This window comes from Bradyrhizobium sp. T-1, assembly GCF_053592855.1.
The window spans coordinates 1236083-1686231 of sequence record NZ_CM132115.1 but is presented as its reverse complement, the minus strand read 5'-3'; the positions used below and the strand labels follow the sequence as shown (position 1 = coordinate 1686231).

Below are 450149 nucleotides of genomic sequence, written 5' to 3'. Positions count from 1 at the left end.
CCTCGAGCACGGCACACATCAGCCGTACCGGATAGCTGTCGCGGTGGTCTTCGATGAAACGGAAGCTCATGTTCGGGTTCCGGCGAAGATCGCGATCGACTTTTTTAAAATGTCGCGCTCCATGCGCAGCCGTTCGTTCTCCTGGCGCAGACGGGCGATCTCCGAAGCCTGGTCCGCCGACATCGGCGTCGCCTGCGTGGTGGGGCGCCACGCCGCCGATGCCGGCTGCTGCCGGAACTGGTCGACCCAGCGCCGCAGCACCGAGTCGCGCAGACCGAGCTCCTTGGCCACCGACGTGACCGAGCGACCGCTCGAGATCACCAGCTCGACCGCCTGGCGCTTGTACTCCTCGGTAAACGACCGACGTTGACGTTCCATTCGACACCTCCGGGCTCAATGAGCCTACCACAGGTGTCCACTCATTCGGAGGAGGTTCACCTCGCCGGAGCGCAGCAGTTGGCCCTTACCTCTCTCTTCCTCAGCTGCTAACGAGCTTCGAATGCGGAAGTCGTCTTAAAGAAATGGCGCCGCAAATTCGAACCGCGAAGTCATTGGTCCTTGACGGCAAGCGATCTAGAGCAGCGTGGGCAATCTTCAAGAGCGGGTGCCCGAGCGAAGGCTCCAGAATATCTTCGATCGGCGTCATACAGCGGATCGACCGGCAAGCGTATGGAACTCGCCGAGCCTGAACTGTCGGCCAGGTTTGAAACCATTGCTTCGGGCGAGGTTCACAGAGTGTCACCCTGCATCAAAGGCCCGAGGGTGAACTCGGGACCCCTCAATACCAAAATTCGCCTACTCTTCAATGGTAACCTGCGACTCGGTTGCGAGACCAGCAAGAGATTCCGCAAGAGTGTGGCGCAGAGCTTCATCTGAAGCATCGGTCGCTTTCCAGATCGTGATGTGCGGCACCTCGCTACGACCACTCCAGACAAGACTGTACTTGCGGATTAGTCCGCTTGCCTTCACGCAATCAAGGGCCTCCGTCAACGCATCATGAACCTTCGTAGTCATCACAACCTCATCGTGAGATGAGACGATGTTGCTCCCCGTCATTCAAGTCCAGTCCGTACCATGGCTCGCGCCACCTCAAGCTCGCTAATCGCCTGGCGCAGCGCTGCTCGTGCCGCAGCCTTGTCGCCATTCGTGCAAGCTGCGCAGAGGTCTTCGAGATGGCGGGCCGCCGCCTTAGCGTGTGCGATAAGGCCTGCGGCACCCGCAAAGGCTGGGCGGCGCTTTTTGTCAATCATTAAACCTTCTCCCACCTTTCTCTCGAGCGCGTGTCTCCATGAGACGAGTGTGGCGACCGCAGAGGGCTATGCCGCGCGTTGTACCTGGGGCGATCGCCCTTCGAGAAACTTCCGCAAAGCTTCCTCTTCTTCCTCCATACGCCCCTGGAAACGTTCCCGCTCAGCGCGGGAAGGAGCGGAATCGCGCAGGCGCCGATAGTGATCGATGATTTTCTCGTGCCCGCGGATAATGAAAGCTTCGAGCCCAGACATGGCGCGCCTCTACGCTGCTGCGTCCGCCGATTGCCCAAGCGCCGGCAGACTGAAGGGAAATGTCGCTTTGACAAGAGCTTCGGCTTCGGCCTGTTCTTCCTCCAGCCGCTTTGCAATGAAGGCCCGCTCCAGGTCCGAGGCTTGCGTCGCGAGCAACCGCTGGTAGCGGCGAATGTTGTTGCGGTACGCCCGCAGGCGGGCAAGGTTCTCATCGATCATCGTCGTCTCCTGACGGTCGTCATGCTTTCCTTGTGCAAGAGGAAAAGCCCCCTGGCGCCGAAAATTTAGGCGTGGGCGGCCCACCGTCAAGACTCCGCGCGGCCACTCAACGGCCGGTTAGCCACGCCGTTGCGGCAAGCAAAAATTTTTCCCCGCCCTCTTGAACTTTTTCCAGGCTTGAGGATTCTTTTGGTCACGCAGAGATGCGTGCCGGGGCGCCAAATGGGCTCCGGACTGAAGGCGGGCACCGGCAGGTGTCCGGTGCCTGCTCGTACCCAACTTGCTCTCAGGAGGATTTGGCTATGAGGTATGATTGGACTCCCCTCTGGAGGTCGACCATCGGCTTCGACCGCCTTTTGGACGTTCTCGACGAGGTCCAGCGGACTGCCGACGAGAGCTATCCCCCCTACAACATCGAGCGTCTCGACGAGAACCGCTTCCGAATTTCGGTGGCTCTGGCCGGATTCACGCAGGACGAGATCGCGCTCACCGTCGAGCAAAATGTCCTGACGCTCGAAGGCCGCAAGGCTGAGAAAGAAGCGAAGAACTTCCTGCATCGCGGCATTTCGGCACGTTCCTTCCGGCGCCTATTCACGCTGGCCGACCATGTCGAGGTCGAGAGTGCTCGCTTCGAGCAAGGCCTCCTTATCATCGACCTTCTGCGCGAAATTCCGGAAGCGATGAAGCCGCGGCGCATCCCGATCGGCGAAGTCAACAAAGGCAATGTCAGGCGGATCGAGGCGAAGGCCGCCTGATCGATCTTTCACTCGGGCGCAGTCCACCCGTGCGGATCACCGCGCGGTTACTCGATCTCGTCCTTGGATTTCTCGCGAGCAAAGTGGCCGCCAAGACGGCGGCGACTTCCTCGCGATGACACGCATGCAGCCAGCAAGAAAGGAGCGAACATCATGGTGAGCACGGCAGCACTTCCCTCGGTCTCCTCGGATGGAGGGCTCTCCCGATACCTGACGGAGATTCGAAAATTTCCGTTCTTAGAAGCGTCCGAGGAGGCCAGCTACGCCAGGCGCTGGCGAGATCATGGCGATCGCGAGGCCGCTTATCACCTGGTGACGAGTCATCTCTGGCTGGCGGCAAAGATTGCGATGAAATATCGCCGCTACGGTCTGCCGATTGCTGATCTCGTTTCGGAAGCAAATCTCGGATTGATGCAGGCCGTTAAGCGCTTTGAACCTGAGAGGGGCTTTCGTCTGGCCACCTATGCGATGTGGTGGATCAGGGCATCTGTCCAGGAATACATTTTGAGGTCCTGGTCACTCGTCAAGTTGGGCACCACGGCTGCCCAAAAGAAACTGTTCTTCAATCTCAGAAAGCTCAAGAACAGGTTGTCCGCTTTTGAGGATGGCGATCTGCATCCGGACCAGGTGAGTTACATCTCGGAACACTTACAGGTAAGTCCGTCGGAGGTGATCGAGATGAATGGGCGACTGCGTGGTGACGCCTCCCTCAATATCTCGATATGCGACGATGATACTTCCCAGGAATGGCAGGATCGTTTGGCTGATCCTTCGCCCGATTCTGAAACCCTACTGGCGGACGCCGATGACTACGAACGACGGCGGGCTGCTCTGTCGGAGGCACTCAGGGTGCTGTCGGCGCGTGAACGCGCGATTTTGGAGGCGCGGATGCTAACCGACGAGCCAAAGACGCTGGATGACTTGGCGCGAGAGCACCGCGTTTCGCGCGAGCGAATTCGACAGATCGAGCAGCGCGCCTTCGAGCGCCTGAAGGTCGCAGTACATACCAAGGTCGGCAATTCCTTGCCGCCCCCCGCTCGGAAGCGGGACGAAAGGGATGCAAAGCCTAGCTCTGCTAGCCAAAGAGCTCTTGAAAATTCCTGCGGTTGACCTAGGTCGTCCAGCGGCTGGGCTCTCTGGCTATCACGGCAAGGAATTAACATCCTTCGGGAGAAACGATCATGAGCGCGAAGGAGGTTCTATTTTCAACGGGCGCACGGGAGAAGATGCTTCGGGGTGTCGACGTACTCGCCAATGCCGTCAAGGTGACGCTCGGGCCGAAGGGCCGTAACGTCGTGCTCGAAAAGAGCTTTGGCGCCCCGCGGATCACAAAGGACGGGGTGACCGTCGCCAAAGAGATCGAGCTTGAAGACAAGTTCGAGAACACGGGCGCACAGATGGTGCGGGAGGTTGCTTCGAAGACCTCCGACCAGGCAGGCGATGGGACCACGACTGCGACCGTGCTCGCGCACGCAATCGTGCGGGAAGGCACCAAGGCTGTTGCGGCCGGCATGAATCCTATGGATCTCAAGCGCGGTATTGATGTTGCTGTCGAAGCGGTCGTCAGCGAACTGAAGAAAAATTCGAGAAAGCTCGCTTCAAACGAAGAGATCGCGCAAATTGCTACTATTTCCGCCAATGGCGACACGGAGATTGGACGATTCTTGGCGGACGCAATGAAGAGGGTCGGCAACGAAGGCGTCATTACGGTCGAGGAAGCCAAATCGCTCGAGACTGAACTGGAGGTCGTCGAGGGCATGCAGTTCGACCGCGGCTACATCTCACCCTATTTCGTTACCAACACCGAGAAAATGCGGGTCGAGTTCGACGAACCCTACATCCTACTCCACGAAAAAAAGATCTCGAGCCTGCAGACTCTGCTTCCTTTGCTCGAAGCGGTGGCACAAAGTGGAAAGCCCCTGCTGATCATCGCGGAGGATGTGGAAGGCGAAGCTCTGGCGACACTCGTCGTGAACAGGCTGCGCGCCGGGCTGAAGGTCGCCGCCGTCAAGGCGCCGGGGTTTGGTGATCGTCGCAAAGCCATGTTGCAGGACATCGCTATCCTCAGCGGGGGGAACTTTATCAGCGAAGATCTTGGCACCAAACTCGAAAACGTCACGCTGAACATGCTTGGACGTGCCAAGAAGGTGATGATCGACAAGGATAACACGACGATCGTCAGCGGCACCGGCAAAAAGCCCGAAATCGAGGCGCGTGTCCGGCAGATCAAAACGGAGATCGAGGAAACCACCTCGGACTATGACCGCGAGAAATTGCAGGAGCGGCTTGCAAAGCTAGCGGGCGGAGTTGCCGTGATCCGAGTGGGCGGCTCGACCGAAATCGAAGTCAAGGAACGCAAGGATCGGGTCGACGATGCCATGCACGCGACGCGTGCCGCTGTCGAGGAAGGTATACTCCCGGGTGGTGGGGTGGCACTGCTGCGAGCTTCAGCCGTGCTGGCAAAACTCAAGCCGGCAAACGACGATCAGCGCCACGGGCTGGAGGCCGTCAAGCGGGCTCTTAGCTGGCCGGCACGGCAGATTGCAGAGAATGCCGGCGAAGATGGATCACTCATTGTTGGAAAGATACTTGAAAACAAGGAGTACGCCTGGGGCTTCGATGCCCAGACGGGAGAGTACGGCAATCTCTTCGCGAAAGGCATCATCGATCCGACCAAGGTCGTGAGGTCCGCGCTACAGGATGCAGCTTCGATCGCGGCGCTGTTGATCACAACAGAAGCGATGGTTGCTGAGGCGCCGAAAAAGAGGAACGGAACTGGCCAGGGCGTCCCTGCTGGTGCGGGCGAAATGGATCTTTGATTCTGACACAGGCCCATCCGCTAGCGAGGAATTTCGTCATCTGCCCGCGAGAGGTCCGCCGCCCCTTGCAGGGCACCCTGTGCTTTGCTCTTGGTCTCGATCACTCCTCGGCGAACGGTTGAGATGGATTACATGTTGGTCTTGACGCGAATTTCGTGATCGCACAAGCGCTCGATCTGCGCTCATGAACGAATCCAATATTGTCCTACTTATTGTGAAACGCCACATGGCGCTCGTGGCGCGGAGCCCTGCCGCTTTTCCCCAATATCTGCCTGACCTGCGATACCCCTTCTTCAATCCTGAGCTTTTTTACGCGTCGCTGAAGCTCAGCGACGCGCCTAAGCAGCCAACCTATGCTGCTCTTCGCCTTCCTCCGGCTCGCCGCTTGAAGCCTTCTTCAGGAAGCGGGCGAGAGCAGCCTTTCGCGAATCGCGATCCAGTGCATACGCGGTCTGCTTGAACTCAATGCCATCAAGGAGCCCTTGGATGTAGCCCGAGATTGTGTCTGCGGCCATGATGAGCGCGGTATCAAGCGTATGTATGTATTTGCTCGTCACCGAACCCTTGGCATGGCCGACCAAGGCCGCAATAGTTACCTCGGTAAAGCCAAGATCGTTGGCGATGCTCGCGAAGCTGTGGCGCAGGACATGCGGCGTAACATCGGATAGCGGTGAGTCCTCGAAGAGATGCTTCCAATGGTTCGGGAAACTGCCGAACACGTTATCCTCGCCCTGCCCCCGGAAAACGTGTGTACCGACACCGCCTGTGCGCCGCCGCTCGAGGTATTCGACGACGGGCAACCCAATGGGACGGATAGACTCACCCTCCTTGCTATCCTCTAATCGCAAGCAGCTCGCCGCGGTGTCGGCCTCCGCCCATTTCAAGCCGATCATCTCACTCCGGCGGCAGCCGGTCAGCGCAATCTGGCGAACAATGTCCACGATAGTCGTATATTTCTCCTGCTTGGCGGCGTCGCGGAGCATCCGACCCAGTATTCGATACTCCGCTTCCGAGAGCCGACGCTTTCGCACGTTGTCCTTTGGCTTGCGCAGACCATGGGCCGGGTTGCTCTCGATGATCCCTGCTTCGACGGCATAGGTAAGGATGCCGCCCAGAAGACCCACGGTACGTGTGGCCGTTCCGGCGCCGCCGCGGACGATGGCCTTTCCGCGCAGCTTCTTGGTCTTGACCGAAACACGCGTCTTTCCGGCCATGATGTCCTTGAGGACCTTGTTGATGTCGGCCTTGGTAAGATCCTTAACTCGCCGGGTCCCTACGAGCGGAATGATGTGCCGATCGATGCGGCCGGTGTCGGTGACGATCGTAGAGGCCTTCTTCGGTCGCCCACCTTTCCCGAGGATGAGGCCGGCCTGCAGATCGGCGAAATATCGGCCACACAGCTCCTTCACGGTGATCGCCTTGTGATCGAGCTGGCGATCTTCGACTGGATCATCACCCGCGGCGACCCGACCGAGTTGCACCTTCGCCTCTCGTCGTGCAGTCTCCGGCGCCCAGGCTCCATGAAGCCCGATTGTGTAGCGACGTGAGCGACCCCCTATTCGATACTGAATGACGTAGCTACGCTTGCCAGAGCTAAAGACTCGGAGCCCGAAGCCAGATAGCTCATCGTCCCAGACGACGTAGTCCTTCTCGCGGGCTTCCGCCGTCTCGACAATCTTCTTCGTGATCTTGACCATAACGTTCCTGCGTTCCGGGGCTCGATCTCTCTCGCGTAAGCAGGACGTAAGCAGGCGGGAGAAAATCGGTGCGGGTCTTCGGATAGGAACGTCGCTGTTGGGGTTGAGAATATCCAGTCGTTTCAGCTGGATAGCGTAGAATAGCGTGCCCTATCGCATTTTTCGGATGGGCACGTTATCTTGCTCCGAAGGCAAAGGTCACACGTTCGAATCGTGTCGGGTGCGCCATTTCGGAATACGCTGTCACCACCGAAGGCCGCTGTTTCCTCTACCCGACCCATTCGGTTTCGTTACAGGCCGCCATCGCGATTCCGAAGAAGTGCAATGGAATTGAGTGCACTGGACTGCACCCCTTCAGGGGTGCAGTCCAGCACTGAAGATCATCTAGCCGGCCTTCGCGAGTAAGAAGGCGGTGGAGCTAAAGTGAATTCGAACCGATCGAATCACTTTTGGCCACGAGGAGGCGAAGATGATGTACGGTGGAATTGACCTGCATTCCAACAACAGCGTTGTTGCTGTCATCGACGAGAGCGATCGGGTTGTGGCGCAGAAGCGCCTGCCCAACGAGATCGGGAAGATCACGGGCTTTCTGGCTCGGTGGCAAGACGAATTGGCCGGCGTGGTGGTCGAGTCGACCTATAACTGGTACTGGCTGGTTGACGGCTTGCAGGACGCCGGCTTCCGCATGCACCTCGCCAACACGGCGGCGATCAAGCAGTACGAGGGATTGAAGCACAGCGGCGACGAGACGGATGCGCGGCATCTTGCGCATCTGCTGCGACTGGGCATCCTGCCGACGGGCACGATCCTGCCGCGGGAGCACCGCGCCGTGCGCGATCTGGCACGCAAGCGCATCCAGCTGGTGCAGTCATGCACGACACATGTCCTGGCGATCGAGAACATCATGGCCAGGCAGCTGAGCGGGCGTATGACCAGCAATCAGATCAAGCGGCTGACCAACGACACAATCGACAGCCTGCCACTGGCAGCGGATGTAGGCTTGGCAATCAAGGCCAACGTTGCTGTCATCGCGACACTGCAGTCGCAGATCGAGGTTCTGGAGAAGCGCCTGCAAGAACGGGTCAAGCCCCAACCGCAATACGGACTGCTCACCAGCGTGCCGGGCATCGGCCAGACGCTGGCGACCGTCATTGTTCTGGAGACCGGCCCGATCGATCGGTTTGCCGACGTCGGCAACTTTGCGTCCTATGCGCGCTGCGTCGACAGCGTGCACATCAGCAATCGCAAGAAGAAAGGCGAAGGCAACGTCAAGAACGGCAACAAATATCTGGCCTGGGCGTTCGTCGAGGCGGCGAACTTCGCCAGGCGCTTTTGCCCGGAAGCCAAGCGTTTCTACGAGCGAAAGAAGGCCAAGACCAACAACATTGTTGCCACCAAGGCATTGGCACACAAGCTGGCGCGCGCCTGCTACCACATCCTGAAGGAGGGCAAGCCGTTCGACGTCACGCGCTGCTTTGCCTGAAAGGACGACGGCGATCCGGCGAGCCAGGTACGGTGACTGGGGTGCTTCAACCACCCGCACTGAATTGGACGCCGGATCGCCGTCACCAGTCGCGGTGACAGCGGATCGCCCGCACCGTAAGCCATCCGGAGATTGGCGCCGGCCCACCGGCAGCCACGGTTCTGTGAAACTCTCTTGGATACGGGACGGTACCAACGTTCTTCTGGGGCGGCCTTGCCGCCAGGGCAAAAGGTCTCGTTCAGACCGATGCTTGATCCTCATGGGTGTCTGGCGCGATCCGTCACGCGGATGCAGCCATCAACCGAAGAAACGGGCGCGGCCCGAGCACAGCGGCCCGGAAGCGAACCATGAGACACGCTGGCAGCTCGCGCTGCCAAAAAAAATCGCTCGGCATCTTGACGACCGGCCGGCTAATGGGTGTCACCGTAATTCGAGGCAGCTTACGACAAGGCTGATGGCGGGCCGGCCCTCCATACTTGACCGCGCGACGTTGTCCTAGCTGTACAGCAAACTGAAGATCATGGCTTGGAGGCGGGTGAAGCCGCTGCGATCTTGTCGAGGACGGCAAGCGCCGCTTCGAGCGTTCGGCGTTCCTCGACTGTCGCATGATCGCGTAAAGTTTGGGCGATCCATTCGGCGCGCGCTCGGCGGTCGGCCCGCAGCGTGGCGCGGCCTTGCGTGGTGAGCATTACGACTTGGGTGCGGCGGTCGCTGGCGTCCGCGGTCTTCTCGACCAACCCGTCCTCCTGGAGCTGGACGACGACCAGCCGCATGCTCTGATGCTTGACGTTGCGTCGTTCAGCGAGCGCCGCCGTGCTCATCGCTCCTTCTCGATCGAGAAGCCCCAGTGTCTCCGAGCGAGCGGTCCTTGGAGTTTCGGCCAGTGAGCGCGTGGCGCGGACGAAATCGCCGACGGACTGCCGCACGCGCTCCGCAAGGGTGAAAAGCGCCTCGTGATCGGATGGGGTCTCCGTCTGTCGACGCTTCACGTTCTCAGCCCCGCCAGAACGGCGGGCAGGCTGTTGATACCCCAATGCTCGACATAACGCTGGTCGCGGACACGCACGATGTCGATCACGTCGATCGAAACGACCCGGCCTGTCGGCGCGATGCCCATGAGTGGCCCGGTATGGACGCCACTGATCGTTTTGCGGGTCGTCACCTTGTCGCCTTCCGCGATCTGGTCGTGGATGGTCACGGCCAAGTCCGATAGTGCGGGGCGGAGCACAGACTGAAACGTAGCCCACATGCTTTCCGCATCATGAGGAGTGCCGGCGGGCGCAGTCCGGTTCACGAAATCGGGCGCCATCAGATCCTCGAACGCATCGCGTCTGCCGTTCTGGATGACCTCGATATTGAAGCGACGGACGACGTCCTGGTTCTCGGGCATGTTCCACCTGTAGGGGTTCATCGTGCGCTCGATACTATACAGTAAAACTGTATATATCAAGAGGTGGGCATGCTGAGGGCCGGGGCATCAAAGGGGAATGGCCGCCGACCCACGGGTGGCTGAACGCATCCACGGAATCGCCATTGACGGGTTGTCTAATCCTTAGAACACTTCCGCCATTGACTGGTTTCGCTTGAAGGCAACCGCCCTCTCCTGCACCAACCTTTCGACTTCATCGCGTACACTCACAATTCTTGTTACGCCTCCTACTCCATGGCCGGCGCTCCAAATATCGCGCCACATTTTCATGAGATCGGTATCGCGATTTACGCTGAAACCTTTGTGACTTCCGCCATCGATAAAGCCCGATCTTTCCAGACTGGCACGCAGGATGTTTGCCGGGATACCGGTCAGCTTGTCGGTCGTCACAACGTCGTCAGCGCCGCTTTCGATGAGCATTTCTCGATAGTTTTGATCCGCCTCGCTTTCATGCGTTGCGATGAAAGTAGTGCCCATGAGGACAAAATCCGCTCCCATCATTTCGGCAGCTGCGATCTGCTGTCCTGACGAAAGCCCTCCCGCAAGGGCGATCGGACCATCAAAAAATCTCCGAACTTCCGCCATGAACGAGAATGGATTTAGCCAGCCCGTATTGCCACCTGCGCCGGCGCTTAGCAGCACAAGTCCGTCAACCCCTGCTGACGCTGCGCGCTTTGCGTGGCGGACCGTCGCGGCGTCGGAGAAGACCAGACCGCCGTAACTATGGATACTATCTATCAGCCGATCCGGGCTGCCGACGCTGGATATGACGATCGGCACCTTGTGCTTGATCATCAAGTCGACGTCGGCATCGAGCCTCGTATTGCTGGCGTGGGCGATAAGGTTCACTGCGAATGGAGCTGTCGCTCCTGCAATGTCCAGCTTCGCGACAATATCGCTGATCCAAGAGTCCAGGATCTCAGTGGTTCTCGCGTTGAGAGCCGGAATGGACCCAAGAACGCCGTTTGACGAACACGCTACTACGAGGTTTCGGCCGGAAACGAGAAACATTGGCGCGACAAAGAGCGGCAACTTGAGCTTGGCCCGGAGCCGAGCGGTCACTTGTGGATCGCCATAATTTCCCATTTTGATTGCCTTTTACTGAGCCGATTCCATCGAAGGACGAGATTCAACGCGCAGACTTGATTGCGCTTCTTGCGCGCCAGACGTCGGAAAACAAGGCGCTCGAGCGTCATGGTCTGAGCCAATCAGCGCTCATAAAACCATTCGCATTTGGTCAGGTAAATTGCGAGAAGTCGGCGCTGCGCTTTTCTTTGAAAGCATTGACCGCTTCGATTGCTTCAGCTCCATGCTGGAGACGAATCAGATGCTCTATTTCGACCTTTATCGCCTCGCGAACGTCCTCCGCAGTTGACCTCTTCATTAACATTTTCGTCGTTCGGACCGATGTGGGTGGCTGACTCGCGATGAGCGCCGCCTTCGCTTTGACAACCTCTTCAACCTGATCATTCGAAAAGACGCCATTCACGATTCCAAGCTCAAGCGCCGTAGTCGCGTCGAACGCCTCTCCTGCGAGCAGGATTTCGCTTGCGCGATGATGCCCGACCAGTCGGGGCAGTAAGTAAGACGATGCACACTCCGGGCAAACGGCCAGCGGCACGAACGGAATTCTGAAGTTTGTATGTGACCCGCAGTAGACGAGATCGCAGTGCAGAAGCATCGTCACGCCGATACCAACGGCAATGCCGCATGGCGCGGCAATGATTGGCTTGCTGCATTCCGTCAAAGCAGTCATGAACCGACCATGTGGTCCGTCGAGCCCCTCGATAATGCCGTCGGACAAGTCGTTGCCGGCCGTAAAGCAATCAGCGTTCCCCGTCAGGACGACAACCCTGATGGAAGCGTCGGCCTCGGCCCGTTCAAGAGCCTCTGCGAGGCAGGAATACATCTTGCGAGTTAGCGCGTTTCGCTTTTCCGGGCGGTTTAAGCGGATAGTCAGAGTTCGATCACCAATTTCGGTTAGCACATTGTCCATCATGAGCGACCCTTCAAACACAGGGGATTCGGTGGTTCAGGCAACGCCGCGTTCGAGCACAGCAACGTGGGCAACGGCTTCCTCGAACGCCCAGAGTCCCCCGCCATTTTCCTGGACGGCGATCCGCGCATTGTCGACTTGTCGCGACCCTGCCTCTCCGCGCAACTGCGCAACAAGCTCGAAGATCTGTCCGATGCCGGTCGCCCCGATCGGATGGCCCTTGGATTCGAGCCCGCCCGACGGGTTGATGGGCACGCGGCCGCCCAGCGTCGTGGCTCCACTCTGTGCAAACCTGCCGGAGGCTCCGAGTTCGCACAGCCCGAGATTGGCGCTCTGGATGAGTTCACCGATTGCGGTGGCGTCATGGACCTCCACCACGTCGACGTCCTCAGGCACCACGCCCGCCTGTTCATAGGCAGCTCTTGCCGTGAGGCGGGTGATGTGGTTCTCGAGATCATCACCTCCGCGCGCCGTCGCGGAGCGGATCACGCTCGCCCGCACCTTCACAGCGCGAGACGCTTGAACGCCTAGGCGTTTGAGCGCGGCACCGGTGCAGATGATGGCAGCCGCAGCGCCATCGGATATCGGCGCACACATCGGCAGCGTCAGCGGGTAGCTAATGGCGCGCCCCGCCAAGACTTCATTGGCAGTCATGGATTTGCGATACTGCGCTCGTTCGTTATCGACCGCGTGGGTGTGGTTTTTGGCGGCGACGAAAGCCATCTGCTCCTGAGTGATGTTGTGCAAACGCATCAGCTGTCGACCGAGAGCGGCGTAGACATCCATGAAGACGCTGTAGGGCCGATCGGACATGCTCCCGGGAGGCGGATCGATACCCTGGCCGAGGGCGATCAACCGATCCGCATTTTCCTTCGGCGTATGGACATCCCAACCCGAATCGAAGATGGCGAACATCTTCGCCCTGTCCTCGTCGTACATTTTCTCGGCGCCTATTGCGAGGGCAACCTCACCGGCTCCGGCGCGCAGATGGTTCACCGCGAGATTGAACGCGGACGACGCCGTCGCACAGGCGTTTTCCACGTTGAAAACCGGGATTCCATGAAGGCCCTCGGGTAACAGCGCGACCTGCCCGCGGATGCAAGTCTGCCCCTCCATGAAACCTTGGACGGCGTTTCCAAAGAAAGCAGCTTGGATCTCGGATCTATCGATGGCCGCATCGCTCAACGCATCATTTAAAGCCCAGGCGACAAGCTTTTTCAGGCTCTTATCCAGATGCCGACCGAACGGCGTCATTCCAACACCGATGATATAGACGTCTTCCATGTGAATTCCTCCGAATTAGATTGAGCGCCAGTGGCCTTGCCAGAATTTTTCGCGCACTACGCGTCTCAATAGCTTGCCGACTGGGCTGCGTGGCAACTCGCTCCAGATCTCCACGCGCTTAGGAGTCTTCATGCCGCCGAGGCGTTCGCGACACAGCGCCAATACCTCGTCTTCGGTCAACGCATGGCCCGGCTTGAGTTGGATGACCGCAGTGACGGCCTCTCCCCACTTCTCGTGCGGTGCTCCGACAACGATACAGTCCAGGACAGCTGGGATCTCGTAGATGATCTTTTCGATTTCGGAGGGGAAGATATTGAACGCGCCGCTAACGATCATATCCTTCTTGCGATCCACGATCGTGACGAATCCCGCATCGTCCATGATCCCGATATCACCGGTGTGGTGGAAACCGAAGGCACTGACTTCACTCGTCGCATCGGGGTTCTTGTAGTAGCACTTCATCAGGGACGGTATCCTGACCACAATCTCTCCCCGTTGCCCACGCGGGAGGATATTGCCTTCGTCGTCCATGATTTCGATGCGGACGTACTCCGCCGCACGCCCTGCGGAGCGCAGAACCGACTCGTTGAATGAACCGTCGTTCAAGATGTAATCTTCGGGCGCTTTGACCGTCACCGGCATATGCGTTTCCGACTGCGCATAGGACTCCCATACAACGGGTCCCAGCAGGGCGACTATCTCCTTGAATTTTTCCGGCGCGATCGGGGCGGCCCCGGTCAGGCACATCTTCACGGATGAGAAGTCTGTGCTTTTGACCTTTGGATGCATCAGGAGCGCGCCGATCATTGTTGGCGGCATGAACAGGTGCGTGATCCTTTCCTGTTCGATCAGGTGAAGGACTTTTTCGGCGTCGAAGCCCGACATGATCACGTTGGTGCCCGCGGACGGATAGAACGCCATGGCAAACATTCCAGCGGCGTGCGACAGCGGCGCTGTGGTTAGGACGCGCGAGCGCGCTTGAATCCTGAAGCCCTTTTCCTGGGCGATCAGTCCTTGTTCGAGCGTATAATGAGTGTGCACGACGCCTTTCGACGGACCGGTCGTACCTCCCGTCGGCACAAGACACGCCCGCCGCATCATATCGGGCTTGCAGTACGGAAACTCTTTGAACTTTCCGTCCAGCCAGCTCGCCAAGCTTTCACCCTCGGGGGTGTCGGCATCAATGCAGATCCATCTGCGAACCCTGCTGTTGCCAGCCTTCAGTTGCCGCACCTCCTTCTCGTAACGGCTGTTGAAAAAGACCAGCTCGGCGTCCATGAAGTCGAGCACTTCCGCATTGGTTTCTACGGCGTTGCGATCGTGCACGCCAACCCAGGCGAAATCGGCCCGGTTGATCCCCATCTGCAGCATGGAAATACGGGGATCGTTCGCGCTGTAGATCCCGATCACCGCTCCCGCCGTCAATCCGGGCTCGCCGCTCAGAGCCGTCGCAATCGCATGCACCGTCTTGCGCGCTTCCGCGTAGGTCAGGCGCAGATCCCCGAAAACCGCAAACTCAACGTCGGGATTGGTAAGCGCCGCCTTTTCGAAATAGTCCGATACTCGCACTCTTCCCTCCCAGACGAGGCACGCTGATGTTGCCCGAGGCGCCCTTGATCGCGCGGGCCGCCGTCGCATGTATCGCCTGATGCACAGGCCCGTAGCGACGCGAGACCCGCACAAGCAAGCCCGAACGATATTTAGTACTTGATCGTCTCAATTTCTGACTTAAAAGTCAATCGCAATCGAACCCTTTTCATGAGCAGGAGAATAGCGTGGAGCGCCAGACACAGAAGGTGATTTGCGAGCGTCGTAGTCACATCCTCATCATAACTATCGACCGCCCTGAAGCCCGCAACGCCGTGGACTACGAGGCGTCGCTGCAGATGGAAGCCGCCCTGGACGCGCTCGATGCGGATCCCGAACTTCGCGTGGGCATCATCACGGGGTCGAACAAGATCTTCTCGGCAGGAGCGGACCTGAAAGCGGTCGCCAAAGGAGAGAGCTCGATCACCGAACGCCGCGGCGGCTTCGGTGCTTTTGCCCGCCCCTCGCTTAAGCCGACGATTGCAGCAGTCGAAGGTTTCGCAGTGGGAGGGGGGTTCGAGCTTTGCTTATCCTGCGATCTCGTCGTCGCGGCGCGAAGCGCAAAATTCGGGCTCCCGGAGGTACGCCACAACGTGGTGGCGGTCGGAGGTGCCTTGTTTCGGCTCCCCAAGCGGATTCCTTACAATGTTGCCATGGAGATGGCGATCACCGGGCTGTTTAGAACCGCCGAGGATCTTCACGCTCTCGGCTTCGTCAATCGGCTGACCGAGGAAGGTCAAGCCTTATCCGTCGCCCTTTCGTTTGCCGAAGAAGTTCTTGCCAACGGACCGACGGCCGTATGGGCAAGCCGCGAAATCATGTTCCAGTCTAACAACTGGACTGATGAAGCAGCCTGGAGCGAGCAGTGGAAGATTGCCAGGGTCGCGCTCCACAGCGAGGATGCAAAAGAAGGCCTGCGAGCCTTCGCGGAAAAGCGTAAACCCCAATGGAAGGGGCAGTAGATCACGTTTGATGCCAACGCTTCGGCGCGCCGCCTTTGATGCCGGTCTGTCGGTTGCGCCGAGACAGGACCGCGTCCAACCTCACTTACATGGCAAACGAGAAACCTCCGTTGACCGGATAGGTCTGTCCGGTCATCCAGGAGCCTGAGTCGCTGGCGAGCAGCGTCACCAGGCCTGAAATGTCTTCGGGGCGTCCAAAGCGGCGGATGACATAGCGTTCAAGCTGACGCTTCGTCTTCTCGGGAGGCTGCGCCTCAATTATCGGCGCTATGGTCGGGGTCAGCGTTGCGGCAATTGCGACGCAATTCGCGGTAATGTTGTAGCGACCCAAGGTGCGCGCCACCGCCCGCATGAAGCCGGCGGCACCGGCCTTGCCGCCTGAATAGACCTCGATCCCGGACTCCCCAACCCGTCCCGCGTCGGAGATGATCGTGATCAACCGGCCGCTCTGCTGCTGGACCATAAAGGGCGTTGCAGCGGTCACGCAGGCGATCACACCAAAGAGATTGACGCCAAGCCAGCGCTGCCAGTCTTCCGGGGACGTCTCCCAGAATGGCTTCGGCGCAGTGCTGGACGGGTTGGCCCCTTCGTTACCGGCGTTGTTCACCAGCACATCCAGCGTGCCGAACTCATCGACGGTGCGGCGCATCATGGCCCTGACCCCACTGAGGTCGGTCACATCCGCCTGGACAGCGATCGCTTGACCGCCGGCATCGACGATCTCCCGTGAGACCTGATTTGCGCGTTCCAGAAAATAATCGTTGACGACGACCTTTGCGCCGTGAGCCGCGAGCGTCAGCGCAAGTTGACGGCCAACTCCCTGCCCGGCACCGGTGACGACTGCCGCCTTGCCATTCAAATCAAGAATGCTCATCGATCCCTCCTTCCGGGAACTCCCAGCGCCAGCGTTGGCACACGTTCTCTCGATTTCTAATACCAGCGATAGATCAGAATTGACTATGAAGTCAATTTACTTCTCTTGTCATACAATTTGCGGAGATAGCGGGATTGCTAAAGCTGAGATGGCGCATGCCGGATTTAACACGCTCGGATATCCTTGGGCGGCAGACTATTCCCGCGCCTGAGCCAACGATGTGAGGGCTTCCCACGCGATCGGTAGCAAGCCGCCCGACGCAGTCGGTCGCAGCGAATTTGCCCGCCGACAATCGTCCACCCGCCGCCCATCACTCGACGCCCTTCCGAGCTGGGCGCTTACCGAGAAGCCAATTTGCTTTACTCAAGAATGTAAAGGGATTACTTCAAAGTCAGGAATTTGGGTCGATGATTGACGCGAGCACTTAGTTGTCGGACTGTCTTCCGATCAGATTTCTGAAGATTCGACACGATGCCGCACCGCCCATTATGAGGAGCTGAGAACGAAGTGCCCCGATGGAAGAATGTCCTTCAAACCAGTGATGAGGTTTATCGCGTCAAGCGGAACGCGGTGCTCCGCGAGGCGACGCGCATCATCGCGAGAAAAGGCTTTCACAACACGTCTCTCGACGACGTCGCCGAAGCCCTTCAGGTCTCGAAGGGCACGCTCTACAACTACGTAACGGACAAGCTCGAGATACTTTTCGAGTGCCATATGATGTCCCTCGACATGGGGTTGCAAGCCGCCGCCTTCGCGGAGAAGCATGGAACGACGGGTTATGCGAAGCTTCGGCTGAACTTGCGCACCTACATCCGCTGGCAGAACCAGGCCCTGGGCGCCGGTGGCGTGACGTCGGACGTGACCGCTCTGCGTCCGGCGGATCGACGCAAGGTAATTGCCAAGCGTGACGAAATCGAGGATCGCCTTGTCTCGTTTATCGAGGAAGGTATTAAAGACGGCACGATCCGGCAGGTCGATCCAAAACTTGCTGTCTTTACGTTCATGGGAGCGGTGACGAATGTTCAGAGCTGGTACTCACCAAAAGGCCGGCTCGGATTGGACAAGATCGCGGATGGAATGGTCGATCTGTTAATGCATGGCTTGGGGACGAGCGCAGATCCTGACGATTTCGACCTTATGGAAATCCCTGCTGAAATCCCTCTTGACGTGTTCGGCGCCGAAACCGCCAGACAGGCTGCAGACGCGTCGATCGCTCTGACAGCATCTAAAAGTGCTGATATGGGCTCGCCGGAAAAAGCGAGGCGTCGTCGCGTTCAGCAGACCGGAGGACCCCGGCCTGGAATCACAGCAAAGAAAATTCGGCCATGATTTGCGGTCGCGTGCCAACCCTCGCGCTCGAGCTTTGAGAGTCCGATCGCTTGGAGTCGAACTGCAGTCGGAGAGTGCATCCCCTGGCTTCGTTGAGAGCCGGTCAACTTTTGCGATAGGTTGATGATATGTCGATCCTGCAAGGTTTACGTGTCGTCGAAATAGCCGGCCTGGGCCCTGGTCCGTTCTGCGGCATGCTTCTTGCGGATTTGGGTGCGGATGTGATTGTCGTTGAGCGCAAGGATGCGACGACGCCATTGCCGCGCCCGGACTACATTGTGAACCGAGGGAAACGCTCGATCGCACTGGACTTGAAGCAACCGCAGGCCATCGAGGTGGTATTGCGGCTCGTCGAGCGGGCCGATGCGTTGATCGAAGGCATGCGCCCAGGCGTCATGGAGAGGTTGGGCCTTGCTCCCGAGGTCTGTCTGGAGCATCGCCCTTCGCTCATCTATGGCCGTATCACTGGGTGGGGACAATATGGTCCGCTCTCTCACGCGGCGGGGCACGACGGGAACTATGCTGCATTGTCGGGCGCTCTCTGGTACTCAAGTCCTCCGGGTATCGCGCCAGTAGCCCCGCCAACCTTGATCGGGGATGTTGGAGGCGGTGCACTCTACCTCGCGATCGGTTTGTTGGCCGGCGTTCTGAAGGCGAAGCAGAGCGGTTGTGGACAGGTCGTCGACGCTGCCATCGTGGACGGTTCTGCGCACATGCTGAACTTGCTACTCAGCGCGCTGGCCGCCAACGACGCGGGCTATCAACGAGGTGTCCATCATTTTGATTGCGGTCCCTCGGTCAATACCTACCGCTGCTCGGACGGTGGTTGGGTCGTCGTGTCGCCTCTCGAAACGAAATTCTACGAAGAACTGCTCAAACGCATCGGACTTGCCGGGAATCCCATATTCGAGAACCGGACCGACGCCGCGGATTGGCCGCTACAGCGGGCTGCATTGTCGGAGACTTTTGCCAAGCGGACGCAGGCCGACTGGCGCGCGATACTCGAAGGAACCGATGCTTGCTTCGCCCCTGTAAACGATCCCGCGGACGCGGCGCGCCACCCGCATATGGCAGCGCGACAGGTTTTTGCCGAAGTTGGCGGAGTATTACAGGCCGGTCCGGCCCCGCGCTTTTCTCGGAACGCTCCAACCGACTGGCGGCGAGGTGTGCCGCGTGTTGGCGAGGATACCGAAACGATCCTCCGCGAGACCGGCTATGATGAAGGCAGTATGAGCGAACTAAGCACGTCCGGAGCAATCTAGGTTTGTATCAATTCGCGCCGCCCTTGACCGGGTCGCTGGACACGCCCCCTGTTGGCCTGCCACGCCTCCAATTTCCCCCTCGCAAGACGACGCTCATCTCGCCGACATTTCATGACCGCCGGCCAGAGAACGCGCACGAATCACTGGCGCCCACCTAATTGTCCCCCTTGTGAGCCCTATTGCGGAACAATTTGGACGAGCCTTTTCCCGATGGCAGTCCCGCGCATCATGCTGATCAACGCTGAAGGCGCCTGCTCCAGCCCTTGAACGATGTCCTCATGGAAGTATATCTCACCAGCCTGCAGCCACGAGGCTACTCGAGTTTGATACGCAGCAAGCTTATGCACGTGGTCTGAAACCATGAATCCGGTCATTGCGATGCGCTTTGCGAACATCGCCTGCATTCCCTTGACACCGCTCTCGTTGACCGCGTTATACTCTGATATCATTCCGCATATCGGAAAGCGCGCCCCCACATTCGCATGCCGCAGTGCAGCCTCCAGCGTACTTCCGCCCACATTATCGAAGTAGACGTCAATCCCCTTTGCGCACAGTTCGTACAGCGCTTCATCCATTGCCCGCTTCCTGTAGTTGAACGCCGCGTCGAACCGGCATTTCGTCTGGACGAAGGACACCTTCTCGTCGCTGCCAGCCGAGCCGACCACGCGCGCGCCGGCGCGCTTGGCGAACTGCCCTGCCAACTGACCGACCGCGCCCGCGGCTGATGAAATGTACACTGTGTCGCCGGGTTGCGGTCGACCCAACTCTATCGCGCCCACCCAGGCGGTGAGGCCCGGCATGCCCAGAGCGGAAATTGCCAGGGTTGGACGGCCTAGTGCCGGGTCGATCAAGTGGAGGCCCTCCCCGCGCGGCAGCACGGAGCGTTCGGCCCAGTCCAGGAAGCCCCACACGTAATCTCCTTCGCTGAAGCGCGCGCTTCTCGACTGAAGAACGCGACCTACCACGCGCGAAGCTAAAGGCTTGCCGACTTCGAAACTGGGCGCATACGAGGCTTCTTCATTCATCCGGCCCCGCAAATAGGGGTCCAGCGACAACCAGACCGCCTGGACAAGCACGTCTTCGGCTCCACAGGACGGCTCCTCACGATCCTCGATCCTGAAGCAGGATTCGTCGACCCATCCTGTCGGACGCTTGGCAAGCAAAACGTGTGCGTTCGTACGACCTGGCTGCGGCATCTTTCGCTCCTCGTGCTGTCTGGGTCGACGATGGTCACGACCTGCGTCTGGTGTTCATTAGACGGTGGCGCATACATCAGCTTTCGGCGGTCGCATTCGATCTCAATCGGCAAGTACGTTTTTTAAGCGGTCGATCCTTCTGCCGATCCGCGCGTCAATCGAACAGCTGTTCCTATCGCTGCTTAAACTTTGAACTTCAGCGGATCACGTCCGTGCATGACCGTAAGTGTCTGCGCGGTGATGCCGGCGCTTTCATCGGAGAGAAAGAACAGCACCGCATTGGCGATGGCCGGCGCGGCTGATCGGCTGCCACGCGCTATGCGTTCATTGTCGAACAGCCCGCAAGCGTCGGGGCCAAAGCAGGGCGGCTCGCATTGAGGGCCACAATAGACGAGATTTGCTCGAATCGCGCGCGGTGCCACTTCGTCCGCGACGTTTCGCATGAGTCCCACGATGGCTGCTCCAGCCGAGTCGTACGCCATCCTTTTCCGGCCCGTCAGGCCATTCACCGAGGCAGTGAAGACGACCGAGCCACCCTCCCTGAAATTGGATAGCGCTTCGCGGCAACATAGCATCGGGCCACGTACATTCAGATCGAAGATCTGGGTCCATTCCTGCGCATCGAGTTGATGATGCTCAACGTTACCTCCACTGGCGGCATTCAATACCAGCCCGTCAAGGCCGCCTCCCAAGGCTTTGCACGCTTCGTGCATCATCCAACCCACGTCGGCTTCAAAGGCGAGATCGGCTCCTATGGCGTACGCGTTTCCTCCATCGCTCCGGATGCGGTCGACCGTCTCCATGGCAGTTCGCTCGTCGGCGTCGGCGATCGCGACCCGCGCACCTTCGCGGGCAAACAGAAGACCCATTGTCGCTTCTGTGGGAGCTCCGGTAAGTGCGGCATCGTGCCGCTCCGCTTTGACGACAAGCACGCGGCGCCCCTCCAGTCGTCCCGGCCTGGAAACAGCGACGTTCGATGGTAGCAAGTTCAACACGCTAGCCTCGCTGTCAGGAACGCCTATCATCAGGCGCAACTCTCTCCTGTGGAGGGCCTGCTCGACGATCGAGGAGCCCTCCGCAGCGGCTACGATATGATTGAATTGACGCCAAAGTCAATTTATTATATCTCGTCTATATTCGATGACCCCCACGAGCAGAGAAGGTTCTGGATGCTGCCCCCCGCCTTGAAGGGTCGTTTGCGACTCCCTGCCATAGCTTCGCCGATGTTCCTGGTCTCGGGCGTCGACCTCGTCGTCGCGACCAGCCGGGCCGGATTGGTAGGAAGCTTTCCAAGCCTCAATCAGCGCACTTCAGAGGGATGCGAGGCTTGGCTGAAAGATATCCGGTCCTGCCTTACGGACGCTGATGCGCCTTGGGCCATACAGTTCGCGGTTCACCACACGCATAAGCGCATGGAGGAAGACATCGCGCTGACCGTAAAATATCAGGTGCCCATTTTGATCAGCGCCATAGGAATAACGAGAGAGGCGACGGACGCCGTACACTCATATGGGGGTCTTGTCTTTCACGATGCAATAAATGTACGGCACGCAAAGAAGGCGCTCGACGCGAATGTGGATGGGATAATCGCCGTGTGCGCGGGCGCCGGCGGGCATTCGGGCACGTATAATCCATTTGCCTTCATCGGCGAATTGAAACCCCTCTTGGGCGATAAGGCGCTTATTCTGTCCGGTTGTATTGGTAACGGTCATTCCCTTGCGGGAGCAATAGCTGCTGGCGCGGACCTCGGATACCTCGGCACTCGCTTCGTAAACACCAAGGAGAGCATCGCATCCGAGCGTATGAAGCAGCTGGTGATCGAATCCGACATCCGGGACGTCGTATATTCCTCCGAAATCGATGGTCTCGGAGCCAACTGGCTGAGACAAACCCTTCCGGACAAGCCGGTCGGTAGTGACAAGCCGGGCGCTAGTCTTGCGGAGTTGCTATCTGACCACAAGCGCTGGCGCGATATTTTGAGCGCCGGTCAGGGCGTGGGCTCGATAAACGACATTCCAACAGTTGCAGAGTTGGTCGAGAGAACCGAGCAAGAGTACTTCTCCGCCGCGGAGCGACTGCAGGTGGACCGAGAACCCCATCAGTACAACGGGAACGTTCGGACGGCCGGATCAACTCTTTCCGATACTTCAGCCGTTGAGTTATCGCGGTAGTGCGCGTGCCGCACGATCGCACCAAGCGATAGTTGGAACAGAAAGAATCGAAAGGGAGAACGCCATGGATCGACGCACTCTACTCTCGCTTGCAGCGGCTACTGCTCTTGGAGCCACCAGACGTGCGTCGGCTTCAGAGACGCCCGGTGTGACTTCGACCGAAATCAAGATCGGCAACACGGCGCCCTACAGCGGGCCTGCATCGGCGTTCGGCGTCATCGGCCAGGCGCTGAGCGCTTACTTCAAGCAAGTGAACGACAACGGTGGCATCTCGGGGCGGAAGATAAACTTCATCTCGCTCGACGATGCCTACAGTCCGCCCAAGACGGTCGAGCAAACACGGCGCCTCGTCGAGAGCGATGAGGTAGCGTTCATATTAAACGGTATCGGCAGTGCTCCGCAGTTGGCTGTTCAGCGATACATGAACCAACGAAAAGTCCCGCAGTTGTTCGTCGGCGCCGGAGTGGACAGATGGAGCCAACCGGAAGCACTTCCGTGGTCAGTTGGGTGGCAGCCTACTTTCCGTACCGAGGCATCGATCTACGCGCGGTATATCGATGCTGAGAGGCCGAGCGGAAGGGTTGCTATGCTGTATTCCTCGGAAGATGCCGGCAAGGATTACGTTGCTGGATTGAGGTCTGTATGGGGGAGCAACTTCGATAAGAAGGTCGCCCGTATGGCGACGTACGAATCGAGCGACCCCACAGTCGAGAGTCAGCTCGTCTCATTGCACGCCTCCGGCGCTGATGTTCTAGTGATCACGGCAACGCCCAAATTCGTGGCTCAGGCGATCAAAAAAATCTACGAACTGAACTGGAAGCCGTTGACGTTGATCACCAACACAGGGATTTCTGTTGCGGCCGTAATCAATCCTGTAGGACCCGAGAAAGCAGTAGGCATCGTTTCTACCGGCTATCTGAAAGACAACGGCGATCCCGCGTGGAACGATGACCCCGGCATGAACGCATTTCGCAGGTTCATGAAGCAATATATGCCGAACGCGGATTTAGGCGATTCGAACTATGTTTTCGCCTACAGCGTCGCCGAGACCGCGCTCCATGTTCTCAAGCAGTGCGACGGGAATTTTTCGCGTGAGAACATCCTGAAGCAGGCAACGAACATTCGCAATTTGACGCTCTCGTGCTTGCTTCCCGGCATTATGGTCAACACCGACCCGAACAATTTTCGTCCGATACGACAAATGCAACTTCAAAGGTGGACCGGTACGCATTGGGAGCGCTTCGGCGATCTAATCGACGGGTCGGCCACGTGAACACAACCGCAATTTTGCAATTGCGAGGAGATTTGCCGGTACGTCCGCCAACTGTCGCTCCGCCTCGAAAATCCCGCCTTCCCTCCCTCTCGAGACGTTAGGGAGTTTCCAACTCTCGGGTGCTGCGCGCTCGCAGAATGCCCCTCATCCATCTCGGTTTCTGTACAAGCAGCTCCCGATCCGACCAAAAGAGGAACATCAGTTATGACTAATCACGAAGCTTGGAAGATATACGAGAAATATCTAAGCGCATGGAATACAGCTTCGATCGAGCAGCGGTTGGAAATCGCCAACGAAGTCTTGAGTGAGACCATAGAGTATCAGACCGCTAGACATGATTTGTGCATCGGTCGATCGCAAGTTATTGAAGATATGGCCACGTTTCACGAGAGGTTCCCGGGTGGCCATTTTGAAATAGGCGGAGTCTCTTCGCACCATAATGTGGCTTTATTAACTTGGGTCATCATTCAGGCCGATGGCAAGGAGTTTGCTCGCGGAGGTGACCAAATCACTGTCGATCACAACGGAAATATTTCTAAAATTACTACCTTTGCCCCATCTGTAAAAGATCCGAACTAAGCTCTGAGAAATTTGAATACGGAGCTCACTGATGCTTGAGATTGGAGTGGCAGCAATTGCTGATATCGTGCTGCAGCCTCTGAAGCGTATCGACGTAACGCGAGGTGTTTGATGACCGCGCTGATCGAAAATAGGCGGCAGCGCGGCACTTCGAACGTCGTGTTTGTAGAGAGCGTCCCGTCAGCTGGGCCTTTCAAAAAGGCAACTATGGGATGATCGCGTCCTACAATAGCTCAATCGGCACCGTCTTCGGAGCGCAAATTCTGAGCTAACAATGACGCGAGCGGGATCCGCGCCAGCCGCTAGTCGAAATCAGTTGATTGCCCGACAATTTCAGGGCGCATTTGGAAAAAAATGATCAAATTCGCTTCTTTTAAGGTCAATTGCTGAGTAGGCATTTCAAAACGGATGAGCCCCTCTCTCAACGAGATCGTTTATTGAGGCACCCGCGGTCGACACGAGTTGCGTAGACCTAACGAGGGGGAGATTCTCAACCATTTTGGCGGCTTGAGCTCGCAGGATACGACGTGAGGCGGAGCTCTGGTCCGGCGGAACCAAAGCTATGCCGCCTTGGCAAAGCCATAGAGCGTCTCGGGATTGTTGATCAAGATTTGCTTCCAGGCTTCTGATCCCGCCCACTCCGCGACGAGATCGAACAGGAGAGCGTCGTTCGGTGCGCCAAAATTGCCCTTTGCCGGATGGGGCCAATCTGATCCCCATACAACACGCTCGGGAGCACTCTGGATATAGGCTTTGGCGACTTCACCGACGTCGGCGTAGGACGGCGGGCCGAACTTCGTGTCCTGGTACATGCTCGAGATCTTGACCCAGGCCTTTCCGTCGCGGAGCATCCGCATGATCATGGCAAACGCCGGATGGGTCTTTCCCTGCGGCTGCGGAATGCGTCCCAAATGATCGAATACGACCGACACGGGCAGATGTTCGAAGACCGCCGCATTGGCGACGATCGCATCTGCCGGCATGTGAACCTGCACGTGCCAGCCGAACGCCGCGACTCGATGTGCAAGCGGCTCGATCATCTCGACTGTGGTGGCGCCCGCGCGCGCAATATTGAAGCGGATCCCACGGATGCCGTGCTCGTGAAGCCGCTTCAGCTCGTCGTCTTTGACGCCGGTATCGACGACAGCAACACCGCGCGCGCTGTTGCCCAATTCGGCCAATGCATCGAGGGTGCAACTGTTGTCGGTGCCGTAGGTCGACGGTGTCACGATGACGCCGCGCGAGAGACCAAGCCGTTTTCGTAACTGAAGGTAATCCGCAACACGTGCATCGGGAGGTTTGATCGTGGCGCTCGCAGCAACGGGAAAGTCGCTGTTGTAAATATGGAGATGGCAATCGCACGCGCCGGCGGGTGGCCTGAGGACCGGCGAGCTCCCCGCGGAATGATCGGCCTTCCCATCCGCAGCATGCGCAGATCCACCAAGGAACGCGGAAACGGTGGCCGCGGCGCCCCCGCCAAGGACGGAGCGGCGCGTGATTTCGACATGATCCTTCATGAGCGGTTCTCCGATTAAGGTCGTTTGCGATTGCGCGCCTCTTGCTCGGCGGCCTTCATATCGGCCCAGCTCGTTGGTTCCCAAACACGCGCTTGAGCTCATCGATCTGTGTGGCATCGAGCTGTCGAATGGGCGCGCCACGAAGCAGGATGACCAGCTTGGCTGTCTCCTCGAGCTCCTCGGCCGCGTAAACGGCCGATCTCAGATCCTTCCCCGCAACGACGGGACCGTGGTTCGCGAGGAGAACGGCCGCAGAGCGGCCCTCGAGCGCACGGATGAGATCGCCGGCCCTCGGGTCTCCCGGACGGACATAAGGGACCAATCGTACTTGCCCTACGCGCATGACGACATAGGGCGTGATCGGAGGAATGCAGTCGTTCGGATCGGTCCCGGCGAGGCAAGATAGGGCAGTCGCAAAGGTGGAGTGAAGGTGAACCACCGCACCGGTACCAGGACGCGTCTCGTAGAACGCGCGGTGCAGAAAAATCTCCTTCGAGGGCGGATCGCCGGATATGTGCCGCCCCTGACGGTTGATTTTGGAGATGCGGCCGGGATCGAGGAATCCGAGACAGGAATTTGTCGGCGTGATCAGGAGGCCATCCTCAACCGTGACGCTGATGTTTCCGGCTGATCCGACCGAAAATCCGCGCGCGAAGAGCGAGCGCGAGAGAAGTGCAATCTCGTCCCGGAGGTGGGCCTCGGTCATGCCGACCTCCCCAGCTTGAGCAAGGCCTTGGCGAAAAAGTCCGGTGCACCGAAATTTCCCGACTTCAGGGCCAACGCCAGGGAACGCGGCCCGCGGGTCAACAGGACAGGGACACCGGGATCGATCTCCGGCCCGATCGTCAGCGCATCGAGGTCGAGCGCCGATACGACAGCACCGGACGTTTCACCGCCGGCCACCACCAGGCGGCGGATGCCACCCTTCACCAATCGACATGCGCTCTCGGCGAACAACTGCTCCAGGGCTTGCGCAACGTGCCCCCGACCATGACGCTGCTGGGCCCCTGCAACATCCTCTGGTCGGCCTGAGGAATAGACCAGAGGCGCCCGACCTTGATGTGCACGGATGAAGTCAACCACTTGCTGGGGTCCGGTGCGGCCCGCCAGCACCTCATCGACGCCCAGGTTTAAGCAGGGATGAGAGGCCGCGTGGACCTCGATCTGTTGTCGCGTTGCGCCCGAGCAGCTCCCGGCAAGGATCGCCTCCGGCCCGTCGACCCCTGCGAAATCAGCAGCGCCGCCGGTCGCCAGACCGTCCCGAAGAAAATTGGCCGGCAGCCCCAGCGCAATGCCGGAGCCTCCCGTAAGCAGCGTCGCATCGCGACAGGCCCGACCGATCGTGATCAAATCTGCATCGCTCAGCGCATCGACGATCACCAGTGTCTGGCCGAGGTCGGCGGCTTGCATAAGCGCGGCACGCAAAGGATCGACGCCGGCCTGAACGGTTGGCCACGTCACGAGCCCGACAGGTGTCTTGGATTGACGCCCGAGCCAGCGGCGGATGTCCGGGTCGGTCATCGGATTGAGCGGATGGCTCTCAAGTCCGGATTCGCTCAAGAGCCGATCGTTGACGAACAGATGTCCGCGATAGACCGTGCGCCCGACCGTCGGGAACGCGGGACAAGCGATCACGCCCTTGACGCCGAGCGCTTCGGCCAGGGCCTCCCCGACAGGGCCGATATTTCCGTCCGGCGTCGAATCGAAGGTCGAGCAGTATTTGAAGACGAACTGCCGACACCCTTGAGCCCGCAGCCAGGACAAGGCCGCCAGCGACTGCGCCACCGCCTCGCCCGCCGGAGTCGACCTGCTTTTGAGCGAGATAACGCCAGCTTCGACATCGGACGAGGCCGGCCTGTTCGGCAGACCGAGGAACTGAGTGGTTCGAAGGCCTCCCTGACCCGGGATTCCCTTGGCCAGGGTATTGGCGATGTCGCTCGCCCCGGTGAAATCGTCAGCGATGACTCCAAGCAGCATCTTCGCACTACGCGCCGACGATCAGGCGTCGCATTTTCTGTACCGCGGCGTCTGGACTGGTGAAGACTGGCGTCGCAGTCACCGCGCGCACCGCTGCGGCCGCACGCGAGGTCGAAAAATGGGCGAGCACGATAGCGTCAAACCCTTTCAGGCCGGCTGCGCTCTCAGCAACAAGCCGATTGTGGGTCTCCGCATCGCCAGCGCGAAGAGCGGCTATGGCGCCGTCTGCGACGACGGTGGTCAGGCGCGCGTTCTTGCCGAGGCGCTTCGTTTCCTCGGCAAATTCGGCCTCCATACCGTGCACGGCCGGGGCAAACGTGGCGATCATCGCAATATTGCTCCCCTTGCAGATCGACGCTTCGAACATGGCCTCATTCGGCTTCAGCACGGGCACGTCGAGGACCTTCGCGGCGTCCTCGATAGCGGTGCCGAACGCCGAGCAAGTGAATAGAATGCCATCGGCGCGGGTTCTTCGAGCGTAGCGGGCAAGCTCGACGATGCGTTCGGCGAGATCCGCAGAAAGCTCGGGCTCACGCGCCCGGTCCGGCGAAAGACTGTCCTCCAGGATGTTGATCGCCTCGGCCGCGGGCCAGTGAGCGCCAAAGGCCTGATGGATCGGCTCCATGGCGATCGGTGTGGCATGGATAAGTGCGATACGCGGATTCGATGACACAACGGTCTCCATTCAACTTCGAGGCTCTCTGGATGGCTTGCGCCGATTGCTAGCGGCGATTGCGCTCGCCAATTCGTGCACAAATTGCCGCGCTGACCTGCCTGGTGGTCGCCGTTCCGCCGACATCGCGGCTTCTCGTCTCCGGCCTTTCAAGCGTCGCGTCGACAGCGGCATCGATCTCGTTGGCTGCCTGGCCGTACTTGGTTGATCCGTTCTTCTCACCGAACCAGCGCAGCAGCATGGCTGCGGACAGCACCAAACTGACCGGATTGGCAATTCCCTGGCCTGCGATATCGGGAGCGGACCCGTGTCCTGCATTGGCCGCCGCATGGGTTTCTCCGACATTGAGAGCCGAAGCCAGCCCCACGCTACCCGCCAACGCATTCGCCAGATTGGAAAGGATGTCTCCGTACATGTTGCTTGTCAGAATCACGTCGAAGCCCTCGGGACGCGAATAGAGCTCGGCTGCCATGGCGTCGACATCCACCTCGCGCAACGTGACCCCGGGATGCCGTGCCGCGACGGCCTCGGTTTCACGCCAAAAGAGCCCATCGGTCACCTGCAGCACGTGACGTTTGCCGACGAACGTGACGTGACGCCGACGCTTCTCGGCAATCTCGAAGGCTCGTTCGGCAATGCGGCGCGACGCACGGGCCGTGATTAACCGCAGCGACATGGCGACGTCAGGGGTCGGCATGAACTCCCCATAGCCCTGATGCAGATTGCGATCGGCGTAAAAGCCCTCCGTGTTCTCCCGCACGATCACGCAGTCCAGATTTGGCTGCGCTTTCAGGACGCCCGGACGCGAACGTGCTGGCCTGATGTTCGCAAACAAATCGAAGTTCTTTCGGACGGTCCCCGGGACGTTCAGTCCACCCTCGGCACGCGGTGGGTAGGCGGTGATGCCCGCCGGGCCAAGCAGGATGCCGTCGGCCTCCCGCGCTCGCTCCAGCACGGTATCCGGCAGAGTCGTGCGGTGCTTTCGGTAGGCCGCCATCCCGACCTCATTCATTTCGAACGTCAAGCCGAGGCCGTAAGCCGCATCGGCCGCCTTCAGCACTGTCAAGGTCGCTTCGGTGATTTCCGGGCCGATATCGTCGCCGGGTAGCACGGCAATTCTCATGATCGCATCCTCATTGAGCGCTTCTTGTTGCAAGTGTGTCGAAATCAGCGTTGCTCGGAGAAGACGACGCAGGTCGGACTTCCCGTTCTGACCAGCTGCCCCGTCGGCGTGAGCGTCCCGGCCGCTTCGTCGACCCGGAATGCGACCACGGTGTCAGTCAGTTCATTCGCCGCGTAGAGCAGCTTGCCTGCCGGATCGAGGGTGAAGAATCGGGGACCGCCGCCTTGCGTGGGCTGCCAGCCGATCGGGCTCAAAAGCCCGGTCTTTTCGTCGACAGCATAGATCGCGATACTGTCGTGGCCGCGATTGGACATGTAGACGAATCTGCCCGACGGAGCGATCGCGATGCCTGCAGCGGTATTGTCGCCCGCAAAGGAAGACGGCGTTGCCGGCAGGATCTGCAACGGTTTCAGGGCACCCTGCTCGGCGTCGTAGGCGTAAGCCTCGATGGAGCTGTCAAGCTCGTTGGAGAGGTAGGCAAACCCTCTTGTCGGATGGAAGACGATGTGACGCGGTCCCGCACCCTGACGCGACTTTACCGTCGCGGTGTCTTTCGGAACGAGCTTTCCGGCAATCGGATCGAAAGCAAAGACGCAAACCTGGTCCCCGCCCTTGTCGGGCACGACAATGAAGCGCTGCGCCCGGTCATAGGTGACCATATGGGGATGTAGCGCGGTCTGCTGTGTCTTATGGGGGCCTGGCTGCCCCCGCAGCTGAACAAGATCATGCAGGCTCCCGAGTGAGCCATCCTCGCTGATGGGCAGGACGCCGACCGAACCAGTCGCGTAGTTCGCGATCATCATGAATGTGTTGGCGACATCCGGCGTGAGATACACCGGGTTCTTTCCACCGCAGTCCTGCGTGTTGATCAGCGACAGTGTTCCATCGACCTCGTCGACCTTCAATGCGCTCACGAACTGCGTATCGCCGTGGACGGCATAAAGAAACCTGCGCGTCCGGTCGAAGGCGAGATAGGAAGGGTTCTCGTGCGGCGTGCGCAGCAGCTGAATGTGCTTCCATTCGGCGGTCGCAGGATCAATGGCGTAGACGTTGACGCCATCGCCACGCGCATTCCGTTCCCTGGTCGTACGACAACCGGTGTAGGCGTAAGTCAACTTTGGCATCACTAGTCCTGCTGCCGAGAGCTTCTTCGCCCCCAAGGATTGTCTGGTGGCCGCGAGGTGCGCGCCGGCGGCAATGGCGCCAGTGACGATCGTCCGGCGGCTGAAGCGATTGCTCGTCATGCCCGGATCGTTCCGTCTGCCTGCAAGCCGGCTCCTTCACGCCTGTCTTCGATTGTCATTGGGCGCCGGGTCATCGTCAGCGTCGCGGTCGCGCCGGCGAGCAACAGAATTCCGGCGATAACAAAGGCCCAGTCATAGCTGCCGGTCCAGGCAATGGCATAGCCCGTCACGATCGGCGCGCATAAGCCGAAACTATTGCCGCCGACGACGAGGAAGCCCATGGCCTTTCCGACATCGCGCGGATTCGGCAACAGGTCGTTGAGCAGCGCCCAGTTGAGCGATGTCGTCGAAGAAATGCCGGCCAGCGAGATCGTGATCAGCAGCAGAATGATCCAGAGGTTCTCGACCAGCGGCGCGGCCAGGATGACAGAGGCAATCACCATCGCCGCTGCAATCAGGTAGCGACGGCGGCCGGTCGCCGTCCCACTATTGCGCAGGAATCGATCGCTGAAGCGGCCCATGGCGATGCAAAGCACGACGGCGACCGCGTAGGGCACAGCCGTGTAAAAGCCCGTGCTGAGGATGGTGAGATGCTTGGTGGTCTGTAGGTAGCTCGGGAGCCATGTCAGGAAAAGGTACTGCGAATACACGTTGCATCCCTGCGTCAACGCGAGGCCCCACAAGGTCGGCGTTCGCAGCAGCCGCAACAGACCTAAAGGCTCGGCATTGCGGTCCAGATCCTGAATCTTTGCGCCGCGCTCGGCGAGGATCTTGTCGCGCTCGGCTGTGCTCAGCCAGTTGACCTTTTCGGGACGGTCGAAGACGAGGACCCAAGCGATCAGCCACACGATGCCGATCGCGCCGGCAACGACGAAGAGCGCGCGCCAGCCATGGGCCTCGATGATTGCTCCGGCGCCGAGCGCGCATATTGCCGGCCCGGCATAGGAGCCGCTGTTGAAGATCGCGCTCAGGACGCCGCGTTCGCCTGCAGGGACCCATTGACGCACGACGCGCGCCCCTGCCGGATTGGCGGTCGCCTCGCCGGCGCCCATGACGAGGCGGGTCAGAAGCAGCGATGGATAGCTGAAGGCAAAGCCGGTCAGCACCGTTGCAGCAGACCAGACCGCGATTCCCCAACCTGCGATCGCTTTGGCACCAAAGCGATCGACGAGCATTCCCATCGGGATCAGGCAGATGGTGTAGGTCCACAAAAATGAGGAGAACAGGTAGCCCTTGGTAACACTGTCCAGGCCAAATTCTTTGGCAATCGGCCCGATTGCGAACGAGAGGGTGATCCGGTCGATGTAGTTAATCATGGCCAGCGAAAAGAGAAACAGCGCGATCCACCCGCGACGATATTGCATGCTCGATTTCCCTCCCGTTGCGCGGTTCTCATGACCGCTGCAGGGGAAATCGATACAAAGCAGCGCGCAGCGAGGGAATGTGCGTTTATGTGCTTTCAAAAGTCAGGAATTCTGAATTTGCCGCAACTAGCTCCAACGCTTCGTTCTAGCCAATGAGAGCTAACGCCGGTTGCGGGGCACGACTTTCCGATCCGCGAGTGCAGCGGTAGCCTCATTCACGAAGGCGCGGATCAACCATTCTCGCGGCGAGCTGCGCTGGGACAACAAGCCGATCTCGCGGCGGGGCGCGTTCGGAATACGAATCTTCCTGATCTTCAAGCCCTCCGGCCAGGGCGGAGGCCAGTCCGGAAGAATGGACACGCCGAGGCCACGATCGACCATCACCGCGATCGCCTCGAGTGAATCGAGCTCGTACTGTTCGTTGGGCTGGATCTTCATCTTGCGCAGATAGCGATCAACGACGCGTCCGCCCCAATGATTGCGATCTTGCCGGATGAACGGTTGCTTGCTCAGGATAGCGCGCGAGTCCCTGGCATCCATGTGCTCGGGCACCAGCATCACCAGGGGTTCTTCGCGCAGCAGGCGCCAGTCCAGCGTCTTTGGCAGCTTGAAATGCGGCTTGACGGCAATGGCGAGATCGAGCTCGCCGAGAACCAATCTCCTATAGAGGTCTGCGGACTGGCCTCGAACGATGTACACATCGATCCCCGGCCGATTTCGCTTCAGCGCGGAGAGCACATCAGGCAAGATCCCGGTCATCGCGGTGTTGAAGACGCCTACGGTAAGTCCGCCGACCTCGAGATCTCCTACCGCGATCGCATTGAGGTCGCGCGCCGCCTTCACGATCCGCGTTGCTTCGGCGAAAATGGCTGCGCCGGCGGCTGTCGGACGCATGGAGTGGCCGGCGCGATGAATGAGCTTGCACCCGATCTCGCTTTCGAGAGCGCGAACTCGCTGCACGACTGCCGACGGCGTGATGTTGAGTTTTCGGGCGGCCTCGGCAAGCGAGGACGTTTCGACGACCACGACGAAGGTCTGTAGAAAACGCGTTTCCATCAGCGGCCTTCTTGGGTTTCAGAACGGCAAGTGCTCTTGCAGGCCATACTCCGCAGCGACCCTTTTCAGATCGGCAAGAGTGTCGTCTGGAAGGAGCAAGCCTTCCTCTCTGTTCCTGGCTTCGTTGCGCGCTTCGATCTCGCCGGGATAGAAGACCTCGGAAAAGCCTTGGGCGAGGGGTACGGACTTGATCTGCGAGATCAGCTCCTCCATCCGCGCGTTGAACTCCGTCGGCGGTTGCATGGCCTCGATATTCAGCGCAATCATCAACTGCCCGGCCCGGCTGCGCCGTTCAGCCTGATAAGGCCCGGCGATCTCTGGTCCGAAGCCGCTGCCCGTGAGCACGCCGGACAGCATGTCCATCATCAGCGCAATCGCGTATCCTTTATGCTGCGCCATCGGGAGGATGATCCCTTCGATGGCTTCAGCGGGATCAGTCGTCGGTACGCCGGCAGCGTTGATCGCCCAGCCTTCCGGTATCGACAGGCCCTTCTGCTTTGCCAGATAGATCTTTCCGCGCGCGACCCCGGTGTTGGCGATGTCCAGCACCATGGGCGGGTGCGATCCAGCCGGACACGCCCATGACCAGGGATTGGTCCCGACCGTCTTCTTCCGCCCACCCCACGGCGCCATCGCCGGGCTCGCGTTTGTCGACAGGAAGGCGACGCATCCTTCGCGCGCTGCCATCAGCGTGAAGTAGAGCGCCGTACCGAAATGATTGGAGTTGCGGATGCCGACCGCAGCGATGCCGTGAGCCTTGGCGCGCCGAACGGCTTCCCGGGCCGCGTGCGCAGTCAGAACCTGGCCCATGCCGTCATGGCCATCGATCAGCGCAAGACCGCCGGCATCGACGACCAGCTCGGGCTTGGCCTTGGGGTCGCAAACGCCGGCTTTCAAACGCGCCGCGTACCATGACAGCCGCATCACGCCGTGCGACTGGTGTCCCCACAGGTCCGCCTGCACCAGTGTGTCAGCGCATAGATGCGCGTCTTCCTGCGACATCGCTGCGGCGACGTAGACGGCTGTCGCGAAGTTCAGCAGTCGAGTCGGATCGATCCTGGTGGCCGTGGACATCGGACAATTCTCCGTGCTTAGGTCTTCGCCGGCATTTGGAACGAAAATCCGAGCTTCCTTCCGAGATACGAAGCGCTGACTTCGCCTTTCGGCGCCGATACGGCGAACGGTATCGAGGCCGAGCCCGTAGAAATGATGCTTCCCTTCGGCAGGATCGTGTTCCGCTCGCGGGCGATCGCAACAAGATCGGCGAAAGCGCCGTAAGGATCGGTTGCATCGTCGCCCGCCGCCGCACGGGCCATTTGCTGACCATCGACCGACACCACGAGCGAAGACATCAGCTCCGGGATCTGGCCTTCGTCGATGCGTTCACCCACGATCAGCGCCTCGAAGCCGGAATCGTCAGCCGCGAAACTCGGCCAACCGACCGAACGGCGATCGACAAAGCGCGCCATGACCAGCTCGAACGTGACGCGCGTTTCCGCGATCGCGCTTCTCGGATCTCCGGAGAAGCTGGGATCGAGGTCCGTCCCGAGAACGAACGCAATCTCGAACTCGATCGTCACTGGCGCAGCGAACGACAGTCGGACAGCCGCGCCCGGCTCGTGCCGGCGTGACTCGAGCACACGCCCAGCGATCGACCGCCCGACGCCGGATTGCTGCTTCAGCCTGGCGCTGCCGACGCCCAGCTTCCAGCCAACCATGGGCACACCGAGCAGATCGATCAGGCGGTCCTGGATGTCGTAGCCCTGATCGATGTTCGCCGGCCTGACGTCGGGCGGCAATTCCGAGATCTGCTGCGAGCCATGCCAGACCTCCGCGAGCAGGCGCGCTGCGGGATTGGGATCAAATGAGGTCGTCATGGCGCCTCTCCCTGCGTCAGGAAGTCGAAGTCGCACCCGTCGGGCGCCTGCAGCACCGTGCGTCGGTACAGCGATTTGTAGCCGCGCTTGGGCGCGGGTGGCGGGCGATGGTCCTCAAGGCGGCGTCTGATCTCGGCGTCCTCGACCAGAAGATCGATCCGCTTGTTGGCAATCGACAGCCGGATACGATCACCGTTGCGCACGGCGGCGAGCGGCCCTCCGACCGCAGCCTCCGGCGCGACGTGCAGAACGATCGATCCGAAAGCCGTTCCGGACATGCGTGCGTCCGAAATCCGGACCATGTCCTTGACGCCGGCCTGAGCCAGCTTCTTCGGAATCGGCAAGTATCCGGCCTCCGGCATGCCCGCTGCGTGCGGGCCCGCATTCTGCAGGACCAGGATGTCATCGGGACGCACGTCCAGATCTGGATCATCGATGCGCTTGCTGAGATCTTCGAGGCTGGAAAACACCACCGCACGTCCCTCCGACTCGAACAAACCCGGCGTGGCGGCGGCGCGCTTGAAGATCGCGCCATCGGGGGCAAGGTTGCCGGTCAGCGCGACAAGGCCACCATCCTTCGACACCGGGTCGTTGAACGGCCTGATGACCGCAGGATTGACCCAGTCGAGCGGCTCTTCAAGCCGTTCAGCCAGCGTCCGCCCCTCGACGTCGATGGTGTCCAGATGAAGCAGCGGCTTCAATTCGCGCAGCAGGGCGCCCATGCCGCCTGCGGCGTGGAAGTCTTCCATGTAGCCTTCGCCGACCGGCTTCAGGTCGACCAAAACGGGAGTCTCGTCGGAGAGCTCGTTGAACCGCGAGAACGGGATCTTGATGCCCAACCTCCCGGCGATCGCGGTGAGGTGCACGACCGCGTTGGTCGAGCCGCCGACGGCCTGCAGCACGCGGAAGGCGTTTTCGACCGACTTCCGGGTGATGACATCGCGCGGCAAAATCTTGGTGCCGATCAGACGCACGGCGGCCTTGCCGGTCTCTTCCGCCGCAACCAGGCGGTCGGCGTGCACGGCCGGGATCGCGGCAGTGCCCGGCAAAGACATCCCCAGCGTCTCGGCGATGCAGGCCATGGTAGACGCAGTACCCATGACGGCACAGGTGCCTGATGTCACCGAGAGGCGGCCTTCAACCGTATTGATCTCGTCCTTGTCGACGGTCCCCGCGCGGTACTTGGCCCAGAAGCCACGGCAGTCCGTGCAGGCTCCCAGCCTCTGTCCCTTGTGTCGCCCCGTCATCATCGGCCCCGTGACGAGCTGGATCGCCGGCAGATTGGCTGAAGCTGCGCCCATCAGTTGCGCCGGCACCGTCTTGTCGCAGCCGCCGATCAGAACGACCGCGTCCATGGGCTGGGCACCGATCATCTCCTCGGTGTCCATCGCCATGAGGTTGCGATACATCATGCTCGTGGGGTTGAGGAACACCTCTCCGAGCGAGACCGTGGGAAACGGCCGCGGCAGTGCGCCCGCAGCAAGCATGCCGCGCGAGACCGCCTCGACCAGCTCCGGCATGTACCGATGACAATTGTTGTAGCCCGACGGGGTCATCGCAATGCCGACAATCGGCTTGGCGAGCATCTCGCGGGATAGTCCCATCGACCGCGCAAAGGAACGGCGCAGAAACCTGGCAAAATCCTTGTCGCCGTAATTGGTGAGTCCGTTGTCAATGCCGTGATTCGTCATCACTTCGCTCCCGACTGTGCCGACGCGCCTTCTCGACTTCGGTAGCCGACGCCGAGCAGCTCTTCGAAGACCGTGACCATCCCTCCCTTGTCCTTGTCGCCGTGTCCCTTCAGCAGCGCCATCTGGTAGGTCGCGGTCGCCGCGGCCAGGACCGGCATCGGGATCGAGAGATTGGCTCCCAGTTCGGCGCCGCTGATCAGATCCTTGTAGGCGTACTTCATCGGGTAGCCGTCGCCGAAATGTCCTTTGAGGATCCGGGGAATGAAGAACTCCGAGGCGTAGCTCCGGCCCGTCCCGCTATTGACGACTTCGCCGACCAGATCGGCATCGAGTCCCATCTTCTTCGACATCGGCAGGATTTCCGCGAGAGCTGCGGCATTGATGTCGAACAGAAGCTGATTGATCAGCTTCGTGAGTTGTCCGCTGCCGGGGCCACCCATATAGAGAATCCTGCTGCCGATCAGGTCCAGGAGCGGCTTCACCCTGTCGAACGCCGCACGATCGCCGCCGCACATCACCGTCAGGGTTCCGTCGATCGCTCGCGCCTCCATGCCGGAGATCGGCGCATCCAGGAACTTGACGCCGCGCGCTGCCAGCTTCTCGGCGACCGAACCTGTCGTCTTGTAGGTGATCGTGCTGAGGTCGACTACGATCTGGCCGGCTCGGGCGTAGGTCAAGAAGCCGCCCTCACCTGCGACGACGTCCTCGACTACCTTGTCGTTGGGCAAACAAAGAAAGAGGATGTCGGCATCGAAGATCGTCGCCTGCTCGGTGGACGTTGCCGCACCCTTGCTCTCGAATTCGGCGAACGATTTCGACGAACGGTCCGTGACCGCCAATTTCGTACCTGACTTCAGCAAATTCAGCGCGATCGGGCGTCCCATCTGCCCGAGGCCTGCAAAGCCTATCTTCATCCGTGGCTCCTTGTTCAATTCGGTGAATTCACGCTGTGTTGTCGTGCGCGCGCGAACGCGATGCAGGTCGGACTGCCCGTCTCGATCACGCGGCCTGTCGGCGAGAGAGCGCCGGTTTCGGCGTCGATCTTGAAGGTCACGATCGTGTCGGTCAGTTCGTTGGCGACGTGGAGCAGACTTCCGCTCGGATCGATCGTCATGAAGCGCGGCCCACGGCCGCCGCTCGAGATCCACCCGACCGGGGTCACACGTCCCGACGCGGCGTCGATCGAGAAGGCCCCGATCAGATCGCTGCCGCGGTTCGACACGTAGACGAAGCGGCCCGTGGGATCGACCTCCACCTCGGCGGAGGTATTGGCGCCCACGAAGGAGTCCGGCGTCGACGGGACGATCTGGATCGGCGTGATCACGCCCGTCGCGCGGTCGAAGCTGTTAACGCTGAGCGAGGAATCCAGCTCGTAGTTCACATAGACGAACGGCAGATTTGGATGAAACGAGGCGTGCCTCGGGCCTGCGCCGGGCCGGGTCGCAGCAAAGCCAGGCTCCGTGAGCTTCAGATTCGGCTTTGCGGGATCGAATTCGAGTGTGAAAACCCGATCGCCGCCCTTGTCAGGCACGACGAGGAAGCGGCCCGACGGATCGTAAACGATGTGATGCGGATGCGGGCCTGTCTGCTCGACCTTGTGCGGCCCTCCATTGCCCGGCAATTGCAGCAATTGCACCAGGGGCTCGAGGCCCCCATCGTGACGTAGCGGAAGCACCGCAGGCGAGGCCGTCGCATAGTTCGCCACGATCATGAAGCGGTTGGTTTGATCGGCGACCAGATGGACTGGATTCTTCCCTCCGGTCGACTGCTGATTGATCAGGGCCAGGGTCCCGTTGTCGCGGTCGATCCGGAAGGACGAGATCTCGCTGAAGTCGCCGTGCACCGCGTAGAGAAAGCGCTGTTCCCGATCGAGGGCCAGGAACGACGGGTTCACCAGATTTCCGACGAGCTGTACGTGAGTCCACGCACCGGTCGCGGGATCGACGCGATAGACGTTGACGCCCTCGCCCCTTGCTCCGCGCTCCCTGGTCGTCCGGCAGCCCGTGTAGGCGAACCGGGCAAAACGAGATTGGTCCGCCGCGTGCGCGGCCGCACCAAGAGACGTCGCCGTACCAACTATCGTCATCAGCAATGCTCCCCGCAGGATGTTGCGGCGTTCGAAATCGACCCTGTCCATGAGAAAACTCTAGGCTTCCGTCGCCAGCTTCCGCGGAGTGACCGCGGGAACTTCGGCGTCGTCCCCCAATGGGCGTCGCGTGAGCGTCAGGATGGAAGTGGCGCCGACGACGAGCAGCGCGCCTGCGATGACGAAGGCCCGGTCGTAGTTGCCGGTGCTTTCGACGACGTAGCCCGTCACGATCGGCGCCAGCAGGCCGAACACGTTACCGCCCACGACGAGGAAGCCCATCGCGACGCCGACGTCGCGCGGCATCTTGAGCAGGTCGTTGAGTAGAGCGAAGTTCAAAGACGTCGTTGACGCTACGCCTGTGAGTGAGATGGCGATCAAGCCCAGGATGAGCCAGACGTCCTTGACAAACGGAGCGAACAGGATGACCGCGGCCAGCAGCATCGCAAACGCGATCATGTAGCGTCGCTTGCCGCCGCCCACGTCGCCCTTAAGCAACCGGTCGCTGATCCGCCCGACGAAGATGCAGAGCACCACAGCCACCGCGTAGGGAATAGCGGCGTACAAGCCGGTCTTCGCGATCGTGAGCCCCTTGGTCGCCTGCAGGTAGCTCGGCATCCAGGTCAGGAAGAGATACTGCGAATAGACGTTGCATCCTTGGGTGAGAGCCAGGCCCCACAGCGTCGGCCCCTTGCGCAGAAGGCCGATGAGACCGACCTTGGGCGCCGATGCATCGAGATCGACCTTCTTCGCACCGCGTTCGGTGAGGATCTTCTGCCGCTCCTCATCGCCAAGCCAGGAAGCGTCCTCCGGACGCGCGAACCAGGTCAGCCAGCACGCGAGCCAGATGAATCCGATGCCGCCGGCGACGAAGAACAGCGCCGGCCAACCGAAGCTCGCGATGATGGGACCAGCGACGACCGCACAGACGGCCGGTCCGGCGTACGATCCGCTGTTGAAGATTGCGTTGGTCATGCCCCGTTCGGATGCGGGGATCCATTCCCGGATCACGCGGGCGCCGGCGGGATTGCTGGTGGCTTCGCCCGCCCCCATCACCAGGCGCGTAGCGAGCAAGGAGGAGAAGCTTCCGGCGATGCCGGTTGCCGCGGTGGCCGCCGACCAAAGCCCCAGTCCGAAGCCGGCGACCTTCTTGGCCCCGAACCTGTCGACGAGCATGCCCATCGGGATCAGGAAGACAGTGTAGGTCCACAGGAAGGACGAGAACAGGTAGCCGAGGGCGACCGGCGAGAGGCCGAACTCCTTGGCGATCGGAGAAGCCGCGAACGACAGGGTGACCCGGTCGATATAGTTGAGCATCGCCAACGAGAAGAGCATCAGCGCAATCCAAAACCGCTTCTTCTGCATCACTTCCTCCTTGACAGAAACGCGACCGACTTCGCTTTCAGCTTCACGTTCTTCTCCCTGTTTTTCTTTCTTTGCGGCGGATCCCGAAGCCGTAGCGCCGGGCCCGCCGAGGGTGCCTCCGAGCCCGGAGGCGTCGATTGCTATATCTCGCTAGATATGACAATGTCATTTGTCAACAGAAATGACAATCCCAGGAGACGGCCGTCAGACCGCGGCCCGGCAGACAGCCGGGCGGATCTTTGTTAGAGGCAGAGCTCGTCGGAGGTCCGGCATCGGATCGGACCGCGCAGCTCGTATTCGCAATGAAACAGTCGACTGATTTTTCTGAGAGGGCGATCGGGTCGCCCAACGCGCTCCATCGGGAGATCGCGCAGCGTATCCTGACGCACATTCGAATGGAGCACCTTCCGATTGGCGCGCACTTGACCGAGACCTCGCTCGCCCAGGTGGTCGGAACATCCCGCGGCCCCATCAGGGGTGCCTTGGGCTATCTCGCCTCGGCCGGATATCTCGAACGTCGGCCTCATCAGGGGTTCTTTCTGACGAGGACTGAGCCTCGTACGGGGAAAGCTGCGGATGCCTTGGCTGCCGCCGATACCGAACAGCTTTACCTGAAGCTCGCGGAAGATCGCTTGCGAGGAAAGCTCGCGGACTCAGTAACGGAGGCAGACCTGATGCGCCGCTACGACGTTCCGCGGCACACCCTCCGACGCATCCTGTCACGGATCGTCAACGAGGGCTGGATGCAGCGGCGTACCGGACATGGGTGGGCGTTTTTGCCGATGATCGATTCCGTCGAGGCCTATCGCGAGAGCTACGAACTCCGGCGCCTTCTGGAGCCTCAGGGACTGCGATCCGCTACCTTCAGGCTCAATAGCGCCGTCCTGTCAGAGCAACGCAAGCGCCAGGAATTTCTTCATAGCGCAGGTTACAAGACGCTCGGCCAGGTCGAGCTGTTCAAATCGAACAGCGACTTCCACGAGGCACTTGCCCTGATGTCAGGCAACAGGTTCTTGGCCCAGACCATCGCGCGGCAGAACGAATTGCGGCGCCTGATCGAGTACCGTCAGACGCTCGACCGGGATCGCGTATGGCGGCAAACCGGGGAACACCTGGCTATCATCGAAATGTTGGAAAAGGGCTCGCTCGAGCGTGCCGCCAAGCTTCTCGACAAGCATATAGGCGGAGCCTTGAAGGAGAAGGCTCGGCCGGAGCTCTTTGGTCCCTAGTGCCTGGACAATCGGATACTGGGGAGAGCTGTGGCGTAGAAATGGCGGAGAGAGTATCAGTCAATCCCTGTTGAAAGATAAGGCATTTTTGACTTTTGCGGATCAATACCACCGTTCGAACTACGGCCGAAAATGGGTTTCCGCCCGACAAACCTACGCATGAGCCGGCGCCGATTCTCTTGCTTCGATCGCCTTCACCACCGCGGTGTGATCCTGACCGCGGCCGAGCGTCTCGGCGGCTTCGCTCCAGAGCTGAATACACCGATCGGACGGCGATGCAGAGCAATCGAGTTCGCTCGCTATGGACTTCGCGTTGTTGAGATCCTTGACCATGAGATCGAGACCAAACCCGGAATCGAACTTTCGAGACAGCACGAACTGATGCATCTTCTTGAGCGACGAATTGCTCATGCCGGTCGATACGTTGAGAATATCGACCATGCGGACGGGATCCAGACCGGCTCGCTCGCCAATCTTTACCGCTTCAATCGTTGCGAGCAGTGTGCAGGCGGACACAAGGTTGTTCAGCGCTTTCATCGCCTGACCGCTCCCCACTGGCCCTGTCTCCAGCACCGCCGATCCCATCAACTCCAGCACCGGACTGGCCCGCTGGATGTGCGCGACCTCGCGACGGAAAATGCGACAGACGCGCGTTTTGGGAGCCGCGGATTGAACAGCTCAACTTTACTATACTGTATCCACCATGATGCGGATCGCGAGGTTGCGCGCCACCGTACTTCCGCATCGCCTCGAGCCCCGATATCAGTGCATCAATCCAATCCCTATGCTCTCGGTAAGCTTCGGCACCCTCTCCAAGATGAGCGCTCGCAACACCTTCGGCTGCCTCACAGATTTCCCTGTGGGGCGCTCTTGATGGATGTATTGGGATAACGGCGCCTCAACCGGCCGACGACTGCCTGATAAAGCCCGTGCCACCCCTTCGGCATGACCAACATGAGCACGATCAACAGTAGTCCGTAGGTGCCTCCGGCCAGCGCAGGGGACAGTTTTTCGGCGAGATTCGGCACGAGCACCATGAACGCGCCGCCGACAAAGGCGCCGGGCAGCCAGCCGACGCCGCCCACCACCAACCCAACCACGAAATAGACCGAGAGAAAAAACGAGAAGCTGTCGGGTGCGATATACTGGACGACAATCGCACTCAGCGTACCGCCGATGCCCGCATAGAAGGCGCTGAGTCCGAAGGCGAGTGTCTTGTAGTGCGCCACATCGATGCCCATAGGGCGGGCAGCGGTGACGTTGTCCCGGATTGCCGCCATCGCGCGGCCGGATCGACTTGAGATAAGATTCGCGGCTCCCAGATACATCAGCACCGCGGTGAACAGGACGAAGAGGTAGAGCCACTGATCCCGGCCGATCGGTAGGCCGAATGGCACCTCTGGAGGGAACACCATCATGCCCTGCACGCCGCCCGTCCAATGCTCCAGGAAGGAGAGCTTGAGGATGGGCGGAACCGAGACAGACAGCGCGAAACTCGCCAGCGCAAGATATACGCCATCGAGTCTCAGAGCAGGCAGACCAAACAGATAGCCGAACACGAAGCAAATCAGACCGGCGACAGGGATTGCTAAAAAATACGGGAGACCAACGGACTGCGTCAGAACGTGGAACATATAGGTGCCTACCGCGAAGAAGGCGCCGTGGCCGAGCGAAATCTGCCCGTTGATTCCAGTCAGAATGCTCAGGCCCATGATCGCGATGGTGTAGATCACGATGATCGTGGCCTGGAAAACGATGAAGTCCGGCGCCGCGAAGGGAAAGACGATCGCCGCCGCCGCAATAGCTGGGACACCAAAGAGACCTTGTATCGACATGTCAGAAGTCCGTTCTGTAAGCGTCGGTTTTCAGACGAAAGACCGTCAGACGCGCTGTAGGATGCGCTTGCCGAACAGGCCGTTCGGCTTCACCACCAGCACGCAGATGATGATGACAAGAACTATCGGCAGCTTGAGTTCGATGCCGATTACGGGGATGTAGGCCCCCGCGAGACTCTCGATCACGCCGACGACGAATCCGCCCACTACCGCACCTACCGGCGACGTCAGGCCACCCATCACCGCTCCGGCGAAGGCCGGCACGACGATGCCAAGCATCATGTTGGGATCCAGAAACACCAGCGGAGCGATCAGCAATCCCGCGATGGCGCCGACCGCCGCTGACAAGCCCCACCCCACCGCTGTGACGTGAGCGACGTTGATACCCACGAGCCTAGACGATTGCGGGTTCGAGGCGATGGCTCGCATGGCGAGGCCGATACGCGTCTTCTGGAAGAAGATGCTGAGCAGCAGGAGTATGACCAAGGTGACGGCGAGCATTCCGATCTCATGCGTTCCGATAAGGCCGCCGCCAAACGCGCCTTTTTCGCCGAAAGGGCTAGGAAATGACTTAACCGTGAAAGTCCAGATGAAACCCGTGCCGCTGTTGATGAGCAGGAATAGCCCTATAAACATGACGATGTGGGTCAGCACGGGTGCGCCGGCGATGCGCCGGAAGAGGAAGCGCTCCAGTAGGTATCCTCCCATGAATGACAGGGCGACCGAGACGCCAAGCGCCGCCCAGATCGGCAGGCCCCACGCGAGCGTTTGCCAGGCCGCGTACGCGGATAGCGTCGCCATTTCGCCTTGGGCGAAGTTGATGTGTCCGATTGCCTTGTAGATCATGACAACCGAAAGCGCGATGCAAGCATAGATGCCGCCGCTGGCAAGTCCGCTTAGGATGTATTTGATCAGGGTTTCCATGTCTGATCCTAATTTCCCATATACGACGCTAGCACAGCTTCGTTGTTCATCATTTGCTGGGCTGTGCCGCTCAGCACAATCTTGCCTGCTTCCAACACGTAGGCCGCATCGGCGAAATCCATCACCAGCGCGGCGTTCTGTTCGACGATGAGCAGGCTGATACGCTCCGCCTCGCGGATGGATTTCAGGAGGGAGAAAAGCTGCTCGATGATCAGCGGCGCGAGGCCGAAGGAGGGTTCGTCGAGCAGGAGCAGACGCGGTCGGCTCATCAGCGCGCGCGCCACCGCAAGCATCTGCTGTTCGCCGCCGGACAGCATGCCCGCCTGCTGCGCCTTTCTTTCTTCGAGGACCGGAAAATAATCGTACATGCGGCGGATGTCAGCGCGGAAACTGTCGTTCACAGGCCGAGCAATGCCGCCCAGTTGCAGGTTTTCCTCGGTTGTCAGCGTTGAGAACGTGCCCCGTCCCTCGGGCACCAGGGCGATGCCGCGCCGCAAGATATTCTCGGTCGGCTGCTGGCGTATCGTTTCCCCGCAATATTCTATCTCGCCGGTTGCCGGCACAAGGCCGCAGAGGCCCTTCAGGGTCGTGGTCTTGCCGGCACCGTTCGCGCCCAACAGGACGATGGTCTGTCCTTCATGCACATCGAGATCGATTCCGTGCAGGACCTGGGCATCGCGGTACGAGACACGGAGATTTCGTACCTTCAGGTCAGCCCCCATGGGTGGCACCTCCGAGATAGGCTTCGATGACACTCTTGTTGCGCCGGATTTCCTCGGGGCTTCCTTCGGCCAGCTTCCGGCCGAAATTCAGCACGTTGATACGATCGGATATCGACATGACGAGGCTCATGTGATGCTCGACTAGCAAGATGGTGATGCCCCGTTCGTCACATATGCGCCGGATAAGGTTGCCCAGTGAGTCCACCTCGGAGTGGGTCAAGCCGCCTGCGGGTTCGTCGAGCAGAAGCAGGTCGGGCTTCGAGGCGAGAGCGCGGGCGATCTCCACTATCTTCCTCAACCCCAGAGGCAAGGCGGAGATTACGGTGTCCGCTAGGCGATCGAGGCCGAAATAGGAGATGATTCGGTTGATCTCCACGTCCGACTCCCTTTGGGCCCGGCGGACATTCGGCAAGCCCAGTATGTCGCCGATGAAATTGGTCGCAGTCCGACAATGCGCACCGACGCGTATATTGTCTCTCACCGAAAGCTCGTGGAACGACGCTACATTCTGGAAAGTCCGGCAGATGCCTTTCCGGGCGATCCGGTGCGGCGCCTCATTGATCAGGTTGTCGCCGCGGAAGTGGATCTCCCCGGCGCTCGGTTTGTAAAGACCAGTCAGGCAATTGAAGAGGGTGGTTTTGCCCGCGCCGTTGGGACCGATCAGCCCGACGACCTGGTGCGCGCCAATGTCCATGCTGACGTCGTTCAACGCCTGTACGCCACCAAATCTGATGCCAAGCTTGCGGATCGACAGAAGACTGTCCAATGATGGCGTGCTCGGCAATTCGGTCGCGACGACCGGTGTCGGCATGTTCAGAATCCTCCCACGCACGGTTCTTTTTGTCGCCAACCGCGGAAGCGGCTTCTAGCAATTCGGGCGTTCCGGAAATGGTGGAGCGCGCTTAGCCTCTGGATATCGGCAAACCGGCAGAGGTGGCAAGAAAACGCCATGAAGCGGCGGCGATGGCGCCATCGCTTGGGGCGATGGCGCAGAAATTGATTGCACATCCCCCTTGTGCGACGTGTGAGGCAAGCTCGCTACGGGCACGTTGGCCAGTCACGTGAGCCTCAGACCATGAGTTATCCAGTGCTCAGAAAAATCGCGCGAAGGGAGGAAGAAGGAAACATGCAACACGGCTTCTTCAAATTTGTTGCGATCGCCACGGCGATCAATGCGGTCGTGGCCGTACACACGGCGCAGGCCGAAGACGCGCCGCGAGTGATCAAGCTTGGGCAGACCATGCCCTACAGCGGTCCGGCGTCCACCTATGGCGCGGTCGGACGCGCCGAGGCCGCTTATTTCAAGATGATCAACGACAAGGGCGGCATAAACGGCCGCAAGGTCGAGTTTCTCACCGTCGATGACGCGCTGTCGCCTGCCAAGACCGTCGAGCAGACCCGCCGTTTGGTGGAAGGCGAGAAGGTCGTTGCCCTGTTCGGCAGCTTGGGCACGGCGACCAACATCGCCGTCTCACAGTACCTCAATCAGAGGCGCGTGCCGCAGCTCTTCGTGGCCAGCGGCGCGGCGCGGTGGAACGATCCCGCCAATTTCCCCTACACGGTCGGCTGGCAGCCCAGCTACGTCACCGAGGGCGCCATATTCGCCAAGTATGTTCTGGAGAACGTAAAGGAACCCAAGATCGCCGTGCTCTATCAGAACGACGATTCCGGCAAAGACTATATAAAGGGCTTCCGTCAATATCTGGGCGACAAGGCTGACACGCTGATCGTCTCCGAGAAGAGCTACAACCTCACCGACGTCAACCTGGATACCCAGATTCTGGCGGCGCAACAGGCAGGCGCCAACGTCCAATTCACGCACGCCAACCCCAAATTCGCGGCCCAGGCGATCCAGAAGATGGATGATATCAACTGGCACCCGCAACACCTCCTGGCCAGCGTCGCCAATACGATCAGCGGCACGCTGAAACCTGCTGGCCTGGAGAGGTCGCAGGGAATCATCTCGACATTTTTCACCATGGACCCGGATAACGCGGACACGAGGAAGACCGAGGACTACAAGGAATATACTGCTTTTCTCAAAGCGTATGCGCCCGATCTGGACCCCAATGAAGGTTGGGTGGTCTACGGCTATGTCGCGGCCCAGGCGATGAGAGAGATTCTCATCCAGGCCGGTGACGACCTGACCCGCGACAACATCATGAAGCAGGCGCGAAACTTCGTCATCTCGCCCAAGATGGTGCTGCCCGGGATTGACGTCTCCACATCTGAGGAGAAGAGGAAATATGCCCCGATCACCGGCATGAAGCTCGCTCGCTTCAAAGGCGAGAGCTGGGTTTTGTTCGGCGACGTGATCGATGTCAGCAAGTAAGCCAGCGCCCGCGCGCCGACGACAGCGCAGACAGCCGGGAGAGGCCCGGATCGTGTGTCCAGGCCCCTTCCGCGACAGACCCCTTCGACTCGTGAACAGACGACATCTCACAGGCGATCCGATCGCGCAGTTGATGGTGGGAATTATTGTGGAATCGCGGTCCCTTCCGCTCACCGGACACGCGTCGATGCGAAAGGCAGATAGAATGCAACGTCAGTCAAAAACCTGGCCGTCGCCCCGAGAACGAACGCTCGGACAAATCCTCAGGCGTAAGGCTGCAGACAATCCTGACAAGACCTTTGTCGTGTTCAAGGACAGCCGGTGGACGTACGCCGAATTCGACAGGTGGGTCGACCGGATTTCTCGCGGCCTGGTCAAGCTGGGCGCGACCAGGGGATCCAAGGTTGCCGTAATGCTGCCGAACTGCGCGGAGTTCGTCGGCGTATGGTTTGCCTGCGCCCGCATCGGCGCCATCGAGGTGCCGGTGAATACCAACCTGCGAGGCCCGCTACTCAAGCACGTTGTCGGGCATTCGGACTCCGAGATTCTCGTGGCCAGCGTGGAACATCTGGGCGAGATCGGCAAGGTTGTCGGTGACTTACCCGCGCTTGCCAGCATCGTGCTGTGTGGCGAGGAGAAAGTGAACCTGCCCGGCGCGCCCTCGTTGCGGCAGATGCTGTTTACGGAAATTGAAGACGAGGATTCTTCGCCGTTCCAGCACGATGTTGAACCTTGGGAGCCGCTGGCCATCGTCTTCACTTCGGGCACCACCGGGCCCTCGAAGGGCGCGGTCCTTTCGCACGAATATTTCTGGTGGTTCGGCGAGCGAAGCTGCGAACTTAGAAAGATGACGGACAGCGAAGTCCTCTACACTTGCTTGCCTCTGTTCCACGCCAATGCCCAGGTGCTGACGACGATGCCCGCGCTGCTGCGCGGCCAGACCGCAGTGCTGGACGCTCAGTTCACGGCATCCGGCTTCTGGGATCGTATCCGGTCATTCGGCGCGACGCAGTTCAACTACATTGGCGGCATGATCCCGATCCTCATGAAACAGCCCGAAAGACCAGAGGATGCCGAAAACCCGATCCGGATTGCCTTGGGCGCGGCCGCACCCGGCAACCAATGGGAAGCCTTCGAGACGCGGTTCGGCTTGCGGCTGGTCGAGTGCTACGGCCAGACCGAGAACTGCGTGGCGACCGTGAATCCGCTAGAGGTCACGCGTATCGGATCCATTGGCAAGGCCGAATGGGGCTACGAAATGCGCGTGATCGACGATCACGGGCATGAAGTGCCTGACGGGACGATCGGGGAGTTCGTGGTACGGCCGCAGTGGCCGGGCATCATGATGCTCGGCTACTACAAGATGCCCGAGGCGACGCTGGAGGCATTGCGCAACCTCTGGTTCCATACCGGCGATTACGGCTCGCGCGATAAGGACGGCTACTTCTACTTCATGGATCGCAAAAAGGACGCGATCCGGCGCCGGGGCGAGAACATCTCCGCCTACGAGGTCGAGGTGGTTGTCAATAGCCACGCGGCGGTCATCGAATCCGCCGTCTTTGCCGTCCCTTCCGACGTCGGCGAGGACGACGTGATGGTCACGGTCGTTCTCAAGGACGGAATGACGCCGACAGCCGCCGAGCTCCTGCAATATTGCGAAGAGAACCTCGCCTATTTCGCCTTGCCCCGCTACGTCGAGTTCGCCGAAGAACTTCCGAAAACCCCGACATATAAGGTCGAGAAGTACAAGCTCCGACAGAGGGGCGTTACTCCGGCCACGTGGGACCGTGAAAAGGCAGGGTACAAACTCAAGCGCTCTTAATCAGGAGATATGCTGATGACCTACAACTATTCCGATCCCCGTGAGTATCTGAAATACGCAGGTACCAGCAAAATGCCGCCGTTGATCGTCAGCGCTGCGATCACCGGCGGCATCCAGGGCAAGGAGGTTAACCCCAACCTTCCCGAGACGCCGGAAGAGCAGGCGCTGGAATGCATGCGCTGCTACAACGCCGGGGCGAGCGTGGTTCACATCCATGCACGGAATCCGGACACGGGCTATGTAGCGCCAGCCAACCGTGCCTGGGACTACCAACTCGTCAACCATCTCGTCCGGGAAAAGTGTCCCGACCTGATCATCGACAATACGTCCGGAGGCGGCCTTGGCCTGACATTGGAACAGCGCCTGTCATCCCTCGATGCGCGCCCGGAGCTTTCCGACATCGACATGGGACCGTTCGATATCGCACTGCCTTTGCGCCGTCGCGAGGCGCCACTCAGTGGCCGCGATGCGGACGAATTCGTCGATGACCTGCTGCCCGTCACAATCGGCGAAACAGAGTTGCGCGCGAGAAGGATGGCCGACCGCAAGGTCGGAATCACCATGGCGCTGTTCCACAACGGTCACTGGAGTTCCGTCGACAATTTGATCCGCAAGCGGTTGGTCACGCCGCCCTATCGCTTCCTGTTCTTCCTGGGCATGACGTCAGGCGCATTGCCGACGCCGCAGACGTTGCTGGATTTCGTGCGCGATGCGCCGCAGCCATCCCTTGCTTTCGTCATGGCCGTGGGCCGGCACGACCTTCCTCTCATCACCATGGCGACGATGATGGGCCTTCACGCGATGGTCGGACTGGAAACGAACCTTTATGTTCGTCCGGGCGTCCTGGCGACTTCAAGCGCCCAGCTTGTCGAGCGAACGGTGCAGATCGCGCGTTCGCTCGGGCGCGACATTGCGACGCCCGCGCAAGCGCGTGCCATGCTCGACCTGTCCGCAGAGCCGCGGCGATACGCGCCGCCGGAGGCACCATTTGCGCCTGCATGATCGCCTGGGCATCGTCCCCGCATCGCAAACGGGCCGTGACTGACGTTCCCCTTTGGGCCAGAGCGTTTCGACGATTGCAGATACCGATGAAAACAAGAATTACGAAGCTTTTGAACATCCAGCATCCCATCATGCAGGGTGGAATGCACTATGTCGGCCTTGCTCCGCTCGCCGGAGCGGTATCCGAAGCCGGCGGCCTCGGCGTCATTACGGCGCTTACCCAGCGTACGCCGGAGCTTCTCGCGCGCGAGATCGCGCGGACCAAGTCGATGACCGACAAGCCCTTCGGCGTCAATATCTCCTTCCTCCCCACATTTTCGAAGCCGCCCTATGACGAATACATAAGCGCTATCTTCGAAGGAGGCGTGCGCATCGTCGAGACGGCTGGCCGCAACCCGGAACAATACATGCCGGCGTTCAGGGAATGCGGGTTCACCGTCATCCACAAATGCACCTCCGTTAGGCACGCGCTGAAAGCCCAGGCGATCGGATGCGACGCCGTCAGCGTCGACGGCTTCGAATGCGCCGGGCATCCGGGCGAGGACGACATTCCGGGCCTTATCCTGCTCCCCCGTGCGGCAGACGAGCTGACGGTGCCTATCCTGGCGTCGGGTGGCATGGCGGACGGGCGCAGCCTCGTCGCGGCTCTGGCGCTGGGCGTCGACGGGATCAACATGGGCACGCGGTTCGTCGCGACGCAGGAGGCCCCCGTGCACGAAAGCGTCAAGCAGGCGATCATCAACGCCACCGAGCGAGATACTCGGCTTATCATGCGAAGCCTGCGCAATACGGAGCGCGTGCTCAACAATTCCGGCGTGCGACGCATCGCGGAGATGGAGGCCGAAAAAGGCGCTGCACTGCGCATCGACGATATTCACGACCTGGTCGCGGGTGTCTACCCGAAGGTCATGCAGCAAGGCGACCTGGAGGCGGGTGCATGGAGCTGCGGCATGGTGGCGGGTCTGATCGACGATATTCCGACCGTGGCAGACCTCATTCGGAACATCATGGAGCAAGCCTCCGGAATTATCCGGTCGCGGCTCCAGGATCTTCTCGACTGACGCCGGACGGGGCGACTCCGGTCGCGTCCAGCACCAATTTTCCGACCGACTGGACCAGCCGGCGCAGCCAGCGGTGGGCGGCGTTGGAGTCCATCCGCTCGTGCCAGATCGCACGCACCGGAAGCTGCTCGGATACGAAAGGAACTGGAAGCACCCGCAACTTGCCCGACCCGACAAAGCTCCGCGCAAATCCAGATGGGATCGTCGCAATCATGTCTGTCGCCTCCACGATGCCGGGCATCATCGACAGCGAAGGGACATGCGCGCGGATGCATCGTTCAACGCCAGCAGCCTGCGTGGCGCGGTTTAGCATGACCTCCAACGACGATATGAAGGTAGGGGGAGATGCATAGGCGAGGTGATCTTGGGCTGCGTACTCTTCAAGCGAAATACTTTCTCCGATTGACGGATGATCGGTCCGCACAAGGCAGATCAGCGTTTCTGTCGTAATGGTCATCTGCAGCAGACCGTCGGAGAGATCGTGGAAAAACCCCACGACGAGGTCGATCTCACTGTTGGTGAGCGCCTGCCGGATACGGTTCGGTTGGGGCGCCGCCACTGTCAGCGTGATGCCGGGCGCCTGATCGCGCAGGCGGGCTAGGATTTCCGGCAGAAACAAGCGGCCGACGTAATCGCTGGCCATGATCGTGAAGGCCATGTCGGCCGCACCGGGCTCGAAACGCGGGCCGCCGAGCAGCGCAAGGTCAATCTCGCGCAGGGCGCGCCGCACACAGCCAACGATTTCCGGCGCCCGGTCCGAAAGGGTCATCCCTTGAGATGTGCGAACCAGGATGGGATCGTCGAACACGGCGCGCAGTCGCGCAAGGGCCGTGCTCATCCCCGATTGGCTCATTTCCATCCTCTCTGCGGCCCGCGTCACGTGCCGCTCGTCCACCAGGGCTTCGAAGCAACGTAGCAACCGCAGGTCGATTTCGAGTTTCGTCACAGCTTGAGTCCCTCCCGCCCGTTTTGCCCCGCCGTCGCGCGCTTCGATGACGCCGAAGCGCACCGCATTTTTGCGGAGATTCTAGCTCGCAACCGACTTGGGCAGCAACCGGCTTCGCCTCCGGCGTTCCGGCTATCGATAGTGGCAACCGGCTTTGCCCGAGTTGTCTTCGTGTTGGGAGCGCTTGCCTTACACGCTTGGCAGCAAGGGCATTCCCTGGAAGCGGAGGCTGCATGTGGCCGTCAGCATCGCCCTTCTTCGGTGCTCCACTTGGGGACGACTCGACACCATCTTCATGCTTCCGCCCCACGGGGGTACGATATGACGGATGCGTCCGATCTTTCGTAGCCGCTCCTAGAGTGGGTCAGGCCTGATGGAAATCGTTCTGCCCAAACGCATCGAACAGATCCTTTTGGCTTCGGACTTGTCGTCCGATGCACCGCACCTTCCACCTAGCCCTAGCCCTAGCCGTACTAACGCATCAACCGCCAACCACCGTCAATCGTATATTCGCTTCCGGTAATGTAGCTTGCAGCGTCCGAAACGAGAAATGCGATCAGATTCGCCACGTCTTCGGGTCTGCCCGGGCCGCCCAACGGAATCCTGGCGGCGGAGCTATGGGCTCCCTGGCTCGCCTCCGCAGTCTGGCGCTGGTCCAGCCGGGCTAGGATGCTGTCCAGCATGCGCGTCCTGATCATACCCGGATGCACGGAATTGCATCTGATCTGGCCGCCATTCTGGGCACCTTCGAACGCCACCGATTTAGTGAACTGCATCACCGCACCCTTGCTGGCGCCGTAAGCGACACCCTGCGTCGTCGGGTAGTAGGCGCCAACAGACGAGACGTTGACGATCGCTCCGCGATCCCTGAGTCTCATGACAGGCATCACTTCGCGGCATCCAAGGAAAGTGCCGTCGAGATTGACGGAGAGCACCCTGCGCCAGTCCTCAAGCGTTGTGTCACCAATCGCCCCGGCCTTGACGTTCCCCTCGATGCCGGCGGCGTTAACCAGAATGTCAAGCCTGCCGTACCTTTCAAGGATCAACCGGACGCTGGAGCGCCATGCGCCCTCATTGGTGACGTCCAGCTCGTGGAATTCGCCGCCCAGTTCCTGTGCCAGCGCTAGCCCTCCAGTGCCGGGGAGGTCTCCGATGACGACGAGAATTCCATCGCTTGCAAGCTGACGCGCGGTCGCCGCGCCGAGCCCCTGCGCTCCGCCCGTGACGATTGCAACTCTTCTCTCTATATTGGTCATGTCTCGCTACCTTTTTTGCCGCGAAGGTGGATGACCCTCAGGGATCCGGAGAGCTACCGGGCCGGCAAAGCGCCGCCACTAGCCGATCTTTCGAATCGGCTCGGAGCCGTCCCAGTTCTTGGCGGCTTCCGCAATCTGATCGAACACCACCTTCTTCTTCGGGCTGAGACAGGATAGTTCGATGACGGTGCCCGGATGCGCCTCCTGCTCGAAATAGACGAGCTTGCCCGCCGGTTCGATGGTTGCGGCGGACATGCCAACGGTGAAGCCGGAGGCCAGCGCCTTAGCGAGAACCGCGTCGTAGCTTTCAGGCAAGTGCCAGAAGGCAACATGCTGCAGCCCCTCGCGACCCGCCTCCAGAAAATCGCGGTACATGGAAGGCGCATCGTTGCGTTGCTGGATGAGTTCGATCTGAAGATGGCCGCACTGGGCAAAGGCGGCGCTTACCCAGAGATCGGAAGGCTTGCCCTTGTGCCGGAAATCGATGAATTGGGGCCGCTCAATATGGAAGAACGGTCCGACTTGCATGATCTCGATCCAGTGGCGCATCGCGGCTTGCAGATCCTTGACGACATAGCCGAGCTGTCGAACGTTTCCGAAAAGTTTGCTCATTGCTTTCCTTTAATGTGAATGCCTGGAAGGCCGCTCGGCGCAGTTCTACGCGACTTCCAAAACGATCTTCCCAAAGTGCTTGCCGGATTTCATGTAGTCCTGGGCCGCCGCCGCCTCCTCCAACGGATACACGCGGCCGACCAGCGGCCGGAGTTCGCCGGTCTCGAAGGCGGGCAGAAGCGCTTGCGCGGCGCGACGGGCCACATCCGCATGCTCTTCGACCGATCGCGTGCGAAAGCTTACGCCAATCAGCTTGATACGCTTCTTGGAGTGTTCGTCCAGGTTGACTTCAGCCGTCCACTTGCCCAATCGACCGACATTCACGATCCGGCATTTCACCGCGGCGCACGCCACGTCCCCAGGCAGTGTCTCGCCACCGATGTTTTCCACGATGACGTCCGCACCATGCCCATCCGTCGCGTCGAGGACCGCCTTGACGAAGTCTCGCGACTTGCTATCGATGCCGACCTGCAACCCTATCTCGCGAAGGCGATCAAGCTTCGCGGGGGAGGTTGACGTGCCCATGACAAGACCTGCGCCGAGATAGCGCGCAATCTGGACCGCCGCAATTCCCACCCCCGAACTGGCTGCCTGTATCAGGATCTTTTCGCCCGGAGCCATTTCTCCATTCGTGATCAGCGCGTCGTGGGCGGTCATGAATGTCGCGGCGGTGGCGGCGGCGTCTCTCCAACTCATCTGCTTGGGCACCGGCATGACGAGCGAATGATGGATGAGACAATACTCGGCATAGGTGCCCGTTGTTAGGCCCATCACTCGGTCGGAGGGGGTAAAGCCCTTTACTTCGCTTCCCGTCGCCACGACCTCACCGGCCATTTCGAGTCCGGCAACGGCGTGTTCAGGGCCGGCAGAGGCACTGAAATGCTGTTTGGCCCGGTAAAGGTCAGCGAAATTGACGCCGGCGCAGCGCACGCGCACAAGCAGATCCTGGGGGCCAGGCTCCGGCCGTCCGATGTCACCCACGACCAGTTCCGACCGGCCGTTGTCCAGATGGTCGATCAGGACAGCTTTCATAAAAATCCTCCTCTGACGCCCTCCGAGGGCGACTTGTGGCTCGTGCTCCACGGTGCGATCGAACGCTACCGGATGATTAGACAAGCAGCCGGAAGGGCACCATGAAGCAGGGATGATAGCGCCATCGCCGCTCACGATGACTTTGCCTGCGCGGAAGGAGCGACGAACGCGACCACGCGTGGCAAACGTGCTTGCCGCTGAAAAACAACGGGGATGCATCATGCCGAGCTATGACGCGCCGGTTGCCGAACACGTCTTCGACTTCGACGACGCCATGGCGGAAATCGGCCGTGAAGGAGTCGACGCCCATCTGGCCGTCAACATTCTGGCGGGGCGGGAAAGCTGTGCACCCAGGTGCTCAATCCGCTGAACGGGTCCGGCGACCAGGAAGGCAGCCGGCTGGAAGGCGGCGCGGTGCGTACACCGAAAGGTTTCCCCGAAGCCTACAGGGCCTACGTGGAAGCCGGCTGGCCCAGCCTGTCGGGTGCGCCCGAGTTCGGTGGCCAAGGATTGCCCCGTGCAATCGAGGCGCTGCTAAACGAGATGGTGTCCGCCGCTCGGGCGGCAGTTGTCCCCCTGGTCCCGCGGCACGGCGAAGATCCAGTTGGGCGCGGATGATCAATGAGCCGCAATCTTCAACGGACGCTGCATCAGGCCTCGAGACTCGACTTCTCGTCCGGACTGAGACCGACAACCAAGGTAAGAGCCATTCACGATCGACACGATAGCCGTGCCATCATAAGCTTCCACACCTGCTCGCGTGACTCCTATTAGGAGCCGCAAACCTATTCAGGATCGGCTGGTATCACATTGACACCAACCAGGGCCAAAAGAGACTGCACAATGACTAGACGACGGCGACCGATGGTCGTCGTGGCAACTCGACCATCCCCGATTAGTTCATAAATCTTGGTCCGCCCGAGACCTGTCGCCTCACAGGCTTCCGCGACGGTACACGTCAACCGCTGCGCAAATGGGAGGCAACGCAGATCGCTGGGCATCGGCTCATCTGCGACCGCATTATGTTTAACTTGCCCACTGCTTTCGACGTCCCGGCCATGCCGAATCAAGATTCCGTCTCCTCCACAATCGAAGGAGCTACCGTGAGGCCCGCCGCATTCCACGTCAACGGAAGCAAAGGAGTAGAGAAGCGGGCAATAGCGAACGTCAGGAAGTGTCAGACTTGGCTACGAAAGACGGTGCAGAACTCTTCATAATTAATATTGCAGGAATGGTGGCTGCGGCGGCTCACAACTCCAACTCTTGCCAATGGTTGAGCGGACCATTTCCCGCCGAACGGCTTCTGTCCGAAACCGAGCTAAACGCCGTAGTCCGATAGAGTCGAGGGAATTCCTATTTGGTCCGGTTTCGTTACCGCTTCCCGCTGTCCGGCAATGAGTACACCGAGAAGAGCAATGATAGCGGCGCAGCTCATCCAAGCTCCCGGAACCGCTCCGTTGCCCGACAGATGAATAAGTCCGGTGCTGATGGCTGGCGTCATGCCTCCGAAGATCGTGGCGAGACTGTAGGACAGCGAGAACCCCGAAGTCCTGGCATCCTCGGGCATTACCTCCGTCAAATAGACGATCATCGCGCCATTATAGCAGCCGTAGATCAGGCTCAGCCACAGCTCCACCGCAAGCAAATTGCCAAAAGAGGGGTTCGCGACGAGCCAAGCCAGCATCGGATAAGCGCTGACGATCGCGAGAAGGCTGCAGCCAATCAGGATGGGACGCCGGCCAATTCGATCCGAGAGAGCGCCACTCACAGGAAGCCAGAACAGGTTCGAAGCCCCTACGCAGATAGTGACCACCATGGCCTCGAGATCGGTCAGCTGAAGAACCTTCCGACCGAAAGTGGGAGTGTAGACCGTGATGAGGTAAAATGAGACAGAGGTCATCAGAACCATCATCATGCCGAGGGCCACGATACGCCAGTTCTGCACCATGGACCTGAAGATATCGGCAGCGGAGACATGGCGTCGGCGCTGCAAGAAGACCTCGGTTTCCTCCAGTGAGCGGCGAAGGAAGTATACGAGCGGAATGATTGCGCAGCCGATCAGCAAAGGAATGCGCCAGCCCCAGGCCTGCATGCTTTCTGGAGACAGGACTGCCGTCAGGGTGGCACCAAGAACAGCGGCGAAGATGACTGCGACCTGCTGACTTCCGGACTGCCAGCTGACATAGAAGCCTTTGTTCCCGGGAGTTGCGATCTCCGAAAGATAAACAGACACGCCCCCGAGTTCGGCGCCTGCCGAGAAACCCTGAATGAGACGGCTGAGCAACACGAGAAGAGGTGCGGCAAGGCCAATCGAAGCGTAGCTCGGTATCACCGCGATTGCGAGCGTGCCGACGGACATGAGGGTGAGGGTCGCGATGAGGCCGGCGCGTCGACCGAAACGGTCCGTATAAGAGCCGAGCACGAGAGCGCCCACGGGTCGCATGAGAAAGCCGGCTCCAAACGTCATGAGCGCGAACATCAGAGAGATGAAATCGGCTGACGCTCCCGTTCCTTCTGGGAAAAAGGTTCGCCCGATCGCGGCAGCGTAATAGCCGAAAATCGTAAAGTCGTACATTTCCAGGAAATTGCCGCTGGCAACCCGCAGAACGGCCATTTGCTTTGCGCGACGCTGTTGCGCTTTCATGCTCCCCTCCCCCTTTTTCGCTTCGTTTGATTTTTTGGTTCTGAGATCAGGCGATACGAAGCAACGGTTTGCCTATCGTCGCCCGCTGCTCGAGCGCCTCGTGCGCGCGTTCAATCTCATCAAACGCGTAACGACCGGCCACCTCGATCTCGAGCGAGCCATCGGTGATCGCATCGAAGACATCGGCCGCGCGCTTGCGGATCGTTGTAGCGTCGTCGAGGTGATCGGCGAGGCGCGGTCTCGTCAGGAAAAGCGATCCGGCTTCGCCGAGTTCGATCGGATCGAGATCCCTTATGGGACCACCGACACTCCCGAAGCTGACGACGAGACCTTTTTTGCGCGTCGCTCGCAGGCTGTCGCGCAATGTTGGCCCACCGACTGCGTCGAACACGACGTCGACGCCTCGGCCGTCCGTCAGAGCCCGGATGCGATCAGCGAACCTGCCCCCGTCATAGAGGAAGGCATTGGCCGCCCCTCTGCGGCGGGCAACCTCCGCCTTCGCTTCAGTGCTTGTCGTCGCATAGACCGTCGCACCGAGCCGCCTGCCCATCTGCACCAATAGCTGGCCGATTCCTCCCGACGCGGAATGGACGAGAGCGGTGACACCCGGCCGGAATCCCCCGAGATCATGTGCGAGGTAGTGAGCGGTGAGTCCATGAAACATCGCCGAGGCCGCCGCCTCAAGTGACAACGCATCGGGCACGCGTACGAGACGCCAAGCTGGCACGACGGCAAAGTCGGCATAGCTTCCCCAGCACAGGCAATAGGCGACGCGATCACCTGTCTTCAAATCAGTAACACCCGCTCCGACACGTTCAATTGTTCCTGCACCCTCGATGCCCAAGGTTGTCGGGAGAACTTGCGGGTAGGTGTGAGATTGAGCGTATTTTCCTTGACGGGTGTGGACGTCCATAAAATTGATGCCAGACCAGGCGAGGCGTATCAGAACTTCGCCGGCCTGCGGCTGCGGCACCGGCACCTCGCGGTGCACCACCACTTCAGGGCCGCCATATCGGTCGATCTGAATGGCTCTCATTGCAGCGATTCCGTGGAATAGCGCATCTCCATGGCATCGAACGCTGGCTTGTCGACGAGGCGCTGACGCTCCTTGAAGCTTGCCAGCAGCCCGCCAGCTTCGTCGATGGCACCGTGTTCTTTCAGAGCGCCGAGTGCCACTTGCATACCCCGAATGGCTCCTTGCAGCGCCGCGTTGGCGTAGAGCAGCAAACCAAAGCCCAGCTCGGCCGCTTTGGCGTGGTCAACCGTAGGCGTGCGCCCACCTGCGACAATGTTGAGAATCTGAGGCACGGCGAGGCGGCGCGGAATCACATTCACTTCCTCGATGCACTCCGGCGCCTCCACGAAGGTGATATCTGCGCCCGCTTCGACGTACCGCGTGGCGCGCTCGATCGCCGCTTCAAAGCCGTCTACCGCCCGCGCGTCCGTCCGCGCGACAATCAGAGCGCCTTCCTGACGCGCGTCCACTGCGGCCTTGACCTTGCCGACCATCTCGGCGGCAGACACGAGCTCCTTGCCGGCGAAATGGCCGCAGCGCTTGGGGCTCCGCTGATCCTCGAGCTGAATCGCGCTGGCACCCGCGCGCTCGAGCATGCGGACCGTGTAGGCGACGTTGAGGGCGTTACCGAAGCCGGTGTCGGCGTCGACAATGAGAGGCAAGGCGGTCACGTTGCGGATTGCCATGGTGTGCGTCACCACCTGGCTCAGATCCATGAAGCCGAGGTCCGGCAAGCCGAGATGCAAGTTCGTGAGTCCGGCGCCGGTCAGATACATGGCCTCGAAGCCGACATCCGCGATGATGCGAGCGCTGAGAGCATTCGCAGCGCCTGGCAGAAGCACGCCCTTCTTTTGGCGGAGACAGCTCTGAAGTGCTCGAATGTCTGATCTCATCGTGAAAATTCTTCTTGGGCGCTGGTGGCTGCAGGCGGCTCGCGACGGAGACACGGTAAGCGGCCGGAAAGCGGAGGTCCAATATATTGACAGATGATAATTGATAAGTTTCATATATCGGAATGGAGCTGCGCCATCTCAGGTATTTTGTAGCCGTCGCAGACGAGGGGCACGTGCATCGTGCGGCCGCGCGGCTCGGCATTGCGCAGCCAGCATTGACGCAGCAAATCAAGGCGCTGGAGCGCGAGATGAGCGTGAGACTGGTCGTCCGTGAGGGACGCGGGATTGCGCTGACCGCAGTCGGGCGCGCTTTTCACCTCGAAGCGCGCAGCATCCTGTTGCAGGCTGAACGCGCTCTCGCCATGGCGAGGGACATGGAGGCGGGACGGGCCGGCATGATACGCGTGGGATTTACCGAGTCCGCATCGTTTCATCCCATCGTGACGCAGACCCTGAACCGCTTCCGCCTGGCATGGCCGAACGTGGAATGCCGCCTCGAGGAGAAGCACACCGAGGCTCTCGTCACATCCTTGGAAGACGAAACCTTGGACGCTGCCTTTGTTCGGCCACCCCTCCGGACCTCGAAGGCTGTTACATTCCGCAGACTGGCGAGTGAGTCCATGGTCGTCGCCTTACCGCGAGACCATCGTTTTGCTGTTCGCCGTCGTCTTTCTGTCGGGGAGTTGGCCGACGAAGCTTTTATCGTCTACCCACGGCGCGACGGAACCGGGCTCTCGGACGCCGTCGTCGCCGAATGCCGTCGAGCTGGGTTTATGCCAAGGATCTCACAGCGGACGCCGCAGCTCTCATCAACGGTGAACCTTGTGGCGGCGCACATGGGAATTGCCATTGTACCGCACTGCATGCATCTGCAGCGCGCGAAAGACGTTAATTTTGTTCCACTGGTGGGCAGCGAGTTGCGCGCCGAGCTCGGTCTCGCTTATCGGCGGGGAGTGACCTCTCGATTGCTTGCGAACTTTGTTGAAGCCGTGGATTCGCGTCAGCCGTGACTTCACCTAACTGCGACAGTCGCGCTATTTTCATGCTTTGCTGTCGCTTCGAACGGCTGGATACAGTGGAGAAGCGGTGCAGCGGAGAGAGTGGGAGTCAAACTCACGATTTCCGATCATTCCACGTCGAACAGCTGAGACTGCACGTCAGCACTCGCCCGCCTCCTGTCGGGCGCGCCAGTTTCTTGGCGGCGTCGCGAAGCATCCGACCCAATATTCGGTATCCGCCAGGCTAAACGTCAGCAGCATCGAAGACCCCAACCGTTCGGCTGATTTGTTTTGGCCGCCGTCGTTTATACGTCGACGCTTAATGTTCATCCGTTCGAATAGATGAAGCGAATTTCGTTCAGCGAGAGGCCGATATTCGACGACTCTTCCACAGTGGCTCTAGAGCGGTTCACGGATTTATTGAATCGGAAGGGATTCCGGATCTGGGGCGAATATGATTCAAGATGCTGGCTGGGCTGGAGGCCAGCATCTGATGGTCCGACCAATTTCCAACGATTTGCGTAAGCGCGCGGTATCCGCTGTTGCCAAAGGTGAGAGCTGCCGATCTGTGGCGGAACGGTTTGGTGTGTTGCGGTCTCGTCAGTTGTGAAGTGGTCACAACGCTATAGAACGACCGGCTCGGTAGCGCCTGGCAAGATGGGTGGTCACCGCAAGCCTGTGCTTGATCCGCACCGCGCCTTCATCGTCGAACGGATCACCGAGAGGCCGCACCTGACGCTGCATGGTCTGAAGGCGGAACTGGCAGCCCGCGGGGTCAAGGTCTCACACAATGCGGTCTGGCTATTCCTGCGCCGGGAAGGGCTGCGGTTCAAAAAAAACACTGTTCGCCCTCGAACAAGCTCGCGCCGACGTCTCCCGTAGGCGCTTGCGTTGGCGATCCTGGCAGGCCGGGCTCGATCCGAGCCGGCTCGTCTTCATCGATGAGACCTGGATCAAGACCAACATGACCCCTTTGCGGGGTTGGGCCCCCAAAGGCGCACGCCTGCGCGGCTTCGCCCCGCACGGCCACTGGCGTACCCTCACATTCCTCGGCGCACTCCGCCATGACCAACTCACGGCACCCTGCGTCTTCGACGGTCCGATCAACGGCGAATGCTTCCGCGCTTATGTGAAGCACCTTCTCCTGCCAACCCTGCGCGAAGGCGATATCGTCATTCTCGACAATCTCGGAAGCCACAAGTCGAAAGCCATCAGGCAGATGATCAAGGCTGCTGGCGCCAGACTCTGGTACCTGCCGCCATACTCACCCGACCTCAATCCGATCGAACAAGCCTTCTCCAAGATCAAACACTGGATGCGGCAAGCTCAGAAGCGCTCCATCGAGGACACTTGGCGACACATCGGCCACCTCGTCCAAGACATCCAACCTCGCGAATGCGCCAACTACTTCGCCAGCGCCGGCTATGGTTCAGTCAAAATGTGAAACGCTCTAAGTCGTTGAATTCTGGCGCGCCATTCAGAACAAAACTGCGAACTCATATATCATTGAAGTTATTATATAAAATGAACATGCCTGACAAGTGGTCGAGTTTAGGAAGCGAGTGCTTCCCGAACAAGTACCGGGGCTTGTGAGCGGGGCGGAGCCCAATTTGGGCAGCTGTTGAGTTGCACAATTGTCGGCCGAGGGACCGAAATGTGGACACGGACATTGTGTGGTGTCCAGGGCAGCTTTTCCGAATGCCGCGAGATTTCCAGATTGTGGCCCGCGGGGGAAGCCGGTCCATCCTAATTGCGGTCCCCGGCCAAGCCCACCTTAGCGCTACGCGCCTAGATATTTCCGAAATGGGGGAACGCCGGTCTGGGGGGACTATTGCCTCTGCGGCGGCGGAAATTTTGCGAGGAGCAGGACAGTCACCATCGCGGCCGGAGCGGCGTAATGCCCGCTTAGTCGCGATCAAGCCATCCCTCCAAGCAAGAGAAATATCATGAACAGGTCGAAGCCAACCCATTTCCGCAACTCGTTGAATTTGAGAGACAAGGTGCAGGTCAAGATCCTGCGCAAGCGGCTCAAGCTGACGGATGAGCAGTTTAGCAGCGTCCTTCGCAAATCGGGCATTTCAATCTCGGCTATCGCCAAGGAAGCCGCTACTTTGAAGTAACGAACAGCAGCGACGGGCATGAAGATAGTCTTGTCTCCATTGTCTTGCGACGCGATTGATTGTCTTTTCGATTGTCCCAGTAGCTCAATCGCGACAGATGCTTCCAGATTCGTCGGCGTATCGCCAACGATATAGCGCCCGGGCAACCGGATCACGCGGCGCGAACATGGCTGGGTTACTGACTGCCGGCCGGTCATCACTCATTGAACACCAGCCGTCCGCCTTAATGCAGATCTCGACTCGAGCGTCCCTTTGCGCTCGATACGGATTATTTGTCCCACCGTTGTGAGCTTCCGTCCATTTTGCCGCGTCGGAGGCCGTTAACTTGTCTGCATCATTCTCGCACTGCTTTGCGATCTGAATCAGACGGTCGCGGGGAAAAGCATAGTATCTCACGGCATGGGGAATCAGCGCGAGCGCAATGGCTGCTGCCAACGTGAGCTTGATCAATCTCAGCAAATGGCGCCCCAACCGACAAACAAAACAGTAGAAGAATGCTCGACAGGCTTCACCTCGGGGCCGCACGCTGCGCCAAGGTATTTCACCGCTTCACAGGCTCAGTCGGTTTCGCGGTATCCCATGGGCGTTTGCCGGACGCGTCACGATCCCATGGGCGCGCAACCGATGCTGATTTCTCTTCCAATACATCTTTAGCGCGTGCCGCCTTGATCTGGTCGCGAATTGACATTTCTGTTGCAGCAGGCGCTTGCTCGGCCGCTCGAACATTAGCACTGGATGACAAGAAGAGGATCGCGCCGACCACCAAGATCTTTTCCATCAATGCCGATAGCACGATCACCCGTTGTTGTCCGATCTATCTTCGACCCCAGCGCGGAGCTAACAACAACGATCGCCTTCCACGCAACGCAGTCGACGCAGTGATAGTCAGCCGAAGGCTGCCGTGCAGCTTACGCAGGTGTGCCAGGCTAGACAGCGGACTTTGAGATCCTCGTGCGGGCCGCCGGACCAGCAACCATTTTCTGCCACATCTCTTGTCCTCCATCACCGATCGAGGCTGCACAAGGGGCATCGGTCGCTGGCACATGGAACTCCCGTCTGTCTCCGGAGTGCGTCATGACCCGGTACTATTTCGATCTCGTCGACGATGACGGCCTGTTCCTTGACGAGGAAGGTCTGGAACTTGCTGACTTTCGGGCGGCGCAGGTTGAGGCGGCAAAGTCATTGGCCGACATGGCACGGGATGCGACGTATGAATCTGGCAGTTCTTCAAAGCGCCATATGGCAATTGCGGTACGGGACGACGCCGGTCCCGTGATGCATGTGGGGTTCGAATTTGGCGACGGAGGGCGGCAACAGTGACAGGGCCTATGGGTGCCGGCGTTGCTCCTCGATCCACCTTCGAGCATCCATGAGGTGGCCCCTCGTCGCGCCGCAATAGCGGTCAAGCGTCCGCCTCACGCTTGACTGCGCCGCCTACCTCTTTTTTGCCGACCCGAAATCCGGCTGCCAGGCGACCTCTTTCCGGCTGGGCTGTGCTGCGATCACCTTGGCTTTTTCCTTCTTCGGCTTCTTGGCTTCGCGATTGCCGCGTTGCTGTCCCTTGGCCATGACGTCCATCTCCTGTTGGGGTTCAAGTTCTTTCAGTTCGTCCGACTGCAGGATGCGCCCGCGAGGCGTGCAGACGCGGACATCCATGTAACCGTCGCGCAGCAGCTTTCGCGCGAGCCGCAGTGCAACGATCGCGCTGCCACGGCCGAGATTGGCGCTGCCATATTCGTTGGTCCCCATGACCAGGTAAGGCACGCGCGTTGCCTTAGCCATTGAGGATGGCCGCAGCACACACCAGAAGCAAAAGGAACAACGGAACGATCACCGGCGGGACCATCCATTCCGAGGCGCGAAAACGCGACATCGAGCGCTCCTGCAACTCTGTCGGCGGGAGCGCACGTGACCCTCAGTCACCGGTCGATGCCGTTGAGAAGTGCGGTGATGCGACAACCCTACGCCTGCGAGGCGCCAATAGCGAGTGCTAAAACGCAGTTCGGGCAAGGCTGCACTGCGACGTCAGCGCGCGGCAATGGCGAATGTGCTGGCTATTGCTCAATGACGGGCGCATGGTCGTCGCTGTCGGTCGGTTAGGGCCCCTCTTGCAAAAAGGCAGGCGTGCATGACCATCCGCTCACGGCGAGAGACCGTCACGTTCAGACATCCGTTCCGAATCCGCGGCATCGAGCGGCTGCTGCCCGCCGGCGCCTACGAGGTCATCACTGATGAAGAAACGATCGAGGGTCTCACCTTCTCGGCCTATCGCCGCATCGCCACGATGATTATGGTGCCGGCGGAAGGCGTTCGCGACTCAATGGAGATGCTCTCGATCGGCTCAGTCGATCTCGCCAATGCGCAGGCTGCGGATGCGAGCGCCGCATGACTGACCATCCCGTAGATCTCGACAAGCATCGCGGCATGGCTGCGCAGAAGGCTACCGATCTGCGCCGCGCGCTGGCAGACGTCGAGGCCCATGTCAGGGAATTGCGTGAGCGGGAGGCCGAACTTGAACACCGCATGATGACGGTGCCCGCCGCTTCCTGGCCGGAGGCTGCGGTCAAGGCGCGGCACCTGCTCAACCTCTATGCCGCGAGCCTGCCCGCCGAGGATACGAGGCACCGGGCGCTGGTCGCGTCGTTGCTCGACGACTTCGTCCGGCTCTCGGGCGAGGACTGACGGCAGAGCAACTCTCCGCACGCGCGATCGTGCCAGCAACGGTCACTTAAAGGAGGAAGCCATGACGCTCACGAGCGGTCGCTACATCGGCCACGAATATGACCGGATGATCGTGCTGTTCTCGATGCAGGACGGCGGTAAGGAAATTCCCTACGCGATCTCGACCACCGCGATGGACTATCTTGAGCGCGGCCCGCAGGTCCGCCCCGAGCAGCGCGAAGCCCAATTCGTCCGCCTACGCGACCGCATCGAGGCCCGCGCGGCCAGCAAGTATCGAGCGACGGAACTTGAAGGAGATCCTCGGGGTATCGTGCTGCGCGGCATCGATTTCAGAACCTAAACAACATGCCATGTCGTGATCTGGGAATCGCTTAGGCGAATTCTTCACAAGTTGGCCCCGGCGCCCGATAACTCGCCCAGCAGAGACGGACAGGCCGATGCTCAAGACAACGTCAATGCGTTCTGGACGTCGCAAGGAACCCGTAAGCGACTGAAGGCCAGTTAACGATCAATAGTTTTTCTTGAACGATCGACGCGGACGGCCCTGAACTCCGATGGTCCCTCGATCAAACGCTGCCTTCGCATCGCTTGATCATCGCCCTTCGCAGAATTGTCCGCCCTCTCGTCTATAACTTTGCCAGCCAGGTGAGCGGCACGCGCGCGTTGGGTCAGAATGCGATGATCACTCGTGCCCGTCTTCGTCATCTCGATCTCCTGGATTACAGACCGCGACTGAAATCTGGCAGCTACGCACCCCCGCTTTTGCTGCGTCGAACTCGGCGCAACCACCATGGCAATTAATCTATGGCAATAACGTTCCTCTACGCGCATTCCCGTTACGCGCGCTCCTTGCCGGCGATCTGCGGCAAGGGAGGCTTGCGCTCGGGAAGCTTCTTTTTCGGGGGCGCCGGCAGCAAACCTTCCCTGATGGCCTGCTTCCGAGCGAGCTTACGGGCCCGGCGAATAGCCTCGGATTTTTCGCGCGTCTTTCTTTCGGAAGGCTTTTCGTATGAGCGCCGCTGCTTCATTTCGCGAAAGACACCCTCGCGTTGCATCTTCTTCTTCAGAACACGAAGGGCCTGGTCGACATTGTTGTCGCGAACAAGTACCTGCAATTGACATTCCTCGCTGGGCTGCGAATGCGCAAGTCCTGCATGCAGCCAATTGCGCAGGAGTCTCGTGGCGATTGCGATGATGGGAGTGACGGCGTCTTCTTCCGCCGGCCTCGAACAAGCCGGTCTATGCGTCACGGCAATCAAGTTCGGTAGAGCAACGTGACCACTGTCAGCCGCGCTGTCAATGGATAGAGCCGTTCCCACACGTCGTTTGGAGCCCTCGATCGCAAAGGAACGTTCGCCCACACGCGCTCGTGTAGCAGCGCTCTCGGAAACAATTTTGAGTGTTGCCTTGCAAAAAGCCGAAAATGATATATATTAAAGAAATTCGATTAGCCGCTGTGCCTTGTTGAACGCGCCCGCGGGCTCCTTTTCCAAAGACATCGACGAAGTTGAAGTAATCGCGTGCTCGTCACGCGATACGCGCTCGCGCGCTTTGGAGAATGAAAATGACGACAGGTACTGTTAAGTGGTTCAACGGCCAAAAAGGCTTTGGATTTATCCAGCCGACCGACGGCAGCAATGATGTGTTCGTTCACATCAGCGCGGTCGAACGGGCTGGCCTTGCGGGTCTCGCCGAGGGCCAAAAGGTTAACTTTGAGGCCAAGACCGACAAGATGCGCGGCAAAGTGAGCGCCGAAAACCTCTCGCTGGCTTGATTTGTCGACGCCGCTTTCACGGATGTACTGAAACGGCAGGCTGCCCGCTCGATCTTCGGATGGAGCGGGTTTTGTTTTTCATAATGCGGGTTGAGGATGATCGCCAGGAAATCGGCAGAGCCGTCGCCCGAAGGTATCGCGCGCTCGAACCGCAAGCGATTGGCTGCTGAAGACGGCGCGCGGGCATTGGCTGACGCGGAACGGCAGGCCATCGAGGTGCGAAAGAACATGGCGCGCCTCCGCGAGCTGCGTGAGGCCAAGGAAGTTGCCGACATCGCGTTTCGGGCATCGCTGCCTGCGCCCGCACCGACGAAGCGCAAAAACAGGTCGGCGCGATAGTCGAACTCGCGATCGCACGGCATCATCGTGAAACCGAATTGCACGGGCTGGGTGGATGCCTAGAGTCAAAGCAGACGGCGGGGGAACGATCACTTTCATGCTTGCGCTTGGCGCAGCACGGCAGATGTGCAGGCTTACAACGACGTTTCAGACCGACAAGCAGGCCTTCAGTTATCTTCACAAATATCGAAAAGAATTCGAGCATATAGCCCGTGCGCGGCTCGCCTCCGGCGAGCTCGAAAACGGAATCGTCGTGCTCTCGATGCTCTAAATCGAGAGCGACGATTATGCCCGGGAGTCTTTCGGCTTGGCTTCACGCGCCAATCGGGCCGCCTTCAGACGCTCGTGATTATCGTGCAGGGATTGCTGATCTTTCGCGTAATCGGTCATTGGTTTTTCTGTTCGCACCAATTTGAACGCGTTGTTCGCCTCCCGCAGATGCCGGGCAGCCTTCGCTTCGTTTTTCATCATTTTGATCTCCAGGAATTGGATCAGCGCCGGTCTGGGGCTCGGATATTCGCCATGACAGCCCAAGCGATATTTGCCGGGAGCGGATCAGCGTGAACGCTCCGCTTTGCGCCAGATCTTTCGCGAGGTCTCAGCGCGTTGTCGAACAACGGCAAGCGGACGCTGCCTACAGTTATCAACGCTTTCGCGGAACGCATGTTCCCGAGGGGCGAGCCGAAGCCCACGCCGCCGCTCGTCTGCCAGACGTTCAGCTAAAATCGCAACCAGTGTGGCGCCGCTCACGAGCTAAGCGCTTCCACCAGAACTCAGGTTAGCACATCATCGGCGTTGTGTGCGCGTTTCCTTGCCGATTCCTGAAGGCGGTAATCGCCATATGCACCAAGTGCAGTTTGCCCTCGACTGCGGGTGAAATGTCGAACGGGTACGCGTCGGCAAGACCAAGTGAGCGGTTGAGGCGGTTGATCGTCAGAGCGAGCGGGGTCCACAACTCAAGGAGCGCACCGAAATCGCTTTCCAGATACGGGTCATTCAGCGTGTGCTTTCCGCGCGCGTCCAACGACAACGGAAGTCCTGCCAGGGAATCCAGGGTCGAGACGATGTGCAGGAAGTGAGCGAAAGTCTCTGCCCAATCCTCCCAGGGATGAGACGTCGCATACATGCTAATGTGACTCGCCGGATCGCAAGACCAATCCTGACGGGCATAATAATAGGCAAGCGCTGCCTGGTAGTTCTCTGTCTCGTCGCCAAACACCAGCCGAAACGGCGCTCGAAAACCCGCTTCGTGGATCAGGGCATTCCAGTAAAAGTGCCCTATCTCGTGTCGAAAGTGATCAAGCAGGGTGCGATAGGGTTCGCGAAAGGAAACACGCCTGATCTCGCGTTGTACGTCATCGGCCTCCGCAAGGTTGAGCGTTATCAGGCCGGATTCGTGACCGGTCAGGACCGGCCCATGCTCGTCCGAGAGAATCTCGAATGCCAGGCGAAATCCACCCGCGAACGCGATCGGCACGCGAAGCCGTCTCAGGTCGTAGATCAGCCTGCGCTTGGCTTCCTCCACGCGCTTCCAAAGGGCTACGTTACGGGGATTCTGTGTGGCGGGAATGACATGGGTCAGGGAGCAGGACATGCAGTAGGAAGTCGTGGAAACCGCGCACCAGTTGCAACCGATGATATTCCGATTGACGCATTCAAGGGCACTTTCCGCACCGATCATCGCCATATTCTCGGGATCGAAGATCAACGGCTGCATGCAGCCGTTGCATTTGGAGAGCTCGAAGGCCGATAGTTGCCCGCAATGAGGACATTTGAAATCTCTCATGATGGCGCACGACCATTGAGGGTGTCGATCAACGCACGTTGCTTCTTCAACGCGCGCTTCCTCAGAATATCAGCATCAACCTCGCTCACGGTTCGACGCGCGCCCTGGTAAGAGGCCTTCTCAGATACAGGCCGCGCCCCCCAGTCTTGCGTGGGTTGAATGGACATGGGCGTGACCCCGGATCGCATTTTCATCTTCAACAAAGCCTTCAGTTTGAAACGGGTTCCGGTCAGGCGCTGGGCGGATGTTCTCCACTCAATCGAGCATACGGCTGGCGGTCGGGACAGCGATGGCATACTGTTCACACCCGAGCGCTCGCAGCCTTCATCGGTGACGATGCCCAAATGGGGGTTCGTAACGGTCGCAATCATCTCTTTGGAGCTACTTCCATGAAGATCCGCGTCGGCTTCGAGATGATCTACGACTTTCCGCAACCGACCCCTCTTATCGCAGTTGTCGGCACTCACTTCACACGGGCATCCGACATTGTCCTGCCCGATCATCTTGTCAGCGAGCCGTCGGTGCCGATCACGCCCTACCGCGACGGTTTCGGGAATTGGTGCAGTCGTCTTGTCGCGCCAGCCGGCCGCATGCGCCTCTCAGCGGACGGCACAGTCCGAGACAGCGGTCTACCCGACGTGATCGTACCATCGGCCCAACAGCACGCAGTGGAAGATCTTCCGTCGGACACCATCGTATATTTGCTCGGCAGTCGGTATGTCGAGACTGACCGACTTACCGACGTGGCGTGGAAGTTGTTCGAGAAGACCGCGCCCGGTTGGGCACGGGTCAAGGCGATCTGCAACTTCGTGCATAACCACATTGCTTTCGGCTACGAGCACGCCCGCCCGACCAAGACCGCCTGGGAAGTGTTCAACGAAGGCAAAGGCGTTTGCCGGGACTATGCACATCTGGCTATAGCGTTCTGCCGCTGCATGAACATTCCTGCGCGCTACTGCACCGGCTATCTCGGTGACATCGGCATGGCGCCTCCATATGCCGCCGGCGATTTCGCGGGCTGGTGCGAAGCCTATATCGGTGGTCGCTGGTACACGTTCGATCCACGTAACAACATTCCGCGGATTGGTCGCGTCCTGATCGCGCAGGGCCGCGATGCCGCCGACGTTCCGATCACCCAGACATTCGGACCCAACACGTTGCTAAGTTTCAAGGTTTGGGCCGACGAACTCACCGGCTGATCGCAAAAGGGCTGCAATGCGACGGTCCACATCGAATCCCCGGAACCGCGAAAGACAGAACTATTGCCCGGCCTTATTCGCTTCGAAGGTCAACGCGGCTTGAAATACGTGCCCGGCTTCCGTTCGAACCTCGATAGCAACGTCCGGCCGGTTTTCCTCACCGGCCAAATCGCGGGCCAGTCCCGCCAATGTGTGAGCCGCCTCCATCTCAGCCTCACGTTGCGTTGAAAACTCTATTCCGTCTTCGTCCGGGTACAGTTCCCGATCGTCTCTGATATCGAAGAAATATCGGATCATCATGAGCGCCTGTTGGAAAGATGTCTGCGCCAGCGCGAGAGGTCCGCAAGCCGATCCAGGATTCGAATTACATTGGCGGCTGAAGTCCCGGAGAACTGAGCCACCTGTTCACCTCCAGGGCAACATCGATCTGCCGGGCCTTCTGAAGTAGTTCGGCGCGCCGGACGCAAACAGGCATCTCTTGAGCCTGCTGGCGCAAATTGATCGCCTCTTGAGTGAGACGGTATTCGAATGTCGAAGATTGAGACTCGCTACGAACCTGCACGGCTTTCTCCCTTGAATGGGCGGGAGCGCGACAGGCGTTCTCATCACCGATGGTTGCCTCGGGTGGGGCGGTGACGACCTTGATATATGTGCTCCAAGGCGCTCCGACCAGACATGATTGAAGAAATGTTTTTGGACAGCCTTACGGCTAGTCGAGTACTCCAACTGGAGCCGGAGACCCAGTCGAGATGGAGGCGTCTGTTCTCACAGGCAGCCTCAATGTTTCGTGCTCTCACTTCGATAGACGATCGATACGCAGAAAAGCCGTTCAGTCATCGAGCGCACTTCAACCGCCAAATCTGGACGACTGCCTTTGAACACGGACTCTCTGGCGATCCCCGTCAGCGTTTGCATCGCTTCAACTTCAGCAGCCTTCTGATTGGGCAGTCGTAGTCCTTCCTCGTCGGCGAAAAACTCGCGGCCACTCTGGATGTCAAAGAAATAGCGTTCCATAAGAGCACTCCACTTCCGTGCAGGCGGGAGCGCTCTCGGTCTCTCAGTCACCGACGCCTACGGGACAAGCCTCGGCCGGTGATCGGAAGACAATACGCCAGCTCTAACTTGGTTGCCAGAGATTCCGGGGCCAGCCGGGTCTAAGCAGCGGCAACTTGGACAGACTGCCTCCGTAAGCGCCTCAGAATCGAATTCGAGCCATCGGGCATCGACCACCATCACCTGACTTGGTCAACGGATTGTTCCGACGACAAGACTATCAGACCGGTAGCTGCAATTCCGGCGAATGCGCCCATTCATCCAGGTGGCAGGCGACATCGGCCTGACGGGCCTTCTTGATCAGCGCATCCCTTTCTGGTCCCGGCGGGAGCTTGGCGGCCTGGTCAAGAACTTCTTTGGACCACGCTGTTAGTCGCTCCTGCAACGTGAGTTGTTGTTTGAAACGACGTCGCTTCTGCATGGCGTTCATCTCCAAGTTGATGGCGACAACCGGCGATCTGCTCCGGGCAAAGCCGCGGGCTCACGGTGCACATAACGCTACAAAACAGACAGGTTCAAACCATAACAAAGATCAATGTGACCGAAAAAATCTGGCGCAGGCCGCACACAGCAGCTCTCCGTTCTAATGCATCCAGATTCGGCTGGCCGACAGGCCGATACAGAGAGCTTCTTGGTGTCTTGAGCTACTTACTCAATCTACTCTATCTACCCGCAGGAGCGACCTAGGCCGTGTACCCATAAACCCGGCGACGTGAGGTGACTAAGCAATGTCTGCTTTGCCCCTATAGCGACCGACTTCGGGCGGCAGCGCAATATGTCGCGATGGGCCAACTCCGGATCTACGTAACCGGCCCACAACTCCAGCGCACGTGCACACGAAGTCCGAGCAAGGGTCGGGTAGAGAGACCCCCGGCTCGGCGAACTGTGCGCCGCCGCTGGCTCTGGGCCGCAAGCTGGACGTATCTCCGCCAAGTGATTTCGGAACGAAGTGCCTCGGGGCGACTTGGCTCGGTGAAACCGTCGCTCGCCGCCAACCAAACGGCGCATGTCGCGGATAGCCAAAGGTCCACCACCGGACCTGCCGTTCTCCGAGCGCTCGCGCAGACAGCCAACAGTGGCTGTCTCCAGTTCCATAGATTGGGCAGCCGTGCCCGCACACGGAAAGCTGCGGAGGAGCAGGCGCTATTTCTGAATCTCGGCGCCGCATTGGCCGAAGGAGGCTTCGCTATGCCCCATCCCAAGGACATAGACCGCAGCCACAGTCGAGCAATTATGAAAGTGATTGGCCAGCAACTGCGTGCGTCGCTGAAGCTTGAGCCGGAACAACCGGAAAGCTTTAGAGGCCAAATCGAACGGCTGCGGGAATTGGAGGAGCGGTCACCAGCAATTGTTCCCGCTGACGAGGATGGGCAACAACGCGGCTGAGGTCGGCTCTGTTTGAGTTGCTGCCGGCGCGACGGACACCGAAATTACGTGTTTCATGAAGCCGGGGTAAGCTGGAAATTTACTTGCGTTAATGCAGACCAGCCAAAGCGGTGACAGGATGGCTGTGCTGATTTTGGAGGCCGATCCAATCTGCGACGGAGCCAGCATGCCGCGCTACTTCTTCCATATCTCTGATAGCTCTTCGCTGGATGATGCCGGCACTGAGCTCCCCGACATTGCAGCCGCACAAGCTGAAGCCGTGCAAATGAGTGGCCAAATCATCAAACAAGGCTCAATGGGAAATCTGTGGAAGGACATTCCGTGGGAGATGAAGGTAACCGACGGTCCATTACCACACGGCCGGACGCTCTTCGTTCTGCGGTTTGCCGCACTTCAATCTGAGCCTCCCTCCTAAGGGCGTGGTTTGCTGCCGAGAATGCTAACAGCTCCGAGGTCATGTTCCCCCCGGAGTTTTTGTGTTAGCGTATCAGCATTGCTGGCGTTAATGCAGGGTAGCTGGCAACTGAGAGTGTTGTGCTCCCGCCCCAGAACTCGGGTGCTGCAATGCCAAGCAAAATATTGATAAAACGGCTGCAAGCCGTTGTTGGACTCTCCGACGAGGACCGGACCAAGCTCGCGAACATGCCCCATACGGTGAAGGAATTCACTGACGGCGAGTACATCGTTCGTGAAGGAGACAGAGCGTCCCGGTGCGCCATCGTGATGAGCGGGTTTGTGTTTCGTCAGAAGGTCGTCGGCACCCGAGCCCAGATCCTGTCGATCGACCTGGCTGGCGATATGCCGGACCTGCACACTTTGCAGCTACCCGTCATGGACCACAATATTTGCAGTGCGGGTCCATCGACCGTTGGCTTTGTGCCGCACACCTATCTCAATGATATCCTGATTAGCTCTCCCGGACTGGTTCACGCGCTCTGGCGCGAGACCCTTGTCGATGCCGCGATTTACCGCGAATGGATTGCAGGCCTTGCCCGCGACGCGCGCTCACGAGTGGGGCACCTCATCTGCGAGCTTGCGGCGCGACTCGAAGTCGTCGGATTGCTGGAGAACGCCAGCTTTTATCTTCCATTCACCCAGCAGAACATCGCGGATGCCTGCGGTTTGTCCGTCGTGCACATCAATCGGACTATACAGGAGCTAAGACAACTCCGACTCATTGAGTGGGAGAGGCGCACGTTGACGCTGCTCCGACGGAAGGAGCTGGAGGAGCTGGCGGACTTCACGCCAGAGTATCTCCATCTCAGGGATGAAAAACTTTGACAGCCCAAACCTGCGCAATTAGGGGTATTGAACCTTGAACTGAAGCCCTTCCGAGCACATGCGTACTATGCGGCTCGACGCGAGACACGTCTGGACGACACGGCGTTCGGCCCCTACAGGCCCCCGAACGCTAACAGCATAACGAGTCAGCTCTGGGTCATTTTCGACGCATTTGGCAGGGATTGAGGACTGGTTGATGTCCGCTCCTGTCCGTAAGCGCCGTACCAAGAGCGGGCCAGGAGAGTTGCGTTTGGCCGGACTGCCGTGATTCAAGGTCCCGAACTGGGGACTCGAATCATGCGCTACGAACTCGCCGACCATGAATGGACCGCCATCAAGCCGATGCTGCCGAACAAGCCGCGTGGCGTTCCTCGGGTGAACGACAGTCGGGTCCTGAATGGCATTTTCTGGGTCCTCCGATCAGGAGCACCCTGGCGTGATCTGCCGACGGCGTTTGGCCCATACACCACTTGCTACAACCGTTTCGTTAGGTGGCGGCGGGCCAATGTTTGGGGCCGCATCATAGAAGCGCTTGCCACTGCCCATGATGCCGCTGTCCAAATGATCGACACCTCCATTGTCCGCGTGCATCAGCATGGAGCCTGCATCACAAGGAACCAGCGCCAATCGATGGGAAGGTCCCGCGGCGGCTTGACGAGCAAAATCCATGCGATGGTCGATGGCAATGGTCTGCCGGTACGGCTGGCGCTGAGCCCGGGTGAGGCCCATGACGTTCGACTCGCCGGAAAACTGCTGTCTCGTCTGAAATCCGGGTCGATGCTGCTTGCTGACCGTGGGTATGATGCGGACTGGGATCAGGGAGCTTGCCATGAAGAAGGGCGCGTGGGCCAACATCCCGCCGAAAAGCAATCGCAGCGATCCGATTTGCTTCAGCCCTTATCTCTATCGTGCTCGCAACCAGGTCGAGCGGTTCTTCAACAGGATCAAACAATGTCGTCGGGTGGCGACGCGCTACGATAGGCTCGCCGCCAACTACCTCGCATTCATTCAACTCGCGTCAATCCGGCTATGGCTGCGCCTTAATGAGTCCGCGTCCTAAGTCGTTGCAGGCATGCTGAACTCAAAAATTGTCTCTTTGCCGCTCGAGACGACCTTAAGCGTCCCGTCATGGGCTCGCGCAATCTCGGATGCGATGTAGAGGCCGAGACCTAAACCTTGCTGGCTGGGACGGTCGCCGCGGGTGTAAGGCAGAAACAGGCTTTGCATCGCCTTGTCCGAGATCGGCGTACCGTAATTTGTCACCCTGAGGGTAAATCTTCCATCGCTCGTCCTTGCCGAAACAATGATTGGCTTGTCGATGTCGCCATAGGTGACCGCATTCCCGAGTAAATTGGAGAACAATTGGCTGATCTTGATGCGATCGCATCGAACCGGCTCGTTTAGGGCAATATCGGTCTCGATGTTAAGGCTTGGCCACGCCAGACGCATTTCGTTGATGACGTGTTCGATCACGGGGGTCAGTGGCTCGTTTGCGTCGGGCCTGATCGTCAATCCGCCGCCGAGGCGGCCGCGGGCAAAATCCATGATGTTGTCCACCAGACCCGCCATTCGCATCACGGATTTCTGGATTGATGCGACGATGTCGGGCGCTCGCTCGCTATTCGCATTCTTGAGGAGAACACGCATGCCGCCGGCTATTGACGCCAGCGGATTGCGGAGGTCGTGTCCCAGCACGCCGATAAATTGCTCGCGCAGCTCCGACGTCTTCCGTTCGTCAAGAAGATCGGCTCGGGTGCTTTTCAGGTCCGCTTCGGCAGACTGCCGCCCCACCTCACTGGCCAGCAGGCTTTCTGACCTCTTGGCAAGGTCGGCCTGAGATTGCTCGAAGCGCTCGTTGAGATCCAAATGCGCAGCGATCAATTCCCCAAAAAGCCGCAAGCTTTCGACGATCTCAGGTCGATTTAACTCACGCGGTCGCGGATCGATCGCGCAGAGCGTGCCCCAGATGTCTCCGTTCGCACGCTTGATCGGAGCTGAGATGTAGCTCCTGAAGCCATACATGCGTGGCGTCGGGTGATTGCAAAATCTGGAATCCGTCTCGACGTCATCGATGACAACCAGTTCGCCGTGGCCGCGAATTTCATTGCAGATCGTCGTTTCGACGTGAAGCTCGCTCCCTTCCACGAGGCCGAAATCTATGCTGTCGCGAACAGCACAGCACAACCAGCGATCGCTGGTCACCCTGGCGACCGCTACGAAGCCCATGCCCGTTAAGCGGGTTACGGCATCCAAAATTTTCGGAACAGCATTGATTTGCTGAACGGCGGTGATTTCGCCGCTAAGTTCGGTTATCATTGAACTATACTCAGGGGAGCATCTGGGTTCCTGACCCAACTCTGGAAGAGATAGAATGTTCTCGGAACAACGCGAGGCGGGAGCCGTTGCGTGTTGACCTCTAGAGTAAAGTACCCCTATTCGGTGGCTCACAAATTTGTTGTTTTGATAGTCGAGGACGAGTTCCTCATTCGTCTGAACGCGGCTGAGATGGTACGCGAGCTGGGCTACGAGGTCGTAGAGGCCGCCGATGCGGATCACGCAATCGAGCTCCTGGAGAACACCGCCGATATAGCGATCGTATTTACCGATATCCAGATGCCCGGCTCGATGGATGGCCTGGGACTTCTAGCCACCGTTCGCGACCGTTGGCCTCCGATCGCACTGCTGGTCACTTCGGGCCAGGTAGAACCTGCCGTCAAGGATCTTCCCGCCGGAGCCCGCTTCCTGGCCAAGCCCTATGTGCAGAGGCAGCTCGGCCAGCATCTCCATGCTCTCACCGGATGATGGCCAGCCGCCCGTCCCCTGTGTTTTGATTTCGATGCGGGCCTGCGAAGGTTTGGAAAATGGTCAATCACGCAGCGTGCTTAAAGCGTCTATCTGGGTCAGAAGGACAGCTTACACTCTTGCCTTGGCGGGAGTTCCCAATGCCTGGCGAAATTGGCTTCCGCATAGGCGTGATCGTACTCGGGACTATCCCGGTCGTGTTGGTGATCGCCGCCGTTTTTGGAAGTGAACCGCCCGATCCGGAGACGCAATCGACTGCCAATCTACTTTCGGCAGCAATGGACCAAGATTGATCTGGCTCGGTGGTAAGAAGACTGCTATAGCATTGGTATCACCGCGCGCTTAGTGGCTGTTATCGGTGACTGAGAGCTTTGCGCTCCCGCCTCAACCCAGTGAAGGCGGTAAGATGTCAAAATCCGACAAATTCGAAATCCGTGAGTGGCTTGTGCCGCCGCTATTGGTGCCGGTCTTCCTCGCACCGCTGATCGCGGTTGTGGCTATTCTGTAGCTGCAAGCGGTTCAGCAACCATGCGTTCAAAATGCAAATCGAATGCCTGGAGCAAGTTTGGGCCAATGGGAGCCGATAATGGCAAACACCGCAATCATCAGGGATGCCTACGGCGTTCCGGCAATTTTCGTTGGCTCGAAAACAGGCCGGGACGATGCGCCTTTTGTTTTCGTGAGCGTCGGGGGTGAGGAGCGCCGGATGCGCTGCTCTGAGTGGGATGCTCTTCCAATCTGGACCGGCCAGCGTCCTTCTTGGGTCAACAAAGGTGGATCATGACGGGACCTTCGGTGTGAGCAGAACTCGATCCGGTATGCGGACGGCGGCGCTCCTGCTCGCGTCGGGATTAAGCACATCTGCGTTAGCCGCTTCCGTAGCGGAACCGAATTGCAGCGCGATCGAGAGCACCAGTGCCCGGCTCTCCTGTTACGATGCGGCGTTTCCGCCAAAGGCCAAGAAGCCCGCCGAAACCGATAGTGCCCCATCGTCAGGGTACAAGGACCCATTCGTTGCGGAAGAGGCTCGAACCGCCGCAAAGCTGAAGAACATTTGCCGCGGTTGCTGAGCTTCGCCGACCGAGCGGGCGTATCCGATCATGTACGCTCCTATTTGAGGGTTCAATTTGATGACTAACGAGGATGCAAGAGGTCGTCGGACGGGCCGCCAACGAAGGCGAGCCCTTCGTTTGGCGGGTGCGGTGTTGGATGACAGGGCCGACAGCTCCGCGAGCTCGCAGGAGCACCAGATGCGCAAGCAGCGTCTTCTCGACGGGCCCGCGGAGTTTCGGGAAGTTCGAGTCGATCGTTCAGAGAAGACTTCAAGCGACGCTGATTGATCAGCGTTTCTCGCTGCCTACGTGTTGTTTCGTCGCGGAGCGATGACGGTGCATGGAACATCAGGGTATTGAGTATACGGTGGTTCAAACGATCAATCCACCTGGCTGGAAATGGTCGTTTGAGCGAGCCGGTCGGTCATCGAAAACAGGCATCGGCTTCAATCGAGCAGAGGCTATCATCGCAGCTCAACGTGCCATCATCCAATGGCTCAGGGAAAAGCAGCTTCGATCAAATACGCTCGGTCTGCGACCTACCGATTCTTGAATTATCTTTGACCTCGGGCGTTGCCACTCGATGCCGATGAACCTTAGGGCGACACGTCGGGACTAACCTTTGTCGGGATTTTACCCTCACCCTCCCGGGGCTGGTGATCCGCCGCCTGCGCTTTATTTAAGCGGGCGGCGTTTTTTGTTCCCTTTGTCCCAAGCGATGACTCTCTGACAGATGTTTGGGTTTGCTATCGGCGCATCGCCATATATTGCGCTGCCGGCGCGCCTCCACCGGCACAAGGCTGACGTCGCTCGTATCATCGTCGTTCAAGGTCAGCGACCGATCCGTTTCAAGCCACGGGTAAAGCACCTCATGGTGCACAGGTGTGGTCTGGTCTCCGCAAACTTCTGCATTTTTCTGCTCGGCAGGCAACCGGCTTCAGGGCTTTGTAGAAGTGATGGGGGCCGAGAGGTCGAGCTGTCTTTCTATTCTAAATTCCGAGCCCGCGTTTTCGGCCAAATTGCCAGGAAATGTCATCGCCACGCATGATGCCGACGACCTCTCGGCCGATTTCCTTCTCAATAGCCGGGCGCCACGGTACGAGGCTGAAGCCGAGTCCGCCATCGATCATGGCGAAGCGGCCGCTGGCGAGTTGGGTGGATCCGATCAACTTGCCGCGAATGGTTTGACCATCTTCGATCGCTTGGAAAGCAAGGCCTCGTTCAGCGGCGAGCTTCCGTCCAACTCGCTCGACCTCTCGACGTTCGAGCGTGGGCAGAAGGTCGGCTCTCGCACGGACGCCACCATCGGGCATGCGCCGGGCGTGGCCCCGCCGGATCAATTCGTCCTTCCGCCGTTCCAAGGCGTCCCGCACCTCAGCGCCGAAGCCTCCCTCGGCCAGCATACCGCGGTTGGGATTGACTAATTGCCGGTCGAGCCAAGTAGCGCCGTCGCTGGTCACCTGGCGATCAAGATCGAAGGCCGAGTGGACCCGCAGACTCGTCCGCCGGCCAACGCCGGCCTCATAGGCCTGTGCGCGGGCTTCGAGATCGTCCGGTATAATCCAACGGTCGGGACCTGCCCGCTCGACGATGCCGGCCCGGCGCAACGCCTCCAGGCGGCGGATGTGGCTTTCGACATAGGCCTGATAGTCGCCGCCGGGAACACGCACGTGACCTGCCTCGGCAAGCGCCCGATGCTCGTTCGGGTGGTACTCGCCGGTGCCTCTCGCAAGCTCAGCGATATTGCGGTCGGCGGGACGTGGGCCGGCCGGCGCGCGCCCAATCTCGACGATCGCGCCGATCCTCGCCTCGTCGGCAATCGCAGCGTCCCTCAAGGCCACGTGGTGGACGCGTCCGTCGATGCCATCGACGATGATTCCGACCCTATCGGCGAGCTCATCAGCCAGCTCCTTGCCGATGACCCTGCCGATCACCGGGGCCGATGTCGTATCGCCGTGGAGGAGGATGTTCTCTGCGCCTCGTGCTTGCCCCCGCGCGGCGAGGGAACGGTTGATGGACTTGATGATATCGCCGCGTTCGCCAAGCTCTCTCAATGCCGGCTCGAGCCGATCGGACAGGTGCCAGACGCCGGGTTCAATCTCCCTTGCCAATCCGAAGCGCCCCAGCACCTGCAATCGTCCGATCCGGAGCGTCCGATCGAAGTCGGCGTGGCGCTGACCGGCGTCCGGCCGCAGGTCGAGGAAGCCATTATCGGCCGCCCCCACCATCGCGCGATCAATGCGGGTGAAGCGCTCGGCGGCGATCTCCGCCTGAAGCTTCGTCCGCACCTCAATATCCGTCTCAGGTCCTAGCTCTAGGGTCGCCCGGTCCTGGGCGCGGAGCCGCAACCCATCCGTGATGTAGTCCTGGGCGATAATGAGATCCTTACCGAGATCGTCCTTGCCCCGGATCACGATATGGCTGTGAGGATGGCCGGTGTTGAAGTGGTCGACCGCGACCCAATCGAGGCTCGTGCCGAGATCCTCTTCCATTTGCCGCATCACGTCCCTCGTGAAGCCATGGAGATCGGACAGACGATCGCCGTCCTCGGGAACCACGATGAAGCGGAATTGGTGGCGGTCCTCGCGCCCCTGCTCGACGAAGGCCCGGCCATCCACCCGCTCGTCATCCGGTCCATAGAGCTGACCTCGCCCGCCGTCGCGGGTCGTCCCATCGCGCTGGAGGTAGTTGAGATGCGCATGGGCAGCTCTGCTGCCGATCTTCAACCGGACGATCCGTGCCTTGACCACGACACGGCGCATACGCTGGCTCGCGTCCCGCTGCCCCGCCGCCAACTTCAATCGATCGGCCGCGGCTTGGCCCCGACCGATCCGCGAGCAACGACCTTTTTTGGGACGCGTCGACCGCGAAGGACCTCTGTTCTTGCCGCGCGACTGTCCCGGCGTCAGGGGGCCTCCATTGGCCTTCACGGCAGCCTTCATGACCTGCGCGAAGAACGACTTCGGCCGCCGCGCGCTGCCTCCTCTGTCACGGATGCGGCCGGGGCGGGGGCGGAAATCTGATTTGTCGTCGCGGCTCATGCAAGCGATGTCGCAGCCTGCGTCCTCGAACGCAATCATCGGCATGCCGCCATCGCATCAACGGCAGCAAAAACAAGGAATTGGCGGATTCAGCGCCCCCGCTCTGGCGACATCGGCTCTAAAACCAGTGTGCAGACAAGGGCTTCGAGCAAACGCTAGTTTGCTTTAATCTTGCCCTCCACCGTAGCTTCGCCGATCATGCGCCAATCCACGCTAGATCACGACTGCCATTCGAAAGAAAGTCTCAGCATCTGTGAGATTGATCGCGCAATGCCAAGCAATATCTCGACGTTGAGAGTACGTCTTCGCCAATACGAGTACATTCCTAGTGATCCGCAACGATCGAGTAATCAACGTAGGTCTCGCGATCTCCAACTGCACACATCCGGTTTTCCTTTCGCAAATTCGTAGCGCCAATCCGCGTCTCCGAGCTGCGAGGCAAATGCTCTAGCGGAAGCCAACGTCTGTCAACAAACAGTGTTGCGCCGGCAACATTCTGGCATCAACGACGCAGCGCAAAAGTCGGCGCGGAGCGTATACGGTTGTTGTCGGATGTCGTATAGCGATTGTTCGCACGGCCAAGACCCTGCCCAGGCCATGCCGCCGCCTCGGATGTTCACGAATGCTTCGATCGCCGGTAGGAGCACGCATGTGGTCATCGTGGTGGCGGCAAGATCTCCCCGTTGATCGCTTGGCCGCGCGATTTCCGGGCAGCGGGCGCGGTCAATGACGCGCTCACTTGGGAGCGCGCCGCGAAGCGGTCGAAGATCATTGACCGCGACCGTTGCCCGGAACACGATGGCTCGCTTGCGGTCAGCAAGTGGTGGTGAACCACTTGCAGCGCTGCGAGCCGGGCAGGCGAAAACCACCCGCTTCGCCGAGCGGACGCCCACCCAAAGTAGCTCAGTCCTACATGACAGACGCAAGTGAGACTGTATCCCAGGATCGTCCTGACGGTGGGACAAACGGAAGCCACTCCGCCGTTCGCTTGTCATCGTGCGCTATGCTGCGAAGGCCGCCACCATCGATTGCGCCGGCGCTCCCATTGCATTCCCTAGCGGGATGGCTCGCAACGATCCGCATCGAACCAAGCGCAAGCTGCCGACAACAGCGCAAGGCAGCGCGGCCGCCGGCCCCCTTCCGTCGACCTGCGATGGCGGTGATGACCCAGTCTGCGAAACCATCGCTGTCGTCGACGACTTACCGACAAAGATCGCCATATCTTCGCGCGAATTGGACGTCATTGACGCGTTCTTGGGACCGCTGCTCGATGACCTGCTCAAATGATTTCGACTCGCGAAGGAGCCGTTCGTGAATTTGCAAATGTCCATCCCCTCGCGTGCTGCACTCTACCTGCGAGTCTCGACCATGAGGCAGGCCGAAGTCGATCTCTCGATCCCTGACCAACGCTCGCAGACAGCCTCCTATTGTGAACGGCAAGGGTGGCAGGTCATCGCGGAGTATGTCGAGCCCGGCGCATCTGCGATGGACGACCAGCGCCCGGAATTCCAGCGCATGATTGAGCGCGCGTCCGACGACGATCGGCCCTTCGACGTTATCGTGGTGCACAGCTTCAGCCGTTTCTTCCGCGACGCGTTCGGGCTTGAGATGTACATCCGCCGGCTGGCCAAGTACGGGGTTCGGCTAGTGTCGATCACCCAGGAGTTGGGCGATGATCCCTCGCAAGTGATGATGCGGCAGGTGATCGCGCTGTTCGACGAATATCAGAGCCGCGAGAACGCCAAGCATGTGCTGCGAGCGATGAAGGAGAACGCTCGTCAGGGCTTTTACAACGGCTCTCGCGTGCCACTCGGCTACACCGTCGCGGACGTCGAGAAACGTGGACACCGGACAAAAAAGCGCCTCATCATCGACCCTGTCGAAGCAGAGACTGTGCGGTTGATCTTCAAGCTCTACCTCAACGGTGAAGCAACGAGTGGGCCTCTTGGCGTCAAGGAGATTGCCAAAACCTTGAACACACGCGGCATGCGAACGCGGCTCGGCGCGCGCTTTGGCGTGGGGCCGGTGCACAAGATCCTGACCAATCCAATCTATATCGGCGAGTGGCGCTTCAACCGGCGCCATGCAAAAACCGGACGCGAGAAACCGGTCACGGAAATCATCGCCGTGGAGGTGGCGTCCATCATCGAGCGCGCCGCCTTCGACGAAGTCCAGCGCACGCTCGTCGCGCGCAATCCACGAACGACGCCGCCAAGGGTGACCACGGGACCGATTCTACTGACGGGGCTCGCGCACTGCGCTAGTTGCGGCAGCGCCATGACGATGCGCAGCGGAACCTCCAAAACCGGGCGAGTTTATCGATACTACTCCTGCTCAGCTGCTGCACGTATGGGCAAGACCGCGTGTAAGGGGCGGTCGATCCCAATGGACAAGCTAGACCAGTTGGTGACCAGCCATATTGCCGATCGTCTGCTGGTTCCAGATCGTATCACCGCTCTCCTTGCGGAAATCGTTCAGAAGCGAGCGGTGGCCGGTGGCGAAGTCCAGGACCGCATCGACCAATTGTCACGGCAGGCAAGGGCCGCTGAGGAAAAGCTCCGGCGCCTCTATGCCCTGGTCGAAGATGGCATCACGGATCTGGACGAGGTCCTGAAAGCTCGTCTTGCCGATATCAAGGCAGATCGAGATCAGGCGCAAAGCGCGCTTGACCGGATCAAAAGCCGAGCGTCAACCGCGTGCATCGACCGGAGCAAAATCGAACGCTTCGGCTCCCTGATGCGCGAAAGCATAACCGCGGGCAGCGTTCCGTTCCGCAAATCCTATCTGCGCTCACTGATTGATGCGGTCGAGGTTGATGACCGCGTCATCCGTCAAAAACGACCCTCGAACAAGCCATTATGGCCAGCGATCAACCGGAAAGGAGGGTTCGCGGTTTTGTACGCAAATGGCGCTCCCTAGGGGAATCGAACCCCTGTTTCAGCCTTGAGAGGGCTGGACATACTTCCCGCCTTGGTTCGCAGTCGTTCGTCATAATATAGCCTTGTCAACAGCTTATATAGAAGTCATTCGTCGTCGATCGGCTTTGTACGCCGATGCTTATTCGACGGATATTCGACGACTCCGGGTTCGTACGCCATGACAAAGACGCTCGCTGAGGCCCAGATCACGACTGCCAAGGCGCGCTCGAAACTGGAGCTTGGCGTACATTGGCGCCGCCTCGACGCCGAAGCGCATCTTGGCTATCGCAAGGGCAAGCGGAGCGGCGTTTGGTTCGTGCGCTGGCGCAATCACCATGATGGAGCCAACTACAAGCAGGCGCCGGTCGGCATCGCCAACGACGTCAACGACAAACGTGCCGAAGGCACGCTGACTTTCGAGCAGGCGGTGACACGAGCGCGGGAACACATCACCCGGTCCAGAATAGAAGCGGCGGCCCAAGCCGCCGGACCGGCCCCCACCGTGCGGACTGCTGTGGAGACATATATCAGGGAACGTAATGCCCGTGATAGCCGAAGGGCCGGTCGCGAGGTTCGATCCGATGCTGGTCACCGCTTGCGGCGTTACGTTCTTGGTCAAGAGGAGCGCGGTAGCCAGGAAGCCATTGAGACCGCCTCGCTCGCCGCAGTGCACCTGCACGCGCTACGGGAAGATGATCTTTTGACGTGGCGCGAGGACCTTCCTGTAGAATTGAAGGCGACGACAAAACAGCGGCTCATAAATGACCTGAAGGCTGGGCTGAATGCAGCATGGCCCCGCCTGTCGGCGGAGCAAAAGAAGCTGAATCCAACCTTCCCATCAATTGTGAAAGACGGGTTTAAAGCTGAGCGCATCGATGATGATGATGAGACATCAGTCGCCCGAGACAACCAAGTCCTTACGGATGCGCAAATAGGCACCTTACTTCGAGCCGCGCGCGAGATCGACGAGGAGCAGGGATATGAAGGCGACCTACATCGCATTGTCGTGTGCCTTGCAGCCACGGGCGCGCGATTTGCTCAGGCAAGGCGGATGCGCGTAAGTGATGCACAACGGCAAGAGCAGCGCTTGATGATACCAGGTTCCTACAAGGGGCGTGGTGGCAACGGTGGCTCCGTTCCAGTTCCAGTGGGCGAAGATGTCATCGAAGTCCTCTTGCCAGCCATTTTAGATCGCTCAAAAGAGGCGCCATTGTTCGAGCGATGGAGCTACGTGCAGGAGGTCGGCAGCATCGTTTGGAGAAAGTCAGAACGCGGTCCTTGGAAGACGGCAGAACTTACTCGTCCGTGGCACGCCATCCGCGATCGCGCAGCACTACCAGAAGCCATTCCTTATGCGTTGCGACATTCCAGCATCGTTCGCGGCTTACGAAACCGACTCCCTATTCAACACGTTGCTAAGCTGCACAACACTTCCGTGGAAATGATCGAGCGGCACTACGCGAAATATATCTCAACGGCATTGGAAGATCTCGCGCGGGCGGCAGTTATCCCCCTGGTCCCGCGCCACGGCGAAAATTCGGTTGGGCTCGGATGATCAATAAGACGCGCTCGCCAGCGTTTGTTCGGCGTCCCAATCGACCTCGCTTCACTCCATTTGACTGACCATGCCGGGGCGGGGAGTAGTCAGAGTATCGAAGCGCGCGATCCCCCGAACATCGAGGTGCTTGCTCCGTGTCGGCTACGTCAACGATCGCTTCGGCAAGCTGTGCAGGCAGGACATCAAGCGTCCGGAGGTCCCGGTCCTTCCAAAACGGTCTCGCCCGTCGAAAGAGCGGACCGAAAACGCGCGAGTAAGACTGAGACCCATTGGCTGCGCAGCCAAAGTGACGTGTCAAGAGAAGGCCAATAGCGGCGGTTGCTCATGCCAATACGGCCGTGCCTAGGAATGCGACGAGCGATCGCACTATCACCAAGCGACGGCGTCCAACCCGTTGTAGTGATGACTTGGCCGGCACCTATCAGCTCGTAAAGTTTTGTGCGCCCCAAGCCGGTCGGTTCGCAGGCTTCATCGATCGTACAGCTGAGCCGCTCAGAGAATGGAACTGGCTTCGGCTCTCTGTTTCGCAGTCACGGCAGCGCATCTCGACTTCTGCCTTCCGTCGTTATCCGATCGACCGCCCATCATAATCCCTCCTTGTCCCGAATGCAGACGCCTAGATAATCCGGGGTTGCAAGAAAGCACCGGCTCTTACAAAGCGCAACAAGAGCAAGACTTCAACATGTTCGCAGGATCGCCTGGATGAGCCGCGGCTATTTCAATCCAGCCATCTCACCTGTACGTCCAAATTCGGCAAATACGGGCACACGCAACGAAACGGTACAATAAAGCGTGAACAGTCAGATGAGATATAGACCTCGAGAATAGGCGCTTGATGTAACCCTTGTTCATCGCGTCCACGGCTCCCTCCGAAACCAACTATGAGGACATGACTTACTTAGACGCCGCACGGCCCCAAGGCTCATAGAAGCAAGAGTTTCGGTGTGGCACGTAGCGACCCTATAAGCCCAACGTGATCATGGCGGGGAGAGCGGCACGTTCTGCAACTACATTGCGGCGGGAATGCCGGCCTGAGCTTGTTTCGGCTCAAGTTTTGCGGAGGTTTACCACCATAGTCGACGAAAATGGGCGGCGCGCCGTCAGCTCGCCGCAGCCTCATGTCTCGCATTCCCAGCCGCCTTGCGCGACCAGCGAATTGCGCTTGCCAAGCGGCACAAGCGCTGAAAAGCAAGGAGAGCAGTCGCCCATGAAACCGTCGCAAGCCCTATATCGCTTGACAGCGTAGGCGAGTGCTCATCGTGCCACGCGCATGCCCCAAAGGCAAAGAGGGTCAAAGCACAAAGTTCGTTTGGACCCGGGTGCTCTCGCATGTGGAAGGGTCTCCGTAGCTCTAACGGAACTAAACTACCTGTGAAATGCGATATTGTAAAGGAGAGTACATCAAATAGCCTATCGCTCTAGCTTAGTTAACTAATCTGTTATTGAAGACCGGCTGACGAAAACGCGAAGATTGGCCATGAAGCCAAACGAACGCGTCAGGACGGGGTCTTTGGAATGGGGCAACGAACGTCGGAACACTCGCGTTGTGGCCGCCGCCAGAGCCGGGCGGCGGCCAAGTCAGGGAGCAGCAGACAACCGGCCAGCCAGCGGAGCTTCAGGAGTTCGCGCTACGGCTCAACTTTGCCCTGATCCCAAAACTGCGCCATCCCATGATCAAACTTTCCAATAGCTCGCAGCACAACGTAGACGCACGATCGGGAGACATTCCTGAGCCACACACCCGAGTTATGTAAGTCGTTCCCTCGCTCGAGATTGCGCCAGTCGGTCTTCAAACGTTCTCTCTCCCAGGCGAGCGGAGCATCCGCTCCGATGAGCAACAGAACCCGGCGAGCTCCCATCGGTCTTCCACCGCCGTCATGCCCAAGCGGCGTTCATTTGTCAGTGACGACTTCGGCTTGCTCTCCACTCTTTTCGACCGAGGCAGCACCCTTTGACGTCGCCTTGGCCCGATGACTTCCACTAGGCTCTTGATCGGTACCGCCGACATCGCTGTCCTCGCCGTCGCGAGGCGTCCGGGACCGTAAAAAGACTCGATCAGCCAAACGGGCCACACAAAGGCTGCACATGGCGATCATGATGGTGTCAATGTAACGTGAACAGCATCCCGGCTGCCGACAATCTCTCGTCCAAGGGTCCGCACCGCGTCGGTAACGTGAGAGAGCGGAAACGAGTGTGAACAAAGCTCCCGAAGTGCGTCCCCTTCTTGCCTGATCATATTGATTGCCATCTCGGTTGACTGCCATCCCGCGCTCAGGACGCCGACGAGTTCGATTTCACTTAGAACAACCTTATCGATGGGTAGACCATTCAGCTTGTTCTGGCCTTTGAGACCTGCCAACACGACCCTTCCACCACGCTTTACCATGTCGATTGCCTGCAACACAGGCGCCATTGCTCCTGATGAAACGTCTAGAACGACATCGGCAAGTCGGCCATCTGTGAGCTCGATAACTCGCTGAACCGGATTGTCTTCTTCCACATTAATGGTGGCCGTCGCCCCCAATTTCGCGGCTAGTGCCAGTCGTTCTGCATCCGCGCGTGTTCCTGCCACGATGATATTCGCAGCGCCTGCCTTCTTCGCCGTTGCGACCGCGAGGAGTCCTCGTTGCCCAGGGCCTTCGATGACGACAGTCGAACCCATTCCGACCCTTCCGATTTCGTACGCCCAGCGGATCGCGTTCGACAAGGGGTTTACCAGCGTCATCAAATCCGTCGGGATGTTTGAGGGCAGTCTGTGGACCATCGTGCGCGGATGCAAATAGGTATGCGTAGCGTATCCGCCCCAAAGCGAAGGGGCGACATTGGTGCTCTGATAGAGCCCATATCCCAAATCCGTCTGGCACCGGGTATAGGCGCCCCGAACGCAATCCTCACAATGGCCGCAGGGGATGATCGGTTCGATGGCGACACGATCTCCCTCTTTCACGTTCCACAGCTTGGAGGCCTTCGGTCCCACTCGCTCGATGAACCCCATGATTTCGTGCCCGGGGATGATCGGCATACCACCGCCCCAATCTTTCAAATGCCCGAGCCATTGGTCATAGTCCGTTCCGCAAAGCCCACATGCCTCGACACGCAGGAGGGCATCGTCGTCGGCGATCTCAGGGATCTTGAACTCGCGAAACTGAAAGCTCTTCGGGCTTTCGAGAACGGCTGCGAGCGCTTTGGCCATAAAACACCTCAGATAGACGATAGAGCTTTGTGCAAAGGAGCGACTGCTTTCGCAGTTTTAACTCACGCGTTTCAAGCGGCCCACGAGCCACTTCCATACCAACCTGACTGAGCTCACGAGCACGGGACTTCCCTCACCCACCGAGCACCCGCACGGCAGCCAATGCCCTTTACGAATGCTCTCGTAGTACCAACCTTCGTCGTGGTGCGAGACTTCAGTAACCTTCATGGTAGTTTCGCCAGGTTCGTAAGCTCTGACGGAGAGATCGGTGAATTCGCGAGTATCATCCGCTTCGCCTCGCGTAGTTCACGAGGATTGTTGAAGGCTGCGATCGCACTGAGACGCTGGTCCGCGACAAAAAACTGCACGAAGCGGCCGGCGTCGCGGTCGCCCTTCACGTAAATCTCGTCAGCGCGGCCCGGTATCCCCAAGAGCTGAAAATTGAGGTCGAACTGGTCGGACCAGAACCACGGAAGTTCGCGGTATCTCCCATCCTCATCAAGCATGGCCTTAGCAGCCGCGATTCCCTGATTCTGAGCGTTGTGCCACGTTTCAAGACGGTGTCGCAGTCCCACTCGATCTACCGGGTGGCTTGCGACGTCTCCGGCAGCAAAGATATAGGGATCGGAGGTACGGGTGGTCTCGTCCACAACGATTCCGTTGTCTACACTAAGTCCGCAGCCGACGGCGAGCTCAACATTCGGTTCTACTCCCACCCCGACGATCACAGTTGTGGTGTGCACAGGCTCGCCGTCAGCAAAACTCGCCCGCTCGACGGCGCCGTTACCCTCGAACGCAATGAGCTTTGTATTAAGCCGTACCTCTACTCCGCGACTAGCGTGTAGTTCCTGGAAGTACGCAGCGGTCGCTTTGGGCAGCGATCGCCCGCACAATTGATCGCCCGCTTCCACGAGCGTCACCCGCACGCCCAGACCGATAGCGGCCGCAGCTACCTCCAATCCGATCCAGCCACCACCCACGACAAGGACATGGGTGGCCGCTCCGAGCGATTGACGAATACGAGCGCTGTCCTCAATTGTGCGAAGATAATGGATCCCTTTGAGATCCGCCCCGGGCATAGACAGCTTTCTGGGCCGGGCGCCAGTGGTCAGCAGCAGCCGGTCATACGGGATCTTTTCTCCATTCCGGAGCACAAGCTCATGTCCCGACCGGTCGATCGCTGCCGCGGTGGATGCTCTACGCACATCAATGTCCGATCCGCGGAGCTTCTCCATCGAGAACAGATAGGTGCATGCTGGGTCCTTACCCGAGACGAGAAAGTCCTTCGAGAGCGGGGGACGTTCATACGGCGGATGGTCCTCCTGGCCAACAAGTACGATCCGGCCAGCGAAACCGCGTTCGCGGAGCGTTCGGGCGGCCCACCCTCCAGCCTGTCCCGCTCCCACGATAACGAATTGCTGACCGTTTCGCGTCGTTTGCATACCCGAAATCACATGTCCACGAGGATCTGTTCGTCTTCCAAGCGAACTGGGTAGGATCTCAAATCCGCATCTGCCGGCGGCCCCAAGCAGCGACCACTTGGAATATGGAAGAGTGCGCCATGCAGGGGACATTCGACAGTGTCCCCCTCCACAAAGCCGTCCGACATCAGCGCAAAAGCATGCGGACAGACATTGTCTAAGGCGTAGTAAGTGGAGGCGACTTGAAAGAGTGCGAGGTTGCGTTCCCCTATGGTGAACGCAAACGGCGCCTCTGGCGAGACCTTGTCACGAGTCGTCACTTGCTTCCAGGCCATATTCTATTCCGCCGCTTGAGGCCTCTGTCTAAGCCGCTTCACGCTTTGAAGTGAGCTGCCCGTCGTGCTGCGCCAAAAAGGCGTCAAGTTCGCCATGTTCAGACACAACATCAAGTGGCTGTACAGCGTATGCCGCACCATCCTTGATGGTCTGCTTGAACTTTGCGAGGCTTGCCTCGTCATGCACAATGTCTAGGATTCGGCGGCGCGCACGAACGATGCCAATGTCGGCAGCCACAAGGAACTCTTTGGCTCGATCGACGATGCGACCGCTGCTACCTTCAAGCGCAAGCATGCCTTCCTGCATGGCTCGGTCTTGATCGTTAAGACCATGGATGCCGGTCGGGCTGGAAAGGCTCTGCCCCTCCCGATTGATCAAGTAACTATTGAGGGCAGTGCGGACGGGAACGTACGTATCGATGATTGTTCCAGTATTCAGTTTGAAGGGCTGATACGTGCTTTCCGGCGGGAATGCCAGGCCTTTACCAACGTAGTCTAGGAAGGCCTTAGGCAGATCGCCCTTCGCATAGTAGTTGAAGTCCCACGTGTAGGTGTTGTGATCGTCAATCGGGATAAACGCTCGACCACCAATTGGGAAATCTGCGCTAGGAATAGAGCTGAACGCGGGGACCATGAACTGGGATACACGCCAGTAGAACTTGCTGTCCGCGTTTCGCCGGGCGATAGCAAGAACGCCTATGGCAGTGTTTTTTGCATACAATTTTGGAGAAAGGTCCGAAGCCGAATAGTGCTGATGCACGGGCGACGTGGCCATCGTGGCTGGATTGGTATGAAGGATGGACACGTGCGAGCTGTCGAGCTCGCCCTCCATGCCTTGAAGCCAGTTGGACTCCTGGATCCAGACCGTTGCATTCCGCTGCGATTTTGGCAGGCCCATCCATGGAAATTTCGGCAGCTCCGGCGGAGTGTCCTGCCCCATATAGACCCAGATGACATCTGCCTGTTCGACTACCGTATAGGACTTGATCTTGACTTTGCTACAGACCGCCTTGTCTGACTCATTCTGCATGTCCAAACACTGGCCGGACTTGTCGTAGAGCCACCCGTGGTAGGCACAACGAATTCCCTGCTCTTCGACGCGACCGTAAAAAAGCGGTGCTAGCCTGTGAGCGCAGTTCGCCTGCACTATCCCCACCTGACCGTTTCCGCTGCGAAAAGCGATCAGTTCCTCACCGAGCAGCTTCAAACGTACGGGCGCGCAGCCGGGCTTTGGCAGTTGGGCGGACAGGAGCGCCGGCAACCAGACCGAACGAAAGAGCTCGCCGACCTTAGTGCCAGGGCCGACATGGGAAAGAACATCAACTTGGTAGGTACGTGCCATGGTCCGCATCCTTTCAACGTTGTCAGAGGGCGAGGAAGCCGCCATCGACTGGCAGCATCACCCCATTCACGAAACTTGCCATTGGAGAGGCAAGAAACACGACGGGACCGACGATCTCGTCGGCTCGTCCGAACCTCTTCACCGGAGTATGAGACAGAACAAAAGCCACGCGGTCCGGGTTCGCGCGAGATGCTTCTGTCTGTGGCGTTTCGATAAACCCCGGAGCCACTCCGTTGACCCGAATCCCGTATCGAGCGAACTCAACGGCCAGCGCCTTAGTGAACATAAGGACCGCGCCCTTGCTCGTTGTGTACGCGGTCGTATCATTTGGCGCCGCGGTGAATGACTGGATCGAACCCACGTTGACGATGCAACCGCGCGTCTGCTTCAATTGATCCAGGAAGGCAGTTATCCCAAACATTACACCGTCAAGGTTGACGGCCATGATGCTTCGCCACGTGTCGACGTGTTCGGGCGCGCCGACCAAGCCTCGACGATGAATTCCCGCATTGTTCACGAGAATCGAGATATTGCCAGCAAGCTCCTTCACCTCGGCGGCGACCCGCACCGCATCCGCAGCGTCGGATACGTCCCACACGAGTGGCCAGGCCGTACCGCCACGCTGTTGAATTTCGTTGGCTGTCGCCTCGATCGTTTCGGCGTTGACGTCGCACACGATGACGCGCGCGCCGGCATTTGCCAAACCCAACGCGATCTCTTTCCCCATACCTTGACCAGCGCCGGTTACGACTGCTGCTTGACCGTCGAGGAGTGGCCTACTGTCCATCATTATGCTTCCTAGTCGTCCTATGCTGCGAGAGTTCGCCTAATCAGATCGTGAGCCATCGATAGCGTATCTCTTCGCCATTGGTTCGAAAGCCTTCGCCCGTGACCGTCTCGACGATTCTCCCCTTGGACATGACGAGGATGCGGTCGGCGACATTCTCTGTAAGATTGAGGTTCTGCTCCACCAGGAGAACAGCAACTCCCTCGGCCTTCAGGCGGCGAATGACGTCTCCGATCTGATCCACGACCTTCGGCGCGAGCCCCTGAGTGGGCTCGTCGAGCATAAGCACCTTAACGTCGGTCACGAGAGCGCGCGCGATGGCCAGCATCTGCTGCTCCCCGCCCGACAAGGTTCGGCCAGGATTCTGGGATCGCTCCCGCAGGTTCGGAAACAGCTCAAGAAGGCGTTCCTCGGTCCAGACCTGGGGGCGACGACGTTGACCAACCCGCAGGTTCTCCAAAACCGTCAATGTCGGATAGATCTGTCGTCCCTCGGGCACGTAGCCAATGCCGGCACGAACCACCTCGTGGACCTGCTTTCGGCTAAGATCCTTGCCGTCAAGCGAAATTTTGCCGGCACTCACGGATAAGAAACCGAGAATCGCCTTCAGCGTCGTCGTCTTCCCAACACCGTTGCGTCCGATAATGGCGGTAACCTGCCCGGCAGGCGCCTCGAGATTGACCCCGAATAAAACCTTGCCGCTGCCGTAGCCGGCCTCCAAGCCCTCAATGTCCAACATTGCCTACTCCCAGATACGCGTGCTGCACGACGGGATCGACCTTTACAGCTGCGGGCGCTCCGTCGGCAATTTTTCTGCCCCGATCGAGCACCACAATGCGATGGGCCAGTCCAAAAACGACTTCCAGATCATGCTCCACAAGCAGGACGGCGATGTCGGTGTCTTTGAGCAAGGACTTAAGCAGGTCGACTGTACCGCGGGTCTCCTCAACCGACATTCCCTGTGTCGGTTCGTCCAACAGCAAGAGCTTGGGTCGCATCGCCAAAGCAACCGCGATTTCAGTGAGACGCTGGTCTCCGTGCGACAGCTGACCTGCAAGTGAACCGGCCCGCTCCCGGAGACCTACTTTGCCCAGCCATTCAAGTGCTTCGCCCGTCGTTGAGTCATGAAGAGCTTTAAAGAACAGCGGACGGCTGCGAGACGGCTTGCAGGCCTGAACGGCCAACCTGACATTCTCGAGAACTGTGAGGCTGGGGAAAAGCGAGGTGATCTGATAGGTTCTGCTCAAGCCACGACGAGTGAGTGCCGCGGCGGACAAGCCATCAACCCGATTGCCGCAAAACGAGACAGCTCCCGCCGTCTTCGTTATCCTGCCGGCGATCAGATCGAACAAGGTCGACTTACCCGCTCCGTTCGGCCCGATCAACGCGACGACCTCGCCAGTTCCAACGGCGATGTCAACGTCGCTGACCGCCGCAAGTGCGCCCCACTTCTTGGTCAGTCCGGTGCACTCAAGAAGCGACATGGTTCACCTCCAAGCGCCTCGCTTTCCGCAGAGCAAGTGCATTCAATATCGACGACTTGATTCCCCAGAGCCCGTGCGGAGCTACCACCACGACGATCATGAAGAGCAGCCCCATAAAGAGTGGCCAGCTCGTCGCCACTGCGCTCAGTTGATGTGCGCCGATGACCATCAACGCTGCGCCGATCATCGGACCAATCAGGGTCCCGCTGCCGCCCAGCACCACGGCAACAAGAACGTAGCCGGATAAGGTCCAATGAAGCAGCTCAGGCGAAACGAACAGCAAGAAGCCTGCATGGAGCGCACCAGCCAAACCGGCTCCCGTATTCGAGATGACGAATGCAGCGAGCCGAAGTTGACGCGGCTCGTAACCAATCGCGATGGCTCGCTTCTCGTTCTCTCGCACAGCAACAATGGCGGTCCCCATTGGAGACCGAACAAACTTGCTCGCGAGCCACGCCGCTCCCACCACGACAGTAGCGGTGAGCCAATAGAAGCCCTCCCGGGACCCAAGACTGGAAAATCCCCAGGGTCCAGAATTACGGACGAGTCCCGTAATTCCGTCTGAGCCGCCCGTTACGCTATTCCACTTGAAGACAACGGCAAACGCCAGCTGAGCGAACGCAAGCGTAAGCATCGCGAAGGCGACGCCGCTTGCCCTGGTGCACAGCCAACCGACCGGGATCGACAGGATGAACACAGCGGCCACAGCGATCAGAATAGCGACCGGCAACGGCAGCTGACCAACGACCAAGGAAAATGCTGCCACGTAAGCCCCGACCCCGTACGGCGCGGCATGACCGAACGAGAACATACGAGCATAGCCCACCTGGACATCGAGACTCATGGCAAACAGCGCAAAGATCAGAATCTCCGTCAGAAGGGTAACGTGGAAGCCCGAAACGAAGAACGGCGCCAACGCCAGAAGTACGAAGATCGGAATTACGTACTTCATCACTCTTGCTCTCCGAACAATCCACCGGGCCTATACAGAAGCACCCCAATCATCAGCAAATAGGTCGCAACCAGCGCCAATTCCGGAACATAGAAATTGCCGAAAGTCTGCGTGAGCGCGACCAGGACACTACCCGCAACCGAGCCGAACAAGCTCCCCATGCCACCGATCATGACGATAACGAACGAGTCGATGATCGCCGCTCCACCCATACCGATGTAGCCAGTGATCAGCGGGACCGCGAGATAACCACCCAGGCCCGCGAACGCGCAGCCAACAGCGAAGGTCAACGACCTCATCAGCCCGACGTCGATCCCAAGCGCCTGGGTCATTTCGGCGTTCTGGGCGATCGCCCGGATCAACAACCCCAGCCGCGTGCGTAAGAACACGTAGGTCAGCGCAAGCAAAACGACGACGCCCCACAAGATCAGGAAGATCCGGTATGCGGGAAACGGGTCGTCACCAATCCACAGCACACCGGAGAGTATCTCGGGAAGATCCACGTCACGGGTGTTCGGCCCCCAAATAAGGCGAACCGACTCGCTCAGGACCAAGCTCAAGCCAAACGTGATCAGCAAAAAGCTTCCGCCGTCCCGCCGATACAGCCGTCTCAGCAGAGTGATCTCGAAGACACAACCGAGGAGGCCCGCGGCGAGCGGCGCGACCAACAATCCAATCCAGAAATTTCCGAGAAGGGCAGCCGCCGATATGCCAGAATAGGCTCCGAGCATATAGATCGCGCCATGAGCAAAGTTCATGATGCGCAAGATGCCGAAGATGAGAGTGAGGCCCATCGTCAGCATCGCGAGCAACGACGCTAGAGCGAGAGTGTTCAAAGTCAGATTGAGCAAGACTTGCCAAGAGATCATCTACGCATCCCTCGAATTCCGGCCCCTCCCGAGCGAGAGGCCGAATCTCTGCGCCTCAGTAAGTGTCCTTGCGGCAACCCGGCATCACCGCATCGATCGCATAGGTCTTGCCGATCTTCGGCACTGGGTACGCCACCTGCTCAGTCTTCTCGACCTGCGCGATGAAGACCTGCTGCTCCGCCTGGTGGTCGCAGGCCCGCATCTTCACCTTGCCCTTGACGCTGTCGATTTCTAACCCTTCGAGAGCGGCACGAACGGCCGCGGCGTCCGTCGAGTTCCCACGACGAATGGCTTCAGCCAAGAATTCGAGGGCCTGCCATTGCTCGCCCTCGTAAGTATCCGGCACCGCGTTGTACTCAGCCTTAAACGAGCGAACGAATTCAATGTTGCCAGGCGCATCGTACGCAAAATTGTACTGACTGACGCCGTACAATCCGACCGCAGCCTCGCCAAGGGGCTTGATATTCAGGATATCCAACACCTCGGTTACCAACTGCATTCGATCGGCCAGCCGGTATTGGGCGGCCTGCTTGAGGAAGGCCGTCGCATCGTCGCCGCTCATTGCGATGTAGAGCACTTCGGGGTTAGCCTCCCGAATCCGCGCAATAAAGCTCGAGTAATCCTTGGTGCCCAGCGGGGACAACACCTGCCCCACAACCTCCTTCTTGAGGTCCGTTATGAGCTTCTCGAAGGTCGCAACACTGCTCTTGCCCCAAGCATAGTCCTGCGCGATCGCAAAGTAACGCTTCTTGGGGGAGTCCGCCAACCACAGAGCAATCGTCCTCGCACGCATAGGCCCGGACGTGCACGCGCGGAACGCATTTGGCACAAAATTGGCGGCGGTCATTGACCCAACGCCACTGATGCTACCGACATAGATCGCGTTCCAGTCGTTGAGGCGCGGCATCACGGCCAACGACTCGGGACTCGAAATGATGCCAGTGATCAGATTGATCCCCCCGCGCTCGACAAGCTCGGTAACCTTGCGCACACACGCAGCAGGATCGCCCTGGGTGTCCTCATAGATGAATTCGATGGGCCGGCCATTAATGCCGCCCTTGGCATTCACGGTCTTGGCAAACAGTCGGCACGACCGCTGCACCTGCTGGCCCAACGCCGCCCAGTTGCCGGTAATTCCGGTGGGAACACCGATGCGGATGGGGCCCGCCTCCGCCCTAGCGGACCTGAGAAAGCCAGGAAGCAACGCGCTTCCAGAAGCGGCAGCAGTACTGACCAAAAGAGACCTTCTGCTTATCGACATCGCAACCTCCCCTGTGAAAGCGAGCCACAGTCGGCACTGTTTCTCCACATCCGCAATCTAGCTTCGTCGCATACATTAGTCAACAAACCTATTTGACTAATAGACGGCGCTAGCGAAGATCAATCGATGTACTCGACCGTTGCACCGAAATTGATCAGCCCAGGCGCGACAGGCGCTTGCCGCTCTTCTTCGATGTGCGCCGCCAATCCTGCGCAACGACCGACGGCCGCGACCGACCGCATGGCTCCAACCGGAAATTCAATTTCGTGCAGAACAGCGCCTAGGGCGCCTGTGACGTTGAGCGCGATATGCCGCTTGGCATCCTTGTCGATAGCCGCACTGAGCAACTTGATCAGGCCGATGTAGTCGCCTTTTACGCCCGCACTCTCCGCAATATTGAAGAGTCGCTCAGTGCGCGGATCTCCTGACGTGTATTGCTGGTGGCCAAAACCGGGAATGCGCCGCCTTGCTTTCTTGAAGTCCTGGACTACCTGCTCCGCCCATACCTGCTTGTCGCCCTGAAATGCCATGCCGTCGCTCAATATGAGACCGGCGCCGGTCATCGTACCAGCGAACCGATTGCCCACCATAAGAATGCCGGCAGCCAACGAAATTTGAACATCGTCCGGATTCGAGTCTGCCACCAGACGAGCAACGAGCGCCCCCGGCGTCAGCCCATGATCCATCAGAATCAAAAGCGCTGCATCGAGGACCTTGGTCTGGACCTCCGTTGGGCGACGCCCCGTCACGATGAAATAGAAACCCTGCGTGAAGGTCATCTCCCCGACGACTTGAGACAGCGAGTCACACCCTCTCATTCGGAGACGAGCGACGTCATTCGGGTGACTACCAATTCTGGTCGTGGCCATTTCACTTCCTTCCAAGGTCGAAGCCGTTTGCGCGAGTGCCGCAGAGCCTACTAGCCGCGCTGCAAATCCGATATCGCTTCGATGGAATAACCCAGCGGACCGAGCACCTCAGCCGCGTGCTCGTTGAGATCGGGAGCGGCATTCAACGGTTGGTCCGCCCGCTGTCCGTCATACCGAACCGGACGCCTGATCGTGGTGTGCGGACCATGGAGTGGATGGCTTATCTCGGTGAAAGTATCGAGATGGCGCACCTGAGGATCATCCATCACCTCCTGGAGAGTAAGGATCGGCGCATGAGGAACATCGTTCTCGACGAGACGATCGATCCAATATTTGCGCTCTTGAGTTTTGGCGACAAGTCCCAGTTCGTGCGCCAGCTGTTCGTAATTCTCCATACGGCCGGCACGGCTCTCGAATCTTGGATCGACACCAAGATCCAACCGACCGAACGCCTTCTGGACACCAACCCAAAACTTCGTTGGCGAAGACATGTGAATCGCCAACAGCGCTCCATCACTGCAGCGCAGCGCGTAAGACTGCGACGCCCGCACCCGCATCAGCGGATCCGCCTTGATCCCGGCCATGTTATAGTTTGCGAAGGGATCAGCGATGAAAGCAATGGCCGATTCGAGCATATTGAGCTGGATCGTCCGCGCCATGCCGGTTCTTTCGCGCTCGAACAATGCCCCTAGAACGGCGTAGCTCGCATACATACCGGTAAGATTATCAACTACAGACGGCCCTGTGATTTGCGCATCAGCCCCGAGCATTAGGCCTGAAATCCCACTCAGCGCCTGGCCGACCGCATCATATGCCGGACGATCTGCATACGGCCCCGAGTCTCCGAAACCCGTGATCGAACAAATTATGAGGCGCGGATTCGCCTCCCGCAGACGGGCAACCCCGAGTCCGAGCCGATCCATGACACCGGCGCGAAAGTTTTCGATAAGAACGTCGGCGATCCCGATCAGCTTGAGGAATGCCTCGCCTCCCTTCTCTCCCTTGAGGTTGAGAACGACGCTTCTCTTGTTCCGATTATATGTGCAGAAGTAGGGGCTGTAGTTTCCCCCTCGGAATGACCGAAAGGGATCGCCATCAGGCGGATTTTCCACCTTGATGACGTCGGCACCTAAATCGGCAAGCATCGTACCCGCAAGCGGCCCGGTGATCATCGCGGTGAGTTCGATGACCCTGACGCCTGTGAGGGAGCTGCGCGCGTCCTTGTTCATGATGAGCCCGCTCGACTTCGTTGGTTTTCATTGTCAATTTCAGCAAGGATATATTGGAAAACTACCTTTGTCGACATATATTCTTTTGGTTCAAAAGGAGCGCCGGGCCGCCGATGAAAATCACATCAAAGATTGTGAAAGTCAAAATCGAAAACTCATACATGGGCGGCTACCTCGCTGTGCCGCGGGACACCCGTCGCGGAGGGCTCGTCGTTCTACAGGAGATTTTTGGCGTCACTCCAGCCATGCGCGCGATTGCCGACGACTTCGCCGAAGAGGGCTATGCCACTCTGGTGCCGGACATCTATTGGCGAATGCAGCGTGATCTCGATCTTGGTAACGGCGAAGATCCGGTGCAACGACAAACGGCCGTCGATTTCTCCGTGCGTTTCGACGAACGAGTTGGCGCGGCTGATATTTGCGCGAGCATTGATTGGCTTGCCAACTACGTGAACACGCCGTCGCGGCCGGGCATTCTGGGCTTCTGTCTTGGAGGTCGCCTCGCTGTTCGAGCTGCGTCCGCTACCGAAACGGCCTGCATGATCTCGATGTATGGCGTTCGGCTAGACTCGCTCGGCGAGGAGATCAGGACAGCAAGAAGTCCGATGCAATTTCATTTTGGCGAAAACGACAATCACAATCCCTTGGCGACGATCGATCGGATTCGCGAGATGGTGACGGACAGAGGTAAGGCGGAAGACGAGTTCTTCACCTATCCCGACGCCGAGCATGCATTCTATAATCGGTTTCGGAAGGACCGGTTCGACGAGAAAGCCCATCAGCTCGCCAGATCGCGCGTGCTGAGCTTCCTTGGGAAGCATATTGTCATGGAATGAAAGTCGACGTTTACGCCCTGTTCAAGTGAGCGACTTGAGCCAGCAGGGCGTCGTGGCCCGATCCCTAGACGCCTAAGAGCAGAACTATCCCGGCCATGATCCCCACGACGCAGGCTCCCACAATAACGATTCTGGGCCCATCATCGACGACTCGGGCTCTAGGCCCGTTCGACGGGGCTCTTCGTGCATCGCTCCGATAGAGCGGTTCAGAGCTGTCGATGAGATACGTCTCGGAACGCCCCATCGTGGCAGCCGCCCGATCAAACCAGTATGTAGAGCTTCTCATACACCCTGCCCCACGACCATCTTGCTGGAGCGCGTCGGGGGGCGGGCTCGGCCACCCCCCAAACGCAGAAACGTCAAAAAGCTGGAAGACCAAGCGCTTTCTCAACGAGTCCAGTCGCCCTGTTGAAATCATAATTCCGGAACATGTTCTGCTTCACCAAGAATGATGCTCCGCCGTAGAACTTCTCGTACTGCTGCTGCCGACTTCCGAACTCCGACCCGATAAAGTCCCAAGCCATACGCATTACGGCAACACGCGTTTTGGCGTCCGCCGTTCCCGACTGCATATAGCGCTCAATATCAGCGTTCATCTCGGCGTTCTCGAAATCCGCTGCCGACGACGGCAGCGTAATCATCGCGGCGCCGCTCAATTCGCGAATGATCTCGAGCATCCGAGCGTTCAACTCGGATTGCAGGGCCATGATCGAATACAGCGCCGTCTTGCAAGGCCAAAGCACGCCACTGGAATCGATGGATGCCGTCACCTCTTGCGACAGCAGCATATTCTCGATGATGGAAACCAGCGAAGCCAGCTCGCCCATCTGCACCTGGACCGCCGGGTTGCCATCGTTTCCGGACAGCTCATTGATGCGCTTGGCCAAGCCGATCATGAAGCGCACTTTCACGGTGTACCGGGCTTGAGCTTGACAGTTGCCATAGGCATGAGCCGGCGTCTTCCACCACTGATCCCGGCACACATCGATGTTGCGATGGATGAATACATTCTCCCAGGGGACGAATACATTGTCCAATACGACGAAGCAGTCAGGCTCATCGAAGCGCCCGGACAGTGGGTAGTCGAGTGAATTCGACGCCACCGCGCCGAAAGGACGCCGCGGATACAGCTTCAGTCCCGGAGCGTTGGCAGGAATCATGACGCCATTAGCGTAATTCTCGTCTCCAGGCTGAAGTGGATGGATGCAGCTAAGATAGACATAATCCGAATACAGGCCACCTGTTGCCAGCTGCTGGGCACCCTTGAGGACGATACCCCCGTCCTTTTCGGACACGATCCCGGCATACAATGTCGGATCAGCCTGCTTATGAGCCGGCTTACTGCGATCGATCTGCGGAGGAACGATCGCGTAGCTAGCATAGAGATGATTGTCGCGCATCTTCTCGTAAAAGTTCACGACGTTCGCGGCGAACTGAGCGCCGCCAGTCTTGAAGACTTCAGGAACGGCCGCATAGCCGCAAAAAAAACCCGCCACGTGATCAGGGGTTCGTCCCATCAGCCCGAAGGTTGCCTCGGCCCACACCTCTGAGAACAAGCGGCGGGCCCGCAGATCTTCAGTCGTCTTCGGGATTTGGTAAGCCCTAAGCACCGGCTGTCCAGTCTTTGGACTGGTAAAGGTCATGCGATCCCTCAGGCCGGGTTCAGCCGCCAGATCAAACAAGCTGGCAAGCGTATGAGCCGTTCGCGCCAGAGACGGGTGCTTCGTGACGTCCTTTACCAGCTCGCCGTCCAGAAAGACCTGGCGGCCATCTTTCAGCGACTCCAGGAAATCGCGACCGGAACGTAGGCCGCCGGCGGATGAAGCGGTAATGCGTTTGGGCTGAGAGTTCACTGGCGAGCTCCATTTGGTGGCACAAGAAATGTTTTGACATACGTCAGTTAACAGAGGTATTCTACTTAGCGTTCGATTTCAACCGAAAAAGAGCGGCCCAATCAGTTCATTTGCATTGCACTGCACGGATGGGCGGCGAAAACACACGTGGCGGAGTGGCAGAAAGTGACGAAATTCGATGCGCTTATCGTGTCAGAGCGAGGAGGGTCGGCCGATCTCGTCAAGGCGACAATCAGCGATTTGATCATTGCCGGCTGGACTGGCCGCAACGAAGCCGCGCTATTGGCTCACATCGAGGAACTCGAGAAATTGGGAGTACCGCGACCGAAGACGACCCCAATTTTCTACAGGATCGCCTCATCGCTCCTCACGACGGACGAACTGATTGAAGTCGTCGGCAACAATTCGAGTGGAGAAGTTGAGCCGGTTTTGATGCGGCTGAAAGAAGGTGTCTGCCTCGGCTTGGGTTCGGATCATACCGATCGCAAGATCGAAACCATTGGCATCACGATTTCAAAGCAGTCCTGCCCCAAGCCCATTGGCCGCAGCTGGTGGCGTCTGGCAGACGTCGAGGATCACTGGGACGAACTTCAGATGCGTTCCTACGCTTTCATAAACGGCGAGCGCCGGCTGTATCAGGAAGGATCACTAAGAGCGATGCGACATCCCCACGATCTGATGGCACGTTGCTTTGGTGCGGGCAGCCGGCTGCCGACGTCGACCGCAATGTTCTGTGGGACCCTACCCGTACATGGAGCGATCGAACACGGCGATGCTTACGAGCTGGAGTTAGTAGACGCAGTTCTCGGGAGGGCTCTCCATCACAGCTATACGGTCAAAACCCTGCCAACGGAGTGAGCACGAATATGTCGAACGGTAAACCTCATCTCGAATTCCACACGCTTGATCTGCAGAGCGGTTGGGAAACACCGCCCGGTTATCCAGAGGGCATCAAGCAGAAGATTCTCGCAAGCGATTTCAACGAAGACGGCAAGACGGGCGGCAGGAGCCGCCTGCTCCGGTTCGATCCCGGCGTGTTTACAACCGATCCATTCGTACATGAGTACTGGGAAGAGGTGTTCCTCATTTCAGGTGACTTGACCGTCGGCAATGACAAGTCGGGCAATGGAGGCACTGCATTCGCTCCGAATACCTATGCTTGCCGTCCCCCGGGGGCTTACCATGGCCCGTTCCAGTCAAGCGGAGGGTGCATGCTGTTCGAGCTGCATTATTTCAGCGAAAAGCCAAACAAGTGATGACGGCGTGTGTGCATGATGTCGCTCAAGGGCAAGACGGTCCTCATTACAGGCGCCGCGCGCGGGATCGGCCGATCAATGGCGGAAGGTTTGGCCGAAAGCGGCGCAAATCTTGTCCTTGTCGATATTGACGCACAGGCGTTGACCGCAATGGGCGCGCAACTCAAAGCCAAGGGTGGGCAGGTCCTCACCCGGGCAATGGACGTTGCGGACCCCGCGTCGGCTGAGGCACTGAAAGTTGAGGCGGAGAGTCACTTCGGGGGCGTCGACGTTCTCGTGAACAATGCAGCAATCGGGCCCGAGAGCATCTCCAGTCGGTATCTCACCGACAGGGCAAAGTTCTGGGAGGTAAGTGACGAACTCTGGCTCGCTATGCTTCGTGTCAACGTATTCGGGCCTCAACTCATGTCTCGAACCTTCGTGAAGCCGATGCTTGAAAAAGGTTGGGGCCGAATAGTGAATATCACCACGAGCCTTGACACGATGTATCGCCCCGGCATCGGCAGTTATGGACCCTGCAAGGCTGCATTGGAGGCTGCATCACGGATCATGGCTGGTGATGTGGACGGGACTGGTGTGACGGCCAACGTCCTGGTTCCAGGAGGCCCGGTAAACACACGCCAGGTGCCGTCAGAAAACGGCCTGCCAGCCGACAAGTTAATCCAGCCCGAGCAAATGCGTGCCCCTCTAATCTGGCTCTGCTCGGACGAAGCGGATCAGATCAACGGGCTTCGCTTGATCGCCCGCAGGTGGAATCCTCAACTGCCGCTCGAGCGTCGGCTGGCCGAGGCCAGCGCGCCTGTTGCCTGGCCTCAGCTAGGCGCTCAGTCGGTCTTCCCTTCCACTCAATCGTGAGTATCCGCATGAAAATCGGAGTGCCCGATCTCATCTCGAATTCCTACTTTCCGGCTGTCGCGGCCGTCGAGCTCGGAATCATGAGGGAAGAAGGGGTGAATGCTGAGATTGAGCTCGTCTTCCCTGTGGACCGTGCCTACACAGCGCTGCAGAACGGCGACCTAGATTTTGTTGCAGGTTCGGCTCATTCGGCGCTTAGCGCGTTTCCCGAGTGGAACGGTGTCAAGCTCGTCTGCGCGCAAGGCCAAGGCATGTATTGGTTTCTCGTCATGCGCAAGGATCTCAGACCGCAGCGGAACGATCTATCGATCGTAAAGGGGCGGAGAATAGGTGCCGCGCCTTGGGTCGATATGGGGCTTCGCCAGTTACTCATCGCCGGCGGAATCGACCTCGAACGGGACGACGTCCAAATCGCGCCGGTGCCTGGCGCCATAGGAAAGACTGTGAACTTCGGTCTCACAGCGGCTCATGCCCTTGAAAAGGGATTGATTGACGGCTTTTGGGCAAACGGCATGGGTACAGAAACAGCTGTACGATCCGGCGCGGGATCGGTGGTGATCGACGTGCGCCGCGGCGACGGTCCACCAGAATGTTTCAACTATACCATGGCGTCAATCGCGACGACTGAACGGAAGATCGCGACATATCCACAGCAGGTCGAGGCGGTTGTCAGGGCGATCGTTCGCACCCAGGAGATCCTCAAGGCCGCTCCAGAGAAAGCTGCTGAAGTAGGCGCCAAAGTATTCCCCGCTACGGAAGCGAAGCTGATAACCGATTTAATCCGCCGTGACATTCCACAATATTCGGCAGGGATCTCAAGGACGTTCGTTGAAGGCATGAACGTCTTTTGCCGCAGACTCGGTATTTTAAATGGTGCGCCGGCCTATGATGACGTAGTGGCGACGCGCTTTCAATCGTTATGGCAACCAAAAAATACCTAGGTGGGCCAGATGGAAAGCTTTGACTCTCGCGCCTTTCGAGATGCTCTCGGGTCATTCGCAACCGGCGTTGCCATCATTACCGCTGAAACGCCTCAAGGACGTCTTGGGGCCACCGTAAGCTCCTTCAATTCGGTATCTCTGGACCCGCCGCTAATATTGTTCAGCTTGTCTCGGCGCGCACTCGGAATACATCAATGGCGATCGGCCGCAGACTACGGCGTTATCATCTTGCCGGAAGACAAGAAGGACCTCTCAAACCGATTTGCGAAAAGCGGAGGCGATAAATGGGCGGATCTGACGGTCGGCCAGATGCAAAACGGGTCTCCATTGTTGTCCGACTGGCTCGCATACTTCGAATGCGCCGCCTACGCTACATACGACGGAGGGGATCACGACATATTCGTCTGTAGGGTGTCACGGTTCAAAACTCGAACAGCTGACGCGGGTCCGCTGCTCTTTTTCCGGGGCAGTTACAGCGCTTTGGCGCAAGCCTCCACGGCCCCAGCATCACCGGACATCGATTTCGCCCTCCATGGCTGGTGATATTGAAGCAACCCTACGACAACAGTTCAAGCACGAGCTGATTTCGCCGAAATGGAGGAGCGCATGGCGCTGGCACAAACAATTCGGGCCAAGGTGGAGCATTGCCTCGAGAACGCGGCGAACCCCAGGGGCGAAGGCTCTAATACCTTCACGCGAATTTACGCGGACCAGGCGAGGCTTACTGCCGATTATTTCGATCAGGCGCTCGCTCTCGGGATCGAGCTGCCTCCACTGGCGGGAATGATCATCTCAATTAAGGACCTGTTCGACGTGACAGGTGAGGTGACGCGCGCCGGCTCGCGAGCGAGAACGGGCGAAGAGCCAGCCCCACGCGACGCAGAGATCGTCCGGCGCCTTCGGGGGGCCGGCGCGATTATCGTCGGGCGCACGACGATGACCGAATTCGCCTTCAGTGGGCTCGGGCTAAATCCTCACTTCGGAACGCCAGCCAATCCATGGGAACGAGACCAACGGCGCATCCCGGGCGGATCCTCGTCCGGCGCGGCAATATCGGTTACTGATCGAATGGCAGAAGCAGCTATTGGGACCGATACCGGCGGCTCGGTGCGGATTCCTGCGGCGCTATGTGGTCTCGTTGGGTTCAAACCGACGGCCCGAACGGTACCTCTCCAAGGAACTCTTCCTCTCTCCCCCTCATTTGATTCGATCGGGCCGCTGGCTCCCAGCGTCGGCGAATGCGCACGGCTCTACGGCGTGTTGTCCGGTCAGAATTTATCGCCTCAGTCGCCCTCCATGCGCCACCCCGCTACATTCATGGTGCTGAAGAATCAGGTCTTGGAAGGTCTCGACGCTCAAGTCGCCCGCACTTACGAGCGAACGCTTAATCTTCTGTCTAATTCGGGATTCAAACTGGTTGAACGCCACAGCAGCGCCGTAGCTCACCTGGCCGAGATCATGCAGGACGGGGGTATCGTGGCTGCTGAGGCATTCGAATGGCATGAAAAACTGCTTGAACGAAAGGGGGCTGCCTACGATCCGCGGGTACGCTCTCGAATAGAAAGAGGTGCTCATCACCGAGCCGCGGACCATATCCGTCGCCTTCAGCTGAGAACGCGCCTAATCTCCGAATGGGAGCGAGAGTTGGCAGGATTCGATGCCGTCCTGGCACCGACCGTCCCGACGATTGCACCCCGAATCGGTGAGATCGAGACGAGCGACGAGGCGTATTCCCGCGCCAATCTTCTGATGCTCCGAAACACAACTATCGTTAATGCCTTGGACGGCTGCGCGATCACCCTGCCTTGCCAAGAACCCACAACAGCTCCAGTCGGCCTGATGCTGATCGGCGGTAGCCGTGGCGACTGGCCGCTACTTTCGTTGGCCGCAGGGGTCGAGACCCGCATCAATGCTGTGCGTTTCACGGGTGGGTGACGTTGACATGCCCAATCCGGTAAATATATCTACGTAAATTCACTTACTTACCTTGTGTATCCATGTTATTTGCCAGACTGAAGTAGCTGACTCACGGCACCGACTGGAAAGATTGGATATGGCAACTAAAGCAAAAAGAGCCGACGAGCGCACCCGAGAACCTGCTCCGTCTCCGGCCCTCACTCCTCAACCACTCGATCTTGAACGACTGAGGCGCCGACGGAACGCGGCAAAACGATCTCGCGAGACGGAAAATAAGCACACGTATTTCATAGGAGTGGCAGAAGCTCGCTATGTTCTACGCAAGGCCTTCCGTATAGTCGAGGATCAGGCAAGAGCTTTCGGGATAGACCCCTTGGCCCATCAGGCTCTCATCCAGATCTACGGCAGCGCTGAAATGCATCTGCAGGTAAATCAGATCGCCGCTCGGCTCGATATACCTCCGGCCTTTGCTTCCACACTGGTGAGGACCTTGGTTGAAAAGGGCTTGGCAGATCGCAGGCGCGACGACCAAGATCAAAGAGTCACATTCGTCGGTGTTACCGACTCGGGAAAAGAGATCCTCCACGCGATCGACGAGAAGGTGAAGTTTCACGTCGACTACTTCGCTGGTCAACTCACGCCTAGTGAGCGCGAGAGCGCACTTTCAATACTGACGTTCTATGTCGGAGCCAAACTGTAGAGTTGAGCTCACGGCCTCGCCTTGGGGTAGGCCGAGTTGCGGGCAGCGACATCCTAAGACGATCCGTTGCGCTTTTTCACTGTGCGATCAAAACTCTTCACATCCAGTACGACAGTCTGAGATAACTTCGGGTGCACGATCGTCCCCCCGATAGCGACCGAGCGCCCGATCCCCGTCACCTCCTCGCAGCCGACATGTCCTCTCCCGCGTCGTACCAGATCCAGCACTGTCCGGCGAAATCATCGATACCGTCTCGAATGATCTGGTGAAACCCCATGCGAAGTCTTTTCGTACTGCTCGAATAACCTGCCGCGCTTCGGCAAGAAGATCGTCGCCTGTGGCCCCCTTGGAATTCGTGCATCATTGGCGTCGACTCATTCAGCTATCGATGCCGGCGAGAAGCTGCTCTGTCGGCAACTTGATGCGCAATATAGCGCGCTGTACCGCACGAAAGATTTCATCGAAGGAAGTGCTGCTGAGAGAGAGGGTCGCAAGCCGGTCTATCGCGGCGACTGACGGAGGTGCGTCTCGGCGGATCAGATCGAAATGTCTCCGCGCAGCGCGAGCTGGCAACGTGACCGGATGTCAGCCGTAAGGGGTAGTCTTCAGTGAGCGCCTCACCTGACTCGCGAAGCGCCGCTGTCGGAGCGCCGACGGACTTAACCTCTTGGAGCCATAGGCAATCTGGCGACGAATTCAATATCAGGCGGCAGCGAGTATGGCGGCAACTGTCCCCTGGCATGCTGGGCGATCTTCTCCGCGACGTCAGCTGATGGTCTCCGACCGGAATTGAGGACAACGAACGCCTTGACGACTTCACCGCGCAGCCTATCGGGCCTTCCGACGATTACGGCCTGCGCCACGGCTGGGTGCGAAGTTAATGCCGCTTCGAGCTGGCTGGGTACGACCAGATAGCCGCTGCTGCTGATCGCATCTTCCTTCGTTCCCACGAAATAGACATTCCCTTCAGCGTCTATCCGGCCGATATTCCCCGTGAGATAGTACCGGCGGCCAAACCTGTACCTCACCGTCATGCCTTCAGTTTCGTTGTAATATCGGTCGAACCAATGCAAAGGCGACCTTTCGGTATCGATGGCGATTTCGCCTTCTTGGCCTATCGGACAATCACGGCCTGCAGCGTCCAGGATGACCACTTTGAAGCCCGGGACCTGATTGCCGTGCGACGCGACCTCCCGCAGCAGAGCAACAGCTCGCTCGAGGCTCTGTGTCCCTGTCCCGGCTTCGGCTACATCTGTACCATGCATGTAAACTCCCTCGTTCGGTAATCGCGTCGGGCACTGCGAGTAGTCCATATAATGGACCTGTCGATGACGAAATAGCGACTCGAAAACCGCGCGTCGTCTTGCGAGACGCTATCGTGCTTCGTAGCATTGAGAAGTACACAATCAAGGTCCACCATATGGACCTCAAGACGACCGGTCATGCAAATGATCGGAAGCCTGCACAACAGTAGGCATCAGAGGGAGGTCAAGCGTGCGCGACAGCGCGAGGCACGGGAATTCTTCCTCGACTTCAGTTCGCAAAAATTGGTGACCGAGACTGTGCCGGCGGATTTCACATCGAATCCGTGATGGAGCTCAAGTTGACGACTCTGGCAATCAGCTGCTCGCGTGACTGGCATCAGGCGCCGCGAACCTCTCCAGGGCCGGCTGGTATCGCATTGACACCAACCAGAGCTAACAGAGATTGCACGATGACTAGACGGCGGCGACCGACAGTCGTCGTGGTAACTCGACCATCTCCGATTAGTTCATAAATCTTGGTCCGCCCGAGACCTGTCGCTTCACAGGCCTCCGCGACGGTGCAGGTCAACCGCTGCGCAAATGGGAGGCAACGCAGATGGCTGGGCATCTGCTTATCCGCGGCCGCACTACGTTCAACTTGGACACCGCTTTCGAGGTCCTGACCACGCCGTATCAAGATTACGTCTCCTCCACAATCGAAGGAGCTACCCTGGGGCGCGCCGCATTCCACGTCAACGGAAGCAAAGGAGCAGAAAGGAGAGCCTTGGCGAACGTCAGGCGGTGTTCGAAAAGACTCGGCTACAAGAGACAACGCAGAATTTTTCGTAACTAATATTGCATGAATCAGTGACCGCAGCGTCATCGACGTAAACACTCCTACAAAGACAACCCACTTCCATCAGTGTCAGCTACGTAATCCGTTCATCTTTTTTTCTGCGGCGGCAGATCCGTGCAGTGGCCTGCGAACACTTCCGCCGCCATGCCGATGGACTCGACCAGCGTCGGATGCGGATGAATGGTCTTGCCGATATCGGACGGCTCGCAGCCTATCTCGACCGCAAGGCAGATTTCACTGATCAGATCGCCGGCAGGGGTGCCGACAATGCCGCCACTGACCACGCGATGGGTCGTCGTATCGAACAGCAGCTTGGTGAAGGCCTCGTCGCCGCCGTTGGCGATGGCGCGGCCGGAGGCCGCCCACGGAAACACCGCCTTGCCGACCTTGAGGCCCTCGGCCTTGCATTGCTCCTTGGTCTTGCCGGCCCAGGCAACTTCCGGGTCGGTATAGGCGACGGAGGGAATCTGCCGCGCGTCGAATTACGACTTCTCGCCATGCGCGACTTCCGCGGCGCCATGGCCCTCATGCACCGCCTTGTGCGCCAGCATCGGCTGGCCGATGACATCGCCGATCGCAAAGATGTGCGCCACATTGGTGCGCATCTGCTTTTCGACATCGATGAAGCCACCGGTCGGTCACGGCCACGCCGGCCTTTTCGGTGCCAATCTTCTTGCCGTTCGGGCTGCGGCCGACCGCCACCAGAACGAGCTCGTAGACCTGCGGCCCGGCAGGCGCCTGCTCGCCCTCGAAATTCACCTCGATCCCGGCGTCCGTCGCCTTTGGCGCCGACCGTCTTGTATCTCAATCCAGCGTAACGAACCACATCACGCAGTTGGAGCGGCATCTCGGCGCCAGGCTGCTCAATCGAAATACTCGCGGGGTTGGCCCGAGCGAGGACGGGCATACGCATTACCAGCGTTGCAAACGCATCATTTCTGAAATCGATGATGCTGACGATTCCGTCGGTCTCCGTAGACAAGAACTAGGCGGGACGCTGCGTCTATCGACCTCGCTGACTTTTGGGCGCAGAGTCCTGGCTCTGATGCTGATTGAATTCATGCGGCCGCACCCTCGAATCAAGGTCGACCTTGTTTGCGACGATCGATTTCTCGATCTTGTCAGCCATGGTATCGACGTCGGTTAGTGCCTCCCGGACTCTTCGCTGGGGTGTCGGTACATCGGGCACAATCCGTGGATGATGATCTGCTCTCCAAAGTACCTCTCCGAAAACAGCTTCCTCGTGATCTTGAAGGACATCGCTGCATCCTTTACTCGAGTGTTCAAGGAGAGGGAAAGCCCGAACTCTACCATCCCCACAAACAACCCTGGCGGGCGCGCAAGCGCGCGTCATTGACCGCTCCTGCGCGCGCCGTCGAGAAAGCGCGGGTCGGGGCGGAGAAACGGGCTTCAAATCGACCAAGAAATCGTCCCTCAGGGCTGATCAAGTCTCTATCCATGGCATGACAAACGCGGCGCACCCATCCACGCCTTCCGGGAGCGCCCAAAAAGTCCAAAACGAAAGCGACAGAGCTACAAAAACACGACATCCTCACCCGCTACGGACAGACAATGACGTTAAGACAATCATACTCCATAAGCGGAGAGCACGGCCCGACGAGGCGGCCGGCCTATTGGCAAATGAGTTGGAATTTATGAAATGAACGCGTCGCGATTTGTAATGGTCGCATTTCGGAAGGAGGCCGCGGTGGCCTCGGCAGCGTGCCGAAGCGGCGATTGAGTACGTCACGTTGACGTCGATATTGCACCCGCCTTGTTTTGGATCGCCCTGAGCACATGACGTATCAATCAATCTTGATCAGCGATCGGAGCGATCAAAGTCCACGTGGAATTTCGTTTGAGCCCCCGTGCGGGCGTCTTCAAACATCCGCTAGGAGCGGCGTGTTGGGGCTGCACCTAGTCATGCGATTTGTGTTCTGGAGAAAGGCCGGAGTCTTCTAGCATTGCCACCATATTCTCGTCGAGCTTCGTCAGAAGCTCTACGAGCTTGCGCCGGTCAATGCCTCGCAACAGGGATTTCTCGCGCTCCTTCGACTGGGGGAGCAACGAGGTCTGCAGTTCTCTACCTTGACGGGTGAGAGACACCAGCATTGCTCGCGAGTCATCCGGGTCAGGAACGCGCTTCACAAGTCCTTTTTCTTCAAGTTCTCGCGCAAGGCGACTGATCCAGGCCTTGTCGACGCGCGCGCGTCGGCTGATCTCTCCCACTGACAACTTATCGCCGCTGTGCAGGAGGGCCAAGATCCGCATATCGGTCATTCTGATCCCGTATCGGTCCTCGATATTGAGGGTCCCCAAGCGAGTGATCGCCTCTGACATCCGTGCAATTCGTACCACAATCAAGTCATCGAGGTGTCTAACTGGATCCACAACCGGCTCGTTCCCACCAGAAAGTGTACCGCGGCCACTGCGAGATTTGCTAAACTTTTTTAGTCGAGGTCGATTGGTAGCAAGGTTCACGGCTGAGCGGTCCAAAGGTTATACAGTGCATCAAACATGTGGCCTAACGCCGGGCGACATCACTTACTCCTGGAACCAAAGCCCAGAATCAGAGCGAAGTGCCATGAACACATTACCCGCCCGTAGCAGCTCCTATCAACCTAGCATTTTCCACCAGTGGCCTTACCCATCGGCGGCGGTCTAGATGAGGAGCCTCAGCAGGTTGTTCCTGGCCAGGGCGAGTGTGCTGATGGGTGGTATCGAGCCGATACTGCCATGCGGCCGGTGCTAATTGTAGCTGTGAAGCCAACTCCGCAGTTCAGCGGCTCCCTCTTTTGAGGTGTTGTAAGCGTGGGCATAGGCCCATTCGCGCAGGCTGGTCTGGATGAAGCGCTCGGCCTTACCATAGGGCTTGGTGCGGATGAGCTTGCGGCCGACGCGCTTGCGGGTTTTGCAGAAGGCGATGGATTTGTAGCAAGAGCCGTTGTCGGTCATCACCTGCTCGACCTTGATGTCCAAGCTCGCGTAGTAGGCGATCGCGGCCTTGAGGAAGGCCACGGCGCGCCCTGTCGCTCGCTTTGGAGGCTTGATCCTCTCCACGAGACATCCGCCGGTCTTCGACCGGCAATGTGAGGTTCAATCGATGGAGCCAGACTGCGGTGCGACGACGCGCACCGCAGGGTCGCAAACTATCTCTATTCGGAAACAAAGCAGCCATGAAACGCTTGCGGCTGGTTGAACGGCAAGCGAATTGTTGCAACCGGACCCTCCGTCATCTTTTCTGCGTCGATCACGACGAGCTCGGCTCGGTTCTCGGCATCGACGTTGACGAGGCACACAACAAAGCCTTCTCCTTCACGAGCGTCGGGCGCTCGGGGCACAAACACGGGCTCCTGGGCGCCGCCGGGCGCGTTGGGGGTAGCATACACGGAACGTTCGCCGTTTTGCCAATCGATCCGCACGATACCGTCGCGCGATTTGTGAAAGCCATATCGATATCGCTTCGAAGTGAAGCGCTCGTCGCAGCGTGGCATCTCGCCGATCGATCCTGGGAAGGGCTTGATGCTGACGTCCCCGCCTTTGAGGTCGAACGTTAGTCTCGAAATCGTGGGTATCCCCATTGTGGGATCAGTCTGATGTCCAGAGACGTCACGGAACATTCCGAAGCTGTTGCCGCGTGCGATCGGTGCGTCCAGATGCACAAGATGTCCCTCGGAATAGGCGTTCATGACGTGCGCCATGAACGCCCCGGGAGCCTTGAACCATCGGATTTCAGAAACGCTGCCGCTGCGCGGCATAATGCCGTAGACGGGGGCGAGGTCGGGATCGTATGCGTAAAAGTCGCCGCCTTGTTTCACACGCCTCATGTCGACCGTGAGCGGCATTATAGGAAAGATGATGTGCTGTTCCGTAATCGCGAAATCGTGGCTGATACCAGGATAGGGAGTCATGAATTCCTCTTCCCGGATCAGCCTTCCATTCCGATCGATGACCTGCAAATTCATCTCGCCTTCGTAGCGCTTGTAAGCGAACAGGCCATAGCTCCACCACTCACCGGTGTCTGGATCGATCTTCGGGTGCGCCGTCATGGTCTTCGATTTCAGGCGATTGCCGCAATTCCAGGTGCCTAGTGTCTGAAGCGTCCTGGGATCGATCTCGGTGGGATGGCTGTCCTCGCGCAAAGCGAACAGTCGGCCGTGGTGCGAAAATGCGTATGTGTTGGCGGTATTGTCGCGGTCCGTCCCGGTCGTCGAGGCGTCATCAGTGAATTCGTTTCGGTATTTGCCATACAGGCGGCGCCGGACCCGACGCTCATGTCGCAGCCGTTCAGTCTCGACGTAGCGACACCGATAGTCCACTCCGCCGTCCTCAAAGCGGAACATTGACATTATCCCGTCACCGTTGATGAGGACGTCATCCTCGAGTGAAGGATAGGCGCGGTCGCCGCCGACTCGAAAATATGCACCGATGAGGTCACGAGGAAGTTGGCCAATCACTTCGCAATCGCGAATGTCTGCTTCAAACCTGAACGCTGGTACGGGACCGTAGAATCCCTTGGATGGAAAGACTGGTTCCGGCATATGTCGCCTCCTCTTCGATCTGACGCCAATCGCTTGCGGAGTGCACTCCCACCCTTCGCGCTCGGCTGTTGTTCGGCCCTGGTGTCGCCTCAATCGAAGTGCGACTGAAAACTCATATCAGCTATATTGATGTCTACACAACATTCAATTTGTTGTCTTGACAACTATCAATGTTGATATAGGTTTGGCTTATGTGACGCATACGACAGGGTAGTGGACGATTTTACGTGAGCGGGGCTCGCAAGGCGGCGGACTGGGTGCGTCAGCGAGAGAGGTTATGTACATCGCAACAAAGAGCAATGGAGTCGTCGTGAACGACATGCATGAAAAGATTCGCTCGATGGGCGCTGAGTTTACTCCCGCTATGGTCCAGGCCTCCGTCGCGCTGTTTGCCCCACTGTTGCCCCCGTACCCGGAGGCGGCCGTCATTCGCGACATCAAATATGGATACGATGAAAGGCACAGGCTGGACCTATTCGGCGCGCAGAAGCACGTCAGCAAGCGGCCGATCGTCATCTACATTCATGGCGGCGGCTTCGTGGCCGGCGACAAGGGCAATGCTGGCCAGCCCTTCTATAACAATATCGGCATATGGGCGGCAGCTCAGGGGTGCCTCGGGATCACGGCAACCTATAGGTTGGCACCTGCGCACAAATATCCCTCCGGCGTCGACGATATAGGCGCCATCGTCGCATGGGTGCGTGCAAATGCGGGAGAGTATGGCGGCGATACCGACCGGATTGTACTAATTGGCCAATCCGCCGGGGCATCACATGTCGCATCGTATCTTGCCAACTCGAAAACGCGCGCGTCGGCGGCGCAATCGCTGGCCGGTGCCGTCCTGATGTCGGGCGTCTTCGATTTGACTGCTGCCGAGCCGGGGCATTTCGAACGCGCCTATTATGGTGAGGATGCGTCGGCTTTTGCAGCATGCTCCAGCGTCGAAGGGCTGGCTAAAACGCCAGTTCGGTGCCTGTTCACGATCGGTGAAATCGAGGATCCGATGTTTCAGCGGCAAACATCATTGGCCGTGGGGCGATGGGTCGAGGAAAAAAGCAGGTGGCCTGATTTCCATCTGCTAGAGGCACAGAATCACATCTCTCCGGTACATCAGATCGGTGGTTCTGCCGACGAGGTTGGACCGTTGCTCGCGAAATTCGTCAAGAAGGTAATCGCTTGACGCATCAAGATTCCGGCCAATGTTCTGGGGTGAAATGGCATCGGCAACTCCGGTCTGCAAAGAGGACGTCGTTTGCTCTCCGGCATTCGTAAAGGCGAATTATGCATTCGTGCAACGGGTCAGCGGCTTGCCAATAGACTTGTGTAGACAACGATGTTATGACAACTATATGTGTTGGATACCGTTAGAATCGTCCGCCTGCGTTCGAACGAGCGTCGAAGGGGGCGTATTTCAATCGACCTGGCCGCGCCTTAGCGCCCATTGGATGATGAAGAGGGCGCCGCCAGGCGGCGTGCGGATGCAGGAAACAAAGCTGCACTTTAAGCAGCGTCTCACGAAAGCAATTGGAGGAAGATCAAGTGGAGGAAGATCAAGTGGAAGCATTGTGCCTATCGGGGCGAGCGATCTCTCGGCAATTGTCGGAATCTGCGTGTCCTTCCTGCTCGTGTACGCTGTTGTCCTTTTATCCCTGTCCTCGCGCCTCGTCCGCGATGCTGGAGAGGCGCCGATTCGAAGCTGACGCTACAACGCAAAAACAGGAAGACGCCCAATGACGACGAGCCCATCAATCGAGCGCTATGTTCGCCACGCCTGGTACATGGCCGGCTGGGACCGCGAATTCGCGCAGGTCCCGGAGGCCCGCATTATCCTTGGAGAACCTCTGGTCATTTACCGGGCCGACGACGGTAAGATCGTCATTCTCGCTGATCGCTGCGCTCACCGTCACGCGCCGCTGTCGCGTGGTCGATGCGAGGGACGGCAGTTGCGCTGCCTCTATCATGGGTTGTTGTTCAACCCCGATGGTAGTTGCGCCGAGATCCCGGGGCAGGAGATTGTACCGCAGTCGGTGCGGGTACGCGCCTATCCCTCAGTCGAAAAGCACAATGCTGTTTGGGTTTGGATGGGGCCTCCTGAGCGGGCCGACGAGGCACTGATCCCTGATTTCAAGGGCTACGCGCATGCTGATTGGGCTCTCGAACCAGGCTACATGGACATGGAAGCGCCGGCGCATCTTATTCATGACAACCTTTTGGACCTCTCGCATGTCGGCTGGGTACACAAGGATAGTTTCGGCGGTGGAAGCGATCGCGCCGTCAAAGGGTGGATCTATGGTGAGACCAGGATCCAAAAGTTGCCCCGCGGCGTCCGTGTCACGCGCAGGATGGAGAAAATTCCCCCGACGCCTGCAGGTGGGCTCCGCGTCCTACAGGACAAAGGTCCGGGAGATTTCTATTCATCGTACGATTTCCTCGCTCCGGGGGTTTTTCTGCAGTTTGCTGGTCGCTATCCACTAGGCGCACTGGCGCAATCCGGTGACAGCCGCCCACAAGCTGAGCCGCTGTTCTCTTCATACACCTGCCAGGCGGTGACGCCTGTAACCGACTACAAAACGCGGTATTTCTTCGCCTTCGGTCCTGACTCGCGCTTCCCGGGCGAGAAGCAGTTCTTCTACGATTTGAGTCGCCAAGCCTTCGGCGAGGATAAGGCGATGATTGAGGCCCAATATAAGATAATGCGGAAGTCAGGTGAGTTGCGAATGATGCGCCTCGCTATGGACAAGGTTCTCGCAACTTATGAAGGTGTGCACAAAGAGCTGTTAGCGGCAGAAACGTGACCCAGCTCGTCTCTCGATCGATTCGCCGAACCTCCTGTTTAAGAAGAGGGATCGGCAGTTTCATTCGGGAGCGCCGCGTCGTCTAACTGTAGCGCTGCTCGGGTAGCCTGCTTCGGCGGCAAGATAGAAGCGGGCAGGACCGCCCTCCGTGAATGGAAATGAACTCGGTTCGAGATCAAACCGTCTCTCACGCTGCGAGCAGGGACGCCCCGCGGACCAATCCATCGCCGCTTTCATCACGACAAATCGCAAATCAATGAGCATCACCGTGGACTCCCACACTCAAGTCGTCATCGTCGGAGGCGGACCCGTCGGTCTCGGGTTAGCCATCGAGCTTGGCCAGCGCAACATTCGTTGCATTCTGATCGAGCGCTTCAGGGCTCCGCAGCAGATTCCAAAAGGCCAGAACCTGACCCAACGAACGCTGGAGCATTTCTACTTCTGGGGTGCGGAGCAGTCTCTGCGCGCAGCTCGCACAATTCCCCGAGCCTATGGCATTGGTGGCATGACGACCTATGGAACGCTGCTGAGCGGTTACGAATATGACTGGCTGCAGCGCGACTTAGTACGGCCATATTACTTCACGGACAACGAACGGCTCCCGCAATACGCGACAGAAACCGTTCTGCGCCACCGGCTCAGCCAACTGCCGAGCGTTGAGGCGGTCTACGGTTGGACGGCTGAAGCGATCGAGCAGGATGGCGATGGCGTGAAGGTCGCCATTTCCGATCGTCACGACCGCCAACGCCGCACGCTACGGTCGGATTACGTGGTTGGTTGCGATGGTAGCCGTTCACTGACTCGTGAAACTAGCGGCATCACTCAAACCATTTCGGATCATGACAGGTTAATGGTACTGCTCGTGTTTCGCTCAACCGGCTTGCACGAGCTGCTTGAACGATTTTCCAACAAGTCATTCTACAACGTGCTGCATCCCGATCTGAAGGGGTACTGGAAATTCTTTGGTCGAGTCGATCTCGGCACAAGCTGGTTTTTCCACGCGCCGGTGCCGATCGGGACCACGAAGGATAATTTCGATTTCCAACGCTATCTCCATACTGCCGTTGGCGAAGAGTTCGACATTGATATCGAACACATTGGCTTCTGGGATCTTCGGGTGGCAATCGCCGACGACTACCGCAAGGGGCGCGTATTCGTTGCGGGTGATGCTGCGCACAGTCATCCGCCCTATGGTGGCTACGGAATCAATACCGGTCTCGAAGATGCAGCCAACTTGGGCTGGAAACTTGCGGCGGTACTGAAAGGCTGGGGTGGGGCCAGGCTGCTCGACAGCTACGCAGAAGAACGGCAGCCGGTGTTCGCGTCAACGGCGCGCGATTTCATCGAGAAGGCGATTAACAGCGACAGAGAGTTTCTCGCAAAATTCGATCCTGCGATCGATAAAGAAGCATTCGAGGCAGCGTGGGCAGCGCGGTCCAACGGCGCGCGCTCTGAGGTTAATTCCTTTGAGCCCAACTACGAAGGCTCGTCGATTGTTGCCGGAGCGTCGGGCAGCATCTGTGGCGCAATTGGATCGCATGAATTCAAGGCGCGGGCCGGTCACCACTTGGCTCCCTTTCAGCTCGCGACCGGTCGTGACATTTTCGAGGAGTTAGGGCCAGAGTTCACGCTACTTGATCTTGGCGAACCGAAGAAGGCTATTGCTGATATCACACTGGCTGCGGCGGCGAGCGGTGTCCCGCTGAAGGTGCTGAGGGACGACCGTGCGCAGAGCCGCGCATTCTATAATGCTACATGCATTCTAATTCGTCCCGATCAGTTTGTTGCGTGGCGTTCGGTGAGAGACACATACAATCCTGTTGACATAATTCAACGGGCGGTTGGAGGAGCGTGCTAGCGCGTTGTTGATATGCCGAGCGGACAACACGTTATGAAAGGCGCAATGGAAAACGGGACCGAGGGACTTGTCGCCAAAGCTGGAGGTCGGCAGACGAGTGGCACTTGCCGCGTTTACGTCGATGGGGCATTCGTGAATCCGCCTGTGAGCCTTGAGGAATTGTTCGAAGCAACGTCCTCGTCACGAGAAGCTAACAGCAAGCTGAGTTGCCAGATCACCGTTAGCGAAGGGCTGTCCGATCGGACGATTAGGAATCCTGAGACGCAACTAGGGCGAATTTGTTCTACGGGCATTCGGCGAAAAGGCGCGAGTTCTTCGTCCTGCGCCGAGTCTTGGTCAAGGCTAGCGGCGGTCGCTTGAGCGCGGCTCACTAGTCAGAAAGGGAGCGAAATCAATGCAGACCAGGAGCAACGCAGAAGCAGCTATCCACGAGATGATGTTGATCGGTGGGAAGTCGGTTGATGCCACCGCTAGGCTGGAGGTTAGAAATCCCGCGAGACCGGAGGATCTCGTCGGTACCATACCGAGGGGTGAGGCAGACCATGCCGACCAGGCGGTGGCTGCGGCGAAGAAGGCGCATCCCGCCTGGGCCACCCTCACTTATGCCGAACGGGCGGAATTTCTCAAAAGTGCATTGCTTCGTCTCGAATCCGAGATCGAGAAGCGCGCTGCCGTTTTTGTGCGAGAAAACGGGAAGCCGCTCGCTGAAGCGCGCGGCGAATTGCTGAGCGTGCCCCGGCGTCAAGAGATACAACTCGAATATGCTGCTCAGCTTGACACGGAATGCCAAGTTCCCGCTGCAAATGGTCGTTCTCTGGTCCTGCGTCGACCCTACGGTGTGGTGGTTTCGATTGTACCTTGGAACTCGCCGGACGTGTTGGCCTTTACGCAAATCGTGTCGGCGTTGCTTGCTGGTAACTGTGTGGTGCTCAAACCACCCGAGACCTGTCCTCTGACCCTAATTCAATCGTGCCGCCTATTCGCGGAAGATCTGCCGCCGGGGACGATTAATGTCGTCACCGGACTGCCCAACGAGATCGGCGACGCGCTCACGACCCACCCCGATGTGAGTAAGGTCGGATTTACCGGAAGCATTCCGTCCGCGCGTCACATCATGACTAATGCCGCGAAATCTATTAAGGGGATCACACTCGAATTGGGTGGAAACGATCCGGCAGTGATTTTGGAAGATGCAGATTTCGGTTCGGGCATGATTGATCGCATGGTTCATGCGACGTTTAGGAATTCTGGCCAAGTGTGCATGGCGATCAAGCGAATTTTTGTACCGGAGAAGCGCGGAGATGAGTTCATCGATGCCTTCAAAGCCGCGGTGCAGAAGCTCGTCGTAGGGGACGGATTGAATCCGTCCGTCACTATGGGCCCGCTTCATACGCAGGGGGCGCAGATCAAGGCACAGACCTATATCGGGGATTCGCAGTCACGCGGCGCCGAGATTCACGTTCTCGGGACGATCGAGAATGAATTGGTCTTCGATAAGGGCTACTTTGTCCGCCCGACGGTGGTGACGGGACTAGGAGATAACGCTCCCCTTATGACAGAGGAGCAGTTTTGTCCGGTGGTGCCCATTACTCGTTACGGTGACCTGGATGAGGCTCTAGAGCGAGCCAACCGTACTCAGTTCGGCCTTGGTGGCTCCGTCTGGAGCAAAGACGCAGAAGACGGCATCGCAGTCGCCCGCAAGATCGACGCTGGTTTAGTTTGGGTCAATGCGCATGGCGTTCTCGCCATCAACCCGCGCACCGCTTATGGAGGCGTCAAGCAGAGCGGAATGGGCAAGAAGTCTGCTCTTGATGGTATTTTGGAATATACCCAGGGACAGATTGTAAACGTGCTTGAGCAATAGCCAGGTTGTGCCCACGTAGAGACGAGAACAGAATATGTGGAGGACTCCCGGGCGTCGGAAGACACAATAACCTGGAAATCATCCGATCCGCGGCGCTCCGGGAAAGTGATCGGCCTCTCAGCGGCTTACAAGGGGCCCTTCCCTTTTTTCGGAAGGCGATCAGTGGGCCGCTTTTGCGGGCGAGAATTGCTGCGCCGAAGCCGAGCCGGTCAGAATCGGTCACTGAAACAACCGGATAGCCTAGGTCAGGCTCGTTGCGGGCGACCGGTCGTGCTGTATCCCAACCACCTGTGGCCGACGAAAGTAGATCGTGCAGCCGCAGTAGCAGTAATCGCTAGCGCTACTAGCGCTTCTTAAATTGGAGTCATTTTGCGGTACCCAAAGGCAGAGCGATGAAGTGGTGCAGAAAGCCTATGTGCAGGGCGTCTCGACCCGATCCGTCGATGATCTGGTCCAGGCCATGGGCATGACTGGCATCTCCAAGAGCCAGATGAGCCGACTGTGTGCCCAGATCGACGACAAGGTGAAGGCCTTCCTCGCCCGCCGATCGAGGGCGACTGGCTGTATCTGTGGATCGACGCTACCTACGTGAGGCTGCGCCAGAATGGCCGGATCGTCTGGGTCGCGGTGATCATCGCGGTCGGCGTCAATAGCGACGGCCGGCGCGAAGTTCTCGGCATGGACATCGGTCCCTCGGAGGCTGAGACGTTCTGGACCACGTTCTTGCGCAAGCTCGCTCGGCGCGGGCTTCGTGGCGTCAAGCTCGTGATCTCCGATGCATATGAGGGCATCAGGGCCGCCGTCAGCAAGGTGCTCAACACCGCTTGGCAGTGCTGCTGCGTCCACTTGATGCGCAACGTCCTGGCCCATGCCGGCAAGAGCGGAAGACGCGTCGTCTCCGCCTTCATCGCCACACCGCCTTTGCCGAGGACGATGCCGAAGCGGCCCGGGCTCAGTGGCGCAAGGTCGCCGACCAGCGCCGTCCCAAACTGCCGAAGCTCGCTGCCTTCATGGATGAGGCCGAGCCGGACGTGCTCGCCTATATGAACTTCCGTACGCATACGACGAGGACCGCCTGATTGACGCATGCGCGCGGGCACAATGAGTTCTATGATCGGTCGGGTGAAGGTCAGGCAGCCTGCTGACCGGCGGGCTTATCGGCTTGGCGCAGGAGCTTCCATTCCCAGGGCAGCAGTTCGTGCAGCCGTGACGTGGGAAGGTCGGCGATCCGGGCGAGGACGTCGGCGAGCCAGGCCTTGGGATCGACGTTGTTGAGGCGGCAGGTCGTGATCATCGTCAGCATGATGGCGGCGCGGTCGGCGCCACGCTGGCTGCCGGCGAAGGTCCAGTTCCGTCGCCCCAAGGCAATGCCTCTCAATGCGCGCTCGGCACAATTGTTGGTCAAGCAGATCCTGCCATCGTCGAGGAAGCGGGCGAAGTCGTCCCAGCGCCTGAGCATGTAGTTCATGGGCTTCAGGACCTCGGAGGAGCGCGACAGGGTTTCCCGCTCGCGGAGCAGCCAGACGTGCATGCCGTCGAGAAGCGGCTTGCTCCGCTCCTGGCGTACGGCACGCCGCTCGTCGGCACTACGGCCGTTGATGGCGCGGTCGATCTCGAACAACGCATCCAGACGCCTGACCGCCTCCAGCGCGATCGGGGAGACCGGTTTGCCCTTGAGGCCTTCCCGTGCGGTTTTCTCGATATCGGCCAGCTCGAAGAAGCCTCGCCGCGCATGGGCCAGGCAAAATGCCGGCGTGATCGGCATTGCTTTCCTTTTTGGGTCGAACAACGGCTCGAAGCCGCCATAGCAATCCGCCTGCAGGATGCCGGCGAAGGCGGCCAAATGCTTCTGGGGATGTTCGCCCCGTCGGTCGCTCGAGGCGTAATAGACTGCCGCCGGCGGCGCCGGCCCGGCGAACGGCCGGTCATCCCGCACATACGTCCAGATCCGGCCAGTCGTGCACTTGCCCTTCGCGAGGATGCGGATGGTGGTGTCGTCGCCGTGAAGACGCTCGGCCGCGAGCACATGACGCTCGATCAGCTGGAACAGCGGCATGACGGCGAAGGTTCCGTGGCCGACCTGGTCGGCCAGCGTCGACAGCGGCAGGTCGATCCGCTCGGCCTTGAAGCGCACGCTTTGGCGATTGAGCGGGATATGCATGCCGAACTTGTCGAACAGGATGGTTGCCAACAGTTGCGGACCGATGAAGCCGCGAGGCGTGGCATGGAACGGTGCCGGCGGCTGGCTAATCTTCTCGCAATCGCGGCAGGTGAACTTCTCGCGTACCGTCTCGATCACCTTGAAGCGACGCGGGATCTCCTCCAGCGTCTTGGTCACATCCTCGCCGACTTTCGCCAGCCGCGATCCGCCGCAACAGGCGCAATTCGTCGGAGGGTCAATAACGACGCGCTCGTGTTCGATGTCGTCCGGCCATGGCTGGCGAACCGGCCGCTTGCGCATGAAGGGGCGGACGTGCTGCGTCTTCGCCGCTGCGACCTGCGCGCCAAGCTCATCCTCGCTCGCAGTGGTTACGAGTTCCTCGAGCTCCAATTCCAGCTGTTCGATCAGCCGCGCCGTGCGCTCGGATCGCTGCCCGTGCAGTTCACGTTTGAGCTTCTCAATCCGCAGCTCAAGATGCGCGATCATCACCTCGCTGTCCGACAGCTCCGCCCGCGCGTTGGCGGCATCCGCGACTGCCACATCGCGTTCAGCCTGCAACGCCTCGCGCTCGGCCAGCAGCGCAAGGTAGGCGCTCGCGAGATCCGACGGAAGATCGTCCGGCTTCGATGTCATGAAGCCATTGAATCAGATCGAGCAGCAGATTCAAACCCAAAACGGTTATCCGACCCGCGTGGGACGCTGGGTTTCTTGCGGATTGCGCCAATCGATTCCGGACAACAGATAGCTCAACTGCGCCGGCGAGATCGTTACCGATTCACCGGCAACCGATGGCCAGATGAACTTTCCTCTCTCGAGTTTTTTTGTGAACAAGCAGGCTCCCTGGCCATCGTGCCAGATCGCCTTCACGAGATCGCTGCGGCGACCGCGGAAGACGAACAGATGACCGCTGAGCGGGTCTTTGTGTAGCACCTCCTGCACTTGGAGAGCCAGCGACGGAAAGCCTCTGCGCATATCCGTGTAGCCTGTCGCGAGCCATACTCGCACATTCCCCGGTACAGCAATCATCGGCGTCCAAGCACATCAAGGACCCGCGCCAGCGCCTCCGGATCAACGTGCGCGTCCACCCGGATGCACCGTCGGTTGCCGAGATCGATCTCTATCAATCCAGTACGCGCGGCTGCCACCGAGCGAACTCGGCCATCAACAGTAGGCAAAAGCTTCGGAGTTTCCTCGGCCGAGGCCGCTACGGCGGCGATCTGCACCGGCGTAAAAGATGGTATAACTTCTTGTTCCGATGTCCGTGCTTGTCGACGCCAGGTAAACACCAGGCTGGCCGCTACTCCGTTGCGACGCGCAACCTCAGTTACCTTCGCGCCCGGTGCCAGCGTCTCCTCGACAATCCGTGCCTTGTCGTCCTGCGACCAACGCCGCCGCCGCTCCAGCCCGCCCAAAACCTCGACCCGCATCGCCCGATGACCTTAATGCTAGACTTAAGGTCACACGCTTCGCGAATTACCATCCGTCACGCAAGACGGCCCTCGTCGGAGGCGTACGAACTTCCCGCCTCAACAGCATGACAAGCTGCATTCGACCAATCCAATCGAGCGCCTCAGCGGCGAGATCAAGCGGCGGACTGAGATGGTTGGCATCTTCCCAAAGGAAGACGCCGTCGTTCGCCTCGTCGGCGCGATCCTGCTCGAGCAAGAACGACGGGTGGGCCGTTCAGCGGGCCCCGCTACATGACGCTGGAAACCATTGCGCCGTTGAGCCGCGATCCCCATCGTCGGCTTGCCCGCCGTGGCAGACTGACGCCTTCCGGCCCGCCGGAAAATCGGCGGTGACCGGCCGTCAGCTACACCACGCCATGGGACACGATCGACAGTGGGACGAACTGACGCCGCTCAGCCAGTCACTGGCCTGTTTGCGCTTCTGCCTGATGCCCCGGCTTAGGGGGTCAATATTGCAGGATATGATGTAAGGGGCAACCGCGCACAGTAGGGCTAGCGTCCTCCCGATCGAAAAGCCAAGCACGAGGGCGACCTCTCACGATCGCCTCAGGACGAGAGGGCGAGTTCAGGCCAATCGATGAAAATCGCACTCGTGACCTACGCCCCAATTACTGTTCTTGAGCTCGCGACGGCCAAATTGGCTTCCTTTTTTGAACGAATGCTGAGAGCCCTTCGGCGGCATCCGGTCCAGCATTTGCGCTGAACTGGATACTCCGATCAAAGGGAGCAAGATCGCTATTGATAGACTTCTTGTAAAGTGCTCGCGATGCGGGAGACATCTCCTGAATTTGGCTGACAATCTTTCGGGTAGCCCCTTCCAGCTCGTCGTGCGGCACTACGTGAGTAACCAGGCCGGCTCTCAATGCGTCGCCGGCGTCCAGAATCTCGCCGGAGAACATCATCCATTTTGCTCGTGCGACGCCTACCATCCGCGCAAGCCTCAGCGGAACAAAGGGATCTGCAAGACCTACCCTCCCTTCAGGGACCGCGAAATTGGAGCGATCCGAAACAACGCTCACGTCACAGCTCAGAAGCATGCAAAGACCGCCGGCGTGACATGGTCCATTCACCATCGCGACGACGGTCTTGGCCGAACTCTCCATCAATTGGAACAGACGTATGGAAGCGTCCGCAAACTTATGCACGATTTCGATTGCCGCCGCGGGGCCCTTTTCTATTTCCGCCAAGATCTCCTTTAGATCACCTCCGGTACAGAAAGCGCGCCCAGTAGCTCCGATTACGATCACATCGATGGCCGGGTCGGCAGAGGCTTGGAGAACGGCATCCCCTAACTCCAGGTAGTCTCGGAGCGCGAGACAGTTGAGTTTCTCAGGCCGAGATAGCATCATCCAAGCGACGCCGTCTTTCTGCTCGACGCGCATTTCTCAAATTCCTTTCACGACGGAGAACAAACAATGTGCCAAAGCACCCCGCTAAGAGAGCCATCGTACGATTCAATCAGATCGTGGCAGTATCCCACAACTTTCCATGCATAGGCACTTGGTCTTCGTGCCAAGTTTCGCAAATCTCGCTGATGGGAGCGAACCAAACACCTGAATGACTCGCCATGTAAGCGATGAGCCGCTCAAGCATCATGATCTGTGGCGCTCGTCCAATACATTGGGGATGAACTGTCAAGGCCATCACTCCTCCGGGGACTTCTTGAAGTGCGTAGTCGAAATGATCCTTCCATCTTTGATAGACGATCTCTGTTGATGCCAAGCCGACGGCGACGCGCGGGACATATTCGAAAGCGGGAAAGTCGTCCAAGAGCCAAGACACTGGGATTTCAAGAATTCGGCTTGGAGGTCCGAAACTGCTTCCTCCGTAGTCGCGCAGAGTGACGGGCCGCGGGTGGTAGGGCTCGAAATCCCGCCCCATCAGGGATGAATCCCAATCGAAACCATTGTCCTCCAGTATTCGAAGGGTATTTGGACTGAAGTCCCAGGACGGGGAACGATACCCGCGGGGCCTCTTACCGACAAGCTTCTCATGCAGTGCGATCTGGCGTTCCATGAGCGCGCGTTCGACAGGCTCCTCCATGCTACCTATCTTCTCGTGCAGGCAGCCGTGGGCACCGATCTCATGCTCTTGCTTTAGGATCGCTTCGAAGGCGCTTGGGAATGTCTCCATTGTATGGGTGGGAGTGAACCAAGTCGTTCGAATTCCGTATTTAGCGAACAGCTTCAAAAGACGCGGTGCACCGACCTCTGCGCAAAAATCTCCCCTGGAGAGATATCCCGGCGAACTGACTCCGAAAGCTGCCGGCCAAACCGAGTGGCCATCGAAATCCACGCCTATGCTAACCGCTAATCGATAGCCCGTTGGCAATGCTAACGTCATTTGACGTCCCTTCTTTGTTGACTCTCATCGCACAGGATTGGGGTTATGCATCCAGCTCGATTTCATCACCCCTTGCTCGCGAAACGCAGATCATCATGTAGTTACCAGCCTCGCGCTCGGACGGCGACAGAACCGAATCCCGATGATCGACCGCTCCCGAAAGCACGCGTGTTTCGCAGGTCCCGCACGTCCCCTCCTTGCAAGACGAGGGAGGCCGCAATCCTTCGCGGACCATGGCGCCCAGGATAGTCTCATCGACACCGACGCAAATCGATTTTGCTGAGGCCCGCAGATGGACAGTGAATGGCCTGCTGACCGTGCGGGGATCAGGAACTATCGGGCTGAACCTCTCGACATGCAGGGTGTCTTTGGGCCATGCCGCGGAACGATCGACAAGGGCATTGAGCAAGCCTTCTGGCCCGCAAGCATAAACCAGGCAGCCTGAGGGGATATGTGGGGTGATGGTAGCAAGGTCCAGGACGCCCAGATCATCCTGCGGGATGATGTGTACCCTGTCGCTGAACGCCGCCAGCTCGGGAAGATAGGCCATCGAAGCGCGGCTGCGACCGCCATAATACAGCGTCCAGCTGACGCCCCATCGCTCGGTTTGCTCAATCATGGGGATGATAGGCGTGATACCAATGCCACCGGCGATAAAAATGTACGAGGAGGCCACATCGAGCGGAAAGTGGTTTCGCGGGCCCTTGCAATGAAGGATGCCGCCTACCTTTACGTTGTCGTGCAAATATGCAGACCCGCCCCGGCCATGCGATTCCCGCAGCACCGCGATGCGCCACGTCTCCCGATTGTCGAGACCTCCGCACAAAGAGTATTGGCGCTCAAGTCCGGGCTGCAGCTGAAGTGAGATATGGGCACCCGGCCCCCAGGCCGGCAATGGCGCACCGCCTACCGGAGCGAGCACGAACTCGGTCACCTGGTCAGCCCTGACCTGCCTGTCGACGACACGCAGGTCAAAGTAGTTTATGTCGCTCATGGATGTTTCGCTCACCGACGTGGCCAAGCCTTGTCTCGGCTAGATGTTCCGGGAGACACCCTCGCGCGGCGTACTGCCGTTGCGCTTCAAGTTGAAGAACTTGTAGGGTGTTTCGACGAACATCTTGTTGCGAAGCCGCTCTGGCAGCTTGGTGTAGGCAGCGATCGGATCATCCGCGTCCCAATGCGGGTAGTCACTGCTGAACATCAGCAGTTCGTCCGCGTTGATCAATTCAAGCATCTTCTCGAGATGCGAACCGCGTCGGGGTTCGTAGAGCGGCTGACTCGTGAGACGCACGCGCGCGGTAACATACTCGCTCGGCAGTCGCGTGACCCACGGGATCTCCGAACGAACACCCTTCCACTTCTGGTCCATTCGCCAGAGTATTTCGATCAACCAAGCGTAACCAGTCTCCTGAAATAGTACATTCATGTTCGGGAACCTATCGAACACGCCCTCCGCAACAAGACTGACGAGGTTCGTCTGGCTCGCCTGTCCGAACAACGTATGATACTCGAAGTAGTACGACGGGGCGCCGACGGCGAACATGTTGCCGTTCGCGCCTGCTCCTTCGCTACCGGGGTGGTTGGCGATCGGCAGTCCGTATTCGTTGGCGGCCGCATAGATCGGGTAGAAGTGCCTCTTGCCAAGCGAGATGCCTTCGATCGAAGGGATGAAAACTTGGACCATTCGGGGGTCCTTGCCCCATTTATGGACCTCCTTGGCGGCTCCCTCCGGATCGCGCGGACTGACGACTATCGAGCCGAGCCAGCGCGGGTCCGAAGCTAACCACTCTTGCGCCTGCCACTCGTTGATAGCGCCGGCAATCGCCGTAGCCATGTCAGGGTTCGCGAAGCCTCCAAGCTGAAGCGCCGGTCCGGGAGTGATCAGAGCGCCCCCAAGATCGTTGACGTCTAGAAAGTCACGATTCATGACCTCGGGGACAGAACCCGGGACTCCACCGCCAGGCGGCATCGTCTCAGGCCGCATAGTGCCGTGGGGATTTGTGTAAGGCTGCACCGGAATCGTGATCTGGTTGCCATTCACCCGCGCCCCCCAGTCGGTCATGATGTCGAGCCCAAGGCGGTTAACCCACGCACTAGACAAATAGGGCTTGAGGCTACGCAGGCCGTCGGCAACGTTGGGATGGACATCGGAATCGATGGCCCAACTGGTGATCAACGGCTCCGTGGATTGAGAGGGGCTGACACGCAAGTTCATCGCTCGTCTCCTGCCGAAAGAGGCTGGTTTCTGTTTCGCTAGTCCGGGATTTCGATAAAAATCTTGCCGTCTCGTTGTTCGACTGCAAACTTCTCAAGCCTTGTGCGCGGATCGGCGAGACAGGCCCCGTCGCGCAGGTCGAATTCCCAGTGGTGCCAAGGACAGATGAACACACCGTCCTCATAACCCAATTCCAGACGGTGAGGACAGGAGGCCACGGTTGTCCTGCTCACGGATCCGAACAAAAGTTTTGCTCCTGCATGGGGGCAGCGGTTGCGGATGGCCACCAAGCGACCGTTGAAGCGGACGACGCCGATATCTCCTTTTTCGTGAGGAACGATCTTATGCCTCCCCTCAAGAATTTCGTGTTCGGCACATACCTGCAGCAATGCCATAAGCGCGTGTCCTCTTGGCTAAGTCCCCGGCGCTTGCTCGGGCGATGGAACTTTCAACGACGTCACTACAATACAACTGTAGGACATTTTTTCAGTTTAGCAAGGGAAGTTCATCGATCTCGCGCACGAAACAGAACGTTCGGCGACCATAGACAACTAGGAGACGACAACTGGTACCTGCGTCCTGCGTCTACTCAAAGAGAAGCGGCTTATCGCTAATTTGAGAATCAAATCACAGCTGATTAAGAGCATAGTGAAACTCGCCTGTCCCGGGAGCCACAGGAAATGCCAACTCTTACTCTCCCTCGGCACAGCACCTTGATCTGCCTACGGGCGCACGACCACGAGAACGTAGACATCGCAAACCGGAAGGACCTCGGCCGAGGCGCTTCATCTGAGACGTCCAGACGCTACGTTGCTTTGTGGCACGTCGGCCAGAAAGCGGAACTGAAGTGCTATGCGCTATAACAACTTAGCGCTTGGCTATTACGAGGATCAAGCGACCGGCGTTTGCACTTCGGTCTCGGCGGCGAACATCTGTTCCAGTTTTGGCCGCTCGATCTTGCCCGTAACATTGCGTGGAAAATCATCGATTCCAATGAACCGATAGTGCTTGGGTATCTTCCACTTCACGATCTGTGTGGCACAGAAGTTGTCTAACTCGTCCTGGGAGATGTCTCTTCCATCGTGCGTGGCAATATAGGCTGCGGGTACTTCACTCCATTTCTCGTCCGGCACCTTGATAACCTGCACCTCCGAGATTTTCGGATGTTTCAGCAGGACATGCTCAATCTCTGCAGGGTAGATGCTCTCCCCCCCTGACTTGATCATATATTTGCTGCGGCCGACATGGTCGAACGTTCCATCCTTGTGCATCACGCAGACATCGCCCGAGTGGTACCAGCCGTTGCGCATTGCCTCTTCTGTCGCTTTAGGATTATTCCAGTAGCCGCTGAATAACGTGGGGGTACGGTACAAAATCTCCCCGGGCACACCTATCGGACAATCCACATCGTTCGCATCGACGATGCGCACGCGGGAAAAGGTCGTTTGCACTTTGCGGAAATGGACCTCCTCTCCGGAGAGGTCAATGGTGCCATAAGAACTCGGCACGGTGCCGACTTCCGTCGTGCCGTAAGTGTTGAAGTAACCGGCACCCGTAACCTCAGTAATTTTTCTTAGCGAATGGATCGGCGACAGATCTGCCATACAGCCGACATAGCCAATACCTTTTACAGGCTTGCCAGTTGCCCGAATGGCATCGGCGACTTCATCCAGCACGCCGGGAACGAGGAAGAGCCAGCCGATCCGCTCGCGCGTGCAGAAGTCGGCGATTGCCGCAGCATCAAAGCGCGGCGTCATAAATACCTTTCCGCCGCGCGCATGGGTGATCAGCACATAGTCCGAGCAGGACATGTGGAAGAGCGGATGCCAGGCGACATAATTATCATGCCGCGTCAGCGGCATTTCGGCCGCCATGATGCTGGCGCGCGCCATGATGGCGCGGTGAGACAGTGCCGCTCCCTTCGGCGCTCCGGTCGTGCCACTCGTGTACACGATGACCAAAATCTGTTCCGGATCAACGTCGATGTGTGGGTCATTCTTTCTGGACTGGCGCAGACTGGCGCTGAGATGCGGCTTTCCGCCATCAAACTCGTTCTTGTCCCACACAATGATCTGCGGCGTCTGCAGGTGTTCGGGATAATGAGGCATTGCGTCGCGCAACAAGGGCTCGAGCGATGCCGAAACGAAAACAAAGCGCGGCGCAACGACTGAAATCGAGATGGCCACCTCGCGCGGGGCAAGCCGAAAATTGCACCCGGCAACGGCGACACCAGTCTTTGAGGCACCATAGATCAGGCCAAGATAATCCAGCGTATTCTCGGAAAGGACAACGACGGCCTCTCCTGCGGCGACGCCCAGGTCGACCAGCGACCAAGCACATTGGTTCGCGATCTCGTTCAATTCCCGGTATGTGAAATTGTGGCCGAGATACTCGAGTGCTAACCAGTCTGGCGTCACCATCACACGAGTTTCAAGCACATCACCCAAGGTGACAGCTGAGGCGTGGCTCAAATTCTTCTTAACTTCGTCGCTAAACACCGGGCTTCCCTCTTCGTACTGTCTAAGCAGTTGTTGTTTCCCTAGGCACGCAGGCCTCGGATGCCTCTACATCTCAGCTTGAAAGCCGCCTTGAATCTCGGCATTGAAATCTAATACGCCGATCTCGCCCTTCGGGGCCGGCTTATACTTTTGTTCGCCAATTCGGCCGTCACGCATACTTGCCACGGCGACATCCCCATCAAGTCCTTCCCGACCCACACTTGCTGGGGACCCGCCCCATCCTCGACGGCTGCGGCAAACATTTTCGTGAGCGCCATCCTGTCTAATTGCAGGGCAGGAGATTACTCCGCCTTGACTTTCGAAGCGTCTTTGGAAGGGATCAGAAGATCCGCCGGCAGATTGACCTTCTGCAAAAACGACAAGAGTGTGCCATCCGCGCGCCAGTTTTCAATGTCCGCATCGAGTGCTTCGGTCAGGGCGTTATTGGCTTTGGTGTGAATGATTTGCGTGTGATTTGGCGTGTTGAATGCGGCAATGCCTTCATGCGGTCCGGGCACAACGACCTTGAGTCCCCTACCTGGAGCGAGGGAAATCCGATACTGGGCGTTAATCTCTCCAAACAAGCTGACAGGCAACCGCCCAGTCTGCAGATCGGCAAAGGCTATATCTGCAGAGTCATAGAGACGAAGATTTGCCTTGCCCCAGGCCTGGACGTCACTGTTCCAGACGAACCCTGTAACCGTTCCCAAGACTTTCCCGCCATAGTCGTCTAGATTGGCGCTCGGATCTTTTCCCACGAAAACAGCACGGTTATAGTACATTTTATTGGTCAGCCCGACGACCTTGCCTCGCTCCGGCGTACCGGTGAAGCCTGGGCCGCCTACGTCAGCCAATCCGTTCCGCACCGATTCAACGATACCGCCAATAGGGAGAATCATTACTTCTACCTTGAGGCAATTCGCCTTGGCGAACTTCTCAAAGAACAGACCATCGAGCCCCCCCATAACACCATTCTTATAGGTGAAGATCGGCGGGAAGTCGGGCTCCGCGATGGTAAGGACACCCGGTTTGATCGTTGGAAATTTGTGGTCAGGCGTGCAATCGGACTGTGCGGATGCCGCTCCGGCAACCAAGGCGGTCAATGCGAGGGCAGCCGCGCCGATCCCCCGCCCATTTCTTGGAAGCATTTTCATTTCCCTCTCTACATTTCTGGTATTCAGCATCTCAAATGTTACTCAGTGACCTAGCTTGCTATCGCGCTCAGACAGCTGGTTGACATATCGAGCCGCCGGGATGCAGAGGACGGCATAGAGAACGCCGGCAAGCGTGAGCGCCTCAAGGAAACGGAAATTGTCAGAAGCCACCGAGTAGGACTTGTTCATCAATTCGGGGACGGCGATTGCGTAAGCAAGCGAAGTCGCCTGGAAGAAGCTGATGACATAGCCAAGAATGGGTGGAGTGACGATCCGTACCGTCTGCGGTAGAACAACTTTCCAGAATGCCGCTCCCCGTGACAATCCGATAGCTGCCGCTGCTTCAATCTGTCCGTTCGGGACCGCTAGCAGTCCTGAACGAAATACGTCAGCTACGAATCCAGCCATGCTGATGCCCAAGCCTAGGCAGGCAGAAGGCACCGAGTCGAGCACCACGTTAAACTGCGGAAGGCCAAAATAGACTATATAGAGCATGACCAGCGCGGGGATTCCGCGACAGATTTCGACAGCGATCAGCGCAATGACTCGTATCATCGGGCTTTGGTTGATCAAACCGATGGCAAGAAGTAGGCCAAGGGGGATCCCGATCAGCACAACACCGACGATCACCTGCAGACTAACGATCAGTCCCGGCAACATTGCGCTGAGGAAAACAACAAGCGTACCCATCATGCCACGCCTAGTCTGCGGCTCATCCATGGAGCCGCAAATCGACCAATGACACCGACTGGCACGCTTACCAGCATGTAGACCGCGCCTGCTGCGACGAAGACGTCAAATGGATTTGGTGCCGAGTGGCTGAGCGCGAGCGCTCGTTCGGTAATGTCACTGACGCCAATCACCGAAACCACCGCGGAATTCTTGAGGACCGCGATAAAGTAGCTGATGGCCATGGGCAGGATAATCACCGCCACCTGTGGACATATGACCCTCGTGAATGCTGAAAATCTCGACAGACCAAGCGCCTTGCAAGCTTCGATCTGTCCAGATGCGAGGCCATTCCAACCGGAGCGGTAGATCTCTGAGATATAAGCCGAGCAAATCAGCCCCAGACCAAGGACTGCTGCCGAAAAACTCGAGAACCGCAGTCCGAGCTGAGGAAGACCGTAAAAAATGATGAAGAGCCAGGTGATCGGTGGGATTGCGCGGACAACGGAGACATAAGCAGCTGCGGCACGGCTCAGAGCTACATTTCCTGACAACCGAGCGAACACGATGACCAACCCCAACAGCGCACCGACAGCAAAGCAGATAATCGCCAGGGTGATTGTCGTAGAAACTCCGAGCGCGATGATCGGAATGTACTTGAGAACCTCAGTCATCGGTCGAACACCATCTTCAGGAACTTTTGTGTCCGAGCCTGCGTAGGTGCGCGCAACACCTGTTGCGGCGAACCGGTTTCGATTATTTCTCCGTCGGCCATGAAAACGATACGGTCAGCGACGCTTTCTGCAAACCGCATCTCATGCGTGACGACGATCATGGTCATTCCGCTGCCGGCCAACTCACGCATAACGGCCAGAACTTCATAACCGAGCTCCGGGTCAAGCGCCGAGGTGGGTTCGTCGAACAACATCAGTTCAGGATCCAGAGCGAGCGCGCGCGCGATTGCGATCCGCTGCTGCTGACCGCCAGAACAGCGCGCAGGCTTCGTATTCGCCCTCGCCTCAAGGCCGACTCTCTTGAGAAGATCCATGCTACGCTCACGCGATTCAGTGCGGGAGCGGCCGAGCGCCGACACCTGTGCCAAATCTATATTCTCGACGGCGGTGAGGTGCGGGAAGAGGTTGAACGACTGAAAACACATGCCGACCTTGCGACGCAAGCGCATCAACTCAGCGTTGGACGCTCTGCCCTTGTCGTTGCCAATCCTCTCTCCGTCGACATAAAGCGACCCGGACGTTGGTGGCTGAAGATAGTTGAAGCAACGCAGGAGCGTGCTCTTGCCGGACCCGCTCGGACCAATAATCGCAACAACTTCGCCCTTGCGGACCGAAAGATTCGCCGACTTGACTGCCTCGAATGTACCGAACGCCACCGTTACATGGCGGGCTTCAGCCAAAACAACCTCAGACATGGTCTGCAATCGATTTTCATCGGCTCGCTTCTCTGATTCCGCCAATTTCACTGCGCTTTTCAATTCGACCTCTGTTCCTTGGTCTCTCTGGCCATCGCGTTGGTCGGAGCTGGTCACAAAGCAAGTCGATCACATATATCTACATGAACGCAAGCCTAATGTTGTATTGTAGCACACTTCAAGTATTCACGCCAGCCTGACGAACGAATGATCTCTTTCGATCTGGGCACAGAGACGAAGAACATCTGCATCCGCGCCGAACCGGCCAATGATCTGAACGCCAATTGGCAGGTTTGCTTGGGTCCGATAGAGTGGGACATTGGCGGCGGGCTGTCCGGATGCATTGAACACTGCGAGGAAGGTGGTGTAGCGTGCGGCCTTGCGTCTGAAGGACCGGAAATCGTCATTCATCGACAAGGCACCAAGCGGAAGAGGCGGCAGGCTCAACGTCGGAGAGAGGATGAAGTCGTAATCCTGCATATAGGCGTCCACGATGCGCCCAATCCGATGAAACGCATTGATAGAGGCAACATATTGTATCGACGACATGTTCTGCCCGATCATGCATGCGTCGAGGATTGCCGGCTCAAGTAGATCCTTCCAATTCAGGCGGGGGCTAGTCTTCAGGAAATCGCCAATTGACAATGCTGCATTCGTGCAAAGCACATTGATCAGCGCCTCAATGAAGCCGTCATAGTCGATCTGCGGCAATGGCGCCTGCACGACTTCGTGCCCGAGGTTTGTCAAGACGTCGGAGGCTTGAGAGATCGCAGCCAGGCATTCCGGCGCGATCTCGACGCCTCCCCAGGCCTCGGTCCAGCGCGCGATCCGCAGCGGCCGCTCGAATGGAACGCCCAACTCTGCGAGATAGGATTTCGGCTTGGACGGCGCAGCATAGGGAGAGCCGGGCTCCATACCGGCGATGCCGTCCATTGCCGCCGCGCTATCCCGAACACTGCGGCTGATTACACCATGAACGGCTAGGCCTCCCCAGCCCTCTCCCCTCGCCGGCCCATGCGGCACCAATCCGCGTGAAGACTTGAACCCGAAAACACCGCAACAGGCGGCAGGGATACGGATCGAACCTCCACCATCACTACCATGGGCTATCGGTACCACTCCTGTGGCAACAGCGACCGCCGCTCCGCCACTAGAGCCCCCGGCTGACCTACCCGGGTCCCAGGGGTTGCGCGTTGGACCTCCGTTTTGAAGCGCCTCGGTCGTCGGCGACATGCACATCTCCGGCGCGGACGTCCGACCGAAACTCAGAAGCCCATCAGCGCGAAACCGAGCAGCGAGGGTTGAATCAGTGGTTGAGACAGACCCCGCGAAAAGGCGAGAACCGATGCTGCCTTCGTGGCCCTGCGCTGCTATGCCCGAGTCCTTGATGACGAAGGGAAGCGCGCCAAAAGTCCCCTTCAGCTCAGCCTTGTCCGCTTCCTTCAATGCCGCCTCATGCCGAGGAAAGCAGAAGGCATTCAATCGCGCGTTGACTACATTTGCCGCTGCGATTGCGTGTTCCATAAGTTCACGCGGGCTAACCTTCCGGGCATACAGCAGGCGAGCAAGACCCAGACCGTCATTTGCCGCGTACTCACTGTCATTCAGTATCATATCCTGCACCTCACTCATGCGGGAGACCGCTCCCGCCAAGCCATCATTCATCCCGAGATACCCCCGGATATGCTCACACCCTTCTTGCGTGCGGGCCTCGCCACCGCAGCCCCGCGTTAGCAGGATGAGCCTCGTCGTCGTCGATGATGCCGTGCGCAGCATGTCGGTGGCAGCGTCTGCCCTTCCCAGTGGTCAAGCATGAGCGGGCCAAAACCGGTCGTGGCAATCGGGTTGGCCTGCTGTCTTCCGGCTGGTGCCGATCTGTGGAGAGGCTCGAACATCGACCGCACGCCGCTTTCCGCTCTCAGTGTCCCTCGCAGCTCGTGATCAGTCCGGCATACCAGCGGCAATCCAGTTCGCAGTGTCCGCCAGAGTCTGTTCGAAAGCATCGGCCAATTCCGTCACCTGAGCTTGGGTGATGATCAGCGGCGGACAGATGGCAATGCTGTCCCCGATTGCGCGCACGATGAGACCGTGGCGATGCGCCTGCTGGAAGAACCACATACCCACCTTACCCGGCTTATCGAATGGCGCCCTGGTGCTTTTGTCGGAGACCAGTTCCACAGCTGCGATCAGGCCAGCCCCCCGAACCTCTCCTACCAGTGGATGATCGGCCAGCTGGCCAAGACGCTGATGCAGAACCTTGCCCATTCTGTTCGCATTGGTTATCAACCCGCGCTCCTCGATAATCGCGAGGTTCTCAAGCGCCACGGCAGTCGCCACCGGATGACCGGAAGCAGTATAGCCATGCCCGAAAGTGCCGATCTTGCCGCTGTTGGCGGCCACGATGTCGTAGATCGCGTCTGAGATCATGACCGCGGCCAGAGGCTGATAGGATGAGGTGATCTGCTTCGACAGCGTCATGATGTCAGGCTGGATGCAATAAAAGTCGGCTCCGAACGCCACACCAAGCCGGCCAAAGCCAGTAATCACCTCATCTGCAACGATGAGAATGTCGTGACGTCGGCAGATCTCTTGAATTTTCTGCCAGTAGCCGTTGGGTGGGGTGATGACCCCCCCAGCTGACATTAGCGGCTCACCGATGAAGGCTGCAATGGTGTCGGCCCCCTCTTCGGCAATAACCGCCTCGAGTTCGGCCGCAAGCCGATCAACAAACCCGGCTTCGGTCTCTCCAGGCAATCCGAAGCGATAGAAATGCGGGCAAGTCAAATGACGCACCGGAATTGCTGGTGCGTCGAAGTCGCGATGATTGTTTGGAAGGCCAGTGAGGCTCGCCGCCGCTACGGTCACGCCGTGATAGCCAAGCTTGCGCGCCAGAAATTTCTTTTTTTGAGGCCGCCCCAAGGCGTTGTTGTAGTACCAGACAAGCTTGACGACGGTATCATTTCCTTCCGAACCGGAGTTGGTGAAGAAAACATGGTTAAGCCCTTCCGGCGTCATAGCAGCCAATTTTTCGGCTAGCTCAATCGACGGCATATGCGACTTGTGGGAGAAGATATGATAGTAGGGCAGCCGTTCGAGCTGGCGCGCAGCAGCTTGGACCAGACGTCGTTCGCCGAAGCCCACGGCCACGCTCCAAAGCCCCGCGAGCCCCTCGATATATCGATTGCCCATGTTGTCGTAGACGTAGATTCCCTCCCCTCGTTCAATGACGATCGGGCCACTCTCAGCATGTTTGATTGCATTGGTGTATGGATGCAACTGATGTGCAATGTCGCGCGCAGCGGCGGAGTTCGAGATAATCATGATTGCTTCCGATCTTGCGGATCCGTGGTGGCGATCACCAGTGGACAGAGACGTATCGAGGCTCGAGGAACTCCATCATTCCATGATGGCTACCCTCTCTCCCGAGCCCGCTTTGCTTCACGCCGCCGAAAGGCGCCGCAGCGTCGGACACGACACCGCGATTGATCCCTGTCATGCCGCTTTCGATCCGCTCAGCAACGCGTAGAGCGCGAGCCAGATCCCGTGTGAAAATATAGGCTACCAGGCCATACTCCGTGTTGTTGGCCATGATGATGGCCTGCTCCTCATTGTCGAACGGAACTACCGGAGCGACGGGACCGAAAATCTCTTCGCACAGTATCGGAGCGTCACAGGGGACATCAGCGATCACCGTCGCCGGATAGTAATAGCCAGCGCCTTTGATCGGCCTGCCACCGGTGACGATCCGGGCGCCACGGCCTACCGCATCATCCACCAGACGGCTGACCCTACCGACGGCGGAGTGTGTAATGAGGGGGCCCAGCTGCGTAGTTTCGTCCAATCCCGGCCCCACACGCAGCTTACCCATCTCCTCGCCGAGACGCCGCACGAACGCATCGTAAATGCCGCGCTGAACATAGAAGCGGTTCGCGGCGGTGCAGGCCTCGCCGCCATTGCGCATCTTGGCGATCAACGCGCCGACGATTGCTTCCTCCAAGTCCGCATCGTCGAAGACGATGAACGGAGCGTTTCCACCAAGTTCCATAGAGCAGCTAACGACTTGATCGGCCGCTTCGCGCAGCAGGATTCGCCCTACATTGGTAGATCCCGTGAAGGATAGCTTACGAACGCGCGGATCGTGCAACAGGGCGCTCACGATGGGACCAGCCGAACGCGTAGGCAAAATGTTGACCACCCCCGCTGGGACGCCCGCTTCGATCATGATCTCACCTATCGCGAGTGCCGTTAGCGGCGTTTCGGCCGCAGGTTTCAAAATGCAGGTACACCCGGCCGCCAAGGCGGGTGCGATCTTCCTCGTCGCCATCGCTGCGGGGAAGTTCCAAGGTGTCACCAGCACTGCAATGCCGATGGGCTGGTGCTGAACGAGGATCTTCACCCCCTTTCCGGCGGGAGCGTGCCCCACTTCGCCTAAGCCCCGGACCGCCTCCTCGGCGTACCAACGAAAGAATTCGGCGGCATATGCAATCTCGCCGCGCGCGTCGCTCAGCGATTTGCCGTTCTCGAGGGTTACCACTCGCGCAAGCCATTCGGCGCGCTCGCAGATGAGGTGGAAGGACCTCATGAGAAAATCCGCGCGCTGGCGAGGCGCGGTTGTAGCCCACGCCGTAGCAGCGATTTCCGCAGCGTCTATCGCTCGTATTGCGTCCTGGACAGTCGCGTCAGCAACTTCGGTCAGCTCTTCACCGCAGGACGGATCAATGATGGGAAACGTGTCGCCACTCGCCGCGAGCAACCATTGGCCCCCGATCAGGAGCGAGGTCGGGATAGAGGCCACGATATCGACCCGGCTAGCCATCTTGGGCGGGTTTCGTGCTGCGTCCATCATCATCCTTTTCTCGCCACCGAATAATGGCAAAACCATTCCTTCGGAATCACCATTATTGGTCTTGAACCAATCGTCAATATGGACCAAATTGGTTGCGTCATTTCTATTGCTCAGAAGGCGCCCCAAAGTGAGCGTAGCTCTCAAGGATTTTATCCAAGCGGAGAATCTCAAACCCGGCGATAGGTTACCTCCGGAGAGAGATCTCGCACCGAAGCTGGGTCTACCTCGCACCGCTTTGAGGCGCATGCTCGCCAAACTCGAGTCCGAGGGACAGGTAGTCCGTCACGTCGGGAGGGGAACGTTTATCGCTGGAGCTTCCGTTTTTCACACGACATCAGCTAAGGCCTCATCAGGGCGCGAGGCTCTTCGCACTTATCCGGCCGAAGTTTTTGAAGCGCGTTTGATCATCGAGCCGCCAATTGCAGCGCTCGCAGCTCAGAGAGCCTCACCACATGAAATCGACGAGATGGCTCGATGTATAGAAAAGAGCCGAGCGGTCGAAACACAGGCGGAATTTGAGCGTCTCGATGCCATTTTCCATCGAACAATCGTTAAGGCTGCGCGCAATGAGCTGCTAATTGCCCTGTACGAGCGTATTGATGAATTGCGAGCGGGAAAGCTCTGGGGTCGCATGAAAGAACAGTCGTTAACTCTGGATCGCATGATTATCTACAGGAAGAGTCACGAGGGCATTCTTGCATCGATTCTAGACAGGAGTGCTAGTGACGCAGAATACCTCATGCGACAGCATATTCTTCAGGCTAAGACCAATATCTTAGGGGAATGAAAGAAGGCTCGAACTCCTTGGCGTACCTTCCTCTCTTTTTTGCCGGCGGCCGCCGTCATCCCACCGCGGGTCGTGAATGGTTTTGTCGCCGAGGCTCAGATCCTGATTGCCGACGCCGAGGTTAGCTGGAATGGACGAAGTACAGCTGCTCCCGGAGATGTTGCACTGTCTCAGAACTCGAACGGCCGGCCCACCGAACGACAACCGGCGCGGACGCTCTCGGCGAGACCGCCCAGTCTTCATCGGTCAAGCATGTCAATTTGAGATCCTTTCCTACCGAGGTTTCTAAAAATGAGGTCTCTCACACGGCTATAGTTCTTGCTGATGTGCTGCTCGACTTCTTCTCGCGCCAATTTCGAGCTTCCCGTTTCGATGGCGTTCATAATCGGATAGTGTTCGTCTACCACCTTGGCCGATCGCAAGAATTCCTTGTTCTGTTCGCATAAGTACACTAGGTAGAAACGCAGCTCGCGCGCCAATTGATCAAAGAACTGATCAATTCGGGGGCTTTCGAGCATCGACACTATGGCGGCATGGAACGCCAAATCATCACGCACAATCACATTCACGACTCGAGACTTTGTGGACTCGATCAATTGGTCGTATGCGCGCCGGACGTGTTGGATCTTCTCCTTGGAGCGCCGCTGCCCGACCGCACCCGTTTCGAGAACGAGGCGTGCGCTGTAGAGGCTTTTCAAGCTCTCTGGCGTTGGCGAAATCGCAACAACGCCGCGATTAACCTCCACGCGCACCAAGCCTGCAATTTCAAGCAACCGAATCGCCTCGCGAATGGTGTTGCGGGCGACGCCGAGTTCCGAGGCCATGGCACTCTCGCGAAGACGCTGACCTGGTGTAACTTTACCTGAAAGAATGAGGTCTGAAAGGCCATCCGCAACCTGCTGCGCGGCCGTGGTCTTGCGAACCACGATATCGCGAAGCCCAGATTCTCCGACAAAATCTCGCATTGTCGTCATCGATCGTATTGCAACCCATTCCAGCTTAGACGTTCGCTGCCCAAAAGCCCAATCACCAGGACAGCCGGCGCGATGACGACCATTATTATAATCAAATGTATTACAGTTGTCGAGGAGGGAGCGGCGTCGATCACGCGGCCGGGGCATGGTTCAACGAGCGCGTCAGGGAGCCTTCGTTCAGGAGCGAGAAGTACGACACCGTCTATAGCCTCCTGCATCTTGCGGATGCTGCACCAAAGTCCTGGAGTGAAGGGAAACCGCTCGAGGTCACGTACGAACGTTTCGGCCGCCGCGGGTGAGATCGAGCGTCGCTTCGTTGTTCGGACCTTACCGCCAGCCGAGTGGGCCTCGATGTCGTGGGACGAGAGCACCTTTTCGAAAAACTCCCAGCCAGGCCGGCGCGAGAGGCCTCTCAGCGGCTATTTGTCGGCACGGCGGGTCGTCGGTCGCCAGATCGATAAGACCCTGAATCCATTCCGCTAGAAGTTGTAGCCGGCCCGAACCGGTTGCCGCCCTGGGCTCAGGGCGGTTCATGCTACAACGATTGACCCTAGACGAATCTCTCTCGTCCGGAGGTGCAGGCCACCGCTCGCGCTTGTTTCTGGTCGAACTAGCCGTTGAACAATGCGAAGATGTCCTTCGCGATCGCTTGCCCCTGCTTGATGCCGTCGTCGGCGTCATACTGCCAATGGATGCCGAGCCAGATGCGGCTCTGCCCGTTTGACGACCTCCGCCTCAGCGAGATTCTTGAACTTGCGTTCGAATTTCGGTCCCGGCGGCAGGTGCGGATCGGCCAAGACGAACGGCATCACCTCGTCCAATGTCCTCCGAGCGCCACCGGAAGCTGGCTGGGATCGATGTCCCAGTCCCGCTTCCCGATAGGCCCTTTGAACAAATCCGTGAAGCGCGCTTGTGGACAGCGATTGCATGCCGGGCTGCGCCTTCGATCCGTCACCGAACTTCCCAGTAGCTGGATCGTATTTGCGGGTCGAGAGAATGACTTTGGCGGCTGCGGATCCGATCTTGGCGCCGAGCTGGACGGCAGGCGCCGGATCGTCGATCACCAGTTCCGGTTTGTTGAATACGACCTTGGTGTAGGCGATCTTGTTCTTAATGAGAATCGCGAGAGTATCGTAACCGGCAGAAGCGAGCGCGGCGCAGACGCTAGGCCTTTGGAGGCTCACGGTAGAAGCTAGCTGGGTCGCTTTAGTTGTGGTTGCGGCCCCACCAGTTGCGCTGAGCGTGGAGCAGCAAGGCGAGGCTGTCCTGATCCTTCACCTCGTACACGGCAGCGGCTTTGCACCAGGGGCAAAACCCGGGCTCAGGACTGCGCCGGAGTACTTCTGATCGAGGCGGGTCCAGTTGAAGTCACCCGAGAAGGTCAAGTTCTTCACAGGAGTCCAACGGGTGATGATGCCCGCTTGAGTGATGTTGAAGTCCGGGTTGCAGGTCGAACCGGCGACCAGGAGAGAGCACCCATGGCCGCGGAACCGCAGATGAACACCTTGCTGGTGTCGTTGAAGCGAACGCCAGCATACGCACCGTAGATGCCCGTGTTCCAGTAGGGATCCCAGTTGTGGGTGTAACCACCGCGGAAGCCCCAGGTCGTGATGCTCTGCTGCGAGCCACCGGTGATGAAGACGGTGTCCGGAGCGTTGGCAAAGCCGATGAGCGCCGGCGAGGCCAGCACCGCTGTACATGCTGAGCGAATTCGGAGCGACAACCTGAATGTCGTACCGGGTCGCACCGTCGGTGTAGACGCCATGCAAGTTGATCGTGTCACCCGCGCCAGTCGGGATGTTCTTGATCGACAGGGCCAGCTGAGCAGCCCAGCCCCACTTGTCGTCCGGACGGCCGGTCAACTCGGTGGCGCCGTAGTAGCCAACGTGGTTGTCATGCGCCGCGAACGATGCCTGGAAGAGGCCCCAAGCCTGGTCGACGCGGAGCGAAGCGAGGAGGTCCGGAGAGCGCGTGCCACCGAGGGTGTTCGAGCCGTACGAACCGCCGACGATGCCAGGGGGCCCGCCCGTAATTCGTTGCGGCGAGCTTGCGCGAACTGTGGACATCGATATGGGCCGCAATGAGATAAGCGCCTCACTAGTGGGTGGCGGCATCGAGACAATCATGGCTAGTCAATTCACACAGTTCCGGGCCGTCTACTCGCTCTACTTTCGGGAGGCGAGGAATGTCGGCCCGCAGCACAGTCTGCTCATCGAAGTCAGTGACATCCATCATATCTGGGCCGCGGTGCTGCTTGCGGCGCGGCACCCGCGCGCAACACTGTCGATCAATCCTCGGATTGGGCAGCATGACGTTCCAGTCGGGCAGGCCCATTTCTCCCGGCCGGAGCACGTGTAAACCTACGTAACGAATTGTCGCCACTCGCACCGATAGAGCCCATTGATTTAAAGCTCTGAGAGGAAGTCCTTCAGTTGCTGGGCAACGAAGGCGTACTCCGCTGTCTTGTCGCTCTCGGGCCAACAGGCAATGTGCCCTAGATAGCTCGGTATCTCTATGTACTTGTTGTTTTTGATGCCTTGGGAAAGCTCCCGTGCCAGATACGTCGGTAGTGTGCGATCTGTCATGCTCGGCATAATCAGCGCCCTCGCCTTCACCTGCGCAAGCGCCTTCATTAAATCGCCTCCGAACGGCTTGGAGGCATCGAAATTTCGAGAGGCACTGTAGCGATAGAGAAGGCCGTTAGCGTCCCATTCTCTCGCCCAGAATTCGCCGAACGCTCGAAGAGCCTGGTCCCATGCATCATCACCGATCGTGTTTATGTGCTCATCGCTATAGAGCCAAGGGAAGTAGACCATGCCAGCAAGGACGATTCCGTCCACTGGATTCTCGGTGTACTTCCCATTCTTATAGTTGGGGTCGAGCTTGATAGCGGCTTGGAACGCATCCACAATGGCATGAAAGTGCCGGTCGCTCCGTCCTGCAGGAACGATCAATATCAACCCTTTCATAGCATCCGGGTAGTTGATGCCCCACTCCAGTCCCTGGAAAGACCCCATGGACGGTCCGCCAACTGCGTGAAGTTTGGCTATCTCAAGATGCTTCGTTATGAGATCATGTTCGGCACGGACGATATCGCGAATGTTGTAACGCGGAAAGTTTGCAGCGAGGCCGTCCTTGGGTTGGCTCGATAGCCCAGCTCCAATACCATCGACGGAGATGACAAAGTACTTGTCAGTGTCGAAGGCGTTGCCGGGTCCGACAAAAAGATTGTATGCATTGCGGTCCTGACTCGTGCCGGGGGTGACAAGAATTGCGTTCGATTTCTCGGCGTTAAGCGTCCCATAGGTCGAATAGCCGAATCTCATGTTCTGAAGTTTCTCGCCGCTTTCAAATGTAAAGTCCGGAAGGATGTATACTTGGTCCAACGTTGCGGGTCGTCCATTCGACGATGCGGATATTTTCATTGCTGGCGACGTCCCACATTGATCTGCATCTGATTGCTCCTTTCTTGTGAGTTGGGACCGCCACCGTCGTTTCAGACAAATCGGCCTTCGACGACACTTTTGTCGTTTCGGATTGTCTATCTAGTCCCGGACCTCACCTGAGATGATGTCTCCGAATCTTACCCAGCTCTCGCCTTCGAACTTGACGAGCTGCTCCTGCTCGATTGGATAGAAGTCGGTAGGCGACGTGTTGATCTTAATACCCGGCAAGAGCAAACCGAGCTCAAAGTCCTTGAGGTTGGCGGCTTGCTTCATGACGTTCTCGCGTGTCAATTCGTCTCCGCATTGCTTCAGTACTTGCACGAGCGTTTGCGCAGCCATCATGCCGTAACCGACGTTGGCATCGATGCGATCTGCATCTAGATACCACTTGGAGAGAAAGGCGTCGTACTCCTTCACGCCAGCATCCTCCTTCCACGCAGGGTCGGTGACGTCTTTGCTATACGTGACCGAGATTACCCCCTGGGCTGCGTCATAACCCGCGGGCTTGATAATGCCGCCAATCGATGAGGAAACGCTGGGAAGGAAATGCAGCGGCATCCATCCGAGCTCCTTAACTTTCCGAAGGCTTTGGGCCGCGAATTTGGGCGAGGTCATGCTGACGTAGATATCAGCGCCGCTCGATTTCAAATTGACGACATGACTGCTGATAGTGGGGTCAGTCAGTTCATAGCTTACCTTTGCGACGATCATGTTGGCTTTGGCGCCGAGACCGTCCGTCAGACCCTTCAACATATCTCTGCCAAAATCGTCATTTTGATAAAGAATGGCGATCTTGCCATCAGGCTTGGTGTCGAGGATGTACTTTGCAAAGATGCGAGCCTCGGCCTGATAGTTTGGCATCCAGCCCATTGTCCATGGATAGCTCTTTGGATCGCCCCACTTGGTCGAACCACTCACGAGAAAAAGCTGGGGAACCTTCTTGGCGTTCATGTACTTATGGATCGCCGAGTTTGAGGCGCTGCCGAGCGGACTAAATAGCAGAAAGACCTCTTCGCCTTCGACGAGCTTGCGCGCTTGCTCGACGGTTTTCGGTGGGCTTGCACTGTCATCGATGCTGATGAAGTTGATCTTGCGGCCATTGACACCGCCTTCCGCATTGATTTTGTTGAAGTAGGCGGCCTCGCTCTTGCCAATCACGGCAAAGGCAGACCCCGGTCCGGAATATGGAATGGTGTTTCCGATCTTGATTTCGAAGTCGGTGACCCCGGTGTCGTATTTCTTTTGGGCGCTTGCCGGTGTCCCAGCAAGTGAAATTCCGACTATTCCCAGCAAGCTCAGCATAAGAAAACTGCGCCGTACTCCCGGCAACGCATCGTTGATCGCTTTGAAGTACGAAAACTCGGTTCTCGCAGCAAGAACACGAATAACCTGATCCGTCATCATCCTCTCCTTTCGCATTAGCGGTTATTGTTGCGTGGTACGCCGTCTCGCTCCGTGAGCATGTGCCTCAGGTCTTTTTTGCTGACCTTCCCGTATCCGGACTTTGGAATGGCTTCCCAGAACAGCATCTGCTTTGGCCAGCGGTATCGCGCGCAGCGGCCTTCCAGGTGGGCAAGCAGGTCTTCCTCGTCGACCATCTGTGCGCCTTCCTTACGGACGACGACTGCGATGCCGATTTCACCCCATTTAGGATCGGGGACGCCGACCACCGCGACCTCGGCAACGCCCGGGTGCATCAGGATGACTTCCTCGACTTCGCGCGGATAGACGTTGGAGCCGCCAGAAATGTACATGTCTGACTCGCGGCCCGTAATGTAGAGCAAGCCGCGTTCGTCTAGCCGTCCAAGATCGCCGGTATGAAACCATCCGCCGCGAAGTGCCTTGGCAGTCGCCTCCGGATTAGCGTGATAGCCAGAGAACACCGCTGGTCCGCGGCAGCAGATCTCGCCCACAGTCCCGACCGGCACCGAGTTCAGATTTTCGTCGAGGACGGCGACCTCCATGCCAGTACGCGGGCGCCCGCACGAACCAATGTTGGCATTGGGGTCGTCGTCGTTCAGCGAGTGCATATCCGGGGGCAATACGGTGATGCACCCAGTCACCTCGCCCAAGCCGAAGTATTGCACCAGCACGTTCCCCAGCTTCTGCAAGGCGAGCTGTTGGTCTGCGCGATACATCGGAGCTCCTGCGTAAACGACAAAGCGCAGAGAACTATGATCGTGCCGATCTACAGCGGGGTGCTCGACCAGCATCTTGATGATGGTTGGCACGGTGAACAGATTACTCACTCGATGCTGCTGCACGAAGCGCCAGAAGATTTCGGGATCAAGCTTTTCCCCGGGCAGAAGGACGGTCGCCGCCCCACGCGCAACGTTCAGTAGCGCATGAATACCGGCGCCATGCGAGAGCGGCGCCACGGCGATCGAGCGATCCGTCTCCTTAGTCCCGGGGATGAGATCGGAGAGATGGTTGGTGACGACGAAAGCCATCTGACCATGTGTAAGCACGCCAGCTTTCGGTTTTCCGGTCGTGCCGGAGGTGTAGAAAAACCATAATGGGTCGTCGTACTCCACAGCAGCCGGCCCAGGTCGTTGGCCTAGGAAGCGCTTCACCAGGTCTTCATAGGCATGCTCTCCCTCACGCGGGGAATTGAGACACACAATATGTTCGAGTGTACTTGAGGCCGATCGCACGGCGTCAACATGTCCGGCGAAATCGCCTTCGTAGATCATGGCCTTGGCGCCGCTAGAGGCGCCCAAGTAGGCTACCTCCGGAGGCGTGAGGCGAAAGTTTGTCGGAACCCAGACGCAGCCAAGCCGGAACGCGATCCAACAGCTTTCGAACATCTGAATGTTGTTTCGCGACTGGACGAGAATCCTGTCGCCCTTTTTAAGGCCGAGTTGACGAAGCGCCGCCACCACTGCGTCGACGCGCTGGTCGATTTGACGCCACGTCCATCGCTCTTCGTCACGGATCACACCCACATGCTGCGGATACAGCTGTGCGGTTTGCTTGAGAAGACTGCCGAGATTCATGACTTGGGCCGCGTTCATGTCGCCTCAAGCACGCTGAGATAGTTCGCAACGGCCGCGCCGCCCATATTGAACACGGCGCCCAAAGCGGCGTCGGGAATCTGCATCTCCTTCGCTTGCCCCGTCAGTTGCATCGCCATCATCACGTGCTGCGAGACGCCGGTGGCGCCGATTGGGTGCCCGCGTGACTTCAATCCACCAGACGGATTGACCGGTAACCTCCCCTGTTTGGCGGTTACACCATCGAGAATCACTCGCGCGCCTTGGCCGGGCTGGGCCAAGCCCATGGCCTCGTACTCGATCAGTTCGGCGATCGTGAAACAGTCGTGCGTTTCGACAAGATCGAGGTCTGTGAGGGCGACCCGAGCTTGAGCAAGACCTTTCGACCAGGCGAGAGCAGCGCCCTCGAACCGAGTGCAATCGCGAAGGGAGAGCGGCAGATAATCGTTGACCTGCGCGCGAGCACGCCATCGGACAGAATTCACTCCCGATGGCGGCTCCATCGCGATGACTATTGCTGCGGCGCCATCGGATACCATTGAACAGTCAGAACGCTTCAAAGGTCCTGCCACTTTCGGGTTCCTGTCGGAAACGGTTCGGCAGAAATCAAAACCGAGATTGCGACGAATGTGCGCGTACGGGTTGTCCACGCCATTGCGATGATTCTTGGCGGCGATGGCTGCGAGCGCATCGGACTGGTCGCCGTACCGGCGAAAATACTCGCTCGCAATCTCGGCAAAGATTCCGGCGAAGCCGCCGGGCTTGCCGCCCTCCTGCTTCACATAGGAGCACTTGAGCAGGATCTCGCCTATCTGTGCACTAGGAAGAGTGTTCATCTTCTCGAAGCCCACAACCAATGCTCGCTTGATCCTGCCACTCTCCAAAGCATCGAGTGCCGCCCACAAGGCCGCGGATCCTGTGGCGCAGGCATTTTCAAGACGCGTGGCCGGCGTGTGACGAAACTGGGGAAGAGCAACCGCGGCCAGGGAGGCGCTGAAGTCTTGCGCAACAAAACCGGCGTTGAATGTCCCGATAAAGATGCCGTCGATGTCCGCCGGAGCGACGCTTGCGGCTTCGAGCGCAGGGAGCGCCGCGTCCCGAATGAGCTGCTCGATGTCTACAAGATCGAGCTTTCCAAACGGGGTATGGCCCCAGCCAATGATGTGCGGTGTCGGCATTAAATGTCTTTCATTTGTCGTTCTACCAATAGGAGATCACGCAAGCTCTCCCACGGCCGCCTCGAGTTTGGCCCAGGCCTCGTCGCCAAATTTGATCTTCCACTCGGCGTAAAATCCGGCCTCTTTAAGGGCCGCACGAAATGCCCCGGGCGCAGTCAAGCCCTTGGGCGCCAAAACTTTTTCCAAGGAAGCCGCAAGCGCTTCGCTGTCGGCCCGCTGAGCGAGTGCGGCCATATCGAAGTTCCTGGTGACGGTCTCTAGCAGAGACATCGGCAGAACCTCGAAGGCTCGCTTGTTGCCGAGTAGCCAATACCCATCCCAAGCGTGGTTCGTTAGCGCGCACCATTTCTGAACTTGATACAGCCTGCTCTCCGCGATGATCTGCAGTGGATTCTCTTGCGCTTCGACGATCTTGGTGTGTAACGAGGTGTAGAGCTTGTTGAAATTGATCACCACGGGCGCCGCCTTCAATGTTCTGAACAGAGAGAAGAGCAGCGGGCTTGGCGGGACACGAATTTTTAGATCGACTAGATCTTGCGCCACGCTGATAGGGGTGCATGAAGTGATTTGTCGAAAGCCGTTGTCCCAAACCCTGTCGAACACCGTAAGATCAAGTTTCGCGATATGTGCGCGGATGTAGCGACCTAAATGACCATCCATGGCCCTCCACACTTCGGGATAATCCGAGAAGGCGAAGCCTACTCCGTTCAGCGAAGCGACCGGGGCCAGGTTGCCAAGGACCAGTCCGGGCAGACTAGCGAGTTCAACAGCGCCAGCGACAACTTGGCCGAATAGGTCGGCATCCGATCCAAGCTGCCCATCCGCGAACACGCGGATATTCAGCTCTCCGTCGGTCTCGGCGCGGATCTTGTCCGCCGCCTCCTTCAGACGGATGCAAATCGAATGCGTAGACGGAACGTTGGTCGCGACCTTGTAGTTGAAGGTTTTCGTCCGCCAATCACGGTCCGCACTGGCATGGCCAGCGTCGGCGACCTTCTCGCGGTAACGGTTCGAAACACCCACAATGCCCCCCCTAAACTCAAATCAGGCGCATCGGGCGGTGAGCCCGCCGTCGACAATCAATGTCGTGCCCGTGACGTACCTTGCCTCGTCGCTGGCAAGATAGAGGGCAGCGTAGGCAGTGTCCCAAGCATCACCCATCTTACCGGTCGGGGAGAGCTTGTCGCGCTGCTCGATCATCGAGTCGACGTTGCCGCCATATACCCGGGCGAGAGGCTCACGGATCAGGGGCGTGTTCAAGAAACCGGGCAGGACGCAATTTGCACGGATGCCGTCAGCCGCGTACTGGATTGCTATGTTCGACGTCATGGCTACCATTGCAGCCTTGGTGGCGCTGTACGCTAGATAAGGAAAGCCAATCCACCTGGCGGCCGCGATCGAAGCAATGTTCACGATTGATCCCGACTTGCGTCGTAGCATGTGGGGAATGACGTACTTGCAGGAGAGAAAAACGCTGGTCTGATTTACCGCGATCATCCGATTCCAACTTTCCTCAGACGTCTCGACAGGACCGCCAGTCTCCACAATGCCGACATTGTTGTGTAGAACGTCGATCTGCCCGTACATCTCGACGCACGCGGCGACCATACGGCCAATGTCATCCGCTTTCGAAACATCAGCCTTGAAGGCTGCACACTGCCCTCCTTCGCCCTCAATGGTACGTTGCGTTTCCTCCGAAGCTTCGAGCCGATGATCGACCGCGAATACTCTGGCACCTTCACGGGCATAAAGTGCTGCGGCTGCTTTACCGTTGCTCCATCCCGGTCCCGACGACCCAGCGCCGCTGACGATCACTACCTTGCCTTTCATGCGTTCGGCCACGTCTTGGTTCCCGTATGTCCGTTGATTGGATCGATGATGCCAGTTCTAATCCGGTTGAAGCCGCGTCGGTCTTTCGGTCGACGCGTGCTCGGCCGCGAGCGACATGGGTCGCCGCCGAGCACAACACTCGAAGGCGAGCCAGCGTCACGCAGTTTCGAGCGCTTGCGCACTAGCGAAGCGCTCCAGCGTGTCGCCAGCGCCCTTTTTCAAGGGCGTAAAGTCGCGATGAGCGATGAAGTCCGGACGGGTCGGATTGCGAATCTTATTCGAGACTGCCGAAAGCGTAAGATATACGATGCGACGCGGGTACGGTGTGATGTTGCCTGCGGACCCGTGCACGATGTTGGCATGAAACATCAAGAGCCCCCCTGCCTTGCCGGTCGGGCTAACGATGCCGTTGGCATCGACTAGCTTGGTGACGGTTTCGTTGTCCAAAGTCCAGAGCGGATACGATGTCGTCGAGACGTCATGCGACGACTCAAGCGCGCCTGATTTATGGCTCCGGGGAACGAGCATCAAAGGACCATTGATCGGAAGGACGTCGTCCAGAAAGACAGCAATGTTCATTGCCCGCGGTTCCGGCATGCCGTCATCTTTGTGCCATGTCGGAAAGTCTTGATGCCACTGCCAGACTTCACCGGTGAAGGCTGCCTTTGCGTTGACTTTGAATTGATGGATATAGACGTCTTCCCCGAAGAGCTGCTCCAACGGCTCTACGAGCCTCGGATCGGCACTGAGAATGCGCAATGCCTCCACGTACTGATGGCACGCAAACGCTGTGCGAGGCGTACCATCCTTCTCGCGCCAAACCTCCTCACGCTGAGCCGCGAGCGCATTGGCTGCGCTCGCGCGAAGGACGCCGACTTCTTTTGGCGTAAAAGCATCAGGAATGAACACGTAACCGAGTTCGTCGAAGCGAGCCAATTGATTCGGATCAAGACGCATGTAGCCTCCGTGGTTGATTAAGAGTTGGCGGAGCGACCGATCTGCGTTGATGTGCGAGCGGCCCTTATTTGGTGACAGCTCTAGCTAACCACGCCCCCCTCGCATGTCGCCAGAGACCGCAAATATGCGCAGCGCGTTCAAACGCCGACTCAAATCTGCGCATGCTCGATGCAGGTGCTTTGTGGAAATATCCCGAGAATCGTCGGCCCTCCCACCTAGCACGGCTGTTGCGATAAGGCTGTGTTCTTCCCAAGCTCGCGTCGGAACACCTGGATCATCGAGGACCGCCATCATCGAGCGCATCAGATGAGGCCACTGGGAGGCCATCATCTGCTCTATCGCCGGGTTTGCCGACAGCCGATAGAGCGCGGTGTGAAAGCGGAAGTCGGCTCTCACGAGCGTCGGCAAGGGCGTGCGTTCGTCGCACGCCGCTTGTCCGTCAGCGAGCGCCTTTGCCAGCTCTTCCAACTGCCGCGGAGCCGCTTCCCCGCTCCGAACCCGTTCCGCGGCGAGTGAAGCGGCTGTCGCCTCAAGTGCCGACCGAGCGCGGTACAGGTGGACGACGTAGTCTGGATCGATTGGCGCGACCTCCACACCCTGCTTGCCTGCATCGCGGACTAAGCCCTGATGCTTCAACACCTGCAAAGCGTGACTGACGGGCTGGCGGGAAACTCCGAAGCGGTCAGCGAGCTCGGTTTGCCGAATACGCTCGTTAGGCTTGAGTTTTCCTAGCGCGATGGAATCCAGCAGCAGCTCAAATACTTGATCAACGTACTGGGGCGACGTTTCAACAAAATCCTGCATTCTGAATCCTGAATCCTGAATTCCGAATTCGTGTCAGCATCTAAAACGAGTATGGCGAGAAAGTCAAGCAGGCGCGGCTGAGGGTAATGTCCTAATTTGAAAACTCAGCAAGAATCGTGGTGGGGCAGCCGGGATGGCGGGCGAATAATGCATTTTACATGTGGGGCTTCGCTTCCTCCGTCATCCGCTCGATAGCCAAGCTGCAAAGTCCACCACGAACGCCTGAACTGGCATGAATGCCAACTTGACATCTCCCGCGAGACATGGCCGCGTGCCCGAGAAATGCACTGAGCGCGAGACTGACCATGCAACGGCCAATCTTATCGCCCGCACAACGAAGGCGGGAAACACAGCGCGAAAGGATCATCGCAGAGGCGGTCCGGCTGTTTCAGGAAAACGGCGGAGAGCCAAGCGGAGGTTTTGAGGCGACGACCATCGAGAACATCGCCGAACGTGCCGACATTTCGGTTCGCACCTTCTTTCGCTATTTCGAAAGTAAGGCCGACGTGATCTATCTCGATACGGCCCGTTCGCTCGAAGACTTGCGCGGCGCCATCGTGGAGAGGCTGGAAAGCGATCGCCCACTGCGGGCGGTCGTCAGCGCGACGGTGGACGTGCTCAAGAGATTTACCGCGAATCCGGTTAACAAGGCGCGCCTTGCGCTGGCGCTGACGTCGAGGAACTGGATCGACCGTCGCGCGTTGTGGACGATTCAGAAGCGTCAACTCGTGACCGAACTGCTAATGCCCTTTTGCGACGACGATGCTGCGGGTTTCGAACGGGCCTACATGACGGCGATCATCGGCCTGTCCGTCACGGACTCGGCGACCGCGACCTGGGTGCGGTTTCCCAAATCGAATCTGCTTCAGTTGGTGCAACTCGCTCTCGAACGCGCGCAGCCTCTGATCGCTCAATACGAGCTTCCGGCCGCCGGCAAGCCGAGAGTGCGTCGCGCAGCGAAGGGATAGGCTGGCCGATCAGGAAGCCTGCTCGGGAAACAACGCGAGGAGTGGCGCCTCGCCTCGCCGCCAGACCATGACCGAGCGCTGGAATTCGATCACCGTCTTTCCTTCCTGGTTGATGCCGCGGGTCTGCACGGTCACGACGCCTTGCGCTGGCCGCGACCTGGAACTGCGAACCTCCATTACCTCCGTCTCGGCGTAGATCGTATCGCCCGGAAAAACCGGATTGGGAAGCTTGATCCAGTCCCAGCCCAGCGCGAAGCCGTTTTCGCTGACGTCGGCGACCGCAAGCCCCGCGACAATGGAGAAGGTAAGGGCGCTGTTGACGAGCGGCCGCTTGAATTCCGTCTTCTCGGCATAGTGCCGATTGAAATGGATCTGATTGGTATTGTTGGTGATCATCGTGAACTGGATGTTATCGGTCTCGGTGATCGTCCGGCCAAGCCTTGCCCGATAGACGTCACCGACCGCGAAATCCTCGAAAAAGCGTCCTTGCCAGCCTGGCTTGACGGTTGCCATTCCAATCTCCTCATCTTTCCGGTTGGTAGGCGGCAAGCAGCCGCAGCGCGCGCATGACGATCGGTTTGTCGACGAGCTGCCCGCCGACCGCGACCGACGCATCGCCTCGTTGCTCCGCCGCGTGAAATGCATCGGCTATCTTGCGCGCATAGGCGATGTCCGCAGGACGCGGCGAGAATTCCGAGTTGATCTGTTCGATCTGGCGCGGGTTGAAGGTGGATTTCGAGGTGAAGCCGAGCCTGCGGGCTTGCATGATGTCGGCGTGAAGACCGGTGGAATCGTCGAGGTTGGGAAACACGCCGTCGACGCTCAGCACCCGGGCAGCCGTCGCCGCTCCAACGATGGTCGACCTGGCATGGATCAATTCGGCCGCTTCGGCGACCCGGTTTGCCGGCAGTCCGAGTTCGAGGGCGTAGTCCTCGGCGCCGAAGATCAGACCGACGATCCGCGAATGAGCCTGAGCAATCTCCAGCGCGCGATACAAGGCGATCGGGCTCTCGATCGCCGCGAGTATCCTGACATGGCCGGCGACGATGCTCTGCTGGTACTCGATCATCTCGATCATCCCGGCTGCACGCACGACATCCGCGGCCGACGTCACCTTGGTCAAGCAGATGCCGTCCAGTCCCGGCGCGGCGACGGACGCAATGTCGGTTGCGAGCAGTTCGGTGGACGGCGCGTTGACGCGAACATAGCGAAGCGGACCGCGCCAATCCTTCCGGTTCAGCATCGCGGCGACCATCGGTCGGGCGGCCGCCTTTTCCGGCCAGGTCACCCCGTCTTCGAGATCGAACATCACGGCGTCAGCACCGGAGGTCTCGGATTTCTCGAGATAGCGCGGCTTGTTTCCTGGTACGAACATCCAGGACCGCAATTGAGCAGGCGGCATATCGCCTCCATGTTGAAGTTGTTGTGTCGGCAGCATTTCGATTACGTTGACGAGCGAGAGCCGCTCACGGCACTTGCGCGGTTGAAGCTGCGAGTTCGTCTGCTATTTCGCCGTTGTGCTGGCCGAGGGCTGGTATCACCCGCGGATTTGCCGGATGAGCCAGCGGGAAGCGCACAATCGGAACCGTGCCGACCGGCGAACTCGCCTTGACGAACATCTCGCGTGCCAGCGCCTGCGGATGGTTGACGACTTCGGCCATCGTGCGCACGACCCCGTAGGGCAATCCCGCCGCCCGCATCCGCTCGATCCAGACCGCGCGCGGACGCGCGGCAATGGCTTCCTCGACCATTTTTTCTGCGAGCTCGCGGTTGTTGGTGCGGGCTGACAGCGTGGCGATACGCGGATCGTCGATCCAGTCCGGCCGCTCGACGACGCCGTTGCAAAACGCGACCCATTGCGGTTGGTTGGCGATTGCAAAGCAGATGTAGCTTCCATCCTTCGCCATGTAGGGTCCATACGGACAGAGATACTGATGGCGCATACCGGACATCGGCGGCTCCGTGCGCCGGTGCCAGGCGTGATGGGGAAAGTAGCCGAGCCAAAGCAGGGAGGAATCCAGCATGGCGACATCGAGAATGCGGCCCTTGCCGATGCGCTGGCGCTCGATCAGCGCAGCTTGAATGCCCATGACGGCATTGGATCCGGCAATCAGATCTGTAATGGGAAGGCCCACCTTCGCGGGCATGCCGGGATAGCCGTTGGAGAGCAGGATGCCGGCTTCGCATTGCACGGTGAGGTCGTAGGACTTGACGTCCCGATAGGGTCCGTCCTGTCCAAAGCCGGACAGGCTGCAATAGATCAGTGCCGGGTTCTGTCCGCAGATGCTCACCGCATCGAAGCCGAGCTTGGCCGTGGCGCCCGGACCGAGATTTTCCATGAAGATGTCGGCGGTAGCGATCAGTTGACGCAAGATCGTCTTGTCGCTCTGCCTGGCAAGATCGAGTGTGACGCTGCGTTTGTTGGAATTGACCCAGACAAAGCCGCTGGAAAGCCCATCGACCACGTCGTCCCAGCCGCGAACGACGTCACCCGTGTCAGGCCTCTCGATCTTGATGATCTCCGCGCCGAGCTCGCCGAGCACGAACGAGCAGTATGGGAGCGATACCGCCTGTTCGAGGGCGACGACCCGAATGCCCGCCAGCGGGCCGCGGCCAGGACCGCTGTCAAAGTTTCGTTCGGGGCCGCAGGTCATTGGGTCATGCCTTGCCGTTGCCATCGGTCAACGCCAGCATTGCTGCGGTCGGCTGCAACGGCTTGTAGGTGTCGACGCTGACTGCGGTCAGCATGCGGCGCATGCCAGGCACGCGCTTCCTGTTGAACTCCTGCCGGAACGCGTCCGGCGGGCCGTGGAGAATTCCCTGCGGCGAATGGATCAGCATCGATGCGTTCCGAATTTCGTCGTGGTGGATGAAGATGGCTTCATCGCAGTCGATGTTGCGGTGATTGGAGGGAAGCTCCTCGGCCTGCAGGTCGTTGACGGCCGGTTGCGGCAGGAACGTCACGAGCACGAAGCCGGAGGATTCGAATGTCGCCCACGCGGACGGCGCAATATGCAAGCGCTCGGAGGTCAGCACGTGAATATCGCGGATGTTGACCTTGAACGGGAACAGATCGCCCTTCCAGCCGACCACGTCGAACGGGGACTTGGCGTAGAAGACCGACGTGATGTCGCCCTGGTAGCGGATGCACAATTCCCATTCGTCCTGCGCGGGCCAGTCGTATTCCTCGACGGTCGGCACGGTAATGAGTTGGGGATCGAACGGAAAATGCCGGCCCGCCTGCGGGTGGCTGGCGAAGTCGATCGGGTCGCGCGATTCGACGACCAGCGCAAACGTCGGGCTGTCTGGCATCTGGCGGAAGATCGTCCCCTTGGGGATGTACAAATAATCGCCGGGTTCGTAGTCCAGAGGACCGAACTCGGTTGCCATGGTCCCGCTGCCCTGATGGATGAAATACAGGAGGTCGCTGTCGGCGTCCCGGAATGCGTAGGGCATGGCCTGCTGCCGGCGACTAAAGCTCATCGTGACGTCCTCGTTTTCGAGGACTGGTAGCGGCAAGGCGCGGCCGTCATTGCCTTCGCTGGCGGGAAACGACAGCGCCGACACAATCCGCTGCCTGAGCTTGCCGACAATGCGCAATACATCTCCAGGCGGTCGGGAGTGGTAAAGCATGGCGGTCGGACCGGAAAAACCCTGGCGTCCGAACAGTTCTTCGCGCAATGCGCCAAGGCCGACACGGGCCTGACGGACATAGTTCCCGCGCGCCAGATGGATCCACGACGGCTTCATGCCTACCTCCCAGAACTGTCATTATTAGCATATTGGCAGTAGTGCCGTTCCTAACCGCCTTGCGACAGGGACGCAAGTAGATATTGACATCATCGCAGAAATGGCACTAATGCCATATTGGCGATAATGGCTCGCAAGAAGCCGGCCTGCGCCGGGGGAGGACGAAATGGCCAGCGCGTTCGACGCCGGCGGCCGATCGACGGCGGCATTCCTGCTGCTGGGACGCGCGGCAATCGCCGTGCTGTTCATCGCCGCCGGTTACGGAAAGATCTTCAAGGGACCGGCATTCGCCGCCGCAATGGCGGCCAAGGGCATGCCGTTTCCCGAGCTGTTTCCTCACCTTGCGGTCCTCATCGAATTGCTCGGCGGCCTGGTGCTGCTGGCGGGATTGAAGACCCGCGCGCTGGCCCTTCTGTTCATCGCCTACACGGTCTTCGCGACTCTGCTGGTGCATAACTTCTGGAGCATGGCCGAGGCGCAGGCTTATGCGACGAACCAGCTCCACTTCCTCAAGAATTGCGCGATCGCAGGCGGCTTTGCGCTGCTCTACGTAACGGGTGGCGGAGCGTGGTCGCTTGATGCGCTGCTCCGGCGCAACGCCACTCTGGCTCGCAGGGCCGATGCGGCGGGATAGGAAAACTCTTCATCGAAAGGTCAGCTGCAATGCGTGAAGAGGTCTACTTCAACAAGGTTCATGGCTATCACTACGCCGCGGTTTCGCCCGTCTACAATCTGCTGATCGCGCACGGAATCGGCGGACACGGCGGCACGTATGACGTTTTCTGCGAGCCCTTGTCAGCGCGCGGCGCCGACATTTATTCGCTCGATCTTCCCGGTCACGGCAAGGCCCGCAACGAACGAGGCAATTTTCGCTTCGTCGAATGGCTCGAGGATATCGATGAGGCGGCAAGGGCGGTGAAACAGCGGAACGGATTGCCCGTCTTCGTGCTCGGGTCGAGCCAGGGATCGGCGGCGGCGTTTCACAGCCTCGCGTTCTCGGACGCCGTCGACGGCGGCATTACAATGGGCCTCTACCTGAACGAGGTCGAACCGCAGCCGGACACTCATTCGGGCAGGCGGCATTTCTCGATGCGGACGGCCGAAGCGGCCCGCATTGCCGAGACGGAAGGGGACACGCGGCGAATCGATCTTGCGACGGCGATCGACTGGAACAAGAACTACGCCAAGGACGATCCCGACATCCTCGCAAAGAAGCGCCAGGATCCGCTCCGGGCGTGGACGTACGGCTTCGCCAGCGTGCGCAGCTACGTCACCTACGAACCGCCGATCCCGGCAGCGAAAAATTCAAAGCCCGTTCTCGTGACGGTCGGTGCGGATGATCCGCTGATACCCCAGGCCTACGTTCGCAGGTGCTTTGACGCGATCGGCGGGCCGAAGCGGCTGGAAGTTGTGCCGAAGGGAACGCACCAACTTATGCTCTACCACACCGAAACCTATGTGCCGCTGGTCGACACCTGGATCAAGGAGCAGCTCAGCGGCCTGCTGCGGAAGGCCGGATAAAAGGAGCAATGGCAATGATCGATAGGCGCCTCGTGCTGAAATTGCTCTCCACCGCTGCGCTAATGGACCTGGCCGGCCCGGCTGCGGCGAACGAATTCGCCGGCAAGTCTGGGAGGATCATCGCGCCGTTTTCGCCCGGAGGCCCGGCCGACACGCTTTCACGCGTGATGGCCGAGGGGTATCGAAGGCATCTCGGAGTCACCTACATCGTGGAGAACAAAGTCGGCGCGACGGGCAACATTGGCGCTTCCGAAGTTGCGCGTTCGAACCCGGACGGGCTCACCTTGTTGGTGACGAACACGTCGCTCGTAATGAATCCGTTCCTCTTTAAGAAGACGAAGGTTGTCGATCCATTCGCCGAACTGTTACCCGTGACGGCACTTGCCACGACAACCTTTGCTTTTGTGATTCCTGGCAATAGTCCCGAGACGACGTTCGAAGGCTGGGTCAACCGCGTTCGCAAGACGGGTCGCGCAACTTACGGATCCTTCGGCGTCGGTTCGGCAAACCACCTTTATGGCTTTGCGTTGGGAAAGAAGCTCGGAATTAACCTAGATCACATTCCCTACAAAGGCGACGGACCCGCGCTGACCGATCTTATGAACGGTATCATCGACTGCGGCTTCTTCTCGGTCGGCAGTGTTTCGGAACTGGTCAAGAGCGGGAAGCTGCGTGCACTGGCTGTGACGGGAGACGAACCGAACACAGTCGTTCGGAACGTTCCTACTTTTTTTGGGTTGGGTATCTCGGACTACGGGAAGGGTGGCTGGCTCGGCATCTTTGCACCTGCAGGAACATCGGAAGCTCTGCGCATAACGCTTGCTGATGCCACCGCCACGACCCTGAGTGAGCCGGTGGTGAATGCCAGGCTAGGCGCATTCGGCTTCAACCTGATGTCGAGCACGCCGACGCAATTCGCCGAAATGGTCCGCGATGAATCCGAACGTCAGGCGCAGCGGATCGCCGAATCGGGAGCTTCGTTGGATTAGATAGACCGATCAAATCTCAAGGACGGCAACGGGTCGAGTTAGCGCAAGCCATTTGCGTCGCTTGCTACATCAGGAACCAGAGCGAGCTACGTAAACAGGGAGGCGCCGGTGGAGATTGTTACGTCGCAAAACCACATTGTGACCGCCCGGCGGGGCCCCGTAGATCAATGTGATATCAACTCCGCGAGCCGCTTCGAGGTACGGAATGAATAGCGTGCGTCCATCATAAGTTCGACGGCAGGAACAGGCACGACTTTTCCGCGCGCCGCTCTCCATACATGATCACTGATCACTTCGATAATAGGATTCGATTGCTGTAAGCGCACTCCCATTCTCTTTTAGTCGACAACAATTGTTCTCAACCCTCAAACAAATTCGGTTCCGTTTGCCACTCACCTTCACGCTCAACTGAATGCAAAGACGCGTTGATGACCGAAAGTTCGAACTACCAAGACAAACGACAGCAAGGCGGGCGTCTGCGCATTGATTTAAAGCGAATGGAGCACGCGATAGCCGCCGAGGAATACGGTAGCTTTCGACAAGCGGCAGAGGCGTTATCTATTAAACAATCCACGCTCAGTCGCTCTATCCTGACGCTTGAGCATTTTCTTGGCCTAGATATCTTCGAAAGATTTAGCGGGGGAGTTCGAGCAACACCGCTGGGTCGTCAGTTTCTACGGAGAGCTCGTTCGATCCTTGAGCAGGTAGAGATACTCACCTCGGCAACAACGGCAAACGGCCGCGGCGAAGCAGGACGTTTGGTCGTTGGCTTTTGCACGTCGCTCACTGCAGGAAACCTGCGAGCAACTCTCCTTGAGTACAGAACGAGATTTCCGCAGGTCGAACTGGGGACAATCGAACGATCAAGAGCGTATCTCACTACCGCTCTCCGCAACGGATTTGTCGATGTACATATCTCGACAGGCGATGCCTCACCGTTCGACTGCAAGACAGCTCCGCTCTGGAGTGAACGCCTTTTGGTCGTTCTGCCGAACAATCATTTCTTAGCCACACGGGATGTGGTTCACTGGACGGATTTGCGCAGCGAGACGGTCTTACTCAGTCAATATGATCCAGGACACGAGTTCGAAACCCTCCTTAACGCCAACTTCTCGTGCCTTGCGAACGCCCACGCATTGAACGGCATGATGTCAGTCGAGGCGTGATAGAAAGCTTAATCAGCATGGGCCTCGGAGTTATTCTCGTGCTGGAGTCTGACACGGGCGCAAATTTCGCCGATCTTGTCTATCGAGAACTACGCGATGGAACAGGACCAAGTCGCATCGGCTTTTCGGCCATTTGGCGCGGCGACAATGAAAGTTCGGCACTCAAGAACTTTCTAACTATGCTCTCCGAGCGCTATCCGCTTGTTAAGGAGGAGTGACGCGCCGGAATTTCGCGAACGCGCGGTCCGTGCCCTTGAAGCGCGTGAGCATGGGAACGATGAGCTTTGCCGGATCGCTGATCGGCTGCCCGCTCTGACGCGCTAACGCCTCCGCGTATGCGACGAGATCGCGATGTAGAGATGCTGGCAATTCGACGCTGATCTTCACCGGCTTGTCATCGGCGAGAGCGTCGATCTTCAACTTCGCCATCGGTTAACCTTTGTATGGTTCCAGGACGATATCACGATTGACAATTACCTTGACGGGGAATCCAGGTCGTATCGTTGGCGTAGGCTGGATATTTATGTTCCGACGAACGACCTGCTGTCCGGTTTGGTTCAGGGAACTTGCTGCGCCGGTGCGAAGAGCTTGAAGAATTGCGCTGTTGGACCCACTGTCCGTTCCTGATCCGAGCTCGGAGCCGACGCCGAGCAGGGTTGACAAAGCAGCGGCCCCCAACAACTCTTTCCAATGATTGTCCACCTCGTCCTCGAGACCGGAGTATCCGGCAATATCCGCTCCAGGTTGCCTTTCAAGCACGATGGAGCGGCCATTCGGCATGATCAGTCTGGTCCACACGAGCAGCACGCGCGACTGTCCGAACGAGACTTGGCTGTCGTAAGTGCCTATGAGACGCGCTCCCTGCGGCACAAGACGAATTCGTCCCGTCGGGGTATCGAACACGTTCTCGGTCACTTGCACCGTAATTTGACCTGGAAGGTCGGAGCGAATCCCTGTGATGAGCGCTGCGGGAATGATCGTGCCTGCTTGAACGACAAACGGTGAAGCTGGCTTTACCAGGCGATCCGGACTTGTCGTTCGCCGATCGACTTGCGCGTTGACGAAGGCGATTTTGCGATCTTGTCCGTTCTGTGCATACGCGTCGTCGGAAGACGTCGGTCCGCTTGTCGAACTGTCGCTTGTCGGAGTGGCCGTTGCAGGGCGGGCCACAGTCGTCGCAAAGACCTTGCTAGTGCGGGCCGCCTCGGTCTCTTGATTGGTCCGCTGTTGCTCGGCATCAATGGCAAGTGGGCCGGTCGATGTTTGTGAAGCAACGATCGGTCGGCCAAGATCGCTGGGCAAAGGTGGACCCAGCTTCGGTACGTCGCGTGGAAGCTCCGCGTAATCTTTCGACACCTTAGAATGGTGGCATGAGTGCTTGGCGAGGTGCCGGAGGTTCGCTACATCGCGAAACCCACTATCGCGTTGCGCGGGCTCGGAACACGCGATTCTTGCGATTGGTGAATAGCGTTGGTCCACGATCGGTAAGCGGCGACGTTTGCCCTCCGAAGGCACGTGTCAAGCCGGCGGGTGTGAAAAGTGAGGAAGAAAGAGTATTGTACTGCAAGGGCTTGCGAGGGCTACGTGTTGAGGCTTAACTCATCGCGAAATCCGCGTAAGCACTGCGTAAGCGGTAAGCACCCGTAGCTCAGCTGGATAGAGCGTCGCCCTCCGAAGGCGAAGGCCACACGTTCGAATCGTGTCGGGTGCGCCACCGCTTTCGATGGCCTTGACTGGCCAGCACACGCGATTGATAGCTGTTAGGTTTGTGAGGCCGCGCCTACGTACACGCAGCACGAACGCGCCTCGGGGTTGAACAGCCGACGGTAGCCGAACCGTCGGAACTTATGGGCGAGATTGCGCAGCTGGGCACGAAGCTCCGCATCCGAAGGCGGCGAGACCGGTGGCGGATCATTCGCCGATCCGCGCCGAGGATCGTGCAGGCCCGCCGCTCCGACAGACCCATCTGGGCCTTCGGGCGCGCCGCAGCGGCGCGCTTAGGGCCCTACCATTTTTTGACAATAGCTCGCCGGAGTGCGGCCGCCGTCACGCGGAGCGGATACCGATAAGGAAGGCGTGAATGCTCGCGCGGAGCTGGTCGGCTTCGCGGCGCAGGTCACTGGAGGCGCTCAGCACCTGCTCGGCGGCAGCGCCGGCTTCGGTCGAAGCCTGCCTGACGCCGACGATATTGCTCGACACGCCGGCGGTACCGATCGCGGCGTGCTGGATGTTGCGGGCGATCTCGCGCGTGGCGGCGCCCTGCTGCTCGACGGCGGCGGTGATGATGGCGGTGTACTCGCTCATCTCACCGATGGTCTGGCCGATGCTGCGGATGGCGCCAACCGCCGAGCTCGTGACCTCCTGCATCTGGGTGATCTGGGCGCGGATTTCCTCCGTGGCTTTCGCGGTCTGGCTCGCCAGCGTCTTCACCTCCGAGGCCACCACGGCGAAGCCGCGGCCTGATTCCCCGGCCCGCGCCGACTCGATGGTGGCGTTGAGCGCGAGTAGGTTGGTCTGCGAGGCGATGGTCTGGATCAGGTCGATCACCACGCTGATCCGGCTCGCGCTGTCGGCTAGACCCTGCATGGTGGCATCGGTCTGGCCGGCCTCGGCGACCGCCTTGCTGGCGATCTGCGAAGAGCTGTTGACCTGACGGTTGATCTCCTCGATCGACGACGACAGTTCCTCGGTGCCGGCCGCCACCGTCTGCACGTTGATCGAGGTTTCCTTGGCCGCCGCCGCTACCGCGTTGGCGAGCTCGCTCGAGCCGGTCGCGGTCGCGGTCATGCCCTGCGCCGTCAACTGCATCGAGTCGGAAGAGGCGATCAGGCCGTCGAGCGAGGCGCGGACGCTCGCCTCAAAGCGCTCGATTTCCTGCTCAATCCGCGCGGTGCGCGCCGCCTTGGCGGCTCGGTCCTGGTTCTGCGCGGCGCTCATGTCGCGCGCCTTAACGAGGCCGGCGCGGAACACCTCAAGGGCGCCGGCCATCGCCGCGATTTCATCCTGCTGGCGGCCCCTCATCACGTCGGCGCTCATGTCGCCGTCGGCGAGCCTCTGCATCACCAGCTGCAGGTTACCGATCCGGCGCAGGATGTTGCGGCCGACGTAGAGCCAGACGAACAGCGCCGAACCGACTAGCGCCAGCGCGCCGAGCGCGATCATGATCGCGGAGGCGACCGACACCGTCTTCTGCGCGCCCGCGATGGTGGCGTCGGTGTTGGTGCGCACGCCTTCGACCAGCTGCTTGACGCTGACGTCGAGGCCGCGGTTCAGTTTGCGCGTCTCGTCGAGAATGAGGTCGGCGTAGTCCGCGGCGTCGAGCTCCTTCTGGCGCAGCTTGAATACGCTGCCCTTCTTGTCTTGGCCGAGCGCGATCAGCTTTCGGGCCTCGTCGACCAGCGCGGCGGCGCCGTTGTTACCGGAGAGCAACTGCAAGAGCGGCTCGACGCGCTTGCGCGAGGCGTCGAACGAGGATTGCAGCGCGTCGAGGTCGTCGGTCGCGGCGAACGCCGCCATCATGTCGGCGGTCATGCCGTTGGTGATCGCCACCATGCCGAACAGATAGTTGAGCTCATTGGCATTGGCGCGCGCTGTGTCAGTGTCGAAGTCCGAGGATCCGAGCAGCGTCGTGAGGCGCTCCTCGGCCTGCTTCAGCAGCGGGTTGGCCTCCTTGACGAACTGTGCGCGCGTGCCGCGCAGGGTTTCGTACATCTTGTTGCGCGCCGCGAGTATGTCGAGGCGTTCCTTGGCTGCGCTGCCGAAGCTGTCGACGGTGTCGTCGATGCTCTTGATGGTATCGCCGAGAGCGCTGACGATGGGCTTGTCGCCCCCGAGCCGCGTGATGTCACCCAGCTTCGCCATGGCGGTCGCCTGGGTGTCCTTGAGGTTCTGGGTCAGCTCGAGCCGCGCCGCTTCGTCCTTGGCGGCCAGCAGCGCCGGTCCCTTGGCGGACAGGCTCTCGCTCAGGCCCGACAGCTCGAGGCTGGCGGTCAAGCGGGGCACATCGCGTCCGCCGAGGTCGACCATAGTGTGCCCGAGCCGTCCGAGCACCACGCTCGCGGCGGCGCTAATGACGATCGACATGCCGGCAACGGCGAACAGCGCCAGAAGCAGATTACCCTTCAGCCCCAGCCGAAGGCGCAGGCGCAGGCGCGCGCGCAACGAGGACAGCGCGCCGGTCAGCCGCAAGATGCCCATGGACAATTTCATTTGCTTCCCCCTGATGGAATCCGCTCAGTTCGTAGGCATAACGTGCCTAATCAGGATGTCCTCCGTGACTCCCTTAGTCGGAAAAACACCGCTGACGACGCCGTGTCGGAAGGTGGCGATCCGATGACTTAGGCCCAGGATCTCGGGCATTTCCGATGAGATGAGGATGATGCCCATCCCTTGACTCGCTAACTCGCCAATAAGCCTGTGAACCTCAGCTTTGGCGCCGACATCGATACCTCGGCTTGGCTCGTCAAGGATCAGAAGTTTTGGTCGGGTCGCAAGCCATTTTGCCAGTACGATCTTCTGTTGGTTGCCGCCGCTGAGCGTAGAAACAGCAGCTTGAGGACTCGACAGTTTGATTTGCAGCAGATTGCGGTATGCGTTGAAAAGTTCGGACTCTCTGCTCGAACGACGAAAACCTACCGTTCCAAGTTTCGAGAGTACTGCAAGACAGACATTCGGTTGAGAACCCATGCCGAGTACGAGGCCTTGCTTCTTTCGATCCTCAGGAACTAGTGCGATACCGAGATCCACAGCATCGCGTGTAGAACGGATCGTCCGAAGTACGCCCCTCCAGTACAGTCTTCCCTGCTGGATGGCCCGTAAACCAAAGACAGCCTCGACAAGTTCTGACCTGCCAGCACCAATTAGCCCGTACAGTCCCAAGACCTCGCCTTCGCGAACGGATAAGTGCACCCCGGAAGCGAATCCCTCGATGGCAACCCCTTCCAGCCGGAGCAGTTCGTCCCCACACTTTGACTGCGCTCGCTCGAGATATTTGTCGAAGGGACGGCCAATCATCAGGCTTGTTACTTCTCGCTCGTCGGTCGACTTTTTCGGAAGTGAGCCCGTAACAAGGCCGTCTCGAAGAACCGTAATGCGATCAGCGAGCGCAAACACCTCGCTCATCTTGTGTGAAATATAGACAATACCTACGCCTTGGCTTCGAAGGCGCTCGATATTCGAAAACAACACCTGTGTCTCACGGTCTGTGAGTGAAGACGTCGGTTCATCAAAAATCACGATAGACGATTTGAATGCAGTCGCCCGCGCGATCTCAACCATTTGCTGCTTCGCGACGGGAAGATCACCTACCATTTCTGTCGCTCGAATGTCATAGCCGCATTCCGCGAGCACGCTTCGTGCATGCCGACGCATAGCCTTCTCGTCAACGCGCCCAAAACTCTGTGTCGGTATATTTCCGAGGAAGATGTTCTCAGCCACGCTGAGGCCAGGAACTAATGAAATTTCCTGATGTACCAGGAGAATGCCTCGTCGGCGGGCTTGAAGAGGATTCTGGAACGTCACGCCTTCACCGCGATGATGGATGGTTCCAGAGTCAGGGCGGAGGCATCCCGCGAGAACCTTCATGAGAGTCGACTTGCCCGCGCCGTTCTCACCGCAAAGCGCGTGCACCTCGCCGGCCCGTACTTCGAACGACACATCGCAAAGGGCACGCGTCCCGGGAAATACTTTGGTGATGCGGCGAGCTTCCAGCACCGTGGCTGTGTCACCTTGGGGAGTAGCAGACGAATGGTTTTTCACGACGGTCCGACCTCAATAATGTGGCTATTCCCCAGTCGGTCCGGCGCGCTTCCCGAAACCGCGATCCAAAACAAGCGCGACAATCAGCGCAGTTCCGATAATCAGTGGAATGAAGAAAGGGGGGACGTTCAGCAGGTTTAAGCCATTGCGTAAGATCGCCAGCGCCAGTACCGCAGCGAAGGTCCCAATCACGCTTCCCTTTCCTCCCCGAAGACGAGTCCCACCCAGGACGACAGCAATCACCGCCCAGAGTTCGTAGTCTCGACCAAAGCTCGGAGCGGCCGCTCCAAGATTCGCAGCCATTGCGACGCCGCATACAGCCGCCATGAGTCCACAGAGAACAAAATTCGCAATGACGTGCTGCGAGACCAGAACGCCTGCGTCTACGGCCGCGGCGCGATTACCTCCAATTGCAAACGTGTTGCGACCATGGACCGTCCTATTGAGAATCCATTGGAAGCCCGCAACGCTAAAGAGAAAAAGCAAAGGAATAGCCCCGACTGGCCCGACCGATAGATCGCTCAGATTTGAGAGCCGGCCATCAATCGGTGATACAGACGTGTTACCTGCGTAGAGAAACGCCAGCCCTCTGATTCCGATCATGCCCGCTAGGGTAACGATGAAGGAACTGATGCCAAGCCTTTCGACCAGAAGTCCGTTGAACAGGCCCAGTGCGGCGCCTACGGCGAGCGTCGAGCCAATAGAGATCCCAAGGCCCAGCGCTTCGAGTTTTGTCACCAAGCACGCAGACAGGCCGACGACGGCGCCAACTGTTAGGTCAATGTTTCCGCTGATCACAACTGGCGTCAGTCCGACAGCCAGAAGTCCAACAAGGGTGCTTTCGAAGAGTATGTTTGAAAGATTATAGGCCGAGAGGAAGTGAGGCGTGGTGAGAGAGAACACTACCATCAACAGTACCGTAGCTGGCCAGACGTACTCACGGCGAATGATGGACAGCAGATTTGCGAGTGGCGCCTTATCTGCTGTTTCACTGAGCAACGAAACAGTCATGCAAAGATCTTCCCACGAGTTGATGCTATATCTATCCATGCGGCGCCGATGATGATTGCCCAGGTGATCAACCACTGAAAATAATATGGCATACCGACTAGCAGCAGCGCGTTTTGGATGACCCCAAGCAAAATAACCCCGAAGACAGATCGCAGGACGCTGCCCGACCCACCAACCAGGCTCGCCCCACCGAGTATGATGCCAGCAAGCACGGCCAGCTCATAACCTGAACCGGAATCGTTTTGTGCTGCCATCACGCGCGAGCCCAATACGATCGCCGCAAGGCCGGTAGCCGCACCCGAAATGACGTAAGCGGCAAAAATTATCTTGCTTGCACTAATTGCCGCGAAGACCGCGGCCGTTTCGTTACCGCCGACGGCCATCAGACGACGACCAAAATTAGATCTTTCGAGAATAGCCGCCATTGCCGCCGCGAAGGCAATTAGGATGATCACCGGCATTGGAATGCCGAAGAAGTATCCTCGTCCGAACAGTGCAAACCAGGTTTGGTTTGGAGTTGCGATCAAAGCATTCTGACCACTCGAGTAGAGCAGGCTCACGCCTTGAAGAAGTGACAACATGCCGAGGGTTGCAATCATGGAATTGAGACGAAGCACGGCAACGAGGAGACCGTTGACGCATCCGACAATAATGGCAATGGCCAACCCTGCAGCCATCGCCAGCTCCGGGGAGCATCGATCATGAAGGTTCACGATCGTCACCGCACAGAGCGAAAGCAGCGAACCAACGGACAAATCGAGACGCCCAGCGATCACGACGAAGGTGACGCCAGACGCTATGATGCCAGCCACAGAGACCTGACGAAGGACTTGCGTAAGGTTGGTAAGACTGAAGAATCCCGGAATGGCGCTTCCAACGGCAAGGACGACAAGCAAGAGGACCGGGCCCAAGAGCCGTCTAGCATTTAGGTGATGCGCAACTCGCGTCATTGATTATCCGGACTTCTTTTGCATTTGCTCTATCGGACGCTCTGACCGACGCAGCAGCTCATCCAATATTCCGAACGGTAGTTCAGCTCGATTAGCGTTACCGCTGCGAATTGACCGCGGTCTTCGGCGAACTAATTCAGCCGATAGAAGGATGAGGCAGTCCGACGATAGATGGCGTCTCTTTCATCTTCCGATAATTCCGAAAGATGTCGGTCTACGGTGGCAACCCAATTTTCGTAGGTAACTGCATGGGTAGCGACCGGCCAGTCTCCACCGAACATGATCCGCTTGGGTCCGAATGCGTCAAGCGCAGTGTCCATGAATGGTATAAGGTCGTCGTAGGTCCATGTCGTATGACTCGCCTCCGTTGCGACCCCGGAAAGTTTGCAAACGACGTTATCCCGTCGCGCAAGCTCGAACATCTGGGCGCGCCACGGATTGAGTTGCTTCTCTCGGACTCTTGGCTTGCCAAGATGGTCGAGAACAAACGAGACGGTTGGACACATATCGACCAGCCTGGTCAAATTCTCCAGCTGAGGAGAAACGATGCAGGCGTCGAACGACCAATTAAACCGAGACAGCAACCGAACACCTTCGACCAGCGGAGGTCGGGTACAGAACTCGGGATCGAGCTCGGCCTGAATTAGCCGCCGTATGCCTCGTATCAAATTAAAACGGGAGAGCTGTTCGAGATGGGGAAGCGCGAGCACTCCCTGATCGAGAGGCGCGTGGGCAACGATGGCACGGATACGTTGATCTTGCTTTGCCTGTTGCGAGACCCAGGCGACCTCGCGCAAAGCGTCGGCTGCCGCGACGTCGCATTCCACAAACACCATGGCTTCGACTACTGTCCGCCCACATGCGAGGTTGAAATCAGCCAAGGAAAATGACCGATCCAGCAGAGCATCCGATGCCAACCAGGGGATCGATACCGCTTCCCGGTCCCAAATGTGCAGATGGCTATCAATTATCGGGCTTGCTGGCACTTACGTATCCCCTTCCGACGTCAGTTTGGCAGTCGATTTTGAGCCAGGATGTAGGCACAGGCACTGTTGAGGTCTGCGGCAAGCGCCTGCTTTGCCTCTTCACCGTCCCCAGCGCGGAGAGCTTGAAGGAGCCGCTCATGATGTTCGCAGGGGATGCGTTTGCTAATGCGCTCGGAGCCTGACCGCACATCATAATTCAGAACCGGTCCGATCTGCAGCCAGAGCCCCTCAATCATCTGAAGCAGCACGGGCATCCGAGCTGCGCGGTAGATCGTAAAATGGAAGTTCTTGTTGAATACGATGAGCTCACCAGGATCCGGGCTTGATGCGTCGCATTCGCGATTAAAATTCGCGGAATATTGAGCTGCCTCATAAAGTTCATCCCGTCTGATCTCCTTGGCGGCGCGCTCCACGGCCATACCTTCGAGATTCACACGGATGTCGCGCAGCTCCAAGAATCGACTTCGATTCATAAGGGGGATACGGAAGGTCCGGTTTGGCAGCAGCTCAATGGCTTGGTCGACCATCAGTTGTCTCAAGGCGTCCCTGACTGGCATCGGGCTCGTCCCGATAGCGCTCGCCAAAGTGCGCAGCGTGATTCGTTCGCCGGGGGCGAACTTTCCCGCCATCAACATTTCCCTCAATTGCCCATAAACCCGCTGACCGAGAGTCTCGTGTTCGACGGGGGTTACCGCTGCAAGTCCGTTCACTGGTTCAGGCCCTCCAAGAATGTCTCGTCCTCCCTGCCAATATTAACCTGAAATCTGGCCTGCATCATCAAAACGCGCTTCTAGGAGCCTTCTTCTCCTGTTCGAAAGTCAAAACCGGCGGTCAGCCCGGCATCGACCACGATCTGCGCGCCTGTGATCCCAGACGCTGAATCCGAAGCGAGAAAGACTATCGCGCGGGCAACTTCATCCGGGTCGAGAAGACGTCCGAGTGGATTCCGCTGCTCTCGCGCTCTCAGAAACCGCGTCGGGTCCACGGCGGTATCGAGATGTCTGCGGAAGAACGGCGTATCGGTCACCCCGGGGCAGACGCAGTTGGCCCGAATCCCGTCCCGGGCGTGGTCTAACGCCAAGACCTTCGTCAACTGCAGGATTGCCCCTTTCGAGGCGCAATAGGAGACCAGCCCCTGTTCGGCCATGAAGGAATCGATGCTTCCGACCGTCACGATCGAACCACGCCGTCGCTCGATCATGCCGGGCAATAACCGGCGCAATGCCTTGATCAAACCACCCACATTGACGTCAAAGGTTCGACGCCAGGCAGATTCGTCCAAGTCCAGCACGGTTCCGACTTTCAAATAGGCCGCGGCCGCGACAAACACGGAAGGGACCCACCCTCGCTCGCCAAGAGCTTCGTCCACCTGGTCCCACGTATTTGTGTCGGAGATGTCGCCCTTAACGTACGTCACGCCACCCTGCGCAGCATCCGCAACATCGATGCCAAGCACATTGTACCCAGCCTCAGCCAACTGCACGGCGGCACGAGCTCCGATGCCGGATGAAGCCCCGGTTACCACGGCGGTGTCAGTCATCGGTTCTCCTTCCGAAGGTGCGCTCATTCAGTCCCACTGGCATCTGCCTCATCAGCGGCTACGGATATCCCGAGTACCCCGGCCGAATGGTCGTGCTCAGAAGCTCGGCCTCTCAAACTGATTGATATTGTCTAGAGTGATGGCGGGTGTATCGAAGTAGAGCGTCTTCTCGACCTTCTGGCTCTCTGCGATCCGGATGGCCGCTTGAAGCGCTGACCGCGCGTCAAGAACCGGTGACTGCAAGACCGAGCCGTAATAGTCACCCGATTTGATCGCGTCGTATCCAGCGGCAAACAACGTGCAATCAGTAAACTTGATATGACCGGCTTTGAGCTTTCCTTCTGAAACCGCGGCTCTCACGGCGCTCAACGCGCCAACACCCATGTCCGAATCTGCGGAGTAGACACCGTCGATCGTGTCACCGAAGCGAACGATATAGCTCTCCATTACGGACTGAGCTTTCTCTCGCGACCAGTTGGCCGGCTGGCTATCGAGGATCTTTATGTTTGGATATTTCGCAATTGCGTCGAGAAAACCCTTCTCTCGCTGCTGCGCAACTGTGTACCCGGGCAGGCCGCCGATCAGCACGACATTGCCTTTGCCGTTGAGCGCCTTGTTCATCATTTCGGCGGCGGCCTGGGCCTCTCCATAGTGGTCCGGTCCCGAGAATGTAGTCACGTACGCATCTGCAGCCGGATCGGCTTGTGAGTTCGTGACGACCACGGGCAAGCCCACGTCATGTGCACGGCGAAGGGCCGTCACGATTGCCTTGGCGTTAACTGGCCAAGCGATCAAGACATCGACCTTTTGGGCAATGAGATCCCGAATCTGATCAGACTGCTTGGCGGCGTCAACCTGGGAGTCAAGGACGACCGTCTTGACCCCCAGTTCCTTCGCGTATGCATTGAAAGTCTGGTAGTAGGTCGCGACATAGCTGTTCACCCCCGAGCCGAGGGTCGAGAAGCCGATGGTGATTTGATTGAGCGGCCTCGGTAACGGCGAGGGCAGCCAATCGGGCTGTTGGCCGTTTACGGTCCCGGTCGTTAGGCCAAGAGCAACTAGCGCACTCACAACTATCGATTTACCCATTTCCCTCTCCTCGTCCTGAGGCCAAAGCGATTTCGGACCCTTAGGTCAGCGTTTGCGGTCCAGGCACCGTGACAGTCATGCCGCCGTCGAGAGTTATCGTCTGCCCAGTGACGTAGCCTGATGCCGGCGAGGCAAGAAAAACGATCGTGCCACCGAGTTCATCCGGTTCTGCCCAGCGACGCAGCGGTGTCCGCGCCACGACCGAGTCGTGGAAGGACCGATCATCGAGAATCTGTCGGTTCATCTCAGTATAGAAATAACCGGGAGCGACAGCGTTGCTGGTGATCCCATGGGGACCAAATTCGGCCGCAAGCGACTTCGTAAGCCCAACGACGCCATGTTTTGCCGCCACGTAAGTCGCCTGCCCCGCTCGACCGACATGTCCCATGATCGAAGAGAGATTGATGATACGGCCATACTTCCGAGCGATCATGGATTGTGAAACGGCGGCTGCGAGACTGAACATGGATACGAGATTGACGTCCAAGACCCGCCGAAACTCGCTGGCGCTCGTCTCAAGAAGGGGCTTACGCAAGATCACGCCCGCGTTGTTTAAAAGTATGTCGATGCGGCCGTGACGGTCGAGTGTCTTCTCGATCACGCTCTTGATGGCCAGGTCATCAGTGACATCGAGCCGATCGGCGCTCGCGGACCAGCCATGTTTCTGAAATTCTACACCTCGCGAAAGAAGTGCGGCTTCGTCGACATCAGTCATTGCTATGGTTGCACCGGCCCTTGCAAGAGCGACCGATGCCGCCGCTCCCAGTCCTCGCGCCGCGCCTGTTACCAAGGCGACTTTCCCGGACAGATCGAACTCAGATGCCATCAATCGTTCCCCGCACTTCCGACGTCATTTTGAGCACGCGAGCAATGGCGCTCGTTAGAGATCGAGTACCTCGAAGCAGTACCTGATCGTTGTCGGAGCACCTGGCGTCAGCTTGACAGCCGTGGGCACGCCTTTTTCGTTGATCGGATTTTGCGCCAGCGCTGCCGGACTTCCCAGGTCAAACGCAGCCGCTAGCGGTTCAACGCCAAGACACAGGTTGCGACTATTCCAGGGAGCGTAGCTGCGCCCTCGATTGCTGATCCAGAGCAAGAGAGACGGCAAAATCGACGAATCCCAACTCAACCGATAGCGCACCCCTGCCGCCTCACACACGAGCGTTATCGTGCCGTCGGTGCCACAGAGCTGGAGGATTTCCTCGGTGTCGTGAGCGAAGGGCAATCGTGCAAACGACTCGCGCTCGCCACCAATGGTCGGAACCCGCTCAAGATTCTCGAAGAATGCACCTGGCTCGGCGCGAGAGACTCCACGCTCGGGTCCCGCGGGATGGACCACGCCGAACAGGAATCTGCCGGGCTTGAGCCGGACGGCACCGTTAACCGCCGGCAGCGCTAGGTTTGGATGGAGACCAACAGGACGACGGGCTTGTTCGCGAGATTCGATTGTCAGCGTGAAGTCAATGGCTGGACGATCCGGATCCGCTCGCAGTGTTCGGGTCAAACGACGAATTGGTGAAGTTTCCGGGTACGTGATCCCGATTTGGATCTCCCCATCCTCCTGACCAATAAGCTCCCAATTTGAGATGGACGAATATCCATGGAGGATATCGTCACTCGGATCGAGCTTGCCCTCGCGGTCGGCAGTTCCACCAGCGAGACTTGAGCGCCACGGAGCCGTCGCGCTTTCCGCGGCGTGGGGAACACCAAAGGGCACGCAGGGGAATTCGCTGCGAAGATGGTTGAGAAGAGGAGGCTCGAAGGTGTCCGAGGCTCCAATCCAAGGCGCTTCGTAGAATGGTTTGATCGAACGATCACCCGATTTGAACGTGACGTTGCCGAGCATTCCACCACGAGAGTGGAGCTCGAACGATCCATGTTTAGATTCCACATGCCAAGTTGTATCCACTGCGAAAATCTCCCTAGAGTCTTGGCGAGCTTGAATTGATGCACCTACAAAGGATGAGGATCCACGACCGGAGCTGCAGGCTGGGGTCCTGCATCGAAACAGCCGATCACGACCTGATCGAAGTCGACGATTGAGCCAGTCATAAGTCCCGACTCCGGGCCGGCCAGAAAGGCGGCGGCGCGAGCGACTTCGCGCGTTTCAACCATTCGCCCGAAGGGTAGCTTGGCAGCGGCGTCAGCGAGCCATGCGTCGGAGTTGGCGCCGAGCACGGAGGACATCATTGCGCGCTCACCCGGCGAATTGGTCCAACCGATGTTAAGACCGTTCACTCGTATCCGATCGGACAAAAGCGAAAAGGCGACGTTGCGGGTCAGGGTCGCAAGAGCGCCCTTTGAGGCACAATACGGGGAAATGAAGCTCTGACCGCCGTGGCTTGAAATGCTGATAATGTTTAGGATCGCGCCAGCTATGCGCTCGCGGCGCATTATTTTCGCGGCCTCTTGGATAAGAAAGAAGGGCGCCCGGACATTCACAGCGAAGAGACGATCGAAGGTCTCAACAGATGTGTCCAATATCGTTCCACGGCTGGTGTCTCCAGCTGCATTGACCAGAACATCGACCTTGCCGAAAGTCGTATCGGCCGCGCGGATGATTCTTGCCGCGCAGACGTGATCGGCAAGATCGGCCTGCACAAACACAGTTCGACACCCTTGAGATGTAATCTCCGCTGCGACGTTGGCGCCGCGATCTTTGTTGCGCCCGGCAATAACTAGTCCCGCAGCGCCGCGGTCAGCCAGCAGTCGGGCTATCTCAGCGCCTGCTCCCTGCGTGCCACCGGTGACGACCGCAACCTTTCCCGCAAACTGGGGCGCATCCGAATGCATCCACGCTTCCTTCCAATCATTCTTGGTTGATTCGACTGATACACGTTATTTGTTATCACAGTCAAGTCCGGATGACGGTGGCCGTTGGTTAGACAGAGTACGAGACAGAGCCATCTGATCTCAGCGGAATCTGGTGCAGATCGCACGACAGGGGACTGAGCCAGACGTCTCGCGTGGACGACAGCCGAACGCCGAGCCCGGGCTCCTCTGGCAACATAAGATATCCGCCCTCGCGCTGAAGACTGCTGACATATGCGGACGCCGAAGCCGCCTCGTCAATTTGTGAGTATTCTTGGACGACGAAATTGGGGATTGCGAAATCAAGATGCGCCGACGCAGCCGTTAGCACGGGGCCAAGGAAATTGTGGCTGACGACGGCTGCATGGAACGATTCAGCAATCGCTGCGATCTTCTTGCAATGGGTTATGCCGCCCGCAAGTCCTAAGTCCGGTCGCACGTATTGGCTGCCCCCGAGCGCAAGTAACTCGCGAAATTCCCATATGGTGTTGAGGCGCTCGCCGTTTCCCATCGGAACGTTCACGCGGCGGGCGATCTCCGATTGACTGACAATGCTGTCGATCTGAATCGGATCTTCGACGAACAATGGATTGAATTGCCGCACGCACTCGATAACTGACAGAGCCTGCAATGGCGTCAATCTCCGGTGCAATTCAAGGATAATGTCGATGTCACGTCCCACGGCAGCACGCGCGGCAGCAACACGCTCGGTGACCGCGTGCACAAGCCTGTCAAGTGACAAGTCGCCTGCCGCGGTCGGGATTGGATCAAACTTGATCGCTGTGAACCCTTGCTCCGCCCCTTCCAGCGCCTTGTTTGCAATGGTTTGGGGATCAAAATCTCCAAGGATCAGCAATTGAAGGCGGATCCGGTTTCTACAGTTGCCTCCCAGGAGATCCCAGATTGGCGCTTGATAGTACCTACCCTTGATGTCCCATAGTGCGATATCGATGGCGCTTAGCGCTCCGCCAAGGATGGAGCCGCGAAATGGCCCCATGCGATAGAGCTGCTGCCAGTGGTGTTCGGTGCGGCGAGGGTCTTTGCCAACCAGGTAGCTTTCGAATTTGCTGACGACAGCGCCCACCGCCTCAGGATAAGCCCAGCATCCGGACTGCCCTAAGCCCTTGATACCGTTATCGGTCGTCACTTCGACGAAGTGTGCGCCGCCAATGAGCAACGATTCCACACACTCTATTTTCATGCCCTCTCCCGTGAGATCCTGAAAGCAGACGATCGGAAAGCTAGACCGTGACGAGCGGTCAGGCTACATACTGTGATAACAGATATCATAAAACGATCAAGCTTTGGGCCACCTCCCGCCTGCCAAACCCAAACAAAGTGCAGCGCACAATTTGGAGCAAACCGTATGAATGCCGGCACACCGATCAAATCGTCCGCAATTCGCCCTCAGGATTCTAATTTTGCGCGCGAGATGCTGGCGCGGATCGCGTTTATCCGCGCCGTGGAAGCGAAAGCCTGGTCGCTTACGCAGACCAATCCACCTCGGGTTGCGGGATCAATGCACTTTTGTGCAGGCCAAGAAGCTGTTCCGGTGGGTGCCATTGCCGGTCTCCGCGAGGACGACCAAATCGTCGCCACTTACCGCGGCCATGGCTGGGCGCTGGCTTCGGGAATCGAGGCGCGCTCGGTGATGGCCGAAATCTGCCAAAAAGCGGATGGCCTCAACGGGGGCCGAGCCGGATCTGCCTATATGATGGCCCCGCACACGCGCTTCATTGGAGAGAACTCCATCGTTGGCGCCGGGACCACAATTGCTTGCGGCGTCGCGCTGGCGAACGTTGCCCATCAGAACGGGCGCATTGTCGTCGCCACCATCGGAGATGGCGCAATGAACCAAGGCGCGGTGCATGAGGCATTCGCCTTTGCGGCCGTTCGTAAACTGCCTGTAGTTTTCGTCGTCGAGAACAATGGATGGTCGGAGCTCACTCCCACGACCGATATGTTCTGCGTCGAGCGGCTTGCACAACGAGCAAGTGGATACGGCATCCCAGCAGCGACAATCAATGGCGCTGATCCGTTCGCAGTCCGCGACAGCTTCGTTATGGCTGCAGCTCGAGCCCGCAAAGGTGACGGGCCGAGCCTCCTTGAGTGTCGCGTGCCTCGCTTGTGGGGACACTACAACCGCGACGTGGAGCACTATAGATCGAAGGAGGACAAGCGAGCGGCTGAAGCTCTCGATCCACTTCGCGCTCTCAGCGAGCGGATCGTTGAAGCAGGGATAATGACACTTCACGAAGTTGACAAATTGCAAACAGAGCAAGAAAGGGCCGCAGAAGAGTTAGGCGAATTCGTCATGGCGTTGCCAGATCCAGATCCCGCGCATGCAACTGCACACGTTGTCGCAGAGGTCGGGAAGTCAAGCACTCCTCGCGTCATCGAAACCCGCGAGATGACCTACATTCAGGCTGTCAATACTGCCCTTAGAACGGAGCTCGAGAACGATCCCGCGACGCTGATCTATGGGGAAGATGTTGGTAAAAGCGGCGGCATATTCAGCGCTAGTCGATATTTGCAGCGGGATTTTGGAGCCAACCGTGTTTTTGATACGCCGATTGCGGAGAACGCCATATTGGGATCAGCCGTTGGCGCGGCGCTTGGCGGTATGAAGCCAATCGTAGAGATCATGTGGTCGGATTTCATATTCGTAGCGCTGGATCAACTAGTGAACCAAGCCGCGAACGTTCGGTACCTCACACACGGCCAAGCCTCAGTTCCGATGATTGTGCGAACTCAGCAAGGAGCAACGCCAGGGTCTTGCGCGCAGCATTCTCAATCAATCGAGGCGATCCTAGCTCATGTGCCGGGCTTAAAGGTCGCGCTTCCGGCAACGGCTTCTGACGCTTATGCCTTGCTCCGTGCCGCCGCGGCCGATCCCGACCCGTGCGTAGTCATTGAGTCGCGCAGCCTCTACCAAGTGAGCGGGCTGGTCAACTTGACAGACGTCCCAGAGGAGGCCGGCAAAGCTCGGTTGCGTCGTGAGGGCCGTGATATCGCAATCGTTACTTGGGGCACGATGGTTGCACCATCGCTTGCCGCTGCCGACGAACTTGCAACTCGCGGTATCGAAGCTGCTGTCCTGGATCTTCGTTGGCTGAACCCACTTGACGAGGACGCACTCACGCACACCGTCAAACAGGCTCAGGGCAAAGTGCTGATCGTGCATGAGGCGGTTCGGACTGGCGGATTCGCCGGTGAAGTAGCCTTGCGCATCCAAGAACTGCTCCCCGATGTCGCGGTTAGGATCGAGCGTCTGACAACGCCAGACGTCCGCATGCCATCCAGCCCCACTCTGCAAGCTGCACTGCTACCTAACGCGCAAACCATCGCCAGAAGTGCAGAGGCGATATGTCGTCGCTTACTGAAGACGACGAGCCCGTAACGAGGGACCTGACTTATTCCCGATGAGGCTGATCGGAATGAGGTCGCCCGATACGCATTTTCGGGCGATACAGTCTTAGAAACAGCTTCGACTGCTTAAATGCGAGCCGGAGAATAAATTTGTCAGCTTCGGCCGCAAGCGCCTATTGGGTCCAAGTTTGCCACGCCAATCGGATTAAATAGAAAGATTCGCATCTCATTGTGTTTGCGTCGCAATCTTCGTCGCGAATAACCGTTGCGTCGCATCTTATTTAACCGAGCCGGTCGGTTGACCCACTCCTTTAGCATGACCTAGATGAAGCGGCACAGCGTTTTGCACGTCGTTACCAGTTCGTAGCGGCGTGGGGGCCGCCTCAGGAAATTAGAACTAGCGGAGCTAACCAGGTGGACGTTTACATCTATGATGCGGTCCGAACGCCTCGCGGCCGCGCCGGACGTGGAGGGGCGCTCAGACACATCACACCCGTTGAGCTCTTGAAAACCGTGCTGGTTGCGCTGCGCGATCGAAACGCACTCGACACGTCAATGCTCGACGATGTCATGATCGGATGTGTCGAAGCAATCGGTGAACAGGGATCCGATATCGCCCGAACCGCTCTCCTCATGGCGGACTACGACCAATCAGTGCCTGGCGTGCAGATCAACCGTTACTGCGCATCCGGAATGGACGCGTGTAATCTCGCCGCAGCGCAAGTTGCCGCGGGGATGTGCGATCTCGTTGTCGCTGGCGGCGTCGAATCCCTTTCGCGAATTCCAATACTCGCTGCTGGTGGGGCCATCCATTCCGATCCTGCGGTGGCCACCAAGACAGGATTTGTTCCGCAGGGCATCGGCGCGGATGCTCTAGCTACACTGTTCGGCTTCACACGTGGCGACGTCGATTCCTTCGCTCACTTGTCGCAACAGAAGGCCGCGTGGGCGTGGCAACAAGGCTACTTCACCCGTTCGGTCGTGCCGGTCATTGATGAAAACGGCCTAACCGTCCTCGACAAAGACGAACACCTCCGTCCCGAGACGACAATGCAGTCGTTGGCCGCACTATCTCCGGCATTCGAACGGGCAGGTTCCGAGGATGGCTTCGATGCAATCATGCTCAAGCGCTATCCGCAACTCGAGCGGATAAACCATGTGCATCATGCCGGCAACTCCTCGGGCATGGTCGACGGAGCATCGGCAGTCCTGCTTGGCTCCAAGCGAGCTGGCCAGAAGGCCGGGCTGAAACCGCGAGCTCGTATACTCGCTTACGCATCGATAGGAAGCGAGCCGACGCTAATGCTAAGCGGAACGCCTGGAGCCACGCAACGCGTGCTCGATCGAACAGGGATGACAACCGCAGACATCGATCTGGTTGAGGTGAACGAAGCGTTTGCCGCCGTTCCTCTCCATTTCATGGAAACGATGGGCTTCGATAGCGGTTCGGTCAACGCGAACGGCGGCGCCATCGCGATGGGACATCCCCTTGGGGCCACCGGAGCCATGCTGATCGGGACAATCGTGGACCAGATGGAACGTAAAGACCTTGCTACTGGCCTCGTTACGGTTTGCGTTGGTGCGGGAATGGGGACGGCGACTATTATCGAGAGAGTATAAGGAATGAGCGATTCACTTCGTTGCGAGATTGTCGAAGGCAATATCGCTGTCATTACATGGGACCTTCCCGGTCGACCGGTCAATGTTATGAACCGGAAGACTTTGGATCTGTTTGCACGCCTGGCGAAGGCGGCCATAGACGATCAAACCATTTGCGGTGTCATTGTCACCTCAGGCAAACGAGACTTCATAGTGGGGGCCGACCTAACGGAAATCATAGCTGACCGTGATCCCATGGTCGTTCACGCAAATACGCGGCAGGTTCAAGACATCCTTCGAGCGATCGAAGTTGGTGGGAAGCCGTTTGTTGCGGCAATCAATGGATCAGCGCTGGGAGGTGGCCTTGAGATAGCGCTGGCCTGCCATCGCCGCATCATGGTCGAGCGCCCTGGTTCCGTATTGGGGCTACCCGAAGTAACGCTGGGATTGCTGCCGGGAGCCGGCGGTACGCAACGCCTACCGCGGCTGATTGGCGTCCGAAAGGCTCTGCCTTACCTCCTGGAAGGAAAACGAATCGGCCCAAGGGACGCACTGGCGGATGGGATCGTCGATGAGCTCGTCGAGCCGTCGGAATTGATGGCCGCGGCCACAAAGTGGGTCACAGCAAGCTCTAAGGAAAGCTCCGTGAAGCCTTGGGATCGTCGGGGGTTTGTTGTGCCCGACGGTCCGCTTGATGTTGCGACCATGTATTCCGTTTTCGCAGTTGAAACGGCTCGCGTGCACGCGAAGACTATGGGCAATCTTCCTGCCCCCCGTCACATCCTCTCGAGCGTTTATGAGGGGTGCTTAACAGATATGGATAGCGGATTGATGGCGGAAGCTCGCCACTTCACGGCATGTCTCTGTTCGCAAGAAGCTGTCAATTTGACGAGGGTCTCCTTTTTCGGAGTGGCCGACGCGGCGAAACTGAAGCGCCGACCACAGGCCTACCCAAAAGCCGAAATCGCCAAAGTTGGCGTCATTGGAGCCGGCATGATGGGGGCAGGAATCGCCTACGCCGCGGCCAACGCAAAACTGGACGTTGTTCTATTGGACAAAACGCTCGCCGCGGCCGAGCAGGGCCGTGGGTCGGCTTCAGCGATCGTTCAGCGAGCAGTCAAGCGCGGTCGCATGAGCGACCAAGAGGCATCGGCGGTCGTCAATCGTATCATTCCGACTGTCTCAATCTCCGAGTTGGTAAACTGCGACATTGTCGTCGAGGCGGTCTTCGAGGACCGGTCGATTAAAGCAGAAGTCATCCGTGAGGCAGACGCAATATTGTCGGACACCACCGTATTAGGCAGCAATACATCGACCCTTCCTATTTCCGGGCTCGCTCAAGCATCCCGTCGTCCTGAGAATTTCGTCGGAATCCATTTCTTCTCTCCAGTTGATCGAATGAGACTTGTCGAGATCATCAAGGGAGACAAGACATCGGACGGATGTCTGGCGCGTGTAATGGATTTCATCAAGCTGATTGGCAAGGTGCCCATCGTCGTGTCGGACTCGCGAGGTTTCTATACGACGCGCGTCTTCACCGCCTATCTCAACGAAGGTCTCGCCATGGTTGCAGAGGGCGTCCAGCCCGAGCTCATAGAGAACGGAGCCCGGCAGGCGGGCATGGCCGTTGGACCGCTCACTTTGGCGGACGAGGTTTCGTTTGATCTCTTGTACCGGCTCATGCGCCAGGCGCAGGCGGATCTTGGAGACTCCTACGATCCCCCGGCCGCTGATCGGGTAATTTCCGTCTTTCACGACAAGCTGAAGAGGGTTGGTCGAAAGGCTGGTGCAGGTTTCTATGACTACGGCCCTGACGGAAAGACACTGTATCGAGAAATTGCAAACCACTTTCCTTGGGCTGCGCGGCAACCATCCGTTGCCCAAATCAAAACGCGATTTCTTCACGTTCAAGCTGTCGAGGCTTTGCGCTGCCTCGACGAAGGTGTCGTTGCCGATCCTCTTGATGCGGACGTTGGCGCGCTACTTGGATGGAGCTTTCCTGCCCATCTCGGCGGACCAATCAGTCTCGTTCATTCGATCGGCATTCATCGCTTCCAGCAGGAGTGCGATGAGCTCGCGAAAGCGCATGGTCCACGATTCGATCCTCCACCACTCCTCCATCGCATGGTCGCGTCCGGCGCCACGCTGTACCCCGGTGAATAGTGATGTCGGCCCAAGAAACCAGATCGAACGAAGACCAGCGAATAGTCTCCGGCGCAACTGATTTCGCGCCGGCAGCGGTTCTTATCGAGCGAAGGCCCGACGGAGCCATGGTCTTCCGATCGCCGCAGACACTGGAGGCATTTCCTGCAACAATTGGCGCAATGTTGGATGCCACGGTCACCAGCGTGCCCAACCGGATTTTTATTGCGGAGCGGAGCGGCAATGGCTGGTCGTCGTTGACCTATGCGGAGGTCAGAGACCGCGTAGGTGCATTGGCCGCGGCAGTTCTTGCTCTCGGAGGATCGACCACAAGACCGCTGGCGATCCTCTCGGACAATTCAATCGACGTCTTGCTGATGACGCTGGCCGCTCAACACATCGGCGTGCCGGTCGTCGCTACCTCCCCGGGCTATGCGAAAAATTCGCAAGATTTCGAGAAGCTCCGTTCAATTGTTGATCAAACCGACCCGGCCATCATCTATGCGGCCGACGCTCAATCCTATGGCCGGAGTATTGGAGCCGTTGCGCGCGCAGGTACTCGCATCGTGGTCAGTGATTTGAACGGCGCTAGTGAGGGCTGGTTATCCCTCACCGACCTGCTAGCGTGCCACAAAGAGAACGATGAAGTAGCGGTTGCCGCGGCTAACGTAACAGCCGACGCGGTCGCGCGCATCACCTTCACATCGGGTTCAACGGCCCAACCCAAGGGCGTCATCACGACTCACGGAATGTTGACCGCGCACCAGCAGGGGATCGCCCAGCTGTGGCAATTCCTGCATGACAATCCTCCCGTACTCCTTGACTGGCTGCCTTGGAGCCATGCGTTCGGCGCCAACCATAATCTACTGATGGCACTGCGACATGGTGGCTCGCTGTACATTGATGACGGGCGCCCCGTTCCGGGCCTTATTGACAGGACTGTCGCGAATTTGCGCTCCGTCAGTCCCACGCTGTACTTCAATGTCCCGCATGGCTATCAGACCCTCCTGCCTTTTCTCGAGGAGGATGCCGAGTTGGCGCAAGCTTTCTTTCGAAGGCTTAAGGTCATTTTCTACGCCGGTGCGGATATGCCCCCTCCGCTGTGGCGGCGCTACGAAGCACTGGCGAAGAAGTCCGGCAATGAGCAACTTCGACTGATGACGGGATGGGGCCTCTCGGAGAGTACGGCCGCCGCGACACTGGTTCATTTCAATGTCGAACGCGCTGGCAATATCGGCCTGCCGCTACCCGGCGTCGAGATCAAGCTTGCACCAGTTGACCAAAAGCTGGAGCTTCGGATCCGAGGGCCGAGTATTACACCGGGATACTGGCGTCGTCCCGACCTGGATAACTCAGTCCTGGATGAGGATGGATTCTTTCGAACGGGCGACGCTGGAAAGCTAATCGATCCAGAAAATCCAACGGCCGGATTCACTTTCGACGGCCGCATCGGCGAGAATTTCAAGCTCTCCAACGGTCGTTGGGTCTTTGTTGGAGAGCTCCGGATCAAAGCCATTGCAGCCGGTGCGCCCGTCGTCGAAGACGTGGTCGTGGCAGGACATGACCGAGCCGAGCCTGCCCTCCTGATCGTTCCAAGCTTGCAGGGATGCCGGCGCATCTCTCTTGACTTGGCTAGTTGCAGCTTCAGCGATCTAGCACTTCATCCCAAGGTCCGGGCTCGGGTTTCCGAGATGCTACGAACGCTCGCCCAGGACCGAGACGGAGCCGCGCAGATCCGCCGCGCTCTAATACTCAGGCAAGCACCGTCCGCGGAAGCCAACGAAATTACCGACAAAGGATATATCAATCAAAGGCTGCTCCTGGCGCGCCGCACCGTTGAAGTGGAGCAGCTGTATAGGCAACCACCGCCCGGCGACGTCATCTTCCTGGATCCCCAACGTTAACTACTTCATCCAAACAGGAACTTACCAATGATCAAACTCACCGCTTGCGCTTGCCGCCTTCCCACACTGACTCGAGAGGAGTTCGATAAGCACTGGCGCGAACGTCACGCAGCGCTGATTCGCAAGCACGCCGCGACGCTGCGTATTCGCGGGTACGTGCAAACGCCGACGCTGGATAATCCAACTGTGCAGGAAGCGATTCGCGCTACGCGGGACGCGGAGGTCGTACCATACGATGGAATCGCAGAGCTCTGGTGGGACAGCCTTGAAGAGTTGCAAGCCGCCCGGAGCACACCTGAGGGTCTGGCCGCACTCAAGGAACTCATCGAGGATGAGCGGCTATTTCAGGATCCGAAGCGCTCTCGTCTTTGGTTTGGCACCGAACGGCATGTCATACCTCCTCCTGAGCGCGCTTAGTTGCTCGTCAGAGATAAACTCGTGAGCACCACCGGCCAGCTTCCCACCTTCGCAAGTGGCGCCTTTTACACAAACAGGCGCGATCTCGTCGTGGAGTGGGGCCATTGCGATCCAGCAGGAATCGTCTTCAATCCGAGGTTTGTCGAGTACTTCGACTGGTGCAGCGCGCTGCTGCTGGAAGCAGCCCTCGGATTGAAGAAATCTGAAATGAGGGCCGCTTACGGACTAGCCGGAATTCCGGTGGTGGACATGCAACTCAGATTCCTCGGTCCCGTCACCTACGACGACTCGATCCAGATCTATTCGACAATCGCCTCGCTCAAGCATTCTAGTTTCGTCGTCAACCACCGGCTCCTGAAGGCAGACAATCTCGCAGTTGAATGCTCGCAAACCCGTGTTTGGTGTGGACACAACGCCGAAGACCCCAAAAAGTTGAAATCCTGCGCGATTCCGATCGAGGTCGTCGAGAAGCTGAAATCGAAATCGTAGGCGCACCAACGAGAGCTATCGCGACAATTTGATAGCCCTACACCTCTACCACCTCGTTAGTCTCAATTGTCCTATGAATTGTATGGCGGGATGTCTTACAACTAAGTCTTCCAGTTAGGATCGAGCGGCAATCGAAGGGCTGCGACAAGGTTTCCGGCGATTTCATTCGGAGTTGCCTTTCCTGATTTGTACCAGATGCTTGCCCAGTTGAGTGCGCCAAGCACCAGCAGTCGCAGAATCCCGGCATCCACCTGGCGAGGCAGCTGAAGATCGTCAATGAGCGATTTGAAGATCGTCTCATAGCCGTTGTTCATCTTTACAAGTCTCGCTTTCACCCGCCCGCCAATTGCGGGCAACCGGGTCGGAATGGCGACGCGCGTGAAGTCGTCATCAACCTCCATCTGCTGCAAGTGTGCGGTGCATGCCGCTAATAGGCGTTCAAATGGCGACGTTGCTTGCGCGATCGCATTCGTCACCGCCATCGTCAGTCTTCGGACTCCTTCCTCATAAACGACCCCGAACAATTCGTCCTTGGACGGAAAGTGGTAGTACAGAGATCCAATAGGGACGTCAGCGGCCTTCGAAATGTCACGCAAAGAAGTCGCATCATAGCCAACTGCCCGAAACAGACGAGCAGCAACGACAGCGAGGTAATCCGCTCGCCCAGCCCCGTCTCTACCAACGGCTTTTGAGATAAGCCGCTTTGATCGTCGACTCACCCGGACCCTTTCTCTGGCGATCAACTGAGGCTTGGTCAGCGCGGTCGGATTTTCTCCCAAGACCAGCTCGATCCGAGCGACCCTTTTTTCGAGCGTGTGGAGGTCGTGACGCTGCCAGACGTACCGCACTCCCGAAGCCGAAACGAATAGGCGCCTGGTTCGCAGTTCCTGCGCGATGCGGTCTTGGCCAAAGCTCGGCTGCTCAAGCGCGAGACGGAGAATGGCTTTTTCAACCTCAGCCGCCACTCGCGGCCGAGCGTTCCTCGGTTTCCGAACGGAAGCCGGGTTGCCCGAAAGCCCACGCCCGATCGCGTTCATCGTCGTGGCCCGCATATCTTTGTTCTTACGTCGCAATTTTCGTACCCAACAGTTGTTGCACCGCATCTTATTTAACCGAAGCGGTCGATTGACCCATTCATTTAGCTTGATCTAGATGAGCTTTACAACGTTTGCTTCGAGACGTGAACGGTCGAGCAGTCGCTATGGGACGCCCCTCCGCGTCCATTGAAAGCGGGACGGCAACCATCATCGAGAGGGCCTAGGGGCATGAGCGCTACGCCTTGCGTCGAGTTTTGTCGAAAGCAACATCGCAGCCATCACGCGGTTGCGCGCCCCTCACATCATGAGCGGGACCCGATGCGTTTGTCTACGAGCAGGGTCCGCAATTCCCCTCGCCGCTCCTGTGCGCGTGTAGAGGCAGATCGAGATTTGGTGCACGTGGGTACAATGGGAGTGACAATGGCAACGCTTCGCGTCATTTCTACCGCAGCCGTCGCTGTTACCCTCTTTGCTAGCTGTGGGGCGGCGTCTGCTCAAAAACAGTACGATCCTGGTGCCAGCGACACCGAGATCAAAGTCGGCAACACAATGCCGTACAGCGGGCCAGCTTCGATATATAGCGTAATTGGCAAGGTCGAAGCCGGCTACTTCAAGATGATCAACGAACAAGGTGGGATCAAGGGCCGCAAGATCAACTTCATTTCCTATGACGATGCCTATAGCCCACCGAAAGCAGTTGAGCAGGCTCGCAAGCTCGTGGAGAGCGATGAAGTATTGTTGATCTTTAACAGCTTCGGAACTCCGTCCAACGTTGCCATCCAGAAATATCTAAACGCTCGAAAGGTACCGCAGCTCTTTGTTGCCTCAGGTGCCGCTTGGGGTGATCCCAAGAATTTTCCCTGGACCATGGGATGGCAACCTCCGTACCAGAGTGAAGGCCGCATCTACGCCAAATATCTCCTGCAGGAGAAACCACAGGCGAAGATCGGAGTGCTCTATCAAAACGATGGCTTAGGTAAGGAATTGCTCAAAGGACTCAAGGATGGGCTCGGCGACAAGACCTCGAGGATAGTCCTGGAAGAGAGTTACGAAACCTCGGAGCCGACGATTGAATCGCACGTTGTCAAGCTAAAGGCATCTGGAGCCGACACGCTTATCCATTTCGCAACGCCAAAGTTCGCCGCCCAGGCGATAAGAAAGGCGGCAGAGCTCAATTGGAAGCCGTTGCAGATCATCGGCAATGTCAGCGTTTCGATCGGCGCGACAATCAAGCCCGCTGGCTTTGAAAACGCCCAGGGACTTATTTCTGCGACCTACGCGAAGGATGGCTCTGACCCGCAATGGGATGATGACCCAGGTATGCAGAAATTCTACGCGTTTCTTTCGAAGTATGTCCCGGAAGCCAACAAGGTCGACAGTTCTGCCGTCTATGGTTATGCGGTAGCTCAGTCCCTCGTCAAAGTGCTGCAGGAGTGCGGGGATGATTTAACCCGAGAGAACATCATGAAACAGGCGTCAAGCCTGAACGAATTCTCCCCCGATCTTCTCCTGCCTGGCATCAAGATCAACACGAGCACGTCTGATTTCTATCCCCTTAAGCAATTGCGGCTCATGCGGCTGAAGGGAGACAATTGGGAGCTGTTTGGTGACGTCATTAGTGGAGAAATCGGCAAATCGCCGTGAAGAGAAAGTACGGCATGCGGGCCCTGGGAATCGTTTTCTCCGATCACGCCGCCAGACACATGCGCCGCTAGTTGCGGTACGAAATTGCGAACCGCGCACGGCCGTCTAGCCGACTGAACCGGGCAAGCACTCCTCCCAAACTTGCCGAGATCAACATGATCTCGGCTCTTTTTTTCCGGCTACTCATCTTCCGATTCGAGAATCGGTCTCCCTTGGCCCCGCCAATGCACCGTATTTTTCAGAATTTCATCGATCTCTTGTCGAAAGCTGAAAATGCCGATGCATTTTGCGAAACTATGGCTTCGACCGCGGCCGCACTCGATTTGTCTTGCTTTGCGTATCTCTCACTACCGGACGCGTCGGACAAACAGCCGCGTGTAATCTCCACATACCCAACCGCCTGGACCACATACTATTTGCGGAATCACTATGAACGAGTTGATCCAGTTGTAGTGCAAGCTCTCAAGGATCCGGAGCCATTCCGATGGGGGATTGGCCGGACGACTAGGCTCATGTCACTGGCGCAACGGGAGGTTCTCGATCAAGCCTCCCAATTCGGGATCCGCTTTGGCTTTACCGTCCCTATTCATGATGGTCATGGTCCTATTGCGGCCCTGACCTTTGCTACTGACCTGCAACGACCGCCGTTTGAAAAATGCATTGATTCGCATGCTCGTGTGTTGCAGCTCATGGCAATGTACTTCCATGCCCACGTCCGACGTAAGCTCTCGGGCGGTCATAAGATTGGCGGAGTACTCCTGTCTCCCCGTGAACTTGAATGCTTGGAATGGGCCGCACGCGGTAAGAGCGCTTGGGAAATAGCCCACATTCTTGGTATCTCACGTCACACCGTAGCATCTTACCTTGACAATGTGAAGGAGAAGCTGGGCGTACGCACAATCGTGCAGGCCGCGGCACGCCTAGTGGCTGCAAAAGGAGAATAGCACAATTAAGGCGGAAGTCCCCCCGTAGGTACGGGTGCTGCCTACAATCAAGAATCGAGCTTCCATTAGGCATGACAGATCCTTCTTGGAGGCATTCATGATTCAGCTCATCATCGAACGGTCGTATGGTGAATTTGTCGAAACTCTCATCGCGATGCACCAACTCCGTCATCGAGTTTTCAAGGAAAGGTTAGGCTGGGAGGTCCATACCAGCGGAGATATGGAGATAGACAATTTTGACGCGCTCCATCCTGCCTATCTCGTTCAACTAGCGTCAGATGGCCGGGTACAAGGCTGCGTTCGACTGCTGCCCTCCGCCGGGCCAACTATGCTGCGTGATACCTTTCCCGAACTCCTTGCCGGTCACAAGGCGCCGTCTAGCTGCTCAATATGGGAAAGCAGCCGCTTTGCATTGGACATCACGACAGACGCTCCAAAAGGGGCGCAAAATATTGCCCGCGCCACATATGAACTGTTCGCTGGAATGATCGAGTTCGGTCTTTCGCGACGACTTTCTGATATCGTCACTGTAACCGACGCTCGAATGGAACGAATCCTACGACGTGCCGGCTGGCCTCTCCGGCGCTTGGGCAACCCGTGCAGTCTTGGAAATACCTTGGCCATTGCTGGCTATCTCGAGATATCCACAGAGATACTGGCCGGGATTCGGAACGCCGGCGGCCTTGCCGGGCCCGTCCTTTGGGAGCCGGTCGTTCTCGCCGTCGCCTAACGCAATGTCTCGCGACAAACAACGTTGCTAGCTCTCAAGCGACATCGCTGCATGCGGCCCGCTACAATGGCATTTCAAGTTGATGGATCAGTCAAGCGTGTTCCAAATACCTGCCGTTGACCTGCAGCAGCTCCGGTTTGCAGTCGCGGCTGCAGATTACGGGAGTATTCGGCAAGCCGCCGAGGTACTGTGCATTCGGCACTCGATGCTGAGCCGATCCATTCGACAGCTTGAGCATCTAATCGGCGTCGCGGTCTTCGAGCGCTCAGGCGCCGGGGTAAAGCCAACAATGGCAGGGCGAAGTGTTCTGCGGATGGCCAGGTTGATTCTGGAACAAGTCGATGTGCTTGCCGCGACCGCAAAATCGAATAGTCGTGGCGAAGCGGGTCGCCTTTCGATCGGCTTTTGCACTTCCATATCCGCAGGCAACCTGCGAGCGACGATGACCGAATTCAAAAGCCGGTTTCCTCAAGTAGAACTCGCGACCGTCGAGCGTTCCCGAATACGCCTGGCAACAGCACTGCGAAATGGTACGGTCGATATTCTGGTCGTAACTGGGGACGTGCCGCTGCCGGACAATGACGTTCGCCTCCTCTGGAGTGAGCGTATCCTGATCTCTTTGGCGGAAAACCATCCATTAGCTGCACGTAGCGTGATCTATTGGACCGACCTGCGAAACGAGACGGTACTTCTAAGTCAGCACGATCCCGGGCGCGAGCTTGAGGATCTCCTGATATCGAAGCTTGTTTCGCCTGCAGATAGACCGAAGGTCGAACGGCACGACGTCAGCCGCGGGATTATCAAAAGTCTCATCAGCATGAAGCTTGGGATTAGCTTGGTCTTGGAATCGGATATTGGTGCGAGTTTCGCCGGCTTGGTTTATCGTGAATTGCGCGACGGGACGGGACCGACACGCGTTGATTTCTCCGCACATTGGCGCGCAGACAACGAAAATCCCGCCTTGGAGCGTTTCCTTACGCTCTTGACTGAACGCTATCCGTCGCCGGCCCGCGATTGAGGAATGCGCCTCAGCCTCGCAAAGCCGCGATCCGTTGCCATGAACCGTGCCAACATTGGCGCGATAAGCTTGCCGGGATCGACGATGGACTGACCGGTTTCGCTTGAAAGGGCTTTCGCATAAGCAACCAGATCTCGATGCACGGAAGCCGGCAATTCGACGTTGACCTTGACGGGCTTGTCGTCGGGTAATGTTCCAATCTTGAGCTTAGCCATTGGTTGTCATCACCCTCTATACGGCTCGAGTACGAGATCACGATTGACGATCACGCGCACCGGGAAGCCCGGACGAATAGTCAGCGTCGGCTGAATATTGAGGCTGCGACGAACAACCTGTTGGCCGGTTTGATTCAGCGAGTCCCCCGCTCCGTGCCGCAGAGCCTGAAGAATCGCACTGTCGTTGCTGTTGGTATCGGAACCCGCGCCGAGTTCGGTACCGACAGCCAGCAGGGTCGAGAGGGCAGCAGCCTTGAACAGCTCGCCCCAGTGGTTGTCGACTTCGTCTTCCAAACCTGAATACCCGGCCGCGTCCGCGCCTGGCTGTCGTTCCAGCACGATCGAACGACCATTCGGCATGATCAGGCGAGTCCAAACCAGCAGGACGCGAGACTGGCCGAACGCGACCTGGCTGTCGTAGACACCGATCAGGCGCGCTCCCTGCGGGATCAGCAGAAGGCGTCCGGTCGGCGAATCAAAGACGCTTTCTGTTACCTGCGCGGTGATTTGTCCTGGCAGGTCCGATCGAATGCCGGTGATCAGGGCGCCTGGAATGACAGTGCCAGCCTGCACGATATATGGTGAAGCCGGCCTCGTGATGCGGTCGGAGCTTACGGTGCGGCGATCCACGGATGCGTTGATGAATGCAAGCTTCCTGTCCTGACCGTTCTGCCCGTATCCTTCATCGCTACTGGAAGTCGAGATCGATGGAGCGCGATCGCTTCCCTGAACCGCGGCAGCAGGCGGACGCACTTCTCTCCCGTTGGTCGAAGCGAACAAGTGGCTCACGCGGGCTGCTTCGGTCTCCTGGTCCCGGCGTTGCTGTTCCGAATCAGGAGCTGCACCGCCGAGCGCCGGCGACTGGCCCTGGGCGGCAAGAATCGGCCGGCCAAGGTCTCCAGGGAGAGGCGGGCCGAGCTGCGGGACGGCTTGGCGCGCCACACCCGAATAGTCTTTCGGCAGCGTCGTAAGGCCATCGGCAATATTGTGATGCTCGGTGCTGTAAAGCTCATCGGTCGCTGGGTTTCTAGAGCGATTGCTCTGCAAGGACCACAAGACGGCCCCGCCGATGACGAGAAAGGCAACCGCACTTCCTCCCGCCAGGACCCTCCGCGACAACCGTGTCACGCGCGGATGCTCCGCTCTTAGCCGGAAGTTCCCAGTAGGGTCGTCCCGTGTCTGCGGCGGAATCGCCTGCTCGTGATCGTTTCCATTCTGGGTATTCATGACGACGGCCTCCCGTCAGTCCTGACAATTCTAACTTTCTGCTGGTGTTCACCCCCGAGTCGCAGTTCTGCGGCTGCAAATAGCCGATCCACGATCAGCACGTTGCCGTAAGCGCGATAGTTGACGAGTTGGGTCTTCCCGTCGGGGCCGATTACGAAGAGCGGCGGCATCTCGCCCTGGACAATTCCTAGCGGGAATTCGACATAGACCTTGCGGCCATCATCGTACGCGGCAAGCGGCCGCCAGGGTGGGCTGTCCCCCTCGATCGCGTAACGAAAGACGCGTTGGGCCGGATCGGGAAGAACAGGTCGCAGTGTGGCCGTTCGCGATCGTTCGCGAATGGTTTCCGGATAGTACCAGGCTACGGATGGCATATATGGCCGCTCGCGGGAACGGAGCTCGATCAGGTAAGTGCGCCGGTCGGTATTGACGACAAGGTTGGTTTCGATCGAAGCGCGCGTCGGCTTCACTAGGATATGGACGCGTCGCGTGTCACCGTTGCCGCTCTCGGTATCGCCCACAACCCAGCGCACTGTGTCTCCGGCGGCGATTGGTCCGGACCCGGTCAATTGTTCTCCCTCCTCAAGCGCAATATCCGTGATTTGTCCGGGTGCGGCGTAAACCTGGTAGAGCGCCCCGGGACTGTACGCGTAGATCTGGGCCGCGTTGAAATATCCCCGCTTGCGCGGTTCGACGCGCGCGGCACTATTTGCGGTTTCAACCCGGCTCACAGGTTCGGCGTCTTCCTTCCCTCCCGCCTTGCCGCCCAGAACAGGTTTCCAAAGCGGCGGAACATGAAGCGGCCGCGATCTGTCGTCGACCGGCACTGGAGGCGCCGGCAACGCAGGCACTTCGGCGTCGTAGCTGATCTTTGGCGGAATGTAGCTTGCGCACCCTCCGAGAGCGGACGAACAAACCAACAGAGCGAAAAAGACCACCCGCTTCGAGGTCACGAGCCCGGCGAGCTCGCGGTGTGGGATGAAATGGTTTGCATAAGCGTTGGACATCGTCTTGGTCACTGACCCAGCTCCTTCGACCAGTTGATGGCGCGGACGTAGACGCCAAGAGGATTTTTGCGCAGGCGTTCGGCATCGCGCGGCGTCTCGATGACGACCGTGAGTATCGCGGTCCAGCGTTCGGTCGAGCTCAACGAGCCGTTGTCGTAAATGCGTTGGGTCCACGCGACCCGAAAGCTGTCAGGTGAGGCACGAATGACGCTCGAGACATCGACGGAGATCTGCGCCTTGCCCAGCTTTGCAAAGGGATCGTTGTTACGCGCGAAGTCGTTGAGCGCGGCGGCGCCGCGATCGGTCGCAAAGTCATAGGCCCGAAGCCAATTCTGGCGCAGAACAATGCCGTCGGCCGGTAGCCCTCTGACATCCTCGATAAAGCGTGCCAGATGGTAGGCAATCTGCGCGTCGGTGGGTTGATAGTCGAAATTTGCCGGCGCAACCCTCTGGGCCTGACCGAGCCGATCGACTTCCACCACCCAGGGCGTGATCGATCCCTGTGCCGATTGCCAGACAAGTCCACTAGCGAGGCCGGCTGACAGCATGAGACAGCCGAACGCCATGAGGCGCCAGTTCTTGGCCTGCACGCGGGCAGATCCAATACGTTCATCCCAGACCTGTGCTGCCTTTTGATAAGGTGTAATTGGTCCGGGCATGCGCCCGTAGTGAACAGAAGGTCGTTTGAACATCGATAATGTCCCATTGGATCGAGTGATCGGTGTGACGTCGTGCGGTTTCATGGCTCGGGACGTCGCTGCCTACGACGATTGGAAGGCGACCCTGGCCTCGTTTCAGCGTTCTCCTTCGGACAGATCGACGGAGGAGCCGCTGCCGCCATGATCGCCGGAGCGGACCGCGTGGCCGGCGGTCGACGCGCCATGTTGGATAGTCTGGGCACGCTTCATGCGCCGCGCCCAATCGGGGGGCCCGTCCGCAGAAGCGCTCGCGGTCGGTTCACTCGCTTGTCCGCTACTGGTGAGCGCGGTCGCAGCTCGACGTAACGGGCTCATGGCGGCCGAGCTACCGGCTTCAGCGATGCCGGCAAGTCCTCCGCTTCGATAGGCCGCGGATGCACCGGTCAAGACGGCCGCGCCGCCGCGCGCGGCACCTGCGAGCGCTCCCGCGGCGAGACCGGCACCACCGGCGGCAAGGCCGGCGCCCGCCGCAACGACACCGCCAGCGGCAAGGCCGGTTCCGATCGCAGCGCCCGCACCAAGTTGCGGTCCGCCGGAGGCCAGGCCGTTTGCAATTCCGGGGCCAAAGATACCAAGGCCCAACAATGAGAGTGCCGCGAGCACTAGTGTCATCGCGTCTTCAATCGTCGGCTGTGCGCCGCCGAAGCCTGAGGTGAACTGTGAGAACAGGGTCGAGCCAATGCCGACGATGACAGCCAGGACCAGGACCTTAATGCCGGAGGATATGACGTTGCCCAGGACACGCTCGGCCGCGAATGCAGTCTTGCCAAACAGACCGAAGGGAATGAGCACGAAGCCGGCCAGCGTCGTGAGCTTGAACTCAATCAGGGTGACGAAGAGCTGGATCGCCAGAATGAAGAAGGCCAGCAGCACCACGACCCAGGCGAACAGGAGAACGACGATCTGGACGAAGTTCTCGAAAAAGCTGATGTAGCCCATAAGGCTCGAAATCGAATCGAGCAGCGGTCGGCCGGCATCGAGACCGACTTGAGCGATCTTTCCCGGTCGCAAGAAATCTCCTGACGATAGGCTTGTGCCGGACGCTTTCAGCCCAAGACCCGCAAAGCTTTCGAAGACGATGCGCGCCAAGCCGTTCCAGTTGCCGATGAGGTAGGCGAAGACGCCGACGAACAGCGTCTTCTTGACGAGGCGCGCGACGGTGTCCTCGTCCGGTCCCCAACTCCAGAAGAGCGCGGCAAGCGTGATGTCGATCGCGGCCAGGGTTGTCGCGAGATATCCGACGTCGCCACCCAGCAGCCCGAAGCCGTTATCGATGTAGCGCGTGAATGTCTCGAGGAATTGGTCGATGATGCCGGTGCCGGTCATGGCTTGCTCGCTTCAGGCAGCGCCACGGATGGATACCCTTGGGGCATCCGGCTCTCGTCCTTTGGCGCGTGCGTCAGGCCCGCGACTGGATCGGGATGCCGAGACGCGGCAGCACTATCCTTCCTGCCAAAGAAGTGTCGCCGGTTTTCACCCCAAACTTTCTGGCAATGCTGATAACCTTCCGCATCCTCCGGAGTGATGGTGCGGCAGCGGGCTAGATCGGAACCGTCGACGTCAGAGTTCTGCTTTGCCTTTGGCGGCGCTGAACCGCCTTCTCCGCCACGAAGCTGGATCGTGCAGGCCGCGACGACCAGTATCCCGATGCTTGTGAGTAGCGATAACGCCTTGAACGGGCTTGTATCGGTCATCAGTGGAACATCCGCACGTCTTGGGATTGATAGCCCTGCCCCGGCGTCAGAAACCGTCGGAGTTGCTCTCGGCCCTGGTCTTGCGCAGTCGCGCGCTGCGCCGCTTCAAGGCTCTGCGCCCTCCCCTGTGCGGCCACGGTGGCGGTAAGATCGGCAAGCTGCTGCGCCTGAAGCGCAAGGATCTGGTTGCCGGCCTGGGTTGCCTGCAGGGCGCCGCTGGCACCCTGACTTGACGTCACAAGCGCCGAAGTCTGGATGCGGTTGGTATCGAGATTGCCGACGACTCCCGCCTGGACCCGGAGTGAATCCTGCAACGCAGCGACCGAGTTCTGCCAACGCGATTGCGCGTTGGCCATCAGTACCTGATTGGACTGGCTTCCGGTCACCGGTCCATAGCTGGTCGAGAACACGCGATCGATCTGCTGGACGTCGTAGGCGATGCGCTGAGCCTGGGCCAGCAATTGCTGGGTCCGCTGGATCGAGAATTGCAGTTGCTGTAGCGACGAGTACGGCAGGTTTGCCAGATTCTTTGCCTGATTGATCAGCATCAGCGCCTGGTTCTGCAACGAGGTGATCTGATTGTTGATCTGCTGCAACTCGCGCGCGGCGGTCAGGACGTTCTGGACGTAATTGTTCGGATCGAAGACGATCCACTGCGCCTGTGCAGGCGCTGTGGCGCAAAGCGTGACGGCGACGGCGCCGGCAGCCAGCAAAGAGCTAAGACGGCTCATAGCGATCTCTCCAGATTGCCGAGATTGGGGATCAGGTCGGTGGCCCAGGCGACGCCACGGTGCTGGAGCCATGCGGCCATGAAGCCGTCACGTCCATGTTCCGCGAGCAGTTGCCCGATGGTAGCTTGGTCGGTCTTGGAAGAGGCCGCCGTAAAGGCGAGCGCAACTTCCCCAAGGCCAAGTTCGAACATCCGGTTGCCGCGGCGCGACTGGCAGTAATAGTCACGCTTCGGTGTGGCGCGGCTCAACAGCTCGATTTGGCGGTCATTGAGGCCGAAGCGGCGATAGATCGCGGTGATCTGCGGCTCGATCGCCCGCTCGTTCGGCAGCAACAGCCGCGTCGGACAACTCTCGATGATCGCCGGCGCAATCGCAGAGCCATCGATGTCTGAAAGCGATTGGGTAGCAAAGATAACGGAAGCATTCTTCTTGCGAAGCGTCTTCAGCCACTCCCGGAGTTGACCGGCGAAATCCTCGTCGTCGAGAGCAAGCCAGCCCTCGTCGACGATGAGAAGTGTGGGCCGGCCGTCGAGACGATCCCCGATTCGATGAAAGAGGTAGGCCAGCACGGCCGGTGCCGCGCTCGTTCCGATCAAGCCCTCGGTCTCGAACGCCTGGATCGAGGCCTCGCCGAGGCGCTCGAATTCGGCATCAAGCAGGCGCCCCGACGGACCGCCCAGGCAGTAGGGTTGCAAGGCACGCTTCAGAGAGTTGGATTGCAGGAGGACCGATAGCCCCGTCAGGGTGCGTTCCTGCATCGGCGCCGAGGCGAGCGACGTCAGCGCCGACCACAGGTGATCTTTGACCTCCGGGGTGATCTCGATCTTTTCTCGTGCCAGGATCGCGCCGATCCATTCCGTCGCCCATCCGCGCTCGGAAGGATCATCAATCCAGGCCAGCGGCTGCAGGGCGACGGGTTGTTCATCTCCGTCGGACAATGCGCCGCCGAGATCATGCCAATCACCGCCCATGGCGAGGGCGGCCGCCCGAATCGAACCACCGAAGTCAAACGCAAAGACCTGAGAGTTCGGGTAACGGCGGAACTGCAGCGCCATCAGCGCCAGCAACACCGATTTGCCCGCCCCTGTCGGTCCCACCACGAGGGTATGGCCGACGTCGCCGACATGGAGGGAGAACCGGAATGGGGTCGATCCCTCGGTCTTGCCAAACAGGAGCGGCGGGCCCTTGAAATGCAGATCCCTCGCCTCTCCCGCCCACACAGCCGACATCGGAATCATATGAGCGAGGTTGAGGGTCGAGACCGGCGGTTGCCGTACATTGGCATAGACGTGTCCCGGCAGGCTGCCGAGCCAGGCTTCGACGGCGTTCACCGTCTCGATCATGCAGGTGAAATCGCGGCCCTGAATGACCTTTTCGACCAGCCGCAGCTTTTCGTCGGCTGCACCGGGATCGCCGTCCCAGACGGTAATGGTCGCCGTGACAAAGGCTTGTCCGATCTGATCCGAACCCAGTTCCTGGAGGGCGGCGTCGGCGTCGATTGCCTTGTTGTGAGCGTCGGTATCGAGCAGCGTCGACGCCTCGTTGGTCATGACCTCTTTGAGAATGGCGCCAATCGATTTTCTCTTTGCGAACCACTGGCGACGGATTTTGGTCAGCAGCTTGGTGGCTTCGGTCTTGTCGAGCATGATCGCGCGCGTCGACCAGCGATACGAAAACGCCAGGCGATTCAGGTCATCCAGAATTCCCGGCGTCGTCGTACCCGGGAAGCCGACGATCGTGAGAACTCGCATATTGGCCGAGCCCAACATCGGCTCGAGCCCGCCGGTCAACGGCTGGTCAGCGAGCAACGCATCGATGTACATGGGAATTTCGGGCACCCGAACGCGGTGACGCTTGGTCGAGATCGTCGAGTGGAGATAGGTCAGCGAGGCCTGATCATCGAGCCAGGCGCATTCCGGCATGAACCCTTCAACGAGTTGAAGCACGCGGTTGGTTTGATCGACAAACCCGCGGAGCACCTCGCGAGCATCTGCTCCAACGCTTCGATCGCGGCCCTCATAGAGCAGTCGCTCTGCCTTCGCCGCGCCTTCCTCCGGCGGGAGATAGAGGAAGGTCAGGAAATAGCTCGACTCATAGTGAGCGCCTGCCTCCTCGAACTGTGCTCTCCGCTCGGCGTCGACCAGTGCAGATGCGACATCCGGAAAGGTGTTTGGCGGGTAGACACCTGCAAAATGGCGCTGTGCCTCAACGAACACCGCCCAGCCGGATCCCAGACGGCGCAAGGCGTTGTTCAGACGGCCGGCGACGGCGACAAGTTCAGCCGGCACCGCACTGTCTAGGTCGGGTCCACGAAATTTGGCCGTCCGTTGAAACGAACCGTCCTTGTTCAGAATAATTCCCTCGTCGACCAGGGCTGCCCAAGGCAGGAAGTCGGCGAGACGGGCATTGGAATGGCGATATTCGGCAAGGTTCATCATGACCAGGAGCTCAGACGTTGAGATGACCGGGAATGCGCAGATGCCGGCGCACCACATCGACGAAGGCGGGATCGCGCTTAGCAGCCCAGACGGCGGCCATGTGACCAATGAACCAGAGGACGAGACCCGCGATCCACAGCCGCAGTCCAAGTCCAAGGGCGGCCGCCAACGTACCGTTGACGATCGCGACCGATCGCGGCGCACCGCCCATCAGGATGGGCTCGGTGAGCGCGCGATGAACGGGCACGACAAAGCCTGCTGCCGGCTCATCCATCAGATCACCACGCCGCCACCGAAGGAGAAGAACGATAGGAAGAAGCTCGAGGCGGCGAAGGCGATCGACAGACCGAAGACGATCTGGATCAGCCTGCGGAAACCACCGGACGAATCGCCGAAGGCGAGCGTGAGCCCGGTCACGACGATGATGATGACGGCAATGATCTTCGCGACCGGACCTTCAACCGACTGCAGGATTTGGTTGAGTGGCTGCTCCCATGGCATGTTCGAGCCAGCCGCCCACGCCGGCGCCGTCGTCAGAAGAACCGTGCCGAAAGCTGCCAGTGAAGCCGCTTCTCGAAGTAAGCGACGTTGCAGACGCATGTTAGTCTCCTGCTGATGAAAGGCTGTAGTCGCCGGCACTCCCCAGCCCTGTGACCAGGGCGAGTTCGGCGAGGCGTCGGTCCGAGCCGCGGCCGGCGAGCACGGCGACGAGGTTGATGGTCTCGGCGATCAGGGCACGCGGGACCGTGATGACGGCTTCCTGGATAAGCTGCTCGAGCCGACGCAGCGCGCCGAGCGCGGTACCCGCATGGATTGTCCCGATGCCGCCGGGGTGACCGGTGCCCCACGCCTTGAGCAAGTCTAACGCTTCGGCGCCCCGGACTTCACCGATCGGGATGCGGTCAGGACGCAGCCGAAGCGAGGACCGGACAAGGTCAGATAGCGTCGCTACGCCGTCCTTAGTCCGCAGCGCAACGAGATTGGGCGCCTTGCATTGGAGTTCGCGTGTATCTTCGATCAGAACGACCCGATCGGAGGTCTTTGCCACCTCGGCCAAGAGCGCGTTGGTCAACGTTGTCTTGCCGGTCGACGTACCGCCAGCGACGAGGATGTTCTTGCGCGTGTCGACCGCAACCTTTAAGGCGCTGGCCTGATCCGATGTCATCGTTCCCGCGGCAACATAGTCGTCGAGTGTAAACACCGCGACCGCGGGCTTACGGATAGCGAAGGCGGGAGCCGCAACGACTGGAGGTAACAACCCTTCGAAGCGCTCGCCGGTCCCAGGTAGCTCGGCAGAGACGCGCGGCGAGCCAGCATGCACCTCCGCGCCTACATGGTGTGCCACCAGGCGAACGATACGCTCGCCGTCCGCCGCAGACAAAGTTTCGCCGGTATCAGTGAGGCCACTTGACAGCCGATCAATCCACAAACGCCCATCCGGATTGAGCATGACTTCGATGATTGCGTCGTCTTCCAGATAACCCGCAATCGCCGTACCAAGTGCGCTACGCAGCATTCGCGCACCCCGCGAATTCGCCTCCGATTGAAAGGAATGGATTGCCATCGCCGCCCCCACCGAATGAGGACGTCCAAAGAGCGTCCTCAGATGGGTTGATTAGAAAAGCCACTGAACAATTTGAGGCAACAAGCGCTTACGGTGATCGTAGGCTGGCGTAGAAAAAGAAAAACCGAGAACAGATATTTGACCCCTGCTCGAACGAACAGGTTCGATAGCGACGAATTTTGATCAGTGTTCGTCGGGAAGGGTTTGCACGCAACGTTGCGTGTCGCGGCTCACCACTCCGCATCGCCATCGATCGGTATTAGTACGATCGCTTGCTCGTACGGAGTTGCAGGTTCAACTGCCTCGGAAGCGATAGTTGGCGCGAAGAAGGCAATTGAACCCATCCACCTAGTGAAGGATCGGAACGACGGTAGCGCGAACCAAACCAACGCCCCGATCTGCAGTACAGCGTTGACACCAAATGCGATCTGATATGCCAGGATGGCCCTATGGCTATCATCCGTGCGCCATTGCTCCAGAATCAAGCCCGTCCCGTATTGAGCCACAAATGCCCACCCGAAGTGCAGGACGTTCAAGGCACCGTTGGCACGTCCGGCAAGCTCTGGCGGAAAGTAATCAGCTATGACCGCAAAACTGACCACGGTCGCCGTTCCGACAATCGCGACAACAGACCACGGCAATATGGAGGGCAAAGGCGCGCGCAGGATCAAGGCAAGCTCGGCTGCGATGAACAGCACTGCGACAATCGCCAGTATCGTTTCCGCTCCAGATCCTCTTCGTCGCATGCAATGGACCGTTGTGCCGAACAACCAGGCACCGCCAGAAAGTACGATCGACATGATGAACAGCTGTCCGACGAGACTCTCACGACCAAGTCCCTCTACGTCCGCCAGCCATGGTGCCGCCCACAATCCCTGCAGAGACCAGGCTGATCCCACGCAAGTCGCCGACAACGGGGCAATTCGCCAGAAGCGCCTGTCGCCAAAAACGGAGCTGAGGGTGGCGGGGATTGATCCTATTGATGGGGTGATGACACGTTCAGGGACCACGATGTAGATGAGCACGGCCGTGGCGCCGGTCGCGACCGCCAAGATTTCAAAGAGCTGTCGCCAGCCAATCCAGGCGAGCAGGTGTTCGGCGGGGGTCGTGGCGGTCACCGCTCCGAGCGAGCCCAGCATGATCATGTAGCCGTTGAGCAAGGCCACTCGTTCCCTGGGAAACCAGAGAACGATGGATTTCAACCCCGCTGTCAGCGCGGCCGCCACCCCTAGGCCGATCATTGCTCGCGAAATCAAGAGCGACGGCAACCCGGTCGACATCGCGAATAGGCCGGCACCCGCCGCGGCGACCAAGAGCAAGCAACTTTGGACGCGACGCGGACCAAAGCGGTCCAGCAATATCCCGATGGGGATCTGAGCCGCCGCGAACACCAGGAAATAGACTGACGTGAGCAACCCGAGGTCAGCAGTCCCGAGCCCGGTCTCCGTGATGAGATGGCCGGAGATCAGAGCGTTGATCGTTCGGAACAGGTATGAAAGATAGTATCCAGCAGCGAATGGAAGAAAAACGCGCGCGATGAGGCGCCACGCCACTGAAATTTGCATGCTGGCCCCTTTGCTCTTCAGCTCATTCGAGCCGATAGCGCGTCCAGCTTTCTGTCGGCTTGGCTAAATTGCTGCGTCGTATGGTGGCGTAGAAAAAGAACGGCCGGCGAAATGGCTCCCACGTGGTTCAATCAGGTTTCGCTGCCCGGCTCCTGACGAACGATATCTTCGGGGATCTCGCGCAGGAAGCTCTGCCCCTTCTGCAAGCGACGACCGAGCGCTTCGACAAATCCTTCAAAACGCTCCCGACCCTTGAGCTGCGCCGTCGCCTGTGCGTCATTGGGCAATGGCGGCGTGATCGTCAGCCAGAAGCGGATGAAGAGGGCCAGGGTTTCGGCCGTCAGGCCGACGTCACGCTCCAGTCTCTGCATCTGACGCGATAGACGGTCCAGGCGACGGGTGAACGCCGCCTCCCGCCTGTCCACCGCGTCTGGTGACAGAAAGGACGCAACTGCCGCTTCCACAATCGCAGACCTGGAAAGATTCTTCCGATCGGCAAGGTCCGCGATCTGCTTCAGAAGTTCCGGCGGAAAATATACGTTCATCCGGTCGCGCATATAACGGTTCAGGGCTCCATGCCGTCGTTGGGATCAAGGGCTGCTTGGCGGGCAACGCCGCGCATCTGTTGGCGTATGAGCCGGGACTGGCGGACCGCATCCTCGTCGTCGTCGAGAACAACGGCAAACTCTTCTGCCGGCGTATGCTCCGTTGTCTCCTTGACGATCGCAACGTGATCGGGAAGCTCGGGCTCACGACGAAGTCCACTATTGGCCGTGTCCTCCCTCTGCCCTGCCCTGTCGGTTGGATCCGTCGCCGGCTCGGGCAGACCAAGCATCGACCATCCGTCCGTTCGCGATGACCGACCGGACGCCGCCGGATCGGGCGGCGGCAACACCCGCTCGGTGAATCGGCGATCCTCGTAATAGCGAGCCTTCATTGCCCGGATCGGCGGCGTGCCCGCGACCATGACAATTTCGTCTCGCGGCGGAAGCTGCATGACCTCACCTGGGGTCAAGAGTGGCCTCGCCGTCTCCTGTCGAGATACCATGAGGTGCCCCAGCCAGGGGTTCAATCTGTGCCCGGCATAGTTCTTCATTGCTCTCATCTCGGTCGCCGTGCCCAGTGCGTCGGACACGCGCTTGGCAGTCCGCTCGTCATTGGTCGCGAAGCTGACCCGAACGTGGCAGTTGTCGAGAATGGCATTGTTCGGCCCATAAGCCTTCTCGATCTGATTGAGCGATTGCGCGATCAAAAAGCTCTTGATGCCGTAGCCCGCCATAAAGGCTAGCGCGGACTCGAAGAAATCGAGCCGCCCGAGCGCGGGGAACTCGTCGAGCATCATCAAGACACGGTGCCGGCGGTTGCTGGCGTGCAAGTCTTCGGTCAGGCGCCGGCCGATCTGGTTCAGCACCAGGCGGATCAGCGGCTTGGTCCGCGAGATGTCGGAAGGTGGCACCACGAGGTAAAGCGACGCTGGCCAGGGATCGGAGATCAGGTCGGCAATTCGCCAGTCGCACCGGCGGGTCACCTCGGCCACGACGGGATCACGATAAAGTCCAAGGAACGACATCGCGGTGGACAGGACCCCGGAACGTTCGTTGTCGGATTTGTTGAGAAGCTCTCTCGCGGTCGAAGCAACCACGGGGTGGGCACCCTGCTCACCAAGGTGCGGCGTCGTCATCATGGCCTTCAGCGTCACCTCGATCGGCCGCTTCGGGTCGGACAGAAAGGCGGCCACGCCGGCCAAGGTCTTGTCAGGCTCGGCATAGAGGACGTGGAGAATGGCACCGACCAGGAGCGAATGACTGGTCTTCTCCCAGTGGTTCCGCTTGTCGAGTGAACCCTCGGGGTCAACCAGGACGTCGGCGACGTTCTGGACGTCGCGAACCTCCCACTCCCCGCGCCGGACCTCGAGTAGCGGATTGTAGGCTGAGGAATTGGTGTTGGTCGGGTCAAACAACAGGACGCGCCCATGACGGGAGCGGAAACCGGCGGTCAGTTGCCAGTTCTCGCCCTTGATATCGTGAACGATAGCCGAGCCGGGCCAAGTCAGCAGTGAGGGAACGACGAGACCGACACCTTTCCCGGACCGAGTGGGAGCAAAACACAACACGTGTTCCGGTCCATCATGGCGAACGTAGTCATCCTCGAGCTTGCCCAGCACCACGCCATCTGGACCGAGAAGACAGGCGGCTCTCACCTCTTCCAGACCGGCCCAGCGCGCCGAGCCGTAGGTCTCGACATTCTTGGCCTCGCGGGCCCGCCAGACCGACATCCCGATCGCCGCCGCGATCGAAACGACGGTCCCGGACGCCGCAATGAAGGCGCCCTCGACAAACACCCGAGGTGCATACGCATCGTAGACGAACCACCACCAGAAGAAGATCGGCGGATAGTAGATCCTCCAACCCCACAACTCGAACCAGGGGTGCCCAAGCTCCGGCTGGTAGGCGAGCCGCCAGGCTGTCCATTCGGTTGCTCCCCAGATCGCCATCAAAACGATCAGGCCGACAACGATTACCTGGCCCCAGAGGATCTTGGTTCCTGACATCCCGAAGGTCCTTCCCAATTGAATTGGCGAGATAGCTAGAGGCCCAGGTCGCGCTTGCGGCCAAAGCCCCATTCGATGCCCCCGCCGTCCTTCGCGACGCCGGTGACGTGTTGGCCGAACTTCTTCTCGAGCTCGCGCGACCACGGCACGAGCTGGAAGCCGAGCCCATTGTCGATCATGGCGAAACGCCCCGACGCCAACGTCAGCCGTTGGCGATACGTGCCTGCCACATGCTCCCCGGACGCTGACTTCACATGAGGCAGACCGGAGTCTGCCGAGACCTTGGCTCCCACCTCGTCCAGTTCGCGTCGACGCAGCGTGTTCAGGAGATCGCGTTGCAGGATAATGCGTTGGCCCTGCCGCCGTGCCAGGCCGTCCTGAATCAGATGCTCGGTCCGGGCTTCCATGGCGTCACGGGCCTCGCGGCCGAATCCTCCCATGGCGAGCGGCATCGGATCGCGCTCGACCAGCCTGTGGTCGAGCCAGGTCGCCCCTTTCGCGGTGACTTGCTCACCAAGGTCAAGATCGGAACGGGTCGCCAGCATCAGCGTTGGACGCGGATCGCTAGCTTGACCAAAGCGTCGGACTTCGACGATGCCGCCGATCGGCGGCGCATGTTCGAAGGCCTCGATCCCGTGGAAGCGGACGTGATGTACACGTCCGTCGGTTCCGTCGATCACGGCGAAGGCCTCGCCGGTCAGTTCGTCATGCAGTCCTCGATCAATCAAGCGTCCGACGATCTGGGATGCCGGCGGTCCACCTTCGATGACGTAGTCGGCAACACCACGCACTTCCCCACGTTCGGTAAAGGCGCGGTGCATCGTCTTGATGATGTCGCCGCGCTGGCCAAGGTCGCGCAAGCTGCGTTCGGCCTCGAGCCCTACCATCCATTCCCCAGGTGCCGCTGACGCCGCAAGGCCCATCTTGTCCAAGTGCTGGAGTCGGCCAACCATCAGACGCCGGATCTCGGGATCAGCGCTGCCCGGATTATCGGGGCGAAGATCGATATAGCCGGTCTCGTCGGCTGCCAGCCGGATCTCCCGATCGAGTCGGGTCCATCGCTCTGCCGTAACCTCCCTCTCCAGCGACTTGCGGATCTCGTGCTCTGGTTTTGGGCCCAATTCGATGCCGACCAGTTCCTCAGCGCGTGAGCGCAAGCCTCGGCTGATGTAGTCCCGGGAGATCACGAGATCAGCGCCTTCCTCATCGACTCCCCGAACGAGAAGATGGACGTGAGGATTGTCTGTATTCCAGTGATCAACAGCTACCCAATCGAGCCCCGTGCCTAGGTCGATCTCCATTTGCCGGGCCAGGTCGCGGGTGAAAGCCCTGAGGTTGGTCATGTCGCCGGCGTCCTCGGGCGAGACGATGAACCGGAAATGGTGACGGTCGTCCTTGCAGCGTTCCGCAAAGGCCGCGCCGTCGGCCCGGTCGCTGCCGGCGTCGAACATCACGGCCCTCTCGCCGCTCCGGGTGACGCCATCGCGCTTCAGGTACGAAAGATGGGCCGTCAGTGGTGCTGAGCGGAAGGCTCGACCCTTGTGACGTACAACGCGCGCCTTCGCCACAACGCGCCGCGTTGAACTGAACAATCGACTCCGGCTAAAGGCGAGCCGGCCGCGGCCAAACGTCGAGCGCCCGTACGCCGCAGAACGCTTGCCAACTGCCGCCTCCCCTGAGGTGTGCCCGGCTTTCTTCGCGGCGCGTAGCACCTGATTGATGAAGCTCTTCGGCTTGGGTGCACGGGTGCTGCGAATGCGCCCGGGCCGAATACGCAGATCGCTGTCGCCAACAGTCACGGCCGGGCCTCGATGAACGCAAAGGCGCCCACAGTGCCGAAAATGTCCTTGATTGCATTGTTAAAACTACATGGCGCGGCACGCGCCACGACCGACCGACACGCCAGAACCCAAGCCATGCCAATGGCTTGCGGTTCGACCGGTGAGCCCCTTTTATCTCGCCGTCCTGACGTCGTAGTCCCCCGGCCGCCCCCGATTGTTTGCGAGCGCTTGCGATAGCGATCGTTACCCGAAGGGCCGAGACACCCGTAGGGTGGCTCGGTGAGGAGCGAAGCGACGAGTAGAGCGCGGGCCGAAGGCATCGCCCATACGCCATCAGCACGTCCCACTTGCTCGGTGAAGCACGCCAAGATTTGCGAACCCGTACACTTGGTCATTGCAATCCCTCCGCAACCGATCGAGGGACGAACACGCCAATAGGCCGGGGGACCATGGGCGAAACATCGGGCGCCGAGATTGCGGTCGTGACACCGCTCGACGGCATGAGCGCCAGCAACCGATCGCGCGTTTTCATGAGATCGGATCGCGTGACGAAAAGCGTCGCAGCGGCTGATGACTGTCCGCGGGACGTCCACCTCGGCGGCAGTTCGATGGCAAGCAGATTTGCAAGCTTTGCGACGTATACTCGCGTCTCGTCTGGCAGAGAGCCGCCTGCGAGATGCTCTTCATAGCGAGATGGTCCCGCGTTGTACGCGGCAAACACGCCAGGCGAGCCATACCGATCGAACAGTTCGCGCAAGTAAGCCGTGCCGGCCAGAATGTTGTCGTGCGGGTCGTAGGGGTCGTTCCCGAGATTGTAGCGCTCGCGAAGTTCCGCCCAGGTCGCCGGCATGATTTGCATCAGGCCCATTGCGCCCTTTGGCGATCTGGCGTGCACGTCACCAGCACTCTCCATGCTTTGGACTGATCGGATCCAGTTCGGCGCAATTCCAAAGCGTTGCGAGGCTTCATTGATGAAGCCAGCAAATGAGTGAGCGGTCTGACGGATCGCCGGCTGGGCGGCTGATCCGCTCTGGGCCAAAGCAGCACTGTCGAACGCGGTCAGAAGAAGCATCAGGGGCACGACAGCACAAACGCGCGTGCCTAACCGACCCAAGCACGCGGTCGGGCTCGCGCCAGCCCTGCGGACATCGATCGAGATGGAGGAATGGTCCCGCAATCGATCGGGCAAGGAAGTGGCGAGGAGAACATGTCGAATACGCACGATCACTCCTCCCACGTCCACACCGGCATCGCACGGCCGATCACGGCCGACGCTGGAAGAAATCCAAAATACCGGCCATCAAGAGAGTCGTCCGACTGCCAGTTCATCAGAAACAGCTCGCCGTAGCCGACGACGCGGCAGCCCTGCCATTTCGGTAGCGGCCTGCCTCGTCTGTCGCGATCCTTCGCCTCGCCCACCGCGACCTCGTCGACCGAAATCGCAAGGCCGCTTCTGCAAACACTCTGCCCCGGAAGGGCGAGCACGCGCTTCAGCATGGGGACGCCAATGGGCAAATAGCCGTTAAGGTCGAGGAAGGTCGCGAGCGGCTCCGGCGGTTGAACGGCGACCAGCTCGGTTACATGGAAGCGCCTCGTCGGCCGTAAGCTGTAGAGACCGATTGGCACGCTCGCCGATGCATTCCAAATGTAGAGCGGAAGCGGCTCCAGGACGATTGTCGCGATGAGCGCAGCAACAGTCCCAAACGTCGCGGAGAGTATCTTCAGGCGGCCTGTCATCGCATCACCCTTTGACGATGGAGCCAAGCCTGGTGGCGCGCTTTCGTATACGGACGCGGGTTTTCGTTGACGGACAGGCGGTTATGAACGTGATGCCAATGATCAGGCGCGACATCAGCTGGATCGATGCCGATTGCCTCAACGGCATCGGTCATTTGCAGCACTCGCTCGACCTTCGGCCAGCCGGACAGACGCAGCAAAATCTCTCCGCCGGGTGTCACATAAGGGACGGTCGAGCAGCGCTGCCCAGGTGAGACCGCGCGCAAGATGTCGATCCGCGAAATGATTGTCCCAAAGTCGTTGGAGGTCCATCGGACGAAGGCAAAGATGCTGCCGGGCGCAAATGACAGGACGCGCCGATGGCGATCAAGCTTCCGTTCTTTGACAATGCGACCGAACCGAACGCGGTTTTCGATACGTTTCTCAAGCCACAGCACTTCTACTTCGGTAAGATCGCTCACGCCGCCGCTCCCAGATGCTGGAACGGAGTGCGGTGAGCGTTGGGGCCGGTGAAAGACTGGCACGGCTTCTGCCGGCGAGCAGGATTGACGGCCCCCCGCTGCCAGTCACCTTCAATGCGGCTGGTCGTCTGGTCCGTTAGAAGAAATCCGAAGGATTTCTGGTTAGCCGGGGTACTGACCGGTGCCCCCTCGCCGGCCGTGCCGCTGCGAAAATGCCTCGCAACGATTCGCGAACGGAACGCGCGGTGCGGTCCGGCGGTCGGCGGTGGAGGCGAACGATGGACTTCTATGCAGGGCTCGACGTGTCGCTGGAGGCGACGAACATTTGCGTGGTGGACGGCGACGGCCAGGTCGTCCGGGAAGCGAAACTCGAGACCGATCCGGATGCGATCGAACTGTTCCTGGCAGAGTGGGGAATCCACCTCAAGCGCGCCGGGTTGGAAGCGTTCTCGTACAGCGCCTGGCTGTTCACGGCGCTTGCCGAAAAGGGCCTGCCCGTGATTTGCATCGAGACCCGACACGCCAAGGCGGCGCTGAACGCCATGCTGAACAAGACCGATCGCAACGACGCCAAGGGCATCGCGCAGATGATGCGGACCGGCTGGTTCCGCGCGGTCCATGTCAAATCGGAGGGCGCGCAAACGCTGCGCGCGCTGCTGGTCGGACGCAAGGCGTTGCTTGGCAAGGTGCTCGACATGGAGAACATGATCCGCGGCTTGCTCAAACCATTTGGCCTGAAGGTCGGCGAGATCTCGGTCGGACGTTTTGCAGCCCGGGTGCGCGAGATCGTGGCCGGGAAGAAGGAATTGGAGGCCATCGTCACGCCGCTGCTGGACGCCCGCGGTGCGATGCGGCAGCAACTGGCAAAGCTGCAGCGCCTGGTGCTGGCGGCCGCACGCAGCGACGATGCGGTGCGGCGGATGATGACGGTGCCGGGCGTCGGCGCGCTGGTGGCGCTGACATTCCGCGCAACTGTCGACGACCCGGCCCGCTTCAGGAAGTCGAGCAATGTCGGCGCCCATTTCGGCTTGACGCCACGGCGCTACCAATCCGGACAAACCGACCGCGTAGGCGGCATCTCCAAATGCGGCGACGAGCTGACGCGGGCGATGTTGTATGAGGCCGCGATCGCGATCCTCACCCGCATCCCGAAGAATTTTAAGCTGCGGCTGTGGGGTCTGCGGCTCGCCAGGAAGAAGGGTCTGAAGCGCGCGGCGACGGCAGTGGCGCGCGCGCTCGCCGTACTGCTGCACAAGATCTGGACCAGTGGCACGACCTTCCGGTTTGGCGCCGGCGGCAAGCGCGGCCGGGTCGCTGCGGCGATGTAAGGGCCTCCGCGACCCGGCCGCTTCCACGCGCGCCTTTTCCTTCCGCCACGGCGGAGCGGCGTCTCCCGAGGAGACGGGGATTTGGGTGAGATCGCAACTTTTCTTGCCGGCGGCTTCATGACGACGCTTGAAGCCATCAAGCACGGCGCTGGTTAGCCTGACCGCCCTTTCCTCAGATTCCGGCTTGTGGTGGCCATCGTGCCAACCACGGATGTTAGCGAGTTCTCCTCGACGAGCGAATGGCTGCAAAAGGACGTGACGCGCACCAGGCGATGATGTCGACGTCAGCGATCGCGCAGATTTGCGCGTGAACGCGCTCGCGCGCGTGCATTGGCGACAAGACTCGCATTGCAGCGAAGCTTTGCGCGTGCGAGAGTGGATGCATGAGGCATCCTCGTTGCACGCGCGGCCGACTTGTTCACAACGTACTGATTCACAACAAGAAGTTAGTGTCAGTATGTTAGTAAAGTTAGAGCCGCTGGAAAGCTCGCAGAAGCAAGCTCTTAAGCTTGCTTCAGGTCCCCGATAGCACGAGGATCGGGTCCCCGATAGCACGAGGGTTGCGGTCCCCGATAGCACGAGTTGACTCACAGGTTGTCCTCCGAATTTGGAACGAGACCGCGCCGGCGCAGGCGTGCCGTTAAGGGATCAACAGGCGTAGGCGCGAAGTTCAGTCGCTCGGTGCCGTTCCGGTCTCGCGTGAGCAGGAGCTGATAGCCGGGCAATGTTTGGCGCTGGACGATCTGGCGTATGTCGTAAGCAAAGTGCTTGAGCGGGGAGAGGATGCCGGACTTGGCATGGAGGTGCACAAGATCAAAGCTCCAGCCGCCGTCCTGGCGTCCACCGTGCTTGCGCACGAGCCGGTAGAGCCATCGTTCAAGTCCGCCCGTCAGCTCGAAATAAGCGCGATCGATCGTCAGGACGAGCGCGTCGTCGATGACGCCGGCATAGAACCAATCAGGCAGGATCAGTTCGAGTCCAAATGGACGACCGTTTGCATCGGCCGTCTCCTTCCACTCGTTGATCCAGGAGAAGCGATGCCGTCGCCGTTCTGTCGGCTGGCGGATCGAAGTCATCACCGTCGTTGACTGAAGTCTGTCGAGACCAGCCTTCAACCGGTCATAGTCTCGCGCGCTAGTCCCGCGCCCGACAAACGTCAGGATCTCATAAGGCGTTGCAGCCATCAGGCGCGACGTCTTCAAGCCAGCGTCGCGTGCTTCGACGATCTGTGACGCAGCCCAGATCAGAAAGTCCGCATCCCAGATGGTTGCCATGCCGTGTTCCGGCACAGCCTCGACCCGAATTGAGATCGCACCCGCACGGAAATCGATCGGCACGATCCGCTTGGTCTTTGCGAGCGAGAAGAACGGATAGGCCATCAGATCCTGCGCATCGCGCGGCGCGAGATCGCCGGGCAGCGCTCGAAAGAGCTCAAGCTGGTCGCGCTCGGAATGGTGTTTGCGCCGCATAGTCACTGCTCTCACGCTGACATCAGCGACGTTCCTGACCTGCGTAGGGACGCAGGGCCGGATGCTTCTTGGCGGGCAGCACGGTCCCCTTGCCGGGATCGGATGTCGACGTCTTGGCGCCGCGGTCGGCCCACGCTTTCAGGTCATCGACGGCGTAGACAACACGTCCGCCAATCTTCCGATACGTCGGTCCAGTACCGTACGTGCGGTGCTTCTCGAGCGTGCGACCGGACAGGCCAAGGTAACGCGCGGCCTCAGGTGTACGCAGAAATCGCGGGGGAAGACCGGCCATCGGATCGGACATTTGAGAACTCCAGGAGGACAGCGCACTACGCGCGGCTAGGCCGGCGCGTGTGCGGTCATCATGGAGGAGCACGATCTCGGAGGGGGATGCCGAATGTTGGGGGTGCGATTTTTGGCACCCCTCCGGGGCGGCACTACTCGTCCGTGCGCCCGGGCCTCAGAAGCTTGCGGTAACCACCGCGCATCAACGCGACGCCACCTTGCACCAAGCGGATTGTTCGATTGCGCAGATCATGCGTCTTCCAGGCACGATCGGGGATCCGCTTTTTGTCGAAAAGCGCCTCGGCGATAACGCGGTAGCTTCCGCCGGCGCTGTGAGCATCGAGCGCACGGATCGCAGCGCTCAGGCGTTCGCGCCGCTGTTTCGATAGTTGGTGAAAGGCAGGACCTGGCGCGCGTCCACTGATCGCGCGCCACAGCCGGCGCGCTGCATACGCACGCGCGTCGAAATCGCGATCAAACGGCAATTCGGCTGCGTATGACGCGCCGAGCACCGGCGGCTCTTTGGACCAGACACGGTGATCTATCGCACCGATGCGCAGCACGGCATGCCAGCCGTCGACAGCGCGGCGCACCTGGCCAACTGTAAGGTCAAGCAGTGGCTGAGACGCCGATACGAGGTCGGCCGTCGAGGCAACCGTCACCGGAATGACCGTGGCTAGAACCTCCGGCGCCCAAAAGATCGTCTGCTCGTCGAATGACCTCTGCGGGTCATGGGCGAAAGCAGATACCCCATTTCCTCCTGAACTCCTCGGTCACTTCACCATCTGGGCTGCTTGCGATCATTGCTTCGTACTCGCGTCGATAGTCCGCGTTACGACGGAGACATTCCCAGGCGATGTCGGTGATTTCGGCGTCTTGTAGGCTCTTGTAGGAATCCGGCGACCGCCAGTCGAATTCAGGCATTGCTTCCGCCCCATTGCACGCTGCTAACAACGATTGCGCCGCAATAGGTATGAACGAGGCGGTTGTAGGAAGCCCCTAGTTTGGCACCACGTGGTGCACCGGAATGACCACCGGTTAGCAAAAGAAAATAGTTCTGCCTGCAAGTCGCCAGCCGGCGATTTTCTTCTATTTCGACCCGGCACCGCGCAAGAGTCGCCCTTGCTCCGTCACCCATTTGGCGCGCGCAAGATGACTCTGATATGCGCGGAGCGCACGATCCAGCTCTCGCTCTGGGTCCATATGCAAGACCACTCGAGCAACTTCGCGCCAGTCCGCCCCCTCGCCCTCCGCCTGCAGGAGGCGCATGTACGTAACGACATGCTGTTCGTCATAGGCAGTCAGCAGCGGCTCGTTCGGCGCACTGTCAGCTACGTCTGGATCTAGGGATGGCTTCTGCATCATACCCGCTTTTAGAATGCCTATAAGCTACGCCATGGTTTGGTCGCAATCCAGACCTCCGCTTCCCGTTGGAATCCTGAATATTCGTTCGGTAGATCGGCGGCCGAGTTCGGTCGCGCACGTAGCGCCGCCACACTCGATAGCATGTTCGGACACGAATAGGAACGATCGTTCCTAGAACGATCGTTCCGGCTCAGTTCCCATATCGCCATGGATCTCAAAGAGATCATGGCTGTGAATCTGCGTCGGAAACGCCACGATCTACAAATGACGCAGGAGGAGCTGGCCGAGCGCGCGCGTTTAAGCGCCCGTTACGTCGGCGCCATCGAGCGCGGCGATGTATCAGCAAGCGTCACCGTGCTCGGACAAATTGCTGAAGCATTGGGGGTCGAACCGGGGGACCTGCTCAAAAAGGCTGCGCGGCTTAGCAAATCGTAAGCCCCTTCAGGCCGACCGCGAAGCGCCCCGCCCGGCGGACCGGACGGGGCTTGATGGGCGCTCTTACTCGCCGGTCTTGCGCGGTCGCGACCAGAGCAGGGTGTAGCCTTCACCGCCTTCGTCGTCGAACAGGTTCGCGTAGATCGGCGCGTTGAACGAGGGGTCAGCGAGCTTGAGCGAAAGGTAGTCGCGGCCCTCTTCGGAGCGCTTCGACCAGGCCGCGCCGATCTCCGCGCGACCCACATAGATGCGGTGGCTCGGAGCGTTGTCGTTGGATCGGTTGGTCTCGGCGACGATGCGGACGCCCTTGGCCTTCAGGCTCAGGGTCACGATCTCGCCCTGGAACTCGTTGCCGATCTTCTTGAAAGAACCGATGTTAGCCATGTCACTTCTCCTGTTGTGTTTCGAGCCCGCGACCACCGCGGCCTCGATGGCGATCTGCAGGCCAAAGACGATCGGCGACGCACCCGCTCGCGGGCCGAAGCGCAGCGGAGGACGCCGTTGTGGCGACTTTCTTGTCTCGCGAGGAATGGGCGAAGCCCAGGGGAAGAAAGTCGCATCAACGGCGTTGCGGCTCAGACGATCGAGGCGAAGCCGGTCTTCGGCCAGATCAAGCCATCAACGAGGCCACGTGCGTCCGCGTGCTGAACCACAATCTCTGGAGAAGCGTGGCTAACTCGGTTTTGATGAACAAGAGGTCGGAACGATTCAGCGCGGAAAGAGAAACAATCTGCTGCAAAGGGCGGCATCGTCTCTGAAGAAACGATCGAGACGTCGCCGCTCCGCCGCAGGCTTAGTGGGCCTGCTCGAAATGGGTGCGACTTGGGCGAGGCACTTTGAGGAGGATTGCCCTCCCCGCTCATGACCCGATCGTCCCTCGTTCAATACGCCGATCTACGCGAGCCTGCTCGACGATGAAGACCGTGAAGGGTCATCCCTCGCGCGTGGCGACCGGAAGAACTGGGTGTGAGGGATGCTCCACCACGCCAGCCAGTTCGAACGGGCGGGGGTCCGCAAAAATGGTCAAGCGCATCACCGCTGTGCCGCCAACACAGACCGCGCCGAGGCAGGCGAAAGCCTCGCGCCAAGCTATCGAGGGTATACCGATCTGGGACAGGGCGAACACCACATGATAGCCCGCGACGGCAGCGGGAACAGCAAATGCGATCGCGATGGCGATGCGCAAGGTCACGGACCGGGTAATAGCGACGGCGGCCTGACCGACGGCAAGCGTCAACGCCCCACCCGCCGTTCCGAAAAGCAGCGCGCCGACCATGCCGGCGCCATTCTGAAACGCCGTCATCCCGATACTCAGTGCGACGAAAAACGGCAGGGCATACACTGCGAGCGCGAAAGTCGCCCAGCAGAATAGGCCGATGCCGAGTGTGTTGAGAACAAGCCCAATAGCGAGCATGGTGGTGGCTCCATGTGCATAGATGTACCAGTTGCGCCTTCCACCACCACCACGGCGCAACTCTGGATATGAGACCGAAACGAGGCGGAGTTGCGGCGTGAGCAATTTCGCCTCAAAGACTCAGTCGAGCAGACGGCGCTCACGCGCCGCCGAACATCCAGACCGGGATGCCGAGCCGCTTCGCCTTATCGGCCAGGTTGTCCTGGATTCCTGTGCCCGGGAAGTGCATGACGCCGATCGGCAGGATTTCGAGCATGGCATCGTTGCGCTTGAAAGGTGCTGCCTTGGCATGCTTCGTCCAATCAGGCTTGAAGGCGATCTGAGGCACCTTGCGGATCGTCGCCCATTTGGATGCGATCAGTTCGGCACCCTTCGGGGAGCCGCCATGGAGCAGGACCATGTCGGGATGCTTGGCATGAACCTTGTCGAGACGATCCCAGATGAGGTGGTGGTCGTTGAAGTCGAGCCCTCCGGTGAGCGCGATCTTCGGCCCAGCGGGCAGCATGACCTCGGTCTCGGCGCGGCGCTTGGCCGCGATGAAGTCGCGGGAGTCGATCATCGCTGCGGTCAGCGTACGATGGTTCACTAGCGATCCTGATCGAGGGCGCCAGAATGAGCCGGTGTGAGTCTCGAAGCGTTCTATGGCCTGATCACGGAAGAGCTCCAGGCAGTTGCGGCGCTCAATCAACGTGATGCCTTCCGCCGTGATGCGTTCGAGTTCGACGGATCGAACTTCGGAACCGTCCTGCTCGCGCTGACTCTTCTGTTGCGCCTGTTCGTTGTCGTCGAGTTGGCGACCGATGCGGTCGACGGCACGATGGAACAGGTTGACAGTCGACCAGAGCAAATCGTCGAGGTCCGGCTCGAGCCGCGTGTCGCTCAACGTGGCGACCATGGCATCGAAGATGTCAGCGACGGCACCGGTAATGATCCTGCCCTCGGGAAGCGGCCGTGGATCGGGCTGGTCGTCGAAGGGGCGGTAACCGAAGAGTTGCAATTCGGTAAGAACGTGTTCGGTCGCAGATGCGGCGTCCGGCGGTTCGATGTCATCGTGGTCGGTCATGGAGGCGATCCTTTGCCGGATCGGCCGCGACCATCGCGGCCTTCGTGGCGATCACTCAGACGGCAGGCGGAACGGGCCAGAACCCGAAGCAGAGCGGAGGGCCGAAGCGCAGCGGAGGATGGCGGAGGCCGGCTATTTTGCTTCGCGATGCAAAGCGCGCTCGCCAGATGGCTAATGTGACTTCTCGTCGCCGGCGCGCGGCGGAAAATTGCCGGACGCAGCCATTGCCGGCCCGAGCCGCTTGCCGTCCGATCGCCCTCTAGAAGGCCGTGGTCGCGTCCTCTTCCGGCAGTGGCCGCACCGCGACCGACCTGTCGACGCAAATCGAATTGCCGGGGCTATTCCGCGGTTGCCATCTTCGAATGCAGGAAACGGACGACGTCCTCCGGTACGAGTTGCAGTAGCAACGCTGCTCGGAGGGCCGCGAGGCCGAAGACGTGCAGATCTTCGTTGAAGTCGCCCAGCCGGGGCGACAATGCGATCGCTTCAATGCCGGCGGCTTCTGCGCGCTGGGTGAGAATAGCCTGTACGGCATCTCCGGCGGCATCTGCGTCACGGGCGATATAGAGTCGGCGTAGGCCAGACGGCAGCAACATGGCTGACAGGTGATTGGCCGAGAGAGCAGCGGTCATGGGCAAGGTCGGCAGTACATAACGCAGCGACAGCATGGTCTCGATCCCCTCGCCCGCAGCGAGCACGTCGTCCACCACGCCGAAGCGAACGGCGTTACCAAGCAGGTCGCCCATGGCCCGTCGTGGCGTGTCGATCGGGGCCTTGCCGAGCCGCACGCGATCAAAGCCGTGTGGATCGAGCCAAGTGCGGTGTACGCCTGTGATCCGTCCATCGAGGTCGGTGACACAGGCTATCATCGCCGGCCAGGTTTCGATCGACGAATGCTCGTCTGGTCGATAGTAGCAACGAGGATGGAAGCGCAAGCTGCCACCATGGTTGATGCAAGTAATTCTGCGGCGTTGCAAGTACGTCTCAGCTAGTGTCCCTTCAATCGGGCTGGATATCACAAAGAGCCGACGAGCGGCTTCCTGCGATCCGGCCGGCACGACTGGACGAATGGTTTTCGGAGCAAATTGCGGCTCTGAACGAGGCAGCTTTAGAAACCGCCTCGCCTCCTCGGCGACCTCGCGAAAGTCTCGCAAGGCCAGACTTTCGCGGATGATGTCGAGGAGATCGCCATGCTCCCCGGTCGCGGCATCGGTCCATTTGCCGGCGGGGCCCTTCAGCGATTCGTGCAGCCGCACGAACAACGAGCGGCCCGGCGTGTTGTGAACGTCGCCGACCAGCCAGTACCGCCCCGCCCGCCTGCCATTGGAGAGATAGTGTCGACACACCGCCTCAGCCTCGCGCGAGAGGCGGCGTGCCAGTTCGGAAGCATCGCGGGACATCAGGCGGCCTCCCGCTCGCCGATGCGCGCCACCGGATAGGTGTCGAGCACTCTCGACAGGATCTCGACACCGCTCGTGTCCGTGGGCACGAACATGCGCAGCTTCCAGGAGATGATCTCCCCAAAGAGACCGTAAGCCCGCAGGCGATCGCGCATCGTGTCGTTGAAGCCCGACAGCTCGATGCGGTAAGCCCCCATCACCCGAACGCGGCGAAGCTGGAGTTCTTCCGCGAGTTCGAGGACGGTCCGTCCCTCCACCAGCGCGGCAAAGGCAGCGCCTGGTGTCAGCGCAGGCGCGTCCGTCGCAAGGACGCTTGCGACCCACGCGGCCGAAACCTTGCGCCCGATGATGCGTTCGCCCGCATCGGTCTGGAGCCGATAGACGCGGGTCGATTCGTTCGGCAGCCGCTTCCAGATGGGTAGCAGCAGTCCCGCAACGACGTGTATCGTGCTTTCCGTGAACTCCGGCACCTCGGCAAGCTCCGCCAGCCAGGCAGCGGCAAAGCGCTCGCGATCCGCTTCAACCCAATGGCTCTCCACCATCATGTTCAAGGGGACCTGGTGCTGCTCCATCGGTCGGATCAACCGGACGCGGCTCTCGATCTCGCCGTCGTCGAGCATGATGCTCGAGGCCGGGACCTGCACGGCCGCCCTGCCCGAGCGCTCGTTGATCAGCAGGACAGCATGACTAGAAAGACGAGCAAGGGCGTCATCCAAACCAACAGGATGGTTACGCTGGCGCTGGATGATTGTGAGCAGCCGGGTCTCGGCGCTGGTGCCCGGATGGACATAGATCGTCCGCCGGTCGGTGACGACAAAGCTTTCGGCGCGGAGCGTTTCCAGCCCGAGGTCGTAGGTGCCCGACGCGACAGCGCCCTCGATCCGAGCGGTCAAGAGCTGCTCGAAGGCGGTGAACAGGACATTCTGCAGGTCGATGGTGAGCGCCAATAACCTGTTCAGGAAGGTCGTGATCGGCGGCAGGTCATCCCTAAGGCCATTGATATCCGTCAGTTTCAGGCCGGTCGCATCCTCGAACCTCTCGAGCGAGCAACCTTCGACCTTGCCTCGGACGAGCAGCGTGTAGAGTTGACGCAACGCATCGCGCCCGTACTGACTTTCGAGATTGTCCTCCGGCCGGAATAGACCCTGCCCTCCGGTCTGGCGCTGGCCGCGCGTGATGGCCCCCAACGTGTCGAGCCGGCGGGCAATGGTGCTGAGAAATCGCTTTTCGGCCTTCACGTCGGTCGCGATCGGGCGAAACAGCGGCGGCTGCGCCTGATTGGTCCGGTTGGTTCGACCGAGACCCTGGATCGCAGCATCCGCCTTCCAGCCGGGTTCGAGCAGGTAATGAACCCGCAAGCGGCGATTCCGGGCCGACAACTCGGCGTGGTAGCTCCTCCCCGTGCCGCCCGCGTCGGAGAACACAAGGATGCGCTTGACGTCATCCATAAACGCCGAGGTCTCAGCGAGATTGGCCGAACCCGCGCGGTTCTCGACCACCAAGCGCTCGCCCTTTCGGATGACCCGTCGCGAGCGGCCAGTCACTTCGGCGACCGTGTCGGTGCCGAAGCGCTGCACGATTTGATCCAGCGCGCCGGGTACCGGAGGCAGCGAGGCGAGTTTCTCGATGAGGCGATCGCGGCGTGCGACGGCTTCCCGGCTCTCGACTGGCTGTCCGTTGCGATAGACAGGCCGAGAGCATAGGTTGCCCTCAGAGTCGGTGAACGGCTCGTAGAGCTGGACCGGGAAGGAATGGGCGAGATAGTCGAGCACATACTCGCGCGGGGTGATATCGACCTGGACGTCGCCCCAATCCTCGGTCGAGATCTCGGCGAGCCGGCGCTCCATCAGCGCTTCGCCCGTTGAAACAATCTGGATGACAGCGGCATGGCCGGCGTCTAGATCGCGGTCGATCGATCGGATGAGCGACGGCGTCTTCATCGAGGTCAGCAGATGGCCGAAGAAGCGCTGCTTGGCGCTCTCGAAGGCGGATCGGGCCGCGGACTTTGCCTGCCCGTTCAGCGTTCCGGTTTCGCCGGTGATGTTGGCGGCCCGCATCGCAGCGTCGAGGTTGTTATGGATGATGCTGAACGCACTGGCATAGGCGTCGTAGATGCGAACCTGCTCCGGCGTAAGCTGGTGCTCGAGGAGCTCATACTCGACGCCTTCGTAAGGGAGCGAGCGGGCCGCGTAGAGGCCGAGCGCCTTGAGATCACGGGCCAGCACCTCCATCGCCGCGACCCCGCCCTGCTCGATCGCTTCGACGAACTCGGCGCGCGTGGCGAATGGGAAGTCGGCGCCGCCCCAAAGGCCCAGGCGTTGGGCATAAGCTAGGTTGTGGACCGTGGTAGCGCCCGTCGCCGACACATAAACCACGCGAGCATTGGGCAGGGCGTGCTGGAGCCTCAGGCCCGCGCCCCCCTGCTGAGAGACCGCCTGGTCGCCGCGCTCGCCCTTGCCGCCGACCGCATTCTGCATGGCATGGCTCTCGTCGAAGACGATCACTCCGTCGAAGTCGGAGCCCAACCATTCAACGATCTGACTTACGCGCGAAAGCTTCTCGCCACGCTCGTCGGTGCGTAGCGTGGCGTAGGTGGCAAAAAGGACGCCTTCCGAAAGCCGGATCGGTGTGCCCTGGCGGAACCGGGACAGGGGCGTAACGAGCAGCCGCTCCATGCCGAGCGCGGACCAGTCGCGCTGCGCATCTTCGATCAGCTTGTCGGATTTGCTGATCCAGACAGCACGGCGGCGGCCCTTGAGCCAATTGTCGAGCAGGATGCCGGCGACCTGCCGTCCCTTGCCCGCACCGGTCCCATCACCCAAGAACCAGCCGCGGCGAAAGCGGACGGCATCTTCTGCGTCGTCGCGCGCGGCGGCCACAAGGTCAAAGGTCGCATCGACGGTCCAGGAGCCCGCGAGAAATTCGGAATGCGCCTCGCCGGCATAAATAACGCTCTCGATCTGGGCATCCGACAGAACTCCGTCTGCGACCAGGCTTGAACGCAGATGCGGACGATAGGAGGGCTTCGGTGGCGCAACGGAGGCCATCGCCGCGGACTGCACGAGCTTGGTCGGATGTGCGCATGATCCGGGAATACGGATCGACTGCAATCCGTACTCCTCATACAGCGCATCGGTGAGGCGGGCGCCTTCCGGCGGCGACCATTCGACGGTCTCGTACGCAAGTTCCACACCTTCCGGCGCGCTCCGCGCATTCGACGAGGGGCTTGGTGCAATGGCGCCGGCCGATCGGAGCATCGCAGGGCGCCTAACGATGTCGGCCACGACCGGCACTGCGACGGGCAGCCTCGCTGGCACATACTGGGTCACCCAATTGAGCAAGGTGGTGACATCGCCGGCCATGCCTTGCGAGGCGGGAAAAGCCTTCGGATGGGCGGCGGGCAGCTTGTCGATCACGAGCAGCCTCGTGTCCATCTGGGTGCCGTGCTTGGCGTAGACTGCGCCGTCGATCGCGGCGGAAAACACGACCCGCCCGCGCTCCTGGATGCGAACAAAGGCCTCTAGCCACGCCGGGTTATCCGGCGCAAGGCCTGCGCCAACGATGGCGACGAGGCGTCCACCATCGCAAAGGCGCGCGAGAGCCGAAGCGATGTGCCGGAAGGCGGCGTCCGCCATCCGTCGATCGACATTCGTTACCGCGGAGAACGGCGGGTTCATCAGAACCACGCTCGGCACAACGTTCGCGTCGAGATGATCATCGATCTGCGCGGCGTCGAACCGCGTGACCTCAACGTCGGCAAACAAATGATCTAGCAGCGCCGCGCGGCCTTCAGCCAACTCGTTCAACATCAGAGAGCCGCCGGCGAGCTCGGCAAGGATTGCGAGCAAGCCGGTCCCAGCGGATGGCTCCAGAACGCGGTCGGCAGGCGTAATGCCGGCTGCGGTGCATGCGGCCAGCCCAAGCGGGATCGGCGTCGAAAATTGCTGGAGCGCCTGACTGTCCTCGGAGCGCCGCGTATGGGTCGGCAGACAGCTCGCGATTCTCGCGAGCATTGGCAGCATGGCAGCCGTCGAGCCAGCCTTGGCGCGGATGGCCGGACCGAACTTGCGAAGGAAGAGAACGGTTGCCGCCTCGCAGACATCATAGGCGGTCTTCCAGTTCCAGGCGCCGGCCGCGTCCGAGGCACCGAAGGCAGCCTCCATGGCGCCACGCAGGACTGCGGCATCGATGCGACGGCCGCGTTCGAGATCAGTCAAGATCTGTCGGGCGGCCTTGAGGGCGGCAGTGGTGAGAGTGGCAGCGGCACGCATCGAGAGCGGCGCGGCGGCAGCGCCGCCCGCGAGAGATTCGGTCATGACAGGATTTCTTTCGAAGAGCAGGAACGGGTCGAACCATCAGGCGCTCTTCTCTGACCCCAACGGCTCAAACCCCTCCCGGCCCGACTCTCCCTCTCAGCGCTCGCCAAAAAAAAAATGGGACCGGCGCTGCACACCGGCCCCCAAGCAACGCGGGATGGCTGGAGCCATCCCGCTCTATGTCACTCAGCCGCGTCGAGCTGTTGCGGGTCATCGTCGCCGGCCTTCTCCCGATCCTCATCGCCGGCGAGGAATTCGGGCAGCGGGCCCGCTTCGCCCTCCTGCACCACCGGCGCTGCATCGGGATCGACAAGGCGCAGCGGCTCCGGCAACCAGGCCGAACCATCGAGTAGACGCTCGGCCTCCTTTGCCATCTCAGCCTTCTTCAGATGGTCGATCAGTTGTGCGGACGGCTCGCCCTTGGCTTCCCGCACCGCCTCTAGAATGCGAGGCTTGGTGACCCGGCCGAGATAGGTGTCGACGGTCGGTCGCCAGCCGGCCTGCACCATGTCGAGCCCGACCGCGCGCGCCAACACATCGGCCTGGTCGAGACGCGTGCGGACACCGTGGGCAGAGACACGGCCCTGATTGTAGCGGTTGGCTGGCTCGTACAGCGCGTTGACCGCAAATGACGCACAGTGCGCGAACAGGGACGCCTGAGCGGCGCCGTCTAGGGCTGTGAGCGCATCCCAAAGATCGTTCTCGCCCTTCGGCAACCGTGCTTTCCAGGACTCATGCCGCGCCTCGACGGCCTTCGCGGACGCGCTCTCCCGCAGGCCCGGGGCTTGAGCGGGAAAGTTCGGCGTGCGGAGGCCGATCTCAAGGCAGCTTCCGGACGATGCGAACCGGTAAAAGGCCGTCAGCACGAAGTTATGCAGCACCGCTTGGAACGCGATCGCAGGATTTTCTGCCAGCGCATCGCGCAACGCCAGCGTCCTATGCGCCGTCAGCTCGATGATGAGACGGTCCGGCAGCGGTCGCGCGGCATCCTCGTCATCATCCTCCGTATCAGCAGCACCGCCAGCAACCGAGATGGCCGTCCGCTGCACACCGGGATTGCTAGACCCTTGGCCGCCGCTCGACGATGTATGGGCGTCCTGCCCGACGGCCGCATCCTCCTGCGGCGCTTCATCCTCGGGGCGGACATAGCCGCGGTCCACCGAGAGCCGTCCTTCGGAATCAATGCTGACGAAGACTCCAGCGCGGGAGATGTCGACGGGATCATAGATGATCGAGCGCTCTTCGAACGCCATCAGCGCAGCTTCGATTTCACCGAGGCGCTGATCGACGTCATCGGGCAGCTCGTCGGCGTCCTGGTAGTCGGATTCCAGCTTGGCATGCTCGGCGTTGAGGGCGTCAATGGTCGCCTGCTCCTCCGCGGTGAGGTCGGCAGGTTTGCCATCGAGTTCCCGAAGGCCCGTGGCATGACCGAAGGGGAAGTCCACGGCAACCGTGATCCACTTCCATCCTTCCTTAGCGATGGTCTCGGCCTCAGCGGTGAGTTTTTCGCTAACGAGCCGATCGAGCAGCGCGACGTCTTGCAGCCAGCCGCCATCATCATGCTGAAAGAGGTCGCGCTCGACGGCGCCGCCTGTCTTCTCGTAGGCGTCAACGCCAACGAAGCGAGCACGACGGTCCGAGGCGCGGACGGTATTTTCGGTCAACGCTCGGCGGATTTGGTAGGGCTCGTCATGGCCAGAGCGACAGGCGTTCTCCCAGACCTGCTCCTGGCGAGCCTGGTCGCCCGTGACGGAGAACGCCATCAGCTGTTCGAGAGTCATGCCGTCTTCGGCATACACATCGTGCAGCTTCGGCGACACCGACGCCAGCCGCAGGCGTTGCTTGACGATCGCCGGGGTCACGAAATGGCGCGCTGCGATATCTTCCTCGCTGAGGCCAGCATCAGTCAGAGTCCTGAATGCCCGGAACTGGTCCAGCGGATGCAGACCGATCCGTTCGTCATTCTCCGCGAGCGAGTCATCTTCTGCGATGCCGCCCTCGCGGACGACGCACGGAACCGCCTGCGTCTTCGTCATGCGCTTCTGTTTCACCAGGAGCTCGAGAGCCCGATAGCGCCTGCCGCCTGCCGGCACCTCGAACATGCCGGTCTCGTTGCCATCTGCATCAACGACGGCCCGGACGCTCAGACTTTGCAGAAGCGTACGCTGCGCGATGCTCTCGGCTAGCTGCTCGATCGAGACACCGGCCTTGACGCGTCGAACGTTCGACTGGCTGAGCACGAGCTTGTTAAACGGAATGTCCCGGGAAGGCGACAGCGTGATCTTTTGTACGGCTTTCGTCATTTCGGCTCTCCACGACGGGCGGCCGTGAGACTCTCTCTCGGCTTCCAACCCGTCGCGAACAGCCTTCCCTCCTCTCACTCTCGCGCGAGGCCGAGCATCACGCCGGCTCGCGATCGGCGACAGCCGAATCCAGCGACGCGGGCTCAACGGACCTGGGAGTGAAGTCGAGCAAATAGTCCGCGGCCTTGCTCGCCTGCGAGGCGGCCCGCACGATGGCCCGATTGTCTTCGCGCAGGACTTCAAGTAATCCGCAGCAGCTCATAATGTGAAGGAGACTTTGCGGATCTTCGTCCCAGCAGCGAACTGCCGTGTGATGGCGATATTTTGCTGCGCATTATTTTGCTGATGACATCCGCGGCCGTTACTTCCATCAACTCTCAGCTAACGTTCGCTCGCAGCGGCATCGCTCGCACGCCGCGACGGCGATCAGTGGCCTCACTTCATCCAAGACGGTAGCGGCAGGCTCTTCTTGCGTAGGAAGTCCGGATTGAAGAGCTTGGACTGGTAACGCTGGCCACCATCCGCGAGGATGGTGACGATGGTCTTGCCTGGACCAAGATCGCGTGCAAGCCGCACGGCCCCCACGATGTTGATCGCGCTTGAACCGCCCAGCACCAGCCCCTCATGCTCGATCAGGTCGAATAAAACGGGTAGCGCTTCCTCATCAGTGATTTGGTAAGCCATGTCGATCGGTGTGTCCTCAAGGTTCTTCGTCACACGTACTTGACCGATACCTTCTGTGATCGAGTCACCTTCTGTCGTCAGCTCACCCCTGGTAAACCAATTGTAGAGAGCGGCGCCCATTGGATCGCTAAGTGCAATCTTCACGCCGGGGTTACGTTCCTTGAGGGCACGCGCAACCCCACCCAAAGTCCCGCCACTGCCGACGGCACATGTGAAGCCGTCAACCTTTCCGCCCGTCTGCTCCCAAATTTCGGGGCCAGTTGTGCGATAATGGCCATCGCGGTTGGCGACGTTGTCGAACTGATTTGCCCAGAATGCGCCCAGTTCCTCAGCGAGGCGACCGGAATAGCGAGCATAGTGGCCGGGGTTGGAATAGGGCACGGCGGGTATCAGGCGCAGATCGGCGCCGCAAAGCCGCAGCATGTCCTTCTTCTCCTGACTTTGCGTGTCGGGCATCACGATCACGGAACGATAACCGCGCGCATTGGCGACAAGCGCAATGCCAATGCCGACGTTGCCGGCTGTGCCTTCCACGATGACGCCGCCCGGCTTGAGTTGGCCGCGCTGCTCGGCGTCGTCTATGATGGCTAGGGCCGCACGATCCTTGATCGAGCCGCCCGGATTAAGAAACTCGGCCTTGCCGTAGATGTCGCAACCCGTGATGTCCGACGCCGCGCGCAGCCTGATCAATGGCGTATTGCCAATGGTTTCTAGAAAGCCAGATCGAACATTCATAGGTGGGCCCCGGCCAAACAGTGGTTTTGTGCTATTATTGTAGGGATTTCGGCAACCTCTTTGTCGCGCGGTATGCGAGATTGGCAATCTTGTTGTTTTGGACTTCCCGTTACCAACGACATAGCGCGCGGACCTGCTGAAGCAGAGAATAGGATCAGTAGAGCCATTTTTTTATGCGTCGTACAATCTTCGTTTTTCGACGCCGCGGCTGCGGGTCACTTCTGCAATCGGCCATCACGTCGACCCCGGGATGTGTGTTGATGGGGCTTGGCCTGCTGGGCGTGCATCCAGTCGGCGACCTGCTGCGCCTTGCTCGCGGCGGTGAAGATGGCGCGTTTGTCGGACCGCAAGACGTTGAGTAATCAGCAGCAGATCACAATGTGAGGGAAGATTCTTAGCGCGTTCGGCTTGTGGAGATCGGCGAAAGAGCCTCACGACTTGCTGCGCATTATTTTGATCGTGACACCCTCGGCTGTTCATCAAACACAGTTGAGGAAGCCTTCATGCCACATGGATACGGTACCCTTGTCGCGGAGCTTAACGATGCGCTGACGCGACAGCGATATAATCGAGTTGCAGTTCACAACTATTGCCGCAACGCCGACTACTTTCTTGCGTATCTGGCGGCGCGCAAAATTGCTCTTGAAGCGGTCACGCCGGCAGACGTAACGAATTATCTGCGCTTTGCGGTTCGACAATTTCGCAAACATCATGCCCGTGCTCCAGCTCGCTATTGGATAGGCATTCCCAGATCAGGAATCCACGCGCTGCTGAAGCTCGCGTTGAAGCGCTGGCCACCTGAACCTGCGGCCACCGATGCTGGCGAGCGGCTTTGTCGAGAGGTATGCGATCAGTATCACACATGGCTGCGGGAGGAACGTGGGCTCGCCATGGCGTCGGTCGACGCCTTGCTGTGGGAAGCCCGAAATTTTTGTGCCTGGCTCATCAAGCATTCGAACGCCAGTTTTGCAGACCTGACCGTCCGCGACCTCGATATCTACATGGACATGCGGGCTCGCGCGCTAAAGCGGAAATCCTTGAAGGATGTCGCTGAGCGGCTTCGGTCGCTGCTGAAACATCTTCACAGGACGGGTCGCATTGCGGTCGATCTCTCTCAGCATATTATTGCCCCGCTGCTCTATGCGTATGAAGGCATCCCATCCGCGTTAAGTTCGGATCAGATCTCGATCGTCCTGGAATTTGTCCGAAAAGACCGGTCGCCGATGGGCTTGCGCGACCATGCCATCCTCCAGCTTCTGGCGGTCTATGGCTTGCGTGCCGGTGAAATAATCCGGTTGCGACTGGAAGATGTCGATTGGCGCCGCGATGTTCTGCACATCCGCCGCTCCAAAACGGGTGATCGTTCTCGGCTGCCTTTGTTTGAGACCGTCGGGGAGGCGCTGATCGATTATCTCCGGCACGGCCGCCCTGAAACTGATGCGCGGGAAATCTTTGTTCGCACCCGCGCACCCTACGTTCCCATGGTGCGCATTTATAGCGAAGTCAGCCGGCGGATCGAGGCGGCAGGCATCACACTAAGCGGCAAGCGCGGCCCGCACATCTTCCGGCATGCACGTGCAGTCAGTCTGCTACGGGCGTCGGTCCCGCGAAAGCTGATCGGAGACGTATTGGGTCATCGCTCAATGGAATCGACGATCCCCTACCTGAAACTTGCCACGGAGGACCTGCGCGCAATCGCCCTAGAGATCCCGGGACAGGAGGTGCGCTCATGAACGCTTGGCCCGACACCGATGGCAGAACGATTGCCCGTTATCTTGGTCAGCTCCGGCTACGCCGCTCGACCACTCCGATCTATTACCGTCAGGCGCTCCGAACCTTCCAGGAAGTGGTTATCCGGGATCAGTGCACACCCGGTCAGATTGGCCGAGAAGTGCTCGAAACGTGGTTGCGCGAATATGCCATGCACTGGCCCATGGCGACGCTGCTGCATCGCGCCCGCATCGTCAATCGCTTCCTCGACTTCCTCGTGGGGGAAGCGCTGATCGTCAGCAATCCCATTGCTGATTTGCGTGCCGAGTACCATGCGAAAAGCGACAAGGCGATCGTCCGGTCGCTGCTCGCGCCCGATCCCGAACAGGCACTCGAAGCGCTACGGCAGTTCCCACCGTTCGGCAGTGTTCTCGGCGACCTCATGCGCAACCACATCACGCTGATGCAGGCGAGAGGTTATCGCTATCAGACGCAGGCCCGCTGGTTCTGGCGGTTCGATCGCTTCTTGCAAGCGCATCCGGAGTTGGCGGGAGAGTCAGTGTCGATCATGTTGCAGCACTGGGCGGCCGCGCGATCAACCGCCAACCATGCCGCCGAATGCGAAAAGCTCGCTCGCGCCTTGGCCAAGGCACAGCATCATCTCGATCCCGGCATCAAACCAAGGCGTCCGGATCCCCGTCCCGCACAGCAGGTCGCGAGCCAATGGCGTCGGCCTTATATTTACAGCCAGGAAGAGGTTCGTGGTCTCCTCGATATCGCTCGAGCTTACCCCTCTCCACGTTCACCGTTGCGGCCGATCAGCCTCTACACCATGCTGGTCCTGACCTATTGCGCGGGATTGCGGCTGGGAGAACTCGTACGCCTGAACCTTGCCGACATCGATCTTCAGGTCGGCGCGATTACCATCCGGGAGACGAAATTCTTCAAATCGAGGATCCTGCCGTTGGCTGACAGCCCGCTGTCGGCACTGCGGGAATATCTGGAGGCGAGGCGCAAGGCAAAGGTGCCACAAAGCCCTGAATCGGGCCTGTTCTGGCACGATAAGGGTAACGCGCGCTACACGTCGCACGCCATCGCCGGTTGCCTTGTCGACATCCTGCGGCGCGCCGGACTCAAGCCGGCGAAAGGCAAAGCTGGCCCTCGCATCCACGACCTGCGTCACTCGTTTGTCGTGAACCGCATTCTCGAATGGTACCGCGCCGGCATCAATCCGCAGGACAAGCTTCCATTCCTCGCGACATATTTGGGGCACCGCGATATCCACTCGACGCTGGTTTACATCACGGTCACCCAGGAACTCCTTCAGCAAGCAAACGAACGCTTCCGGACGTTCGCGTCACATTGCCTGCACGCGTCAGAGAGGGTGCAGCCATGAGACCGGTCGACCCGTTCCCGAGGCTGCTTCACGCCTTCTTTTACGAGTGGATGGTTCAGCAGCGAAATGCCTCTGCGCACACCGTTCGGTCCTACCGTGACACATGGCGCCTGTTCCTCAGGTTCGTGGCTCAACGCCGACGCCGGGCGGTAGCCCAGCTCACACTGGGCGACCTGACGGCCTCCGAGGTCAAGGCCTTCCTGCAACACACCGAACAGGAACGCGGAGATACGATCGGCACACGCAACTGTCGCCTGTCCGCGTTGCGCAGCTTCTTCAGCTTCATTGCTGATCGTGAGCCGACGGCTATCGAGCAATGTACCCAGGTTCTGCACGTACCCATGAAGAAAGCGCCGATCCACGCGCCGTGCTATCTGGAGCCCGAGGAGGTCAAGGCCATTCTGGCCCAACCCGATCGATCGACGATCGAGGGGCAACGCGACCACGCACTCTTCTCCTTCCTCTACAATACCGGCGCGCGCATCCAGGAGGCACTCGATGTTTGCCCGCGGGCTATCCGGTTCGACTCGCCAACCTGCGTGCGTCTTTATGGCAAGGGACGAAAAGAACGACTGAGCCCTCTTTGGCCAGAGACCGTGTCGCTGCTAAGATCGCAGCTCATGCGACGGCCGAGGGCCGACGACGAGCCGATCTTCGTTAATCGGTATGGCGTCCCGCTCGGCGCATCGGGTGTCCGCTTCAAACTAGCGCAATACGTCGAAGCGGCAGCGAAGATCACGCCCAGCCTGACTTCGAAGCATGTAACACCTCATAGCTTCCGTCATGCGACGGCGGTGCATCTGGTGGCGGCAGGTGTTGACGTCACTGTGATCCGAAGCTGGCTCGGCCATGTCAGCCTCGACACCACAAACCACTACGCTCAGGCAAATCTGGAAACAAAGCGCCTGGCACTGGAACGCCTCGAAAGCCCCTCACGATCGACAAAGCGACCATCGTGGAAACAGGACCAGAGCGTTCTCGCCTGGCTCGATACCCTTTAGCGGCAAGGAAATAATGTGGAGGAGATCGCGCACTATCCCGACATAACGCCGGAAACGTGGTGCTCCTTCACATTATAGTCTGCTGCTGATTACTGGAGTAATGGCGAGCTCGCCATTACTCGAGCCAGGAGCCGATATAGTCGGCATGGCGCACGGTCGGGACGATCCCGAGCGACGCGCAGCTGAACGCGGAACTCAACTCGGCGACCAGTTCTTCGAAGGCATACTTCTTCGTACCGTAGGATCCACTCTGGTCGCGGTTGAGGCGCGAGGGATGCCCAGTTGCATGACCGAGTTCATGCAAGGCCGTGCGGTGCCAGTTGATGGGTTCGAAATAGGCCTGTGGCGGCGGGACCTGCACGTAGTCTTCGGCGGTTGCATAGAAAGCACGATCTCCACCAATCCGAAATGGAATTCCGCTGGCCTTGATCAGGGCGTCGACCCTGGGTTCGATGAGGCCAGCCGGCGGTGGCGGCGCAGCAGTGGCAATCTCGTCAGGCAGATCTGCGCACTGATCGACGTTGAAAACTGTAAATCGTTTGAGGAATGGAATTGCCTGCGCATCTTCGCCGGTGTCAGCGGCGCGTCGCCTTTCGTCATTTGGCACGAAACGATCCGCGTAGACAACGGTGGTACCGCGCTCTCCTTTGCGAACGTGGCCGCCAAGCGAGAGCGCCTGGCGGAAGGTGAGCCAGCTTTGCCCGGTAAATCCGCGTTCGATCACGGCGCCCCAGAGAATGAGGATGTTAACGCCGCTGTATTGCCGATTGGTCGACGCATTTTTCGGCATGGCCAGCGGCGCTTTCGCCGCGGACGTACCCCAGGGCTGAACCCAGGGGACCCGTCCGGCCTCGAGCTCGGCAATGATCTTGTCGGTGATTTCGGTGTAGAGGTTCGCCCGGTCCAGCCCGGCGCGCGCGCAAGCAGTAGGGTTTGACATCGCGGGTCTCCGCGACGGGCGCCGCGAGCCTCTCTCGCAGCTTGTAACCCGTCACGGAAAAACCAGCCTGCACTCTTACTCTCAGCCCTTGCGCCATCTACCGAGGGCCTCATTCGCGATCAGGCGTGCGCCCAAGGGCGCATCGCCGCAGCGGAAAATGGCACCCGGAGAGCGTGAGCATAGCGACCCGAAGGGGCACGCGGGTCCGAGTGCAGCGACGAGACCGGTTCAATAGCGGCACCCGGGAACGGGGCAGTGATAGCGATCGCCGCAGGCGAGCCCCTTTCCCGAGTGCCCCCGGCGAGGAGCACCAAAGCTCTAGCGCGAGGGATCAAAGCCGCAAGGCCGAGACGCTGCGCGGCTCGGTTCACGAGAGCCCGGTGCGGCCCTGGCCGCACGCGCCAAAACCTGAGCGAACGTGATGCAGGCAATGAATACGAGAACCGCCCGACATTTTCACAGAGTCTCACAATTATGGAAGAGAGGCCTGTGGGCGGAGCGACAGCGAAGACCACTCGCGGACGCGGAAGAGGCACCCGCAGGAGGGTCAGCATAGCGCCGACGCGTAGCGGCGGGACCTGGGACCGAGTGCAGTCGCGAGACCGGTTAAGAAGGCACCCGACCCGAAGGGCAGTGATAGCGACGCCGGCATGCAATGACGGCGGGCCCGAGGGGCGACGCCGGCATGCAATGACGGCGGGCCCGAGGGCGAGTGCCTCCGGCGAGTGACTCAATGCGGCTTCACGTCTGCTTGGTATCAATTTTGCTTTTGTGATAACGTCTCACTCGTGCGCATGTCTATGCACGGCGTGGGCATGTTCACTGAGAGCCAATTCTTACAGAGGACGACATGGCCAAGAAAGCGAAGAAGGCAAAGAAGACCGCGAAGGCAGCTACCAAGAAGGTGGCAAAGAAGACTTCCAAGAAAAAGAAGTAGTCGTATCGGCTACTGATCTATTGCCGCCTCCGGGTCGCAACCCGGATGAAAAGCGAGACCTCCCAAAGGATACGAAGCGTCCTTTGCAGCCTTTCGGTATCGCGGCACGCTGAGATAAGGCCGGACCTTTGTGCAGGCGGCTGCTGCATAAAGGTCCGGTTTTTTGTTTCTGCCCCGCGAGGGCGTGATCTGGTCGTGCGCGAGGGATCGAAGCCGCAAGGCCGAGACGCTGCGCGGCTCGGTTCACGAGAGCCCGGTGCGGCGACAGCCGCACGCGCTAATCGGACAAGGAGCAACCACCTGAGCTCGGACGTCTGAAGTATTGGAAAAATGGTTTCTTCAGTTCGTTCTAGCCCACCCTAGCACCTCGCCAAGCTGAAAATTCAGCCTTCGAAGAACCACGAGATCCCACGATCCCGAATCCCAGTCGTGTGTCAGCGATGGGGAACGTCTGTGGGACTAAACGATTCGTCTCAGCGTGGGAGAACCTTTCAATGCTGATGACCAAGCAGAGACGGCCGGCGATCCGCACCCTGCGCGGTTGGGCGATCAACGTGCTGAACGAAGCCGGCGCCATCCGCGAATGCCAGGAGCACGGTTGGATGCAAGACCGCGCCGATCCGCATGCACGAGAGCGCGCCTTCGATATCGCCCGTCAGGACCCGCCAGCAGACGTCTCCCCTCAAGCAGCGGAGGCCGCAATTCGCGACGTGCTGGACTCGATTGGTGATAGCTGCCCAGAATGCGCCCCTGACGAGGAGGACCGACGCTAAACATCGACGCCAGCCCGTCCCGGAGTCAGCGGCCTAGCCGTTTCTCCACACGCTTGCGCGCGTTGCCGACCTTTTTGACAGCCTTTTTCACCGCCGGTGCCGACCTTCCGGTCTTCTTGGCCTCGTACTGCACCTCGTAGTCCTGCCGGCCGGCCACCCGTGCCCGGTCCTGCTTGCGTCCGCGGGACGTCTTCGACTTCTTCGCTGCCGCCATGGATACCTCCTGTTCGTGGCGTCGAGGCAACGCAACAAGGATTCGACGGTTCCGGAACGATTCGAACTGTGCCAATTTGAATCGGCTGTAGCGTGGAGTTCTTCAGTGGCGTTTCAGCGTAAAATGCCGGCGGCTATCGGCGTCAAGGCGCCCTTCCCCGGCTTTATCGAACCGGCCCTGGCCACCTCGATCGAGAAGGTGCCATCCGGAGAGCGCTGGATTCACGAAATCAAGTTCGACGGCTACCGTGTTCAGGTCCATCTGGCCAACGAGACGGCGAAGATCTTCACCCGGCGCGGCCACGATTGGACGCATCGCTTCAAAAAGGTCGCTCATGACGCCTGGCGGATTAAGGCGAACTCGGCCGTGGTGGACGGCGAGATCGTGGTACCGGCCGCCGACGGCACGACTGACTTCTCGGTCCTGCAGAACGAACTCAAGGGCAAATCGAAGAGCATCGTGCTCGTAGCGTTCGATCTGCTCTATCTGAACGGCCGAGATATCCGGAAGCTAGCGCTTTTTCAGCGCAAAGCCGAACTCAAGACGATTCTAAGCGGCACGGACATCCAGTTCAGCGAAAGCTTCGAGATAGACGGCCGCGAGATGTTCGCGCACGCCTGCAAGCTCAGCCTCGAAGGGGTCGTCTCGAAGGTCCGGGGCAGCGCCTATCCAACGGGACGTACGAATGAGTGGGTCAAGAAGACCTGCGTACAGCGTGAGACGCTGACCATTGCCGGTTTCGCTCTCGATGGGACGAAGTGGGACGGCATCTACGTCGGCCGGCGCAAGGGCGACGATCTGGTCTATGCCGGCAAGGTCGACCACGGCTTCGACAAGGTCTCGGCCGCCGATCTGCAGAAACGGCTTAAACCCCTCATCCGAAAGACCCAGCCTTATATCAAGCGCATCGGTCACAAGGGCATCTGGGTCGAACCCAAGCTTCTGGCCGAGATCGAGTATCGCGCGAAGTCGGCTGAGGGAAAGGTCCGCCACCCGTTATTCCGGGGCCTGCGGGAGGACCTGTGATGGATGCGTTCGATCGCTTCTGGCAGTGGGCGGACAAGCCCCCGGAAAGTCTGCTGACGATCCCGGCCGAGCTGCATCAAGCGGTCATGGAGCTCGCTCCTGAAGACCGACGAGACCGCACCGCGGTGAACCGAGCCGCAGCGCGCATACCAGACGCCGAACGATGAACGCTTGACGGCACCTCTGCCTTCCCTCGATGCCACTGAGAAGAACCCGTAAAGAAACTAACTCCGCGCACGCTGCAGCGCAGCTTCCAATCGCTCCTTCTCCTTATTCCAGCGATCGTCTTCGGTTTGCGATCTCTTCGCGAGAACCTCAACCTCGGCCTGGATGGCGGCGGCCCGCTTCGCGTGCTCGTGCTCCGCCTTCTCCAACGCAGCCTGCGCCTTGTCGACCGCCTGCTGACGGCGCTCACGTTCTCTCTGCCTGGCGGCCTCCTCCCTCGCCCGTTCACTCTCCCGGCGCCTCTCCTCCCGTTCGTAGGCAAGCGCAGCCTTCCGCTCGGCCGTCTTGTCGACGGGACGTGAGGAAGGCTTCTTCGCAATTTGGCCCTTCGATTTGCGCGGGGCGTTCGTCGATCTTCTGTCCCCGCCGAGATCGGAGGGCAGTTCGGCTTGCTCGCTGAAGGATCGGTTGGATCCGACCGGGCGCCTGAGAACGACGCCCGGCTTCTTCATGGCCGCAGCGATGACGTCCGGATCGTCGCTTTCCTTCGCCGCGCCCTGGTGGAAGAGATTGCTGTTGGCGCCCCAGGCTTCGAGGGCCGCTTTCATGGAAGGAGCGGCGATAGCCAGATCGAAGAAGCCCAGCGAAGTCTGATAGGTTTTCAGTTTTCTCGCCATCGGTCTGATCCGCCCTCCTTAATCGAGCGTCAACGTCGCATGCCACGGAGCCTGCGGAACACGACGCGGCCCCGAAGCGTTCCCTAATCCTTGAAGGACGTCCATGCATTTCGCAACGTGCTCTTAAGGATTGGCCTCGAATGAGCCGGACGTCGACCCTGCCCAAGCGCCTGCAGCCGATGCTCGCCACGCTCACCGACGCGCCGTTCGACGATCCCGGCTGGGTTTTCGAGGACAAGTATGACGGCTTCCGGATGATCGCGGAAATCCGGCGGGGCAAGGTTGCGCTCTACAGCCGCAATGGCAAGATCATCAGCCGCAGCTATATCGAGGTCGCCGAAGCGCTGGAGGGCGTGAAGGGCGATGCCGTGATCGACGGGGAGCTCGTCGCGATCGGAAAGGACGGCGTCTCGCATTTCCAGTTGCTTCAAAACGCGCTGCGCCATGAGGCGAAGCTCGTGTATTGCGCCTTCGATCTCATGTTTGAGAACGCAACAGACTTGCGCAAGCGGCCTCTTCTCGAGCGCAAGAAACGGTTGAAGGCAATCCTGCCGCGCGACAAGCTGATCGCCTTCAGCCCTCACCGCAAAGGGGACGGTACGAAATTCTTCACCGAGGCCGAGCGGAAGGGCCTCGAAGGCATCATGGCAAAGCGCGCCGACAGTTCGTATGCGTCGGGAAGCCGGACCCCGGATTGGCTGAAAATCAAGACGGCAAAGCGACAGGAAGTGGTGATCGCCGGCTTCACGGCGCCCAGGCGCACCAGGCCGTTCTTTGGCGCGCTGGTCCTCGCCGTGCGGGAAGACGACGCATGGCGTTACATCGGGCATGTCGGCACTGGCTTCAGCCACAAGGCCCTGCAAGACCTCTATGCCAAGCTCTTGAAGCTGAGGGCCTCTAAGTCACCCTTTCTTGCCAAAGTGAAGGACGAGGCCGCCACGACCTGGGTCAGGCCCTCGCTGGTTGCCGAGGTCAAATTCGCGGAGTGGACAAGCAAGGGCGAACTGCGCCAGCCGGTCTATCTCGGGCTCAGGTCCGACAAGCGGGCCAAGGATGTCGTGCGCGAGCGAGAACGTTCGCGCAAATAGCGCTTCCGTTCGGGCGTAACCGGCCAACGGAACGAATTAACGCATTCGCCTCCTTCGCTGTGAATTCCGTCCGCAGTGGTTCGCTCAGTCGCCTCCAAGGTCGTGGATTTCCGGGCGCACGCCCTCACGCGTGACTTCAAGCGTCGCAAGCGTGATCGGCAGCTTGAAGCGCCGCCGTCCCGCGCTGCCGGGATTCAAGTAAAGAACGCCACCGACCGTGTCGATCTTCGGCACGTGGGAATGCCCGGAGACAATGACGTCGATGCCGGCGCAGGGATCGATCTGCAGCGTCTTCAGGTCGTGCAGAACGTAGATCGACTTTCCCGCTAAGCGCACGAGTTTCGTGTCGGGATATTGGTGGGCCCACTTGCCGCTGTCCACGTTTCCACGAATGGCCGTGACGGGCGCGATCCGCCGCAGTGCGTCGACGATCTCGGGGCGCCCGATGTCGCCGGCATGGATGATGTGATCGACACCCGTCAGGCCTCGTTCCGCCTCGGGCCTCAACAGGCCGAGCGTGTCCGAAATGATTCCAATCCTGAACATCATTTTCCGTCGCTCTCAGCCGCGATCGCCAAAAGACGATCGAGAAGTTCGACCTGCCCGGACAGCATCTTGGTCCGCGCGAACTCGATATTGAACCATTCCGCGCGGTCGACTTCGGGAAAGTTCTGCCGTCGACCGCTTCGTGGCGGCCATTCGATATCGAAGGTATTGCTGGTCAGCGCCGCCGGGTCAAAATGGCCTTCGCCGGCGAATGCGATAACGCGCTTCCCTCCTCCCTGTCGGACCTCCCCCAGCGCCCGGAGTGGACCAATCGAAGCACTCGGGCCGAGTTCTTCGGCAAACTCGCGCCGCGCGACCTGCTCCGGAGTATCCGCGCCATCGATTTCGCCCTTCGGAATGGACCAAGCGCCATTATCCTTCTTGCGCCAGAACGGACCGCCGGGATGAACGAGCAGAACCTCGAGCCCGCGAGTACCCTTGCGGTATGCGAGAATGCCCGCACTCAACATCGATCTCCTGGAAGTCTTTTTCAGCGCAGCCATATCGCTCCCTGCCGCGGACGACGAACTAACGGCCGTCTGGCATCACGGGACGCTTCACGACGCGCTAGGCCGACTTCCGCTGCGGTCTGGCCGCCGGCTTCTTTGCCGCGGCTTCCTTCGCTGGCTTCTTGCCGGCAATCGGCATCAGCATTTCCTTCTGCCCTGCCGCCGCCTTGCGCGGCCTCTTGGCCGGCTTCTTCGGCGCCTCGGTCGGGGCCGCCGCCTCTCGTCCGATGCTCTTGCGCAGGGCGTCCATCAGGTCCACGACGTTCTCACCGCGAGGACGCGCTTTCGCGGTGATGGGTTTGCCGGCACGCTTCTGATTGATGAGATCGATGAGGGCGGTTTCGTACTGGTCTTCGAACTTGTCCGGCTCGAAATGGCCCGCCTTCTGATTGACGATGTGCTTGGCGAGATCAAGCATGTCCTTCGTAACTTTGACATCCTGGATATCATCGAAATACTCATCCGCGGAACGGACTTCGTAGGGGTAGCGCAGTAGCGTGCCCATCAGTCCCTTTTCGAGAGGCTCGAGCGCGATGATGTGCTCGCGATTGGTCAGCACCACACGGCCGATTGCGACCTTGTTCATCTCGCGGATGGTTTCCCGTATGACGGCGAAGGCATCGTGCCCGACTTTACCGTCGGGACGCAGGTAGTAGGGGCGAATGAGATATCGCGGATCGATCTCGCTGCGGTCGACGAATTCGTCGATCTCGATGGTGCGCGTCGATTCCAGCGCGACATTCTCAAGCTCCTCCTTGGTCACCTCGATAAAGGTATCGGTATCAACCTTGTAGCCCTTGACAATGTCCTCGTTGTCGACCTCCTCCCCGGTGTCGGCATCGACCTTGGCGTACTTGATCCGATGGCCAGTCTTTCGGTTCAGCTGGTTGAAGGAGACCTTTTCGGAATCCGACGTGGCTGGATAGAGCGCCACCGGACAGGTGACGAGGGAAAGACGCAGGAAACCTTTCCAGTTGGCGCGGGGGGCCATCGGGGGGAACTCCATTACTGATGCCGGATTCAAGACGAACCAACCGGCTTGGTTCCGACATCGCGACCCATCCCATAGGAGGATTTTTAGCAGCAGCTGCCTGGTCGGACTCGACATTTGTTCTTGTTATGTTCTAAATCAGGCATGACCGACCAACCCGCGAGCTGGCGCATGCCGACCCCGAAGCAGATGGAAAAGCTGGCCGCTGAAGCCGCCCGTAGGAAGAGCCCTCCCACTGCGGCTCCGGATGCGCCGCTTCCAGCCGAATACTGGGAATCGGTCCTCAAAGACCCTCGCGCCGGCACGACCGAGGCCCAAATGCGGCAGCGGCGTCTCTCCGAAATTCAGCGCCACGTACTACGCGTCTCCTGCCGCCGCTGCGAGCGGACCTTGGAAATCCAGACCGCCGATGCTGTTCGATTGTATGGCGCTAACGCGCTCTGGAAGGACGTGGCGCAGCGGCTGCTCGACAACACCTGCCAGCAGCGCACCGGCAGGCATGAAGAAGACGGGTGCTGGCCGGCGTTCGAGACGCCGTAGCCCGCTCTGGATCGCCGATCCGATCTTTTTGCGCCTGGATGTCCGGATGGCCCCGAAGTATCACCCTACGCCCCTGTCGGGCGGCGACCGAAAGGCTCTGGCGAAAGAGCTCGGCAAGGCGCGGGCAATGGCCAACATCCTGGCTACCCGATCGGCGGAGACGCGAGCGAAGGGGGAAGCGCTCATCCAGCAGGCCGACAAGCTGCTATGCGAGAGTTGGAACGAACGCATGTGGTCAGACGGAGAACCGATTGATCCGTCCCCGACGATCGACCAAGCGGTGAATGGCGGCTTCCCTTGGCTGGAGATCCAGTGCGCGCGCTGCAAGACGCCGAGCGACGTTGACCTCGCGGCGATGAAGCATCCGCCGACCACCTTCGTGCACGATCTCGCCAGCCGGCTGCGCTGCCGCAAATGCGCCAAGGCGGGCCGGCATCCTTCCGCGACTCTGCTACAACTGGCCTGGCAGCCGCGCCACCCTCGGACCGAAGCCTGACCGATGTGCAATCTCTACTCGATCACGACCAACCAAGCTGCAATCAGCGCGTTGTTCCGCGTCGTGAACCGATATGTCGGCAACCTGGCGCCGATGCCCGGGGTTTTTCCCGATTACAAGGCACCGATCGTGCGCAACGGGGCCGAGGGCCGCGAACTCGCCACGGCGCGCTGGGGAATGCCGTCGTCGTCAAAAGCGCTGATGGACGCCACCAAGAAGCGAGCCGAGAAGCTGCAGTCCAAGGGCAAGACCGTCGATTTCAAGGAACTGCTGCGGATGGAGCCGGACGGCGGCACGACGAACATCCGCAATGTGAAGAGCAAGCACTGGACGCGATGGCTGGGAGTCGAAAATCGCTGCGTGGTGCCGTTCAACTCCTTCAGCGAGTTCAACAAGGCCGAGGGCGGCGACATCTGGTTCGCGCTCGAAGAGACCCGTCCCCTCGCCTGCTTCGCCGGCATCTGGACCAACTGGACGTCCGTCCGGAAGGTCAAGGAAGGTGAGACGACCAACGACCTCTACGCGTTCCTCACGACGGAGCCGAACGCCGAGGTCGGCGCCATCCACCCCAAGGCAATGCCGGTGATCCTGACGACGCCGGACGAAGTCGAGACCTGGATGACGGCCCCTCTGGAAGAGGCCCTGAAGCTGCAGCGGCCGCTTCCGGACGGGTCGCTGAAAATCGTCGCTCGCGGCCTCAAGGAAGATCCGACTGGGCCGGCGCCGTGAGGCGATCCGGCCGTTTACAGCTTAATCAGATTACCAGAAGGACTCCGCGAGACGACAGGCCGGTGGATACACTCACTGCCCTTGAATACAATTGCACTTGCCGCACATATCGATCACGGGCCTCCGAGAGCTCTCGATCTGTCTTGAAGTCCACCACGGTCCATCCGGCGAAATCGGGCAGATCCTCTCGAAACGCGAGGTCAACGACCCCTTCGATGAGGACTTCGTCTTGCATTAGCATTACTGGGATTTCCCGGCGCAATCGGCCAATTTTCGCCGCGTCCGCAGCGCGTTGCAATAGGGGATGCGTCTTGGCACGAGAGACGGTCGAAACCGCTGCGTCGATCTCTTCCTTCGTCGCGCCGACTATCTTGCCCTGAACAGCGGCGATCGCTGCTAGGTCAACACTGGACGACTGTAGGTCGATCAACGCCAGCACCGCGTGAACAAGTGTTCCAAAACGTCGCCCCCCAGGACGATCAGTGCCATCCCGTGCCACCACGTGCACCTCGACAGGCTCAGCGCGCGGCTGTTGTGCTTCCCCGTCTTGAGCCAACGAAGTGATTGTTCGCGTCCGCAATGTTGGCAGAGACGCTTCTGCCAACATCGTAAGACGTTGCGCCTGCCAAGCATCATGTTTCCGAACGCTGTCAGTGGCAGCAACCTCGCCGGGATCCAATTCCAGAAGTCTCTGATGGCGAAGCGGCGCCAATTCTTCGGTCTGGAGATTGAGGGCAGCCGGGTCCCACCATGTGACCTGCACGTTACCAGGCTCCCGCAGATGCAGGCCCGGCCTCACCGATCCCGACAGTGGCGGTTTGCCCTTTGGACCGCGGTCGAGGACGCTCTCTTCTCCGAAAGCTGGGCATCCAGCTGCAGGAACTGATCTCCGACGCGCGGCATCCGCCGGATACAAAAGAGGGTTGAGGGTTTCAAACCATCCATCGATCGGTTCATCACCGCAGGTCGGGACGACCAGAAGATCGCGGGCCCGCGTCGCAGCCACGTAAGCTACACGCACAGCTTCGGCCCGATCACGCTTAAGCTCGAGATCACTAGCTTCCAAAAGTTCGACTGGCGATGCCCCGCAGATTTGCTCCAACCAGATAGAACGGCTGGTATCAATGTGGCGGCTTGGGCGATCCCGCGAGGAGGGACAGGTTGGATCGCCAAGAATCACGACAGGAAACTCCAATCCTTTAGCCTTGAACACGGTCATTACGCGAACGCCTTCAGTCCCCTCCTCAACGATAGGTGCTTCGTCAACTCCACCACGCTCGGCGTCGGCTTCGATACTCTCGACAAACGCGCGGAACGAGGACGCGGTTCGCTCAAATCGTCGGGCTGTGTCTATCAGTCGTTGGCAATTGGCGAGCGCCTGTTCACCATTTTGCCAAAGAGCAATGCCAGCCGGCGCCCGGACTGCTTGCAAAAGCATCGTCAACGTTTCCGCAATCGGTCGGCTGTTGCGCCCAGCATGAAGTTGCCGAAGGAGATCAAGGGCGTCGGCCACCTCCAGCGCCGCCGGCCCGAGAGTGGTGCGATCGGCAACGCGCGTTGGATCGAGCCGCCGAATTATCAGATTCCCTTCTTCATTGATTGACTGGCGATAGAGGAGAAGTGACTCGTCGCTCAAGGCGAACAGGGGGCCTCGGAGAGTCGCAAACACTTTGAGCTCATCGTCCGGCCATTCGATCGCAGTGACAGCATTTCGCAGTGCGACGACCTCCTCGCGGTCATGGAACGACCGACCGCCCACCAGCACGTGGGGTATGCGTCGGGCTTCCAGTTCGCGCACATATGGTCGCGTCACGTCAGTCCGGAAATTACGAAAGCGGCGGAATAGAATGGCAATATGGCGAGGTCGGATCGCGGTTTCCTGGCCTGCCTCTTCGACCGTCCATCCGCTTTCGTTGACTAACCAATCAACGAAGGCACCCACGGCGACCGGTAAGGATTCATTGATGCGCCAGTCGGTAACTTTACCGAAGTCACCGTATGGTCGGGGGGCCGGCAGTGCAACGATCGTCGGGCGGCCGCTCACCTCGGCTCGCGCTTGTTCGAGCGCAACGTACCCGTCAGCCTCTTCATCTGCGGCGATGGCGGGCGCGAACGCCGAGTTGATGAATGCCTGAATCGACGGGGTCGCGCGAAAGCTCGTAGTCAGATGAAGCAATTCGGCGCCTATGCCGAGCAGGAGCCTCTTGATTTCTGCGTACAGCGCGACGTCCGCGCGTCGAAACCGATAGATGGACTGCTTCGGATCGCCGACAAGGAAAAGCTTTCCGGGCACCGGCTCGACAGCCCGCCAATCCGTTACCGCGTGATCGTTGGCGGCAAGCAACATAAGAATCTCCGCCTGAAGCGGATCGGTGTCTTGAAACTCGTCGACAAAGAAATGAGAGAAACGGCCCTGCAGCTCCTTTCGGACCTTCTCGTCGTTGCGGACGAGATTGCGCATCTTGATCAGCAAGTCCAGGAAGTCGAGAGAGCCTGTCTTCGACTTCAAGGACTCATAGTCCACGATCGCCTCTTGCAGGGCGTCGTGCACCAGAGGAGCAAGATCGGCGTCACTCGAGGCTACGAAAGCCTTGAGCTTAGTCCGCACGCCATCCCGGCGCGCCAGGACCTCGTCGCGGGACAGACGTCCGAATGTCGTCCTCGGAGCGCCCTTGTGATCCCACCCCTTGAACCGTCGTCGGTTCGTGGCAAGGTCGCGGAGATCCGCTTCAAGTCCGTCGTAATCGCGTCCGCGGACAGCTTCGAGACGCGTCGCCTCCCTGACGAAGGAAGCGATTTCAGCCAGATTGCGCGCGAGATAGTCGTCCGTCCACGAGCTCAAGGATGCCAGCTCGCCGACTTCCGCCAACTCGTCGAGCAAAACGTCGATTGCCTTCTGGCGATCGAACGCATCCCGCCGCCAAGCCTGCGCGAAATCACGGTGGTTGCACAGCGCGTGCATCGCCGTTCGGAGCTGTTCATGCGGAGGCTCGCTGCCGGACCTCCTTCGCAGGATTCTCCTCGGACCCTCGGGGGGATCTGCCAGGATCCTTTGCAGCCATCGTTCGAACGCCTGATCTGCGATCGCCTCGGCCGCCGCGTCATCGAGCATCTTGAAGGCAGGATCTACGCCTGCCTCCACCGGCCGTTCGCCCAAAAGGTCCCCGCAGAACGCATGGATCGTCCCGATATGTGCGAGCTCAAGCTCTTCGAGTGCTTTGTCGAGGCGATTCCGCTCGGCCGGGCCGGCATGGAGCCTGGCCTTTTCGAGCTCGAGGCGAAGGCGCAGCTTCATTTCGCCCGCGGCCTTTTCCGTAAACGTCACCGCGACGATTCGGGCCAACGTCCCTTTTCCGCTACGGATCAGGCCGACGATCCTGCCAACCAACGCTGTCGTCTTCCCAGTCCCTGCCGCGGCTTCGACGAAGAGGGTCGTTTCGTAGTCGCTGAGAATCCGATCGCGCGCCTTGGCGTCAACTAGTTCGGTCATTCCCAAGCCCTCAGCGTCTGCAGCATATCGAGGTCCCTTTGAGGCTTTCGTGCCGAACGAAGCTCCTCATAGGGACCACAAACGGTCCGATAGTCACAGTGCCCGCATTCCCCTTCTCCGGGCGCTGCCGGGAGCTGACTTGCCAGGCATGCCGTCTCGTTCTTCGTGAAATTGCCGACCCGGCCCCTCAGAACAGCGATGCCCCCTTGATTTCGCGTGTATATTGCCTTGCAGGCAACCAACCCGCAAGGCTTGGAGACCGTCTATTGGTCCAATACCGTGTCCGACGCGCGATTTGCCGGCGAGGTTCTGAAAGTGATGCGGAATTTCCGCAGAATACCGGCGGTAATTCCGGTTGGAATGTTTCCGAGAAGAGATTCGAAAAGGCGGATTACGCCAGCTGCGCTCAACTTGCTCATGTAAAGGCTGTGCGGGCGAGTCTACGACACCGTCCGACGATGCCTGCTCGCAAAGGGAAGCCAGGGCACAAGCCCAAGACAAAGAGAACGCACCCCGACCTTTTTTAGGAAATGCGGTATACGCTCCTTTAGACCGACGGACGAAAAACGCCTTGGATGCACGACAGGTCGCGCACCGCTATCTGCACATGCGTTTCGCGCTGAATAAAGGCGCCAGGGTAAAGCGGGCCACCCTCGACAAACATACCCCTCACGGTCTGAAACTTCGGCTCCGGCAACGACTCGTATAAGTAGTTGATGACTGCGCAATCGAGAGGCCGACGAAGTTCATCGATATTTTCGGGCAATGCCTGCTTTGCTACCTCGGACACTGTCACAAGTCCGTCGTAGGCAGTTCGGATGACGTCCAAAGAGGACTGCGTGGTCAGGTCGAGGCAGAGGCCCAGATCGATGACCGCCCCTACTACGGTGGGGTCTTTTATTTTCCCGTTCTTTCCGGGACGGTCTCTAAGCTTCTCAGCCCATCGCATCGCTCGAAGCGGGTCGTTCTCCCAGAAGTATGCCCCCGCGCCCAACCAATCGTAGTTGTTGGTACTGGCTTCAAACGGAGAACCCGCGAGGAGCTTTTCTGCGATGGACCTGTCACAGCCGTGATAGCCAAGGACAAACCCGGTAACCGTGCGCCGCACGTCAGCCCTTCGGTTTGGGGCGCTCTTCGGCCCGCGCGATGCCCAGGCGCTCAAGCATCTTCTGCGCCTCGTCCCGATTTCGGGCGGCCCGGTCCGTGAATGCCTCAATCTCCGTTCGGATCGCCTTCACCTCTTGCGGCGTGGCGTTACCGAACAGCGGCATGCTGGAGGGAGTTTTGTTTGCCATATAAACATTCTAAGCAAGTTGCTCGCAATTTCCAAGCCCCTGGCGGTGTATTTTTTTGGAACATCGGCAAGGGCGGCCGGTTGGATTCAACCTTTGCTTTACGCCAGGGTTGCAGAATGCGCGGCAGTATGCACTTAGTTTACGAAATTCGCGACAGCCACTCGCGGAAGGTAGCCGATGACCCCGCCAGCTTCGGATCCCAAAAAGGCCAGCGCCGAGACCTCGATCGTGAAAGTGCTCAACCCAGTATCGGAAAACGCCCGGCGCGTGGACATGCGACAGCTCGGGTTTAAGGGATCGGTGTCCGAGACCGCTCTCGAGCAGATCGAGCAGACGGACGCGCGCGCGCAGCGCGTTGTGACGACCGCGACCCGCTTCGCTTTCCGGTAGACTTTAGGATCCGTTAACCCCTTTTTTGTTCCGCACGGTATAAGTGTGGAATGCGCGTGATTCTAAAGGGCGTAGTGCTTACGCCGCAAGGCGCACAGTCGCTGCGCCAACAAATTGCAGGCGATAGGTCTAACGCCAGCGTGGATGCTCTGCTCGACCACGTCATCGAGCTCGGGGCAAAATACGCGATTGTAGAATCCCCCTACACCGACCGCGACTATACGTCGGACTATCTGAGCTTCTACGCCGGTGCCTTCAAGGCCCATGCGAGAGGCACCAAGCGCATCCATTTTTTCCGGACAGACATCAGCAAACTGTTCGAGCTTCCTCTTTCCAAGCAGGTCGTCGAGCTTGAACGCCTCGCGGCCAAGGACAAGAACTATTGCGGGTTCGTGGTGATCAGGCCTATCGCGCAAGGCCCCATTGGCAGAACCGTTTTGCGCTTTCCGTCGATCGGAAAGCTTACCGTCAGGCCGGCGGCGCGTGCAGATTTCGAGTCTCACGTTCTTGGGGTTCGGGTGAAGGTAACCGGAGCCCCCTTCATTCAACAGGACATGCGGCTCGGTGCTTGCGCGCAGGCCGCAATTTGGATGGCAGGACGAGCAGTAGAGACCCGGCACCGACGAACGAGCTCGTACACAATTGCGGAAATCACCAACCTGGCGATTAACCCGACGGACTCAGAACTTAGCAGATCACTTCCTGCCGGATCCGAGGGGCTGAATCCCATGCACATGATCCGTGCGTTGCGCGGCATGGGGCACCAGCCACTCCATATGCTCTTCAAGGAGCTCGACAGCGGCCAACAGGTTGCTCCGACCATCCGTGCCCCGGAAGTCATTCATCGCTACCTTGATTCGGGGTTGCCCGTTGTAATCGCCATGGCGGACATGGGTCATGCGATCTGCGCCGTGGGCTACGTCGAAGTACCTGGCAAAGCCGTCCGCGACGGAGGCACACACGCCGTGTTCGCTCGCGGATTGATCGTACACGACGATCAGAGGGGGCCCTATCGAGTACTGCCTCTCAGCGTAGACGATATCGAGCATCTGCCTTCAGCGCGCCTCATGAAGTGGCAGCAAAAAATCCTCACGGTGGAGGAAAACGTCTCTCACATGTTCGTACCGTTGCCGTCACGCGTTTTCTTACGGGCCGAGAACGCTGACATTGTCGTGAGAGACTTTATCAAGACGACGAGTTACGTTTCTGACCAGATCGTGACGGCCGTAGGCAATGGCAACTCCACTGCTGCGACCAGCATCCGAGCGTTCTTCGACGGATTTGCCGCAGGGCGCTGGATACAGCGGACGTACTTGACTACGGCCGCTCGCTACCGACGCCACATCAGCGCAAGCGGGATGAACGAACCGATGAAAAGCGAGATCGTTTCTCGCGCGCTTCCACACTTCATTTGGGTCACAGAGCTGATCGACAGGTCGTCCAAGCAGGAGCGGCGCACCGGCGCTAGGCCCGTAGTCGGACATTTCGTTCTCAATGCAACGAGCAGCACGGACTACAACAACGATCTCTTGATCGCCCAATTTCCGCACTTCATTGTGCACCGCGACGTCAATCCTGTCGCGGACAACGGAGACGTCCTAGACGTCCCCGCCGAGAGTATGGTCAGCTTCGATACGAACAACGAGTATCTCGGCCGAACCAGGACCGTTGCCTAGCGACCGCTAACGTGCTGGGCAGGCGACGATCGGTGAGACGGGCCGGCCCATGACCTGACTAACTGCTCTCTTTGAGTTGACGAGATCAAAGTCGACCATTTCACAGCAGGAGCCGGTCTCTATCGCGCGGCATAATTGAGCTACCTGCATTGCTGCCGCTGCAAGAGCCGTGCATGGCACGCCGACCGGCTGATTTTCTATCGTGATCGCGCCGCACTCGTCCAAAACCCCAGCTTGAACGAGCGACTGAATGTTTCCGCGCTTGACTACATTCCCCTCGCCGACCCGCTCGGAAGGTTCCGCTTCCGGCCAAGCGTCGAGTGGCATTCTCGAGCCAGGAAAGGCGTGCAATCGCACGTCAAAGGCCTCGTTCGCCGTCGAGCCAAGTCCGGCATCAATGAGCAGATCAAACCCTGCGGAGGCAGCGAAGCGCCGCGCATTCAAATTGTCGACGCCAACAAGCGCGACTCGCGGCTCGTCTTGATCAGGTCTGGAGGTCGCCAGAAACTTGCGTTCGTTCAGAACCGTTCGAAAACCAACGCGTTCAGCCCAATCTGCAGCACACCTGACCTTCGTCCTACCAATCCAGTTCGGCTGCGTAAGAAGCTGGACGCCCAAGTTCTCCCAGCCACAGATATCCGGATCGTTGAGCAACAAGCGGACTTGCGACGTGTCCCGATAGGGAAGCAAGCCCAGCGTAAAGAGCGTCGCTTGCCCCAGGTTTCCCATTCCAAGCAACCATAAATCAGCCGGGAGGTTGCGCAGTTCTGCCGATGCAGCCGACGACTGTCCCTGCGGCTGCCATAGATTATATTCGAGCATTCTTCGGGCTGCGATGGGATCGGACAGGACGGATGCTCGAAATGCAATGGCTGTCGACGCCGCACCGGCGAAAATGCCACTGAGCTCGTTTCCCGGCGAGGTCATGGCGGCGGGCTTGGGGCCGACGATCGCTTTCCAACCGCTGGCGGACACATAGATGTGGCCCGCCCCCTTCGCGCCTATGCAAATGCGAAAGGCATGGGCGGGGGGCGGCTCCTTCCGACAACCCGCTTCAAGGAGTGCGCGCTTGAACAATCTTGGCAGCCCGTTCCCGACAACCGTCTCACATTCAGGCTGGCGTGAAAGAAAGACACCTCTTCGAAACATCTTGCTACCGCACGCCACGGTCGCGATCGCGCAGGCCTGAGCCCATGCGGTCTGCTCGACATCGTCGTCGATGATGATTTCGAGCGAGGCGCGATCGAGGGCCATTCTAGCGCCCTGCAGATCCATATCTGGAAGGACCGCCAGCAGCAGTTGGGATCCGCGGTCTGCTTCGATATTTGACGTCATGCAAACCTCCTAACCCGGAAGAGCTTTCGTCCGAGTGAGCTTAGGTCCGACCATCCATCGCGACGGCCTCTGTATTCATGGATGCCAAATTCGCCTGGCATGTAGTCCCGATTGGCATAATTTGGCACGATTAGTGCGAGATGCCCGCGCTCGGGTATCATCGGATGGCTCTGATCGACATCGCTTTGGCGATATGACGCGCCTGGATGAGTATGAACGTCAGCGACTACGCTACACCCTTGCTGCTCGCAGATACGCCACACGTCGTCCATGCGCGATCCATCGAAAATGATGATTCCTTGGAGACAATGCGGATCAACTGCGTCGTATGGCAGAAAGGAGGTGATGATTTTGGTCTCACCTTCCACTCTGCCTAAGAGGAATCCTCCGCTCTCGCGACGCCCCTGCCCGCGGACGCGCAGTTCTCGGAGAATCTCACGCCACAAGCGTTCGTCGCAGCGCAGCCGCGGCGTCGGGCGCAGTCGAGACCAAATAGTCCGGATTATTGATAAGACCATGGACGATTTCCAAAAGTGTCACGATGGTTGAGCCGGGCTTCCAGGTGAGTTCTTCGAACTGGTTCGGCCAGTGGTCCCGAGCGATGCGATCGATCGGATGGTAGAGACATGCGTTCCATGGCGTGAAGGCCACCAGCACACCCGTCCTTCCCATGGGCCGCTGATCAACGCTCAATGCTGTATCGGTCCGGCCGTCCCACAATTGGGAGGTCGGTGCGAGGGCCGGATAACTTCGGCAGTCGACCCGAAGCAGAAAGCGCTTCGGTCCTTGCTCGCGCTTCGGCGCCGCAATGGTGAAGTAGGCAATAGGAAACTCGAGAGCTTCTAGTCCCCACTTCCCTCGCTTCGAACCAAGTTTGAACGTGAGGCTGTCTATGCCCGCGCGGAGAGCCGCATGATCCGGGGTCATGAGGCACCTTGCGGCTTGATGCGGAACACGAGCGAAAAGGCGATCTTCTTCTCGCCTTTGGCGACTTGGCCAAGGTGCAGGTCCGGCGGCAGGACTTCTGAGCCGAGCTTCAGCTGGTACTCTGCCGGCACGCCTTCGAGGTTGAGTGCCGAAGGCGAGATCGCCCATGCAATGATCGTTTCGATCGTAACGCTTGGAGCGAAATCTCGGTGAACTTGGCGAGAGTTGTAGACCACCGTAACGGTAATCTTGCCTTTGGAGGCGACGTGAATGAGCCGGAATTCCTCGATCACGAGCTCAACAACCCGGTGCTCCTCGACGAGACACTCTTCCTCATCCTCCAGGAAGATCTCAGTCAGCTCGGTCCGCTTGGTTTCAAGCACGACCGCTTCGATGACCTCCTTGGCGGTCGCGCTGCGTGACACCTGGATCTGACGGGGTCCGCGCTCCCCCTCGATGGCCAGAACCAGTTCGTGCGAATCAACTTGGTTGTCCATTTCAGTGCTCCGCGATTGAAGAACGGGCACCTTTTACACTTGCATTCCTTGAATGTCAATATTACAAACATTATGAATTTACTTGTATCATAAACTGTTGGTAACACAAACATTTCTTGAAATTTGGTTTTGACGGTGTAGAATAAGGCATGGATTCAAACCTTTATCGTCTGTTCGGAGACCGAGTCCGGGAGCTCCGAGAGACCCGCAGCGTGACCCAGGAAGAGCTTGCTCGCCGGGTCCAGCTCTCACGCGCGTCGATTACGAATATCGAGAAGGGACGGCAGCGGGTGCTGCTGCATCAGCTGATTGAGATCGCGGATGCCCTGGACGCGAAACCTTCCGAACTCATGCCTTCACCGCAGTCGCAATCGGATCCCACGATGCGGCAGGATGTAGCGCGCGTCGTGGAGATGCTGAAGAGCGAGAAATCAAGGTCGGATAAATGAAGCCTCGCATCGGCTACGCACGCGTACGCCGCAAGGCTGCAGAGCTTCTTGAGGGCCAGAATTCTCCACCGGTTTCGCTCGATCTTGTAGCGGACTTGCTGGGTGCAGAGATCCGGGAAGTAGAGCTCGATGACGATGCGTCGGGAATTCTATTTCGGGGGAACGGCCGCAAGGTAATCGCGGTCAACAGGTCGCATCACCCTCTGCGTAAGCGCTTCACAATTGCCCATGAACTGGGCCATCTCGCTCTCCATAAGGGAGCAGAGGTTCATGTCGATCAGGTCTTCAGAATTAACTTAAGAGACGCGCGCTCGGCCACCGCTGAAGACGTCGAAGAGATCGAAGCCAATGCCTTCGCAGCCAATCTGTTGATCCCGGCGCAATGGATTAGGCTTGATGTTGCGGGCTACACTCTCGATCTGGAGAATGAGGCGCGCATCGACGCTTTGGCCGATCGCTACCAAGTGAGCAAGCAGGCGATGATCGTTCGGCTGACATCGCTGTTTTCCCCGAAATAGAAGAGTTGGCCGATCATTCGGAGTCGGCGGATCGCTTTTCTGTCTTACTGGCGAACCCTGTCCGGCACAGAACTTCACCGAACGGCAGCGAGCCGAGATGTCGTCCTGCGTAACGAGCATCTCTGCGAGTTGGTAGGAAGCGCAGGCAGCCATCCGGGGAGATGCTGCGGCGCTAATCGAAATGGTCGTCTCACCGGGCTTAATCGCAAAAGTCGTTCTATCCGCCAGGACGGTATCTGGAGCAGCGCGAAACGTTCCAGCGCACTCGCTATGAGGAGAGAAAGCCGCGAATAGCTCATGATGAGCAAAATCAACTCGCCTCCTGGGGTGGATCACCGAGGTCCTGCTTAGTCGCCGGCGCGGCGTGACGCGATCAAAAATGAATCCGCGTCACCGTCGACCTTCACGGGCGAAGCGCCAGCAAGCTCGGATCGTCGAGCCTAACAAAATTATCTTCCCGATCGCTGTCGCGGGTGCGGCATTCTTCTGGACCGAGTCCGAACTCGGTTACACCGCCGAAGATGCGGAAGCCTTCATTTGCGGCACGGAAAACATCGCGCATTCAAAGCATGGAGCGCGGCCAACCAGGTGCGAGCACACCGCGTGCTCGGAAGCGGATTGCATGTCGTTGTGGCTGTCACCGCCGCTCGAATTGCCAACGGAGCTGTCGGCTCTACGCGCGCGAACCTGCGTAGTAAGATCACTGAATCAGTGTGTCGCAGTCCGCCAACGTCCGCCGACGCTTATTCAACGGATATTCGACGACTTCGCCATCGCAGTTCTAAGTCGTTGAATTTTCTGGCGCTCCCTAGGGGAATCGAACCCCTGTTTCAGCCTTGAGAGGGCTGAGCAGCAGAAGCGAGTTCGCGGCCGACATCGTCGCCAGCTTCAAGACCGTGTCCTCGAGCAGCGCGGAGTACGCGATCCGGCCTTGATCCATCAAGGATTAGATTGCTGGCTCGGCTTTCGTCAGAATGCGTGGCTCGTTCCACTTGATGCGTGCCGGCGCGGAGGATCGAGGGGCCTGCCGATTCAAGCGAACGAGAAAAGCTGCAACGACGACGGCCTTCGAAAGATTACCTATGAAGGATTCAGCTACGAGCGCTCAAGGACTAGATTGCCGTTCGCATGCGACGCGGCGCTACAGATGCGCTACGGATCGAGATTCGTGCCGACGTGATCCGCCTAATCTATTGATGTTGTAGTGTTTTCTGGTAGCGGGGGAGGGACTCGAACCCCCGACCCCAGGATTATGATTCCCGTGCTCTAACCAGCTGAGCTACCCCGCCATAGGGTCGCGAACGGCGGAACGGCCGATCTCGCGAACGCGCGGCATATAAGGAAGGGGGCGGCGGGAAGTCAATCCGAAAAGCTTCCGCCTTCGCCAAGGCTTCGGCGGGACAAGTCCGCGGAAAGGCGAGCGTTTTCCGGCACTGGACTCGGGGAGAGTCCCGCTCACTCGGAACCTGCGCTTTTGCGCGGATTCCGCCCTCTCCCCTCGTCCGCTTTCGCTGAGGTTTCGTCAGGAAGAGGCGAAGAAAGGAGCGGTGAAACTGTTTTATTTCGGCTTCACGGTGGGATCGCCGCCGGGGCTGCCGGGAGGCGGGATCACCGGCATGCTGCCGTCCGTGCTCGGCGCGGGAGCGTGCATTTCGGGGTCGACGCCGGCGGGCGGGCAGAGCACGCCGTCGGATTTGGCCAATCTGTCGCCGAGCGGTTCCCGGGATTGGCCAGTCGTCGTGCCGTCCGGGGCGGTGGCGCGGTTCGGGCGATCCTGCGGCATGCAGTTTGCCGCGTGTTGCGGGGATGGCGGCGCGGTCGCTTGCGGCGGCGTGGCCGGGGCGGGCGGGGCCTGCGCGATCGCTGGCGCAGAGGCTGCGATCACGAGGCCCGCTAGAAGGATGTTTGATGTCGTGCGCATGGGATCAAAACGCACGAGCGATGGGCGGTGTTCCGTCCGCGAAGATTACGATTTGTGGTAGCGGATCAGCGAAAAATGGCCCATCGGCGGCATTGGGCGGCGCTCGGCGAGCGTGACGCCGCCGTGTTTGGCGGCCCAGCTGACCAGACGGTCCCATGGGAATTCCGGGCGCCAGCCGAGGCGGCGGGCGACGGGTGCGAAAGCCAGCTCGAACAGTTTTCGCGGGCCGCTCTCGGCGCCGATGTGATTGACCAGGATCAGCTCGCCGCCCGGCTTGAGCACGCGCACGAACTCGTCAAGCGTGCCTTCGGGATCGGGTACGGCGGTGATGACATATTGCGCGACCACCGCGTCAAACGCGCCGTCGGGAAAGGCGAGATTCTTCGCATCCATCACCGAGAGCACTTCGACATTGGAGAGGCGCTGGGCCCGCACGCGCGCCTGCGCCTTGCGCAGCATCGGCTCGGAAATGTCGACGCCGCAGATCTTCGTGGTGCGCGAATAATCGGAGAGTGAGAGACCGGTGCCGACGCCGACGTCGAGGATGCGGCCGCCGATGCGATCGGCTTCCGCAATGGTCGACTGCCGGCCGGCGTCGAATACCTTGCCGAACACGAGATCATAGACCGGCGCCCAGCGGCCATAGGCCTTCTCGACCCCGGCCCGCGAGATGTCTGCTGCCATGCCCCCCTGCCCTACGCGAAACTCTAGAGTGTGATGACTGTTGGTGAAATCGACGCCAGCCCTGAGCGCAGTCTAGCGCCTCTCCCGCTTGCGGGAGAGGTCGCGCCGAAGGCGCGGGTGAGGGCTTTATCCGTTCGTGATATATCGCCGGTGGACAGAGCCCTCTCCCGAACCGTCCCCCGCAGGCGGGGGAGGGAGCGCACTTCCGGTGTCGCGAGAGTGCGATCCAAACTTGTCATGATTAGCCGCGCACGGCTTCCGCGAGCGGGCGGGATGTCGCGGCGGAGATCTTCGCCGCAGCGCTCTGAATGAAGCCGCCGCCGAGCACGCGCGCCTGCCCTGAGGGCGCGTCGTAGAACACGCAGGCCTGGCCGGGCGAAACGCCCTCTTCGCCGGCGACGAGCTCGACCTCGTAATGACCATCGGCGCCGCGCAGCCAGGCCGGCTGAGGGCTGCGGGTCGAACGCACGCGCACGAACAGCTCGAGACCGTTGCCGATTGCGCTGTCGATGTCGCCGCCGCCGATCCAGTTGACGTCGCGAAGTGCGATGCGGTGCATCTTCAGGGCATCGCGCGGGCCGACCACGACGCGGCGGTTGGCGGCGTCTAACCGCACCACGAACAGCGGCGCGCTGGCCGCGATGCCGAGGCCACGGCGCTGGCCGATGGTGAAATTAGCAATGCCGTGATGCTGGCCGAGCACGCGGCCGTCGAGATCGACGATGTCGCCGCTTTCCATCGCATTCGGACGCAGGCGGGTGATGATGTCGGTGTAGCGCCCCGTCGGCACGAAGCAGATGTCCTGGCTGTCGTGCTTGTCGGCGACGGAAAGGCCATAGCGGCGCGCGAGTTCGCGCGTCTCGGGCTTGGTCATGTCACCGAGCGGGAAGCGCAGGAAGTCGAGCTGTTCCTGCGTGGTCGCGAACAGGAAATAGCTCTGGTCGCGGTCGCTGTCGGCCGCACACACCAGCGCGCGCGAGCCGTCCTCGCCGCGGCGCGAGGCGACATAATGGCCGGTGGCGAGCGCCTGCGCCCCCAACTCGCGCGCGGTCTTCAAGAGGTCGCGGAATTTGACGCTGCGGTTGCACTCGATGCACGGCACCGGCGTTTCGCCGAGCGCGTAGCTATCGGCAAAGTTGTCGATGACGGACTCGCGAAAACGATCCTCGTAGTCGAGCACGTAATGGGGAATGCCGAGCTTGGCGGCGACGTCGCGGGCGTCGTGGATGTCCTGGCCGGCGCAGCAGGCGCCCTTGCGATGGGTCGCCGCGCCATGATCGTAGAGCTGCAGCGTGATGCCGACAACGTCGTAGCCCTCCGCCTTCAGCAGCGCAGCCGTCGTCGAGGAATCGACGCCGCCCGACATGGCAACGACGACCCTGGTATCCTCAGGACGGCCTTCGAGATCCAGACTGTTGAGCATGGGCCTAAGCTGACGTGACGGCGGCGTTTCCCGCGATTCCTGATGCTCTGGACCGGTCCACCAGGAGTCCCCGGGAACTTCGGTTCCCGAAAGGCACTGGCTGGCCCGGTCGAAAGCGGCTGAGAGCAGCCTTTAATATAGGTGGCATTCCGGTGAAGCAATCACGGCCGCCACACGCTCAGGGCAATTCTTGCCGGGGCGGCAGAAATGGCGGGGCCGGCGGGGTGCCGACCGGGGCGGCCTCAATTCTTCAAGCATTTGATTTTACTATATAAAATGCCCCAAAGAAGGACTGGCCCGCTCCTTGCTAACCTCCTGATCCGAAGATGTTTTCAAGGGGTACGCCTGTGGTTGGTGTCACGTCAGACGTAGCGGCAAGCGCGCAAGTGTCGAGCGCGCAGCAAAAGCCTGCCCGCTCCCAGAGCACCAGGGACACCACGCCGAGCGACTCCTTCGGCGCGCTGGTCGACAGCAACACCCAGGCCATCAGCAACAACGCTCCGTCCTCCGCCCAAGACCAGGCGCCGCCGCGTCGGAGCGATTCATCGTCCTCGTCGTCCTCCTCCACGTCGGACAAGAGCACGCGCGATACCGCCGCGACCGACTCCTCCTCGCAGAGCAAGGCGAGCGACAGCACGGAATCTGCGGCGACAGCCAGCACCGACACGCCGGCCGATCCGACCAAGGCCCCCGGGAAATCCAAGGACAAGAACAAGGCTGACGCCTCCGCCGCCAAGTCGGACGACAAGTCCGACAGCGCGAAGAGCGACAAGACCGACGGCACCAACGGCCTCGCCGCCGCGGTCGACGCCTCGGCCGCCGCACAGGCCGCTGCGACGCCGGCGGCGACACCCGATCAAACCGCCGTTCCCGTGGCCGCGCCCGCGGTGCCGGTCGACCCGAATGCGGCGGCCAGCCAGGCCACAGGCACCGCTTCCTCGCCGCTGACGATCGCAGCCGCCGGCATCGCCGCGAGCGCCTCCACCGCGGCACAGATCACGGCCACCAAGGCGGACGCGACCGGCAAGACCGTCAAGACCGGCGACGCCAAGACCACCGATGCGAAGGCCGCGCTCGCCGATGCGGCAAACGCAACAACCGACACGGCCGCAACCGATGCCGCGGCGAACGCCGCGCAGCTCACCGCAGTCGACCAAGGCACGCCGAAAACCTCATTCAGGGCCGTCGCGACCACGCAAGGCGACAGCGACGTCTCCAATATCGGGCAAGACGCGGGCAAAACCGCGCAGGCTGCTGCCACCGCGCAAAATCCCGCGATCGCGACGACCCCCGGCGCCAACGCGGCCGCGCATCCGCAAGCTGCAAAGCCGCAGACTGATGCAACTGCTGCCGATGCAAAGGCTGATGCTGCTAATCGTACCGCCGATGCCACGCCAGCCGCACCCGCGACGCACGTTCATGCCGATACGCAAGTCGCGCCTAGCACGGCAACCGACACCAGCACGCAAGCCGCAAACGCCGTGCAGGCGCCGCTGACCAACACGACCTCGACATCCACCGCCTCCACCGCGACACTCACCGCGACCGCGGCAACATCGACGGCGGTGCCGATCAGCGGCATTCCGGTCGAGATCGCGGCCGCCGCGCGCGCCGGCAAGACTCGCTTCGACATCAGCCTCGATCCGATCGATCTTGGTCGTATCGACGTCCGCATCAATGTCGACCGCAACGGCCAGGTCACCTCGCATGTCACCGTCGAGAAGCCGGAGACGCTGCAGATGCTGCGGCAGGATGCGCCGCAGTTGCAGCGCGCGCTCGACGATGCCGGCCTCAAGACCGGCAGCAACGGGCTCTCCTTCAGCCTGCGCGACCAGAATTCGTCGGGACAGAACTCCGGCCAGAACAACGACAATTCCGGCAATTCCCGCCGGCTGATCATCAGCGAAGACGATTCAGCCGCGGCGGCACCCGTGAGCCGCAGCTATGGCCGCATGCTCGGAGCGAGCAGCGGCGTCGATATCAGAGTGTGAGGAGTATTCGCTAATGACCACCACGAATGCCGCCACCGCCCCGTCCGTCGTCTCCGGCACGACCCCGACGTCATCGTCGTCGTCCTCCTCGTCGAACTCGCTGAGCTCGACCACGGGATCGACGCTGGCTGGCAACTTCCAGACCTTCCTGACGCTGCTGACCACGCAGCTGCAGAACCAGAACCCGCTCGATCCGCTCGACACCAACCAGTTCACCCAGCAGTTGGTGCAGTTCGCCGGCGTCGAGCAGCAGCTCAAGACCAACGACTCGCTGTCTCAGCTCGTCACCCTGCAGCAGACCACGCAGGCGACCCAGGCGCTGGGCTTCGTCGGCAAGACCGCCGTGGTCGACGGCGCCACCGCAACGATGTCGCAGTCTTCGGCGACCTGGCACCTCAACGTGCCCTCCAGCGCCACGGTCAACATCTCCATCGCCAATTCCACCGGCCAGACCGTCTTCAGCGGCCAATATACCGCCGGCGCCGGCAGCGACATTCCCTTCACCTGGAACGGCCAGGGCAATGACGGCACGCAATGGCCTGACGGCAAGTACACGATCACGGCGACGGGCAAAGACGCCTCAGGCAACAGCGTCGGCGTCGCCGCGCAGGTGCAGGGCACGGTGTCGTCCGTCGACCTGACCCAGTCGCCGCCGCTGCTCACCATCGACGGCAGCAGCTACACGCTGAGCCAGGTGAAGAGCATCGTCGCGACCAGCAGCAATTGAGGGCGCACGCGCCCGCCACACACGCGGTGTCATCCCAGCGAACGCCGGGATCCATAACCACAAAGAGAAGTTTAGCGAAGGCCCGTGGTTAGGAAGTCTATCTTGGTACTGCCAGTTGCGTGTCATCGATAGATCACGCGGTATGGGTCCGGGCCTTTGCCGGGACGACAGTTTGGGCCTCGGCAAGCATCGCGCGCAGGCCTCGTTCGTTAGTAAAGCATTTACGAAGACCCCGCTCGGCTGGCTGAAATCACCCTTTTCGGCCCGCCGGGCGGTTTCGTTCCAGCAGGATTCAACGAGAATTGTATTGAAGCCTTAGGCTTAGCGGATTTTTAAGCCGGCACGCGTAGGGTTACGGCGTGAGTTCAGTGGTTGAGAGTTTGTGAGTACGCCATGACAGAACCCCATCGCCCGAGGGTAAAATACGTCATCGGGCCGGACGGCAGTCCGCTGACGATTGCAGATCTGCCCGCACCCGGCACCAAACGCTGGGTCATCCGCCGCAAGGCCGAAGTCGTCGCCGCAGTTCGTGGTGGACTTCTCTCGCTTGAGGAGGCCTGCAGCCGTTATACCCTGACGGTCGACGAATTCCTCTCCTGGCAGTTTTCCATCGACCAGCATGGTCTGGCGGGTCTTCGCACCACCCGCATCCAGCAATATCGCCAGTAAGCAATCCGGAAATCTGCTGCTTTTGACGAAAATCGGCCTCGCCTTGCGAGGCCGATTTTTTTCATGTCGCTACTTTTGTCCCAGCTCTTAACCTTCGTTAACCATATCGAAACCATCACCTAGGCAATAATTGCCCACTCGGCCGCTCTTGGAATGCGGGTCGAATCTGTCGGGGCGGTTGCTTGCAAGGTCTTGCGGACTTTTTAAAAGGTATCGGCGCCGCCCGCTTCGGGGCGATGATTGCGGTCACCGCCGCGCTCATCGGCTTCTTCGCGTTTGTCATCATGCGGGTCACCACGCCGCAGATGACGACGCTCTTCACCGATCTGTCGGTCGAAGATTCCTCCAGCATTATCAAGGACCTGGAACGCCAGGGCATCCAGTTCGAGCTGCGCAACGAGGGCACCATCATCATGGTGCCCAAGGACAAGGTCACCCGTCTGCGGATGAAGCTTGCCGAGGGCGGCCTGCCCAAGGGCGGCGGCGTCGGCTACGAAGTCTTCGACAAGTCGGATGCACTTGGCACCACCTCTTTCGTCCAGAACATCAATCACTTGCGCGCGCTAGAGGGCGAGCTCGCCCGCACCATCCGCGCCATCGATCGGATCCAGGCCGCCCGCGTCCATCTGGTGCTGCCCGAGCGCCCGCTGTTTGCACGCGAGGCGCCGGAGCCGTCGGCCTCGATCGTGGTACGGGTCCGCGGCTCGCTCGAAGCCCAGCAGATCCGTGCCATCCGCCACCTCGTCGCCTCCGCTGTCAACGGATTGAAGCCTCAGCGGGTCTCGATCGTGGACGAAGCCGGCCAGCTGCTCGCCGACGGCGCCGCAACCGATCCGGAGCAGGCCCTCGGCGACGAGCGCCGCACCGCCTTCGAGAAGCGGATGCGCAAGCAGGTCGAGGACATCGTCTCCTCCGTGGTCGGCTCGGGCCGCGCCCGCGTTCAGCTCTCCGCCGATTTCGACTTCAACAAGATCACCCAGACCTCGGACAAGTTCGACCCCGAAGGCCGCGTGCTGCGCTCGAGCCAGACCCGCGAAGAGCAGAGCATGACCGCCGACAACAATGGCCAGGTCACGGTCAACAACGAGCTCCCCGGCAACCAGCAGAACAGCGGCGTGCCGGCGAAGGACCAGAGCAAGAAGTCCGAGGAAACCAACAATTACGAGATCTCCCGCACCACCAAGACCGAGGTGACCGAGGCCGGCCGGGTCAACCGCATCTCGGTCGCGGTGCTGGTCGACGGCATCTACACCAAGAATGACAAGGGCGAGCTCGCCTACACCGACCGCACCAAAGAGCAGCTCGACCGCATCGCCACCCTGGTGCGATCGGCGATCGGCTTCGACCAGAAGCGCGGCGACCAGGTCGAGGTCGTCAATCTGCGCTTCGCCGACGCCCCCTCCACCGCCCCGATCACCGAGCCCTCCGGCTTCCTCGGCATGCTGCAGTTCACCAAGGACGACGTCATGTACTTCGTCGAGCTCGGCGTGATGATGCTGCTCGGCCTGGTCGTGCTGTTCATGGTGATCCGCCCGCTGGTCAAGCGCATCCTCGCCTCCGACGAAGTCGCCGCCGCCATCTCCGGCGTGCTCGCCGGCCCCGCGACCTCGGACGAGGCCGCACCCGCCAGCGGCCAGCCGCTCCTGCCGAGCGGCACCGCGAGCGCGATCGACGTCGCCACCATCCAGGGCCAGGTCCACGCCCAGTCCGTTCATCGCGTCGGCGAGCTCGCCGAACGCAATCCCAACGAAACCGTTGCCATCATTCGTCAATGGCTGACCGAACCCGCGAAATGATCGAGTGAACTGACATGGCCGCTTCCCTGCAAAACGCCAACTCGAACGACATCACCAGCGTGATCTCTACGCTCGGCCAGCGCGCCGGCAACCGGACGGGCGCCAAGATCGAAGCGGTGGCCGGCCCGAAGCGCGCCGCAATCCTGATGCTGGCGCTCGGCGAGCAATATGGCGGCAAGATCTGGTCGCTGCTCGATGACGACGAGGTGCGCCAGCTCTCGCTGGAAATGTCGACGCTCGGCACCGTCGAGGTCGACACGGTCGAGGACATGCTGCTCGAATTCGTCTCCCGCATGTCGGCCTCCGGCGCGCTGATGGGCAATTTCGACGCCACCGAGCGGCTGCTCCAGCAATATCTGGCGCCCGAGCGCGTCAACGGCATCATGGACGAGATCCGCGGCCCGGCAGGCCGCAACATGTGGGAAAAGCTCTCCAACGTGCAGGAAGAGGTGCTCGCCAACTACCTCAAGAACGAATACCCGCAGACCATCGCGGTGGTGCTGTCGAAGCTGAAGCCGGAGCATGCCGCACGCGTGCTCGGCATCTTCCCCGAGGACCTCGCGCTCGACGTCGTCAACCGCATGCTGAAAATGGAAGCGGTGCAGAAGGAGGTGATCGAGAGCGTGGAGAAGACGCTGCGCACCGAATTCATGTCGAACCTATCGCAGACCCGCCGCCGCGACGCCCACGAGGTGATGGCGGAAATCTTCAACAATTTCGACCGCCAGACCGAAACCCGCTTCATCACCTCTCTCGAAGAGGAAAACCGGGAATCGGCCGAACGCATCAAGGCGCTGATGTTCACCTTCGACGACCTCGTGAAGCTCGATTCCGGCTCGGCCCAGACCCTGATGCGCAACGTCGACAAGGACAAGCTCGGCGTCGCCCTGAAGAGCGCCAACGAGGACGTCCGCAACTTCTTCTTCGGCAACATGTCCTCGCGCGCGGCCAAGATGCTGCAGGACGACATGGCGGCAATGGGCCCGGTGCGCCTGCGCGACGTCGACGAGGCCCAGGCCCTGCTGGTCAACCTCGCCAAGGACCTCGCGGCCAAGGGCGAGATCATGCTGACCAAGAACCGCGCTGACGACGAGCTGGTGTACTGATGGGCGCTCCCGCCAAATTCCTGTTCGATACCGACTTCGCCGCCCCCGACCGGACGCGCGAGAAGGCCGCGACTGCAGCCGAGATCGCGCAGAAGGTCGCGGAAGCTGAGGCGCGCGCCTATCAGGACGGCTTTGCCGCGGGCCAGCGTGAAGCCAAGGCCGAGAGCGACCGCCGGGTGGCTCTCGCCATGGAAGAGATCAACATCGCAATCCGGGGCATTGCCGCAGGGATCGGCAACATCGAGAGCAAGATGGAGACCGAGGCGGTCGACGTCGCGGTTGCCGTGGCCCGTAAGCTATGCGCCGACCTGATCGCCGCCGAGCCGCTCGGCGAGATCATGGCGCTGGTCAAGGACTGCTTCTCGCATCTGGTCGCGACGCCGCACCTCGTGGTCCGCATCAACGACGCCCTCTATGACAGCGCACGCGAGAAGATCGAGCGGCTCGCCAAGCAGAGCGGTTTCGAAGGTCGGCTGGTGATCCTGGCCGAGCCCGAAATTGCCACCGGCGACTGCCGGATCGAATGGGCCGATGGCGGCGTCGTGCTGGAGCGTAGCGCCATCGCGGCCAAGATCGACGACATGGTCGGACGCTATATCGCGTCCCGCAAGGGGAATTAAGCCATGAGCGACACCGATGGACAGGTCCCGCTGCCCGACCTCAACGGCCCGCTGCCGCCTGGCGGCACCGATGTCGGCTACAACGAGGACGAATATGCAGCGCGCGTCGCGGCCGACCTCGAAGCCGTCTTCGACGTGCCGGTGCAGGTTTCGGCGGTGCTCGGCCGCTCCAAGATGGACGTCGGCGAGCTGTTGAAGCTCGGGCCCGGCACCGTGCTCGAGCTCGACCGCCGCGTCGGCGAAGCGATCGACATCTACGTCAACAACAAGCTCGTCGCCCGCGGCGAGGTGGTGCTGGTCGAGGACAAGCTCGGCGTGACCATGACGGAAATCATCAGGACGGAACGCGGCTAACGCACGCAGAAAGAATGACGCGCGGCAGCGCGAACAGACGGACAGGAGACTGACATGCGGCTTCTCATCGTTGGCACATTGAAGGGCCAGCTCACCACCGCCACCAAGATCGCGATGGACAACGGCGCGACCGTGACCCATGCCGAGGATCACGAGCAGGCGATGCGCGTTCTGCGCGGCGGCAAGGGCGCCGACCTGTTGCTGGTCGACGTCGCCCTCGACATCCGCGACCTCGTGATGCGGCTCGAGGCCGAGCACATCCACGCTCCTATCGTCGCCTGCGGCATCACCAACGACGCCCGCGCCGCGGTCGCCGCGATCCATGCCGGCGCCAAGGAATATATCCCGCTGCCGCCGGATCCGGAGCTGATCGCCGCGGTGCTGGCCGCCGTCGCCAACGATTCCCGCGAGCTGGTCTATCGCGACGAAGCCATGGCGCGCGTCATCAAGCTCGCCCAGCAGATCGCGGGCTCCGATGCCTCGGTGATGATCACCGGCGAATCCGGCACGGGCAAGGAAGTGCTGGCCCGCTACGTCCACACCCGCTCGGCCCGTGCCAAGCGCCCGTTCATCTCGATCAACTGCGCCGCGATCCCCGAGCATCTCCTGGAGTCCGAGCTGTTCGGTCACGAGAAGGGCGCCTTCACCGGCGCGATCGCCCGCCGCATCGGCAAGTTCGAGGAGGCGACCGGCGGCACGCTGTTGCTGGACGAAATCTCCGAGATGGACGTTCGTCTGCAATCCAAGCTCCTCCGCGCCATCCAGGAGCGGGTGATCGACCGCGTCGGCGGCACCAAGCCGGTCACGGTCGACATCCGCATCATCGCGACCTCGAACCGCAACCTGGCGGATGCCGTCCGTGAAGGCACGTTCCGCGAGGACCTTCTGTTCCGTCTCAATGTCGTGAACCTGAAAATCCCGCCGCTGCGCGAGCGTCCCGCCGACATCATGGAGCTCGCCCAGCATTTCGTGAAGAAATATGCCGAGGCCAACGGCGTGCCGATGCGCCCCATTTCGGCCGAAGCCAAACGTGTGCTCTCCACCAACCGTTGGCAGGGTAACGTCCGCGAGCTCGAGAACACGATGCACCGCGCAGTGCTGATGGCCCAGGGCGACGAGATTGGTCCCGATGCGATCCTGACGCCCGATGGCGACCGCCTCGACCTCGCCAAGACGGCACCGGCCGTGGCTCATGCCACCATGGCCGCCGAGCAGGTCACGCGCGCTCTTGTGGGACGCACCGTCGCCGACGTCGAGCGCGACTTGATCCTGGAGACGCTGAAGCACTGCCTCGGCAACCGGACCCACGCCGCCAACATCCTGGGCATCTCGATCCGCACGCTGCGCAACAAGCTCAACGAATACGCCGACGGCGGCATTCCGATCACCCCCGCCGGCACGCCCGGCGAATATCCGCGCATGCCGGCGCTGGGATGAGCGCCGAGCTTCAGACTCCCTGTCTGCAGAAAAAGGCCCGGAGCGGGAACCGCTCCGGGCCTTTTGATGTCAAGATCTGCCCGAACTACTTGCCCGGCGGGACGTAGGAGCTTGCGAGCTTCGCAGCCTTTTCCGCAATGCTCTTGAATTCACCCATCTTCCAGGCGCGCACGGTTTCGATCTTGGAAACGGCGCCGGCGGCGGCGGCAACCATTCCAATCGCGATCGCATCGGAGCCGTCGGGAAACTCCGTGACGAGCACTGCATCGTGCTGACCGGTCGTCATGAAAGCTCCCTGGAGCTTTCCGCCGGCCCTTTCGACCAGCGCACCGATGGCCGAGGTGCGATCGATCGGCTTGTCGACCATTCCCTTGATACCCGCGTTTGAGTATGAGACGTACGAGATGAACAGCGGCATGTTTCTCTCCGTCGAGGGTTACGACAACAGCATTCAGGTTCTGAAAAAGCGCTCTGATTGAGAGCGAGGCATGGCCTGCCGACAGCATGCGAGTGCTGCCTTGAAATCAGAGACAATGGACTTCGGCACGTCCAGCTGGCAGCTGGGCGCGAACTATAGCGGCTTTTCGCTCCGACACAATGCAGCCATGCACGAGCATGGAGCCCGGCTCGGGGGAGGGCTGCATTCGGCGGCTAGGTCGTCGATCAGACAGGACTTATAGGTAGGTCAGTATTGATGCACGAGGTGATGATGCTGGAAACTCAAATCACGGATTGGCTGGCGTCGCAGCGGCAGGCGATGATCGATCTGCTGCGCGACGTCGTGAACATCGATTCCGGATCCTACGACAAGGAAGGCGTCGATGCGGTCGGTGCGCGGTTCGAGCGGCACTTTGCCGAACACGGCATTCCCTCGCGCAGGGAGAGCCACGGCACGTTCGGCGATGCGCTCCACGCGGACGTGGCAAAACCCGGCAGCAACGAAAAGCCGGTGCTGTTGATGGGGCATCGCGACACCGTGTTCGGCAAGGGCGAGGCCGGACGTCGCCCGTTCACGATCAAGGACAACCGCGCCTATGGGCCCGGCGTCGCCGACATGAAGGCCGGCCTCGTCATGAACGTGTTCGTGGCCACCGCCTTCCACAAATTCGGCGGCGCGCCGCATCCGATCAAAGTGCTGATCACTTCGGACGAAGAGATCGGCTCGCCCTCGTCGCGGCCGGTGATCGAGCGCGAAGGTCGTGCCGCGCGCGCGGTGTTCAACTCCGAGCCTGGCCGCCCGACCGGCAATGTCGTCACCAGCCGCAAGGGCGGCATCTTCATGCACATGGCCATCACCGGCAAGGCCGCGCATTCCGGTGCCAATTTTGCCGCCGGTATTAGCGCAATCGGCGAGCTCGCGCACAAGATCATCCAGATCCACGCGCTGACCGACCTCACCAAGGGCATCACGCTCAATGTCGGCCTCATCTCGGGTGGCCAGTCGGTCAACACGACCGCGCCCTACGCCGAGGGCCAGATCGACATGCGCTATGTCGATCCGAAGGATCGTGCGACCGTGATGGCCGAGATCGAACGGATCATCGCCACGCCGTACGTACCCGGCACCAGCGCGACGCTGACCATCAAGGGCGAGTTCGTACCGGTGGTGCAGAGCGAGGGCTCGAAGGCATTGTTCGAAAGCTACCAGGCCGCGGCCGCGCAGGCCGGCCTCACCACGCTGCAGGGCGAGTTCTCCGGCGGCTGCGCCGATTCCGGCTTCACCGCCGCGGTGGGGACGCCGACCATCTGCGGTGTCGGCCCGGTCGGTGGTCTCGCCCATTCGCCGGAGGAATATCTCGAGCTCGACAGCATCGTGCCGCGCGCACAGGCGCTGGCGCTCGCGATTATAAAGGGCTGATGTAGGTGCCGTGGACAAAGCGACTTGTCCGCCGTAGCTCGAAGAGCGAAGGCGGAAGCGTGCCCACCAACTTTTTCGCGATCATGGCGAGATGGTGAGCACGGCGCAAGAGCACCTTTGCCCACCTACGAAACCGAGCAAGTCCTACGAATAACTCGGCGTGTCCGGCTTGCGGAAAATATGAATGGGATCGCCGGGCACGAATGGCTCGCCGCGGAACATCGCATAGGCGTAGAGGGCGAGATAGGCAATCGCCAGCGCACTGACGGCGTAGAAGGCCCAGGTCCCGACGCGCTTCATCGCTCCGCTCCATGGCCGTCCCGTCATGGGAGGCTCGGGGGCTTCTAGAGCGATGAGCGAGAAAAGGCCAGCCCAGCGGACCTCAAGCCCGCTGCGATCAAGCGCCGCGCAAGCCGCGCGCGGGAACACTGACCTCGGCGAGTCTTGCGGCGTCCTCGTCCTGGTCCACCGCCACATACTGGCCGTGCCAATAAGCGAGCGCCGCGTTGCGCACCGAATTCTTGATGTTCCTGACCCGGCCGATGACGATGCCATGCGAATGGCGCTCGACGATCTCCTCGACCTCGCAATCGACCGCGGACAAGGCGCCGACCAGCAGCGGAACGCCGGAGACGGCCGTGACCCATTGGGCGCCGGCAAAACGATCGGCGCCTTTCAGCCCGCCCTTGCCGGCAAAACGCTCGGCGACGTCGAGCTGATCGGCCGCGAGGATGTTCACGCCGAACGCGCCGTGGCGGCGGATCAGCGGGAAGGACGAGGCATCGCGGTTGATGCTGACCAGCAGCGTCGGCGGATCGACCGACAACGAGGTCACCGAGGTGACGGTCATGCCGGTGACGTCCCTGCCCCGTCCGGCGGTGATGATGCTGACGCCGCCGGTGAGGTGGCGCATGGCGCCGCGGAAATCGGCGGACGAGACGGCAGTTTCGGTCATGAGCTCGCGAGGGACTACATTCATGGCATGCTCCCCGGAAGCGGGGTTCCCTTCTATTTAGGTACGATCATCCGCCGACAAAAGATGGCTCAGGATCGAGCCTTCGAGGCCGGTGAGCTCGACCGAGCCACGCGCGCGCGGCCGGGCCGCATTAACCAAGACGTCATGGGCGATCCGCCCCTCCTCGATCACCAGCACCCGATCGGCCAGCGCGACGGCCTCGGAAACGTCATGTGTCACCAGGATTGCGGTAAAGCCCTGGTCGCGCCAGACCCGCTCCAGCAGCCGCTGCATCGAGATTCGGGTCAGCGCATCCAGCGCCCCGAGCGGTTCGTCGAAGGCAAGCACCCGCGGCCGGGAGACCAGCGCGCGCGCCAGCGCGACGCGCTGTTTCTGGCCACCCGACAGCACTGACGGCCACTGGTCGCGCTTGTCGGCGAGACCGACTTCCGTGAGCGCCTCCTCGGCGCGCGCATGCGCATCATCAGAGGCACGATCGCGGCCGAGACCGACCTCGACATTGGAGAGCACCCGCGCCCACGGCAACAGCCGCGGCTCCTGGAACATCACGCGGATGTCCTCCGCTTGAACTTCGTCGCCAAGACTGATGCTACCGGCGTCGATCTTCTCCAGGCCGGCGACGAGCCGCAGCAGCGTGCTCTTGCCGCAGCCGCTCTTGCCGACGATCGCGACGAACTGGCCGGCCGGAATGTGCAGATCGATGCCGCGCAGCACCTCGTTGTCGCCGAAGGACTTTCGCAGGCCGCGGATGCCGAGCGGCAGACCGCTGACATGAACCGGACGCTCCTCGCGCGCGACGCGGGCGTGAGGGACAAAGTTGGCTCGGCCGGCGGGCTCGATTTCCGGAAGAGAAGTCCGAAGGGCTGTCTGCATGTCACTCTCAGCGTTTCTGGAAGGCGGGGTGCCAGGAGAGCGTCGCGCGCTCCAGCACACGGGAGGTGCTGTCGGCGAGCTTGCCGAGCAGCGCGTAAATCAGGATCGAGAGCACGACAACGTCGATCAGCATGAACTCGCGCGCCTGCATCGCCATGTAGCCGAGCCCCGAGGATGCCGCGATGGTCTCGGCGACGATCAACGTCAACCACATGATGCCGAGCGCGAAACGGATGCCGACGAAGATCGAGGGCAGCGCGCCCGGAAAGATCACGCGGCGGAACAGCTCGCCGTCGCTCATGCCGTAGATTCGGCCCATCTCGATCAGCTGCGGATCGACGGTACGGATGCCGTGCAGCGTGTTGAGATAGATCGGGAAGAATACACCGAGTGCGACGAGAAACAGCTTGGCGCTCTCATCGATGCCGAACCACAGAATGACCAGCGGGATCAGCGCCAGATGCGGCACGTTGCGCACCATCTGCAGCGTGGTGTCGGTAAGCTTTGCCGAAAGCTGCGACAGGCCGTTGGCAAGCCCGAAGGCGAAGCCGATGCTGCCGCCGATCAGAAAGCCGATCGAGGCGCGCCAGAACGACACCCAGATGTTGCGGACGAGCTCGCCGGAGAGCAGCAGCTTCCAGCCGGCAAGCGCGACGTCGCTCGGCGCCGGCAGCACGCGCACCGGCACGACCCCGGTGACGCTGGCGACCTGCCAGAGTGCGATGATGGCGATCGGCACGATCCACTGCACCAGGCCGTCGAGGCGCGGCAGGCGGAAGCTGCGCGGGAGAGAGATGCTGTCGATGAGACTCATGATTGCGACACCCGATGCTGCGGGCGGTAATCGCTGCCGACCGTCTCGCCGAACGGACCGCCGTTGAAGTGCAGCCTGGTCACGTTGCTCGGCTGCTCCAGCGAGAGCAGCGGGAAGACCAGCTCGGCAAAGCGATAGGCTTCTTCCAGATGCGGGTAACCCGACATGATGAAGGTATCGATGCCGATGTCCTGATACTCCTTGATCCGCGCGGCGACCGTCTGGGGATCGCCGACCAGCGCCGTGCCGGCGCCGCCGCGCACCAGGCCGACGCCGGCCCAGAGATTCGGTGCGATCTCGAGCTTGTCGCGCTTGCCGCCATGAAGCTGCGCCATGCGTTGCTGGCCGACCGAATCCATCCGCGCAAAGTTCTTCCGCGCGGCCGCGATGGTCTCGTCGCTGACATGCTTGATCAGCTCGTTCGCAGCGCGCCAGGCCTCTTCGTTGGTCTCGCGGACGATCACATGAAGGCGGATGCCGAAGGAGAGTTTTCGGCCACGCGCGGCGGCGACGTCCCTTACCCTCGCGACCTTTTCGGCGACCAGCGCCAGCGGCTCGCCCCAGGTGAGATATTTGTCGACGGTGTCGACCGCGACGTCGATGCCGGCATCCGAGGAGCCGCCGAAATAGAGCGGCGGGCGCGGCGACTGCACCGGGTGGAACAAGAGCTTGCCGTCCTCGATGCGGATGTGCCTGCCCTCGACATTGACGGTCTTGCCCGCGAGCAGGTCGGCATAGACATTGAGGAACTCGCGCGTGACCTCGTAGCGCTCGTCATGGCCGAGAAAGATGCCGTCGCCCTTGTTCTCGACGGGATCACCGCCGGTGACGACGTTAATGAGCAACCGGCCATTGGTGATGCGATCGAGCGTCGCCGTCATGCGCGCGGCGACCGTCGGCGATTGCAGGCCGGGACGGACGGCGACGAGATAGCGCAGCCGCTCGGTGAGCGGCGCGACTGAGGAGGCGACGATCCACGAATCCTCGCAGGACCGTCCGGTCGGCAGCAGCACGCCGTAATAGCCGAGCTGGTCGGCTGCCTGCGCGATTTGGCGCAGATAGTTGAAGTTGACCTCTCGACCGCCGATGCCGGTGCCGAGATAGCGGCCATCACCGTGGGTCGGCAGGAACCAGAGGATGTTGCTCTTGCTCATGGATGTGCTCCTAGCCGTAGGTCGTGCCGACCGCGGCGGCGACGACGCCGATCGACATGACGATGGCGGCGATCACGCGTTGGACGATGCGCTTCATGTTCGGACCTCTATGGATGGGAAGGCTGGTCGGCACGATCAGGTCGCCGTGCTGCGTCAGACGATGTCACGGACAACGATCGGCTTGAGGCCGAGCTTGTAGAAGCGATCGAATGCAGCGGCCGCCGCAGTTCCAACGGATAGCTTGAGAAAGTCTCGACGCTGCATTCCACGCTCCCGGCCGCAAGCGGCCGTCTCTCATTCAGTTCGAGAATGATGGTGCGGCTCAGCGGAGGTGTCGAGACATCCGGAAAAATAGCGATGCGAGCACTGCGCGCGTCGTGGAGCGCGCGATTAATCTTTCAAGCTGCCGCGATGATGCAGGCGGAATTTTTCCGCACGCGATTGTGAGCGCCGTGCGGACTGATCAAAAAACGCGAAAACAACCCCATGCACAGTAGCCCCGCGCATTCCCTCGAAACGTAATTCTCTTTTTGCGAATTTTTATTGACGCGTCGGGCAAAACAGGAGCATGATGCCACCATGACCGCGCTAGGGGTGCAGGGTCCCCTGCCCTGCTATTGCAGCCACGTCACCGGCAAATTCTGCAAGCCCCGGAACGCCCAGCCGCCGATCCGCACCGGCTCGTCATCAGCGATCTCCAGATGCCGGGCCCGCCCAAACACCGTCGGCAGCGCGACGTCGGCGATCATCGCGCGCGAGGCCCAGGCGCCGGCGCAAAAATGCGGACCGGCGCCGAAGGCGACGCTCTTCGACGTGTCACGCCGCACGTCGAACTCATCGCCGCGCTCGAAGTGCTTCTCGTCGCGATTGGCCGAGCCGAACATCAGGAACACACGCTCATCCAGCTCGAACGCGACGTCCCGGATCGACCACGGCTTTGCGATGCGTCGCGGCGACATGCCGATCGGCGAGATCCAGCGGGCATATTCCTCGAACGCCTCGAGCCACGTGACCTCGCCCTTGCGCACGAACTCGAGCTGCTCGGGATGCGTCAGCAGCGCCCACACCGTGCCGGCGATCGCCTTGCGCGGCTCGTTCTGGCCGCCCGAGATCGCGAGTTTGACATTGGCGCGCACGCTCTCCATCGGCATGCCGGAGGCGAGGAGAACGCCCAAAATGCTCTGGTCGGGATTCTTGCGCATCACCGGCAGGATGTCGTCGATCGCAGCATCGATCCCTGACGTGGCGGCATGGCAGCGCGCCTCGACCGCAGGATCGCCGCCGTAATTGGCGATGCCCTCGATCATGCCTTGCGACCACGCATCCATGTCCTGGAAGCCGATATTGGTGAGGCCGGTGATCGACTTCAGGCACTCGCCGGAGAACGGCAGCGCGAAGTCGCGCATGAAGTCGATCCGCCCGGGCGCGATCGCATCGAGAATGCGGTCGGCATGGGCCTGGAACAGCGCGGTCCAGTGCGCCTTCACCGTCTTCGGCGACACCGTCGGAAACATCGCGCGCCGCTCGATTTGATGCGCCTCGCCATCCTTGCGCATCATGTTGTGGCCCATCAGCCGGTTCATCAGGCCGGCGGGCTGGTGCGAGGAGAACACGTCGATCTGCTTCTCGGAGATCGAGATGTCGTCGCGGCTCGTCAATAGCGTCGAGCCGAGCTGCGGCACGAAGGCAATGGGCGCTTCCTTGCGCAATTTTGCGAGCATCGGATAGGGATCGGCCCAGAACGCTGTGGGGTCGATGTCGACGCGCGGCGCGGTGCTCAAGGCGGCCTCCCCGGGGATTTTCGTTTTCCTCGGGACCAGTCTAGCGGGCTTCTCAGCGGGCGTCTGTCCCTAGCGATAGGGACGGGCGGCATCAAGGCGCTGGCGTCGCGGCGTTCGTCCGCGTATGCGGTCGAAACCCTCCTTGATCCCTGCGAAGCGCTTGTCGGCGACGCAGAGTACCGCAATGAACGCGCGTAGTCTCATGTCCCGCGCTCCTGAGGGAAGCACGCGGTCCGCGATTGCTTGCGTGAAATCAATTCGGCCGCTCGTCGGCGGGAACAATGTACGCGAGGTCACAGGACCGGGAAACCGCATGCTGCCCTTTACGCCCGAGCAATTTCTCGCTGTTTTTTCAGATTACAACCAGGCGATCTGGCCAGTGCAGGTAGCAGCGTATCTGCTCGGAGCTTTCGCGGTCATATTGCTCTTCTTCAAGAGGCGAGAAGCAGCAGACCCTGCCATTTCGGGAATCCTAGCTTCGATGTGGCTATGGACTGGGATTGGCTATCACGGCCTTTGGTTCGCTGCGATTAACAAGGCTGCTTATCTCTTCGCCGCCTCGTTCATCATCCAAGGCTGTTATCTTTTCTATTCGGGCTTTTCACGCCAAATCCATTTCGGTGTACGACCGGGTACAGCGACCTGGGTCGGGATGACGTTCATAGCCTATGCTGCAATTGTCTACCCCCTTATTGGCACGGCCACGGGCCACTCTTATCCGCACATGCCGATGTTTGGCGTCACGCCTTGCCCGGTGACCATTTTTACATTCGGGCTCCTTCTGTTGACCACGAGCCCCGTGCCGCGCTGGCTCCTGGTCATTCCTTTCGCCTGGTCGTTGGTCGGTGGCAGCGCTGCCATTCTTCTCAGGGTGCCGCAGGATTGGCTGCTTCTCGTGAGCGGCTTCATTGCGGCCGCATTGATCGCTTTCCGAGATAGCTGGGCGACCCGGGCTGCTGGAAAGCCAAAGTCGGCTTAAGGGCAGAAGCGGCATCAGCGCGGAGGGTTGTCTGCGCGTCTCACAACAGCAAACACTGAGACATGGGGTGGGACAACGACCAGCGGCGCAGGAGCGCGTTAGAGCCACACTCCCTGCGTATTGGAGATGACAGCGACTAGTGCCGTCAGCAGGCTGACCGTCAGGAAAAGAACGACAGCTTCCATTCTATCGCGTTCAACTTGTGAGCGGACAGCTTGGCTTGTGTAAATGGTTCGTGCTGGAATGGACGTCGGCATGAATGCTTCCGCTGGGCCTGCCTCGGAGATGCCCAGCCACAGCCTGACTCCGGGACGACGATCGGTCATCAACCAGACGGTTGAGCAAGCCACCAAAATTCGGCTCCTCTCCAATGCTTGATCGTGCCGCGGTGGAGGACCTGCGGCCGTCGAGCCGCACCGTTCCTCTAACGACTTCGCGACTTGCAGGTCGCCGCGCGTTTTGCCGGAAAATGCGACGACTCTGCCGACAACGAAACTACTGATTTGCCGCCGCAGCGGCGGTCGCCACGTATTTCGTGTAGAATTCGGCGACCCGGCCGCGCCACATGCCGACGAACGCCTCTGAAGTCACGTTGTCCACCGATTTCCAGGTACGCTTGAACGCCGGGAGTGCATTGCCCCAGATCGCGCGTTTGCACCACCTCTCGCCCTTCTCCTTGCCTTCGCCGGTGGCGCACATGGATTTCCAGGCCGTGCGAGCAGGCCGGCTGATGTGCTCAGCGGCGCCTTCCCAGCCCTGCTGATGGATCAGGTAAAGATCGCTCATGTCCGGCTTCCGGTGCGTGATCCACTCGAACAGGACGCCTTCGGTAATGACCTTGTAGGCGGCCGCAACGGCGTTGTCGCGCGGACTGAGAATCTGCCCGGAGCCGAACTTGCCGAACTCATACTTGCTCAGCTGAAACAGGCCGATATACGACCCGGTGCGTTGATTGGGGTTGAATCCGGATTCGATCTTGGCAACCGCCATCATGAAATTGAAATCGAGACCAAACGCGTCGGAAGCGCGCTTGATCTCTTCGGCCGGCGTTCCAACCGGGATGTCCTTGAACGAACGCAAGACGATCTCCGCCGGTTTCTCGGCGGGCGGCAGTTCGGACCAGATGTAGTAGATCAGATAACGGAAATCCTGCGTCAGCGCCGCTTTGGGGGCATCGTCGGACGCATCGCGTGCTGCCGGCAGCGGCTGGACGACATCCTGTCCCAACGAAGCCAATTTCGGCGCGGCGGGATCATCAGCGATTTCGGCTCCCGTGCTCAACGGCCCGGAACCTGCTGACGTCACCGAGCCAAGCTCTGCTCTTCCTGCCCGCAGCGCTGCCGCAAGTCTGGCGGATGCCTCAGCGTAAAGCGCGGGCGCCACCATGTTCGCAGGAGCCGCCATGTTCGAGGGAGCTGCCACGTTCGCCGCCGCTTCCGGCATGACATCCGGCACCGTCGCGGCCGGTATGTTTCCGTTGGCCAGATAAAGTCCCACGGCTGCGATAACAGCCACGATGCAGCTGGTCTGCAAAACCTTCATTGCCCGAAGTCCATGGATGGCTTCTGTACGAAGGCTGTTCGCATGTTCCTGCGGCCTGTGGTGAACTCCCCTTTGTAAAATCTTAAGGTTTAGATGTGGTGAACGGGAGCCGATTTTCTGCATCGCCGATCATCGGTGGCTCCCGCTTTGGGTCAAAAGGCTGCTCTCGGCATCCGGCAGGGCCGCAGGTCGCCCGGCGTCAATCCCCCGCCCCCTCAGTTCAGGGCACGCGGACCGGCGGCAGACCTCCTGCTCGCGCGGCGTCAGCGCGGAGAGGGGTGTGCGCGTCGCAAACAGCGCAGCGAGGTTCTGGTCGGGCGCAGCAGCCGCGGCCTCTTGGAAATGACGTGCGACGCAGGCGCCAATCGCCGGCGCAATTGTTTGAAGCCGGGCACGCTCGGCATCGCCGAAGCGGCCCTGGGACGTGATGCGGTAGAAATTGACATAGAAGCAGGTGTCGCCGGTCCAGATCGCGGTGGCGCATTTGTCGACGATGTCGGAGTCGTTGAAGAAGATTTTTCGGTAGCGCGCGCCATACATGCGCGGCGAGAACGATGGCAGCATGATCGGCGCGCCGGCCTCAGCCTCGAACAGCATATCCCGGTTGGGATCGAATTCGTGGAACTGGCCGGCATAGGCGGCGCCGAGATCGCTGCCGGTCGGGATGTTGCCGGCATCGAGCAGGCAGCGCGCCGCGCCGGCGCGCGTCAGCGCGAACACCATGCAATGGCCGACGCCAGCCTGCCGGCGCAGCGTGTCGATGAGGATGTTTGGGAAGTCCGCCCGGCCGATGGCAAGCACCGCGGGCGTGACGTCGCCGGTCGCTGGGTTTGGGGCCATCCCGTGGGACCGCATTGGTTGCCTCCGCAAGACATCGTTTGCGAGAGGATATCAGCACGGGCCGCGGGCCGGAAGGCGCCGTCGCAGCCCTGCATCCCCACTGGGTCGTCCTGGCGAACGCCAGGACCCCAGCGCGAGCGCCCTGCGCTCGTCGCGATGACCCCAGGGAGCAGTTTGGCGAAGATTCTTCGTTCGGCACGGCTAGCTCGCACCACCGATAGATTCCGCGGTATGGGTCCTGGCTTTCGCCAGGACGACGATGTTGAAGCCGTGTGCGTCTACATGCAAAACCGCGTGATGCTCTACCCCGCCGCCGCTTTCGCCGGCGCGACATTGATGGCGAGCTTGCCGTAGCGATCCGTAAAGGCCTCGGTGTCGATCTCTTCCAGCATGATCTCACCGCTCATCACACCCTGCTTCCAGGCGGCCTGCGCCGGATCGTTCTGAAACGCCGGCATCACCTCGCGGCCGAACAGCTCGAGCGATTCGCAGATGTGCTCATGGCTGTTCTTGCCCGCTTGATTCAACAGGATCACCTGGTCGATGTGCGACGACTGGAATCGCTTCAGCTTCTTGCGGATCGTCTCGGGCGAGCCGATCAAGCCGCCGCGCAGCGCGGCCTCCTGCGCCTCCGGATTGTCGCGTTTCCACTTGTTGTATTCGTCCCACATATTGACGGTGTAGGGCGCAGGCCGCTGGCGGTTCTGCGAGGCGCCGTAGAAGCGCAGCGCGAACTGGAAGAAGGTGGCACCGTCGGCGCGGGCCCGCGCCTCCTCGTCGGTCCTGGCGCACATGAAGAACGACACCAGCGCCATGTTCGGGTTGATCTCGTAATCGGCGAGCTTGTGCAGCCGCTTGGTCATCGCGTTGTAATAAGCATGCACCCAGGCATGCGCGGCGTCGGCGCTGACGAACTGGAAGCCGAGCGCGCCAAACCCATGGCGGCCGGCGCGCTCGATGGTCGGCAGCTGCGAGCAGGCCATCCATAGCGGCGGATGCGGCTTCTGCACCGGCTTCGGCACGACGTTGCGCAAGGGGATGTCGAAATACTTGCCGTGATGCTCGCTGCCGGCATCCCTGAACATCGGGAAGATTGCCGCGACGGCCTCCTCGAACACTTCCTTCTTGGTCTCCATGTCGCGGCCGAACGGGGTGAGCTCGGTGATCGACGCGCTCTCGCCCATGCCGAATTCGCAGCGGCCGTTGGACAAGAGATCGAGCACCGCGACGCGCTCGGCAACGCGAGCCGGATGGTTGGTGGTGAGCTGGAGGATGCCGTGGCCGAGGCGGATGTTCTTGGTGCGCTGGCTGGCGGCGGCGAGGAAGGACTCCGGCGAAGGCGAGTGCGAATATTCCTCGAGGAAGTGATGCTCGACGACCCAGGCATGATCGTAGCCGAGCTTGTCGGCAAGTTCCATCTGCGAGAGTGCGTTCTGGTAGAGGGTGAGCTCGTCGCCGGCCACCCAGGGCCGCGGCAGTTGCAGCTCGTAGAAGATGCCGAACTTCATGACTTCGCTCTCCCGCATTATTGTTGTTAGCGTCATCTTAATGCGTGAGGCGACGCTGTCTACGCAGTCGCAATTCCGCCTCCCGGCAGATGGATGCTTCGCCCGCACGTGGCCATGACAGCCCGATTCCGGCGCGCGCTACAGCCTGCGGCGAACTCGACAGGTTGATCCAGATCAACGCGTTAGCGGCTCGAACGTATCAAAAGTACGACAAGGCAACGGCCCGGATGCCGTCCCGATTCCCCATACTTTTTCAGAGAGTCCGAATATGTCGGCCCCTGACGACACGATGTCGCGCGTGCGCCGTAAGCGCATGGAGATTTTTGCTTTCCTGTTCCTGACCGCGGTCGTGATGCCCGTCCTCGCCGTCGGAACGGTCGGCTCTTACGGGCTCGGCGTCTGGATCTACCAGATGTTCGCAGGGCCTCCCGGCCCACCCGCTTCCCCGCATTGATCTCCTCACAGCGAAAGACAGGCATCATGGCCCACCCCACACTCAACCGCCGTGCATTGATCACCGGCCGGGTGCTCAGCGCCGAGCGCGTCATCGCTCCGCCCGGCTGCGAGATCGCCAGCATCGTCGTGCAGGCGCGCCCCGAGCGCCTCGTCGAGCTGGAAGCCGAGATCGCCGCGCTTCCCGGCTGCGAGATTCATGCCCGCGATGCGCGCGGGAAACTCGTCGTCGTGACCGAAGCGCCGGATGCCGGCAGCCTCGGCACCATGCTCAACACCATCCAGTCGCTGGGAGACGTCTATTCCGCAGCGCTGGTCTTCCACGCCATCGAAACCGCCTGAGTCAGGAAGAGCCATCATGACATCGCCAAAGCTCGACCGCCGCCAGATGCTGAAGCTGGAGGCCGCCGCGATCGCAGCGGCTGCCGCTGGGCTCCCGGCACCGGCGCTCGCCGCCAATCTCGTCACCGAACGCGACAACAACGAACTGAAATGGGACAAGGCCGCCTGCCGCTTCTGCGGCACCGGCTGCTCCGTGATGGTCGCGACCAAGGACAACCGCGTCGTCGCCACCCACGGCGACATCAAGGCCGAGGTCAATCGCGGCCTGAACTGCGTCAAGGGCTATTTCCTCTCCAAGATCATGTACGGCCATGATCGCCTGACGCAGCCGATGCTGCGCAAGACGGGCGGAAAGTACGACAAGAACGGCGACTTCACGCCGGTGTCCTGGAATGAAGCCTTCGACATCATGGAGGTGAAGTGGAAGGAGGCGATGAAGAAGCGCGGGCCGAACGGCGTCGCCATGTTCGGCTCCGGCCAGTGGACGATCTGGGAAGGCTATGCCGCCTCGAAGCTGTTCAAGGCCGGCTTCCGCACCAACAACATCGATCCCAATGCCCGCCACTGCATGGCCTCGGCCGTTGCCGGCATGATGCGCACCTTCGGCATCGACGAGCCGCCCGGCTGCTATGACGACATCGAGGCCACCGACGCCTTCGTGCTGTGGGGCTCCAACATGGCGGAGATGCATCCCATCCTGTGGACGCGCCTCGCCGACCGCCGGCTTTCCGCTCCGCATGTCCGCGTCGCCGTGCTCTCCACCTTCGAGCACCGCTCGTTCGATCTCGCCGACATCGGCATGGTGTTCAAGCCGCAGACCGATCTCTACATCCTCAACGCCATCGCCAACCACATCATCAAGACCAACAGGGTCAACAAGGATTTCGTCGCCGCGCACACCACGTTCCGGCGCGGCCAGACCGACATCGGTTACGGCCTGCGGCCCGAGCATCCGCTGCAGAAGAAGGCGACCGGTGCGGCGAAGGCCAACGACTCCACCGACATGACCTATGACGAGTACGTCAAGTTCGTCTCGGACTACACGCTGGAGAAGGCGGCGCAGATGTCCGGCGTGCCGCTGAACCGGCTCGAGGCGCTCGCCGAGCTCTATGCCGATCCCAAAACCAAGGTGGTCTCGTTCTGGACCATGGGCTTCAACCAGCACACCCGCGGCGTCTGGTGCAACAATCTCGTCTACAACATCCACCTTCTGACCGGAAAGATCTCCTCGCCCGGCAACAGCCCGTTCTCGCTGACCGGACAACCCTCGGCCTGCGGTACCGCGCGCGAGGTCGGCACCTTCTCGCACCGCCTGCCCGCCGACATGGTGGTGACCAACAAGGAGCACCGCGCCAAGGCCGAGCACATCTGGCAGTTGCCCGAAGGCACCATTCCCGACAAGCCCGGCGCGCACGCCGTGCTGCAAAGCCGGATGCTGAAAGACGGCCTGATCAACGCCTATTGGGTGCAGGTCAACAACAACATCCAGGCCGGCCCCAACGCCAACGAGGAGACTTATCCGGGCTTCCGCAACCCCGACAATTTCATTGTGGTCTCGGACGCCTATCCGTCGGTCACGGCGCTCGCCGCCGATCTGATCCTGCCGACCGCGATGTGGGTGGAGAAGGAAGGCGCCTACGGCAATGCCGAACGCCGCACGCAGTTCTGGCATCAGCTCGTCGCCGCCCCCGGCGAATCCAAATCCGATCTCTGGCAGGTCATGGAATTCTCCAAGCGCTTCAAGATCGAGGAAGTCTGGCCGGAGGAGCTGATTGCCAAGAAGCCGGAGGTGCGCGGCAAGACGCTGTTCGACGTGCTCTACAAGAACGGCCAGGTCGACAAATTCCCGGTCTCCGACATCGAGGCGGGCTACCTCAACGACGAGTCCAAGGCGTTTGGTTTCTACGTCCATAAGGGCCTGTTCGAGGAATACGCCTCGTTCGGCCGCGGCCATGGCCATGACCTCGCGCCGTTCGAGACCTATCACCGCGAGCGCGGCCTGCGCTGGCCCGTCGTCAACGGCCAGGAAACCAAATGGCGCTTCCGCGAGGGCAGCGACCCCTACGTCAAGCAGGGCACCGACGTGCAGTTCTACGGCTACCCCGACGGCAAGGCGCGCATCTTCGCCCTGCCTTACGAGCCGCCGGCGGAATCGCCCGACAATGAATACCCGTTCTGGCTCTCGACCGGCCGCGTGCTGGAGCACTGGCATTCCGGCACCATGACGCGCCGCGTGCCCGAGCTCTACAAGGCGTTCCCGGAGGCCGTATGCTTCATGCATCCCGACGACGCGCAGGAAGCCAAGCTCCGGCGCGGGGATGAAGTCAAGGTCGTCTCGCGCCGCGGCTTCATCCGCGCCCGCGTCGAGACGCGCGGCCGCGACCGGCCGCCGCGGGGCCTCGTGTTCGTGCCGTGGTTCGACGAATCCAAGCTGATCAACAAGGTGACGCTCGACGCCACCGATCCGATCTCCTTGCAGACCGACTTCAAGAAATGCGCCGTGCGCATCGAGCGGGTGAACGTATCATGATGAAACGATTTGGAATCGCCCTGCTTGCCTGCGCAATCGCGGCCGGCGCGAGTTCACTGACCGCGCAAACCGTCAGTTCGGGCCTCCGCGGCCCGGCCCCTCTCAACGAGGAAGGTCCGGCGCCGCCGATGCTGCCGAACCGCAACACCTCCGAGAAGGAGACGCGCAACTATCCGGAGCAGCCGCCGGTGATCCCGCACAACATCGACGGCTACCAGATCGACCTCAACGGCAACAAATGCTTGTCCTGCCACGCGCGCGCGCGCACGGCGGAATCGCAGGCGCCGATGCTTTCGATCACGCATTTCATGGACCGTGACGGTCAGTTCCTCGCCTCGATGTCGCCGCGGCGCTTCTTCTGCACGGAATGCCACGTGCCGCAGAACACCGCGACGCCGCCTGTCAGCAACGACTTCACCGACATCGATACGCTGCTGTCGCGCGCAAGCCCGGGTGGCCGCAGATGACCACGACCGCTGACGAGCTGAAGGCCAAGCGCGGCTTCATCGCGCGAAGCTGGGACTTTCTGCGCGAGCTCTGGCAGGTGCTGATCCGGCCAAGCTCGGTGTTCGGCCTCGGAGTGCTGGTGCTCGCCGGCTTCATGGCCGGCGTGATCTTCTGGGGCGGCTTCAACACCGCACTGGAACTGACCAACACCGAGAAGTTCTGCACCGGCTGCCACGAAATGAAGGACAACGTCTACGCCGAGCTGAAGTCGACCATCCACTTCAGCAACCGCTCCGGCGTGCGCGCGACCTGTCCGGACTGCCACGTCCCCCACAACTGGACCGACAAGATCGCGCGCAAGATGCAGGCTTCAAAGGAGGTCTGGGGCAAGATTTTTGGCACGATCGACACCCGCGAGAAATTCCAGGATCATCGCCTCGAGCTCGCCGCGCATGAATGGGCGCGCTTCAAGGCCAACGATTCCCTGGAATGCCGCAACTGCCACAGCGCCGACTCCATGGACATCACCAAGCAATCGCCGCGGGCCTCGGTGGCGCACCAGCGCTTCCTGTTCACCGGCGAAAAGACCTGTATCGACTGCCACAAGGGCATCGCCCACCATCTGCCCGACATGCGCGGCGTTCCCGGCTGGCAATAGGACCGGAAGCGACGGGATTCGCCCCGCTTGAACCAGCGGGGCGAATGGTTAGTTTTGGGGGACGGCGAATCGCCTCGTTTCGCCCCTCCTCAAGACAGATATGGCCACTTTCACCCCGCATCAGGATGCCGCCCTCAAGGCCGTTGGCGATTGGCTGAAGGCCAAGCCCGGCCGCAATGGCACGCCGCCGATTTTCCGCCTGTTCGGCTTTGCCGGCACCGGCAAGACGACGCTGGCGCGGCACATCGCCGAAGGCGTCGACGGCGAGGTGAAGTTCGCCGCCTTCACCGGCAAGGCGGCTCTCGTCATGCGCAACAAGGGTTGCGACGAGGCCTCCACCATCCATTCGCTGATTTACCGCGCCCGCGAATCCGGCGAGGAGCAGCCAAGCTTCGAATTGTGGGACGACGCGCCGGCGTCAAAAGCAAAACTGATCGTGATCGACGAATGCTCGATGGTCGACGCCGAATTGGGGCGCGACCTGATGTCGTTCGACTGCCCGCTCTTGGTGCTGGGAGATCCTGCACAGCTGCCGCCGATCCAGGGCGGCGGCTTCTTCACCAACACCGAACCGGACGCGATGCTGACCGAGGTGCACCGCCAGGCCCAGGATGATCCGATCGTGCGGATGTCCATGGACGTGCGCGAGGGCCGCGAGCTCGACATCGGCCGCTACGGCGAGAGCGAGGTGGTCTCGCGCAAGGAGCTCGACCCCGATCGCGTCATGGGCGCCGACCAGGTGCTGGTCGGCCGCAACAACACCCGCCGCGCCTACAACATGCGGGTACGCCAGCGCCAGAACATCGAGGACGTCTTTCCGGTCGCCGGCGACAAGCTGGTGTGCCTGCGCAACAACCGCAAGAAGGGCCTGTTCAACGGCGGCCTGTGGCGCGTGAAGTCACGCAACACCTCGCGCTCGAAATCGCGCATCCTCTCGATGCGGCTCTCGCCGGACGAGGATTTCGGTCACAAGGTCACGAAAGTCTCGGTGCGCGCCGATTGCTTCGAGGGCGGTGTCGAGCAGATCGCATGGGAGCAGCGCAAGCCCTATGACGAGTTCGACTACGGCTACGTCCTGACCGTGCACAAATCGCAGGGCTCGCAATGGGACGACGTCGTGCTGTTTGACGAGAGCTTTGCGTTTCAGGACAGCCGGGCGCGGTGGCTGTACACCGGCATCACGCGCGCGGCGAAAAGGTTGAGTATTGTGGTATGACGCTGCCCGAGGGTGGGCAAAGGCGCGAAGCGCCGTGCCCACCTTTTGTCCACCTGTATGGCTCGTTATTTTCTCCGTCATTCCGGGGCGGCCCGAAGAGCCGAACCTGGAATCTCGAGATTTCGGGTTCGGGGCTTCGCATCGCCCCGGAATGACGGATTGAGTTGATCCGCAACCCAATCCGTCATTTCCCCGCCACAAAATAAAAATCCTCGCGGCCCGGCGGCGAGCCATACGTGAACGGCTGCTGCTCGTGCTTGGTGGCGGACCAGACGTCGTCGCGGACGATATCGAACAGCTTTCGAAGCTCGATCTTCGGCACCTTGATCTCGCGGGCGAGCGCGGTGGAGAACGGGCTGTCGGCGCCGTTGTCGCCGTCGATCGCGGTCTCGCCGTGCTTGGCGGCGTAGACCACCATGAAGCCGGCACCGGGCTCGATGTTGGAGAAGCCCTTGTCGACCAGCTTCAGCGACAGCGTGTGCTGCATGGTCGGCGCGAACGGATTGTCGCGGCAGGCATCCAGAATCACCAGACGCACTTTTCTTGCCGCGCCCACCGCTGCGATCACCTGCTCGAGTGCAACCGCCTGGGTCTCGGCGTCCCGGTCGACGGCGAGCTTGGCGTCGATGGGAACGAGGTAGTTCACCCCGCCGATCTCGAAGCCGTGGCCGGCGTAGTAGACCACCGCCCAATCGGCTTTCTCCGCCTCGTCAGCGAAGGTCTTCAGCGCCTCGAAGAACTTGTCGCGGGTCAGGTCACTGACGGAGATCACGGTCTGGAAGCCGACATCCTTCAGCACGCTCGCGATCATCTTCGAATCGCGCGGCGGATTGGGCAGGGCGTGGACGTTCTTGTAGGCGCCGTTGCCGATCACCAGCGCAACGCGCCGACCGGTGGGCGCGCCCCCCGGCGTTTGCGGCGTCAGCGCAGCGAGCCGCTCCTGCGCGATGGCGCGGGCGCGAGCGACGTCGAGCTCGTCGAATTTCGTCAGCGAATAGGCCGCGGAGCGATAGTCGGCGCGGGCCTGGGCGACGTCGTGCTTGCGCTCGTAGATCTGGCCGCGGCCGGAAAGCGCGCGGACACTGTTCGGATTGAGCTGGAGCGCCGCGTTATAATCCTTCAGCGCGGCGTCGAAATCGCCCTTCATGACATAGACCTCGGCGCGATTGTTGATCGCGTAGACATTCCTCGGCTGCCGCTCGATCAGACCGTTGCAATCGGCAAAGGCCTGGTCGTATTTGCCCATCAGGCCGTAGGTGGTGCAACGATTGCCGGCGATCTGCTGCGCGGTCGGATCGATCTTCTCGGCCTCCGCGAAATCGGCGATCGCGCCGTCGTAATCCTTCATCAGCGTGCGCACGCGGGCGCGATTGGTCCAGCCGAGCAGGAATTTGGGCGTGTACTTGATCGACAGGTTGAAATCGTCGAGCGCACTTTGTAGCGCGCCCCGGCGCAGCTGAATGGTCCCGCGATTGTTGTAGGCGAAGCCGAAATTCGCCCGCTTCTGGATGGCAAGATTGTAGTCGGCCATCGCGAGATCGTCCTCGCCCTTGTGCTCACGGGCGACACCACGCACGTTGAGGGCGCCGACGTTGTCCGGATCGGCCTCGACGGCAGAATTCAATGCCTCGATCGCACCGTCATAGTCGCGCTTGGCGATCAGCGCGTTGCCGCGCACGACGAGCGCGAGCGACTTGTCCTTGCCGGTCACGCGGTTGGCGTTGAGCAGATTGTTGCAGGCCGTCGCCCGCGCCTGGCCGTCGCTCTGGCGATCACGGCAGGTGGCGAGGTCGTCGCCCGCCTGCGGCTCGGCCACAGCGATCGCGACGCCGGAGAGAAGTACGACGAATGTCAGGGAGACGACGCGCAGCATGTTGTCCGATCAGCTCCAGCCACCACATTTTTAAGTCGATCAGCGATGGCGCCGGTTCATCTAGCCGGAGTTCCCCATCGCGCCAAGCCGGGCCGTCGGACGCGGCCTTTTTCACGGACTCGTGTCTCTCGCCCCGTAACAATCGCCCGGCCCGTCCGTATCTCCGATGTCTGAAAATGCCGGGCAGGCTGTTCGCCCGCCCTCAACCGCCCTAGACTGTCAGGCCTTCCGAAAGAGGATCCGCCATGCGCCGCTCCGTCCTGTCCCTGCTCGCCGCCACCACCGCCTTGACGCTGGCCTTTGCCGCACCGACCCGCGCTGCGGAAGACGCCGTCGTGATCCCCGCCCCCGCAATGGACGCAAGCCCCGCGAACGGCATCCAGACCGCGGTGGTCGCGGGCGGATGCTTCTGGGGTGTGCAGGGTGTGTTCCAGCACACGGCCGGTGTCGTCAACGCCGTTTCCGGCTATGCCGGCGGCACCAAGGCCACCGCCGACTACCAGACCGTCTCGACCGGCCGGACCGGCCACGCCGAGTCGGTCGAGATCAAGTTCGACCCGAAGAAGATCTCCTACGGCAAGATCCTGCAGATCTACTTCTCGGTGGCGCACGACCCGACCCAGCTCAACCGCCAGGGACCGGACAGCGGCACGCAATATCGCTCGGCGATCTTCACCACCTCCGACGAGCAGAAGAAGGTCGCGGAGGCCTATATCGCCCAGCTCGACGGCACCAAGGTGTTCGGCAGGCCGATCGTGACCAAGGTCAGTGCGCTGGAGGCGTTCTACCCGGCCGAGGCCTATCACCAGGACTATCTGACGCTGCACCCGACCCAGCCCTACATCGCCTATAACGACATCCCGAAGGTCGAGAACCTGAAAAAGCTGTTCGCGGATAACTACATCGAGAAGCCGACGCTGGTGAGCGCCAGCAAGGCCACCAACTGATCGCAAGATCATCCAAAGAAACGGGAGACCCATGCCCGACGCCAAGACGAAAACCACAGAGACGAAAACCACCGACGACAAGGTCATCAAGAGCGAAGAGCAGTGGCGGCGCGAATTGTCGCCGATGCAGTATGCGGTGCTGCGCGAGAAGGCGACCGAGCGTCCCTTCACCGGCGAGTACGAGCACGACCACCGTGCCGGCACCTATGTCTGCGCCGGCTGCGGCAACGTGCTGTTCGAGTCTGACGCCAAGTTCGATTCCGGCTGCGGCTGGCCGAGCTTCACCGCGCCCGCCGTCGAGAACCATATCGATGAGGAGCGGGACGCGACGCACGGCATGATCCGAACCGAGGTGCTCTGCTCCAAATGCAGCGGCCATCTCGGCCATGTCTTCCCCGACGGACCGGGGCCGACCGGCCTGCGCTACTGCATCAACTCGGCGGCGCTGAAGCTCGAGCCGAAATAAGATCGCGCGCCGACGGGTTCCGCCATGGAACCCGCCGGCGCGATATGCTTTTCTCTTCCAGCGGTGCAGCTGTTGAGGTTTGTCCGGCGGCCGCCAGGGAGGACATCATGTCACTCGGGACCATCCTGATCATCCTGGTGCTCATCTATCTCTTGGGCGGCTGGTCCGGCCGGATCGGCGGCTATGGCTACGGCATGGGCCATTCCGGCATGGGGATCGGCGGCGTCGTTCTCGTGGTGCTGGTCGTCCTGCTGCTTCTCGGTAAACTATAAACCAAATAACTATTTGAAATTACTTTGTTTATTTCGTTTGCGGGGCTGCCATGCGCGGATTCATCATCTCCCATCGCAGGGGTCGCATTTCTGTCAAAACGGCCTATATTAGAGGACGAAAATGACATGTGGCGGGCCCGCTTGATTGCGGCCTCCGCCCTCCCAAACCCCACGCGCTTAAAGCCCCAGACAAGATCACGAGGTCTTTGACCATGCGTCCACTGCGTCCGTTCAACTTCAACACCTCTGCCGAGCTCTTCCCCGCCGCCATCCGCAAGAAGAAGCGCGCGGGCTTCACCTATCGCCGGTTCGGCACCGCGGCCGAGGCCGTGCAGTTCGCGATGGAGCAGTTGCCGACGGATTCGCTGAATGGCGCATATCTCCAGGTCGAGGAAGCCCGTTTCGACCAGAACGGCATCCGCTCGCTCTATGAGAGCGAGGCCTTCCCGCTGCCGCGCCACCGCAAGCCGGAACCGGTCGCCGAGACCGACGCCGACGCGGCGTAAGTCTTCTTAAAAGCTCCAATGTGCGCAGACAGCGCGATGGCCGAAAGGCTGTCGCGCTTTTTGCGTTTTAAGTTCTCCCTCTCCCGCTTGCGGGAGAGGCGTTGAGGGTGTCTCCGCAATCGAGGCCCCCCAGAGGTGAAAGCCCTCACCCGCCGCGCGCGGGACGATGCTCCGCATCGCCCGAGGCGCGTCGACCTCTCCCGCAAGCGGGAGAGGTGCACCGAGATTTGACGCTCGCTCTCAAATCCGCGGCTGCTTGTCGAGCCAGCGGCGCAAGAGGCGCACGTTGCGCATGTTGGCGCGGAACATGACGTCGAAGGCATCGCCCGCGAACGGCACCATGCCAACGACGCCGTCGACGGCGACATTGCCCAGCATCCGCGCGGTGATGTACCAGGGCGCGCCGAGCGCGCGGGCCTCGCGCACCAGCCACAGCGAGATCGCGGTGGTGATGATGTCTCCGATAACGGGAATCAGGCCGATCAGCCCGTCGATGCCGTAGCGGATATTGGTGCCCGGCAGGATGAAGGCGACGTCGAGCAGCTTTGCAATCGCCTCGAGCCGCGCAATCCGCTGCTCGCGCGTCAGATTGCCGAACGGGCTGCCGTTGCCTTGCCCGAACGCGAAGCGAAACTCCTGAAACCCCTGTTCCAGGGTTTCGGGGCGGATCTCGTGGCCGTCCTGGTCGATGATCGGCCCGCGGGCCTCGCGGCCCGAAAAATCGGCGCGCGAATGGGTCCCCGAGCGGGACTTGCGTGGCGCGAGAATGTCGTCGTCGGTCATGGTCATGCCATCAGGGAACGCACCAGCGCAACAGAGGTTGCTGCGCCGCGTCCGAAGGTCGCGCGCTCAGCCCGCCGCCGCCACCGGCCGCGGCTCCTCGACATAGTGATGCACGAACCAGGATGAAAGCACCGCCGGCACGAAGCCGACCAGGCCGTACAGGATGAACTGCACCGCGCCCGAATCCGACCCGCGCGAACCGTAGGTGAACGCGGCGAGGATGAAGGCGAACAGACCAACCAGCAGCATCCGCAGCATGGGCCGGACACGCCGGACGTGGATCAGGATGTCGTCGACCGCGCCGATCATCAGCGACGGCAGGAAGCCGAACAGATAGCTGTATTGCAGGGTCTTGAAGAACACCACGAATAGCTTGCCGACCTCGCTGAGGCCGGTCTGCGCCCAGTAGCCGGACTGGTAGGTCGTCGTCAGCAGCAGCAGGAAGCCGCCCACGAATGGGCCAACGAGCGCAAATACCAGATAGCGTTTCATCGAGAACTCCTCATACCCAAGGGCATTTATAGCAGCGCGCCGGGAACCTTGGATAGCGGTTACGCGCCTTGGGGGAACAAGTGGCAAGGCGACGAGTTCAGACAGGACCTGAAAATCATCCGTCAGACTTGGAGCCGCCGATGTCTCGTAAACTGTTCTTGCTGGCGACAATCACGCTCTCGGCCCTCGGCGGCCTGTCCAACACACCCGCCTTCGCGCAAGGCCATATGGGCACGCCGCAGGAACAGAACGCCTGCTCGCGTGACGCCTCGCGGCTATGCCGCAAGGATCTCGGCAATGACGGTGCGGTGCAGGGCTGCCTGCAGGCCAATCGCGCCAAGCTGTCGAAGTCATGCAGCAAGGTGTTCGCGAGCCACGGGATGTAAACGCGCTCCGGCTTTTTTGCGTGACGGTCGCGCAACAGCTGCGAATTCCTTCGCATCTCCCATTGAAGCTTCGCGACAATCGCGCATACTCGAATCGGGCGGCGCAGCACTTTTCGATTCGAACATCACGAAATCGAGCGACCACATGCGGGACTAGGCTCCCGGCGTGAAGGCTGTGACATGCGGCAGATCAAGCCGCGTGCGGCGCCCCAAAACCAAGTGGTTCAAACCACGGAACTCGGGGACGCATCCTTCATGACACGCTACCAGACGCTCGCTTCGCTGCTAAAGACCACCGCTTCGCTGGTGGCCTTCGCCACCACCGCTATCACCCTCCAGACATCGCCGGGCCTCGCCTTTTCGTCCGAAGCGCAGCAGATGTGCACGGGCGATGCGATGCGGCTGTGCTCCAGTGAAATTCCCGACATCCCGCGCATCAGGGCCTGCATGGTCCATAAAAAGGCGCAGGTCAGCCCCGGCTGCCGCGCCGTGATGGATCGCGAAGCGGCCGCCGCAGCTTCATCGCGCAAGCGGGAAGCGGCCGCGCAGTAGTCCGGCAAGTTTCAAGTTGACAGCTGGCGGTTGGTGGCGCGTTTCACCTCTCCCGTAGGGAGAGGTCGGAGCGCATCGAAGATGCGATCCGGGTGAGAGGTTACACTCTCACTCAACGTTGCGGCCCCTCACCCGGATTGCACTGGACGATGCATCGCATCGCCAGGCGCAATCCGACCTCTCCCCGCTGGGGAGAGGTGAGCAAGCTCAGTCGCCCCACTGCGCGAAGGCGTCGTTGAAGGCGCGCTCGCCAGGAGCACCCTTCTCGATGGCGATGATGGCGCGGCGCTGGTTGGCGTAGACCAGCGGCACGTCGAACCACGAGCGCTCCTTCAGGAGCTGGACGTTGCGGCTGCGGTCGGCGTCGACGTTGGAGAGGCCGACCAGGAAGAAGCCGTCGGTGACCTTGACGGCGAGGCCTGCGAGCGGCGTGCCGCGCGCCTGCTCGTTCGACTTCATCAAAATGCCCGGCACGTTGGAGACGCTGCCGCCCGGAAAATCCGGCGGCAGGACGAAGGTCAGCTCGGCCGTGTGACTCGCCGGCAGCGACGAGTCGGTATTGCGGCGGAACGACATCGTCATCTTGAACTTGCGGTCGGGGATCTCGATGTCGGCGCGCACGGCGACGTCGGCCTTCTGATTGCCCGACGCCTTGATCGGCTCGAGCCGCCACACCACCGAGCCGACATATTGCTTGCCCTTCGGATCGGACGGATCCTCGTCATAGAGCACGACCTTCTGCGCCACCGGCGCGGCCGGCTGGTCGCTCGCCGAGGGCTGGCCGACGCGATCCGGAATCTTGGGCTTGCTCTGCGGCTGCGACGTATCCTTCGGCGCCTCCACCACCTGGGTGGGCGAGGGCTTGAACAGATTGGTCGCGGTCTGGACCAGCTGTTTGCCCCAGAGCAGGCCGGCGCCGACCAGGATCAGCACGATGCCGATGGCGATCGCGCTCTTGAACGGAAAGATCGAGCCGGTACGCGTGCGCTTCTTGTCGTCGCGATTGGGCGCGATGCGAGGGCGCGGCGACGGCGGCTGTGGCGTGTAGCGCTCGGCCTCCTCGACCGACTCGTCATAGGAATAGGGCGCATCGCCTTCGGCGGTGCGGTTTTCCAGGCTCGGCTCGAGCCGGTCGAATTCCGGCGAGGGCGAAGGCACGTTGGCGTAGGTGCGGCGCGCGGCGCGATTGGCCTGCGCGGCAGCGCCGCCGAGATCGTTGACGTCGGCGGTGATGTCGCGAAAGCCGCGCACGCCCGGTGCCGGCGGCAATGGCGGCGGCGGTCCGCCATCCGGCGGGCGACGCGGAGGCGAGCGATCGCGCCCGGCCGGCGGCTCCGGTGGGCGCGGCGCATCGAAACGCGGGGCGCGCGGCGGACGGGCGGCATCGCCCTGGTCGTCGCTGCCGGGCGGGCGATCGTTGCGCGGCGGCGGCGCGGCGGGACGAGCCCGCGGCGGAGCGGCCGCTTGAGGAGATGCCGGCGCGTTGGCTTCGGCCGCACGGGCGCTGGCCCGGCGGAACGCATCGCCGCTGCCGCCGCCAGTCTTGGCGCCGCCACCGGGGCGCGAGGCCTCGCGGGCACGCTGGGCGGCCTCCGATTCGACCTTGCGGACGGCCTCTTCCAGCGACAGCCGTTCGCGGGTGATCTCGGATTCGGAGAGCGGCGGCTGCACGCTGCGGAGCTGTGCGATCAGGGCCGTGCGCGCCCGCTCATAGAGCGCGCGCCGGCTTTCGCCGGGAGCGTTGGGGTCCAGGGCGGCAATAGCGCGGGCGATCAGCGGATAGTAATCAGCCATTTCTACTCAACTATACCCGCGTCCTGGTAAGAGATCGTTAAGCCTCAAACGGATTTTGCACCAGGATAGTATCCTCGCGTTCGGGGCTGGTGGAAAGCAGCGCCACCGGGCACCCCACCAATTCCTCGATCCGGCGGACATATTTGATGGCCTGGGCCGGCAGGTCGGCCCAGGACCGCGCGTTGGCGGTCGGCTCCTTCCAGCCTTCGATGGTCTCGTAAATCGCCTCGACCCTGGCCTGGGCGCCCTCGCCGGCCGGGAAATGGTCGATCTCCTTGCCGTCGAGCTTGTAGCCGGTGCAAACCTCGATCGTGTCGAAGCCGTCGAGAATGTCGAGCTTGGTCAGCGCCAGCCCGTTGATGCCGCAGGTCCGGACCGCCTGGCGAACCAGCACGGCGTCGAACCAGCCGCAGCGGCGGGGGCGACCGGTGTTGGTGCCGAACTCGCGGCCGCGCTCGCCGATCTTGCGGCCGATCTCGTTGTCCTGCTCCGTCGGGAACGGACCCTGGCCGACGCGGGTCGTGTAAGCCTTGCACAGGCCGAGCACATAGCCGACCGCGCCCGGTCCGAGGCCGGCGCCGGTCGCGGCCTGCGCCGCCACCGTGTTGGACGAGGTGACATAGGGATAGGTGCCGTGATCGACGTCGAGCAGCGCGCCCTGCGCGCCCTCGAACAGCATGCGCTTGCCTTCGCGCCGCTTGATGTCGAGCAACCGCCACACCGTCTCGGCATAGGGCAGCAGCTGCGGCGCCAGCGCGCTCAGTTCCTTCAGGATCTCCTTGCCGTCGAACTCCGGCAGGTTGAGACCGCGACGCAGGGCGTTGTGGTGGGCGAGGAGCCGGTCGATCTTGTGCGGAAGCGTGTCGAGGTCGGCGAGGTCCATCAGACGGATCGCGCGGCGGCCGACCTTGTCCTCATAGGCGGGTCCGATGCCGCGGCGCGTGGTGCCGATCGCGGTCGCCGCATTGGAGGATTCGCGCAGCGCATCGAGCTCGCGGTGCAGCGGCAGGATCAGGGTGACGTTCTCGGCGACGCGCAGATTGTCCGGCGAAACCGCGACGCCCTGCGCCCTGAGCTTGGTGACCTCGTCGAGGAAAGCGGCGGGATCGAACACCACGCCGTTGCCGATCACCGACAGCTTCTGGTCGCGCAGCACGCCCGAGGGCAGCAGCGCGAGCTTGTAGGTCTTGCCGTTGATCACCAGCGTGTGGCCGGCGTTATGACCGCCCTGGAAGCGGACGACGATGTCCGCCTGCTCCGACAACCAGTCGACGATCTTGCCCTTTCCTTCGTCGCCCCACTGGGCGCCGACGACGACAACATTGGCCATTCGCGGGTAATCCTTCGAGAATTTTAGATGCGCCCAGCCCAATTCCCGGCCCAAGGCCGTTCGCACGCGAGGCAGCCCCACCGGATAAAGGAAGCGGCCTCTCTAGGCAAGCAAGAACGGGGCTTTTTTCGGGCTCAATGCACGATCCAAGCCTTTGATATCCCCTAAAAATCCGCCTTGCCGGGCCGGCTCTACGACGTTAGGCGCGGATGCGGCCGTCGATCACTTCGATGATGCGGTCGCAGCGCCGCGCCAGGTCCATATTATGGGTCACGAGCAGGAAGCTCGTTCCGCCGGCGCGATTGACCTGCCGCGTCAGCTCGAACACGGCATCGGCCGATTTGGTGTCGAAACTGTCCCCTGCCGTCGGGAATCGAGATTGTTCTAGGTCAAGAGGTTACGTCGAATTTGGAGGCATCTGCCGCTACGAGACGCCCTGACCTGGGAGCTGCGTTTGCTGGAAAATCCAAACCGTCCTGACATCCAGTTCTGGCACCTGTCTCCTCACGAACTCTGCAGCCGCCTTGGCTGCGGGCTCACGGGCCTGACCGCGGCGGAAGCCGCCGAACGGCTCGGCCGTTTCGGGCCGAACAGCGACGCACCACCGCGTATCGAGGGCGCGATGCGCGCGATCCTGCGCCGGCTGCTCGAGCCGTTGTCGCTGATCCTGCTGGTGGCCGGCATCGTCTCGATGCTGACGGGAGACGATATCGGCGGGCTCATCATCGTCCTGATCCTCGCGCTCTCGATCGGGCTCGACACCGTCCAGGAAGGACAGGCGGTTCGCGCCGCCGAGATTCTGCGCCGCTCGGTGGCCTTGAAGGCCGAGGTCCGGCGCGACGGCGCCTTTCGCGAGATCGACGTCGACCAGGTGGTGCCGGGCGATCTCATGCGCGTCCGCTCCGGCGACATCATCCCGGCCGATGCGCTGGTGCTCGAAAGCACGGCGTTCACCTCGGGCGAGGCCGCGCTCACCGGCGAGCCCTACCCGGTACCGAAGCGCGCCGGCGGCACCACCGGTGCCGACGACACCTCGAACGCGCTGTTCCGCGGCGCGGTGGCGCAGACGGGCGAGGCGATCGCGCTGGTCGTCAGGACCGGCCGCGACACCGTATTCGGGGCCGCGGCCTCCGCGCTTGCGGAAACGCAGGCCCGCTCGCCCTTCGAGCGCGATTTGCGCGAATTCGGCCTCGTGATCGCGCGCGCCACGCTGGCGCTCGTGCTGGTGGTGCTCAGCATCCGCGTCGTGTTCGGCCGCCCCGTGCTCGACTCGCTGCTGTTCGCCGTCGCGCTCGCGGTCGGTCTGACGCCGGAGCTGCTGCCGATGATCACCACGGTGACACTGTCGCGCGGCGCGTTGCGCATGGCCGGGCGCAAGGTGATCGTGAAGCGGCTTGCCGCGATCCACGACCTCGGTGCCATGACCGTCCTGTGCACGGACAAGACGGGCACGCTGACCTCGGCCGAGATCACGCTTGCGAGAAGCCTCGATGCAGCGGGCAAGGACGACGTCCGCGCCGCGCATCTCGGGGCCATCGCGGCATCGCTCGGCGGCGACCGCGGCGCGCTCGATGCCGCACTCGTCGCCGGCCGGCCGGACGCCGCCCGGGGCTGGACGCTCGCCGGACGCCAGGCGTTCGATTTTTCACGCCGGCTGGGATCGGTGCTCGCGACCGGTCCGGACGGCGCGCGGTTGATCGTCAAGGGCGCGCCGGAAGCGGTGCTCGCATTGTGTGCGATGGACGAGACCGCGCGCGAAGCGGCGATGGGCCGCGTGCACGCGCTCGCGACCGACGGCCTGCGTACCGTGGCCATTGCCTCGCGGACATGGACCGGTGCCCTGCGCGACGTGGAGACGGACGACGAAACCGACCTCGTCCTCGAAGGTTTCTGCGCCTTCGCCGATCCGCCGAAGCCGACGGCCGCGGCCGCGATCGCCCGGCTCGCCGCGAGCGGCGTGAGCCTGAAGATCCTGTCCGGCGACGATCCCGTCGTGGTGAAGCGGCTCGCGGGCCTGGTCGGGCTGAATCCCGAGCGCGTCCTGTCGGGGGCCGAAATTGCCGAGCTCAGCGACGAGGCACTCGCCGTGCAGGTGCGCTCGATCGACGCGTTCGGCCGGCTCGCGCCGGATCAGAAATCGCGGATCGTGAAGGCGCTTCAGGCCGGCGGCGAGGTGGTTGGCTTTCTCGGCGACGGCATCAACGATGCGCCGGCGCTGAAAGTCGCCGATGTCGGGCTGTCGGTTGACGGCGCCACAGGCGTAGCGCAGGCCGCGGCCGACATGATCCTGCTGGCCTCGGATCTCGAAGTCGTTGCCGACGGCGTCGAGGAGGGCCGGCGCACCTTCGCCAACATCCTGAAATATGTCCGCATGGGTGCAAGCTCGAACTTCGGCAACATGCTGTCGATGGCGGCGGCCTCGATCGCGCTGCCGTTCCTGCCGATGCTGCCGACGCAAATCCTGCTCAACAACCTGCTCTACGATCTCTCCGAGCTCGGCATTCCCTTCGACCGCGTCTCGGCCCAGGCGACGGCGCAGCCGCAGGTGTGGAGCATGTCGCGGCTGGCGCGCTTTGCCGCGATCATGGGGCCGCTGTCGTCGGTGTTCGATTTCCTGACTTTCGGCGCGTTGCTGTATTTGTTCCAGGCGTCGCCGGACGAATTCCGCACCGCCTGGTTCGTCGAATCCATGGCAACGCAGATTCTGGTCATCTTCGTCATTCGCACCAACGGGCGGCCGTGGCGCAACCGGCCCGATCCCGTGCTCGCGGCCTCATCGCTGGCCGCGCTGCTCGTCGCGATGGTGCTGCCGTTCACGCCACTCGGAGCCTGGTTCGGCTTCGTCGCGCCGCCACCGGTCATGATGGCCGGCATCGCGCTGCTCGTCGTCGTCTATCTCGCCTGCGCCGAAATCCTGAAGCCGTTCGCGATCCGTGCGGGGCGCAGGCGCTGACGGTTCCGCCGCATCGCGCGATGCATGATGGCGATGCGCCTCGCGCCATTGATATCGGGCGCATTTCCGTGTCTTTGAATGGTGCCGGGCCTCGACCGGCCCGGACACAGCCGGGCTGGCGGCCTTGCTGCACTTCACGCGGGGCCACAACAATCACAATGTCCGCCACCGGCCAGACCACGAGCGGCGAAACATCCGGCCCGCACTGGATTGCCAACCAGCCTTATCTGCTGCTCAGCATCACCGCGCTGTGCTGGGCCGGCAATGCGGTCGTCGGACGGCTCGCCGCCGGCCACATCCCGCCGGTGACGCTGTCCTTCCTGCGCTGGAGCTTCGCCTTCCTGCTCGTGCTGCCGTTCGCCCGGAAGCATCTCGCCCAGGACTGGCCCGCGATCCGCGAAAAACTCGGCCTGATGATCGTGCTGTCGATCACCGGCATCGGCGCCTTCAACACCCTGCAATATTGGGCGCTGGAGCATACCCAGGCGCTCAACACCCTGCTGCTGCAGTCGGCCGCGCCTTTGGTCGTGGCGCTGTGGTCGCTGGTCATCCTCGGCATCCGCCTCACCGCGGCGCAGGCCTTCGGCGTGCTGCTCTCGATGTGCGGCGTGCTGATCATCCTGCTGCACGGCGATATCACGACGCTGTCGAACATCGCCTTCAACAAGGGCGACCTGATCTTCATCGTCGCGCTGATCATCTTCGCGCTCTATTCGGTGCTGACCCTGAAGCGGCCGCCGATCCATGGCCTGTCGTTCCTCGCCTTCACCTTCGGCGCCGGCGCGGCCTGCCTCATCCCACTCGAGATCTGGGAATTGTCGGCGCGCCCGGTCATGAAGCTCGACGGGCCGAACCTGCTCACGCTGTTCTATGTCGCGGTGTTTCCCTCGACGCTCGCCTATCTCTGCTTCAACCGCGGTGTCAGGCTGATCGGCGCCAACCGCGCCGCACCGTTCTTCCACGTCGTGCCGGTGTTCGGCTCGATCATGGCGATGGCCTTCCTGGGCGAGCATCCGCAAGCCTTCCATTTCATCGGGTTTGCGCTGGTGCTGTCCGGCGTGTTCGTGGCGTCGAGGAAGCAGACGAATTAGCCCCCTCGCCTCAGCCATCCCGCGAAACGGAGACGGCAAATTGCGCACGCGATGTCCAACATATTAACCGCCAAGGGCACCTTCTCAGCTCATGCCTGCATTGTAGCGTTGCGGCGGCGTGACTTGCGTCACGACGGCAGTCCGGCGCAAGCTGGTATCCGACGCCAATGACGATCGCTTCGCCCGCGCCAGCTGCCTCGAATCCGGCCAGCTGGCTCAATAACCAGCCTTATCTGCTGCTCAGCCTGAGCTCGCTGTTCTGGGCCGGCAACATCGTGCTCGCGCGCCATGTCGGCGCGCATGTGCCGCCGTTGACGATGACCACGATCCGCTGGTTCGGCGTGTTCCTGATCCTGCTGCCGTTTTCCTGGCCGCATCTGAAGCGCGACTGGCCGGCCCTGCGCAAGAGCCTGCCGCTGATGCTGTTCCTGTCGCTGGTCGGCTTCGCCTTCAACAACGCGATCTCCTACTGGGCGATGCAATACACGGAGGCGCTCAACGCGCTGCTGATCCAGTCGGCAGGTCCCCTGTTCGTGGCGCTGTGGTCGCTGGTGCTGTTCGGCGTGCGGCTGACCGGCGGACAGCTCGCCGGGATCGCGATCTCACTGATCGGCGTGCTGATCATCATCCTGCGCGGCGATCTGGCGGCGCTGGCGAGCATCTCGTTCAATCGCGGTGATATCATGTTCGGCTCCTCGCTGGTGGCGTTCGGACTCTACTCCGCCTTCATTCCGCGCCGGCCCAGGGTTCACCAGCTGTCGTTTCTGTCCTTCACCACCTGCTGCGGCGCCACGATGCTGCTGCCGATGGCTGTCTGGGAAACCTGGAGCGGCCGCGTGCTGCATTTCGACACCGTGACGCTGGCGACGCTCGGCTACATCCTGATTTTCCCCTCGACGCTCGCCTATCTCTTCTTCAACCGCGGCGTTGCCCTGATCGGGCCGAACCGTGCCGCGCCGTTCTTTCATCTGGTGCCGGTGTTCGGCTCGGCGATGGCGATCCTGCTGCTCGGCGAAAGGCTGCAGCCGTTTCATTTGATCGGCTACGCGCTGGTGCTCGCCGGCGTCATCATCGCCTCGCGCCAGGGTTCGGCGGTGAAGTAATTCCGCGCTGCGGACGCGGTGCGCGTCCGTGCCGTCTTCCGGTTTTGATGTGGACCGGCTAGATTCCCCGCCAAGGAAAAAGAGGGAACGTCCGAACATGCTGTCATCGCTGCTGCGCGCCCTGCGCAACCTCAGCGCCGCCGCGCTGTGTCTTGCCTCCGCATCCACCGCGCAGGCCGATACGCAGGCCAGTACTTGGCCGAGCCGCAACATCACGCTGGTGCTGCCGTTCGCAGCCGGCAGCGGCACCGACACCACGACGCGGCTGATCTCGCAGCATTTGTCGCAGGCGCTCGGCGTCGGCATCGTCATCGAGAACAAGGCCGGCGCCAACGGCATGATCGCCGCGACCTATGTTGCGCGCGCCGCACCCGATGGCTACACGCTGCTGGTCACCACCAACACCACGCATTCGGCCAATCCCTATCTGCTCAAGAGCCTGACCTACGACCCGGTGAAGGATTTTACGCCGATCGCACGCACCGGCGATCTGCCCTTCATGCTGGTCGTTCATCCGGACGTGCCGGCGAAAACCGTCGCCGAGCTCGTCGCCTATGGCAAAGCCAATCCGGGCAAGCTGAGTTACGCCTCGGGCTCGTCCTCGGCGATCGTGTCTGGCGCCACCTTCGCGCACAATGCCGGGCTCGATCTGTTGCACGTGCCCTACAAGAGCTCGCCGCCGGCGCTCAACGATGTCATGGGCGGCCGCGTCTCGATGATGTTCGTGGACATCCTGACCGGCCTGCCGCACGTCCAGGGCAACGCGCTGCGCGCACTTGCCGTCACCACCAAGGACCGCACGCCGCTGATCCCCAGCCTCCCCTCGATGCAGGAGGCCGGCGTGCCTGATTTCGACATCTCGTCATGGCAGGGTTATTTCGGCCCCGCCGGCATGCCGAAGGAGATCGTCACCCGGCTCAATGCCGAGATCCGCAAGATCGTCGAAAAGCCTGAGATCAGGACCCAGCTCGCCACCCTCGGCATGGACGCGTTTTCAGGCACGCCGGAAGAGCTCGGCACGTTCGTGAACGAGCAGCTGGTGCTGTGGGAGCGGCTGATCAGGGACGCGGGAATCGAGAAGCAGTGACGCTGCGCCCCACGAATGCAGTCATCCCCCGCGAAGGCGGGGGATGACTGCGAGCAAGATCAAGAAGAAAAGGTGGGCACGACGCTTTCGCGTCTTTGCCCACGCCACGAATTCAGCGCAAGCCTTACGCCGCACGCACCTTGGCGAGGAAGCCGTCGACCGCGCTGCGCAGCGCGCCGGACTGGTGATCCAGCTCGCGAGCATTGGTCAGCACGTCGCCGGCGGCGGTGCCGGTCGCTTCCGCGGCCGAGGTGACGCTGCCGATATGGGCGTTGATCTCGCTCGAGCCGGCCGCGACCGACTGGATGTTGCGGGCGATCTCGCGCGTCGCCTCGCCCTGCTGCTCGATCGAGGCCGAGATGCCGGCGGTGATCTCGCTCATCTCGGCGATGGTCTGGGTGATGCCGCCGATCGCCGCGACCGCGTCGCTGGTCGAGGTCTGCATCGCCGCCACCTGCGCGGAGATTTCCTCGGTCGCCTTCGCGGTCTGGTTGGCCAGCGCCTTGACCTCGGAGGCGACGACGGCGAATCCGCGGCCGGACTCACCGGCACGCGCCGCCTCGATGGTGGCGTTGAGCGCGAGCAGATTGGTCTGCGCCGCGATCGAATGAATGAGCTTGACCACTTCGCCGATCTTCTCGGCGCCGGTCGAGAGCTCCTGCACCGTGGCGTTGGTACGCTCGGCATCGCTGACGGCGCGGCTCGCGACTTCGGTCGAGCGCGTCACCTGGCGGGAGATTTCCGCAACCGAGCTCGACAGCTCTTCGGCAGCGGCCGCGACCGTGCCGACATTGCCGGAGGCCTTTTGCGAGGCCGCGCCGACCGTTGCCGCGCGTGAAGAAGCGTCGCTCGCGGTCGCGCTCATCGACTGCGCCGTCGATTGCATGCCGGTCGCCGCCGAGGAAACCGAGCGGACGATGCCGTTGACGCTGCGCTCGAAGTCGTTGGCGATATCTTCCATCGCGCTGCGGCGTTCCGCCGCGGCACGATCCTTCGCCGCGGCGTCGGTTTTCTCGAGGTCGCGGATACGGACCGCGTTGTCCTTGAAAATCTGGACGGTCGCGGCCATCGCGCCGACCTCGTCGCCGCGGCCGACGCCGGGAATCTCGCCCTCGAGCTTGCCGTCGACAAGGTCTTTCATGCGCGTGCCGAGCAGCGCCAACGGACGGCTGATGCTGCGGCCGATCAGCCAGGCGACGCTGCCGGCAATGATGACGATCGCGAGCATGGCAAGACCGAGCAGCCAGTAGACCGGGCCCATCTTCTCGTCGATGTCGTCGAGATACGCGCCGGTGCCGAGATACATGTCGAAGCCGGGGACCGCGACGGAATAGCCGAGCTTGCGGATCGGCTTCTCCTGGCCGGGCTTGACGTATTCGTAGAACAGCAGGAGCTCGCCGTTGGCTTTGACGCCGTCCATGATCTCGCGGGACAGCTTCCGTCCATTGGTCTCCACGTCCATGCGGTTCATCCCGATCTGTTTCGGATCGGGCGCGAGCTGCGTGATGCCGTCATAGGTGGTGCCGAACAGATAGCCAGCTCCCTTGTCGTAGGTCATCGCATTGCCGTAGCGACGCAGTTCGGCGAGCGCGGCGTCCTTGGTCATTTCACCGGCATTGACGCGCTTGACCAGGGTGGCCGCGTAGTTGCGGGCCAGTTCGACGATCGCCTTGGTCTGATCGATGCGCGCGTTCACCATCTCGCGCTTCATCAGATATCCGGCGAGAAGCCCGGCCACGCAGAGGCCAAACAAAGTGACGCCGACAAGGATGCCAAGCTTGGGGGCGATCTTCAGATTGCTCAACTTCACGATGGGCTCCTCGAACGCGCGGATCTGGCGCTGGTTATTTCTGATTTGAATCAATTTTTAGTGGGAGAGCCCTTAGCAAGTTACTTACGCGCCTCCGTAGAAGCCCGGACGCTGCCGGAAAAAACGGCAAAATATCTCGACTCCGGCAACCGGGAATTGTACGCGGCTCCGCCGATTTCGCGTAAAAGACGCAAAGGCCCGCGCGAGAAGGCCGGGTCACAACAAGAACCGACAAACCAAATCGGGAGCAGGAAATGCCGAAATACAGGGTGGTGACGCCGAAGGGCGCGAGCTTCACGGTCGCGGGCAGCGATTATTCCTACGAGCGCGAGGCGCTCGATCCGATCGATGCCGAGATCGTCGAGGCGCCGGCCAACGAGGCGGAGTTCATCGCCGCCGCGAAGCATGCCGACGCGATCTACGCCAAGGGCATCCCGATCACCAAGTCGATCATCGACGCTCTCGAAAACTGCAAAGTCATCACGCTCGGCTCGGTCGGCGTCGACAGCGTCGATGTCAAGGCCGCGACCGCGCGCGGCATTCCCGTCACCAACATCCCCGACACCTTCATCGAGGAAGTCGCCGACCACGCCATGATGCTGCTGCTTGCCGGCTTCCGCCGCCTGGTCGAGCAGGACAAGATGGTGCGCAGCGGGCGCTGGGCCGAGGGCCGGCCGGCGCTGCTCAAGATTCCGCGGCTGATGGGCCAGACGCTCGGCTTCATCTCGTTCGGCCGCGTCGCGCGTGCGGTTGCGAAGCGCGCAGCTCCCTTCGGCCTGCGCATGATGGCCTATGATCCCTTCATCCAGGAAACGCTGATGTACGACCACGGCGTGATCCCGGCAACGCTGAACGAGGTGCTGTCGCAATCCGACTTCGTGTCGATGCATGCGCCCGCCCGGCCGGAAGTGCATCACATGCTGACCGAGAAGCACTTTCGGCAGATGAAGAAGGGCTCGATCTTCATCAACACCGGGCGCGGCGCCACGGTGGACGAGGAAAGCCTGATCAAGGCGCTGCAGGAGGGCTGGATCGCGCATGCCGCCCTCGACGTGCTCGAGAAGGAACCGCCGTCGCACAATAACCCGATCCTCAGCATGGAGAATGTCACCCTGACCGCCCATGTCGCCTCGGCCTCGGCACGGTTCGACGAGGCGCGCAAGCGCCGGGTGGGCTACGAATTGTCACTGGTGCTTCAGGGCATGTGGCCGGTAAGCTGCGTCAACCCGTCGGTGCTGCAAGACACCGCGCTCCGCCGCTGGCAGCCCGTCAGCATGGACCGCGGCCCGAACAGCTAAGGCGGCCGGCGCAAAACGCGCCGAAAGACCGAAACGACCCTTCACCGGCGATCAACGCCGGGAAGGGAGACATCATAGGGAGGTACTGATGAGGAACGACATCACACGTCGTGATGCCTTGGCGCTGGGCCTGTCCGCTGCAACGGTCGCTGCCACTGGTGTTGCAGCGCACGCTCAATCCGCGATCAAGGCCGCCGACGTCCCCGCCCCGAAACTGCCAATCGAGAAGGGCGCAACGCTTCGCATGCTGCGGCCGGTCCGCTTCGTCCAGGCCGACGAGGACGTGTTCCGCGCCAATGCGGCCAAGTTCACCAAGGAGACCGGCGTCGAGGTCAAGGTCGATTTCGTCGGCTGGGAGGACATCAACCAGCAGACCGCGGTGACCGCCAATTCCGGCGCCGGCCCCGACATCATCATCGGCTTCTCCGATGCGCCGCACATCTATATCGACAAGCTGATCGAGCTCACCGACGTCGCCGACTATGTCGGCAAGCGTTATGGCGGCTGGCTGCCGCTGGCGCAGCGCTACGGCAAGAAGAACAAGAGCAGCACCTGGATCGGCCTGCCGTTCGGCGCGACTGCAGGTCCGCTGATCTACCGCAAGTCGATCCTGCAATCGGTCGGCTTCGACAAGGTGCCGGAAGACCATGCCGGCATCCTCGACCTGTGCCAGAAGCTGCAGAAGGCCGGCAAGCCGGCAGGCTTCGCGCTCGGCAACGCCAAGGGCGACGGTAACGGCTTTGCGAGCTGGGCACTGTGGTCGCACAACGCGGCGCTGCTCGATGAAGATGGTAACGTCACCATCAACAGCAAGGAGACGATCGCCGCGCTGAACTGGGTCAAGCAGCTCTATCCCACCTTCATCCCCGGCACGACGTCGTGGAACGACGTCAGCAACAACCGCGCCTATTCCGCGCAGGAGATCGCGCTGACCGCCAACGGCGTCTCGCTGTATTTTTCGCTGAAGAACGATCCGGCGACCAAGGCGATCGCCGACGACAGCGAGCATCAATTGCTGCCGAAGGGCGTGGCCAAGGTCTCGCCGATGGCGGGGTTGACACTGAACGCCATGGTGTTCAAGCACAGCCAGTACCCCAACGCTGCGAAGGCATTCCTGCAATTCATGCTGGAAAAGGACCAGTACGAGCCTTGGCTCAACGCCAACTCCGGCTACTGGGCGCAGCCACTCGCCGCCTATGCCGACGCCGCCGTGTGGTCGCAGGATCCCAAGGTGAAGATCTTCAAGGACACCATGAACAGCACCTATTACGACGGCTATGCGGGTCCGATCTCGACGGCGACGGGTGCGGTCAGCGCCGACTACGTGCTGATCCAGATGTGCGCATCGGTTGCGACCGGCGCAGCCACGCCGGAGACCGCAGCTGCGGAAGCCGAGCAGCGCTGCAAGCGGTACTTCCGGCGGCAGAAGTAGCGATCGTCATTGCGAGGAGCCCGCGACAAAATTGCAGAGCAATTTTGCGCTGGTGCGACGAAGCAATCCAGACTTTCACTGCGGAGACAGACTGGATTGCTTCGCTTCCGCCTTCGCTCTCCGAGCTACGGCGGACAAGTTGCTCGCAATGACGGTGGAGTGACCTTCAAGAACAGGACAACGCCCTGATGTCCGTGACCACCCTCTCCTCTCCCGTGCTGGCCCAACGGCAGCCGAACTGGCTGGTGCGCCTGTTCGACTACAAGCCATTCCTGGTGGCGATGTGCCTCGCGCCTGCACTCGGACTGCTCGCGGTGTTCCTGACCTATCCGCTGGGGCTCGGCATCTGGCTCGCCTTCACCGACACCACGATCGGCCGAAAGGGCGAGTTCATAGGTCTGGAGAACTTCCAGTATCTGCTCACCGATTCCCTGTGGTGGAACGCGGTGTTCTACAGCGTGGTCTACACGGGAATCGCGACCTTCGGAAAGTTCGCACTCGGCTTTTGGCTGGCGCTGCTGCTCAACAATCATTTTCCGTTCAAGAGCCTGCTGCGGGCGATCATCCTGTTGCCCTGGATCGTGCCGACGGTGCTCTCGGCCCTGGCCTTCTGGTGGATTTACGATCCGCAGTTCTCGATCATCTCCTATCTGCTGGTCGACGTGTTGCACTGGCGCGACAGCAACATCGACTTTCTCGGCTCGCCCTGGCCGGCGCGGTTCTCGCTGATCGCCGCCAATATCTGGCGCGGCATTCCCTTCGTCGCGATCTCCCTGCTCGCGGGCCTGCAGACCATCTCGCCCTCGCTCTACGAAGCCGCCATGCTCGACGGCGCCAGCGCCTGGCAACGCTTCCGCTACATCACCTTCCCGATGATGATGCCGATCCTCGCCATCGTCATGACCTTCTCGATCATCTTCACCTTCACCGACTTCCAGCTGGTCTACGCCATCACGCGTGGCGGCCCGGGCAACTCGACGCATCTGCTGGCGACGCTGGCGTTTCAGCGCGGCATCGCCGGCGGCGAGCTCGGCGAAGGTGCGGCGATCGCGGTGTCGATGATCCCGTTCCTGGTGTTCGCGACGCTGTTTTCCTATTTCGGTCTGGCACGCCGCAAATGGCAGCAGGGAGAGGCCAATGACTGATACCGTCGCGCAAGCCTCCGCTGCTGCCAACGCAAAAGCCGCGCCCGACACCATGGCCTGGGATTCCGGGCTGCGCCGGCTGATGATGATCTATCTGCCGCTCGGCTGCTTCGTGCTGATCCTGCTGTTTCCGTTCTACTGGATGGCGATTACCTCGTTCAAGCCGAACGCCGAGCTGATGAACTACCGGGAGCACAACCCGTTCTGGATCTCCTCGCCGACGCTGGCGCATATCAAGCACCTCCTGTTCGACACCGCCTATCCGCGCTGGCTGTGGACGACCATGCTGGTCGCGATCGGGGCGACCACGCTGTCGCTCGTCGCGAGCACGCTCGCGGCCTACGCGATCGAGCGCCTGCGCTTTCGCGGCAGCCCCTATGTCGGCCTCGGCATTTACCTGGCTTATCTCGTGCCGCCGTCGATCCTGTTCATTCCGCTCGCGACCGTCGTGGTGCAGTTCGGACTGTTCGATTCGCCGCTGGCACTGATCCTGGTCTATCCGACCTTCCTGGTGCCGTTCTGCACCTGGCTGCTGATCGGCTATTTCAAGTCGATCCCCTACGAGCTCGAGGAATGCGCGCTGGTCGATGGCGCGACGCGGCTGCAGATCCTGCGACGGATTACCCTGCCGCTCGCGGTGCCCGGTCTGATCTCGGCCGGTATCTTCTCCTTCACGCTGTCCTGGAACGAGTTCATCTACGCGCTCGCCTTCATCCAGAGCGGCGCCAACAAGACCGTGCCGGTCGCGATCCTGACCGAGCTCGTCACCGGCGACGTCTACCAGTGGGGCGCGCTGATGGCGGGTTCGCTGCTCGGCTCGCTACCGGTTGCGATCTTCTATTCGCTGTTCGTGGATTACTACGTGTCTTCGCTCACCGGCGCGGTAAAGGAGTAACCGCCCGCTGCGGCGTTTGGCCCGGCTTCACAAAACTGCAATGTGCGATCCGCATAAGGCGTCGTCCGCCAACAGGAGACGCATATGCGCGCGACTTTTCTCTCTTCCGTCGCAACGATCATTCTCACCGCGAGCACCGCGCTCGCACAGAGCGAGGGCGAATTTCCGGCCAAGCTCGCCGGCCACGTGGTGATGCCGGCCGCAACCTTCATCGACGCGCCGGCTGACGCGCCCGCCGATCTCAAGACGTCAGGCAAATACACCACGGGCAAGCGCGTCGACGCGCTCGGCACCGTGATGGGCAAGTCGTTCGAACGTTCGACCGGCGTCTCGCTGCCGTTCAAGGGCCAGCCGCTGCAGGGGCATTCCGGCATCAAGGCAATGCCCGACGGCAGCTTCTGGGTCATCACCGACAACGGCATGGGCGCGCGCGCCAATTCGATGGACTCGATGCTGTACCTGAACCACTACAAGATGGATTGGGCGGGCGGCAAGATCGAGCGCGAGGAGACCGTGTTCCTGCACGATCCCGACAGACGCGTCCCGTTCCGCATCGTCCACGAGGACACCGAGAAGCGCTACCTCACCGGCGCCGATTTCGACACCGAGGGTTTCCAGATCATCGGCGACACCTTCTGGATCGGCGACGAGTTCGGCCCCTACATCCTCAAGGCCGACAAATCAGGCAAGATCCTCGCGGTGTTCGAGACCATCGCCGACGGCAAGCCGGTGCGTTCGCCCGATCATTGGGCGGTGGCGACGCCGGGCGCACCGGGCGCGACCTATACCAACGTCAATCTGCGCCGCTCCAAGGGCTTTGAAGGTTTTGCGTCTTCGAAGGACGGCAAGTTCCTCTATGGCCTGCTCGAAGGCCCGCTGTGGGATGCCGACAAGAAGGATTGGGAAAAGGTCGACGGCAAGGAAGCCTCCCGCATCCTCGAATTCGACGTCGCCGCCGAAAAATTCACCGGCCGCTACTGGCAATATGTGTTCGAGCAGAACGGCAATGCTATCGGCGACTTCAACATGATCGATCCGAACGCCGGCCTCGTGATCGAGCGCGACAACGGCGAAGGCACGCCCGACAAGGCCTGCCCGTCTGGCACCCGCGGCGAGAACTGCTTCCCTGATATCGCCAAGTTCAAGCGCATCTACAAGGTCGAGCTGACCGAGGCCAATATCGGCAAGCCCGTGCGCAAGATCGGCTATATCGACCTGTTGAAGATCCAGGACCCGGACAAGAAGGCACGGAAAGCCCTCAATGACGGCGTCTACACCTTCCCGTTCTTCACCATCGAGAACGTCGACCGCGTCGACGACAGCCACATCATCGTCGGCAACGACAACAATCTACCGTTCTCGTCCAGCCGCGATCCCAACAAGGCAGACGACGACGAGTTCATGCTGCTGGAAGTCGCGGATTTCCTGAAGGCGAAGTGAGGCGAATTCTGCGCTCCCTCTCCCGTTCTTACGACCCGCTTGCGCGGGGAGGACTGGGGAGAGGGTGTCTCGCAATCGAGAACCCCCAAGAGGATAGAGCCCTCACCCCAGCCCTCTCCCGCAAGCGGGAGAGGGAGCGCACCTTCTTTGTGGCGCGACGGATCCTAGCCCGACGGCACGATCACCATGCTCTTGTCCTTCGGCCAGCGGACGCGCCAGGCGAAGTTGATGTCCTTGACCTCGCCGGGCTTGGCGTCGAACGACCATTCCAGCACGCCGCGCTTGTCGCGAATATTGCTCGCGGTGGGCGGTGTGGTCGCGGGCAGCATCTCGACGACGATCTCGTCGTTCTCGCTGACCGGCAGCTGATCCTCGATTACAACGTGAATCGGGAAATCGTGGCCGTTGCGGATAGTCGTCTTGAAGGCGCGCTCGTCGGTCTTCGAGGTCGTCACGATCAGGCCGGCCGAGCCCTCGTTGCGCTTGAGCACCGCGCGCTCGATCTTGACCTTGTCGTCGGCGCCGAAGCCGAGCCGCACGATATCGTCCTTGGCCGAGGCCGAGAGCTTGCCGCGGCCGACGAAAACGCCATCACGGTAGATCGCGACCTTGCCCGGCAGCAAGGTCGTGTCGTCGGTCTGCTTGAAGCTGGCTTCGAGGAAAGCGGTGGGGTCCAGCACCGGCGCGGCGCGTGCCGCAAGCTCGGCGGGCACGCTCATGGAAGCGATGCGCAGGCTCTTGGCACCCTCGGCGGCACCAAGGCTGACGCGGCCGGGGATTTTGAAGGTGGCCTGGAAACCACCGATCTCCGCAACGGCTTGCTGTTCGTCTGCACGCTCGCGCGGCTCGGGTGACTCCGCAACCTTGGCCGCGAAGGATGGCGTCAACATCTGACGCTGGGCGGGAGCAGGCCTTGCCAGGTCCGAAGCGGCGCCGAGCGCCATCGGCTTCGGCACCTGCGGATATTGCGCCACCAGCGAGCCGAGCTCCGGTGCGCTGCCGCCACGGGCGATACGCACGGTGGAGACGCCGAGCGCGACGTTCGACCAGTTCTCGCCGGTGGATTGCGTCACCTCGGCGCGACGGACCAGCTCGAGCTGCGGCTTGCGATCCTTGGCGCCGGTGTCGAGCCGGGCGTCATAGAGCGGCAGCCAGCGCGCATTGCGGACGGCGTAAGTGACGCGCAGCGTCGCTTTCGTCGCAGCCGCGGCGGCGACGTCGATTCGAACCTCGAGCTTGCGCGGCGGCTTGTCGGTTCTGTCAGCTTCGAGCTGCGCGATCTGGCGATCGATCTCACGCTGCTTTCGCACCGTCTCGCGGATCGCGCTGTCGGCGGCCGCGATCTCCTCGGAAACCGCCGCAAACGCCGCGCGCCATTCGGTGATCGGGCGTGCCTCGCCCTTGTCACCGAGGCCGGCGGGAGAGGCCTCGGCGAAGCGCTCCGCGAATTTACGCCGGGCCGTCGCTGCATCGATCGTGCCTTGCAGATCGGCGCGCTCGTCCTTGAGCGCCTCGATACGCTTGTCGAGCTCGGGAAGATTGACCGGCGGCGCCGCGCGCGGGGGCCGCGCATCAATGGTGCCGATGGTGAGTTTTGCGCCCGCCTCGCCCTCGACCCGGAGAGAGGATGGATCGAGCGAGAGCGGAAAATCCTTGGCGACCAGCGTCGAGTCGCCGGAGGCGAGATCAATCGCGATCACGCGGGTGACGGTGGCGCCATCGGGATAGACGGTAACGGTGTCGATGGCCGATGTGGCATCCACATCGGAGGCCCATGAGGGCGAGCCGAGTGCTGCGGTCACCAGGACCAGGCTCGTCGTCGCCAGACATCTTGCGATCGTGCGCATCAAATTTCTCCCTGCCGATATCGCCGCGCGCCGCCAGCCGGACGCTACGAAAACATGCCACGCCATCGTGGTGAGACGCGGCAGGGAAGGAACTGGTTCGATTGGGGTTTCCGTGGGGCGCCGCTGCGGCGGCACCATGGCCGCGGAACGCGTCACCACGCCACGGCACAATCAAGCTTGGGAGCGTTCAGACCTGGCTGGGCGACGCCTGGCCGAAGATGCGGCGGAGCAGATCCGTCACGTTGCGGGCGCCCGCCTTCTTCAAAATGCTGGCGCGATAGCCCTCGACCGTGCGGGCGCTCAAATGCAAGCGCCGGGCGATCTCCTTGTTGGTCCGGCCGGCGGCGAGATGCGCGAGCACGTCGTTTTCGCGCGCGGTCAGGGGCTCGCAGCCTGGCAGCCAGCGGTGCCTGGCCGAATCGGGCTGGGCAGACTCATCGATCGCAGCATCGATCCGGCCGACGAGATCCTGGGTGCGAAACGGCTTTTCGATGAAGTCGGCAGCGCCGCTCTTGATCGCATCGACCGCCATGGCGATGCTGCCGTTCGCCGATGTCATCAGCACCGGCGCCATGCAGTTTTCCTCGCGCAGGCGCCTGAGCACATCGAGGGCGGAGCGATCCGGCGGCATCTCCAGCAGCACGCAAGCCGGCATCCGCGCCTTGGCTTCCGACAGCAGCGATGCGCCGTCGGCAAAGCAGATCACGTCATAGGCGCTCTGTTGAAGCGCTTTGGACAATTGTTCGCGGGAGGCAGCGTCGGTGTCGATGACGAATACCTCGCCCTTGGAAAACACGTTCCCCGGCATAATCCCGATCCAGCAATGTCTTGGTCAAATGATACGAGACGGCCGCGGGGCCAACCGCCCTGCTGCGCCGTCATGAGCACGGCATTCCCGCCGGTGCGTCGCTTTTCCCTATGTATGTTCCGCGCTGTTCCCGGATTTGACGGATCGGGACAGAAACTTTACATTTCGAGACATCTGCAGGAATGGCTGGCAGGAATTGGTCGCATGACCGACCTCGTTCGCAGCGCAGGCCTGAGCTGTTACCCGGAAGTCGCCCGGACGGTCGGGCTCGACCCCAAGCAGATGATGCGCAAGGCCAGGCTGCCGCCGGCCGTGCTCGACAAGCCCGATACCCCCATCGCCGTTGCAAGCGTGCGTCGCTTGCTCGAATTGTCGGCAGAAGTCTCCGGTGCCGAAGATTTCGGCTTGCGGCTGGCCGAGCGCGGAGGGCTGACCAATTTCGGCGCCGTCGGCCTGATCGTGCGCGAACAGGCAACCGTCGGCGAGGCGATCGAAGCATTCTCCCGCTTCATCCATGTCCACCATGACGGCATGAAGCTCGACGTAGTCAGGGACAAGCAGACCGTGACCGTCCGATTGCATTTGCGGGGACGACGGCCGACCGCGCCGCGCCAGTCGATCGACATGGCGCTGGGCAGCGTCCACCGCATCATCCAGTCACTGTTCGGCAGCGACTGGCGGCCGCAGGAGGTGCACCTGCACTACCCGCCGCCGCGCGACCGCAAGCGCTACCGCGACTTCTTCGGTTGCCGCGTGGCCTTCAATGCGGCGGAGGACGCGATTCTATTGTCGGCGCATGACATGGAGCGGCGGATTCCGAGCGCGCATCCCTTGATCGCGAGCTATCTGCGCAAGCGGATCGAGGCGATCGAGACCCGGCCGGCGAGCTGGGAGGGAAAGGTCGACGAGATCGTGCGAAGCCTGCTCGCGACCGGAGACTGCACGGTCGAACGCGTCGCCGAGCATCTCGCCTGTACCCGCCGCACCATTCACCGGCACCTTGCCGCATCAGGCACCAGCTTCTCGGCCATCCTTGATGCGCAGCGCGCCGATCTCGTGATCCAGCTGATCGAGGACCCCGGCCGGCCGTTGGCGGATATTGCCGCACAGCTCGGCTTCTCGGCCCAAAGCGCCATGGCCCGCTGGTTCCGCGGCCGCTTCGGCTGCACTCTCACCGACTGGCGCAGGGGCGTTCGTCCGCCGGCCACGGCGGTCGACGCTCCCTCGGCCTCAGCAGCCTAGCTCACACTCAAATCAGGCGTGCTCGAACGGGCCGACTTCGCGGATGACCTTGCAGATCTGCAAGCGGCCGCTGGCATAGAATTCGGCATGCCCTCGTTTCATCGCCTCGATATGTTCCGGATGCGTGCGCCAGGCTTCGAGTGCCTCCTCCGAAGCAAAGCGAAACACGGTCAGCTCCTCGCCGTCGTCGGCCTTGAACGATTTGACCGACAGAAAGCCCGGAAGGCCGCTGACAATGTTGTACATGCGCTCGCCCAGCCGATCATATTCCTCGATCCGGACACCATCACGCAGATTCAGGCCGCCAATCACAACGACTTCGCCGATCATTTTCGATCCATTCCTCGATCGCGTTTCCACGCCAGGCTAGCAGCCGGCGCACCTCGAAAGATAGTTTCGGATCGACGACGACGTTTGTTACGCCGGGACGAAATTTCAGCGTGCCGGAGCCGGCATGCCCATGATGGCGAGCGCGCGCCGCGGGTTGCCGGCGAGCAATGGCCCGAACGCGGCTGCAAACCCGAGGAACGCGACGATCCAACCGCAGGCCGCAATGTGCAGCAGCACATCGCTGTGCGCCGGAAACACCACGGCAGCGACCCGCGCCAGCGCCGCGACGATGATCGCAGCGTAGATCCCTTGCGTGGCGGGTGAGGCCATCAGCGCCTGTCCGGTGTGGCCGAGGCTCGCGCGCGTCATGACCGCGAGCGTCATGATTCCAGCCGCGCCCGTCATCCAGGCGTGAATGCCGGCGCTTGGCGGCAGCACGCCGAAGCCGGCCAGGGCGTTCAGCAGGAAACCTGATGGCACGAAGGCGTAACCGACGTGAAGGATCAACAAGAGCCGCTCGCGCGTGGTGCGGTCACCGGCCCAGCGCGCAAACCGCACCAGGTGCAATAGGCCGACGAGCGCCATGACGACGCCGGTGATCAGGTTCAGCGGCGCCACGATCCAGCCGATCAGCGCGAGCGCGCTCAATCCGATCACCACGCCGTCGAAGCGTCCGAACGGTACCGGCAGGCGGCCGGCGTTGAACTTGACCAGCCAGTTGCGGGTGAAGCTCGGGATGATGCGGCCGCCGATGAGCGAGATCAGCAGCACGACCACGCCGATCCCGACGCGAATGCCGACATCGGCCGCGCCCTCGTAATGTGCTTCAAGATGGAAGGCGACATTGCCGGCGAGCAGCATCAGCACGAGCACCACCACCGGCAAATTGCGCCAATTGCCGCCCGCGATGATCTCTCGGGTTGCGGCCGCGACGACCAGCGCCAGGAAGCCGGCGTCGAGGGCGAGCGCGAACGCCCAGCCGATCTCGGCGGACAGTGCCACCGCGGCGCGCCCGGCGAGCCAGACCACCAGCAGCGCCCCCAGCGACGTGCCCTGGATCGGCAGCCGACCGGTCCAGTTCGGGATCGCCGTGAACAGGAACCCGGTGATGACAGCGGGCAGAAAGCCGTAGAGCATCTCGTGAACATGCCAGTCCCGCGGCGCGAAGGCCGATGTCACCGACAGCTCGCCATAGAACATCGGCAGCCAGACCAGGATCGACAGGCCGGCCTGGATCGCGCCGAGCAGAAAGAAAGGCCGGAAACTGTTCGCAAACAGCGGCCAGCCCGCAAAATTACGGGATCGGGGACCAGCCATCGGGGCAACTCCTGTGAATTCGCAACTGTTGCTTGGAAAAATACTGCCGCCCGGCCGACCCGTTTTGCGCTATCGCAAACTGTCCGACGATTGCAGGTGCCATCACACTCCCGAGCGTCAAGGAGGCAGAATGGCCAAGGTCGACACATCGCTGGTTGCGCATTTGCCGCTGTTTGCCGGCGTCAAGCCGGACGACCTCGACGAGATCCTGCGCGAGGCCCGTTCGGCGCGCTATCCCAAGAGCACCGCCATTTTCGAGCAGGGCGCGGACGCGAAGTCCTTCTTCCTGCTGCTGCACGGCCACGTCCGTGCGGCCAAGACCACGCCGACCGGCGAGCAGATCGTGGTGCGCTACGTCGCGCCCGGAGAGACCTTCGGGCTCGCGATGGCGATCGGCACGGCGCAATATCCGGCGACCGCGATGGCCGTCGACGACAGCGTGGTGCTGATCTGGCCGACCTCGGCCTGGCCGCGGCTGATCGAGCGGTTTCCCTCCCTCGCCGCCAACACGATGCAGACCGTCGGCAAGCGGCTGCAGGAGAGTCACACCCGCATCCTGGAAATGTCGACCCAACAGGTCGAGCAACGCGTCGCGCATGCATTGCTGCGGCTCGCCAACCAATCCGGCAAGAAGCTCGAAAAGGGTATCGAGATCGACTTCCCGATCAGCCGCCAGGACATTGCGCAGATGACCGGCACCACGCTGCACACGGTGAGCCGCATCCTCAGCGGCTGGGAGAGCCAAGGGCTCGTCGAGAGCGGCCGACAGCGCATCATCCTGCGCGAGCCGCACCGGATCGTCGTGCTGGCGGAACGAAACCCGGACAGCGGCGCGGCGTAACTTATCCTCTCCCTCTCCCCGTTCTTACGGGGCCGCGACGAGCTTCGCTCGCGCTGAGAGGGTTGGGGTGACGGCTTCCTTCCACGTATGAGATCGTAGCGAGGCCTGTACCCCCTCACCGGGATTGCATCTTGCGATGCGATGCAATCCGACCTCTCCCCGCAAGCGCGGAGAGGTGAACACAAAAATTAGGGGTGAGGGCACTTTCGCTTGCGGCGAAAGCTCTCCCTCACCCGGAAATCCGCGCGCCCCCGCGCAGACTCCGATCCGCCTCATGCCGGTACGCAATCGCTCAGCGCAGCCAGGAATTTGTCGCGGTCGATACCATGCTCGCGGCAGGCATCGTCCACAGTATGGAAGGTTGCGATCGGACAGCCGACACAGGCCATCTTGAAGGCGAGGAACACGCGGATCGTGTGCGGCGCCGTACGCATGATGTCATCGACCACATCGTCAGATCGGAAAGGCATGGACAACTCCGTTCCGAAACGAAAATAGCGGAGGTGGCCGGAGTTTCTTTGTTGAAGCGCAAGCTGTCGCCAGTTCCTCAACTCGTCATTCCGGGGCGCGCCGCTTTGGCGCGAGCCCGGAATCCATCATGCAGCAGATCACGTGGAAAAATGGATTCCGGGCTCGTGCTTCGCACGCCCCGGAATGACGGAGAGAGGCTACACCGCCCGACTATGCAACTGCTTCCCCGGATCGAGATGCGCATCGAACGCGGCAGCAACGCTGCGGACCAGGAAGCGCGAGTCGTTCGCAACCGCGAGACGGTCGCCATCCAGCTTCACTACACCATCCGAGATCAGGGACTTCAGCCGCGATGCCGACGCCAGCATCGCCTCCGGTTCGGCGCCATGTCGCGCGCAGATGTCGCCGAGATCGGCGCCGAACTCGCACATGATCCGCTCGATGATATCGGCGCGCAGACGGTCGTCGTCGGTGAGCCTATAGCCCTTCGCTGTGGCGAGGCGGCCGTTCGTGATGCTGTGCTGATAAGCGCCGATCTGCACGTCGTTCTGGACGTAGCCTTGCGGCAGATGCCCGATCGCGCTGGCACCGAAGCCGAGCAACACCTCGCCCTGATCGGTGGTGTAGCCCTGAAAGTTGCGCCGCAGCGTCCCCTGATCGAAGGCCACGGCCATGGCATCATCGGGACGCGCAAAATGGTCGAGGCCGATCTGCACATAGCCGGCCTCCTTCAGCGCGTTGGCGATGGCGCAAGCCTGGTCGTGGCGCGCAAGGCCGTCCGGCAGGTGCGCCTCATTGATCATGCGCTGGTGCTTCTTGAAGCTCGGCACATGCGCGTAGCCGAACACCGAGAAACGGGCCGGCGCGAGCTCGAGCGAACGCCGCACCGTATCCAGACAGGACGCGATGGTCTGGTGCGGAAGGCCGTAGATCAGATCGAAATTCAGTCCCTTGATCCCGGCACGCCTGAGCCTGTCGACGACGGAGGCGGTCTGCTCGTAACTCTGCACGCGGTTGATCGCGCGCTGCACGACGGGATCGAAGCTCTGCACCCCCAGGCTCGCGCGATTGACGCCGGAGAGCCGCATGGCCTCGACCATCTCTGCGGTCAATGTCCGTGGGTCGATCTCGACGGCGATTTCGGCCGAGGGCAGCACGAAGAAGGCGTGACGCATCGCCGCCATCAACTCGGCAAAGGCTTCCGGCGCCATGATCGTCGGCGTGCCGCCGCCAAAATGGATGTGCTCGACCTTGATACGGCGACCGATGGTCTCGGCGACCTCTGCAATCTCGCTGCAAAGCGTTTGCTGATAGGCCGCGATCAGTCCGTCGCGACGGACGATCTGGGTGTGGCAGCCGCAATACCAGCACATCTCGCGGCAGAACGGCACGTGCAGATAGAGTGACGCACTGGCATCGCCGGGAAGCTCGGACAGCCAGCGTGCGTAGGTATCGGCGCCGATCGCCGGTGAAAAATGCGGCGCGGTGGGATAGCTCGTGTAGCGCGGCAGACGCTCCTCGCCGTAATTGGCTGCGAGATCGATCCTCATGTCTTACCCATTCGTAAATTGATGCCGCTGGCAGTCGCGGCCGACTCCGGATGGCATTGGATTACCCGTTTTCTGCCCGACGACCTTGCGCTTGCTCAATGTCTAAGCGCCGGATTGGGCCCATGGTGTCAACCATCGTCCCTTATCGTCCCTTGGGAGATAGGCCATGGCGTCGTTCGCGCTCGATCTCGTTCTCTGGCTTGTCGGTATTCGCGGCCATATCCCCCGCTTCGACGATTTTCGTCCCGTCCCCGTCGCGCCGGCCACCGGCGCGGGCCAGCTCGTACGCGTGCTGGCCATTGCGGCCGTCGTGCTTGCCGCACTCTCGCTCGCAGTCTGGGCGACGGTCTGGATCGCGATCGAGCTTCTCTGATCGACGCATTCAGATCATTCACGATCGAACATCACTGAACATGCGAATGACTTGCCGCTGACGCGGCTATTGGCGCGACTTGTGTCGCGTGCTCTGCCGTTGCGCCCTTCACGCGGTGGCTCTTCGGCAAACCTCTTAAGGATTTTACCGGAGGCGAATCCGGCAAAACCTTGTCGCAGCGCAAACACGCTTGCCAGGATAGGCGCACACTGCATCCGTCATCAAAACCCTTTCACATGAAGGATGCTTCCGATGTTCACCCGCAGAGCCGCATTGATCAGCGCAGCAGCGACCGCCCTGATGCTGGCAACACCCGCCTTCGCTGCCGAAGATCTCAAGCTGCCGCGCCAGAAGGTGGAGCTGGTCGCTCCGCCCTTCGTGCATGCGCACGAGCAAGCGACGAAGCAGGGTCCCAAGATCCTCGAGTTCAAGCTCACGATTCAGGAGAAGAAGGTCGTCATCGACGAGAAGGGCACCACCTTCCAGGCCATGACCTTCAACGGCTCGATGCCGGGTCCGCTGATGGTCGCGCATGAGGGTGACTACGTCGAGCTGACGCTGGTCAATCCCGCGACCAACACCATGCCGCACAACATCGACTTCCATTCCGCAACCGGTGCGCTCGGCGGCGGCGCGCTCACCCTGGTCAATCCCGGCGAGCAGGTCGTGCTGCGCTGGAAGGCGACCAGGACCGGCGTGTTCGTCTATCACTGCGCGCCCGGCGGTCCGATGATCCCCTGGCACGTCGTCTCCGGCATGAACGGCGCTGTGATGGTGCTGCCGCGTGACGGCCTCAACGACGGCAAGGGCCACGCGCTGAAATACGACAAGGTCTATTACATCGGCGAGCAGGACATGTACGTGCCGCGCGACGAGAAGGGCAATTTCAAGTCCTATGACTCGCCGGGCGAAGCCTTCACCGACACCGAAGAGGTGATGAAGAAGCTCACTCCCACCCATGTCGTGTTCAACGGCAAGGTCGGCGCACTCACCGGCAAGAACGCGCTGACCGCGAATGTCGGCGAGAACGTGCTGATCGTGCACTCGCAGGCCAACCGCGACAGCCGTCCGCATCTGATCGGCGGCCATGGCGACTATGTCTGGGAGACCGGCAAGTTCTCCAATCCGCCGGAGACCGGACTTGAGACCTGGTTCATCCGCGGCGGCTCGGCGGGAGCGGCGCTGTACAAGTTCCTGCAACCCGGCATCTACGCTTATGTCACGCATAATCTGATCGAAGCCGCCGACCTCGGCGCCACCGCGCACTTCAAGGTCGAGGGCAAGTGGAACGACGACCTGATGACCCAGGTGAAGGCGCCTGCGGACATACCGGCCGCCAGCACCAACTAAATGGCGTGAAGGGGCCGGCAATCACCGGCCCCTTCTTCTTTCGGGGGAACGACCATGCTGATTGCATTCAAGCTCAAACTGGCACTTGCCTGTGCTGCCGGCTTCGCGGGACCGCTGGCCGTTGCGCCGCTGGTTTCCGAGATGACGACGCACGGCGCGCAGGGCGAGCCCGCAATCGTCGAGATCGCCGCCGGCAGCTTCGCCTATCGCGAAGCGGGCGACTTCACGCGCGCCGGGCGGCAGGCCGAGGCGCCGCTACGCGCATTGCAGTTCACGCGGCCGCTTCACATCATGCGCGAGCAGGTCTCTTCCGCTGACTACCAGCTTTGCGTCCGGGACGGCGGGTGCCGCGGACTCGATCGCGATGTGACCATCGCACCCGACCGCCCGGCCGTGCAGGTCAGCTGGCACGATGCCGAAGCCTACGCATCCTGGCTCTCGCGCAAGACCGGCGTGCACTATCGCCTGCCGAGCGACGAGGAATGGGCCTTTGCGGCGGGCAGCCGGTTCAAGGACGACGGCGTTGCGGTCGACGCGAACGACCCGTCCAAGCGCTGGATCAGCCGCTACGAGCGAGAATCCGAGCGCGACCTCTCCGACACCACAGCCTACCCGTTCGGCAAGTTCGGCCTGAACGAGCGCGGCGTCTCCGATCTCGCCGGCAATGTCTGGGAGTGGACGTCAACCTGCTTCGTGCGCTCGCGTGTCGACGAGGCCGGCAATGCCGGCCGGCCGACGGTGAATTGCGGCGTGCGCGTCGCAGAGGGCGCGCACCGCGCCTATGTCACCGACTTCATCCGCGACGCCCGCGCCGGCGGCTGCGCGCAAGGCGTACCGCCCGCCAATCTCGGCTTCCGCCTGGTGCGCGAGGAGCGGTCGTGGGTGGCGAGCGTGTCGGCGCGGTGGAGCAAGGTCTGGGCGGCGAGGTCGTAGCCGACTCTCAGCCTCGCCATTCCGGGATGCGCGCGCAAGCACGCAGACCCGTAATGACGTTTGTGGCGAGACAAACGAAAACGGCCGGGACGAAGCCCGGCCATTTCACGATGATTGCGATCGCCCGCTTACGTGTTCTTCAGTGCGACGCGGAATTCGGCTTCGGTCTTGGCCTTGACCTCGTCGAGCGTGACGCCGTCGGCGAGCTCGATCAGGGCCATGCCGCCGTCACCGTGCTTGTCGATGGTGAAGACGGCGAGATCGGTGACGACCATATCAACGACGCGCTCGCCGGTTAGCGGCAGATTGCACTTCTTCAGGAGCTTGGCGCCGTCCTTGGCCGAATGCTCCATCACCACGACGACGCGCTTGACGCCGGCAACGAGGTCCATCGCGCCGCCCATGCCCTTGACCATCTTGCCCGGGATCATCCAGTTGGCGAGATCGCCGTTCTGGGCCACCTGCATGGCGCCGAGGATCGACAGATCCATGTGGCCGCCGCGGATCATGCCGAACGAATCCGCGCTCGAGAAATACGAGGTCGAGGGCAGCTCGCTCACGGTCTGCTTGCCGGCGTTGATCAGATCGGCGTCCTCTTCGCCCTCATAGGGGAACGGGCCCATGCCGAGCATACCGTTCTCGCTCTGGAGGCTGACGTCGACGCCGTCGGGGATGTAGTTCGAGACCAGCGTCGGGATGCCGATGCCGAGATTGACGTAGTAGCCGTCACGCAATTCCTTCGCGGCGCGCGCAGCCATCTGTTCACGGGTCCAGGCCATCAGATTTCAACTCCTGTTCCGGCCGCGGGTGCGCTGGTCGGGCGCGGGCGGGTGTTGCGGAATTCGATGCGCTTCGTGGCCGTGCCGACCTCGACGATGCGCTTCACGAAAATGCCGGGCGTGTGGATGTGGTCGGGATTGAGTTCACCGGCGGGAACGAGATGCTCGACCTCGGCCACCGTGATCTTGGCGGCGGTCGCCATCATCGGATTAAAGTTGCGCGCAGTCTTGCGGTAGATGAGGTTGCCGGCGGTGTCGCCCTTCCAGGCGTGCACGATGGCGAGGTCGGCGAACAGGCCGCGCTCCATCAGGTACTTCTCGCCGTCGAACTCCTTCACTTCCTTGCCTTCGGCGATCAGCGTGCCGACGCCGGTCTTGGTGTAGAAGGCCGGGATGCCGGCGCCGCCGGCGCGGATGCGCTCGGCGAGCGTGCCTTGCGGGTTGAATTCGAGCTCCAGCTCGCCGGCCAGGAATTGCTGGGCGAACAGCTTGTTCTCGCCGACATAGGACGAGATCATCTTCTTGATCTGGCGGGTCTCCAGCAGGCGGCTGAGCCCAATGCCGTCGACGCCGGCATTGTTCGAGACCACGGTCAGCCCCTTGACGCCGGAGTCGCGGATCGCATCCGACAGCGACTCGGCGATACCGCAGAGGCCGAAGCCCCCCGACATGATCATCATGTTGTCCTTGAGAATGCCCTCAAGAGCCGACTTGGCGTCGGGATAGACCTTGTTCATGCAAAAAAACCTCGACTGAAGCTGCAGCTTGCAGGCGTCGCGCCCTTATTGGCGGCGATTATTAGGCGAAATCGTCCGAAGCCGTCAATGATACGGGGTTCTCCGTTCCGAGAGCCGGTGGTAGAAGCTGCCCACGCCGTGGGCAGACCCGTCCCCGGCCTTGAAAGCGACAAGAAAACCCATCAAGTTGCGGCACTTAACTAACAGGACTTAACCTAACAGGACTTGGGCGTGGGGCGCGCAGGTTTCCCGGCCCGCCCTTCCGGCTCCAACGACCAACCCGATCAGGACATGCCATTGACCATGGCCCAAGGAATGAAGCGCCTCGGGACGCCGATCGCGGCGCTGCTCGGCGTCGCGCTGATCGCCCTGATCGCGACCTCCTGGCTCATCAACCGCGACGCGCTGCGCAAGGCGGTGGAAGCGCAGATCCGCGACGTCACCGGGCTCGAGCTCAGCGTGGCAGGCAGCATCGACATTTCCGTGCTGCCGGCGAGCTACATCTCCTTCCATGACGTCGGCCTGAAGGGCGGCGGCACTGCCGACCCCGCGCTCCATGTCGACGTGCTCACCGCCAATCTCAGGCTCCTGCCCCTGCTGCTGCAGCGCTTCGAGATCGCCGACCTGACGCTGCTCCGGCCGCACATCCATGTCAGCCTGAAACCGGATGGCGAGAGCAACTGGACGCCCTTCATCCAGACCATTGCGCGCACAATGAAGCCCGGCGCCGACAATCAGGTGTCGTTCTCCGAAATCAGGATTCAGGACGGCGTGCTCCATTACGAGGACGCGGCCACGCACGCCACCGAGCAGTTCGACGACATCGACCTGTCGCTGGCCTGGCCCTCGATCTCGCGCTCCTTCGCCGCGACCGGGCAGTTCGACTGGCGCGGCGAACGCGTCGACGGCTCGATCAGCTTTGCCGACTTCGTCGCCGCCCTGTCCGGCGACCGTTCCGGGCTGAAGGCGCGGATCGCGAGCGCTCCACTCAAGCTCGCCTTTGACGGCAGTGTCGCCAACCGCACCAGCCCGATGATGGAAGGCACCCTCACCATCGACAGCCCGTCCTTGCGCAACGCGCTGCGCTGGACCGGGCAGCCGCAGCCCGGCAGCGGCGGCTTCGGCCGCTTCACGCTGAAGGCGCGCGCCAACGTCGTGGGCGCCTCGATCGCGCTCACCAACGTCAATGTCGAGCTCGACGGCAATGCCGCCGAAGGCGTCATGACCTATGCCAATAATGGCCGGCAGACGCTGCAGGCGACGCTCGCCGCCGATGCGCTCGACTTCACGCCCTACATCTCGACCTTCCGCCTGCTCGCAAGCGGCGCGCGCGACTGGAACAGGCAGCTGTTCGACCTCAACGGCCTCTCGACCACCGACCTCGACATGCGCCTGTCGGCGGCCAGGCTGACGGTCGGCCCGACCAAGCTCGGCCGCACTGCAATCGGCGCCAATTTGCGCAACGGCACTCTGGCACTCTCGGTCGGCGAGGCGCAGGTCTATGGCGGCATTGCCAAGGGTTCGTTCGGCATCTCGCGCTCCGACAGCGTTGCCGACATCAAAGCACAGTTCCAGTTCACCGACGTCGACCTGCAGGCCTGTGCCACCGAGCTGTTCGGCCTCAACAAGCTGTCCGGCCGCGGCAACATCAACGTGTCTCTGCTCGCCTCCGGCTCGAGCCCGTTCGGCCTGGTGCAGTCGCTCGACGGCACCGCCACCGTGACCGGGCATGACGGCGCGATCTCAGGCTTCAATGCCGAGCAGCTCTTGAAGCGACTCGAGCGTCGGCCGCTGTCCGGCGGCGGCAATTTCCGCAACGGCTCGACGCCCTATGACAGCCTCACGATCGCAGTGAAATTCGCCGACGGCATCGCCACCGCCGAGGACATCCGCATCGAAGGCCCTTCGGCGAAGATTACGCTGACCGGCACCGCGTCGGTGCCGACGCGCGAATACGACATGAAAGGCGTGGCGAGCCTCAACACGACGTCCGGCTTTCAATTGCCCTTCATGGTGCAGGGTCCGTGGGACGATCCACTGATCTTCCCCGACCCCGAGGCCCTGATCCGGCAATCGCCTGCGGCGTCTCCTTTCCTCGACCTCTTGAAGCAGCGCATCACCGGCGGAAAGCGACAGGCGCCGGAGGGATCGCCTACGGCGGAGAATGCGAAGGACAACGCCAAGTCCAACTAAGGACGCCACAGGCTGCCTTGCCAAACTGAATACGACGACCGTTTCGTCCAAAGCGGCATCAAGCGGCCGATTTCGTCGTCGAAATCCAGCTCTCGTTCTCCTACATCGCTGGTGCTACCTCGATCGTGGTCCCGACCGCGACCTCGAGAGCGCCATGCTGTCCGAGTTCGCGGGCCAGCACTTCGCGGTCGCAGGCGTTCTCCCACAGCGAAACCGTGATGGCCGCGACGCAGTTGCTGATCATGCTGGTCAGCGCCCGCGCCTCCGACATGAAGCGGTCGATGCCGACGAGCAGCGCCACGCCGGTCACGGGCAGGTCCGGCATGACGGAGAGAGTCGCGACCAGCGCGACGAAGCCGCTGCCGGTGACTCCGGCCGCCCCTTTCGACGTCAGCAGCATCAGTCCGAGCATTGCCGCAACCTGTCCCCAGGACAGATGAATGTCGCAGGCCTGCGCGATGAAGATAGACGCCAGGGTGAGATAAATGGCGCTGCCGTCCAGATTGAAAGAGTAGCCCATCGGCAGCACGAGCCCTGATACGCCTTTCCGGCATCCGAGCTGCTCCAGCTTGCGCAGCGCGCCAGGCAGGGCCGGCTCCGATGATGACGTGCCGAGCACGATCAGCAGCTCTTCCTTGAAGTAGCGGATGGTCTTCCATAGGCTGAAGCCGTTCAGCCGCGCCAGCGTACCAAGCACGACAACGACGAAGACGGAGCAGGCGATATAGAAGGTCAGGATCAGCAGTCCGAGCGAGCCGATCGAACGGATGCCATAGCGGCCCACCGTGAACACCATGGCGCCGAAGGCGCCGATCGGAGCGAGCTTCATGATGAAGCCGAAGGACACGAACAGCACCTGCGAGAACGACTCGACTGCCTTCGTCACCACGGCACCACCCTCACCGGCACGGCCGAGGCCAAAGGCGATCAGGATGGAGATCAGCAGGACCGGCAGCACTTCGCCATCGGCAAACGCGCCAAAGAAGGAATGCGGGATGATGTGCAGCATGAAGTCCGCAAATCCGGTCGCAGCTGCCTGCTTGGTGAATTTCGCAGCCACCGAAGGATCCAGCGTATTGACGGACACATGCATGCCGACGCCCGGCTGGATCAGCGACACCGCGATCAGCCCGGCCAGCAGAGCGAGCACGGTCAGCAGGTAGAACAGCGCCATGGATTTCACCAGCGTGCGGCCGACCTCGCGGGAATCGCTGACACTGTTGATGCCGCTGACGATGGTGCAGAACACGATCGGCGCGATCATCATCTTGACCAGCTTGACGAAGCCATCACCAAAGGGCTTCAGCGCGGCACCAAATTCCGGCCAGAAATGGCCCGTGAGGACGCCCAGCACGAGGCCGATCAGCACCTGGACGTAGAGAATCCGGTAGAATGGCTTTCGCAGTTCGCCGTTCGCGGGCTCAGCCGGCGCTTGCATCTGCATGCTCGTTTCTCCCTTGGGTCTGATTATTGAAGGCTTCGAAGGCGGTCCGGCGTCAGGCCGCCAGTACCGATTGCGGCAGGTGCGATCGGCGGGCGAAGACGTGCCCCTCGAAAATTCGCCGGGCTGTCCGCTGCACCCGGGCGACCGGACCCGGCTCCAGCCGAACCACGAGTTGGCCGGACGGATGGGCCAGCGTGATCGGCGCCGGCAGAGCCAGCGGCCCCACCGTCTCTGCGGCAATCGTCCCTGCCGTGATACAGGCCGTCGCGATCGCGACGGCGCCGGTCACCGCGAGCGCGCCATGGCAGTCGTGCGGCATGAAGTACCTGACGTTCAGCGTCGCCTCGTTTGCAGGCGCGATCAGAACCGGTTTCGGGATCACCATTGCCGCCGAATTTGGAAAGCCCATGAGGCGACCGGCCTCGATGCGCAGATGTTCGAGACGCGCGCGGAAGCAGTTGTCGGTGAAATCCGACGGTGCCTCACGGCCGCTGCAGCCGATATCCGCCGCGCGGACCAGCATGACCGGCATGGCCGCGTCGATGCAGGTCACGTCGATCCCGTCGATGCGATCGACCGGCCGTCCCGTGGGAAGGAGGCGACCGGTGCGCGCGCCGGCCGCGTTCGGGAACGACAGTTCGATGGGTGCCGCCGTTCCCGGCACACCGTCGATCCGCGCCTCGCCCTCATAGGTCACCCGCCCTCGGGGAGTGGCAACCGTCGCATCAATCAGCTTGCCGGTGTTGACGTTGTGGATGCGTATATGGGTGCGATCGCCGGCGGCCGCGACCAAGCCGGCTTCAATTGCGAACGGCCCTACGGCCGCCAGCATGTTTCCGCAGTTCGGTGACGTATCGACGATCCCTTCCCGAACGCGCACCTGGGCAAACAAATAGTCGACGTCGGCGCCCGGGACCGATGCCGGTCCGACGATCGCGACCTTGTTGATGACGGCATTGCCGCCGCCGATTCCATCGATCCCGAGGTCGTGTCCGCTTCCCATCACGGACAATAGAAGTGCATCGCGCAGGCCGGGGTCGGCGGGAAGATCGCGGGCCAGGAAAAACGGGCCCCGTGAGGTCCCCCCGCGCATGACCCCACAGGGAATGGCAATCTGATCGTTCATGGAGCTGTTCCGTTCGGCGACATCTTCGTCCGAGCCAGAACATCCTCGCTCTCAACTATTTTGTGAAATGCAAATATCTGAGGTATTATTCCGCTTATCGACATAATGGAGCGAGCCCATGAACGCAGAGCTGCTCGACCTCAAGGCATTCATCACCGTCGCGGAGACGGGAAGCTTCGTGCGGACCGCCAAGGCGCTGAACCTGTCTCAGCCGGCGCTCAGTCGACGCATTCAGAAGCTGGAAGAAAGTCTCGGTGCGCCGTTGCTCGAACGCTCGACGCGTCACGTCAATCTCACCATGACCGGCCGCGACTTCCTTCCGAAGGTGCGCCGCCTCATCGACGAGTTCGAGACCTCGGTGCTCGCCATCCATGATATCGGCGCGCGGAGTTCGGGTTTGGTCTCGGTGGCTGCGGTGCCGACGGCGGTGTTCTACTTCCTGCCGCGTGCGATCGGCCGGTTTGCCGAAGCGTATCCCCGCATTCGCATCCGGATTCTGGACATCGGTGCCAATGAGGGATTGGAGGCGGTCGCGCGCGGAGAAGTCGACTTCGGCATCAATTTCATCGGCGCTTCGCATGCCGAAATCGAATTTGAGAAACTGGTCGAGGATCCTTTCGTCCTGGCCTGCCGCCATGATCATCCGCTGGCATCGCGCAAACAGGTCAGCTGGTCGGAGATCGTATCGCACCGGGTCATCACTGTCGGTCGCAACAGCGGCAACCGCGCGTTGATCGACAATGCGCTGGCGCGACAGGGCCTGCAGCTGAACTGGTCCTATGAAGTCGCTCACCTCTCCGGCTCGCTCGGCCTGGTCGAAGCGGGACTGGGCATCGCCGTGCTGCCGAGGCTCGCGACGCCCGCCGCCGGCCATCCGATCATTCACACCGTTCGGCTGATCGAGCCGGAGGTGTCGCGAACGATCGGAATCGTGCGCAGGCGCGGAGCGACGCTATCGCCTCATGCCAGCCAGTTTCTCAAGATGCTCCTCGAGGCATGGCGCTCGCCATCCCGGACGAGCGGACATGGCAAGCCTCGTTCCGCTGAGGCGATCGGCCCAAAGGGGAAACGCTGATGGCCCGCGCGCGCAGCGGCGCAAGAGCGTTCCGCAGAGGCCTCCAGCAGGCAGGTCTTTCGCTGGCGGCGAGCAGGTATGTCGGGAGCGAATGGTCGGTCGAGGCCGGAACGCACGAGGCGAATTGATTGCCGCGAATTGATGCGGTGATTGGATCGATGCGCACATTAAGCATCTCCGAGAGCCCGGCACCCCTCGACCTAGGTCTGACAACATGGCGCTAGATCGGATAGCGGGCATGGGCTAGTGTTTTATACGACCGGTTAAAAACACCGGCCGTTTGAGGGAGAAAAACGTGAGATCCAAGGTTATTGGCGCAGTATCATTGGCGGTCGCTGCGGTTGGGCTGTTCGCGGCCACTGCACCCGCCTTTGCGCAGCAGAAGACAATTACGGTCTGGTGGGGCAAGGGCTTCTACCGCTCCGAAGACGATGCGCTGCTCGAGACGATCAAGAAGTTCGAAGCCAAGACCGGCATCAAGGTCGAATTGTCGCAGTACGCGATTCAGGACATGATTCCGAAGACGGTCGCCGCGCTCGACGCCGGCACCGTGCCCGACGTCGCCTATTCCGATTCCTATGACGTGCAGGCGCAGGGCAAGTGGGCCTACGAGGGCAAGCTCGAGGACCTCACGGATGTCATGGAGCCGATCAAGGGTCGGTTCGTGCAGAACACGCTGGACGCCTCGATCCTCTATAACGACGTCACCAAGAAGAAGGCCTATTACGGCTTCCCGCTGAAGCAGCAGAGCATGCACGTCCAGATCTGGAACGACATGCTGGAGAAGGCGGGCTTCAAGCAGAGCGACATCCCGAATGATTGGGAAGGCTACTGGACCTTCTGGTGCGACAAGGTGCAGCCGGCGATCCGCAAGGCCACCGGCCAGCGGATCTACGCCGTCGGCCAGCCGATGGGTGTCGAATCCACCGACGCCTTCCAGTCGTTCTACACTTTCATGGACGCCTATCACGTCAAGCTGGTCGATGACGACGGCAAGCTTCTGGTCGACGACCCCAAGGTCCGCGACGGCCTAATCAAGGCGATGAAGGACTACACCGACACCTACATCAAGGGCTGCACCCCGCCGTCCTCGACGACCTGGAAGGATCCGGACAACAACGTCGCCTTCCACAACAAGACGATCGTGATGACCCACAATTTCACGATCTCGATCGCGGCGAAGTGGTACGAGGACTCGCAGAATCAGGCCCTCACCCAGGAGCAGCGCGACGCCGGCAAGAAGGCTTATGAGCAGGACATCATCACCGCGTCCTTCCCGAAGGCGCCGGATGGTTCAACCATTCGCTATCGCTCCGACGTCAAGACCGGGCTGATCTTCACCGCAGCGAAGAACAAGGCCGAGGCCAAGCAGTTCATCAGCTTCCTGCTGCAGGAGGAGAACGTCCGTCCCTATATCGAGGGCGCGCTCGGCCGCTGGTTCCCGGTGACCAAGGAAAGCCAGGCCAGCCCGTTCTGGCAGGCTGACAAGCACCGCAAAGCGGTTTATGCCCAGTTCACCGGCGGCACCGCTCCGTTCGACTTCACCAAGAACTGGAAGTTCACGATCCTGAACAACGAGAACGTGTGGGCGAAGGCCATGAACCGGGTCGTCAGCGAGAAGGTCCCGGTCGACAAGGCCGTCGACGAGCTGATCGCCCGCATCAAGCAGGTTGCAGGCTAAGTTCTCTTTCTTCCTCTCTCCGCTGGCGCGGGGAGAGGCAAAGCGCTAACACCGGCCGCCTCGTGCGGCCGGAAGTCCTTTCAAAGAGTCCCAAAGAATGGCGATCACGCTCTCTGGCGATCAGTCGATCCCCGCTCCGCCCTTGTCGCCGCGGCTGACCCCGGCGCAGGTGTGGGGCATCGTGCTGCTTGCGCCCTATCTGCTCGTTTTTCTCGCCTTCGTCGTCTATCCCGTCTGCTACGGGCTGTGGCTGGCGCGGGCGCCGTCGAACTATGTCGCGCTCTATAACGACCCGATCTTCGCGCGCGCCGCGGTCAACACGCTGATCTTCCTGGTCATCGGCATCAACATCAAGATGCTGATCGCGCTGTTCCTGTCCGGCTTCTTCGCGCAGCAGCGCCCCTGGATCAAATGGCTCTCGGTGATCTTCATCCTGCCCTGGGCGGTGCCGTCGATCCCGACCATCCTGTCGGTACGCTTCATGCTCAACCCCGAATGGGGCATGGTGAACCATTTCATCTTTTCCTTCACCGGCGACGACGGTCCGAACTGGCTGAACGATCCCACCGTGGCGCTGACCATGGCGATCGCCGTGCACATCTGGAAGTCGCTGCCGTTCTGGACGCTGATCCTGATCACCGGACGTCTCGCGATCTCGCACGACCTGTTCGAGGCCGCCGAGGTCGACGGCGCCAGCTGGTGGCAGAAATTCCGCTTCATCACCTGGCCGTCGATGCAGACGCTCTACGTGACCTGCACACTGCTCTCGATGATCTGGACGCTCGGTGACTTCAACAGCGTCTATCTGCTCACCGGCGGTGGTCCGGCCGACCTCACGCATGTGCTGTCGACGCTCGGCATCCGCTATCTCCGGCTCGACCAGCTCTCGCTCGCGATGGCTTCCATCGTCTGCGCGATGCCGTTCGTCCTGCCGCTCGTGTACTTCATGATGAAACGGTTGTCGCGATGAAGCTTCCCGGCGTAAGCGAGTTTTCCTGGCGCGACGTCGCGACCGAAGCCCGGTTGCTGCTGATCGGCATTCCCGTCTTCCTGTGGACGATGATTCCGATCTACCACATGTTCCTGTTCGCGATCTCCCCGAAGGAAGATGCGTTCTCGGGCAAGCTGTGGCCGGATCATCCGACGCTGCACAACTTCGAGATCGTGTTCAAGCAGCAGCACTATTTCCTGCGCGACTTCTACGTCCAGTTCTGGAATTCGACGCTGATCGCGGCTTCGGTCGGCGTGCTGACGCTGTTCATCGCCACGTCCGCGGCATTCTCGATCTCGCGGCTCAAAGTGCCGGGCGGTCGCATGGTGCTGAACCTCGCGCTGTTCACCTATTTCATCCCCGCGGCATTCCTCGCCGTGCCGATGTACCGCACCATGGGCAATTACGGCCTGCTCAACAATCACTGGTCGCTGATCCTGGCGATGGTGACGATCGCCAGCCCTTACGCGATCTGGGTGCTCAAGCAGGCCTCCGACAAGCTCCCGGTCGAGCTGGATGAAGCCGCGGTGATGGACGGCGCCACCACGCTGCAGATCTTCCGCCTGGTGTACCTGCCTCTGATGATGCCCTCGCTGGTCGCGATCGGCACCTATGCGGTGCTGCTCGCCTGGAACGAATATCTCTATGCGTTCCTGCTGCTCTCGAACGACCGCGAGATCACGCTTCCCGTCGCACTCGGCAACTTCCTCGCCGCCGACGATTCGCCCTGGGAGCTGTTGATGACCACCGGCTTCATCTACGCGCTGCCGCCGGCCGCGGTCTATTACGCCTTCCGCCGCTACATGGTGGGCGGTCTGACGGCGGGTGCCGTGAAGTCCTAGAGCATGGTCCGGAAAAGCGTGACGCGGTTTTCCGAATAGACCATGCTCAAGCTTCAAGCATCGGCTGCGCGCTTCCTGCGGTAGGCAATCAGGAGCGCGATCATCGAGCCGAAGAAGTAGCCGGCGGTCGCGCCCGAGATGGCGCGGCCAACGATGATTGCGAGCGCACGGTCGCCGGCATCGATCGCCGAGATCACACCGACGGCATATTGCAGCGAGAACACGATCAGATTGCGGACCAGCGCAAACGCGCTGCCGGGGCGGATGATCTCGCCCGTCTTGTGATCGACATCGAACGGACGCGGCGTCAGTACGCCGAGCGGCAGGAGCACGAGCGCTGCCGCGATCCACGCGACGAGCGGCCAGGCGTTGGCCTGTTGTCCGAATCCGATCCGCGAGATTCCCCACACGATGAAAACGACCGGCACGATCAGCGCGCGCCAGATCGGCGCCTTGCGCGGCTGCATCGCCTTGATGCCCTGCCAGACCAGGTAGGCGAACAGGATCCAGACCCAAGGCGGCGTATGGACCAGTATCTGATAGGCGAACATCATGATCCGTTCCTCCCTACAGCGGGGCGGCGCTCTCGCCCTGCGAGCTCGACAATTTCGAGGCAAGCGAGGCGATGACGATGACGACTGCGATCAGGGCGATCACCAGCGTGGAAATCGCGTTGATCTCCGGCTTCACCCCCAGCCGCACCTCTGAATAGATCCGGATCGGCAAGGTTGCCGACCCCGGCCCCGTGGTGAAGCTCGCGATCACGAGATCGTCGAGCGAAAGCGTGAAGGCAAGCATCCATCCGGCGACGATCGCAGACGCGATCAGCGGCAGCGTAACCGACAGGAAGGCGCGGACGGGCGCGCAGCCCAAATCCATCGCCGCCTCCTCCAGCGAGCGGTCGAGCGAGCCAAGGCGCGACTGCACGACCACGGCAACGAAGCACATCGTCAGCGTGGTGTGGGCGATCGTCACCGTCCAGAAGCCGCGCTCGGCGTTCAGCGCCACGAACAGCAGCAGAAGCGACAGGCCCGTGATCACCTCCGGCATCACCAGCGGCGCATAGAGCATGCCGGAGAACAACGTGCGGCCGCGAAAGCGTTCGCCGCGCGACAGCGCCACCGCGGCGAGCGTGCCGAGCAGCGTGGCGATGGTCGCAGACGTGGTCGCGACCCGCAGGCTCATCCAGGAGGCCTCGATCATGGCGCGGTCGGCAAAGAACTCGCGATACCAGCGCAGCGACCAGCCACCCCACACCGTCACCAGCCGCGAGGCGTTGAAGGAATAGATGACGAGAATGAGGATCGGCAAGTAAAGGAAGGCGAGCCCCAGCGCGAGCGAGGCGACATTGAAACGGGACAGGCGGGAGAACTGGCGCATCTCACCGCTCCTCCAGCTGCCGCCGCTGCAGCCGCTCGTAGAGCAGAAGCGGCAGCAGCAGCACCACGAGCAGCACGATCGCTGCGCTCGAGGCAACCGGCCAGTCCTTATTGGTGAAGAATTCCAGCCACAGCGTCTGGCCGATCATCAGCGAATTGGAGCCGGCCAGAAGATCCGGGATCACGAACTCGCCGACGATCGGGATGAAGCACAAGAGCACGCCGGCGCCGACGCCCGGCAGCGACAACGGGAACGTCACCAGCCAGAACACCTGCCAGGGTGGCGCGCCGAGATCGCCGGCTGCCTCCTCCAGTGCCGGCTCCATCTTGGCGAGCGTGGCGTAAAGCGGCAGGATCATGAACGGCAGATAGGAATAGACGATGCCGATATACATCGCAGTGTCCGTGGAGAGCCACACCACGGGCTCGCCAACCAGATGCAGCGCCAGCAGGATCTGATTGAGCAGGCCGTCGTGCTGGAGGATGTTGATCCAGGCATAGATGCGGATCAGGAACGAGGTCCAGAACGGCACGATCACCAGCACCATCGCCACCGCCTGCCAGCGCTTCGGCAGTCGCGCCATGCCATAGGCGATGGGATAGCCGATCAGCAGCAACAAGGCGGTCGCCGTGACGGCAACGATGAGACTGCGCAGGTAGGCGAACACATAAAGGTCGTCCGAGGTGAGCAGTCTGAAATTGTCGATCGAGAGCGCGGCAAAGGCCGCCCGGATCGCCGTCCATCCCGCCGTCAGGTCGAACACCGGCTCGTAAGGCGGCTGCGCGATCGCAGTTTGCGACAGGCTGATCTTCAGCACGAAGCCGAACGGCACCAGGAAGAACAGCACCATCCAGACATAGGGCGCGATCGCGGCGAAGCGCGCCGGTCGCGCGAAAATCCGGCGGGCGCTCATGACGGCAGCACCACGCAGTCGTCGGGCGTAAACCAGGCCACGACATGCTGGTTCAGGCTGTAGGCATCGACATCGAGGCGCGCGCTGTTGGCGACGGACGCCTGCACCAGGCCGCCGGAATCGAGCTTCACCTTGTAGGTGGTGGTGCCGCCGAGATAGCAGATGTCGGCGATCACGCCGTCGAGCCGGTTGATCGCGGCTTCACGACCGGCTTCGCTCACGGGGCCACGACGCGACAGCTTGATCTTCTCGGGGCGGATCGCGACCGAAAATCGGCTTTCACCGACGGGCTGGCGCGGCTCGGCCACCACCAGCGTGCCAGCATCGCGCGTGCCAACGACCAGGCGATGACCGTCTCGCAATTTGGACTCGGCGTCGAACAGATTGATGTCGCCGACGAACTCCGCGATCCAGCGTGACCGCGGCGCCTCATAGAGCTCACGGGGGCCAGCGACCTGGACGAGCTTGCCGGCGTTCATCACGCCGATTCTATCAGCCATCGTCATCGCCTCCTCCTGGTCGTGGGTAACGATGATGAAGGTCATTCCGAGACGGCGCTGCAGCTCCATCAGCTCGCCTTGCGTGCTCTCGCGCAGCTTCTTGTCGAGGGCGGCGAGCGGCTCGTCGAGCAGCAACAATTGCGGCCGGCGCGCCAGCGCGCGGGCCAGCGCGACGCGCTGTCGCTGGCCGCCGGAAAGCTGGTCGGGCTTGCGCTTCTCCAGTCCCTCGAGCTTTACCAGCGCGATCATCTCCGCGACGCGCGTCGCGATATCGGCGCGCCCCATACCGGCGCGCTTGAGGCCGAAGGCGATGTTGTCGCGCACCGACAAATGCGGAAACAGCGCGTAATTCTGGAACATCATGTTGATCGGCCGCTCATGCGGCAGCGCCTGCGCGATATCCTTGCCGCCGAGCAGGATGCGCCCTTCATCCGGAGCTTCGAAGCCCGCGAGCATGCGCAGCAGCGTGGTCTTGCCGCAGCCGCTCGGACCCAGCAGCGCAAAAAACTCGCCGGCCTTGATGTCGAGCGACACGCCGTCCACGGCACGGAACGTCCCGAATCTCTTCGCCACGTTCTCGATCCGCAGCAGCGGCTCACCCCCAGTCGGCTGACTGTCTCCAGCCACGGCGTCCGTTTTGGGCAATTCGTCCGTCATGGTCCCTGCCAACCCCGATGCCGCCGCACGCTAGCGGCGGATCGTCCTTTGCTCAACCGGTTCGAGGCGGATCCGCCATGAACACAGCCAGTGCGTCGCGGTCCCCCGCGGGCATGGTCAGGCCGAGCTTGGAACGCCGCCACAGGATGTCCTCGGGGAAGCGCGCCCATTCGCGGGTCATGAGATAACGCACCTCGGCGCCGGTCAGCTCGGGACCAAAGCCCGGGCCGAGCTCGTCCCGCGTCTTCGCCTCGCCCAGCACGGCCGGCAATCGCGTGCCGTAGGCCGCAACCAGGCGCCGGGCCTGCGGTTCAGAGAGAAAGCGCCAACGATGGCAGGCGAGATCGACTTCGGTCTCGAAACGATCCCAGGCGAAATCTCCTCCCGGCAATGCTGCGCCGGCAGTCCAAGGTCGCGACATCGGATAGAACGGCGTCAGCCGCGTCACTGCCCGCTCGGCGCGAAAGCGCGAGGTCGTGACGTCGCCGCCGAACATGGTGAGCAGCGGCGCTTTGCGCCGGCGCGCATGAAACAACGTCGTCCCGTCGCGCCGCCACGCGGACGCGAGCGTCAGATTGACGCCGGAAACCGTGCGCACCACGTCGGTCGGAGCAACGCGCTCGCGGAAATAGCGGCTCGCGGCGCCGCAGAGATAGCTGACGTCGGCCCCCGGCATCGCGACGATCGCGGGATCGCCGATGAAGTCGCGCGTGACCGTGCCAACCAGCGTGAAATCCCGCTCGAACGGGCTGGCAAAAATCAGCCGACCGTCATTGTTCTGGAACACATAGACGTTGTCGGATTCAAACAGCCTCGGCACGACGATCTGGCTCATCTGCATCGCCACCATCGGCGGCTGCGGCTGCCGCAGCACGGTCTCCGCAACCATCGACGTCCAGCCGCCGGTGGCATTGGCGAGCGCATTCGCCGTGATCACTCGGCGATGGCCGCGATCGACCAGAGCGAGTCGCCAGATGTCGGTTCTGTCGGCGCGCACGCAACGCGCGCCAGTGCGGATCGCGGCGCCGCGCTCGGCGGCATCCAGCGCCGTGAGCACCGCCAGGCGCGAATCGTCGACGACGCAATCGGCGTATTCAAAGGCGATACCGAACGGACGCTTCAGCGCGTTGCCGACCGGATGATGCGTGATGTCGAGGGTCGTCGATCCCGAGAGGCCGCCGCGGTTCGTGAGAGCGTCGTAAACATACAGGCCCGCACGCAACAACCATGGCGGACGCTCGTCGGAATGGGCGGGGATCACGAAGCGCATCGGCCGCACCAGATGCGGCGCGATTCTGAGCCAGGTCCGGCGTTCGGCCAGCGCCCGGCGCACCCGCCGGAAGCCGCGCCGCTCCAGCACCGCCAAGTCGCCATGGATCAATCGTGGCGTCGCCGACGAGGCGGCAGCGGCCAGATCGCCCTGCTCTATCAGGATCACCCGCAGCCCGCGGCCGGCGGCATCGCGGGCGAGACTGACGCCGTTCAGGCCGCCGCCGATGATCGCGAGATCGTAGTGCGCCATGAGACCGTCGAATGGGAGCGAAGCGCTCCATCACTAGAACCATTTCCGTTCCGATGAAATCGGAACGGGGCCCTTGATTGCTATTTCGACGCGTTTTCTTGACGTGAACCGGCCGCTACTTCGCTTGACGACGCTTTAGCCGGTCTTGAGCGCAAGCTCCAAGGCCTCGACGCGGCCGACGAGGCCGGCATATTGCCCGATCGGAAGCGGCTTGCCGAGCAGATAGCCCTGCACGCCGTCACAGCCTTCCCTGGCGAGGAAGGCGAGCTGGTCGATCGTCTCGACGCCCTCGGCGATGATCGACATTTCGAGGCCGTGACCGAGGTCGATCACGGCGCGGACGATCGCCGCCGATTGCGGGTTGCGGCCGAGATTGATGATGAAGGCGCGGTCGATCTTGATCTTGTCGAACGGGAATGCCTGCAGATAGCTCAGCGAGGAATAGCCGCTGCCGAAATCGTCCATCGAGATGCGGACGCCCAGCGCCTTCAGCCGGCGCAGCAACGCCAGGCCGCGATCAAAATCCTCGATCAGCACGCCCTCGGTGATTTCGAGCTCGAGCCGGCCGGGCGCCAGCCCGGTCTCGATCAGGATCGAATGGACGAGCCCGACCACGTCGCCGTGCATGAACTGCGCCGGCGACAGATTGACCGCGACCTGGAGCGGCTTCGGCCACGACGCCGCCTCGCGGCAGGCCTCCCGCAGGATCCATTCGCCCATCTCGACGATCAGGCCGCTTTCTTCCGCGATCGGGATGAATTCGGCCGGCGAGACCTGGCCGCGCACCGGGTGCTGCCAGCGTGCCAGGGCCTCGAAGCCGATGATCTCGCTCTCGGCGACGCTGTTGCGCGCGATCCCCTGCGGCTGGAAGGCAAGCGACAGCTCGCCGTTCTTGATTGCCTTCGACAGGTCCTGGTGCAGCACGCGGCGGTCGCGGATCTGCTGGTCCATCTCAGGCTGGTAGAGGCTGATCGTGCCGCGCGATTTTTGCTTGGCGCGGAACAGAGCCGCACCGGCATTGGCGAGCAGCGCGGCGCCGTCGGGGCCGTTGTGCGGGAAGATCGACATGCCCGTGGTGATGCCGGCACGGACAGCGCGGCCATCGATGTGGAATTCCGGGGCCAGCGCCTCGCCAAGCTGCTGGGCCAGCGCGAGGCCCACGTCGGGCTGCTTGCCGTCGATGATCAGGCCGAATTCGTCGCCGGAAAGACGCGCCACCAGGCCGCCGCGTGCGGTGTCCTGGAGCCGCTGGGCCACCTCGACCAACAGCTTGTCGCCCAGCGCATGGCCGAACACGTCGTTGACTTCCTTGAGGCCGTCGAGATCGACGCAAAGGACCGCGAATTCCTCGTCGGTCCCCTCGCAAGCCTCGATCATCTGGTTGAGCGCCTGAAGGAAGGCGGCACGGTTCGGCAGGTCGGTGAGGCCGTCATGGTAGGCCATGTGCGCCATGCGCGACTCGGTCTGCCGGCGGTTGGTGACGTCTTCGTGGGTCTTGATCAGATATTGCGGCTCGCCGGCGTCGTTGAGCACCGTGGCACGGCGGGTCAGGAACAGGCGCAGGCCGTCCTTGGTGGAGATCGGATGCTCCTCGGTGATCATCCCGCGTTTCTTGATCGCGGCTTCGTCGCGCGCGATGATCAGCTTGGCTTCCTTGGCATTGAAGATGTCGGAGGCGGTCAGGCCGGTGGCTTCCTCGCGCCTGCGATTGAGGATCGTCTCGGCGCTGCGGTTGGCGAGCAGATAGCGGCCATCCTTGACCTGCTCCACGATCAGCGCCACCGGGATGTTGTCGACCACGAGCTCGAGGAATTTCTTGGTGCTCTCCAGCTCCTGCGACAGCGACTGCCGATCGGTGATGTCCTCGAACACCACCAGCAGAAATTCTGGCTTGTTGCTCTCGTTGCGAACCACGATGCGGATCGAGGCGACCATGCGCCGCGCGCCGGCACGATCGACCTCGAACTCATTGCGGTACTGGCCGTCCGGCGAATCGAGCGCTGCCCGGTCGGCCGCCTCGATGCTGGCCGCCGAGCCGGGTCCAAACAGCTCCCGCGCGTTCCTGCCGACGGCAAAGTCCCGCGACAATCCCCAGAACCGCTCATAAGCGCTGTTCGCGAAGATATAGCAGCCGTCCTCGATGTTCTTGGCGGCCACGCAGGCCGGCACGTGGTCCAGCACCGATTCCAGGAATTGCTTGGTGGAAGCGAGCTGTCGCGACAGCCTGCGCTGTTCGCTGACGTCCAGATGCGTCGCCACCGAGCCGCCGTTCGGCAGCACGAAATATTTCACGAGGATAGCCCGTCCGTCCGGCAGTTCCGTGATCAGGCCATTGGAGCTCGACGCCTTGTCGAAAAATTCATCGTCGGAGGCGCCCAGCACCCCGCGCTTGCGTCGGAGCTCGAGGAGTTCGTGACCGTTCATGCCGGCCCGCAGGTCCGACCGCGTCAGGCCGTAGATCTCGAGATAGCGGTCGTTGCAGAAGATGATGCGGCGCTGCGCATCCGTCATCACCACGCCCTGGTTGAGATTGTTCATGGCGGAGGAGACGAAGGCGTTGCGCCGCAATTGCGAACGCTTGCTCCGGCGCAGCGCAGAATGGATCCACAGCGCGATGGCGACCAGAAACGCGCAGATGACAACGCCCCCGATCAGGGCTTCCCAGGCCAGATTGGGGTCGACATCGCCAAGATGACTCGGCGGAAAGAGGCTGTTCGCATAGGCACGCGAAGGCGCGACCGCGCTGGCTAGGCACACGACGGCCTGCACAGCAATCGGAAGCATGCTGCCTTCGTGCCAGTTCTTCTCAGCCATCAGCCACCCGCGATTTCAACTGCGGATTGTCTGGCTTCACGGGTTTGGATCGGGTAAACGCCTGTACGCCCAACAGAAAAATGTGACGTGAATTACGGCAATTGCCCTGACATGATAAATGCTTCCTTAACGGAAAATGGTCGCGCGGCACGTTTCCCAAGCAAACCGGCGCCCCCGGCACCTTCAGCGGGACTTCTGCACAATCATGGATAAGGTCGACTGCGTCGTCATCGGAGCCGGCGTCGTCGGGCTCGCGGTGGCAAGGAGGCTCGCGCAGGCCGGGCGCGAGGTGATCGTGCTGGAGCAGGCCGAGGCCATCGGCACCGTCACCTCCTCGCGCAACAGCGAAGTGATCCACGCCGGGATCTATTACCGCGCCGGAAGCTGGATGGCGCGGATGTGCGTCGGCGGCAAGCAAGCGCTGTATCGCTATTGCGGCGAGCGCGGCATCCCGCACAAGAACTGCGGCAAGCTGATCGTCGCGACCAATGCGAAGGAAACCGAGAAGCTGCAATCGATCAAGGCGCATGCCGAGGCCAATGGTGTGCTCGACATGCAGCTGCTCTCGGGCGAGGCCGCGCGTGCGCTGGAGCCGGCGCTGGCCTGCGACGCCGCGCTGCTGTCGCCGTCGACCGGCATCATCGACAGCCATGCCTACATGCTCTCGCTGCGCGGCGAGGCCGAGGACGCCGGCGCCGCCTTTGCGTTTCACACGCCGCTGATCCGCGCCAAGGCCGACGCCGGAATGATCGAGATCGAAACCGGCGGCGAAGCGCCGATGACACTGCAATGCGGTCTGCTCGTCAACGCTGCGGGGCTTTCGGCCACGACCGTAGCGCGTCACATCGACGGCATGCCGGTCGACCGGATTCCACCGGCCTATCTCGCCAAGGGTAATTATTTCAGCTGCAATGCGCGCGCCCCGTTCTCGCGCCTGATCTATCCCGTGCCTGAGCCCGGCGGGCTCGGCGTCCATTTGACGCTGGACATGGCAGGACAGGCGCGCTTCGGCCCCGACGTCGAATGGATCGAGACCATCGACTATGAAGTCGATCCGTCACGCGCCGAGCGCTTCTATCCGGCAATCCGCAAATACTGGCCGGCGCTGCCCGACGGCGCGCTGATGCCGAGCTATTCGGGCATCCGCCCGAAGATCGTGCCGCCGGCCGTGGCCACGCAGGATTTTCTGATGCAGGGTCCGCGCGACCATGGCGTCGCAGGACTGGTCAATCTGTTCGGCATCGAATCGCCGGGACTGACATCGTCGCTTGCGATCGCCGACCACGTCGCGGAGCTCGCGGAAATCTAGGGAGTGTTTTCAGGCGGCGTTCGAGCAAGACCGACGCAAGCGCGACCATCATCGCGCAGCGCGCACCCTACAGCCAGGGATGAGTGCAAAGGCTCTCATCCCTGCCTGAAAGGATATGATCAAACTCTACGCTGTTACGGGGGTTACTAGTGAAGCGTGTCGCCGGTTTGCTTCAGACGCTCGATCTGGTCCTTGACCATCAATTTGCGGCGCTTCAACTCAACAATTTGCAGGTCGTCTGTTGAAAGGTGCACGAGAGCTTCGTGCAATTCGTTTTCGAGAGTTTTGTGCTTCCGTTCCAATTCAACCAGATGTGCCTGAATTGTCATTCGAAACCTCCTCGGTAGGGGTGAACCTTGGATTCGATCCGGACGAGGAAGTGTACATCACCGATTCGTTCTGTCGATGGGTATCCGTCGTCGCACCGTCATTTTTGAAAATTCATATGTAACGAACCGTGAGTAAGGAACCACGCGGCGAAAAATCCATGATATCAATGTGCTTGCGCGACACTGCTGCGAATCGTTGCAATATCTTGCGAGAGAGCGGTGAGCGAAGGCCGTAGATCGCTTGCGGTCACGCCGCGCAAGGACGATAATTTCCACAGGGCATCCACAGCCTTAATCTCAAGCCTATCGGTTTTCGGCCACCGCAGACATGACCCATGAAGACGAGCGTGAGCTCGAAGCCGAGCTCACCCGGTTGCAGCAGGAACACCGAGATCTCGATGCGGCGATCGATGCACTGCATCAATCGCCCGCCCCCGACCTGTTGCGGTTGCAGCGGTTGAAGAAGCGCAAGCTGTTGTTGCGCGACCGTATCGCCTTCATCGAAGACCAGATCACGCCCGACATTATCGCCTGATCCACAGCGGTCGCGGTCTGCCGCGCTTGAATCCGCTTGACTCAATAAGAACAAAATAGGAACATTTGATCGCTCCAACGGCCCAGAAATCGCCCGAGGAAGGCCCCCAAGGAACGCCCCGAGAAACGCCCCGAGAAACGCCCCAAGCACCCCCCGCGAGGACAATGCAGATGTCGGCAACTGCCCTTTTGGACAACAGCTATTACGAACAAGCCTGCGATCAGGCGATCGCGATGTGCGACGGCAATCTGCGCAGCACCATCAAGGCGCTGATCATGGCCAACGAATATCTGGAGGCCGAGCTGGAAGAGCTGCAGGCAGCGATTTCGGCCGGCTGCATTCCCGAGACCTCGCGCAGCTGGACGCGAGGCAAGGGCAGCGCCGCATAGTTTTGATCACCGGAGCAACGCCATGTCAGATGTGACCTACTACGTTGCAATGCCCTTCCTGATCGATGCCGACGGATCGCCCGTCGCGGGCGCCGCGGAGGAATGCCAGAGCTCGACAGCCGCGCTGCGGCGCGCCGAGGCGCTGGCGCACGGAGCCGGCCATATCGGCGCGGTCGCATTCAGCCGCAGTGGGGATCCCATGACCGGCGAATTCGGCGACGCCACGCTGCTGCGCAAATTCGGCAACGTGCCGGAAGATCTGGCCACGCTATAGAGTCAGCTGCTCACGAGCCTGATCCGCGGCTCGTGCCGCCTTTGTGCCTTGCGCACATACATGGCGGCATCGGCCTCCTCCAGTGCGCGGGCGGAATCGGATTGCGCGCCGAGCGGTGCAACACCGGCGGAGGCGCCCGCGGTCACGTGCTGGCCGCGAAAGGTGAACGACAAATCGTCGATCGCCTGCTCGAAGGCAGCTGCCTTCGCCTTCGCATCGGTCTCGCTGAGATTCCACAACAGCAGAGCAAACTCGTCGCCGCCGAGACGGCCGACCACGTCCGAGGCGCGGATCTGCCGCGCCAGGGTCGCGGCGATCGACTTCAACACCTCGTCTCCGGCGGCGTGGCCGAAGGAATCGTTGATCGGCTTCAGCCGGTCGACGTCGAGCACGATCAGTGCGCCGCTGGCGCGGTAGCGCTTCATGTAGGCGATGGCGCGGTGAAGCTCGCGCTCGAAGCCGCGCCGGTTCGGAATGTCCAGCAGGAAATCGGTGTCGGCCGCGGCCTCGAGCTCGGCGACGCGCCGCAGCGCCTGCGTCAGCTTGGTCCGCAGGCCACGGATGATCGCCTTGCTGGTGTCCTTGTTCGTGGCTTTGGCCGCGCCGGCGAACGCACGGCGCCCCGCCACAGCCGCGAGCCGCTTGGGTGCGGTTTTCGTTCGGCTTCCGCTGGTTTTTCGGCCCTTTTTGGCCTTCGCGGCGGTCGCCCTTTTTGGTTTCTTCATGGGCATCCTGCTCAATGAAGGCTTGCGGGGATTCACCAAGACAGGATAGTGCATTCCCTTCTCCTTGCCACCGCCTTGCGAGCCGCCGGCCGGAACCGTTAATCTGGCCTATCTTTCTGTTTTCCGAGCACAATTGACGTCATGACCGCGCCGATCGCCATCATCATGGGAAGCCAGTCGGACTGGGAGACGATGCGGCACGCTGCCGACACGCTTGCAGCCCTCGGCGTCGCCTCCGACACCCGCATCGTTTCGGCCCACCGCACCCCCGACCGGTTGTTTGCCTTCGCCAAGGGCGCCAAGTCGGCCGGCTTCAAGGTCATTATCGCCGGCGCCGGCGGCGCTGCGCATCTGCCCGGCATGGCCGCGGCGCTGACGGAACTGCCGGTATTCGGCGTGCCGGTCGAGTCCCGGACACTCAAGGGTATCGATTCGCTCTATTCGATCGTCCAGATGCCCGCCGGCATTCCGGTCGGCACCCTTGCGATCGGCAAAGCCGGCGCGATCAACGCGGCGCTGCTCGCGGCGTCCGTGCTGGCGCTGTCCGATCAGGCCCTGTCCGACCGCCTGGCCGCCTGGCGCAAGGCGCAGACTGAGGCCGTTGCCGAGCGCCCGGAGGACAAGGCGTGACTGACGCAAAGCAGGTGAAGCTGAAGCCCGGCGACACCATCGGAATCCTCGGCGGCGGACAACTCGGACGGATGCTGGCCATGGCTGCGGCACGGCTCGGCCTGCGCTGCCAGGTGTTCTCGCCCGATCCGGATTCGCCGGCCTTCGACGTCGTGCTGAACGCGACCTGCGCCGAATATGCCGACGTCGAGGCGCTCGAGCTGTTCGCCCACGACGTCGACGTCATCACCTACGAATTCGAGAACGTTCCGGCGGCAGCCGCCATGGTGCTGGACGCGCGCCGCCCGGTGCTGCCCAACCGCAAGATCCTCGAGACCACTCAGGACCGGCTCGCCGAGAAGGATTTCGTCACCCGGCTCGGCATCGGCACCGCAGCCTATGCGGACGTGACGTCAGTCGCATCGCTGCGCGAGGCGATCGTCAAGATCGGCCTCCCCGCCGTGCTGAAGACCCGCCGGTTCGGCTATGACGGCAAGGGCCAGGCCATCATCCGCGAGGGCGACGACATCGCGAAGGTCTGGACCAGCCTCGCCACCAAATCGGCGATCCTGGAAGCCTTCATCCCGTACGAGCGCGAGATCTCCGTGATCGCGGCGCGTGCTGCATCGGGCCAGGTCGAATGCTTCGACGTCACCGAGAACGAGCATCGCGACCACATTCTGAAGATCTCCCGCGCGCCCGCGCCGATCCCGGATGGGCTCGCCGAAGAGGCGCGCAGCATCGCCGGCAAGATCGCGACCGCGCTTGACTATGTCGGCGTACTGGCCGTGGAGATGTTCGTGCTCGCGAACGGCGGCGGATCGAAGGTGCTGGTCAACGAGATCGCTCCGCGCGTGCACAATTCCGGACATTGGACGCTCGACGGCGCGTCGGTCTCTCAGTTCGAGCAGCACATCCGCGCCATTGCCGGCTGGCCGCTCGGCAAGCCGGTGCGTCACGGCGAGGTCGTCACCATGACCAACCTGATCGGCGACGAGATCAACGATTACGAGAGCTGGCTGAGCGTGCCCGGCGCGACCGTCCACATCTACGGGAAGGGCGCGCCGCGCCCCGGCCGCAAGATGGGCCACGTCACCGAAGTCCGGCCGTCAAAGAGCAAGTGAGGGGACCGCAGCAAAGCTGCGATCCCTGTGCATCATCACGCCGTCTTCGCGCCCACGACGACGCCTGCGGGCTCCTCGCTGAGCCAGCGATAGATCACCCCGCCCAGTGCGCCGCCGATCAGCGGCGCAACCCAGAACAGCCAGAGCTGCGACAGCGCCCAACCACCGACGAACAGCGCAGGCCCCGTGCTGCGCGCCGGGTTCACCGACGTGTTGGTGACGGGGATGCTGACGAGATGGATCATCACCAGCGCAAGCCCGATCGCGAGCGGCGCGAAACCCGCGGGCGCGCGGCCGTGGGTCGCGCCCATGATGACGAACAGGAACATCATCGTCATCACCACCTCGGTGACGAAGCAGGCGATCATGCTGTACTGGCCGGGCGAATGCGCGTCATAGCCGTTGGAGGCAAAGCCCTTGGTGACGTCGAATCCCGGCGCACCGCTGGCGATCACATAAAGCAGCTCGGCGGCGACGATCGCACCACAGACCTGCGCGATGACATAAGGCAGGATCTGGCCGGCCGGAAACCGCCCGCCGGCGGCAAGGCCGACCGTGACGGCCGGATTGAGATGGCAGCCCGAGATATGGCCGATCGCATAGGCCATGGTGACGACGCTCAACCCGAAGGCCAGGGACACGCCGACCAGGCCGATGCCGACTTGCGGAAAGCCGGCTGCAATCACCGCGCTGCCGCAGCCTGCGAATGTGAGCCAAAACGTGCCGATGGCCTCGGCAGCATATTTCTTCATGTCCATGTGGCATCTCCCCTGATTTCAAAGATTCCGGAACAATGTCCGCTACGGCCCTTCTTAGCGCCGATTCTCCCAAATCAGGGCCGCAAGGGGGCATTTTCGCCGCATTTAGTGGCTGAACTTGGCCCGAAATCCCGCTTGGCAGGTGGACATCCAGGGTTTTGTCTGATACATCCGCGCCCTCAAGGTTAAGGGCTTGCGCTTTTTGCCATCCCCTTTGACTTACCAGAATTCAAATCCGATCCACTGAAGAGGATGCCGCGTGCAGGTTCTCGTTCGCGATAACAATGTCGACCAAGCCCTCAAGGCGCTGAAGAAGAAGATGCAGCGCGAGGGCATTTTCCGCGAGATGAAGCTCCGCGGTCACTACGAGAAGCCCTCCGAGAAGAAGGCCCGCGAAAAGGCCGAAGCCGTGCGCCGCGCGCGCAAGCTGGCCCGCAAGAAGCTGCAGCGCGAAGGCCTGCTGCCGATGAAGCCGAAGCCGGTGTTCGGTGCTGGCCCCGGCGGCGAGCGCGGTGGCCGTGGCGGCCCCGGTGCAGGTCCGCGCGGACCGCGCTGATCTTGCCGATATTTCAAGACTGAGTTTTCAATAACGCGGGCTCCTGGCCCGCGTTATTATTTTGTGAGCGGTGCCTTTCTGGGACGGGGCACTACCGATGCGGCGCTAAAGCGCGATGAGACTGAGATTCATCATCGCGCCTTAGCTTTGTTGTTTGAGCATGGTCTCCGCGCAAACGCATTCCGCGTTTGTCGCGAGGGAAAACCGCTGCACAGTTTTCCGGATCATGCTCTAGCGCGAGCGAACCGTAGATGGCCTCCCCTATCCCTGAGCCCGGCTTGGCGCGGCTACGCCAGATCTGGCGCCAACCGCTCGCGCTGACCTTGGTGGGGATCGCGCTGTGCGGATGCTCCTTCGATCTGGGCTCGCTGACACCGGAAAAGGACAAGCCGCAGGAAACGCCCAAGGCGGCGGCCGCCCCGGATAGCGCCGTGAGTGCCGCCAACGTCGCCGAGGCCCAGACCCACACCGCAAAGGCCCAGGCACTCGCCAAGTCGGGCGAGACGCAGGCAGCGCTGGACGAGTTCAACCGCGCCGTCGCGCTCGATCCCTACAACGCACAGGCTCTCTACGGCCGCGCCCTTCTCTACCAGGGCAACAACGAGCACGACTTCGCGATTGCCGATTTCGGTGCTGCGAGCGGACTCAATCCGCAGAAGGCCGAGCCACTGCTCGGCCGCGCTGTCAGCTATCTCGCCATCGGCAAGGTCAAGGAGGCAGCAGCCGACCTCGATGAGGCGTCCGAGGCCGATCCGCACAACGCCCAGGTCTGGACGACGCGCGGGCAGGTCTATGAGCGGCTCGGCGACAAGACCAAGGCGGCTGCGTCCTACAACAAGGCCGTCGCATTGCGCCCACGCGATGACGCCGCCCGCAGCGGCTTGGCCCGCGTCGGCGGCTGAAAGTTATCGGACAGCGCAGGCGCCATCCTGGTTAATCGGGGGTGGCGCCCTTCGGCAGAACCGCGTGGAACATCGACTTCATGCCCGACAGCATGTCGTCGGCGACATTGGTCTTGGGTCGCGGCGCGGCCGCACCAGCGTCGGCGCGCAGATCGAGCGGCGGCGCGATCACCGGCACCGGAATGTCGGCGGGCGGCGTCAGCCGATTCGGATTGTCATTGCCGATCGAGGCCGTATAGGGGGGATTCGCCTGCGACGGGCCACCATTGCCGTAGGCCTCGGGCGACGGCGTCGACACATTGATCGGCGGCGGCAACGGGCGCACCGTCGACGGCACCGCAGTCACGACACGGGGAGCCTCCGGAACACGGGAGGCTTCCTGAACCGCCGGCTGGTCCGGCGTCCTCTCGGCCGCTTTGGCCTCGGCAGGCTTGACCTCGGTCGATTTGGCCTCGGCTGCCTTCTCAGCGGCTTTGCCCTCAGGCGACTTGCGCAGGCGCTCGATGGCGGCTCGCGCCAGATCGTTGGCGTCGGGAGTCGCGGCTGGGGAAGCCGCAGCCGGCGCTGAACTGGCCTCAACCACCGGCGCCGCGGCGGGCGCAGCCGGAGTGGACGCGACCGAGGAGGACTTCGCGGCCGCCTTCTCATGCGCCGAAGTACGGCCGCGCGATGCCTCGCCGGGAGCGACGTCCGCGGCCTTGGTCTCGGCAGGCTTCGTCTCGGCAGCCGGCTTGTCCGACGCGGCCTTCTCGGAAATGCTCTTCTCGGGGACGCCCTTGGCCTTGACGCCGGGGGCCGGGAGGTTGGCCACGTCGGCGGGCTTGCCGTTCTTGCCGGCATCGGCAGGCGTCACCACCGCGGCGGGGGTATCCGCCGCCGGCCTGGCGTTGATGTAGTGGTTAACGATGTAAGCCCCGATGATCGTCGCGAGCACCGAGGGGAAAATATCCATCGAGATTTTAGCGAGGTATTTCAGCATTTCTCGGCCACTCCCCGCGCGTTCTGATGCGGGAACTTTGGGGCATTGTAAGGGATCAACTGCGACGGATCGATGGCAAAGTTTACGCGTGCCTTACGGCTTCAGCTCAATCTCAAGGAACACGATCTCGGTTGAGGTTTCGTTAAGTACGTCGTGTTGGACGCCGGCTTTGCGGAAGTAGGATTTTCCGGCCGCGAGCTGTGCCTTGGAACGCCCGCCATCGGGCGCCACGATGGTCATTTCGCCAGCGACGACGGGAACGATCACGTAATCCATTCCGTGGGTGTGATGCCCGGTCGCGCTGCCCGGCGCAAGCTGCCATTCGGTCACCCGGACCTCGTCATTGTCGACCTGAACCTCGGACTTGGCGGCAAGCATCGGAATTCTCCTGGAGAATCGGTTCAGGGCACGAACACCATGAACACGTAGACGGCAAATACCACCATATGGACCAGGCCGAACAGGACGTTGGTCCTGCCCGTGCCGAAGGTCAGCATGCTCAGCAAGAATGTCAGGAACAGCAGGGCCGTGTTCTGGGGATTGAGGCCCAGCACCAGCGGCTGCTCGATGACGTAGGTGGCGAGCCCGACCGCCGGAATGGTGAGGCCGATGGTGGCCAGGGAAGACCCGAGCGCCAAATTGATGCTCTTCTGGAGATCGTTCTTACGGGCCGCGGTGACCGCGGAGACGCCTTCCGGCATCAGGATCAGCAGCGCGACCAGGAGGCCGGCGAACGCCGGCGGGGCGCCGATCCTGTCGGCGACGGCGTCCACCACCAGGGAGAATTTCTTGGCGAGAAGGACGACGGCCAGAAGCGAGATCAGGAGCAGCGCGATGCTCAGGGCCAGCATCTTGCCTGACAAATGCGTCTCCCCGCCCTCGCCGTCCGTTCGCTCGTGAACGAAGTAGTCCTTGTGCAGGACGATCTGGGTGTAGAGGAACACGCCATAGAGCACGATGGTCACGAGGTCGACGAAGCCGAGCTGGAGCGTCGAATAGATCGGGCCCGGCGTGGTCAGCGTGTAGTTGGGCATGATCAGCGTGAGCGTCGCGAGTGCAATCAGCACGCTGAGATAGACGTTGGCGCCGGAGACCTGAAAACCCTGCTCACGGTAGCGAAGTCCGCCGATGAAGACGCAAAGGCCGACGAGGCCGTTGCAGACGATCATCACCACCGCGAAAACGGTGTCGCGGGCGAGCGTCGGCGCGGGCTTGTCGCCCAGCATGATCGTGGTGATCAGCGCGACCTCGATGATGGTCACCGCAAGCGTGAGCAGCAGCGTGCCGAACGGCTCGCCGATCCGCTCCGCGATCACCTCGGAATGATGCACGGCCGCGAACACGGTTCCGAACAAAATCACCAGCAGCACGACCGCGAACACACCGCCGCCGGCCGACAGGGTGAAACCGTAGCCCGTCACGGTGACAATCAGGAACAGCAGCACCGCCAGGGCGGGAAAGATCCAGGACGACCGCGGCATCGGTCCGTGCGCACTCATGCAGGCGATTCCTTCGTTAGACGGACCGATTATGCGCGAGAAGATCGCGCCCGCCAGCCCTCAGGAACCGTTGATGAAACCCCGCGCGATCTCGACGATGCCGAAATTGCCGAGATCGTCATGCCCGCCCGCAGGGATCCTAACGAACTGCTTTGGTTCTTGCGCCAGTGCGAACAGCTTCTCGCCGAAGGCGATCGGGATGGTCTGATCCTGCGCACCATGGACGATCAGCAGCGGCACCGTGACGCGTGCGATGCGCTGGTCGGAGTGAAGCGGATCCCGGATCAAGAGGCGGACCGGGACGAAGCGGAATTGCGCGGCCGCGACGTCGGCGATCGACGTATAGGGCGCCTCGAGGATCAGCCTTCGGATGGGATGTTCGGACGCGATCGCAACGGCAACACCGGTCCCGAGCGAGAATCCCCAGGCGACGATGCGCTGCGCGTCATAGCGCGCCGTCGCGAACGAATACGCCGCCGCCCCGTCGCGCAGCAGGCCGTCTTCGCTCGGCGCCCCGCTGGATCCCGCATAGCCGCGATAGGACAGCGCGACCAGACCGGTGCCGTCGGCGGTGATCGCCTTGAAGCGCCCGGCGAGGCCGGCGAGAAAATCGCCGTTGCCGTGGAAGAACAGGACCACGGCATGGCCGGGCTTTGGCGGCATGTGCCAGACGATGACCTTCTCGCCGTCGGACGTGGTCAGGATGTGTTCCTCCGCGTCCGGAAATCCAGCGGCGGCAGGTGTGGTGCGCTCGGTGGTCGGGATCGGAAACAGCATGGTGCGCTGTTTCGCGAACAGCAGGACGAGGCCGGCGCAATAGCCGGCTGCGAGGATGATGGCGATCCATTTGAGCAACGTCATCGCGGCCCCCTCATTCCGGAGTTCAGGGCTTGGCGCGGCTCTCGAGCAGTTCGAGGACGTCGGCGCGGATACTCAGAGGGATCTCGCGGCAGCCGCCCGCCGCGGCATGGGCCGCGTGCCAGGCGACACGCTGCTCGCGCGTCGCCTTCGTCGGCATGCGATGGGACCGGTGCCACTCCCTGTTCAGGGCCACGGTCCGCGTCCCCTCGCGTTACATCGCCTTGACGATATTCTCGGTGACCTTCTTGGCGTCGCCGAGCAGCATCATGGTGTTGTCGCGGTAGAACAGCGGGTTGTCGATACCGGCATAGCCAGACGCCAGCGACCGCTTGATGAACATCACCGTGCCGGCCTTCCAGACCTGGAGGACCGGCATGCCGTAGATTGGCGAGGTCTTGTCCTCTTCGGCCGCCGGGTTGGTGACGTCATTGGCGCCGATCACGAAGGCGATGTCGGCCTGCGCGAATTCGGAGTTGATGTCCTCAAGCTCGAACACCTCGTCGTAGGGCACGTTGGCCTCGGCCAGCAGCACGTTCATGTGGCCGGGCATGCGGCCCGCAACCGGGTGAATCGCGTACTTCACCTCGACGCCTTCCTTCTTCAGGATGTCGCCCATTTCGCGCAGCGCATGCTGGGCCTGCGCCACCGCCATGCCGTAGCCGGGCACGATGATGACCTTCGAGGCGTTCTTCATGATGAAGGCCGCGTCATCCGCCGAGCCGAGCTTGGCGGGCTTCTGCTCGCCGCCGGCTCCGCCGCCGGCCGCCGCGGTCTCGCCGCCGAAGCCGCCGAGGATGACCGAGATGAAGGAGCGGTTCATCGCGTGGCACATGATGTAGGACAGGATCGCGCCCGACGAGCCGACCAGTGCGCCGGTGATGATCAGCGCGGAATTGCCGAGCGTGAAGCCAATGCCTGCCGCGGCCCAACCCGAGTAGGAGTTCAGCATCGAGATCACGACCGGCATGTCGGCGCCGCCGATCGGGATGATCATGAGCACGCCGAGCGCCAGCGCCAGGATGACGATCATCCAGAAGTCGAAGGCACTGCCCGACATCACCAGCCCGACGATGAAAACGACGAGCGCGATCGCGAGACCGATGTTGATGATGTGACGGAACGGCAGGATGATCGGTGCACCGCTCATCCGCGCGGACAGCTTCAGGAACGCGATCACCGAGCCGGTGAAGGTCAGCGCGCCGATGGCGACGCCGAGCGACATTTCGACCAGGCTCTGCGCATGAATGTTGCCGGGAGTGCCGATGTCGAACGCCTCGGGCGCGTAGAACGCGCCGGCGGCGACCAGCACCGCGGCCATACCGACCAGCGAGTGGAAGGCAGCGACCAGTTCCGGCATCGAGGTCATCGGCACGCGGCGCGCGATTACCGCACCGATCGCACCACCGATGGCGATGCCGACAATCACCAGCACCCAGGCGAGACCGTCGGCTGGCGGATGATTGGCCAGCGTGGTGGCGACCGCAATCGCCATACCGATCATGCCGAACAGATTGCCCTGGCGCGACGACGCCGGGCTCGAAAGTCCGCGCAGCGACAGGATGAACAGCACCCCCGCCACGAGATACAAGAATGCAGAGAGATTAGCGCTCATCTCAGGTCCCCATTGATCCCATCAGCCCGAGGTGGCCGCTTACTTCGACTTCTTCTTGTACATCGCCAGCATGCGCTGGGTGACAAGGAAGCCGCCGAAAATGTTGATGCAGGCAAAAATCAGCGCGACGAAGCCAAAGGCACGCGCCCAGCCCGAACCGCTCGAGACGTTGGCAACGCCGCCGGCAAGCAGCGCGCCGACCACGATCACCGAGGAGATCGCGTTGGTGACGCTCATCAGCGGCGTGTGCAGTGCCGGGGTCACCGACCACACCACGAAATAGCCGACGAAGACGGCGAGAACGAAAATCGACAGCCGGAAGATGAAGGGGTCGACGACCTGTGCAGCATGCTCCATGACGGCTCTCCTTAAACCTTCGGCTGGAAGTTCGGGTGGATCACGGCGCCGTCCTTGGTCAGTGCGGTGGCCTTGACGAGCTCGTCGTCCCAGTCGACGGCAAGCTTCTTCTCTTTCTTGTCGACCATGGTCTCGATGAAGGAGAACAGATTGCGTGCGTAGAGGCTGGACGCCGAGGCCGCGACGCGGCCGGCGACGTTGGTGTAACCGACGATCTTGATGCCATCGAGATCGACGACCTCGCCGGCCTTGGCGCCCTCGACATTGCCGCCGCGCTCGACGGCAAGATCGACCAGCACCGACCCCGGCTTCATCGACTTGACCATCTCGCCGGAGACGAGCTTCGGCGCGGGCCGACCCGGAATCAGCGCGGTGGTGATGACGATGTCCTGCTTCTTGATGTGCTCGGCGGTGAGCGCGGCCTGCTTGGCCTGATACTCTTTCGACATTTCCTTGGCGTAGCCGCCGGCGGTCTGTGCGTTCTTGAACTCCTCGTCCTCGACGGCGAGGAATTTCGCACCAAGCGATTCCACCTGCTCCTTCGTCGCGGGCCGCACGTCGGTCGCGGTGACGACGGCGCCGAGGCGGCGCGCAGTCGCAATCGCCTGCAGGCCGGCGACGCCGACACCCATCACGAACACCTTTGCAGCGGGCACGGTGCCGGCGGCGGTCATCATCATCGGAAAGGCGCGGCCGAAGGCCTCGGCCCCCTCGATCACGGCACGGTAGCCGGCGAGGTTGGCCTGCGAGGACAGCACGTCCATCACCTGTGCGCGCGTGATGCGCGGCATCAATTCCATGGCGAAGGCGGAAACGCCGGCATCGGCCATCGCCTTCAGCGCGGCTTCGTTGCCATAGGGATCCATGATGGCGATGACGAGCGCACCGCGCTTGTATTGCGCAAGCTCGGAGGCCTCGGGACGCTTCACCTTGATGATGATGTCGGCGTCCTTCAGCGCATCGGCGCTGACAGTGGCCCCCACAGCGGTGAATTCGGAATCCGGGAGGCCCGACTTGATGCCTGCGCCCGGCTCGACGGCGATCTCGGCGCCCAACGCCTTAAACTTCTTCACCGTATCGGGCGAAGCCGCGACCCGCGGTTCAGACGGATCAATTTCCTTGGCAACGGCGATCTTCATAGGTCCTCCGGCGGCGCGGGACAGCGCGCGCACAAAAAAGTAGCGTTACTCCCGCAGCGTTGCATACCGGCTTTAGAACCGGCTTGTTTGCAAAATTTGTGGGCAGCTGCCGCCGCAAGCGTGGGCAGCTGCCAAAGTCGATTTAGGTGAGGAAGATCGCCATCAGAATCACGATCAGCGCGACCGATGCCGTGCCGTACTTCACCAGCTTGATGAAGCCCTCATAGGTCTGCTCGTGCGCAACGTAGTCGTTGCCATCGGCGGTGCTGTACGCAACTTCGCTATGATCTGCCATGATTGTCCCCAGTCGAAAGTCGAATTCTTCGGCTGGGATACCTTAAACCTTCGGGCAGGGCAACGGCACGAAGGCGCGGTTTTCCAGCAAATAGGCTCATTTGGAATCCCGATTATCGCGGATCCGGGCCGCCCGATTGCCCTCGATGAACCACAGTTCAACTGATCCGGCGCGCCGATCCTGCCCTAAATTCAGGCACTCGCCCTCAGCCCATCGCCTCCAGCTCGTCGATCATGCCGGCGATGACGCTGAGCCCCCCGTCCCAGAATTTCGGGTCCTTGGCGTCGAGCCCGAACGGGCGCAGCAGCTCGGAATAGTGCTTGGTCCCGCCGGCGGCGAGCATGTCGAGATAGCGCTCGGCGAACCCTTCGGCCGCGTTCTCGTAGACCGCATAGAGCGAGTTCACGAGGCAATCGCCGAAAGCATAGGCGTAGACGTAGAACGGCGAGTGGATGAAGTGCGGGATGTACATCCAGTAGCTTTCATAGCCCGCCTTGATCTCGATCGCCGGCCCCAGGCTCTCGCCCTGCACCGACAGCCAGAGCTCACCGAGGCGCGTCGCGGTGAGCTCGCCGTTCTTGCGCTCGGTGTGGACCGCGCGCTCGAAGGAATAGAACGCGATTTGCCGCACCACGGTATTGATCATGTCCTCGACCTTGCCGGCGAGCAGCGCCTGACGCTGCTTTGCGCTCTTGGTCTGCGCCAGGAGCCGCCTGAAAGTCAGCATCTCGCCGAACACGCTCGCGGTCTCGGCCAGCGTCAGCGGCGTCGGCGCCATCAGCGCGCCGTTCTTCGCCGCGAGCACCTGATGCACACCGTGACCGAGCTCATGCGCGAGCGTCATCACGTCGCGCGGCTTGCCCTGGTAGTTCATCAGCACGTAGGGGTGCGCCGACGGCGTGGTCGGATGCGAGAACGCGCCCGGCGCCTTGCCCGGCCGCACCGGCGCATCGATCCAGCGGTCGGTGAAGAAGCGCTCGGCGATGTCGGCCATCTTGGGCGAGAAGCCGTGATAGGCCGTCAGCACCATGTTGCGCGCATCGGGCCAGCCGATGACGTCCGTCGCCGCGAACGGCAGCGGCGCGTTGCGGTCCCAATAAGCGAGCCGCTTCTTGCCGAACCATTTCGCCTTCAGCGCGTAATAGCGGTGCGACAGCTTGGGATAGGCCGCGCGCACGGAAGCGACCAGCGCATCCACCACCTCGCGCTCGACGCGGTTGTTGAGGTGGCGGGAATCCGCAACGTCCTGGAAGCCGCGCCAGCGGTCGGAAATATCCTTGTCCTTGGCGAGCGTGTTGGTGATCAGCGCAAAGGTGCGCTCATTGGCCTTGAAGGTCTTTGCCAGCGCTTCCGCCGCAGCCTTTCGCTTGGCGCCGTCGCGGTCCTGCAGGAAATTCAACGTCGGCTCGATCGCCAGTTCTTTGGAGCCCACCTTGAAGCGAAGACCCGAGATGGTCTGGTCGAACAGACGGTTGAAGGCAGAATAGCCGGTCTGAGCCTTCTCCAGGAACAGTTGCTCGAGCTTGTCGTCGAGCTGATACGGCTTCTCCTTGCGCAGATCCTCGATCCACGGACGGTAATGCGCAAGCTCGGCGGCTTGCATCGCGCGGTTCAAAATATCGTCATCGATACGGTTGAGCTCGAGCGCGAAGAACAGAAGATGCGTCGATGCCGCCGTCAGCCGCTCGGAGACGTCGCCGTAAAACTTTGAAATCTTGGGATCAACGCTGTCGCCGGCGTGAACGAGACCCGCAAAGGAGGCAAGACGGCCGGCGAGATCGTCGATCGCCTCATACCGCCGCACCGCTTCCGCGAGCCATTTTCCGCCATCTTCGTTTGCTGTGCCTGTTGCGAGCTTGCCCTTGTAGTCGGCCTCGAACGCGACGCAATCGGCATCCATCTTTGCAAGATCGCGCGCCACTTCCGGCGCATCGATCCCGACATAGAGATCGGCGAGGTTCCACTCTGGAAGCTTACCGGTCTTGCTCGCAGGCTTTGTCGACGACTTGGCCAGTGACGACTTGGCCAGTGACGACTTGGCCAGTGACGACTTGGCCAGTGAAGGCTTGGAGGGCTTTGCCTTGGCAGCGGATTTCTTGGCGACAGTTGATTTGCGGAGAGCGGTCTTCTTGAGAGCGGGCTTGGAGCGCGAATTCATTGTGTGGGAAACCTGTGTTCAACAAGCGCGACGGCGGGCGGGGGCATCAAGGTTTAAGAGTGCGTTAATCGGCTTCGGCCAGAGTGCCCCGATTCGAGACAGATAGTAGTAGCGTGCGGGGAACACCATGGCTGCCAGTATTTTGATCGCCGATGACGACGCTGTGGCCCGCCGCCTGGTCGAGAACATGGTGCAGAAATGCGGCTATCAGACGATCGTCGTCGAGTCCGGCGACGCCGCGGTCGCCGCCCTCACCGCTCCTGACGCACCTGCGATCGACGGCGTGATCCTCGATCTGGTCATGCCCGGCCTCGATGGCATGGGCGTGCTGGCGAAGATCCGCGAAGCGGGCCTCAGCGTACCTGTCATCGTGCAGACCGCCCATGGTGGCATCGACAACGTCATCTCGGCGATGCGCGCCGGCGCCGCCGACTTCGTGGTCAAGCCGGTCGGCCTGGAGCGGCTCCAGGTGTCCCTGCGTAACGCACTTAACGCCTCCGCGCTCAAAGGCGAATTGCAGCGCATCCGTCACAGCCGCGAAGGCCGGCTGACTTTTTCCGACATCATCACGCGCGCCGAAGCAATGGCGGGCGTGATGCGCGCCGCGCAAAAGGCGGCGAACTCCTCGATTCCCGTGCTGATCGAAGGCGAGTCCGGCGTCGGCAAGGAGATGTTCGCGCGCGCCATCCATGGCAGCGGCGAGCGCAAGGCAAAGCCGTTCGTCGCGGTCAATTGCGGCGCGATCCCCGACAATCTCGTCGAGTCCATCCTGTTCGGCCACGAGAAGGGCGCCTTCACCGGCGCAACTGAACGGCATATGGGCAAATTCCTCGAGGCCCATGGCGGCACGCTGTTTCTGGACGAGGTCAGCGAACTGCCGTTGACCGCGCAGGTCAAGCTGCTCCGCGCACTTCAGGAAGGTGCGGTCGAGGCAGTCGGCGGCCGCAAGCCCGTGAAGGTCGATGTCCGCATCATCTCCGCGACCAATCGCAAGCTGCTGGAGCGGGTCAAGCAGGGTCACTTCCGGGAAGATTTGTTCTATCGCCTGCACGTGCTGCCGTTGACGATCCCTTCGCTCAGGGCCCGGCGCGAGGACATCCCGCACCTTCTCAGGCATTTCCTGGCGCGCTTTGCCGCCGAGGAAAACCGCCCGATCTCCGGCGTCAGTGGCGAGGCCGTGGCGCATCTCGCCCAGCTCGACTGGCCCGGCAACATCCGCCAGCTCGAAAACGCCGTGTACCGCGCGGTGGTGATGAGCGAGGGCGACCAGCTCGGTCTCGACGATTTCCCGCTGGTGGCCTCGCATCCGCACACCGCGACGGAGATTCCGACCGCGCCGCTCATGATCGAGCCGATCGCCGCGCCCTCGGTCGTATCAGGTAATGAAATACCGATCGCGCCACTTCCCCAGGTCGGCTACCTCTCGATGTTGACCCCCACCGGCGACGTCCGTCCGCTCGAGGACATGGAGAGCGAGATCATCCGCTTCGCAATCTCGCACTACCGCGGACAGATGTCGGAGGTGGCACGTCGCCTCAAGATCGGCAGGTCCACGCTCTACCGCAAACTCGACGAAGCCGGGGTTCCCGGCCATGGCGGGAAAAGCGGTGAAGAGACGCACTGAACCTCATGCGAACGGAGGTCCGCGCGAGCGGACATTTGCGCCCGCAAGCCGTTGAATTACGGCAAAATTCGGCAGCGAGCCAAACCGTGACTTGGAAGTGACAGACACTGGGAAAAGCGTGCGGTGAAACCGCACAATCCGTTGCAAACGGTCTGTCTTGAAGTCAGTTTGTCGTGAGTTTCCCGGGGTAGCGCTAGCTGCAAAAACGGGGCCTGTATATCGTCGGCGTATGAATCGTTGCGTGCAGGCGTGCAACTTCCGAGAGGCCGGCGCGGTTTGGCCGAAGCTCAATTTGGCGACAACGAAAGCTGTTCCACGAGGGACAGTTCACCCAAGGGGTGCGACACAATGCGTGACTGTTTGAACCACCGTGCAGGCTTCGACCGTGTCTTGATGACGGTCGCAGCGACCTTCCTCACGGTATCGGCCGGCTCAGCCCTGGCCCAGGATCAGGCGCGCAGCAGCGCCGCCGAGCTCGCGATCGAAGCCGCGATCCCGCGCCCCGAGCCTGCGAACGTCCCGCCCCCGACCGCATCCGACATCAAGCTCGACACCACCGCGACGGTGCAGGACGCGCCGAAGGAAACTGCGAAGGAGCCGGTCAAGGCCGAGGCAGCTCCGGCCCCCGACAAGGTCGAGACCAAGTCGTCCGACGTCGCCACCACGCCCACAGCCGACGCGCCGAAGAGCGAGACGGCCAAGACCGAGCCCGCGAAATCTGAACCTGCCAAATCGGAGCCAGCCAAGACTGACACAGCGGTAGCACCGGCGGCTGCTCCCGCCGCTCCTGCGGCTGCAGCCACGACCCCGGCCGCCGAGCCGGTGAAGGCCGCGAGCAACGTCCCCGCCGCCGACCAGCCGGTCGCCGACAAAATCAAGGACATCATCGGCGCCAAAACCTCGCGCCATTTCGACCGCAAGAACGAGCGGGCCGCCGTCGAGAAGTTTTATGGCGCGCGTGACTTCGCGCCGGTCTGGACCCAGGGCGGCAGCCTCACTGCTGCGGCCAAGGGCGTGATCGCGCGGCTGAAGGATGCGGCCTCCGACGGTCTCAATCCCGCCGACTATCCGGTGCCGGATTTCGCCGCCGCCACCACGCCCGACGCGCTGGCCGATGCCGAGCTGAAGCTCACCGCCGGCATGTTCGACTATGCGCGCCAGGCGCAGAGCGGCCGCATGCACTGGTCCCAGGTCAGCGCCGACATCCTCTATCCCGAGCATCCGGTCGATCCGAACGACGTGCTCACCAAGGTCACGAGCGCAGCCGATGCCTCCGCGGCGCTCGACAGCTACAATCCGCCGCAGAAGCTCTACAAGGAGCTGAAGGCAAAGCTCGCACAGCTGCGCGGCCAGGGCGACGGCCCGGTGATCGAGATCACCGAGGGCCCGGCACTGAAGTACACGCCAGCCAAGGGAAAGAAGCAGGCTGAGATCGTCGTGCAGGATCCGCGCGTGCCGCAGCTCCGCACCAAGCTCGGCATCACCGAGAACGCCAGCGACGACCATTACGACGCAACGGTCGCGGAAGCCGTGCGCAAATTCCAGGACGGTGCCGAGATGAAGGCAACCGGCGTGCTCGACGCGCCGACCGTGAAGGCGCTCAACAGTCCGAAGCGCGACAAGCAGATCGATACCGTGCTGGTGAACATGGAGCGCTGGCGCTGGCTGCCGCGCGACCTCGGCGTGCCCTCGCTGGGCGACGCCTATGTCATTCTCAACATTCCCGACTACACTCTGAAGGTGATGCAGCGCGGCCAGCAGGTCTGGACCACCCGCGTCGTCACCGGCAAGCCGGGCCAGCACGCGACGCCGCTGCTGACCGAGACGATGAAGTACATCACGGTGAACCCGACCTGGAACGTGCCGCCGTCGATCGTCTATGGCGAATATCTGCCGGCGCTGCAGCAGGACCCGACCGTGCTTCAGCGCATGGGCCTCAAGCTCGAGCAGAATCGCGACGGCTCGGTGCACATCTCGCAGCCGCCCGGCGAAGCCAACGCGCTCGGCCGCATCCGCTTCAACTTCCCGAACAAGTTCCTGGTCTATCAGCACGACACGCCGGACAAGAACCTGTTCGCCAGGGAAGATCGCGCCTTCAGCCATGGCTGCATGCGCGTCCAATATCCGGACCAGTACGCCTCGGTGCTGCTCAACATCGCCATGCCGAACGAAAAGTACACGCCGGAGCGCGTGCGCAGCATGTACGGCTCGGGTGAGATCGATCTGAAATTCCCGACGCCGATCCCGGTCAACATCACCTACCAGACCGCGTTCGTGGACGATGCCGGCAAGCTGCAATTCCGCAAGGACGTCTATGGCCGCGACGCGACCATGATCAACATCCTGAAGAACGGCCGCGGCAAGGATCTCGAGGCGGTCGTCGCGCACTCGCAACCGAGCTATTCGCGCCCGGCAACAACCCTGCCGTCCGGCGTGGCGGTGGCCAACAATGGCGGCGGCTTCGGCTCGTCCGGCCCGAGCTTCTTCGAGCGCCTGTTCGGGGCTCCGACCCCGCCGCCGGCTCCCGTCGGCCGCCGGCCGCCGCAGCGGGTGTTCACTCGCTGAGCTTCGGCCAAGGGCGTCAGCCCCTCAAATTCTTCAATAAGATCAACGACCCCGTCCCAAGGATGGGGTCGTTTAACGTTAACCATTCTCCTCCCGAGTTCCGGCCGCGGGCGTTTTTTCGCCACACTCAGCCGGTTAGGATTGTAGTCTGACTTGGTTTGGGGGCGGGAAGGTCAACCTCGAATTAACCTTCTCGCTTTAAGAAAGCGTTCATCCTCTTTCGCGCGCTAAACGGGGTTGGCGGGAGAGTCCATTTTGAACGCTCGTCGACTGGGTGGGCTCATACGTGCTGGCTGGTTTCGCACGCCGATTTGCTGTGCTGTCGTTGTCCCATGCGGGAGTGAAGGTCGGATCTCGGATCGGCCTCGCCTCGCTGGTGCTGCTCGCGGCTGCCGGTTCGGTCCATAACGCTGCCGCGCTGAACGAGACCAAGACACTCTCCTTCCACCACACCCATTCGGGCGAAGACCTCACCGTCACCTTCAAGCGCGATGGCCGCTACGACGAAGCCGCGCTGAAGACGCTCAACCACTTCCTGCGCGACTGGCGCACCCAGGACGAGACGGTGATGGATCGTCACCTCTTCGACATCCTCTGGGAAGTCTATCGCGACGTCGACGGCAAGCAGCCGATCCAGATCATCTCGTCCTATCGCTCCCCCGCCACCAACGCCATGCTCCGCCGCCGCTCCTCGGGCGTGGCGCGCTTCAGCCAGCACATGCTGGGCCATGCGATGGACTTCTACATTCCGAACGTGCCGCTGGAGCAGATCCGCTTCGCGGGCCTCCGCCTGCAGCGCGGCGGCGTCGGCTTCTATCCGACCTCCGGCTCGCCTTTCGTGCATCTCGACACCGGCAGCATCCGGCACTGGCCGCGCATGACGCATGATCAGCTCGCGCGTGTGTTCCCGGACGGAAAGACCGTGCACCTGCCGACCGACGGCGTTCCGCTGAAGGGCTATGAACTCGCCAAGGTCGAGATTGAGCGCCGCGGCGGCGGCGACGACGGCGCCAGCAAGCCGGGCTTCTTCGCCGCCCTGTTCAAGAGCAAGCAGGCCCCAGCCGCCAGCGCCGACGAGGATGATGAGGGCGCCCCTGCCGCGGCCGGGAGGCCGCCCACCGTTGTCGCAGCGGCCGCGAAGCCGGCTGATCCGGTGCCGACGCCCCGCGCCAAGCCGTCCGTCGCCGCCGCCGCGATCCAGCTCGCCTCGGCCGATGCGCAACTCGTTGCGCCGCCCAAACCGAAGCCCGCGCCCGTGGCTGACAAGCCGGCTGCCGGCAAATCTTCTGACGGAAAGCCCGAGACCCCCGCCGACATCATCAATGCCCGCGGCTTCTGGGATGCACCGGCCATGCCGCAGCAGGCGACGCCAGCTCAGGTCGCTGCGCTGAAGGCGCGCCAGGCGCTTGCCGCCGCCACCGAGCCGCAGGCGACCGCGAGCGTCTCCAACGCAACCCTTCAGGCGCTGGCTTACGCGCCGGCCGCCTCCCCGGTCGATCGCGCCAAGGTCGTCGCCGCCTCCGCTCCGATCCCGCGCGGCGTGCGTCCCGTAGCCCGCAACGCCGCGCCGGCCACGGAAATCAATACCGTCGTCAGCAAGAGCACCGACGGCATGATCGCCACCGCGACCCGGCTTTCCGCCGCCAAGGGCGAGAGCATCTGGCTCAAGATCGTGATGCTGTCGCCGAGCGCCAGCCGCGCGATGTCGGTGACGCTGATGGGTGAGCTCGACATGGCCGCGATGCGCGCCTATTTCGTCAAGCCGCAGACCGTCGTCGCGATGGGCTTTGTCGAGGATCCGATGCAGGGCCTGTCCTGCGATAGCTTCTCGGGCAGCGCCACCACCAAGCTGGAGACGACATCGTTCGTCGTGCGCACGGCCGCGCTGCGCTAAGGCTGATCGCCTACCGCGCCTTCTTAGCCCGCCGGTCCAGATGATAGGTCAGCGCCAGCGACAGGCAGACTGACAGCTCCTGCTTCGGCAGCTTGCCCGCCACCGGCAGCAGCAGCGCCCTGGTCTGCCGATATTCGAACCCATCGGGAAAGCGCTCGCGAAAGGTGTCGACCAGCGTCGTCTTGCAATTGAACAAAATGGCGGCCTTGTCGGAGTCTTTGAGGCGGCCGAGCCGGATGGTCGAGCCGCTGCCCGTCTCCTCAGTCAAGTAAGCGGGCTCCCCCCATTTCAGCGTTTCGGTGAGCCGGCCGACCTCGCCATCCTTCGCGGCGATCGCGAAGATCAGGTCACGCACTTGAAGCAGCCGCTTGCCGATCGGCGCAGGAAGAGCGCCGAAGGCACGGTTCACGTCACGCGGCGGCGGTGGAGCAGTCACTGATGTCTCCGTTCACAAACGAAGTGCAACAGCCGCAATGTGTAGCCCGAGCGATGTTCGAGGCACAAACGCCTCAGATCATCCCCAGCGCCTGCATGTAGGTCTCGAGAATCGTCTCGGCCTCGGCACGCTCGTTGGGGTCCTGCTTGCGCAGGCGCACGATGGTGCGCAGCGCCTTGACGTCGTAGCCGTTGCCCTTGCTCTCGGCATAGACGTCACGGATGTCGTCGGAGATCGCCTTCTTCTCTTCCTCCAGCCGCTCGATGCGCTCGATGATGGATTTGAGCTGGTCCTTGGCAAATTTCGTCGCGGGCTCGTCGTCGCGGACGGCGGCGGAGGTGGCCATCTTGGTACTCCCAATGGAACTGGCAAAACGAGGTGACGCCGGCATCCTCACCGCGCGTGCTGGCAGAACCCTTAGGGTTCGTGCGGACTGCGTTCAAGCAAGCATCGCGCTCGTCCACAGCGCGCCCACACCTTCCTGCGCGGGAGCCAAGAAAGCTGTTGTGTAATGCGACTCAGCGCGCGTGCCCGGCAGTCCTCCCTCAGTGACTGTGGGGATGGACCTTCTTCATAGTCTCGATCTGCTCGGGTGTCGCCGTGCCCTGGTACTTCGACTTCCAGGTCTCGTAGGGCATGCCGTAAACGGCCTCCCGGCTCTCGTCCTTGCTTAAGGACACGCCTTGCGCGTCGGCGGCGTCCTTGAGCCAGTTGGACAGGCAGTTGCGGCAGAAGCCGGCCAGATTCATCAGGTCGATGTTCTGGACGTCGGTCCGCGTCTTCAGATGATCGACCAAGCGCCGGAAAGCGGCCGCTTCGAGCTCCGTTCTGGTTTTGTCGTCAATTGCCATGGCTGGACCTCTCGGCTGTGACCTAGATGGTGGTCACCCTTACGGGATCAGGTGGGGTCCTGTCACAGATTTTGCCATATCGCGGCGCAAACGGCCGCTGAGCCGACAAATGGGCCGTTCCCCGCCCCTACGCCAAATCGTCAATCATCTGGTATACGTTCCGCGACAATGATCGCCGAATCTCCCCGCTCCCCCCTTCGCCTGCTCGCCCGGTTGGTCCCGGCGCTGATGGTTGGCCTGCTGTGCCTCTGGGCCAGCCCGGCCTCGGCCGATTTCCGGCTCTGCAACAACACGTCGAGCCGGGTCGGTATCGCGCTCGGCTACAAGGATGCCGACGGCTGGACCACCGAAGGCTGGTGGAACATCTCGTCCCGCTCCTGCGAGACCCTGCTCAGGGGAACGCTGGTCGCCCGTTACTATTACATCTACGCGATCGACTATGACCGCGGCGGCGAATGGTCGGGGCAGGCCTTCATGTGCTCGCGCGACAAGGAATTCACCATCCGCGGCACCGAGGACTGCCTGGCGCGCGGCTATGACCGGACCGGCTATTTCGAAGTCGACACCGGCGAGCAGCGGGCCTGGACGGTGCAGCTGACCGACGCCAACGAGCAGCCGTCGCAGCAACGTGTCCCCGGGATGCCCGGCCCTGTTGGCCCTGGTGGCGGCGTTCCGGGTTTGCCCAATAGCCCGCCCGGTGCTACGCCCCCGGGCTCGCCCGGCCTGCCACCGGCCGCCGCCCCGCCCCCGCCTGGAAATAAGCCATGAGGCGTCTTCGCCGTATCAAGATTCTCGCGACCCTCGGACCTGCCTCCTCGGATCTCGCGATGATCCGCCGCCTGTTCGAAGCCGGCGCCGATGTGTTCCGCATCAATATGAGCCACACCCCGCATGACAAGATGCGGGAGCTGGTGGCGACGATCCGCAATGTCGAATCGAGCTACGGCCGCCCGATCGGCATCCTGGTCGATCTCCAGGGCCCGAAGCTCCGGTTAGGTGCCTTCGCCGAAGGCTCGGTCCAGCTTCAGAACGGACAGACCTTCACGCTCGATTCCGACAAGACGCCGGGCGATGCCAACCGGGTCAATCTTCCCCACCCCGAGATCCTCGCTGCGCTCCGGCCCGGCCATGCGCTGCTGCTCGACGACGGCAAGGTGCGGCTGATCGCGGAGGAGACCACGAAGGAGCACGCGGTGACGCGTGTCGTGGTCGGCGGCAAGATGAGCGACCGCAAGGGCGTCAGCCTGCCCGACACGGACCTGCCGGTCTCCGCCATGACGCCGAAGGACCGCGCCGACCTCGAGGCGGCGCTGGTTACCGGCGTCGACTGGATCGCGCTGTCCTTCGTGCAGCGCGCCGATGACGTGATCGAGGCCAAGAAGATGATCCGCGGCCGTGCCGCCGTCATGGCCAAGATCGAGAAGCCGCAGGCGATCGACCGCCTCGCCGACATCATCGAGGCCTCCGACGCGCTGATGGTGGCGCGCGGCGACCTCGGCGTCGAACTGCCGCTGGAGCGCGTGCCGAGCCTGCAGAAGCAGATGACGCGCATGGCGCGCCGCGCCGGCAAGCCGGTGGTGATCGCAACCCAGATGCTGGAATCGATGATCCAGTCGCCGGTGCCGACCCGCGCCGAAGTCTCCGACGTCGCCACCGCCGTCTATGAGGGCGCCGACGCCATCATGCTGTCGGCGGAATCGGCGGCCGGCAAATTCCCGGTCGAGGCGGTCTCGACCATGAACCGCATCGGTGAGGAGGTCGAGCGCGACCCGACTTACCGCTCGGTCATCACCGCCCAGCGCCCCGCGCCGGAATCCACTGCGGGCGACGCCATCGCCGACGCCGCGCGGCAGATCGCCGAGACGCTCGACCTGCCCGCCTTGATCTGCTGGACCAGCTCCGGCTCGACCGCGACGCGCGTGGCGCGCGAGCGGCCGAAGCCGCCGATCGTGGCGATCACGCCGAACATCACCGCCGGACGCCGGCTCGCCGCGGTCTGGGGCGTGCATTGCGTGGTGGCGGAGGACGCGCGCGACCAGGACGACATGGTGAGCCGCGCCGGGCAGATCGCTTTCCGCGATGGCTTTGTCCGCGCCGGCCAGCGCGTGATCATCGTCGCCGGCGTGCCGCTCGGCATTCCCGGCACCACCAACATGGTGCGCATCGCCTCCGTCGGCCCCGAGGGCGACGCGAGTATCTAGGTCCACCGGACCGCGACAAACAAAAAGCTCGAAAACAACCCCATGCACAGTAGCCGGCCCGTCCGGCTGCTTTGCCCGGGTTGTGCGAAAAAACGTGCTCAGGCAAAGGCCTGAGCACGGTCAGGCCCTCATCCCGACAGCAACGACGTCTTAAGCCCCGACCAGCGCCTTGGTCGTCGGCAGCAACGTCTGCTGCACGACGAGACCGCGGGCGCGGGCGTCCATGACGCCGACGGCGCGCAGCGCGAGCAGCGTCACGGTCTGCACCGCATCGCGCATCTTGACGGGATCTTCGAGATTGTCGGGCGCGAGCGGCCCGACCAGCGCCTCATGCAGTGCGCCCAGCAGCGCGGTCGCGGCCAACGCGGTGTCCTGCGCCGGCAGATGACCGGCACGCACCGCAGCGTCGATCCGCGCGGCGATCTCGCCGGCAATCTCGCGGCGGCTGGCCAGCCGTGAGGCGCTGACATCGACATCGACAGGCTCAGCCAGAATGCCCCAGGCCAGCCGGCGCTGCGACAGCGTATGGACCGCCACCGTGGTGACGGCCGCTGCCAGCGCCGAGGACGGCCCCGGCGCGGCATCCGCCGCGCGCCGGATCGCCGCGAGCTCGTCGCGGGAGACCTCGGAAATCAGCTCGGAGATCAGCTCGGCCTTTGAGGGGAAGTAACGATAGACGGTGCCGGCCGCCACATTGGCCCGGACCGCAACCGGTGCGATCTGCACCGCTGCCATGCCGCCTTCGGCTGCGGCTTCCCTTGCCGCCGCCAGGATGGCGCTGCGCCGAGCCGCAAGGCGCTTAACCACTTGATGCGTCCGCCGATAAACCATGGCGCGCTTCCTGTCCCACAACGCTTGCCGCACGCCCGCGGCCGAACGCTTCGTCACTGCAAGAGATTGCAAATCGCCCCGCAAGGACTGAACAACTATTCAGAAGGGATGACAAGAACCAAATGTGTGATGGATCGTTCGCGCGCCAGGTAAGCGCTCGCTGCATCGATTCATGCAACCTTAACTGGCTGGTCATAGTCCTACGGGGATCAACCGGAATTCGGCAATGCGCCCTACAAGCATATTTTTTGCGTCGCATCCCGTTTTCGAAAAGGCGCTGCCATCAGACGTGGCGTCTTGATGCTGCAGCGCACGACAACCCCTGCTGACTTGCCCGACGCCAATTCCACGCCCGCGGCCGGAGGCCTGCGGCACCCGTGGACAATGGACCTGCGCGGGAAGGCCCTTGCACCCGTCGCCATTGTCGTCTGCACGATGCTCGCAGGCGCTCTCTACACGCTTGCGATGGGTGAGGACGTCAACTGGGATTGGCAGAACTACCACGAATACAATGTCTGGGCCGTGCTCAACGGCCGCTATGGCGTCGATGCGGTGCCGCCGGGCTTCCAGACCTACTTCAATCCGATCGTCTATTTTCCGGTCTACTATCTCCGCCACTTCCTGCCATCGCCCTATGGGCTGATGATCATCGGCGCCATTCACGGCCTCAACCTCGCGCTCATTTGCCTGTTTACGCGCGTGATCCTGCGCGAGGCCGCAACCATCGCGGCGATCGCAGCGGCGGTTGCGATCGCGGCGTTCGGTCCGATGACGCTTTCGGAGGTGGGGACGAGCTTTTCCGACGTGCTGCTTGCACTGCCGGTGATCGGTGGTTTCCTGCTGATCCTCGCCGCAGACCGATCGCCCACAGCCAGCCACCTGCTGGCCGGGCTGTTGATTGGCGCTGCGGTTGGATTGAAGCTGACCAATGTCGTCTACGCCGTGGGCGCAGCGGCTGCGGTGCTGGCCGCCTCGCGTCCACTCAAGGCCACTGTCCTTCTTGGACTCGGCGGCATCGTCGGCGCGGCGCTCACCGGCGGCGAATGGTGCCTGATCGCCTGGCGCGACACCGGCAATCCGATCTTCCCGTTGTTCAATGCAGTCTTCCAGTCAGGCGAAGTGGCGGCCATCAATCTGATGGATGCGCAGTTCATGCCCCACGGCGTGCTCGACGCATTGGCCTACCCCTTCTACTGGCTGGTGGGCGATCACAGAGGCGCAGAGCATCCGTTCCGCGACGCGCGCTTCGCGGTCGTATCGGTCTTGTTCGTGCTCGGCCTGGTCACGCGCATGACGCGAGGCACTGCGATCCTCACACGACGCGACGTGCAACTGGTGGTGCTGTTCGTCGTCTCATACCTGGCCTGGCTCGGCCTGTTCTCGATCCAGCGCTATGCGGTCGTTCTCGAACTGTTGTGCGGGCCGATCATCGTTCTGCTGCTCGCGCGCCTCGCGGCGAGCGCGCGGTCGACATGGCCTGCGGCGTCCTCCGTTCCGCTGAACGCGGTGATGCTGACGGTTGCAGCAGCGGTCGCACTGTGGTCACAGCCGGCGGATTGGTGGCACCGCTCATGGTCCGATACCTATAGGCCGAAGATCGCGGGCGAGCTCGATCAGCCCGCGACCTACTTCATCCTCGGCAAGCCGCTCGCCTACATCGCGCCGCAGCTTCCGCCGCAGTCGCGCTTCTACCTGCTCGCCGATATCGGTGTGCCCATCGTCCCCGGCGGCATCTTCGACCAGCGTATTCGCGCCGGGCTGAAAGCTCCCCTGCCCGGCGGTCTCCGCGAGTTGCACATGCGCGGCGAACCCGACCGCAGCGCGCTGCTGGACCGCTACGCACTTGCCATCGATCCCTCGCGGCCCTGCGTCACCATCGAGGGCGCCCGCCCCGGCACGATCCTCGAAAGTTGCCCGCTGATCGAGCGGGCCTCGCGGTAGATGGGCCAAATATCCGACATTCGACGTGTCAGCCAAATATCCCCACTCGGCTCGCGCAATTGCCCAACATTGGTGAACTGAAGCGCCTTGGCGAAGAGTTAGCCTTCTCGGAGTTCAGCTATTCGAGCGCCGCAACCAATGTTACGAATTGACGTAACGCTTCAACCATTATTTTGGCACAAGAATCGCCGGAATTTCCGTCCGTTTCGAGGCTCCCGATGTCCCTCGCTCAGCAATTGTCGCAACTCCGTCCCCTGATGGTCCCGGCCGAAATTGAAGCGCTTATTGGGCCGGAGGAAACGAAGCGGGCGCTGGATACGTTCGGCGGCTTTCAGAGAACCACTGGCGTGTCTGTAGATTTTTCGCATGCAGAAGGGGTCATCGATTCCATCTTCTATTCGGCCATGTCTAATTTCCCCCGGGACGTGGCGGTGTGCGGCGTACAGATCGGCATGACGGTCGACGCCCTGCGGAAGGCCCTGCCTGATCTGCGTTTGGCGGACGGCCAGACCGGCAAGCCCAACGAGCACGGGTTTATCAGGTATCAGTCCGAACCAGCCGCGTTGCATGCGAGAATCGACGTCTCCATAAAGAATGGGGAAGTGTATTCGTTCGGCCTGTATCGGGCCGACATCGCCGAGGTGCGGGAGCGGCGGCAACGGCAAGAGGCCGAACGACGTGCCGAAACGAATCGCAAGCGGGAGCTCGCCAACAAATGGAAATCCGTCGAAAACACGGATGAGATGCTGCTTAGCTGGGCCGAGCATCGTTCGCCTTGGAACGAGTACACGCCCCAGAGATTTGTCAGGTTCGCCCGTTGGCTCATGGCCACTTCCGATCCCGATGTCTGGCACATCGTGGCGACGAGCTGGAATTGGGATTACAGCCACGCGCCGCTGCTATGGATCATCCGGCAAGAGAAATGCGATATCGCGACTGCGCTTGAAATCTTCTTCCTGGCAGACCCGACCTATTATTTCCGATGGGCCAAGGATCGTTCGTCGGTCCCGCCCCGCAACCTCGAGATGTTCGATTTTCTGGCGGAACTTCGTCAACGACTTGCGCGGGGATTTTATCAGCGATCCGAAATCGCCTTCGATGGCGAGACGCATATGTTCTACGTCAATCGAGGGCAGGAGACGGCGGAAGACAGGGTCTTGGCCCAGAGTTTCTTTCCGCTCAAGGCCGGGCAAAAGATTCCAGGCCGCGACCTGAAGGACAGTGAGGACGACAAGTTCGGGGAATGCCGCGCCATGTTGGCGACCGTCAATTAGGCCCGGCTGGCCAGGTCGGCTTTTCATCCTCGGCAAGCCGCACGCAAACGGCTGGCCCAACCGACGATTAACCGAAGGGCAAGCGCGGTCGGTCGCTGGCTGAAGTTCGGAAAGGCGCACGGCGGTAACAGGATGCACGTCCGACGGGCCTCGTGTCCGCTTCGTGCACCGAGCCGGGAAGCTCAGGTAACATTTTCGCAGGATAGGCCGGGTAGGATGTGACTTTACTCGCCGACAGGCCAGCTTTTGGGATTGCCATGAGTACCCATTGCGACGCTGAATTAGCAACCATCGCCCGAGAAATTGCATCCACGCAACGCCACATTGAAAACCAAACTGCGTTGATTGACGTGCTTGAACGAGACGGACACGACGTGAGCGAGCAAAGAAGAAGCCTCGCGACCGAGCGATCGAAATTGGCAACGCAGATCGCACGACAATTTCGGCTGCTTGAGACAAGCTGCACATCGGACAGATGAGCTAATTTTGGGCGGCATGAAGTGATGGAACGTCGAAAGCTCGAGCGCATCGATGTCGACGAAGTCGCCTACATCTTCGGCGACGGCGCCAGCTTGCGTTGCCGCGTGGTCAACATGTCGGATCAGGGCGCAGCAATCGAGCTTCCGACGAAGCAATACGTGAACTCCACATTCAAACTCATGTTCGAGAAGGATCGCGTCGTCCGAGCTTGCCGATGGGTCTGGTCGAGTGACAATCTCATCGGGGTCGCGTTCGAGGATCTTTGACGGCTAAGGGTTGCGCTATTGCCTCGTCGCCGCGAGCTGCAGCGATGCAGCCTCGGCGGCCCGCCAGGCTGCGCAGCGGCCGAGGATCAGGCCGAAGACGATCAGAATCGCCGGGAAGCCCACCGGCATCCCGAGAAACAGGAACGTCGCAAGCAGCGCGAAGACGAGAGCCAGGGCCATCACCTCATGGCGCGCGAAACCGTCATCGAGGCCGGCACGGATGAGAAAGGCCACCGCGATTCCCAGAACCACCAGATCGTACATGAAGAGATAGGGCGTCGTGAGCAGCGTTGCCGCCGCGAGCATCGCCGCCTTCAGCGCGTAGGGCAGCCTGCTCCGCCACATCGCGACCAGCACGACCGCAACCGCTGCCGTCAACACCCACTGGAAGATCCATCCGAGCTGCTCGGTGCCGCCGACATAGCGCACCAGCGCGAAGATGCTCTGCATCTTGAACCAGGGCGCCCGTCCTTCGGTCAGGAAGGCCTGCGAGAACATCGGGATCCAGTGGAAGAAGGCCTGCCAGCTTTCGGTCCCGAATGCGAGCCAGGATGCGACTGCGATTCCCACGGTGACGATGGCGGCCGTGAAAAGTACCGTCCACTCGGCGGCGGCGATCAGCACCAACGGAAACAACAGTCCGTATTGCGGCTTGTAGCTCAGAAGGCCCAGGCAAATGCCAGCCAGCACCGGTCGCGTCGGCAGCAGATAGAGCATGCCGCCGATCAGAGACGCGGTGAGGAAGCCGTTCTGCCCGACCAGGATGTTGATGAAGGCGGCGGGAAATCCGATCGCAAGCACAAGCCCGGCGTTACGCCCGATGATCGCGCGCATCACGGCGAGATAGGGCACCATGCTGAACGCGGCCCAGCCGATGAAAGCCACTGCGTAGGGAAACTGGGCGAGGAAAGATGCGACGAACAGGAAGGGCGGCGGATAATGCCAGGCGAAATGGCCGACGAAATCCTGCTTGAGCAGCGCAAGCTCGACCTGCTTCTGGATATCCCAATCCCAGGCCTGCGCGGGATGCCCCTCGAGCGCCAGCTTTCCGGCCGCCCAGACATTGACGAAGTCCGTCGGGATGCCGCGCCCGTCCGCGCCAAAGATCCACGCATGGGCGAGATAGGCCGCCGGAAAATACGCCAGCGTGACGATCGCCAGCACGAAGGAGATGTTGAGAAGCGCCGCAGGGATTGCGCCGTGACGACCAACGGCAGGCGGGACAGACGAAGCTTCGGCCATGCGGCTTCCTTTGACGCAATACGGTAACGCAGATGCGTCTAAGCCATACACCCGGTGGCTTGAAGGAGGCTTAAGGCCCGATTGTCGAATGCGCCGCGCGGCTACTCTCGGGCAAAACAAAAGAGCCCCGTCGATGACGGGGCTCTTCGTAATTCCGGCGATCGTCTAGCTTACTTGAGGCTGGACGAGATCGAGCCGAACTTGGTGTTCAGCGTGGAGCCGAGGTTGTTGACGACGGTGATGATCGCCAGCGCGATGCCGGCGGCGATCAGGCCGTATTCGATGGCGGTGGCGCCGGATTCGTCCTTCACGAAACGCGAAACGAGGTTCTTCATAGACTGCTCCCAAAAGGTACACGAGGCTTCAATGGTCTGGTCTTCTCGGCTTCCCAGCGCCGCCTGACCATGGAACCGAACTTAAATGCAAAGAATTGCGCCGCAGTTAATTCGGCCGCGTAAACTTGGAACCGTTTGCGTGTATTCGCCGATGGTAAACCGAAATCTAAAACAATCAGTTAAATTGCGCGGAGACACAGCGGCGCTCTTTCCGTTCCCTCCCCCACAAGGGGGGAGGGAACGTACCTACGTCGCAGCACTGGTCGAGTCCCCCATCAGATGCCGCTTTGGTTCCGCTGATTTACTGGAAGTTATGACCGCCATGGTCCAATGCCGCCCGCTCGGCCAACAGGACCAAGAACAAGACGAGGCGGCATGTCGCTTTCCTTTACCAACAGCATTGCGGTGCAGGGCCGCGCGCGAGCGCTGGTGCCGCTGTGCGTCGGCGCGGGCGCCTATCTCTTCTTCCTCCATCTTGGCGGCACGCTGCTCCAGGACTCCGACTCGTTCTGGCAGATCAAGATCGGCCAGTGGATCCTCGATCATCACGCCCTGCCCTATACCGACTTCTATTCCTTCACGCGGCCAGGGGAGCCCTGGATCTCGACGTCCTGGCTGTCGCAAATTCTGTTCGCCGTCTCCTACGGGCAATGGGACTGGGCCGGACCGGTGGTCCTCACCGCGCTTGCGATCGCGGCATCGGCCGCGATCCTCGTCTATCTGCTCGAGGCGCATCTGGAAATTCCGCGCGCAGTGCTGTTCGCGATGCTGGCCGTGGTGCTGTCGCTGCACCACATCCTGGCGCGCCCGCATATCCTGGCGCTGCCGGTGATGATTACATGGGTCGGCATCCTGATGAATGCGGCCGACCGCAAGGTCACGCCGTCCTGGATCTGGCTGCCGCTGATGTCGCTGTGGGCGAACCTGCACGGCGGCTTCGTGCTCGGCCTCGCGCTGATCGGCCCGATGGCGCTGGAGGCGATCTGGACGCTGGAGTCCGGCAAGCAGGTCCGGCTGCTCGCGCGCTGGTTCGCGTTCGGCGTCGCCGCGATGCTCGCCGCCTGCGTCACGCCCTATGGCTGGCGCACGCTGCTGGGCGCGACCAACATCCTCAATCTCGGCGAACTGCTGTCGGTCATCTCCGAATGGACGCCGGCGAATTTCGCGTCGTTCTCCGCATTTGAAGCCGCGATCCTCGGCCTCATCGCGATCGGCCTGTTCAGCGGCCTCACGCTGTCGCTGCCGCGCATCCTGCTGATCCTGCTGCTCACCTGGATGGGGCTCACCCATGTCAGGAGCATCGAGGCCTTTGCCTTCCTGGTGCCCCTGGTGCTGGCCAAGCCGCTCGGTGAGAATTCGCCGCGGCCGCAACTCGCGCAAGCCGGCGAGAGCTGGCCGGCGCGCTACGTCACCATCACCGGCGCGCTGATGATCGCAGCCGCAGCCTGGACCTCGACCTCGATCTACATGGCGCATCATCGCTTCACCTTCACGATGGACCAGACGCCGGTCGCCGCCGTCGACCTGCTCCAGGAGCGCAAGGCGCAACGCATCTTCAACGGCTATCAATTCGGCGGCTATCTGATCTCACGCGACGTGCCGGTGTTCGTCGACGGCCGCGCCGAGCTCTATGGCGAGAAGTTCGTGATGGACTTCTTCAAGGCCACCGAAGGCAAGAAGCCCGAATTGCTGCCGCGCCTTTTGGACGAGTACAAGATCGACGCGACGCTGCTGGGAGCCGATACGCCGGGTCCGCAATTCCTCGATCACCTCAAGGGCTGGAAGCGGCTCTACGCCGACAACATCGCCGTGATCCATGTGCGCGATGACCGGCCGGGCACGGGCGATACGCCCATGCCAGCGTCATCCAACTGAGACGCCGGACAATGTCGCCGCTCGTCCCACCGACCGGGCAACGATCGACCGCGGAGCCGAAGCCTGCGATCGTGCTCGCGCTGGCCTGGGCGACGATCGTGCTGGCGCTCGGACTCCCCGCCATCAAGGCCGGCGTGTTCGACACGCTGTCGACCGACGACGCCCTGCGTCTGGTCGAAGTGCGCGATCTCTTGGCCGGCCAGGGCTGGTTCGACCTGACCCAATACCGGCTCGACCCGCCGGGAATTGCGATGCACTGGTCCCGCATCGTCGATGCGCCCCTGGCCATGCTGATCCTCCTGTTCCGCCCGCTGCTCGGCCAGCACCATGCCGAAGCGCTCACGCTGGTGCTGTGGCCGTCGCTGTTGATGGGGGCGGCGCTTTGGCTCGCAGCGTCGATCGCGAGTCAGGCAGGCGCCCCGGCAGACAGGCCGCGGACACAGCTTGCGGCGATTCTGGTCACGGCGCTGTCGATCCCTGCCCTGATCCACTTCCGCGCCGGCGCGATCGACCATCACAATCTACAGATCGTGCTGCTGCTCGGCTTCGTGCTCTGCATCTGCGACCTGGAACATCGTGCAGCCAAGGCGGCCTGGGCGGGATTCCTCGCGGCGCTGTCGCTGTCGATCGGATTGGAAATGCTGCCCGCCATCGCCATGGCGAGCGCGGCCGTCGTGGGACTCCTGGTGTGGAAAGGCAATGACGTGCTGCGTCCCGCCTGCGCCTTTGGTTCAGGCCTTGCCGGGTCGTCGCTGCTGCTGGCGCTGCTGCTGCTCCCGATGAACAGTCTCCACACGCCGGTCTGCGATGCCTTCGGAGGGCCCATCCTGCTCTTGTGCGCGGGCGGCGGCGTCGCGCTGCTCGCAATTGCCGGTGTCAGCCGGCTGCGCGCGGGCTTGTGGACTCGGCTTGTGGCGAGCGCCCTCGCCGGTGCGCTCCTGCTGGGCGCATTCTTCAAGTCATATCCGAGCTGCGTGGCATCACCCTACGCGCAGGTCGATCCCCTGCTCGTCAGCTTCTGGTTGGGCCGCGTCGTCGAGACCATGCCGGTGACGGAGCTGGCACAGATGCAACCACAAAAGCTGCTGGGCTATTATGCTTTTCCATTGCTGACGCTCGGCCTGTGTGTGGCCGCCATGATCGGCTGCGCGCCGCAAACGCGCTTTCGCTGGATCGTCTCGACCGTCACGCTCGCAACGCTGTTCGGCGAGAGCCTTTGGGAATTGCGCGGCGCCGCTGCCGCCAACATCGTTGCCGCCCCGCTCTGCGTCGCCGGAATTGTCAGGCTTCACACCAATGTCGTGGCCGGCTGGCGGCTGGTACGTGTGGCGCTGCTGGTGTCGCCGGCGACGCTTGGCGGCATCGGCCTTGCGGTCTGGCCGGCGCTCGCCGCCGGTACGGGCGGACCAAAGATCGCGATGCCCGATCCCGTCGCGTCCTGCCAGACCATCTCCAGCGCCGCGCCGCTCGCCGGCCTGCCGCCCGGGCGGGTGATGGCGCCGATCGATTCGGGGCCTGCGATCCTGGCCGCGACAGAACATTCCGTCTTCGCTGGTCCCTACCACCGCAACAATGACGGCAACCTCGTCCTGCTGCATACGATGACGGACACACCGGACGCCGCGCGCGAGCTGCTCCGTGCACGGCAGGTCGACTACATCCTGACGTGCAACGGCTCCTTCGATCAGGACGATCTCGTCCGCATCGCGCCGGAGGGCCTGGCCGCGCATCTCGGGCGCGGCGATGCTCCGGACTATCTGGCGCGAGTGCAGGCCGTGTCGAAACCCGGCTGGACGGTCTGGCGCGTGCGCAAGTAAGCGAGCGCGAATTCCATTTTCAACGGCCCGTCGTGCTCATCGCGGGAGGCGTCCGGCGCTGGCCCCTTGAAGAAGCGTCAGGATCGCTTTTGCATATTTTTCCCGAATTCTGGAACAGGGACAGGTTCTACCGGTTAGGTGCCTGCACAGAAGGAGGACAAATCCATGAAGGTCGCTATTGTCTTGCTGTCGACGGTCGCCCTCGCTGGCGCGGCTCTTGCGCAGAGCAGCACCTCGACGAAAACGCCCGGTCACGAGATGCAGCGCAAGGGTTCGAAGGCCGGTACCACCGGTGCATCCGGTTATTCGCCAGGGCACGAAATGCAGGCAAAAGGCGCCAAGGCTGGCTCGCCTGGCGCGTCGGGATATGCGCCCAGTCAAACGACCGGCTCGGCGTCCGGCACGGCAAGCAGCCACACCAAGAGATAGATTGAGTGCCGCCGATGCCCGCCGATCCTGCCGGCGGGCATTTTGCTGCGTCGTGCCGTCCCTGCTGCAAACAATGCCGAGAGAGGTCGACAATGCGCTTCCTTCCGATCATTCCCGCAATTTTTCTGCCCTTGTTCATGCTTGCCAGTCCCGCTTCGGCAAGGATCGGCCTGCCTGCTGTGGCGGATGACGAAGCGGTCATCCAGGTCCGGGGCGGGCACGGCCACGGCCACGGCCATGGATGGCACGGCAATCGCGGCCATCACTATGGATGGTATCGCGGCCGCGGCAACTGGAGGCATCGGTACTGAGGGCGCGCCGGCCAGCGAGCCTTTGCTCCGCGGCGCCGGCGAGAGACGACGTGTTGAGAGACGACTTGATAAGAGACGACTTGATAAGAGACGGCTTGCACACATTGATCCGCCTCCGGCATCATGAAGGCGGAGGCTCGCATTTCCGTGTCATTGAAAAATCCGGACGCAATCGCTGCCATCGTGTCAGCGCTTCGCCACGTCCACGGTGACGACATCGCACGAATGATGTTGGTCGAAGGCATGACCCTCGCCAACCTGATCGACGCGATGTTTTCCGCGCCCATGACGCACCGTGAGGCCGTCCGGGCGATCACCGACGGGCTGGACGATTTTGTCATTACGCCGGACCTGGGGGGCGTGTGGCACCTCAAATACATCTATGGAGACGCGCCCGGCTCTCTGCACGTCGTCGACTTGGAGATCGCCACGCCTGACGGTACGTTGGCGAGCAAGGACGTCTGGCTTCGCTTGTCGTCATGAGACGACGGGCCGGGTCATGGCGGCACGACGTCGTCACTTGGCCCGGACGCGGTGCGGAATGGTGGGGGCATGGCGCTTTCGCGCCTTTGCTCATGCGACGAGACCGGTGTTGCGGGCCGATGCTACTTCGCTTGCTTCGCGCGGTCCTTCACGGGGATCACGAGTTTCAGTCCCGACCAGATGTCGCTGACGGCGCAGATCTTGATATTGACGAGGCCGCTCGCGAGCGCGGCTTCGCGCACCAGGGCTTCCGTCACGTCGGTCACGACGCCTGAGGCTTTCTTCGGCCACGACGCCCAGATCATGCCATCCGGCGCGATGGCCTCGCGGTAGCGGCGCAGTTTTGCGGCGAGGCCTTTGGCCTCGGCTGCGAAGAGATGCACCATGTCGAGCGGCGGCCTGGAGGTCGTGGCGATGGTCACACCATCAGGCAATTCGTCGACGATGTCACGATAGGGCGTCGCAAGACCGTCCACGAAAATACAAAAGCCCGGCTTGATGCCGAGCTTTTGCACTAAAGGTTTGCCGGAGTAGCCGGCCATGTAACGCTAAGCGTTACGCCTGCGGCTGCGGCTCCAGGCCGGGATCCGCATCGGGCCGCGGGCGCGGCGACTTGCCGGCCGGAGGCACCGCGGAGGCGCGCGGCGTGGTCGGCTCGAGCACGGACTCGCGGTTCGGCTTCTTGCCCTTGAGCAGATCGACGATCTCGTCGCCGGAGAGCGTTTCGAACTCGAGCAGGCCCTTGGCCAAGGCTTCGAGATCGGCGTGCTTCTCGGTGAGGATGCGGGTCGCTTCCTTGTAGCCTTCCTCGACCAGGCGGCGAATCTCGGAGTCGATCTTCTGGACCGTCGCTTCCGACGCGTTCTGCGTCCGCGAGACCGACATGCCCAGGAACACCTCGTCCTGGTTCTCGCCGTAGGAGACCGTGCCGAGCTCCTCGGACAGACCCCAGCGCGTCACCATCATGCGGGCAAGGCGGGTGGCCTGCTCGATGTCGGAGGCGGCACCGGAGGTCACCTTCTCGCGGCCGAAGATCAGCTCTTCGGCGACGCGGCCGCCCATCATGATAGCGAGACGCGAGGTCATCTGCTCCAGAGACATCGACAGCTTGTCGCGCTCGGGGAGCTGCATGACCATGCCCAGCGCGCGGCCGCGCGGAATGATGGTCGCCTTGTGGATCGGGTCGGTCGCGGGCACGTTGAGGCCGACGATGGCGTGGCCGCCCTCGTGATAGGCCGTCAGCAGCTTCTCTTCCTCGGTCATGACGAGCGACTTGCGCTCGGCGCCCATCATCACCTTGTCCTTGGCTTCCTCGAACTCGGCCTGGGTCACCATGCGCTTGTTGCGGCGGGCGGCGGTGAGAGCGGCTTCGTTGACGAGGTTCATCAAGTCGGCGCCGGAGAAGCCCGGAGTGCCGCGCGCGATGGTCTTGAGGTTGATATCCGGGGCCAGCGGAACTTTACGGACATGCACCTTCAGGATCTGCTCGCGGCCGACGACATCCGGATTGGGCACCACGACCTGGCGGTCGAAGCGGCCGGGACGGAGCAGCGCGGGATCGAGCACGTCGGGACGGTTGGTCGCGGCGATCAGGATCACGCCCTCGTTCGCCTCGAAGCCGTCCATCTCGACCAGCAGCTGGTTGAGCGTCTGCTCGCGCTCGTCATTGCCGCCGCCGAGACCGGCGCCACGGTGACGACCGACGGCGTCGATTTCGTCGATGAAGATGATGCAGGGCGCGTTCTTCTTGGCCTGCTCGAACATGTCGCGGACGCGAGAGGCGCCGACACCGACGAACATTTCCACGAAGTCCGAACCGGAGATGGTGAAGAATGGCACGTTGGCTTCGCCCGCGACCGCGCGTGCGATCAGGGTCTTGCCGGTGCCGGGAGGGCCGACCAGCAGCACGCCGCGCGGAATGCGGCCGCCGAGGCGCTGGAATTTGCCGGGATCGCGCAGGAATTCGACGATCTCCTGCAGATCCTGCTTGGCTTCATCCACGCCGGCGACGTCCTCGAAGGTGACGCGGCCGTGGGCCTCCGTCAGCATCTTCGCGCGCGACTTGCCAAAACCCATCGCCTTGCCGGCGCCGCCCTGCATCTGCCGCGACAGGAAGATCCAGACGCCGATCAGCGCGATGAAGGGAAGCCAGGAGACCAGCAGCGAGACGAACCACGGCACGTTGTCGCCGGGCGGCTTCGCGGTGATCTGCACCTTGCTGTCATACAGGCGCTTCACCAGCGTCGGGTCGTTCGGCGCGTAGGTCTGGAAGCTCTGGCCATTGGTGAAGGTGCCATGGATGTCAGGTCCCTGGATCACGACGTCACGGACACGGCCCTGGTCAACGTCGCTCAGCAGCTGGGAGAAAGCGATGTCCTGCGAGGAGGCCCGCTGACCCGGATTCTGGAAGAGCGTGAACAACGCCAACAGCAGCAAAACAATGATGACCCAGAGGGCGAAATTGCGCAGATTGGCGTTCATCGATCTTCCTTCGTGGTCGCGCGGATCGCGGCCTCATCCTTGGGCTTTACGAGGAAATCCCCAAGGAATCCTCATCGTTAGACGCATACAATTTAGGTGCCGCCCCGCTCGCTGCCAAGGGAACGAGATGGGACTATTTAGCCCATCTTAGAGCGATTCCCGCTGAAATAATGGCACCAAAGCCGGGGTTTTTCCTGCCTGGTTAAGGCGTCCTGACGGCAGGCCGCAGAAACGGCCGGTGTCATGATCCGCCCTCATCCGCCCCCCTTGGGCCCAATCCTGGACCGCCGGGCCGGCGCAGGCGCGATGTGGATACGCCCCCCGGCAAGGCTGATCAAGGCTCCCGCCAGTGTCTGCTTCAGGATGGCGCGCCCATTTGCCGGTGCGCGGGCAGCCAAGGCCTGACCGAGCAGGCCCTGATCGAGCATGGCCTGATCGAGCGCGGCCAAGAGGGTCTCGACCTTGCCGAGTTCCGCCGGCCCTTCGTGCCCGAGCCCGTCGATGGCCCGCAGCAGGAGCCGCAGTCGGACTTCTTCCGGCAAGGTGGCGAAGGCTGTGGCTTCGAAGCTGCGAACGCCCGGCTGCGGCGCAACGCCGCGATCCCGCAAGCGGAGGAAGCGCTCGGCGCCGTCGGTCAGCACCTCGACCGCCGCATTGGCGCGGGCGAGCCGCATCGAAAGCCGCACCAGTGTGCGGGTATCGCCGCCCTCGGCTGCGAGCTGCGGCAGCAGCGCCCGCAGCCGCGGCCGCGTGAAGGACGCGTCGCGGTTGGTGGGATCGTCGGCAAAGCTGATCCTGGCCCGCTTCAGGGTCGCGATGAGCTGCGATTTCGGGACGTCGAGCAGCGGCCGCGCCAGCACGAGACCGTCGCGCCTCGTGTGGCGCGCCATCGCCGAAAGCCCGGCAATGCCGCTGCCGCGGAGCAGCCGCATCAGAAGCGTCTCGGCCTGGTCGTCGCGGGTATGGGCGGTCAGCACATGGCTCGCGCCGGCTGCGCGCGCGGCTTGCGCCAGCAAGCGGTAGCGCGCCTCGCGCGCCGCCGCGGGAAGTCCCGTCTTCGGCTTGGCGCCGCGCCAGCGCAGGGTCCGGTGCGTCAGGCCGAGCTCGGCGGCCAGCCGCTTGACCTCGCGCGCCTCGCGCGCCGCCTCAGCGCGCAGGCCGTGATCGACGGTGACGACGGTGAGCTCGGGGCCGCGCGCGAGGCTGCGGCGCCAGCGCGCCGCGAGCCACATCAGCGCGACCGAGTCGGGGCCACCGGAGACGGCGAGCACCAACGCCGGCGCAGCTTTCAGCTCGGCGAAGAGCTGCTTCGCCGCGTGCGCGGAGATCGGAGAATTGTCGTCGTCTGACATGACGCGGCCCAGCGGAATGGCGGGCATGACTTTAGCGCAGCACCATCCGCCTTGTCAGCGAGCAGCGTCGTGCGTCAGCACTTCACCCGCTTCTGCTCGCGGTCGACGGCGGCTTTGACGCCGGCCGAGGCGCGCGGATATTTGCGGCCGACCTCGCCGAAGGCGGCGCAGGCGGCCTCCTTCTCCTTCAGCGCGGCGAGCGACTGGCCGAGCCGCAGCAGCGCATCCGGCGCCTTGGCCGATTTGTCGTATTTGGTTGTGACGGCGAGAAAGGCCTCGGCGGAATCGCGATATTGCTGGCGCTGGAAATAGCTTTCGCCGAGCCAGTATTGCGCGTCGCCGAGCAGCGGGTCGCTCGGATATTTCGCGGCAAAATTCTTCATGGTCTGCTCGGCGAGCGCGTAGTCCTTGCGCTGCATGTAGCCGATGCCGAGGTCGAACTCGTCGCGCGGCGTCGCCGAGGGCGGCAGGGTGGCGAGCGCCGGACCACCGGCCTGCGGCGGAGAGCCCTGCTGGGCCGGCGGATAGCCGGGCTGGACTGGCGCCGCTGCCTGCGGATAGCGGCCGCCATTGTTGTTGAGGTCGAGCGGCTCGCCGGCGCCGCGTCCGCCGGGCGCGCCGCCGGCCTGCATCGGCTGCTGGCCGCCGCCGAGCGCGCGCGGTGCGCCGGGCGCATTCGGGCTCTGGCTCGGATCAAAGGCATCGCCGCGGCGGCGACTGCCGGGCGCACCGGGGCCCGGCTGCTCCTGGACGATCGGCGCGGGAGACGCGATCTGCGGCTGCTCGTAATTCGGCTGCACCGCCTGTTGCTGCGGCGGCTGCTGACGATAGGCCGGCGCGACTTGCGCGGGCGGGACGGCGGCGACATTGGGCTGGACCGGCGCCTGGCCGGGCGCGCCTTGCGCGCCGCCCTCGAGCGCCCGCAGCCGCTCTTCGAGCTGGCGGTTGCGATATTGCAGCTCTTCGTTCTGGCCGGTGAGCTGGCGCAGCTGGTTCTCCAGCCGCTCGATCCGCATCTCGGGATCATCGTCCTGCTGGGCGAAGACGGGCGAGCACAAGGGGAGCAGCGCGGCGATGGCCACGGTGCCGGTAAAGACCTTAAATCTGGATGACATCTTGCCCTGACGACGAAAGCGAAATGGCCTGCGACGGAACATGCGACGCGCCACACATTGAAGGGGAGTACGCCAAAACTGTGGCTGCTACCAAGGGGTTTTAGGTCACAGATCGCTGAAACGAAACCGGCGCCCGTGAGGGCGCCGGCATATTCGGTTGCCAAAGATGAACGGCGCCTGAAGCGTCAGGAGCTCGCGTTCAGCACGGTCACAGCACGACGGTTCTGCGACCAGCAGGAGATGTCGTTACACACGGCCACCGGGCGCTCCTTGCCGTAGGAGATCGTGCGCATGCGGTTCGGATCGATGCCGCGCGAGGCGAGGAACGAGCGCACCGACTGGGCGCGGCGGGCGCCGAGCGCGATGTTGTATTCGCGGGTGCCGCGCTCGTCGGCGTGACCTTCGATAGTGAAGGAGTAGCGCGGATAGGTCTGCAGCCACTGCGCCTGCTTCTCCAGCGTCACGATCGCCTGCGGGGTCAGATCGGTCTGGTCGCTCTCGAAGAACACGCGGTCGCCCACGTTCACCACAAAGTCCTGCTGGCTGCCCGGCGTCGCCGCGCTGGCATTGGCATCCATCCCCATGTTCTTGTTGGCGCAGGCGCCCATCGACAGGGCGATGGCAAGCACCGCGGCCAGCTTCAATCCCTGGAGGATACGCATAGGATATTTCATTCCGGAGCCTCCACGCTCACGTTCGTCCACTGCTGTCCGGTCTACAGGGGGTTGGTTAAGCGAACGTTCCGTCAACCTTGACGGAACCTTGCCTCAGCCGGTCAAATGCCCCCAACCCGCGAAAAGCACCCATCATGGTTAATGGGTTGTAAATGTGGCGCGAGGGTGAAGGCAAGCCGCGTTAAGCGGGAAACTGCCGATTCCGCCGGAATTCTGAGCCTTGATGGCCCCGCAACGCGGCGACGGGCGGAACTGCTGCCGATCAGGCCAGGGTGACGGCCGAAACACCGCGCGCGCTCGGAACGAGCGTCGGCCGGGAGACGGCCTGAGTCTGGGCGGCGCGATCGAACAGCATCCGTCGCTCGAACGCGCTCGAGCGCATGATTGGAAAGCGCCTCAAGACCCGTTCCTTGAGATTCGCGAAATCGGAGGCCATCAGGACCACCTTCCTGGAGTGCCAGCCTGGAAACGGGCGCGGCTCCGTCAGGGTCTCATGAAGGAAGATCCGGCGATAGAACGCCTGGTGATCCGTTCGCACCATGGCAAGTCCGAGATCTGCATTGAAATGATCGCAGGCCAGATAGGCCAACCTCAGTGTCAGATAGGGAAGCTCGTGAAACCGCTGGCTCTTTTCCGGGTCTGCAGCAAAGCGCGCGGGATCGACGAAAACCTCGCCACGATCGAGGCGAGAGTTGAGAACATCGCCGAACAACTCGGTGGTGTAGGACATCCGCAATTCTGATGTCAGGACGTGAAGGCGAAGAGAACTGCAGAGCTCTCCGTCGAGATAGACGCCGAATATCCAGGCGTTGGGGGCGTCGTCGTATGTATCGACGATCCGCTGAGACGCGGATGGGGAGATCAATCCGCCATGCAGATAGGCCCTGTAGCGCATCGCGTAGACAGCATCGCGATCCTCGGGGGTTTCGATGAGGCGGTAGTCGACGCGGTCGAACAACGCGGCTCCACGAATTTCGAGCGGCGCACGCGACTCGGCTCCTGACTTCATCTGATACTCCCGCCGCCCGGGCAACTTCCGCGAGCATCCGAAAGATTAATGACTCCTTAACCGAAATGCAAAGGGTTCGAATCGTTAGGGTTAAGAACGGCCCCCGTAATAACCCGGGGAAACGCAAGAGAAATCTGCAGGAAATAGCGAGAAAACATCGCGGGCGAGTGCGTGAAGCTAGGCAAACGACCGCGAGGAAATCGCGACGACCTGAGCGTCCGCGATGCGACGACCATGGGAAGCGTCGAGCAATTGACGAATTCGGATCGCCGGAACCGGTCGGCTGAACAGGTAGCCCTGCCCTTCCGAGACGGTGCCGTCCGCACTGATCAGTTCGAGTTGCTCGTTGGTCTCGATGCCCTCGACCACGACCGACATGCCGAGATCGGCGGACAGCCGCGCCACGCCGCGCAGCAGCGTCAGCGGCCGATCGGTATCGATGCCTTCGAGGAAGGAGCGATCGATCTTCACCTTCTGCATCGGGAAGTTATGCAGGTAGCTGAGGCTGGAATAGCCGGTGCCGAAATCATCCAGCGAGATGCGCACGCCGAGCGCGTGAAGCTGTGACAGGATGTCGTGCGTGAGCTGGGTGTTGCGCAACAACGAGGATTCGGTGATCTCGATCTCGAGACGATGCGCCGGCAGGCCCGACACTTCGAGCGCGTAGCGGATCTCGCTCAGCACGTCGCGCTGGTGGAACTGCTGCGGCGAGAAGTTGACGGCGACGCTGACGCCTTCGGGCCACTTCATGCACTCCATGCAGGCGCGGCGCAGGATCCAGCGGCCGAGATCGACGATCAGGCCCATGTCCTCGGCGACCGGGATGATGTCGATCGGCGATACGGTGCCGCGCACCGGATGATTCCAGCGCAGCAGCGCCTCGCAGGTGGTGATCTTGCCGGACTTCAGATTGACCAGCGGCTGGTAGAACAGCTCGAATTCCTCGTTGGCGAGCGCCTTGCGCAGGTCGAGCTCGAGGATACGGCGGGCCTCGACGGTCGCGGCCATCTCGTCGCGGAAGAAGCAGAAGGTGCCGCGGCCGTCGGCCTTGGCGCGGTAGAGCGCCATGTCGGCGTTCTTGAGCAGCGTGTCGGCGCTGATGCCCTCCGGCGAAGTCAGCGCGATGCCGACGCTGGCGCCGATCTCGACCAGGTGATTGTCGATCCGGTAGCGCTCGCTCAGGCGCTCGACGATACGGCGGGCAAGACTCGCGGCATCCTCTGCCGCGTTGATATTCTGCTGGAACACGACGAACTCGTCGCCGCCGAAGCGGGCGACGAAGTCCTCGGGCCGCAGCATCTCGCGCAGGCGGTTGGCCACCGCACAGAGGAGCTGGTCGCCGCAGGGATGGCCGAGCGTATCGTTGACCTGCTTGAACTGGTCGAGGTCGATGAACAGCAGCGCGCAGAGCCGGTCGGAATGACGCGAGGCCGCCAGCAGGGATTCGATCTCGTTGCGGAAATGGACGCGGTTGGGGAGCGCCGTCAGCTCATCATAGCGGGCAAGATGCGTGATCTTGGCCTCGGCGTTGCGCCGCTCGGTCACGTCCTCGAGCAGCAGCACCGCGCCGCCATCGGCCATCGGCTGGACTGTCCAGGACAATGACCGGTTTCTCGCCTCGTCAGGGTCGACGGTAACGATTTCCCTCGCCTGTGAGTTCTCGATCTCGGCGATGATCGTCTCGGCGCTCGCGGCCGAAATGGCGCCGGAGCTGGCGCAAGCCGTCAGGATATCGCGCGCGCTGGTGCCGCCCCGAATGAGATCGTCGGGAAGGTTCAGCATCTCGCCGAACCGATGGTTCATCACCGCGAGCTGCCTGTCGACGCGGAACATGCACAGGCCGTGCGGCATGTTGTTCAGGGCGGTGTCGAACTGGCCGGCGAGCGCAGCTTCGCGTTCACGAGCCACGACCGCCCGCATGAATATTTTGTGCAGATTGGCCGAGAGTTGCATGATCGCCAGCAAGAATGCGGCGCTCACGAACGACATTGCGATGTAGTAGGGCGTGCCATGCGATGCCAGCGCGATGACCGCCGGACCGAACATGAGCCCGGCCTGCAGACGGTATATCGACGGCCGTCCGTAAGCGCGTCCCGCACCTCCACCGACAATCCCGGTGGTGATGGACAGAGCGATCATATGGACGACAGCGTCGTCAGTGCTCACCAGTGCCAGGGAGCACCAGATTCCAATGGCCGCGGCCTGGATCAGCGCCCCGGCCAGGTAGCGCTTTTGCCAGAGCTCGGCTTCTCGGGCGGTCAGGGTCGCCTTGCGAGGCAGGAATCGCCGCAAGTCCAACAACCGGATAGCTCCGGCCAGGATGATCAGCGCCACCGTGGCCCAGGTGACACTTTGTCCGGTCCTCAGCGCGGTGATGGCAGCGCCGATGGCCACGAAGACGATACCCGCAAACAACGGACCGGGCGCCTCGAACAGGGAATCGTTCAGCGCCGCCGAAATTATCGGCGAGGCCTGCCGTTTGTCGGGCTCTCCGCTGTGGCTTGCGAACTGCATCTGTTTTTGTACGTGCGTCCTGTCTGACGCGTACTTTTACCCAGACCAGATGAAGCCTTTCTGAGGGAACATCGTTAAAGTCGAGTTGTTTCGCGGCAATAGCGAAGCTATTTCTGCTGAAATATCAAGCAACTAGGCAAGGCTTGCCGAGCACAAGGTGAAGGAAAGCTTGCCGCGCGCGCAGAACTCCGAAAAATCGGCGCTTGTTTTCGACAACATCGCGCGTTGCGAAACGCGCGATGGATCTATTGACCCGCGGTCGCGGAGAGCAGCGGCGACCATGCCGGATCGGACGCGAAGCCCGGCGTCGGCACTTTCAGTTCGTTACGGCCGGAGATGTCGACGGAGTAGAGCGACGGTCCGGCATTGCCGCCGGGATCGCGGAAGAACATCAGCACGCGCCCGTTCGGCGAGAAGGTCGGGCCTTCATTGTGGAAGCCGGAAGTGAGCAGCCGCTCGCCGGAGCCATCGGGCTTCATGACGCCGATCGAGAACTGTCCGCCGCCCTGCCGTGTGAAGGCAATGTAGTCGCCGCGCGGCGACCACACCGGCGTCGAATAGGTCGCGTTGTTGTCATCCTTGGAGAAGGAGATGCGCTGCGCCTGGCCGCCGCCTGCCGCCATCACATAGATCTGCGACCTGCCGCCGCGATCGGACTCGAAGCAGATGCGGGTGCCGTCCGGCGAATAGGACGGAGACGTGTCGATCGCCGGCGTGTCGGTGAGGCGCGTGGTCGAGCGCGAGCGCAGATCCATCACGAACAAATTGGAATTGCCGCCCTGCTGCAGGCTCATGATGACGCGCTGACCGTCCGGCGAGAAGCGCGGCGCAAAGGTCATGCCGGGGAAGTTGCCGACGATCTCGCGTTGGCCGGTCTCGATGTTGAACAGATAGACCTTCGGATCGCCCTGCCCGAACTCCATGTAGGTGATCTCTTGCGAGTTCGGCGAGAAGCGCGGCGTCAGCACGAGGTCGGAGCCGCGGGTCAGATAGCGCACATTGGCGCCGTCCTGATCCATCATCGCAAGCCGCTTGACGCGGCGCTCCTTCGGCCCTGACTCGTCGACGAACACGACGCGGCTGTCGAAATAGCCCTTTTCGCCGGTCAGCTTCTCATAGATCTGATCGGAGATGATGTGGGCGATGCGGCGCCAATATTCCGGCGACGTGAAATATTGCTGGCCCGCGAGCTGCTGGCCGGTGATCACGTCCCACAGGCGGAATTCGGCCTTGAGCCGGCCGTCCGGCTGCCGCGTCATGCGGCCGGTGACGAGGGCCTGCGCGTTGAGGGTCTTCCAGTTCTCGAATTGCGGCGCGACGTCGATGTTGCTGACGCGCTCGATGAAGGCGGCCTGGTCGATCGGCGCAAACAGGCCCGAGCGCTTCAGATTGTTGGTGATGACCTGCGTGACGCCGTTGCTGACATCGCCGTCCGCGGGCGAGCCCGGCACGAAATTGGTGATCGCAATCGGGATCGGCCGAAACTCGGTGGGATTGACTATGATCCGCTTTTGGTCCTGCGCCAAGGCCTGTCCGCCCCCGAGCATCGCGAGCGTCGAACCGGTCAGGGTCATGAAGTGGCGGCGGTTCATCGATCGAACGTCATTCATTGCAAAATTCTTTTGTCCGGATGTCACAACATGTCTTTCAGGCCGAAAGTCATCGGAATGAGCTTCCAGCTGTCGTATTGCTGCTTCGGCAGGAACGAATAGACTTGGCACTGCACGATGGCACGCTTGGCACTCTCCGCCACCGCCTGGGCGATCGACCGCGACGGTCCGCGCACCGCGACGATGACCGGCTCGGATGCGAGCGATCCGTCGATCCTCATGGGAATGTCGATGTCGGCTTCGTATTGGTTGGCGTCCTGCCCGTTATAGGTGGGCGTGAAGCAGCGCTTGACCGCGCCCTGGAATGCACCTTGCCAGGTCGCGACATTGTTGGCGGCTGTCCCTGATGTCGAGCCCAGCGACGCCGACGCGTTCAGCGCCGAGCCGGTGAGTTCGTGCCGGGTCGCAGCACGCTTGTCGAGGTCGCGGGCAATCTGTGCGGGATCGAAGGTGCGCTCCTTGGGCTTCGGCTGCTGCTGCGGCTGCACCGCCGCGACCTTCTGCTCCACGGGCTTCGGCGGCGGCTTCTTGGTGTCCAGCTTCTTCTGGAGCTCGGCGATCGGATCTTCCTTGGCCGGATCAGGCTTCTTTTCCTGCGGCTTCGGCTCTTCTTTCGGCTTGGCCTCCGCGACCGGCTTCGGCGGATCGGGTTTCTTCTCGACAGGCTTCGGCGGCGGCGTGTCGGGGGTCGAGTTGGTCTTGATCAGCTCTTTCTTCTCGGTGACCTTGCCGACGGCATCTTCCTCGGGCTTGGCCTCGGCGATCTTCTCGACCTTGGGCTTCGGCTCTTCCTTCTTGCCGGTCTTCTGGCCGTTGGTGATCTGCGCGAGCTGGTCGCTGGAGATGATGTCGATCGGCAGCGATTCTTCGGGCGCGATGAAAGCCTTGCTGCTAAAGGTGAGCAGCCCCCATCCGATCACGAGGACGTGGAGGGCAATCGACGCAACGAGTGTCTTGTCGACGTTCACCTTCACCGCTTCAAGTCCCCTGATCCGCTTCGGTGACGAGCGCCAGCTTCTTGAAGCCCGCCCCCGACAATTGGCCCATCACCTTGGCCACCGTGCCGTAATCCGCCTTCTTGTCGGCGCGCAGATAGATGCGCTCCTCGAGGCCGCCGCGCGCGTCCGTGATCGCCTTCAGCTTCGGGATCAGTTCGTTCAGCGCGACCTCGGCGTCATTGATGAAGACCTTGCCGTTGATGTCGATCGACATCTGAAGCGGCTTCTGGTCATTGTTTTCGAGGCTCTTGGCCTGGGTCTGGGGCAGGTCGAGCGGCACGCCGACCGTCAACATCGGCGCCGACACCATGAAGATGATGAGCAGCACCAGCATCACGTCGACCATCGGCGTAACGTTGATCTCGGCCACGACCGGCTTGCGCCGGCCACGGCGCCCGCCGCCTCCGGACGAACTCGCGACGTTCATGCCCATGGCTTGGTGCCCAATCCCGCCTTCACACTATACCTCCCGTCCCTCAGCCCCGCTCGTCGATCTGGCGGGACAGGATGGCCGAAAACTCGTCAGCGAAACCCTCGAGCCGCTGGGCCTGCCGGTTCACCTCGGAGGTGAACTTATTGTAGAAAATAGTGGCAGGAATGGCGGCGATAAGGCCGACCGCGGTCGCAAACAGCGCTTCCGCGATACCGGGCGCCACGACCGCCAGAGAGGTATTTTTCGACGCAGCGATCGACTGGAAGCTCGACATGATGCCCCAGACCGTGCCGAACAGGCCGACGAAGGGGCCGGCGGAGCCGACGGTGGCGAGCACCAGCAGGCGGCGCTCCAGCCGCTCGACCTCGCGGGCGATCGAGACGTTCATGACCTTGTCGATGCGCATCTGCAAGCCCGCGACCGAGCGGGCGTGGCTCTCGAAGGAGCGCTTCCATTCGCGCATCGCGGCGACGAAACAGGCCGCCATGGAATGGGTCGGCTTGGCCGAGAGCGTGCGATAGAGCTCCTCGATCGACTCCCCGGACCAGAACGCCTGCTCGAAGCGGTCCATCGAGCGGCGGGTGCGGGCATAGAGGAAGATCTTGTCGATCGCGATGGCCCAGACCCAGACCGAGCAGGACAAAAGGCCCAGCATGACGCATTTCACGATCCAGTGAGCCTGCCAGAACAGCGCAATCAGCGACACGTCGGCGGAGGCGGCAACCGGAAGGGCGGACTGAGCCATTTCGGCCGGATTCATCAGTAGTATCCTCTCAAGACGATCGTTTTTGGCGATCGTTACCTATGTCCCGGCTAGCCAAATGGCGAGCGGTTCCCCAATAGCCGCGCTAGAACCGGCGCGGCCGGCAAGCCCGCTCAAAGCCTTGTCTTTCTGGGGTACAGGGGGCTTGTCCAAAGCCGCCGCCTGCATTCCCTGCCAAGATGTCAAAACTAAGGGCCTCGACGACAGCTCCGGGCGCGATTGTCCATGATTACCAGAGCCCGGCGATGGTTAATGCCGGGTTACCAGGGACGAATTTGGCTGCGGGAAAGGAAGGCAGCGCAGGGGGATGGCGCGTGTCGGGCGCGGGGCCGGAGGTCGCAGGGTGCGGCGTGCTGCGCCGCGTATTGAGCCTTGCAGCAGGCACGGCCAGGACCTGTCGCGTCGCCCGGAGGAACCAGCCCCTCCCCAGAGAATTGGCCCGAAATCACTCTTGGCGAGGATTTGCCACCGCCGCGCGGCTTGAGCGAGGCGCGCGTCAGGCCACGCGTTCAGCGCAATTGGCCAGCCGCGCAGGATTGCCAACCGCGGTGCAGCCGCCGGGGACATCCGATGTCACGACCGTGCCGGCGCCGATCTTGGCAAAATCGCCGATGCGGATGTCGCCGAGAACGCTGGCACCGGCGCCGATATAGACATGGCGGCCGATACGCGGCGAGCGCGTCGGCAATTCACTGCTGCGGCCGATGCTGACGTTTTGCAGGATGGTGACCTCGTCGCCGATCACGACATGGGCGCCGATGACGATGCCGGTGGCATGGTCGAGATAGACCGCCGATCCGATCGTGGCGGCGGGATGAATGCTGACCTGCAGGACGTTCGAGGACTCGTTCTGAAACAGCAGCGCCGCATCACGATGGTCATGACGCCAGAGCCAGTGCGAGACGCGCCAGGCTTGCAGCGCGACATATCCCTTGAAATGCAGGAGCGGCGGCAACAGGCCGGCAATGGCGGGATCGCGGCGTACGATGGCCTGCAAATCATGGCTGGCCGCTTCTATCAGATCCGGCTGGCTGCGAAAGGCATCGCGGGAGAATGCAATGAAACGTTCGCGCTCCGCGGCGCTGGCGCCAAGCCGGCGTCCGATCAGATCAGCGAGCGCCGCCGCGAAATCATCATGGGCAAGAATGGCGCCGGCAACGGCCTTGCCAAAGATTGGATCCGCGGCGGCGGCGCGCTCCGCTTCGCCGCGAATGCTTCGCCAGAGGCTGTCGCTCGCCATGATCGCAGCTTCCGCCATCGTCGCCTCCGGTATTTTGATGCTTCCCAATATAGGTCGTGGGCAAAGCAGCGCCAGCGGCACCGCCGAGCCGAGCATGATGCCGCAGCTCCCCGTGAGGCTACGAGCTTGCATGCCAGAGGCCCGCGACCCTATAGTCCGGCGGATTTTCGGCCGACGCTGTGTTGGCCGGGAATGTCGAAAGCATCTCAAGCCCGCGCGGTGGTCCGCCATCCGCGGGTTTTTCGTACCCGGTGGCCTCCTGCGCTACCGACACCAGTCCCTGATCCCCTCATCCGAGGTTACGCCAAGAACATGTCGCCCAACGCGCCCGCCGACGACCAGCACGACGACATCATGTACCCTTCCGCCGTGCCGTTCCTGCTGGTCCATCTCGGCTGCTTTGCGGCGATCTGGTCGGGCGTCACGTGGCAAGCCGTCGCGATCTGCGGATCGCTGTATGTCGTGCGCATGTTCGGGGTCACGGCGGGCTATCACCGCTATTTCTCCCACAAGGCTTATGCGACCAGCCGGGTGTTTCAGTTCGTCCTGGCCTTCATTGCGCAAAGCACCGCACAGAAAAGCGTGTTGTGGTGGGCGGCCAAGCACCGACATCATCATCTGCATTCCGATACTGAACACGACGTGCATTCGCCGCGTCAGCGCGGCTTCCTGTACAGCCATCTTGGCTGGATCTTTTACCGGGAGCACGACACGACCGACCTCGTGAAGGTCGGCGATCTCGCAGTCTATCCGGAGCTGATGTGGCTGCATCGGCTGGAGCTTCTGCCAGCCGTGACGCTTGCGGTGCTCTGCTTCCTGGTTGCGGGCTGGCCGGGTCTGGTCGTCGGCTTCCTGTGGAGCACGGTGCTGGTTTATCACGCGACCTTCTGCATCAATTCGCTCGCCCACGTGCATGGACGCAAGCGCTACGTGACGGGCGATGATTCCCGTAACAACTGGCTGCTGGCGCTGCTCACTTTGGGTGAGGGCTGGCACAACAATCACCACGCCTACCAGAGCAGCGTGCGACAGGGCTTTCGCTGGTGGGAAATCGATGTGACCTTTTACGTCCTGACGATCCTGTCCTGGTTCGGCATCGTCTGGAACATGAAGGCGCCGCCGGAGCAGGTGCTGCGCAACGAACAGCCGCTCGGCGCGCGCGTCATCAATCGCGCCGCCCGCGAGCTTGCCGGGCGGTTCGATGCGCACGCTCTGGCGCACGCGATCTCGTCGGCCCTGCACCGGGCCGATCCCGCCCAACTGCACCTGCCGACGCTGCACGACATCCTCAATCGCGCGCATGATGGCGTCGATGCGCTCACGCATCTGCATCTGCCGAAGATTCCGACCCGCGACGAGTTCCTCACCGAAGCCAAGGCGATGTTCGCGCGAACGCGATCCCTCAACGAGATCGTCGACCACGCTTACGAGCACTTCCTGACGTCGGTGCGCGCGCAGCTCGCGACAGTGCGCTGAAGCGCGCGGTCATCGCGCGCGTTGCCTGTCCGCGTTCGCTTGCGCAAATCGAACGCATAGAGCCAGCCACCCGCCGCGACGAGGGCGGGCAGGATGAAGAGCGCGATATCGCTGAGCAGGATCATGGCTCGAGGCCCGCTTTCGCAAAAATGATGGCGCGGCTGAGCGCAAGCGAGGCCAGAAAATAGAGAAAGCAGCCGAGAAAGAACTTCCAGGATTCGCCGACCTGCCAATGCGGATAGAGCTCAACCTTGGTCGGCCATCGATTGAGGAATGCGATCGCCATCGGAATAAAGCCGCCGAACCGGTCGAACAGCGCGCTGACGCGCTCCAGCAGCGCGATGCGCTGGTCGATCTGCTTGCGTTCGGCGTTGGTCATGGTGGGACCTGTTGGCGCGCTGGGCAGCGTTGTCAGGGTTTGGTCGTGCCCCGCGGGAAACAGGTTCTATGGCGCCGGGCGATCTTGGGCATGGCTGGATACGACACCGCAAAACTGACGGCCGCAGACGCGCAAATGGCAGTCGGGATCGCCCGCGCAGCTGCCATAGACGAAGCTGATATAGCCCAGCACCACCAAGGCGGTGACGCCGAGCAGCAGGCGGGTGGTGAAGTCCATGACGCGTTTGACCCAGACATGAGATGTGTGTCGGCCGAAGCGGCACACGCAACTCTTAGTGTCGGGTAGCGCAGCCGAGGTTCTGGCTCCGCGGAGCCCCTCAGACGCTCGATCGTCTCCCTCTCCCCGTTCTTACGGGGAGAGGGTTGGGGTGAGGGGCCTCTCTCCACACGCTCGATCGACGATGGACCTGTACTCCCTCACCCGAATTCGATCTGCGATCGAATTCGACCTCTCTCCGCAATCGGGGCGAGGTGAAAAACCAAACCGCCCGCCTGCGGGGTGCGCAGGCGGGCGGCTCGGGGCCGTCAGGACTTTGGGGGCATGCGCCTGAAGGCTTTGAGAGGTATCAGCCCTGCTGCTGGTCGGTCGGCGGCGGGGTCGGACGCGTCTTGTGCTGGGCCATGAACTGGTCGAACTCTTCCTTGTCCTTGGCGTGACGCAGACGGTCGAGGAAGTTCTTGAACTCGACCTGCTCCTCCTCGAGCCGGCGCAGCGTCTCGCTGCGATATTCGTCGAAGGCGCGGTTGCCGGAGGTCGGCGGGCCGAAGCCAAAGCCGCCGAAGCCGCGGCGCTCCATGCGGTCCATCTTGTACTGCATCCGCTCCATCTTGTTCTGCCAGCGATCCGAGTTGCTCCAGCACGACATTCTTCTGCTCCCGAGTGTGAAAAAGAGAAGGGCAAGTCCGATCGGCCACCAGATGATGAAGCCGAGGATGGTCACGGCAATCCAGCCAGGATGCCAGGGTGTATCGAGCATGTGAGGCCGCTCGTACGATTGCTGTTGGTCCGAGGGGCCGCGCCAGCGATTGACATCAGCGGTGTAGGCCATTTCCCTTCTCCATCACGGCATCGCGCCGTTGTGAATGTAAATAACATTTACATAGCTAGACCATCCCGCGATTTTGTCAAGCTGGCGGCCCTGCACGCCTGCGGAATTATTTGCGCAACTTTATTTCGGCTTGCCCCAAGGACCAGCTGGAGCGCCGCCCGGCGGCACGCCGGAACCGGAGGCCGCCTCCGGTGGCACCGGCGGCGGCTCGGCGCTTTTCGCTTGCGGCCTGCGGTCGGTCGGGAAGCCAAGGCCGCGCAGATAAATCAGCACTTCGGCCTCCAGCAGCTCATCCGGCGACATCGGCAGTTTTCGCCGCGCGGCGTCGCCACGCGAGAACAGCGAGGCGACGCCGTGCGCCATCGACCAGATGTGCAGCGCCATCATCATCGCCGGCGGGCGCGGCGTGCCGGGCGGGGCGAGCGCCGCAAGCCGCTCGGCGGCGGCGCGAATGACGTTGAAAGCGCGCTCGCTTGCGGCCTGGAGCGCCGCATTGGCATCGACGGGCAGACCGGATTCGAACATCGCGTTGTAGAAAGCGGGCTCTTCGCGGGCAAAGGCGAGATAGGCCCGGCCGACGCGCTCGAACGCCGTGACGGTGTCCGGGCGCCCGTCGTCCCAAGCTGCGGTCAGCCGCGATTCAAACTGCTCAAAACCGCGCTGGGCGATCGAGGACAACAGCTCGTCACGGTCGCGAAAATGCCGGTAAGGCGCCGCCGCGCTGACGCCCGCCATGCGCGCGGCATCGGCAAAGGTGAATCCGGCCGCGCCCTTCTCGGCGATCAGCCCGAGGGCGGCCTGCAGAAGTGCTTCCTTCAGATTGCCGTGGTGATAGCCGCGCTCGGCGCGGCGCTGCTCCTTGCGCCAGCTCATGTGAACGATCTTTACATGAGCTGGTGGTGAAGGTCACTAGCGGCAACGGGTTTTGGTGAACCCGAACTTGTGCGTCTGCGACGATCCGATGAGCCCTAGCCGCCCGGGATCGGCAGCACCGGCATGATCTCGACGCACTCGCCCGGGAAGATCGCGAAGTGCGGGTGATTTTCGAACATCTTGGCAGCGGCCTCATGCGAGGCGGCGCGGACCACGGTGAAGGCGCCCATCTCGTTGGCGATGTCGGCGACGCCCTTGCCGTCGACCTTCTTGGTCTTGCCGAGCGGACCGCCCATCGCCTGGATCGCGCCCTGGTGCTTCTCGACCCAGCCCTTCCAGGCCGCCATGCCCTCCATTTCCTTCGCCTTGCGCTCGGCCTCGGACATCGCGTTCCACGCAGCCCATTTCGGGCCGCTCTTGCTGCCGAGGAAGACGGCGAGATAGGTATCGGTGCTCATCGGTTTTCTCCCTTGCTCGATTAGTTCTTCAGGTCGTCGAAGCCGGCCGCAGCCGCCTGCACGTCGGGCGGAAAGTCGCTCATTTCCTGCACCTGACGGATCTCGATGATCTCATTGGCTGAGGCCGGGCACTGCTTCGCCCAGGCAATCGCCTCGTCGCGCGAGGCCACCTCGATCATCCAGTAACCACCCAGCACTTCCTTGGCTTCCGCGAAGGGGCCGTCGGTCACGACGGGCAAGCCGGTCGCAAACGAGACGCGGGCGCCCATCGACGGCGGATGCAGGCCGTCCAGCGTGATCAGCACGCCGGCATCCTTCAGCGCCTCGTTGTAGCGCATCATCGCGGCGACCCGTTCGGGATCGAGTTGCACGTCCGCCGGCGCTGTCTCGTAGCCGAGCGGGATCATCAGCATCATGAATCGCATGCGGTTCCTCACGAGCGAGCCGTCCGACCCGCGCTCACTTCTAAGACGAACGGCCTTCTACAAGGCCGACACGGCCGGGAAAATTATTTCGGAGGTCATTGCCTGGGGCCGGCGCGACTGTTGGAGCGCGCTGCGTCAACGCGCCGCGCAAATGAGCCCCCCGTACAAATACGACCCTACTTATGAATCCTACCGTGCATAAGAATCGCGAACGTGTGCGCCCCGAAGGACATGGCCGGAGCACGTTCAATTACGGAGCCGATTCCGGTTCCGGCAAGAATTTACAGTTGCTCAAGCAGCTCATGCAACTTTTCGGCTGGGGGCAAACGGGACGGCAATCCTGCCGATTCGCGTTGGGAACGTTGCGGGGCTTACGTGTTCAATTTTCAAAGCAAGAAGGTCAGGCACGCGGTCGCCGAAGTTGAAGCGCTCGACCGCTCGCAGGCCGTGATCGAGTTCGGCCTCAACGGCACCATTCTCGATGCCAACGAAAACCTCCTGAAGATGAGCGGCTACTCGCTCGCGGAGATCAAGGGCAAGCACCACAGCATCTTCGTCAGCCCGGCCGAGCGCGAGAGCGCGCGCTATCGCGATTTCTGGGCCAGTCTGAACCGCGGCGAGTTCCAGACCACACAGTACAAGCGGTTCGGCAAGAACGGCAAGGAAGTCTGGGTCCACGCCTCCTATGCGCCGCTGCTCGACGACAACGGCAAGGTGGCTTCCTTCATCAAGTTCGCCACCGACATCACGGCCTACAAGATCAAGACCATGGAAGATTCCGGCAAGCTCGCCGCGATCAACCGTGTTCAGGCCGTGATCGAGTTCAATATGGACGGCACCATCATCACCGCCAACGAGAATTTCCTCAGCGCGATGGGCTATTCGCTCGACGAGATCAAGGGCAAGCACCACGGCATGTTCGTGACGCCGGAGGACCGCGCCAGCGCAGCCTATGGAGCGTTCTGGGCCAAGCTGAACCGCGGCGAGTTCGAGGCGGCCGAGTTCAAGCGGATCGCCAAAGGCGGCCGCGAGATCTGGATCCTCGCGAGCTACAATCCGATCCTGGACGAGACCGGCAGGCCGTTCAAGGTGGTGAAGTTCGCAACCGACGTCACCGCGCAGAAAATGAAAGCGACCGACAACGACGGCCAGCTCGCCGCGATCCAGAAGTCGCAGGCAGTGATTGAATTCAACATGGACGGCACCATCCGCACCGCCAACCAGAACTTCCTCAACGCGATGGGCTATTCGCTGGCCGAGATCAAGGGCCAGCATCACTCCATGTTCGTCGAGCCGAACGAGAGGAACTCGGCGGCCTACCGCCAGTTCTGGGAGACGCTCAACCGCGGCGAATATCAGGCCGCCGAATACAAGCGGATCGCCAAAGGTGGCCGAGAGATCTGGATCCAGGCGTCCTACAATCCGATCTTCGATCTCAACGGCAAGCCTTACAAGGTGGTGAAATACGCCACCGACATCACCGCGCAGGCGATCGGCCGCAAGAAGGCCGACAATGCCCGCGGGCTGATCGAAGCGGTCGCCGCCGGCAGCGAGCAGATGAGCGCCTCGATCCGCGAGATCTCCGAGACCATGGCGAAGTCGCGCGAGAACTCCAAGACCGCGACCACCCGGGTCGACGCCGCCGACCTCCAGGCCCAGAAGCTGAACGCAGCCGCGCAGGCCATGACCGGCATCGTCGAGATGATCGCCGGCATTACCAGCCAGATCAACCTGCTCGCGCTCAACGCCACGATCGAATCGGCGCGCGCCGGCGAAGCCGGCCGCGGCTTTGCGGTGGTAGCGTCCGAGGTGAAGAACCTCGCCGGTCAGGCCAAGCAGGCGACCGATACGATCACGTCGGAAATCGACGCGCTGAACACCATCTCCGGCGACGTTGCGAGTTCGCTGACCGCCATCAAGGTCGCAATCGCCGGTGTCAACGAGTTCATCGCCTCCACCGCCGCCGCGGTCGAGGAGCAGAGCATCGTTACCTCGGACATGTCCGCGAACATGCAGCGCGCGTCGGCGGAACTGTCTTAGCTTCCACTCTATCACCGTCATCCTTCGAGGGCCGCTAAGAAGCGGCCACCTCGGGGGGGGGGGACGGATATGACCAGTCTGCCGGCTGCATTCACTCATCGTCTGCCCTCTTCCTCGCTAGGACTAAAGCGCAGTAAAAGGAGTGGGTACCTACACGCCCACCTCGTTTCGACACAGGACAAACCAGCCCATGCCACCCTCCCCGCAGAAAGTCGCCCTCGTTACCGGTGCCGCGCGCGGCATCGGACTTGCGACCGCGAAGAAGTTTCTCGCGGAAGGCTGGCGCGTCGCGCTGCTCGATATCGAGGGCGAGCTGCTCGCCAAGGCCGTCGCCGACATCGGCAAGAGCGACGACACGCAGGCGCTCGTCTGCGACGTCTCGGACGGCGCCGCGGTCGGTGCCGCGATGAAGACTGTCGAGCAGCGTTTCGGCCGGCTCGATGCGCTGGTCAACAATGCCGGCATTGCGGTATTCGCTCCGCTGATGGAGACGCCGGAGACCGACTGGCGCCGCGTGCTCGAGGTCAACCTCACGGGCCCGTTCCTCTGCACCCGGGCGGCAGTGCCGTTGATGCGCGACAGCGATGGCGGCGCCATCGTCAACATCACCTCGATCTCGGCCGTGCGCGCCTCGACGCTGCGCTCGGCCTACGGCACCAGCAAGGCCGGGCTCGCACATCTCACCAAGCAGCTCGCGGTCGAGCTCGCCTCGCTCAACATCCGCGTCAATGCGGTCGCGCCGGGGCCGGTCGACACCGCGATGGCGAAGCAGGTGCACACCAAGGAGATCCGCGCCGACTATCACGACGCCATCCCGCTCAACCGCTACGGCCTGGAGGAGGAACTCGCGGAAGCGATCTTCTTCCTGTGCTCCGGAAGCGCGAGTTATATCACCGGCCAAATTTTGGCCGTCGATGGCGGCTTCGATGCGGCAGGCATCGGCCTGCCGACCTTGCGCGGCGAACGGCGGAACGGGTAGAACCTTGTAGGGTGGGTTAGCACTGCGGCTACGCGAAGCGCGGCCGCTGCGCGTAACCCACCTCTTCTCGCGCGGCGCGAAGATGGTGGGTTACGCCTTCGGCTAACCCACCCTACGGCACTGAATTCGTGGAGTGCTTCATGCGACGCGTCACTGTCCCCAAAGCCGTTGCACTCGCTGCCGCCCTGCTCGCTTCCGCACCTGCCGCGGCCGAGATCCGGATCATCCAGTCCCCTGGCGGGCAGGTCGGACCGTTCCTTGATCTGTTCGAGAAGGTGCGCGCGAGCGGCCAGCGCGTGGTGATCGACGGCCCGTGCTTGTCGGCCTGCACGCTGGTGCTCAGCATCGTGCCAGGCGAGCGGATTTGCGTCACGAAGCGCGCGGTGCTCGGCTTTCACGCCGCACGTTCGGTCGATCGACGTGGTCGGTTCTATGCCGAGCCGGAAGCATCCGAAGCCGTGCTCGAGGCCTATCCGGGCGCGGTCCGCGACTGGATCAGCCGCCGCGGCGGCCTCACCTCACGGTTGCTCCTGCTGAAGGGCCGCGATCTCGCCGCGATCTATCCGCGCTGTCGATGATCGTCACTCTTGCAGAAAGGAACCCATCGGGCCTTCGCCCTGATTCCCAATCACTTGCGCAGTCGCAACGGTCGGCTGGCTCTGCATGCTCGCACAGGGAGCCGCGGCCGTCACAAACTGGCTGTTCCTCTACGGGAAGGCAATCTGGATCATCGGCGCGAGCTTCACGCTGGCGCAGATGAGCATTCCCCACAGAGCAAAATTGATTTGTAGCGCCGCCGCCATCGGTCGCTCCCTTCCAAGTCACGCCCGCCCTTATTTGTAGCTATTGTGAACATGATTAGCGATTCCGGCGGAAGTTCACAGCCTAATCTTGCGCCAGTTGTTGTGCGATGCGATCCGCTTCGTGTCACAAAGCCGCGCACGCAGTTCTCGCAACGTGACGCGCGTGCACGAATCTCCTTTCGGCCATGCTGGCGACGTCGTTTTCCCTCAAGTCCCAGGTAAGCGTCGCAATGCAAAGTTTTCCACGCGAATTTGCGTGGCGTATCGCACAGTAGGTTCGGCATGGCCCGGCACATTTTCGTCTTGCTCAGTTTTTGCGCAGCGCTCGCGGGATGCTCGGCCGCGCCGGCGGCGGAGCGTCGCCCAATCGCATGGGACGGGCTCGGTCGTGATCCCAATCGTCCCATTGTGACAAAGCATCGCCTTGCCAATCACACAGCACCAGAGAGCGACCCCAATGTGGAGCGGCGAAGGGTGCTCGCCACGCTGCGCCCCTATTCCGACGCATGGTGGGCTGTCCACGACGAGATCGAGGCCGAGAACGACAGGCAGCTCGGCTCGAGGCTCGTGATCTGTCGCAGTTGCGTGACGCAGCCGCCAAGCGAGGACGTGACCGGATCGATCCGCTGAGATCCTGCCGGGTGATGCGGTTCCGCGCGCCCCTCTCTCGCAAACTGTTCAAACATGGAGAGAGGGTCTCGCCGCTCAACGCATATCGCCCGTGTGCTCACATCCCTTCGGCCGGACAGTTCACCATCCAGGGAATCCCGAACTTGTCGACACACATGCCGAAGCCCTTGGCCCAGAACGTCTTGCTGAAGGGCATCGTGACGGTTCCACCGTCGGCGAGCGCGTTGAACTTGCGCTCGCCCTCCGCGGGGTCCGCGACCGTGAGCGAAATCGAGAAGCCCTGGGGCTTTTGGGCATGCTCGGGCGGTGAGTCGGATGCCATCAGCACGCTGCCGTCGGGCAGCGACATCCGCGCATGCATGATCATCTTCTCGCGTCCAGGCGATGGGCGCATATCGGCGGGCGCTTCGCTCGCACGCATCATCATCTCGATCTTGCCGCCGAGCACCTTGGCGTAATGATTGAATGCGGCTTCGCAGGTGTCCTGATAGAACAGATAGGGATTGAGCATCGTTTCTCTCCTCTTCGTTTCGCCGGACGGTGACTGACGTTACTTCTCCGTGAGCTTCTTGAGGCCCGCGAGGCCGGCCTCGAAATCCTTGCCGATCATATTGTCCATGTTGACGAAGACCTGCATCACCTTGGACATGAAGGGAGCCGGACCGTACATCGCCCATGTGACCAGTGTGGCATCGCCTTGCGGCACAAAGGTGAACTCCGCGGTGTTGTGGCCTTCGAAGGGCCGCTCGAAATCGAGCTTGATACGGAGTTTCGACGGCGTGCTCGCCTCGAGGATCTCCATATGACCGGCGCCGACATTGTTGTTGCCGTCCCAGGCATAAGTGGCACCCTTCCCGGCTGCAGTTCCCCCGAAGGAGCGCTTCATCGCGGGATCGCGCTCTTCATAAGGCGACCAGTTGGTCCAGAAGTGGAAATCGGCGACCAGCGGATAGATCGCCGCGGCCGGCGCCTTCAGCGCGAGCGAGCGCTCGACACGGAACGTGTCGGGTTTGGTCGACGCGAAAACGAAGATGCCTGCGATCCCGACCGCGAGCACGACAGCGATAATGGCAATGAATCTCAACATGGACGACTCCCTTGATCCGGGATTAAGACGAAGGGGGGTGGCCGTGGCCGACACACGGGAAGCAAATTTTTGCACCGTGCCCGCTCCGCGTCATGGCCGGGCATGACGTCGAGGAGAGAGTTGCACGCTATTTCGCCTTGACGCCCTGGCGGGCGCCGCCGCTCTTCGGCTGGCTGTCCCGGATCAGGCGATCGATGTGCATGCGGATGTGGGCGGCCTCGGCCGACGTGTTGGCGAGCGCGATGGCGCGATCGAAGGCGATGCGGGCTTCGTCGTTGCAGCCGAGTTGCATCAGGAAGGCGCCGCGCACACCGTAGAAATGGAAGTAGTTGGCGAGTTTCGGCGCCAGCGGCTCGATCAGGTCGAGCGCGGCTTGCGGCCCGCGCACCTTGGAGACGGCGACCGCGCGGTTGAGGGTCACCACCGGCGAAGGCTGCACAACTTCCAACGCACCGTAGAGCAGGTCGATCTGGGCCCAGTCGGTCTCCTCCGGCGTCGCCGCGCGCGCATGCAGTGCGGCGATCGCGGCCTGGATCTGGTAGGGCCCGCTGCGGCGGTGGCGCATCGCCTTGTCGATCAAGGCGAGGCCTTCCGCGATCATGGTGCGGTTCCACAGCGAGCGGTCCTGGTCGTCCAGCAGAATGAGCGAACCGTCTTCGGCAAAGCGCGCGGCGCTTCGCGCATGCTGCAACAAGATGAGCGCTGTGAGCCCCATGATCTCGGGCTCGCTCTGAAACAGCCGCAACAGCAGCCGCGCCAGCCGGATCGCCTCCTCGCAGAGCGGCTTGCGGATCTCGGCCGTGTCGCCGCTCGCAGAGTAGCCCTCGTTGAATATCAGATAGATCATCGCCGCGACGCCGGCGAGCCGCTCGGACCGCTCGACCGCGCCGGGCGCCTCGAACGGCGTCCCGGCTTCCGCGACCTTTGCCTTGGCGCGGGTGATGCGCTGCTCCATCGCGGCTTCCGAAACCAGGAAAGCGCGCGCAATCTGCTTCACGGTCAGACCCGAGACGATGCGCAACGCGAGCGCGATCTGCTGCGTCGCCGGCAATTGCGGATGACAGCAGATGAACATCAGCCGCAGAATGTCGTCGCGGTAATGCGAGCCGTCGAGCCGCTCGGCCAGCGCGCCTTCGGCGTCGTCGAGATCGGAGATCGCCTGGTCGTCCTCGGGCAGCGGCTGCTGCTTGCGGGTGCGGCGCACCTCGTCGATCGCGACATTGCGGCCGACCATGATCAGCCAGGCCGCGGGGTCGCGCGGCGGTCCGTTCTGTGGCCAAGTCTTCAGCGCACGCAGGCAGGCGTTCTGAAACGCCTCCTCGGCCGTATCGAGATCGCGGAAATAGCGTAGCAGTGCGCCAACCGCCTGAGGTCGCGCCGAGGTCAGCGCGGTCTCGATCCAGGCGGTGTCGGTGTCGCTCACGCCGAAATTCCTCCGGGCCGGAACACGCCGACCGGCCGCACCTCGTAGGCGCCGCCCGGGTTGGCCGCGCCAAGGTCGCGCGCGACGTCGAGCGCGTCGTCCAGGTTCTTGCAATCGACGATGTAGAAGCCGAGCAGTTGCTCCTTGGTCTCGGCATAGGGGCCGTCGAGCACCAGCGGCGGATCTTCCTTGCGCAAGGTCGCGGCCGCCGTGGTCGGCAGCAGGCGGGCCACCGGTCCGAGCCGCCCTTGGCTCGTGAGCTTCTCCTGCACCACGGCGAGCTTCTTCATCACGGCCTCATCCTGGTCCTTGCTCCAGGAGCCGACGAAGTCCTCGTCATGATAGCAAAGGATCGCATAAAGCATGGGCAGCACCTTCCCTGAACGCTTGTTTTGAAGACGATCCACTATGCCCCGCCCCGACACGGCTGCGGAAAAAATTTGCGAGAAAAATCCGTCGGATCGTGCCAAGGAGGGTTCTTGAAAGCGGAACCGACGAGGCACTTCGAATGACCCTGGGCACCCTGGCCGTCTTGATCAACAGCACGCAGCAGAACTGGCTGCCGGAGCGCTGGAAGGCCCGGTTCGACGCGGTCTGCGGCGGCCGCCGCGTCGCGCTGCTGCCGGATGCCGGGCTTGATCCGGCCGAAGTGCACTATGCCGCGGTGTGGAAGCCGGTGCCGGGCGATCTCGGCTCATTCCCCAATCTGCGGGCGATCTTCAATCTCGGCGCCGGCGTCGATGCGCTGATGGCGGACAAGAGCCTGCCCAACGTGCCGCTGGTGCGTGTCGCGGTGCCTGATCTGACCAACCGCATGACCGAATATGTCGTGCTGCACGTGCTGATGCATCACCGTCAGGAGCTGTACCTGCGCGACTCGCAGCGCACCAAGCGCTGGGAGCCGAAATATCAGTGGCCGACGAGCGCAGTCACGGTCGGCGTCATGGGCTTGGGCACGTTAGGCGCCGACGCGGCCGATGTGCTGCGGCGGCTCGGCTTCCGAGTCACCGGCTGGAGCCGCAGCCCGCGCACCATCGCCGGTGTCGAGTGCTTTCACGGCAGCGCCGGAATGGATGCGTTCCTGCGCAAGACCGACATCCTGGTCTCACTGCTGCCGCTGACACCGGACACGCACGGCATCCTCAACCGCGACGTCTTTGCAAAACTCAACCGCAAGAGCCCGCTCGGCGCGCCCGTTCTGATCAATGCCGGCCGCGGCGGCCTGCAGAACGAGGCCGACATCCTGGCCTGCCTCGACGACGGCACGCTGGGCGCCGCCTCGCTCGACGTCTTCGTGCAGGAACCACAGCCCGCCGACAGCCGGTTCTGGACCCACCCCAGGGTGGTGCTGACCCCGCACAACGCCGCCGACACCGACGCGGATGCGATCTCGGCCTATGTCGCCGAGCAGATCGCGCGGTTCGAGGCGGGGGGAGCGCTGGAGAACGTGGTAGACCGCAGCAGAGGGTACTAGGATTCGGTAGCGCGCCGCTCTTACGGTGTCGTCCCGGCGGAGGCCGGGACCCTTACCGCGTGATCTATCGATCGTGGTTGGTCGGAGTACCGAACGGCGATCTTCGTCAAACTACTCCCCGGCCTTCGCCGGGATGACCCGCGATGTTTTGGCCGATAGCCAGCATCACACAACCATCACCCCCTGTTCCGCCGGTATCCCGTTCACCCTCTCTTAGCGAGAAGTTGATAGGTGTTGTTAATCAACGCTCAACGAACGAGTCGGACATGCGGACGAGCCTCGGCCTCAGGATGCGGATCACGGTGGCACTAGCCGTGACGGCGGCAGCGACCGCGCTGATTGCCGTGCTCGGCGCGATGTGGATCATTGCGGGGATCATCGACCGCGCCGATCAGCGGGAACTGCGCAGTCATTACGATGCTTTGTTGTCGCGAATTGCCGAAGAGTCCCACCGCGCCGCCGCCATGAGCACGGTCGTGGCCGCGATGCCGGCGACGCAGGAGGCGATGGCGAAGCAGGATCGCGAGGCGCTGGTGCGCCTGTTCGGCCCGGTGTTCGCCGCTACCAAATCGGAGTACGGCGTCGAGCAGTTCCAGTTCCATACGCCGCCCGCGACATCCTTCCTGCGCGTGCACCAGCCGGCGAAGTTCGGCGACGACCTCTCGAGCTTCCGCAAGACCGTCGTCGACGCCAATCTGGAGCGCAAGGTCGTCGTCGGCCTCGAAGGCGGCGTCGCCGGGCTCGGCATCCGCGGCGTGGTGCCGATTGCACAAGCCGGCAAGCATCTCGGCTCGGTGGAATTCGGCCTGAGCTTCGGCCAGTCCTTCCTCGACGATTTCAAGCTCAACCGCCACGTCGATATCGCCTTCCATCTCGCCGACGGCGCGGGCTTCAAGCTGTTCGGCGGCACACTGAAGGGCAAGAGCTTCTTCGAGGTAGCCGATTACGGCCGCGCCGCCACCGGCGACTTTACGGTGCGGCAGGCGACGCTCGGCACCACACGGGTCGCCGCACTGCTCGGACCGATCAAGGACTTTTCCGGAAAGCCGCTCGGTGCCGTCGAACTGGTGATGGACAACTCCGACTACGTGGCCTCCGCCGATCGCGCCTGGCGGCTTTCGATCGGCATCGCCGCACTCGCGTTGATCCTCGCCGCCATCGTCGGCTATCTCATCGCGCGCGGAATCTCGCGGCCGATCCTCTCCATCACGAACGTCATGCGCGAGCTTGCCGAGGGCCGGCTCGACGTCACCGTTCCCGAAAGCAAAGCGAACGACGAAGTCGGCGCCATGGTGAAGGCGGTCGCGGTGTTCCGCGACAATGCCGTCAAGTTCGGCAAGCTCCAGGCCGAACAGCTCGAGGCCAAGGTGCAATCCGAGGCCGAGAAGCGGCGCGCCTTTGCCGCGCTCGCTGATAATTTCGAGGCATCCATCCGCGACGTCGTCACGACGGTGTCTTCGGCTGCGGTCGAAATGGAGCACACCGCGCGCTCGATGTCCGCCATCGTAGAGCAGTCACGACAGCAGACCCGCACGGTGTCGTTGGCCTCGGCGCTCGCCTCGGAGAACGTGCAGACGGTCGCGGCCGCGGCGGAGGAATTGTCCTCATCGATGACCGAGATCAGCCGCCGCCTCGCGCATGCGACCGAAGTGGTGGGTAAGGCCGCGAGCGATGGACAGGCGTCAAATGCGCGCGTCCAGAGCCTCGCCGATGCCGCGCAAAAAATCGGCGACGTCGTCTCCTTCATCAGCGGCATCGCCGGGCAGACCAATCTGCTGGCGCTGAATGCGACGATCGAGGCGGCGCGCGCGGGCGAAGCCGGTCGCGGCTTTGCGGTGGTAGCATCCGAGGTCAAGGCGCTCGCGACCCAGACCGCCAAGGCGACCGAAGAGATCAGCGCGCAGGTGACCGCGGTCCAGGGCGAGACCACTGGCGCGGTCGACGGCATCCAATCAATCTGCGCAACGATCCAGCAAGTCGACGAGATCTCCGCCGCGATCGCGGCAGCCGTCGGCCAGCAGGGGACGGCGACGCAGGAGATCGCGCAGAACGTCCAGCAGGCCGCCGCGCGCACCGGCGAGGTCTCGCAGAACATCGCGGGCGTCACAGACGGCATCGCGGCGACGGGCACGGCCGCGGAAGAGGTGCTGGCCTCGGCAGTTGAGCTGTCAAAACAGTCTCAGCGCCTGCGCGACGAGGTGAATCGTTTCCTCGCGCATATTCGCGCCGCCTAGGCAGGGGCGCGCGCCCCAGGTTCTTGGAAATCGACTACGACATAAGCGTCTTCGACCGTGACGGGATATCGCTCCGCCACATAGGGTCCCATTACGAGATCGGAACCGGCCTCAAGCTTCACCTCGAAGCTGCGCACCCTGGTGCGGCGCGGATCGCACCAGGATTGGCCGGTCGCCATGTCGAACTCCCAGCCGTGCCAAGGGCAGCGCAGGAACTCACCCCGGCGTTCCAGACGATAGTCGCCCGGGCCGGACGACTGGCTAAGGCCGGTGACCACGCCAGAGCAGATCGCAGCCCCGCCGTGCGGACAGCGGTTGAGCAGCGCATGCAGGCGCCCCTCGACATTGAACACACCAATCTCGCGGCCGTCGACGACGACGACCTTGCGCGCACCGGGCGGCAACTCGGCTGCCGGGCAGACCACATGGCGACTCATGCGAGGCGATACAATGCCAGCGCATTGTCCCTGAAGATCATGCGGCGCTGCGGCTCGGTCATCGGGAATTTGAACGCAAAAGACGGATTGTCGTAGTCCCAATGCGGATAGTCCGATGAGTAGAGCAGCCGGTCCCAACCGATCCAATCAATGATCTCGACGATGTGGCGTGCCTGCGCCGGCTCCTCGATCGGCTGCGTCGTCCACCAGATGTGCTCGCGCAGATATTCCGAGGGACGCCGCTTGAGATGCGCGACCTCCTTGCGGAACTTGTCAAAATGCTTGTCCATGCGCCACGCCAGCGCCGGAGCCCAGCCGAAGCCGCCCTCGACCAGCACGACCTTCAGCTTCGGGAAACGCTCGAACACGCCCTCGATGATCAGGCTGCTGGCGAGGGCTTCCATGCAGGCCACGAAGACATAGTGCTCCTGCAGATAGAAGGTCGGCCAGCCAGAGCCCGTGGAAGGATGACCGCCATTGTAGCCGACCGGATGCAGCCCGATCGGCAGGCCAGCACGTTCCGCGGCCTCATAGATCGGCCAATAGCGCCGATGACCCAGCGGATCCGAAGGCCGCGACGACAGCATGATCTGCACGTAGCGGCGATCGCCGGCGCAACGTTCGATCTCGGCCACAGCCGCTTCGGGAAACTCCTGCGGCACGACGATGCCGGCGCGAAGGCGCGGCTCCTCGCGCACCCAGCGATCGATCTGCCAGTCATTGGTGGCGCGCGAAAGCGCCGCCGCAAGTCCGGGATTTCGCTCCTCCATGCCCCCCTTGCTGAGCGCCATCAGCAGGCCGAACTCGACATTGACGGGATCCAGATGCTGCCTGCGCAGAAGATCGAGATCCGACCCCGCGGGACCGCCCTTCTCGGGAAGCGAATCGGCGCGCATGCCTGCGGCCATCATGCGCGGATACATCAGCCCGCTCTGCAGCGCCTGCCGCACATGGACGCCATGGGTCTCGTAGTGCTCGCGCCAGCGCGGTTCAAGATAGGGCAAGAGCTCGCCCGGCGTACGGTGAGCCGGATGGATATCGCAATCGACGACCGCGAGAGTCTGCCGCGCTTTTTGTTCGACGAAGGGTGCGTTCATCTCGCGTCCTCCTTCGCTCGCTCGGCGGCGGAGGCCGCGCCCTGCGCCAGCCGAGGATAGGTTGCGAGCGCATTGTCGACGAGAATCCTCTGCAGCGAGTCCGGCGGCAGGCCGTCAGGCAGCGCGTCATCGCCGTCAAACTGCCAGTGCGGATAGTCGGTTGAGAACAGCAGCACCGCGTCGGAACCGATCCGGTCGAGCGTCTGCGCGACCGCTGTCGCATCCGGCGCATCGAACGGCTGGATCGAGAAGCGCAAATGCTCCTGGATGATCGTGGACGGCCAGCGGTCCACCCAGGGCACTTCCGGCCGCGCGCCGCGCCAGGTCTTGTCGGTGCGCCACACGGTCATCGGCAGCCAGCTCACGCCGGACTCGAGCATCACGACCTTGAGGCGCGGAAAGCGGCGGAACACCCCCTCTGCGACGAGGCTGATGGTTTGGTTGGCGAAAGCCTGTGCTTGCGCGACGTAGTCCTCGAACTGATAGGACGGCCAGCCTACGATCGTCGGCGCGTACCGATAGGTGCTGCCTGCATGCACGGCGATGACAAGCCCGTGCCGTTCTGCCGCCTCATAGAGCGGGAAGAACTCGCGCCGGCCGAGCAACTTTTCGCCCATCACCGGCAGCACCACCTGCACAAAGCGCCGGTCGGGCGCGAGGCGCTCGATCTCGGCAACAGCCTGCGCCGGATCTTGCGGCGGCACCAGAATGGACCCTCGCAGCCTTGGCTCGCGATCCAGCCATTCCGCCCGCAGCCAGTCGTTCACGGCACGGCAGATCGCTGCCGCCATATCGTCATTGTAGAGCGCGATCGCGCCGTGCATCACGTTGGCGATGCCAAACTGGAGATCGAAAGCATCTAGGACATGAGTACGCAGCCTATCGAGATCGCTCGGCCCGGCCTGAGCGGTGCACCAATCGGCGCGCGCGCTGATCGGCGCATTCGGCGGATAGCTCATCATCGCGAACGACATGCGGTCGATCGCGCGGTTGGTGATCTGGTCACGCCAGTAGTCGTCGAGATACGGCAAGAGCTGCGCCATGCTCGGCATCGGCGGATGCAGGTCGCAATCGATCGCGCCTGCGAAGGGCATTTTCATCTTTCGGACTCCATCGCTTCGCGCCAACGCGTCTAGGCTACGGCTGTTTGATCGATCTTGTGTGCGGCTGCCGTGTGCTTGCGCTGCGCGATTCCCAGCACCAGGACGCAAGCCGCCACCACCAGCGGCGGCAGAGCGGCGAGCAAGAACAGGTTTGAGAAGGGCAGATGCTGCGCGAGCAGTATCCCGGCGACCAGCGGTCCGCTGATCGAGCCGATCTTGGCGACCGACAGCGCCCAGCCGACGGCCGTGGTGCGGTTGGCGCTGGAATAGAACTGTCCGACCGAGCTGTTGAGGCCCTGGTGACCGCCCACCACGAAGAAGCCGACGCACACCATCGTCGCCAAATAGGTGCTGTCACCAAGACCGACCCAGCCGAGCGAAGCGACCAGCGGTGAAGCAATCAGCGGCACGATCGCTATGGCAATGACGCCAAAACGATCGAGCACGCGCCCGATGGTGAGACCGCCGACGGCACCGCCGAGGCTGAATACGGTCAAGCCCATGGCCGCCTGCGCGGGCGTATGCCCGGACGCCTCCGCCAGGATCGGCGTCCAGCTGTTGAGGAAGAACATCGTGATCGAGCTCGCGATGTAAGCCACCCACAGGAATGGAGTCATGATCGCAAGCCGTCCATCGAACAGCGTCGCAAGCCGTGACATTAGCGCGGTGCCGGCGCCAGCTCCGGCTGTTTCGTCGCGCAGGACGAAGCGCGTCGTCGCCTGCGCCTGGAGCGAGGGCTCGATCCTGTTGAGGATGCGCGCGATTTCCGCGGGCTCGCGATTGCGGACCACCAGGAACTTGATCGACTCCGGAAGCGCGAAGTAGCACAGCGCAGCGCCCAGCAGGGGCAGCACGCCGCCGATCCAGAACACGATGGTCCAGCCGAATTGCGGTACCAGGCCGGCAGCGATGAAGCCGCCGATGCTGCTGCCCGCGACATAGCCGACCATGATGATCGCGACCGCCGTGCCGCGATACCGGCTAGGCGCATATTCGAGGTTGAGCGCGTAGCACAGCGGCGACAAGCCGCCGATGCCGATGCCCGCGAGGAAGCGGAGCACGATCAGGCTCGTGACATCATTCGCCCACACCGTCGCCAGCGTGAAGCTGCCGAACACCAGCATCGAGGCCACGATCGACAGACGACGGCCGATGCGGTCGCCGAGCGATCCGAACACGAGGCCGCCGACGAGGATGCCAAAAATGCCTGCACTGAAGACGATCCCGAGCGCGGCCCGGTCGATGCCCCAGGCCCGGATGATCGACGGCGCGGCAAAGGCCATCGCCTGAAGATCATAACCGTCCAGGAACATCATCGTGGTGGACAGGATCAGAACCGTCAGGACCAGGCCGTTGCGGCGCTGACGCTCGATGACATCGGTGACATCGATGATGTCAGATGCACTCATGCTCATCCTCCCCTTGCCGTTCGTTTTTTGGTGACGGCTTGCGGTACCAGGAAGCCTATTTCCTTCGAGAATGGAGGAGAATATGCTATTTCGCACGATCATCTTTTCCAGGTTGGATTAAATGGCCGATAGTCTTTTGAATATGAAGGCGTTTCTGGCGACGGCGCGGGCCGGAAGCTTCTCGGAGGCGGGCCGGCAGCTTGGGGTGGCACCATCGGTCATCACCAAGCGCGTCGGACAGTTGGAATGGTCACTGAAGGCTACGCTGTTGCGGCGGAGCACGCGGCGTCTTGCACTGACCGAAGTCGGCGAGCGCTACCTCGACAGCGTCCGCCAGATCGTGCGCGAATACGACGAGATGGCGAAAGGGATCATGCGATCCCCGAACGAGCTCGAAGGCCAGTTGCGCATCAAGGCGCCGGCGTCGCCGATGATCATCGACCTCGCGCAATTGCTGTCGTCGTTTCAGATCAAGTACCCGCGCGTGACGCTCGACGCAGTGTTGGTGGACCGCACGGTCAACCCGGTCGAGGAAGGCTTTGACATCGTGCTCACCATGATGCCGTCATCCTTCGATGGCGTGCTCGAGGAGCCCTTGCACGTCTTCGAACGCGTGCTTTGTGCGGCGCCCTCTTATCTGGCGCGGCGCGGCCATCCCCGGCACGCTCGCGATCTCGTCAATCACGATTGCATCGTGTTTTCGCCGATCGGGCCGGCCTGGACCTTCGAAGGGCGCAACGGCGTGACGACGGTTACGGTTCGGCCGCACCTCGTGACCAACAACGGCGCGCTCGTCATCGACAGCCTGTGCGCAGGCAGCGGAATAGCAATTGCTTCGCGCACAGCTGTGGCCGATCGGCTCAAGTCCGGCGCGCTTGTCGAGGTGCTCCCGCAACTCCAGGTCCCCGATCTCTGGGTCAAAGCACTTGTTCCCGCAACGCGCTCCAACCTCGCTCGCGTGCAGACACTGCTGGGCTCTCTGCGCGATGCCTTCCGGGAAGCCGCGACATTGGCGCCGGCACTCGGCCGGGAGGCATGACGCCAAAGAGGATTTAGGGCGAAGCCCTAATTCGAGGTCGTCGCCTGAGGCCTCCTGGGGTTACGCGCCCCGCGCCCGGCGCTTGGCGCTTGGCGCACCCAAGAAGGCATCGAGGAGGTAGCTCAGGGCCTTGTACCCGCGCCCACCATCACATCGATCGCGCCCTTCACGATTCCCTCCAGCTCCTTGCGTGGCACGCGCGCGCGGGAGCGGATGGCGATGGTGTGGACGGTAGCGGACGCAAGTTGCGCCAGCGCGGCAGGATCGGCGCCTGCGGGTAGCTCGCCCTTCTCCTTGGCGCGGCGGAAGCAATTCGCGAACGCCTTGTCGAGCTCCGCGAGCCCCTCCAGCACCATGGCGCGAATCTCCGGGTCGCCCACCGCTTCGGACGCCGCCGTCACCACGGTGAAGCAGCCCCGCGGGCCGGTCTCGCCGGAAAGATAGATGTTCAGCGCAGCGGCATAGATGCGTTCCAGCCGCTGACGCAACGGCATCTCTTCGCGAAAGATCTCGACCATCGATGCGCGCGCGTCCTCGCGATAGCGCTGGTAGCTCTTGATGTAGAGCTCGCGCTTGTCGCCGAAAGCGCCATAGAGGCTCGGGCGATTCATCCCGGTCGCTTCACTGAGATCGTCGAGCGAGGTCGCGGCAAAGCCTTGCCTACGGAACAAATCGAGCGCCTTGCCAAGCGCGACATCGGGCTCGTAGGTGCGCGGCCGGCCGCGGCGCTTGGGCTCGCCGCGGCGCTCGGGCTCGCCGCGGCGCTCGGGCTCGCCGCGGCGCTCGGGCTCATTGGCAGCAGCTGGCGGCTTCGATTTTTGTACCATCTCGCAAATTAATCCTTGACCCAGTCCATATTATGCAACACAGTACAAAAATCAATCTGGCCAGGTTGAGCGACACCCAAAGAGGAATTGCCCAAGGAGGCTACAGATGGATCTCTATTTCTCGCCGCTCGCCTGCTCCATGGCGACGCGCGTCGCGCTCTATGAAGCCGGTGCCGAGGCGAATTATCTCGAAGTCGATCCGCCGACCAAGAAAGTGCTGAACGACGGCACCGACTTCCGCACCGTGAACCCGATCGGCCTGGTGCCGACGCTGCGTACCGACGAGGGCGTGGTGCTGACCGAGAACGCGGCGATCCTGCAATATGTCGCCGACCGTTTCCCGCAATCGGGCCTCGGCGCGGCGCAGGGCATCGATCGCACCCGGCTGCATCAATGGCTCTGCTTCATCGGCACCGAGCTGCACAAGGGCCTGTTCATCCCCGTGCTCGATCGCAAGGCGCCGCAGGAGACCAAGGCCTATGCGCTGGAGAAGAACCTGTCGCGGCTCGACTATCTCGACAACCACCTGAAGGGACGCGAGTTCCTGCTCGACCATTTCAGCGTGGCCGATGCCTATCTCGTCACGGTCATCAACTGGACCATGGCGACGCCGCCGATCGAGCTTTCGAAATGGCCGAACGTGAAGGCCTATTACGAGCGCCTGCGCCAGCGGCCGTCGGTCGCGAAGGCGATCGCGGAGGAGTTCGAGCTGTACAAGGCCGAGCAGGCGCGAAAGAAGGCGGCGGCGTAACGTCGGTTCATCAAGACATCGTCCCGGCCGATGAGACCGGGACGACTTTTTCAGCGCCTCAGCGCGTGTAGCCGTATACCGCGGCCGCGTTGTCCGACGACACCAGCCCGCTCTCGACGTCGTCCCTAACCGCGGCACGATCGCGTTCACCGGGCGCCCCTATGCCGGCGCCGCCGGGCGTGTGCACCACCAGTCGGTCGTCCGGCGGCACCTGTTGAAAGCCCTTGCCGCGCAGCTTCTTGCCGGACTTGAGACCGACATAGCCGGCCTCGCCGTTCTTGCCGCCGTCGCGGCCGCGCGGCGGATGATCGATGCGATCGAACGCCGCCAGGATGTCGAACGGGGCATCGACACCGCTGCCGACCTCGATGATCTGGCCGAGGCCGCCGCGGGTGCGCCCTGCCCCGCCGGAATCGGGACGCAGCTCCTTGCGCCAGAAGATCAGCGGCGTCTGCGTCTCCGCGATCTCCACCGGCGTGCCGCGCACGCCGCTGGGATAGGCGGTCGCCGAAAGTCCATCCTTGCTGAAACGCGCACCGGTGCCGCCGTTGGACGTGACCGCCATCGAGAATCCGTAGTTGCCACCGACGCCGCTGCGGGTCTGCCCGCGAACGTTGAGATTCCACAGGCACGACGTGCCCTCCGCCGGCACGCGCTCGGGAATGATCTGGCGCAGGCAGCCGAACACGACGTCAGGCAGCATCTGGCCGATGATGTGGCGCGAGGCGACGGGCGCCGGCTTCGGCGCGTTGAGGATCGCGCCTGCAGGCGCCGACACCGTCAGTGGCGAGAGCGAGCCGGCATTGTTCGGAATCTGCGAGGCGACGACGCAGCCGAGGCCGAACACGGTGTAGGCCGTGGTGTAGGACAGCGGCACGTTGATGCCGAACTTGGAGGCCGCCGAGGTGCCGTCGAAATCGACGTGGATGCCTTCGTCCGAGATCGTCAGCGTGGCCGCGAGCGTGACCGGCGCGTCATAACCGTCGACCACCATGGTGTTGCGCCAGCTGCCCTTCGGCAGCTTGGCGACCTCGGACAGCACCGCTTCGCGCGAACGGTCGCAGATGTAGTCGCCGAGCTCGTCGAGCGTGTCGATGCCGAACTCGGTCATCATCTCGACCAGGCGCTCGCAGCCGACGTCGTTGCAGCCGGCCAGCGAATAGGTATCGCCCTCGGTATCGATCGGCAGACGCGTGTTGGTGCGGATCATCGCCATCAGCGTCTCGTTGACGACGCCCTGGTCGATCAGCTTCAGCATGGGAATGTAGAGCCCCTCCATGAATACGTCGGTGGCATCTGGGCCGAAGCCGATGCCGCCGATGTCCATGAGATGGCTGGTGCAGGAGAACAGCGCGACGACCTTGCAGTCCTTGAAGCAGGGCGTCGTCACGACGAAGTCGTTGAGATGGCCGGTACCCATCCAGGGATCGTTGGTGATGTAGGCGTCACCCTCCTTCATCGTCTCCAACGGGAAATGGTTGATGAAGTGCTTGACCGATTCCGCCATCGAGTTGACGTGGCCGGGCGTGCCGGTCACTGCCTGTGCCAGCATCCGCCCTTTGAGGTCGAACACACCGGCCGAGAGGTCACCGCATTCGCGCACGATCGGGCTGAACGCGGTGCGGAGCAGCACCTGCGCCTGCTCCTCGACCACGGCGATCAGCCGGTGCCACATGATCTGAAGGTCGATCAGGCTCGCGCCTTTTGCCTTGGTCATGATCAGGCCGCCTTCCGTTCCATGACGATACTGCCGGCCCCGTCGATATGCGCGTCAAAACTGTTCGAGACGAAGGTGGAGGTTTCGTCCTCGGCGATCACCGCAGGACCCGCGATCGTCGCGCCCGGTGCCATGTCCTCGCGGCGATAGAGCGGGATCTCGATCACCTCGCCTGCCCTTCCGTCGAAAAACTTTCGGCTGCCCGAGGCTTTGGCCGCGGGCTTGCGCGCGACGGCCGCGACCGCAGGAGGATTGCGTGCCTCGGTTGTGGCAAGCACCGACCAGCTAAGCACCTCGATCGCCGCACCCGGGATCGGCCGCTCGAACATCGCAGAATAGTCCGCCTCGAACTTCTGGCGCAGGCCGGCGAGATCGGCCGTGGTCAGCGGCCGGTTCGGCAGCTCGACGGTGATCTCGTGGCCCTGGCCGACGTAACGCATGAAGGCGGCGCGGCGTTCGCGCACGGGCGCTCCGGCCGCGCCGGGCTCGACCAGCGCACGCGCCTCCGTCACCATCTCCTGCAAGAGGTCGGAGACTGCCCCGGTGTCGAAATCATCGAGCCGGACGTGACGGCTGCGCACGAGCTCATAGGCGATCGGAGCTGCGAGGAATCCGACGGCCGAGCCGACGCCGGCATTCGACGGAACGATCACGCGCGACACGCCGATTTTCTCGGCGACACGCGCCGCATGCAGCGGCGCGGCACCCCCGAAGGCGATCAGCGTATGCTGGCCGACGATCTCGCCGCGCTCGACCGCGTGCACGCGCGCCGCGCTCGCCATGTTCTCGCAGACGACCTCGTGCACCGCATAGGCCGCGGTTTCCGCCGACATGCCCAGCGGCTCCCCCACGCTGCCGAGCAAAGCCTTTTTCGAAAGCTCCGGATCAAGCTTGATCGTGCCGCCCGCAAAGGCGTCGGGATCGATCATGCCGAGCGCCACGTCCGCATCCGTGACAGCCGGGCGCTGGCCACCGCGGCCGTAGCAAGCGGGCCCTGGTTCAGACGAGGCACTCTCGGGGCCGACAGTGACGCGCTTCATCGCGTCGACATGGGCGATCGAGCCGCCGCCGGCGCCGATCTCGACCATCTCGATCACGGGAATGCGCACCGGCAAACCGGAGCCTTTCAGGAAACGCGCCGCGCGATCGACTTCGAACACGCGCGAGGTCTCAGGCTGGTATTTTTCGATCAGACAGATCTTTGCAGTGGTACCGCCCATGTCGAAGGATAGCACCTTGCTCTCGCCGAGACGCGCGGCAATCTGCGCCGAGAAGATCGCGCCACCGGCAGGACCGGACTCGACGAGGCGCACCGGAAAGCGCCGCGCCGTCTCGATCGAGGTGACACCACCGCCGGAGGTCACGAGATAGATGGCGCCGCGGAACTGCTCGACCTGCAGGGCATCCGCCATGCGCGCGAGATAGCCGTCGATCAGCGGCTGGACATAGGCGTTGGCGACCGCCGTCGAGGTCCGCTCATATTCGCGGATCTCCGGGCACACGGCCGACGAAACAGTTACGGAGATGCCCGGCAACTCCTCACTGATGATCGCGGCCGCGCGGCGCTCGTGCTCGGGGTTGGCATAGGAGTGAAGGAAGGCAATCGCGACGCTCTCGATTTTCAGCTCACGCAATTTCGGCGCGAGCGCGCGCACCGCCGCTTCGTCGAGCGGGAGGCGGACGGCACCGTGCGCATCGACACGCTCGGGCACGGTGAAGCGGAGGCTGCGTGGCGCCAGCGGCTTCGGCTTGTCGATCGTGAGATCATACTGGTCGTAACGGCTCTCGGTGCCGATATCGAGCACGTCGCGAAAACCGTCCGTCGCAATCAGCGCAGTCTTGGCGCCGCGGCGCTCGATGATGGCGTTAGTCGCAAGCGTAGTGCCGTGAATGAAGACGTCGATGTCGCTGATATGCGCGCGTGCGTCCGTGAGAATGAGACGCATCCCATCCAGCACTGCCTGCTCGGGACGCTGCGGCGTCGTCAGGACCTTGCGGGTTTTGCGCACCGCGCCAACGTCCAGCACGATGTCGGTGAACGTGCCACCGATATCAACGGCAAGCCGCACCTCGGCTCCCTCAAGCATTCCAGAATTCTCCGTGCTGATCGTCAAGACTCAGGTCGAAAACGCAGCAATTTCCATGCCATGGACGACGAGGACGGCACCGCGCCCGGCTATTCTGCTTGGCACCTATGCAATAGGCAAGGCGTGTTCGCCGCCAGCGCGGTCAGAGCAGGAATGCAAGCGCTGCTTCGCAGCGCTCCTCGACCTTGAGGGTCAGAAGCTCATCGGCGCGAGTACGCCCGAGATTGACGGCGGCAATTGGGATCTGCCGGCGCACAGCCGCTTGCACGAAGCGAAAGCCGGAATAGACCATCAGCGACGAACCGACGATCAGCATGGCATCGGCCTGCGACAGATGGTCCTGCGCGGTCGCGACCACGTCGCGTGGGACGTTCTCCCCGAAAAACACGACGTCAGGCTTGAGAATGCCGCCGCAGGCTTCGCAAGCCGGCACCCTGAACGACGAGAAATCCGCATGCTCCAGATCGGCATCGCCATCGGGCGCATCAGCGGCGTCGAGCGCCAGCCATTCCGAATTGGCACGGCCGAGCGCATGCTGGAATTCGTTGCGCGGCGTCTTGCGGCCACAACCCATGCAACAAACCAGGTCGAGCCGCCCGTGCAAATCGATCACCTGCCGGTGGCCCGCAGATTGATGCAGCCGGTCGACATTCTGGGTGAGCAGCATCTCGCAGCGGCCGCCGGCCTCGAGCCGGGCCAGCGCGCGATGCGCATCGTTCGGCTTCGCCTGGCCGAACCGCCGCCAGCCGATCAGGCTGCGCGCCCAGTAGCGCTGGCGGGTATGCTCCTCCGACGTGAAGGCCTGGAAGTTGACCGGCTGGGTCCGCTTCCAATTGCCATGGCTGTCGCGGTAGTCGGGAATGCCCGAATTGGTACTGCAGCCCGCGCCGGTCAGCACGAACAGTTTTTCGTGCCGGCCGACGAAATCCTGGAGGAGAGGGTTTGCCGCCGGAGAGTATGCCATGGCGCAGATGTAGTCTGCGTCGCGGCATTTTGCCAGATCACACCCGCGCCGCCGGCTCGAACCCGCCGATCAGCTTGACGAGCTCGCTCTGCCGCGCCGTCCCGGTCTTGCGGAAGACGTTGTGGAGATGGGTCTTGACGGTGGCCTGCGTCAAGCCGAGCAGCTCGGCGAGCGCCCTCACTCCGCTCACCTTCATCACGGCGTCGATCACCCGGATTTCGCTCGCCGTAAGCTTGTAGAGCTTGGCGAGCGCCTCCAGCGGAGGCGGACTTGCAGGCGAAGATCTGCTCATGAAGACCGCGGCCACGGCGGAATGCAGTTCGCCGGTGCGCTGCCGGTCGCCCGAAGTCAGCGGCAGCACATTGGCCAGCCAGCGGCCGAGAGGCGTCGAGATCAGAATCGGACCGCCCGCTCCGACCGCGCTGTCGCCGTTCTCGGCGGCAAGAAGCGCATCGCGCAGCGCACGTTGCACTTCGGGCGCCGTTGCAGCCAACGCTCCGTTCCGTTGCGTCAGGAGCGTGCTCTCATCCAGCATGAGGCGGCCCGGCGCGTTCGCAAAGGCGAGGCGGGCGCCGGGACCGACCAGGAAGACGGCCGCCGATACATTGTCGAGCGTCTGGGTCAGAATCGCCTGCGACGCTTTGCTCTGGTCGAACAATCGTCCAATTGAGACCGCGCGCTGGAAATGCGGGACGATCAGCCCGAGACGACGGCGGTCATCGGCATCGGCGAGGCCGTCCTTCTCGTGCATTCGGACGGCAAGGACTGAGGCGCTCGTCGCACTTTTCTCCAGATTCGCTCCGAGAGCATCGATGATGCCCTGCGGCTTCATCCACTCCCTGTAGAACCGCGTCTCCACGATTTCCTCGAAGGGAATGAGGTCGGTGGATCCCCACACGAGACCGGCCTCGATGAACGCGCCGGCGGGAAAACAGGGATTGAGCGGCAGATATTTTTCGAAATAGAGCTTCGTGTAGTGCGGATCCTCATTGAACATATGGAGTGCCGCGGATTGCTCCGTAGCCGCATCGTGCCAAAACAGGCTTCCGGAGGAGCCGCCGACGAACAGGCAGGCCTGCGCCAGCGCGCGCGGCCACAGGGTGGGATCGAGCGCGGCGTCGTAAACGAGGCCGATCAGCTCTGACAGCAAAGCGGCTTCAGAGCTCACGGCCGACCTTCATTATTCCAAACGGCATGCGGGGCATTTGCGCCTTCGAAGACCACGGTATTAGACCGCAAGGACTGTGAGACAGGAGGCCAGATCGCACATCAACCGTTCGGCTGAGATCACCCGGCTCCGCGGCGCCGGGCTCAGACTGCGTCGCTGGGAATCAGCTCGCCCAGTTCTCGCGGAACTCGGGGAACAGCGTCAGGCCTCCGCAGGCATAGATGGTCTGCCCGGTGATATAGCTGGCATCATCGGAAGCGAGGAAAGCAAACACCGCGGCGATTTCTTCCGGCGAGCCGACACGGCCGAGCGGAATGTGGCTGGTGACGACGCCGCGCATGTCTGCATCGCCGGTCCAGGCCGCGTTGATCGGCGTGTCGATCGCGCCGGGGCCGACCGCATTGACGCGAATGCCCCGGCCGGCGAACTCCAGCGCCAGCGTGCGGGTCAGGTTGGCCATGCCGCCCTTGCTGATCGAATAGGCGAGATAGCCGGGCTTCGGGATGATCTGATGGACGCTGGAGCAGTTGATGATGCTGCCACCTCCGCCGCGGGTGACGAAATGCGCGAGCGCCTTCTGTGCGCAAAGCACGGCGCCGTTGAGATTGACGTCGATGATGCGACGGTATGTTTCGATGTCGAGCGCCTCGCTCGGCGATTCCCGCTGGAAGCCGGCATTGTTGACGAGACAGTCGAGGCGCTTCCAGCGCACCAGGACCGTCTCGAACATCGCAGCGACCTCCTGTTCATTGCTGACGTCGGCCCTGACGGTCACATGGTCGAGCCTGCCATGGCCGCGATCGCTCGATCCTGTCCTGGCAAGCGCAAGCGTCTCCTCCGCCTTCTCGGGATGATCGACGTAATTGATGGCGACGGTCGCACCTTCCTGGGCGAGCCTGATCGCGACGGCACGGCCGATGCCCTGGGAGGCACCGGTCACGAGGGCATGTCGGCCGACGAGGCGTGACGGAAAGGCGGGCGAGAGTTCAGTCTGTGGCATGAGTTTTCTCCGGGATGCCTCATCATGGATGGAACCGAGATTTTGTTCCATCCCGCTGGCGCATCGCTGGGATTCATTCCGCGCGGCGCGCGAGCGGAGAGGTCAGGATCTGATACAGGATGATCGCGCCAAAGGTCGCGGTGCCGATTCCGCCGATCGTGAACGCGCCGAATTTGAGTGTGAGATCGCCGGCACCCGCGGTCAGCGCCACGGCGACGGTGATCAGATTTGCGGGATTGGCAAAGTCGACCTTGTTCTCGACCCAGATCCGGCCCGCCATCGCCGCGATCAAACCGAACAGCACGATCGAAAGGCCGCCGATGACGGGCCCGGGGATCGAGAGGATGAGCGCGCCGAATTTCGGCGAGAAGCCGAGCAGGATCGACACCGTGGCAGCGAAGGCAAACAGCAGGGTCGAATAGACCTTCGTCGCCGCCATGACCCCGATGTTCTCGGCATAAGTGGTGACGCCGGTGCCGCCGCCGCAGGCCGCCACGATGGTCGCGAGGCTGTCGGCGAACAAGGCGCGGCCGAGATAGGTATCGAGGCTCCGGCCCGTCATCGCGCCGACGGCCTTGATGTGCCCGAGGTTCTCTGCGACGAGGATGACCGCAACCGGCGCGATCAGAAAGATTGCGTCGGCGTGGAAGGTCGGCGTCGTGAAGTTCGGCAGGCCGAACCACGGCGCGGCCGAGAGTTGCGCGAAGTCGATCGGCTTGCCGAAGCCGAGGCCGTTCGCGAACAGCAGGTACAAGAGATATCCGCCGATCGCGCCGAGAATGATCGGCAGCCGGCGCCACAGGCCGGGAGCGGCGACGGCGACAACACCGATGATCAGGACGGTCGCGAGCCCTATTCCGGTGTCGAATCCATTTGCACTCACCGCCTTGACCGCAACAGGTGCGAGGTTGAGACCGATCGCGGCAACCACGGCGCCGGTGACGGCCGGCGGCATCAAGCGCTCGACCCAACCGATCCCCGACCACATCACGACCAGCGCGATCACGCCGTACAGCACTCCGGCGCCCACAATGCCGCCGAGCGCAACAGAGATGTTGGGATTCGGCCCCTGCCCGGCGTAACCGGTGGCGGCGAGGACGACGGCGATGAACGCAAAGCTCGAGCCGAGATAGCTCGGCACGCGCCCCGCGACGATGACGAAGAAGATCATCGTGCCGATGCCGGAAAACAGGACCGCAACATTGGGATCGAAACCCATCAGCAGCGGCGCGATGATCGTTGATCCCGACATTGCGACGCAATGCTGGAGACCGGAGACGATGGTCTGGCCCCATGACAGCCGCTCCTCGGGCATGATCACGCCCGAGGTCTTGAGCTTCCAATGCGGAAAATAGCTCTGCGCCTGCTCGTCCGCGCCCGTTGCGTTCGACATATTCCCCCCTTTGCAGCGCAGCGATCGAACTTCGTGCGATCCGACAAAAATGTGATTGTTGCTTATGCTGCGATCATCACATGATGTAAATCGGGCAAGATCAATGCGCGCCGAGACTTAGCTTATGACACAGATCGCGATCCAGCCAGCCGCCCGCCGCCGGCACCAGTCCTGGTACAAGATTCTCTATGTCCAGGTGCTGATCGCGATCGCGCTCGGAGTGCTGATCGGCTACTTCTATCCGGATCTCGGCAAGGCGCTGAAGCCGCTCGGCGACGGCTTCATAGCACTGATCAAGATGATGATCGCGCCGGTGATCTTCTGCACCGTGGTGCACGGTATCTCGTCGATGGGCGACCTCAAGCGCGTCGGCCGGGTCGGGCTGAAGTCGCTGATCTATTTCGAGACGGTCTCGACGGTGGCGCTGGCGGTCGGCCTCCTGGTCGGCGAGGTGCTCCAGCCCGGGCACGGCTTCAATATCGACCCGGCCACGATCGATCCGAAGTCGGTGGCGACTTACGTCACCAAGGCCAAGGAGGACGGTATCGTCGCCCACCTGATGGGAATTATTCCGGACAGCTATTTTGGTGCGATCGCGCGCGGCGACCTGCTCCAGGTGCTCCTGGTTTCGATCCTCTCCGGCTTCGCCATCGCCTTCCTCGGCAAGGCCGGCGAGCCGATCGCGGAGGCCGTCGACAAGGCGGCCAAGATGTTCTTCGGCATCATCCGCATCATCGTGCGCGTGGCACCGATCGGTGCGTTCGGCGCGATGGCGTTCACCGTCGGCGCCTACGGCCTCGGCTCGCTGCTCAACCTCGCCGCCCTGATCGGCACGTTCTATCTCACCAGCATCCTGTTCGTGCTGATCGTGCTGGGCGCGATCGCCCGCCTCGCCGGCTTCTCGATCCTGCGCTTCATCGCCTACATCAAGGACGAACTGCTGATCGTGCTCGGCACCTCGTCGTCCGAGACGGTGCTGCCGCAGATGATCCAGAAGATGGAGCATCTCGGCGCCTCGCGCTCGGTGGTCGGCCTCGTCATCCCGACCGGCTACAGCTTCAACCTCGACGGCACCAACATCTACATGACGCTGGCGACGCTGTTCCTGGCGCAGGCGACCAACACGCACCTCACGATATGGCAGGAGCTCGGGATTCTGGGCATCGCCATGATCACCTCGAAGGGCGCCTCCGGCGTAACCGGCGCCGGCTTCATCACGCTGGCCGCGACGCTCTCGATCGTTCCTGATATCCCGATCCAGTCGATCGCGATCCTGGTCGGCATCGACAAGTTCATGAGCGAGTGCCGTGCGCTGACCAATTTGATCGGAAACGGCGTCGCCTGTGTCGTCATCAGCATCTCCGAAGGCGAGCTCGATCGCGAAGCGCTGCACGAGACCCTGGCGCATCCGCTGGAGATCGGCGAAGCGCTGGAGCCTGGCGGCAGCGCGTAACGATGACCGCACATCGTCGCAGCGTGGTTCCAACGCGGTAGGTTCCCGGAGTAGTAAATTGGTGAGGCACGCGTCACAACAATGACGTTGGGATCACCGATTGATATTCATCCATTCCACCCGGCGCGCTGGGGGCAGAGCGTCGGGTTTTTGAGCCTTACACGAACGACGCGGCGGGATCAGGTGATCCCGCCATCGGCGCGCAGCACGGCGTCGCTGAGATCGAGCCGCCGCGTGATCCCGATGGTCTGCAAGAACGTCTCATCATGACTGACGACAAGCAGAGCGCCGTCATAGGCGCTCAAGCCCGCTTCGACCGCTGCGATGGATTCGAGGTCCAGATGATTGGTCGGCTCGTCCAGGATCAGAAGTGACGGCGGCGTCGATCCACCCAGCACGCAGGCAAGCCCCGCGCGAAACAGCTCCCCACCGCTCAGGCTGCCGACGATCTGCAAGGCTGCGTCGGCGCGAAACATGAAGCGCGCCAGGGCGGCATGGCATTCATTCGCGCCCGCTCTTGGATTGAGGCGTTCGAAATTATCGAGGATCGAGGTCGCGGGATCGAGCAGGCTGACCTTCTGATCGAACAGCGCGAAGTCCGGCCTGACCCGCACGGTGCCCGCAACGGGGCGGAGCTCGCCCGCGACAAGCTTAAGCAGCGTCGTCTTGCCGGAGCCATTGGGTCCGACAATCGCGACGCGCTCCGGACCGACAATCGTGAGCGACAGATCACGCAACACCGGCCGCTCGGGCTGATAGATGGCACTGACGCGATCGAGCCGGACGACTTCCCTCCCCGCCGGCAGCTGCGTCGAGGGCAGCTTTACGGATAGCGGCTGAAGGATCTCGATGCGCCGGCGAGCGGTGTCGACCGCATCGACCGCCTCCGCGCGCCGCCTCTCGGTGATCTGCGCGGTCTTGCCGCCGCTGTCTTCGCTGCGATCCTTACGCGCGCCCGCCAGAATACGCGGCATGTCGCCCCTGGCGCCCTTCTTCCTGCCGCCGCTGTCCTTGCGGGCCTTGCGTTCGGCCGCCTCCTGCGCTTTGCCGTCGATCTCGAACAGATGTTTCTCGGCATGCGCGAGGTCATGCCTGACGGCGGCGAGCTCGACAGCCTTCTGCGCGCGATAGCTGCTCAAATGACCGCCATAGCGCGTGGCTCCGAGCGAAGTCAGCTCGACAATGGCGTCCATGGTCTCGAGCAAAGACCGGTCGTGGCTGACGACGATCGCGCCGCCGAGCCAACTCGCCAGCAGATTGATCACGGCACGGCGCCCGTCCCGATCGAGATTGTTGGTGGGCTCATCCAGCAGCAGAAAGTCAGGCTCCGCAAAGAGCAGTGCGGCGAGACGAACGCGGGTCACCTGCCCGCCCGACAGGCGGTCCAATGCGGTGTCGGGCGCGATATCGAAGCCGACGCGGGCAAGGGCGGATGCCAGCCGCGTCTCGAGGGTCCAGTCGACCTCGGCAATTTCATCTGCCGAGGCTTCGCCGCGCTCAGCACGGCGGAGCACGTTCAGAGCATCACGCGCGCCGAAGAGGTCGACGACCGTCGCATCCGGACGAAGCTGAGCGTCCTGGCGCAGGAGCCCGACGGCTCCATTGACAATCACGCGCCCCGACCGCGGAACATGCTCGCCCGTGATTGCGGCAAGCAGCGTTGTCTTCCCGACGCCGTTGCGGCCGACGAGGCCGGCGCGTTCCGCGCCGAAGGTCAGATCGATGTTGGAGAGAAGCGAGCGGCCGTCAGGTGTGGACAGCGACAGGCGCGACAGGATGATCGAAGCAGGCATGGAATTCCCCGTGAGCAAAGCGAATGGGCGTTGCGGTCGGGGTAAAATCCATGGCTGTAAGTATCCTGATTGAGAACTGTTAATTAGCCCTGCTGAGGTTGGAGATCAAGCCGCACCTGGCGCAAACGGCAGCTACGCGGCCAGCCTGTCGAATTGAACCTTGCCCGCCTTCATCACTAGCGGAATGTGCTCGCCCTGACCGAGCAGACACGTGACGTCGCGCAGTGGATTGCCATCGACGACCAGCAGATCCGCAAGAGCGTCGGGCACGATCCGGCCGAGCTTGCCCTGCATGCCGAGCACTTCGGCACCGATCAATGTCGCGCTAGTGATGACCTCGCGCGCGCCGAGAATTTCCGCGCGAATGCGGAATTCATCGCTCTGGAGCCGCTGCGACGGTCCAAGCAGATCGCTGCCGTAGCCCATCTTCACCCCGGCCTTGCGATAGATCTCGAGCGAGCGCAGGCCGGCATCGCGGACGTCGGCGATCTTGCCGACGCTTTCCGGCGGCAGGCCGTATTGTGCCCCCTCATTGGCGAGAGCCTCATAGGTCACGAGCGTCGGGACCACATAGGCGCCCTTCTCGGCCATCAGCCGCGCGGCCGCCTCGTCGACGAGATTGCCGTGCTCGATGGTGCGCACCCCGCAGCGGACCGCGCGCGCGATCGCCGCTGCAGTATAGGCGTGGGCGAGCACATAGGTCTGGCGGCCCTGCGCTTCCTCGACGATGGCGCGAATCTCGTCCTCGGAGTAGCCGAAGGCGCCGACCGGATCGGTCGGAGAGGCGACGCCGCCGGACGCCATGATCTTGATCTGGTCGGCGCCCATCTGCAGCTCCTCGCGCACCGCCCTGCGCACGCCGTCGACACCGTCGGCAACACGCGCCAGCGCACCGACGCGCACGCAGCAGGGACACGTCGTGTCGCTGGCGAGGTAATCCGAGCGCGCCCGCATGTCGCCATGCCCGCCGGTCTGGCTGAGCGCGCGGCCGGACACGAACAGCCGCGGGCCGTCGGTCAGGCCGGTCTCGATGGCCTGCTTCATCGCATGGCCGGCGCCGCCGGCATCGCGGACGGTCGTAAAGCCTCGCCGCAGCATGCCGCGCAGTAGTAGCGTCGAGCGCAGCGTCACCAGCACGTTGGGAATGTGGACCTGCTGCGCCAGGTTGAGCTCGATGGCGATGGTGTGCACGTGAAGGTCGATCAGGCCGGGCATCAACGTCTTGCCCTCCAGATCGATGGTTCGATCAGCGGTGACCTTGATCGGCCGGTCCGAGACCTCCTTGATCAGATTGTCCTCGACCAGCACGTCATGGTCCGTCAACAATTCCGGCTGGAGCGGGTCAAGCAGAGCGGCATTCTTGAAGAGGATGCTGGGCATGGTGGTTTCCTGTCAGAGCGCCGGCGCAAGGAGTGCCGGCAATGTCATCTGGGCAAAGGGGAGACAGGCAGCGACGTCGTCCTCGTCATACCAGCCGGCCTCGTGCAGCAGATTGAGTGAACCAAGCGTGCGTCCGCGCCAGCGCACGGGCATGTTGAGCACGCTGGCGCAGCCAAGCGAGGCAATCAGCTCGTGATCAGAAAATACGCTGCGCAAATCGTCCTGCGTGCGGCCGATATAGGCTTCGCCGCGGTCAAGCACGGCTTCTGTCCACGGTCCCGGCGCCAGGCGCTTGCGTCCGCCCGTGGGATAGGAGCCGGGAAGATTGGAATAGATCCGCGCGGCCTCACCGGTCTCGCCGTCATAAGTCAGGATCGTGAACAGCTTGTGCCCGATCGCCGACTTGAGGGCCCGGTCGAGCGCTGCAAACAGCGCGCCCGGCTGGTCCACCTTGCTCTGCGCCGCCGCGACGGCACAGAGCCCCGGATCGGCCTTGGCTTTGGTCCGCGTCATGCAACCTCACCCGTCGCAATCTCTTCCAGAGAACGACCGCGCGTCGGCACGCCCATCAGGACGACGGTGACCGCTCCCAACAGCAGCACGGTGGTGGTGACGCCGAACACGCCGGCGAAGCCGAAATTGGGATAGAGGTAGCCGACCAGGATTGGCGACACGATGGCGCCGATGCGACCGATCGCCGAAGCAAGCCCGGCACCGGTGGTCCGGATCGGTGTCGGGAACACCTCGGCAGTGTAGGCATAGACGCCCGCATAGGTGCCGTTCATGAACAGCGACAGCAGAATTCCCGCCAGTATGATGTGCTGATCCGTCTGGGCGAAGGCGAGGCCGAGCGCGCTGATGCCGCCGAGCACCATATAGGTCGCAATGGTCGCCTGCCGGCCGATACGCTCGTTGAAATACGCCGCGCTGAAATAGCCGGGGATCTGCGCGCAATAGATTGCGATCGAATAGCCGAAGCTCTTGGTGATGCTCATGCCGTTCTGGACCAGAAGGCCGGGGATCCAGACGAAGAAGGAATAATAGCTGAAGGTGATCGCGAGCCACATGATCCAGGTCATGATGGTGATGCGTGCCTGACGTGCGACCAAAAGTGCGGCGAAATTGGCAAGCAGCGTTCCGCCGGTGCCGGTGGGCGCCGCGGCTTCGACGACCGGCGGCGGCAACACACGGCCCTCGCGGGCAAAGCCTGCCTCGATTCGATCCAGCACGGCTTCAGCTTCCTGCTCCCGCCCGCGGCTTTCGAGCCAGCGCGGCGATTCCGGCAGCGCCCGCCGCCACCACAGCAGCATGACGACCGGCACGGCCGTGATCACGAGCACGATGCGCCAGCCATTATCGTAGGAGGGCACGATGAAGTAGCCGAGCAGGGCCGCCGCCACAAAGCCGAAGGAGAAGAAGCCGGCCAGGGCACCGGTGAAGCTGCCGCGGTAACGCCGCGCCACGAACTCCGCGAGATAGGGTGCGATAATCGCGCTCTCGGCACCGGTCCCCATTCCAGCGATGATGCGAGCGACAAAGAACGACGACCATGTATCGACCATCGCGCTGACGATGGATGCCACGCAGTAGAGAGCCAGGGCCGACATCATCACCGCACGCCGCCCGATCAGGTCACCGAGCGTGCCGGCAAACAGGGCGCCAAAGAGAAAGCCGATATAGGTGCTGCTGCCGAGCACACCGATCTCGACGCTCGACAGTTTCCACGCCGTGCGCAGCACCGGCAGGATGAACGCCAGCACCGCAGCGTCCATCGCGTCGAACATGTAGCCGAGCCCGCCCATCAGCAGCAGGTGCTTGTGGAAGCGTGCAAACGGAAGGCGCTCGATGCGCGCCGAGATCATTGACATGAAAATCCCCCTTGAATGCGGCACGCCGCGCCTCGCTCGGGAGGGAACCATAGACAAGGTGACATTATCGTCATAATTTATAATCTTGATCTAATATATCACCACGGTGAATGTGTGTCGTTTCGCGCGCTCGACCTCAACCTCCTGAAAGTCTTCGAGGCGCTGATGACCGAGGGCAGCGTCACGCGCGCCGCAAGCGCGCTGACGATGACCCAACCCGCAGTCAGCAACGCGCTCGCGCGTTTGCGTGATGCGCTCGGCGATCCCTTGTTCGTGCGATCAGGCACCGGGATCCGCCCCACGCAGCGCGCCGTGGTGCTGTGGGAGCCGATCGGCGAAGCGCTCGAAAGCATGCGCAGCGCGCTCGACGAGCAGGTGTTCGATCCCGGCCGCGCCCAGACCGAGTTCACGCTGTCGATGTCGGACTATGTGGCCTCGCTGGTGATGCCGGACCTGCTGAAGCATCTGGACAAGGTCGCACCGAAGTCGCGCGTCCACACCGTCCCGAACACCGTCGTGGAGATCGCCGACCAGCTCGAGGACAACAGGGTGGATTGCGTCTTGAGCGTCTATGTCAACGAGGCGCAGCAGCCGGCCTCCATTCGCTCACGCTCGCTCTGGACCGTCGATTATGCCTGCTTCATGCGGCGCGGCCATCCGCTCGCCGCCGGGAAGCGGCTCGGCACGCGCGCCTTTCTCAACGCGCGGCATGTCGATGTGAGCCTGGCAGGAAAGACGCAGCCGTCCTACGATCTGTTCCTCGCCTCGCGCGGGATGTCGCGCAATCTGGTGGCAACCGTGAACCATTACAGCGCCGCCTACGAGACCGTGCGGCAATCCGATCTCATCGCGGTCCTGCCGCGCGACCTCCGCTCCGAGTCGCGCCATGCGCCGTTTCTGCACGCGATGCCGCTTCCGCTCCAGGCACCGGCGCGCATCGTCAGCCTGTTCTGGCACCAGCGCAACGATACCGTTCCCGCGCAGCGCTGGCTGCGCGAGACCCTGGTTGGAATGTTCGCCAGAACTGCCTGACCGGATCAGCCCTTGAGCGCGGTGACGACCACCTCGATCAGCGCCCCGCCGCCGAGATCGGCGACGCCGACGGTGGCGCGGGTCGGCAGATTGTCGCCGAAGAACTCGGTCCAGGCTGCATCCATCTCCTTCTTCTTGGAGAGATCCGTGACGAAGATCGAGGCGCTGACAACGCGGCTCTTGTCGGTGCCGGCTTCCTTCAGGCTGCCGGCGATCTTGTCGAGGATGTTGCGGGTCTGGTCGCCCATCGAGACCGAGGTATCGTCGGCGATCGTGCCGCCGACGAAGACGAAGCCATTGGCTTCGACCGCACGGTGCATGATGGGCGTACGAATGCTGCGGGTGATGCTCACGATGTCCTCTTCTTAGAGTGTGGAGGGATGGAAGCGGTCGATACCGAGATCGCTGACGCGCGTCTGGGTACCGCCGTCGACGATCAGCTCCGCCATCACGGCGCCGGCGCCGGGGCCGAGTTGGAAGCCGTGCAGCGAGAAGCCGAACTGGTGGTAGAGCCCCCTGTGGCGGCTACTCGGCCCGAACACGGGAATGTCGTCCTTCATCTTCGCCTCGATGCCGGCCCAGGCACGCACGATCGTGGCGCTGCGCATCACCGGGAACAGCTCGAACACGGTGCGCGCGCTGACGGCGAGGCTCTGCCAGTCCAGCACTGTCTCGTTGCGATCCTGATAGGGCGTTGCCAGATGGCCGCCGCCGATCAGCACGGTGCCGTTGGAGAATTGCTTGAAGGAGAGTTTTCGCCCGCGCAGGATCACGACGGGATCGATGAAGTGCGGCACGCGCGAGGTGATCATCAGCATCGGCGCCACGGTCTCGACCGGCACAGGCTCACCGAGCGCAGCCGCGATCCTGCCGGCCCAGGCCCCCGCGGCATTGACCAACACCGGCGCGGCAAAGGTCTCCGTGCCGGCATCGACGTACCAGAGGCCACCGCTATAGCGGATGTTGCTGGCCGCGACGCCCTCGCGCACAATCGCCCCGAGCTGCTGGGCCTTGCGCCGGAACGCCGTCGTGGTCTGCGCCGGATTGGCTGCGCCGTCGCGGCGCGAGACCACGCCGCCGGGACAGGTCTCGGCCACCGCGGGCACGAGGCGCCGCAGTTCAGCCGCGTCGATCAGCTCTTCATGGGTAAAACCGAGCGCGTTGAGCTCGGCGACGCGCGTGCGGCAGACGGTGAGCTCCTCGTCATTCTCCGCAACCAGTACCTGGCCGTGGCTCTCGAAGCTGCAATCGTCGTCGAGGAGATCCTTGATCTTCTCCCAGATCCCCATCGAGCGGATCGACAGCGGGATCTCGGGGACGTGCCGCGCGAGCTGGCGAACGCCGCCGGCATTGACGCCGGAGGCGTGACGGCCGGCATAGTCCTTCTCGATCAGCACCGGCTTCAGGCCGGCAAGGCACAAATGCAGCGTTGTCGAGCATCCATGGATGCCGCCGCCAATGACGATCGCATCCACGTTTCGGCTCATCCGCGCACCACGGCCTTGATATCAGCCTCGCTCTTCGGGACGGCGGCGAGTTCGGCGAGCGTGATCGGCTTCACCGGCGCGCGCAGCCGGTAATAGCCAATCTCCTGCGGAGTCTTGCCACGCGCCTGCGCCATCAGCTCGGTGACGGTGAGGCCGCAGAGCCGGCCTTGGCACGGGCCCATGCCGGTGCGGCGATAGGCCTTGAGCTGGTTCGGCCCGGTCGCGCCGATCGCGACGGAATCGAGAACGTCCTTGGCGGTGACCTCTTCGCAGCGGCAGACGATGGTCTCGCCTGAGGGAATGCGGAACTGAGACGCAGGGCGGAACAGCGTATCGAGGAAGACCCGGCCGCGTTCAGCCTTGGCAAGGTCGGCGCGGAGCGTTGCCATCGCCGGCAGCTTTGCGGCAGCCGCGGGCGCCAACGCCTCGGCCGCGGCGCGTGCCGCAATGCGGCCACGGACCACGGCGGCATTGGCACCGCCGATACCAGCGCCATCACCGGCAATCGCAATGCCGGCAACCGACGAATTGCCGCTCGCGTCCAGCACAGGCGACCAGCATAGTTGCAGATCGTCCCAGCGATGCTCAATGTCTGCAGACATCGCAAGGTTGACGTTGGGCACGACGCCCTGATGCAGCAGCAGCAGATCGGCAGGAATGGTCTCGCGTTTGCCGCCCGCAACATAGCTCACGCTCGCAAGCTGGCCGTCGCCAGATGCCGCAAGCTCGGTGACTCCGGAGACGACCTGCACCTTGGCCTTGACCTCACGCATCATCGACAGGCCCTTTACGAAATAGGGCGAGGTCAGGAACGCGAACGCGTGGGGCAGCGCCGCGAAATAATTGCCGCGCTCGGTGGTGTCGAGGATGCGGTCGATGCGGCCGCCGAGGCGCAGGATCTGTGCGGCGAGCAGCCAGAGCAGCGGTCCCTGCCCCGCGATCACGGTGCGGCCGTCCGGCACGAGGGCTGATGATTTCAGCATTGTCTGCGCCGCGCCCGCAGTCATCACGCCCGGCAGGGTCCAGCCGGGAATCGGAAACGGCCGCTCCAGCGCGCCGGTCGCGAGGATTACGCGCTTGGCCTTGACGAAAGCGGACGCGCCGCCGACCGAGACAGCGATATCGAGGTTGCGATCGAGGCTCCAGACGGTGGCGCGGTGAATGACCTCGGCACTGCTCGCGCGTAGCGCCTGCACAAGATCGGCACCGACCCAATAGTCGGCACCGAGTTGATTGCGGTCTGTCACGGGTGTCGAGGCGATGGCTCGGAACACCTGGCCACCGGGGCCGATGTTCTCGTCGAGCAACAGCGTCGAGAGGCCAGCTTCGGCGGATGTCGCGGCAGCGGCAAGACCGGCAGGTCCTGCGCCGATGACCACGACGTCGTAGTCTTCGCGCTTGGGAGCCACAGTCATCTTTCGATCTCCCGCTTGCCCTTCTGAATCTCGATCTGCATGCCCTCGGCGACGGGCACGAGGCAGCCCTGGCGATTGCCGACACCGTCAATGGTGACGAGGCAATCGAAGCACACCCCCATCATGCAATAGGGCAGACGCGGCGCGCCGCTCACTGCCGTCGAGCGCCGCGCGTCCTGACCGGACGCCAGCAGCGCGGCGGACACGGTGTCGCCCTGACGCGCCGCGACGGCGACGCCGTCGACGAAGATCTGCACTTGCGGGCGCTTGTCCTGTTCGGATCGTCTAAACATGGGATGCCTCTTGGCTCCTTCAGTATCTCTAATATCCGCTGTTGTTCGCAGCGCCCGCGCCGCCGAAGCGGCTTGCAGAGAACGCACCGACCAACTCCGGCTCGAGCGCGCCTTGCGCCACCATGCGCGCGATCTCGAAGGCGTGGTTGGAGGCGAGCGTCACGCCGGAATGGCAGCAGGCGACGAAGGCGCCGGGATGCGTCTCCGACTGGTCGTAGATCGGAAAGCCGTCCTGCGGCATCACGCGGATGCCGGCCCAGCTTCGGACGACGTTGAGCCGCGCGAGATGCGGAAACATCCGCTGGGCGCGATCTGTCATGACAGCGCTGATCGAATGCTTCAGCGTGCGATCGTCCAGTTCGTCCTCCTTACTGTCGCCGATCATCACCGTGCCCTCGTCGGTCTGGCGGATCGTGGTCAGCGGATGCGGCAGGAACGGCATGGTGCGCTCGGTTACGACGACTTGACCGCGGGTCGGCCCCATCGGCGCATAGAGGCCGACCATCGGCGCGAGCGTCTGGTTGGCATTGCCGGCGGCGAGCACGATTTTGGCGGCGCGCAGCTCCCCCTTCGGCGTGGTCAGGCGGAACTCGCCGCCGCTCTTGCTGATCGCCGAGACCGGCAGCTCCGGTAGATAGTCGATGCCGAATTCCCTGAAGCCGGTGTGGAAGGCGCGGAAGGTGCGAAGCGAATTGACGTGGCCGTCGAGCGGACAATAGCTGCCGCCCGAGACTTCCGGCCCGATCAGCGGCAGCGACTTCTTCACCTCGGATGCCGAGAGCATCTCCATCTTGTAGTCGGCGGCACCCGTCTGATTGTGCATACGCTTGACGAGCTCGGTGCGCTGACCGAATTCGTCGTCGCCGAGCGTCAGATGGAAGCCGCCATTTTGCTGCAGAGAAACGTCGAGCCCTGTCTGCTCCTTTAGCTCCGAGGCGAGCCGGCCCCACGCCTCCGACGCGCGCACGGTCCACACCGTATAGGCGGGCATGCCGAGGCCCTTGCTCTGGACCCAGACCAGAGCAAAGTTCGCGCGCGAGGCGCGCTTGGTGATGTCGCCTTCGTCGAGCACGGCGACGCGCTTGCCGAGCCTTCCGAGGCCCCAGGCAATGGCGGAGCCGAGCAGTCCGCCGCCGACAACGGCGACGTCGTATTCCCTGGACATGGGTTCTCCTATCGTCCCGTATCGCCCTTGCCGGCGAGCACACGGTCGAGCCCGTAGAAGCGGTCGAGTAGAATGAGGGCGGTCATGGTAACGGCGATCACGCACGCCGAGACCGACGTCACCAGCGGATCGATGTTGTCCTGAATATAAAGGAACATGCGCACAGGCAACGTCTCGGTGCCGGGCGCTGCAAGAAAGACGGTCATGGTGAGATCGTCGAAGGACTGGATGAAGGCAAGCGCCCAGCCGCTGATCACGCCCGGCAAGATCAGGGGCAAAGTCACGCGGCGGAATAGCGTCCAGCCGCCGGCGCCGAGCGAGACTGCGGCCATCTCGACCGTGCGGTCCATGCCGGTTGCTGCCGCCAGCGTCAGCCGCAGCGCGAACGGAAACACGATGATGACATGGGCGATGATCAGCGCGGCAAAGCTGCCGCCGAGCCCGGCCGAGGTGAAGAAGCGCAGGAAGGCGATGCCGAGCACCACATGCGGGATCATCAGCGGCGACAGGAACAGCGCCGCCAGCGCATCACGCCCGCGAAAGCGATAGCGCGCGATCGCGAGCGCGGCCGGCACGGCGAACAGCAACGCGACGAAGGACGACAAGGCGCCAAGCCCGAGGCTGACCCAGAACGCGTGGATGAATTCGGGGTAGTTCGCGATGGTCCTGAACCAGCGCAGCGAAAAGCCGTTCGTCGGCAGCGACAGAAAGCCTTCGGGCGTGAAGGCGACGAGGCAGACCACCAGGATCGGCGCCACCATGACGATGACGAAGATGGTATGGAAGATCAGGGCGAGCGGGCCGTTCCGTCTCATCGGAACACCTCTGCATAGCGGCGTTCGATCAGGGCATTGCTGCCGACGACGATCAGCACCAGCGCGACCAGCAGCAGTGTCGCGACGGCGGCTCCCAGCGGCCAGTTCAGCGTATTGAGGAATTCATCATAGGCGAGCGTCGCCGCGACCTTGAGCCGGCGGCCGCCGATGATGGCGGGCGTCGCGAAGGCGCTGGCCGAGAGCGAGAACACAATGATCGCGCCCGACAGCACGCCAGGCATGATCTGCGGCATGATGATGCGGCGGATGATGGTCACGGATCCTGCGCCGAGCGACATCGCAGCATTCTCGATCTGCGGATCGAGCCGCTGCAGCGCCGCCCATACCGACAGCACCATGAACGGCATCATCACATGCGCGAGCGCGACGACCATGCCGGTTTCGGTGAACATGAAGGGAATGGGTGAATGGATCGCGCCGAGCGACATCAGGAGCTTGTTGACGAGACCGTTGTTGCCGCCGAACAGCAGCGCCCAACCGAGCGTGCGCGCGACCACGGAGATCAGCAGCGGCCCGAGAATGACCAGCAGGAAAAAGCTCTTCCAGCGACCACTCATGCGGTTGAGGATGTAGGCCTCGGGTGCACCAAGCAGCGCGGTGAGCAGCGTGGTCAGGATCGCGATCCGAAACGTCCGCCAGAACATCTCGGCGTAATAGGGATCGGTCGCGATCTCACGCCAGTTCTTGAGGATGAAGACCGGCTCGATGCCCTTGTACTGACCCCAATCATGGAACGACAGCATCACGGTCATCGCCAGCGGAATCAGCAGCACGCCGACGAACAGCATCAGGGCGGGCGCGGTCAGCGCCCAGGGCGCACGCGCGCCGCGCTCCTCCGCGGCCGCGCTCATGCGCCGGCCCTCGCACGCACGCTCATGTCCTCGGGCCGCCAGGCGAGTCGAACCGCCTCGCCTTCGGCCGGCTGCGCCTTGCCGTCATTCTGGCGGATCACGATCGCCGGGCCGCATTCGCTGTCACACTGAAACAGCCAGTGATTGCCCTGGAAGATGCGCGTGACGATCTTCGCGCTAAGGCCGGCATCTCCGAAGCCGATGCGTTCGGGGCGAATGCTGACGGTGACAGGGCCGCTCACGCCTGCCGGCGCCGGCGCGCTCCACGAGCCTGCCACCAACTGCCCAGGCGCCACGGTCCGATCGATCGTGCCGGCAAAATCGTTGGTCTTGCCCAAAAACTGCGAAACGAAGGCCGAGGCCGGTCTTTCGTACGTCTCCTGCGGCGTGCCGATCTGCTCGATCTTGCCCTGGCTCATCACCACGATGCGGTCGGACAGCGACATCGCCTCGTTCTGATCGTGGGTGACCAGGATCGTGGTGGTGCCGATGGTGCGCTGGATCTGGCGCAGCTCGATCTGCATCTCCTCGCGCAGCTTGGCGTCGAGGTTCGACAGCGGCTCGTCGAGCAGCAGCACGCTCGGCTTGATCACCAGCGCGCGCGCCAGCGCCACGCGCTGCTGCTGGCCGCCGGACATGCGGCGCGGATGGCGGTCCTCGTAGCCGGCGAGGCCCACCATTGCGAGCGCGGAGCGGACGCGCTCGCCCCGCTCATTGCGCGGCACGTTGCGCATCTCGAGGCCGAACGCGACGTTCTCCGCCGCCGTCATGTGCGGAAACAGCGCGTAGCTTTGGAACACGATGCCGAGCCCACGTTTCGCGGGATGGATCGCGGTCAGGTCCTTGTCCTCCAGGCGGATCGCGCCGCTTGTAGGATCAAGAAAGCCCGCGATCATCTGCAAGGTCGTGGTCTTGCCACAGCCGGAGGGGCCAAGGAAGGAGATGAACTCCCCCTTGCCCACCGCGAGACTGAAGTCATCGACCACAGTCGTCGCGCCGAACTGTTTTGCGACCCGATCGAGCTCGAGAAAGGCCATGACGCTGTCTCCGCTGCGACCGATCAGCGTTCGACCTCGCGGTTCCAGCGCTTGGTCCAGTCCTCGCGCTTCTCGTTGATGACGGCCCAGTCCGGATTATAGAGCTTGGCCGCGCGCTCGCCGATCGGCGCCATCTTGCCGAGTTCCGGCGGCACCTTCAGGGATTTCAGCACCGGGCCGTAGCCGTAGTCCTTCAGCATCACGAGCTGGATCTTGGGATCGAGCAGCATCTTGACGAAGCTGGACGCCAGCGGCGAGGCGTTCGGCTTGGTGATCGGACAGGCCGTCGTCAGCAGCGTCGCCGCGCCCTCCTTCGGGTAGACGAAGTCGACCGGGAAGCCGGTATTCGCAAAGCTCTGCACACGGCCGGTGCCCCACACCGCGATCACGGCCTGGCCGGATTGGAACAGCTCGGTCATCTTGCCCGGCGACGGCTCGTAGGCGAGCACGTTCGGATTGATCTCTTCCTTGAAGATCTTGAAGCCGGAATCGACGTTGGACTCGCCGCCACCGTTCATCTTTGACAGCATCACCAGTGCTTCGAGGCCATAGGTATTGTTGATCGGCGGGATCACGAGCTGTTTTGCGTATTTCGTGTCCTTCAGGTCGTTCCACGAGGTCGGTGGCGCCCAGCCTTTTTCGGCAAACACCTTCGTGTTGTACATCAGACCGGTCGCGACGATGCCGATCGCAACCGCGCGATCATCCTTGAAGCGCGCGGTGTCGTAGAGATCAGAAGCCGGCAGACCGTCGAGCTTGCCGCAGAAGCCGAGTTGGATCGCCTGGTACATCGGGCCGTCGTCAACGATGGCGACGTCGATCTGCTGATTGCCCTTCTGCGCCTGGAGCTTGGCCAGCGTATCGGTGGAATTGCCGGCGACGTACTCGACTTTGACGTTGTTCTCCTTCTCGAAGGTGGGGATCACCTCGTCGCGGATCGTCTTCTCGAACGAGCCGCCGTAGCCGGCGACATAGAGCGTTTTCTGCTGGGCCGAGGCGGCGGACGGAACGGCGATGAGAGCAGCGATGCTGACCGCGGTCAGAAGGCGAAAAGTCTTCATGTGGACCGATCTCCAATACCGGAATGAGGTGACGTGCCGACAAATCACTGGCCGAAGCGCGTTGCCGCATTTCCTTCCGCGCAAACCTTCTCCGAACGGGCTCCGGCCCCTGTGTTCGGCTGGTTTTGGCGCGATCTGGAGGGTTGAACCCCTCCAATCTGCCGAAAAAGCGGGCCGACTCCGGCTCTGATGAAAAAGATCGCAAACCCAAGCTTCCATCGTCCAATGAATAATGGCACCGTCTGCATGCTCAAATGTTATGAATGGAAATCGAGATGGTGCGGATTAATTCGCGGCAGGTGGAGGCCTTCCGCGCGACGATGCTGACCGGCAGCGTCACCGAGGCCGCCAAGCTGATGGTGGTGACGCAGCCGGCGGTGAGCCGGCTGCTGCGCGACTTTCAGGCGCTGCTGAAGATGGAGCTGTTCGAACGGCGCGGCACGGGCCTCGTGCCGACCGCGGCGGCGATGGCGCTCTATACTGAGGTGGAGCGTTCCTTCATCGGCCTCGAACGCATCACCGCAGCGGCGGAAGAAATTCGCGGCCGCCGCACCGGCTCGCTGCGGATCGCCGCCCTACCCGCGCTGTCGAACGGCTACCTGCCGCGTCTGACCGGTCAGTTCCTGAAAGACCGGCCCAATCTCAACCTTGCCTTCTTCGGCGTCATCTCTCCGATCGTGGTCGATTGGGTGCTCAACAATCAGTGCGACGTCGGCTTTGCCGAGGTGCCGATCGCCCATTCCGGTCTGCCGAGCCAGAAGCTGCCGGCGCCGGCGCGCGTCGCGGTGCTGCCGACAGGTCATCGCCTCGCGGAAAAGGAGGTCCTGGAGCCACGCGACTTCGAGGGCGAGACGTTCATCTCGCTGTCGGCGGGATCGTCGAGCCGGCACCTCGTCGACCAGATCTTCCATCGTCACGATGTCCGCCGCGTGCTGCGCGTGGAGACCGCACTATCCGAGATCATGTGCGGCCTGGTGTCATCGGGACTTGGCGTTGCGATCTGCGACCCCTTTACCGCGCAGGAATTTTCCACCCGCGGCGTCGTCGTGCGCCGCTTCCTGCCGCGCATCGACTTCGAGTTCTCCGCGGTGTTTCCGGCGCAGCGAAGCCCCTCGCCGGTCGCGCTCGACCTGGTCGAGACCATCCGCAAATCCCTTGTCGAGTTCGAGAGCTAGCCGTTGCGCTTTGAGTTGAATCGATCTCGCCACGAGCCCGCTGCAATCTCTCCCGCTTGCGGCGGGAGAGGGAGCACACCTTCTTCGTCGAGGCGCCCTCAGCCGTTGAACGCGGCCTGCGCCTCCGGCAGATCCCAGATCTTGCCGATCGCGGCGGCGCCCGCCGCGGTGATCGCGGCTTCATCCGCGCCAAGATAGCGCCCCTCATCGACCAGCATGCGGCCATCGACCATGACCTGATCGATGTTGGCGCGGTTGGCGAGCGCGATCAGCGCGCGGCGCGGATCGAACAGCGGCTGAAGATGCGGATGGGTGAGATCGACGACGGTGAGATCGGCGGTGGCGCCCGGCTCGATCCGGCCGAGATCCGGCCGCTTGATCACGTCTGCGGCGACAGCCGTGTTCGCCTCGATCAGCTCCGGCGAGTTCGCGACATCGGCACGTTGCGAGGTGACCTTGGAGATCAGCGAGGCCGCATTGAGCTCGCCGAGCAGGTCCATGTTGTAGCCGTCGGTGCCTACTACCGTGCGGACGCCATGCTCCGCGAACCGGCTGAACGCCGCGGTGACGCCGGCGCGCGCGAACACGCGCGGGCAATTGAGGACAGTCATGCCGCGCGCGGCCATCAGCTTGAGATCGTCGTCACTGCTGAACATGCAGTGCGCCGCCATCAGATCGGGCGCCAGCAGGCCGAGCCAGTCCAGATATTCCGCCGGCGTGCGGCCGCCATAGCGCTTGCCGATGGTCTCGACCTCGGCGCGGCTCTGCGCCATGTGCGTCGTGATGGGCACGCTGAGCTCGCGTGCACGTGTCGCGCAGGCTTTGAGCAGATCCGGACCACAGGTATCGGTCGCATGAGGGCTCATCGCCAGGCTGATGCGGCCGTCGCCGCGATTGTTCCAGCGCTGGTAGAGCGCATCCCATGTCGCCATGTCGGCGGTGCCGTCATCGCCGGAATAGCGCACCACGCCATCGGGGCCGGCCTTCGCATCGGACGTCGAGAACAGATACGGCGCACCATAGAAGCGGATGCCCATCTCCTCCGCCGCGTCGAACATCTCGGGGATCGAATTCCTGAACGGCTCCATCACCGTCGTGGCGCCGCCCTTGAGCAGCTGGAGGATGCCGAGCCGCGCGACAGCGAGACGCTCCCTGGCCGACAGAATCTCCGCGCCGCGCTTGGTCAGCGGCAACAACACCGTATAGACGATGCTCTGGTTGTTCTTGCGGCCGTTGCCGTCCTCGCTGTGGCTGCGCGCCACCGCTTCCGAGAAACAGTGATTGTGCAGGTTCAAGAGGCCCGGCAGCACGAAACGGCCGGGGCGATCGTAGACCCGATCGGCGCTGGGCTTGTCGCGCGTGATTGCGGCGATGGTCTTGCCTTCGACCAGGACCCAATGGTCGCGCAGCACATCCTGCGCGCCGTCTTTGCGTGATAGCACATAGCTGCCGAAGATTGCGGTGCTCATGCGGGGCGCACGTTCCAGAAGACGGCGGTGCCGTCGAGAATGCCGGTGATCTCTTTGCGATAGGCTGTCGGCTGCTTGTACAGGCCGATCGGAATATAGGGGATTTCCTCGAACGCGACGGCCTGGATCTCGCGGCAGATGCGCTGCTGCTCGGCGAGTTCGGACGCCGCCAGCCACTGGCTGCGCAAGCCCCCCATCTTCTCGCTCGCATACCAGCCGGCGACCTTGCCTTCGCCGCGAATGTTGGTGTTACCGGCCGGATTGAGCCAGTCGATGCCCTGCCAATTGCCGACCGCCGCGCTCCAGCCGCCCTGCCCAATCGGGTCCTTCTTGAGCTGGCGCTGCAGGACGACGGCGAAGTCGAGCCCTGCATATTCGACGTTCATGCCGGCCTTACGCAAGCTGTCGACCGCGATCTCGCCGAGCGGCTTCTGCGCCAGCGAATTGGTGGGGACGAGCACCACGATCTTCTCGCCATTGTAGCCGGCGGCCTTCAGGTCGGCCTTGACCTTGTCGTAGTTGCGCGGACCGCGGAACACGTCGAGGCCGACATCGCTCGCCATCGGCGTACCCGGCGCAAAGTAGCCGACCGGCGAGACCTGGAACGCGGGATCTGTGCCGGCAACAGCGGTCATGAACGCGGCCTGGTCGATCGCACCCAACAGCGCGCGGCGGATGGCGGGGTTACCGAATGGCGGCTGCAGATGATTGAGACGCAGCATGCAGGCGTAGCCGCGGGGATCGAGGATCCGCGTCTCGATGTCGCCGGCCGCCCTGATGATCGGCAATAGATCGTGCGGCGTGGTCTCCTGCCAGTCCTGCTCGCCGGTCTGGAGCGCGGCGACGCCGGTGCCGGCATCGGGCGTGGTGGTCCAGACCACCCGATCGTAATGGACGATCTTGGGACCTGCGGTCCAATCCGGCTTGCCGTCGGTACGCGGTTGATAGCGCTCAAATTTGGCGTAGGCATTGCGGGCGCCTTGGACGCGCTCGTCGGCGAGATAGCGAAACGGACCGCTGCCGATCACTTCTGTCAGCGGCTTGAACGGGTCCTGGCTCGCCAGCCGCTCCGGCATCATGAAGCAGGCATTGATCGCGGCCTTGCCAAGCGCCTGCGGCAGCAGCGGGAACGGACGTTTCAAGCGAAAGCGAATGGTGCGGTCGTCAACTGCCGACAGCTCAGCGGTTGCCTCCATCAGCTCGCCGCCAAAACCGTCGCGCGCGGCCCAGCGCCGGATGCTGGCGACGCAATCGCGGGCGAGCACGCGCTCGCCGTCATGCCAGAACAGCCCGTCACGCAGCGTGAGGTCCCACTGGAGCTGGTCGGCGGAGATGGCATGGCCCGACAGCATTTGCGGCGAAACGTGGAGCGCAAAGCTCATGCCGTACAGCGTGTCGTAGACCATGAACCCATGGTTTCGCGACACCTGCGCAGTCGAATAGATGGGATCAACGAAGGCGAGGTCGATGACGGGAATGAAGCGCAGCGTGCTCTGGGCTTCGGCGCGGACGATGCCTGGCAGCGAAAGTGCCGGCGCGGCTGCGGCAGCCTTGAGGAGCGAGCGGCGGGAGATGGGCATTAACAGAGGCTCCTGAAGATTTACGTTTTCAACAAGACCGCGCCGATCGCAACAGCAACCGCCTGCTGCGCCGGCTCGACCACCGGCACGCCGATCGCTTCCGCAATAGCTGCACGATGCGACGCCATGCCGGCGCAGCCCATCACCACGACATCGGCACGGCATTGCGTGACCAGCGCGCGGCCGGCCTCGATCAGCCGTCCGCGGATATCCGCGCCCGCCGTTTCCGCTGCGCTCGCGCCGACCGACCAGCTGCCGGCATAACGGCTGTCCACGCCCATCACCCGCGCCATGCGCTGCTGGCGGCGGATGCTCGACGGTGACAGCGCGATGATGCCAAAACGCTCGCCCAGCATCAGCGCACGAAAGATGCCGCACTCTGCAATGCCGAGCACCGGGCGGCCGCCGGCGGCTTCACGCACCGCATGCAGGCCGGGATCGCTGAAGCAGGCGAGCACGAAGGCATCCGCGTCGTCGCGCGTGACGCGATTGACCAGCGGCATGACGACGCCGTCGGCATCGCGCTGCGAGCTGATGCTCGGTGGCCCCTCGGCGAGGCCGACCACCTCGATCCCGGGGCCGCCTGCGATGCGCAGCGGCGCCACCGCATTGTCGATCGCCGCCGTCACCGACGCCGAGGAGTTGGGATTGATGACGAGGATGCGGCGGGTCATGGCATGCCTCAACGGTTGGCGGCCTCGTGGCGCAGGAAGTTTTCCGCGATCTTCTCGCCGGTGGTAATCCAGACGTCCGGGCACGATTTTGCGTAGGTCAGGAACTCGCGCAACAGGCGCAGTCGCATCGGACGGCCGCTGCATTGTGGATGCAGCACCGTCGTCACCATCGCGCCCCAGTCACGAACTTCGTCGAGCTCGTCCTTCCACATCGAGAGCACATGCTCCTTGGGAAAGATCGAGCGCGGGCTGAAGCGCGCGGACAGACCATGCATCCAGTCGTCATAGCTCGCGGTCACCGGCAGCTCGATCGTGCCGGGCTTGCCGTCGGCAAGGCGATGGCGATAGGGCCGTACGTCGTCGCGGAAGGAGGAGGTGTAGACGATGCCGTGGCGCACCAGCGCGACGCGCAGTTCCTCGGTGAATTCGCCGTAAGGCGCGCGATAGCCGGTCGGCTTGACGCCGAGCCGGCGCTTCAGAGCCTCGAAGCCACGCTCAATCTCCTCCTCGATCCAGGGATCGCCGGGATCGGGCAGCAGATGATGGTAGCCGTGATGGCCGATCTCGTGGCCTGCCTTGAGGATGGATTCGGCCATCGCCGGATGTGCATCGACCGACCATCCCGTGACAAAGAACGTCGCCTTGAGACCAAGCTGATCGAGCAGTTCCAGCAGCTTCGGCGTGCCGACGCGCGCCTCATAGCCGCCATAGCTCATGGTGATGAGCCGCTGCGCGTGCACCGCGTCCTTGCTGGTCCACGCGCTTTCCGCATCCACGTCGAACGAGAGGAACATCGCCGCCTTGTACGGCTTCGGCCAGGGATAGTCCGGCGCGGGATCCGCGGTGTTGGCCGGGGTGAGCGGGATGCTCTGGAGTGCCTTACTGTCCAGCATTGATGGTCGCCTTCTCTATTCCGTTGTCGCTCAGTTTCCATTTCGCCAGCAGCGTACGATACGTTCCGTCAGCGATCAGCGAGTCCAGCGCATCGACCATCGCCTGCTGCAGCACCTTTTCCTTGACCGGCAGCGCAATCCCCGTGAACTGCGTCGCAAACGCGTCGCCAACCGGCGCATAGGTGCCCGGCTCGAGATCCATCAGATAGGGCAACGTCTCATTGCCCTGCACGGCGGCGTCGATACGGCCCTGCTTGAGCTGGTTGCGGACGTCGATCGAATTCTCGCCCGGCACGTATTGGATCGCCGGCTTGCCGGCCGCCTCGCAATTTGGCTTGCTCCATTTCTCGATCTCGACCGGGAAGCTGGTGCTGCGGGTGGTGCCGACCTTCTTGCCGCACAGATCGGTCGCGGCCTTTGCCTCGCTCTCCGCCATCACGAAGAACTGCGGTCCGGTCGTCAAGTAGTCGACGAAATCCGCGCTCTCGCGCCGGGAGGCGCGGTCGGAGATGCCTGAGATGATGAAATCGGCACGCTTGGTCTGGAGCGACGGGATCAGCTCGGCGAACGGCGTCTCGCTCCAGACGATCTTGAGACCGCCGAGCCGCTTGGCAAGCTCATTGGCGAGATCGATGTCGAGGCCGACCAATTCGTTGCTGGCGGGATCGCGATATTCCATCCGCGCGTAGGTCGAGTTGACCGTGAGCTTCAGCGCGCCCGCTTGCTTGATTTCCGCCGGAAGCTCGCCCGCCCGCAACGACGTCGCCGCAGCCAGTGCTGCAAGCCCAAGGAAATACGAGAGGCGCGTCATGTCAGCTCCTTTGCCAACGTTTTGCTTTACCGATCCATTGCCAGCGTCGTGCCAACGTCAGTCCGCATCGAGAACGGCCGGCTCGATGACGCCGGCGCGCTCGGTGATCACCCTGTATTGCTCGGGCCGCCGATGGGCGGCGAAATCGAACATCTTGTCCTTGCCCTGCCGGCAGAGGTCGAGATCGATGTCGGCGACAATCACCTCGTCGGTCAGGGTCGCGGCCTGCGCGACGATGCGCCCGTTGGGATCGACGATGCAGGAGCCTCCGATCAGCCCGGAGCCGTCCTCCTCGCCCGCCTTGGCGACCGAGATCGCCCAGGTCGCGTTCATATAGGCGTTGGCCTGCGTCACCAGCGTCGAGTGGAAGGTGCGCAAGGAAGCATCTTCAGTGACGCCGCCATTGGGATCGTAGGCCGCCGAATTGTAGCCGATGCAGACCAACTCGACGCCCTGCAGGCCAAGCACGCGCCAGGATTCAGGCCAGCGACGATCATTGCAGATCATCATGCCCATGATGGCGTGCGCCCAGGCCGAGCCGGCACGAAACGCAGGAAAGCCGAGGTCACCATATTCGAAATAGCGCTTTTCGAGCTGCTGGTAACGCGCGCCCTCGCGCGGCTCGACCGAGCCCGGCAGATGCACCTTGCGATAACGGCCAAGGATCTCGCCGTCGCGATCGACCAGGATCGCGCAATTATAACGGCGACCTTCTGCTGTCTGCTCGGCATAGCCGACATAGAAGCCGACGCGCAGCGCACGCGCACGGTCGAACAGCTTTGCCACGGCGGGGTTGGGCATGCCGTGCTCGAAATATTGCTCGAGGGCCGCGCCCTCCAGCAGCCAGCGCGGAAAGAAGGTGGTGAAGGCAAGCTCGGGAAACACCACGAGGCTGGCGCCGCGGCTCGCAGCTTCCTCCAGCATGGCCAGCATCCGCGACAGCGTATGCTCGCGCGCATCGGCTCTCTGCGTCGGCCCCATCTGGGCGGCGGCGGCGCGAAGGACACGAACCAAGATGGCCTCCAATCTGTGCGCGTGCTGCCTCAATGGGCGAATGAACCCCTTGATCCAGCATGCAAATCCGCGACCATTAGGCGCAAGTGGGGCTGCAAAAGCAATTCATGGTGCTATGATGTTTTGGCCCTGAGTATAATCGGCAGTGATATGAACCTGCGTCAGCTCGAGATCCTACGTGCCGTCATCCGCCACCGCACCACCGTGGCGGCGGCCGACGAGCTGGCACTGTCGCAGCCCGCAGTCAGCAATGCGCTGAAGACGATGGAGGCACAGGCGGGCTTCGCGCTGTTCGAGCGCGTCAACAACCGGCTGTTTCCGACCGCAGAGGCAATGGCGCTCTACAAGGAGAGCGAGGCGATCTTCGCGCTGCACGCCAAGCTGGAGAACCGCGTGCGCGATCTGCGCGAGAACCGCGCCGGGCATCTCGCGATCGTGGCGACGCCTCCGCTCGCCTACAGCATCATTCCCTCCGCATTGTCAGGCTTCCTGCGCCGCCGTCCGGAGACGCGCATGTTCTTCGACGTGCGCCGCTATGAGGGCATCATCGAGGGCGTGCTCAGCCGCGTCGCCGAACTCGGCTTCGCGCTCGGCCTGACGCATCATCCCGGCATCGCGCATGAGGTGGTGCACACCGGCGAAATGGTCTGCGTGCTGCCGCCTCAGCACCCACTCGCCGACAGGCCGGTGATCTCGGCCTCCGATCTGTCCGGCCTGCCCTTCATCGGGCTCGAGCGCGGCACGCGGCTTGGCGAGGCCGTGCGCGACAGTTTTGCCAGGGCCGGCGCGCCGTTCCAGGCGACGGTCGAGGTGCGCTATTGCAACACGGCCTGCGTGCTCGCAGCCGCCGGCGTCGGCGCCGCCGTGGTCGATCCCTTCTCGCCGCGCCAGAACGGCGGCCATGGCCTCGTCGTCCGGCCATTCACGCCGACGACCCGCGCGGTCGCCTACATGCTATGGTCGGAGGCGGAGCCGCTGTCGCGCCTGGCCAAAGCCTTTCTCGGCGAGATCCGCAAGGAGAGTGCGCTGTTGGAGCACACAGCGCCACACCAGCAACATGGGGCAGGAAGCGACTGAGCTTCGCAGCCTTTGACCTGAGGGGCACGTCTGGGTAAAAAATTATGGCACGCATCACCATCATCGAGACCGGACAGGTTCCGCAAAAATACCGCGAGCAGCACGGCTCGTTTCCGGACATGTTCGAGCGCATGGTCCACGCCGAAGACCCGACGGCCACGGTCGACGTCGTCAGCATTCCGAATGGCGATGCGCTACCCGACCCGGGCAAGCTCGAAGCCGTGCTGATCACCGGTGCTGCCGCCGGCGTCTATGACGGACTGGACTGGATCGCGCCGCTGGAAGATTTCGTGCGCACCGCCTACGCCAACAAGACGCCGATGGTCGGCATCTGCTTCGGCCATCAGCTGATCGCACAGGCGCTCGGCGGCACCGTGCGCAAATCCGAGAAGGGCTGGGGCATCGGCCGGCACGTCTATCAGGTGCTGCCGGAGAACGGCGTCGTCGAGGGCGAGGCGGTTGCGATCGCCGCCTCACATCAGGACCAGGTCATCGAGCCGCCGAACGATGCGCTGACGATCCTCTCGTCCGAGTTCACCCCGCACGCCGGCCTGCTTTACGCCAACGGCGCGACGTTGACGGTGCAGCCGCATCCCGAATTCGACGTGGAGTTCGCGCAGGTGTGCTGCGAGCTGCGCGACGGCAAGGCGCCGGATGAGGTCGTGGCGACGGCAAGGGCGTCGCTGACCGAGCCGATGGACAGCGCGAAGCTCGGTGGGGCGATTACTAGGTTTCTCGCAAAGCGCACGGCGCCTCGGTCGCGCACCTCTGGACGTCTTAGGCTGGATAGGGAATGAGTCCAATTCGTCGCACGGTAAGCCTGATGTTTGCATTCGCCTTACTTGTCGTAGGGCTGGGGGCTGCAGTCTATCTCCTGTTCTTCGCACTTCGGTGGAAGGGCTGGATGCTAATGGCCGCCGGTTTCGTGACGGCGTTAGGCGGCATGTGGTTTTGGGAGGACTTCCCAAAAGTGAAAGGCAAGAGCGATGCGGGCGGTTAGGTGATCAGAACGGATCGGCTCCCAGCCCCGGCACATCCGCCGGCCGCGGTCCCGGCGCGAGCCAGTGAAACCGGCGGTCCTTTTCCGCGATCGCGATGTCGTTGATCGAGGCCTCGCGCCGCCGCATCAGACCGTGCTCGTCAAACTCCCACTGCTCGTTGCCGTAGGAGCGATACCACTGGCCGCTCGCGTCGTGCCATTCGTACTGGAAGCGCACGGCGATGCGGTTGTCGTCGAAGGCCCAGAGGTCCTTGATCAGGCGGTAGTCGTGCTCCTTCTCCCACTTGCGGGTGAGGAATGCGACGATGGCCTCGCGCCCCTGAAACACTTCCGAGCGATTGCGCCAGCGGCTGTCCTCGGTGTAGGCGAGCGACACGCGCACCGGATCGCGCGAATTCCAGGCGTCCTCGGCCATGCGAGCCTTCTGCGCAGCGGTCTCTCGGGTGAAGGGCGGAAGCGGTGGGCGCGACATGATGGCCTCATCGGTTTGCGGGACCGCAATCTATCCCCGCTCGCCATGGAGTCGAGAGGCGATCCCCTATCGGGCGATCACGAAATCAGATCAGCCTTCATCAGCGTGCGGATCGATTTGGGGATCGGCTGTGCGCGGCCGCCGCTGATGAAAGCGACGCGCACTTCGGCCTTCACAAGCACGTCCTCACCGCGCCGCACCTCTTGCGCCAGCATGATCGACGCGCCCTTCACCGCGACCGGCCAGGTCACGACGTCGAGCACGTCGTCCATTCGCGCAGGCTTGAGGAAATCGAGATGCATCGAGCGCACGACGAAGGCAAAGCCGGCACCTTCCGTCTCGGGCTGATCGAACAGCGCCTGCTGCTCGGCGCCCATCAGCCGCAGATGATTGGTGCGGCCGCGCTCCATGTAGCGCAGATAATTGGCGTGATAGACGATGCCGGAGAAATCCGTATCCTCGTAATAGACACGGACCTGCATATGATGGCGGCCGTCGCGGATCTCGCCGTCGAGATGAGCTGTCACGTCGCGAGCCTCTTCGCTTGTCGCTGCCGGCCCGTTGTGCGCAAAAACGGCCGGCCGCGCAAGCGCGGCTAGGACACAGCCGCCACGGGTGCCCGCCCCAGCGTCACCTCGACGATCTCGGGCGGCACACCGACGCGGACCGGCATGATGCTGCAACCGAGGCCGCCGGAAACGATGACGTCGCACTTCAGGCGGAAGTGACCATAGGCGAGCCGGAGGCCATGCTGACGCGAAACGGCCGGCGACCAGCCGAGCAGGCGGATCTGGCCGCCATGGGTGTGGCCGGACAGTTGCAATGCGACACGAGCAGGCACGCGCGGCGCGATGTTGGGCTCATGCGCGAGCAGGATCACCGGCGCGTCGTCGGTGACCTTGGCGAGCGTCGCATTGAGATCATCGGCGCCGAAGCGTCCCGTGCTCCGGAAGCGCCGCGCCGGCAGAAAGGCGAGCTGATCGCCGAGGCCGGCGAGCCAGAACGGGCGGCCATCCTTGCGGAGGCGGACGGCGTCATTCTCGTAGACGGGAATGCCGGCCGCTTCCAGCGCGCGATGCGCGACCGTCGGTCCTTGCCCTGCCTGTTGCACGTTTCTGTCGGCCCAGTAATCGTGATTGCCCATGACCGCATGGACGCCGAGTGGCGCCCTGAGGCCGGTCAGCACCTTGGCCCATTCGTTCGCCGGAATGATGCGCGTGACCTGATGAAGGCCGGCAACATAGTCGCCGAGCAGCACGATGAGATCGGCATTCAGCGCGTTGGTACGGTCGACGATCGCCTCGATCCGCTCCAGCGACATCCAGGGATCGCAGGCATGGATGTCGGCGATCGCGGCAATCTTCAATGGAAAATCCGCGGGCCATTGCCGCGGCATCGGATGATAGCGGGTGACGCGAAGCCGCAGCACCGGCTCGACGCCGACCCCATAGGCCGCCGTCGAGACGCCGAGGGCGGAGAGACCGCCCATGGAACGGATGAGATGACGGCGCGTGATCATGATAGCCCGATGATGATGCAGCCCCGTGATGCGGCTCGATTGAAGCGGAATTGGGGTGCGCTCGTGCAGATCGCCTGCACGAGATTACCGGAAATTCATGAGAATCGGAGCACGCTGCCCTTGCGCGAGATCAGTCGTCGCTCTCGTCCGTGCCGAACAGGCCGAACTGGGCCGCGGCATCGCGCGACGGCTCGGCAATGCCGAGATGGCGAAAGGCGTGCGAGGTCAGCAGGCGGCCGCGCGGCGTGCGCTGGAGATAGCCGCATTGGATCAGGTAGGGCTCGATGATGTCCTCGATCGCATCACGTGGCTCGGATAAGGCGGCCGCCATCGTCTCCACGCCAACCGGGCCGCCGCCGTAGTTTTGCGCGATGGTGGTGAGATAGCGGCGATCCATCGCGTCGAGGCCGGCGGCGTCGACCTCGAGCGCGCTGAGCGCATGGTCGGCGATCTTGCGATCGATCGTATCGGCATTCGCCGCCGAGGCAAAATCGCGCACACGCCTGAGCAGGCGCCCGGCGATACGCGGCGTGCCGCGGGCGCGGCGCGCGATCTCGTTGGCACCATCGGCGCTCATGCCGACATTGAGCACGCGCGCGCCGCGGCTGACGATGCTCTCGAGCTCCTCGATTGTATAGAAGTTGAGCCGGACCGGAATGCCGAAGCGATCGCGCAAGGGATTGGTCAACAGACCGGCGCGCGTGGTGGCGCCGACCAGGGTGAATTTCGACAGCTCGATCTTGACCGAGCGCGCCGCCGGCCCCTCGCCGATGATGAGGTCGAGCTGAAAATCCTCCATCGCGGGATAGAGAACTTCTTCCACCGCGGGGTTGAGGCGATGGATCTCGTCGATGAAGAGCACGTCGCGCTCTTCGAGATTGGTCAGCAGCGCTGCGAGATCGCCGGCCTTGGCGATCACGGGGCCTGATGTGGCGCGAAAACCGACGCCGAGTTCCTTGGCCACGATCTGCGCGAGCGTGGTCTTGCCGAGCCCCGGAGGGCCGACGAACAGCACGTGATCCAGCGCCTCGCCGCGCTTGCGGGCGGCTTCGATGAAGATCGAGAGATTCTTGCGCGCCTGCTGCTGGCCGACGAAATCGGACAGCGACTGCGGACGCAGCGCGGTGTCGCCGACATCGTCGCTACGGCGCTCGGGCGAGACCATGCGATTGGCCTTGGGATCGCTCACTCAGCCAACTCCTCGTAGGGTGGGCAAAGGCGCCCTTCGCGCCGTGCCCACCATGTCTCCGATCGCTCCAAAGGTAGTGGGCACGCTGCGCTTTGCCCACCCTGCGAGACTGACCATTGACGCGCTCACTTCGAGAGCTCCTTGAGGCCGAGGCGAATGAGCTGTGCCGTTTCGGCATTCTCACCCGCGCTGCGCGAGGCCGAGGCGATCGCCGCGGCCGCCTGCGGCTGGCCATAGCCGAGATTGACGAGCGCGGAGATCGCGTCCGCAACCGGACGCGGCGCGCGCTGATCGTCGACGGCACCGGCGAGATGCACGACGGCGGGATCGACATTGGCAAACGCCGGCGCCTTGTCCTTCAGCTCGGTGACGATGCGCTCGGCCACCTTGGGCCCGACGCCGGGCGTGCGCGCCACCGCGGCCTTGTCGCGCAGAGCAATGGCGTTGGCGAGATCGGCCGGCGCCAGCGTGCCGAGCACCGCGAGCGCGACCTTGGCGCCGACGCCCTGTACGGTCTGGAGCAGGCGAAACCATTCGCGCTCCTGGTCGGTGCGGAAGCCGAACAGCTTGATCTGGTCCTCGCGGACATAGGTCTCGATCGACAGCACGGCGGCTTCGCCCGGCGAAGGCAGATGCTGCAGCGTACGCGCCGAGCAATGCACCTGATAGCCGACGCCGCCGACGTCGAGGACGACATAATCCTCGCCGTAGGAATCGATCAGACCTTTGAGCTTGCCGATCATAGTCCCGCCACCTTCAGCCTGAGCGCCGTGCCCTGGCGATGATGGGCGTGGGTGATGGCGATCGCGAGCGCATCGGCGGCGTCCGCCGTCGGAGGCTCGGCCTTCGGCAGTAGGATCTTCAGCATCATTCCGATCTGCTGCTTGTCGGCATGACCGGCGCCGACCACGGTCTTCTTGACCTGGTTCGGCGCGTACTCGGCGACAGAGATGCCGAACATTGCTGGCGCCAGCATGGCGACGCCGCGGGCCTGGCCCAGCTTCAGCGTCGCTGCGCCGTCCTTGTTGATGAACGTCTGCTCGACCGCCGCTTCCATCGGCTTGTGATCGGACAGCACGGAGGCGAGCCCCTCGTGAATCGCGAGCAGCCGGCTCGACAGCGGCAAATCGTCCGGCGGTTCCACCGAACCGCAGGCGACGTAGATCAATCGGTTGCCGTCGGCCTCGATCACGCCCCAGCCGGTACGGCGCAGGCCGGGGTCGATTCCGATGATGCGAACGGGTTGGCGAATCGGGAGCGCGGTCATGGGCCAGTGATAGCGGTTGGCCCATGATAGCGAAACAGAAACAGAACAGAAGTCCCCGGGGAAAGGCGCCTGCGCCCTACCCGCCCATCTTCGCGACCAGCGCGTCCGACACCTCGAAATTGGCGTAGACGTTCTGGACGTCGTCGTGCTCGTTGAGCAGGTCCATCAGCTTGAGCAGCTTCTCGCCGGTCTCGTCGTCGACCGCGACCGTGTTCTGCGGTTTCCAGATCAGCGCGGCCTTGCGCGGCTCGCCGAACTTGGCTTCCAGCGCCTTGGCGACGTCGCGATAGCCTTCGGTCGAGGCGTAGATTTCATGGCCGCCTTCACCCGAGACCACGTCGTCGGCGCCGGCCTCGATCGCGGCATCGAGCACCGCGTCGTCGTCAGCGACGCTGCGGTCGTATTCGATGATGCCGGTGCGGTCGAACATGAAGGAGACGGAGCCGGTTTCGCCGAGATTGCCGCCGGATTTGGTGAAGAAGGAGCGGATGTCGGAGGCCGCGCGATTGCGGTTGTCGGTCAGCGCCTCGACGATGACGGCGACGCCGCCCGGGCCGTAGCCCTCGTAGCGAATCTCGTCATAGTTCTCGCCCTCATTACCGAGCGCCTTCTTGACCGCGCGCTCGATATTGTCCTTCGGCATGTTCTCCTGCCGCGCCGCGATGATGGCCGCGCGCAGGCGTGGATTCATGTTCGGGTCAGGCGTGCCCAGCTTGGCCGCGACGGTGATTTCCCGCGCCAGCTTGCCGAACAGCTTCGACTTCTGGGCATCCTGCCGCCCCTTGCGGTGCATGATGTTCTTGAATTGGGAATGTCCGGCCATGCGTGGTCTTCTCTAGAGGATCGTCAGCCAAAGGTAACGGTGGGAAGCGCGGCCTTATAGGCCGCCAACCCGCCGGAATCAAAGGGCTCGGCTGCTTTGAGGTAGCACTGTAGCGGTACCCCCGGAATGGTCCGTGCCTGGATGTCGGGCATTGTTAACCCTGATTTCATTCCGGACTGCGAAAATAGCGCCCGACCGTCCCCCGACAAGAGAGACCTGATGGCGTTCGGACTATTTCGGAAGCGTCTGCCGGAGATGGCTGCGCCTGCGGCTGCTCCGCAGGCCGCGCAGTCGCCAGCCAATTCCGAGGCGGCCCCCGCTCCCGAGGGTGATTCGGCCCGGGAGATCCTGGAACTGCTGGAACTCGAGCTGGGTGCCATGATCCGCCAGCTCGAGCGGGCTGCCAATTCGGTGGCGGGCGGCGCCGAGGCCACGGCGGCAACGCTGGCGGATATCCGCCAGCGCACCGACGCGCTGACCGGGCGGACCAATGCCGCGCAGTCGAACGCCTCGGGCTTTGCGCATGCCGCGGACAAATTCACCCAATCCGCGCAGGGCATCGGCGCACAGGTTCGTGAGGCCGGCAAGCTCGCCGACGAGGCCAGCGCCGCGGCACAGGAAGCCCGCGCCAACGTCGATCGCTTGCGGGAATCGTCGGCTGCGATCGGCAACGTCGTCAACCTGATCGCGCAGATCGCGCGGCAGACGACCCTGCTCGCGCTCAACTCCACGATCGAGGCCGCGCGCGCCGGCGCCGCCGGCAAAGGATTCGCCGTCGTCGCCACCGAGGTCAAAGCGCTCGCGGTGCAAACCCAGGGGGCAACCGAGGAGATCTCCAAGAAGATCGACGCGCTCCAGCGCGATGCTGCAGGCTCCGCGGACGCCGTGCACCGGATCTCGCAGGCCATCGAGGCAATCCGTCCGGTGTTCGACACCGTCAACGGCGCCGTGGCCGAGCAGAACGCCACCACCAGCGAAGTCTCCGGCAACGCGACAAGCGCATCGGAATTCATCATCTCGGTCGGCGAGAGCGCGGCCGAGATCGACGCCGCGACCAAGGCCGCCGAGACCCATGGCGAGAACGTCGCCAGCGCCGGCAAGGCCGTGACGACCTTCGCGCAGAAGCTGAAATCGCGCTGCGCGGTCCTGCTCAAGCAGAGCGAGCACGACGACCGCCGCAAGACCGAGCGGCTGCCGTGCCATCTCAAATTCGAGAGCACACGCGGCATGTTGCCGGTCTATGAGATCGCGATGGACGGCGTGCTGATCGGCGGTGCGGAGGCAAGCCGGCTCACGCCGCAGGCGATCATCGATGGCACCCTCGAAGACGTCGGCACCTGCCGGCTGCGCGTGGTCGAGCAAGCCAAGGCCGGCGCCCGTGCACAATTCGTCGCCCCCGATCCCGCACTGCGCGAGAAGATCGAAGACAAGCTCTGGTCGATCCACGAGGAGAACACGGAGTTCGTCACCCGCGCGATGGAGGCGGGCAACGCGCTGACCCGGATATTCGAGCAGGCGGTCGCGCGCGGCGAGGTCAAAATGGATGACCTCTTCGACACGGACTACGCGGAGATCGCGGGCACCAATCCGCAGCAATACCGCACAAAATATCTTGATTGGGCCGACCGGGCTTTGCCGCCGTTCCAGGAAGCCTTTCTCGCCAGGGAACCACGCATGGCGTTCTGCGCCATGGTCGACCGCAACGGCTTCCTGCCGGTCCACAACAAGATCTATTCGCATCCACAGCGACCGGGCGATACCGCCTGGAACACGGCCAACAGCCGCAACCGGCGAATCTTCAACGATCCGGCGGGGTTGGCCGCCGCGCGCAACCTGCGCTCGTACCTGGTCCAGAGCTACGCGCGTGACATGGGCAATGGGAATACCGTGATGATGCGCGAGATCGACGTCCCGATCCGCGTGCAGGGCCGGCATTGGGGTGGATTCCGCACAGCTTACAAGCTGTAGTGCACGCTCAGGCAAGACGCCGGGCGCGAATCATCCTTTAACGTCGGAATCGGAATGGGAATGCCGCGGTGAGCCGATGGACGGCTCCGCCTGAAGAAAGCCCGTAAATGTCCCTCGCACAACTTGCAGTACTGGACACCGGCTCCAACCGAACGCTGGCCGAGCGGCTGATCGACCAGCTTGCCGATCGCATCGGCGGTCTTGGCGTGGAGCTCGCCGACATCGCCGGCAATGTCCAGGAAGTCGCAAGCCGCGTCGCCAACCAGTCGGAACGGTTCCACCACCTGCAGAAGACGGCGGAGACGATGGTCTCGGCCAATCACGACATCGCCAATGCCTCGCAGGCCGTGCAGACGACCACGTCGGCGGCGGTCGGCGAGATCGCGCAGTCGCGCAGCGCGGTCGATACCGCCGTCAGCCACATCTCCGAGCTGGTGGCGGCGGTGGAGCGGATCGAGGCTCGCCTCAGTGCCGTCGGCTCGGCGCTGGCGCAGGTGGCAAAGGTGTCCGGCTCGATCGAGGCGATCGCGAAACAGACCAATCTGCTGGCGCTGAACGCCACCATCGAGGCGGCGCGCGCGGGCAACGCGGGTCGCGGTTTTGCGGTGGTCGCAAGCGAGGTGAAGAACCTCGCCGAAGCCACCCGCCAGGCCACGCATCAGATCTCCGACACCGTGCGCGATCTCGACGGCCAGATCGAAGGCCTGATCGGCGAAAGCAGCGACGCCTCGCAGCGCGCCAAGACCGCCGGCGAAGGCGCCCAGCAGATCTCCGGCATCATCTCGCGGGTCCAGCAGGGATTCGCCTCCGTGGAAGCGGAGATCGACAGCGTCACGCGCGCGGCGACCTCCAATCTTGGCCATTGCGACACCGTGATCAGCGAGCTCAACGAGCTCGCCAGGGGCGTCGACCTCTCCTCGCGCGACCTCAAGAGCGCCGACCAGCGCGTAACAAAACTGCTCGACACCTCCGAAGGCCTGATCGCGCTGATCGCCGACAGCGGTGTGGAGACATCGGACGCACCGCTGATACGTGTCGTCGTCGACACCGCCAAGCGGATCTCCGCCGAGTTCGAAGCCGCAATCGACCGCGGCGAGATCACGCTCGACCAGCTCATGGACGAAAACTACCGCGAGATCGCCGGGACCGATCCCAAGCAGTACAACACCAACTACGTCGACTTCACCGACCGCGTGCTGCCGGCGATTCAGGACCCGATCCAGAAGTCGGATCCGCGCATCGTGTTCTGCGTCGCCTGGGCGAGGGGCGGCTACCTGCCGACGCACAATCCGAACTACCGCCTGCCCCAGGGCAAGGATCCGGTCTGGAACAACGCCAATTGCCGCAACCGCCGCCTGTTCACCGATCGCACCGTGAAGAAGGTCGCGGCCAACACAAAACCCTTCCTGCTCCAGACCTACCGCCGCGACATGGGCGGCGGGCAGTTCGTGCTGATGAAGGACCTCTCCTCGCCGATCATGGTCCGCGGCAAGCATTGGGGCGCGTTCCGGATGGGATTCCGGCAGGGCTGACGGCCGTTGAATCAAAACCTGAAAAACAACCCCATGCACCGTAGCCGAGGCGTGGGGAATCAACGGCTTACGCCTGTAGGCCGCGACGCAATTTGGCTCGGACGGGCAAAACAGGCGCACAATTTTTCGGACAGTGGAGTCGCGTGGGGCGAGATTGACACGTGACCGCGCGTCAATCTCTGCCGTCGTCCCGGACAAGCGAAGCGCAGATCCGGGACCCCTACGCCGCAGCGGTCGTTTTGCGAAGGCCCGGAGTGACCAGCTTCGCGCAGCAACTACTCCCTGGGATTATGGCTTTCGCCAGGACGACACCGAGTGTGCAGCGCCGCCATTCAGCTCAACCAGAATTTCGGCGTTGCCGGCTCCAGCCTTCCGCCCACACGCACCGGCGCGATCTTGAGTGCGAGCCCCGTTGCGTCATCCGTCTCGACCGCAACACCGCTGAGCGTCGCCGCACCCGCCGCCGGCTCGAACCGGCCCGACGGAATTCCTGAGGTAAACCGCCGCAGCGGCTCTTCCTTCTGCATGCCGATGATCGAGTCGTAATCGCCGGTCATGCCGGCATCGGTCATGTAGGCGGTGCCGCCCGACAGGATCTGGTGATCGGCGGTCGGCACATGCGTATGCGTGCCGACGACGAGGCTGGCGCGGCCGTCGCAGAAGAAGCCGATGCCCTGCTTCTCACTGCTCGCTTCGCAATGGAAGTCGACGACGATGGCATCGGCTGCAACGCCGAGCGGACAGGCGCCGAGTTCGCGCTCGAGCGCAGCAAAGGGATCGTCGAACGGGGTCATGAAGACGCGGCCGAGCGCGTTGACGACGAGGGCGTGCTTGCCGTTCTTGGTCTCCACCAAAGCGGCACCGCGGCCGGGCGTGCCGCGC

At 61.6% G+C, this 450149-nt stretch carries 439 protein-coding genes, 3 tRNA genes and 8 pseudogenes (2 of these 450 running past the window's edge); 167 read left to right on the top strand and 283 right to left on the bottom strand.

Annotated features, from left to right (window positions below; genetic code table 11):
• The 4 genes from ACWAT4_RS08170 to ACWAT4_RS08155 all read right to left on the bottom strand — a co-directional run.
• A protein-coding gene (locus ACWAT4_RS08170) for an IS3 family transposase (protein WP_212298635.1) occupies nucleotides 1–378 on the bottom strand; the annotation gives its coding sequence in 2 pieces (ribosomal slippage) (nucleotides 1–90 and nucleotides 90–378; 1170 coding nt in all); it reaches 791 nt to the left of the window's first position.
• Between the two features lie 417 nt (nucleotides 379–795).
• Nucleotides 796–1014: a hypothetical protein gene (locus ACWAT4_RS08165; RefSeq protein ID WP_172648801.1), complete on the bottom strand. Its 219-nt coding sequence runs from the start codon at nucleotides 1012–1014 to the stop codon at nucleotides 796–798.
• Between the two features lie 302 nt (nucleotides 1015–1316).
• Complete coding sequence (locus tag ACWAT4_RS08160; RefSeq protein WP_172648802.1) at nucleotides 1317–1502, bottom strand: hypothetical protein; 186 nt, start codon at nucleotides 1500–1502, stop codon at nucleotides 1317–1319.
• 9 nt (nucleotides 1503–1511) lie between these two features.
• Complete coding sequence (locus ACWAT4_RS08155) at nucleotides 1512–1721, bottom strand: hypothetical protein (RefSeq protein WP_449730290.1); 210 nt, start codon at nucleotides 1719–1721, stop codon at nucleotides 1512–1514.
• Nucleotides 1722–2023: 302 nt separating this feature from the next.
• On the opposite strand from ACWAT4_RS08155, the gene ACWAT4_RS08150 reads away from it, so the two are divergent.
• From ACWAT4_RS08150 to groL, 3 genes are all read left to right on the top strand, one after another.
• Nucleotides 2024–2476: an Hsp20 family protein gene (locus tag ACWAT4_RS08150; RefSeq protein WP_172649283.1), complete on the top strand. Its 453-nt coding sequence runs from the start codon at nucleotides 2024–2026 to the stop codon at nucleotides 2474–2476.
• A 153-nt stretch (nucleotides 2477–2629) separates the two neighbouring features.
• Nucleotides 2630–3586 carry an RNA polymerase sigma factor RpoH gene (gene rpoH, locus ACWAT4_RS08145; RefSeq protein WP_449730289.1) on the top strand — a complete coding sequence of 319 codons (957 nt, stop codon included), beginning with the start codon at nucleotides 2630–2632 and terminating at the stop codon, nucleotides 3584–3586.
• Between the two features lie 71 nt (nucleotides 3587–3657).
• Nucleotides 3658–5295, top strand: a complete 1638-nt coding sequence (groL, locus tag ACWAT4_RS08140) for a chaperonin GroEL (RefSeq protein WP_449730288.1) — start codon at nucleotides 3658–3660, stop codon at nucleotides 5293–5295.
• A gap of 338 nt (nucleotides 5296–5633) precedes the next feature.
• On the opposite strand, the gene ACWAT4_RS08135 is transcribed toward groL, so the two are convergent.
• Nucleotides 5634–6992: a tyrosine-type recombinase/integrase gene (locus ACWAT4_RS08135; RefSeq protein WP_449730287.1), complete on the bottom strand. Its 1359-nt coding sequence runs from the start codon at nucleotides 6990–6992 to the stop codon at nucleotides 5634–5636.
• A gap of 469 nt (nucleotides 6993–7461) precedes the next feature.
• Between ACWAT4_RS08135 and ACWAT4_RS08130 the strand changes: the two genes are divergently transcribed.
• Nucleotides 7462–8475 carry an IS110 family RNA-guided transposase gene (locus ACWAT4_RS08130; protein ID WP_449730286.1) on the top strand — a complete coding sequence of 338 codons (1014 nt, stop codon included), beginning with the start codon at nucleotides 7462–7464 and terminating at the stop codon, nucleotides 8473–8475.
• 518 nt (nucleotides 8476–8993) lie between these two features.
• Here the strand turns inward: ACWAT4_RS08130 and ACWAT4_RS08125 are convergent.
• From ACWAT4_RS08125 to ACWAT4_RS08100, 6 genes are all read right to left on the bottom strand, one after another.
• Nucleotides 8994–9296 (bottom strand): MarR family winged helix-turn-helix transcriptional regulator, encoded by a 303-nt coding sequence (locus ACWAT4_RS08125; RefSeq protein WP_449730285.1) that lies wholly within the window; start codon nucleotides 9294–9296, stop codon nucleotides 8994–8996.
• A gap of 164 nt (nucleotides 9297–9460) precedes the next feature.
• A complete protein-coding gene (locus ACWAT4_RS08120) occupies nucleotides 9461–9886 on the bottom strand; it encodes an ester cyclase (protein WP_449730284.1) in 426 nt (141 codons plus the stop codon).
• Nucleotides 9887–10027: 141 nt separating this feature from the next.
• Nucleotides 10028–10990 (bottom strand): NAD(P)H-dependent flavin oxidoreductase, encoded by a 963-nt coding sequence (locus ACWAT4_RS08115; protein WP_449730283.1) that lies wholly within the window; start codon nucleotides 10988–10990, stop codon nucleotides 10028–10030.
• A gap of 151 nt (nucleotides 10991–11141) precedes the next feature.
• On the bottom strand, nucleotides 11142–11903 hold the full coding sequence (locus tag ACWAT4_RS08110; protein WP_449730282.1) for an enoyl-CoA hydratase: 762 nt from the start codon (nucleotides 11901–11903) through the stop codon (nucleotides 11142–11144).
• A gap of 33 nt (nucleotides 11904–11936) precedes the next feature.
• Nucleotides 11937–13184, bottom strand: coding sequence for a thiolase family protein (locus ACWAT4_RS08105; protein ID WP_449730281.1), 1248 nt, complete (start codon nucleotides 13182–13184; stop codon nucleotides 11937–11939).
• 15 nt (nucleotides 13185–13199) lie between these two features.
• Nucleotides 13200–14753 (bottom strand): class I adenylate-forming enzyme family protein, encoded by a 1554-nt coding sequence (locus ACWAT4_RS08100; protein ID WP_449730280.1) that lies wholly within the window; start codon nucleotides 14751–14753, stop codon nucleotides 13200–13202.
• A gap of 206 nt (nucleotides 14754–14959) precedes the next feature.
• Between ACWAT4_RS08100 and ACWAT4_RS08095 the strand changes: the two genes are divergently transcribed.
• On the top strand, nucleotides 14960–15733 hold the full coding sequence (locus ACWAT4_RS08095) for a crotonase/enoyl-CoA hydratase family protein (RefSeq protein WP_449730279.1): 774 nt from the start codon (nucleotides 14960–14962) through the stop codon (nucleotides 15731–15733).
• 85 nt (nucleotides 15734–15818) lie between these two features.
• On the opposite strand, the gene ACWAT4_RS08090 is transcribed toward ACWAT4_RS08095, so the two are convergent.
• A complete protein-coding gene (locus tag ACWAT4_RS08090) occupies nucleotides 15819–16607 on the bottom strand; it encodes an SDR family NAD(P)-dependent oxidoreductase (RefSeq protein ID WP_449730278.1) in 789 nt (262 codons plus the stop codon).
• A 507-nt stretch (nucleotides 16608–17114) separates the two neighbouring features.
• Here ACWAT4_RS08090 and ACWAT4_RS08085 point away from each other — a divergent pair.
• On the top strand, nucleotides 17115–17936 hold the full coding sequence (locus ACWAT4_RS08085; RefSeq protein ID WP_449730277.1) for a TetR/AcrR family transcriptional regulator: 822 nt from the start codon (nucleotides 17115–17117) through the stop codon (nucleotides 17934–17936).
• Between the two features lie 128 nt (nucleotides 17937–18064).
• Nucleotides 18065–19198 (top strand): CaiB/BaiF CoA transferase family protein, encoded by a 1134-nt coding sequence (locus ACWAT4_RS08080; RefSeq protein ID WP_449730276.1) that lies wholly within the window; start codon nucleotides 18065–18067, stop codon nucleotides 19196–19198.
• A 176-nt stretch (nucleotides 19199–19374) separates the two neighbouring features.
• On the opposite strand, the gene ACWAT4_RS08075 is transcribed toward ACWAT4_RS08080, so the two are convergent.
• Nucleotides 19375–20394 carry an NADP-dependent oxidoreductase gene (locus ACWAT4_RS08075; protein WP_449730275.1) on the bottom strand — a complete coding sequence of 340 codons (1020 nt, stop codon included), beginning with the start codon at nucleotides 20392–20394 and terminating at the stop codon, nucleotides 19375–19377.
• A 182-nt stretch (nucleotides 20395–20576) separates the two neighbouring features.
• Nucleotides 20577–21326 carry an SDR family NAD(P)-dependent oxidoreductase gene (locus ACWAT4_RS08070; RefSeq protein WP_449730274.1) on the bottom strand — a complete coding sequence of 250 codons (750 nt, stop codon included), beginning with the start codon at nucleotides 21324–21326 and terminating at the stop codon, nucleotides 20577–20579.
• Between the two features lie 159 nt (nucleotides 21327–21485).
• Between ACWAT4_RS08070 and ACWAT4_RS08065 the strand changes: the two genes are divergently transcribed.
• The 3 genes from ACWAT4_RS08065 (at nucleotide 21486) to ACWAT4_RS08055 (ending at nucleotide 24417) form a co-directional block, all read left to right on the top strand.
• Complete coding sequence (locus ACWAT4_RS08065) at nucleotides 21486–22565, top strand: NAD(P)H-dependent flavin oxidoreductase (protein ID WP_449730273.1); 1080 nt, start codon at nucleotides 21486–21488, stop codon at nucleotides 22563–22565.
• 64 nt (nucleotides 22566–22629) lie between these two features.
• Nucleotides 22630–23838, top strand: coding sequence for an ABC transporter substrate-binding protein (locus ACWAT4_RS08060; protein ID WP_449730272.1), 1209 nt, complete (start codon nucleotides 22630–22632; stop codon nucleotides 23836–23838).
• Nucleotides 23839–24042: 204 nt separating this feature from the next.
• The gene (locus ACWAT4_RS08055; protein WP_449730271.1) at nucleotides 24043–24417 is read left to right on the top strand and encodes a nuclear transport factor 2 family protein; all 375 of its coding nucleotides are present in this window, start codon (nucleotides 24043–24045) and stop codon (nucleotides 24415–24417) included.
• Between the two features lie 560 nt (nucleotides 24418–24977).
• Here ACWAT4_RS08055 and ACWAT4_RS08050 read toward each other — a convergent pair.
• The 14 genes from ACWAT4_RS08050 to ACWAT4_RS07985 all read right to left on the bottom strand — a co-directional run bounded on the left by ACWAT4_RS08050 (nucleotide 24978) and on the right by ACWAT4_RS07985 (nucleotide 40330).
• A complete protein-coding gene (locus ACWAT4_RS08050; protein WP_449730270.1) occupies nucleotides 24978–25934 on the bottom strand; it encodes an amidohydrolase family protein in 957 nt (318 codons plus the stop codon).
• A gap of 55 nt (nucleotides 25935–25989) precedes the next feature.
• Nucleotides 25990–26640, bottom strand: coding sequence for a 3-oxo-tetronate 4-phosphate decarboxylase (otnC, locus tag ACWAT4_RS08045; RefSeq protein ID WP_449730269.1), 651 nt, complete (start codon nucleotides 26638–26640; stop codon nucleotides 25990–25992).
• Nucleotides 26637–27911, bottom strand: coding sequence for a 3-oxo-tetronate kinase (gene otnK, locus ACWAT4_RS08040; RefSeq protein ID WP_449730268.1), 1275 nt, complete (start codon nucleotides 27909–27911; stop codon nucleotides 26637–26639). Before otnK ends, otnC begins: the two co-directional genes overlap by 4 nt.
• Nucleotides 27912–27918: 7 nt before the next feature.
• Nucleotides 27919–28584 carry an aspartate/glutamate racemase family protein gene (locus tag ACWAT4_RS08035; RefSeq protein ID WP_449730267.1) on the bottom strand — a complete coding sequence of 222 codons (666 nt, stop codon included), beginning with the start codon at nucleotides 28582–28584 and terminating at the stop codon, nucleotides 27919–27921.
• Nucleotides 28585–28633: 49 nt separating this feature from the next.
• Nucleotides 28634–29707, bottom strand: coding sequence for an isocitrate/isopropylmalate dehydrogenase family protein (locus ACWAT4_RS08030; protein ID WP_449730266.1), 1074 nt, complete (start codon nucleotides 29705–29707; stop codon nucleotides 28634–28636).
• Between the two features lie 44 nt (nucleotides 29708–29751).
• Complete coding sequence (locus ACWAT4_RS08025; protein WP_449730265.1) at nucleotides 29752–30951, bottom strand: lactonase family protein; 1200 nt, start codon at nucleotides 30949–30951, stop codon at nucleotides 29752–29754.
• Nucleotides 30948–32255, bottom strand: coding sequence for an MFS transporter (locus ACWAT4_RS08020; RefSeq protein WP_449730264.1), 1308 nt, complete (start codon nucleotides 32253–32255; stop codon nucleotides 30948–30950). The genes ACWAT4_RS08025 and ACWAT4_RS08020 overlap by 4 nt, the downstream gene beginning before the upstream one ends.
• Nucleotides 32256–32414: 159 nt before the next feature.
• Nucleotides 32415–33311, bottom strand: a complete 897-nt coding sequence (locus ACWAT4_RS08015) for a LysR family transcriptional regulator (RefSeq protein ID WP_449730263.1) — start codon at nucleotides 33309–33311, stop codon at nucleotides 32415–32417.
• 18 nt (nucleotides 33312–33329) lie between these two features.
• On the bottom strand, nucleotides 33330–34385 hold the full coding sequence (locus tag ACWAT4_RS08010) for an Ldh family oxidoreductase (protein WP_449730262.1): 1056 nt from the start codon (nucleotides 34383–34385) through the stop codon (nucleotides 33330–33332).
• Between the two features lie 17 nt (nucleotides 34386–34402).
• On the bottom strand, nucleotides 34403–35188 hold the full coding sequence (locus tag ACWAT4_RS08005; RefSeq protein WP_449730261.1) for a 2-keto-4-pentenoate hydratase: 786 nt from the start codon (nucleotides 35186–35188) through the stop codon (nucleotides 34403–34405).
• Complete coding sequence (locus ACWAT4_RS08000) at nucleotides 35185–36879, bottom strand: IlvD/Edd family dehydratase (RefSeq protein ID WP_449730260.1); 1695 nt, start codon at nucleotides 36877–36879, stop codon at nucleotides 35185–35187. Before ACWAT4_RS08000 ends, ACWAT4_RS08005 begins: the two co-directional genes overlap by 4 nt.
• Complete coding sequence (locus ACWAT4_RS07995) at nucleotides 36879–37793, bottom strand: NAD(P)-dependent oxidoreductase (protein ID WP_449730259.1); 915 nt, start codon at nucleotides 37791–37793, stop codon at nucleotides 36879–36881. The genes ACWAT4_RS08000 and ACWAT4_RS07995 overlap by 1 nt, the downstream gene beginning before the upstream one ends.
• Before the next feature lie 14 nt (nucleotides 37794–37807).
• A complete protein-coding gene (locus ACWAT4_RS07990) occupies nucleotides 37808–39016 on the bottom strand; it encodes a lactonase family protein (protein WP_449730258.1) in 1209 nt (402 codons plus the stop codon).
• A 9-nt stretch (nucleotides 39017–39025) separates the two neighbouring features.
• A complete protein-coding gene (locus tag ACWAT4_RS07985; protein ID WP_449730257.1) occupies nucleotides 39026–40330 on the bottom strand; it encodes an MFS transporter in 1305 nt (434 codons plus the stop codon).
• A gap of 302 nt (nucleotides 40331–40632) precedes the next feature.
• On the opposite strand from ACWAT4_RS07985, the gene ACWAT4_RS07980 reads away from it, so the two are divergent.
• A complete protein-coding gene (locus tag ACWAT4_RS07980; protein WP_449730256.1) occupies nucleotides 40633–41559 on the top strand; it encodes a GntR family transcriptional regulator in 927 nt (308 codons plus the stop codon).
• 153 nt (nucleotides 41560–41712) lie between these two features.
• Here the strand turns inward: ACWAT4_RS07980 and ACWAT4_RS07975 are convergent, their stop codons facing one another.
• The 5 genes from ACWAT4_RS07975 to ACWAT4_RS07955 form a co-directional block, all read right to left on the bottom strand.
• Nucleotides 41713–42156: an NAD-binding protein gene (locus ACWAT4_RS07975; protein ID WP_449730255.1), complete on the bottom strand. Its 444-nt coding sequence runs from the start codon at nucleotides 42154–42156 to the stop codon at nucleotides 41713–41715.
• 248 nt (nucleotides 42157–42404) lie between these two features.
• Nucleotides 42405–43394, bottom strand: coding sequence for a branched-chain amino acid ABC transporter permease (locus ACWAT4_RS07970; protein WP_449730254.1), 990 nt, complete (start codon nucleotides 43392–43394; stop codon nucleotides 42405–42407).
• A gap of 45 nt (nucleotides 43395–43439) precedes the next feature.
• Entirely contained in the window at nucleotides 43440–44318 is an 879-nt protein-coding gene (locus ACWAT4_RS07965) for a branched-chain amino acid ABC transporter permease (protein ID WP_449730253.1), read from the bottom strand.
• Nucleotides 44319–44326: 8 nt separating this feature from the next.
• Nucleotides 44327–45040 carry an ABC transporter ATP-binding protein gene (locus ACWAT4_RS07960; protein ID WP_449730252.1) on the bottom strand — a complete coding sequence of 238 codons (714 nt, stop codon included), beginning with the start codon at nucleotides 45038–45040 and terminating at the stop codon, nucleotides 44327–44329.
• Nucleotides 45030–45851, bottom strand: a complete 822-nt coding sequence (locus ACWAT4_RS07955) for an ABC transporter ATP-binding protein (RefSeq protein ID WP_449730251.1) — start codon at nucleotides 45849–45851, stop codon at nucleotides 45030–45032. The genes ACWAT4_RS07960 and ACWAT4_RS07955 overlap by 11 nt, the downstream gene beginning before the upstream one ends.
• 276 nt (nucleotides 45852–46127) lie before the next feature.
• Here ACWAT4_RS07955 and ACWAT4_RS07950 point away from each other — a divergent pair, with 276 nt between their 5' ends.
• The 4 genes from ACWAT4_RS07950 to ACWAT4_RS07935 all read left to right on the top strand — a co-directional run bounded on the left by ACWAT4_RS07950 (nucleotide 46128) and on the right by ACWAT4_RS07935 (nucleotide 51257).
• Nucleotides 46128–47372: an ABC transporter substrate-binding protein gene (locus ACWAT4_RS07950; RefSeq protein WP_449730250.1), complete on the top strand. Its 1245-nt coding sequence runs from the start codon at nucleotides 46128–46130 to the stop codon at nucleotides 47370–47372.
• A gap of 205 nt (nucleotides 47373–47577) precedes the next feature.
• The gene (locus ACWAT4_RS07945; RefSeq protein WP_449730249.1) at nucleotides 47578–49194 is read left to right on the top strand and encodes an AMP-binding protein; all 1617 of its coding nucleotides are present in this window, start codon (nucleotides 47578–47580) and stop codon (nucleotides 49192–49194) included.
• Between the two features lie 15 nt (nucleotides 49195–49209).
• Nucleotides 49210–50196, top strand: a complete 987-nt coding sequence (locus tag ACWAT4_RS07940; protein ID WP_449730248.1) for a beta-keto acid cleavage family enzyme — start codon at nucleotides 49210–49212, stop codon at nucleotides 50194–50196.
• A gap of 86 nt (nucleotides 50197–50282) precedes the next feature.
• The gene (locus ACWAT4_RS07935; protein WP_449731182.1) at nucleotides 50283–51257 is read left to right on the top strand and encodes an NAD(P)H-dependent flavin oxidoreductase; all 975 of its coding nucleotides are present in this window, start codon (nucleotides 50283–50285) and stop codon (nucleotides 51255–51257) included.
• On the opposite strand, the gene ACWAT4_RS07930 is transcribed toward ACWAT4_RS07935, so the two are convergent.
• From ACWAT4_RS07930 to ACWAT4_RS07915, 4 genes are all read right to left on the bottom strand, one after another.
• Nucleotides 51223–52203: a LysR family transcriptional regulator gene (locus ACWAT4_RS07930; protein WP_449730247.1), complete on the bottom strand. Its 981-nt coding sequence runs from the start codon at nucleotides 52201–52203 to the stop codon at nucleotides 51223–51225. The genes ACWAT4_RS07935 and ACWAT4_RS07930 overlap by 35 nt on opposite strands.
• Before the next feature lie 473 nt (nucleotides 52204–52676).
• The gene (locus tag ACWAT4_RS07925) at nucleotides 52677–53459 is read right to left on the bottom strand and encodes an SDR family NAD(P)-dependent oxidoreductase (RefSeq protein WP_449730246.1); all 783 of its coding nucleotides are present in this window, start codon (nucleotides 53457–53459) and stop codon (nucleotides 52677–52679) included.
• Nucleotides 53460–53537: 78 nt separating this feature from the next.
• Nucleotides 53538–54008 carry a VOC family protein gene (locus tag ACWAT4_RS07920; protein WP_449730245.1) on the bottom strand — a complete coding sequence of 157 codons (471 nt, stop codon included), beginning with the start codon at nucleotides 54006–54008 and terminating at the stop codon, nucleotides 53538–53540.
• A 108-nt stretch (nucleotides 54009–54116) separates the two neighbouring features.
• Nucleotides 54117–55103, bottom strand: a complete 987-nt coding sequence (locus tag ACWAT4_RS07915; protein WP_449730244.1) for a zinc-binding dehydrogenase — start codon at nucleotides 55101–55103, stop codon at nucleotides 54117–54119.
• Nucleotides 55104–55323: 220 nt separating this feature from the next.
• On the opposite strand from ACWAT4_RS07915, the gene ACWAT4_RS07910 reads away from it, so the two are divergent.
• Nucleotides 55324–55473, top strand: a complete 150-nt coding sequence (locus ACWAT4_RS07910) for a hypothetical protein (protein WP_449730243.1) — start codon at nucleotides 55324–55326, stop codon at nucleotides 55471–55473.
• Nucleotides 55474–55888: 415 nt separating this feature from the next.
• Here the strand turns inward: ACWAT4_RS07910 and ACWAT4_RS07905 are convergent, their stop codons facing one another.
• From ACWAT4_RS07905 to ACWAT4_RS07890, 4 genes are all read right to left on the bottom strand, one after another.
• A complete protein-coding gene (locus ACWAT4_RS07905; protein WP_449731180.1) occupies nucleotides 55889–56104 on the bottom strand; it encodes a helix-turn-helix domain-containing protein in 216 nt (71 codons plus the stop codon).
• Between the two features lie 317 nt (nucleotides 56105–56421).
• Nucleotides 56422–57747, bottom strand: coding sequence for an MFS transporter (gene tcuC, locus ACWAT4_RS07900; RefSeq protein ID WP_449730242.1), 1326 nt, complete (start codon nucleotides 57745–57747; stop codon nucleotides 56422–56424).
• A 46-nt stretch (nucleotides 57748–57793) separates the two neighbouring features.
• Nucleotides 57794–58783, bottom strand: a complete 990-nt coding sequence (locus ACWAT4_RS07895; protein WP_449730241.1) for a quinone oxidoreductase family protein — start codon at nucleotides 58781–58783, stop codon at nucleotides 57794–57796.
• On the bottom strand, nucleotides 58780–59604 hold the full coding sequence (locus ACWAT4_RS07890; protein ID WP_449730240.1) for an isocitrate lyase/PEP mutase family protein: 825 nt from the start codon (nucleotides 59602–59604) through the stop codon (nucleotides 58780–58782). Before ACWAT4_RS07890 ends, ACWAT4_RS07895 begins: the two co-directional genes overlap by 4 nt.
• 224 nt (nucleotides 59605–59828) lie before the next feature.
• Here ACWAT4_RS07890 and ACWAT4_RS07885 point away from each other — a divergent pair, with 224 nt between their 5' ends.
• The 3 genes and pseudogenes from ACWAT4_RS07885 (at nucleotide 59829) to ACWAT4_RS07875 (ending at nucleotide 62773) form a co-directional block, all read left to right on the top strand.
• Nucleotides 59829–60665 (top strand): LysR family transcriptional regulator, encoded by an 837-nt coding sequence (locus tag ACWAT4_RS07885; RefSeq protein ID WP_449730239.1) that lies wholly within the window; start codon nucleotides 59829–59831, stop codon nucleotides 60663–60665.
• A gap of 481 nt (nucleotides 60666–61146) precedes the next feature.
• Nucleotides 61147–62097: pseudogene (locus ACWAT4_RS07880) on the top strand (IS630 family transposase).
• Between the two features lie 502 nt (nucleotides 62098–62599).
• Entirely contained in the window at nucleotides 62600–62773 is a 174-nt protein-coding gene (locus ACWAT4_RS07875) for a DUF3606 domain-containing protein (RefSeq protein ID WP_080669711.1), read from the top strand.
• Nucleotides 62774–63314: 541 nt separating this feature from the next.
• Here ACWAT4_RS07875 and ACWAT4_RS07870 read toward each other — a convergent pair.
• The gene (locus tag ACWAT4_RS07870; RefSeq protein WP_014491568.1) at nucleotides 63315–63572 is read right to left on the bottom strand and encodes a hypothetical protein; all 258 of its coding nucleotides are present in this window, start codon (nucleotides 63570–63572) and stop codon (nucleotides 63315–63317) included.
• A 275-nt stretch (nucleotides 63573–63847) separates the two neighbouring features.
• Here ACWAT4_RS07870 and ACWAT4_RS07865 point away from each other — a divergent pair, with 275 nt between their 5' ends.
• Nucleotides 63848–64093, top strand: a complete 246-nt coding sequence (locus ACWAT4_RS07865; RefSeq protein WP_014491569.1) for a DUF6894 family protein — start codon at nucleotides 63848–63850, stop codon at nucleotides 64091–64093.
• Between the two features lie 114 nt (nucleotides 64094–64207).
• On the opposite strand, the gene ACWAT4_RS07860 is transcribed toward ACWAT4_RS07865, so the two are convergent.
• Nucleotides 64208–64555, bottom strand: coding sequence for a hypothetical protein (locus tag ACWAT4_RS07860; protein ID WP_014491570.1), 348 nt, complete (start codon nucleotides 64553–64555; stop codon nucleotides 64208–64210).
• Between the two features lie 346 nt (nucleotides 64556–64901).
• On the opposite strand from ACWAT4_RS07860, the gene ACWAT4_RS07855 reads away from it, so the two are divergent.
• From ACWAT4_RS07855 to ACWAT4_RS07845, 3 genes are all read left to right on the top strand, one after another.
• Complete coding sequence (locus tag ACWAT4_RS07855; RefSeq protein WP_028160512.1) at nucleotides 64902–65162, top strand: hypothetical protein; 261 nt, start codon at nucleotides 64902–64904, stop codon at nucleotides 65160–65162.
• The gene (locus tag ACWAT4_RS07850) at nucleotides 65159–65455 is read left to right on the top strand and encodes a hypothetical protein (RefSeq protein WP_014491572.1); all 297 of its coding nucleotides are present in this window, start codon (nucleotides 65159–65161) and stop codon (nucleotides 65453–65455) included. Before ACWAT4_RS07855 ends, ACWAT4_RS07850 begins: the two co-directional genes overlap by 4 nt.
• A gap of 61 nt (nucleotides 65456–65516) precedes the next feature.
• On the top strand, nucleotides 65517–65795 hold the full coding sequence (locus ACWAT4_RS07845; protein WP_449730238.1) for a DUF1488 family protein: 279 nt from the start codon (nucleotides 65517–65519) through the stop codon (nucleotides 65793–65795).
• Between the two features lie 496 nt (nucleotides 65796–66291).
• On the opposite strand, the gene rpsU (ACWAT4_RS07840) is transcribed toward ACWAT4_RS07845, so the two are convergent.
• Nucleotides 66292–66570 carry a 30S ribosomal protein S21 gene (rpsU, locus tag ACWAT4_RS07840; RefSeq protein WP_014491574.1) on the bottom strand — a complete coding sequence of 93 codons (279 nt, stop codon included), beginning with the start codon at nucleotides 66568–66570 and terminating at the stop codon, nucleotides 66292–66294.
• Between the two features lie 449 nt (nucleotides 66571–67019).
• On the opposite strand from rpsU (ACWAT4_RS07840), the gene ACWAT4_RS07835 reads away from it, so the two are divergent.
• From ACWAT4_RS07835 to ACWAT4_RS07825, 3 genes are all read left to right on the top strand, one after another.
• Entirely contained in the window at nucleotides 67020–67229 is a 210-nt protein-coding gene (locus ACWAT4_RS07835) for a cold-shock protein (RefSeq protein ID WP_014491575.1), read from the top strand.
• 96 nt (nucleotides 67230–67325) lie between these two features.
• Nucleotides 67326–67568 (top strand): hypothetical protein, encoded by a 243-nt coding sequence (locus tag ACWAT4_RS07830; protein ID WP_014491576.1) that lies wholly within the window; start codon nucleotides 67326–67328, stop codon nucleotides 67566–67568.
• A gap of 55 nt (nucleotides 67569–67623) precedes the next feature.
• A complete protein-coding gene (locus tag ACWAT4_RS07825) occupies nucleotides 67624–67839 on the top strand; it encodes a hypothetical protein (RefSeq protein ID WP_014491577.1) in 216 nt (71 codons plus the stop codon).
• A gap of 14 nt (nucleotides 67840–67853) precedes the next feature.
• On the opposite strand, the gene ACWAT4_RS07820 is transcribed toward ACWAT4_RS07825, so the two are convergent.
• The 3 genes from ACWAT4_RS07820 to ACWAT4_RS07810 all read right to left on the bottom strand — a co-directional run bounded on the left by ACWAT4_RS07820 (nucleotide 67854) and on the right by ACWAT4_RS07810 (nucleotide 69698).
• Nucleotides 67854–68036, bottom strand: a complete 183-nt coding sequence (locus tag ACWAT4_RS07820; RefSeq protein ID WP_014491578.1) for a hypothetical protein — start codon at nucleotides 68034–68036, stop codon at nucleotides 67854–67856.
• A gap of 310 nt (nucleotides 68037–68346) precedes the next feature.
• A complete protein-coding gene (locus tag ACWAT4_RS07815) occupies nucleotides 68347–69285 on the bottom strand; it encodes a putative zinc-binding metallopeptidase (protein WP_449730237.1) in 939 nt (312 codons plus the stop codon).
• Nucleotides 69286–69350: 65 nt separating this feature from the next.
• Nucleotides 69351–69698 carry a hypothetical protein gene (locus ACWAT4_RS07810; RefSeq protein WP_194464259.1) on the bottom strand — a complete coding sequence of 116 codons (348 nt, stop codon included), beginning with the start codon at nucleotides 69696–69698 and terminating at the stop codon, nucleotides 69351–69353.
• 45 nt (nucleotides 69699–69743) lie between these two features.
• Here ACWAT4_RS07810 and ACWAT4_RS07805 point away from each other — a divergent pair, with 45 nt between their 5' ends.
• Nucleotides 69744–70553 carry a transglutaminase-like domain-containing protein gene (locus ACWAT4_RS07805; protein ID WP_194464260.1) on the top strand — a complete coding sequence of 270 codons (810 nt, stop codon included), beginning with the start codon at nucleotides 69744–69746 and terminating at the stop codon, nucleotides 70551–70553.
• Between the two features lie 60 nt (nucleotides 70554–70613).
• Here ACWAT4_RS07805 and ACWAT4_RS07800 read toward each other — a convergent pair whose 3' ends face one another.
• The 3 genes from ACWAT4_RS07800 to ACWAT4_RS07790 form a co-directional block, all read right to left on the bottom strand.
• Entirely contained in the window at nucleotides 70614–70853 is a 240-nt protein-coding gene (locus ACWAT4_RS07800; protein WP_014491582.1) for a DUF6894 family protein, read from the bottom strand.
• A 477-nt stretch (nucleotides 70854–71330) separates the two neighbouring features.
• Nucleotides 71331–71567, bottom strand: coding sequence for a DUF6894 family protein (locus tag ACWAT4_RS07795; RefSeq protein WP_014491583.1), 237 nt, complete (start codon nucleotides 71565–71567; stop codon nucleotides 71331–71333).
• A gap of 259 nt (nucleotides 71568–71826) precedes the next feature.
• Nucleotides 71827–72027, bottom strand: a complete 201-nt coding sequence (locus ACWAT4_RS07790) for a hypothetical protein (RefSeq protein WP_014491584.1) — start codon at nucleotides 72025–72027, stop codon at nucleotides 71827–71829.
• 767 nt (nucleotides 72028–72794) lie between these two features.
• Here ACWAT4_RS07790 and ACWAT4_RS07785 point away from each other — a divergent pair.
• From ACWAT4_RS07785 to ACWAT4_RS07765, 5 genes are all read left to right on the top strand, one after another.
• Nucleotides 72795–72992 (top strand): hypothetical protein, encoded by a 198-nt coding sequence (locus ACWAT4_RS07785; RefSeq protein WP_128968234.1) that lies wholly within the window; start codon nucleotides 72795–72797, stop codon nucleotides 72990–72992.
• 118 nt (nucleotides 72993–73110) lie between these two features.
• Entirely contained in the window at nucleotides 73111–73407 is a 297-nt protein-coding gene (locus tag ACWAT4_RS07780; RefSeq protein ID WP_449730236.1) for a DUF6894 family protein, read from the top strand.
• Between the two features lie 149 nt (nucleotides 73408–73556).
• Nucleotides 73557–74273 carry a Crp/Fnr family transcriptional regulator gene (locus ACWAT4_RS07775; protein ID WP_449730235.1) on the top strand — a complete coding sequence of 239 codons (717 nt, stop codon included), beginning with the start codon at nucleotides 73557–73559 and terminating at the stop codon, nucleotides 74271–74273.
• Between the two features lie 297 nt (nucleotides 74274–74570).
• Nucleotides 74571–75254: an IS5 family transposase gene (locus ACWAT4_RS07770; protein WP_449730234.1), complete on the top strand. Its 684-nt coding sequence runs from the start codon at nucleotides 74571–74573 to the stop codon at nucleotides 75252–75254.
• Nucleotides 75235–75333 (top strand): hypothetical protein, encoded by a 99-nt coding sequence (locus tag ACWAT4_RS07765; protein ID WP_244659486.1) that lies wholly within the window; start codon nucleotides 75235–75237, stop codon nucleotides 75331–75333. Before ACWAT4_RS07770 ends, ACWAT4_RS07765 begins: the two co-directional genes overlap by 20 nt.
• Here ACWAT4_RS07765 and ACWAT4_RS07760 read toward each other — a convergent pair.
• Complete coding sequence (locus tag ACWAT4_RS07760; RefSeq protein ID WP_028160170.1) at nucleotides 75330–76589, bottom strand: GAF domain-containing sensor histidine kinase; 1260 nt, start codon at nucleotides 76587–76589, stop codon at nucleotides 75330–75332. The two genes, ACWAT4_RS07765 and ACWAT4_RS07760, sit on opposite strands and share 4 nt — an antisense overlap.
• Before the next feature lie 90 nt (nucleotides 76590–76679).
• Between ACWAT4_RS07760 and ACWAT4_RS07755 the strand changes: the two genes are divergently transcribed.
• The 3 genes from ACWAT4_RS07755 (at nucleotide 76680) to ACWAT4_RS07745 (ending at nucleotide 77859) form a co-directional block, all read left to right on the top strand.
• On the top strand, nucleotides 76680–77075 hold the full coding sequence (locus ACWAT4_RS07755; protein WP_449730233.1) for a response regulator: 396 nt from the start codon (nucleotides 76680–76682) through the stop codon (nucleotides 77073–77075).
• A 140-nt stretch (nucleotides 77076–77215) separates the two neighbouring features.
• On the top strand, nucleotides 77216–77368 hold the full coding sequence (locus tag ACWAT4_RS07750; RefSeq protein ID WP_194464264.1) for a hypothetical protein: 153 nt from the start codon (nucleotides 77216–77218) through the stop codon (nucleotides 77366–77368).
• 293 nt (nucleotides 77369–77661) lie between these two features.
• Nucleotides 77662–77859 carry a hypothetical protein gene (locus tag ACWAT4_RS07745; protein ID WP_080669694.1) on the top strand — a complete coding sequence of 66 codons (198 nt, stop codon included), beginning with the start codon at nucleotides 77662–77664 and terminating at the stop codon, nucleotides 77857–77859.
• 1257 nt (nucleotides 77860–79116) lie between these two features.
• On the opposite strand, the gene ACWAT4_RS07740 is transcribed toward ACWAT4_RS07745, so the two are convergent.
• On the bottom strand, nucleotides 79117–80853 hold the full coding sequence (locus tag ACWAT4_RS07740; RefSeq protein ID WP_449730232.1) for a DUF3363 domain-containing protein: 1737 nt from the start codon (nucleotides 80851–80853) through the stop codon (nucleotides 79117–79119).
• Nucleotides 80854–82164: 1311 nt separating this feature from the next.
• On the opposite strand from ACWAT4_RS07740, the gene ACWAT4_RS07735 reads away from it, so the two are divergent.
• Both ACWAT4_RS07735 and ACWAT4_RS07730 read left to right on the top strand, forming a co-directional pair.
• Nucleotides 82165–82455: a hypothetical protein gene (locus ACWAT4_RS07735; RefSeq protein ID WP_449730231.1), complete on the top strand. Its 291-nt coding sequence runs from the start codon at nucleotides 82165–82167 to the stop codon at nucleotides 82453–82455.
• 81 nt (nucleotides 82456–82536) lie between these two features.
• Nucleotides 82537–84087: a recombinase family protein gene (locus ACWAT4_RS07730; protein ID WP_449730230.1), complete on the top strand. Its 1551-nt coding sequence runs from the start codon at nucleotides 82537–82539 to the stop codon at nucleotides 84085–84087.
• Here the strand turns inward: ACWAT4_RS07730 and ACWAT4_RS07725 are convergent.
• Nucleotides 84075–84144 (bottom strand) — tRNA-Glu (locus ACWAT4_RS07725). The genes ACWAT4_RS07730 and ACWAT4_RS07725 overlap by 13 nt on opposite strands.
• Nucleotides 84145–84264: 120 nt before the next feature.
• Between ACWAT4_RS07725 and ACWAT4_RS07720 the strand changes: the two genes are divergently transcribed.
• Nucleotides 84265–85641: a tyrosine-type recombinase/integrase gene (locus tag ACWAT4_RS07720; protein ID WP_449730229.1), complete on the top strand. Its 1377-nt coding sequence runs from the start codon at nucleotides 84265–84267 to the stop codon at nucleotides 85639–85641.
• Between the two features lie 2095 nt (nucleotides 85642–87736).
• Here the strand turns inward: ACWAT4_RS07720 and ACWAT4_RS07715 are convergent.
• The 12 genes from ACWAT4_RS07715 to ACWAT4_RS07660 form a co-directional block, all read right to left on the bottom strand.
• Nucleotides 87737–88837, bottom strand: a complete 1101-nt coding sequence (locus ACWAT4_RS07715; RefSeq protein ID WP_449730228.1) for a zinc-dependent alcohol dehydrogenase — start codon at nucleotides 88835–88837, stop codon at nucleotides 87737–87739.
• A 224-nt stretch (nucleotides 88838–89061) separates the two neighbouring features.
• Complete coding sequence (locus ACWAT4_RS07710) at nucleotides 89062–90279, bottom strand: NAD(P)/FAD-dependent oxidoreductase (protein WP_449730227.1); 1218 nt, start codon at nucleotides 90277–90279, stop codon at nucleotides 89062–89064.
• A gap of 8 nt (nucleotides 90280–90287) precedes the next feature.
• Entirely contained in the window at nucleotides 90288–90593 is a 306-nt protein-coding gene (locus tag ACWAT4_RS07705; RefSeq protein WP_449730226.1) for a non-heme iron oxygenase ferredoxin subunit, read from the bottom strand.
• A 28-nt stretch (nucleotides 90594–90621) separates the two neighbouring features.
• On the bottom strand, nucleotides 90622–91935 hold the full coding sequence (locus tag ACWAT4_RS07700; RefSeq protein WP_449730225.1) for a Rieske 2Fe-2S domain-containing protein: 1314 nt from the start codon (nucleotides 91933–91935) through the stop codon (nucleotides 90622–90624).
• Between the two features lie 22 nt (nucleotides 91936–91957).
• Nucleotides 91958–92725, bottom strand: a complete 768-nt coding sequence (locus ACWAT4_RS07695; RefSeq protein WP_449730224.1) for an SDR family NAD(P)-dependent oxidoreductase — start codon at nucleotides 92723–92725, stop codon at nucleotides 91958–91960.
• A gap of 40 nt (nucleotides 92726–92765) precedes the next feature.
• Nucleotides 92766–93461 (bottom strand): ABC transporter ATP-binding protein, encoded by a 696-nt coding sequence (locus ACWAT4_RS07690; protein ID WP_449730223.1) that lies wholly within the window; start codon nucleotides 93459–93461, stop codon nucleotides 92766–92768.
• The gene (locus ACWAT4_RS07685) at nucleotides 93448–94206 is read right to left on the bottom strand and encodes an ABC transporter ATP-binding protein (RefSeq protein WP_449730222.1); all 759 of its coding nucleotides are present in this window, start codon (nucleotides 94204–94206) and stop codon (nucleotides 93448–93450) included. The genes ACWAT4_RS07690 and ACWAT4_RS07685 overlap by 14 nt, the downstream gene beginning before the upstream one ends.
• Nucleotides 94193–95158: a branched-chain amino acid ABC transporter permease gene (locus ACWAT4_RS07680; RefSeq protein WP_449730221.1), complete on the bottom strand. Its 966-nt coding sequence runs from the start codon at nucleotides 95156–95158 to the stop codon at nucleotides 94193–94195. The genes ACWAT4_RS07685 and ACWAT4_RS07680 overlap by 14 nt, the downstream gene beginning before the upstream one ends.
• Complete coding sequence (locus ACWAT4_RS07675; protein WP_449730220.1) at nucleotides 95158–96027, bottom strand: branched-chain amino acid ABC transporter permease; 870 nt, start codon at nucleotides 96025–96027, stop codon at nucleotides 95158–95160. Before ACWAT4_RS07675 ends, ACWAT4_RS07680 begins: the two co-directional genes overlap by 1 nt.
• 55 nt (nucleotides 96028–96082) lie before the next feature.
• Complete coding sequence (locus ACWAT4_RS07670; RefSeq protein ID WP_449730219.1) at nucleotides 96083–97288, bottom strand: ABC transporter substrate-binding protein; 1206 nt, start codon at nucleotides 97286–97288, stop codon at nucleotides 96083–96085.
• A 119-nt stretch (nucleotides 97289–97407) separates the two neighbouring features.
• Nucleotides 97408–98106 (bottom strand): citryl-CoA lyase, encoded by a 699-nt coding sequence (locus ACWAT4_RS07665; RefSeq protein WP_449731179.1) that lies wholly within the window; start codon nucleotides 98104–98106, stop codon nucleotides 97408–97410.
• Between the two features lie 101 nt (nucleotides 98107–98207).
• Nucleotides 98208–99386 carry a CaiB/BaiF CoA transferase family protein gene (locus tag ACWAT4_RS07660; protein ID WP_449730218.1) on the bottom strand — a complete coding sequence of 393 codons (1179 nt, stop codon included), beginning with the start codon at nucleotides 99384–99386 and terminating at the stop codon, nucleotides 98208–98210.
• A gap of 113 nt (nucleotides 99387–99499) precedes the next feature.
• Here ACWAT4_RS07660 and ACWAT4_RS07655 point away from each other — a divergent pair, with 113 nt between their 5' ends.
• Nucleotides 99500–100222 carry a dienelactone hydrolase family protein gene (locus ACWAT4_RS07655; RefSeq protein WP_449730217.1) on the top strand — a complete coding sequence of 241 codons (723 nt, stop codon included), beginning with the start codon at nucleotides 99500–99502 and terminating at the stop codon, nucleotides 100220–100222.
• Between the two features lie 359 nt (nucleotides 100223–100581).
• Here ACWAT4_RS07655 and ACWAT4_RS07650 read toward each other — a convergent pair whose 3' ends face one another.
• Nucleotides 100582–102075 carry a 4-hydroxyphenylacetate 3-hydroxylase family protein gene (locus ACWAT4_RS07650; protein ID WP_449730216.1) on the bottom strand — a complete coding sequence of 498 codons (1494 nt, stop codon included), beginning with the start codon at nucleotides 102073–102075 and terminating at the stop codon, nucleotides 100582–100584.
• Between the two features lie 165 nt (nucleotides 102076–102240).
• Between ACWAT4_RS07650 and ACWAT4_RS07645 the strand changes: the two genes are divergently transcribed.
• The 7 genes from ACWAT4_RS07645 (at nucleotide 102241) to ACWAT4_RS07615 (ending at nucleotide 107744) form a co-directional block, all read left to right on the top strand.
• Entirely contained in the window at nucleotides 102241–102933 is a 693-nt protein-coding gene (locus tag ACWAT4_RS07645; protein WP_449730215.1) for a DUF2848 domain-containing protein, read from the top strand.
• Between the two features lie 8 nt (nucleotides 102934–102941).
• On the top strand, nucleotides 102942–103331 hold the full coding sequence (locus ACWAT4_RS07640) for a cupin (protein WP_449730214.1): 390 nt from the start codon (nucleotides 102942–102944) through the stop codon (nucleotides 103329–103331).
• Between the two features lie 15 nt (nucleotides 103332–103346).
• Nucleotides 103347–104186, top strand: a complete 840-nt coding sequence (locus ACWAT4_RS07635; protein ID WP_449730213.1) for an SDR family NAD(P)-dependent oxidoreductase — start codon at nucleotides 103347–103349, stop codon at nucleotides 104184–104186.
• A gap of 8 nt (nucleotides 104187–104194) precedes the next feature.
• Nucleotides 104195–105127 carry an ABC transporter substrate-binding protein gene (locus ACWAT4_RS07630; protein ID WP_449730212.1) on the top strand — a complete coding sequence of 311 codons (933 nt, stop codon included), beginning with the start codon at nucleotides 104195–104197 and terminating at the stop codon, nucleotides 105125–105127.
• A gap of 9 nt (nucleotides 105128–105136) precedes the next feature.
• The gene (locus tag ACWAT4_RS07625; protein WP_449730211.1) at nucleotides 105137–105670 is read left to right on the top strand and encodes a flavin reductase family protein; all 534 of its coding nucleotides are present in this window, start codon (nucleotides 105137–105139) and stop codon (nucleotides 105668–105670) included.
• Between the two features lie 63 nt (nucleotides 105671–105733).
• Nucleotides 105734–107062, top strand: a complete 1329-nt coding sequence (locus ACWAT4_RS07620; protein ID WP_449730210.1) for an amidase — start codon at nucleotides 105734–105736, stop codon at nucleotides 107060–107062.
• A gap of 355 nt (nucleotides 107063–107417) precedes the next feature.
• Nucleotides 107418–107744: a MarR family transcriptional regulator gene (locus ACWAT4_RS07615; RefSeq protein WP_449730209.1), complete on the top strand. Its 327-nt coding sequence runs from the start codon at nucleotides 107418–107420 to the stop codon at nucleotides 107742–107744.
• Nucleotides 107745–108403: 659 nt separating this feature from the next.
• Here the strand turns inward: ACWAT4_RS07615 and ACWAT4_RS07610 are convergent.
• From ACWAT4_RS07610 to ACWAT4_RS07600, 3 genes and pseudogenes are all read right to left on the bottom strand, one after another.
• A complete protein-coding gene (locus ACWAT4_RS07610) occupies nucleotides 108404–109009 on the bottom strand; it encodes an AMP-binding enzyme (RefSeq protein WP_449730208.1) in 606 nt (201 codons plus the stop codon).
• 376 nt (nucleotides 109010–109385) lie between these two features.
• Nucleotides 109386–109616, bottom strand: coding sequence for an excisionase family DNA-binding protein (locus ACWAT4_RS07605; RefSeq protein WP_449730207.1), 231 nt, complete (start codon nucleotides 109614–109616; stop codon nucleotides 109386–109388).
• A gap of 314 nt (nucleotides 109617–109930) precedes the next feature.
• Nucleotides 109931–110636 (bottom strand): annotated as a pseudogene (locus ACWAT4_RS07600) (FAD-dependent oxidoreductase); the annotation flags it as partial.
• Nucleotides 110637–110679: 43 nt separating this feature from the next.
• On the opposite strand from ACWAT4_RS07600, the gene ACWAT4_RS07595 reads away from it, so the two are divergent.
• The gene (locus ACWAT4_RS07595) at nucleotides 110680–110991 is read left to right on the top strand and encodes a LysR family transcriptional regulator (protein WP_449730206.1); all 312 of its coding nucleotides are present in this window, start codon (nucleotides 110680–110682) and stop codon (nucleotides 110989–110991) included.
• A 770-nt stretch (nucleotides 110992–111761) separates the two neighbouring features.
• Here the strand turns inward: ACWAT4_RS07595 and ACWAT4_RS07590 are convergent.
• The 3 genes and pseudogenes from ACWAT4_RS07590 to ACWAT4_RS07580 form a co-directional block, all read right to left on the bottom strand.
• A complete protein-coding gene (locus ACWAT4_RS07590; protein WP_449730205.1) occupies nucleotides 111762–112184 on the bottom strand; it encodes a MarR family winged helix-turn-helix transcriptional regulator in 423 nt (140 codons plus the stop codon).
• Between the two features lie 321 nt (nucleotides 112185–112505).
• Nucleotides 112506–112886 (bottom strand): annotated as a pseudogene (locus tag ACWAT4_RS07585) (integrase core domain-containing protein); the annotation flags it as partial.
• A gap of 113 nt (nucleotides 112887–112999) precedes the next feature.
• A complete protein-coding gene (locus ACWAT4_RS07580) occupies nucleotides 113000–114385 on the bottom strand; it encodes a carotenoid oxygenase family protein (protein WP_449730204.1) in 1386 nt (461 codons plus the stop codon).
• Between the two features lie 277 nt (nucleotides 114386–114662).
• Here ACWAT4_RS07580 and ACWAT4_RS07575 point away from each other — a divergent pair, with 277 nt between their 5' ends.
• The 5 genes and pseudogenes from ACWAT4_RS07575 to ACWAT4_RS07555 all read left to right on the top strand — a co-directional run.
• Nucleotides 114663–115565 (top strand): alpha/beta hydrolase, encoded by a 903-nt coding sequence (locus ACWAT4_RS07575; RefSeq protein WP_449730203.1) that lies wholly within the window; start codon nucleotides 114663–114665, stop codon nucleotides 115563–115565.
• 550 nt (nucleotides 115566–116115) lie between these two features.
• Nucleotides 116116–117180 carry a Rieske 2Fe-2S domain-containing protein gene (locus ACWAT4_RS07570; RefSeq protein ID WP_449730202.1) on the top strand — a complete coding sequence of 355 codons (1065 nt, stop codon included), beginning with the start codon at nucleotides 116116–116118 and terminating at the stop codon, nucleotides 117178–117180.
• A 256-nt stretch (nucleotides 117181–117436) separates the two neighbouring features.
• The gene (locus ACWAT4_RS07565) at nucleotides 117437–119038 is read left to right on the top strand and encodes an FAD-dependent monooxygenase (protein ID WP_449730201.1); all 1602 of its coding nucleotides are present in this window, start codon (nucleotides 117437–117439) and stop codon (nucleotides 119036–119038) included.
• A gap of 394 nt (nucleotides 119039–119432) precedes the next feature.
• Nucleotides 119433–120902, top strand: a complete 1470-nt coding sequence (locus ACWAT4_RS07560) for an aldehyde dehydrogenase family protein (RefSeq protein ID WP_449730200.1) — start codon at nucleotides 119433–119435, stop codon at nucleotides 120900–120902.
• A 397-nt stretch (nucleotides 120903–121299) separates the two neighbouring features.
• A pseudogene (locus ACWAT4_RS07555) lies at nucleotides 121300–121954 on the top strand (IS256 family transposase); the annotation flags it as partial.
• A gap of 77 nt (nucleotides 121955–122031) precedes the next feature.
• Here the strand turns inward: ACWAT4_RS07555 and tnpC are convergent.
• The 3 genes from tnpC to tnpA are packed head-to-tail and all read right to left on the bottom strand — an operon-like array spanning nucleotide 122032 to nucleotide 124490.
• Nucleotides 122032–123696 (bottom strand): IS66 family transposase, encoded by a 1665-nt coding sequence (tnpC, locus tag ACWAT4_RS07550; protein ID WP_449728857.1) that lies wholly within the window; start codon nucleotides 123694–123696, stop codon nucleotides 122032–122034.
• A 45-nt stretch (nucleotides 123697–123741) separates the two neighbouring features.
• Entirely contained in the window at nucleotides 123742–124089 is a 348-nt protein-coding gene (tnpB, locus tag ACWAT4_RS07545; protein WP_212285651.1) for an IS66 family insertion sequence element accessory protein TnpB, read from the bottom strand.
• On the bottom strand, nucleotides 124086–124490 hold the full coding sequence (gene tnpA, locus ACWAT4_RS07540; protein WP_449728858.1) for an IS66-like element accessory protein TnpA: 405 nt from the start codon (nucleotides 124488–124490) through the stop codon (nucleotides 124086–124088). Before tnpA ends, tnpB begins: the two co-directional genes overlap by 4 nt.
• 91 nt (nucleotides 124491–124581) lie before the next feature.
• Between tnpA and ACWAT4_RS07535 the strand changes: the two are divergent.
• Nucleotides 124582–124833, top strand: a pseudogene (locus tag ACWAT4_RS07535) (transposase); the annotation flags it as partial.
• Nucleotides 124834–125140: 307 nt separating this feature from the next.
• Here the strand turns inward: ACWAT4_RS07535 and ACWAT4_RS07530 are convergent.
• The 13 genes from ACWAT4_RS07530 to ACWAT4_RS07470 all read right to left on the bottom strand — a co-directional run bounded on the left by ACWAT4_RS07530 (nucleotide 125141) and on the right by ACWAT4_RS07470 (nucleotide 139656).
• On the bottom strand, nucleotides 125141–125914 hold the full coding sequence (locus ACWAT4_RS07530; protein WP_449730199.1) for an enoyl-CoA hydratase/isomerase family protein: 774 nt from the start codon (nucleotides 125912–125914) through the stop codon (nucleotides 125141–125143).
• 76 nt (nucleotides 125915–125990) lie between these two features.
• Entirely contained in the window at nucleotides 125991–126875 is an 885-nt protein-coding gene (locus ACWAT4_RS07525; RefSeq protein ID WP_449730198.1) for a polysaccharide deacetylase family protein, read from the bottom strand.
• 43 nt (nucleotides 126876–126918) lie between these two features.
• On the bottom strand, nucleotides 126919–127869 hold the full coding sequence (locus ACWAT4_RS07520) for a PDR/VanB family oxidoreductase (RefSeq protein ID WP_449730197.1): 951 nt from the start codon (nucleotides 127867–127869) through the stop codon (nucleotides 126919–126921).
• A 39-nt stretch (nucleotides 127870–127908) separates the two neighbouring features.
• Nucleotides 127909–129090, bottom strand: a complete 1182-nt coding sequence (locus ACWAT4_RS07515; RefSeq protein ID WP_449730196.1) for an amidohydrolase family protein — start codon at nucleotides 129088–129090, stop codon at nucleotides 127909–127911.
• A 38-nt stretch (nucleotides 129091–129128) separates the two neighbouring features.
• Complete coding sequence (locus tag ACWAT4_RS07510) at nucleotides 129129–129485, bottom strand: Rieske (2Fe-2S) protein (RefSeq protein ID WP_449730195.1); 357 nt, start codon at nucleotides 129483–129485, stop codon at nucleotides 129129–129131.
• 495 nt (nucleotides 129486–129980) lie between these two features.
• Nucleotides 129981–131588, bottom strand: coding sequence for a class I adenylate-forming enzyme family protein (locus ACWAT4_RS07505; protein WP_449730194.1), 1608 nt, complete (start codon nucleotides 131586–131588; stop codon nucleotides 129981–129983).
• A 302-nt stretch (nucleotides 131589–131890) separates the two neighbouring features.
• On the bottom strand, nucleotides 131891–132742 hold the full coding sequence (locus ACWAT4_RS07500) for a substrate-binding periplasmic protein (protein ID WP_449730193.1): 852 nt from the start codon (nucleotides 132740–132742) through the stop codon (nucleotides 131891–131893).
• Between the two features lie 42 nt (nucleotides 132743–132784).
• Complete coding sequence (locus ACWAT4_RS07495) at nucleotides 132785–133435, bottom strand: amino acid ABC transporter permease (RefSeq protein WP_449730192.1); 651 nt, start codon at nucleotides 133433–133435, stop codon at nucleotides 132785–132787.
• Nucleotides 133432–134085, bottom strand: coding sequence for an amino acid ABC transporter permease (locus ACWAT4_RS07490; protein WP_449730191.1), 654 nt, complete (start codon nucleotides 134083–134085; stop codon nucleotides 133432–133434). Before ACWAT4_RS07490 ends, ACWAT4_RS07495 begins: the two co-directional genes overlap by 4 nt.
• Nucleotides 134082–134840: an amino acid ABC transporter ATP-binding protein gene (locus ACWAT4_RS07485; RefSeq protein ID WP_449731178.1), complete on the bottom strand. Its 759-nt coding sequence runs from the start codon at nucleotides 134838–134840 to the stop codon at nucleotides 134082–134084. The genes ACWAT4_RS07490 and ACWAT4_RS07485 overlap by 4 nt, the downstream gene beginning before the upstream one ends.
• A gap of 186 nt (nucleotides 134841–135026) precedes the next feature.
• Complete coding sequence (locus ACWAT4_RS07480) at nucleotides 135027–136472, bottom strand: amidase (protein WP_449730190.1); 1446 nt, start codon at nucleotides 136470–136472, stop codon at nucleotides 135027–135029.
• A 309-nt stretch (nucleotides 136473–136781) separates the two neighbouring features.
• Nucleotides 136782–138161: an aspartate aminotransferase family protein gene (locus ACWAT4_RS07475; RefSeq protein WP_449730189.1), complete on the bottom strand. Its 1380-nt coding sequence runs from the start codon at nucleotides 138159–138161 to the stop codon at nucleotides 136782–136784.
• 34 nt (nucleotides 138162–138195) lie between these two features.
• Entirely contained in the window at nucleotides 138196–139656 is a 1461-nt protein-coding gene (locus tag ACWAT4_RS07470; protein ID WP_449731177.1) for an NAD-dependent succinate-semialdehyde dehydrogenase, read from the bottom strand.
• Between the two features lie 157 nt (nucleotides 139657–139813).
• Here ACWAT4_RS07470 and ACWAT4_RS07465 point away from each other — a divergent pair, with 157 nt between their 5' ends.
• On the top strand, nucleotides 139814–140473 hold the full coding sequence (locus ACWAT4_RS07465) for a FadR/GntR family transcriptional regulator (protein WP_449730188.1): 660 nt from the start codon (nucleotides 139814–139816) through the stop codon (nucleotides 140471–140473).
• Between the two features lie 239 nt (nucleotides 140474–140712).
• On the opposite strand, the gene ACWAT4_RS07460 is transcribed toward ACWAT4_RS07465, so the two are convergent.
• The 3 genes from ACWAT4_RS07460 to ACWAT4_RS07450 form a co-directional block, all read right to left on the bottom strand.
• Nucleotides 140713–141438: a GntR family transcriptional regulator gene (locus ACWAT4_RS07460; RefSeq protein WP_449730187.1), complete on the bottom strand. Its 726-nt coding sequence runs from the start codon at nucleotides 141436–141438 to the stop codon at nucleotides 140713–140715.
• Nucleotides 141439–142124: 686 nt separating this feature from the next.
• Nucleotides 142125–142511, bottom strand: a complete 387-nt coding sequence (locus tag ACWAT4_RS07455) for a hypothetical protein (RefSeq protein ID WP_449730186.1) — start codon at nucleotides 142509–142511, stop codon at nucleotides 142125–142127.
• Nucleotides 142512–142721: 210 nt separating this feature from the next.
• Nucleotides 142722–143513: a porin gene (locus ACWAT4_RS07450; RefSeq protein ID WP_449730185.1), complete on the bottom strand. Its 792-nt coding sequence runs from the start codon at nucleotides 143511–143513 to the stop codon at nucleotides 142722–142724.
• Between the two features lie 58 nt (nucleotides 143514–143571).
• Here ACWAT4_RS07450 and ACWAT4_RS07445 point away from each other — a divergent pair, with 58 nt between their 5' ends.
• Nucleotides 143572–143805 (top strand): hypothetical protein, encoded by a 234-nt coding sequence (locus ACWAT4_RS07445; RefSeq protein ID WP_449730184.1) that lies wholly within the window; start codon nucleotides 143572–143574, stop codon nucleotides 143803–143805.
• Nucleotides 143806–143852: 47 nt separating this feature from the next.
• Here the strand turns inward: ACWAT4_RS07445 and ACWAT4_RS07440 are convergent, their stop codons facing one another.
• The 8 genes from ACWAT4_RS07440 to ACWAT4_RS07405 all read right to left on the bottom strand — a co-directional run bounded on the left by ACWAT4_RS07440 (nucleotide 143853) and on the right by ACWAT4_RS07405 (nucleotide 152655).
• On the bottom strand, nucleotides 143853–144833 hold the full coding sequence (locus tag ACWAT4_RS07440; RefSeq protein ID WP_449730183.1) for an alpha/beta fold hydrolase: 981 nt from the start codon (nucleotides 144831–144833) through the stop codon (nucleotides 143853–143855).
• A 159-nt stretch (nucleotides 144834–144992) separates the two neighbouring features.
• Complete coding sequence (locus ACWAT4_RS07435; protein WP_449731176.1) at nucleotides 144993–146195, bottom strand: ABC transporter substrate-binding protein; 1203 nt, start codon at nucleotides 146193–146195, stop codon at nucleotides 144993–144995.
• A 116-nt stretch (nucleotides 146196–146311) separates the two neighbouring features.
• Nucleotides 146312–147907: an acyl-CoA synthetase gene (locus ACWAT4_RS07430; protein ID WP_449730182.1), complete on the bottom strand. Its 1596-nt coding sequence runs from the start codon at nucleotides 147905–147907 to the stop codon at nucleotides 146312–146314.
• The gene (locus tag ACWAT4_RS07425) at nucleotides 147904–149064 is read right to left on the bottom strand and encodes an acetyl-CoA acetyltransferase (RefSeq protein ID WP_449730181.1); all 1161 of its coding nucleotides are present in this window, start codon (nucleotides 149062–149064) and stop codon (nucleotides 147904–147906) included. The genes ACWAT4_RS07430 and ACWAT4_RS07425 overlap by 4 nt, the downstream gene beginning before the upstream one ends.
• Before the next feature lie 36 nt (nucleotides 149065–149100).
• Complete coding sequence (locus ACWAT4_RS07420) at nucleotides 149101–150087, bottom strand: TRAP transporter substrate-binding protein (protein WP_449730180.1); 987 nt, start codon at nucleotides 150085–150087, stop codon at nucleotides 149101–149103.
• 21 nt (nucleotides 150088–150108) lie between these two features.
• Complete coding sequence (locus ACWAT4_RS07415; RefSeq protein WP_449730179.1) at nucleotides 150109–150906, bottom strand: SDR family NAD(P)-dependent oxidoreductase; 798 nt, start codon at nucleotides 150904–150906, stop codon at nucleotides 150109–150111.
• Nucleotides 150907–151050: 144 nt separating this feature from the next.
• On the bottom strand, nucleotides 151051–151851 hold the full coding sequence (locus ACWAT4_RS07410; protein WP_449730178.1) for a phytanoyl-CoA dioxygenase family protein: 801 nt from the start codon (nucleotides 151849–151851) through the stop codon (nucleotides 151051–151053).
• Nucleotides 151852–151935: 84 nt separating this feature from the next.
• Complete coding sequence (locus ACWAT4_RS07405) at nucleotides 151936–152655, bottom strand: GntR family transcriptional regulator (RefSeq protein ID WP_449730177.1); 720 nt, start codon at nucleotides 152653–152655, stop codon at nucleotides 151936–151938.
• A 263-nt stretch (nucleotides 152656–152918) separates the two neighbouring features.
• On the opposite strand from ACWAT4_RS07405, the gene ACWAT4_RS07400 reads away from it, so the two are divergent.
• Nucleotides 152919–153623 (top strand): TetR family transcriptional regulator, encoded by a 705-nt coding sequence (locus ACWAT4_RS07400; RefSeq protein ID WP_449730176.1) that lies wholly within the window; start codon nucleotides 152919–152921, stop codon nucleotides 153621–153623.
• 9 nt (nucleotides 153624–153632) lie between these two features.
• Here ACWAT4_RS07400 and ACWAT4_RS07395 read toward each other — a convergent pair whose 3' ends face one another.
• From ACWAT4_RS07395 to ACWAT4_RS07380, 4 genes are all read right to left on the bottom strand, one after another.
• Entirely contained in the window at nucleotides 153633–154136 is a 504-nt protein-coding gene (locus ACWAT4_RS07395; RefSeq protein ID WP_449730175.1) for a MaoC family dehydratase, read from the bottom strand.
• A gap of 10 nt (nucleotides 154137–154146) precedes the next feature.
• Nucleotides 154147–154998, bottom strand: coding sequence for an HpcH/HpaI aldolase/citrate lyase family protein (locus tag ACWAT4_RS07390; RefSeq protein WP_449730174.1), 852 nt, complete (start codon nucleotides 154996–154998; stop codon nucleotides 154147–154149).
• A 91-nt stretch (nucleotides 154999–155089) separates the two neighbouring features.
• Nucleotides 155090–156277, bottom strand: a complete 1188-nt coding sequence (locus ACWAT4_RS07385) for a CaiB/BaiF CoA transferase family protein (RefSeq protein ID WP_449730173.1) — start codon at nucleotides 156275–156277, stop codon at nucleotides 155090–155092.
• A gap of 4 nt (nucleotides 156278–156281) precedes the next feature.
• Nucleotides 156282–157373, bottom strand: coding sequence for a homogentisate 1,2-dioxygenase (locus ACWAT4_RS07380; protein WP_449730172.1), 1092 nt, complete (start codon nucleotides 157371–157373; stop codon nucleotides 156282–156284).
• A 166-nt stretch (nucleotides 157374–157539) separates the two neighbouring features.
• Between ACWAT4_RS07380 and ACWAT4_RS07375 the strand changes: the two genes are divergently transcribed.
• The 5 genes from ACWAT4_RS07375 to ACWAT4_RS07355 all read left to right on the top strand — a co-directional run bounded on the left by ACWAT4_RS07375 (nucleotide 157540) and on the right by ACWAT4_RS07355 (nucleotide 161267).
• Entirely contained in the window at nucleotides 157540–158007 is a 468-nt protein-coding gene (locus tag ACWAT4_RS07375; protein ID WP_449730171.1) for a DoxX family protein, read from the top strand.
• Between the two features lie 29 nt (nucleotides 158008–158036).
• Nucleotides 158037–158894 (top strand): alpha/beta hydrolase, encoded by an 858-nt coding sequence (locus ACWAT4_RS07370; RefSeq protein ID WP_449730170.1) that lies wholly within the window; start codon nucleotides 158037–158039, stop codon nucleotides 158892–158894.
• Nucleotides 158895–158908: 14 nt separating this feature from the next.
• Complete coding sequence (locus tag ACWAT4_RS07365) at nucleotides 158909–159883, top strand: Bug family tripartite tricarboxylate transporter substrate binding protein (protein WP_449730169.1); 975 nt, start codon at nucleotides 158909–158911, stop codon at nucleotides 159881–159883.
• A gap of 428 nt (nucleotides 159884–160311) precedes the next feature.
• On the top strand, nucleotides 160312–161049 hold the full coding sequence (locus ACWAT4_RS07360) for a LysR family transcriptional regulator (protein ID WP_449730168.1): 738 nt from the start codon (nucleotides 160312–160314) through the stop codon (nucleotides 161047–161049).
• Nucleotides 161050–161087: 38 nt separating this feature from the next.
• Entirely contained in the window at nucleotides 161088–161267 is a 180-nt protein-coding gene (locus ACWAT4_RS07355) for a type 2 periplasmic-binding domain-containing protein (protein ID WP_449730167.1), read from the top strand.
• Here the strand turns inward: ACWAT4_RS07355 and ACWAT4_RS07350 are convergent.
• Both ACWAT4_RS07350 and ACWAT4_RS07345 read right to left on the bottom strand, forming a co-directional pair.
• On the bottom strand, nucleotides 161254–161478 hold the full coding sequence (locus ACWAT4_RS07350) for a DUF2274 domain-containing protein (RefSeq protein ID WP_449730166.1): 225 nt from the start codon (nucleotides 161476–161478) through the stop codon (nucleotides 161254–161256). The genes ACWAT4_RS07355 and ACWAT4_RS07350 overlap by 14 nt on opposite strands.
• Nucleotides 161479–161481: 3 nt before the next feature.
• A complete protein-coding gene (locus tag ACWAT4_RS07345; RefSeq protein ID WP_449730165.1) occupies nucleotides 161482–162405 on the bottom strand; it encodes a TraB/TrbI/VirB10 family type IV secretion system protein in 924 nt (307 codons plus the stop codon).
• A 281-nt stretch (nucleotides 162406–162686) separates the two neighbouring features.
• Between ACWAT4_RS07345 and ACWAT4_RS07340 the strand changes: the two genes are divergently transcribed.
• Nucleotides 162687–162763 (top strand) — tRNA-Arg (locus ACWAT4_RS07340).
• 100 nt (nucleotides 162764–162863) lie between these two features.
• Here the strand turns inward: ACWAT4_RS07340 and ACWAT4_RS07335 are convergent.
• The 5 genes and pseudogenes from ACWAT4_RS07335 to ACWAT4_RS07315 all read right to left on the bottom strand — a co-directional run.
• Nucleotides 162864–163090, bottom strand: a pseudogene (locus ACWAT4_RS07335) (IS3 family transposase); the annotation flags it as partial.
• A gap of 5 nt (nucleotides 163091–163095) precedes the next feature.
• On the bottom strand, nucleotides 163096–165258 hold the full coding sequence (locus ACWAT4_RS07330; protein ID WP_449730164.1) for a methyl-accepting chemotaxis protein: 2163 nt from the start codon (nucleotides 165256–165258) through the stop codon (nucleotides 163096–163098).
• Between the two features lie 24 nt (nucleotides 165259–165282).
• On the bottom strand, nucleotides 165283–166806 hold the full coding sequence (locus ACWAT4_RS07325) for a sugar ABC transporter ATP-binding protein (protein WP_449730163.1): 1524 nt from the start codon (nucleotides 166804–166806) through the stop codon (nucleotides 165283–165285).
• A 24-nt stretch (nucleotides 166807–166830) separates the two neighbouring features.
• Nucleotides 166831–167817 carry an ABC transporter permease gene (locus tag ACWAT4_RS07320; RefSeq protein ID WP_449730162.1) on the bottom strand — a complete coding sequence of 329 codons (987 nt, stop codon included), beginning with the start codon at nucleotides 167815–167817 and terminating at the stop codon, nucleotides 166831–166833.
• A complete protein-coding gene (locus ACWAT4_RS07315; RefSeq protein WP_449731175.1) occupies nucleotides 167814–168629 on the bottom strand; it encodes an ABC transporter permease in 816 nt (271 codons plus the stop codon). The genes ACWAT4_RS07320 and ACWAT4_RS07315 overlap by 4 nt, the downstream gene beginning before the upstream one ends.
• On the opposite strand from ACWAT4_RS07315, the gene ACWAT4_RS07310 reads away from it, so the two are divergent.
• Nucleotides 168519–168746 carry a hypothetical protein gene (locus tag ACWAT4_RS07310; RefSeq protein ID WP_449731336.1) on the top strand — a complete coding sequence of 76 codons (228 nt, stop codon included), beginning with the start codon at nucleotides 168519–168521 and terminating at the stop codon, nucleotides 168744–168746. The genes ACWAT4_RS07315 and ACWAT4_RS07310 overlap by 111 nt on opposite strands.
• A gap of 152 nt (nucleotides 168747–168898) precedes the next feature.
• On the opposite strand, the gene ACWAT4_RS07305 is transcribed toward ACWAT4_RS07310, so the two are convergent.
• The 8 genes from ACWAT4_RS07305 to ACWAT4_RS07270 form a co-directional block, all read right to left on the bottom strand.
• The gene (locus tag ACWAT4_RS07305) at nucleotides 168899–169753 is read right to left on the bottom strand and encodes an amidohydrolase family protein (RefSeq protein WP_449730161.1); all 855 of its coding nucleotides are present in this window, start codon (nucleotides 169751–169753) and stop codon (nucleotides 168899–168901) included.
• 20 nt (nucleotides 169754–169773) lie between these two features.
• Entirely contained in the window at nucleotides 169774–170382 is a 609-nt protein-coding gene (locus ACWAT4_RS07300) for a GntR family transcriptional regulator (protein WP_449730160.1), read from the bottom strand.
• A 161-nt stretch (nucleotides 170383–170543) separates the two neighbouring features.
• Complete coding sequence (locus ACWAT4_RS07295) at nucleotides 170544–171293, bottom strand: SDR family NAD(P)-dependent oxidoreductase (protein ID WP_449730159.1); 750 nt, start codon at nucleotides 171291–171293, stop codon at nucleotides 170544–170546.
• Between the two features lie 96 nt (nucleotides 171294–171389).
• Complete coding sequence (locus ACWAT4_RS07290; RefSeq protein WP_449730158.1) at nucleotides 171390–172382, bottom strand: sugar ABC transporter substrate-binding protein; 993 nt, start codon at nucleotides 172380–172382, stop codon at nucleotides 171390–171392.
• A 40-nt stretch (nucleotides 172383–172422) separates the two neighbouring features.
• A complete protein-coding gene (locus ACWAT4_RS07285; protein ID WP_449730157.1) occupies nucleotides 172423–173208 on the bottom strand; it encodes an SDR family NAD(P)-dependent oxidoreductase in 786 nt (261 codons plus the stop codon).
• Nucleotides 173209–173262: 54 nt separating this feature from the next.
• Entirely contained in the window at nucleotides 173263–174291 is a 1029-nt protein-coding gene (locus ACWAT4_RS07280; protein ID WP_449730156.1) for an aldose epimerase family protein, read from the bottom strand.
• 44 nt (nucleotides 174292–174335) lie between these two features.
• On the bottom strand, nucleotides 174336–175175 hold the full coding sequence (locus ACWAT4_RS07275; RefSeq protein WP_449730155.1) for an SDR family oxidoreductase: 840 nt from the start codon (nucleotides 175173–175175) through the stop codon (nucleotides 174336–174338).
• Between the two features lie 88 nt (nucleotides 175176–175263).
• Nucleotides 175264–176394, bottom strand: a complete 1131-nt coding sequence (locus ACWAT4_RS07270) for a mandelate racemase/muconate lactonizing enzyme family protein (protein WP_449730154.1) — start codon at nucleotides 176392–176394, stop codon at nucleotides 175264–175266.
• 165 nt (nucleotides 176395–176559) lie between these two features.
• On the opposite strand from ACWAT4_RS07270, the gene ACWAT4_RS07265 reads away from it, so the two are divergent.
• The 6 genes from ACWAT4_RS07265 (at nucleotide 176560) to ACWAT4_RS07240 (ending at nucleotide 185113) form a co-directional block, all read left to right on the top strand.
• Nucleotides 176560–178593, top strand: coding sequence for an alpha-ketoacid dehydrogenase subunit alpha/beta (locus ACWAT4_RS07265; RefSeq protein ID WP_449730153.1), 2034 nt, complete (start codon nucleotides 176560–176562; stop codon nucleotides 178591–178593).
• A gap of 383 nt (nucleotides 178594–178976) precedes the next feature.
• Nucleotides 178977–180182, top strand: a complete 1206-nt coding sequence (locus tag ACWAT4_RS07260; protein ID WP_449730152.1) for an acetyl-CoA C-acetyltransferase — start codon at nucleotides 178977–178979, stop codon at nucleotides 180180–180182.
• 3 nt (nucleotides 180183–180185) lie between these two features.
• Nucleotides 180186–182324: an FAD-dependent oxidoreductase gene (locus tag ACWAT4_RS07255; protein WP_449730151.1), complete on the top strand. Its 2139-nt coding sequence runs from the start codon at nucleotides 180186–180188 to the stop codon at nucleotides 182322–182324.
• 2 nt (nucleotides 182325–182326) lie between these two features.
• A complete protein-coding gene (locus ACWAT4_RS07250) occupies nucleotides 182327–184207 on the top strand; it encodes a feruloyl-CoA synthase (RefSeq protein WP_449730150.1) in 1881 nt (626 codons plus the stop codon).
• 27 nt (nucleotides 184208–184234) lie between these two features.
• Nucleotides 184235–184624: an EthD domain-containing protein gene (locus ACWAT4_RS07245; protein ID WP_449730149.1), complete on the top strand. Its 390-nt coding sequence runs from the start codon at nucleotides 184235–184237 to the stop codon at nucleotides 184622–184624.
• A 21-nt stretch (nucleotides 184625–184645) separates the two neighbouring features.
• Entirely contained in the window at nucleotides 184646–185113 is a 468-nt protein-coding gene (locus ACWAT4_RS07240; RefSeq protein ID WP_449730148.1) for an acyl-CoA thioesterase, read from the top strand.
• A 101-nt stretch (nucleotides 185114–185214) separates the two neighbouring features.
• Here ACWAT4_RS07240 and ACWAT4_RS07235 read toward each other — a convergent pair whose 3' ends face one another.
• The gene (locus tag ACWAT4_RS07235) at nucleotides 185215–186078 is read right to left on the bottom strand and encodes a TetR/AcrR family transcriptional regulator (protein WP_449730147.1); all 864 of its coding nucleotides are present in this window, start codon (nucleotides 186076–186078) and stop codon (nucleotides 185215–185217) included.
• A 492-nt stretch (nucleotides 186079–186570) separates the two neighbouring features.
• Between ACWAT4_RS07235 and ACWAT4_RS07230 the strand changes: the two genes are divergently transcribed.
• The 4 genes from ACWAT4_RS07230 (at nucleotide 186571) to ACWAT4_RS07215 (ending at nucleotide 190486) form a co-directional block, all read left to right on the top strand.
• Nucleotides 186571–187794, top strand: coding sequence for an ABC transporter substrate-binding protein (locus tag ACWAT4_RS07230; RefSeq protein ID WP_449730146.1), 1224 nt, complete (start codon nucleotides 186571–186573; stop codon nucleotides 187792–187794).
• A 224-nt stretch (nucleotides 187795–188018) separates the two neighbouring features.
• On the top strand, nucleotides 188019–188738 hold the full coding sequence (locus tag ACWAT4_RS07225) for a LuxR family transcriptional regulator (protein WP_449731174.1): 720 nt from the start codon (nucleotides 188019–188021) through the stop codon (nucleotides 188736–188738).
• Between the two features lie 97 nt (nucleotides 188739–188835).
• On the top strand, nucleotides 188836–189468 hold the full coding sequence (locus ACWAT4_RS07220; RefSeq protein WP_449730145.1) for an acyl-homoserine-lactone synthase: 633 nt from the start codon (nucleotides 188836–188838) through the stop codon (nucleotides 189466–189468).
• An 82-nt stretch (nucleotides 189469–189550) separates the two neighbouring features.
• Entirely contained in the window at nucleotides 189551–190486 is a 936-nt protein-coding gene (locus tag ACWAT4_RS07215; RefSeq protein ID WP_449730144.1) for a LysR family transcriptional regulator, read from the top strand.
• Here the strand turns inward: ACWAT4_RS07215 and ACWAT4_RS07210 are convergent.
• From ACWAT4_RS07210 to ACWAT4_RS07125, 18 genes are all read right to left on the bottom strand, one after another.
• The gene (locus tag ACWAT4_RS07210) at nucleotides 190462–190701 is read right to left on the bottom strand and encodes a DUF2274 domain-containing protein (RefSeq protein WP_449730143.1); all 240 of its coding nucleotides are present in this window, start codon (nucleotides 190699–190701) and stop codon (nucleotides 190462–190464) included. The genes ACWAT4_RS07215 and ACWAT4_RS07210 overlap by 25 nt on opposite strands.
• A 9-nt stretch (nucleotides 190702–190710) precedes the next feature.
• A complete protein-coding gene (locus ACWAT4_RS07205; protein WP_449730142.1) occupies nucleotides 190711–191928 on the bottom strand; it encodes a TraB/TrbI/VirB10 family type IV secretion system protein in 1218 nt (405 codons plus the stop codon).
• Nucleotides 191925–192935, bottom strand: a complete 1011-nt coding sequence (trbG, locus tag ACWAT4_RS07200) for a P-type conjugative transfer protein TrbG (protein WP_449731173.1) — start codon at nucleotides 192933–192935, stop codon at nucleotides 191925–191927. The genes ACWAT4_RS07205 and trbG overlap by 4 nt, the downstream gene beginning before the upstream one ends.
• An 8-nt stretch (nucleotides 192936–192943) precedes the next feature.
• A complete protein-coding gene (trbF, locus tag ACWAT4_RS07195) occupies nucleotides 192944–193627 on the bottom strand; it encodes a conjugal transfer protein TrbF (RefSeq protein ID WP_449731172.1) in 684 nt (227 codons plus the stop codon).
• 102 nt (nucleotides 193628–193729) lie between these two features.
• Nucleotides 193730–194959: a P-type conjugative transfer protein TrbL gene (trbL, locus tag ACWAT4_RS07190; protein ID WP_449730141.1), complete on the bottom strand. Its 1230-nt coding sequence runs from the start codon at nucleotides 194957–194959 to the stop codon at nucleotides 193730–193732.
• A complete protein-coding gene (trbK-alt, locus tag ACWAT4_RS07185) occupies nucleotides 194956–195327 on the bottom strand; it encodes a putative entry exclusion protein TrbK-alt (RefSeq protein WP_449730140.1) in 372 nt (123 codons plus the stop codon). Before trbK-alt ends, trbL begins: the two co-directional genes overlap by 4 nt.
• A complete protein-coding gene (gene trbJ, locus ACWAT4_RS07180) occupies nucleotides 195327–196058 on the bottom strand; it encodes a P-type conjugative transfer protein TrbJ (RefSeq protein WP_449730139.1) in 732 nt (243 codons plus the stop codon). Before trbJ ends, trbK-alt begins: the two co-directional genes overlap by 1 nt.
• Nucleotides 196055–198496 carry a conjugal transfer protein TrbE gene (gene trbE / locus ACWAT4_RS07175; protein WP_449730138.1) on the bottom strand — a complete coding sequence of 814 codons (2442 nt, stop codon included), beginning with the start codon at nucleotides 198494–198496 and terminating at the stop codon, nucleotides 196055–196057. Before trbE ends, trbJ begins: the two co-directional genes overlap by 4 nt.
• Nucleotides 198497–198506: 10 nt before the next feature.
• Nucleotides 198507–198770 (bottom strand): VirB3 family type IV secretion system protein, encoded by a 264-nt coding sequence (locus ACWAT4_RS07170; RefSeq protein WP_449730137.1) that lies wholly within the window; start codon nucleotides 198768–198770, stop codon nucleotides 198507–198509.
• Nucleotides 198770–199096, bottom strand: coding sequence for a TrbC/VirB2 family type IV secretion system protein (locus ACWAT4_RS07165; protein WP_449730136.1), 327 nt, complete (start codon nucleotides 199094–199096; stop codon nucleotides 198770–198772). The genes ACWAT4_RS07170 and ACWAT4_RS07165 overlap by 1 nt, the downstream gene beginning before the upstream one ends.
• 1 nt (nucleotide 199097) lies before the next feature.
• Nucleotides 199098–200060 (bottom strand): P-type conjugative transfer ATPase TrbB, encoded by a 963-nt coding sequence (trbB, locus tag ACWAT4_RS07160; RefSeq protein ID WP_449730135.1) that lies wholly within the window; start codon nucleotides 200058–200060, stop codon nucleotides 199098–199100.
• 230 nt (nucleotides 200061–200290) lie between these two features.
• Nucleotides 200291–201625, bottom strand: coding sequence for an MFS transporter (locus tag ACWAT4_RS07155; RefSeq protein ID WP_449730134.1), 1335 nt, complete (start codon nucleotides 201623–201625; stop codon nucleotides 200291–200293).
• Nucleotides 201626–201756: 131 nt separating this feature from the next.
• On the bottom strand, nucleotides 201757–202182 hold the full coding sequence (locus ACWAT4_RS07150) for a CopG family transcriptional regulator (RefSeq protein WP_449730133.1): 426 nt from the start codon (nucleotides 202180–202182) through the stop codon (nucleotides 201757–201759).
• An 8-nt stretch (nucleotides 202183–202190) separates the two neighbouring features.
• On the bottom strand, nucleotides 202191–204176 hold the full coding sequence (locus ACWAT4_RS07145; protein WP_449731171.1) for a conjugal transfer protein TraG: 1986 nt from the start codon (nucleotides 204174–204176) through the stop codon (nucleotides 202191–202193).
• 35 nt (nucleotides 204177–204211) lie between these two features.
• The gene (locus ACWAT4_RS07140; RefSeq protein ID WP_449730132.1) at nucleotides 204212–205975 is read right to left on the bottom strand and encodes a relaxase/mobilization nuclease domain-containing protein; all 1764 of its coding nucleotides are present in this window, start codon (nucleotides 205973–205975) and stop codon (nucleotides 204212–204214) included.
• 373 nt (nucleotides 205976–206348) lie between these two features.
• Nucleotides 206349–207029 (bottom strand): lytic transglycosylase domain-containing protein, encoded by a 681-nt coding sequence (locus tag ACWAT4_RS07135; protein WP_449730131.1) that lies wholly within the window; start codon nucleotides 207027–207029, stop codon nucleotides 206349–206351.
• 152 nt (nucleotides 207030–207181) lie between these two features.
• A complete protein-coding gene (locus ACWAT4_RS07130; protein WP_449730130.1) occupies nucleotides 207182–207694 on the bottom strand; it encodes a S26 family signal peptidase in 513 nt (170 codons plus the stop codon).
• Entirely contained in the window at nucleotides 207691–208155 is a 465-nt protein-coding gene (locus ACWAT4_RS07125) for a DUF2840 domain-containing protein (RefSeq protein ID WP_449730129.1), read from the bottom strand. Before ACWAT4_RS07125 ends, ACWAT4_RS07130 begins: the two co-directional genes overlap by 4 nt.
• 278 nt (nucleotides 208156–208433) lie before the next feature.
• Between ACWAT4_RS07125 and ACWAT4_RS07120 the strand changes: the two genes are divergently transcribed.
• The gene (locus tag ACWAT4_RS07120) at nucleotides 208434–209483 is read left to right on the top strand and encodes an IS110 family RNA-guided transposase (protein WP_449730128.1); all 1050 of its coding nucleotides are present in this window, start codon (nucleotides 208434–208436) and stop codon (nucleotides 209481–209483) included.
• A gap of 587 nt (nucleotides 209484–210070) precedes the next feature.
• Here the strand turns inward: ACWAT4_RS07120 and ACWAT4_RS07115 are convergent.
• From ACWAT4_RS07115 to ACWAT4_RS07095, 5 genes are all read right to left on the bottom strand, one after another.
• Complete coding sequence (locus ACWAT4_RS07115; protein ID WP_449730127.1) at nucleotides 210071–210952, bottom strand: replication initiator protein A; 882 nt, start codon at nucleotides 210950–210952, stop codon at nucleotides 210071–210073.
• A 22-nt stretch (nucleotides 210953–210974) separates the two neighbouring features.
• Nucleotides 210975–211256, bottom strand: a complete 282-nt coding sequence (locus ACWAT4_RS07110) for a helix-turn-helix transcriptional regulator (RefSeq protein WP_128921270.1) — start codon at nucleotides 211254–211256, stop codon at nucleotides 210975–210977.
• A 133-nt stretch (nucleotides 211257–211389) separates the two neighbouring features.
• The gene (locus tag ACWAT4_RS07105; RefSeq protein ID WP_449730126.1) at nucleotides 211390–211899 is read right to left on the bottom strand and encodes a DUF2285 domain-containing protein; all 510 of its coding nucleotides are present in this window, start codon (nucleotides 211897–211899) and stop codon (nucleotides 211390–211392) included.
• Nucleotides 211900–211966: 67 nt separating this feature from the next.
• Nucleotides 211967–212161: a transcriptional regulator domain-containing protein gene (locus ACWAT4_RS07100; protein ID WP_225138239.1), complete on the bottom strand. Its 195-nt coding sequence runs from the start codon at nucleotides 212159–212161 to the stop codon at nucleotides 211967–211969.
• 165 nt (nucleotides 212162–212326) lie between these two features.
• Nucleotides 212327–212599: a DUF2285 domain-containing protein gene (locus ACWAT4_RS07095; protein WP_449731170.1), complete on the bottom strand. Its 273-nt coding sequence runs from the start codon at nucleotides 212597–212599 to the stop codon at nucleotides 212327–212329.
• Nucleotides 212600–212809: 210 nt separating this feature from the next.
• On the opposite strand from ACWAT4_RS07095, the gene ACWAT4_RS07090 reads away from it, so the two are divergent.
• Nucleotides 212810–213037 carry a helix-turn-helix domain-containing protein gene (locus ACWAT4_RS07090; RefSeq protein ID WP_449730125.1) on the top strand — a complete coding sequence of 76 codons (228 nt, stop codon included), beginning with the start codon at nucleotides 212810–212812 and terminating at the stop codon, nucleotides 213035–213037.
• A gap of 63 nt (nucleotides 213038–213100) precedes the next feature.
• Here the strand turns inward: ACWAT4_RS07090 and ACWAT4_RS07085 are convergent, their stop codons facing one another.
• The 8 genes and pseudogenes from ACWAT4_RS07085 to ACWAT4_RS07050 form a co-directional block, all read right to left on the bottom strand.
• Complete coding sequence (locus ACWAT4_RS07085; RefSeq protein ID WP_449730124.1) at nucleotides 213101–213421, bottom strand: DUF736 domain-containing protein; 321 nt, start codon at nucleotides 213419–213421, stop codon at nucleotides 213101–213103.
• 547 nt (nucleotides 213422–213968) lie between these two features.
• Entirely contained in the window at nucleotides 213969–214451 is a 483-nt protein-coding gene (locus ACWAT4_RS07080) for a hypothetical protein (protein WP_449730123.1), read from the bottom strand.
• A gap of 139 nt (nucleotides 214452–214590) precedes the next feature.
• Nucleotides 214591–215514, bottom strand: coding sequence for a DUF2493 domain-containing protein (locus tag ACWAT4_RS07075; RefSeq protein ID WP_449730122.1), 924 nt, complete (start codon nucleotides 215512–215514; stop codon nucleotides 214591–214593).
• Between the two features lie 338 nt (nucleotides 215515–215852).
• Nucleotides 215853–216914 (bottom strand): DUF7146 domain-containing protein, encoded by a 1062-nt coding sequence (locus ACWAT4_RS07070; RefSeq protein ID WP_449730121.1) that lies wholly within the window; start codon nucleotides 216912–216914, stop codon nucleotides 215853–215855.
• On the bottom strand, nucleotides 216914–221230 hold the full coding sequence (locus ACWAT4_RS07065) for a strawberry notch-like NTP hydrolase domain-containing protein (protein ID WP_449730120.1): 4317 nt from the start codon (nucleotides 221228–221230) through the stop codon (nucleotides 216914–216916). Before ACWAT4_RS07065 ends, ACWAT4_RS07070 begins: the two co-directional genes overlap by 1 nt.
• A 182-nt stretch (nucleotides 221231–221412) precedes the next feature.
• Nucleotides 221413–223533: a ParB/RepB/Spo0J family partition protein gene (locus ACWAT4_RS07060; RefSeq protein ID WP_449730119.1), complete on the bottom strand. Its 2121-nt coding sequence runs from the start codon at nucleotides 223531–223533 to the stop codon at nucleotides 221413–221415.
• Nucleotides 223534–223630: 97 nt separating this feature from the next.
• Nucleotides 223631–223777, bottom strand: a pseudogene (locus tag ACWAT4_RS07055) (antirestriction protein ArdC); the annotation flags it as partial.
• A 191-nt stretch (nucleotides 223778–223968) separates the two neighbouring features.
• A complete protein-coding gene (locus ACWAT4_RS07050) occupies nucleotides 223969–224952 on the bottom strand; it encodes a cysteine synthase A (protein ID WP_449728914.1) in 984 nt (327 codons plus the stop codon).
• A gap of 503 nt (nucleotides 224953–225455) precedes the next feature.
• On the opposite strand from ACWAT4_RS07050, the gene ACWAT4_RS07045 reads away from it, so the two are divergent.
• Genes ACWAT4_RS07045 through ACWAT4_RS07035 form a run of 3 tightly spaced genes read left to right on the top strand, consistent with a single transcriptional unit; the run spans nucleotide 225456 to nucleotide 229059 of the window.
• Nucleotides 225456–226685 carry a site-specific integrase gene (locus tag ACWAT4_RS07045; protein ID WP_449728913.1) on the top strand — a complete coding sequence of 410 codons (1230 nt, stop codon included), beginning with the start codon at nucleotides 225456–225458 and terminating at the stop codon, nucleotides 226683–226685.
• Entirely contained in the window at nucleotides 226682–228058 is a 1377-nt protein-coding gene (locus ACWAT4_RS07040) for a tyrosine-type recombinase/integrase (RefSeq protein ID WP_449728912.1), read from the top strand. Before ACWAT4_RS07045 ends, ACWAT4_RS07040 begins: the two co-directional genes overlap by 4 nt.
• Nucleotides 228055–229059: a tyrosine-type recombinase/integrase gene (locus ACWAT4_RS07035; RefSeq protein WP_449728911.1), complete on the top strand. Its 1005-nt coding sequence runs from the start codon at nucleotides 228055–228057 to the stop codon at nucleotides 229057–229059. Before ACWAT4_RS07040 ends, ACWAT4_RS07035 begins: the two co-directional genes overlap by 4 nt.
• Before the next feature lie 115 nt (nucleotides 229060–229174).
• Here the strand turns inward: ACWAT4_RS07035 and ACWAT4_RS07030 are convergent, their stop codons facing one another.
• Nucleotides 229175–229999 (bottom strand): ArdC family protein, encoded by an 825-nt coding sequence (locus ACWAT4_RS07030; RefSeq protein WP_449730118.1) that lies wholly within the window; start codon nucleotides 229997–229999, stop codon nucleotides 229175–229177.
• A 1431-nt stretch (nucleotides 230000–231430) separates the two neighbouring features.
• On the opposite strand from ACWAT4_RS07030, the gene ACWAT4_RS07025 reads away from it, so the two are divergent.
• A complete protein-coding gene (locus ACWAT4_RS07025; RefSeq protein WP_194392075.1) occupies nucleotides 231431–231709 on the top strand; it encodes a hypothetical protein in 279 nt (92 codons plus the stop codon).
• 25 nt (nucleotides 231710–231734) lie between these two features.
• On the opposite strand, the gene ACWAT4_RS07020 is transcribed toward ACWAT4_RS07025, so the two are convergent.
• A complete protein-coding gene (locus tag ACWAT4_RS07020; protein ID WP_449730117.1) occupies nucleotides 231735–231923 on the bottom strand; it encodes a DUF3606 domain-containing protein in 189 nt (62 codons plus the stop codon).
• Nucleotides 231924–232028: 105 nt separating this feature from the next.
• On the opposite strand from ACWAT4_RS07020, the gene ligD (ACWAT4_RS07015) reads away from it, so the two are divergent.
• A complete protein-coding gene (ligD, locus tag ACWAT4_RS07015) occupies nucleotides 232029–232949 on the top strand; it encodes a non-homologous end-joining DNA ligase (protein ID WP_449730116.1) in 921 nt (306 codons plus the stop codon).
• Nucleotides 232949–233116: a hypothetical protein gene (locus ACWAT4_RS07010; protein ID WP_449730115.1), complete on the top strand. Its 168-nt coding sequence runs from the start codon at nucleotides 232949–232951 to the stop codon at nucleotides 233114–233116. The genes ligD (ACWAT4_RS07015) and ACWAT4_RS07010 overlap by 1 nt, the downstream gene beginning before the upstream one ends.
• A 57-nt stretch (nucleotides 233117–233173) precedes the next feature.
• Here the strand turns inward: ACWAT4_RS07010 and ACWAT4_RS07005 are convergent, their stop codons facing one another.
• Complete coding sequence (locus ACWAT4_RS07005) at nucleotides 233174–233791, bottom strand: cell envelope biogenesis protein TolA (RefSeq protein WP_449730114.1); 618 nt, start codon at nucleotides 233789–233791, stop codon at nucleotides 233174–233176.
• A gap of 140 nt (nucleotides 233792–233931) precedes the next feature.
• Here ACWAT4_RS07005 and ligD (ACWAT4_RS07000) point away from each other — a divergent pair, with 140 nt between their 5' ends.
• Nucleotides 233932–234879 carry a non-homologous end-joining DNA ligase gene (gene ligD / locus ACWAT4_RS07000; protein ID WP_449730113.1) on the top strand — a complete coding sequence of 316 codons (948 nt, stop codon included), beginning with the start codon at nucleotides 233932–233934 and terminating at the stop codon, nucleotides 234877–234879.
• 84 nt (nucleotides 234880–234963) lie between these two features.
• Here the strand turns inward: ligD (ACWAT4_RS07000) and ACWAT4_RS06995 are convergent, their stop codons facing one another.
• The 3 genes from ACWAT4_RS06995 to ku form a co-directional block, all read right to left on the bottom strand.
• On the bottom strand, nucleotides 234964–235428 hold the full coding sequence (locus tag ACWAT4_RS06995) for a metallophosphoesterase family protein (RefSeq protein WP_449730112.1): 465 nt from the start codon (nucleotides 235426–235428) through the stop codon (nucleotides 234964–234966).
• Complete coding sequence (locus ACWAT4_RS06990; protein WP_449730111.1) at nucleotides 235425–235928, bottom strand: NUDIX domain-containing protein; 504 nt, start codon at nucleotides 235926–235928, stop codon at nucleotides 235425–235427. Before ACWAT4_RS06990 ends, ACWAT4_RS06995 begins: the two co-directional genes overlap by 4 nt.
• A 64-nt stretch (nucleotides 235929–235992) precedes the next feature.
• Nucleotides 235993–236925 (bottom strand): non-homologous end joining protein Ku, encoded by a 933-nt coding sequence (gene ku, locus ACWAT4_RS06985; RefSeq protein ID WP_449730110.1) that lies wholly within the window; start codon nucleotides 236923–236925, stop codon nucleotides 235993–235995.
• A 144-nt stretch (nucleotides 236926–237069) separates the two neighbouring features.
• On the opposite strand from ku, the gene ACWAT4_RS06980 reads away from it, so the two are divergent.
• From ACWAT4_RS06980 to ACWAT4_RS06970, 3 genes are read left to right on the top strand one after another with little or no spacing between them, the layout of a single operon-like run.
• The gene (locus ACWAT4_RS06980) at nucleotides 237070–237465 is read left to right on the top strand and encodes a hypothetical protein (protein WP_449730109.1); all 396 of its coding nucleotides are present in this window, start codon (nucleotides 237070–237072) and stop codon (nucleotides 237463–237465) included.
• A 46-nt stretch (nucleotides 237466–237511) separates the two neighbouring features.
• Nucleotides 237512–237961 (top strand): hypothetical protein, encoded by a 450-nt coding sequence (locus ACWAT4_RS06975; RefSeq protein WP_449731169.1) that lies wholly within the window; start codon nucleotides 237512–237514, stop codon nucleotides 237959–237961.
• A gap of 3 nt (nucleotides 237962–237964) precedes the next feature.
• Nucleotides 237965–238690, top strand: coding sequence for an SOS response-associated peptidase (locus tag ACWAT4_RS06970; protein ID WP_449730108.1), 726 nt, complete (start codon nucleotides 237965–237967; stop codon nucleotides 238688–238690).
• A gap of 25 nt (nucleotides 238691–238715) precedes the next feature.
• Here ACWAT4_RS06970 and ACWAT4_RS06965 read toward each other — a convergent pair whose 3' ends face one another.
• The 3 genes from ACWAT4_RS06965 to ACWAT4_RS06955 all read right to left on the bottom strand — a co-directional run bounded on the left by ACWAT4_RS06965 (nucleotide 238716) and on the right by ACWAT4_RS06955 (nucleotide 243451).
• Nucleotides 238716–242180 carry a UvrD-helicase domain-containing protein gene (locus ACWAT4_RS06965; protein WP_449730107.1) on the bottom strand — a complete coding sequence of 1155 codons (3465 nt, stop codon included), beginning with the start codon at nucleotides 242178–242180 and terminating at the stop codon, nucleotides 238716–238718.
• Between the two features lie 547 nt (nucleotides 242181–242727).
• On the bottom strand, nucleotides 242728–243288 hold the full coding sequence (locus tag ACWAT4_RS06960; RefSeq protein WP_449730106.1) for a hypothetical protein: 561 nt from the start codon (nucleotides 243286–243288) through the stop codon (nucleotides 242728–242730).
• Nucleotide 243289: 1 nt separating this feature from the next.
• Nucleotides 243290–243451 carry a hypothetical protein gene (locus ACWAT4_RS06955; RefSeq protein WP_449730105.1) on the bottom strand — a complete coding sequence of 54 codons (162 nt, stop codon included), beginning with the start codon at nucleotides 243449–243451 and terminating at the stop codon, nucleotides 243290–243292.
• Between the two features lie 201 nt (nucleotides 243452–243652).
• Here ACWAT4_RS06955 and ACWAT4_RS06950 point away from each other — a divergent pair, with 201 nt between their 5' ends.
• Nucleotides 243653–243865: a hypothetical protein gene (locus tag ACWAT4_RS06950; protein ID WP_449730104.1), complete on the top strand. Its 213-nt coding sequence runs from the start codon at nucleotides 243653–243655 to the stop codon at nucleotides 243863–243865.
• A gap of 50 nt (nucleotides 243866–243915) precedes the next feature.
• Nucleotides 243916–245541 (top strand): hypothetical protein, encoded by a 1626-nt coding sequence (locus tag ACWAT4_RS06945; protein ID WP_449730103.1) that lies wholly within the window; start codon nucleotides 243916–243918, stop codon nucleotides 245539–245541.
• Between the two features lie 6 nt (nucleotides 245542–245547).
• Here ACWAT4_RS06945 and ACWAT4_RS06940 read toward each other — a convergent pair whose 3' ends face one another.
• Genes ACWAT4_RS06940 through ACWAT4_RS06925 form a run of 4 tightly spaced genes read right to left on the bottom strand, consistent with a single transcriptional unit; the run spans nucleotide 245548 to nucleotide 248300 of the window.
• Nucleotides 245548–246876 (bottom strand): hypothetical protein, encoded by a 1329-nt coding sequence (locus tag ACWAT4_RS06940; RefSeq protein WP_449730102.1) that lies wholly within the window; start codon nucleotides 246874–246876, stop codon nucleotides 245548–245550.
• Entirely contained in the window at nucleotides 246873–247394 is a 522-nt protein-coding gene (locus ACWAT4_RS06935; RefSeq protein ID WP_449730101.1) for a Mov34/MPN/PAD-1 family protein, read from the bottom strand. The genes ACWAT4_RS06940 and ACWAT4_RS06935 overlap by 4 nt, the downstream gene beginning before the upstream one ends.
• Nucleotides 247312–247803 (bottom strand): DUF7665 family protein, encoded by a 492-nt coding sequence (locus ACWAT4_RS06930; RefSeq protein ID WP_449730100.1) that lies wholly within the window; start codon nucleotides 247801–247803, stop codon nucleotides 247312–247314. Before ACWAT4_RS06930 ends, ACWAT4_RS06935 begins: the two co-directional genes overlap by 83 nt.
• Nucleotides 247800–248300 (bottom strand): hypothetical protein, encoded by a 501-nt coding sequence (locus tag ACWAT4_RS06925; protein WP_449730099.1) that lies wholly within the window; start codon nucleotides 248298–248300, stop codon nucleotides 247800–247802. Before ACWAT4_RS06925 ends, ACWAT4_RS06930 begins: the two co-directional genes overlap by 4 nt.
• Nucleotides 248301–248512: 212 nt before the next feature.
• On the opposite strand from ACWAT4_RS06925, the gene ACWAT4_RS06920 reads away from it, so the two are divergent.
• Together ACWAT4_RS06920 and ACWAT4_RS06915 are read left to right on the top strand one after the other, a co-directional pair.
• The gene (locus tag ACWAT4_RS06920) at nucleotides 248513–248749 is read left to right on the top strand and encodes a helix-turn-helix domain-containing protein (RefSeq protein WP_449730098.1); all 237 of its coding nucleotides are present in this window, start codon (nucleotides 248513–248515) and stop codon (nucleotides 248747–248749) included.
• Complete coding sequence (locus ACWAT4_RS06915; protein WP_449730097.1) at nucleotides 248746–249267, top strand: ImmA/IrrE family metallo-endopeptidase; 522 nt, start codon at nucleotides 248746–248748, stop codon at nucleotides 249265–249267. The genes ACWAT4_RS06920 and ACWAT4_RS06915 overlap by 4 nt, the downstream gene beginning before the upstream one ends.
• Before the next feature lie 403 nt (nucleotides 249268–249670).
• On the opposite strand, the gene ACWAT4_RS06910 is transcribed toward ACWAT4_RS06915, so the two are convergent.
• The 5 genes from ACWAT4_RS06910 to mnmA all read right to left on the bottom strand — a co-directional run bounded on the left by ACWAT4_RS06910 (nucleotide 249671) and on the right by mnmA (nucleotide 253295).
• A complete protein-coding gene (locus tag ACWAT4_RS06910; RefSeq protein WP_449730096.1) occupies nucleotides 249671–249829 on the bottom strand; it encodes a hypothetical protein in 159 nt (52 codons plus the stop codon).
• Nucleotides 249830–250479: 650 nt separating this feature from the next.
• A tRNA-Met gene (locus ACWAT4_RS06905) sits at nucleotides 250480–250556 on the bottom strand.
• Nucleotides 250557–250825: 269 nt separating this feature from the next.
• Nucleotides 250826–251188, bottom strand: a complete 363-nt coding sequence (locus tag ACWAT4_RS06900) for a hypothetical protein (RefSeq protein WP_212298133.1) — start codon at nucleotides 251186–251188, stop codon at nucleotides 250826–250828.
• Between the two features lie 45 nt (nucleotides 251189–251233).
• On the bottom strand, nucleotides 251234–251872 hold the full coding sequence (locus ACWAT4_RS06895) for a class I SAM-dependent methyltransferase (RefSeq protein WP_212298134.1): 639 nt from the start codon (nucleotides 251870–251872) through the stop codon (nucleotides 251234–251236).
• Nucleotides 251873–252113: 241 nt separating this feature from the next.
• Nucleotides 252114–253295 (bottom strand): tRNA 2-thiouridine(34) synthase MnmA, encoded by a 1182-nt coding sequence (gene mnmA, locus ACWAT4_RS06890; RefSeq protein WP_212425993.1) that lies wholly within the window; start codon nucleotides 253293–253295, stop codon nucleotides 252114–252116.
• 347 nt (nucleotides 253296–253642) lie between these two features.
• Here mnmA and ACWAT4_RS06885 point away from each other — a divergent pair, with 347 nt between their 5' ends.
• The 8 genes from ACWAT4_RS06885 (at nucleotide 253643) to flbD (ending at nucleotide 261995) form a co-directional block, all read left to right on the top strand.
• A complete protein-coding gene (locus tag ACWAT4_RS06885) occupies nucleotides 253643–255286 on the top strand; it encodes a flagellar hook-length control protein FliK (protein WP_449730095.1) in 1644 nt (547 codons plus the stop codon).
• A 13-nt stretch (nucleotides 255287–255299) separates the two neighbouring features.
• Nucleotides 255300–256013 (top strand): flagellar hook assembly protein FlgD, encoded by a 714-nt coding sequence (locus ACWAT4_RS06880; RefSeq protein ID WP_212298136.1) that lies wholly within the window; start codon nucleotides 255300–255302, stop codon nucleotides 256011–256013.
• A 393-nt stretch (nucleotides 256014–256406) separates the two neighbouring features.
• On the top strand, nucleotides 256407–256682 hold the full coding sequence (gene sciP, locus ACWAT4_RS06875; RefSeq protein ID WP_002714638.1) for a CtrA inhibitor SciP: 276 nt from the start codon (nucleotides 256407–256409) through the stop codon (nucleotides 256680–256682).
• 182 nt (nucleotides 256683–256864) lie between these two features.
• Nucleotides 256865–258478 (top strand): flagellar basal-body MS-ring/collar protein FliF, encoded by a 1614-nt coding sequence (fliF, locus tag ACWAT4_RS06870; RefSeq protein WP_212298137.1) that lies wholly within the window; start codon nucleotides 256865–256867, stop codon nucleotides 258476–258478.
• A 14-nt stretch (nucleotides 258479–258492) separates the two neighbouring features.
• Nucleotides 258493–259584 carry a flagellar motor switch protein FliG gene (gene fliG, locus ACWAT4_RS06865; protein WP_212298138.1) on the top strand — a complete coding sequence of 364 codons (1092 nt, stop codon included), beginning with the start codon at nucleotides 258493–258495 and terminating at the stop codon, nucleotides 259582–259584.
• Nucleotides 259584–260204, top strand: coding sequence for a FliH/SctL family protein (locus ACWAT4_RS06860; protein WP_212298139.1), 621 nt, complete (start codon nucleotides 259584–259586; stop codon nucleotides 260202–260204). The genes fliG and ACWAT4_RS06860 overlap by 1 nt, the downstream gene beginning before the upstream one ends.
• A gap of 3 nt (nucleotides 260205–260207) precedes the next feature.
• Nucleotides 260208–260558 carry a flagellar motor switch protein FliN gene (fliN, locus tag ACWAT4_RS06855; protein WP_212298140.1) on the top strand — a complete coding sequence of 117 codons (351 nt, stop codon included), beginning with the start codon at nucleotides 260208–260210 and terminating at the stop codon, nucleotides 260556–260558.
• Between the two features lie 54 nt (nucleotides 260559–260612).
• Nucleotides 260613–261995 (top strand): sigma-54-dependent transcriptional regulator FlbD, encoded by a 1383-nt coding sequence (gene flbD / locus ACWAT4_RS06850; RefSeq protein WP_212425991.1) that lies wholly within the window; start codon nucleotides 260613–260615, stop codon nucleotides 261993–261995.
• A gap of 85 nt (nucleotides 261996–262080) precedes the next feature.
• On the opposite strand, the gene ACWAT4_RS06845 is transcribed toward flbD, so the two are convergent.
• Nucleotides 262081–262413, bottom strand: a complete 333-nt coding sequence (locus ACWAT4_RS06845) for a GYD domain-containing protein (RefSeq protein WP_212298142.1) — start codon at nucleotides 262411–262413, stop codon at nucleotides 262081–262083.
• A 291-nt stretch (nucleotides 262414–262704) separates the two neighbouring features.
• On the opposite strand from ACWAT4_RS06845, the gene ACWAT4_RS06840 reads away from it, so the two are divergent.
• On the top strand, nucleotides 262705–263853 hold the full coding sequence (locus ACWAT4_RS06840) for a M20 family metallopeptidase (RefSeq protein WP_212425997.1): 1149 nt from the start codon (nucleotides 262705–262707) through the stop codon (nucleotides 263851–263853).
• A 144-nt stretch (nucleotides 263854–263997) separates the two neighbouring features.
• Here ACWAT4_RS06840 and ACWAT4_RS06835 read toward each other — a convergent pair whose 3' ends face one another.
• From ACWAT4_RS06835 to ACWAT4_RS06795, 9 genes are all read right to left on the bottom strand, one after another.
• The gene (locus ACWAT4_RS06835) at nucleotides 263998–264153 is read right to left on the bottom strand and encodes a hypothetical protein (RefSeq protein WP_212425990.1); all 156 of its coding nucleotides are present in this window, start codon (nucleotides 264151–264153) and stop codon (nucleotides 263998–264000) included.
• 97 nt (nucleotides 264154–264250) lie between these two features.
• The gene (locus ACWAT4_RS06830) at nucleotides 264251–264832 is read right to left on the bottom strand and encodes a flavin reductase family protein (protein WP_212298144.1); all 582 of its coding nucleotides are present in this window, start codon (nucleotides 264830–264832) and stop codon (nucleotides 264251–264253) included.
• A 33-nt stretch (nucleotides 264833–264865) separates the two neighbouring features.
• On the bottom strand, nucleotides 264866–265702 hold the full coding sequence (locus tag ACWAT4_RS06825; protein ID WP_212425989.1) for an ATP-binding cassette domain-containing protein: 837 nt from the start codon (nucleotides 265700–265702) through the stop codon (nucleotides 264866–264868).
• A gap of 7 nt (nucleotides 265703–265709) precedes the next feature.
• Nucleotides 265710–266516 carry an ABC transporter permease subunit gene (locus ACWAT4_RS06820; RefSeq protein WP_212425988.1) on the bottom strand — a complete coding sequence of 269 codons (807 nt, stop codon included), beginning with the start codon at nucleotides 266514–266516 and terminating at the stop codon, nucleotides 265710–265712.
• Complete coding sequence (gene ssuD, locus ACWAT4_RS06815) at nucleotides 266513–267670, bottom strand: FMNH2-dependent alkanesulfonate monooxygenase (RefSeq protein WP_212425987.1); 1158 nt, start codon at nucleotides 267668–267670, stop codon at nucleotides 266513–266515. Before ssuD ends, ACWAT4_RS06820 begins: the two co-directional genes overlap by 4 nt.
• Before the next feature lie 10 nt (nucleotides 267671–267680).
• A complete protein-coding gene (locus tag ACWAT4_RS06810; protein ID WP_283815634.1) occupies nucleotides 267681–267803 on the bottom strand; it encodes a hypothetical protein in 123 nt (40 codons plus the stop codon).
• Between the two features lie 20 nt (nucleotides 267804–267823).
• A complete protein-coding gene (locus ACWAT4_RS06805; protein ID WP_212298148.1) occupies nucleotides 267824–267934 on the bottom strand; it encodes a twin-arginine translocation signal domain-containing protein in 111 nt (36 codons plus the stop codon).
• 350 nt (nucleotides 267935–268284) lie between these two features.
• Entirely contained in the window at nucleotides 268285–269451 is a 1167-nt protein-coding gene (locus ACWAT4_RS06800; protein WP_449730094.1) for a cytochrome P450, read from the bottom strand.
• 69 nt (nucleotides 269452–269520) lie between these two features.
• Nucleotides 269521–269655: a hypothetical protein gene (locus ACWAT4_RS06795; RefSeq protein WP_283815633.1), complete on the bottom strand. Its 135-nt coding sequence runs from the start codon at nucleotides 269653–269655 to the stop codon at nucleotides 269521–269523.
• Between the two features lie 109 nt (nucleotides 269656–269764).
• On the opposite strand from ACWAT4_RS06795, the gene ACWAT4_RS06790 reads away from it, so the two are divergent.
• On the top strand, nucleotides 269765–270430 hold the full coding sequence (locus tag ACWAT4_RS06790) for a DUF6064 family protein (RefSeq protein ID WP_212425985.1): 666 nt from the start codon (nucleotides 269765–269767) through the stop codon (nucleotides 270428–270430).
• Nucleotides 270431–270925: 495 nt separating this feature from the next.
• Here the strand turns inward: ACWAT4_RS06790 and ACWAT4_RS06785 are convergent, their stop codons facing one another.
• The 3 genes from ACWAT4_RS06785 to ACWAT4_RS06775 all read right to left on the bottom strand — a co-directional run bounded on the left by ACWAT4_RS06785 (nucleotide 270926) and on the right by ACWAT4_RS06775 (nucleotide 274320).
• Nucleotides 270926–272095, bottom strand: a complete 1170-nt coding sequence (locus ACWAT4_RS06785) for a transglycosylase (protein ID WP_449730093.1) — start codon at nucleotides 272093–272095, stop codon at nucleotides 270926–270928.
• 6 nt (nucleotides 272096–272101) lie between these two features.
• On the bottom strand, nucleotides 272102–272827 hold the full coding sequence (locus ACWAT4_RS06780; protein ID WP_449730092.1) for a LuxR family transcriptional regulator: 726 nt from the start codon (nucleotides 272825–272827) through the stop codon (nucleotides 272102–272104).
• Between the two features lie 287 nt (nucleotides 272828–273114).
• Entirely contained in the window at nucleotides 273115–274320 is a 1206-nt protein-coding gene (locus ACWAT4_RS06775) for an LLM class flavin-dependent oxidoreductase (protein WP_449730091.1), read from the bottom strand.
• Between the two features lie 268 nt (nucleotides 274321–274588).
• On the opposite strand from ACWAT4_RS06775, the gene napE reads away from it, so the two are divergent.
• From napE to ACWAT4_RS06745, 6 genes are all read left to right on the top strand, one after another.
• Entirely contained in the window at nucleotides 274589–274774 is a 186-nt protein-coding gene (napE, locus tag ACWAT4_RS06770; protein ID WP_212298155.1) for a periplasmic nitrate reductase, NapE protein, read from the top strand.
• Nucleotides 274775–274800: 26 nt separating this feature from the next.
• A complete protein-coding gene (locus tag ACWAT4_RS06765; RefSeq protein WP_212298156.1) occupies nucleotides 274801–275115 on the top strand; it encodes a chaperone NapD in 315 nt (104 codons plus the stop codon).
• Between the two features lie 16 nt (nucleotides 275116–275131).
• On the top strand, nucleotides 275132–277645 hold the full coding sequence (napA, locus tag ACWAT4_RS06760) for a nitrate reductase catalytic subunit NapA (RefSeq protein WP_212425982.1): 2514 nt from the start codon (nucleotides 275132–275134) through the stop codon (nucleotides 277643–277645).
• On the top strand, nucleotides 277642–278112 hold the full coding sequence (locus tag ACWAT4_RS06755; protein WP_212298158.1) for a nitrate reductase cytochrome c-type subunit: 471 nt from the start codon (nucleotides 277642–277644) through the stop codon (nucleotides 278110–278112). Before napA ends, ACWAT4_RS06755 begins: the two co-directional genes overlap by 4 nt.
• Complete coding sequence (locus ACWAT4_RS06750; RefSeq protein ID WP_212298159.1) at nucleotides 278109–278750, top strand: NapC/NirT family cytochrome c; 642 nt, start codon at nucleotides 278109–278111, stop codon at nucleotides 278748–278750. The genes ACWAT4_RS06755 and ACWAT4_RS06750 overlap by 4 nt, the downstream gene beginning before the upstream one ends.
• A 100-nt stretch (nucleotides 278751–278850) precedes the next feature.
• Nucleotides 278851–279966, top strand: coding sequence for an ATP-dependent DNA helicase (locus ACWAT4_RS06745; protein ID WP_028160993.1), 1116 nt, complete (start codon nucleotides 278851–278853; stop codon nucleotides 279964–279966).
• Nucleotides 279967–280150: 184 nt separating this feature from the next.
• Here ACWAT4_RS06745 and ACWAT4_RS06740 read toward each other — a convergent pair whose 3' ends face one another.
• Nucleotides 280151–281839: a caspase family protein gene (locus tag ACWAT4_RS06740; RefSeq protein WP_212425981.1), complete on the bottom strand. Its 1689-nt coding sequence runs from the start codon at nucleotides 281837–281839 to the stop codon at nucleotides 280151–280153.
• A gap of 245 nt (nucleotides 281840–282084) precedes the next feature.
• Here ACWAT4_RS06740 and msrA point away from each other — a divergent pair, with 245 nt between their 5' ends.
• From msrA to ACWAT4_RS06720, 4 genes are all read left to right on the top strand, one after another.
• Nucleotides 282085–282786, top strand: a complete 702-nt coding sequence (msrA, locus tag ACWAT4_RS06735; protein WP_212425980.1) for a peptide-methionine (S)-S-oxide reductase MsrA — start codon at nucleotides 282085–282087, stop codon at nucleotides 282784–282786.
• Nucleotides 282787–282817: 31 nt separating this feature from the next.
• Nucleotides 282818–283252 carry a peptide-methionine (R)-S-oxide reductase MsrB gene (gene msrB, locus ACWAT4_RS06730; RefSeq protein WP_449730090.1) on the top strand — a complete coding sequence of 145 codons (435 nt, stop codon included), beginning with the start codon at nucleotides 282818–282820 and terminating at the stop codon, nucleotides 283250–283252.
• 107 nt (nucleotides 283253–283359) lie between these two features.
• A complete protein-coding gene (locus tag ACWAT4_RS06725) occupies nucleotides 283360–283524 on the top strand; it encodes a DUF3309 family protein (RefSeq protein ID WP_212298164.1) in 165 nt (54 codons plus the stop codon).
• Between the two features lie 212 nt (nucleotides 283525–283736).
• Entirely contained in the window at nucleotides 283737–284030 is a 294-nt protein-coding gene (locus ACWAT4_RS06720; RefSeq protein WP_027532521.1) for a hypothetical protein, read from the top strand.
• A 240-nt stretch (nucleotides 284031–284270) separates the two neighbouring features.
• On the opposite strand, the gene ACWAT4_RS06715 is transcribed toward ACWAT4_RS06720, so the two are convergent.
• A complete protein-coding gene (locus ACWAT4_RS06715; RefSeq protein WP_212298165.1) occupies nucleotides 284271–284819 on the bottom strand; it encodes a DUF4112 domain-containing protein in 549 nt (182 codons plus the stop codon).
• A 60-nt stretch (nucleotides 284820–284879) separates the two neighbouring features.
• On the bottom strand, nucleotides 284880–285305 hold the full coding sequence (locus tag ACWAT4_RS06710; RefSeq protein ID WP_212298166.1) for a DUF5413 family protein: 426 nt from the start codon (nucleotides 285303–285305) through the stop codon (nucleotides 284880–284882).
• Nucleotides 285306–285445: 140 nt separating this feature from the next.
• On the opposite strand from ACWAT4_RS06710, the gene ACWAT4_RS06705 reads away from it, so the two are divergent.
• Complete coding sequence (locus ACWAT4_RS06705; RefSeq protein WP_212298167.1) at nucleotides 285446–285691, top strand: hypothetical protein; 246 nt, start codon at nucleotides 285446–285448, stop codon at nucleotides 285689–285691.
• Nucleotides 285692–285871: 180 nt separating this feature from the next.
• Nucleotides 285872–286243, top strand: a complete 372-nt coding sequence (locus ACWAT4_RS06700) for a hypothetical protein (protein WP_449730089.1) — start codon at nucleotides 285872–285874, stop codon at nucleotides 286241–286243.
• Nucleotides 286244–286450: 207 nt separating this feature from the next.
• On the opposite strand, the gene ACWAT4_RS06695 is transcribed toward ACWAT4_RS06700, so the two are convergent.
• The 3 genes and pseudogenes from ACWAT4_RS06695 to ACWAT4_RS06685 form a co-directional block, all read right to left on the bottom strand.
• The gene (locus tag ACWAT4_RS06695) at nucleotides 286451–288037 is read right to left on the bottom strand and encodes a hypothetical protein (protein WP_212425977.1); all 1587 of its coding nucleotides are present in this window, start codon (nucleotides 288035–288037) and stop codon (nucleotides 286451–286453) included.
• A gap of 37 nt (nucleotides 288038–288074) precedes the next feature.
• Complete coding sequence (locus ACWAT4_RS06690) at nucleotides 288075–289367, bottom strand: adenylosuccinate synthase (RefSeq protein WP_212298169.1); 1293 nt, start codon at nucleotides 289365–289367, stop codon at nucleotides 288075–288077.
• Nucleotides 289368–289566: 199 nt separating this feature from the next.
• Nucleotides 289567–289719, bottom strand: a pseudogene (locus tag ACWAT4_RS06685) (ABC transporter ATP-binding protein); the annotation flags it as partial.
• Nucleotides 289720–289821: 102 nt separating this feature from the next.
• Between ACWAT4_RS06685 and mgtA the strand changes: the two are divergent.
• The 4 genes from mgtA to ACWAT4_RS06665 all read left to right on the top strand — a co-directional run bounded on the left by mgtA (nucleotide 289822) and on the right by ACWAT4_RS06665 (nucleotide 295601).
• Nucleotides 289822–292320: a magnesium-translocating P-type ATPase gene (mgtA, locus tag ACWAT4_RS06680; RefSeq protein ID WP_449730088.1), complete on the top strand. Its 2499-nt coding sequence runs from the start codon at nucleotides 289822–289824 to the stop codon at nucleotides 292318–292320.
• A 158-nt stretch (nucleotides 292321–292478) separates the two neighbouring features.
• The gene (locus ACWAT4_RS06675) at nucleotides 292479–293411 is read left to right on the top strand and encodes a DMT family transporter (RefSeq protein ID WP_212298171.1); all 933 of its coding nucleotides are present in this window, start codon (nucleotides 292479–292481) and stop codon (nucleotides 293409–293411) included.
• Nucleotides 293412–293578: 167 nt separating this feature from the next.
• The gene (locus tag ACWAT4_RS06670) at nucleotides 293579–294514 is read left to right on the top strand and encodes a DMT family transporter (RefSeq protein ID WP_449730087.1); all 936 of its coding nucleotides are present in this window, start codon (nucleotides 293579–293581) and stop codon (nucleotides 294512–294514) included.
• A gap of 97 nt (nucleotides 294515–294611) precedes the next feature.
• Nucleotides 294612–295601, top strand: coding sequence for a Bug family tripartite tricarboxylate transporter substrate binding protein (locus ACWAT4_RS06665; protein WP_449730086.1), 990 nt, complete (start codon nucleotides 294612–294614; stop codon nucleotides 295599–295601).
• A 124-nt stretch (nucleotides 295602–295725) separates the two neighbouring features.
• Here the strand turns inward: ACWAT4_RS06665 and ACWAT4_RS06660 are convergent, their stop codons facing one another.
• Complete coding sequence (locus tag ACWAT4_RS06660; RefSeq protein WP_449730085.1) at nucleotides 295726–297411, bottom strand: methyl-accepting chemotaxis protein; 1686 nt, start codon at nucleotides 297409–297411, stop codon at nucleotides 295726–295728.
• Between the two features lie 254 nt (nucleotides 297412–297665).
• Here ACWAT4_RS06660 and ACWAT4_RS06655 point away from each other — a divergent pair, with 254 nt between their 5' ends.
• The 5 genes from ACWAT4_RS06655 (at nucleotide 297666) to ACWAT4_RS06635 (ending at nucleotide 303621) form a co-directional block, all read left to right on the top strand.
• Nucleotides 297666–298709, top strand: a complete 1044-nt coding sequence (locus ACWAT4_RS06655) for a C-terminal binding protein (protein ID WP_212298175.1) — start codon at nucleotides 297666–297668, stop codon at nucleotides 298707–298709.
• A gap of 88 nt (nucleotides 298710–298797) precedes the next feature.
• Entirely contained in the window at nucleotides 298798–300141 is a 1344-nt protein-coding gene (locus ACWAT4_RS06650) for an ABC transporter substrate-binding protein (protein ID WP_212425970.1), read from the top strand.
• A 188-nt stretch (nucleotides 300142–300329) separates the two neighbouring features.
• Nucleotides 300330–301286, top strand: coding sequence for a carbohydrate ABC transporter permease (locus ACWAT4_RS06645; RefSeq protein WP_212298177.1), 957 nt, complete (start codon nucleotides 300330–300332; stop codon nucleotides 301284–301286).
• Nucleotides 301279–302181: a carbohydrate ABC transporter permease gene (locus ACWAT4_RS06640; RefSeq protein WP_212425969.1), complete on the top strand. Its 903-nt coding sequence runs from the start codon at nucleotides 301279–301281 to the stop codon at nucleotides 302179–302181. The genes ACWAT4_RS06645 and ACWAT4_RS06640 overlap by 8 nt, the downstream gene beginning before the upstream one ends.
• Nucleotides 302182–302265: 84 nt before the next feature.
• The gene (locus ACWAT4_RS06635; protein ID WP_449730084.1) at nucleotides 302266–303621 is read left to right on the top strand and encodes an esterase-like activity of phytase family protein; all 1356 of its coding nucleotides are present in this window, start codon (nucleotides 302266–302268) and stop codon (nucleotides 303619–303621) included.
• A gap of 164 nt (nucleotides 303622–303785) precedes the next feature.
• On the opposite strand, the gene ACWAT4_RS06630 is transcribed toward ACWAT4_RS06635, so the two are convergent.
• Nucleotides 303786–305468: a mucoidy inhibitor MuiA family protein gene (locus ACWAT4_RS06630; protein ID WP_449730083.1), complete on the bottom strand. Its 1683-nt coding sequence runs from the start codon at nucleotides 305466–305468 to the stop codon at nucleotides 303786–303788.
• A gap of 187 nt (nucleotides 305469–305655) precedes the next feature.
• Nucleotides 305656–306276, bottom strand: coding sequence for a response regulator transcription factor (locus ACWAT4_RS06625; protein WP_212298181.1), 621 nt, complete (start codon nucleotides 306274–306276; stop codon nucleotides 305656–305658).
• Between the two features lie 204 nt (nucleotides 306277–306480).
• Between ACWAT4_RS06625 and ACWAT4_RS06620 the strand changes: the two genes are divergently transcribed.
• On the top strand, nucleotides 306481–307518 hold the full coding sequence (locus tag ACWAT4_RS06620; protein WP_449730082.1) for an AraC family transcriptional regulator: 1038 nt from the start codon (nucleotides 306481–306483) through the stop codon (nucleotides 307516–307518).
• 12 nt (nucleotides 307519–307530) lie between these two features.
• On the opposite strand, the gene ACWAT4_RS06615 is transcribed toward ACWAT4_RS06620, so the two are convergent.
• Nucleotides 307531–307848: an antibiotic biosynthesis monooxygenase family protein gene (locus tag ACWAT4_RS06615; RefSeq protein ID WP_212298183.1), complete on the bottom strand. Its 318-nt coding sequence runs from the start codon at nucleotides 307846–307848 to the stop codon at nucleotides 307531–307533.
• A 105-nt stretch (nucleotides 307849–307953) separates the two neighbouring features.
• Nucleotides 307954–309165, bottom strand: a complete 1212-nt coding sequence (locus tag ACWAT4_RS06610; RefSeq protein WP_449730081.1) for an NnrS family protein — start codon at nucleotides 309163–309165, stop codon at nucleotides 307954–307956.
• Between the two features lie 130 nt (nucleotides 309166–309295).
• Here ACWAT4_RS06610 and ACWAT4_RS06605 point away from each other — a divergent pair, with 130 nt between their 5' ends.
• Nucleotides 309296–310006, top strand: a complete 711-nt coding sequence (locus tag ACWAT4_RS06605; RefSeq protein WP_212425964.1) for a Crp/Fnr family transcriptional regulator — start codon at nucleotides 309296–309298, stop codon at nucleotides 310004–310006.
• Between the two features lie 272 nt (nucleotides 310007–310278).
• Here ACWAT4_RS06605 and ACWAT4_RS06600 read toward each other — a convergent pair whose 3' ends face one another.
• Together ACWAT4_RS06600 and hemN are read right to left on the bottom strand one after the other, a co-directional pair.
• The gene (locus tag ACWAT4_RS06600) at nucleotides 310279–310476 is read right to left on the bottom strand and encodes a DUF1858 domain-containing protein (RefSeq protein ID WP_212298186.1); all 198 of its coding nucleotides are present in this window, start codon (nucleotides 310474–310476) and stop codon (nucleotides 310279–310281) included.
• 198 nt (nucleotides 310477–310674) lie between these two features.
• A complete protein-coding gene (gene hemN / locus ACWAT4_RS06595; RefSeq protein WP_212298187.1) occupies nucleotides 310675–312027 on the bottom strand; it encodes an oxygen-independent coproporphyrinogen III oxidase in 1353 nt (450 codons plus the stop codon).
• A gap of 166 nt (nucleotides 312028–312193) precedes the next feature.
• On the opposite strand from hemN, the gene ACWAT4_RS06590 reads away from it, so the two are divergent.
• The 3 genes from ACWAT4_RS06590 to ACWAT4_RS06580 all read left to right on the top strand — a co-directional run bounded on the left by ACWAT4_RS06590 (nucleotide 312194) and on the right by ACWAT4_RS06580 (nucleotide 314683).
• Complete coding sequence (locus ACWAT4_RS06590; RefSeq protein WP_212425962.1) at nucleotides 312194–312400, top strand: hypothetical protein; 207 nt, start codon at nucleotides 312194–312196, stop codon at nucleotides 312398–312400.
• A gap of 252 nt (nucleotides 312401–312652) precedes the next feature.
• A complete protein-coding gene (nirK, locus tag ACWAT4_RS06585; RefSeq protein ID WP_212298189.1) occupies nucleotides 312653–313750 on the top strand; it encodes a copper-containing nitrite reductase in 1098 nt (365 codons plus the stop codon).
• 54 nt (nucleotides 313751–313804) lie between these two features.
• Nucleotides 313805–314683 (top strand): SUMF1/EgtB/PvdO family nonheme iron enzyme, encoded by an 879-nt coding sequence (locus tag ACWAT4_RS06580; RefSeq protein WP_449730080.1) that lies wholly within the window; start codon nucleotides 313805–313807, stop codon nucleotides 314681–314683.
• Between the two features lie 128 nt (nucleotides 314684–314811).
• Here the strand turns inward: ACWAT4_RS06580 and ACWAT4_RS06575 are convergent, their stop codons facing one another.
• Both ACWAT4_RS06575 and ACWAT4_RS06570 read right to left on the bottom strand, forming a co-directional pair.
• Entirely contained in the window at nucleotides 314812–315462 is a 651-nt protein-coding gene (locus tag ACWAT4_RS06575; protein WP_212298191.1) for a CoA transferase subunit B, read from the bottom strand.
• Complete coding sequence (locus ACWAT4_RS06570) at nucleotides 315462–316199, bottom strand: CoA transferase subunit A (RefSeq protein WP_212298192.1); 738 nt, start codon at nucleotides 316197–316199, stop codon at nucleotides 315462–315464. Before ACWAT4_RS06570 ends, ACWAT4_RS06575 begins: the two co-directional genes overlap by 1 nt.
• Before the next feature lie 303 nt (nucleotides 316200–316502).
• Here ACWAT4_RS06570 and ACWAT4_RS06565 point away from each other — a divergent pair, with 303 nt between their 5' ends.
• Complete coding sequence (locus ACWAT4_RS06565; protein WP_212298642.1) at nucleotides 316503–318392, top strand: AsmA family protein; 1890 nt, start codon at nucleotides 316503–316505, stop codon at nucleotides 318390–318392.
• A gap of 100 nt (nucleotides 318393–318492) precedes the next feature.
• Here ACWAT4_RS06565 and dctA read toward each other — a convergent pair whose 3' ends face one another.
• Complete coding sequence (gene dctA, locus ACWAT4_RS06560) at nucleotides 318493–319836, bottom strand: C4-dicarboxylate transporter DctA (RefSeq protein ID WP_449730079.1); 1344 nt, start codon at nucleotides 319834–319836, stop codon at nucleotides 318493–318495.
• A 52-nt stretch (nucleotides 319837–319888) separates the two neighbouring features.
• Nucleotides 319889–320962 carry a 4-oxalomesaconate tautomerase gene (locus ACWAT4_RS06555; protein WP_449730078.1) on the bottom strand — a complete coding sequence of 358 codons (1074 nt, stop codon included), beginning with the start codon at nucleotides 320960–320962 and terminating at the stop codon, nucleotides 319889–319891.
• A 118-nt stretch (nucleotides 320963–321080) separates the two neighbouring features.
• Between ACWAT4_RS06555 and ACWAT4_RS06550 the strand changes: the two genes are divergently transcribed.
• From ACWAT4_RS06550 to ACWAT4_RS06535, 4 genes are all read left to right on the top strand, one after another.
• Nucleotides 321081–322037 (top strand): LysR family transcriptional regulator, encoded by a 957-nt coding sequence (locus tag ACWAT4_RS06550; RefSeq protein ID WP_449730077.1) that lies wholly within the window; start codon nucleotides 321081–321083, stop codon nucleotides 322035–322037.
• A gap of 295 nt (nucleotides 322038–322332) precedes the next feature.
• Nucleotides 322333–323718: an ABC transporter substrate-binding protein gene (locus ACWAT4_RS06545; RefSeq protein WP_212298196.1), complete on the top strand. Its 1386-nt coding sequence runs from the start codon at nucleotides 322333–322335 to the stop codon at nucleotides 323716–323718.
• A gap of 97 nt (nucleotides 323719–323815) precedes the next feature.
• Complete coding sequence (locus ACWAT4_RS06540; RefSeq protein ID WP_212298197.1) at nucleotides 323816–324688, top strand: carbohydrate ABC transporter permease; 873 nt, start codon at nucleotides 323816–323818, stop codon at nucleotides 324686–324688.
• Nucleotides 324685–325551, top strand: a complete 867-nt coding sequence (locus ACWAT4_RS06535; RefSeq protein WP_212298198.1) for a carbohydrate ABC transporter permease — start codon at nucleotides 324685–324687, stop codon at nucleotides 325549–325551. Before ACWAT4_RS06540 ends, ACWAT4_RS06535 begins: the two co-directional genes overlap by 4 nt.
• Before the next feature lie 53 nt (nucleotides 325552–325604).
• Here ACWAT4_RS06535 and ACWAT4_RS06530 read toward each other — a convergent pair whose 3' ends face one another.
• From ACWAT4_RS06530 to ACWAT4_RS06505, 6 genes are all read right to left on the bottom strand, one after another.
• Nucleotides 325605–326105, bottom strand: coding sequence for a DUF6622 family protein (locus ACWAT4_RS06530; RefSeq protein WP_212425957.1), 501 nt, complete (start codon nucleotides 326103–326105; stop codon nucleotides 325605–325607).
• A gap of 13 nt (nucleotides 326106–326118) precedes the next feature.
• A complete protein-coding gene (locus ACWAT4_RS06525; RefSeq protein WP_449730076.1) occupies nucleotides 326119–326931 on the bottom strand; it encodes an ABC transporter permease in 813 nt (270 codons plus the stop codon).
• A gap of 1 nt (nucleotide 326932) precedes the next feature.
• Entirely contained in the window at nucleotides 326933–327844 is a 912-nt protein-coding gene (locus tag ACWAT4_RS06520; protein WP_449730074.1) for an ABC transporter permease, read from the bottom strand.
• Nucleotides 327841–329001 carry an ABC transporter ATP-binding protein gene (locus tag ACWAT4_RS06515; protein ID WP_212425954.1) on the bottom strand — a complete coding sequence of 387 codons (1161 nt, stop codon included), beginning with the start codon at nucleotides 328999–329001 and terminating at the stop codon, nucleotides 327841–327843. The genes ACWAT4_RS06520 and ACWAT4_RS06515 overlap by 4 nt, the downstream gene beginning before the upstream one ends.
• Nucleotides 329002–329053: 52 nt before the next feature.
• Nucleotides 329054–330523 carry a glycerol-3-phosphate dehydrogenase gene (locus tag ACWAT4_RS06510; RefSeq protein ID WP_449730073.1) on the bottom strand — a complete coding sequence of 490 codons (1470 nt, stop codon included), beginning with the start codon at nucleotides 330521–330523 and terminating at the stop codon, nucleotides 329054–329056.
• Between the two features lie 135 nt (nucleotides 330524–330658).
• On the bottom strand, nucleotides 330659–333337 hold the full coding sequence (locus ACWAT4_RS06505; RefSeq protein WP_212446958.1) for a sensor domain-containing protein: 2679 nt from the start codon (nucleotides 333335–333337) through the stop codon (nucleotides 330659–330661).
• A gap of 205 nt (nucleotides 333338–333542) precedes the next feature.
• Here ACWAT4_RS06505 and ACWAT4_RS06500 point away from each other — a divergent pair, with 205 nt between their 5' ends.
• Complete coding sequence (locus ACWAT4_RS06500) at nucleotides 333543–334646, top strand: NAD(P)/FAD-dependent oxidoreductase (RefSeq protein ID WP_212425951.1); 1104 nt, start codon at nucleotides 333543–333545, stop codon at nucleotides 334644–334646.
• A gap of 146 nt (nucleotides 334647–334792) precedes the next feature.
• Here the strand turns inward: ACWAT4_RS06500 and ACWAT4_RS06495 are convergent, their stop codons facing one another.
• Nucleotides 334793–334975, bottom strand: coding sequence for a YdcH family protein (locus ACWAT4_RS06495; RefSeq protein ID WP_057757317.1), 183 nt, complete (start codon nucleotides 334973–334975; stop codon nucleotides 334793–334795).
• Nucleotides 334976–335303: 328 nt separating this feature from the next.
• On the opposite strand from ACWAT4_RS06495, the gene ACWAT4_RS06490 reads away from it, so the two are divergent.
• The 3 genes from ACWAT4_RS06490 (at nucleotide 335304) to ACWAT4_RS06480 (ending at nucleotide 336173) form a co-directional block, all read left to right on the top strand.
• Entirely contained in the window at nucleotides 335304–335510 is a 207-nt protein-coding gene (locus tag ACWAT4_RS06490) for a YdcH family protein (protein ID WP_018641547.1), read from the top strand.
• 170 nt (nucleotides 335511–335680) lie between these two features.
• Nucleotides 335681–335899 (top strand): hypothetical protein, encoded by a 219-nt coding sequence (locus tag ACWAT4_RS06485; protein WP_212425950.1) that lies wholly within the window; start codon nucleotides 335681–335683, stop codon nucleotides 335897–335899.
• 22 nt (nucleotides 335900–335921) lie between these two features.
• Nucleotides 335922–336173, top strand: coding sequence for a hypothetical protein (locus tag ACWAT4_RS06480; RefSeq protein ID WP_148753968.1), 252 nt, complete (start codon nucleotides 335922–335924; stop codon nucleotides 336171–336173).
• A 2-nt stretch (nucleotides 336174–336175) separates the two neighbouring features.
• On the opposite strand, the gene ACWAT4_RS06475 is transcribed toward ACWAT4_RS06480, so the two are convergent.
• Nucleotides 336176–336898: a GGDEF domain-containing protein gene (locus tag ACWAT4_RS06475; RefSeq protein ID WP_449730072.1), complete on the bottom strand. Its 723-nt coding sequence runs from the start codon at nucleotides 336896–336898 to the stop codon at nucleotides 336176–336178.
• Nucleotides 336899–337039: 141 nt separating this feature from the next.
• On the opposite strand from ACWAT4_RS06475, the gene purE reads away from it, so the two are divergent.
• On the top strand, nucleotides 337040–337528 hold the full coding sequence (gene purE, locus ACWAT4_RS06470) for a 5-(carboxyamino)imidazole ribonucleotide mutase (protein WP_212298208.1): 489 nt from the start codon (nucleotides 337040–337042) through the stop codon (nucleotides 337526–337528).
• On the top strand, nucleotides 337525–338631 hold the full coding sequence (locus tag ACWAT4_RS06465; RefSeq protein WP_212425948.1) for a 5-(carboxyamino)imidazole ribonucleotide synthase: 1107 nt from the start codon (nucleotides 337525–337527) through the stop codon (nucleotides 338629–338631). Before purE ends, ACWAT4_RS06465 begins: the two co-directional genes overlap by 4 nt.
• A gap of 35 nt (nucleotides 338632–338666) precedes the next feature.
• On the opposite strand, the gene aqpZ is transcribed toward ACWAT4_RS06465, so the two are convergent.
• Nucleotides 338667–339389 carry an aquaporin Z gene (gene aqpZ, locus ACWAT4_RS06460; protein WP_212298210.1) on the bottom strand — a complete coding sequence of 241 codons (723 nt, stop codon included), beginning with the start codon at nucleotides 339387–339389 and terminating at the stop codon, nucleotides 338667–338669.
• A 259-nt stretch (nucleotides 339390–339648) separates the two neighbouring features.
• Between aqpZ and rpsU (ACWAT4_RS06455) the strand changes: the two genes are divergently transcribed.
• Together rpsU (ACWAT4_RS06455) and ACWAT4_RS06450 are read left to right on the top strand one after the other, a co-directional pair.
• A complete protein-coding gene (gene rpsU / locus ACWAT4_RS06455) occupies nucleotides 339649–339945 on the top strand; it encodes a 30S ribosomal protein S21 (protein ID WP_027545547.1) in 297 nt (98 codons plus the stop codon).
• Between the two features lie 251 nt (nucleotides 339946–340196).
• Nucleotides 340197–340847 carry a tetratricopeptide repeat protein gene (locus tag ACWAT4_RS06450; protein ID WP_212298211.1) on the top strand — a complete coding sequence of 217 codons (651 nt, stop codon included), beginning with the start codon at nucleotides 340197–340199 and terminating at the stop codon, nucleotides 340845–340847.
• Nucleotides 340848–340878: 31 nt separating this feature from the next.
• On the opposite strand, the gene ACWAT4_RS06445 is transcribed toward ACWAT4_RS06450, so the two are convergent.
• The 10 genes from ACWAT4_RS06445 to ACWAT4_RS06400 all read right to left on the bottom strand — a co-directional run bounded on the left by ACWAT4_RS06445 (nucleotide 340879) and on the right by ACWAT4_RS06400 (nucleotide 349747).
• Nucleotides 340879–341826 carry a hypothetical protein gene (locus ACWAT4_RS06445; RefSeq protein ID WP_449730071.1) on the bottom strand — a complete coding sequence of 316 codons (948 nt, stop codon included), beginning with the start codon at nucleotides 341824–341826 and terminating at the stop codon, nucleotides 340879–340881.
• A 93-nt stretch (nucleotides 341827–341919) separates the two neighbouring features.
• Nucleotides 341920–342204 carry a cupin domain-containing protein gene (locus ACWAT4_RS06440; protein WP_212298213.1) on the bottom strand — a complete coding sequence of 95 codons (285 nt, stop codon included), beginning with the start codon at nucleotides 342202–342204 and terminating at the stop codon, nucleotides 341920–341922.
• A gap of 23 nt (nucleotides 342205–342227) precedes the next feature.
• Nucleotides 342228–343325 (bottom strand): calcium:cation antiporter, encoded by a 1098-nt coding sequence (locus ACWAT4_RS06435; protein WP_212298214.1) that lies wholly within the window; start codon nucleotides 343323–343325, stop codon nucleotides 342228–342230.
• A 60-nt stretch (nucleotides 343326–343385) separates the two neighbouring features.
• Nucleotides 343386–344186, bottom strand: coding sequence for an alpha/beta hydrolase (locus ACWAT4_RS06430; protein ID WP_212425945.1), 801 nt, complete (start codon nucleotides 344184–344186; stop codon nucleotides 343386–343388).
• Between the two features lie 22 nt (nucleotides 344187–344208).
• The gene (locus ACWAT4_RS06425; protein ID WP_212425944.1) at nucleotides 344209–344379 is read right to left on the bottom strand and encodes a hypothetical protein; all 171 of its coding nucleotides are present in this window, start codon (nucleotides 344377–344379) and stop codon (nucleotides 344209–344211) included.
• Nucleotides 344380–344397: 18 nt separating this feature from the next.
• The gene (locus ACWAT4_RS06420) at nucleotides 344398–345798 is read right to left on the bottom strand and encodes an NAD(P)(+) transhydrogenase (Re/Si-specific) subunit beta (RefSeq protein ID WP_212298216.1); all 1401 of its coding nucleotides are present in this window, start codon (nucleotides 345796–345798) and stop codon (nucleotides 344398–344400) included.
• A gap of 39 nt (nucleotides 345799–345837) precedes the next feature.
• Nucleotides 345838–346155: a proton-translocating transhydrogenase family protein gene (locus tag ACWAT4_RS06415; protein WP_014492434.1), complete on the bottom strand. Its 318-nt coding sequence runs from the start codon at nucleotides 346153–346155 to the stop codon at nucleotides 345838–345840.
• A gap of 11 nt (nucleotides 346156–346166) precedes the next feature.
• Nucleotides 346167–347294, bottom strand: a complete 1128-nt coding sequence (locus ACWAT4_RS06410; RefSeq protein ID WP_212425942.1) for a Re/Si-specific NAD(P)(+) transhydrogenase subunit alpha — start codon at nucleotides 347292–347294, stop codon at nucleotides 346167–346169.
• 142 nt (nucleotides 347295–347436) lie between these two features.
• Complete coding sequence (locus tag ACWAT4_RS06405; protein ID WP_018317799.1) at nucleotides 347437–347589, bottom strand: aa3-type cytochrome c oxidase subunit IV; 153 nt, start codon at nucleotides 347587–347589, stop codon at nucleotides 347437–347439.
• A 205-nt stretch (nucleotides 347590–347794) separates the two neighbouring features.
• Nucleotides 347795–349747 carry a M3 family oligoendopeptidase gene (locus tag ACWAT4_RS06400; protein WP_449730070.1) on the bottom strand — a complete coding sequence of 651 codons (1953 nt, stop codon included), beginning with the start codon at nucleotides 349745–349747 and terminating at the stop codon, nucleotides 347795–347797.
• 127 nt (nucleotides 349748–349874) lie between these two features.
• Here ACWAT4_RS06400 and ACWAT4_RS06395 point away from each other — a divergent pair, with 127 nt between their 5' ends.
• The 3 genes from ACWAT4_RS06395 (at nucleotide 349875) to ACWAT4_RS06385 (ending at nucleotide 355830) form a co-directional block, all read left to right on the top strand.
• Complete coding sequence (locus ACWAT4_RS06395; protein ID WP_449730069.1) at nucleotides 349875–351371, top strand: sigma-54-dependent transcriptional regulator; 1497 nt, start codon at nucleotides 349875–349877, stop codon at nucleotides 351369–351371.
• A gap of 348 nt (nucleotides 351372–351719) precedes the next feature.
• Entirely contained in the window at nucleotides 351720–353936 is a 2217-nt protein-coding gene (locus ACWAT4_RS06390; RefSeq protein WP_212425939.1) for a L,D-transpeptidase family protein, read from the top strand.
• 274 nt (nucleotides 353937–354210) lie between these two features.
• Nucleotides 354211–355830, top strand: coding sequence for a DUF882 domain-containing protein (locus ACWAT4_RS06385; RefSeq protein ID WP_449730068.1), 1620 nt, complete (start codon nucleotides 354211–354213; stop codon nucleotides 355828–355830).
• Nucleotides 355831–355840: 10 nt separating this feature from the next.
• Here the strand turns inward: ACWAT4_RS06385 and ACWAT4_RS06380 are convergent, their stop codons facing one another.
• The 3 genes from ACWAT4_RS06380 to ACWAT4_RS06370 all read right to left on the bottom strand — a co-directional run bounded on the left by ACWAT4_RS06380 (nucleotide 355841) and on the right by ACWAT4_RS06370 (nucleotide 357117).
• Complete coding sequence (locus ACWAT4_RS06380; protein ID WP_212298222.1) at nucleotides 355841–356266, bottom strand: DUF1801 domain-containing protein; 426 nt, start codon at nucleotides 356264–356266, stop codon at nucleotides 355841–355843.
• A 73-nt stretch (nucleotides 356267–356339) separates the two neighbouring features.
• The gene (locus tag ACWAT4_RS06375) at nucleotides 356340–356612 is read right to left on the bottom strand and encodes a DUF2312 domain-containing protein (protein ID WP_008546273.1); all 273 of its coding nucleotides are present in this window, start codon (nucleotides 356610–356612) and stop codon (nucleotides 356340–356342) included.
• Nucleotides 356613–356811: 199 nt separating this feature from the next.
• Complete coding sequence (locus ACWAT4_RS06370) at nucleotides 356812–357117, bottom strand: DUF1244 domain-containing protein (protein ID WP_212425937.1); 306 nt, start codon at nucleotides 357115–357117, stop codon at nucleotides 356812–356814.
• A gap of 168 nt (nucleotides 357118–357285) precedes the next feature.
• Between ACWAT4_RS06370 and ACWAT4_RS06365 the strand changes: the two genes are divergently transcribed.
• Nucleotides 357286–357885, top strand: a complete 600-nt coding sequence (locus ACWAT4_RS06365; RefSeq protein ID WP_212298224.1) for a DUF1036 domain-containing protein — start codon at nucleotides 357286–357288, stop codon at nucleotides 357883–357885.
• Nucleotides 357882–359318 carry a pyruvate kinase gene (pyk, locus tag ACWAT4_RS06360; RefSeq protein WP_212298225.1) on the top strand — a complete coding sequence of 479 codons (1437 nt, stop codon included), beginning with the start codon at nucleotides 357882–357884 and terminating at the stop codon, nucleotides 359316–359318. The genes ACWAT4_RS06365 and pyk overlap by 4 nt, the downstream gene beginning before the upstream one ends.
• Nucleotides 359319–359468: 150 nt before the next feature.
• On the opposite strand, the gene ACWAT4_RS06355 is transcribed toward pyk, so the two are convergent.
• Nucleotides 359469–360149, bottom strand: coding sequence for a TetR/AcrR family transcriptional regulator (locus tag ACWAT4_RS06355; protein ID WP_200469738.1), 681 nt, complete (start codon nucleotides 360147–360149; stop codon nucleotides 359469–359471).
• Nucleotides 360150–360449: 300 nt separating this feature from the next.
• On the opposite strand from ACWAT4_RS06355, the gene ACWAT4_RS06350 reads away from it, so the two are divergent.
• The 3 genes from ACWAT4_RS06350 to ACWAT4_RS06340 all read left to right on the top strand — a co-directional run bounded on the left by ACWAT4_RS06350 (nucleotide 360450) and on the right by ACWAT4_RS06340 (nucleotide 364110).
• On the top strand, nucleotides 360450–362090 hold the full coding sequence (locus ACWAT4_RS06350) for a hypothetical protein (protein ID WP_449730067.1): 1641 nt from the start codon (nucleotides 360450–360452) through the stop codon (nucleotides 362088–362090).
• A 218-nt stretch (nucleotides 362091–362308) separates the two neighbouring features.
• Nucleotides 362309–363364: a DUF4274 domain-containing protein gene (locus ACWAT4_RS06345; RefSeq protein WP_449730066.1), complete on the top strand. Its 1056-nt coding sequence runs from the start codon at nucleotides 362309–362311 to the stop codon at nucleotides 363362–363364.
• A 503-nt stretch (nucleotides 363365–363867) separates the two neighbouring features.
• The gene (locus ACWAT4_RS06340) at nucleotides 363868–364110 is read left to right on the top strand and encodes a PilZ domain-containing protein (RefSeq protein WP_249154345.1); all 243 of its coding nucleotides are present in this window, start codon (nucleotides 363868–363870) and stop codon (nucleotides 364108–364110) included.
• A gap of 15 nt (nucleotides 364111–364125) precedes the next feature.
• Here ACWAT4_RS06340 and ACWAT4_RS06335 read toward each other — a convergent pair whose 3' ends face one another.
• Nucleotides 364126–365352 carry a glycosyltransferase family 87 protein gene (locus ACWAT4_RS06335; protein WP_449730065.1) on the bottom strand — a complete coding sequence of 409 codons (1227 nt, stop codon included), beginning with the start codon at nucleotides 365350–365352 and terminating at the stop codon, nucleotides 364126–364128.
• A 170-nt stretch (nucleotides 365353–365522) separates the two neighbouring features.
• Nucleotides 365523–365687, bottom strand: coding sequence for a Flp family type IVb pilin (locus tag ACWAT4_RS06330; protein ID WP_128949876.1), 165 nt, complete (start codon nucleotides 365685–365687; stop codon nucleotides 365523–365525).
• A gap of 375 nt (nucleotides 365688–366062) precedes the next feature.
• Here ACWAT4_RS06330 and ACWAT4_RS06325 point away from each other — a divergent pair, with 375 nt between their 5' ends.
• The 4 genes from ACWAT4_RS06325 (at nucleotide 366063) to ACWAT4_RS06310 (ending at nucleotide 370602) form a co-directional block, all read left to right on the top strand.
• Nucleotides 366063–367562, top strand: a complete 1500-nt coding sequence (locus tag ACWAT4_RS06325) for a hypothetical protein (protein ID WP_449730064.1) — start codon at nucleotides 366063–366065, stop codon at nucleotides 367560–367562.
• Nucleotides 367563–367573: 11 nt separating this feature from the next.
• On the top strand, nucleotides 367574–369379 hold the full coding sequence (locus tag ACWAT4_RS06320; RefSeq protein ID WP_449730063.1) for a hypothetical protein: 1806 nt from the start codon (nucleotides 367574–367576) through the stop codon (nucleotides 369377–369379).
• A gap of 165 nt (nucleotides 369380–369544) precedes the next feature.
• Entirely contained in the window at nucleotides 369545–369808 is a 264-nt protein-coding gene (locus ACWAT4_RS06315) for a hypothetical protein (protein WP_212298232.1), read from the top strand.
• A gap of 458 nt (nucleotides 369809–370266) precedes the next feature.
• Nucleotides 370267–370602, top strand: coding sequence for a hypothetical protein (locus tag ACWAT4_RS06310; RefSeq protein ID WP_433995296.1), 336 nt, complete (start codon nucleotides 370267–370269; stop codon nucleotides 370600–370602).
• A gap of 122 nt (nucleotides 370603–370724) precedes the next feature.
• Here the strand turns inward: ACWAT4_RS06310 and ACWAT4_RS06305 are convergent, their stop codons facing one another.
• The 12 genes from ACWAT4_RS06305 to ACWAT4_RS06250 all read right to left on the bottom strand — a co-directional run bounded on the left by ACWAT4_RS06305 (nucleotide 370725) and on the right by ACWAT4_RS06250 (nucleotide 384809).
• Entirely contained in the window at nucleotides 370725–371117 is a 393-nt protein-coding gene (locus ACWAT4_RS06305; protein WP_449730062.1) for a DUF3052 family protein, read from the bottom strand.
• A 40-nt stretch (nucleotides 371118–371157) separates the two neighbouring features.
• Entirely contained in the window at nucleotides 371158–373083 is a 1926-nt protein-coding gene (gene ftsH, locus ACWAT4_RS06300) for an ATP-dependent zinc metalloprotease FtsH (RefSeq protein ID WP_212298235.1), read from the bottom strand.
• 254 nt (nucleotides 373084–373337) lie between these two features.
• Complete coding sequence (tilS, locus tag ACWAT4_RS06295) at nucleotides 373338–374435, bottom strand: tRNA lysidine(34) synthetase TilS (RefSeq protein WP_449730061.1); 1098 nt, start codon at nucleotides 374433–374435, stop codon at nucleotides 373338–373340.
• Nucleotides 374436–374509: 74 nt separating this feature from the next.
• Nucleotides 374510–375550 (bottom strand): tol-pal system protein YbgF, encoded by a 1041-nt coding sequence (gene ybgF, locus ACWAT4_RS06290; RefSeq protein ID WP_212425928.1) that lies wholly within the window; start codon nucleotides 375548–375550, stop codon nucleotides 374510–374512.
• Nucleotides 375551–375735: 185 nt separating this feature from the next.
• On the bottom strand, nucleotides 375736–376224 hold the full coding sequence (gene pal / locus ACWAT4_RS06285; protein ID WP_212298238.1) for a peptidoglycan-associated lipoprotein Pal: 489 nt from the start codon (nucleotides 376222–376224) through the stop codon (nucleotides 375736–375738).
• 262 nt (nucleotides 376225–376486) lie between these two features.
• Complete coding sequence (locus ACWAT4_RS06280) at nucleotides 376487–377233, bottom strand: N-acyl amino acid synthase FeeM domain-containing protein (RefSeq protein ID WP_212298239.1); 747 nt, start codon at nucleotides 377231–377233, stop codon at nucleotides 376487–376489.
• 177 nt (nucleotides 377234–377410) lie between these two features.
• Nucleotides 377411–379747, bottom strand: coding sequence for a putative bifunctional diguanylate cyclase/phosphodiesterase (locus ACWAT4_RS06275; protein WP_212298240.1), 2337 nt, complete (start codon nucleotides 379745–379747; stop codon nucleotides 377411–377413).
• A gap of 245 nt (nucleotides 379748–379992) precedes the next feature.
• Nucleotides 379993–381339 (bottom strand): Tol-Pal system beta propeller repeat protein TolB, encoded by a 1347-nt coding sequence (tolB, locus tag ACWAT4_RS06270; RefSeq protein ID WP_449731168.1) that lies wholly within the window; start codon nucleotides 381337–381339, stop codon nucleotides 379993–379995.
• A gap of 41 nt (nucleotides 381340–381380) precedes the next feature.
• The gene (locus tag ACWAT4_RS06265) at nucleotides 381381–382331 is read right to left on the bottom strand and encodes a protein TolA (protein WP_449730060.1); all 951 of its coding nucleotides are present in this window, start codon (nucleotides 382329–382331) and stop codon (nucleotides 381381–381383) included.
• A 4-nt stretch (nucleotides 382332–382335) separates the two neighbouring features.
• Entirely contained in the window at nucleotides 382336–382788 is a 453-nt protein-coding gene (gene tolR, locus ACWAT4_RS06260) for a protein TolR (protein ID WP_212298242.1), read from the bottom strand.
• 43 nt (nucleotides 382789–382831) lie between these two features.
• On the bottom strand, nucleotides 382832–383548 hold the full coding sequence (gene tolQ, locus ACWAT4_RS06255) for a protein TolQ (protein ID WP_057759169.1): 717 nt from the start codon (nucleotides 383546–383548) through the stop codon (nucleotides 382832–382834).
• A 499-nt stretch (nucleotides 383549–384047) separates the two neighbouring features.
• Nucleotides 384048–384809 (bottom strand): serine O-acetyltransferase, encoded by a 762-nt coding sequence (locus ACWAT4_RS06250; protein WP_449730059.1) that lies wholly within the window; start codon nucleotides 384807–384809, stop codon nucleotides 384048–384050.
• A 294-nt stretch (nucleotides 384810–385103) separates the two neighbouring features.
• On the opposite strand from ACWAT4_RS06250, the gene ACWAT4_RS06245 reads away from it, so the two are divergent.
• Complete coding sequence (locus ACWAT4_RS06245) at nucleotides 385104–386267, top strand: acyl-CoA desaturase (RefSeq protein WP_449730058.1); 1164 nt, start codon at nucleotides 385104–385106, stop codon at nucleotides 386265–386267.
• 121 nt (nucleotides 386268–386388) lie between these two features.
• On the opposite strand, the gene ACWAT4_RS06240 is transcribed toward ACWAT4_RS06245, so the two are convergent.
• The 6 genes from ACWAT4_RS06240 to ACWAT4_RS06215 all read right to left on the bottom strand — a co-directional run bounded on the left by ACWAT4_RS06240 (nucleotide 386389) and on the right by ACWAT4_RS06215 (nucleotide 389471).
• Nucleotides 386389–386646 carry a hypothetical protein gene (locus tag ACWAT4_RS06240; protein WP_212425925.1) on the bottom strand — a complete coding sequence of 86 codons (258 nt, stop codon included), beginning with the start codon at nucleotides 386644–386646 and terminating at the stop codon, nucleotides 386389–386391.
• A gap of 66 nt (nucleotides 386647–386712) precedes the next feature.
• Nucleotides 386713–386883 carry a hypothetical protein gene (locus tag ACWAT4_RS06235; RefSeq protein WP_212425924.1) on the bottom strand — a complete coding sequence of 57 codons (171 nt, stop codon included), beginning with the start codon at nucleotides 386881–386883 and terminating at the stop codon, nucleotides 386713–386715.
• A 349-nt stretch (nucleotides 386884–387232) separates the two neighbouring features.
• The gene (locus tag ACWAT4_RS06230) at nucleotides 387233–387715 is read right to left on the bottom strand and encodes a DUF2852 domain-containing protein (protein ID WP_449730057.1); all 483 of its coding nucleotides are present in this window, start codon (nucleotides 387713–387715) and stop codon (nucleotides 387233–387235) included.
• 120 nt (nucleotides 387716–387835) lie between these two features.
• Nucleotides 387836–388588 (bottom strand): TetR/AcrR family transcriptional regulator, encoded by a 753-nt coding sequence (locus ACWAT4_RS06225; RefSeq protein WP_212298247.1) that lies wholly within the window; start codon nucleotides 388586–388588, stop codon nucleotides 387836–387838.
• 95 nt (nucleotides 388589–388683) lie between these two features.
• Nucleotides 388684–389046 (bottom strand): hypothetical protein, encoded by a 363-nt coding sequence (locus ACWAT4_RS06220; RefSeq protein WP_449730056.1) that lies wholly within the window; start codon nucleotides 389044–389046, stop codon nucleotides 388684–388686.
• A gap of 20 nt (nucleotides 389047–389066) precedes the next feature.
• Nucleotides 389067–389471 carry a YciI family protein gene (locus ACWAT4_RS06215; protein WP_449730055.1) on the bottom strand — a complete coding sequence of 135 codons (405 nt, stop codon included), beginning with the start codon at nucleotides 389469–389471 and terminating at the stop codon, nucleotides 389067–389069.
• Between the two features lie 375 nt (nucleotides 389472–389846).
• On the opposite strand from ACWAT4_RS06215, the gene ACWAT4_RS06210 reads away from it, so the two are divergent.
• The 4 genes from ACWAT4_RS06210 (at nucleotide 389847) to ACWAT4_RS06195 (ending at nucleotide 393923) form a co-directional block, all read left to right on the top strand.
• Nucleotides 389847–391511, top strand: a complete 1665-nt coding sequence (locus ACWAT4_RS06210; RefSeq protein ID WP_449730054.1) for a methyl-accepting chemotaxis protein — start codon at nucleotides 389847–389849, stop codon at nucleotides 391509–391511.
• Nucleotides 391512–391701: 190 nt separating this feature from the next.
• Nucleotides 391702–392490, top strand: a complete 789-nt coding sequence (locus ACWAT4_RS06205) for an SDR family NAD(P)-dependent oxidoreductase (protein ID WP_212298250.1) — start codon at nucleotides 391702–391704, stop codon at nucleotides 392488–392490.
• A 140-nt stretch (nucleotides 392491–392630) separates the two neighbouring features.
• Nucleotides 392631–393068 (top strand): hypothetical protein, encoded by a 438-nt coding sequence (locus ACWAT4_RS06200; protein WP_212298251.1) that lies wholly within the window; start codon nucleotides 392631–392633, stop codon nucleotides 393066–393068.
• 699 nt (nucleotides 393069–393767) lie between these two features.
• Nucleotides 393768–393923 carry a hypothetical protein gene (locus ACWAT4_RS06195; RefSeq protein ID WP_433995238.1) on the top strand — a complete coding sequence of 52 codons (156 nt, stop codon included), beginning with the start codon at nucleotides 393768–393770 and terminating at the stop codon, nucleotides 393921–393923.
• Nucleotides 393924–394020: 97 nt separating this feature from the next.
• Here the strand turns inward: ACWAT4_RS06195 and ACWAT4_RS06190 are convergent, their stop codons facing one another.
• The 4 genes from ACWAT4_RS06190 to ACWAT4_RS06175 all read right to left on the bottom strand — a co-directional run bounded on the left by ACWAT4_RS06190 (nucleotide 394021) and on the right by ACWAT4_RS06175 (nucleotide 396798).
• A complete protein-coding gene (locus tag ACWAT4_RS06190; RefSeq protein ID WP_212298253.1) occupies nucleotides 394021–394434 on the bottom strand; it encodes a VOC family protein in 414 nt (137 codons plus the stop codon).
• 39 nt (nucleotides 394435–394473) lie between these two features.
• On the bottom strand, nucleotides 394474–395010 hold the full coding sequence (locus ACWAT4_RS06185; RefSeq protein ID WP_449730053.1) for an SRPBCC family protein: 537 nt from the start codon (nucleotides 395008–395010) through the stop codon (nucleotides 394474–394476).
• A gap of 127 nt (nucleotides 395011–395137) precedes the next feature.
• The gene (locus ACWAT4_RS06180; protein WP_212298255.1) at nucleotides 395138–396433 is read right to left on the bottom strand and encodes an RNA polymerase sigma factor; all 1296 of its coding nucleotides are present in this window, start codon (nucleotides 396431–396433) and stop codon (nucleotides 395138–395140) included.
• Nucleotides 396430–396798 carry a YciI family protein gene (locus ACWAT4_RS06175; RefSeq protein WP_194466203.1) on the bottom strand — a complete coding sequence of 123 codons (369 nt, stop codon included), beginning with the start codon at nucleotides 396796–396798 and terminating at the stop codon, nucleotides 396430–396432. Before ACWAT4_RS06175 ends, ACWAT4_RS06180 begins: the two co-directional genes overlap by 4 nt.
• A 143-nt stretch (nucleotides 396799–396941) precedes the next feature.
• Between ACWAT4_RS06175 and ACWAT4_RS06170 the strand changes: the two genes are divergently transcribed.
• Both ACWAT4_RS06170 and ACWAT4_RS06165 read left to right on the top strand, forming a co-directional pair.
• Nucleotides 396942–397907 carry a 2-hydroxyacid dehydrogenase gene (locus tag ACWAT4_RS06170; protein ID WP_449730052.1) on the top strand — a complete coding sequence of 322 codons (966 nt, stop codon included), beginning with the start codon at nucleotides 396942–396944 and terminating at the stop codon, nucleotides 397905–397907.
• Nucleotides 397908–398173: 266 nt separating this feature from the next.
• Complete coding sequence (locus tag ACWAT4_RS06165) at nucleotides 398174–400141, top strand: methyl-accepting chemotaxis protein (RefSeq protein WP_449730051.1); 1968 nt, start codon at nucleotides 398174–398176, stop codon at nucleotides 400139–400141.
• Here the strand turns inward: ACWAT4_RS06165 and ACWAT4_RS06160 are convergent.
• The 4 genes from ACWAT4_RS06160 to ACWAT4_RS06145 are packed head-to-tail and all read right to left on the bottom strand — an operon-like array spanning nucleotide 400138 to nucleotide 404187.
• The gene (locus ACWAT4_RS06160) at nucleotides 400138–400578 is read right to left on the bottom strand and encodes a Rieske (2Fe-2S) protein (protein ID WP_449730050.1); all 441 of its coding nucleotides are present in this window, start codon (nucleotides 400576–400578) and stop codon (nucleotides 400138–400140) included. The two genes, ACWAT4_RS06165 and ACWAT4_RS06160, sit on opposite strands and share 4 nt — an antisense overlap.
• Entirely contained in the window at nucleotides 400575–401675 is a 1101-nt protein-coding gene (locus ACWAT4_RS06155) for an amidohydrolase family protein (protein ID WP_212425914.1), read from the bottom strand. Before ACWAT4_RS06155 ends, ACWAT4_RS06160 begins: the two co-directional genes overlap by 4 nt.
• Nucleotides 401672–402775 (bottom strand): amidohydrolase family protein, encoded by a 1104-nt coding sequence (locus tag ACWAT4_RS06150; protein WP_449730049.1) that lies wholly within the window; start codon nucleotides 402773–402775, stop codon nucleotides 401672–401674. The genes ACWAT4_RS06155 and ACWAT4_RS06150 overlap by 4 nt, the downstream gene beginning before the upstream one ends.
• 32 nt (nucleotides 402776–402807) lie before the next feature.
• Nucleotides 402808–404187, bottom strand: a complete 1380-nt coding sequence (locus ACWAT4_RS06145; RefSeq protein ID WP_449730048.1) for an MFS transporter — start codon at nucleotides 404185–404187, stop codon at nucleotides 402808–402810.
• Nucleotides 404188–404308: 121 nt separating this feature from the next.
• On the opposite strand from ACWAT4_RS06145, the gene ACWAT4_RS06140 reads away from it, so the two are divergent.
• Nucleotides 404309–405226, top strand: a complete 918-nt coding sequence (locus ACWAT4_RS06140) for a LysR family transcriptional regulator (RefSeq protein WP_212446304.1) — start codon at nucleotides 404309–404311, stop codon at nucleotides 405224–405226.
• Nucleotides 405227–405348: 122 nt separating this feature from the next.
• On the opposite strand, the gene ACWAT4_RS06135 is transcribed toward ACWAT4_RS06140, so the two are convergent.
• Complete coding sequence (locus ACWAT4_RS06135; RefSeq protein ID WP_449730047.1) at nucleotides 405349–406053, bottom strand: TetR/AcrR family transcriptional regulator; 705 nt, start codon at nucleotides 406051–406053, stop codon at nucleotides 405349–405351.
• 106 nt (nucleotides 406054–406159) lie between these two features.
• On the opposite strand from ACWAT4_RS06135, the gene ACWAT4_RS06130 reads away from it, so the two are divergent.
• Nucleotides 406160–406804, top strand: a complete 645-nt coding sequence (locus tag ACWAT4_RS06130; RefSeq protein ID WP_212446303.1) for a glutathione binding-like protein — start codon at nucleotides 406160–406162, stop codon at nucleotides 406802–406804.
• A 58-nt stretch (nucleotides 406805–406862) separates the two neighbouring features.
• Here the strand turns inward: ACWAT4_RS06130 and ACWAT4_RS06125 are convergent, their stop codons facing one another.
• The 6 genes from ACWAT4_RS06125 to ACWAT4_RS06100 form a co-directional block, all read right to left on the bottom strand.
• Nucleotides 406863–408521, bottom strand: a complete 1659-nt coding sequence (locus ACWAT4_RS06125) for a hydantoinase B/oxoprolinase family protein (protein ID WP_449730046.1) — start codon at nucleotides 408519–408521, stop codon at nucleotides 406863–406865.
• Nucleotides 408522–408523: 2 nt separating this feature from the next.
• On the bottom strand, nucleotides 408524–410608 hold the full coding sequence (locus tag ACWAT4_RS06120; protein ID WP_449730045.1) for a hydantoinase/oxoprolinase family protein: 2085 nt from the start codon (nucleotides 410606–410608) through the stop codon (nucleotides 408524–408526).
• A 142-nt stretch (nucleotides 410609–410750) separates the two neighbouring features.
• Entirely contained in the window at nucleotides 410751–411572 is an 822-nt protein-coding gene (locus tag ACWAT4_RS06115) for an NAD-dependent protein deacetylase (protein ID WP_449730044.1), read from the bottom strand.
• A gap of 37 nt (nucleotides 411573–411609) precedes the next feature.
• Entirely contained in the window at nucleotides 411610–412740 is a 1131-nt protein-coding gene (locus ACWAT4_RS06110) for a helix-turn-helix transcriptional regulator (protein WP_449730043.1), read from the bottom strand.
• A gap of 163 nt (nucleotides 412741–412903) precedes the next feature.
• Entirely contained in the window at nucleotides 412904–413740 is an 837-nt protein-coding gene (locus ACWAT4_RS06105) for an SDR family oxidoreductase (RefSeq protein WP_449730042.1), read from the bottom strand.
• A gap of 73 nt (nucleotides 413741–413813) precedes the next feature.
• Nucleotides 413814–415133 carry a solute carrier family 23 protein gene (locus tag ACWAT4_RS06100; protein ID WP_449730041.1) on the bottom strand — a complete coding sequence of 440 codons (1320 nt, stop codon included), beginning with the start codon at nucleotides 415131–415133 and terminating at the stop codon, nucleotides 413814–413816.
• Between the two features lie 124 nt (nucleotides 415134–415257).
• Here ACWAT4_RS06100 and ACWAT4_RS06095 point away from each other — a divergent pair, with 124 nt between their 5' ends.
• Nucleotides 415258–416586: a dicarboxylate/amino acid:cation symporter gene (locus ACWAT4_RS06095; RefSeq protein ID WP_449730040.1), complete on the top strand. Its 1329-nt coding sequence runs from the start codon at nucleotides 415258–415260 to the stop codon at nucleotides 416584–416586.
• Between the two features lie 179 nt (nucleotides 416587–416765).
• On the opposite strand, the gene ACWAT4_RS06090 is transcribed toward ACWAT4_RS06095, so the two are convergent.
• From ACWAT4_RS06090 to ACWAT4_RS06075, 4 genes are all read right to left on the bottom strand, one after another.
• Nucleotides 416766–418379 (bottom strand): ABC-F family ATP-binding cassette domain-containing protein, encoded by a 1614-nt coding sequence (locus ACWAT4_RS06090; RefSeq protein ID WP_449730039.1) that lies wholly within the window; start codon nucleotides 418377–418379, stop codon nucleotides 416766–416768.
• A 132-nt stretch (nucleotides 418380–418511) separates the two neighbouring features.
• The gene (locus ACWAT4_RS06085; RefSeq protein WP_449730038.1) at nucleotides 418512–419759 is read right to left on the bottom strand and encodes a metal-dependent hydrolase family protein; all 1248 of its coding nucleotides are present in this window, start codon (nucleotides 419757–419759) and stop codon (nucleotides 418512–418514) included.
• Between the two features lie 12 nt (nucleotides 419760–419771).
• On the bottom strand, nucleotides 419772–420272 hold the full coding sequence (locus ACWAT4_RS06080) for a GAF domain-containing protein (protein ID WP_449730037.1): 501 nt from the start codon (nucleotides 420270–420272) through the stop codon (nucleotides 419772–419774).
• Nucleotides 420269–421627 (bottom strand): MFS transporter, encoded by a 1359-nt coding sequence (locus tag ACWAT4_RS06075; protein ID WP_449730036.1) that lies wholly within the window; start codon nucleotides 421625–421627, stop codon nucleotides 420269–420271. The genes ACWAT4_RS06080 and ACWAT4_RS06075 overlap by 4 nt, the downstream gene beginning before the upstream one ends.
• Nucleotides 421628–421792: 165 nt before the next feature.
• Here ACWAT4_RS06075 and ACWAT4_RS06070 point away from each other — a divergent pair, with 165 nt between their 5' ends.
• A complete protein-coding gene (locus ACWAT4_RS06070; protein ID WP_249149270.1) occupies nucleotides 421793–422659 on the top strand; it encodes a LysR family transcriptional regulator in 867 nt (288 codons plus the stop codon).
• A gap of 5 nt (nucleotides 422660–422664) precedes the next feature.
• Here the strand turns inward: ACWAT4_RS06070 and ACWAT4_RS06065 are convergent, their stop codons facing one another.
• From ACWAT4_RS06065 to ACWAT4_RS06025, 9 genes are read right to left on the bottom strand one after another with little or no spacing between them, the layout of a single operon-like run.
• Nucleotides 422665–423012 (bottom strand): RidA family protein, encoded by a 348-nt coding sequence (locus ACWAT4_RS06065; RefSeq protein WP_449730035.1) that lies wholly within the window; start codon nucleotides 423010–423012, stop codon nucleotides 422665–422667.
• Nucleotides 423013–423024: 12 nt separating this feature from the next.
• Nucleotides 423025–424146, bottom strand: coding sequence for an NAD(P)/FAD-dependent oxidoreductase (locus tag ACWAT4_RS06060; RefSeq protein WP_449730034.1), 1122 nt, complete (start codon nucleotides 424144–424146; stop codon nucleotides 423025–423027).
• On the bottom strand, nucleotides 424143–425561 hold the full coding sequence (locus tag ACWAT4_RS06055) for an FAD/NAD(P)-dependent oxidoreductase (RefSeq protein WP_449730033.1): 1419 nt from the start codon (nucleotides 425559–425561) through the stop codon (nucleotides 424143–424145). The genes ACWAT4_RS06060 and ACWAT4_RS06055 overlap by 4 nt, the downstream gene beginning before the upstream one ends.
• A complete protein-coding gene (locus tag ACWAT4_RS06050) occupies nucleotides 425558–425854 on the bottom strand; it encodes a (2Fe-2S)-binding protein (RefSeq protein WP_212446296.1) in 297 nt (98 codons plus the stop codon). The genes ACWAT4_RS06055 and ACWAT4_RS06050 overlap by 4 nt, the downstream gene beginning before the upstream one ends.
• Before the next feature lie 28 nt (nucleotides 425855–425882).
• The gene (locus ACWAT4_RS06045) at nucleotides 425883–427019 is read right to left on the bottom strand and encodes an NAD(P)/FAD-dependent oxidoreductase (RefSeq protein ID WP_212298281.1); all 1137 of its coding nucleotides are present in this window, start codon (nucleotides 427017–427019) and stop codon (nucleotides 425883–425885) included.
• Between the two features lie 8 nt (nucleotides 427020–427027).
• Nucleotides 427028–427834 carry an ABC transporter permease gene (locus tag ACWAT4_RS06040; protein WP_212298282.1) on the bottom strand — a complete coding sequence of 269 codons (807 nt, stop codon included), beginning with the start codon at nucleotides 427832–427834 and terminating at the stop codon, nucleotides 427028–427030.
• Nucleotides 427831–428706 carry an ABC transporter permease gene (locus tag ACWAT4_RS06035; protein ID WP_449730032.1) on the bottom strand — a complete coding sequence of 292 codons (876 nt, stop codon included), beginning with the start codon at nucleotides 428704–428706 and terminating at the stop codon, nucleotides 427831–427833. The genes ACWAT4_RS06040 and ACWAT4_RS06035 overlap by 4 nt, the downstream gene beginning before the upstream one ends.
• Nucleotides 428703–429743, bottom strand: a complete 1041-nt coding sequence (locus tag ACWAT4_RS06030) for an ABC transporter ATP-binding protein (RefSeq protein ID WP_212425892.1) — start codon at nucleotides 429741–429743, stop codon at nucleotides 428703–428705. Before ACWAT4_RS06030 ends, ACWAT4_RS06035 begins: the two co-directional genes overlap by 4 nt.
• 23 nt (nucleotides 429744–429766) lie before the next feature.
• A complete protein-coding gene (locus ACWAT4_RS06025; protein ID WP_449730031.1) occupies nucleotides 429767–430804 on the bottom strand; it encodes an ABC transporter substrate-binding protein in 1038 nt (345 codons plus the stop codon).
• 275 nt (nucleotides 430805–431079) lie between these two features.
• Between ACWAT4_RS06025 and ACWAT4_RS06020 the strand changes: the two genes are divergently transcribed.
• Entirely contained in the window at nucleotides 431080–431979 is a 900-nt protein-coding gene (locus ACWAT4_RS06020) for a LysR substrate-binding domain-containing protein (protein ID WP_212425890.1), read from the top strand.
• A gap of 98 nt (nucleotides 431980–432077) precedes the next feature.
• On the opposite strand, the gene ACWAT4_RS06015 is transcribed toward ACWAT4_RS06020, so the two are convergent.
• Genes ACWAT4_RS06015 through ACWAT4_RS05990 form a run of 6 tightly spaced genes read right to left on the bottom strand, consistent with a single transcriptional unit; the run spans nucleotide 432078 to nucleotide 438387 of the window.
• On the bottom strand, nucleotides 432078–433448 hold the full coding sequence (locus tag ACWAT4_RS06015; protein ID WP_449730030.1) for an amidohydrolase family protein: 1371 nt from the start codon (nucleotides 433446–433448) through the stop codon (nucleotides 432078–432080).
• Nucleotides 433445–435028 (bottom strand): ABC transporter substrate-binding protein, encoded by a 1584-nt coding sequence (locus ACWAT4_RS06010; protein ID WP_449730029.1) that lies wholly within the window; start codon nucleotides 435026–435028, stop codon nucleotides 433445–433447. Before ACWAT4_RS06010 ends, ACWAT4_RS06015 begins: the two co-directional genes overlap by 4 nt.
• A gap of 20 nt (nucleotides 435029–435048) precedes the next feature.
• Nucleotides 435049–435702 carry an aspartate/glutamate racemase family protein gene (locus ACWAT4_RS06005; RefSeq protein ID WP_449730028.1) on the bottom strand — a complete coding sequence of 218 codons (654 nt, stop codon included), beginning with the start codon at nucleotides 435700–435702 and terminating at the stop codon, nucleotides 435049–435051.
• A gap of 8 nt (nucleotides 435703–435710) precedes the next feature.
• Nucleotides 435711–436595, bottom strand: coding sequence for a polysaccharide deacetylase family protein (locus ACWAT4_RS06000; RefSeq protein ID WP_212425886.1), 885 nt, complete (start codon nucleotides 436593–436595; stop codon nucleotides 435711–435713).
• On the bottom strand, nucleotides 436582–437406 hold the full coding sequence (locus ACWAT4_RS05995; RefSeq protein ID WP_449730027.1) for an ABC transporter substrate-binding protein: 825 nt from the start codon (nucleotides 437404–437406) through the stop codon (nucleotides 436582–436584). The genes ACWAT4_RS06000 and ACWAT4_RS05995 overlap by 14 nt, the downstream gene beginning before the upstream one ends.
• A gap of 57 nt (nucleotides 437407–437463) precedes the next feature.
• Nucleotides 437464–438387, bottom strand: a complete 924-nt coding sequence (locus tag ACWAT4_RS05990; RefSeq protein ID WP_449731167.1) for an N-carbamoyl-D-amino-acid hydrolase — start codon at nucleotides 438385–438387, stop codon at nucleotides 437464–437466.
• Nucleotides 438388–438570: 183 nt separating this feature from the next.
• On the opposite strand from ACWAT4_RS05990, the gene ACWAT4_RS05985 reads away from it, so the two are divergent.
• The 3 genes from ACWAT4_RS05985 to ACWAT4_RS05975 are packed head-to-tail and all read left to right on the top strand — an operon-like array spanning nucleotide 438571 to nucleotide 440497.
• The gene (locus tag ACWAT4_RS05985; protein WP_449730026.1) at nucleotides 438571–439497 is read left to right on the top strand and encodes a LysR family transcriptional regulator; all 927 of its coding nucleotides are present in this window, start codon (nucleotides 438571–438573) and stop codon (nucleotides 439495–439497) included.
• Between the two features lie 44 nt (nucleotides 439498–439541).
• A complete protein-coding gene (locus ACWAT4_RS05980) occupies nucleotides 439542–440294 on the top strand; it encodes a type 1 glutamine amidotransferase (RefSeq protein ID WP_212425881.1) in 753 nt (250 codons plus the stop codon).
• A complete protein-coding gene (locus ACWAT4_RS05975) occupies nucleotides 440291–440497 on the top strand; it encodes a hypothetical protein (protein ID WP_212298298.1) in 207 nt (68 codons plus the stop codon). Before ACWAT4_RS05980 ends, ACWAT4_RS05975 begins: the two co-directional genes overlap by 4 nt.
• Nucleotides 440498–440501: 4 nt before the next feature.
• Here the strand turns inward: ACWAT4_RS05975 and ACWAT4_RS05970 are convergent, their stop codons facing one another.
• The 7 genes from ACWAT4_RS05970 to ACWAT4_RS05940 all read right to left on the bottom strand — a co-directional run bounded on the left by ACWAT4_RS05970 (nucleotide 440502) and on the right by ACWAT4_RS05940 (nucleotide 445767).
• On the bottom strand, nucleotides 440502–440969 hold the full coding sequence (locus tag ACWAT4_RS05970) for a nuclear transport factor 2 family protein (RefSeq protein WP_449730025.1): 468 nt from the start codon (nucleotides 440967–440969) through the stop codon (nucleotides 440502–440504).
• 77 nt (nucleotides 440970–441046) lie between these two features.
• Nucleotides 441047–441496, bottom strand: coding sequence for a tol-pal system-associated acyl-CoA thioesterase (ybgC, locus tag ACWAT4_RS05965; RefSeq protein WP_194466161.1), 450 nt, complete (start codon nucleotides 441494–441496; stop codon nucleotides 441047–441049).
• Nucleotides 441497–441564: 68 nt separating this feature from the next.
• The gene (locus tag ACWAT4_RS05960) at nucleotides 441565–442488 is read right to left on the bottom strand and encodes a metallophosphoesterase (RefSeq protein ID WP_212298300.1); all 924 of its coding nucleotides are present in this window, start codon (nucleotides 442486–442488) and stop codon (nucleotides 441565–441567) included.
• Between the two features lie 130 nt (nucleotides 442489–442618).
• A complete protein-coding gene (gene ruvB / locus ACWAT4_RS05955; RefSeq protein ID WP_349629505.1) occupies nucleotides 442619–443677 on the bottom strand; it encodes a Holliday junction branch migration DNA helicase RuvB in 1059 nt (352 codons plus the stop codon).
• Between the two features lie 125 nt (nucleotides 443678–443802).
• Nucleotides 443803–444420 carry a Holliday junction branch migration protein RuvA gene (gene ruvA / locus ACWAT4_RS05950; protein WP_212298301.1) on the bottom strand — a complete coding sequence of 206 codons (618 nt, stop codon included), beginning with the start codon at nucleotides 444418–444420 and terminating at the stop codon, nucleotides 443803–443805.
• Complete coding sequence (gene ruvC, locus ACWAT4_RS05945; RefSeq protein WP_449730024.1) at nucleotides 444417–444944, bottom strand: crossover junction endodeoxyribonuclease RuvC; 528 nt, start codon at nucleotides 444942–444944, stop codon at nucleotides 444417–444419. Before ruvC ends, ruvA begins: the two co-directional genes overlap by 4 nt.
• Before the next feature lie 76 nt (nucleotides 444945–445020).
• Complete coding sequence (locus ACWAT4_RS05940) at nucleotides 445021–445767, bottom strand: YebC/PmpR family DNA-binding transcriptional regulator (RefSeq protein ID WP_212298303.1); 747 nt, start codon at nucleotides 445765–445767, stop codon at nucleotides 445021–445023.
• Between the two features lie 219 nt (nucleotides 445768–445986).
• On the opposite strand from ACWAT4_RS05940, the gene ACWAT4_RS05935 reads away from it, so the two are divergent.
• Nucleotides 445987–447735 (top strand): methyl-accepting chemotaxis protein, encoded by a 1749-nt coding sequence (locus tag ACWAT4_RS05935; RefSeq protein WP_212425880.1) that lies wholly within the window; start codon nucleotides 445987–445989, stop codon nucleotides 447733–447735.
• 107 nt (nucleotides 447736–447842) lie between these two features.
• A complete protein-coding gene (locus tag ACWAT4_RS05930) occupies nucleotides 447843–449267 on the top strand; it encodes a methyl-accepting chemotaxis protein (RefSeq protein ID WP_212298305.1) in 1425 nt (474 codons plus the stop codon).
• A 332-nt stretch (nucleotides 449268–449599) separates the two neighbouring features.
• Here the strand turns inward: ACWAT4_RS05930 and ACWAT4_RS05925 are convergent, their stop codons facing one another.
• Nucleotides 449600–450149 carry the 3' portion of a TIGR00282 family metallophosphoesterase gene (locus ACWAT4_RS05925; protein WP_212298306.1) on the bottom strand. It continues 275 nt past the right edge of the window, so the window shows 550 of its 825 coding nt (coding positions 276–825); its start codon lies off the right edge, out of view — the gene reads right to left on this strand; the stop codon is at nucleotides 449600–449602.

Excerpts from the sequence above, each read along its gene's own strand:
- ACWAT4_RS07010 (WP_449730115.1), top strand. The coding sequence starts at position 232,949 with ATGGATGCGTTCGATCGCTTCTGGCAGTGGGCGGACAAGCCCCCGGAA.
- ACWAT4_RS06395 (WP_449730069.1), top strand. The coding sequence starts at position 349,875 with ATGGCTGCCAGTATTTTGATCGCCGATGACGACGCTGTGGCCCGCCGC.
- ACWAT4_RS06825 (WP_212425989.1), bottom strand. The coding sequence starts at position 265,702 with ATGCAGACAGCCCTTCGGACTTCTCTTCCGGAAATCGAGCCCGCCGGC.
- ACWAT4_RS07110 (WP_128921270.1), bottom strand. The coding sequence starts at position 211,256 with ATGTCCGATCCGATGGCCGGTCTTCCCCCGCGATTTCTGCGTACACCT.
- ACWAT4_RS06215 (WP_449730055.1), bottom strand. The coding sequence starts at position 389,471 with ATGCGATTCATGATGCTGATGATCCCGCTCGGCTACGAGACAGCGCCG.
- ACWAT4_RS06665 (WP_449730086.1), top strand. The coding sequence starts at position 294,612 with ATGCTGTCATCGCTGCTGCGCGCCCTGCGCAACCTCAGCGCCGCCGCG.
- ACWAT4_RS07500 (WP_449730193.1), bottom strand. The coding sequence starts at position 132,742 with ATGAAAATGCTTCCAAGAAATGGGCGGGGGATCGGCGCGGCTGCCCTC.
- ACWAT4_RS06225 (WP_212298247.1), bottom strand. The coding sequence starts at position 388,588 with ATGAGCTGGCGCAAGGAGCAGCGCCGCGCCGAGCGCGGCTATCACCAC.
- ACWAT4_RS05940 (WP_212298303.1), bottom strand. The coding sequence starts at position 445,767 with ATGGCCGGACATTCCCAATTCAAGAACATCATGCACCGCAAGGGGCGG.
- ACWAT4_RS06100 (WP_449730041.1), bottom strand. The coding sequence starts at position 415,133 with ATGTCGAACGCAACGGGCGCGGACGAGCAGGCGCAGAGCTATTTTCCG.
- purE (WP_212298208.1), top strand. The coding sequence starts at position 337,040 with ATGACCGCGCCGATCGCCATCATCATGGGAAGCCAGTCGGACTGGGAG.
- ACWAT4_RS06575 (WP_212298191.1), bottom strand. The coding sequence starts at position 315,462 with ATGGCCTGGACCCGTGAACAGATGGCTGCGCGCGCCGCGAAGGAATTG.
- ACWAT4_RS05975 (WP_212298298.1), top strand. The coding sequence starts at position 440,291 with ATGAGTCCAATTCGTCGCACGGTAAGCCTGATGTTTGCATTCGCCTTA.
- ACWAT4_RS06590 (WP_212425962.1), top strand. The coding sequence starts at position 312,194 with ATGGCGTCGTTCGCGCTCGATCTCGTTCTCTGGCTTGTCGGTATTCGC.
- tcuC (WP_449730242.1), bottom strand. The coding sequence starts at position 57,747 with ATGAAAGCGCAACAGCGTCGCGCAAAGCAAATGGCCGTTCTGCGGGTT.
- ACWAT4_RS07100 (WP_225138239.1), bottom strand. The coding sequence starts at position 212,161 with ATGCCTGAATTCGACTGGCGGTCGCCGGATTCCTACAAGAGCCTACAA.
- ACWAT4_RS08000 (WP_449730260.1), bottom strand. The coding sequence starts at position 36,879 with ATGACGAATCACGGCATTGACAACGGACTCACCAATTACGGCGACAAG.
- ACWAT4_RS07225 (WP_449731174.1), top strand. The coding sequence starts at position 188,019 with ATGCACCGTATTTTTCAGAATTTCATCGATCTCTTGTCGAAAGCTGAA.
- ACWAT4_RS07220 (WP_449730145.1), top strand. The coding sequence starts at position 188,836 with ATGATTCAGCTCATCATCGAACGGTCGTATGGTGAATTTGTCGAAACT.
- ACWAT4_RS06510 (WP_449730073.1), bottom strand. The coding sequence starts at position 330,523 with ATGGCGCACTACGATCTCGCGATCATCGGCGGCGGCCTGAACGGCGTC.
- ACWAT4_RS06750 (WP_212298159.1), top strand. The coding sequence starts at position 278,109 with ATGACCACGACCGCTGACGAGCTGAAGGCCAAGCGCGGCTTCATCGCG.
- ACWAT4_RS06625 (WP_212298181.1), bottom strand. The coding sequence starts at position 306,276 with ATGCCGGGGAACGTGTTTTCCAAGGGCGAGGTATTCGTCATCGACACC.
- ACWAT4_RS06125 (WP_449730046.1), bottom strand. The coding sequence starts at position 408,521 with ATGACCAAGGCAAAAGGCGCGAGCCTGATCGACCTTCAGATCATGTGG.
- ACWAT4_RS06040 (WP_212298282.1), bottom strand. The coding sequence starts at position 427,834 with ATGAGACGGAACGGCCCGCTCGCCCTGATCTTCCATACCATCTTCGTC.
- hemN (WP_212298187.1), bottom strand. The coding sequence starts at position 312,027 with ATGAGGATCGATCTCGCAGCCAATTACGGCGAGGAGCGTCTGCCGCGC.
- trbE (WP_449730138.1), bottom strand. The coding sequence starts at position 198,496 with ATGATGAACCTTGCCGAATATCGCCATTCCAATGCCCGTCTCGCCGAC.
- ACWAT4_RS07605 (WP_449730207.1), bottom strand. The coding sequence starts at position 109,616 with ATGCCCAGCCATCTGCGTTGCCTCCCATTTGCGCAGCGGTTGACCTGC.
- tolR (WP_212298242.1), bottom strand. The coding sequence starts at position 382,788 with ATGGGCATGAACGTCGCGAGTTCGTCCGGAGGCGGCGGGCGCCGTGGC.
- ACWAT4_RS06055 (WP_449730033.1), bottom strand. The coding sequence starts at position 425,561 with ATGACTGTGGCTCCCAAGCGCGAAGACTACGACGTCGTGGTCATCGGC.
- ACWAT4_RS06820 (WP_212425988.1), bottom strand. The coding sequence starts at position 266,516 with ATGAGTCTCATCGACAGCATCTCTCTCCCGCGCAGCTTCCGCCTGCCG.
- ACWAT4_RS06720 (WP_027532521.1), top strand. The coding sequence starts at position 283,737 with ATGCGTCCACTGCGTCCGTTCAACTTCAACACCTCTGCCGAGCTCTTC.
- ACWAT4_RS06420 (WP_212298216.1), bottom strand. The coding sequence starts at position 345,798 with ATGAGCGCTAATCTCTCTGCATTCTTGTATCTCGTGGCGGGGGTGCTG.
- ACWAT4_RS07120 (WP_449730128.1), top strand. The coding sequence starts at position 208,434 with ATGGACTTCTATGCAGGGCTCGACGTGTCGCTGGAGGCGACGAACATT.
- tnpB (WP_212285651.1), bottom strand. The coding sequence starts at position 124,089 with ATGATTGCTGTACCGGGGAATGTGCGAGTATGGCTCGCGACAGGCTAC.
- ACWAT4_RS06670 (WP_449730087.1), top strand. The coding sequence starts at position 293,579 with ATGACGATCGCTTCGCCCGCGCCAGCTGCCTCGAATCCGGCCAGCTGG.
- ACWAT4_RS07635 (WP_449730213.1), top strand. The coding sequence starts at position 103,347 with ATGATGTCGCTCAAGGGCAAGACGGTCCTCATTACAGGCGCCGCGCGC.
- ACWAT4_RS06365 (WP_212298224.1), top strand. The coding sequence starts at position 357,286 with ATGATCGCCGAATCTCCCCGCTCCCCCCTTCGCCTGCTCGCCCGGTTG.
- ACWAT4_RS07285 (WP_449730157.1), bottom strand. The coding sequence starts at position 173,208 with ATGGCATCTGAGTTCGATCTGTCCGGGAAAGTCGCCTTGGTAACAGGC.
- ACWAT4_RS06695 (WP_212425977.1), bottom strand. The coding sequence starts at position 288,037 with ATGGCTGATTACTATCCGCTGATCGCCCGCGCTATTGCCGCCCTGGAC.
- ACWAT4_RS06740 (WP_212425981.1), bottom strand. The coding sequence starts at position 281,839 with ATGCTGCGCGTCGTCTCCCTGACATTCGTCGTACTTCTCTCCGGCGTC.
- ACWAT4_RS07495 (WP_449730192.1), bottom strand. The coding sequence starts at position 133,435 with ATGATGGGTACGCTTGTTGTTTTCCTCAGCGCAATGTTGCCGGGACTG.
- otnC (WP_449730269.1), bottom strand. The coding sequence starts at position 26,640 with ATGACCGAGGCCCACCTCCGGGACGAGATTGCACTTCTCTCGCGCTCG.
- ACWAT4_RS07040 (WP_449728912.1), top strand. The coding sequence starts at position 226,682 with ATGAACGCTTGGCCCGACACCGATGGCAGAACGATTGCCCGTTATCTT.
- ACWAT4_RS06280 (WP_212298239.1), bottom strand. The coding sequence starts at position 377,233 with ATGAAGTCAGGAGCCGAGTCGCGTGCGCCGCTCGAAATTCGTGGAGCC.
- ACWAT4_RS07215 (WP_449730144.1), top strand. The coding sequence starts at position 189,551 with ATGGATCAGTCAAGCGTGTTCCAAATACCTGCCGTTGACCTGCAGCAG.
- ACWAT4_RS06840 (WP_212425997.1), top strand. The coding sequence starts at position 262,705 with ATGCTGGAAACTCAAATCACGGATTGGCTGGCGTCGCAGCGGCAGGCG.
- ACWAT4_RS05995 (WP_449730027.1), bottom strand. The coding sequence starts at position 437,406 with ATGACGCGCCTCTCGTATTTCCTTGGGCTTGCAGCACTGGCTGCGGCG.
- ACWAT4_RS06995 (WP_449730112.1), bottom strand. The coding sequence starts at position 235,428 with ATGATGTTCAGGATTGGAATCATTTCGGACACGCTCGGCCTGTTGAGG.
- ACWAT4_RS06435 (WP_212298214.1), bottom strand. The coding sequence starts at position 343,325 with ATGAGTGCGCACGGACCGATGCCGCGGTCGTCCTGGATCTTTCCCGCC.
- ACWAT4_RS06170 (WP_449730052.1), top strand. The coding sequence starts at position 396,942 with ATGACCCTGGGCACCCTGGCCGTCTTGATCAACAGCACGCAGCAGAAC.
- ACWAT4_RS06690 (WP_212298169.1), bottom strand. The coding sequence starts at position 289,367 with ATGGCCAATGTTGTCGTCGTCGGCGCCCAGTGGGGCGACGAAGGAAAG.
- ACWAT4_RS06190 (WP_212298253.1), bottom strand. The coding sequence starts at position 394,434 with ATGCTCAATCCCTATCTGTTCTATCAGGACACCTGCGAAGCCGCATTC.
- ACWAT4_RS07690 (WP_449730223.1), bottom strand. The coding sequence starts at position 93,461 with ATGTTGGACATTGAGGGCTTGGAGGCCGGCTACGGCAGCGGCAAGGTT.
- ACWAT4_RS07525 (WP_449730198.1), bottom strand. The coding sequence starts at position 126,875 with ATGACGTTAGCATTGCCAACGGGCTATCGATTAGCGGTTAGCATAGGC.
- ACWAT4_RS08060 (WP_449730272.1), top strand. The coding sequence starts at position 22,630 with ATGGATCGACGCACTCTACTCTCGCTTGCAGCGGCTACTGCTCTTGGA.
- ruvA (WP_212298301.1), bottom strand. The coding sequence starts at position 444,420 with ATGATCGGCAAGCTCAAAGGTCTGATCGATTCCTACGGCGAGGATTAT.
- ACWAT4_RS07620 (WP_449730210.1), top strand. The coding sequence starts at position 105,734 with ATGGCGCTGGCACAAACAATTCGGGCCAAGGTGGAGCATTGCCTCGAG.
- ACWAT4_RS07360 (WP_449730168.1), top strand. The coding sequence starts at position 160,312 with ATGACCGAAAGTTCGAACTACCAAGACAAACGACAGCAAGGCGGGCGT.
- ACWAT4_RS07400 (WP_449730176.1), top strand. The coding sequence starts at position 152,919 with ATGGCCGCGTGCCCGAGAAATGCACTGAGCGCGAGACTGACCATGCAA.
- ligD (WP_449730113.1), top strand. The coding sequence starts at position 233,932 with ATGAGCCGGACGTCGACCCTGCCCAAGCGCCTGCAGCCGATGCTCGCC.
- ACWAT4_RS07165 (WP_449730136.1), bottom strand. The coding sequence starts at position 199,096 with ATGCGTCTGCAACGTCGCTTACTTCGAGAAGCGGCTTCACTGGCAGCT.
- ACWAT4_RS08015 (WP_449730263.1), bottom strand. The coding sequence starts at position 33,311 with ATGGAAACGCGTTTTCTACAGACCTTCGTCGTGGTCGTCGAAACGTCC.
- ACWAT4_RS05970 (WP_449730025.1), bottom strand. The coding sequence starts at position 440,969 with ATGTCGCGCCCACCGCTTCCGCCCTTCACCCGAGAGACCGCTGCGCAG.
- ACWAT4_RS07520 (WP_449730197.1), bottom strand. The coding sequence starts at position 127,869 with ATGAGCGACATAAACTACTTTGACCTGCGTGTCGTCGACAGGCAGGTC.
- ACWAT4_RS07150 (WP_449730133.1), bottom strand. The coding sequence starts at position 202,182 with ATGCGCGACCGGATGAACGTATATTTTCCGCCGGAACTTCTGAAGCAG.
- ACWAT4_RS06535 (WP_212298198.1), top strand. The coding sequence starts at position 324,685 with ATGAAGCTTCCCGGCGTAAGCGAGTTTTCCTGGCGCGACGTCGCGACC.
- ACWAT4_RS05935 (WP_212425880.1), top strand. The coding sequence starts at position 445,987 with ATGGCGTTCGGACTATTTCGGAAGCGTCTGCCGGAGATGGCTGCGCCT.
- ACWAT4_RS07060 (WP_449730119.1), bottom strand. The coding sequence starts at position 223,533 with ATGACGAAAGCCGTACAAAAGATCACGCTGTCGCCTTCCCGGGACATT.
- ACWAT4_RS06700 (WP_449730089.1), top strand. The coding sequence starts at position 285,872 with ATGCGGCAGATCAAGCCGCGTGCGGCGCCCCAAAACCAAGTGGTTCAA.
- ACWAT4_RS07515 (WP_449730196.1), bottom strand. The coding sequence starts at position 129,090 with ATGAACTTGCGTGTCAGCCCCTCTCAATCCACGGAGCCGTTGATCACC.
- ACWAT4_RS06630 (WP_449730083.1), bottom strand. The coding sequence starts at position 305,468 with ATGCGCACGATCGCAAGATGTCTGGCGACGACGAGCCTGGTCCTGGTG.
- ACWAT4_RS06135 (WP_449730047.1), bottom strand. The coding sequence starts at position 406,053 with ATGGTACAAAAATCGAAGCCGCCAGCTGCTGCCAATGAGCCCGAGCGC.
- ACWAT4_RS06600 (WP_212298186.1), bottom strand. The coding sequence starts at position 310,476 with ATGCCTTTCCGATCTGACGATGTGGTCGATGACATCATGCGTACGGCG.
- ACWAT4_RS07380 (WP_449730172.1), bottom strand. The coding sequence starts at position 157,373 with ATGAAGCCGTCGTGGATCCATCTGGCGCGCGGGAACTATGTCCGTCAG.
- ACWAT4_RS07985 (WP_449730257.1), bottom strand. The coding sequence starts at position 40,330 with ATGCAGAAGAAGCGGTTTTGGATTGCGCTGATGCTCTTCTCGTTGGCG.
- ACWAT4_RS08120 (WP_449730284.1), bottom strand. The coding sequence starts at position 9,886 with ATGAACCCCTACAGGTGGAACATGCCCGAGAACCAGGACGTCGTCCGT.
- ACWAT4_RS06745 (WP_028160993.1), top strand. The coding sequence starts at position 278,851 with ATGGCCACTTTCACCCCGCATCAGGATGCCGCCCTCAAGGCCGTTGGC.
- ACWAT4_RS07990 (WP_449730258.1), bottom strand. The coding sequence starts at position 39,016 with ATGGACAGGGTCGATTTCGAACGCCGCAACATCCTGCGGGGAGCATTG.
- ACWAT4_RS07245 (WP_449730149.1), top strand. The coding sequence starts at position 184,235 with ATGATCAAACTCACCGCTTGCGCTTGCCGCCTTCCCACACTGACTCGA.
- dctA (WP_449730079.1), bottom strand. The coding sequence starts at position 319,836 with ATGCAGATGCAAGCGCCGGCTGAGCCCGCGAACGGCGAACTGCGAAAG.
- ACWAT4_RS06480 (WP_148753968.1), top strand. The coding sequence starts at position 335,922 with ATGTCAGATGTGACCTACTACGTTGCAATGCCCTTCCTGATCGATGCC.
- ACWAT4_RS07365 (WP_449730169.1), top strand. The coding sequence starts at position 158,909 with ATGATCGATAGGCGCCTCGTGCTGAAATTGCTCTCCACCGCTGCGCTA.
- ACWAT4_RS07745 (WP_080669694.1), top strand. The coding sequence starts at position 77,662 with ATGGCAAACACCGCAATCATCAGGGATGCCTACGGCGTTCCGGCAATT.
- ACWAT4_RS06070 (WP_249149270.1), top strand. The coding sequence starts at position 421,793 with ATGACCGAGGGCAGCGTCACGCGCGCCGCAAGCGCGCTGACGATGACC.
- napA (WP_212425982.1), top strand. The coding sequence starts at position 275,132 with ATGACATCGCCAAAGCTCGACCGCCGCCAGATGCTGAAGCTGGAGGCC.
- ACWAT4_RS06785 (WP_449730093.1), bottom strand. The coding sequence starts at position 272,095 with ATGCAGAAAATCGGCTCCCGTTCACCACATCTAAACCTTAAGATTTTA.
- ACWAT4_RS08090 (WP_449730278.1), bottom strand. The coding sequence starts at position 16,607 with ATGAGCATTCTTGATTTGAATGGCAAGGCGGCAGTCGTCACCGGTGCC.
- ACWAT4_RS06080 (WP_449730037.1), bottom strand. The coding sequence starts at position 420,272 with ATGACGCGGACCAAAGCCAAGGCCGATCCGGGGCTCTGTGCCGTCGCG.
- ACWAT4_RS07205 (WP_449730142.1), bottom strand. The coding sequence starts at position 191,928 with ATGAATACCCAGAATGGAAACGATCACGAGCAGGCGATTCCGCCGCAG.
- ACWAT4_RS06525 (WP_449730076.1), bottom strand. The coding sequence starts at position 326,931 with ATGCGCCAGTTCTCCCGCCTGTCCCGTTTCAATGTCGCCTCGCTCGCG.
- ACWAT4_RS07815 (WP_449730237.1), bottom strand. The coding sequence starts at position 69,285 with ATGCAGCCGTTGATCTTCGATCCCGAGAATATGGCGATGATCGGTGCG.
- ACWAT4_RS06475 (WP_449730072.1), bottom strand. The coding sequence starts at position 336,898 with ATGAAGAAACCAAAAAGGGCGACCGCCGCGAAGGCCAAAAAGGGCCGA.
- ACWAT4_RS07825 (WP_014491577.1), top strand. The coding sequence starts at position 67,624 with ATGCCTAGAGTCAAAGCAGACGGCGGGGGAACGATCACTTTCATGCTT.
- trbF (WP_449731172.1), bottom strand. The coding sequence starts at position 193,627 with ATGTTCAAACGACCTTCTGTTCACTACGGGCGCATGCCCGGACCAATT.
- ACWAT4_RS07130 (WP_449730130.1), bottom strand. The coding sequence starts at position 207,694 with ATGACAGGCCGCCTGAAGATACTCTCCGCGACGTTTGGGACTGTTGCT.
- ACWAT4_RS06830 (WP_212298144.1), bottom strand. The coding sequence starts at position 264,832 with ATGAATGTAGTCCCTCGCGAGCTCATGACCGAAACTGCCGTCTCGTCC.
- ACWAT4_RS06085 (WP_449730038.1), bottom strand. The coding sequence starts at position 419,759 with ATGCCCAGCATCCTCTTCAAGAATGCCGCTCTGCTTGACCCGCTCCAG.
- ACWAT4_RS07590 (WP_449730205.1), bottom strand. The coding sequence starts at position 112,184 with ATGTCAGAGGCGATCACTCGCTTGGGGACCCTCAATATCGAGGACCGA.
- ACWAT4_RS07330 (WP_449730164.1), bottom strand. The coding sequence starts at position 165,258 with ATGAAATTGTCCATGGGCATCTTGCGGCTGACCGGCGCGCTGTCCTCG.
- ACWAT4_RS06705 (WP_212298167.1), top strand. The coding sequence starts at position 285,446 with ATGTCTCGTAAACTGTTCTTGCTGGCGACAATCACGCTCTCGGCCCTC.
- ACWAT4_RS06980 (WP_449730109.1), top strand. The coding sequence starts at position 237,070 with ATGACCGACCAACCCGCGAGCTGGCGCATGCCGACCCCGAAGCAGATG.
- ACWAT4_RS06845 (WP_212298142.1), bottom strand. The coding sequence starts at position 262,413 with ATGCCGCTGTTCATCTCGTACGTCTCATACTCAAACGCGGGTATCAAG.
- ACWAT4_RS07320 (WP_449730162.1), bottom strand. The coding sequence starts at position 167,817 with ATGACTGTTTCGTTGCTCAGTGAAACAGCAGATAAGGCGCCACTCGCA.
- ACWAT4_RS07020 (WP_449730117.1), bottom strand. The coding sequence starts at position 231,923 with ATGGCGGCAGCGAAGAAGTCGAAGACGTCCCGCGGACGCAAGCAGGAC.
- ACWAT4_RS06540 (WP_212298197.1), top strand. The coding sequence starts at position 323,816 with ATGGCGATCACGCTCTCTGGCGATCAGTCGATCCCCGCTCCGCCCTTG.
- ACWAT4_RS07385 (WP_449730173.1), bottom strand. The coding sequence starts at position 156,277 with ATGACCTGCGGCCCCGAACGAAACTTTGACAGCGGTCCTGGCCGCGGC.
- msrA (WP_212425980.1), top strand. The coding sequence starts at position 282,085 with ATGCGCCGCTCCGTCCTGTCCCTGCTCGCCGCCACCACCGCCTTGACG.
- ACWAT4_RS06325 (WP_449730064.1), top strand. The coding sequence starts at position 366,063 with ATGTCGCTTTCCTTTACCAACAGCATTGCGGTGCAGGGCCGCGCGCGA.
- ACWAT4_RS08155 (WP_449730290.1), bottom strand. The coding sequence starts at position 1,721 with ATGATCGATGAGAACCTTGCCCGCCTGCGGGCGTACCGCAACAACATT.
- ACWAT4_RS07005 (WP_449730114.1), bottom strand. The coding sequence starts at position 233,791 with ATGGCGAGAAAACTGAAAACCTATCAGACTTCGCTGGGCTTCTTCGAT.
- ACWAT4_RS07820 (WP_014491578.1), bottom strand. The coding sequence starts at position 68,036 with ATGAAAAACGAAGCGAAGGCTGCCCGGCATCTGCGGGAGGCGAACAAC.
- trbB (WP_449730135.1), bottom strand. The coding sequence starts at position 200,060 with ATGGCAATCCATTCCTTTCAATCGGAGGCGAATTCGCGGGGTGCGCGA.
- ACWAT4_RS07715 (WP_449730228.1), bottom strand. The coding sequence starts at position 88,837 with ATGGCCAAAGCGCTCGCAGCCGTTCTCGAAAGCCCGAAGAGCTTTCAG.
- ACWAT4_RS06710 (WP_212298166.1), bottom strand. The coding sequence starts at position 285,305 with ATGAAACGCTATCTGGTATTTGCGCTCGTTGGCCCATTCGTGGGCGGC.
- ACWAT4_RS06795 (WP_283815633.1), bottom strand. The coding sequence starts at position 269,655 with ATGAGACTACGCGCGTTCATTGCGGTACTCTGCGTCGCCGACAAGCGC.
- ACWAT4_RS07030 (WP_449730118.1), bottom strand. The coding sequence starts at position 229,999 with ATGTCAAACCCTACTGCTTGCGCGCGCGCCGGGCTGGACCGGGCGAAC.
- ACWAT4_RS06915 (WP_449730097.1), top strand. The coding sequence starts at position 248,746 with ATGAAGCCTCGCATCGGCTACGCACGCGTACGCCGCAAGGCTGCAGAG.
- ACWAT4_RS07665 (WP_449731179.1), bottom strand. The coding sequence starts at position 98,106 with ATGAGAGGGTGTGACTCGCTGTCTCAAGTCGTCGGGGAGATGACCTTC.
- ACWAT4_RS07935 (WP_449731182.1), top strand. The coding sequence starts at position 50,283 with ATGAAAACAAGAATTACGAAGCTTTTGAACATCCAGCATCCCATCATG.
- ACWAT4_RS06355 (WP_200469738.1), bottom strand. The coding sequence starts at position 360,149 with ATGGTTTATCGGCGGACGCATCAAGTGGTTAAGCGCCTTGCGGCTCGG.
- ACWAT4_RS07210 (WP_449730143.1), bottom strand. The coding sequence starts at position 190,701 with ATGGCTAAGCTCAAGATTGGAACATTACCCGACGACAAGCCCGTCAAG.
- ACWAT4_RS06350 (WP_449730067.1), top strand. The coding sequence starts at position 360,450 with ATGCTGCAGCGCACGACAACCCCTGCTGACTTGCCCGACGCCAATTCC.
- ACWAT4_RS06235 (WP_212425924.1), bottom strand. The coding sequence starts at position 386,883 with ATGGACTTCACCACCCGCCTGCTGCTCGGCGTCACCGCCTTGGTGGTG.
- trbG (WP_449731173.1), bottom strand. The coding sequence starts at position 192,935 with ATGTCCAACGCTTATGCAAACCATTTCATCCCACACCGCGAGCTCGCC.
- ACWAT4_RS07350 (WP_449730166.1), bottom strand. The coding sequence starts at position 161,478 with ATGGCGAAGTTGAAGATCGACGCTCTCGCCGATGACAAGCCGGTGAAG.
- ACWAT4_RS06020 (WP_212425890.1), top strand. The coding sequence starts at position 431,080 with ATGGTGCGGATTAATTCGCGGCAGGTGGAGGCCTTCCGCGCGACGATG.
- ACWAT4_RS08105 (WP_449730281.1), bottom strand. The coding sequence starts at position 13,184 with ATGGAAGACGTCTATATCATCGGTGTTGGAATGACGCCGTTCGGTCGG.
- ACWAT4_RS07995 (WP_449730259.1), bottom strand. The coding sequence starts at position 37,793 with ATGAAGATAGGCTTTGCAGGCCTCGGGCAGATGGGACGCCCGATCGCG.
- ACWAT4_RS06900 (WP_212298133.1), bottom strand. The coding sequence starts at position 251,188 with ATGCGCACGACATCAAACATCCTTCTAGCGGGCCTCGTGATCGCAGCC.
- ACWAT4_RS06620 (WP_449730082.1), top strand. The coding sequence starts at position 306,481 with ATGACCGACCTCGTTCGCAGCGCAGGCCTGAGCTGTTACCCGGAAGTC.
- groL (WP_449730288.1), top strand. The coding sequence starts at position 3,658 with ATGAGCGCGAAGGAGGTTCTATTTTCAACGGGCGCACGGGAGAAGATG.
- ruvC (WP_449730024.1), bottom strand. The coding sequence starts at position 444,944 with ATGACCGCGCTCCCGATTCGCCAACCCGTTCGCATCATCGGAATCGAC.
- ybgF (WP_212425928.1), bottom strand. The coding sequence starts at position 375,550 with ATGTCATCCAGATTTAAGGTCTTTACCGGCACCGTGGCCATCGCCGCG.
- ACWAT4_RS06240 (WP_212425925.1), bottom strand. The coding sequence starts at position 386,646 with ATGACCAACGCCGAACGCAAGCAGATCGACCAGCGCATCGCGCTGCTG.
- ACWAT4_RS07295 (WP_449730159.1), bottom strand. The coding sequence starts at position 171,293 with ATGACTGACACCGCCGTGGTAACCGGGGCTTCATCCGGCATCGGAGCT.
- ACWAT4_RS06005 (WP_449730028.1), bottom strand. The coding sequence starts at position 435,702 with ATGACCCGCCGCATCCTCGTCATCAATCCCAACTCCTCGGCGTCGGTG.
- rpoH (WP_449730289.1), top strand. The coding sequence starts at position 2,630 with ATGGTGAGCACGGCAGCACTTCCCTCGGTCTCCTCGGATGGAGGGCTC.
- ACWAT4_RS06050 (WP_212446296.1), bottom strand. The coding sequence starts at position 425,854 with ATGTTTAGACGATCCGAACAGGACAAGCGCCCGCAAGTGCAGATCTTC.
- ACWAT4_RS06615 (WP_212298183.1), bottom strand. The coding sequence starts at position 307,848 with ATGATCGGCGAAGTCGTTGTGATTGGCGGCCTGAATCTGCGTGATGGT.
- ACWAT4_RS06655 (WP_212298175.1), top strand. The coding sequence starts at position 297,666 with ATGCCGAAATACAGGGTGGTGACGCCGAAGGGCGCGAGCTTCACGGTC.
- tnpC (WP_449728857.1), bottom strand. The coding sequence starts at position 123,696 with ATGACATCGAAGCCGGACGATCTTCCGTCGGATCTCGCGAGCGCCTAC.
- tilS (WP_449730061.1), bottom strand. The coding sequence starts at position 374,435 with ATGTCAGACGACGACAATTCTCCGATCTCCGCGCACGCGGCGAAGCAG.
- ACWAT4_RS07790 (WP_014491584.1), bottom strand. The coding sequence starts at position 72,027 with ATGCAGAAGCGACGTCGTTTCAAACAACAACTCACGTTGCAGGAGCGA.
- ACWAT4_RS08160 (WP_172648802.1), bottom strand. The coding sequence starts at position 1,502 with ATGTCTGGGCTCGAAGCTTTCATTATCCGCGGGCACGAGAAAATCATC.
- ACWAT4_RS05980 (WP_212425881.1), top strand. The coding sequence starts at position 439,542 with ATGGCACGCATCACCATCATCGAGACCGGACAGGTTCCGCAAAAATAC.
- ACWAT4_RS06895 (WP_212298134.1), bottom strand. The coding sequence starts at position 251,872 with ATGGCAGCAGACATCTCGCGGGCCGGGGTCGAGAAGGCCTATGGCCGC.
- ACWAT4_RS07435 (WP_449731176.1), bottom strand. The coding sequence starts at position 146,195 with ATGCTGAGCTTGCTGGGAATAGTCGGAATTTCACTTGCTGGGACACCG.
- ACWAT4_RS07850 (WP_014491572.1), top strand. The coding sequence starts at position 65,159 with ATGACTGACCATCCCGTAGATCTCGACAAGCATCGCGGCATGGCTGCG.
- ACWAT4_RS06060 (WP_449730034.1), bottom strand. The coding sequence starts at position 424,146 with ATGAGCCGAAACGTGGATGCGATCGTCATTGGCGGCGGCATCCATGGA.
- ACWAT4_RS07090 (WP_449730125.1), top strand. The coding sequence starts at position 212,810 with ATGGATCTCAAAGAGATCATGGCTGTGAATCTGCGTCGGAAACGCCAC.
- ACWAT4_RS06000 (WP_212425886.1), bottom strand. The coding sequence starts at position 436,595 with ATGCTGGACAGTAAGGCACTCCAGAGCATCCCGCTCACCCCGGCCAAC.
- ACWAT4_RS08005 (WP_449730261.1), bottom strand. The coding sequence starts at position 35,188 with ATGACGACCTCATTTGATCCCAATCCCGCAGCGCGCCTGCTCGCGGAG.
- ACWAT4_RS07470 (WP_449731177.1), bottom strand. The coding sequence starts at position 139,656 with ATGGCTAGCCGGGTCGATATCGTGGCCTCTATCCCGACCTCGCTCCTG.
- ACWAT4_RS06970 (WP_449730108.1), top strand. The coding sequence starts at position 237,965 with ATGTGCAATCTCTACTCGATCACGACCAACCAAGCTGCAATCAGCGCG.
- ACWAT4_RS07780 (WP_449730236.1), top strand. The coding sequence starts at position 73,111 with ATGGCTGTGCTGATTTTGGAGGCCGATCCAATCTGCGACGGAGCCAGC.
- ACWAT4_RS07910 (WP_449730243.1), top strand. The coding sequence starts at position 55,324 with ATGCCGAGCTATGACGCGCCGGTTGCCGAACACGTCTTCGACTTCGAC.
- ACWAT4_RS08125 (WP_449730285.1), bottom strand. The coding sequence starts at position 9,296 with ATGAGCACGGCGGCGCTCGCTGAACGACGCAACGTCAAGCATCAGAGC.
- ACWAT4_RS07630 (WP_449730212.1), top strand. The coding sequence starts at position 104,195 with ATGAAAATCGGAGTGCCCGATCTCATCTCGAATTCCTACTTTCCGGCT.
- trbL (WP_449730141.1), bottom strand. The coding sequence starts at position 194,959 with ATGACCGGCACCGGCATCATCGACCAATTCCTCGAGACATTCACGCGC.
- ACWAT4_RS06725 (WP_212298164.1), top strand. The coding sequence starts at position 283,360 with ATGTCACTCGGGACCATCCTGATCATCCTGGTGCTCATCTATCTCTTG.
- ACWAT4_RS06950 (WP_449730104.1), top strand. The coding sequence starts at position 243,653 with ATGACCCCGCCAGCTTCGGATCCCAAAAAGGCCAGCGCCGAGACCTCG.
- ACWAT4_RS08010 (WP_449730262.1), bottom strand. The coding sequence starts at position 34,385 with ATGTCCACGGCCACCAGGATCGATCCGACTCGACTGCTGAACTTCGCG.
- ACWAT4_RS07730 (WP_449730230.1), top strand. The coding sequence starts at position 82,537 with ATGAGGCAGGCCGAAGTCGATCTCTCGATCCCTGACCAACGCTCGCAG.
- ACWAT4_RS07425 (WP_449730181.1), bottom strand. The coding sequence starts at position 149,064 with ATGCCGACACCGCACATCATTGGCTGGGGCCATACCCCGTTTGGAAAG.
- ACWAT4_RS07050 (WP_449728914.1), bottom strand. The coding sequence starts at position 224,952 with ATGAATGTTCGATCTGGCTTTCTAGAAACCATTGGCAATACGCCATTG.
- trbJ (WP_449730139.1), bottom strand. The coding sequence starts at position 196,058 with ATGAGCCGTCTTAGCTCTTTGCTGGCTGCCGGCGCCGTCGCCGTCACG.
- ACWAT4_RS07875 (WP_080669711.1), top strand. The coding sequence starts at position 62,600 with ATGAACAGGTCGAAGCCAACCCATTTCCGCAACTCGTTGAATTTGAGA.
- ACWAT4_RS07475 (WP_449730189.1), bottom strand. The coding sequence starts at position 138,161 with ATGATTATCTCGAACTCCGCCGCTGCGCGCGACATTGCACATCAGTTG.
- ACWAT4_RS07855 (WP_028160512.1), top strand. The coding sequence starts at position 64,902 with ATGACCATCCGCTCACGGCGAGAGACCGTCACGTTCAGACATCCGTTC.
- ACWAT4_RS06925 (WP_449730099.1), bottom strand. The coding sequence starts at position 248,300 with ATGGACAACCAAGTTGATTCGCACGAACTGGTTCTGGCCATCGAGGGG.
- ACWAT4_RS07720 (WP_449730229.1), top strand. The coding sequence starts at position 84,265 with ATGACAAAGACGCTCGCTGAGGCCCAGATCACGACTGCCAAGGCGCGC.
- ACWAT4_RS07490 (WP_449730191.1), bottom strand. The coding sequence starts at position 134,085 with ATGACTGAGGTTCTCAAGTACATTCCGATCATCGCGCTCGGAGTTTCT.
- ACWAT4_RS06275 (WP_212298240.1), bottom strand. The coding sequence starts at position 379,747 with ATGCAGTTCGCAAGCCACAGCGGAGAGCCCGACAAACGGCAGGCCTCG.
- pyk (WP_212298225.1), top strand. The coding sequence starts at position 357,882 with ATGAGGCGTCTTCGCCGTATCAAGATTCTCGCGACCCTCGGACCTGCC.
- ACWAT4_RS06935 (WP_449730101.1), bottom strand. The coding sequence starts at position 247,394 with ATGGTCTTATCAATAATCCGGACTATTTGGTCTCGACTGCGCCCGACG.
- ACWAT4_RS06790 (WP_212425985.1), top strand. The coding sequence starts at position 269,765 with ATGCTGCCCTTTACGCCCGAGCAATTTCTCGCTGTTTTTTCAGATTAC.
- ACWAT4_RS07375 (WP_449730171.1), top strand. The coding sequence starts at position 157,540 with ATGGCCAGCGCGTTCGACGCCGGCGGCCGATCGACGGCGGCATTCCTG.
- flbD (WP_212425991.1), top strand. The coding sequence starts at position 260,613 with ATGCGGCTTCTCATCGTTGGCACATTGAAGGGCCAGCTCACCACCGCC.
- ACWAT4_RS07135 (WP_449730131.1), bottom strand. The coding sequence starts at position 207,029 with ATGCTTCTTCTGACCGCGTTCGACAGTGCTGCTTTGGCCCAGAGCGGA.
- ACWAT4_RS06975 (WP_449731169.1), top strand. The coding sequence starts at position 237,512 with ATGGCCCCGAAGTATCACCCTACGCCCCTGTCGGGCGGCGACCGAAAG.
- ACWAT4_RS06650 (WP_212425970.1), top strand. The coding sequence starts at position 298,798 with ATGAGGAACGACATCACACGTCGTGATGCCTTGGCGCTGGGCCTGTCC.
- ACWAT4_RS06150 (WP_449730049.1), bottom strand. The coding sequence starts at position 402,775 with ATGAAAATGCCCTTCGCAGGCGCGATCGATTGCGACCTGCATCCGCCG.
- ACWAT4_RS07750 (WP_194464264.1), top strand. The coding sequence starts at position 77,216 with ATGCCTGGCGAAATTGGCTTCCGCATAGGCGTGATCGTACTCGGGACT.
- ACWAT4_RS07275 (WP_449730155.1), bottom strand. The coding sequence starts at position 175,175 with ATGCATTCGGATGCGCCCCAGTTTGCGGGAAAGGTTGCGGTCGTCACC.
- ACWAT4_RS06440 (WP_212298213.1), bottom strand. The coding sequence starts at position 342,204 with ATGCTTGCCGCCAAGTCCGAGGTTCAGGTCGACAATGACGAGGTCCGG.
- ACWAT4_RS07115 (WP_449730127.1), bottom strand. The coding sequence starts at position 210,952 with ATGCGGCGCAAACACCATTCCGAGCGCGACCAGCTTGAGCTCTTTCGA.
- ACWAT4_RS06495 (WP_057757317.1), bottom strand. The coding sequence starts at position 334,975 with ATGACAATTCAGGCACATCTGGTTGAATTGGAACGGAAGCACAAAACT.
- ACWAT4_RS07085 (WP_449730124.1), bottom strand. The coding sequence starts at position 213,421 with ATGGCTAACATCGGTTCTTTCAAGAAGATCGGCAACGAGTTCCAGGGC.
- ACWAT4_RS06755 (WP_212298158.1), top strand. The coding sequence starts at position 277,642 with ATGATGAAACGATTTGGAATCGCCCTGCTTGCCTGCGCAATCGCGGCC.
- ACWAT4_RS06605 (WP_212425964.1), top strand. The coding sequence starts at position 309,296 with ATGGCCAAGGTCGACACATCGCTGGTTGCGCATTTGCCGCTGTTTGCC.
- ACWAT4_RS06220 (WP_449730056.1), bottom strand. The coding sequence starts at position 389,046 with ATGAGCACCGATACCTATCTCGCCGTCTTCCTCGGCAGCAAGAGCGGC.
- ACWAT4_RS07290 (WP_449730158.1), bottom strand. The coding sequence starts at position 172,382 with ATGGGTAAATCGATAGTTGTGAGTGCGCTAGTTGCTCTTGGCCTAACG.
- ACWAT4_RS08110 (WP_449730282.1), bottom strand. The coding sequence starts at position 11,903 with ATGATGGACAATGTGCTAACCGAAATTGGTGATCGAACTCTGACTATC.
- ACWAT4_RS07565 (WP_449730201.1), top strand. The coding sequence starts at position 117,437 with ATGAGCATCACCGTGGACTCCCACACTCAAGTCGTCATCGTCGGAGGC.
- ACWAT4_RS06340 (WP_249154345.1), top strand. The coding sequence starts at position 363,868 with ATGGAACGTCGAAAGCTCGAGCGCATCGATGTCGACGAAGTCGCCTAC.
- ACWAT4_RS08150 (WP_172649283.1), top strand. The coding sequence starts at position 2,024 with ATGAGGTATGATTGGACTCCCCTCTGGAGGTCGACCATCGGCTTCGAC.
- ACWAT4_RS07530 (WP_449730199.1), bottom strand. The coding sequence starts at position 125,914 with ATGCGCGTCGAGCAGAAAGACGGCGTCGCTTGGATGATGCTATCTCGG.
- ACWAT4_RS06715 (WP_212298165.1), bottom strand. The coding sequence starts at position 284,819 with ATGACCATGACCGACGACGACATTCTCGCGCCACGCAAGTCCCGCTCG.
- ACWAT4_RS07510 (WP_449730195.1), bottom strand. The coding sequence starts at position 129,485 with ATGGCATTGCTGCAGGTATGTGCCGAACACGAAATTCTTGAGGGGAGG.
- ssuD (WP_212425987.1), bottom strand. The coding sequence starts at position 267,670 with ATGAGCAAGAGCAACATCCTCTGGTTCCTGCCGACCCACGGTGATGGC.
- ACWAT4_RS06930 (WP_449730100.1), bottom strand. The coding sequence starts at position 247,803 with ATGACCCCGGATCATGCGGCTCTCCGCGCGGGCATAGACAGCCTCACG.
- ACWAT4_RS06120 (WP_449730045.1), bottom strand. The coding sequence starts at position 410,608 with ATGCTTGAGGGAGCCGAGGTGCGGCTTGCCGTTGATATCGGTGGCACG.
- ACWAT4_RS06860 (WP_212298139.1), top strand. The coding sequence starts at position 259,584 with ATGGGCGCTCCCGCCAAATTCCTGTTCGATACCGACTTCGCCGCCCCC.
- ACWAT4_RS06175 (WP_194466203.1), bottom strand. The coding sequence starts at position 396,798 with ATGCTTTATGCGATCCTTTGCTATCATGACGAGGACTTCGTCGGCTCC.
- ACWAT4_RS07265 (WP_449730153.1), top strand. The coding sequence starts at position 176,560 with ATGAATGCCGGCACACCGATCAAATCGTCCGCAATTCGCCCTCAGGAT.
- ACWAT4_RS06075 (WP_449730036.1), bottom strand. The coding sequence starts at position 421,627 with ATGTCAATGATCTCGGCGCGCATCGAGCGCCTTCCGTTTGCACGCTTC.
- ftsH (WP_212298235.1), bottom strand. The coding sequence starts at position 373,083 with ATGAACGCCAATCTGCGCAATTTCGCCCTCTGGGTCATCATTGTTTTG.
- ACWAT4_RS06200 (WP_212298251.1), top strand. The coding sequence starts at position 392,631 with ATGCGACGCGTCACTGTCCCCAAAGCCGTTGCACTCGCTGCCGCCCTG.
- fliN (WP_212298140.1), top strand. The coding sequence starts at position 260,208 with ATGAGCGACACCGATGGACAGGTCCCGCTGCCCGACCTCAACGGCCCG.
- ACWAT4_RS07170 (WP_449730137.1), bottom strand. The coding sequence starts at position 198,770 with ATGGATGAGCCGGCAGCAGGCTTTGTCGTGCCCGTTCATCGCGCGCTC.
- ACWAT4_RS07670 (WP_449730219.1), bottom strand. The coding sequence starts at position 97,288 with ATGTCGATAAGCAGAAGGTCTCTTTTGGTCAGTACTGCTGCCGCTTCT.
- ACWAT4_RS07640 (WP_449730214.1), top strand. The coding sequence starts at position 102,942 with ATGTCGAACGGTAAACCTCATCTCGAATTCCACACGCTTGATCTGCAG.
- ACWAT4_RS06965 (WP_449730107.1), bottom strand. The coding sequence starts at position 242,180 with ATGACCGAACTAGTTGACGCCAAGGCGCGCGATCGGATTCTCAGCGAC.
- ACWAT4_RS06520 (WP_449730074.1), bottom strand. The coding sequence starts at position 327,844 with ATGAGCGCCCGCCGGATTTTCGCGCGACCGGCGCGCTTCGCCGCGATC.
- ACWAT4_RS07370 (WP_449730170.1), top strand. The coding sequence starts at position 158,037 with ATGCGTGAAGAGGTCTACTTCAACAAGGTTCATGGCTATCACTACGCC.
- ACWAT4_RS07065 (WP_449730120.1), bottom strand. The coding sequence starts at position 221,230 with ATGACCGAATCTCTCGCGGGCGGCGCTGCCGCCGCGCCGCTCTCGATG.
- ACWAT4_RS06780 (WP_449730092.1), bottom strand. The coding sequence starts at position 272,827 with ATGCGGTCCCACGGGATGGCCCCAAACCCAGCGACCGGCGACGTCACG.
- ACWAT4_RS06025 (WP_449730031.1), bottom strand. The coding sequence starts at position 430,804 with ATGAAGACTTTTCGCCTTCTGACCGCGGTCAGCATCGCTGCTCTCATC.
- ACWAT4_RS07860 (WP_014491570.1), bottom strand. The coding sequence starts at position 64,555 with ATGGCTAAGGCAACGCGCGTGCCTTACCTGGTCATGGGGACCAACGAA.
- ACWAT4_RS06015 (WP_449730030.1), bottom strand. The coding sequence starts at position 433,448 with ATGAGCACCGCAATCTTCGGCAGCTATGTGCTATCACGCAAAGACGGC.
- ACWAT4_RS06105 (WP_449730042.1), bottom strand. The coding sequence starts at position 413,740 with ATGCCACAGACTGAACTCTCGCCCGCCTTTCCGTCACGCCTCGTCGGC.
- ACWAT4_RS07445 (WP_449730184.1), top strand. The coding sequence starts at position 143,572 with ATGGCTAGTCAATTCACACAGTTCCGGGCCGTCTACTCGCTCTACTTT.
- ACWAT4_RS08065 (WP_449730273.1), top strand. The coding sequence starts at position 21,486 with ATGATTGAATTGACGCCAAAGTCAATTTATTATATCTCGTCTATATTC.
- ACWAT4_RS07570 (WP_449730202.1), top strand. The coding sequence starts at position 116,116 with ATGACGACGAGCCCATCAATCGAGCGCTATGTTCGCCACGCCTGGTAC.
- ACWAT4_RS07945 (WP_449730249.1), top strand. The coding sequence starts at position 47,578 with ATGCAACGTCAGTCAAAAACCTGGCCGTCGCCCCGAGAACGAACGCTC.
- ACWAT4_RS06405 (WP_018317799.1), bottom strand. The coding sequence starts at position 347,589 with ATGGCAGATCATAGCGAAGTTGCGTACAGCACCGCCGATGGCAACGAC.
- ACWAT4_RS05930 (WP_212298305.1), top strand. The coding sequence starts at position 447,843 with ATGTCCCTCGCACAACTTGCAGTACTGGACACCGGCTCCAACCGAACG.
- ACWAT4_RS06250 (WP_449730059.1), bottom strand. The coding sequence starts at position 384,809 with ATGGCGGAAGCTGCGATCATGGCGAGCGACAGCCTCTGGCGAAGCATT.
- otnK (WP_449730268.1), bottom strand. The coding sequence starts at position 27,911 with ATGCTGCTTGGAGTCATCGCTGACGATTTCACCGGGGCGAGCGACATC.
- fliG (WP_212298138.1), top strand. The coding sequence starts at position 258,493 with ATGGCCGCTTCCCTGCAAAACGCCAACTCGAACGACATCACCAGCGTG.
- ACWAT4_RS07830 (WP_014491576.1), top strand. The coding sequence starts at position 67,326 with ATGATCGCCAGGAAATCGGCAGAGCCGTCGCCCGAAGGTATCGCGCGC.
- ACWAT4_RS07700 (WP_449730225.1), bottom strand. The coding sequence starts at position 91,935 with ATGGCACGTACCTACCAAGTTGATGTTCTTTCCCATGTCGGCCCTGGC.
- ACWAT4_RS06140 (WP_212446304.1), top strand. The coding sequence starts at position 404,309 with ATGGCCGATAGTCTTTTGAATATGAAGGCGTTTCTGGCGACGGCGCGG.
- ACWAT4_RS06570 (WP_212298192.1), bottom strand. The coding sequence starts at position 316,199 with ATGAACAAGGTCTATCCCGACGCCAAGTCGGCTCTTGAGGGCATTCTC.
- tolQ (WP_057759169.1), bottom strand. The coding sequence starts at position 383,548 with ATGAATCCGGCCGAAATGGCTCAGTCCGCCCTTCCGGTTGCCGCCTCC.
- ACWAT4_RS06330 (WP_128949876.1), bottom strand. The coding sequence starts at position 365,687 with ATGAAGAACCTCGTTTCGCGTTTCGTGAAGGACGAATCCGGCGCCACC.
- ACWAT4_RS07685 (WP_449730222.1), bottom strand. The coding sequence starts at position 94,206 with ATGTCGCTTCTTGAGTGCACCGGACTGACCAAGAAGTGGGGCGCACTT.
- ACWAT4_RS07625 (WP_449730211.1), top strand. The coding sequence starts at position 105,137 with ATGGAAAGCTTTGACTCTCGCGCCTTTCGAGATGCTCTCGGGTCATTC.
- ACWAT4_RS07795 (WP_014491583.1), bottom strand. The coding sequence starts at position 71,567 with ATGGAACGCTATTTCTTTGACATCCAGAGTGGCCGCGAGTTTTTCGCC.
- ACWAT4_RS07940 (WP_449730248.1), top strand. The coding sequence starts at position 49,210 with ATGACCTACAACTATTCCGATCCCCGTGAGTATCTGAAATACGCAGGT.
- ACWAT4_RS06530 (WP_212425957.1), bottom strand. The coding sequence starts at position 326,105 with ATGATGTTCGCCTATCAGATACTGGTCCATACGCCGCCTTGGGTCTGG.
- ACWAT4_RS07025 (WP_194392075.1), top strand. The coding sequence starts at position 231,431 with ATGCTGATGACCAAGCAGAGACGGCCGGCGATCCGCACCCTGCGCGGT.
- ACWAT4_RS07080 (WP_449730123.1), bottom strand. The coding sequence starts at position 214,451 with ATGCTCGCTATTGGGCTTGTTCTCAACACACTCGGCATCGGCCTATTC.
- ACWAT4_RS08050 (WP_449730270.1), bottom strand. The coding sequence starts at position 25,934 with ATGAAGGATCATGTCGAAATCACGCGCCGCTCCGTCCTTGGCGGGGGC.
- ACWAT4_RS06245 (WP_449730058.1), top strand. The coding sequence starts at position 385,104 with ATGTCGCCCAACGCGCCCGCCGACGACCAGCACGACGACATCATGTAC.
- ACWAT4_RS07760 (WP_028160170.1), bottom strand. The coding sequence starts at position 76,589 with ATGATAACCGAACTTAGCGGCGAAATCACCGCCGTTCAGCAAATCAAT.
- ACWAT4_RS06010 (WP_449730029.1), bottom strand. The coding sequence starts at position 435,028 with ATGCCCATCTCCCGCCGCTCGCTCCTCAAGGCTGCCGCAGCCGCGCCG.
- ACWAT4_RS08135 (WP_449730287.1), bottom strand. The coding sequence starts at position 6,992 with ATGGTCAAGATCACGAAGAAGATTGTCGAGACGGCGGAAGCCCGCGAG.
- ACWAT4_RS07310 (WP_449731336.1), top strand. The coding sequence starts at position 168,519 with ATGAAGGTTCACGATCGTCACCGCACAGAGCGAAAGCAGCGAACCAAC.
- ACWAT4_RS06555 (WP_449730078.1), bottom strand. The coding sequence starts at position 320,962 with ATGAACGATCAGATTGCCATTCCCTGTGGGGTCATGCGCGGGGGGACC.
- ACWAT4_RS05990 (WP_449731167.1), bottom strand. The coding sequence starts at position 438,387 with ATGGGGCCGACGCAGAGAGCCGATGCGCGCGAGCATACGCTGTCGCGG.
- ACWAT4_RS07430 (WP_449730182.1), bottom strand. The coding sequence starts at position 147,907 with ATGAACGCGGCCCAAGTCATGAATCTCGGCAGTCTTCTCAAGCAAACC.
- ACWAT4_RS07155 (WP_449730134.1), bottom strand. The coding sequence starts at position 201,625 with ATGCAAATTTCAGTGGCGTGGCGCCTCATCGCGCGCGTTTTTCTTCCA.
- ACWAT4_RS08165 (WP_172648801.1), bottom strand. The coding sequence starts at position 1,014 with ATGACTACGAAGGTTCATGATGCGTTGACGGAGGCCCTTGATTGCGTG.
- ACWAT4_RS06035 (WP_449730032.1), bottom strand. The coding sequence starts at position 428,706 with ATGAGCGCGGCCGCGGAGGAGCGCGGCGCGCGTGCGCCCTGGGCGCTG.
- ACWAT4_RS06910 (WP_449730096.1), bottom strand. The coding sequence starts at position 249,829 with ATGCGCGATGTTTTCCGTGCCGCAAATGAAGGCTTCCGCATCTTCGGC.
- ACWAT4_RS06485 (WP_212425950.1), top strand. The coding sequence starts at position 335,681 with ATGTCGGCAACTGCCCTTTTGGACAACAGCTATTACGAACAAGCCTGC.
- ACWAT4_RS07250 (WP_449730150.1), top strand. The coding sequence starts at position 182,327 with ATGTCGGCCCAAGAAACCAGATCGAACGAAGACCAGCGAATAGTCTCC.
- ACWAT4_RS05960 (WP_212298300.1), bottom strand. The coding sequence starts at position 442,488 with ATGATCACGCGCCGTCATCTCATCCGTTCCATGGGCGGTCTCTCCGCC.
- ACWAT4_RS06645 (WP_212298177.1), top strand. The coding sequence starts at position 300,330 with ATGTCCGTGACCACCCTCTCCTCTCCCGTGCTGGCCCAACGGCAGCCG.
- ACWAT4_RS07920 (WP_449730245.1), bottom strand. The coding sequence starts at position 54,008 with ATGCGCCACTGGATCGAGATCATGCAAGTCGGACCGTTCTTCCATATT.
- ACWAT4_RS06165 (WP_449730051.1), top strand. The coding sequence starts at position 398,174 with ATGCGGACGAGCCTCGGCCTCAGGATGCGGATCACGGTGGCACTAGCC.
- ACWAT4_RS06515 (WP_212425954.1), bottom strand. The coding sequence starts at position 329,001 with ATGACGGACGAATTGCCCAAAACGGACGCCGTGGCTGGAGACAGTCAG.
- ACWAT4_RS07255 (WP_449730151.1), top strand. The coding sequence starts at position 180,186 with ATGAGCGATTCACTTCGTTGCGAGATTGTCGAAGGCAATATCGCTGTC.
- ACWAT4_RS06610 (WP_449730081.1), bottom strand. The coding sequence starts at position 309,165 with ATGGCTGGTCCCCGATCCCGTAATTTTGCGGGCTGGCCGCTGTTTGCG.
- ACWAT4_RS07965 (WP_449730253.1), bottom strand. The coding sequence starts at position 44,318 with ATGGAAACCCTGATCAAATACATCCTAAGCGGACTTGCCAGCGGCGGC.
- ku (WP_449730110.1), bottom strand. The coding sequence starts at position 236,925 with ATGGCCCCCCGCGCCAACTGGAAAGGTTTCCTGCGTCTTTCCCTCGTC.
- ACWAT4_RS06335 (WP_449730065.1), bottom strand. The coding sequence starts at position 365,352 with ATGGCCGAAGCTTCGTCTGTCCCGCCTGCCGTTGGTCGTCACGGCGCA.
- ACWAT4_RS06835 (WP_212425990.1), bottom strand. The coding sequence starts at position 264,153 with ATGAAGCGCGTCGGGACCTGGGCCTTCTACGCCGTCAGTGCGCTGGCG.
- ACWAT4_RS08115 (WP_449730283.1), bottom strand. The coding sequence starts at position 10,990 with ATGGGAAATTATGGCGATCCACAAGTGACCGCTCGGCTCCGGGCCAAG.
- ACWAT4_RS06430 (WP_212425945.1), bottom strand. The coding sequence starts at position 344,186 with ATGACGTTGCTCAAATGGATCGCCATCATCCTCGCAGCCGGCTATTGC.
- ACWAT4_RS05985 (WP_449730026.1), top strand. The coding sequence starts at position 438,571 with ATGAACCTGCGTCAGCTCGAGATCCTACGTGCCGTCATCCGCCACCGC.
- ACWAT4_RS07655 (WP_449730217.1), top strand. The coding sequence starts at position 99,500 with ATGAAAATCACATCAAAGATTGTGAAAGTCAAAATCGAAAACTCATAC.
- ACWAT4_RS07390 (WP_449730174.1), bottom strand. The coding sequence starts at position 154,998 with ATGTTCGTACCAGGAAACAAGCCGCGCTATCTCGAGAAATCCGAGACC.
- ACWAT4_RS06505 (WP_212446958.1), bottom strand. The coding sequence starts at position 333,337 with ATGGCTGAGAAGAACTGGCACGAAGGCAGCATGCTTCCGATTGCTGTG.
- aqpZ (WP_212298210.1), bottom strand. The coding sequence starts at position 339,389 with ATGGACATGAAGAAATATGCTGCCGAGGCCATCGGCACGTTTTGGCTC.
- ACWAT4_RS07800 (WP_014491582.1), bottom strand. The coding sequence starts at position 70,853 with ATGATGATCCGATATTTCTTCGATATCAGAGACGATCGGGAACTGTAC.
- ACWAT4_RS06765 (WP_212298156.1), top strand. The coding sequence starts at position 274,801 with ATGGCCCACCCCACACTCAACCGCCGTGCATTGATCACCGGCCGGGTG.
- ACWAT4_RS07915 (WP_449730244.1), bottom strand. The coding sequence starts at position 55,103 with ATGAAAGCTGTCCTGATCGACCATCTGGACAACGGCCGGTCGGAACTG.
- ACWAT4_RS07710 (WP_449730227.1), bottom strand. The coding sequence starts at position 90,279 with ATGCAAACGACGCGAAACGGTCAGCAATTCGTTATCGTGGGAGCGGGA.
- ACWAT4_RS08080 (WP_449730276.1), top strand. The coding sequence starts at position 18,065 with ATGTCGATCCTGCAAGGTTTACGTGTCGTCGAAATAGCCGGCCTGGGC.
- ACWAT4_RS06565 (WP_212298642.1), top strand. The coding sequence starts at position 316,503 with ATGGCCCAAGGAATGAAGCGCCTCGGGACGCCGATCGCGGCGCTGCTC.
- ACWAT4_RS07145 (WP_449731171.1), bottom strand. The coding sequence starts at position 204,176 with ATGTCAGGAACCAAGATCCTCTGGGGCCAGGTAATCGTTGTCGGCCTG.
- ACWAT4_RS07770 (WP_449730234.1), top strand. The coding sequence starts at position 74,571 with ATGCGCTACGAACTCGCCGACCATGAATGGACCGCCATCAAGCCGATG.
- ACWAT4_RS07460 (WP_449730187.1), bottom strand. The coding sequence starts at position 141,438 with ATGCGAGATTTTGTCGGAGAATCTGGGCTTCGCGATATCGTGGTTCGC.
- ACWAT4_RS06445 (WP_449730071.1), bottom strand. The coding sequence starts at position 341,826 with ATGCTGAAATACCTCGCTAAAATCTCGATGGATATTTTCCCCTCGGTG.
- ACWAT4_RS06955 (WP_449730105.1), bottom strand. The coding sequence starts at position 243,451 with ATGCCGCTGTTCGGTAACGCCACGCCGCAAGAGGTGAAGGCGATCCGA.
- ACWAT4_RS06205 (WP_212298250.1), top strand. The coding sequence starts at position 391,702 with ATGCCACCCTCCCCGCAGAAAGTCGCCCTCGTTACCGGTGCCGCGCGC.
- ACWAT4_RS06675 (WP_212298171.1), top strand. The coding sequence starts at position 292,479 with ATGTCCGCCACCGGCCAGACCACGAGCGGCGAAACATCCGGCCCGCAC.
- ACWAT4_RS07955 (WP_449730251.1), bottom strand. The coding sequence starts at position 45,851 with ATGCCGACACCGGTCGTCGCGACCGAATTGCCGAGCACGCCATCATTG.
- ACWAT4_RS07775 (WP_449730235.1), top strand. The coding sequence starts at position 73,557 with ATGCCAAGCAAAATATTGATAAAACGGCTGCAAGCCGTTGTTGGACTC.
- nirK (WP_212298189.1), top strand. The coding sequence starts at position 312,653 with ATGTTCACCCGCAGAGCCGCATTGATCAGCGCAGCAGCGACCGCCCTG.
- ACWAT4_RS06030 (WP_212425892.1), bottom strand. The coding sequence starts at position 429,743 with ATGGCCTTTCTCGAGCTCGATCGGGTCGCAAAACAGTTCGGCGCGACG.
- ACWAT4_RS06390 (WP_212425939.1), top strand. The coding sequence starts at position 351,720 with ATGCGTGACTGTTTGAACCACCGTGCAGGCTTCGACCGTGTCTTGATG.
- ACWAT4_RS07675 (WP_449730220.1), bottom strand. The coding sequence starts at position 96,027 with ATGATCTCTTGGCAAGTCTTGCTCAATCTGACTTTGAACACTCTCGCT.
- ACWAT4_RS06805 (WP_212298148.1), bottom strand. The coding sequence starts at position 267,934 with ATGCAGCGTCGAGACTTTCTCAAGCTATCCGTTGGAACTGCGGCGGCC.
- trbK-alt (WP_449730140.1), bottom strand. The coding sequence starts at position 195,327 with ATGACCGATACAAGCCCGTTCAAGGCGTTATCGCTACTCACAAGCATC.
- ACWAT4_RS07045 (WP_449728913.1), top strand. The coding sequence starts at position 225,456 with ATGCCACATGGATACGGTACCCTTGTCGCGGAGCTTAACGATGCGCTG.
- ACWAT4_RS07925 (WP_449730246.1), bottom strand. The coding sequence starts at position 53,459 with ATGACCAATATAGAGAGAAGAGTTGCAATCGTCACGGGCGGAGCGCAG.
- ACWAT4_RS06945 (WP_449730103.1), top strand. The coding sequence starts at position 243,916 with ATGCGCGTGATTCTAAAGGGCGTAGTGCTTACGCCGCAAGGCGCACAG.
- ACWAT4_RS08130 (WP_449730286.1), top strand. The coding sequence starts at position 7,462 with ATGATGTACGGTGGAATTGACCTGCATTCCAACAACAGCGTTGTTGCT.
- ACWAT4_RS07680 (WP_449730221.1), bottom strand. The coding sequence starts at position 95,158 with ATGAAGTACGTAATTCCGATCTTCGTACTTCTGGCGTTGGCGCCGTTC.
- ACWAT4_RS06130 (WP_212446303.1), top strand. The coding sequence starts at position 406,160 with ATGGATCTCTATTTCTCGCCGCTCGCCTGCTCCATGGCGACGCGCGTC.
- ACWAT4_RS08020 (WP_449730264.1), bottom strand. The coding sequence starts at position 32,255 with ATGCAATATCGTCGCGGGTGGATCGCGCTGTTTCTCTTTTCGCTGGCC.
- ACWAT4_RS08030 (WP_449730266.1), bottom strand. The coding sequence starts at position 29,707 with ATGAGAATTGCCGTGCTACCCGGCGACGATATCGGCCCGGAAATCACC.
- ACWAT4_RS06940 (WP_449730102.1), bottom strand. The coding sequence starts at position 246,876 with ATGACGTCAAATATCGAAGCAGACCGCGGATCCCAACTGCTGCTGGCG.
- ACWAT4_RS07035 (WP_449728911.1), top strand. The coding sequence starts at position 228,055 with ATGAGACCGGTCGACCCGTTCCCGAGGCTGCTTCACGCCTTCTTTTAC.
- ACWAT4_RS06185 (WP_449730053.1), bottom strand. The coding sequence starts at position 395,010 with ATGTTGAGATTCATTGCCATTATCGCTGTCGTGCTCGCGGTCGGGATC.
- ACWAT4_RS07705 (WP_449730226.1), bottom strand. The coding sequence starts at position 90,593 with ATGGCCTGGAAGCAAGTGACGACTCGTGACAAGGTCTCGCCAGAGGCG.
- ACWAT4_RS06990 (WP_449730111.1), bottom strand. The coding sequence starts at position 235,928 with ATGGCTGCGCTGAAAAAGACTTCCAGGAGATCGATGTTGAGTGCGGGC.
- ACWAT4_RS07610 (WP_449730208.1), bottom strand. The coding sequence starts at position 109,009 with ATGCATGGTACAGATGTAGCCGAAGCCGGGACAGGGACACAGAGCCTC.
- ACWAT4_RS07980 (WP_449730256.1), top strand. The coding sequence starts at position 40,633 with ATGAAACAGTCGACTGATTTTTCTGAGAGGGCGATCGGGTCGCCCAAC.
- ACWAT4_RS07660 (WP_449730218.1), bottom strand. The coding sequence starts at position 99,386 with ATGAACAAGGACGCGCGCAGCTCCCTCACAGGCGTCAGGGTCATCGAA.
- ACWAT4_RS07560 (WP_449730200.1), top strand. The coding sequence starts at position 119,433 with ATGCAGACCAGGAGCAACGCAGAAGCAGCTATCCACGAGATGATGTTG.
- ACWAT4_RS07230 (WP_449730146.1), top strand. The coding sequence starts at position 186,571 with ATGGCAACGCTTCGCGTCATTTCTACCGCAGCCGTCGCTGTTACCCTC.
- pal (WP_212298238.1), bottom strand. The coding sequence starts at position 376,224 with ATGAAATATCCTATGCGTATCCTCCAGGGATTGAAGCTGGCCGCGGTG.
- ACWAT4_RS08025 (WP_449730265.1), bottom strand. The coding sequence starts at position 30,951 with ATGACGAGCAATCGCTTCAGCCGCCGGACGATCGTCACTGGCGCCATT.
- ACWAT4_RS06640 (WP_212425969.1), top strand. The coding sequence starts at position 301,279 with ATGACTGATACCGTCGCGCAAGCCTCCGCTGCTGCCAACGCAAAAGCC.
- ACWAT4_RS07580 (WP_449730204.1), bottom strand. The coding sequence starts at position 114,385 with ATGCCGGAACCAGTCTTTCCATCCAAGGGATTCTACGGTCCCGTACCA.
- ACWAT4_RS06370 (WP_212425937.1), bottom strand. The coding sequence starts at position 357,117 with ATGGCAATTGACGACAAAACCAGAACGGAGCTCGAAGCGGCCGCTTTC.
- ACWAT4_RS07300 (WP_449730160.1), bottom strand. The coding sequence starts at position 170,382 with ATGGCGGGAAAGTTCGCCCCCGGCGAACGAATCACGCTGCGCACTTTG.
- ACWAT4_RS06550 (WP_449730077.1), top strand. The coding sequence starts at position 321,081 with ATGAACGCAGAGCTGCTCGACCTCAAGGCATTCATCACCGTCGCGGAG.
- ACWAT4_RS06345 (WP_449730066.1), top strand. The coding sequence starts at position 362,309 with ATGTCCCTCGCTCAGCAATTGTCGCAACTCCGTCCCCTGATGGTCCCG.
- ACWAT4_RS06580 (WP_449730080.1), top strand. The coding sequence starts at position 313,805 with ATGCTGATTGCATTCAAGCTCAAACTGGCACTTGCCTGTGCTGCCGGC.
- ACWAT4_RS08055 (WP_449730271.1), top strand. The coding sequence starts at position 24,043 with ATGACTAATCACGAAGCTTGGAAGATATACGAGAAATATCTAAGCGCA.
- ACWAT4_RS07395 (WP_449730175.1), bottom strand. The coding sequence starts at position 154,136 with ATGGCAACCGTCAAGCCAGGCTGGCAAGGACGCTTTTTCGAGGATTTC.
- ACWAT4_RS06315 (WP_212298232.1), top strand. The coding sequence starts at position 369,545 with ATGAAGGTCGCTATTGTCTTGCTGTCGACGGTCGCCCTCGCTGGCGCG.
- ACWAT4_RS06230 (WP_449730057.1), bottom strand. The coding sequence starts at position 387,715 with ATGGCCTACACCGCTGATGTCAATCGCTGGCGCGGCCCCTCGGACCAA.
- ACWAT4_RS06090 (WP_449730039.1), bottom strand. The coding sequence starts at position 418,379 with ATGCCTGCTTCGATCATCCTGTCGCGCCTGTCGCTGTCCACACCTGAC.
- ACWAT4_RS06880 (WP_212298136.1), top strand. The coding sequence starts at position 255,300 with ATGACCACCACGAATGCCGCCACCGCCCCGTCCGTCGTCTCCGGCACG.
- ACWAT4_RS07480 (WP_449730190.1), bottom strand. The coding sequence starts at position 136,472 with ATGAGTGAGGTGCAGGATATGATACTGAATGACAGTGAGTACGCGGCA.
- ACWAT4_RS06410 (WP_212425942.1), bottom strand. The coding sequence starts at position 347,294 with ATGAAGATCGCCGTTGCCAAGGAAATTGATCCGTCTGAACCGCGGGTC.
- ACWAT4_RS06400 (WP_449730070.1), bottom strand. The coding sequence starts at position 349,747 with ATGAATTCGCGCTCCAAGCCCGCTCTCAAGAAGACCGCTCTCCGCAAA.
- ACWAT4_RS06155 (WP_212425914.1), bottom strand. The coding sequence starts at position 401,675 with ATGAACGCACCCTTCGTCGAACAAAAAGCGCGGCAGACTCTCGCGGTC.
- ACWAT4_RS08075 (WP_449730275.1), bottom strand. The coding sequence starts at position 20,394 with ATGCCGCAGCCAGGTCGTACGAACGCACACGTTTTGCTTGCCAAGCGT.
- ACWAT4_RS06490 (WP_018641547.1), top strand. The coding sequence starts at position 335,304 with ATGACCCATGAAGACGAGCGTGAGCTCGAAGCCGAGCTCACCCGGTTG.
- ACWAT4_RS07805 (WP_194464260.1), top strand. The coding sequence starts at position 69,744 with ATGAAGATCCGCGTCGGCTTCGAGATGATCTACGACTTTCCGCAACCG.
- ACWAT4_RS06145 (WP_449730048.1), bottom strand. The coding sequence starts at position 404,187 with ATGAGTGCATCTGACATCATCGATGTCACCGATGTCATCGAGCGTCAG.
- ACWAT4_RS06450 (WP_212298211.1), top strand. The coding sequence starts at position 340,197 with ATGGCCTCCCCTATCCCTGAGCCCGGCTTGGCGCGGCTACGCCAGATC.
- ACWAT4_RS06115 (WP_449730044.1), bottom strand. The coding sequence starts at position 411,572 with ATGGCATACTCTCCGGCGGCAAACCCTCTCCTCCAGGATTTCGTCGGC.
- ACWAT4_RS07905 (WP_449731180.1), bottom strand. The coding sequence starts at position 56,104 with ATGCCCAGCGATCTGCGTTGCCTCCCATTTGCGCAGCGGTTGACGTGT.
- ACWAT4_RS06415 (WP_014492434.1), bottom strand. The coding sequence starts at position 346,155 with ATGGAGCATGCTGCACAGGTCGTCGACCCCTTCATCTTCCGGCTGTCG.
- ACWAT4_RS07410 (WP_449730178.1), bottom strand. The coding sequence starts at position 151,851 with ATGCGTCTTGATCCGAATCAATTGGCTCGCTTCGACGAACTCGGTTAC.
- ACWAT4_RS07960 (WP_449730252.1), bottom strand. The coding sequence starts at position 45,040 with ATGGGGGCTGACCTGAAGGTACGAAATCTCCGTGTCTCGTACCGCGAT.
- ACWAT4_RS07865 (WP_014491569.1), top strand. The coding sequence starts at position 63,848 with ATGACCCGGTACTATTTCGATCTCGTCGACGATGACGGCCTGTTCCTT.
- mnmA (WP_212425993.1), bottom strand. The coding sequence starts at position 253,295 with ATGCTCAACAGTCTGGATCTCGAAGGCCGTCCTGAGGATACCAGGGTC.
- ACWAT4_RS06500 (WP_212425951.1), top strand. The coding sequence starts at position 333,543 with ATGGATAAGGTCGACTGCGTCGTCATCGGAGCCGGCGTCGTCGGGCTC.
- ACWAT4_RS07970 (WP_449730254.1), bottom strand. The coding sequence starts at position 43,394 with ATGTCGATACAAGGTCTCTTTGGTGTCCCAGCTATTGCGGCGGCGGCG.
- ACWAT4_RS07270 (WP_449730154.1), bottom strand. The coding sequence starts at position 176,394 with ATGAAAATAGAGTGTGTGGAATCGTTGCTCATTGGCGGCGCACACTTC.
- ACWAT4_RS07075 (WP_449730122.1), bottom strand. The coding sequence starts at position 215,514 with ATGACCGACCACGATGACATCGAACCGCCGGACGCCGCATCTGCGACC.
- ACWAT4_RS07575 (WP_449730203.1), top strand. The coding sequence starts at position 114,663 with ATGTACATCGCAACAAAGAGCAATGGAGTCGTCGTGAACGACATGCAT.
- ACWAT4_RS07845 (WP_449730238.1), top strand. The coding sequence starts at position 65,517 with ATGACGCTCACGAGCGGTCGCTACATCGGCCACGAATATGACCGGATG.
- ACWAT4_RS07785 (WP_128968234.1), top strand. The coding sequence starts at position 72,795 with ATGCCCCATCCCAAGGACATAGACCGCAGCCACAGTCGAGCAATTATG.
- tolB (WP_449731168.1), bottom strand. The coding sequence starts at position 381,339 with ATGAACCGCCGCCACTTCATGACCCTGACCGGTTCGACGCTCGCGATG.
- ACWAT4_RS07070 (WP_449730121.1), bottom strand. The coding sequence starts at position 216,914 with ATGTCCCGCGATGCTTCCGAACTGGCACGCCGCCTCTCGCGCGAGGCT.
- ACWAT4_RS07695 (WP_449730224.1), bottom strand. The coding sequence starts at position 92,725 with ATGATGGACAGTAGGCCACTCCTCGACGGTCAAGCAGCAGTCGTAACC.
- ACWAT4_RS07895 (WP_449730241.1), bottom strand. The coding sequence starts at position 58,783 with ATGAGAGCCATTCAGATCGACCGATATGGCGGCCCTGAAGTGGTGGTG.
- ACWAT4_RS06635 (WP_449730084.1), top strand. The coding sequence starts at position 302,266 with ATGCGCGCGACTTTTCTCTCTTCCGTCGCAACGATCATTCTCACCGCG.
- ACWAT4_RS07405 (WP_449730177.1), bottom strand. The coding sequence starts at position 152,655 with ATGCAGGATTTTGTTGAAACGTCGCCCCAGTACGTTGATCAAGTATTT.
- ACWAT4_RS06095 (WP_449730040.1), top strand. The coding sequence starts at position 415,258 with ATGACACAGATCGCGATCCAGCCAGCCGCCCGCCGCCGGCACCAGTCC.
- ACWAT4_RS06160 (WP_449730050.1), bottom strand. The coding sequence starts at position 400,578 with ATGAGTCGCCATGTGGTCTGCCCGGCAGCCGAGTTGCCGCCCGGTGCG.
- tnpA (WP_449728858.1), bottom strand. The coding sequence starts at position 124,490 with ATGCGGGTCGAGGTTTTGGGCGGGCTGGAGCGGCGGCGGCGTTGGTCG.
- msrB (WP_449730090.1), top strand. The coding sequence starts at position 282,818 with ATGCCCGACGCCAAGACGAAAACCACAGAGACGAAAACCACCGACGAC.
- napE (WP_212298155.1), top strand. The coding sequence starts at position 274,589 with ATGTCGGCCCCTGACGACACGATGTCGCGCGTGCGCCGTAAGCGCATG.
- sciP (WP_002714638.1), top strand. The coding sequence starts at position 256,407 with ATGACAGAACCCCATCGCCCGAGGGTAAAATACGTCATCGGGCCGGAC.
- ACWAT4_RS06320 (WP_449730063.1), top strand. The coding sequence starts at position 367,574 with ATGTCGCCGCTCGTCCCACCGACCGGGCAACGATCGACCGCGGAGCCG.
- ACWAT4_RS07450 (WP_449730185.1), bottom strand. The coding sequence starts at position 143,513 with ATGTCCACAGTTCGCGCAAGCTCGCCGCAACGAATTACGGGCGGGCCC.
- ACWAT4_RS07095 (WP_449731170.1), bottom strand. The coding sequence starts at position 212,599 with ATGCAGAAGCCATCCCTAGATCCAGACGTAGCTGACAGTGCGCCGAAC.
- ACWAT4_RS07835 (WP_014491575.1), top strand. The coding sequence starts at position 67,020 with ATGACGACAGGTACTGTTAAGTGGTTCAACGGCCAAAAAGGCTTTGGA.
- ACWAT4_RS07485 (WP_449731178.1), bottom strand. The coding sequence starts at position 134,840 with ATGTCTGAGGTTGTTTTGGCTGAAGCCCGCCATGTAACGGTGGCGTTC.
- ACWAT4_RS06775 (WP_449730091.1), bottom strand. The coding sequence starts at position 274,320 with ATGAAGTTCGGCATCTTCTACGAGCTGCAACTGCCGCGGCCCTGGGTG.
- ACWAT4_RS06045 (WP_212298281.1), bottom strand. The coding sequence starts at position 427,019 with ATGTCCAGGGAATACGACGTCGCCGTTGTCGGCGGCGGACTGCTCGGC.
- ACWAT4_RS06375 (WP_008546273.1), bottom strand. The coding sequence starts at position 356,612 with ATGGCCACCTCCGCCGCCGTCCGCGACGACGAGCCCGCGACGAAATTT.